Consider the following 461373-nt stretch of genomic DNA (forward strand, 5'->3'; position numbering starts at 1 on the left):
GGGCTCATCGTCGGGTTTGCGCCGTTCGTGCGCTACCAGGCGGAGAAAGCTGCCGCAGGATACGGGGCGTCGCTGGCGATCGAGCAGGTTCGACCTACGTGGCACGGCGTCTCGCTGAGAGGCGTGGACGTCCGGCTGCGAGGCGCGCCAAGCATCGCCATCCGACTGGATGAGGTCGCGGTCGCGCTCGGCTTCTCGGGACGCCGCGTGGCGATGCGCGGGGGCACGGTCTCCGCCGTCGGGCCGCGGGAAGCGATCCTCCACGAGCTGGAGACGTGGCGGGCGGGGCAGCCGCCAGGGCGCTCCGGCGTCGCCCCGAGCGAGGGGGGCGGGAGCACCGACCTGGAGGGGCTGAAGCTCGTCTGGACCGATCGAACCGATGCGCCCAGGGAGAGCCTGTCCGCGACCGGGGTACACCTGGCGCGCGCCGAGGGGCGGACCTCCATCTCGGCGCAGGAAGCGATGCTGTCCCTGGGACGCGCCGCCTTCTCGGTCCGGGAGGGCCGGCTGGTGCTCGCCCGAGAGCAGGCTCGTTACCAGGTGAGCGAGCTCTCGGCCGCGGCCATCGACGCGGAGGTGACGCTCCCGGAGGTCGAGCCCGAACTCCAGGTGGCGCCCGAGCGGGGTGGGAACACCCGGCCGGCACAGATCAAGAGATCGGCGGAGCCGGGCGAGGGGGACGAGACGGGCCGGAACCGCGGGGTTGCGATCCGAGAAGCGCTCCTGCGGACGGCCAGGATGATCGATCTGGCGCTCGGCGAGGGAGCAAAAGTCGACGTCGCAGGGGTCACCGCGCGCCTCAAGCGCAGGACCGATATGCTCAACCTGGGACCGGGCAGCCTCGCCGTACGGCGCGAGGTCGGCTCCCTCGTGGTGGAGCTCTCGCCCGGCGAGGCGGCGATCTCGACCGCCGGCTCCGACGCCCAGCAGGCGCTCACCTTCCGGCTTCGCGTGCCGATCAATGACGCGAAGGAGACCCCGCAGGAGATCGTCGCCGACGTGCAGGGGGGGCCCATCTGGCTCTCGACCCTCGGTGTGCATGAGGGCGACATGGGGCTGTTCGATGTGGCGCGGACCTCGATCGTGAGCCGCGCGCGGGTGGTCCTGTCAGCCGATGGTCAGACGCTGGGCGTCGACGGCGAAGGGAGGCTGAAGAACCTCTCCCTGCGGAGCGCGGCCCTGGCAGACGAGCCCATCGCCGGGCTCGATCTGGCATGGCGGGCAAAGGCCAACGGCAAGCTCGACGGGTCCAAGATCGTCGCAGAGGACGCCGAGATCGACCTCGGCGCCCTGCGGCTGATCGCGCGCGGCGAGTACGAGCAAGCCGGGGCTTCGCACCGGGTCCGCGGCAGCTTCGAGGTGCCCCTCTCGGCGTGCCAGTCGATGCTGGACTCGGCGCCCAAGGGGGTCGTGGCGAAGCTCCACGGCATGAGGCTCGCCGGCTCGTTCGGGATCGAGGGGAAGCTTCGCTTCGATACCGCCAACCTGGATCGGACCTTCTCGCTGGACTGGGGCATCTCCAACACCTGCCGCGTGACCGAGATGCCGCGGGAGCTGAGCGTCGATCGCTTCAAGCGCGCGTTCCGGCGCCTGGTCTACGGACCAGGCGGCCAGCGCCTCGAGATCGAATCCGGGCCGGGGACCGCCGAGTGGGTGCCCTACGAGGACATCTCCCGCTTCATGGAGGTCGCCGTGCTGACCACGGAGGACGGCGGCTTCCACCGGCACCACGGGTTCGACGAGGAGGCCATCAAGAACTCGATCCGCGAGAACCTCCGGAAGAGGCGGTTCGTGCGGGGGGCGAGCACCGTCAGCATGCAGCTCGCCAAGAACCTGTATCTCGAGCGGACCAAGAGCGTGGCGCGCAAGCTCCAGGAGACCCTGCTCACGATGTACCTCGAGCAGGAGCTCACCAAGGAGCAGATCATGGAGCTCTACCTGAACGTGGTGGAGTTCGGACCGCTGGTCTACGGCATCGGCGCCGCCGCGCGGCACTACTTCAACGCGTCGGCGGCGCAGCTCTCGCTCGGACAGGCGCTCTACATCGCATCGATCCTGCCCAACCCGAGCGTGCAGCACTTCGATGCGAGCGGGGAGGTGACGCCCGCATGGAGCGAGTACCTGCGCAAGCTCATGCAGATCGCGCACAGGCGCAACCGCATCTCCGACGAGGAGCTCGAGAAGGGGCTGCAGGAGACCGTCGTGCGAGGCTCCCCCGCGCCCCATCTCGCGCCCCGGCAACCCGCCGGAGACGGCGGCGAAGCCATCGACGATCGGCCCGAGGAGCAGGGGGGCGCCTGGACGGCGCCCTGACCCGCGCCCGCGCGGCCCCTGACCCGCGCCCTCGTGGTCTTCGTCGTCTACCCCGCACCACGATCTGCGCCGGCGCGCGGCGCTCTCGCGGGCCTCGCCGCCGAGCCGCTGCATGCCGACCCCCGCCTGCGCGACGCGACCCGCGGCCCCGTGGGCCTCGCCGTCAGCGTCGCTGCGCAGCCGTCCGGAGCTTGGCGAAGAACGCGCGAAGCAGGGCAGCGCACTCGTCCGCGAGCACGCCCGACGTGACCGCGAAGCGATGGTTGAGCCGGGTGTCGCGCCCGATCGCGAAGAGCGTGTCGACCGCCCCTGCCTTCGGATCCGGACAACCGTAGACGAGCCGCGCAATCCGGGCGTTGACGAGCGCGCCCGCGCACATAGGACACGGCTCCAGCGTCGCGTAGACGGTCGCCCCTTCGAGCCGCCACCGGCCCAGCTGCCTCGCCGCCGCCCGCAGCGCGTCGACCTCGGCGTGTCCGGTCGGATCTTGATCGATCTCGCGCCGGTTTCGACCGCGCGCCAGCATGACCCCCGCCGCATCGACGATGAGCGCTCCGACGGGCACATCGCCAGCGGCTGCTGCGGCCTCGGCCTCGCCGAGCGCCTCGCGCATCCGCATCACGTCGACGCCAGCTGCATCCTCGGCGCTGGCATCCTCCGGTCGCGGCGTGGCGGAGAGGAGCACCTCGGCTCCGTCATCCATGGGAATCTCTGGATCTGTCACACAACCGATCAGGCGCGCCCAGGAAGATTCGAACTTCCGACCCCCGGCTTCGTAGGCCGATGCTCTATCCAGCTGAGCTATGGGCGCTCTGTAAAGACAAGCAGCAAGACGTGGCTACGCCACCGCGTTCCTCGCGTCGCGCTCGTTTGCGCGAAGTGAGTGCCGGCGTTTATACGCCCCAGAGCGGCCTGTCAAAGGAAAAGTGATCGAGGCTTGGGGGTGCTCGCTCAAGCGCGTGACTTTCGCGGGCGAACGCCGCTCGATCCTCACTGCCCCCTCCGGTCGATTGGCGCCCGCCAGAGGCTGAGCCCGCCTCTTCGCCAGGCCGTCGCACCGCCGTACGAATGAGCCACCGAGCGAGCGAGCCACGCAGCGACATGGTCGGCCGTGCGCACGGAGCCGACCGCCGGGCAGCCGGCCGCAGCACAAAAACATGGCGCGCGGCGATTCCGTCACGGAATGGCCGCGCGCTCTCACACGCTCTCGAAGGCAAGCGAAGCTCTGAAGCGCACCGCGAGGCGAGCAGGCCAAGCAGACAGAACAGCAGAAGGCGTAAGCCAAGCAGCAGCTGAGCGACGGACGAGGCGAAGTCGCACCAGCTGGACGACCAAGCGCAAGCTAATGAGGCCCGTCAGGAGGGAGGAGGACCGCGACACGCTGCAGCCCACAGCGAAGAACACGGTCAATTCCGCCTGGAGCAGCCTCCGTGCCATTGCGCGGCGTCGACCCCGGAACACCCTCGGCGCGGAACGCCCCGGCGGAATATTCGGGTTTCACAGCGGTTTCCTCGGTGTTCACGGAGCCCCGCACCACGAAGGCTCGGGCACTGGTGTCGCGCCGGGGGGCGTGGCCCGCAATCTTTGCGGAGTTGAGCCACTCGTCGATGGAGCGGGATGATGCGTCGCGCTAACGCGGGCCTCCGAACAGGTGGTCGTGCGGGGCGTCCGCATGGCAACGTTTGCAGAGAGGCAAGGCGCCGCGGTGGGTGGACGTGCCCTGCGGCGTGAGGACGAGGTACTCCCAGTTGCCGCCGTCAGGGTCGTAGCCGGCCGCGCGCTTCACCATGGCGAGCAGCGTCGCCGGGTCCGACGAGCCGGCCGGGTAGTGGAGCTCGACCAGGGCCGCGCCCGGCGGGAGCGATCGAGCCGGGCCGAGCGCCGGGTAGGGAGCGGCGGCCGCGTTGATACGCACCTCCGCCTCCATCTCGCCGGTGAAGTGCTGGGAGCGAGCCCGGCCCGTGGCCGGCGTGAAGCTCGCGAGCTGCCCGGCGAGCTCCCAGGCCGACGGCTCCGCGGGCGCAGGCGCAGCGGGCGCAGCGGCCGTCGCGCGCGGCTCGGCGACGGGGCTGGAGCCGCGCTCGATCCACGCGGTTGCCTCCTCGGGGGGCGTCCGGGAGCGCGACGGCGCACAGCCGAGGGGCAAGGGTGCCCACCCGGGACGGGACGACGCCTCCATCGAGAGGATCGGCGAGGCCAGGGTCGCCACGGCGAGCGCGCACCACGCAGGGAGGCGGGTTCGGGACCGCACCGGTCGAGATGCTACACTGCCAGGATGCACCTGGCCTCTTCCAGGCGAGGCCGCGCGTGGCGCGCCCTCTTCGCTGCAACGCTGGTGGCGCTGTCAGGCGCCGCGCTGATGGGAGGGGCCTCACAGGCGGTCGCCCAGGAAGCGTCTCGCCGCGCCTGGCTGGGCGTGGAGCTGGCGCCCGGACCGGCCGGGGGGGTGGTCGCGAAGCACGTCGTCACCAGCTCGCCGGCGGCCAAGGCGGGCATCGTGGATGGGGATCACGTCGTCGCGGCGGACGGCGTGCCGCTCGAAGATCCGAAGCAGCTGGTCGCCCGCGTCGCGGTCGCTGGGCCGGGCAACGTGGTGAACCTCCGGATCCGACGCGGCGGGCAGGAGCGAGACGTCGCGCCGACGCTGGTGCCGTTCCCAGGGCACGATCAGATCCTCCGCCTCGACAAGATCGGCACCTTCGCGCCCAGCTGGAAGCCGCTCGCCACCGTGGCGGGGACCGTTCCGGCGAACATCGGGGCCCTGCGCGGAAACGTGGTGCTGCTCGATTTCTGGGCCACCTGGTGCGGGCCGTGCCGCTTGATGGCCCCGCAGCTCTCGAAGTGGCACGCGACATACGCCGCGCAGGGGCTGCGGGTCATCGGCCTGACGACCGACAGCGTGGGCGTCGCGACGAAAACAGCGCAGGCCCTGGCCATGCGCTACGCGGTCGCCTCGGACGACTCGGAGTCGACCTCCGCGGCCTACGGCGTCAAGGCGCTCCCCACGATGTTCGTGATCGACAAGAAGGGCGTCATCCGCGACGTGGTGGTCGGGTACGACCCGTCCCGGCACGCCCAGGTCGAGAAGCTCCTCCAGGCGCTGCTCGCGGAGCCTGCGCCGGCGCCGTAGCCGCCGCGGGTCGCGCGCGACCGGCGAGGCCCCCCGATGCTCCTCTCCATCGACGAATTTCTGTGGGCGCTGCGGCGCGACGGCTTCGCGGTGTCGACGGCGCAGGCCATCGACGCCGCGCGCGCGTGCGCCCTCGTCGGGTTCGGCGACCGCGCGAGGCTGCGGGACGCCATCGGCGCGGTGGTCGTCGAGCGCGCCGCCGATCTCCGCCGGTACCGCGCCTGCTTCGACCGCTTCTTCTCCCCGGAGGGCGCGCACGTCGGCGACCTGTGGGCGCGCCTCCGGGAGCGAGGGTTCTCGGAGGGGGAGCTCTCCGCCCTCCGCGATCTGCTGACCGCGGCGGCGGAGCGGAGCGGCGCGTCCGGCGACGCGCTCGGGTTCCAGGCGCTCGCAGGGACCGCAGGGGAGCTCGACCAGGCGCTCCGGTCGGCGGGGATCGCGCGTGTGCTCGCGCCGATGACGAGCTCGCTCCAGGTCGGGTTCTTCGCGCAGCGGGTGATGGATCAGCTCGGGGTGCCCGCCGTCGCCAGCGCGCTGCGGCGGATCCGGAGCGCGCTCGAGGAAGCGCTCGGCGAGGACCGGGGGAAGGCCCTCGCCGACGCGCTCGCCGCCGAGATGGAGCGGATGCGGCACCGCGTGCGCGAGCACGTGACGCTGGCGCTCCGGCGCCTCGAGGGCGAGGAGCCCGCGGCCCCCGGCCGCATGGACGTGCCGTTCGCCTCCCTCGACGAAGGCGAGATCGACGAGGTGCGCCGCGCCGTGCGGGCGCTGTCCGAGCGGCTCCGCGGCGCCGAGAGGCTCCGGAGGCGCCGCGCGCGGCGCGGCAGGATCGATCCGCACCGGACGCTGCGGCGCAGCCTCCAGACCGGCGGCGTGCCCTTCCAGCCCGCCCGGCGGGCGCGCCGGCGCGACAAGCCGCGCCTCATGGTCCTGTGCGACGTGTCGGATTCGGTCCGCGTCGCCGCGCGGTTCATGCTCGAGTTCGTCTGCGCGGCGCAGGAGCTCTTCGACCGGACGCGCTCGTTCGTCTTCGTGAGCGAGCTCGCCGAGACGACCGAGCTCTTCGGGGCGATGCCGGTGGGCGCGGCGCTCGAGCGCATCCAGCGCGGCGAGGTGGTGAGCCGGGCGCACAACTCGAACTACGGGCGCGTCCTCAGCGCCTTCGAGGAGCGGTACGGGCGGGACGTGGACCGGCGGGTGACCCTCGTGATCCTCGGCGACGGGCGCACGAACTACTTCGCGGACGAGGCGGAGGTCGTGAGGAGGCTCCGCGACCGGGCGCGGGCGCTGCTCTGGCTCTGCCCCGAGGGGCCCGGCGCCTGGGGGACGGGGGACAGCGCGATGCTGCGCTACGCCGCCGCGTCGACCAAGGTGCTGGTCGCCCGGACCGCGCGGGAGCTCGAAACGGCGGCGCGGGAGGTGGTCGCCCGGCGCGCTTAGGGCTATGGGTCGCGCCATGTCGCTCGATCAGAAGCTGAGGGAGCTCACGGCGCGCATCGAGAAGGGGGGCGCGCAGAAGTACCACGACAAGAACGCGGAGCAGGGCAAGCTGTTCGCGCGGCAGCGCGTCGCGCTGCTCCTCGATGAAGGGAGCTTCATCGAGGACGCGGCGCTCGCCAACGCGCTGGATCCCGAGCTGCCGGCCGACGGCGTCATCACGGGCAGCGGGACCGTGGGCGGGCGCCCGGTGTGCGTGATGGCGAACGACTCGACGGTGAAGGCCGGCTCGTGGGGGCGCCGCACCGTCGAGAAGATCCTGCGCGTGCAGGAGACCGCGCGGCGCCTCCGGTGCCCGCTGCTCTACCTCGTCGACTCCGCGGGGGCGCGGATCACCGACCAGATCGAGATGTTCCCCGGGCGGCGCGGCGCGGGCCGGATCTTCTACAACCAGGTCGAGCTGAGCGGCCTGGTACCGCAGATCTGCCTGCTGTTCGGCCCGTCGGCGGCGGGGGGCGCGTACATCCCGGCGTTCTGCGACGTCGTGTGCATGGTCGAGAGCAACGCGAGCATGTACCTCGGCTCGCCGCGGATGGCGGAGATGGTGATCGGCGAGAAGGTCACGCTCGAAGAGCTCGGCGGCGCGCGCATGCACTGTTCGGTCTCGGGGTGCGGGGACGTGCTCGTGAAGACCGAGGAGGAGGCGATCGCGTTCGCGAAGCGCTACCTCGCGCTGATGCCCCAGAGCTCCGCGGAGGCCCCGCCCCGCGTCGAGCCGAGGCCGGAGAAGCCAGGGCAGCGGCCGCTCGAGGACGTGATCCCCGCGGACGAGAACAAGCCGTTCGACATCATGGCCGTGATCGACGCGGTCATCGACGAGGGCAGCTTCGTCGAGATCAAGAAGCTCTACGCGAAGGAGATCATCACGGGGCTCGCGCGCATCGAGGGGCGAGCGGTCGGGATCGTCGCGAACCAGCCGAAGTACAAGGGCGGCGTGCTGTTCGTGGACTCGGCCGACAAGGCGGCGCGGTTCATCTGGCTGTGCGACGCCTTCAACATCCCGCTCCTGTACCTCGCCGACGTGCCCGGCTTCATGATCGGGACCGTCGTCGAGCGGCAGGGGATCATCCGGGCCGGCGCGAAGATGATCGCCGCGGTGAGCGAGGCGACCGTGCCGAAGCTGTCCGTCGTCGTGCGCAAGGCGTACGGCGCCGGGCTCTACGCGATGTGCGGGCCGGCGTTCGCGCCGGACGAGTGCATCGCGCTGCCCTCGGCGTCCATCGCGGTGATGGGGCCGAGCGCCGCGGTGAACGCGGTTTACTTCAACAAGATCCAGGCGATCCCGGCGGGGCCGGAGCGCGACGCGCTCGTCCAGAAGCTGCGCGACGAGTACCGCGCGGACGTCGATCTGGAGAAGCTCGCGAGCGAGCTCGTGATCGACGCGGTCGTGCCGGCGGCGAACCTCCGCCGCGAGGTGGCGCGCCGCTTCGAGCGGTACGCCGGCAAGGTCGAAGAGCGGCCGCGCAAGAAGCACCTCGTCCCGCCGGTGTGAGCGGCGCGCCGGCAGGTGCGCGGCTCGCCGCGGCGCCGTCGAGGGCGCGCCGCGAGGGCCGCGCGCCCCGCGGGGCCGGCCGCGCGCGAAGGTGGTGTAGACTCGCCGCGTGCTTGCCCGCAGGCTCCCGCTCTCCCTCGCGCTGCTCGGCCTCGCTCTCGCGCCAGGCGAAGCGCGCGCCGACGTCCCGGCCCCAGCGGTGGCGCGCCTGCTCAGCCCGCGCCTCGGGCGGCACCCGCTCGCCGATCCGGGCGGGCGTATCCCGGTGCTGGTGCCGCTGCCCGCCGGCGCCGACGCGCGGTCGCTCGGGCTGCTCCCGGTCGCGCCGGGCTTCGGGACCGTCCGGCTCGCGCCCAGAGATATCGGCGCCTTCGCCGACGCGCACCCGGAGCTCTCGCTGTTCACAGGACCGCCGCGGCAGCCCCAGCTCGATCGATCCAAGGTGTGGATCCGCGTCGACCCGTACCGGAAGGCGACCGGGGCGGACGGCACAGGGGTGATCGTCGGCATCGTCGATACCGGCATCGACGTGGCCCACCCGGATTTCCGGCGCAAGGACGGCAAGACGCGGATCCGATGGTTGCTTCAGGCGGGGAGGCCCAAAGGGCTGCACGCGCAGCTCGAGGACGACTACGGGTGCGATGACCCGAACCAGTCGAGGTGCGCGATCCTCTCCGGCGCCGACATCGACTCCATGCTCGAGGGCGGGGATCTGGACATCCCGCGCGACATCGCGGGGCACGGTACGCACGTGGCTTCCATCGCGGCGGGCAACGGCGGGCCGATGGTCAACGCGCGGCCGCGGTACGTCGGGGTGGCGCCGGCCGCGACCCTGATCGTCGCCGCGCCCTCGCTGCCCGGTGAGGGGTTCGAGGATCCGGACATCCTCAAGGCGGTGCGGTTCATCTTCGACCGCGCGGACGAGCTCGGCATGCCGGCGGTCGTCAACCTGAGCGTCGGGAGCGATTTCGGGCCGCACGACGGGACGAGCCCGCTCGAGGCAGGGCTCGCCGCGATGGTCGGCGACAATCACCCGGGACGCGCGATCGTCGTCGCCGCCGGCAACAGCGGCGCGCTGTACGAGATCGACGGCAAAGGACCGATGGGGATCCACACCGAGGCGCACGTCTCGCCGTACGCCGACACGCGCGTGCCCATCCGCACGCCGAGGGCGTCGAACGGGGATGGATACGTCTGGATCACCTTCCGACCCGGGGACGAGGTGTCGGTCGGCCTCGAGGGGCCGGGCGGCGAGACGTGGATCGGCCTGATCGAGCCCGGAGAGAGCGCCGGCTACACCGCCGACGACGGCGAGACGACGGGCGCCGTGATCAACCGGATCGCGAACGGGAAGCCCATCGACGCGAACACGAACAGCGCCGTCGTGGCCTTCAGCGGGGCGTGGGAGGCGGGCGAGTTCGCGATCCACCTGAAAGGCCGCGGGGACGCGCAGCTCTGGGTGACGGGGCTCGGCGACGTCTCGGCGTCGCACGACCTCGGGCTCCAGTTCACGCGCGGCATCAAGCAGGGCACGATCAACGTGCCCGCCAGCCACCCCGGCCTGCTCGCCGTGGGATGCACCATCAACCGCGTCCGCTGGCAGCCGCAGGGGAGCTCGACGAGCATTCGCCTCACGAGCCTCGACGGCGAGGCGATCCAGGAGGACAGCGCCTGCTACTTCAGCGCGGCCGGCCCCACGCCGTTCGGGGTGGCCAAGCCCGAGATCAGCGCGCCCGGCGGCCTGGTCGCGGCCGCGATGGGGAGCGGGGTCGACCCGCGCGATGGCCCCGGAGGGCTGTTCGACACGCCCGGGTGCCCCGACGACCAGCCCTGCTTCGTCGTCGACGACTACCACGCGATCGCGTCGGGCTCGTCGATGTCGGCCCCGCAGGTCGCAGGCGCGATCGCGCTGCTCTTCCAGGTCAACCCGAACCTGACCCAGGCTGAGGTCACCGAGGCGCTCCAGGCCGGCGCGCGGTACCCGAGGGGCGCCGTGCCGCTCGAGGCGCAGCTCGGGCCCGGCGTGCTCGATCTCGAGGGCACGCGGCTCGCGCTGGAGGCCGCCGAGAGCGGGGACGACACGCCGGCGCTCGACAGGAGCTGGTACGTGCTGTCGAGCACCTACGCGAGGCCCGACCCGTCCTGGCCCGTCTGGGGGACGATCGAGCTGCGACGCGCGGACGGGGCCCCGGTGAGGGTCCCCGCCGACAAGCTCACGGTCGCGCTCCAGGGCGGGGCGATGCACGCGCCGCTCACGGAGGTGCGCCGCGGGCTGTGGCGGTTCGCGGTCGCGGCGCCGCACGGCTCCGGCGGCGCCACGCTGGTCGTCGACGTGCTCTATGACGGCGTCTCGCTCGGCGCGCGCGAGCTCCCGGTCGGGAGCGACGTGTGGATGGCGAACGGCGAGCTCGAGGTGACGAGCGGCGCGTGCACCTGCGCGGCCGCCGGCGCGGACCGGGACGGGCCGTCGCGCCGCGTCGCCGTCGGGCTCGCGGGCGCCCTGGCCGCGGCGCTCGCTGCGCGCCGCCGGCGCCGCGGCTGAGCGCTCGCCGAGGGCGGCGCTCGGCGTCGCGCTCGGAGGCCCGCGCCCCGGCTGCCGTCCGGCGCGGTCCATGTCACCGTGGCCGGGCGGCACGGCAGGGCAGACCACGACGAGGATGGATCAGGGACCATGGAGAGACGGGTGAGCGCAGATCGACCTCCCACGGAAGAGGCAGACGCCCGGCGCGCGCCCGCGCCGAGGCCGCTCCGGTTCGCGGCGCGCACGGGGTGGGATCTCTCGGAGAACCGGCTCGCGTCCGCCCTCGTCGAGGCCCGCCGGGCAGGGCGCGCGCTCGTCGACTTCACCGAATCGAACCCGACGCGCTGCGGGATCGTCGAGACGGCGCCGCTCATCGCGCGCCTGGGCGAGCCGCGCGGCTCGACGTACGCGCCGCTGCCGCTCGGCGACCCCGCCGCGCGCGCCGCGGTGTCGCGGTACTACAGGGAGCGCGGGATCGACGTGGATCCGGCGGGCGTCGTGCTGACCGCGAGCACGAGCGAGGCGTACGGCTGGCTGCTCAAGCTGCTCGCCGAGCGCGGCGACGACGTGCTCGTCCCGGTGCCGTCGTACCCGCTCCTCGAGTACCTCGCCTGCCTCGAGGACGTGGCGCTCACGCCGTACCCGCTCCTCAAGGAGGAGGGGTGGCGCATCGACCTCGGCGCGCTGGAGCGCGCCGCCGGCGAGCGGACGCGCGCCGTGGTGCTCGTCCACCCGAACAACCCGACCGGCTCCTTCGTGCGCCGCGACGACGCCGCGGCGCTCGAGGCGTGCGCCCGGGAGCGCGGCCTCGCGCTGATCGTCGACGAGGTGTTCGGCGACTACGCGCACGGGGACCTCGCCTCGGACCGCCTGCCGAGCTTCGCCGGCCGGCGGCAGGCGCTGACCTTCGTGCTGAGCGGGCTGTCCAAGGTGATGGCGCTGCCGCAGCTCAAGCTCGGCTGGATCGCGGTCTCGGGGCCGCCGGAGCTCGCCGCCGCGGCGGTGGAGCGACTCGAGATCATCGCCGATACCTACCTCTCGGTCGGCACCCCGGTGCAGCTCGCGCTGCCGGAGATCCTCGCCGCGCGGGCGCCCGTCCAGGGCGCGATCCTGTCGCGCGTGCAGGCCAACCTGGCGGCGCTCGACGCGGCGATCGCGGCGCGCGCCGGGGGCGCGGTCCGGCGGCTGCCGATCGACGGCGGGTGGTACGCGACGCTGGAGGTCCCGCGCGTGCACGACGAGGACGGCTGGGTCGAGCTGCTCGTGCGCGACGAGGGGATCATCGTCCACCCCGGCTACTTCTTCGACATGCCGCGCGACGGCTTCCTCGTGGTCGGGCTGCTGCTCGAGCCGGAGGTGTTCGCGGAGGCCGCGCTGCGGCTCGTGGACCGGATGGCGCGCGCGATCAGCGGTGAATGAGGACGACCGTGGAGCGGCCGGCGTCGCGAGAGGCCCGCAGGCCGTGCCACCCCTCCGGGACCGGCGGGTCGGTCCAGGCGAACATCTGCTTCGCGTCGATGGGGGACAGATTGACGCATCCGCCGCTCTTCAGCTCGCCCCAGGCGTCGTGCCAGTAAGCGCCGTGCAGCGCGTGCGGGCCGTGGAAGTTCTGCACGAACTGCACCTCGGAGTGGACGATGTTGTCGTTCGAGCTCGACACCATCGTCGCCGTCACGAACTTCCCGTCGATGCGGAAGCGCCCCGTCGGCGTCGCCGCGGTCTCGATGGCGGGGATGCCCTTCTGCGGGACGCCGCCGCGCCCCGGCGAGATGAGCGTGGCGAAGACCGGGGTGAGCTCTTCATAGGCGACGAACCAGCCGCCGAGGACGCTGATCTCGATCCACTTGCGCGGCGGCGACGAGGCATCGTTCTCGCCCTCGAGCGGCGCGCGCTTCGCCGCCTCGATCACCACGGCGTCGTCGGCGAGCACGTAGACCCCCGGCTCCTGCGTCTCGAGGAACCGCTCGCCGTCCTCGACCTCGGCGCGGCCCGTGAGCCCGACCGAGGCGAGCCGCGCGAACGACGCGCCCGTGGGCTCGAAGCGACCGCCGGCGCCCCGCTGGTATTTCGGCCGATCGGTCTTGCGGAAGAACGCGAGCGGGAGCGAACGCCCGTCCTTCAGCCACACCCCCTCGAAGCTCGAGCGCGGGTAGGGCCTCAGCCGATCCTTCGGCATGTACGCCTGGTCCGAGGTCACCACCCAGGTCCGATCCTGCGCGTCGAACGCCCGGGTGAACGCCACCGTCGAGCCGTTCACGATCCGGTCTCGCGCCTCGCGCACGAGGTCGCCGAAGGGAAACAGCGCCGGGGCGGCGACGCCCGCGGGCTTCAGATCGACGCCCACGAGGGCCTCGTCGATCTCCCGGACGGCTTCGTCGCTCAGCCCCTCGGCGGCGCGCACCTTCGCGACGCTCGCGAGGTGCGCCTCGAGGTCCCACTCGGAGCGCCGCTGCTCCTTCGCGCTCGGGAGCCGCGGGTAGCGCGGCGCGCCGGTCGACTCCGCGTAGTCGTACGGCCACGGCGAGTCGATCTTGGGCGCGTGCGGCCGCAGCGCGGCCACGACCGGATCGTTCGTGTCGACCGAGGCGCTGGCGCCGGCGCAGATGTAACCCCGCGGCTCGATGGCGTACCACGCATCGCAGCCCTCCCCCGGCGTCCGCGCGGCCTCGACGCTGCCGCCGCGGAGCGCGACCGACCCGCCGAGGCCCAGGTAACCGCTCCAGCCCCGCGTCGGGTACGGGCCGGGGTTGATCCAGGCAAACCGCGCCTTCGAATAGATGCGCGCGCCTTCCTTCGCCGCGCTCGCCGGGGGCGTCGCTCCGTCCTCCGCCGGGACCGGGGCCGGCGCGTTCGCGACGTGCGCCGCCTCGACGACCGCGGCGCGTGGCGCGTCGGCCTCGACGGTCGCGGCGCGCGGCGCGTCGGATTCGGCAGGGGCGCGCGGCACATCGGCCTCGAGCGAGGCCGGCGCCGCCGCGGCGGGGCTCTCTTCCGAGCAAGCGGCGGCGCCCCCCGACGCGATCGCGCACGTCAGGGCCGCGAGGAGCAAGGAGGACGGTGAGCTAGCCATGCAAGCCGGAGAGAGTACTTGCCGGAAGCCGCCGCGGACAAGCCAGCGGCGCCCGCCCGCCCCGCGAGGACCGCCCTACAGCCTGCCGAGCACGGCCACCACGAGCAGGATCACCCCGACGAGCGCCGCGGTGACCATCATCAGCCTCATCAGCCGCGGCTTCAGCCACTTCCAGAGGACGAGGCGAGCCACCTTCCACAAGAGCGCCAGGATCTGCCAGAGGACCTTGCCCACGATCAGAGCCTAGCGCAGTCCCGCGGGGCGCGCCCCCAGCAAGGGCGGGAGATTTCGCGCCCGGTGGACGGCGCCAAAGGCCGTCCTCCACGCCCGACCCAGCCGGGACGCGGCGGCTTTCGGCGCGCCCGCCGGCGGTCGACGGGCGCGCCCGCACGGCGTGCGAGCAGCCGGCAGCGAGCGGCGTCAGTCGATGTCGACGCTCACCTTCGACGCGTAGCTGCCGGGGGAGGGGAAGGTGATCTCGCGGAGCGCGCCGGCGACACACTCGGCCGCCTCCTCGCCCCGTTCGTCGGCGCTGGAGACGCCCACGCTGAGCGGCCTGCCGTCGGTGTCGATGTAGAGCGTCGCCTTGAGCTGGGTGCCGCCGGCCTGGCTCCGGCACGACTCGAGCGCCGGCCGCGCCTTCTTGTACGGCGTCCCGAGCTGGTCGGGCGTCCACGGCACCGGCGGGCGCTCGTCGCTGCTCGGCTCGAAGCTGAAGCTGTTCTCCGCCAGGCCCTCTCCGCCGACGGGCTTCGGCCACCTCGTCGCCTTCAGGACCTTGAGCATGCACGTCTCGGTCTCGCGATCGCCGAGGGTCGAGTCCTTCACGAACGCCCAGCGCGCCGTGCCCTCCTCGGTCACCCGGACCTTGAAGCGGATCTCGCCGCCGAGATAGGGGATCCGCTCGACGCCCTTCTGGTAGCAGCGCGAGAGCCGCGGAGAGGCGCGCTCGAACGCCGCCTGCACCTTCTCCTCGTTCATGCCGCCGATCTCGGACCGCGAGCTCATCGTCGGGCGCGACGTCTCGACTGGCTCGGCGTCGCGCATCACCGGCGCCGCAGGCGTGGGCTCGGCGCCGCCACAGCCCAGGAGGGCCGCGAGCGACGAGACAGCAACGAGGGTGACCGTGCCCCTGAGCAAGACATTGAATTTCATGATCCGGCGAGGACTCTATACGAGCCACGTCTCCGGCGAAAAGAGGGCGGTGAGGGGCACCCGCGCCTCCAGTGCATGTGAGAGATTCTACGCCAACGCGAACGTCGACGCGCCGCTCCGGACCCGCGTGCGCTCCGAAAGAAGGCGCCCGTAACGCACACGGTAGAACCGCAGCGGAGAAGGTCCGTCCACGAGCGCCTGCGCGCAGAAGATGCGAGGAGGAGCGCCGGAGCGCACGGGCGCGTCGTGTTCCCGGTGCGTGTGGCCGTGGATCACGTGGAGGTGATCGTGCTCGTGGAGCAGCGCCATGAGCTCGGAGCTGTTGATGAGGCCGTCCAGCCACTGCATCGCGCCGATCGGGTGCGGGAGCGGCGGGTGGTGCTGGGCGACCACGAGCGCGTCGCCCGAGCGGCGCGTCTCGGCGGCGAGCGCGGCGACGCGCGCGAGCTCGCGGTCCGCGATCGAGCCCGCCGAGCGGGTCACCGGCTGCATCATGGCCGTCGATACCGCCGTGACGACGGCCCCAGGGAGGGCGACCACCGCCCCCCGCCCGCTGGTGGCCGCGAAGGGGCGGAGGCAGCTTTCCAGAGCGCGCTCCCACGCGTCGCCCCCGCCATACGCGTCGTGGTTGCCAGGCACCAGCGTGACGCGGGCCGGGTCCCAGCCGCTCTCCGCCAGCACCGCGGCGAGCACCTCGAACTGGGCAGGCGTCCCGTCTTCGGTGAGGTCGCCGGTGAGCACCAGGTGGTCCGCCCCGCTCCGCCACGCCTCGACGAGCGCGGCGAGCGCGCGGCGGCGGCGCTGCGCGGCGTCGATGGGGCGGCCGAAGCTCAGATAACGAAGCCGCCACCGCTCGGCGCCGCGGCGGCGGTCGTGATCCGCCTCGAGGAGATGAAAGTCCGTGAGGTGCGCGATCGTCGTCATCGACGCGATCGTGAGACCCGACCGACGTCGTTCCGGCGACATCGACGCAAGCTCTCGGCGACTCCATCCGCCGCTGCGCAAGGCTCCCCGACGCCCGCCCGGCGATCGCGGCGCGCTCGCGGCGGCCTCGGCTGGCGACGCGCGCCGCCGGCGCAGCCGATCACGCGCGCTGTGACGGTCCCGAAGCCCGATCGCGACGCGGTTGTGACAGGGGCAGGCGGAGCTCTACCATCGGCCGCCATGCGCGGCGCCGCAACCATCTCGGACGTGCTCGTGCGGATAGCGTCGTCGGGCGCGATCGGCATCGGGATCGCCGCCGCGCTGCTCCTCGCGCTTCGGCTGCTGATGCCGAAAGCCCAGCGCGGGAAGCTGCGGCTGCCGGTCGCGCTGCTCGGCCTCCACGTGGCGGCGCTGCTCGTGCGGCTCCCGCTCGATCCGGCGTCGTCGCTCCACGTGGCGCTCTCGGTCGTCGCGCTCTTCCTGCTGCTGACCGCGCTCGGCCGCGCCGCCTTCCTCCTCGTCGTCGACCTGATCCTCGGCGTGCGCCTCGGGCGGCCGCTCTCCAGGATCATCCACGACATCATCCAGGGCCTCGTCTACGCGGGCGTCGCGCTCATCACGCTCCGCGCGGCCGGGGTCGAGCCGGGATCGCTGCTCACCACCTCGGCGCTGCTCACCGCGGTGATCGGCCTCTCGCTCCAGGAGACGCTCGGGAACCTGTTCGCCGGGCTCGCGATCCAGGCGCAGCGGCCGTTCGAGGTGGGGGACTGGATCCAGATCGACCCGGATCCGAGGCTCATCGGGCAGGTCATCGAGATCAACTGGCGCGCGACCACGGTCCTCACGAACGATCAGATCGAGCTCACGGTGCCGAACGGCACGCTCGCGAAGAGCACGATCCGGAACTTCACGAAGCCCACCGCCATCGCGCGGCGGATGATCGAGGTGCGTGGCCCCTACGAGGTGTCGCCGCGGATCGTGGAGCAGGCGCTGCTCGGCGCCGTGGCCTCGGCGCCCGGGGTGCTGCTCGCGCCGCCGCCGTTCGTGCTCGCCGCGAGGTTCGACGAGAGCAGCATCGGCTATCAGGTCAACTTCTTCATCGAGGACTTCGCCCGCCGCGATCGCATCGACTCGGACGTTCGTCAGCGGATCTGGTACGCGTTCCACCGCGAGGGCATCGCGGTCCCGTTCCCCACCCGCATCGTCCGGATGGCCGAGGCGCCGTCCGAGTCGCAGGCGCGCAGCGAGGCCGACGAGCGGCAGCGCCGCCTGCAGTCGCTGCGCGTCGTCGACTTCCTCGCCGCGCTCCCCCCGCCGCTCCTCGACCGGCTCGCGACGCTGTCGAAGACGTGCAGCTACATGACCGGAGAGGTCGTGATCCGGCAGGGGGCCGCGGGGCACGAGCTCTTCATCGTGCAGTCGGGCGAGGTCTCGGTCATCGTGGGGCGCGAGGGCGGCAGCACGGCCGAGGTGGCGCGCCTCGGCCCGGGCAAGTTCTTCGGCGAGATGTCGCTGATGACCGGGGAGCCGCGCAGCGCGACCATCCAGGCGGTGAGCGATTGCGAGCTCGTGAAGGTCGACAAGGGGGCCTTCCACGAGATCCTCGCGGCGGCGCCCGGCATCGCCGAGAAGATCACGGAGGTGCTGGTCGCTCGCCAGTCGGCGCTCGACGAGAACGTGTCGGTGCGCCGCGCCCGCGCCGGCACCGAGGAGGCCAAGACGACCGCGCTCCTCGAGAAGATCCGTCAGTTCTTCTCGATGTAGCTACACGCCGGGGACACGGGCGCGCTGCGTCCAGCGGGCGCGTCACGGGGCGGGCGCGGCGCTGCTCGGGACGGGGAGGGCGCCCTCGGTGACGTGATCGCCCTCCTGGTTGTCCTCGAAGGTGTTGTCCTGCGACAGCTCCGGCGCCCGCGCGCCCTGCACGACCAGGCCAAACCGGTTGCCCGTGGAGCGGGCGTGCGCGAGCGCGCCGTCGCTGTCGCCGAAGAGCAGCCCCGCGCGCGCGCAGCCCTCCGCCTGCACCGAGCTCACCTGCGCCGTCGAGCGGACGACGAGGAGCCCATCACCCAGGTCCGAGACCGACTCCATCTGGCCGCCGGCGCTCAGCGTGGAGAACGTCCCGCTCTCGACCCCCTGGATGATCGTGTCTTCCACCGTGCTCGGCGAGGCGAGCAGCAGCACGCCCGCCACGCGGCTCTCCAGCACCGCCGACCTCTGGACGACGATCCGCGCCGACCCGGCGCTCAGCAGGCCGACGCCGCCGGTGCGATCGCGCTCCTCCGGTAGCGCCCCCTCGATGAGGCTCTCCGTGAGCTCGAGCTCCGCGCCCTGGGACGCGGCGACGCCCGCGACATGCGCCCCCAGGACGACCGTCGACGCCAGCGTGGCGCGCGCGCCGCGCACCAGCACGCCAGCAGCGCGATCCCGGTGGACCGGGCGCGCGCGGGTGCCCGCGACGACCACACCCCTGGCGGAGAACGTCCCGCCCGACACGACCAGGCCCGCGTCGCCGGCCTGGCGCACGGCGCTCGACGATAGCGAGAGCGCGCCGCCCCGCTGCTCGACGGCGTACCCGAGGCGGCCCGCCTCCGCGTCGGCCGCGCCCTGGAAGAGGGTCCCGGACACCTCGACCGCCGTGCCGGCGCCCGCGACGGCGAGCTGCGCGTCGCACGCGCCGGACAGCACGCTGCCCTCGAGCGTCGCGCGAGCGCCGTGCTCCACGACCACGTCGCCGGCGTCCTGCACCCCCTCGGGCGGAGCGGCGAAGAGGGAGCGCGTCGCGGCAAGCTCCGCGGAGGCGCCCGTCACCAGCGCGCCCAGGCGGTGGTGGACGAGGGCGCTCGCGTCGAGCTGCAGCGCGCCCGCTTCCAGGATCACGCCGACCGGGGCGGTCGTCTCCGCCTGCTGGGGCGTGATCTCCAGGAGGTTGCCCTCGGCGACCACCCTCTCCGCCTCGGAGGTGATGCGCAGGTGGACCGTGCCGTCGACCAGCGCGCTCTCGGTGAGCCGCGCCCGCGCCCCGGACAGGACCAGCACGCTCGTCCACTGATCGCCCGTGCCCTCGCCCGCCCACGACGCCTGGACCAGGCTGCGCGACAGGTCGAGGCTCGCGCCGGGGAGCGCGACCACGACGCCGCTGCCGCTCCCGCCCGTCACGCGGACGTCGCGCACCGAGACCTCGGCCGACTGGATGAACAGCCCGATGGACGGGCTGATCACGCTCACGCCGCGCACGCCGGCGCCCTCGACGTCATGAATCCAGACCGCGCTGACGTTGCCGCTCGGGTCGCTCTGCTCGCCCCGGAGCACGACCCGGGAGGCGCACCGCCCGACCAGCTCGATGGGCTTCGAGATCTCGACCGGCTCGTCGTACTCGCCCTCGGCCAGGACGACGCGGCCGTCCGCCTGCACCGCCGCGAGCGCCTCCGCCAGCGTCGCGAACGGCCTGTCCCGCGACCCGTCGCCGCCCGCTCCCGCGTAGCTCGGATCGACATGGATGTCGCCGGGCGCCTCGGCGACTTGGCCCCACGGCCCCGAGCCGCAGCCGTCTGGGCCGTCGATGGAGATACACCCCCTCTGCGGGACCGCGAACGTCCCTTCCGGGCACTTCGCCATCGTGGGATGACAGCCGCCGCCCTCCACGAACTCCGCTGCACACCCGGGGATCCCGACGTCGACGCAACCCCCGTCGAACGTCGGGATGCTCCCGGGCGAGCACCGCTCCAGCGCGGGACGGCAGAACCCGTCCTCACCGACGAAATCGCCGGTACAGCCCTGGACGCCCACGGAGACACACCCGCTCATGCCGCGGAGTTGCCCCGGCGCACACGGGGGTTCGCCCGCGTCGTTCCGCGGGACGTGCTTATACGGCGGGAGCTCGGAGCCCTCGCAACCGAGGAGCGATGCGGCGCATAGGCTGACAGTGAAAGAGAAGAGACACAGGAGCGCTGAGAGTCCAAGCTTCGCGCACAACACCCCATCAACGTAGCAGATTGAATCGACGCGCATGCCGGCGAAGCGCGCTTTTCCTCGTCGTCCGCGGCCGCTCGAGGCCGGACATTCACGGGCGCGACCCGGACAGCCGCACGTCGGCGCGCGCGAAGGCGCGCTCGAAGCGCTCGTGTGCGGCGGCCGACTCCTCTTCCCTGCCCTGTGCGCGCAGGCTCTGCTCGAGGCCCGAGAGGGACCAGCCGTTGTCGGGATTACGGGCCAGATCCTCCCGATAAGCCGCCTCGGCGTCGCGCGGTCGACCCGCTTCGAGGAGCGCCGCCCCGAGCGTGTGGCGGACCGGTTCGGGCCAGTCCGGCGGCTCGAAATAACGCAGTGTGTCCTCGACGCGTACGGCTGCCTGGAGCTTGAGGACGGCGTCGCCGGCCTGGCCGCGCGCCGAGGCGATCTGGCTCTCCAGCACGAGCGTGGCGATCTCGAGCAGGTCCTCCGCGCGGTTCCTGCCGATCGTGACCCCGGCGATCTCGGACGACACCGCCCGGAGCGCCGCCGCCTCGCGCGCGGCGTCGTCGGGGCGCCCCGTCGACGCGAGCGCGCGGCCGCGCGCGTAGCGCCATATCCCCGTCGCGTAACGCTGCTCGGACGGCGGCGCCGGCTCGGCGAGGACGTCCCGCCACCGGCCGAACCGGACCAGGGCGAACAGCAGCGCTGGCCGGAACATCTCGAGCATCGGCATGTGCCGGACGTGGCGGTCGGGCACCGCGGCGCCGAGCTCGCGGGCCGCGCGTACGGCGACGGCGCTGCGCCCCTCCATGCTCGCGGAGACCGAGAGGAAATAGAGGTTGTGAGGGAAGTACATCATCGGATAGATGCCCTCCGGGCGCTGCTCGCGGATGTACCGGCGGTCGACCAGGACCGCGCGCTCGTTGGCGTCGGACGCGTCCGCGTACCGGCCGACCCGCAGGAAGATGTGCGACGGCATGTGCACGAGGTGCCCAGCCCCTGGGGCCAGACCGCCGAGCCGCTCGGCGCTCGGCAACGCGCGCTCCGGCGCGCGCGACGCCTCCACGGCGTGGATGTAATAGTGATTCGCGCCGAGGTGCTCGGGATCGCGCCGGAGGACGCCCTCCAAGGTGGCGACGATCTCCTCGGTCCCGGGCTGCGGCCGGCCGTCCAGCGTCCAGAGATCCCACGGGCGCAGGTCCATGAGCGCCTCGGCGAAGAGGACGCTGGCGTCGAGATCGTCGGGGAAGCGGCGGGCGAGCTCGCGCATCGCGCTCGCGTAGGCGCGGCCCCGCTCCGTCCGGTCGCGGCCCGGCGCCGCGGCGTGGCGCTCGGCCAGCGCCTCGATGTACGCGCGCTCGCGCGCGGTCGCGGACGCGGCGAGCGCGCGCGCCTGCTCGACGGCCTCGAAGGCGGCCCGCTCCCGCGCCGGCTCGGCCGGCAGGTTGATGTTGGGGCCGAGCGTGAGCGCGACGCCCCAGCGGGCCATGGCGAGGCCGGGATCGAGGCGGGCGGCCTCCTCGAACGCCCGCCGCGCCTCGTCGTGGTTGAACGCATAGACGAGGCGCAGGCCCTGATCGAAATAGCGCTGCGCGAGCTCCGATGACGTCGTCACGGGGTGATGGAGAGCGCCGATGTCCTCGAACAGCGGGACGCGCTCGGCGAAGGGCGTCCCCGCGGCATCGTGGCCGGGCGGCGGCTCCGCTCCGGGCGAGGCGGGGCGTGGCGCCGCGCCGCACGCCGCGAGGGCGGCGCAGGCGCAGAGGAAGGGCAGGCGGAAGGGCGCGCGTCGTGCTGGCATGGGCACCTTGCTGGAGCCCGGGTGGCCGCGGGCTCCGACGGATCGACATCCCCTCGCGGGGTCGCGTGGCCTCGGCGCCGACCTCCGGCGCGAGCGCGGAGGTCGAGCCGAACGAGGGCCATGCATGCGCGATTCCCGCCGGCCGGGAAGGCAGCGCACACACGACATGGCATGCGCCCGGGCCGATCGTCGCGCCCGCGGCGTCAGCGCGGTGCGCGATGGACGGACGGCGCGACTTGCGGCAACCTCGAGGCATGACGACGTGCAGGGATGAAGCTCTTCGCTGGGTTCACCGCTACGCGATCGGCGGCGCCGCGTTCGCCGCGCTCCCGCTCCCGATCTCGACGTCCGCCGGGCTCGTCGCGATCGAGACGCACATGATGTCGATGGTCGGCGCGATCTACGGCGAGAGCGTCGGATCCGTGGCGACGACCGCCGCCGGCGGGAGCTTCGCCATCCTCGGGCAAGGCTTGAAATTCCTCGCCACCCGGGCGGTCGGCTTCGTCCCCCTGGTCGGACCCGCCATCAAGATGGGGATCGCCGGGCTCACGATCGAGGCGATCGGCCGTGGCATCGTGGGGCACTTCGAGCGGAAGTACCCGGGCAAGGTCTTCGAGAAGGCGTGAGCGGTCCGCGCGCGAGCGCCGCGCGAGGACGACGCGCGCGCTCGGCAGCGCGGCGCGCGAGGCGCCGACGCGCGAGGCGCCGACGCGCGGCGCTCCCGGATCGCCCGGGCGCACCGCGCGCCGCTGTCGATGTCCGTCAGCTCCCGCAGCCGGTGCAGGCGAGCGGGCAGGTCCCGTTCTCCGGCTGCTGGCAGTGCAGGTCGGGCGCCTCGGCGCTGGTCCCGTAGTCGCAGCAGATCGTGCCGCCAAGGCAGCACTCCACCCCGCAGCAAATGCCCTCTTCGCACCCGAAGTTCGGATCGCAGGGATCCTTGCACTCGCCCTGGATGCACGCCTGCTCGTCGGGGCAGCGCGTGCCGCACGTTCCGCAGTTCTGCGGATCGTTGGCCAGGTTGACACAGGCCGGTCCACAGCACGAGAGCCCGGCGTCGCACGTGCACGCAACGCCCCCCGCGCCGCCCTCGCCGCCAGCGCTCGTCGTGGAGACGGTGGTGGTGGTGGTCGTCGTCGTCGCCCCGCCCTCTCCACCCGCGCCGCCGCCAGAGGAGCTCGATACGGTGACGTAGATCGGCAGAACGTTCACGGTGCCCGGGTCAGCTTCACATCCAGCAACGGCGAACAATGCGGCCAACGACACCAATGCGGTCACCCGATGACTGGGCATGAGCACCTCCAAGCCGATCATGACACTACCACGGGGGGTCGCGGTCACACGAGAGCCATGGCGCAGCGCGCACCGCGCGCCGCGTTCGCCTGCGTCGCGCGGCGCGGGTCACGCGCGGCGCAGGCGAACGCGGCAGCGCCTGCGACATCAGGGGTTGATGAGCTTGCAATCCGACAAGAGCCCCGTGTTCCAGTCATCGGTCCTGTCGAGCCATGCGCCCTCGCTGGACCAGCGGATGCCCGGCTTCTTCATCTTGCCTTCGACGGTGAAGGTGCACTTCACCGCGAACCGTGCGGACGGCAGCTTGCCCGTGAGGGCGGGCTCGCTCCAGAGGCCGGCGGCGAGGAACTGCTCGCGGTCGGTCGTCGTGTAAGGACGGAGCAACTTCTTGTCGTCCGCGTCCCCCTTGGACCAGCCCTTGGTGGGCGACTCGAACGCGCAGTGCCGGCCGCTGATCTCCTCGGCCGACCAGCAGGCGAGATCCTTGATGTCGCTGGACACGAGGGTGACCTCGACCTGCGCCTTGTCCCCCGGCTTCCTCTTCGGACCGGCCGAGCCGGGCGCGGGCTCGCGCCCGAAATAGGCGAACGCCGCGGCCAGGCCGCCGATGATGATCAGGAACAAGATCATGCTCTTGCCGAGCGAGCCGCCCTGCGGCTGGGCGGCCGCGCGAGGCCGCGCCCCGGGCTTCTTGCCCGCCGGGCGCCGCGCGGCGCCCGCCGGCTTCGCAGGGCGCGAGGCCCTCGCGGGGGCCGCTGCGTCGGCGTGGGCAGCGGCGCGGCCCTCGCCGTCCTCCTTGCTGGTGTCCTGCGCGTCGGCCTCGCCGGAAGGTGCGTCGTCCGTGTCGGGGCGGTCTTTGTCTTCGGAGCTCGTAGCCATCGCGGCGCTTTATGTACCGGAGCGCGTCCGCGACTCAAGCATTCCGTGTACCGGGCTCGGCGCGCGATCGCCCGTCCCAACCCGCAGCCCATGATGTAGGCTGCGCTTCCAATGACGTCCGATGCCAGAAATCCCCGCGCGCGCATCCTCGGCACAGGCCGCTCCCTGCCGCTCGCCGCCCCGGAGGGCGGGGCGCACGCAGGCGCGCCGCCAGCGGACGGCGCCGCGGGCGACGCGAGCGCGGTCGACGAGCGGCGCCGCGGCGCGGCCGGCGAGACGACGAGCGACCTGGCGACGAGGGCGGCGAAGGCGGCCCTCGACGCGGCCGGCCTCGGGCCGCGCGACCTCGAGATGATCATCCTCGCGACGTCGAGCGGCGACGCGCCGATGCCGGCGACCGCGGTGTACGTGCAGCAGAAGCTCGGCGCCGAGCTCATCCCGTCGTTCGACCTCTCCGCCTCGCTGACGGGCTTCCTCTACGGGCTGTCCGTGGCGACCCAGTTCGTCGCGGCGGGGACCATGAAGCACGTGCTCGTGATCGGCGCGGACCTGCTCTCGCGCCGCGTGGATCCGCGCGACCGGGCCTCGGCCCAGCTCTTCGGCGACGGCGCCGGTGCGGTCGTCGTCGGGCCGGCGGCCGGCGACGGGCGCGGGATCCTGAGCGTCAGCCTCCGGGCCGACGGGAAGAGGGCCGACGTGCTCCAGGTCCCCGGCGGCGGATCCGCGGAGCCGCTCACGGTCGAGCGGCTCGCCGACCATCGGCAGTACCTGCGCGTGAAGCAGCCCGAGCTGCGGCAGGCCGTGGAGGAGCACCTCGGCGCGCAGGCGCTCGCGGCGCTCGCCTCGGCCGGGCTCGCGCCCGCGGACGTCGACTGGGTGATCCCGCACCACGCCGACGCCCAGCTCGCCGCGCACCTCGCCGACCGCCTCGGGTGCCCGCGGCAGCGCGTCCTCGGCGCGCTCGACGGCGAGAGCGCGGCCGGCGCGAGCGCCGGCTCGGTCGCGAGCGCGCTCGACGAGGCGCTCCGCGACGGGCGGATCTTGCCCGGGCATCACGTGCTGCTGTGCGCGCTCGGCGGCGGGCTCACGTGGGGCAGCGCGGTCGTCCGCATGTGATTTGACCGCGGCGCGGCCGACATGGGATTGGACCGCGGCGAGGCCGATCTGGGCCCGGAAGGCGCGCCCGTCGAAGGAGCGCGCGCTGCGCTTCGCTGGACGGCGGCTCGAGGAGTCGCTCAGGAGAACTCATGAACGACGCTCCCCTGTACAAAGACGCCAAGCAGCCCGTGGGCAAGCGGGTGGAAGATCTCCTGAGCCGGATGACCCTGGAGGAGAAGGTCGGCCAGCTCATGCAGCTGGACGCGCAGGGGGACCTGGAGGACGCGATCGGGCGGATGAAGGTCGGCAGCCTCCTGCACTGCAACGGGAAGGACGCCGACGCGGCGATCAAGCGCGCGCTGGGCACGCGGCTCGGCATTCCGGTGCTGATGGCCGACGACGGGATTCATGGTCATTCCTTCTGGGCGGGCGCCACGATCTTCCCGACGCAGCTCGGCATGGCGTGCAGCTGGGACAGGGGGCTCCTCGAGCAGGTCGCCCGGGTCACGGCCGCCGAGATGCGGGCCACGGGGCTCAAGTGGACGTTCTCTCCGGTCCTGTGCCTCACGCGCGATCTCCGCTGGGGCAGGGTGGGGGAGACGTTCGGCGAGGATCCCTACCTCATCGGGGAGCTCGCGTGCGCGATGGTCAAGGGCTACCAGGGCAAGGGCCTCGACGATCCGGACGCGGTGCTGGCCACGGCCAAGCACTACGCGGGCTACTCGGAGACGCTGGGCGGCCGTGACGCCTCGGAGGCGAACATCTCGCGGCGCTACCTGCGCTCGTATTTCTTGCCGCCCTTCGAGCGGGCCGCGCAGAGCGGATGCATGGCGTTCATGACCGGATATCAGTCCATGGACGGGATACCGGCGACCGCAAACCGCTGGCTGCTGACCGAGGTCCTCAAGGAGGAGTGGGGCTTCGAGGGCATCGTCGTGACCGACTGGAACAACGTGGCCAACCTCGTGCTCGATCAGAAGGTCTGCAAGGACATGGCCGAGGCGGCCACGGTGGCGATCCGCAGCGGGAACGACCTGATGATGGCGACCCCGCAGTTCTACGAGGGGGCGCAGGAGGCGGTGCGCCGCGGGCTCCTGGCCGAAGCCGAGATCGACGCGGTGGTGCGGCGCGTCCTCGCGCTCAAGTTCTCCCTCGGGCTCTTCGAGGACCCGGGGTACAGCAGCGAGCGGCGGATCAAGGAGGTCATCGGGTGCGAGGCCCACCGGGCGCTCAACCTGGAGGTGGCGCGGGCCTCGCTGGTCTTGCTGAAGAACGACGGCCTCTTGCCGCTCGCGGACGGGGCGGGCGCGGGGCCGAAGCCCCTGCGGCGCATCGCCGTGATCGGCCCCAACGCCGACGACCCGATCGCCCAGCTGGGCGACTGGTCGCTCGGGTCGGGCCAGATGAGCGGCGGCAACGGCCCCGAGCACCCCCGCTCGAGCATCGTCACGATCGTGGACGGGATCCGGGAGCTCGCGCCGCCGGGGTGCGAGGTGGTGCATGCGGCAGGCTGTTCGGTGGTCAGCGAGGACGAGTCGGGCATCCCTGCGGCGGTGGAGCTCGCCCGGGGCGCCGACGTGGTGGTCCTGGTCCTCGGGGACCGGATCGAGTTCATCGGCGAGACGAAGAGCACGGCGACCCTGGAGCTCATGGGCGGGCAAAAGGCCCTGGCGGACGCGATCGCGAGGACGGGCGTCCCCACCGTCGCGGTCCTCGTCAACAGCAAGCCGCTCGTCCTGCCGCGCTCGGTGCTCGGCGTGTCGGCCATCGTCGAGGCGTTCAACCCGGGGATGATGGGCGGGCGGGCCGTGGCCGAGGCGCTCTTCGGGCGGATCAACCCCTCGGGCAAGCTGACGATCTCGTTTCCCTACCACGTGGGCCAGCAGCCCGTGTTCTACAACCAGGCCCGCGGCCAGCACGGGAGCCGTTACGCCGACCTCACGCAGGAGCCAGCGTTCGCCTTCGGCTTCGGCCTGAGCTACACGCGCTTCGCCTATGCCGACCTGAAGGTCCTGACGCCCAGCGTGGGGCGAGACGGCGTGGCCTCGTTCGAGGTGACGATCACCAACGCTGGAGAGCGCGAGGGGGTCGAGATCGCCCAGCTGTACATCGAGGATCTGGTGACGTCGTCCACGTGGGCGGTCAAGGAGCTCAAGGCGTTCCGCCGCCTGAGCCTGGCCGCGGGCGAGGCGCGCGCGGTGCGGTTCGAGCTCCCCGCCTCGGCGCTGTCGATCATCGACGCGGAGGGGCGCCGCGTGGTGGAGCCGGGGGAGTTCCGCGTCCACATCGGATCCTCGTCCCGGCCGCAGGACCTGCTGAGCGCCGGCTTCGCCGTCGCATAGCCGCGCGCCGACCTCGATCCAAAAGGCCGCGTGGTAGCATCGATCGCGCGGCCAGCGCCGGGTAGGGCCCCGGCGCTCGAGGAGGCGAGGGACGATGACGAAGCGGGTGGCGCTGGTGACGGGCGCGAGCACGGGGATCGGCCGGAGCGTGGCGGAGGCGCTCGCGCGGAACGGCTATGTGGCCTTCGCGGGCATGCGCGATCCCGAGGGCAAGAACCGGGCGGCGCGCGACGAGGTGGCCGGCCTCTCGGCCGCCGGTGTGCCGATCGAGGCGATCGCGCTCGACGTGACGGACGACGCGTCCGTCGCCGCGGCGGTCGCGACGGTGGTGGAGAAGGCCGGGCAGATCGATGTGGTCCTGAACAACGCGGGCAACAGCCTGATCGGGCTGACCGAGTGCAGCAGCGTCGATCAGCTGCGGCGGCTCTTCGACACGCACGTCTTCGGTGCGCAGCGCGTCTGTCGCGCCGTGTTGCCGCACATGCGCCGGCGCAAGACGGGGGTGCTCGCCTTCACGTCCAGCATGGGGGGGCGCATCCTCATGCCGAGGTCGACGCACTACTGCGCGGCCAAGGCCGCGATGGAGATGATGGCCGAGGGCTACAAGATCGACCTCGGGTCGTTCGGGATCGACGTCGTGATCCTGGAGCCGGGGCTGGTCCAGACGAAGATCTTCCACAACATGTGGCTGCACGACGACGAGGCGCGCGCCGCCGAGTACGGCGAGCTCGACGGCGTGATCCGCGCCACGCTCGAGGCGGTCAAGACGCTGACGGGGCCCGACCCGGCGGAGCTCGCGGGCGTGCTGCTGAAGCTCCTCGAGATGCCGCACGGCCAAAGGCCGCTGCGCACGACGTTCGGCATGGACGCGGCGCTGGTCGGCCCCGTGAACGTCGCCGCGGAGGAGGCCAGGCGGGCGCTGTTCGCCATGTACGGGGCGTAGGCGACCTCCGCGGGCCGGCGCCATCATGCTGAACCTCCTCCTCCAGCTCTCCCCGCTGCGCCCCGCCGTCCGCGTCGAGACCGTCGAGCGGCGCGACTTCGACGACCAGCGCCTGCGCGAGCTCCACGCCCTCTCGAACGCGCTCATGGCCGAGCGCTTCGAGCACTTCTGCGTCCACGCCAGGACCAACGACGTCGTCCATGTCTTCCGCCGCGTCGACACGGGCGCGATCGTCGGATTCCAGTTCTGGAAGACCGCGCCGCTCGGCTTGCCTCGCAGCCGGGCCATCGTCGGCGGGAAGCTGCGGATCGCGCCCGACTTCCGGACCCGCGGGCTGCACCTCGCCTCCGGCCTCCTGTTCTTGCTCGAGACGAAGCGCCGCGCGCCGCGGACGCGCCTTTACCGGCTCTCGATCGCCAGCCTCTTCGGCTTCGTCTCCATCACCGAGGCGCTCGCGCGCTACGAGATCTTCGATCCGAAGCGGCGGAGCACCGCGGAGGACGAGGCCGTGCGCGAGGCGTTCCTCCGGCTCGCCGGGGAGAGCAACTACCACGTCGACGACGAGACCGGGCTCTTCCTGGTCAACATCTTCATGACCGAAGAGACGCTGAGCCGCTATCCGCCGCGCTACTTCGACCGCCCGGCGGCGAGGCGCTACGCCGCGGTCAACCCGGGCTTCCGCACGAACGGCTGCTACGCCGGCTTCTGGTTCCGCTTCACCAGCGACAACCTCCTCTCCATGACCCGCGCCGTCGCGAGGAGGCTCTTCCGGAAGGCCGCCCCCCGCTGATCCAAGCCGCGCGGCGCGCGGGCTGCTCCGCCCGCAGCACGGCGGAAGCAGCCTGCTGCCTGCGAAGCAGGCGGGCGCCGGGCCCGCTTTCGTCGCGGGCGCCGCCAGGAGCGCGCGCCGGGACCAGGACCGGGCGAGGCGCGCGCTCGCTCCCCGGATCGAACGTGCCAGACGAGCATGGAACGAGACGTGCCCTTGCGCGGCTCCCGCCACGTACGAGGCCGCGGGCGTCGTACGTGCGAAGGAAAGGGGACTGATCGTGGATCTCGAACTCACCGGCAAGCGGGCCATCGTCACCGGCGGCAGCCGCGGCATCGGCAAGGCCATCGCGCGCGAGCTCGCGCGCGAGGGCGCCGACGTCGTGATCGCCGCGCGCGGCAAGGACAAGCTGGAGGCGACCGCCGCCGAGCTCTCGGCGGAGACGGGCCGCCGCGTCGTCCCGCTGGTGGTCGATACCGGCAACGAGACCTCGGTCAACGCGCTCGTCGAGCGCGCCGTCGCCGCGCTGGGCGGCGTGGACATCCTGGTCAACAACGCCGCCTTGCCGGGCGGGATCTCGCCCGCCACGCGCCTCGAGCAGATCGTCGATGCGCAGGTGATCGAGGACATCAACATCAAGGTCGTGGGCTACCTGCGGACCGCGCGCGCCGTCGCGCCGCACCTCATCGCGAACGGCTGGGGCCGCATCATCAACATCGGCGGGCTGGCCGTGCGCAAGACCGGCCGCCCGGTCGCCACCCTGCGCAACGTCGGCGTGGCGGCGATCACGAAGAACCTCGCGGACGAGCTGGGCCCGAAGGGGATCAACGTCACGGTCGTGCACCCCGGCGCGACGCGCACCGAGCGCGTCCGGCCCGAAGCCGAGAAGGATCTCGCCGCCTCGGTGAGCATCGGCCGCATCGTCGACGCGCGCGAGGTCGCGTGGGTCGTCACGTTCCTCGCCTCGCCGAGGAGCGTCGCGATCAACGGCGACGCCGTCGTCGCCGGCGGCGGCAGCGTCGGGCCGATCTATTACTGATTCGCCCGCTCGGCCGGCCACGGGCTCGCGCGCCGAGCGGCGCGGGTCCCTGGCCAGATCGACCACAGAGCCACGGAGAGCACGGGGATCGTTCTCTCCCCCTCCGTCTCTCCCTCTGTGCCTCTGCGGCCGATCTCTCTCATCATTCACACCGCTTCACCCCGCTCGGCGTGCCCGATTGACGCCCCGAGCCGCCCTGTCTGAAACTGTACGGGCCAGCCCCCGAAGAACCCACGGAAGACCATGAGCATCCCGACCACCCGCCTCGGCCGTACCGGCCTCACCGTTTCTCGCCTGTGCCTGGGCACGATGACGTTCGGTTTCCAGACGGACGAGGAGACCTCCCGCGCCATCCTCGATAAGGCCGCCTCCGCCGGCGTCAACTTCCTCGATACCGCCGATGTCTATCCGCTGGGCGGCGGCCTGCCGACCGCGGGGCGCACCGAGGAGATCGTCGGCCGCTGGCTCAAGGGCAAGCGCGACCGCTTCATCCTCGCCACCAAGTGCGTCGGCCGCGTCGGCCCGAACGAATGGGATCAGGGCGCCTCGCGCAAGCACATCCTGGACGCCATCGACGCCTCGCTGCGCCGCCTCGGCACCGACTACGTGGATCTCTATCAGCTCCACTCCGACGATCGCGACACACCGATCGACGAGACGCTGGAGGCGCTCGACGCGGTGGTGCGCTCCGGTAAGGCGCGGTACATCGGCGTCTCCAACTACCTGGCCTATCGCCTGGCGCGCGCGCTCGGCCGCGCCGACGTGCGCGGGCTCACGCGGTTCGTGTCCGTGCAGCCGCGTTATGCGCTCTTGTTCCGCGAGATCGAGCGCGAGCTGCTCCCGCTCGCGCAGGAGGAGGGCCTCGGCGTGATCCCGTACAACCCGCTCGCCGGTGGGCTCCTCACAGGCAAGCACCGCCGCGGCGAGCCCACGCCGGGCACGCGCTTCACGCTGGGCACGGCGGCGAGCAACTACCAGCAGCGCTACTGGAACGAGCGCGCGTTCGCGACCGTCGAGAAGCTGCAGGGCATCGTCGCCGAAGCCGGCCAGTCGCTCACGACCGTCGCCGTCGCGTGGGTGCTCGCCAACCCGGCGATCACCTCGGCCATCATCGGCGCCAGCCGGCCCGATCAGCTGGACGCCACGCTCGCCGCGGCCGAGCTCGCGCTCGATCCGCAGCTGAAGGCCCGGCTCGACGAGCTGACCGCGGAGTACCGCCGCGGCGACTCGCCGCGCTGAGCCGCGCCCTCGCGCGGCTTCCAGTCCGCGCCGGCGCGCGGCTTGCGCCGGGCGAGGGCCGCTCACGGCGCCGCATCTCCACATCAGCCGTGCTCGGCAGCAGCGTTAGCCGCCGTGCTGGAGGAGCTCGCTCTCCGTGGAGCATCGCGCCAGGCGCGGCCGGTAGCTCGCCGCAGGCGCACGGCACGACGCCAGATCAATTCTTCGCTGGGCCACCGTACCAGATGATGTCGCTGTCCCCATCGTTGTTGAAATCTCCGCTCACGCCGTGGTACTGGCCGCTCACCGTGTGCGCGCTCCAGGAGAACCAGCCGGTCCCGTTGGACGACCAGATGCCGTCGGCGACGCTCCCGGGCGCGTACCAGAAGATGTCGTCGCCGTGCTGGCCGTCGAAGTTGCCGACGAACGGCATGTAGTAGCCGCCCACGGACACGCTCACCTTGTTGAAGAACGTGCCGTTCGACCACCAGAGGCCGCTGCTGGCGCTCCCGGGCGCGTACCAGAAGATGTCGTCGTCGCCATCGTCGTCGAAGTCGCCGGCTATCGGGAAGTAGTCCCCGCTGACCGTGTCAGGGACCATGGTGAAGCTCCCGCCGTTGGACCACCAGATCCCATCCGCGCGACCTTTCCTTCCGTACCAGAAGATGTCGTCGTCGTCGTCACCATCGAAATCACCGGCGACGGGGATGTAGTCGCCGAAGACGGTCTTCGACTCCGATGTGAACGTCTGGTCGCCGTCGGACCACCAGATATAGTCGGCCTTCTCCTCGGGGCCGTACCAGAAGATGTCATCTCCGTGCTGGCCGTCGAAGTTGCCGACGAACGGGACATACAGGCCACCGACCGTGACGCTCTGCTCGGTAAAGGCTCCGCCGGTGGACCACCAGATAAAATCGGCGCCGCTGCCTCGCCCGTACCAGAAGACGTCGTCATCACCATCGCCGTCGAAGTCGCCGGTGAACGGAATGAAATGGCCCCTCACGGTGAGGCTATTCTTGGTAAACGTGTTGTTCCCGTTGGAGAACCAGATGCCATCGCTGCCGAGGTTCTGGAGCGTCGTCGAGTGATCGAGCAACGCGGTCATCTTCAATGCTGAATTGGCACCGAATGGAAAAACCGGATGGCATCCGCCGTCCGTGTTGACTCCGATGAGCCGCCCTGCGCTGTCGAGCACGCCGGCCCCGGGGCTTACGAACGTCGTGTCCGCCCGATGCTGGAACCAATTGTCACCCACGGTGGAAGCTCCGGCTTCAGATCCGGTGCTGACGCGCTTCGCGATCCCGTTCACATCATCCGGATGCGAGATGACCGTGAGCAGCTCACCGCCGCTCGGGTCGCGGTCGAAGATGCGCGCCGTGCCGTAGCGGTCCGCCGCAGGGAGATCGAGCCGCACCAACGAATAATTGTAGTTGGCGTCGTCTTGCTGCTCGACGACCTCGATCACCTTGAATTCATCCCCCGCCTTCATCACCCCCGTCTGGGCGTCGACCTGGTAGTTGAACGAGACCGTGTCGCCCACCTGGTAATAGCAACTGCCCGTTGAAAGGAAGAGGTTGCGGGCGATGAGCGTTCCGCTGCACCTCGAGGGCACGAGGCCCACGGGCATCTCGTGCTGGTCCACGAACGCCTGGGTCACGCCGAGCGTCCCGTCGTAGAGCTCGACGTCCTGCGGGTCCCAGAAGCCGCACTGGCTCTCCATCGTCGCGACGGCCGTGGGCTCCTCGGGCAGAGGGGAGGCGCACCCAGCCGCCGCTGCAAGGCAGGTCAAGGGAAGGAAGAGAGAGAGAGAGGTTCGAGGATGAGCAAGTATCTTCATGGTCGTTGTTCCTCAATGCGCGAGGATGCGCAATGGCTTGCGCTCCCGCGGTGTGCGCGGTCGCGGCGCGTGCACACGGATCCGACGCCTGGGCGCCTTGATCCGTCATGCTGTCGACGTCCAGCGCGCGCGCCTGGTAAGCATCCGCCATGCCGGTGACCCCTCGACCGACATGCAGCGGTTTCATGGGATCAGCCGGTCACGATCCGACGCTCGTGCGAGCCTGCCCGCGCAGGCAACTTGCGCTGGAGTTCGCTTGCCGAAGCGCTGTAGCCGCCGCGCCGTTCCGTGGCGACCGGCCTCACGGAGCCAGTCGTCGCGCTGGCACGCTGGCACGCTGGCACGCTGGCACGCGGGTACGCTAGGAACCGGACGTGAGGGACGTCACGTTCCCATGATGCCTGACCCCGCAGATCACCGGCGTGGATGCCCTGCGCGGAGGACGCCGCGCAGAGGAAGCGAACGGCGCCCAGAGGCGGCTTGGTCACCCCTTGACAAGATGCCGTCCGATCACGCCCACTGGCGCGAAGCCGCGCCGTCGTCGGGGTGGGGTGTGGGGGTACGCAAGGCGCATGGTCACCGGTCTCGATCTTCACGCAACCCTGCATCACATCGTGATCGACGCCGTGGGCACCGTGCCCTCCGCGCAGCGCGGGAGCCTCCTGGTCCGGGACGGGGAGCAGCTGGTCTACAAGGCCTCTGTCGGCCTCGCTGGCGTGCTGGCGAGCCCGCAGGAGGTCGTCGGCGGCGCGGGGCCGGCCACCGTGATCGCGACGCTTTCGAGGCACGACTCCGCGGACAGCGCGCGGGTCATGGCGGCCACCGACTGGTACCGCGAGCACCTGCCGGGGGCGTCGGCGCTGCACCTCGTGCCCGCGGGCGCGATCGTGGTCCTCACCCCGGTGCGCGTGCAGGGACAGACGATCGGCGTGCTCGCCGTCGAGCAGCCGGACGGGCAGGCGCCTTCCGGCGAGCGCTGGGCGCGGCTCCTCGCGCTGGCCGAGCGCGCCGGCGCGGCGCTGGAGCGGCGAGAGCTCTACAACGACAAGGCGCGGTCGGCCCAGGAGGTGCGCGTGCTCGAGGCGGTGCTGAACGCGGTGGCCGCGCAGACCAGCACGCATGAGCTCGTCGAGATGATCTCGAAGGGCATCAAGAGCGTGCAGCTCACGCCGCAGTGGCGCTCCGTGCACCTCGTCCTGCTGAGCGGCGCCCCCTCCGGGGGCGCGCGCGGCGACGCCGCGGCCCGCGAGCTCCGCATCTACCATGTCCCGCACCGGTCGCCGTTGTCGTTCTGGAACAACGTCCGTGATGGCGCCCTCACCGCGGGGCGCAGCGTCGGCCTCCACGTCGACGTCCGCAACGCCCCCGCCCACAGCGCCGTCGAGCAGCGCGGGATCCTCGAGGATGCCATCGACCGGGGCGTGCACGGTATCGCCGTGGCGCCGATCACCCCGGAGGTCCTCGAGCCGGCGATCCGTCGGGCGGCGGAGGCCGGGATCCCGGTGGTCACGATCGACACGCCGCCCGTCGAGGGCAGCTGCGCTCAGGCCTACATCGGCACCGACAACGTGGCGGCGGGGCGGCTCGCTGCGGAGATGATGGCCCGGCTGCTCCCGGGCGGAGGCAAGATCGGCGCGCTGACGTTCTGGCTCAGCGCCATCAACAGCCGCGAGCGCATCGAGGCGTTCCGTGCGGCGGTCTCCGGCACGCCCTTCGATCTGCAGCCGCCGGCCGAGGACCGGTTCGACATCGAGCTCGGGAAGCGGATCGCCCGGGAGGCCGTGCAGGCCGGAGGAATCGCCGGCGCCCTCGGCGTCTGCGCCGAGAACGGCCTGTCGTGGGGTGCGGCCGCGAGGGCGCTGGGGCGGGCGGGGGAGCTCAAGATCGTCGCCTTCGATCTCCTCACGGACACGCTCGAGATGCTCCGGGAAGGGACCGTCCACGCGGTCCTGGTCCAGCGCGAGCACGAGATGGGCTACCGCGCGGTGCGGGTGCTCCACGACACGTTATCGAAGGGCGCCGAGGCGGCCCTGGCCGGGCTGCCCACGCGCTCCGGCTCCGCGGGAGGGGCCGCGCTGCGCTTCATCGACACCGGCATCGACGTCGTGACCATCGAGCGCACGCCCTGGTCGCTCCCCCTCTCCGATTACCTGGCCCTGGACGCGAACCGCAAGGCGGCGAGGCGAAGGGAGCAGCTCCCCTACGAGAGCCGCGAGAAGGAACTGCTCCTCGTCACCGTGGACGCGGGGAGCGAGGGGTACCGCGAGGAGCGAGCCCCCCTCGACGCGAGGTCGATGGTCGGGCGGGTGCTGAGCACCGGCCGGCCGATCATCGTCGATACGCACTCGAGCGAGCTCCGCGACGCGCCCGATGTCGTCGAGGCGCGCGGGAAGGGGGCGCGCACCCTGGTCGGCGTCCCGCTGCTTGCCCACGGGTCTGCCTTCGGCGCCCTGGTCCTGGAGAGCGAGCGCCGGGCGGCGTGCTCGCTCGACGACCTCACGATGATCGAGCGCGTCGTCGACACGATGGCCGTGGCGATCGAAAACGCGCGGCTGGTTCACCGGATCACCGAGCGGACCCATGAGCTCGAGCACGCGAACCGGCACCAGGAGTCGCTGCTCGACACGATCCGCGAGCTCTCGAGCCCGGTCGTGCCCATCGCGCGGAACATCCTCGTGATGCCGATCGTCGGGACGATGGACGCGCAGCGATCCGGCCGCTTCATCGAGTCGATGCTGCAAGACATCACCGATCACCACGCGCGCGTGGTGCTGGTCGACGTCACGGGGATGGCGTTCCTCGACGCCGCGTCGGTGGAGCACCTCCTGCGTGCGGCGCGAGCGGCGCGGCTGCTCGGCGCCGAGGTCGTGCTCGTCGGCGTCTCGCCGGCTGCGGCGCGGCTGATGGTGGAGCAGGGCGTGGATCTCGGGAGCCTGATCACCCGCTCGACCCTGGAGCTCGGGTTCGCTTACGCTCTGTCGAAGACCGGCGGCCAGATCGTCTATCGCCGCGCGCGCACCTCCAGCCCTTCTGGGCCGAGCTGAACCGGGACGGCCAGGAGAGGCCCTCGCCCGAGCCGCGGGGGGAGCGGGCTACTTCTTCATCTCGGCGAGCGTGGCCTTGAACTGCGCGACGTTCTCCTTGTTGATCACGTCGACGCCGGTGTCGATCACCTTGTTCGGGGGGATGGCGGCGATGGCCGCGTCGCCCTTGGTCGCGAGGTCGTGGAGCCACTTGCTCCCCAGGTAACCGAACTGGAACGGCTTCTGCACGACGGTGCAGGCGACGGTGCCGTTCTCGATGCCGGCGAGGGTCGCGTCCTCCTCATCGAACACGGCCGGGAGGACCTTGCCCTTCTTCCCGAGCGCCTCGACGGCGGCGGCGATGGCCGGCCCATTGTACGACCAGAGGCCGATCGCGACGTTGAGGTCCGAGTGGGCGTTGATGATGTCCTCCACGTTCGAGCGCGCCTTGGCGAGATCGGTGTTGTCCTCGCGCTTGTCGACGAGCTGGATGTTGTGCTGGGCGACAACGTCCTGGATGCCCTTGAGGCGCTGGGCCGCGTTGTCGACCGCGAACATGCCGACGAAGGCGGCCATCTTCCCGCCGTTCGGCAAGAGCTTCACGATCTCGTTGCCGAGCACCTTGCCGGCCTCATAGTTGTTCGTGCCGATGTAGAGCAGCCGGTTCGACTTCGGGGCGTCGGAGTCGAACGTGATCAGCTTGACCTTCTCCGCCACCTTGTTGAGCACGGTCACCTGATCGTCCGGCGCCAGGACGCTCACGCCGATGGCGTCGTAGCCCTGGCTGGCGAGGCTCTCGAGGAGCTGGTTCTGCTCCGTGGGCGTGCTGACCTGCGGCACCTTGATGTCAACTTGGATCTTGGCCTCTCGCTCGTATTTGTGGACACCGGCGAACGCGATTTTCCAGAAGTCGCTGGACCCGTTCGTCACGAACGCGATCTTGACGACCTCGGTCGTAGCCTCTTTGCCGTTGCCTTTGCTGCCGACCTCGTCCCCACCTCCCTGATCGCAGCCTGCGATCAACGCCATGGACAGCATGGCGAACGCTGCACACGCGAGCTTCCAGAGATCCTTTTGATCCGTCACGGCAGTTCTCCTCGGTTCGTCCGCGCCAAGCGTGCGTCGAGACGACGTCGCTGATCCGCGACATCGGTGATGCCCCAGAGCGATGCTAGCGACTCACCTCGCCGATGTCGCGCCTCGCGTAAACGACCCAGTCCGATCCTCGAGGCGACGCGCCGCTCCACCTGTTCCGGATGGCTGGTGGGCGAGCCTACCAGCTCTAGAAGACAAGTGAGGTGAGGTACATGGGATGTGCGGTGCGAATCCCCTGATGGTGGGGTTGCTGCTGAGGATGTGTCCGCGAGGCGGCGACGTGGTGCGCGCGAGGCGCACCGAGGGCCAGAGCGGGAGCGCGCGGAGAGGCGCTGAATTGGACCGTGTTGCGCTGCCGGCCCTAACCCCCGAGCGGGGTGTCGAGCGCCTGCCGGCGCGACAGGGTCCGCAGCTTGCTCAGGGCGTTCTCCTCGATCTGCCGCACCCGCTCCCGGCTCACCGAGAACATGCCGCCGATCTCGGCGAGCGTGTGCGTCTGCTCGCCGTCGAGGCCGAACCGGAGCCGCAGCACCTCGCGCTCGCGCGGGGTCAGCGACTGGAGCAGCGAGCGCACCTGCGTGTGCAGCCGCCGGTGGACCAGGAGCTCGTCCGGCGCCGCGTCGCCGCTCGCGAAGAAGTCGCCCGCGCGCGCGCCGTCGTCGTCCCCGGCCGGAGCGTCCAGGTACACGAGCGGCAGCGCCAGCTCCCGCAGCGTCTGGATCTTCTCCATCGGCAGCCCGCTCCGCTCGGCCACCTCCTCCGGCGCCGCCTCGCGCGCGTGCTCCTGCTCGAGCTCCTTGCGCGCTTGCAGCGCCCGGCGCCGGGTCTCGGCGAAGTGGACCGGCACCTTGATGACCTGGCCCTGGTAGATCAGCGCGCGCGAGAGCGCCTGCTTGATCCACCAGGTGGCGTACGTGCTGAACCGGTACCCGCGCCGGTAGTCGAACTTCTCCGCCGCGCGCATCAGCCCGAGGTTGCCCTCCTGGATCAGATCGAGCAGCGGCACGCCGCGGTGCTTCAGCTGGCGGGCGGCCGACGCCACCAGGCGCAGGTTCGCGCGGACGATCTCGGCCCGCGCTTCCGCCGCCGCGCGGCGGGCGTCGCGCATCGCCGAGAGCGTCCCCTCGATCGCCGCCAGCTCGGGCCCGCCGGCCGCGGCCTCGGCCTCGCGCAGCGCGCGCTCGATCCGCTCCTCCACCGCGGGGCCCAGGCGCGCGTCGGTGAGCCCGGCCGAGAGCTCGGCCCGGGCACCGCGTGACGCGGCCTCGCCGGCCTCGGCCGCGGACCGCGCGAGCCCGAGCAGCCGCGCGAGCCGCGCCGACGCCGCGTCGCGCGCCTCCTCGTCCGCGTCCGCGTTCAGCAGCACCTCGCCCGCGGCGACCCGCCCCGCCCGGAGGTCGTCCGCGAGCGCCGCGAGCTCGCGCAGCGCGACGGGCGACGCCACCCAGGCCTCGATGCCCGCGCGCTCCGCCGACTCGATCCGCCGGCCGAGCTCCACCTCGAGATCCCGGCTGAGCGGCGCGTTGCGCGAGATCTCCTGGAGGTAGATCTCGGTCACGTCCTCGCCCGGCGGCGCGGCTCGCTCGCCCGAAGGCGCGTCCCATCGAGACGGCAGGGCTGCGCCGAGCCCGGCGTCGAGCTGCACCTCGTCGCGAGCGTCCCTCTCTTCCCTCATCGTCGTTCCGGTCTCGCCCGCCAGGAGCGAGCTCATGGGCTTCTCCTTCATCTCGATCGCTCCACCATGGGGCCGTGCCGCGGTGGTCCACCCGGCTGCGCGCCGGAGCGCGAAGCCCTGGAGGCAATCCCCAGGAGGAACCACGAGCCGACGCCGGCCGTGCCACGGCAGAGCAAAGGGGCTCCGCCGGTCCCTGCACCGTAATCACTCGTTGCGCTCAGGAAAGGGCCCAGCGTGAGGAGGCGGGAAATGGGCGCGTCAGCGCGCGGCGCGGCGCCTGAGGCCCCCGGGTCGCCGCCGGACGCCGCCCGCGCCGCGCGCCGCGCGCGGCGGCGACCGCGGCGCCTCACAGGAGCACGGCCAGGGGGAGCACGGCGGGGCGGCGCGAGGCTTCGCGCCGGAACACCCGCCGCACGCCGCGGCTGAGCGCGTCCTCCAGCGCCGGCGCCAGCGTGCGCGCCGCCGGCGACAGCGCCGCGAGGGCGTCGCGCGCGCTCTCGAGCGCGGCCGCGAACAGCGGGCCGCCCTCCTCGAAGTGCGCCACCCCGCGCCCCAGGAGCTCGGGGCCGCGCAGGACCTCGCCCGTCTTGCGGTCGGCCACGACCAGCACCATCACGAGCCCCTGATCCGAGATCTGCTCGCGCTCGCGCAGCACTATCTCGGAGACGTCGAGCCCGCCGCGCGCGTCGAGCCACACGCGCCCGCTCTTCACCGCGTCCCCGAGCCGCATCCGGCCGTTCTCGATGACCAGCGACTCGCCGTCCTCGACCACGAAGACCCCCGACGCCGGCACGCCCATCCGGAGCGCCGTGCGCGCGTGGGCGAGCAGCATCCGGTACTCGCCGTGGATCGGGACGAAGTGCTCCGGCCGGACCGCGTCGAGGAGCACCTTCTGCTCCTCCGCCTGGGCGTGGCCGCTCGCATGGATCGGGTCGAGGCCGCGATCGAGCACCACGGCGCCGCGCCTCGCCAGGCGGTTGGCGAGCTGGCTGACGGCGATCTCGTTGCCGGGGATGGCGCGGGACGAGAAGATCACCGTGTCGCCCGGGTCGACCCGCAGCCGGTGGTGATCGCCGACGGCCATGCGCGCGAGCGCGCTGTTCGGCTCGCCCTGCGCGCCCGAGGCGAGCACGATGAGGCGCTCGCGCGGGAGCGTGGCCGCGGTGGCGTCGTCGACGAGCACGCCGGGGGGGACGGTCAGGATGCCGATCTCCTCGGCGATCCGCGTGTTGGTCGCGAGGCTGCGCCCGGCGAGCACGACCTTGCGGCCGAGCTGGGCGGCGAGGTCGAGGACGCTCTGGACCCGGTGGACGTTGGAGGCGAACAGGGCGACCAGGATGCGGCCCTTCGCCTCGCGAAACGGCCGGAGGAACCCCTCGGCCACGGCGGTCTCGCTCACCGACCAGCCGTCGCGCTCGGAGTTGGTGGAGTCGGACAGGAGGGCCGCCACGCCGGCGCGGCCGTACTCGGCGAAGCGGCCGAGATCGAGCCGCTCGCCGCCCACGGGGGTGAGATCGATCTTGTAGTCGCCGGTGTGGATGAGGATGCCCTCGCCCGTCTCGATCGCGAAGCCGACCGCGTCGGGGATGGAGTGGGTCACGCGCAGGGGCTCGGCGCGGAACGGGCCCGCCGTGAAGTGCTGCTGGGGCTCGACCTCGCGGAGCGGCACGTCGATGCCGTGCTCGACGAGGCGCTCGCGCACGAGCCGGAGGGTGAAGCGCGTCCCGTACACGGGGACCGGGAACTCGCGAAGCAGCGACGGCAGCCCGCCGATGTGATCCTCGTGGCCGTGCGTCACGATCACCGCGTCGACCCCGCCCGCCTCGCGCACGTAGCTGAGGTCGGGGATCGCCACCTCGACGCCGAGCACCTGGTCGTTGGGGAACATGACGCCGCAGTCGACGAGCACGCGGCGGCCTTCCTCCTCGATCAGCATCGCATTCATCCCGACCTCACCGAGGCCGCCGAGAGGAATGATCCGGACTCCCATGGCCGCGCAGCCTAGCATCGCTCATCCCCGGAGAGCCGGCTCGCCTGCTGAACCGGCTCGATCGCTGAACAGCCTCGCCCGCTGAACCGGCTCGATCGCTGAATACGTGTGTGCGCTTGTGCTCCGGTCTGCGGATTGCCTCTCCCGTCACGGGAGGTATCCATGGCACAATCCAACGTTTCTCTGGGCGCGGACGACCTGCCGGCGACCCGCCTGCCGCCGGACGACCGGACCACCGCAGAGCTCGAACGACCGGGCCTGATCGCGCGGGAGACGCAGCTGAAGGCGACGATTCCCTCGAGGCCGCTCCTCGGCGTCCTGCCCCTCGCGCGCGTCGTCCCCCAGGACGTCCACTCCGTCATCGATTACTCGAATGGCATCATCGTCGCCCTCGCCGGCCTGTCCGCGCAGAAGCCGTCGGCGAAGATCGCCGGCGTGATCCTCGGCGCGTCGGTCGTGTCCGTCTCCCTGCTCACCGACTATCGCCTGAGCCTGGCGAAGCTGATCCCGATCGAGGTGCACGAGGCCATCGACCACGCGTGGGGCGCGTCCGCGATCGCGGCGCCGTTCGTGCTCGGCTACGCGAAGCGCTCGCCGCTCGCCGCGCTCATCCACGCCGCCACGGGCGCGGCCACCATCCTCGGATCGCTGCTCACCGACTACCGCGCGGCGCGGGGCGTCGGCCGCCGGGCGCGCATCGCGTAGCCGCGCGCGCGCGCCGTCCGGCCGGCCGGCCGGCGTCGAGCCTTCCGAGGTGCTCACTCGCCCCGCGCCGAGACCCACCGTTCTCCGGCTCACCCACGCTCCGTGAGCTGCGGTATCGCGCCGCTCGGACTCGCGCTCACCGCACCACGGCGCACATCACCCGCCCTGCCGCAGCGAGCTTAAGCGCTTGCCACGGGCGTTCTGCCCATGCAACCATCGACAAACCATGCGCAAGACCAGGATCGAAGATCTGCCCTTCACACTGGTTGAGCAGATGTACGACACCGCGGATACCGTAATCTACCGCGCGAAGCGCGACGCCGACGGTACCCCGGTGGCGATCAAGGTGCTGAAGGGTGAGCACCCCGGCCAGCGGCATGTCGCGCAGCTCCGGCATGAGCTCGAGATCTCGCGTCACCTCAACATCGATAGCGTCGTTCGCGCCCATCGGCTGGAGAGCATCCCGGGCGGGGCGGCGCTCGTGATGGAGTACTTCCCGGGGGTGACGCTCGACAAGCTCGCCCGGTCGGCGCCGCTCGACCTCAAGACCAAGCTGCGTATCGCCTCGTCGCTGGCCGGCACGCTGGCCGCGGTGCATGGAAAGCACGTCATCCACAAGGACGTCAAGCCGCAGAACATCCTGGTCAACCCGGAGACGTGGCAGGTCAAGCTGACGGACCTCGGCAGCTCGACGCGGCTCTCGGAGGAGACGCTGGCCGCGGAGCGCCCGGACCTGCTCGAGGGGACGCTGGCCTACATGTCGCCGGAGCAGACCGGCCGAATGAACCGCGTCATCGATTACCGGACTGACCTCTACTCGCTGGGAGTGACGCTGTACGAGCTCTTCGCCGGCGTGCTCCCCTTCCAGGCGGCCGATCCGGTCGACCTCATGCACAGCCACATCGCGCGGGTCGCGACGCCGCTGTGCGAGCGCTCGCCGGAGATCCCGAGGGCCGTGTCCGACATCGTGCAGAAGCTGATGTCCAAGGTCGCCGAGGAGCGGTACCAGAGCGGGACCGGGCTCAAGGCCGATCTGGACGCGTGCCTCTCGGCGCTCGAGGCGACCGGCCGTATCGAGCCGTTCGAGCTTGGATCGCGCGATGTCGCGAGCGAGCTCAGGCTGCCGCAGAGGCTCTACGGGCGCGACGCGCAGATGGCCGAGCTGCTCGCGGCCTTCGAGCGGGCGCGCGGGGGCCGGTGCGAGCTGCTGCTCATCGCGGGCGGCGCCGGGATCGGGAAATCGGCGCTCGTGAACGAGCTCCAGAAGGAGGTCGCGCAGCGGCGCGGGCACTTCATCGAGGGGAAGTTCGATCAGCTGAGCCGGAACATGCCGCACGCGCCCGTGGCGGGCGCGCTGCGCCAGCGCGTCCGGCAGCTTTTGACCGAGCCGGCCGAGTCGCTCGAGCAATGGAAGGACAAGCTCCTCGCGGCCGCGGGGAAGAACGCGCAGATCCTCGTGGAGCTCATCCCGGAGCTCGAGCTCGTCATCGGCCCGCAGCCCGCGGTGGCCGAGCTCGGGCCGAACGAGGCGCAGAACCGCTTCAACCTGGTGTTCCAGGACTTCTTGCGCGTCATCACGTCGGCGGAGCACCCGGTGGTGCTCTTCCTCGACGACCTCCAGTGGGCCGACCCGGCCTCGCTGAAGCTCTTGCACGTCGTCCTGACCGATCCGGGCGGGGCCTACCTGCTGATCATCGGCGCCTACCGCGACCAGGAGGCGATCGCGGGACAGCCGCTCATGACCTGGCTCGGCGAGCTCAAGGCGGCGGGCGTCCCGCGGCGCGAGCTCCTGCTCCCGCCGCTCTCGCGCGCGGACGTGCAACAGCTCGTCGCGGACGCGCTGGGCGCGCGCCCGGAGCAGGTGCAGGCGCTCGCGGAGGTGCTGTATGCGACGAGCAAGGGCAATCCGTTCTTCCTGAGCCAGCTGCTCAAGGAGCTGGTCGCGGCGGGGCTCGTGTCCTTCGACCCGGGCGCCGGGCGGTGGACGTGGGACCTCGAGCCGATCCGGCAGCGCTGGGGCGCCGTGAGCGTGCACGATCTGCTCATCGACAAGATGCAGCGCCTCTCGCCGGCGACGCAGCTCGTGCTCCAGCTCGCCGCGTGCATCGGTCACCAGTTCGATCTGAAGACGCTGGCGACCGTGCGCGAGATGCCGCCGGCGGACGTCGCGGCCGATCTCTGGGAGGCGCTGCGCGAGGGGCTCGTGCTGCCGCTCGACTCCGATTACCGGCTGCTGCACGCGCCGGGCGGCGCGCCGGCGGAGCTGCCGCTCTCGGTGCGGTACCGGTTCCTCCACGACCGGGGGCAGCAGGCGGCCTACAGCCTGATCGAGGACGCGCGCAAGCAGGAGGTGCACCTCCGGATCGGCCGCCTCATGCGGGCGCAGCTGAGCGGGGAGTCGCGCGACGAGGATCTGTTCAAGGTCGTGAGCCACTGCAACATCGGCGCGGCGCTGATCGAGGACCGCGCGGAGCAGCTCGATCTCGCGCGGCTCAACCTCGCCGTGGGGAAGCGCGCCAAGGCGTCCATGGCGCACGCGGCCGCGTCGGAGCACTTCAGGACGGGGCTGTCGCTGCTCGGGCCGCGGGGGTGGGAGGAGGACTACGCGCTCTGCTTCGCGCTGCACCGGGAGCGGGCGGAGTCCGAGTGGCTGAGCGGCAACGAGAAGCACGCGGAGGCGTCGATCCGCGAGCTCCTCGGGCACGCGCGCTCGCGCCTCGAGCGCGCGGAGGTCTATAACCTCCGGATCCTCGTGCACACGATGCGCGGGGAGTTCGAGGACGTGCTGCGGGTCGGCCGCGAGGGCGTGGCGCTCTTCGGGATCGAGCTGCCGGAGCCGCTCGAGGCGATCCAGGCGGCGTTCGGGGCCGCGCTCGCGGAGGTGCCGGTCCGCCTGGCCGGCCGCCGGGTCGAGGAGCTCGCGGACGCGCCGTGGGTCGGCGACGAGGAGCAGCTGGCCGCGCTGCGGCTCCTGGCGGCGATGATCCCGGGGGCGTACACGCTCAACCCCGCGCTGCTCGCGCTCATCGCGGCGACCCAGGTCAACCTCTCGCTGAGGTACGGCAACTCGCCCGCGGCGGCGTGCGCGTACGGCCTCTACTGCCTGCTGCTCGCCGGGGGGATGGGGCGGCCCGAGGAGGCGCGGCGGTTCCAGGGCGTCTCGCTTTCTCTCTGCGAGCGGCCCGCGGGGGTGGAGCTCCAGTGCAAGGCGTACGTCGTGTGCGGCGCGCCTTCCCACCTCTTCGAGCCGGTCCGCGCCTCGGTCGCGTGCCTCGCCAAGGCGTACGAGGCCGGGCTGAGCTCGGGCGACTTCAGCTTCGGGGCGTACGCCTGCCTGAACATCGCGACGATCCTGCTCTGCTCGGGCCACGAGCTCGGCGCGCTCCGCGAGGATCTGACCGGGTATTTGCGGTTCCTGCAGCGGACGCAGGATCCGCTCGGCACGCCGGTCCTCGTCGTCGCGCAGCAGATGATCGCCTGCCTGGAGGGCAGGACGAACGGGCGGAGGAGCCTGAGCGACGGCGCGTTCGACGAGGCCGCGTTCCTCGCGGGGCTCGCGCCCGCGCAGGAGCTGCCGAGGTGCTGGTACTTCGTGAACATGCTCGTGCTCGCGGTGCTGTACGGCGACCCCGAGGGCGCGCTCCTGATGGCGGCGCGCGCCGAGAAGCACAGCGGGAGCGCGATGGGCCTGTTCCTCGCGAACGACATCCCCTTCTACCTGAGCCTCGCGCTGCTCGCGCTGTGCGCGACGGCGACGGCGGAGGAGCGGGAGCGGCACCTCGCGGCCGTCGCCGAGCACCGGGCGAAGCTGGCGGGCTGGGCGCGGCACGCGCCGGAGAACTACGCGCACAAGGAGCGGCTGATCGGGGCGGAGGTGGCGCGCGTCCTCGGCGAGGACGCGGAGGCGGCGGAGCTCTACGATCAGGCGATCGAGGGCGCGCGGCAGGGCCAGTTCACGCACCAGGAGGCGCTCGCGCACGAGCTGTGCGCGCGGTTCTACCTGCGGCGGGGCCGGGAGCGGATCGCGCGGTGGCACATGGCCGACGCGTACCGGGCGTACCTCCGGTGGGGGGCGACCGCGAAGGCGGAGCACCTCGCGAAGGAGCACGAGCAGCTGCTCGACCTCTCGTCCCTCGGCGACGCGCAGCCGACCCGGGTCGTCGGCACGACGGTGACGCGCCGGGGGAGCACCGAGTCGTTCGACGTCGCGACGGTCGTGAAGGCCATGCAGGCGGTCGCGGGCGAGAACGTGCTCGATCGGCTGCTCGACCGGCTGATGCGGAGCGTGGTCGCGAACGCGGGGGCGCAGCGGGGCGCGCTGATCCTGGAGCGCGACGGGAAGCTCGTGATCGTGGCGTCGATGCGCGTCGATCCCGACGTGGTGGAGACGGGGCTGTCGATCCCGGCGCTCGACGGCAGGGAGGTCGCGGCGAGCGTCGTCCAGCTCGTCGCGAGGACGCGGGAGCCGGTCGTGGTGAACGACGCGCGGCACGACAGCCGCTTCGCGGCGGATCCGTACGTCGCGGAGCGGAGGCCTCGCTCGATCCTGTGCCTCTCGATGACGCACCAGGGGCGCTCGGCGGGGCTCCTGTACCTGGAGAACAACGTGGTGCAGCGGGCGTTCACGCCCGGCAGGGTCGAGGTCTGCGGGCTCCTCGCGTCGCAGGCGGCCATCGCGCTGGAGAACGCGCTGCTCATCGCGAGCATCCGCGCGGGCACCGAGGCGCTGCAGCGCTCGAACGAGCAGCTGCAGCGGGAGCTCGAGCTGCGCGCCGCGTCCGAGGCGGAGCGGGCGCTCCTGCAGCAGGAGATGATGCGCCGGCAGACGCCGATCATCCCCATCACGGACGACGTGCTGGTCATGCCGATCGTCGGGGCGATGGACGGGGAGCGCGCGCAGCAGGTGCTCGAGACGGCGCTGACCGGGTTCCACTCGCGGCAGGCCAAGGCGGTGATCCTGGACATCACCGGCGTGGCGCAGGTCGACGCCACGGTGGCGGACGCGCTGATCAAGACGGCCAAGGCGCTGCAGCTCCTCGGGGCGAAGACGGTGCTGTCCGGGGTGCGGCCCGAGGTGGCGCGCGCGCTCATCGAGCAGAACGTCTTCCTGGGATCGATCGTGACGATGGGGACGCTGCAGAGCAGCATCGCGTATGCGCTGGGCCCGAACGGGCTCTCGGGCTCGCCCGGGCGTCGGCCAGGGGCGCCGCGGCAGGCGTGATCGCGCGGCGCCGCCGCGCGCGGTCCGCCTAGGTGGCGCGGGCGGCGCCGCCGCGCGCGCACACGGGGCGCGCGCAGCGGCGTCGGGGGAGGGTCAGGGCGTGCTGTTCGGATCGGCGGGGTCGCTGCCGGCGTCGCGCTCGTCCCCGTCGAGGAAGCCGTCGCTGTCGCGATCGATGCCGGCGCGCGCGCCCGAGCCGGGCGGCGTGCACGTGTACGTCAGATCGTGGTGCGTCTGGGTGGACAGCAGGCGGAGCACCGCGTCGCTGATGGGCGGGAGGACCTGCCGGTCGGTGAGGAAGTGGCCGTTGCCCACGTAGAGGAACCCGACCTCGTGCAGGAACCCCTGGGTCTTCGCCACGAGATCGCACTCCCCGACGTCGGCGCGATCCATGAGCAGGTCGATGCGCGGCCCGGCCACCGCGCTGTTGTTGTGATTGAGCGTCACCTGCTGGCCGACGATCGGCGCCATGTTGCTCTCGATGGCGAGCACATAGGCCTCGAGCTGCCGGCGCAGCACGTCGCCCGCCGGGGTGAAGGGGATGGCGTCGGGGTTGTTCGGGAACTGGTTGGAGAACCCGATCGCGGAGAAGAACCGGTACATCGTGTCGACGGTGCCGTTGTTCAGGATGCCGAACCCGCGGATCTGGTCCCCCACGTGCTGGTTGTCGCGCGGCAGGAAGACGAAGGGGATATCCGCGAGGCCGAAGGCGCCGACCTTGGTGTACACGTTGCGGAGCTGCGGTATCTTGAAGAGCTGCGTCTGGAAGTCGAAGACGGAGGCGCCGCTCGTCCCGAAGAAGCCGGGGAAGTCGTCGCCCGGGTTGGCGTCCGGGTCGACGACGTGGCAGCCGCCGCAGCTCGCGATCGAGTTGACCACGGGGCCGTTGTAGAAGTCCTTCCCTGCCTGCTGATCGGGCGTGAGCGAGTTGTCCAGGTTCCTGATCGGGTTGGGCGGGTAGGTGACCTGGAGCATGAAGTCGGTGAACGCCTCCATGTCCGCGGCGGGGAGGGGCCCGCTGCGCCCGAGCAGGTCGGCGAACGCCACCTGGAACTGCCGGAAGGCCTCCCGCTCGTCGAACGCCCCGTCGTCCGGCTGCGCGGACGGCTCGAGATTGCCCCCGGTGCGGTCGCCGCGCCAGTGCATCGGCCCGTGGTTGGCGAGGCCGCGCAGGCTCTGCGTCATCATCGGCCCCTTCATCGGGTGGAAGATCGGGTCGGTGATCTCCTGGTTGAAGATGACGTCATAGAGGCCGAACGGGAACGGGCCCGGGTCCGGCACGACGGGGGCGTCGGGGTTGCCGAGGTTCCAGGCCAGGTCGTCGAGATCGCCGAAGACGTGGCAGCTCGCGCAGGCCGAGTCGCCGTGGCTCGACGTGAGCGAGGCGTCATAGAGGAAGCGGCGGCCGTTCACGATGCTGGCCGGCTCGGGGTTATGCATCGGGACGTGTCCCACCTCGGTCTTCGATGTGGTGTTGATGATCGAGATGGAGTTGTCGAAGCGGGTCAGCACGTAGAGGCGATTCCTGCTCTCGTCGAGCACGAGGCCGGTCGGCCCGCCGCCGCTCACCGGGATCTGGTTCGCGGTGCTCGGCACGAACGTGTCGTTCTCGAGCGCGGCGGTGCTGAAGACGCCGATCTTGCTCGACCCGAGCGCGGCGACGTACAGCGTCGCGCCGTTGCTGGTCACGGCCATCTCCTGCGGGAAGGCGAGGCTCTTCGCGTTCTCGGCGTTGGGGACCGGGGCGCAGCAGGTGCTGTAGTCGATGTGCTTGTTGAGGTGCCGCGGCGCGACGCTCCCCGGGCTGAGGACGGTGATCCGGCTCTCGTGCAGGTGGCCGCGCGTGGTCTCGCCGGCGAAGAGGCCGGGGCCCTCGAAGTTCTGCTGGCTGAAGGCCTCGGTGTTGGCGACGTAGACCTTCCCGTTCACCGGGTTGACGGCCATGTTGAAGAGGATCGTCCCGACCCCGGAGAAGAAGCCCTGCGCTCCGCTGATCCACGCCGGGGGGTTCGCCGTGGCGTCGATGACGAAGACGTCCTTGTCGGGCAGCGAGAACCTCATCTGGTCGTCCCAGAGATTGCCCCGCTCGTCGTACCAGTGGCCGCCGTCGTATTTCACGATGACGGCGACCTCCGGCGCCGGCGCGCCCTCGAAGTTGGTGCTGGGCCCGGGCGCGCCGTTCGGCCCGAAGCCGTCGGGGACCAGCGCCTCGTTGACGGTGGCGGTGCGGTTGCCGGAGTGGAACGCCGCGGCGTACACGCGGGTGCCGTCCGGGGTCACGGCGAGGGCGCGCGGCGTGTCGCTGAAGAGGGTGATGATGTTGAGCGGATTACCCCCGAGCGACTGGCCGAGCTGGTTTGCGTCGAAGACCCACACGTCGGCGCGGCCGACGCCAGGCGTCGTGAACTGGGGGTCGTAGGGGACGTTCTGGCCGCGGTGCGCCGTCGTGATGAAGGCGCGGTTTCGCCCGGGACCGGCGAACACGATGTCGCGCGGCTCGTCGCCGACGAGGAGCGTGCGCACGACGCGCCCGGTTTGCCCGCCGAGGCCCAGCTGGACGACGCTCACGCTGTCCGACAGGTGGTTGACGACCCAGACCTCGTTATTGCTGCGGGCGGCCACGGCCACCGGCTCCAGCCCGACCGATATCGACGTGCGGTGCTCCAGGCCACCGCTGCCGATGCGGAACACCTCGAGGCGGTTGTCCGGCGTGTTGACGGCGAAGAGCAGCTTCCCGTCGGGTGAGATGGCCAGCGGGCGGACCTGGCCGCTCTCGAAGGCGGTGAACGACGGCGCGGCGAGCGCCGGGGCCCCGGAGAGCGATACTGCAGTCAGGGATGCGACGAGAGCGCCTAGCGTCGCCCACCGTGAACCGGGCAATCGAGTCATGGATGCCTCCGTGGTGTCGAGTGGCTCCCCAGCCACACAACGACAATCCAAGACTGTAAGACAAGATCGAATGATTGTTCAAGCATGCAACGAAGCTCGGTGCGATTTTTTGCAAATGGGGGATCTCTCGTCCTCTCGTTCTCTGGTCCTGCCGCCTTATCGCTGATCTTGCGTCTCTGTCGCTGATGTAGGCGTCGATGGCTGCGGCGCGCCGGACGACGCGTCATCGCAGCTGGACGCGCGTGCGACGCGGGAGGCGAGGCGGCGTGATCGCTCGGCTACGTGAGTTACGTGAGTCACGTGAGTCGCGCTCAGCGCCGGTGGACCGCGTCGCGTCGCCGGTGCCGGCGGGGATCGCGGCCTCGGGGGAGCCGGGGGGACGGGCTCGGCTGTGATGAGGAGCACGAATGGCGCGCGCGGGTCGTGCGCGGGTCGTCGTGCTACGAACGGCTGCGCGCGCAGGAGGGGATTGGATCCAGCGCGAGGACGCTGTAGGATGGAGGGCTCGTGTCGACCACCGGACCAGCGCTGGCTGTAGCGCCGAGGAAGGCGATCTGGCGGGCACGGCGCGCCGGTCGAGGGATGGAGGAGCTATGAGGAGCTTGCGCGTGGGCCCTCTCGTTGCCGACGGCTTCGGGATCGAGCCGGCGCTGAGGGACGACACCCTCAGCGTCAAGCTCACCGGCAGGGGGGACATGGCGGCTGCCGCGCCGCTCAGCAGGTACGTCAAGGCCCTGGAGGGCGAGGTGGCGCGCCTCTCGGTGAGCACGCTCGAGCTCGACGTGCGCGGGCTGGGCTTCATGAGCTCGAGCTGCCTCAAGGCGTTCGTCAGCCTCATCTGCAGCCTCGTCGGCCACGGCATGAAATGCAGGATACGGTTCGTGACGGACGCGCAGCTCGCGTGGCAGCGCCGGAGCCTCAGGCCCCTGGATCGCATGTGCCCGGAGCTCGTCTCGATCGCCGACGCATGAGCCGAGGGCCCGAGGCCATGACGAGGAAGCGACGGACGATCGCGTTTCTGATCGACAATGTCGTCGGCGACTATCAGTCGGAGCTGCGCGCCGGGGTCGAGCGCGCGGCCGAGGCGCACGACGTCAACCTGCTGACGGCGTTCGGCGACCCGTCGAGCGCCCTCCGGCCGGACGAGACGGACCGGAGCACCTTCTATCACCTCATCGGTCCGGACACGGCCGACGGTGTCATCGTCGCCTCGTCGACGCTCTCCCGCTACGGCGGCGTCGACGTCATGCGGGCGTTCTGCCGGTCCTTCGCGCCGCTGCCGGTGTGCAGCATCGGGACGGCGATCGATGGAGTCCCGAGCCTCATGGTCGACAACGCCCTCGGGAGCGAGATCTCGGTCGCGCATTTGGCCGACGAGCACGGGCGCCGGCGCATCGCGTATATCGGCGGGCCGCTGAGCAGCGAGGAGGCGCAGCTGCGCGCCGGCGGGTACCGGAGGGCGCTCGCGGCGCGGGCGCTCCCTTGCGACGAGCGCCTCGTGGCGGTCGGCGCGTTCACGATACCGACCGGACGCGAGGCGATGCGCGAGATCCTGGCGCGCGGGGCCGAGTTCGACGCCGTGGTGGCCGCCAACGACAGGATGGCGCTCGCGGCGATCGAGGTGCTCAAGGCGGAGGGGCTCCGCATCCCCGAGGACGTCCTCGTGTGCGGCTTCGATGACGTCGGCATTGCCCGCTTCACGAAGCCGTCGCTCACCACCGTCCATCAGCCGATCAAACGCCTCGGGGGGATGGCCGTGAGCACGATCCTCCGCCTGATCGGCGGCGAGGCCGTCCCGGCGCTGGAGCTCGCGGAGGTCGAGCTCACGCAGCGCGAGTCCTGCGGCTGCGGCTACCGCCCGGGCGACACGGTCCTCCCGCCGTCGCCGTCGGTGCAGGGCTATCCGCGCCCGGTCTCCGACCAGCGGGCGCCTCTGGAGAGCGCGCTCAGGAGGAGCGTCGCGATCCCTATCGGCGCGCTCGACGGCTGGGCGGGCGACCTGCTGACCGCGCTGGAGGAGGAGCTCGCGGGCGACCGGGGCAGCTTCCTGCGTGCGCTCCAGGCGCTCCTCGACGAGGCGAGGCGCGAGGGCGTGCTCCTCGACCAGTTCCAGGCCGTGATCTCCCTCTTGCGCGAGCGGGTCCGGCCGGCGGCCGCGGCGGCCCTGGAGCCGCTCTGGCACGCCGCGCGGATCGTGATCGGGAGCGAGTCCGTGCACGTCGAGGGCGAGCAGCGGCTCCGCGTGGAGCTCGCCGCGTTCGACGTGATCTACGGCGCACGGGGGTTCGCCGCGTGCTTGAGCCTGCCGGTCCTCAAGGGCCTGCTGGCGTCGGAGCTGCCGCGGATGCAGCTCTCGCACGTGGCGGTGTCGCTCTACGACGACGCCCAGCGCGCCTCGCTGAGGCCGCTGTTCCTGATGCATCATGGCCGCGAGGTGGAGGCGCCGCCCGTGAGCTTCCCGGCGCGCCGCCTCGCGCCGCCGGGGTTCCTCGGCGGCGCGGAGCGCAGCAGCAGGGTCGTGCTCCCGGTCGCGTTCGGCGACGTGGAGACGTTCGGCGTCGCGGTGCTCGACAGCCGCGCCAGCGCCATGAGCTACGACGTCCTGCGGCTCCAGCTCGGCTCCGCGGTCAAGGCCGCGGCGCTGCACCGGGAGGTCGTGCGGGAGGTGGAGCTGCGCGAGCGCCTGGAGCAGGAGCGCGTGCGCCAGGAGAGCCAGGTCGCGGCGCGCATCCAGACCGCGCTGGTGCCGAAGCAGCTCTCGATCGAGGGGCTCGAGCTCTGCGCGGTGATGCAGCCGGCGGCCGAGGTCGGCGGCGACTACTACGACGTGTTCGCGACGCCCGGCGGCGGTTGGCTCGGGATCGGCGACGTGGCCGGGCACGGGCTCGCGGCGGGCCTCATCATGCTGATGATCCAGAGCATGGTGTCGGCGCTGACGAGCAACGACCCGAGCGCGAGCCCCGCGAGGGTCGTCGTCGCGCTCAACAAGGCGATCTACAAGAACGTCCGCGGACGCCTGGACCGCGACGAGCATGCGACGCTCCTCCTGCTCCGGTACGAGCGCAGCGGGCGCGTGACGTTCGCCGGCGCGCACGACGACATGATCGTGTGTTCGGCGCGCACCCGGCGCTGCACGTGTATCGCGAGCTCCGGGGTCTGGATCGGTGCGCTGCCCGAGATCGGGGCGATGACACGGGACGCCGAGCTCTTCCTGGAGGACGGGGACGTGCTCGTGCTCTACAGCGATGGTGTGACCGAGGCGCGCAACGCGCAGCACGAGCAGTTCGGGCTGGAGCGGCTGTGCGCCATCATCGAGGCTGTCCAGACGGCGCCCGTCGACGTGATCCGCGACCGGATCCTCGAGGCGGTCGAGGGCTGGTGCCCGAGCCCGGACGACGACATCACGATCGTCGTGGCGAGGCATCGCGCGCCCGAGTAGCGCGCCCGAGGCCAGCGAGCGCCCGGGGCCATCGAGGTCCACGTCCTGGGCTCAGCGCGACGTGGGCGAGGAAGCCGCCCAGGAGCGCGTTGATGGCCGGGATGCCGACAGGGACGAGGGTTCCCGCCGCCGCCCCGCCTGCCCAGGCGAGGAGCGGGCGAAGGCTCGGGGGTTCCACCTGCGGGGGAAACGTGCCCGTCACGAGGATCGCCGCTCCGGCGACCCCGACCTCCGTCGTCACGATGTGGACGACATTCGCGCTCTGGACGGCGTGCGCCAGGAGCACGCCGGTGAGCCCGATCGTGTACTCGCCGAGGGTCACACCGATGAGCGTCTGCTTGACCACGTCGGCCGCCGAACGGTTGTAGCGGGTCATGTCCGGGGTGATGACCGCACCCACGATGAACCCGCCGGCCACCAGGGTCGCGCCGGCCGCGACGCTCATGGGCTCTCCTTTCGGGGGCATCGCTACGAGATCGGCCAGCTCGTGCCGGGCGAGGGCGTTCCGGATGGCCCAGGCGCTCAGGGCCAGGAAGAGGGGAACCGTGATGTACGAGGTCCAGGCCATCGAGCGGAACCCGTAGATCACGATCAGCGTGACGGCGGCGCCGGTGAGGATGCAATAAGCCCACAGCGGCAGGCCCGCGCCGGCGAGCGCCGCGAGCCCCTCGGCGAAGATGGCGTTCTGGACACCGAACCACCCGACCAGGCTCACCACCGTGCACAATCCGAACAGGGAGGCGCCGTGACGCCCCAGGCCGGCCCACTGGGCGAGGACATACGTGGACAGGCCCTCTCGCTGGCCGGCGACTCCGGTGAGCACCGCGGTGATCTCCCCTCCCGATCGCGAGACAGACGCCCAGGGTGCCGGCGATGGCGGCTCTCCGCGCCGTCCGCCCGTCCATGGGGTACTCGGCGGTGTGCGCGCAGCCTCCCATGCGGATCGTGACGCCGCGGGCGATCCACTCCTTCCGGAAGTCGTCGCACGCCGTGAGGATCACCGTATCGCCGTGCTCGTCCGTGATGGCCATCGGTCCCGGGGACGCCGTGGACATGAAACGTATCGATGTAGGGATCACCGCCGCCGCCCGTGCCGAGGAAGGCGGCGCCGAGGGACAGGTCGCGCAGGTCCTTGCGCTCGAGCACGAGCCCCATGCCGGCCTCCTCACGCGCTCCGGAGATCGCCGATCGCCTTGACCCGGATCCGGGTCGCGCTCGACGGCAGGTAGGCGAGCGGCACCTCCTCGACGTCGACGAGCTGGACGCTGGCCGGGTCGGCGCCGGCGGCGGAGGCCCTCGCGATCGCCTCCGCCTGCGCCTCGGCCAGCGCGTCTTCCCGGGAGACGCGTTCCAGGCTGACGATGCGGTCCACCTCGCCGGATACCTGCGCGATGGCGGCGCCGACCGCGTTGGCGACCTCGGCGTGCCGAGGCCTGATGATCTCGGAGGTCCCCTGGAGCGGCCCGCGAATCAGCGAGGCGCCGCCGCCCACGAGGACCACCGGCATGTCTCCCGCCGCCGGCTTGGCCCGGTCGACGGCGGCCTCGACCATCTCGTGGATCCGCTCGGCCGCGCGCGCGACGAGCTCGCCTGGGAGATGCGCGACCCTCGCGCGGTCGCCGATCGCGGCGAACCCCGCGGCCACGGCGATGTCGGTGGCTGTCAACGTGTCGCCGCCGAACACCAGCGCTCGCCGAGCCAGCTCGTGGCCGACGCTCCGCGGCCCGATCCGGAGAGGGGCGTCGAGCACGCGAGTGCCGCCGCCGAGCCCGATGGAGCGCACATCGGGCATGCGGAAGTTGCAGCGCACGCCGGCCACCTTTCGCGTCATCGACGCCTCGCGCGGGAGCCCGCGGCGCAGCGCGCCCACGTCGGTGGTGGTGCCGCCGATATCGACCACGATCGCGTCCGTGAGGCCCGTGAGGAACGCGGCGCCGCGCATCGAGTTCGTGGGACCGGAGCACAGGGCGCTCACCGGAGAACGCTCCGCCCGGTCGGCGCTCATCAGGGTGCCGTCGTTCTGGGCGAGGTAGAGCGGCGCCGAGACGCCGGCCTGCGCCAGCGACTCACGGAGCGCGCGGATGGTCGTCTGCGCCAGCTCCTTGAGACATGCGTTCAGGATCGACGCGTTCTCGCGCTCGAGGAGGCCTATCCGGCCGATCTCGTGCGACAGGCTGAGCGACGCGTCCGGCAGCACCTCGCGCAGGATCGCCGCGGCTTCGAGCTCGGCCTCGGGGTTGACCGGTGAGAAGACGCTCGTGATCGCGACGGAGCGGACGCCCCTTCGGCCGATCTCCCGGGCGACGCGGCGCAGCTCGTCGGCGTCGACGGACGACAGCCTGCGACCATCGAACTCGTGGCCTCCATGGACGAGAAAGCCGTGGTCGCCGAGCTCGCTCCGCAGATCGAGAGGCCAGTCCACCATGGGCGGCAGGGCCGCGGTCGCCGGCAGCCCGAGCCGCACCGCCGCGACCTCCTGCAGCCGGCGGCGCTCGACGAGCGCGTTCGTGAAGTGGGTGGTGCCGACCATGACGCCGCGGATCTGGCCGACCGGTACCCGCGCTCGCGCCAGCAGGCGCGTCACGGCGTCGAGGACACCGCAGCTCACCTCGGTCGTGGTCGGCGCCTTGACCTTCGCCACGACCTCGCTGCCGTCCATCATGACAGCGTCGGTGTTGGTCCCGCCGACGTCGATGCCCATGCGCATGAGCGGTCACCTCCGCAGGCCGCCGTGAGGCTCATCCCTCCTCGGAGGGGAGGGCCCTTGTTGCTGGCTCATGCGCGGGGTCGAGGCCGTAATCGCGCCGGGCCTGCTCCTCGGTGATGTAGCCGCAGCGCAGATCCTCGAGCACGCGCTCGCGGCTCCGCCGCGCCGGATCGCCGTACCCGCCGCCGGTGCCCGTGTGCAGCCGGCAGAGCTCACCCCGCTTGAGGAGGTGGCGGGCGCACTTGCCCAGCGCGGTCCGACTGCCGTCCTCATGTACGAGCTCCAGGTAGTTGGGCGAGCCTTGCTGGCCGCCGTTCAAGCCCCATGGAGGGAATCGATGCCGACCGAAGGTCGCGGTCACCTTGGCCCACGCCGACGTGATGCGGTAGTCGCGCACGAGGCCTCGCCCGCCGCGTCGCTCGCCGGCCCCGCCGTCCACGATATCCAGCGCAACCTGCTCGACGCGGAGCCCGTAGCGGGCCTCGCAGATCTCGACGGGGATCATGTAGGTCTCTCCGTCGCCGGCGCAGACGAGGCCGTTCTCGCCGTCCTTATCCGCGCCCGCCCCCCAGCCGCCCGCCTGCGGCTCGACGAGGAGGTAGGGGGTGCCGTCGTCGGGGTGAATGCCATGGATGATCGTCCCGCAGACGGAGAGGAAGTGTCCGGCGGTCAGGCGGCGCGGGGCGAGGTGCGCCAGGGCTTTCCAGACGAGATCCGTCGCGTACTGCATGGTCTCCCAGTAGGTGGAGACCGGGGCCGGCCTGTCGGCCGTGAAGATCGTCCCCGGAGGGCACACGACCCGGACCGGCCGGAATACGCCTTCATTGGTCGGGAGCTGCGGATCGGTGAGCGCCTTCCAGGCCTGGCGTACCGCGGAATGCAGGCCGGTGCGGCCGCAGTTGATCGGCCCCGGCACCTGCGCGCTCGTCCCTGTGAAGTCGCAGAGGAAGCTATCGTCGATCGTCACCGTCACCCGCACCTCGAACGGGCCGTTCCCGACGCCGTCGTCGTCGATGAAGTCGGTCGCCTCGTACGACCCGCGGGGGAGCCTCTCCAGCTCCAAGCGAGCCCTGCGCTCCCCCTCGTCGAGGAGCTCCTGCATGGCGTGGAGGACGGTCGCCTTGCCGAACTTGCGGAGGATGCGGTGCAGCGCGCGCTCACCTACGCGCAGCGCGCCCACGCAGGCGTGCAGGTCGCCGAGCGTCGCGTCGGGCGTGCGTACGTTGGCCCGGATGAGCTCGAGGAGCCCCTCGTCGGGCCTGCCGGCATTGAAGAGCTTGATGCCCGGGAACTGGAGCCCTTCCTGGAACACATCGGTCGCGTCCGTGGTCCAGGAGCCCGGATCCTTGCCGCCCACCTCGGTCCAGTGCGCCTTGTCCACGGAGAACGCGACGAGCTCGCCCTCGTGGAAGATCGGCATGATCAGCGCGACGTCGGAGAGGTGCGTGCCGCCGCCCACGTAGGGATCGTTCAGGATGACGACATCGCCGCTGGCCAGGCGCTCTTTGCCGAACTTGTCGAGGACGTGGGCCACGCCGAAGCTCAGCGCGCCGATGAAGTCGGCGACCCCGTTGCCCTGGGTGAGGAGGTCTCCGCGCGCGTCCGTGAGCCCGGCGGCGTAATCGAGTACCTCGTAGATGATGGGGCTCATGGCGGCACGCTGCAGCGCGTGGAACATGTCGTCGCCCGCGGCGATGAGCTCGTTCTTGATGATCTCGAGCGTGAAGGGATCGATCCTCGTTCTCGTGCTCATGACAGATCCATCGGCTGAGGGGTCGAGGCGCGCGTCACCGGGCGGAGGCGTCGATGTCGATGAGGAGGCTGCCCTGCTCGTGCACGGCGAGGCGATCTCCTGGAGACAGGATCGTCGAGGCGGCCGGCTCCTCGACGACGGCCGGTCCGTCGACGCGCATGCCCGGCCTCAGGCGAGCGCGCTCGTACACGGGGCTCTCCAGCACGCCGAGCTCGTCGAAGTCGACGGCGCGAGCGCCCTTGCGCGCGGGCGTGGGATCCGGCGGAGAGCGATCGAGCCGCGCCGGACGCGGCCTGTCCACGGCGCCGACGGCTGCGACGTGGAGGCTCACGATCTCCACGGCAGCGTCCAGGCGAAAGGTGTAACGCTGCTCGTGGAGGGCGTGGAAGCGCCCCAGGGTCTCGCTCAGCGCAGCGCTGTCCAGCGTGCCGGCGGGGAGCGCGACCTTGACGGTATGCTCCTGACCGGCATAACGCAGCTCGGCGAAGCGGCGCGCAGAGACGCGCGCCGGGTCGAGCCCTCCCCGGCAGACGAGGGCGCTGCTCTCGTGCTCGAGCTCTCGGAGGAGCGCGGCGAGCGCGCCTGTCTGCGAGGGCTCGGCGCGCACGAGCGCGGTCCGCACGAGGTCGACCCGCGCGTCGGCCATGAGCATGCCCCAGGCCGAGAAATGCGCGGGTGCGACCGGGATGATGACCCGTCGGATCCGGAGGCTGCGCGCCAGGGCCGAGGCGTGCATCGAGCCGCCGCCGCCGAAGGCGACGAGCGCGAACTCCCGCGGATCGTGCCCGCGGCGGACGGTCACGCGCCTGAGCAGGCTCTCCGTGATCGCGTTTGCGAGGCGGACGACCCCGCGCGCGGCCTCGGCCTCGGTGACGCCGCAGGGCGCGGCGATGCGGCGGATCGCCCGGCGGGCGGCCTGCACGTCGAGCGGGATGCGGCCGCCGAGGAAGTATGCGGGGTTGATGCGGCCGCACAGGAGGTTCGCGTCGGTGGTGGTCGGCTCCTCTCCACCTCGACCGTAGCAGGCCGGCCCCGGCACAGCGCCTGCCGATCGCGGGCCGACCTCCAGCCGCCCGGCCTCGTCGATACGGGCGATCGAGCCGCCGCCTGCGCCGATCTCCGCGATATCGACCACCGGGATCATGAGGGGGTATCCGGGGGACGTCGGGGTCCATTCCACCTTGTATTCGGTGGTGACGCGCGCCTCTCCGCCCTGGAGGACGGCGCACTTGGCGGTCGTGCCCCCGATATCGAGGCAAATGATGTCGCGCTCCCCGAGGAGCTGCCCGAGGGCGAGGGCGCCGAGGACGCTGCCTGCAGGCCCGGACTCGACGAGGCGGATGGGCGCGGCGCCCGCCTCGGGGAACGTCGTGATGCCGCCGCTCGACTGCATGACATGGAGCGATGACCCCGCCGCGCCGCGCCCGATCAATCTGCTCTCCAGGCTGCTCAGGTACGCGGCGGCGAGCGGCTGGACATAGGCGTTCAGCACCGCGGTGCTCGTGCGCTCGTACTCGCGCCACTCCCGCGTGATCTCGGACGACGCGGTCACCGGTATGGCGGGGGCCTCTGCCCGGGCGATCTCGGCGGCGCGGCGCTCGTGGGCCGGGTTCCGGTAGGCGTGCAGGAAGCAGATGGCGATGGCGCGGGCGCCCCGGTCGAGGAGCGCGCGGACGCCGCGCCGCACGCTGTCCTCGTCGAGCGGCGTCAGCACTTCGCCCTTGTGGTCCAGCCGCTCGGTGACCTCGAGGCGGAGGTCTCGGGGGACGAAGGGCTCGGGTTTGCGGAAGGAGAAGTTGTAGATGTCCGGCCGGTTGGCCCGGCCGATCTCCAGGACGTCGCGAAAGCCCCGCGTCGTGAGCAGCCCGGTCCGAGCGCCTTTGCGCTCGGTGAGGGCGTTGATGATCAGGGTGGTGCCGTGGATGAAGGACCCCATGCGGGCGGCGTCGATCCGCGCCTGATTGAGGGCCTCGAGGACACCTCGCGTGAGATCGTCCGGTGTGGTGGGGACCTTGGCGAGCGAGAGCTCTCCTGTCTCCTCATCGAAGGCGACGAGGTCCGTGAACGTCCCGCCGATATCGCTGGCAACACGCATGAGCGCGTCCTCCTGCGCGGGCCGGGCGATCGAGGCTGCGGGGCGGGCGGTCAGGGGCCGCTCCGCCTCGCCGGATCGCCATCGCCGGGGCACCATGGCAGCGCATTCGTTCTGGCTCGGACCCTCCCTGTGCTCCGTGCGCAGCCGTGTCAATGAGGGAGCTCGCGCACGCGCGTGAGGCGCGATGGCGGAAGGCTCGGGCATGCGTGCCGAGCAGCAGGCGCTCCGCGCGGGGAGGGCGCGACGCTGCGTGCGCACGCAGGGCGAGCGACCTGCCGCGAACCCAACGTGGGTGCGCCGGGGGAGGGGCCCGCGCGCGCCTCGGTCCCGGCGCCCCTGGCGGCCGCCACCCCCTCCGCCGCATCCGCCACCCCTGACCGCCCGTAAGTCCCTGAAATTGCGTGTGTCCCTGCCTGGCACGCCGTTCGCGAAAGGGCTCGGACATGCAGGCCACGGCGCTCACGTTCTCGCTGCTCGGGCTCGACGCCCACCCCATCCGCGTGGAGGTCGACTCCGGCCGCGGCCCCTCGTTCTTTCAGATGGTGGGCCTCGCCGAGGCGAGCGTCCGAGAGAGCCGCGTGCGCGTCCGCGCTGCCCTCCAGCAACTCGGCGTCGAGCTCGACGAATATGTGATCACCGTGAACCTCGCCCCGGCAGACCTCAAGAAGAGCGGCGGCGCGTACGACCTCGCGATCGCCATCGCCGCGCTCGCCGCGCTCGGCAAGGTTCCGGCCGAAGGGCTCGACCAGATCGGCTTGCTCGGCGAGCTCTCGTTGAGCGGCGCGGTGCGCCCGGTGCGCGGCGTGCTGCCGGCGCTGCGCGGCGCGGCGGAGCAGGGGATCCTGCGCGCGATCGTGCCTCACGGCAATGCGCGCGAGGCGGCGAGCGTGGCCGGCGTCGACGTCTTCATCGCCGAGCACCTCGGCCAGGTCGTCGCGCACCTCCGCGGCAACAAGGCCCTCCCCGGCGCCGGCTCCGTGGCCACGGTCGTCGCCGAGCCCAGCGCCGCGGCGGTGGATCTCGCCGAGGTCCGCGGCCAGCACGGGGCGCGCCGCGCCCTCGAGATCGCGGCCGCCGGCGGGCACAACCTCATCATGCTTGGCCCGCCGGGCAGCGGAAAGACCATGTTGGCGCGCCGACTGCCGACGATCATGCCGCCCATGTCCTACGAGGAGGCGCTGGACATCACCGCGATCCACTCGGTCGCCGGGCTGCTCTCCCCGGACCGGGGCCTCGTCGCGGCGCGCCCCTTCCGCGCCCCGCACCACACCGTGAGCGCCGCGGGCCTCGTCGGCGGCGGCGATCCGATCCGCCCGGGCGAGGTCTCCCTGGCCCACCATGGTTGCCTGTTCCTCGACGAGCTCCTCGAGTTCCGCCGCGGCGTCCTCGAGGCCCTCCGCGAGCCCCTCGAGGAGGGCACGGTCGCCCTCTGTCGCGCTCGCGCCCGCGTCGTGTTCCCTGCGCGTCCGATCCTGGTCGCCGCCATCAACCCCTGTCCGTGCGGCTTCTACGGGGATCGCGGGAATCGCTGCGTCTGCTCCCTCGACCGCGTGCGCGCCTACCGCGCGCGGCTGAGCGGGCCGCTGCTCGATCGCATCGATCTGCACATCGCCTTGCCTCCGGTCGACGTCGCTCACCTGTGCGCGCCGCTCGGGGCGGCGAAGGACGACGGCCGGGCGCCCTTGCACGCGCCCGAGAGCTCGGCCGCCGTGCGGGCGCGCGTGGTCGAGGCCCGGGCCGCGCAGCGCGCGCGCTTCGAGGCGGGCGAGGTCGCGGCGACGCACAACGCCGAGCTCGGCCCGCGCGATCTCGCGCGCGTGGCCATGCCGGACGTCTCCGGCGCGCGCGTGCTCGCGTCGGCCGTGGAGCGGCTCGGCCTCTCGGCGCGGGCGTACACCAAGGTGCTGCGGGTCGCCCGGACGCTCGCCGACATGGACAGGAGCGCTGCCGTGCGCGCGGCGCACGTGGCCGAGGCGATCGGCGCGCGGCTGTTCGACCGCGAGGCCGCCTCCGGGCCCCCGCCCGTCACCGCCGCGGCGGGCGCCTGAGCCCGCCGCGCGACCCAAGATCATCGCGCCTGCAGCGACGCAGGCGCGATCGCGGCCGCCCCGACGGCCGCGTCGAATCGGCTGTCCGCGCGCTCGGGGGCGCGCACGCGAAGCACACGACACCCAACGAAGGCAGTTTGAAAGGAAGAGACCAAGATGATGACCGAGATCGCTGAGAAGCTCCGCACCGTGAAGACCGTCGTCGGCACCATCGAGAAGCAGTTCGGGAAGGGGGCGATCATGTCGTTGAACGATGAGAACGAGACCAGGGACATCGGCCTGATCCGGACCGGCTCGCTGTCGCTGGACGCGGCGCTCGGGATCGGCGGCTACCCGCGCGGGCGGATCGTGGAGATCTACGGCCCGGAGTCGTCGGGGAAGACCACCCTCACGCTCCACGCGATGCGGGAGGCGCAGCGGGTGGGCGGGGTCGCCGCGTTCATCGACGCCGAGCACGCGTTCGACGTCACGTATGCGCGCTCGATCGGCGTCGACATCGACAGGCTCCTCGTCTCGCAGCCGGACAACGGCGAGCAGGCGCTGGAGATCGTCGAGATGCTCGCGCGCTCGAGCGCGGTCGACGTGATCGTCGTCGACTCGGTGGCTGCGCTCACGCCCAAGGCCGAGATCGAGGGCGACATGGGCGAGTCGCACATGGGCCTCCAGGCGCGGCTGATGAGCCAGGCGCTGCGGAAGCTCACGGGGATATGCCACCGGACCGACACGACGCTCATCTTCATCAACCAGCTCCGGCAGAAGATCGGCGTCGTCTTCGGCAACCCCGAGGTGACGACCGGCGGCAACGCGCTCAAGTTCTACGCGAGCGTGCGGCTCGACGTGCGGCGGGTGGGGCCGGTGAAGGTGAGCGACGAGGCCATAGGATCGAGGACACGCGTCAAGGTGGTAAAGAACAAAATGGCTCCGCCCTTCCGAGAGGCCGAGTTCGACATCCGCTGGGGTGCTGGCATCGACGGCGCGGCGGACCTCATCGACTTTGCGTGCCAGCTCGGGGTGGTGGAGAAGAGCGGCGCGCACCTGTCGTTCGCGGGGGAGCACATCGGGCAGGGGAGGGAGCGCGCCCGCGAGGCGCTGATCGGGAAGCCGACGCTCGCCACGTCGCTCCGCGCGGCCGTCGACGCGGCCGCGCCGGCGCGGCCCGGCGCCAGCGCGGCGATGGATGCGTGAGCCCGAGCGGGCGGCGCGCCGGCGGCCCGGGGCTGCCGCGCGCCGCCCGCTCGGCTCGAACGACGGTTTGCTCGCGGGGAGATACCGCGCCTCGCCGAGAGAGGCGCTGGGCAGCAGGAGAGCTCGATGAACGGCGCTCGAGCGCTATCGAGCGACGGGTGACAGCGGAATACGACAGCAAACGACGTAATCGACGGCAAGCGACGTAATCGACGGCAAACGACAACAATATCACGATCTGGAGCGCATCATGAACGAGGGAATGAACAAGGTGATTCTCATGGGCAATCTCGGCTCGGATCCGGAGCTGCGCTACACCGGCAATGGCACGCCGGTGCTCCAGCTGCGCATGGCGACGAACGAGTCGTTCGTCGACAAGAACAAGGAGCCCAAGGAGCGCACCGAGTGGCACAACATCGTGTTCTGGGGGCCGCGCGCCGAGGCGCTCGCGAAGGTGCTGACCAAGGGCGACGGCGTGCTCATCGAGGGCGGGCTGCGGACGTCGAGCTACGAGAAGGACGGGATCCGGCGCTACCGCACCGAGGTGATCGCGCGGGAGCTCCGCTTCACCGGGCGCCGGTCCATGGCGCAGCCGCCGCCTGGGCTGGAGGACGATGGCGAGGCGACGCAGCCCGGGGCCTCGGTGCCGACCACCGCGCGGCCCGGGAAGAACGGGGCGCGGGGGCGGCCGCCGGAGATGCCAGCGCTGGATGAGCTGCCGTACTGAGGGCGGAGAGACGGGCGAGGCGGCTGGGTGGAGCCGCCTCGCGGCGCTCCCGGCGCGCCTCGCCGCCTGTCGAGCGTCGGATTCACGTCGCGGGCGGTCGCGCCGAGGGTCGTTGCGATGTCGGGTCGGTCGGCCACCGCCGCGCGCTCGGTTCGGGGAGGAGAGGAGCGTGCTCTCGTCGAGGGAGAGATCCCGTTGAGCAGCGGCAGGATCGCGCAAATGCTGCGGCGCTGCTGCGGCGCTTGGAGAGCGCCCGCTCCTGGTCGTGCAGGAGTGCCTCGCGCAGCCCCAGCGCTCGCTGAGTGGAGTGTTGCTGGATTCCAGCGGGACGAGCTTCCGATGCCGATGTCTCACGCCGTCGTCCCTCACGGATACTGGCGCGCAGCGTCAGCCGCGACGGCTGAGTCAATGACTCGGGGGCGCCATCAACCGGTGGACACTATCCGGCGGTGCCGGCCGAAGAGCTCTTGTGTCCTACATGAGCACATGAAAATGAATCAGCGCATCGGGAAACGTTAGAAGCATGTTGACGGATGCCGTGTATCGACAGTAAACATTGGATGCTAGGCTCGACCCGACCAGGTGCGATTCTCTTGCTGTACACGATCGACCTCCTCAACCGAATCTGCTCGGCCTGCGGAACGGCAACGTGGTAACCGTCAACCGAGGTAATTCATGCTCAGCAATGCTGCTCGTTTCCTGATGGTGTCTGCTGCTGCTTCTCTCGTCGCGCTCGGCTCCGCGCCCGCCGAGGCGTGCTCGGATATCGCCGATGAGGCGCTCGATATCGTCGCGGCCGGGACGGCGGTCTCCAGCGGCGCCTCGCTCTTCACGCTCGCTCAGAAGAACCTCTGGGGATATACGAGCTCGGACATCTCCGTGCTCTGGGGGTCGCCCAGCCCGAGCTCCGCTGTCTACTACGACAACGCCGTCGATACCATCGACGTCTCAGGCACTCCCTTGGGCGACGACTTCACGCCGGTCACGAGCATCTCGAGCGTCGCCGCGGGCGACATCCTGGTGCTCGACTCGACCGGCTCCTACAGCGGGCACACCGCCATCGTCAGGTTGGCGCCGACGCAGATCACCGCGATAAAGCCGATTATCGCCAACACGACGCAATGGGTGTTGCCGATCATCGACTCGACCACCTCGGTGCACGGCTGCAGCACCATCTATCCCGACAGCCGCTTCGTCCCCTCGGCGCCGGGCTCGTGCGTCGGCACGTTCACGGCGGGGCCGGGGACGGCCTACATGCGTATCTATGCCGATGTGACGACGGGAGCCGTGGTCGGACACACCTGGAGCGTCACCTCGGGCGGCACCTACTACCCGAGCAGCGGGACGAGCACCGCGCGCCCCCTCGTGATCGCCAGCCAGCAGTCCTGCCCCCCGCTCTGATCCGCCGCTGAGCGCCGCGCCGGCGCGCGCCTGCCGAGCGCCGGCGCGCGCCTGAGATCAACGAGCGCTCTCGACGCTCCGCGCCTCGCGAGATGGGACGTCCCGCATCTCGCGGGCGCGGAGGCCCCCGGGGATCACCGCATTCCCTGCTTCTGATCGGCCGCGGGCACGCGGCAGAGCTGCGCGATGCCGCGGCCGCTCAGCCTCTCGCTCGTCAGCTCGAACTGCGGCACATACATGCAGAAGCGCCCGCTCTTCTGGGTCGCGATGCTCGCCCGGCGCGAGATCATGCCCTCGAGCTCCGAGCGCGTGACGGCCGCGTCCGTCTTCAGCGTGTCCGTGACCCGGAGCTCGGGCGCGTTGGGGCAGCTCATCGAGGCGGAGACGGTGAGGTTGGGCTTCACCCTCTCCTGAGCGCCGGCCCCTGACCCTGCCTGACCCCCGCCCTGCGCGCCGTCCGCCTGACCGCCTTGCGCGCCGCCGGCCTGACCGCCTGCGTGGGCTTGGGCGCCGCCCTGAGCGCCGCCGGCCTGGCTGCCGCCGGGAGCACCACCCGCCGGGGCCTGGCTGCCGCCGGTGTCACGGCTGCGATCCTGAGCGCCGCCGGCCTGAGCCTGGCTGCCGCCGGCAGGGCCTTGCGCCGCGCCGCCGGTCTGGCCCTGCGCGCCCGCGCCGCCTCGCCCCTGAGGGCCGCCGCCCGGCTGAGCGCCCGAGGGCTGCTGCGACTTGCCCGCCGCGGCGGGCTCGATCCGACCGTTCACGGAAGCGGTGTAGGTGCACCCTTCCTCGATTTTGAAGGAGATCTGCTCCTTGAGCGTCATCGCCTTCTTCTGGCGTTGCCCCTGTTGCTGCTGCTGTTGCTGCGCGCGTTGCCCAGGCTGGTCGCCCTGCTGTTGCGCGCCGCCTTGCGCCGTCCCACGGGCGCCGCCCTGGTGCGCGCCGCCCTGCTGCTGCGCGCCGCCCTGCTGTTGCGCGCCGCTCTGCGCCGTCCCGCGGGCGCCACCCTGCTGGGCGCCGCCGCCCTGCTGGGCGCCGCCCTGGGCCGCCCCCGGCGTGCCCGATTCGCGCTGCTGCGGCGGGCTCGTGCTGCCCGTCTGGGCGGCCGCCAGCGCCGGCGCGACCGCGAGCGCGCCCATGGCGAGCGCGAGATGAATGGACCGACTCGACTTCATAGTACCCCCCCAGCGTAGAACCTGTTTCCGATCGTCCTCGTCACCACCTCGGGCCGATCGCCCGTCTAGGCGGCCCGCTCCCAGATCTTCCGCGACAGCGCGTCCTTGATCCAGGCGAGGTGCCGCTGCTCATCGGCGTAATTGCGCTCGACGATGGCCCGCGCCTCGGTCGTGAGCGACTCGTTCAGCGCCGCCTGGTATTGCCGGTTCGACATCTCCTCGTTGCCGCGCATCGCGAGCAGCGCGCTGTGGTCTCCCATGCTCGTGATCGCCGTGAACCCTTCGATGAGCTTGCCCTTGAGGTCGCGGCTCGCCGCCGGGGCGCCGCCGAGCGACGTCACGTGTGCGCTCAGATCCACCACGTGGCGCCCGTGATCGTCCCTGAACCTCGCGAGCATCTCCCTGGTCTGAGCGTGCTCGCACGCCTGGATGGCCTGCTCGTAAGCGGCGATCGCGTCGCGATCGAGCTGGATGAGATCGTTGAGCACCTCGACGACGTCTCTCGCCATGATCGACACTCCTTCCGGGGTCGCGCTCCGCACGGACCCCCCCGCCGACCACCTTGGGCATTTGCGCGGGGACGCAAGCCATGCGCGGGTCGTGCGCCGAGCCTGGCGCCGCCGTGGCCGCGCTCGGCTCGACGGCCCGCGACGAGCCGCGGCCGGCGGCGGCCGCGAGGGGCTGCCTGGCAGCCCGTTCAGCCCGGCGACCTCGACCTGGCACGGACCGTGAACCCCGTCGGGAAACCCTGACGACTTCCGCGGACCGGCGCGGTCAGCGCCGGCCACGCGGGGAGATGGGATGTGCCCATGAAACGCTCTTTTGGCTCATCGATCCGCGCCGCGCTCGCGCTGCTCCTCGTCGCCGCCTCCGCGGCGTGCGCCGAGGGGCTCGCGAACGCGCCGAGCATCAACCGCGAATGGACCCCGGACGACCGCGAGCAGGACGCCATCGCGAACGGCCCGCGCTCGTGCCCGAGGGAAGGCCAGGATCCGCTCGCGCCCCCCGGGGAGCAACGCGAGATCTGTCCCAAGGTCTCTCCGCTGACCCTGCCCAACCTCGCCGCCACGCCCTGACCGCCCGATCGAGGCCGCGCGCGCCACGAGGACGGCAGAATGTCCCGATTGAGGCGAACTGCCTCAACCCGCAGGAGCGATCCTACCGCTCTGGCGCGCCGTCCTCGGCGGTGCAACCGGCCGCGGAGGGGCGGCTCTGCGGCTCGCCGGCGGGGCACTCACGGAGCCCGGCGTCCGCCGAGGCAGGGGTGGACCGGTCGGTCCAGCGATGCTGCGGCGCGATCGGGATCGTGACGGGCTCCTCGATGAGCTCCGGCGCGAGCGCGCCGCCTTGAGGGACGAGGCGCGGCTCGCCGGGCCTGCGATCCTCGGCCACCTTCCACGCGCGCGGCACCTTCCGCAGGCCGACGGGGTAGATGGTGAGCCCGCCTCGGTGGACGTGAATCCGCAAGAAGTTCTTGTAGTCCTCGATCTGGAGCGCCGAGAACGCCTCGTTGCCGTGGCGACGCGCGACGTTGAGCGAGATCAGGAGGTAGATGCCCATCAACGTCGACCCGACCACGGCGCCGGTCACGCCGACGAAGAGCGTCACGCCGACGATGCTCCACATCGACTGGAGGCTCCGGACGTCGACGCCGAGCAGCGCGCCGCCGGCGTAAGCGAGCCCCAGCGCGGCCCCGAGGTGCGCGAGCGCGTGGAGCGAGCCGGCGAGGCGGCGATACCAGGTCTTGTGCGTGTCGGTGAAGACGATGAACACGAGCAGGACGACGAGGACCCACGCGACGGCGCCCGGACCGGGGCGGGGCAGCGTCAGCGAAGAGAGCATGTAGACGAACGCCGCGACGGGCCAGAAGCCGAGGTTGTACCGGGCGAACAAGAGGTTGCGCCAGGTGAGGCGGCGCGACTCGGGCTCTGACGGAAATGACGCCTTCAGGGTGTAGGGGCGCTGGTCCGCGCCCGCGCCCGAGCGGACCACGGCGACCGGCTCGCCGTGGGTCGGGTGGAGGAAGGCGCCGCCGCCGCCGGCGATGATGTTCTGCCGGCCGTCGGCGGACTCGTGGCGTCGATAGTGGTGCAGATCTCCGGCGATGCGCGCGACGACCTCGATCCCGGGCCGCGCGTCGGCGAGCTGCTTCTCGAAGAAGGCGAGGTTGCTCTGGAGATCGGGGTTGTAGATGGCGCCCTTCACCCAGTCGGGCTCGGCGGTGCAGAGGACCACGCGATCCCCGTCGCGCATGTCGTGCCTCGCCAGCTTGCAGAAATACTCGATCTGCGGCTGATCGATGTCGGACTCCAGCTGGATGTCCACGCCGAGCAGCCAGAAGCCGTGGGGGAGCCTCAGCGCGAAGTAGCTCCGCGACTGGAGCGTCTTCCACGCGCCGAGCGTGCGCTTCTGGCCGAAGAGGCGCATGAAGCTCATCAGCCCGTCGTACCAGTCGTGATTGCCCGGGATCGCGAACAGGTGCGGCGGCTCCTCCACGTCCGCCTTCGGGAGCGCGGCCGCGTAGGGCTCGACGAGGCGCGTCCAGTACGCTTGCCGCGTGGCCGAGGGATACACCTGGTCCCCGCCCATGATCAGCACCTCTCCGCGCCGCGTCTCCCGGCCGTCGAGCGAGAGCGTCGGCCGGGCGAGCAGGCTCGCGATCGCGTAGGTGGGGTTGAAGCCGTCTCCCGTGTCCGCCACGTAGTCGATCCAGATCTCGTCGCGCGTGAGGCCGTTTCGAACGGCATAGTCGAAGGGCAGCTGCGGCCCCGCGATCGCCTCGATGAGCCGGAAATCGCCGCGCGCGCCGATCAGGCGGGAGACGGTCAGGTCGAGCGCGGCGCGGGCCAGCTGGAACGGGCTGTACCAGCTCGTCATGGTGCTCCGCTGGAGCGCCTCGAGCCGCTCGCGATCCCGGCGATCGGTCATCCATCCCCTCCCGTCGCGCAACGGTATCACCGCCGGAGCGCGGCGTCGCCTCCGCGCCGCGCGGCCGGATCGTGGTCAATCCCGCGCGGCGAGCTCACCGGGGGATGCTGGACGATCCGGGAGCCCGCCGCGCGGCGGCGCGCGATCAGGCGCCGTCCTTGAGGCAGTTGGCGAGCTCGCTGAGGAGCTTGTCGGTCGCCTCCAGCCCGCTCGTGAAGACCTCGCCGTCCCTGGGGCGACGGGAGAGCCGCATGTCGGGCGAGATCCGGTAGGGCGAGCCCTTCGGCTGGACCAGCCGGAGCACCTTGGCGTGGTCGAGCGGGGTGTCCTCGCGCAGGTGCAGCGTGACCCCCTTGGCGCTCGCCTCGCACGCGAGCGCCTTCAGCCGGCGCAGCTCGGTCTTGAGCCGCATGAGGTGCACGAACCGGCGCGCCTCGATCGGCGGCGGGCCGAAGCGGTCCTCCATCTCGACCGCGAGGTCCTGCACGTCTTCGGCCGAGCCGGCGCTGGCGAAGCGCTTGTAGAGGGAGAGGCGTACGCCGACGTCGGAGACGTACTCCTCCGGCAGGAGCGCATCGGCGTCGAAGGAGAGCTCGGTGTCGACGTCGTGGACCACGGGCTCGCCGCGGAGCTCGTGGACGGCCTCGTCGAGCATCTGGCAGAAGAGCTCGAAGCCGACCTGGGCGACGGTGCCGCTCTGCTCGGCGCCGAGGAGGTCGCCGGCGCCGCGTAGCTCCAGGTCGAGCGAGGCGATCTGGAAGCCGGAGCCGAGCTCGGTGTGGCGCTCGAGGGCCTCGATGCGGGCGCGGGCCTCGTCGGTCATGGCGTTCGGGGGCGGGACGATGAGGTAGCAGTAGGCCCGCTCCTTGGAGCGGCCGACGCGGCCGCGCAGCTGGTAGAGCTGCGAGAGGCCGAACATGTCGGCGCGGTCGATGAGGATGGTGTTGGCGCGGGGGATGTCGAGGCCGCTCTCGATGATGGCGGTGGCGCAGAGGACGTCGTAGCGTCCCTCGACGAAGTCGAGCATGGCCTGCTCGAGGTTCTGCTCGCTCATCTGGCCGTGCGCGACGCAGATGCGGGCGCTCGGGACGAGCTCGGCGAGGCGGGCGGCGCGCTCGTAGAGGCCCTCGACGCGGTTGTAGACGTAGAAGACCTGGCCGCCGCGGCCGAGCTCGCGGAGGACGGCCTCGCGGATGACGGCCTCGTCGTGGCGGGTAACCACGGTGCGGATGGCGCGGCGGTCGACCGGGGGGGTGGTGATGATCGACATGTCGCGGAGGCCGGAGACCGCCATCTGGAGGGTGCGGGGGATGGGGGTGGCCGAGAGCGTGAGGACGTCGACGTTGGTCTTGAGGGCCTTGATGCGCTCCTTGTGGGTGACGCCGAAGCGCTGCTCCTCGTCGACGACGAGCAGGCCGAGCCGCTTGAAGTGGATGTCCTTGGAGAGGAGGCGGTGCGTGCCGATGACGACGTCGACGCTGCCGTCGCGGAGGCCGCGGGAGACCTCGTCCTGCTCCTGCTTGGTCTGGAAGCGGGACATGGCGCGGACCTCGATGGGGTAGGAGGCCATGCGGGACTTGAAGCTGAGGTAGTGCTGCTGCGCGAGCACCGTGGTTGGACAGAGGACGGCCACCTGCCTGCCGGCGTTGGCGGCGCGGAAGGCGGCGCGGATGGCAACCTCGGTCTTGCCGAAGCCGACGTCGCCGCAGACGAGGCGGTCCATGGGACGGCCGGACTCGAGGTCGGCCGCAACCTCGGTGATGGCCCGCGCCTGGTCGGGCGTCTCGTCGAAGGGGAAAGTCGCTTCGAAGGCACGGTAATCGTCGTCCGAGGGCGGAATGGGCTCGGCCGTGGCGGCGCGGCGCTCGGCGTACAGACGCAGGAGCTCGTCGGCCATCTTACGGACGCTCTTCTCGACCCGCGCCTTCGTCTTGGCAAAGGTTTGCCCGCCGAGCCGATCGAGCTTGGGGGCGCCTTCGCCGCCGCTGAATTTCTGGATCTGGTTGAGGCGGTAGACCGGCAGGTAGAGCTTGTCGCCGCCGGCGTACTCGACGGCGATGAGGTCGACCGTGGTTGCGCCGACCTGCTTGTGGACGAGGCCGAGGTACCGTCCGATGCCGTGCTCTACATGGACGACGTAATCGCCGACACCCAGGTTGCGGAGATCCTCGAGGAAGGCCTGCGCGGGCTTGGTGGCGGAGGCGGAGGCGCGAGCGGCGCGGCGGTGGGCCCGGGCTCCGAAGATCTCCTCTTCCGTGACCAGCGCTAGCCCCTCGGCCGGAGCGATGACGCCACGCGCAAGGGAGCCGGTGACGACGAGGGCGGTGTCGCGTGCAACGGTTGAGCTGTTGCCGTCGAGGAACGCCGGGTCGAACGGACCGAGGTTGGCCTTCACCCGCACGTCTCGGTGGCGGAGCAGCGCAACCAGGCGCTCAACCTGGGTCTGTGCCCGCGCGGCGATCAGCACCCTGAGGCCCGCTTCTTGCCAAGCGACGACGCGGCGAACGAGCGGGTCCAGAGCGCCATGCTTGCCCCGTGAAGCGCGGGCCGCCTTGATGGCACGCTCGAGGTCCGACTGGTCCCGCGTGGCGATCGAGGGGGCATCCTCGGGGACGACCTCGAAGCGCTCCAGCGAGTCCTGACTTTCCACGGCGCCCTCAACCCCGGTGCGATGTAGCGCAACCACGGTGCGGTTCCCGAGCCAGGACGCGACGTGCGCCTCGTCCTCGTAGAAGGCGCCGAGCGCGAAGTGCGGTTCGCGATCCTTGTGGCTCCGGTCGGCGGCGGCGCGACCGAGCTCGTCGCGCAGGGCGGCGGTGAGGGAGGCCGGATCCTCGAGAACGACGAGCGCGTCGCCGGGCAGGTACGAGCTAAAGGCGGCGAGGTCGATGTACGCCGGCAGATAGCCCTCGGCCCCGAAGAAGGCACGGCCGCTGGCAACGTCGTCGACCAGGGCGCGCGCCTTGGTCGAGGGGAAGTCGATGGCGTCGCACGCGGCACGGACGCGCTGGCGGGCGCGCTCGACATTGTCTGGCGTGAGGATCGCCTCGCGGGCCGGCGGCAGCCAGACCTCCTTCACGTCGGCGATCGTGCGCTGGTCGTCGGGGTTGAAGGTCTTGATCGAAGCGATGACGTCGCCGTAAAAATCGATGCGCACCGGCAGCTCGGCCGAGGGCGCCCAGACATCGAGGAGGGCACCGCGAACGGCGAAGGAGCCAGGGTCTTCCACGAGGGGGCTGCGCACGTAGCCAGCGGCGCCGAGGCGGGCGGAGAGCGCGTCGCGATCCATCTCCTGCTCGGCGATGACGAGCTCGGCGTGCTCGGTGACCTCGTCCTTGGGAACGACCTTACGGGCGAGCGCGGCGACGGGGCAGACGAGGACCGACCACGGCAGGTCCATGCCGAGGTGGAAGAGCGTGGCGAGGCGGGTCTGGGCGCCGCGGCGGTCCGGGTTGACGTCCGCGTAGGGGCTGGCCTCGTTCGGCACGTAGAGCAGGACGCGGCCAGAGGCCGTGGAGCCGGTGGCCTCGGCGTCGTCGGCGTTTCGGTCGGCGAGCAGGAACGAGGCGTCTGCTGCCAGGGCGCGGGCGCTGTCGACGTCAGGGGTGAGGGCGAGGATGCGGCGGCCGGCGGCCGCTGCCACGAGGCGACGGATGACGAGTGCGCCGGCCGAGCCGGCAGAGCCCGTCACGTGGAACGTGCCAGGCGGCGCTGCGGCGAGCTCCGCGGCGAGATCGCGGGGGGTGACGATCCGGCGGTCCGAGGGGAGGTCGAACGACGGGAGCGGCTCGTGGTCGGCCGGCGTGGAGGCGGGGGGGCTGCTGGCGGAGGTGTCGTTCGAGGCGGTGTCATCGAGGCCGCCTGAGAGCTCGCTGAGGGGAGCGGTGAGTGGGGAGCTTGCGGAGGAGAGGAGGGAGCGCTCGGAGGGCATCGGCGCTGCGCGGTCTAGCATGGGCGGCACCATCCGACCCGACCGGGCGCTATCTCCAGCCCCGGACCGCCCCGGATCGGCTCCGCGACCCTGAGCGCATCCGCGAGCCCCGACCGCACCCGCGTATCCCGCGCGGACCCGACCGCGAGCGGACCCGGGACCGCGCGAACCCGACCGCGGTTGCGGCGGCGCGGATCCGACCGCGCGGACCCGACCGTGGTTGCGGCGGCGGCGTGGTTGCGGGGGCGGCGGCGCACGCGGACCCGACCGTGGTTGCGCAACTGCGACCAGACCGACCGGACCGTGGTTGTGCAGTCCTCGGTCCTATCCGATTACGCTCCTCCTCGACCGTAGGTGCGCGTCCTCCGGCCCTCCGCGGTCCTGCGGTCCTCCGCGACCGTGGCGACGCCAGTCCTTACCCCGGCCGCCATTGAAGCGCGCCGCCACCGCAGGTCGCGGCGCACCCTCACATCCGCAACCTACGGCGCTCGCGACCGGCGCTGGAGGTCGATTGTGACTGGTGCGTGGAGGTCGCGCGGAGCGGCTGAGCGCGGCCTGGAGTCCGGCACCTCGTTATGTCGCAGACGGAGCCGAGCGCGACCGGGTTTCCACCTATCTGCAATCACGGCGGTCCGCCCGAGTCTGGCGAGCAGAGAGCTACCCCACGCTGCGGTAGCCAAGCCGCCGAAATGGACATGGCGACCCTATGAGCAAGCCGAGTGAGCGTGAACCTCGCGAGCCCCCTCACCATCCATAGACTGCGTCGATACGCTCCAGCTCATGGTCGTACGACGGGAGAGGGAACACCCGTGGCCGACGCTCATGCGCGCCCTGTCTATGCTTCGGCGAGCTCGCCGCGATCGACGCTAACCCCGTGGAACACACGCATCCACCATGTCCCGACGGGGAATATTGTATTGCGTACGCCAGCGCGCCATTGTTCGAGCGATCTTCGGTATGCGGTGCGGAAGGCGTGCATCGCGGCGATCGCGTTGTTTCGCGCATCTGTTCGTCCGCGCCCAACAGCGAATGTTGGGTTGAGGCCACGGATCGGTTCGACGGTTGTCGCGCGTTTGTAAGGGGAAATCTTGCCTGCGCGTGCACGGCCGAGGAAGCTGAGTCCCCGTTGCTTCAGGGTAGCACGAGCCTGCTTCTCGTGCAGATCGAGCTGTGCTGTGACCTCGCGCCTGAACCGCTCGGCGTCGCTGTTCGCTATCATGGGCGGAAGTGTGATTGGTATGGTGGCTTCCTCGGTCCACTCTGGGTTCTTCGGATTGAAGTAAATCTCAGGGCGTCGGGCGCGCAGCGTGCCGCAGCCGAGCTCGCGGACGAGCACTTTTGCGCCCGGCCATTCGTGAGCATGCTCGACGAGGCCCGCGATCGCCGGATTGGCGAGTGTGTAGGCGATCTTCTCCACCAATGCATCCCTTGTCGATAGTTGTACTACGCTCGTTGCCTCATGGTCCCATATCGGGCCTTCCCAGGCTCGCAGGATTTTCGCTCCGAGCGCGACAATGCGGTGGAACCGCTGGAGGAAGCGTGGGAGCTCGCCACGCGTGTCCGTGGCAACAAGATGAAGATGGGTGGACATCACGCAGAGCGCGTGCACGAGGATTCCATAGCGTCGTGCCGAGACCGCCAAGCTATAGATCACGAGTCGTGTGATGGCGGAGTCGGGTCGGAGGAGGAAGTGCCTTCGCAGGACCCGGCGCGTGAGAAGGTAGGTAGCGCCAGGGACGATCGCTCGGGGCTGACTCATGTTCGTGGGAGATACCAAGAGTCGTGCCACGCTGCGAAAGCGGCTGATTCGGGCGATGATGACGCTCGGGCGGGTGGCGGCCGCCACCCTCTCCGCCACGTCTCGCCAGTGGACCAACGATCTCGTCGATCGGTACCTGTGATTTGCCTAGCAAATCTGAAAGTGTGACGATGTGTGAAAAATGTCGCGTTGGTCGACGGCGCCTCGCGCGTCGCACCGTGACGAGCGCTGGGCCGCCGCGTGCTCTCCGCTACAGGCGGATCCCGCCGCCCAGCGACGCCCCCCACACGGTGGCCCCTCGCTGCCCGGCCAGGCCGAACGGCGCATCCACGTTGACCATGCCCTGCGCGCGCACAAAGGCTGCCTCGACCTCCGCGTGCGCGTACAGGGCCGCCGACCACTGCGAGAAATTGCGCCCTGCGAGGGGGGCCGACTGCGCGAGCATCTGCACCCGCAGCCCCGGCGTCACCGGCCCGAGCCGCAAGCCGGCGTGCGCCGCGGCCACGAGCGCGAGGCGCGATGGATTGGAGTTCACCGAGACGAGCACCGCAGGATCCAGCTCGGCGCCGAGCACCACGCGCGCCAAGAGCTCCGCCCGGCTGCGGAGCAGGAGCGCGACCGGGATCGCGTTCGGCGCCCACACCCAGGGATCCGCGAACCCGCGCGCCGCGGTCGCGACCGCGTAGTTGTACTCGACCTCCGTGTTCGCCGGGATCGTCCCCGGGAACGTCGTGAGCGGCGGCGCAGCCCCGATCCCGGCATGGATCGATCGCCCTCGCCCCTCGACCAGCGCCGCCTGCAGGGTCACGAACGGATTCCCGAACCGGAACGACGAGCGCCGCGCTTCGCCCTCCACCTGGAACGTGGTCCAGGCCGCGGTCACATCCACGGTCGCGCTCAGCCACCCGTTCAGGCGAGCGCCCGCCGCCACCTGCGGGGCGACGTGCGCCGTCGCCTGCTCGCCGTCCTGCGGCGAGGCCGAAAAGACGCCGTAAAGCGCGACATACCCGCGGTCCTCCGGCCGCATCGGCATGTCGCCCACGCCCTGCGCCCGAGCAGGCGCCGCGGCCAGCGCGCCGGCCGCGACCGCCGCAATCGCGAGCGCGCGCCCTCGCCCCCTCACTTCGTCCTCCGGAACTTCTGCACGCCGCGACCCCGCAGGCTGGTCACGTAGACGCTCCCGTCCTGACCCACCGCGATCCCGTGCCCCCAGTCGATCTCCCCAGCGCCGTCCCCCGAGGTTCCCCACCGGTCCACGATCTCCCCATCGAGGTTGATCCGCAGCACATGCCCCCGCGGCCGCTCCGGATCCTGGTCGCCGCCGTCGACCACGTAGACATGCCGGTCGGGCCCGAAGGCGATCGCCCATGGCCGCCCCAGCGCCGCGCTCTTCCACTGCGCGAGGTAACCGCCGTCCGCGCTGAAGACCTGCACGCGCGCGTTCTCCCGGTCCGCCACGTAGACCCGCCCCTCGTCGTCCGTGGCGATCCCGTGCGGCGTATCGAACTGCCCCCGCCCGAAGCCCTTCTCCCCCCACTCCGACAGGAGCTCGCCGCCCGCGGAGAAGCGCGCGATGCGAGCGTGGTTGTAGCCGTCAGCCACGTAGACGTCGCCGTCCAGGCCGAAGGCGACGTTCGTCGGCCGATCGAGCTGCTCCGGGCTCGCCGCGCACCCGAGTCCCGCGAGCGACGCCAAGAGCCACACGCCGCGCCTCTTCTTCTTCACGGCGCCTCGCCGAGGGTCATGACCACCTTCCCCTCCGCCGTCAGCTTGAACACCCGGTTCTGCTCGGAGTCCGTGACCCACACGAAGCCGTCCCGGTCGACCTCGATCCCGTGCGGATAGACGAACAACCCTTCACCCCACGCGTCGAGCAGCTCCCCCGTCTCCGGATCGAAGACCAGGATGGTCGCCTCCCCGATCGGCGCGTCGTTGCCCGACGTGCGCCCGGCCGCATGGCTCACCAGCACGCGCCCGCGCCCGTCCACCGCCACGTCGAGCGCCGGCCCGAACACCATCCCCTCAGGGACGCGCGGCCACCCGTCCACCACCTCGTACGGCCCCACCGGCGCGTCGTCCGCCGCCGGCGGCCGCGACGTGCACGCCCCCGAGAGCCCGCCCGCCGCCAGCGCGAGCCCCACCGCGAGCACGCGCCCCCCGCGCCGCGCCCCAGAAGCCGCCGCCTCGTCGCAAAGCAATCCCATACCCATCCAGCATAACAGTGTTATGCTGAGGGCGTCAACGGGCGAAGCACGGACGTGGCAGGATCGCGGGCATGGGTGTGACGGACGCCGATGAGCCGGTGGAGCGCGTGTTCCAGGCGCTCTGCGAGGGCCGGCTGGCGCGCGACGACCTCACCGCCCGCAAGATCGCCGCGTTCCTCGGCCAGACGACGATGGTGCTGTACCACCACTTCGGCTCGCTCGATGGATTCCTCATCCGCGTCGACGGCGCCGGCTGGCGGCGGCTCGCGGGGCTCCTCGAGGCGCGGGCGCGCGCCGGCGGCGACGCGCGGTCGCTCGCCGTCGCGTATGTCGAGTTCGCGCTGCGCCACCCGGACCTCTACTGGCTGATGGCCGAGCGCCGCTTCGACCGCGCCCGCCTGCGCGAGGAGGGGCGCCTGCGGCTCGCGCGCCCGCTGTGGAGCGGCTTCGTCGAGCTCCTGCGCCGCTACGGCAGCGCGCGGCCGGCGGAGGACACCCACGTGCTCTTCGCGGGCCTCCACGGCATCGCGATGCTCGCGCTGAGCGGGCGCGCCAACCTCGGTGAGGCTCCCGCTCCGGACGAGGAGGTGGCGTTCGTCGCGGCGCGACGGCTCGCGGACCTCGTGCTCCCCGGCCGCCCCCCCGAGCCGCCCGCTCCGCCGGCGATCGGCGACCGAGGCCCGCGGCGCAGCGCCTGATCCCGTCCACCCCCAGGCGCCCGCCGGCGGCCGCGGGCTCGCGCCATGCGCCGCGCGCGGCGCGCGACGCGCCCGGCTCGCCGCACGGGAAGAACAGGAAAGGGCGTCGAGGCAGGCCTTCGCGCCGGGCGCATCGGCCCCGCCGACGCGCGGCGTGCGTCGGCGTTGCCCGAAAACGACCGCAGCGCATCGGGCCGCTCCGCTGGACAGGCCGTGCCATGTGGGGGAAATCGGCACGTCCTGCGAGCTCGCGGCATCGATCTCCGATCGGAGGTGCTTATGCGCGCGCGACGCGGGATCGCTTTGTGGCTCGGCGGGGGATTGCTCGCCGCCGGCGCGGGTTGCGGCAGCGACGAACCGGAGGCGCCCGGCGCAGCTCGGCTCGCGATCGCCGCGGGCGAGGACCGCGACGTGCACGCGCCCGACGCGCTCGGCGCCCAGAGCCAGGCGGCGATCGCCGCGAACGCGGACGCGAGCATCCTCGTCGTGACCTACACCGATCCGCGCGGCGCGCTCGCGAGCCCGATCCGCCAGTCCGGCGTCGCGCGCTCCACCGACCGGGGGAGGTCCTTCGACGAGGTGCTCGGCCCGAGCGGCGAGCGCGGGCTGCCCTCGGCCCCAGGCGGACAGGTGCTCGGCGATCCCCGCGTCGTCCACGATCCGAGCCGCGACGTGTTCATCAGCGCCTCCACCTACGTTCGCCCCGCCGACGGCGTCCAGGGCCTCTGCATCCATGGCTCGAACCCCGGCAGCGAGGCCGGGACCTCGTGGTCCGCGCCGGTGGAGGTCGCCCCCGCGTTCGTCGCCGGGGAGAGCGCCGAGCAGGCCTCCATCGACGTCGACGCGGCGACCGGGCGCCTGTCCGTCACCTGGGTCCAGCGCGGCGGCGCGTCGCCCAGGATCCTCTACAGCCACTCCGACGATCTCGGCCAGACCTGGTCGCCCGCGGCCGTGCTCGCGCAGGCGCCCGCCGGCGGCGACCTCGATGGGCCGAGCGCGCGCATCCTCCCCGGGGTCGCCGATCGGGAGCCCATCGTCTACGCCGTCTTCCGCTCCATCGAGCCGGGGACCTCGCTGCGCAACATCGGATGCCGCCGCTCGACCGACGGAGGCGCCACCTGGGAACCGCTCGTCCTCCTCGACGCGGCCGGCTACCCCCCTGAAGACCAGGTCCTCGGCGTCGACCACGCGAGGAGCTCCCCGTCGATCGACGTCGACCAGGCCACGGGCCGCGTCTACGTCGTCTATCCGCGGAGCGGCGACCGGGGGACGGGCGACATCGCCCTGCGCTCCTTCACCGAGGCGTGCGCCGCCGGCGACCCCGTCCTCCTCAACAGCGATCCTGGGCGCGACCGGGCCCAGCTCTTCCCCCTCGTCGCCGTCGATCGAACGACGGGCACCGCGCACGTCGTCTACTACGACCAGGATGTCGCGGGCACGGGCGATCTGACCGAGGTCATGCACACCGCGTCGAGCGATCAAGGCGCCTCCTTCAGCCCCCCTGCGCCGATCTCGGACCACCCCTTTCACGCGGGCCACGGCAACGACGCCTCCCGGCCGAACCTCGGCGATCGCATCGGCGGCGTGGCGCTCGCCGGCGAGCTCTACAGCGTCTTCGGCATGACGGCCGAAACGCCGCGGTTCGATGAGGGACAGCCGACGTCGACCTCCATGATCGCGCCGAACGTCCACCTCGACGCCCTCGACGAGTTCGCGCGCGTCCCGCCGCTGCGCGCCGCGGGCACCCGGATCGCGGACACGGCGTGCGGCGCGCTCGCGAACGAGCGCGTCGATCCGGGGGAGCGCATCGAGGTCGGCGTCTACCTCGAGAACTACGTCGCGAACCCGGTCTCGGGCAGCACCACCGTCTCCGGGATCACGGCCACGCTCGAGACGGAGACGCCCGCCGTGACGGTCGCGAGGGCGAGCGCGACCTACCCCGACATCGAGCCGCTCCGCGTCGCCGCGAGCGACGCGCCCTTCCTCCTTACCACGGCGCGGGACTTCCCCCCGGGCGCGCCGATCGATCTGACGCTCACGGTGAGCTCCGCGCAGGGCACGCTCGAGCTGCCCATCCAGCTCGAAACGGGCGTGCCGGGCGACGCGGAGGTCCTCCTCGAGGAGGATTTCGACGACGCGAGCCCGCCCGCGCTCCCCTCGGGCTGGCAGTCGGTGCGCGAGGGCGGCGCGGCCTCCGCGTCGCCGTGGATCGTCGCGCAGACGCTGACGCCCGGCAACAACGCCGCGTTTCACGGCGAGGAGCCGGCGACGTCGCACGTCGCGCTGGTGTCTCCCGCCGTGACGATCCCGGAGCGCTCCGGGGAATCGCACGTCACGCTCGACTTCGATCTCACCTACGAGCTGGAGGACGATCCAGAGCGGCTCGTCGAGGCGTTCGACGGACTGACCTTGCGCGTGGAGGATCTCACGGCCGGCGCCGCGCCGCGCGCGGTCCTGGCCGAGGCGTTCGCCGAGCAGATCTCGACGGGCGCGAGCCACCATTTCCCCAAGCACCTTCCCGCCAGGGACGACCCGGGATACTTCGGCGATCAGTCGGTCTGGTCGGGGAGCTCCGACGGGAGCAAGCGCGTGTCGATCCGCTTCCCCGGCGCGGGGCTGCTCGGGCGGACCGTCCAGCTCCGGTTCGACTACACGCAGGACGACAGCCTGGTCTGCACCGACGTCGGGCGCCCCGGGCCGTGCGGCGTCGCGATCGACAACGTCGTGCTCGCGGCGGTGCCGGTCGTGACCGGGGCCTGCGGGGCGGACCTCTCGCTCACGCTGACGGACGCGCCGGATCCCGTGTCGCCCGGCGCGCAGTTCGTCGCGACGATCGACGTCTCGAACCAGGGGCCGGGCGACGCGAGCGACCTCGTCGTGACGTACGTCCTGCCGCCCGGGGCGAGCTTCGTCGGTGCCTCCGGGACCGACTGGACGTGCAGGCTGGCCACCGAGGGGCTCGTGTGCCGGCGCGCGTCGCTCGCCGCGCTGGAGAGCTCGTCGATCGCGGTCACCCTGACCGCGCCCACCCTCACGCCGCCCGCGGTCACCCTCGAGATCGACGGCACGGCGAAGGTCACCGCGCGAGAGCACGACCCGGCGCCGGAGAACAACGCGGGCGTGGCGCACACGACCGTCTCCGTGCCGACGCGCCTGATCGCCTACCTGACCGTGCTCAGCGAGCGCAGAGCCGGCGACGACGTCTCCTATGCGTTGCTCATCAACAACAAGGGCGGTCGCGCGCAGCCCGACAACGCGGGGTTCGAGTTCATGGATGTGCTCCCGCCGGAGCTCCTGCTCGAGGGCGCGGTCGCGGAGGAGGGCGCGATCACGTCCGATCCCGCCACCAACACGATCGGCTGGGACGGCGCCATCGCGCCCGGGGAGTGGATGTTCATCACGATAGAAGCGACGCTCCGGCCGCTCACCGAGGGGCTCGTCGTGAGGAACCAGGGGACCGTCTCCTTCGACGCCGACTCGGACGGGGTCAACGAGTCGAGCGCGCTGACCGACGAGCCCCTGTTCGCCGGCGCGGCCGATCCGACGGTCTTCACGGTGCGGCCCGCGATCTGCGGAGACGGCGTGCTCGGGCGGGGCGAGTCGTGCGACGACGGCAACCGGCTCGACGGGGACTGCTGCTCGGCGCAGTGCACCGCCGAGCCCACGACGGTGCTCTGCCGCGTCTCGAGCTCGCCCTGCGATCCCGGGGAGTACTGCGACGGCGCAGGGCGCTGCCCGGCGGACGCGACCCTGCCTGACGGGGACTTCTGCGACGACTTCGACGTCTGCAACGGCATCGAGCTGTGCTTCCAGGGGGCTTGCCTGAACGACATGCCCCTCGACTGCGACGATGGGGATCCGACGACCACGGACGAGTGCCACCCTCTCTTCGGCTGCCGCAATCTACCGGGCTCGGATCCGGGCGCCTCCGGCGAGGGCGGCTGGGGCGGCGGCGATGTCGGTGGTGGCCGCGACGCGGCGGGCGGCGGCGCAGGCGAGGGCGGTGACGCAGGGCAGGGGGGCGAGGCGAGCGGCGGCGGCGCAGGAGCGAGCGGCGGCGGCGCAGGCGAGGGCGGCGGCGCAGGCGAGGGCGGCGGCGCAGGCGAGGGCGGCGGCGCAGGCGAGGGCGGCGATGCGAGCGGCGGCGATGCGAGCGGCGGCGATGCGAGCGGCGGCGATGCGAGCGGCGGCGGCGCCATGGGCGGCGGCGGCGGTGCCATCGGCGGCGGCGGTGCCATCGGCGGCGGCAGCGGCAGCGCAGGAGAGGGGGGCGGCGGCACGGCCGCAACCGGGGGCGAGGGCGCTGCCGGGGAGGGCGGCGCCGAGGCGAGCGGCGCGGGCGGCGGCGCCGGCGGAGGCCGGGATGCGGCCGGCGGGGCAGGGGGAGGGGATCACGCCGGCGGAGGAGCGCCCCCAGACGAATGCAGCTGCTGCTTCAACGTCAACATCAACTGCGCGGTCGCCGCCGTGGGCGGCGAGGCAGGGCGCGCGCCGGGCCCGTCCCGCGCGCTCGCGCTCTTCGGTCTCCTCCTCGCGCTCGGGAGCGCGCGCCGCGCCCGCCGCCGCTGACGGCGGCGGCGGCGCGCGCCCGCGCCATCACGGATGTCCGATCACTTGTAGAGGAAGACGCCCTTCAGGTCCTCGGTCTGCGAGATGGGCGTCGAGGCCTTCTTCGAGGTGGCCCTGAATTGATAGATCATCCCCGGCACCAGCGCCGGACCGTCGTACTCGACAGAGACGTTCTCGCTCCCCGACACCTTGGGCACCTCGAGGTTCTCCCAGATCTTCGCCCCGAGCGCGTCGAACAGCATCACCTCGTAGAGATCTTCGCTGGAGTCGTCCTCGAAGACGAACGTCGGTGTCCCGCTCACCTCCTCGAGCGAGCTCGCGCCGGGCGAGGCGACGGCGAGCGCGCCCGTCACCTTGAACGACTCCTGCACCAGCAGATCCTCGCCGGAGACCGTGATGCGCACGATCTCGGTCCCGCCGATCGACGTGTCGGGATCCCGCACGAGCGCGTCGTTCTCGAAGGCGGCGAGGATGACGTACTCGCCGTCGGGCACCCCGTCGATCGAGAACTCGCCGGTCACGTCGCCCTGCCGGAGCCCGCGCGGCGTCTCGCCGCGGGCGGTCATCTCGTCGAACGTATCGGCCACGACCAGGATGACCGAGGTCGCGCTCCCGCCGGGCGCGTTCACGATCTCGACCTTGCCGCTCACGACCGCCGTGGCCTCTCCGGTCTCGTGCAGATCCACGCCGGCCGTCTCCTTGCCCGCGCTGACGGTCGCGCTCGCCGTGTCGAGCGCGAGGCCGGCGCCGTAGCCTTTCACCGTGACCTCGCCCGCGGGCACGTTGAAGATCGCGTAGCTGCCGTCGAGATCGGCCGCGCCGGTGGCGCCGCCCGCGACGAGCAGCGTCCCGCCGGGCTGGTCGGCGCGGACGACCCCGGAGATGGAGCCGAGCCCGTCGCTCTCGGGCAGCGGCAACAGCGCGATCTCGGTGGCCGCCGACGCGATCCCGAGCGGCTTGCCCGACGCGGTCGAGAGGTCGATGGGCAGCGCGACCCGCGGCGCCTTCGGGAAGGTCTCGTAAGCGAGCGCGTCGGCGCGCAGCGTGACGTCGGTCTTGACCGGCGCCCCGCTGGCGTCGCGCCGCGCGGGCACGGCGAGCTCGTAGCTGCCGTCGGCGCCGGTGACCGCGACCCGGGAGATCACGGCGTCGTTCGCGTCCCGGGCGAGCACGCGCGCGCCCGCGATGCCCTTGTCGTCGAGCGAGTTGTAGACGCGGCCCTTCAGGGTCACCGGATCGAAGCAGGCGGGCTCGGCGCCCTCCACCTCCTCGCACACCTGCGTCGCGGTGCACCCCGTCTGCTCGGCCACCGAGCAGCTCTTCGGCTGATCCTCGTCGTCGCCGCCACACCCCATCCCCAGCGAGGCGCAGAGCATCCCAACAGCCATCGAGCGCATCCTCATCGACTCGTCTCCTTTCAAACGATGTTTCGTCACCGCAGACACAATGTCTCAGCTCGCGGGCGGTCAGCGCTGCGTCCCCCCCAAGCTCGTCTCCGGCTCGCACGGAGGCAATACACCACGGAGGCGCCGCGGACACAGAGGAGAGTTGTAACAAACCTCCGTGTCTTCAGCGCTCTTCAGGGCCCACTCCCTGGCCTGGAATCCAGGGAGATCCCGTGCTTATCGGTGCTACTTCACGACCGGCTGGCAGCAGCCCGTGATGCAGTAGTAATCGGCGGCACAAGGGTCCTGGCCGGCGAGCCCGCACGGCTGGACTCCCGGCGCGCACTGGCCTTCCGGGTCGCCGCCGCCGCTCCCCGCGGCGCCGCCGCCGACCCCGTCACCGCCGCTGCCGGCCGCGCCGCCGCCGGCCCCTCCGCCGCCGGCGCCGGTGCCGGTCTCGAAGCAGTCGGCGGGCAGCGTGTCCTTGCCGAGGCACAGCTCGCAGTGGCCGCACTCGTTGAGGCAGGCGTCCACGGGCGTGCACGGCTCGCAGCGGCTCGGGTCGGAGATGCCGTCGCGCGAGCACGAGCCTTGGCCGGTGCCGTCGGCGTCGGAGCCGAGCCAGACGTAGAGGCCGCTGCCCGCGGGCAGCTCGCAGCAGCCGAAGCAGTCGCAGCCGTTCGGCGTGAGCGGACCGCAGACATCGTGGCAGGTATCCGACTGCTCCCGATTGAGCTGGCTGCAGCTCCTGCCCTGGGCGCCCGGCGTCGAGGCCGCGGGGTTGTACGCGCACATCGTCCCGTTGATCGACTCGGGGTGATAGTCGGGCGCGACCTCGTTCGGATCGCACTGATGGTTCCAGTGGCAATCGTCGTTGCCGGACCCGGAGTCCTGGTCGAAGTAGCAATCGACGGTGCACGCCGGCCCTGCCTGCCCGGGGATCCCGCCGTAGTAGCTGTCCTCGGTGTTGTCGCACGCGCCGAGGCAGTCCGGGTCCTGCGCGTCGAGGAGCCCGTCCTCGTCGTTGTCGATGAGATCCCCGCACTGGTACATCTTGCCCTGGCACGTGACGGGGGTCGTCGGGGTCGGGATGCCGCCGCCGCCCGCGGCGCCGGTGCCCGCCCCGGCCCCACCGCCGCCGCTGGCGCTGCCGCCGCCGCTCGCGCTGCCGCCGCCGCTGGCGCTGCCCCCGCCGCTCGCGGCGCCGCCGCCGCTGTCGCCCGCGCCTGCGCCGCCGGACGGGGCGGCGCCATCGACGACGCCATCGCTACAGCCGGCGCCGAACGTGAGCCCGAACAGGGTGGTCAGCAACGAAAGAGAGAGCGGGAGAGCTAGGCGCATGGTGTCTCCAAAGGTGGCTCCGGACGACCCACCCGCAGCGCGGGCTGCGGAGCGAGCGTCCGGCGCGTTCAGTCGGAGCAGTTACACCGCCGCGCAGCCACGGCTCAGAAAAATGCTCAGATCGGGAAAGCGGCCGAGCCCGCCCGGAACCGGCGTGGGGTCATGACCCACCCCGTGCTTGCAGCAATTCCCGGGTAGTCGCCGAGCGAGCGCTCGCGTCTTTCGTTCTTGCTGGTTGTGCGATGGGGAGGAATTGGGAACACCGAGGCACAGAGGACACAGCGTTTCTTGGTTCTCTCCTCTGTGCCTCGGTGGTTCCTTCGCTCATCCAACCGGGATAGGATCGAGCGCTATGGTCTTGGTGTAATTCGACCTCGACCGCACTCACGTCCGGCTGACCGTGCTGCCGCGCGCCGGCAGCCCTTCACGGCCGCTGCGCCGAAGCTCCGCGCGGCGGCGATCACGCCGCGCGGCCGCGACGCCGGCGGGAGCCCAGGCCGAGCGCGCCCGCGAGGAACGCCGCGAGGCCGACGAGCGCGCCGCCGCCCTCGCCTCGCTGCATCGCGCAGACCAGGCCCGACGAGACCTCCGGCTCCGGGGTCTGCCCGCCGCCGCCCGTCCCGCCGCCGGCGCCGCCTCCGTCTCCGTCGCAGACGTCGCCGATCCCGTCGGCGTCGGCGTCGGCTTGATCCGCGTTGGCCCCCAGCGGGCAGTTGTCGTCGCCGTCCTGGACGCCGTCATCGTCGTCGTCCTCGTCATCGACATCGCAGGCGTCGCCCTGATCGTCGCCGTCGCCGTCGGCCTGATCGGCGTTCGGGACCGCGTCGCAGTTGTCCGTCTCGTCGGGCACGCCGTCGCCGTCGTCGTCCCCGTCGCAGGCGTCGCCCTGCCCGTCGCCGTCGCTGTCGGTCTGTTCGGGATTCGGCTCCTCGTCGCAGTTGTCCGCCGCGTCGGTCAGGCCGTCGCCGTCGGTGTCCTCGCAGGCGTTGCCCGTGCCGTCATCGTCCGCGTCCGTCTGATCGGGGTTCGGGACCTCCGGGCAGTTGTCGGCCTCGTTCGGGATGCCGTCGCCGTCGCCGTCGGCGTCCGCGCCGAGGTCGCAGGCGTCGCCGCGGCCGTCGGCGTCGCCGTCCGTCTGATCTTGGTTCGACACGAAGGGGCAGTTGTCCCTCTCGTCCGCGATACCGTCGTTGTCGTCGTCGTCCTCGCAGGCGTCGCCGGCGCCGTCGGCGTCCGTATCTTCCTGGAAGATGTTCGACGCGAGTGGGCAGTTGTCCTCCCCGTCGAGCAGGCCGTCGTCGTCGCTGTCCGGATCGCAGGCGTCCCCGAGGCTGTCGCCGTCCGTGTTCGTCTGGTCCGGGTTCCGCTCCGCAGGGCAGTTGTCCTCGGCGTTGACGAGCCCGTCGCCGTCCGCGTCGACGTCGGGCTCGCAGAAGTCGCCCACGCCGTCGCCGTCGCTGTCCTCCTGGTTCGGATTCTGCGTCACGGGGCAGTTGTCGCAGACGTCGCCGAGCTTGTCGTCGTCCCGGTCCTCCTGGCGCGGGTTCGCCACGGAGGGACAGTTGTCGACCTCGTTGGCGACACCATCGCCATCGTCGTCCGGCGCAGAGGTGTTGTCGTCACAGGGGTCCCCGATGCCGTCTCCATCGGAGTCCGTCTGATCCGGGTTTTGCAGGCTCTCGCAGTTGTCGGCGTCGTTGGGGACGCCGTCGCCGTCGAAGTCGTCGTCGCAGGCGTCCCCGGGCGCGTCGTCGTCGAGGTTCTCCTGGGCCGGATTGGACACGGAGGGGCAGTTGTCACAGGCGTCGCCGAGCCCGTCTCCATCGGAGTCCTCCTGTTCCGGATTTGGCAGCAACGGGCAGTTGTCGATCGGATCTGCGATCCCGTCGGAATCTTGATCCACCTCCGCCCACCCCGCGACCGGCAGCATCACCCCGATCACCCCCGCCGCGAGCCCCATCGCCAACCGTCGCCCGCGCGACCGCACGCCCTTCTTCCCCGCACGCATCATCGCGCCTCCATCCTTCCTGGCGAACGCCGCTTCACGGCGACAGCTTGGTCACGAACACGTCCGTGCCCTCGCCGCCCTCGAGCTGCTTCTCCCCGAACTCCACCGTCCCGGTGAACGCCCCCGTGACGAACACCCTCCGCTCCCGGTCGATGGCCACCCCCGTCGCCCGGTCCGCGCCCGCCCCGCCGAAGCGGTGGCTCCACCGGAAGCCGCCCTCCGGATCGAGCTTGGCCACGAACACATCGTCGCCGCCCGCGCTCCTCACGGGCCCCGACGCGAGCGACGCCTCGCCGCGGAACCCCCCCGCCACGAGCACGTCCCCCGTCCCGTCGACGAGCAGCTGCCCCAGCGTCGCGCCCTGCTCGCCGAGGACCCGGCTGTAGAGGTGCCCGCCCTTCGCATCGAGCTTCGCCACGAACACCGCCGGCCGGTCCCCCGCCACCCGCGCCACCCGCGGCCCCCCGCCGAGGTCGATCGCCCCGCTGAGCTCCCCGCCCACGATCACGTTGCCCGCGCCGTCCACCGCCACGGCCCTGGCCCGCTGCAGCCCCGCGTCGCCGAAGCGCTTGCTCCAGCGGTGCTTGCCGAGCGCGTCGAAGCTCGCCACGAACACGTCGAGATCCCCCGCGCTCTCCAGCGGATCGCCGCCGAGATCGAGCGTCCCGGCGAAGTCGCCGACCACGATCGCGTTGCCGCGCTCGTCCATCGCCACGGCGCGGGCCTGCTGATCGAAGCCGTCGCCGAACCGCGCGCTCCAGAGCGGCGTCCCGTCGGCGTCGAAGCTCGCCACGAACACGTCGCTGCCGCCGGCGCTCTGGAGCCGGTCCTCGCCGACGCTCAGCGCGCCCGAGAAGCGGCCGGCCACGACCAGGCGCCCCGCCGCGATCGCCGCCACGCCCGTCGCCGCCTGGAAGCCGATGCCCCCGAGCGGCTGCAGCCACAGCTCCCGCCCCTCGGCGTCGAGCCGCGCGACGTAGCCGTCCCGCCCGCCGGCGCTCGTCCGCGGCGCGCCGCCGAACTCCAGCTTGCCCGAGAACTCCCCCGCCAGGAGCAGGCCCTCGTTCCCGTCCGGCGCGACCGCGTTCACGATCTGCGGGTCGAACGCCCCGAAGCGCTTCAGCCCGAGCCCCGCCCCGTCGCTCGCCGAGAGCCGCGCCCAGAAGACGTTCTCCACGCCGATCGGCGTCACGCGCTCGTCGTCGAGGGCCACGCCCTCCGCCGCCGTGAGCCGGCCGAGGAGCGCCGCGCTGCGGTCGTCCGCGACGGCCACGCTCGCCCCGGCCTGCTCCCCGTCGCCCCCGAGCGCGCGCGCCCACTGCACCTCGCCGCCCGCCGGCGGCGCGCCGCCCTCGCCTCCCGCGCCGCCCGCGCCCCCGGCGCCGCCCGAGCCCGTCGTCGCGGCCGAGAGGCTGAGCTCCGGCGCGCAGCCGAGCGCCGCGCCGCCCAGCGCCACGAAGCCGAGCGCCGCCGCGGCCGAAGCCGCCCTGACATCGTGCGCCATCATCAGAACGCCCCCTGCCACACCACGCCCCGCGCCGTGGGGGTCACGAGCGGCACGAGCGACCCCGCCGCCCGCTCGTCGCCCGTCCTGGGCCGCAGGAGGATGCCGCCGAGCGCCGCGCCGACGCCGGCGACGCCGATCGCGCCGAGCGTCACCGACAGCCCGAGGCTCCGGTTCCACCGCGCCCGGAGCGCCTCCATGCTCTCGAGGTCGTACACGCGCCGATCGCACACGGACCCGGGGCAGTCCTGCTCGACCCGGTCGCGCGCGGCCGCGTGGTCGACCGCGAACGCCACGCTCCCCGCGAGCGCCGCGAGCCCCACGCCGCCCGCCGCCCACGCCCACAGCGGCACCGGCGCGCGCGCCTCCGCGGGCGCGGTCTCGGGCGGCGGCTGGCCTGCGGCGCCGGCCTCGGCCGCGGGCCCGCGCCCGGGGACGAGGGCGATGCGGACCTCCACCGGCGCGCGCTCGGCCTCCTTCAGCGTGACCTCGCGCCGCTCGGTCTGGAAGCCGGGCGCCGTCACCACCACCTCGTGGCGACCGGGGTTGAGCTTGCGGGGGTACGGGAGCGCCGCGCGGGGGATCGGTTGGCCGTCCACCCGCGCATCGATCTGGTCCAGCGACGCGCCCTCGACGCGCAGCACGAGCGACGGGATGCGCGCGTCGAGCTGCTCGACCAGCGCCGCGGCCGCCGCCCGCGCCTGCGTGAACGCCGGGGGCTCGTCCTTCCCGAGGGGCAGGTGGACGACCTCGTACGCCGTCTCCCGGGCCTCGAGCAGGTGGCCCAGCGCCTCGTCCGCGCGCGCCAGATCGAGCCCCGTCGTGGGGGCGCGGACGAGCGCGTGGGCGGCCTGGAAATCCGCGCGGGCGGCCGCCACGTCCCCCGCGTCGCGCTTCTTGCGCCCCTCGATGAGGAGCGTCCGCGCGGTCTGTCGATCGGCCGCCGAGGGCTCGGCCCGCGCCGGGAGCGCCATCGCGACCGAGAGGACAGCCAAGGCGATGCCCGCGGCGCGGGGGGCACGAGGGCGCAGGAAATTCATCTCATCACCAAGCCGCCGGGAACCCTCCCGGACCACCCGGTCATGCTCGCACGCGGCTCGCGCGGGGGTCAACTGCGCCCTCACGCGGCGCGTCGCGCGCAAGCGCGCCTGGCGCTCACGCGCCGATGGCAGGCTCGATTCGTCGTGGCGCGCGCATGGCGCTCATCGCATCTCGCGCGCGGCGCTCGCCGATCAGGTGGCCGGGCGACTCTGGGGCAGGTTCACGGCCGACACCGGGACGGCGACGACCTCGGGCGTGGCTTTCGGCGTCACCGATTCTCCGGCGCCGGCGGGCGCCTCGCTCGGCGCGACCGGCGCGAGATCGGCCGTCGCCGGGCCGCGGAGGACGCGGCCCATGGCGTCGAACCGGGCGCCGTGACAGCGGCAGTCCCAGCTGCGCTCCGCGGGGTTCCACGACACGATGCCGCCGAGGTGGGAGCACATGGCCGACATCTCGTGGAGCTGCCCCTGCGGATCGCGGTAGACGGCGAGCTTCTTGAGACCCCTGCGCACGACGGCGCCGCTGCCCGGCGCGATCTGCGCCGCGTCGCCGACATCGCCCTTGCCGAGCCACGAGGCGTACTGGCAGGCGACATTGACGTTCTCCTTCACGTACTCCGAGACGGCGGCCGCGCTCAGGTTGACGCGCGTGGGATCGAAGAGCGACGCCATCCGGTTCTCCCGGCCCTGCACGAGATCCGAGATCACGAGCCCGGCGATGGTCCCGTGCGTCATGCCGTTGCCGCAGTCGCCCGTGGAGATCAGGATCCTCGAGTCCCGCCTGACGCGGCCGATGTAGGCGAGCCCGTCGACCGTCTCCATCACCTCGCCGGACCAGCGGTGCAGCACCTCGCCGGCCTGCGCGAAGCGCTCCCTCGCCCACGCCTCGAGCCGCGCGTACCGCTGGTCTGCGTCGCTGGCCTGGCCCGTCTTGTGGTCCTCTCCGCCCACGATCAGCACCTCGTACGGGCCGTCCGCGCCGTCGACGTTGGCCACGCGGACGTAATGGAACGGATCGGCCGTGTCCCAGTAGAGGCCCGGCGCGACGGCGTCCCGGGGCACGCGCAGGCCGATGGCGTAGGTCCGGTATCCGGCCTGCTTCATGTGCACGCTGATGCGCGGGATGAACGGCGAGTTCGTGGCGAGCACGGCCTCGCTCGCGACCACCTGGAGGCCCCGCGCGGTCTTGACGACCACCTTGTGCGGGGCCGCGTCCTCGTCGACGTCGACCACGTGCGCCAGCGTGTAGAGCTTGCCGCCGTCGCGCTCGATCGCCCGCGATAGCCCCGCGAGGTACCTGCGAATGTGAAATTGCGCCTGATCGGGGAAACAGACCGCGGGGCCCGTGTCGAAATCGACGAGCGGCGCCCGGTCGACGTAATGGACCGAGCCCAGCCCGGCGCGGTGCGCGGCCTCGATCTCGTCGCGGAGCGTCATCGGCGGCGACCCCGGGGCCGCGAAGAGATAGCCGTGGAGGCGCCGGAAGTCGCAGTCGATCTCCTCTTCCTTGACGATGCGCTCGATCGTGTCGATGGCCATCGTGTGGCTGCGCGCGGCGAGGCGCAGGTGGCTCACGTTGTGGAGCTTCGCGAGCGAGGCCCAGCGCCGGTCGAGCGCGTGGGTGATGTGCGCGGTGGTGAGGCCCGACTCGCCCCCGCCGACCGCGCCGTTGTCGAGGACGATGACGCGCTTGCCCGCCTTGGCGAGGAGATACGCCGTCGTCAGCCCGGCGATCCCGGCGCCCACCACGCACACGTCCGCCGTGTGATCGGTCGCGAGGGGGGCCATGGGAGGGAGGACGGCGTGGGTCCAGACGGTGTTCTTATCGTAGGCTCGCTCCGTCATAAACGCTCCGCGTGTGGACGCCGAGGGCTGCATCCCGGCGCTCGGTCTCGGTCATCGGTCGTCAATCGATCGTCTCGCCCGCCTCGCGCGAGGCGCGGCGCCGCTCTGCCCCCGGGAGGGGTGGTGAAGAAGGGCGCCCGGGCGCGTCATGTGTCGCGCCTCGACAGGGTGACGAGCAGCCCGTAATGGTCGGAGAAGCCGCTCTTCACCTTCTTCTTGCCCGCCTCGATCGTGAGGCTCGACCGCATGATCTGGGCCCCGTGCGCGTCGCCCTCGAAGCCGCGCAGCAGCACGTGATCGATGAGCAGCCCGCGGGTGCCCTTGCCCCCGTCGAGGGGGTTGTCGAAGCAATACGTGCACTTCGCGTCCTCCTGGGACGCGTAGGGGTTCACGAAGCCGCGCGCGAGCAGCCGGTCGTAATGGGCGGGCAGGCGCGCCGAGATCGAGGGCGCTTTGGCGGGGCCGGTGTTGAGATCGCCGAGCAGCGCGGTCGCGCCGCGGCCGCCCGTCTTGCGATCGATGTAGTCGAGGAGCGCGTCGATCTGCGCGGACTGGTCCTTTTGCCACGACGTGTTGCGGGGGTGCGGGACGCCCTCCAGGCTCGCCGTGAGGTGGGTGCAGAAGACGTGGAGCTCGCCGAGGGAAGGGGGCGAGATCCGGGCATAGAGCACGGCGCGCCGATCGATCGCGGACGGGAGCACCAGCGCGTCGCGCTCGAGGATCTCGGCGTTCGTCAGGATGGCGGTGCCGGAGGCCCCGGCGTAGGCCTCCACGGCCACCGCGCCGCCGGCGCGCGCGGGGGGACGCGCGCCGGCGGCGCTGTTCGTGCGTGTGCGAAGGCACGCTCGAGCAAGCTCGTCAGGCCCCTGCCGCGGGTTCGCGGAGAGGCAGTTGAAGCAGTCGGGCGACAGGCTGGTGAGCCTCGCCGAGCAGCTCTGGAGGAGGCACGGGAGCAAGGCGTGCTGGGTGAGGCCGGCGCAGCTCTTCGCCGCGCACGCGACGAGCGGATCGGTCTCCTGTTGCGTGCAGCCGCCGTCCTCGTGGCCCGGGGGCAGCCGGAAGGTGTGCGGCAGGGCGCTGGACGTGGCGGAGACGAGCTGCTGCCAGTGCTCCTCGAGCCAGAACTCCTGCACGCAGAGCAGGTCCACGGGCTGCTCGGCGAGCGCGCGGATGAGCGGCTCCGCCCGCTCGTCGACGTATTTGAGCACGCCCATCGCGAGCCCGCCGTTGTAGGTGGCCACGCGAAACGGCGATGCCTGCTTCGGCCCGGCGCTGCCGCGCGCCGCGTCCTCCGGCGCGCCCGGCTGCGGCGCGGCGGCCGGCGGCGCGACGCCGCCCTCGGGCGCGCCGGCGCTCTCCCGCGCGCGGCTCTTGTCGCCGCTGCACGCGGAGAGCGCGAGCGCACCGAGGATCGTCGCGCTCCGAAGCCAAGCCGTCTGCATCAGGCTGCTGGACGATGCAGATCGCGTACCGTGGTCCGCTCGCCGCCCCGCACGGCGCGCACGGCGCGTACGGCCGCCAACGCGGCGTCTTCGCGCGTGCGCGCGCTGAGGCATTCCGCCACAATGGGACAAAGCTGCACCGGGCGGGGCGACCGCGCGTCGAGGGCCGGCGCGCATCGCTGCGAGGGAGCGACGCGCGGGTGCGCGATCGAGGCGAACCGCGGCGCGCTGTCGGGGCGCGTCGCGCTCGCGAGGGGCGCGCTGTGGAATCGGGACGTGCCGTGGAGGCGGAACCGGAGGTAGCAGGTTGTCGCCCTGGATTTCGCCGAGACAGCTGTTGATTCGAACGGCGCGCACGCGTACTCCAGCTTCACGACACAGCGGATAGGACGTTCGACAACCCACAGAGATGGGTACCGGACCATCCTTGGCTCCACCGAACGCCCCGCGGCGAGGGTTCTTCGTCGAGACATGGAGGAATGATGAGAGAGCGCTTCATGACGAGAGTGGCCCAGATTGCTCTGCTGACGAGCATGGGGCTCCCCGTGGGCTGCGGCGGCTGCGACTCGGAGCCTGACGACGGCACCACCGCTTCGTCGAGCGGCGGCGGCGAGGGCGGCGACGGCGGTCTCGGCGGGCAGGGCGGCGTCGGCGGGGACGGGGGCGCGGGCGGCAGCGGCGGCGACGGTGGCGCGGGCGGGCAAGGTGGATCCGGCGGGCAAGGCGGCTCTGGCGGCGCTGGCGGCGCGGGCGGGCAAGGTGGAGAGGGCGGCGCCGGCGGCGCGGGAGGCGCCGGCGGCGCGGGCGGCGCCGGCGGGCAAGGCGGCGCTGGCGGCGCGGGCGGGCAAGGCGGCGCGGGCGGCACCGGCGGCACCGGGCCGGGCGGCGTCGGCGGCTTCGGCGGCGCGGGCGGCACCGGCGGCACCGGGCCGGGCGGCGTCGGCGGCGCGGGCGGCGTCGGCGGCGCGGGCGGCGCGGGCGGCAGCGGCGGCGCGGGCGGCGCGGGCGGCAGCGGCGGCGCGGGCGGCAGCGGCGGCGAAGGCGGCGGCGGCGAGCCGCCCGAGTTCCTCGGGGACGCGCTCTGGGGCGCCAGCGCCGGCGAGGAGAGGGGCGAGCGCGTCGAGGCGATCGCGGCGGATCAGGGCGAGAACGTCGTCCTGGTCGGCGGCTTCCAGACCGCGATCAACTTCGGCGGTGACGCCGACCGCCTCGAGAGCGCGGGCCAACACGATATCTTCGTGGTGAAGCTCGACCCGGCCGGGGGCCACGTCTGGAGCAAGCGCTTCGGCGACGCGTCCGATCAGTACGCGATCGCGGTGGCCACGGATTCGAGCGGCAACATCGTTATCGCCGGCGAGTTCGAGGGGACCCTCAACTTCGGCGCGGACCCGAGCACGGCGCTCGTGAGCGCCGGCGAGCGCGACATCTTCGTCGCCAAGCTCGACCCCGACGGCAACCACCTCTTCAGCAAGCGCTTCGGCGACGCGCTCGACCAGTACGCCTCGGCCGTGGCCGTCACCGCCGAGGACGAGATCGTGGTCCTCGGCGTCGCCGACGGCGCCATCAACTTCAGCGAGGATCCCGGGGCCGAGCTCACCGGCACCGGCAGCGACGGCGCCGTCGTCGCGAAGCTCGACGCCGCCGGCGGCCACCTCTGGAGCAAGCGGTTCGGGTCCATCGAGAGCTGGCAGCGCCTCGCCAGCCTCGCGGTCAGCGGCCCGGCCCTCTACGTGGCCGGCGCGTTCGGCGGCCGGCTCCAGCTCGACGACCAGCTCCTGGAGAGCGCCGTCAGCGGCGTGACGTCGGGCGCCGGAGGCGCCGGGGGCGGCGGCGAGCCGATCTACAGCATCGACGGGCTCGCCTTCCGGCTCGATCTGGCGTCGGGCAGCCTGGTCTGGGCGCGCCCGCTGGGCGCCGCCGGCGAGCAGTACGCGAAGTACGTCAGCGTCGGCATCGACGGCCACCCCGTGGTCCTCGGCAACCACCGGGCGCCGTTCCAGGTCGGCTCCATCGACGTCGAGCACACCGAGGCGGCGGGATACGACCTCTACGTCGCCCGGCTCGACGCCGCGGCGGGCGAGCCGCTCGCCGCGCGCTCGTTCCTGTCCGACGGCGACGAGTTCGTCTGGGGCTTCTCGCAGGATCCCTGGGGCAACCACGTGCTGAGCGGCTACTTCACGGCGTCGCTCTCGCTCGGCGGAGAGCCCGTCTCGGTCGGCGCGCCCTCGTCGGGCGACGCGTTCGTCGCGAAGCTCAGCCCGGACTTCTCCGAGGAGCTCTGGTCCGATGTCTACCGGGATCAGTTCTTCTCGTACGCCACCGCGCAGGCGGTCACCGCCGGCGGAAACACGGTGGTGGCGGGCCTCTTCTTCGGAGAGCGGCTCGAGCTCGGCGGAGGCCTCCCCGCGCTCGAGCACAGCGCGCCCGCGCGCGATCGCAACAACGGCGACGTCTTCCTCGTCACCCTCTCGCCCTGACGTCCTCGAACGGCCGCGCGGAGCTCCGTCGAGCTCCGCGGCGCGGTGCGCGCGAGCAGCTGGCGAGTCCAGCTGCCGCGCGTACCCGCGCGCCGGCGGCCGCCGGCAGCACCGCCGATCAGTGGGCCTCGTGGCTCTGCTGCCCGGCCTGGACGTGCTGCTCGTGGTTGCCGCCCTGCTCGCGCTCGCCTTCGGCCTGCGCGGCGCTCGCGTTGCTCGAGCCGTCGCCGCGCGCCTCGCCGCCCTTGCGGCCGATCTGGGCCATGTGCCCGCGGTTCTGGCTCACGGCAGCGCCGCCCTTGCGGCCGATCGCGGCCATGTGCTCGCGGTTCCGGCTCACGGCAGCGCCGCCCTTGCGGCCCGCGGCGCGGGCCTCCTCGGAGCTGAACTCGTGGGCTGTGCCCTTCTCGTGCGCGGCCTTGCCACCCATGCTCGCGATGGCACGCTGCTGCTTCTGGTCCATCGCCGCGAACCCACGACTGCTGCTCTGCCCTTGTTGCTGTGCCATGATAGGTCTCCTTGGTGTCTGGCGCATCGCTCGGCGCCGGCGCGGGACAACGCAGCTGCGGCACCCCGTCCGATCTTCGCTGAACGATGTCGGCAGGAGGGGTGACTGCAACGTGGATGCCATGGAGAAGAACCCATGGAAATCGGGCCTCTTTGGCGCGGATCCAGCGAGAGCTCCCCGGGATCGCCGCGCGAGCCCGCGGTCGCCCCGGGGGCGTCTCGCCCAGGGCGAACGACAACGGTGCGCGTCGGCGCAAAGGCGTCGCGACGCAGATCGCCGATCGCGGCGGCTTCTGCGCCGCTCAGCTCGCGAGGCGCGCTGCTCAGCCTGGCCGATCCAGGTTTTCAGCAGGAGATCTGCGTCGCGGCAGACTGCCCCACCGGCCGTGGGCGCGCGGGCCATCGCGCCTCGTCCGCGGCCTCGCGCCGCCGAGATCCGCGGCGAGCGGACGCGCCCGAGCCCGCGAGCTCAGCGCGTTTCGTCTGGCCTTCAGCGCTCGCCGTCGCGCTGACGAGGCGGCTGGCCGCGCTCCCGTCGGCGCCGCGCGGCCGGCGGTGCGCCGCCGTTCGACCGGAGAGATCGCAAAAGAAGACGAGAAGGTGGGAAGTCGGGAAAGTCATCCGCGTCGCCTCACCCCGCCTCAACCCACCATCGCGCTCCACTGCGCGACACCGCACGACATCGCACCGCGGCATCGTCAACGGCGCCATGCCGCCATCAGGATCGCCGGGGCGAGCGCGCGTGGGCCTCGACGATCGAGAGCAGCCGCGCGTCCTGACCGCGACGGCCACGCCGCTCAAGGCCGATCGTCAGGCACGAGGTGCACGCCGCTCGGGGGGCGCGCAGCGCGACACGCAGGCCGCGGAGCGACGCTGGCCCGGGCGCGCCGTCGGCAGGTTGACATTGCGCTGCTCGCGATCGTCATCTCCGCATCACCGGCGTCCGACAGGCGCGGTGGGTACGTCGAGCGCGCAGATCCTGCGGAGCTGCTGTCGCGCAGATTCTGCGCGGTCCGGAGCTCGCCAGTGCGCATCAGAAGGCGAAAGCGCACGGCGGGACGCGAAGGAGCCGCGCCGCTGCGTCGCCGCGTTCGCACGCGCGAAGCGGCGCGCTGCGCGTTCGCACGCGCGCGCGGCCGCGGCGCGCGTCGCTCCGGCGCGCGCCGCGGCGCCTGCGGCCGACGCGCGACGCGAAGCAGCCCGTCAAAAACTCGACGTCCGCGTGGCCTCCGAGTTGCTCTCCAGGTGCACGCGCGCTCGTCACGGATGTCACGGCGACGCCACACGTGATACAGAGCGACCTGACGCAACGGACGCAACGGACGTAGGCGACCCACGCGCGCATCACGCCATCCCTGGAACATTCCCGTATGCAAGAGAGGCTGACAACGGACTGTGATAAGGTCGCCGGCTCCCGGGGCCTGGTCGACGTCGAGCGCCCTGGCGCGCTCCTGAAGGACGCGCTGCGCGGCCTGGTCGCCGTGTTCGCCCTGCAGGACGCGATCCTCATCGGCTACCTCGTCGTGACGACGGTCTGCCTGCTCGGCGCGCCGCCCTCCGAGGTGCAAGCGCAGTGCGTGCACCACAATCTGGCCGCCATCGCCGCGCTCGTGTCCATCTGCGTGTTCGTGCGCCGCGCGACGTTCGTGCCTCGCCTGCTGCGGAGCGTGGTTTACCGGCTCTCGCTCGTCGGCACGTTCCTCCTCAACTACCTCTCGCTCCGGAACATCCTGCCGACGGTCCGGAGCGACAGCCTCGACGCGGAGCTCCTCCAGCTCGACCTCCTCCTGTTCCGGTTCGAGCCGGCGCTCTGGATGGAGCGCTTCAACACGCGCCCCGTCGTCGAGTGGTTCTCCTTCTTCTACTTCAGCTACTTCTTCATCTGCTTCACCTCGATGGTGCTGGCGGTCTGGGTGGCCCGCCCCGGCCGCGGCACCACCGAGTACGCGGTCGGCACGTCGATCGTCTACTGCGTTGGCCAGCTCGGCTACATGGCGGTCCCGGCGTACGGCCCGATCCAGGCGCTGAGCCACCTCTATCAGGGGCCGCTCGACGGCGGCTTCTTCTGGGGGTGCGTGAGCAGCATCGTGCAGGCCGGCGGCGCCATGAAGGACGTCTTTCCCTCCCTGCACACGGCCGCGCCGCTCTGGTTCGCCCTGTACACGTTCCACCGCGCGCGCACGGACCGGCGCCTCTTCTGGCTGGCCGTGGTGGCCGCGTTCTTCTCCTTCAACATCATCATCTCCACCATGCTCCTCCGCTGGCACTACGCGGTCGACGTGGTCGCCGGCGTCGCGCTGGCCACGGGGGCGGCGTGGCTCACGCCGCGGCTCGTCCGCTGGGAGGAGGGCCTCCGCGCCCGCATGGACCAGCCGCAGCCGTGGAGCTTCCGGTAGCAGCCGCGGCGTCTCCGGCGGCGGGGGCGCCGCCGCCCGCCTGAGCCGCCCGCGCGCCGCGCCTCAGGGGGCCGGGGCCGGGAGCGGCGCCGGGGCCGCCTGGGCCCGCGGCGCACCCCGGCGCTCCTCGGCGGCCCCGTCGAGCAGGAAGCCGTCCGACTGCTTGCTCCAGAGCCGCTTGTAGGCCCCGTTCCGCGCCAGCAGCTCGGCGTGGGTGCCATCCTCGATGATCCGGCCGTCCTCGAACACGAGGATGCGATCGAGGTGGACGATCGTCGAGAGGCGATGGGCCACGACGAGCACCGTCTTGCCCTTCATGACCCCGTCGAGCGTGTCCTGGATGGCCTTCTCGGTGATCGAGTCGAGGCTCGACGTCGCCTCGTCGAGGATGAGGATCGGCGCGTCCTTCAGGATGACCCGCGCGATGGCGATGCGCTGGCGCTGGCCGCCCGAGAGCTTGACGCCGCGCTCGCCGACCATGGAGCGATACTGGTCCTTCATCTGCGCGATGAACTCGTGCGCGCGCGCCTTGCGCGCCGCCTCGACGACCTCCTCGTCGGTCGCGGTGAGGCGACCGTAGCGGATGTTGTCGAGGAGCGTCCGGTGGAAGAGGCTCGGGTCCTGCGGGATCAGGCTGAGCTGCGCGTGCAGCGCGTCCTGCGTCATGTCGCGGATGTCCACCCCGTCGATGAGGATCTGACCGGAGTCGATGTCGTAGAGGCGCAGGATGAGGTTGACGAAGGTCGATTTGCCGGAGCCGGAGAAGCCGACGAGCCCGACCCGCTGGCCGCGCGGGATCGTCACGCTGAGCCCCTCGAAGATCGGGTCGTCCGGCGTGTAGCCGAAGGTGACGTTCCGGAGCTCGATCCGGCCGCGCTCGATCCGCGGCGCGACGGCCTCGGGCCGGTCGACGAGCTCGTGGGAGCGGATGATGGTGTTCACCCCGTTCGCGACGTTGCCGACGAACTCGAAGAACTCGAGGAAGCGGCGGCTCAGGTTGCGCGCCTCGTTGATGATGAGGAGCGACAGGCTGGTCGCCATCACGAACTCGGCGACGCCGATGGCGCCGCGCTGCCAGAGCGCGAGCGCGTAGTAGAGCGTCCCCACCTTGAGCAGCGCGGCCGACGCGAACTGGAACCAGCGCACGCGCTCGGAGTACCAGTTCGACCGGCGCACCGCCCGGAGCTCCCGGACGAGCTGCTCGTCGAGGTACTCGCGCTCGAAGCCGAGCCGGGCGAAGAGCCGCGCGCTCGTGAGGTTCGTGACCGAGTCGACGAGCTTGCCCGTGATCTCGCTCCGCGCGGACGCGGCGCCCACCGCGTGCGGCTGACAGCGGGTCGCCAGCCAGTAAGAGATGCTGACGAACAGCGCCGCCCAGGCCGAGACGAACGCCGCGAGCTCCGGGTGAGCGCGGTAGAGCAGGCCGATCGAGACGGAGAAGACGATGGCGATGGGCCAGAAGTCGAACAGGATGGCCCACAGCGTCTGCGAGACGCCCATCGACGTCTCGCTGATGCGGTGGGCGAGCGCCCCGGCGAAGTTGTTGCTGAAATACCGGTGGGAGTGGTGCTGGAGGTACGCGTAGAGATTGCGGGTCACGTTCTGGCGCTGCCACGGCCCGACGAGGATCTGGAAGAGGCCCGCGATGCGGCTGAAGAGGAACTCGCCGGCGATGAGCGCGACGAACAGCGTCAGCGGGCTGCGCAGCTGGCCGCTCAGCGCGGCCCGGTCGCCGTCCGGCGCCTGCGTCACGCCCTTGATCACCTGCCCGATGGCATAAGGGATCATGATCCCGAACGAGGCGTGCGCCGACTCGAACACGAACATCGCCAGATACCAGGCGCGGTATCGGCGGACGAAGTGAAGGATGAACCGAAAGGGCGTGTCCGGGAGCGCCGGAGCGCCGGGGGCGCGCTGCAGAGAGGTCTTGGATTCCACCACATTGTCCTGGGCGCCTCGCGCGCCCTCATGGGCCGACGGTCGTCTGCTCTCCCACCCCGCGCGGCGCCCGCCCCGCGCGGGCAGGGTGAGCGCCGGCGCAGGGAGCGTCACGCTGTTGGGTTCACTGCCCGGCCGTCACGGCGCGGAACCGGAACGTGGGGTCGCGATCCGTACCGCCGGGCCGCGCGGCGCGCCACCCGAGGTGCTGCGCGTAGCTCCCGAGGCGGCCGTCCTGCGCCAGCCGCTCCTCGGCGACGGGATCGCGGCGCTCGGCGAGCGGGCTCACGTAGAGCGCGTCGGTCGGGCAGTAGAGCTCGCACATGAAGCAGGTCTGGCAGTCTTCCTGGCGCGCGATGACGGGCGCATCGCCCGGTCGCGCCTCGAAGACGTTCGTGGGGCAGACCTTGACGCAGAGGTTGCAGTCGATGCAGCGGGCGTCGCTCAAGAGCTCGATCATGCGAGGTCTCCTCGATCAGGGGCGTCAGGGGCGGGCGGGCCGGACCCATGCGTAGGCCGGCGAGGCTCGACCCAGATGGACGAGAGCCCGCCGGTCGCGAGGCAATGGGCCTGGTCCGGGTCGGTGTGCGGCAGGTCGGTGCGCTGATGCAGCCCGCGGGACTCGGCGCGCGCGAGGGCGCTCCTGTAGCAGAACCGCGCGGTGGCCAGCAGCGCGGCGGCCTCGCGCGCGCGGACCCGGGCGGCGCCGGCCGCGTGGAGGTGCGCCTCGGCGTCGCGCCACGCGCCGTCGAGCCGCTCGACCGAGGCCGCCAGCCGATCGCCCCGGCGGAAGAGGTTCTTGTCGAGCGGCAGCACCTCCCGCTGGACGAGGTCGATGATCTCTTTGGCGAAGGGCCCGCCCGCCGCCCCGCTGGGGCGGAGGCCGACGGTCCCGGCGGGGCGCACGGCCCTCGCGGCGGCGCGGTCGCCCAGGCGCTGCGCGAAGCGCGCCGCGCCGCGGCCCGCCCAGGTGCCGCTCGAGATGGCCCAGGCCGCGTTGGGGCTCCCGCCGCCGCTCGAGGCGCCGACGATGAGCTCGCGCGAGGCCGCGTCGCCCGCGGCGTAGAGCCCCGGGACGTGGGTCGCGCACGCGTCGTCGACGATGCGGATCCCGCCGCTGCCGCGCACCGTGCCCTCCGAGCGGAGGGTGACGGGGAACCGCTGCTTGAACGGGTCGATCCCGAGCCGGTCGTGGGGCAGAAAGCAGTTCGGCTGTCCGTCGCGCAGCCAGCGCTGGATCTCGGGGCCGGCGCGGTCGAGCACCGCGTACACCGGCCCGTGGCAGAGCGCCCTGGCCACCGCGAGCATGCGATTGCCCCGGCTGTCGATGACCTCGCCCGATTCGGTGGTGAAGGTCGCCCAGAAATAGGGCAGCCCCTTGGTGACCGAGGCGTAGGCGGGGCTGATCCCGTACTGCGCCGAGAACTCCATCCCGGAGAGCTCGGCGCCCACCTCGGCGGCCATCAGGGTGCCGTCTCCCGTGTTGACGTCGCAGCCGAGCGCCTTGCTCAGGAACGCGCAGCCGCCGCTGGCGAGGACCACGGCCCCGGCGCGGATGCGCCAGGCGGCGTCCTGCTGGCGGGCGTGGCCGGCCGCGCCGGCGACCACGCCGTCGCTGACGAGGAGCTCGAGGGCAGGGGAGTGGTCGAGAATGCGGACGCCCGCGCGCCGGAGCTGGCGGCGCAGGAAATACATGTAATCGGGGCCCCGCAGGTTGGCGCGGTATTGAAGGCCGCTGTCGTCCAGCGGGAAGGGATAACCCCATTCGGCGAGGCGGTTGATCTGCTCCCAGGTCGCGTCGAGGACGCGCGCCATCCACGCGCGGTGCGCGAGCCCGCCGCTCCGCGCGAACCTCGCCTCGATGGCGCGCTCACGCGCGTCGCCCTCGGGCGTCACGTACCAGGCGCCGGTGTTCGCGGGGGCCGTGGCGCCGGAGGTGCCGCAATATCCCTTGTCGACGAGCGCCACGCTGCGCGCGCCGCTCGCGACGGCCCCGAGCGCGGCCCACGCGCCGGCGGGGCCGCCGCCGATCACCAGGACGTCGGCGACGTCGTCGATTTCGGGGGTGCGAGGTGGGGACGGCGTCGCAGGGGTGCTCATCGGGGATCCGCCGCGGCGGGCCCAAGCACCGATCGGGCCAGCGCCGCCGCCGGCGTGGACGTGCCGTGGGGGGCTCCGCTGCTGCCTCAGCAGCAGCCGGGTGGTGATCGGCTGCTGCGGCGCGCGCAGGACAGGCGTGGCGAGGGGGTGGGCGGCAGGGCCGTGGTCGAAGAGGGCAGGAGCGCCGGCTGCGAGCGCGGCGTGGCGCGAGAGACGCCTGGCCCGGACGGCGAGGAGTCCGGCGGCAGGGGCGCGGCGGCCGCCCCGGCGATGCTGGTGGCCTCGGCGGCGTCTCCAGCGTGCGGAGACCGTCCCCGCCCGAGGGCCCGAGCTTCAGGGGACGAGCTGGGCGAGGAAGATATCGCCATCTCCGAACCACCCCGTGGCCGTGTCGGTCAGGGTGCTGCCGCCGAAATTCACCGTGCGGTAGAAGTCGCCCGTGATCGTCACCTTCCCGGAGCTGTCCACCGCGATGCCTGTGCCTACTTGGCTGGAATCGCTGCCATAACTGGCGCTCCAGATGTGGGTGCCGCCGTCATCGAACTGGGCGACGGCGATATCGGCGGCTCCTGCGCTGGTCAGCGTCGCGCCGCCGAAGTTGATGCTGTTCCTGAAGTGCCCGATGATGCTCACGTTTCCTGCGCTGTCGACCGCCACGCCCGTGCCCCGCTCGAAGTTGTCGAAGCCCGTGTCGCCGAACTGCTTGCTCCACAGATCGGCGCCGGCGGCGCTGAACTGCACGAGGAACATATCGCCCGCATCGTCACCCGGGTGGGTGAGCGTCGCCGTGTTGCTCCCGAAGTCGACGTCGCCGTCAAACCAGCCGATCACGTCGACGTTTCCGGAGTCGTCGATCACGATATCGGTGCCCTCTGCGCTGTTATCGTCGCCGAAGCCCTTGCTCCAGAGGTGATCGCCGTCGGACTCGAACTTCGCCACGAACGCGTCATAGCCGGTCTCCCAGTAGGGTGAGGCCCATGCGCTGTTGCTGATCAGCGGGGTCCCGCCGAAATCCGCGTAGCCGCCGAACCGCCCGGTGATGGCGAAGCTGTCGTCGTCGGGATCCACCGCAATGCCGATGGGGACCACGATGCCATCAGAGAAGAAGAAATCGGCGAAGATCGGGCTTCCATCGCTGCCGTCGAGCTTCGTCACGAAGCCGTCGACAGCGCCTGCCCAATTGGTGTCGGTCCCGAACTCGATGGCGCCGATCGTGGCGCCGGCGACGAGCACGTCTCCCGCGGCGTCGACGGCGACGGCGTTGCTATTCGCGGAATCCCATGAGTCGACGCCGCCGAAGACCTTGCTCCAGACGTGGTTCCCGCTGCTGTCGAGCTTGACGACGGCCACGCCTTGGCCGTCGCCGACAGCGATGGATCCTCCGCCGAGGTCGACGGAGCTCGCCCGGGTGTAGCCGGCGAGGTAGACGTTGCCGCCGCTGTCTGCCGCGAGCCCGCCGAAGTAGACGTCCTCGAACTTCTTGCTCCAGACGTGATCGCCGTCCTCTTCGAACTTCGCGAGATAGATCGCCCCGTTCGTCGTGCTCAGGGCGGGCGCTCCGCCTGCGCCGTCGAAATCCACGGTGCTGCCGTACCCGAGGTACCCGATCGTGATGATGTTGTCGGATCCATCCACGACGACGTCGTGAGCGCTCTGCCACTCGGTGTCGCCGAAAGACTTGCTCCAGCCGTGGGTCAGCGGCTGCGCCGCGGCCGCGACGCTCTCCAAGGGGTCGGACTCACCCGACGGCATGCCGCCACAAGCGGCGGCGGCGGGCGCTGCGCACACGAGGCTGACCATGAACAATCGCTTCATTCGATTCATGCAGATCAAGCTCCTCCTTCACTGCGAACGTGGCTATCCGACGGCGACGCGACCGACCGTGATGCGCGCATCGCGAGGCAGGGCTCGACGGCGGACGCCGACGAGCGCGTGCGACGCGCTCATGAGATCCGCTATCTGCCGATCCGGTGCTCTCCTCGGCACCTGGCGAGCAAAAGGCGGATCTCGCGCACGATGGCGCAGCACGGTCTGCCAGGCAGGCCGGTCTCTGCGACGCTTAATTATGAAGAATCGCGAATGTTTGTATTAGAGAACACGGATCCGTCCCTGTCAACCGTTTCGGCGAGCGCGGCAGGAATCCGACAGCCAGGCCGCCGCCCGCCCCACCCGCTAGTCGGCCTGCTCCGGGCGCACCAGGACAGCGGCTGACAGCACGCTGCTCAGGCCGTCGCCGTTCGTGGCGTGAGCCCTGATCGAGCACGCGGCCTGAGCCGCCGGCGGCTGCCAGTGAACTACATTGAAGGTGGGGGACAGGCTAACGTCCGTGATGGCGCCGCCGCAGCTGTCGGTGACCTCGACGGCTCCAGGAGACGAATTGCCCCAGTCGACCTGCAAGATCAGCACGACGCTGCCGGATGCGGTGATGGGCTCTTGGCAGGTGCCGTCTGTGGAGTGCGCGTGGACGAAGCAGTACGCTCCAGGCCACTCCACGTTCATGGACATCACTGGCCTGGCGACGAATTGGCCGTCGATGATCACGGCGCCCTGAGCCAGGCTCTCCTCGAAGACGATGATCGAGAGCGTCTCGCTCGCGGAGAGCTCGCCGTCGGTCACGCTCACGCTCACGTTACAGATGCCGGCAGCGGGTTTGGTAAAGTCGGTCACGAACGCCGTGGGCGCGGAGAACATCCCATCAGCGCAGTCGCTGGTCCACTCGACGGCGAGCGCATCGTCGTCCACCAGACCCATCGCCGAAAGAACGCTCGTCCTCGTCTTGCCGATTGCCATAGCAACATGTCCTCCAGAAGAAGTCACGAGACGCGAGCACGCATGGAGCTCGCGGTCGGGCGGGTGGTCGAGTCCGATGCGCCTCCAGGCTCGAACATTCACACGCCTTCTCCTGCGATGGACGCCCGCGGGCTCGCGGGACTCAGCGCCCCTCTCGCTCCGGTTCGCCGAGCCTCCCGTATCGTCTCATCACCTCGCGCAGCCGGTCGAGCGGGATGGCGTAGGCGACGTGGTCGTCCTGCCCGAACGTCGTCGTCGCCATGGTCAGCGCGTTGAGGATGGCCTCTTCCACCGCCTCCTCGGCCGCCTGGAACAGCGGGTTGAGGCGCCCGTCGTCCACCTCGCGGAGCGTCCGGGTCAGCTCCCTCGGCGCGGCCGCGATCCGGTTCCCCGTCGCGAAGGCCAGGAACAGGTCGCCGCTCCCGTCGCGCGAGATCGTGCCCGTGCGCCCCACCGCGAGCGAGACGCGGCGCGCGACCCGCCCGAGCTGCCGCGCGGAGAGGGGCGCGTCGGTCGCGACCACGGCGAGCAGCGAGCCCTCGCTGTGGTAGTCCGGCACGGGCAAGAGGTCGCGGATCTCCTGGCCGACCGGCACGCCGTCGATCCGCAGCTCGCCCCGCGCCCCGAAATTGGCCTGCACGATGGCGCCGACGATGAACCCGCCCGCGGCCTCCGGCACGACGCGCGAGGCCGTGCCGATACCACACTTGAAATCGTAGCAGATCATGCCCGTGCCCCCGCCGACCGCCCCCTCCTGGACAGGCCCGTTCGCGGCCTGCTCCGCCGCCGTGAGCACGTCCTCGGCCGACACGTGCAGCCCCCGGATATCGTTCAATGCGCTGTCGTCGCACTCGCCGACGATGGGTGACACCGTGGGCTCGTCGATGCCGATGGCCGGATAACGCCGCAGCATGTACTGGACCGCCCCGTCGAACGCGCGGCCCACGGCGAGCGTGTTGGTGAAGACGATGGGCGACTCGAGGACACCGAAGTCGTTGACGTAGTGCAGCCCGGTCATCTCCCCATTGCCGTTCAGGATGAAGCTCGCGGCAGGGAGCTTGTGGTGCCAGAAGTCGTCGGACGTCGGCAGGATGACCGTCACGCCGGTCCGCACCGGCCCCTTGCCGGGGTCGAGCCGGCCAGCGCCCCGATGGTGGGTGACGTGCCCGACCCGCACGCCGGGGACATCGGTGATGGCGTTAAGCCTGCCCGTGGGCAGGCGGCCGATGACGATGCCGAGCTCGCGGGCGCGGCGGCGCGCGCCGTCGGCCGGCGGCTGCGCGGGAGGCGAGGGGAGCGCGGCGGGCGGGGAAGGGGAAGGCGCGGAGGGCTGGGGCCGGGCGCACGACAGCAGCCCGGGCGACGAGACGAGCGCGGCGGCGAGCGCCGCGCCGGCGGCGAGGCTGAGGCGACGGGGCATCGGCGCGAGGATAGTCGATGGCCGGGCGCGTCGCCGGCGCCCGCCCGCGCGGATTCGCCGTCGGCCGGCAGGAGGAGCCGCCCGGTCACGCTGCGCCGAGCGTCACGGGCAAGGCCGTGGGCTTCCGGAAGAACATGCTGGGCGCATAGCTCGGGCGCGCCTCGGCGGCGAGGCGCAGGCCGGGGAACGCAGCGCGCAGCGCCTGCACGGCGCACCGCACCTCGATGCGCGCGAGCGAGGCGCCGATGCAGGTGTGAACACCCCAGCCGAAGCCGAGGTGCCGCGCGCGCGGGCCGGCGGTAAAGCGATTCACGTCGAACCGCAGCGGATCCGGGAATATCGCCGGATCGTGGTTCGCGGCGCCGAAGAAGGCGAACGCCGTGGCCCCCGCGGGGATCTCGACGCCGCCGACCACCGCCGGCGCCGTCGCGCGCCGCGGCTCCATCTGCACCGGGGCGTCGATCCGGAGCGTCTCCTCCATCGCCGCCTGGAGCAGCGCCGGGTCGCTGTCGATGGCGTCCCACAGCGCGGGCGTTTCGAGCAGGCGGAGCACGAGCGAGCCGATCAGGCTCGCCACGGTCTCGTAGCCGGCGAAGAACAGGACGATGAGGTGGGAGATCATCTCTTCCACCGACAGGGGCGCCTCGCCGTCGACACGGGCGCCGATGAGGGCGGTGATCAGGTCGTCGGCAGGCGTGCCGCGGCGTCGCTCGATGAGGTCGGCCAGATATCGCTCGTAGGCCACGCACCTCCGCGCCGCCTCGACCTGGCGCGCCTTGTCGAGCGCCGGGTCGTAGAGCTTGAGTCGGTCGTCCTGGCAAGCCCTGAGCAGCGGCGCGTCCACGAGGGGTATCCCGATGAGGGCGGTGATGATCTGCAAGGGGAGCGGGAAGGCGAGCGCCTGCATCAGATCCACCGGGCCGTCGCCCGGCGCCATCGCGCGGACCAGCGCCTCCGCCGCCTCGGCGATCGTCGGCTCGAGGGAGGCGACCCGCGCGGGCGTGAACGCCTTGGAGAAGAGCGCCCGCGCGCGCGTGTGCCCGGGAGGGTCGTTGTTGAAGAGCGCCGGCGGCATCTGGTAGATGCCGCGCTGGAGCTCGGCGGTCACCTCCGGCGGCAGATCCGGCGGCAGGTCGAGGATGTGCGCCGAGGAGAACCCGACCGGCTCGCGGAGCACCTGCGTGAGCTCGGCGTGCCCCACGACGAGGTAAGCGGAGAACGCCTCGCTGTAGGCGACCGGCGCCTCCCGGTGCGCCGCCTGATAGAACGCCAGCGCGGGGTTGTCCGTATAGCTCGACGAGAAGGGCTCGAACAGCGCGCCGACGCGACGCAACCTGTCGGCGACCGGCGGCTCCTGGCGCGTGCTCTCTTCGACCATAGCGCCCGAGCGTATCGGGTTCGGTGATCGCGCGAAAGGGCGCTGCGCCCAGCGCGCACGGCCGGAAACGCCGTGGGCGGTGTGCACCCGAGTCAAGCGTTCCGCTCGTGCGCATTGGGCGCGGTCGCGAGCACGAGCGATGGAGGCCTGGACGGCGCCGCGAGCTCGCGCGCGATGTGCGGTCCCTCGATTCGGCCGCCGGAGCGCCGAATGTCCAGAAATACGACGTCGAACGCGAGACGCCCGTCGCCGAGCAGGCCCCTCGCGCCTACGCCCCGCCCCCCAGGAGGGCGCGCTCGTGGCGCACGAGGTCCTCGCGGCGCGCGAGCCGCCGCTTCGGCGCCCGCTGGGCGCAGGCGACGCGCGCCGCGATCTGCCCGCGCCGGAGGGCGTCCTCGAGCGGCAGCCCCTCGAGGACGTGGCTCACCAGGAACCCGACCGCCAGGCCGTCGCCCGCGCCGTTCGTGTCGACGACCGGCAGGTCCAGCGCGACCGGCGGGAACGTGCGCAGCCCGCCCCGCGTCGCGAGCGCGCACCCCCTCGCGCCCATGCCCACCACCACCACGAGGTCGGGCCGCTCGCGCAGGAACGCCGCGCAGACCGGCTCCGGCGACGCGTGGTTCGCCGCGGAGAAGAAGAGGAAGTCCGCGGCGGCGATGAAGTCGCGCCGGTAGGGGTCGAGCGGGTCGATCACGTCCTGCAGATCGCAGGCGATCGTGGCGCCGAGCTCCTTCGCGATGGGCAGGAGCCGCCGCGCCCAGTTGGGGAGGTTGAAATGGCAGAGCCGCGCGCCGGCCATCGCCGCGCGGCAAGCGTCGAGATCGGGCGCGAGCTCCATGTGGCCCTTGGCGTCGTAGAAGTTCCGTCGGCTCCCGTCGGGAAACATGATGTTGGCGCTGCGCGCGGTGCCCGCCGGGTCGATGAACAGCCCCCGCGCGTCGATGCCCTCGGCCGCGAGCACCTCGCGGATGTGGCGGCCGAGGACGTCGTCGCCCACCGTGCCGACGAAGGCCGTGCGCCGGCCGAGGCCCGCGTAGCCGCGGCTCGCGTACCCGCCCGCCTGCCCCACGGAGTCCGTGTTGTGGGTGAAATTCCCCTCGACGCTCCAGTCGATGGATTCGCCGTGAAGATAGATGTTCGTGTCGATGCCGATGTTGCCGACGACGACGACCTCGGGGGGCGCGCTCATGGTGGATGGCCGGCGAGCTTACCAGAGATCGCGGCGCCGCGTCCGTCTGCCCGCCAGCCGGGCCGGCGGCCAGAGGCGGCGCGGCGCGCCCCAACGCCCCGCCCGCCCGCGCATCTCGAGATCTCGACCGTCCACAAAAGCTCGCTCGCCCGGGCCCAGGCGATCGGGCCTTGCGCGAAGGTCGATCTCCACTAAGCGCTTCACGATGAGCTGTTCCCTGCGTGGAGCGGAGCCGCAGGCGGGATGAGCGACGGGATGAAACAGCGGTGCAGCGAGGAACGAGCGGAAGGGCGCGACTTCATCGAACGCCTGGAAGACCTCACGATCGTGAGACCCGTAGACGACTCCGAGGAACGCCTCTTCCAGGACACCGAGCTCCTGAGGCAGGAGCTCGCGCGCGCGAGCCCAGGGCGCGAGTCCGGGCTGATGCGGCTCCTCGCGGCGCGGGTCGCGATGAACAGCGCCTTCCAGTTCTGGGGCCTGCTCGACGCCCGCGGCACGAACTGGGAGTCGAACTACGCCTCGGTCCGCGGCGCCGGCGTGGAGCTCGGGCAGGTGCACGGCGTGCCGTTCTGGGACTGCCGCTGGTGGCAGGGCGCGCCCGAGGCCCAGGAGCGGCTGAAGGACGCGGTGCGGCACGCGGCGCGCGGCGAGTTCGTCCGGTACGACGTGGAGATCCTCGGGGGCAACCAGGGCGAGGAGCTCATCACGATCGACTTCAACCTCAAGCCCGTCAAGGACCGGCAAGGCAACGTCGTCTTCATGATCGCCGAGGGGCGCGACGTCACCGAGCAGCGGCGGCTCGAGCGGGAGGTCGCGCGGCACAGGGACGAGCTCGCGACGCTCGACCGCCTCAAGACGGAGTTCGTGGCCAACGTGAGCCACGAGTTCCGCACCCCGCTCACCCTCATCCTCGGGCGCGTCGAGGACGCGCTGGCCCACCCGGGGGCCTCGCTCTCGGGCGACGGCCTCGCCGCGGTGCGCCGCAACACCCTGCGGCTCCTCCGGCTCGTCAACACGCTGCTCGACTTCTCCCGCATCGAGGCGGGGCGCCTCCAGCGGACGTTCGAGCCGACCGACCTCGCGCGGCTCACCGCGGAGCTCGCGAGCTCCTTTCGCTCGCTGGTCGAGGGCGCGGGCCTGTCGCTCGTCGTGGACTGCCCGCCGCTGCCGGAGCCGATCTACGTCGACCGGGCGCAGTGGGAGAAGATCGTCTCGAACCTCATGTCGAACGCCTTCAAGTTCACGTTCGAAGGGGAGATCGCGGTCTCGCTCCAGCCTTATCCGGACCACGTCGAGCTGTGCGTGCGCGACACCGGCACCGGGATCCCGGCGGACGAGCTCCCGCGCGTCTTCGAGCGGTTCCACCGCGTCCACGGCGCGCGGTGCCGGAGCATCGAGGGCACCGGCATCGGGCTCGCCCTCGTGCAGGAGCTCGTCAAGGTCCACGGGGGGGCCGTGCGCGTCTCGAGCGAGCTGGGGCGGGGGAGCGCGTTCACCGTGTCGATCCCGAGGGGCCACGCGCACCTGCCCGCCGAGCGCGTCGCCGCGGCCGCCCCGGAGGCCGCGCCCTCGCCGGTGGGCACGAGCCTCCACGTGATCGAGGCGTCGCAGTGGTGTCCGGAGGCGCGCAAGGGCGCGGCGCCGGGAGGCCCGGGGGCTCGCGCCGGAGCGGCGCCGGAGCCTCGCGCCGAGGCCGCGCCGGGGGAGCGCGCCGGGGCCGCGCCGGGGGAGCGCGTCGAGGCCGCGCCGGGGGAGCGCGAGGGCAGCGTCCTCGTCGCCGACGACAACGCGGACATGCGCGACTACCTCGTCCACCTCCTGGCGCCGCGGTGGAACGTGGAGGCGGTCTCCGACGGGCGGGCGGCCCTGGAGGCCGCGCTCGCGCGCCCGCCGGACCTCGTGGTGAGCGACGTGATGATGCCCGGGCTCGACGGCGTCTCCCTCCTCCGCGAGCTCCGGGCGGACCCGAGGACGAGCATGGTCCCCGTGATGCTCGTGTCCGCGCGCGCGAGCGAGGATGCGGTCGTCGAGGGCCTCGACACGGGGGCGGACGATTACCTCGTGAAGCCGTTCTCGGCGCGCGAGCTGCTCGCGCGCGTCCGGACGCAGATCGAGATGGCGCGGATGCGGCGGAGGGCGGCCGAGGCCGCGGAGCGGGAGCGCGCGCTGGAGCTGCCCCGCTTCCTCGACGCGGCGAGCGTGGTGCTCGCCGATTCGCTGGACTACCCGACGACGCTCGCCCGGGTCGCGCAGCTCGCGGTGCCGGTCCTCGCCGACTTCTGCCTCGTCGACCTGCTCGACGAGGACGAGGGCACGTTCCGGCGGGTGAGCGTGGCCTGCGCCGACCCCTCGCAGGCCGCCCTGGCCGAGGAGGCGAGGCGCTTCACGCTCCTGCTCGACGGCAACCGCGCGCACCCATCGACGCGGGTGTTCCTCGCGCGGGAGTCGCTCCTCGTCGAGCGCTTCACGGAGGAGGACATGCGCGCCATCGCGCACGACGAGGAGCACCTCCGGGTGATGCGGGCCATGGGGGGGCGCTCGTACATGTGCGTCCCGCTGGCACGGCGGGGGCGGCTCTTCGGGACGCTCACCTTCATCGCCGCGCAGTCCGGGCGCCGGTACAGCCGGGAGGACCTCGCGGCCGCGGAGGAGCTCGCGCGCCGCTGCGCGCTCGCCGTGGACAACGCGCGCCTGTACAAGGACGCCCAGAGCGCGATCGCCCTGCGCGACGAGTTCCTCTCGATCGCCTCCCACGAGCTGAAGACGCCGCTCACCCCGCTGTCGCTGCAGATCCAGATCCTGACGCGCCGCGCGCCGGAGCTCTGCCCCGACAAGGAGCGCCTCGCGTGGCTCACGGACCGGCTCGGGCTCGTCCGCCGGCAGGGCGAGCGGCTGAGGCGGCTCGTCGACAACCTGCTCGACATCTCCCGGATCTCCGCGGGGCGCCTCGCCCTCGAGCTGGAGCCCGTCCGGCTGTCGGAGATCGCCCGGCAGGTGGTGGCCCGCTTCCACGAGGGCGGGGAGATCGCGGAGTCCGGGTCCCGGGTGACCGTGAGCGCGGGCGACGACGGCGCCGGCAACTGGGATCGGCTGCGGCTCGAGCAGGTCGTCGATAACCTCGTCTCGAACGCGCTCAAGTATGGTCAGGGAAAACCCATCGAGATCGCCGTCGACTCGGCGGGATCGAGCGCCACGCTCACGATCAGGGACCACGGTATCGGGATCGCGCCGGAGAACCTCGGTCGGATCTTCGGGCGGTTCGAGCGGGCCGTGTCGGCGCGGCACTATGGCGGTCTCGGCATGGGGCTCTACATCACGAGGCAGCTGGTCGAGGCGCTGGACGGCTCGATCGAGGTGAGCTCGGTCCTCGGCGAGGGCTCGACCTTCAAGGTCACCCTGCCGCTGGCCGGCCCTGCCGCCTCTCTGCCGGGGAGCAGGCCGGGCTCCGGGCGCGCCTGAGGCGATCGGCGCGAGCGGGCCGCGGGCCCGCGCCTGGCCGAAGCGCCACAGGACCCTGCTCCCTCGGGAAGAGAGCGAGTGCGCATGACGATGAGCCGTCCCAACAAGTGCATCCTGATCGTCGATGACGACGCCGCGATCCGCCAGACGTTGAGCGAGCTCCTGGAAGACGAGGGGTATCTGGTCGCGTCGGTCGCGAACGGGCGCGAGGCCCTGGACTACTTGCGGGACGACCCGTCGTCCATCTCGCTGGTCCTGCTCGATCTGATGATGCCGGTCATGGATGGGTTCCAGTTCCGGGCCGAGCAGAAGCGCGACCCGACGCTCGCCTCCACGCCGATCGTGGTGATGACCGCGCGCGGCGGGACGGACCGCGCCGGCATCGACGCGGACGCGGTGATCAGCAAGCCGTTCGACGTGCTCAAGCTGATGGACACCATCGAGCGGAGCTGCCGGAGGGAGTGACCCGCCTGCGCAGCCATCGAGTTGGCCGAGGTGCGGCGCGGGTAGGGCTCCTCACGGCGGGCTCCATGCGACCGCGAGCACGGCTGTCGTGAACAGCAGGGGCAAATCGGCAAGCGGCCCCATCGCCGCGGCGCCCGTCGCGAGCTCATCCGCCCGCATCACCCTCCGGGAGCGTTCCACCCATCAGGCCGCCATGAGAGCAAGTTCTCCACGCGGCGAATCGGAATGGCACAGGTTTTCGACGTGCTAAGATCAGCTCTTCTGTACAAGGACGTCGCCGGCGGATCTGCTGGACGGTTGTGTGAATGCTCACCGTGAGTGCGCAGATGGCAGATGGCCAATGGCAGCGACGAGAGGTGCTGGCGCGTACGCGGTAGAAATCATCGTGTAAAGCGCTGATGTGGGTAATCGCTCGGCGCCATGGCAGGGTGCCAGAGCGCGAAAAAGAAGACGCTCCGCGGGGGCGGCGGCGTTCGCCGCCTCGTTCGAGCCGAGCAGCGTAACCTTTGTTGTCAGGAGAAACCTCGATGAAGAGTCTCAGCTTCGCAGCGATTCTGGTCACGGTGTGCGCGGTGGCGGCCTGTTCGGATGACGGCGGTCCGGGCGGCGACGGCGGGGCGGGCGGCGGGGGCGGCGCGTCCGGCACCACCACCTCCTCCTCGTCGTCGACCTCGGCCGCCACGACGGGCACCGGGACGGGCGGCAGCGGCGAGGGCGGCAGCGGCGAGGGGGGCGGCGGCGAGGGCGGCGGCGCTGACTGCGCCACGCAGTGCATCGAGGACAATCAGCAGGGGGCCTTGGCGTTCCTCGAGCTGACGCTGGAGGCGTGCGGCTGTGCGGAGAGCGCTACGTGCGCCGGCGACTGCGACACGGACGAAGCGGAGACCGACGCCTGCGAGGACGATGGATCCGCCAACGTGCAGGGGCTCCTCGGAAACGAGGCGTGCCGGGCCTGCGTCGGCGGGCTCCAGGAAGACGCTTGCATCGATACATCCGCGGAGCAATGCGCCGCGAACGATGGGTGCGCCGCGTACATCACGTGCGTCTCCGAATGCCTGTGAGACCGTGAGACCGCGAGGGCGGCCTCGCGCCCCGAGGAAACAAGGCGAGGTCCGCCCGCGCGAAGCCCCCGCGAAGCGGCGCAGAGGTCCGGCCATCCCTGGCCGGACCTCTGGCCGGCGGCACTAGACCTCTCCCCGCGATCCAGCGATGTTCGCGAGCACCGCGAGCAGCTCCGCCGGCTCGATCGGCTTCGGGACATGGGTGTTGAACCCGGCCCGCAGGGCGCGCGTGCGGTCCTCGGTGCGCGCATAGGCGGTGAGCGCGACCGCCGGGGTCCGCCCGCCGCCCGCCGACGGGAGCGCGCGGATCTTGCGGATCAGCGCGTAGCCGTCCTCGCCGGGCATGGCGATGTCGGACACGAGCACGTCGGGCCGCAGCGCCTTGAGCGCGAGCAGCGCCTCGGCGGTGGAGGCCACCGCCGTCACGTGCGAGCCGCACTGCTCCAGCATCGTAACGAGGAGCTCGCGCGTGTCGTCCTCGTCGTCCACCACGAGCACGTTCAGCCCCTCGAGCTCCGGGGGGCGCTCGGTCCCGCCCGCGCCGGGCAGCGACACCCCCCGGCGATCCCGGGCGTGGCTCGGCGCCACCGCGAGCGGCAACCGCACGATGAACGTCGCGCCCCGCCCCTCGCCGTCGCTCTGCGCCTGGACCGTGCCACCGTGCATCTCCACCAGGCTCTTCACGATCGTGAGCCCGAGGCCCAGGCCCCCGTGCTTGCGGGTGGTGCCGCTCTCGGCCTGCCGGAACTGCTCGAACACGTAGGGCAAGAACGCGGGATCGATGCCCTGGCCGGTGTCGGACACGACGATCTCGGCCGACCCCTCGGAGCGCTCGAGCCGGACGCGCACGGCCCCTCCGCGCGACGTGAACTTGACCGCGTTGCTGAGGAGGTTCCAGACGACCTGCTGCAGCCGGCCCGCGTCCCCCGCGACGGGGCCCACCCCGGGCTCGAGGAGCGGCTCGAGCCGCACCCCCTTGGCGTCGGCGGCAGGGCGCACCACCTCGAGCGCGGCGTCGAGCACGGCCACGAGCTCGACCGGCTGCACCTCCAGCCGGAGCTTACCGGCCATGATGCGCGAGATGTCGAGTAGATCGTCGATCAGCTGCGCCTGCGCCTGCGCGTTGCGCTCCACCGTCTCCAGCGCCTTGTCGCGCCGATCCTCGGCGAGCTTGCCGGTGCGCAGCATCCGGACCCAGCCGAGGACGGCCGTGAGCGGCGTGCGCAGCTCGTGGCTCATCGTCGCCAGGAACTCGTCCTTCAGGTGGCTCGCGGCCTCGGCCTCCTCCCTCGCCGCCTGCGCCGCGGCGAGCAGGCCTTGCCGCTCCTCCTCCGCGCGCTTGCGCGAGGTGATGTCGAAGAACGAGGAGACGACGCCGGCCACCGCGCCGTCCGCGCGGCGGAGCGGCTGCGCGTTCACCGAGAGCCACAGGACCGAGCCGTCCTGCCGCTCCATGCCGAGCAGGACGGCCGACTGGGGCGCGCCGGTCCGGAGCGCGACCTGCGCGGGGAACATCTCGAACGGGAACGGCGAGCCGTCCTCGCGCACGAACCTGCACGCGGGATCCAGCATCGTCGACCCGACGATCTGCGCCACGGGCCGCCCGAGGATCCGCTCGGCGCTCGCGTTCGCGGTGCGGATCACCCCGCGCTCGTCCTGGAGCGTGATGCCCTCCTCGAGCGCGCTGATGATCACCCGGTAGCGCTCCTCGCTGTCCCGGAGCGCCCGCTCCGCCTCGAGCGCGTCGGTCTCGTCGCGCGTGATCAGCACCGCGCCGGCGGGCGATCCGTCGGCTTGCCGCAGCGGCGACGCGGTCCCGGCGAGCGCGCGGATCGAGCCGTCCGGGCGCGTCACGAGCCAGCGCGCGTTCTCGACCTTCTCGCCCCGGATCGCGCGGTAGAGCGGGTCCTCGTCGGGGCGCAGCGGGCGCCCGTCCAGCGCGAGCAGCCCATTGGCCCGGAGCGCCTCCATCGCGGCGCTCGCGTCCCGGGCGTACACCCCGTGCTGGCGCTGGGCCTCGCCGTTGCAGATGCGCAGCACCCCGCGCTCGTCCGCGGCCATGATGCCGTCGCCGCTCTGATCGATGAGGGCGCGCAGCAGATCGCGCTCCACCGCGGCGACGCGCTCGGCCCGCTCGGCCCGCTCGCGGAGCCGCTTCGAGCGAAGGAGCGCCCCGACGCGCGCCGACAGGGCGGCCGGGGGGCAGGGCTTGACCACGTAGTCGTCGGCGCCCGCGGTGAGCCCCTCGACGAGGTCCTGCTCGTGTCCCGCGACGGTCAGGATGAGGATTGGGAGCCCGACCGTGGCGGGGCGCGACCGGAGCAGGCCGCAGATCTCGGTGCCGGACATGCCCGGCATCACCTGGTCGAGCACGAGGACGTCGGGGAGCTCGCTGCTGGTCACGCGCTCCAGCATCACCGCGGCGTCCGTGAAGACCTGGACCTCGTGCCCGGCCGCGAGCGAGCGCGCCGCCATCTCGGCCTCCAGCGGCGAGTCATCGAGGATCCACACGACCGCGCGCCGCGCGCGCTCGCTCGGCGGCGGCTCCGCGCTCGCCTCCCGGTCGCCGCGCCCCGCCGGCGCCGCACCGCGCCGCGGCGAGGTGATCGGTTCGCGCGCCGCGTCCGCGAGCACGAAATCCATCGTTGTCCGCCGGTTCATGGTTCTCCAGGAGCAGCAGGGACCGCAACGCCCCTCTCCCGCGAGAGGCCGCTCTCCGGGTTGAAACCAGGGCGCGGAGAGGAATTGGCTCTGCGCGAGTCGTTACCGCCCAGTCTCATCTGATCGAGAGCCCACAGCGACGCAAGCCCCACGCGCGGAAAAGCGCGCTGCCGCGTTCCGCTGCTTCGCGCCGTCTCGACGCGCGCGCCTCCGCTCTGGCCTCGGTTCTGGCCTCGGTCCGGTTGCCGCGCGCGCCCTCGCCCGAGCTCCCGAGCGACGCGCCCCGCGGCGCCGGTGCCGGACGGACGCGGCGCAGCCGGCGCGGACCCGAACGCGCGCTCCTCGCCCGCGTGGCGTGAACCTCGGGGCCGGTCCGACGGGATTTCCCTGATTCGTCCGGGCTCGCTCGGGCGCGCAATTGACACCCAGCACGCGGGCCGGCTATGCCCTGGACCGAGTGTCGCTGTGGCAGAGATCCTCGTCGTCGACGACAGCAGGGTAATGCGTGAGATGGTCGTGGCCTGCCTGCGGGCCGAGCAGTATTCGTTCGCGCACGCGGCGAGCGGGCTCGAGGCGATTGAGACGCTCTCGCTCAGGCCGTTCGATCTCGTGGTGCTCGACCTGAACATGCCCGATATCGGAGGGCTCGAGGTCATCGAGTTCATCCGGGGCCAGGACAAGCTGCGGAGCCTGCCGATTCTGGTGGTGACCACCCGGGGTGATGAGGAGTCCCGGGCCCGCGCGCTCGGCGCGGGTGCCTCGGAGTTCATGACGAAGCCGTTCACGCCCGACGCCATCCTGGCCAGCGTGCGAGCGCTCCTCGGGGAGCGCGTCGCGGGCGCGGGATGAGCGACGCGCTCGATGTGAACGAGTTCGTCGCCGGCTACCTCGTCGAGGTGGAGGAGCACCTCTCCGCGTCGACCGCGAACCTCCTCGCCGCCGAGGCGGCCCTCCGCACCGGCGAGTCGAACCCGCGGGCGGTGCGCGAGCTCTTCCGCTCTCTCCACACCATCAAGGGCCTCTCCGCCATGGTCGGCGTGGAGCCGATCGTGGACATCGCCCACGCGATGGAGACCGTGCTCCGGGCGGTGGACCGGGCCGCCGGCAGCCTCTCCGCGCCGTCGATCGAGGTGCTGCTCCGCGGGCTCCGGGCCATCGAGGAGCGGACCCGCGCCCTCGCCGGGAAGCAGCCGGTGCCGCCCGCGGCGCCCGCGCTGCTCGACGCGCTCTCCGCGCTCGATCTCGCCGCCGCGCCGTCCCCGCCCGCGCCGACGATCAGCGCCGACCCCGAGATCCTCGCGAAGCTCGGGCCCGGCGAGCGGGTGCAGCTCGCGCAGGGCGTGGCCGCCGGTCGGCGCGCGCTGCGGGTCGATTTCGTCCCGTCGCCAGCGCGCACGGCCGAGGGGATGAACATCACGGCCGTCCGCGAGCGCGTCGGCAAGCTCGCCGAGATCGTCAAGGTCGTCCCGCTCTCGGTCCCGGCCAGCGACAGGGCGCCGGGCGGCATCGCCTTCGCGCTCCTCGTCCTCACGAGCGCGCCCGACGAGGAGATCGCGCGGGCCGCGGGCGCCGACGGCGTCCGCCCGCTCACGGTGGCGCCGCCCGTCCCGCTGGCCGTCGCGGCCCTGGCCGAGGCCGAGCCGGAGGAGCCGGCGGACCGGGAGCCGCAGCTCCGCGGCGTGGTGCGCGTCGAGGTGGCGCGCCTCGACGACGCGCTCGACAAGCTGTCGGCGCTCGTCGTCACGCGCTTCCGGCTCGCCCGGGCGGCCGCCGATCTGCGCGCCCGCGGGGTGGACGTCCGCGACCTGGCGGAGATCCTGCGCGAGCACGACCGCCAGCTGCGCGACCTCCGCGGCGCCATCATGCGCGCGCGCATGATCTCGGTGACGGAGCTCCTCGAGCGCGTGCCGCTCGTCGTCCGCGGCCTCGGCCGCGCGACGGGCAAGCAGGTGCGGATCGAGATCGACGCGGGCAAGGCGGAGCTCGACAAGGCGGTCGCGGAGCGCATCTTCCCGGCGATCGTGCACCTGCTCCGCAACGCGGTCGATCACGCGCTCGAGCCGCCCGCGGAGCGTCGGCGGCTGGGCAAGCCCGAGGAGGGCGTCGTCCGGGTCTCCTGCTTCGAGCGCTCCAACAACCAGCTCGAGCTCAGCGTCGCCGACGACGGGCGGGGCATCGACCGCGCGCTCGTCGCGGCGCGGGCCGGCCGCCCCGCGCCGGACAGCGACGCGGCGCTGCTCGACCTCATCACCCTGCCCGGGCTGTCGACGCTCGACCAGGCGACGAAGACCAGCGGCCGCGGGCTCGGGATGGACATCGTGCGGCGCATCGCCGTGGAGCAGCTCGGCGGCGAGCTCTCCGTGAGCACGGCGCGCGGCGCCGGCACCACCTTCACCCTCCGCATCCCGCTCACGTTGACCATCGTGGACGCCTTCTCCTTCCTGTGCGGAGACCAGCCGTTCGTGACGCCCGTCGCGGGCGTGGAGGAAGTCATGGAGATCGACGCGGCCCGCATCTTCCGCGGTCCGGCGCCGGGCCGCGCCCGGGGCGGCGCGGAGCTGCCGGCCCTGGGCCCCGCACGGGGTGCTGCAGAGTTGCCAGCGCCGGGCCGCGCCCGGGGCGGTACGGAGCTGCCGGCCCTGGGCCCCGCCCGAGGTGCTGCAGAGCTGCCAGCGCCGGGCCGCGCCCGGGGCGGTACGGCGTTGATCGAGCGGCGCGGCGAGGTCGTGCCGCTCGTCGACCTCGGCGCGCTCTTCGAGCTCGTGGCCTCGTCCGCGACCAGGGCGCTCGTCGTGCGGCGCAACGGCGCGCCCTTCGCCTTCGGCGTGACCCGCGTGCTCGGCCAGCAGGAGGTGGTCGTGCGGCCGCTCGAGGACCCGCTCGTCAAGGTGCCGGGCGTGTCCGGCTCGACCGATCTCGGCGACGGCCGCCCCACGCTCGTCCTCGACCTCGTGAGCCTCAGCGGGCGGCTCTCCGCCGGCCAGGGCGGCCGCGCGGGCCTGGTCCGGGTGGCCTCATGAGCGACCTGCACGTGGTCCTGAAGGTGGCGGACACCGAGTACGCGATCTCGGCGGCCGACGTGCTCCACATGGAGTCGTTCACCGGCGCGACCCGGGTGCCGGGCACGCGGCCGTACGTCGGCGGCCTCATCCAGATCCGCGGCCGCGTCGTGCCGGTCGTGGATCTGCGCGCCCGGTTCGGGCTCCCCACCGTGGAGCCCACGCTGGACTCGCGCGTCATCGTCGTCCAGCGCGGCGGCCGCACCGTGGGCCTCCTCGTGGACAGCGCGCGGGAGGTCGTCAACATCGCCGCCGACGAGCTGCGGGCGCCCCCCGAGGTCATGGCGGAGGAGAGCGCCGGGTTCGTGAGGGCGGTCGCGAAGCTCGGGAAGCGGCTCGTCATGCTCGTCGACGTCGGCAGGATCATCGGTGAGGAGCAGGATCATGGCAGTTGATGCAATCGCGGACATCGACGGCGCGCTCGCGCGGGCAGAGCAGACCGAGCGCTCGCTCCGTCAGGCCATCACGGCCGTGGCCGGCGTCGAGCAGGCGGCCGCGCGGCTCGCCGCCGCCGGCGCGGAGCACGCCGCCGCCGGCAGGCAGCAGGGCGCCGCGGCGGGCGCGCTCGCGGGCGAGATCGAGGAGGCGGCGGCCGCGGCGCAGGCGCTCGCGCGGTCGGGGCAGCGCATCAGCGACGCCGCCGCCGAGGTCGCGCAGGGCGCCGAGGGCACGACGAGCGGCCTCGGGACGCTCGCCCCCGCGCTCGCGGGCGTGAGGGGCGACGCCGAGGCGCTCGCCGGCTCCGCGGAGACGACCGCGGCGGCGCTCGAGGAGATCGCCCGCTCGGTGAAGTCGGTGAGCGCCAGCGCCGAGGAGCTCGCGTCCTCGAGCGAGGAGCTCCTCGGCTCCGTGTCGGTGACGAGCGGCGCCGCCGACGAGGCGGCGGCCCGCGGCGAGAGCAGCGCCGCGGCGCTCGAGCAGATCGGGGCCACCATCGAGGAGATGTCGAAGGGCATCGCGCGCATCTCGGCCGACGCGCGGGGGTTCGGGTCGCAGATCTCGACCATGGCCGGCGCCGTCGCGGGCGTGAGCGGCTCCCTCGATCGCGTCGCGCGCGACGCCACCGAGATGGCGAGCGCGGTCGAGGAGACCGCCGCGACCGCGGAGCAGATGGCGCGGTCGATCCGCGGGGTGGCGGAGAGCGCGAAGGCGCTCGACGCGAGCGCGTCGTCGACCGCGAGCACGATCACCGAGATCGCGAGCTCGGTCGAGGAGGTCGCGGCCACGGCCGAGAAGAACGCGGCGACCATCGAGGCCAACGCGGTCGCCGCCGAGGAGCTCGCGCGGACCGCGCAGCAGGTCGCGCAGAGCGCCGACCAGATCAGCGGGCTCGCGGCCGGCAACGCCGCCGCCTCGTCGCAGGTCGAGGGCACCACGCGGCGGATCGTCTCCATCGTCGAGACCGCGCGCGCGACCGCCGAGCAGGGCGTCGCGACCGCGCGCCAGGGCGCGGCGACGGTGGGCAGGTCCATCGCCGGCCTCGGCAGCATCCGGCAGGCGATGGTCGACTCCGCGTCGGTCATGAAGGAGATGGGCAAGCGGGCCGAGGAGATCGGCGACATCGTCCAGACGATCAACCTGATCGCCGACCGCACGAACCTCCTCTCGCTCAACGCCAGCATCGAGGCCGCGCGGGCAGGGGAGCACGGCCGGGGCTTCGCCGTCGTCGCCGAGGAGATCCGGAACCTCGCGGACCGTGCCGCCGTCTCGAGCGCCGAGATCGCCAAGATCGTCCGCGCGCTCCAGGCGAGCGCCCGCGAGGCGGTGGCCGCCTCGACCGAGGGCGTGAAGGTCGCGGACGAGGGGACCCGGCTCGCGGGCGACGCCGATCGGGCGCTCGCGTCCATCCTGCAGGGCGTCGAGGAGCTCGGCCGCTCGATCCGCGACATCGACCGGGCGAACGCCGATCAGGTGCAGGCGGTGGGCTCCCTGACGCAGACCGCGACGCGCATGAGCGAGGAGGGCAGGGCGGTCGCGCGCTCCGCGGCCGAGCAGACCAAGGCGGTCCAGGCGCTCGCGCAGGGGAGCGCCGAGATGCGGCGCATGGCCCGGCAGACGAAGGAGGCGACCGCCGAGCAGGCGCGCGCGCTGCGCGACGCGGTGAAGCTGAACGCGCAGCTCACGTCGAGCGCCGAGCGCGTGTCGCGGGCGATGGAGGAGCAGGCGACGGGGGCGTCGCAGCTCGCGAAGGTCGCCGCGCAGATGCGCGCGCTGACGCATCAGACCAGCACCGCCATGGTCGAGCAGACCCGCGCCCTGGCCGGGGTCATGGCGCTCACGCAGGAGGCCGCGGGCGCGTCGCAGCGGATGGTCGCCGGCCTCGCGGAGCAGGCCGGCGGCGCGGCCGAGGTCGCGCGCGCCATGGACGACATCCGGAAGATGTCCGCCCAGTCGGCGCGGGGGATCGGCGAGCAGGCGCGGGCCGCGAAGCAGCTGGAGGCGTCCGCCCGCCAGGTCGCGCGGCTCGCGGCGGCGGTGACCGCCGCCACGGCGGACCAGACCAAGGCGACGGCGTCCCTCGCGAAGGAGGGGGAGTCCGTGCGCCGGATCGCCAAGCAGACGGCGCGGGCGGTGGCCGATCAGGCCGAGTCCATCGCGGCGCTCGCGTCGGGCGCGAGCCGGCAGGCGGCGTCGCTCCAGGGCGTCGTCAGGGCGGCCGCCGAGCTGTCGACCCGGAGCGAGCAGCACGCCGCGTCGCTCGCCCGCCTGCGCGAGCCGGTCCGGGAGGTCGCCGCCGCGGCGGCGCGGCAGGCGAGGGACTCCGGCGCGGTCGCGGCCGACGCCGGCCACGTGCTCGATCAGGTCGGCCGGATCCGGCATGCGAGCGCCGAGCACGTGGACGCGGTCGCGGGGGTCGCCGCCGCGGTCGCGCAGCTCAGGGCGAACGGCGGCCAGCCCCACGCCCCGCCGGAGACCTCGTGATCTCCCGTCGCCCCGCGCTCTCCGTCTCGGACGCGGAGCGGCAGCGCGTCGAGCAGGTGGACCGGCTCGCCTCCTCCGGGCCCGAGGGGGTGCCGGCGCTCATCGACATGCTCGCGGATCCGAGCTGGACCGTGCGGCGGTCCGTCGTCGCGTCGCTCGCCGCGCTCGGCGACGCGGCCGTGGGGCCGCTCTGCGCGTGCCTCTCCGCGCGGCGGGACAGCGAGGCGCGCATCGCCGCCAACGTCGACGCGCTCGTCGCGTCGCTCGGCGACGTCGACGACCCCGTGCTCGCGCTGACGCGCGACCCTCGCCCCGCGGTCGTCGCCGACGCGGCGCAGATCCTCGGCCGCCGCAGCAGCGCGAAGGCGATCCCCCGGCTCGCGGAGCTCACGTCGCACGTCGACGACAACGTCGCGGTCGCCGCGATCGAGGCGCTCGGCCGGGTCGGCGGCCGAGCGGCGGTCGACGCGCTCGTGAGCGCCGTCACGAGCGGCAATTTCTTCCGCGTCTTCCCGGCGATCGACGTGCTCGGCCGCAGCGGCGACCCGCGCGCGATCGCCCCGCTCTCGGCCCTGCTCGACGATCCGCGCTACCTCCTCGAGGCGGCGCGGGCGCTGGGCCGCACCGGCAGCCGGAGCGCCGTGGCGCCGCTGATGCGCCTGCTTGGCCGCCCGAGCGACGCGGTCGCGCGCGTCGCCGCGGGGGCGCTCGCCGAGCTGCGCGAGCGGTACCGCGAGCGCTACGGGACGGCCGCGCCCATCGACGAGGCGCTCCGGGGCGAGGCGCCCGCGCCCGGCGCGGCGCGGCGGCTCTCGCAGAGCCTCGCCGGGGCGGATCCGGCCGAGCAGGTGCTCATCTGCAGCGTGCTCGGCGCGATCGGCGGCGAGGACGTCCTGCTCGACCTGACGCGCCTGCTCGACGCCGAGCCCCCGGTCGCGAGCGCCGCGGCGGAGGCGCTCTTCCAGCTCTCCCGGAGCGCCGACTCCCGGGTGCTCGCGGCGCTGCGCGACGGCGACAGCTCCCGCCGGCTCCTGCTCCTGCCGCTCGTCCGGGGCGCCGCGGCCGCGGGCGACGTGGAGCGCTGCCTCGCGGATCCGGACCCGGAGGTCCGCGCGGCGGCCTGCGACGCGCTCGCGCGGATCTCGGAGCCGAGCTCGGCGCGCGCGCTGTTCCGACTGCTCGACGACCCGAACCCCCGCGTCGTCCACGCCGCGACGACCGCGATCCAGTGCCTCGGCGGCCCCGACGTCGAGGCGCTCGCCATCGCCGCGGCCCGCGAGGGGACCCCGTCCGTGCGGCGGACGGCGCTGCGGATCCTCGCCTACTTCGCGCCCGCCTCGGCGCTGCCGATCTTCCTCGAGGGCGTCCGCGACCCCGACCTGCGGACGCGCGAGCGCGCGATCCACGGCCTCGCGTCCTTCGCGCAGCCGGAGGCGATCGAGGCGCTCGCCGCGCTCGCCGCCGACGCGTCGGAGCGGGTCCGGGCGGTGGCGATGCGTGCGCTCGGGCAGTCGCAGCGGGCGCCGCGCGTCGTCGACGCGCTCCTCGCGGGGCTCGGCGACGAGGACGCGTGGGTCCGCTACTACGCCTGCCAGGCGCTGGGGAAGCTCGGGTGCGAGGAGGCGGCCGGGCTCATCGCCGAGCGGCTCCGGGACGAGAGCGGCCAGGTGCGCGTGGCGGCGATCGAGGCGCTGTCGGCGATCAAGGGCGATCTCGCGCTCGCGGCGCTGGAGCAGGCGGCGCAGGCGAGCGACACGGACATGCGGCGCTCGGCGCTGATCGGGCTCGGCATCGCCGGGCGGGCGGAGTCGCTGCCGACGTTGCTCGGCGCGCTCTCGTCGCCGGACGTGGCGACCCGGCTGGTCGCGGTCTCGGCGATCTCCGGCTTCTCGTCGCCCGAGGTCCTGCCGGCGCTCGTGCGCGCGGCGGGCGACCCCGACGAGAGCGTGCGCGCCGCGGCGACCAGCTTCATCGCGGGGCGGGCCGGGGTCGACGCGACGCTGAGCCTCATCGCGCTGCTCGTCGCCTCGCCGGCGCAGGGCCCGCTCCTCGCCGCCCTGTCCACGCCGGTGCCGGGGCGCGTCGAGGGCATCCTCGAGGCGCTCGGGACGGCGGACGACGAGCTCTCGCCCGTCCTCACCGCGGCGCTCGCGCGGATGCGGCAGCCCGCGGGGCACGCCGCGCTCCTCGAGGCGCTCGGCCTGCCCTCCGCGCCGGCGCGGAAGGCGGCGGCCACGACGCTCGCCGCGGTGGCCACGCGGGAGGGGTTCGCCGCGGTCGAGCACGTCTCGCGGACCGATCCGGACCCGGAGGTGCGGCGCGTGGCCGCGTCCGTCCTCTCGCAGTGGGCATGACGCCGTGGGTATGACGAGCCGCCTCCCCATCTCGCCGCAGGTCTTCGCGATCTTCAGCGCGCTCATCGCCGAGAAGATCGGCATCCACTACGACGCGGGCGATCGCGAGCTGCTCGGCGACAAGGTCTCGGTGCGCGCGATCGACGCCGGCTTCGACTCGCTGCTCGATTACTACTACTTCCTCCGGTACGACCCCGCGGGCGCGGCCGAGCTGGACGCGCTGATCGACGCGCTCGTCGTGGGCGAGACGTACTTCTTCCGCGAGCTCGCGCAGCTCGAGGTCGCGGTCGCGGAGCTCGTCGCGCCGCGCGTCTCGGCGGGGAAGCGGCCGCGGATCTGGTCGGCGGCCTGCTCGACCGGCGAGGAGCCGTTCACGATCGCGATGCTCCTCGCCGAGCGGGGCCTGCTCGGCAAGGTCGATCTCGTCGCGAGCGACATCAGCGCGCGGGCGCTCTCGCGCGCCCGGGCCGGGGTGTACGGGCCGCGCTCGATCCGGAGCAACGCCCCGCCGCCCCCGTTCGCCACCCGGTGGCTGGAGGTGACGCCCGACCGGGTCGTCGTGAGCGCCGCGCTGAAGGAGGCGATCGACTGGCGGCGGATCAACCTGCTCGAGGCGTCCGACGCCGCGTCGCTCGGGCAGTTCGACGTCATCGTCTGCCGCAACGTGCTCATCTACTTCCACGACAACACGGCGCGGTGGGTGGTCGCGAACCTCTCGGGGGCGCTCGCCTCGGGCGGGGCCCTCCTGGTCGGGATCTCCGAGTCGCTGCTGCGGCTTGGCACCGCGCTCGCCTGCGAGGAGCGGGGCGGCGTGTTTCTCTACCGGAAGACCGCGCAATGAAGAACCCGGCTGTCCGCGTGCTCGTGGTCGACGACTCCGCCTTCGTGCGCAAGGTCCTGCGCCAGGTCCTCGGCGCGAACGCCGCGATCGAGGTCGTCGACACGGCCATGGACGGCCTGGACGCGCTGGAGAAGATCGAGCGTTACAAGCCCGATGTGGTCACGCTCGACCTCGTGATGCCGAACCTCGACGGCATCGGCGTGCTCGCGTCGCTGCCGCGCGAAGGCGCCCCGCGGGTCGTCGTGGTGAGCAACGCCGAGGCGGACAGCGAGCTCGGCGTCAAGGCGCTGCAGCAGGGCGCGGTCGATCTCGTCGAGAAGCCGACGTCGCTCGCGACCGATCGCCTCTTCGAGCTCTCGGACGAGCTGGTCCGCAAGGTGCTCGCCGCGGCCGAGGCGCGGGTCCACCGTCAAGGCCCGCGCCCGCAGCCGCCGCCCGTGCCCGGCGCGATCCCCGCGCTGCCGCGCGCGCGCCTCGTCGTGATCGGCACGTCCACCGGCGGCCCCCAGGCGCTGACGCGGCTCTTCGCGGCGATGCCCGGCGATTTCCCGGTCCCCATCGTCGTGGCGCTGCACATCCCCGCCGGGTACACGGAGTCCCTCTCGCGCCGCCTGAACGACGCGAGCGCCCTCTCGGTCGTCGAGGCCTCGGACGATCTCCAGCTCCGGCCCGGGCTCGCGGTCATCGCGCGCGGCGGGGCGCACCTCGAGGTCCGGCGCCACCGGGACCGCGCCAGCGTCCGCTTCGCGGAGGCGTCCAGGGCGTCGCTGTACTGCCCGTCGGTCGATCTGCTCTTCGCGAGCGCCGCCGCCGAGTTCGGGTCGGGCGTGCTCGGGGTCGTGCTGACGGGCATGGGCGACGACGGCCTGGAGGGGTCGAGGGCGATCCACAAGGTCGGCGGCAGGATCCTCGCCGAGGCCGAGTCGTCCTGCGTCGTCCACGGCATGCCCCGCCGCGTGGTGGAGGCCGGGCTCGCCGCGGCCGAGGCGCCGATCGACGAGATGCCCGCGGCCATCCTGCGGCACCTCTGACGCCGGGCGGCCGGCCCGTCAGAGCGGCCAGTAAACGACCTTTCCCTCGATCTCCTGGAACGTGGCCGCGTTGCCGTCCTGGGAGACGATGAAGGCGATCCGCTCCGGGTACCCCGCCACGAACGCCGCAGCCGCGCGGTGGCGGGTGCCGCGCGCGTCGAGGCTCAGGCTCACGTCCATCCGCTGGTCGGGGGTCGCGGCGTACACCTCGGAGATGATCGACCGCGGCGGGGGCAGCTTTGCGCCGAACGCGAGCACGTCGAGGCCGTGGCCCATCACCACCGCGCCGTCGACGGTCGTCAGCCGGACGATGAGGTCGAGCAGCCGATTGAGGCGCTCGGAGCTCTTGAACCGGTGGTCCGTGCCGCGCGCCGCCCCTTCCGCCGCGGGCTTCTTCCCGTCTACCTGCCGCTCGCTCGGCGGCTGGCTCTCGCGCGCGGCGGAGACGGAGAGCTCGAGGATGGCCGAGCCGACGCACAGGGCGGGATCCAGCCGCTTGACCTCGGTGTCGAACGGATTCCCCTCCTCGCCGAACAGCTGCGGCAGGCCCTCGCCCGGCCCGAGCACGACGAGCAGCCCGCCGCGCCCGAGCTCGACCATCCCTTCCACGATGCGCAGGAGATACTTGCTCACGCGGCGGCCCTGCGGCCTCGCGAGGTCCCGGAGGACGGCCCGCTCGATGGAGTCGAGCTGCGGCCGGTTCTTTGGCATCCACGTCCGCACGGCGCCGCGCTCGTAGCGGACGATCTCCCACTCGCCGCGGTACACGGCCACGACGCCGGGCTTCGGCACCACCACGCGCACGAGCTGATCGAGCTCGAAGGAGCGCCGGCTATGCGGCGTCGCGATGCCGGCGATCACGAGCGACCCGCCCTGCGGCACCACGGACAGGAAGGAGCGCGGCCACGCGCACGCCGAGGCGAGGTTGGCGACGTGCTCCACGTCGAAGGCCACGGCGGAGCCGAACCGCACGAGATCCCACGCGGGCTCGTCGACCTCGAGGTCGGCGAGGCTCCCGGCGAACACGACGCCGACCGGGTTGAGCCGCCCCTCTTCGGTCGCCATGGAGGCGAAGAACATCGTCTCGATCAGCTCGGTGAGGACGGCGGCGAAGGGGGGCGGCGGCGCCGCGCCCGGTTCGACCTTGCCCTTGCACGAGAGCGTCTGCGCCGCGAGCTGGGGCTGCTCCTGCAGATCGAGAAATGCGGCCGTGACATCCGCAGGATACTTGAGGCGCATGAGCTCGGTATACCATCCTGCGCCATCGGCGGTCAGGCCGACGGCTGCGTGCGGGCTCGGCCCGCCGCCCCGGCGGTGAGCGCCGCGGCGGCGTGCGGTCCGGCCACGTCGCGCGGCGTCACGCGGCCCGGCGAGAGCCGCTCGCCTTTCGCTTCGACGTCTCCGCCTTTCGCGGCTTCGCGCCGGCGCTCTCCCGTTTGTGGTCGCTCGCGTCGTTGGCGACCTTCGCGCCCTTCTGGCCGAGGCTCTTCTTGAGCAGCGCGATGAGGTCGACCGTGCCGGTGTCGCGCGGCTTCTCCTCCTCCTCCGGCTCCGCGGGCGTCGTGGTCTGACCGGATTTCACCTTCTTCTCGATCATCTTCATCACGTCGTCGCGGTACTCATCCTTGTATTTCTCCGGCTTCCAGTCGGTGGCCATCTCGGCCACGAGCCGCTCGGCCATCTCGAGCTCCCGCTTTCCGAGCCCCTTTGCGTCGACATCCATCTCGGGCAGGTCGAGCTCTTCATCGGAGCGGAGCTCGTGCGCGAACCGCAGCAGGTTCAGCACGAGCGCGCGGCCGTGCGGCCGCACCGCGGCGATGTGCTCGCGCGTCCGGATCACGACCTTCGCGATCCCGACCTTCCCCGTCTTCCGCAGCGCCTCGCGCAGGAGCACATACGCCGTCACCGACGACTTCTTCTTGCTGTTCGTCGACGCGGGGGCGAGGTAGTACGGCTTCTCGTAGTACATCGGGTCGATCTCCGAGGCGTCGACGAAGTCGAGGATGTCCACGGTCTGCGTCGCCTCCACGTTCGCGCGGCGCAGGTCCTCGTCGGACATGACCACATACTCGCCCTTCTCGTAGGGATAGCCGCGGACGATATCGTCCCAGCTCACCGGCTCGCCCGTCTCCCGGTTCACGCGCTCGTAGCGGATCGGCGTCATGTTGCGCCGGTCGAGCTGCGTGAAGTGGAGCTCGTTGGGCTCCTCCGCGGGGTAGAGGGCGACCGGGATCTGCACGAGCCCGAAGCTGATACTCCCTTTCCAGATGCTGCGAGGCATGCGCTCTCCTTCGACCCAAGAGGTCCGTTTCAGGTCCGTGCCGGGAGGCAATGCAAGCCAGCGGCCGACGGCGCGATCCCCGAGGTCCCGCGCGCCGCGCCCGTCCCGGCCGCTCCCGGCCCGCCGCTCCGCGGCGCCGCCGGGGCCGGCGTCGCGTTTCGCCACAGCGGGCTGAGCGCGCGGCGATTGCTGCCCCGCTGGCCTTGGCCCGCTGTATAACCCGCGGTCTCTATGCCGCGGCGGACCCACGACCTCCACGGAGCTGCGCCGGACAACAGCCGGACCGCGCTCCTCCTCATCGACGTCATCAACGACCTGGAGTTCCCGGAAGGCGACCAGCTGCTCGCCCACGCCCTCCCGATGGCGCACCGCGTCCGGGCGCTGAAGCAGCGGTGTCGCGACGCGGGCATCCCCGCGGTCTACGTGAACGACAACTTCGGCCGCTGGCAGTCCAACTTCCACCGGCAGATCGAGCACTGCCTGGAGGAGGGCGTCCGCGGCCGGGAGATCGCGGCGCTGCTGCGGCCCGGAGAGGAGGATTATTTCGTGCTCAAGCCCAAGCACTCGGGCTTTTACGGCACCACGCTCGAGATCCTGCTCGAGTCCCTCGGCGTGCAGACGCTGATCCTCACCGGCATGGCGGGGAACATCTGCGTCCTGTTCACGGCGAACGACGCTTACATGCGCGATTACCGGCTGCTCGTCCCGTCGGACTGCGTGGCCTCGGAGAGCGAGGAAGACAACCGCTACGCGCTCCGCCAGATGCAGCGCTTCCTCAAGGCCGACGTCGCGCCGTCCGACGAGGTCGACCTCGAGCGGCTGCCCGCCTGACGCCTTCGGGGGGGCCGGGCGTCGGACGGGCAGCTGCCGAGGTCAGGTGTTCCGCAGGGGCGCTACGCTCAGGCGACGGCCCGCTGCTTCGACGAGAGGCCCTCTTCGGTGAGGACCGCGATGTCGGTCGCGCCGCCGCGCTCCAGGACCTGCTTGGCGAGCGCGCGCTCGTTGCCGTTCTCGACGTGGACCGAGATCAGGATGTTGCCGCCCTTGATCTTGCCCTCGTACTGCTTGGCCTCGACCTCGGGGATGCCGAGCCCGATGAGGGCGCCGGTCACGCCGCCGACCGCCGCGCCCGCCGCGGCGCCGCTCAGCGCGGCCATGATCGGGCCGGCCGCGATGAAGGGCCCGAGGCCGGGGATGGCGAGCGCGCCGATGCCGGCGAGCAGGCCGATGGTCCCGCCGATCGCGCCGCCGGCGCTGGCGCCCGCGGTCGCGCCCTCGGGCGCCTTCGTGTTCTTCTCGTGCGCGAAGTCCCGCGTGCCGTGCTTGTCGGGGAACAGCGCCGAGATATCGCTGGACATGAAGCCGGCGCGCTGGAGCTCGCCGACGATGATGTCTGCCTGAGCGAGCGTGCTCACGAGGCCCAGGACCGCTTTCTTCGTTGCCATGGTGTCTTCCTTTCAGCCTTTCAGACTGGTTCAGTCAACGTCAACTTCGAGCTGGTTGTCGACCCGCTGGACGCCCGGGATCCCCTTGGCGACCGCCTCGATGTCGGCCTTTTCCTTGTCGCTCTTCACCGGGCCGCGCAGCGTGACGACCTGCCCGTTGGTGATGATCTTGACGTTCTTGGCGTTCATCGACAGCGTGTCGCTCGCCACCACCGCCTGGCGGATCTTCTGTGTGATCGTGCGATCGGTCTCGTTCTCGCCTTGATCCCCGGGGGTCAGCGCGGCGGGATCGCGATCGCGATCGTTCTTGTCCGTGTTGTCGGCGGCCGCGGGGGTGGGGTTGTTCGCCCGCTGGGCGACCTCGCCCGGCACCGTCGCGGTGTTGTTGTCCGAACGCGTCGTGCCTTCTGCTCTGTCGCAGCCGACCGCGGCAGCGACAGAGAGAGACATCAGCAGAAAGAGTTTCGCTGTGTTCATGCCCGGACGACGTCGCAAGGCTCGGGCCACCTCGGGCCGAGAGCGCCTGTCGGCCCACGGCTGTGGCCGGGGCGGAACATGAACGCCGCTACCCCTGAACAGGAGTTGTCTTTTTCTGCGCCGCATCGTGGGCGGCCCGCTCGCGCGCCGCGAGCGCGGCGCTGAGCGGCCGGCGAGCTCATGACTAGCGAAGGCCGGAGTGCCTCAGGTGGGGCGAACTGCCCCGTGCCGGCCGCGTCAAATTCAGGAGAACTTGCCATCTCGGACGAAACCGAGCCGCGCGAGGTTGCCTGTGGCGGATAAAGCGTGTGGGCGGAGGTGCTCAGTCGCCGCGGGCGCTCGTCGGGCCGCCGCTCGGGGGCTCGGCCGAGGAGCGCTCGGTCGAGCGTTCTGCCGGGCGTTCTGCCGGGCGTTCTGCCGGAGGCCCTTCCGGTCGCTGGATCCCGAGCCGCCGCAGCTTCCGGTAGAACGTCGCCCTCGACATGCCCGCGTCGCGCGCGGCCTGCAGCGCGTTCCAGCCGGTGCGCTCGAGGGCGGCGAGCAGCGCGGCGCGCTCGTCGGGGAGGGCGCGGGGCGCGCCGCGGCCGCCGCCTTCGCGCGAGCGCGGGAGGTCCACGTCGTCGGGGCCGATCCTGCGGCCGTCGCAGAGCACGACGGCCTTCGTGATCACGTTCTCCAGCTCGCGCACGTTGCCGGGCCAGCCGTGCTGGCTGAGCCGCCGCAGCGCCTCGCGGGAGAGCTGCGGCGCCGGGCGGCCGAGCTGCTCCGCGGCGCGGCGCACGAAGTGGAGCGCGAGCTCCGGCAGGTCCTCCAGCCGGTCGCGCAGCGGCGGCAGCCGGATCTGCACCACCGCGACGCGGTAGTAGAGGTCCTCGCGGAAGCGCCCGCGCGCGGTCTCGGCGAGCAGATCGCGGTTCGTCGCGCAGACGAGGCGGAAGTCCACGCGCACGGCCTCGGCGCTGCCGACGGGGCGGACCTCGCGCTCCTGGAGCACCCGGAGCAGCTTCGCCTGCACCTCGAGCGGCATCTCGCCGAGCTCGTCGAGGAACAGCGTCCCGCCGCGCGCCGCGACCACGAGGCCGGTCCGGTCCCGGTCGGCCCCCGTGAACGCGCCGCGGACGTGGCCGAAGAGCTCCGACTCGAGCAGCGCGGCGGGGAGCGCGGCGCAGTTGATCCCCATGAACGGGCCGCTCTTGCGCGGGCCGGCGAAGTGGATGGCGCGCGCGACGAGCTCCTTGCCGGTGCCGCTCTCGCCGGTCACGAGCACGCTGACCGGCGTGTCGACAACGCGGTCGAGCGTCGCGAACACCGCGCGCAGGGCGGGGCCGCGCCCCACGATGGCGCCGTAGTCGTAGCGGTGCTCCAGGGCCTGCTGGCGGACGAGCACCTCCTCTTGCAGCCGGTCGATCTCGGCGGCCTGCCCGCGCAGGAGCTCCTCGACGCGGCGCCGCTCGGCCTCGAGCTCCACGGTGCGGCGGCGCAGGTCGTCGACGAGCCGCGCGTTGCGCAGCGCGAGCGCGACCTGGTCGGCGAAGGCGAGGAGCAGGTCGACGTCGTCGGGGGCGAAGCGGGCGCGCCGGAAGCGGTTGTCGAGGTAGAGCGCGCCGAGCACGCCGTCCGGCGAGCGGATCGGCACGGCGATCACGGAGCGGAGCCGCATGGCGTGCACCGACGCGTGCTCGCGGAACCGCGGATCGTCCTGGGCGTCCACGGTGACGACGGGCTCCTGCGCCGCGATGGCGCGCTCGGCGATGCTGTAGCTGAACTTGAGGTGGCTCCTGCCGACCTTCTCGCGGTCGACGTTGCGCGCGACGGCCACGCGGAGCTCGCCGCCGGGCTGCTCGAGCAGCACGAAGCCGCGTTCGGCGGCGGTGAGGTCGATGGCGGCGTCCATGGCCATCGCGAGGATGTCGGCGATCTCGACGGAGGAGTTGAGCTTGCGGAACATCGCGAGGAGCCGCTCGAGCTTGGCGGCGCGCTCGGTCGCGGGCTGCGCCTCGGGGCCGGCGGCCGCCCCGGGCGGCGCGGCGGTGTTGGCCGGGGCGGGCCGGGCGGCGCGGCGGCGGGGGTGGTTCCAGAAGGCGTGCTGGAGGGCTTCCGGCAGCGAGCGCGCCATGGCGGTCCAGGCGGCGGTGGCGCGCTGCCGCTGGGCCGCCGCGGCCTCGGGCTCGCCGGCGAGCTCGGCGGCGTCGGCGAGCGCCAGGCGGACGTCCGCGATGAGGTCGGGCTGGGCTGCCCGCTCGGCGAGGCCGAGGGCGCGCTCGAGGAGCTCCCGGGCCGCGGCGAGGTCCTGACCGGGGTTGGGCCGACCGGGGTTGAGGGCGGGCTGACCGGGGTTGGGCTGACCCGGGTTGGGCCGACCGGGGTTGAGGGCAGGCTGACCCAGGTTGGGCCCGCCCTCACCCAGGTTGCCCCCCCCCAGCTCGGCCCCCCCCGCCTGACCCAGGTTGCCGCCCCCCTCACCGCCGTCCCCGTCGAGCAGCGCCAGCCGCCCGTCCAGCAGCGCCGCGCGCGCCCCGAGGTCGGGCGCCTCCCGCACCGCCCCGTGCTCGCGCGCCCGCGCCAGCGCCGCCCGCGCGTCGCCCAGCGCCCCGCGCGCAAGGTGCGCCCGGCACAGCTCCAGCTCCTCCTCCACCACCTCGCGCTGCGCGCCCTGCGCTTCGAACCCCCGCCGCGACCGCTCGAAGCAGCGCGCCGCCTCCTCGGCGTCGCCGGCCGCGAGCGCGCAGTCCCCGAGCACCGACGCCGCGGCCGCCGCGAAGAACGGCGCCCCCCGCCGCGCCGCCTCCGCCTCCACCCGCGACGCCACGCGCCCGGCTCGCTCGAACGCCCCCACGTCCGCCCAGAGCTTCGCCAGATCGAAATCGAGCACCAGCACCAGGTCCGCCTGGCCCAGCGCCGAGGCGAGCCGCGCCCCGCGCTCGTACGCCGCGAGCGCCTCCCCCAGCTCCCCCGACTGGTGGCACGCCGTACCCACGTTGAGGCTGCAGCGCGCCACCAGATCCCCGAGCCCGTGCTCCTCCGCCGTCGCGAGCGCCTGCCGGTAGCCGACGAGCGCCGCCTCGACCTCCCCCGCGCGAAACGCGTCGATCGCCTGGTACGACAGCGCGCGCACCAGCGCCCGCGGCGCGCGCCGGTCCCGGTGCAGCCCGGCCGCCAGCCCGAGGTGCAGCCCCGCGAGCCGCCGCTCCCCGAGGTAGCTCGCCGCGACCCCCACGTCCTCGTGCAGGCTCGCCAGCACCTCCGGCTCGTCGCACCACGGAAGCGCCGGCTCCGCGCGCGCCCGCGCCTCCGCGTGCGACCCGAGCCGCAAGAGCGCCCGGCTCGCGAGATCGGCGAGGCACGCGCGCTCGCGCGGCGCGAACGACGGCGCCTCCCCGGAGGCCTGCTCCGCCTCCTCGAGCCGCGCGAGCGCCGCCGTCGGATCGCCCAGCTCGAGCAGGCACGCGCCGAGCCGCACGAGCGCCTGCCCCCGCCGCGCCCCGAGCGCCGCGGCCTGCCCCTCCGCGAGCAGCTGCTCCAGCACCTCGCGCGCCCGCCCCGCGCGGCCGCCCCGCTGGAGCGTCGACGCGATCTCGAGCCGCGTCTCCGCCGCCGTGGCCGCCTCGAGCAGCGCCTCGGCCGCCGCGGCCCACGGCCCCGGGTCCGCCTCGCGCTCGGCGCGCCGCGCGAGGAACAGGCGCTCGGCCGCCGCCGTGTCGCCCGACAGCGAAAGGTGCAGCGCCTGCTGCTCGACCCGCGCCGGGAACGCCGCCGCCGCCCGCGCGTGCGCCGCGCGGACCGCCTCGCCGCCGAGCGCCGCCAGGAGGGCCGCGATCGGCCCCGCCCGCGTCAGCGTCCAGCCCCCCGCCGCGCGCGCCGCGACGCCGCGGGCCGCGAGCTCGGCGAGGTGCGCGACCGGCAGCCCGAGCGACGGCAGCGCCTCGTCGGCCGCCGCGCCGCCCAGCACGGCCAGCGTCGCCACCGCGTCGCGCAGCGGCCGCCCGAGCCCCCGCAGCCGCAGCGCGTAGCGCGCGCTCGCCCCGGGCGTCGTCGCGTCGAGCCCCGCGACGTCCCCGCTCTCGGCGAGCCGCCCCGCGGTCACCACCAGATCCGCGGGCCACCCGGCGCTCGCGCGCAGCACCGCCTCGGTCGCGTCGCCCAGCCCGATGGCATCCATCCAGCGCTGCACCGCCTCCCGCCCGAGCGGCGGCAGCGCGACCTCGCGGGCGCTCCGCCCCGCCTCGGCGGCCACGGCGGCGAGCGGCGCCCGGCCCCCGCCGTGCGGGATCCGCTCCGCCGCGAGGAGCAGCACCGGATCGTCGGGGCCCAGCAGCCGGACCAGCGCCTCGAGCATCTCCCGGTCCGCCCCGCTCACCTCGTCGGCGTCGTCGAGCACCAGCACCAGCGGCTCCGCCCCCGAGCCCGACCGCGCGCGGGTCAGGCGCTCGTGCGCGCGCAGCGCGCCGAGCGCGCCCGCGGGGAGCGCCTCCTCCCCGGTCGCGCGGCCGAGCATCGATCGGACCGAGCCCACCCGCGCGCCGGCCCGCGCGAACCCCTCCACGGCCTCCATCCTGAGCTCCGCGCTCCACTTCGCCTCGCGCAGGAGGCGGCTCTTTCCGCAGCCGGGCTCCCCGGCGATCACGCACAGGCGCGGCCCGCTCTCCCCGCGCTCCAGCGCGGCGAGCGCCTCGGCGATCGCGCCGAGCTCCGCGTCGCGGCCGACCAGGTGGGGCGGCTCCGGCGGCGGCGGGGCCAGGGCCCGCGGCGACGCGCCCACCCAGTCGAGCACCTCGCCCGCGTCGGCCGGGCGGTCGCGCGGCTCGGGCCGCACGAGGCGCTCGGCGAGCGCGGCGATCGCCTCCGGCGGCGGCTCCGCGAGCAGCGGCGCGATCGCGCCGAGGGTGCGGCCGAGCGCGAACAGGTCCGCGCGCCCGTCGGCCGCCTCGCCGCGGATCACCTCGGGCGCCACGTAGCCCTGCGTGCCCGAGATCGCGTCGTCGGGCCGCTCGCCGACCCGCGCCGCGCACGACAGGTCGATCAGCACCGCGCGCCCCGACGCGTCGACGAGGATGTTGGCCGGCTTCACGTCGCCGTGCCGGATGCGCGCCCGGTGGAGGAAGCGCAGGGCGTCGAGCACGTCGACGATCGCGGCCCGCACCTCCTCGAAGCGCCGGCCTGTCACATACGCGTCGAGCGGCGCACCGAGCACCGCCTCCGACGTGAAGTAGAAGCGCGGCTCGCCGGTCTCCCGGAGCATGCCGAAGTCGTGCACCCGGACGAGGTGAGGATGGAACAGGCCCGCCAGCATCCTGAACTCGCCGCGGAACGCCGCCCGCTCCGCGCTGCGCGCGCGGCCGAGCAGCTTGAGACAGATGTCGCGCCCGAGCGCCTCGTCGCGCGCGAGCCACGCCGTGGCCAGCCCCCCCCGACCCAGCGGGCGGATCAGGCGGTAGCGGCGGGCGACCAGGGTCCCTTCGGCTGGGATCATCCGCACAGTGTCTCATGGATGTGCCACCTGAGACAGTGAGACAATCGATGAGACACGCGCGACCGCGATTTCAAGACGATTTCCGATGTTTTTCCGTCGGCACCAGGTTTGCTCTAGGCTCGGGCATGGCGATGCGGATGACAGGCGGACACGAGGACCGGCGGGGCGCGGTCGTCTCGGCGCTCCTCGCGGTGCTCCTCGGCGGCTGTGTCGTGAGCCCGCAGCCGAGCCCGCCTGTCCTCGATGAGGCGCTCGTCGGCGTGGTGGACGCGGTCATGCCTCTGGTCGACCAGATCGCGCTCGAAGGGAAGCCGGGCGCGGTCAAGCCGGCGGAGGGCGTGATCGTGGTGACGAACCTCGACACGCCCGACGCGCCGGTGGTCGCGGACGTGAACCCCGACGGGAGCTTCATCGCCACCGTGACGGCCCGGACCGAGCACGTCCTGCGGATGCAGGTGAAGCAGGGCGAGCTCCGGTCGGACCCGGCGGATCTGCGGCTCGCGGGGCCCAGCTCGACCGAGAAGACGCTCGATCACCTGCCGTGCCTCGAGCTCACGCCGGGCGCGTGGGTCACGTTCGAGGCCGACGGCGGCTCCCGCGACGTCGTCGTCCGCAACGGGTGCGCCGAGGACGTGTCCATCGAGGCGCCGCGCCTGCGCCGCGGCGCCGCGCCGTTCAGCGTCACCCCGGAGGCGCCGTTCGTGGTGCCCCCGGGCGGGTCCACCGTCGTCACCGTGCGCGCGGACGGTGACGGGGAGGAGCGCGAGGACGTGCTCTTCCTCGACGTCACGGCGCCCGAGCCGGGGCGCCGCGCGCTGACGCTCACGCTCCCCGACTGATCGGTCGGGGAAGCGACCCACGGATCACGCGCCGCGGTCGCGCGCGGCGCAAGGGCGCCCTTCCTCGGGAGGGGAGGGGCTCGCGCATGTCTTTCGCCTCGCCGGCGACGGCGAGGCCTTGTGGTGGAGGAACATCATGAACGTTCAGAATCGCATCAAGAGCAGCCGTATCGGTTCCGTTCTCTGGCTCGCGCTGTCGATGATCCCGCTCACGGTGGGCTGTCAGGTCGAGGTGGGCGGCGACAACACCGGCACCAATTCGGAGGAGGTGTCGGGCGGCGGTCACGGCCGCGCCTGCGGCGGCCTCGCCGGCCTCAGCTGCAAGAAGGGATATTTCTGCGACTACGAGCTCGAGGCCATGTGCGGCGCGTTCGACATGACGGGCACCTGCGAGCGCATCCCGAAGGCGTGCACGGAGGAGTACAAGCCGGTCTGCGGCTGTGACGGCAAGACGTATGGCAACGAGTGCGCCGCGAACGCGGCGGGCGTGTCGGTGGCGTCGCTCGGCGAGTGCGAGCCGCCCCCGGCGCGGGACTGCGGCGGCCTCGCGGGCCTCGCGTGCGAGCCCGGCGAGTTCTGCGACTACGCGCCCGACGCCATGTGCGGCGCGGCCGATCAGACGGGCGTCTGCGCGCCGATCCCGCAGGGGTGCACGAAGGAGTACAACCCGGTCTGCGGCTGCGACGGCAACACCTACGGCAACGCGTGCATGGCGGCCGCGGCGGGCGTGTCGGTGGCGTCGCCCGGCGAGTGCGCGCCTGCTCCGGGCGGGGTGTGCGGCACCCGCGGCGCCGCGGCGTGCGAGCCCGGGTTCTTCTGCGACTTCGCGCCCGAGGCCGCGTGCGGGGCGACCGATCTGCCGGGCGCCTGCGCGCCGATCCCCGAGGCGTGCACGTTCGAGTACAACCCGGTCTGCGGCTGTGACGGCAACACCTACGGCAACGCGTGCGCCGCCAACGCGGCGGGCGTGTCGGTGGCGTCGCGCGGCGAGTGCGCGCCCGCCGAGGTGCAGCACTGCGGCGGCCTCGCCGGCCTCGCGTGCGACCCCGGCGAGTTCTGCAACTACAGCCTGGAGGCCATCTGCGGCGCGGCCGACCAGACGGGCGTCTGCGAGACGATCCCCGAGGCGTGCACGGAGCAGTACGACCCGGTCTGCGGCTGCGACGACAAGACGTACAGCAACGCGTGCTTCGCGCACGCGGCGGGCGTCTCGGTCGCGCTCCTCGGCGAGTGCCCGCGCCGGTGAGCGAGCGCCGCGGGGGCCGGCCGCGCCGCGCCCCCGCGACGCCGGTTCGGTAGGCGAAGCGCTCTTCGACCCCCCGGGGGCAGCCCGCGTCCGGCGGATCAGGAACGGCCGGACGGGGTTGTGCGATTGATGGGGGAGGGCACGCGGCGTATGCCTGCGCTGCCCTCCCTTTCCCATGCAGACCTCTTCCTCGCCCTCCCGGTCGCTCCGCCGCGGGCTCGTCTGGCTCATGGCGGCGGTCGCCGGCGCCACCGTGGCGAACCTCTATTACAACCAGCCGCTGCTCGGGGACATCGCCCGCGAGCTCGGCGGCGCGGGCGGCGCGCTCGGGCTCGTGCCGACGATGACGCAGGTCGGCTACGCGGCGGGCATGCTCCTCCTCGTGCCGCTCGGCGACAGCCACGAGCGGCGGCGGCTCATCGTCGTCATGGCGGCGCTGGCGAGCCTCGCGCTGTGCGGCGCCGCGCTCGCGCCGGACCTGCCGTGGCTCATCGCGGCGAGCTTCGCGGTGGGCATCACCAGCGTGGTGCCGCAGCTGATCTTGCCGTTCGCGGCGCAGCTCGCGCCGGACGAGCAGCGCGGGCGCGTGGTCGGGATGGTGATGAGCGGCTTGCTCATCGGCATCCTCCTGTCGCGCACGGTGGCCGGCGTCGTCGGCACGCACCTCGGGTGGCGCGCGATGTTCTGGGCGGCGGCGGGGCTCATGGTCGCGCTCGGCCCGGTGCTGCGCCTCTCCTTGCCGGCGCAGCCGCCGGCCGCGGCGATGTCGTATCCGGAGCTCTTGCGCTCGCTCGGGCGCCTCGGCCGGAGCGAGCCTTCGCTGCGGCTGCACTCCGCCCTCGGCGCGCTCTCGTTCGGCGCCTTCAGCGCCTTCTGGGCGACGCTCGCGCTCTATCTCCAGAGCATGCCCGAGCGCCACGGCCCGCAGGTCGCGGGCTTCTTCGGCCTCGTCGGCGTGGCCGGCGCCGCCGCGGCGCCGCTCGTGGGCCGGTACGCCGACGTGCGCGGCGATCGCCGGATCAACGCGCTCGCGCTCGGGGTGCTGCTCGCGTCGTTCGGGGTGCTCTGGCTGCTCGGAGGGTGGCTGTGGGGCATCGCGCTCGGCGTGGTGCTGCTCGATCTGGGCGCGCAGGCCAACCAGATCTCGAACCAGGCGCGCGTGTACGCGCTGCGCCCCGAGGCGCGCAGCCGGATGAACACGATCTACATGACCACCTATTTCGTCGGCGGGGCGGCCGGCGCGTGGCTCGGCACCGCCGCCTGGACGCGCTGGGGGTGGCTCGGGGTGTGCGCGGCGGGCGGGGCGATGTCGGCGGCGGCGCTCGGCCTTCTGTGGGCCGGATCGACGCGGGGGGCGCAGGGCGCGGCCGGCGGGGGCTGAAGGGACGCGCGGCGAGGGGACCGCGGCGAGGCGGATGTCGCGAGATCAGGGCGTCATCGGCAGCGCGACAAGGATGTTCGCATTGCACATCTCGTTCTGCGTGCCCCACCCGGGCAGCACCGGGTCCTTGGCGTCGCGCGTGTCGAAGGTGCATGTCACCTCGATCGAGGAGCTCGGGTCGAGCAGCGGCGGCGTGCGGTACCAGTACACGTCTTGCCAGTGGATGTCCCAGTCGTCCACGCGCGCGATGCAGCTCTCCTGCGCCCCCGAGGTCACGCGGATATCGAAGGTGCGCCCGCGCTCGTGCATGTGCGGCATCACGCCGAGCACCTCGATCGGTGGCAGCGCCGGGTCGAGCGTGAGCTCCGCCCGCGTCCTCTTCCACGTGTAGGCGGCGTTCTTCTGGCGGGGAGGCAGCGTGTCCGGGCCGTCCGGCTCGAAGAGGCTCGTCATGAAGCCGTCGTCCCCGATGAACACGGCGCGCCGCTCCACGGTGTCCTCGTAGCGGATCCGGAGGCGCGTCGAGTCCTCGGCGGATGCGCCCGCGCGATCATGGAGGTTGTAATGCACCTGGACGACGAAATGGTCCTTCGAGGAGACCGGCGCCCCGGTGCCGCCGGGGAACTCGACGACGTTCTGCCCGGGCGCCCAGGCGAACAGCGGCTGGAACGGCATGTCGTCGGACGGGCCGCCGAAGCACTCCCAGCCGGGCCGGTCCGGCGAGGCGTCGTCGAGCTCCGTCATCACATCCTGGTTCGTCTTGCCCTCCACGAGCGACGGCTCCGAGGGAGTCACCCGGTAGACCGTGAGGTGATGAACGATGGACCGGACCCCGGGCGTCACCTGATATCCGGTGATGAAGCGGTCGGTGTCGAGGCCCGGATCCACAGGGAAGCACCGCCACTCGTCGTAGGCCGCGAGGGGATCGGCGGGGTCGGCCACGGGGGTGATCGGCGGTGTCATGTAGTCGACGCCGCCCTCGAGCGTGGGCACGGGCGGGGTGGGCGGCGCGCCCGCGCGCTCCCCCTCGGCGCGCGCCCCGGTCGCCCAGCGATGGATGATGTCGAGCTCCTCGGCGGTGAGCGTCGCCTCGTCCTTGAAGTCGCCGCACGAGCCGTCGTGCGCCACGAGGAACGGGGGCATATGGCCGCCCTGCACGGCGTCGTCGATCGCGCCGGCGCGCGCCTTCGCCGAGATGTAGTCGTCGAGCCGGAAGGGCCCGATCCCGCCCTCCTGATGGCACCCGGTGCACTTGGATGCCGTGATCGGCGCGACGTCCTGCCAGAACGTCGGCTCCGGCGCCGGCTCCTCCGCCGCGCACCCGAGTGAAAACGCGAGCGGCACGGCGGCCGCGAGGCCGCGCGCTCGGAAAAGCTGGGTCGTCGATCGCATCGGTCGCCTCTCGTCGTGCTGCTTCACGCGGACCTCCAGAAAACTGTTTATGACGTACACGATATTGTGTGTGGTATACGCAGTTGACGGATGGCTGTCAAACCCAAGCGGCGACGAAAAACTGCGACCGAGTACAGCGGGGGTGGCGACGCCGTGCGCAGCCTCGAGCTCCTCTGGGGGATCCGGAGGCGGCCGAGCCGGGGGCCCAGGCCCGGCCTGAGCCTCGATCAGATCGTCCGGGCCGCGATCGAGCTCGCCGACGGCGAGGGGCTCTCGGCGCTGTCGATGCAGCGGGTCGCCGCGAAGCTCGGGTTCACCACGATGTCGCTGTACCGGTACGTGCCGAGCAAGGCCGAGCTCCTGGACCTCATGCTGGACACCGCGGCGGGGGATCTGCCCCCCGTCGACGGCGTCCCCGGGGGGTGGCGGGCCAAGCTCGAGGCGTCGGCGCTCGCGGACTGGGCGCTTTACCACCGGCACCCGTGGTTCTTGCACGTGACGCCGGTGCGCCCCGTGATGGGGCCGAACGGGATGGCGTCGTACGAGGCGGTGCTCCGGGCGGTCGCCGGGATCGGCCTCACCGACCGCGAGATGCTCGCCGCCGTCCACCTCGTCGACAGCTACACCCGAGGCGCGGGGAGGCTCTCGGTGGACCGGGCCGAGGCCGAGCAGGAGACCGGCGTCACCGACGAGCAGTGGTGGTCCGAGCGCGCCTACTTCTGGGACAAGCTCTTCGACCCGGCCCGCTATCCGACGATGGCGAGGATGATGGGGTCGGGCGCGTTCCACGAGCACCCGTTCACGGAGGGGACGTTCCTGTTCGGCCTGCAGCGCGTGCTCGACGGCATCGAGGCGCTCGTCCGGTCGCGCTCCGGTCCGCGTGACGAAAGTCGCGAAACGTCACAGCCCACGGCGCAGGTTCGTGACGAAACTCCGGACGAGGCGCCGCGGCGGGACGAGGCGCCGACGTGCGCGCAGTGCGGCGGCGCGATCGACCAGCCCGCCACGGGGCGGCCGCGGGCGTACTGCTCGCGGGCTTGCCAGCAGCGCGCTTACCGGGCGCGCAACGCGTCGGATCGGCGGTGACCGCCGCTCGTCCTGCCCGGCCGCCCGAGCAGCTCGGGGCCCGCGCTTGGCCAGCCGTCTCAGCGCGCCGAGAGCAGGAAGGCGGGGGCCCACCAGTACCGGTGGAGCAGCCGTCGGTCGACGCGCGCGAAGCCGGCATCGCGCAGCAGCGCGGCCCAGTCGTCGATGGGGTGCTCGAACGTGGTGCGGGTGGCGCCGCGGTCGACGTAGCCGAAGAGCACCGGCATCAAGAACCCCTGGGCGACCGTCTCGCGCTCGGCGCCGGCGTACTCCGAGAGCCCTTCGCGGTAGCGCTCGAGCACGTGCCGCGCGGTGTCCGGCGAGAGCGGCTCATCCATGTGCGGGGCGTCGAACTCGGCGACGAGCAGCCGGTCGCAGCGCGCGCGCGCCCAGCGGAGCAGCGCCGGCCGCTCGGCCGGGTCGATCGCGTGGAGGCAGAACGTCGCCTGCGCCACCGACCAGCGCCGCGGCGCCATGTCCGGGGCCGCGGCGAGATCCTGGAGCCGCCCGCCGAACGCCTCGACGTCGACCCCTCGGCCGGACAGCGCCGCGGCGCACCGCTCGAGCAGCGGCGCCGCCGGCTCGACGACGGTCACCCGCCGCACCGCCGGCGTCAGCGCGGGCAGCAGCGCCATCCCGTCGCCGGCGCCGATATCGAGCAGATCGAACGGCGCCTGCGGGTACTCGCTGGCCAGCGCCGCGCTGGTCTCCCGGTAGAGCGGCACGTTGCCGCCGCCGCGGATGAAGGCGGCGAACCCCTCGGCGGACACGTAGACGTTGCGTTTGCCCTCGCGGGCGACCCGCGCGAGGTGCTCCGCGGCCGCCTCGAACAGGATGTCCCCCGGCGAGGCCGCCGCGGCGCGGGCGGCGAAGGCCGCGGCGTCCGCGTAGCGCTCGTCGGAGAACGCCAGCATCGCGAGGTAGCAGAGGTCCTCCGGCGACGGCGCGGCGACGGCGGCGGCCGCGGCGTCGAGCCCGGCGGCGCGATGGCTATCCCAGATCGTGTCCAGCATGGTGCTCCTTCCTGCGCGCGGACGCTGCGATCAGCCGAGCTCGGCGAGGCCCACGGCGCGATACAAGATCATCGTCGTCTCTGCTCCTTCGCCACGCCCTTCGCGCGCGCCGCCGGCGCCTTGGCGGCGCCATCGCCCTTCGCGCGCGCCGCCGGCGCGTTCGCGCGCGCCGCTTTCGCCTTGGCAGCGCCATCGCCCTTCACGCGCGCCGCCGGCGCCTTGGCAGCGCCATCGCCCTTCGCGCGCGCCGCCGGCGCCTTGGCGGCGCCGTCGCCCTTTGCGCGCGCCGCCGGCGCCTTGGCGGCGCCACCCTTGTCGAAGCGCACCTCGAACGCGCCCGCGTCCTCCTCGACGAAGCGGAGGAGCGCCTCCCCCTCCTCGGCGAGCTCCTCGCGCGCCGCCCTGGAGAGGGCCTCGAACGGCTCGATCACGAGCGTGGCCGAGGCCTTCTTCCGCTCGATCCCCCATGTGCCAGCCACGAAGCCGTCCACGAGGAACGTCGGCAGGATGCGCAGGTTGGCGGACAGGACGATCCGCGCGCGATGCTCGCCCGCGATGATCCGCGTGCGGTCGTCGTGCGCGAGCAGGACGTTGTCGTAATCCGGGAGAAACCGGGCCGGCGCGGCGGTGTCCGCGGGCGGCCGCGGCGCGTCCGGCAGATCGAAGAGCTCCCGGCCCCGCTCGTCGCGGAACGTGCAGAGCTGGTCGCCGAGGGATCGGAGCACGTCCTTGATCCCGCTCACGCCGGACCACGTCTGCATATCGGCCGCGGTCGCCGGACCGAACGACGCCAGGTACCGGAGCACGAGCGCGCGCGGCCCGCCGCCCTCGCCGAACGGCGCGCCCAGCCAGGACGCCGCCGGGGCGAAATCCGCCGTTCCCGGGTATCCCCACGCCGTCTCGGCGGGCACCTGGACGACCGGCAGGTGCATGCGGACCGCGAGGGCCATGGCCCGCACGTCGCCCTCGGGGTGGAGCGCGGCCAGGTGGTCGCGCAGCTCGTCCATGGTCCGCGGCTCCTCGTCGAAATACGCGCGCGCCTCGGCGACCAGCCGGGCGACGTCGAGGGCGTCGGCGCGGTCGCGGAGGATCGACCGCACCGCGGCGTGGTGCACCGGCGCCATGACCGGGTGCAGCGCCAGGTAATCCTTCGCGCTCACGAGGTGCAGCGTGCCGCGCAGGAACGGCGCCCGGACGACCTCGCGGCGCCGGACCAGCCGGACCAGCTCCTCGCGCCGGAACCCCTCGAGCCGCGACCAGAGCCCGATGAACGGCGGCCGCGCCAGCTGCGCCTGGAGGGCGACCAGCCGCTCGATCCCGCGGACGACCGCGGTCCGCTCCCGCGACAGCAGCATCTGGCGTGCGAGCGTGGCGCGGTTGAGCTCTCGTCGTGTCAGCGTCGTGGTGGGCATGCCGTCCGGCGAGCTTACCCGAAACGAGGTTCACCCCCCACGAGCCGCGCGCGTCTCCGCGTCGAGCCGGGCGCGGCCCCGCGGCCTCACGGCTCGGCCACAGCCATCGGGTGGCAGCTGCTACACGAGAACCCGTCGGGGTGCTTCTCGGGATCGAACACGGGGACCCGGAGCACGTCGGCCATCTCGGGCAGGACCCGCTCGTACATGAAGGTGCCGAACTTCTCGCGCTCCGGGTGCGCCGGGTCCGCGACCCACTCGAAGAACGCCTCCTCGGTGCTGGGGAGCGCGGGGAGTTGCGGGTTCGGCATGGCATAAGTGCCGCCGTTCGCGTCGTCGCCGTGGCACGTCGTGCAGGTCATGGTCTCGTACTTCGCGTCGTACTCCGCGAAGAGGGTCGCCATTCGCGGCAGGACGACGTCGGTCATGTACTCGTTGCGCTCCTCGAAGCTCATGTCCTTCCACGCGATCGGCTCCGGTTCGCCCTCCTCCCCACCGCCGCACGCGGCGACGAACAGGCAAGCGACCATCGAGATGCGCTTCACGACCGTGTTGTCCCTGCTCCTCCGGCGACCCGGAGGTGGCGAGCGGTGACGCAGCTGTGCCTCCATCTGCGCGTCGCGCATCGCCGGTCCCAAGGTGTTCATGGCTCGCATCGTCGTGTCTCCTTCTGGGTCGACGCCGGGCGCCCGGACGGCCCCGGCCGAACGGGCGCTGGTTCTACCGTGACGACGAACGAGATGCCGCCCGATCGACACGCCGGGCGATCTCTTTTGTAGGGCATCTACGACGGCGTTCAGGCGTGCACGCGCCCGAGGAAATCTCGCGTCAGCGCCACGATCTCCGGGAGGTTCGTCTCGAGCGCCCAGTGCCCGCCGTCGAGGAGGTGGAGCTCGGCGTCGGGCAAGTCCCGGAGATATGCGCGCGCCGCGCCCTCGGGCATGTAGCCGTCTTGCGGCCCCCAGACGATCAGCGTCGGCGGGCGGCGCTCGCGCAAATACGCCTGGTACCGGGGGAACCAGGCGAGGTTGTCCTTCAGGCCCTCCATCAAGCCCACCATGATGTCACGGCGTTCCTCGGTCATGAGCGGCCAGGAGAGCTTCCACAGATCGGGAGGGATCCTCTCCACGAGCCGCTCGTCGACCTCGCCCACGAACTCGTGGCGGAACCCTTCCTCGCTGACGGCCTCGTACAGCTTCCTGCGGCCCTCGGGCGTCGGGTTCGCCCAGTACGCCTTCAACGCCTTGTACTTGGGCCCGAGCTGGTCTTCGTAGATATCGCCGTTCTGGAGGATCAAGGCGGCGACCCGCTCGGGCGCCTTGATCGCCAGGCGCAGGCCGATCTGAGAGCCGTAGTCGTGCAGGTAGAGGGCATATCGCCCGAGCCCCAGCGCCCCCGCGAACCGATCGAGCAGGTCGGCGTACCCGTCGAAGCCGTACGCGAAGCCCGCGGGCGTGTCGCTGTAGCCGAAGCCAGGATAATCGGGCGCGAGCAGCCGCCATCGGTCCGCGAGCGCGGGCATGAAGTTGCGGAACTGGAACGAGGACGACGGATACCCGTGCGGCAGCAGGACGACCGGCGCGTCCGCCGGACCGGCCTCACGGTAGAAGATCCGGATCCCGTCGATCGAGATGGTACGATGTCGAACCGCGAGATCGGGCGTGTGCGCGCTGTTCCGTGAATCTACGGTGGCCTTCATGGTCCTTCCCCTAGGGCCCGCTCGCCCGGTCGTCGACCCGGCCCCGCGCCGCGCCCGCGCGATCCCGCGCACGGCGGGTCTCGCGCTCCTCGGCGCGGCGCTGCTCGCGTGCGGCGGCGACGCGTGCCACCGGACCGCCCCCGAGCCGCCGCCCTTGCCCCTCGAGGTCGAGCTCGCCGGATGCGGCGCCCTGCGCGCCGGGGGCGTCTGCGAGCTGCCGGACGACGGCACGATCCGCGTCTGGGTGCGGGCGCCGGCGCAGGCGCGCGCCGCGCTCGAGCTCGACGGGACGCCCGTCGCGTCGGCGGGGGCTCCGGTCCAGGGCGGCGTGCTCACCCTCGTCCGCGCGCCGGACGGGGCGCGCGAGCTCGCGGTGACGGCCGAGGGCGCCGGGGCGCGGGCCTCGTTCCGCGCGCGGCTCCTCCCGCCGAGCGCGGCGCCCGCGCTCAAGCAGGCCGAAGCCCTGCGCCGGCAGGGCAAGCTCGACGAGGCCGCCGCGCTGCTCGGCGCCCTGTCGTCGAGCCCGGATCCCGCGACGCGGGCCCTGGCGACGGGCAAGCTCGCCCGCGTGGACCTCGCGCGCGGCAGGGTCGACGACGCGATCCCGCGCTTCGAGGAGGCGATCCGGTCGCACCGGGCCGAAGGGAGGATCTCCGACGAGTTCCTCGATCGGTTCGCCCTGTCGTACGCCCTCCTCTACAACGGGCGGCGGTTCACCGAGGCGCGGGAGGCGCTCGACGCGCTCGGCCCGCTCGAGGCGAGCCACCCGGAGGGGCGCGCGATGAAGCACTACTACGCGGCGCTGGTCTCGTTCGAGACCGGCGACCTGCGCTCGGCGCTCCGCCAGCTCGACGCCTCGGCCGAGGGCGCCGAGCGCCTGGGCATGCGCGCGCACCTCCGGCACGTGCTGCAGCAGCGCGCCGACGTGCTCCAGAGCCTCGGGCGCGCCGGCGAGGCGCGGGCGCTCCTGCGCGAGCTGGAGGCGTCCACGCCGCCCGACGCGCCCCCGTGCGAGCGGGCCTCGCTCCTGAACGACCTCGGGTGGAACGCGCTCCACGTGGCCGAGGCCGGCGGATCGATCGAGCACGGGCGCGGGGCGCTGGAGCAGGCGCTCGCGCTCTACGGCGGGCCGTGCCCGAAGCCCGCGAACAAGGCCAACGCGCTGACCAACCTCGCGCTGACCGCGCTCCGCGCGCGGGACGCGGCGGAGGCGCGCGCGCGCCTCGACGAGGCGCGGCGGGCGGTCCCGAGCCCCGACGCCCGGCTCGCGCTGCACTGGCTCGACATCGAGGGGCGCATCGCGCTCGGGCGCGGCGACGGCGCGGAGGCGCTGCGGATCTACGAGCGGCTCGCGCGCCTCGCCGAGCTGTCGGCGCTCGCGCACGGCCGCTACCGGGCGGCGCTCGGGCGCGGGGAGGCGCTGGAGGCGCTGGGGCGCCTCGACGAGGCGGACGGGGCCTACGCCGCCGCGGAGTCGATGCGCGGGGAGCTCGGCCTGCTCGCGCCGCTCGGCGAGGGGCGCGGGACGTTCCTCGGCCGCTTCGAGGAGAGCGCGCGCCTGCGCGTGGACCTCCTCTTGCGGCGCGATCCGGCGCGGGCGCTCGGGGCCGCGCGGCGGTCGCGGGCGCGCGCGCTCGCGGCGCTCCGCTGGGGCCATCGCCTCGCGTCGCTCGGCGCGGCGGAGCGGGCGCGCTGGGAGGGCGCGCTCGCGGCGTACCGGCGCGCGCGCGAGGCGTTCGACGCGGACGATCGGCAGGACTGGCAGCTCGCGGCGGACGAGCTCGAGCGCGCGACCGCCGCGCGGCAGCACCGCAGCCAGGCGATCCGCGCGATGCTCGACGAGGCGCTCGCGGTGCTGGGGCGCGCGGAGCCGGAGCCGGCCGACGACGGCGCGCTGCCGGCGCTGGGGGAGGGGGAGCTGATGCTCGTCTACCACCGCGTCCGCGACGGCTGGGCGGGCTTCGCGGTCACGCGGGGCGGCGTCGCGGCGCGGCGGCTCGCAGCGACCTCTGCGGCGGCGCCGGCCGGCGAGCGCCCCGCGGGGGCGCCGGCCGGCGAGCTCACCGCGGCGACGCCGGCGGGCGAGCTGTCCGCGGCGCTCCTGACGCCGTTCCGGGAGAGCATCGCCGCGGCGCGCCGCCTCCGCTTCGTGCCGAGCGGCGCGCTCGAGCAGGTCGACTTCCACGCCCTGCCCTGGGACGGCGCGCCGCTCGTCGCGCACGCGCCGGTGACCTACGGCATGGATCTGCCCGGCCGGAGCGAGCGCGCCGCGCCGGGCGGGGAGGGCGGCGCGCTCGTCGTGGCCGATCCGCGCGGCGATCTGCCGGCCGCGCGGCGCGAAGGCGAGATCGTCGCGGCGGCGCTCGCCGGCCAGGGGCTGCGGGTGGAGCGGCTGTCGGGCGGCGCGGCCACGCACCCGTCGCTGCGCGACGCGCTGGAGCGCCCCTCGCTCGAGGTGTTCCACTACGCGGGTCACGGCGCCTTCGCCGGGCACGACGGCTGGGACAGCAGCCTGCGCCTCGCCGCGGGGGGCGAGCTCGCCGTGGGGGACGTCCTGGCGCTCCAGCGGGCGCCCGCGCGGGTCGTCCTCTCGGGCTGCGACACGGCGCGCACGGCGCCGAGCGCCGGCGACGCGGGGCTCGGGCTGGGCCTGGCGCAAGCGTTCCTGCTCGCGGGCGCCGGCTCGATCATCGCGGCGGCGCGGCCGGTGGACGACGCCGTGGCGGAGCGGATGATGGCGGCGCTGTACGGCGGCGCCGGCTTCGCGACCGCCGACGCCGGCGCGCGGCTCCGGGAAGCGGCGCTGGCCGTGATGCGCGCGGCGCCGTCGTCGGACTGGGCGAGCTTCCGGGCGCTGGTCCCCTGAGCGCACGAAACCCTCGTCAGAGGCGCCGGGGCCCCGGCGTAGAAGACAGCGACCCCGGACAACAACGGAGAAACCGATGGTACGTCGCGTCGTGTCATGTCTTGGTGCATTCCTCTTTGCCGCGCTGGAACCATCGATCGGCGCAGGCCTCGCGGCGGCCGCGCCGGCGATCCCCGACGCGGAGCTGGCGCCGGACGTCGAGCTCGCCGCGGAGGAGGGAACGGACGGCGACCAGGGGATGGATCCATCCGACCCCCAGTGCGGCGCGTGCGCCGTGTACAGCCTGCAGGAGCAGAGGCTCTATGCGATCCTCTCGGGCGAAGGCGCGGCGCCCGACATGCGCCTCGATTTCTATTCTCAGAGCCGCGGGCTCGTCGGCACCTACGTGCTCAAGTCGGGCGCGTACTTCGGCCGCGGCATGATGGCTTATTCGGTCCCGGGGGGGCCCACGCCGGACGTGGCGGAGTGGGGGGTGGTGCGCTGGAGCGACAAGACCGGCGCGATCCACGAGATGCTGATCCCCCTCGTGAACACGTGGCCGGGCTGGGACTACCTGAGAGACGTTTAGCCCTCCTCGCCGCCGGCGCGATGGCCGCCGGCCTGCGCCGGCGCGGCGACCGCCTCAGGGCGCGGGGACGCAGGTCCCGCCGCCGCAGTCGGCGGTGCAGAGCCAATGGCCCCTGTCGGGATCGCAGGTGCACACCGACGGCGCGCACCCCTCGTCGGCGCAGATCTGGCCCTCGGGGCAGCCCTGGGTCTTGCAGCCGACCGGGCTGGGACCGCTGCACGCGGGCTCGTCGGGCACGCAGGTGCCGCCGCCGCAGTCCTCGGTGCAGGCCCACGCGCCGGTCGCGGGATCGCAGGCGCACTCCGAGGGCGCGCACCCCTCGTCGGCGCAGATCTGCCCCTCGGGACAGCCCTGGGTCTTGCAGCCGACCGGGTTGGCGCCGCTGCAGGTGGGCTCATCGGGCACGCAGGTGCCGCCTTCGCAGTCCTCGGTGCAGTACCACGTGCCGGACTCGGGATCGCACCCGCAGTGCGAGGGCGCGCAGCCCTCGTCGACGCAGGTCTGTCCCTCGGGACAGCCCTGGACGTGGCAGCCGACCGGGCTGGGACCGCTGCACCTCGGCTCGTCGGGCACGCAGGTCCCGCCTTCGCAGTCCTCGGTGCAGTACCACGTGCGGGTCTCTGGATCGCACCCGCAGCGCGAGGGCGCGCAGCCCTCGTCGACGCAGGTCTGGCCCTCCGGACAGCCCTGGGCGTGGCAGCCCACGGGGCTCGGGCCTCCGCACTCGGCGCCGGCGCCGCTCGACGCGCTGGCGCCATGGCCGGCGCTGCTCGCGCTGCTCGCGCTGCCGCCGTCACCGCCGGCGCCGCCGCCCAGCGGCGAGCTCCCGCACGCAGCGACGAGCAGCGAGAGCGCCGAGGAGCAGCAGAGTGAAGATGCGGTCTTCCAGAGCCTCATAACCAAGCCTCCTGCGCATCAATCTACGGCATCTTTCCCTCGGGGCACGGCCTCTTCGCGGCGCCGATCCGGCGATCGCCGTCTGCTCTGTGTCTCCGCGTCCGGGTCTCCTCATCCTGTCGCGATGTGAGGGCTCCGCCTCCGCATGAAGTGCCTCCGAGCGACCTCATCCAAATCTGGATTCAGAGTATGCCGTAGAAATGTCTATGCAGGGCGGAATGTCGACCAGCGCCCCGGCCTGCGGCGCGCCGTGGCGCTTCGAGATGTGACCTGCGCGGGGGCGCCGCTTCCGGAGGAGGAAGCGCTGCCGTTCGGCTCGCTCACGCGTGTCGCGGAAGTGGTCAGCGGGGCGTGGATCGAGCATCCTCTCTGCGTCATGTCGGGTTTGTTACAGCCGAGCGGGTTGGCCGATCCGGGCGTCAAGGAGTCGCTTCGTGCGAGCGAGGAGCGCTTTCGGCTGCTCGTCGAGGCCATCCAGGACTATGCCATCTTCATCCTGGACGACCGAGGTCATGTGGCCACGTGGAACCCGGGGGCGGAGCGGATCAACGGATACGCGCCCAGGGAGATCATCGGCCGTCATTTCTCGACGTTCTACCCGCCGGAGGACGTGGCCGCGGGGAAGTGCGACCGCGAGCTCGAGCAGGCGACCGCGCTCGGGCGGGTGGAGGACGAGGGGTGGCGCGTCCGCAAGGACGGCACGCTGTTCTGGGCCAGCGTCGTCATGACGGCGCTGCGGGACCGCGATGGCACGCTGATCGGCTTCGCGAAGATCACCCGGGATCTGACGGAGCGCCGGCACGCGGAGGAGGCGCTCCGCCGGAGCGAGGAGCGCTTCCGGCTGCTCGTCGAGAGCGTCAAGGACTACGCCATCTTCATGCTCGACCCGCAGGGCATCGTCACCACCTGGAACCGCGGGGCGCAGGAGCTCAAGGGGTATACGGCCGAGGAGATCCTCGGGAAGCATTTCTCTCGCTTCTATCGGGAGGAGGACGTCCGCGCCGGCAAATGCGCGTGGATGCTCGCGGTCGCCGCCCGCGAGGGGCGGGTGGAGGACGAGGGGTGGCGCGTCCGCAAGGATGGAGCGCTGTTCTGGGCCAGCGTCGTCATCACGGCGCTCCGCGGCCCCCACGGGGAGCTGGTCGGGTTCGCGAAGGTCACGAGGGACCTCACCGAGCGGCGCCGCGCCGAGGAGGAGCGCCTCCGCCTCGTCCAGGCGCAGGAGGCGAACCGCATGAAGGACGAGTTCCTCGCGACGATCTCGCACGAGCTGAGGACGCCGCTCAACGCGATCCTCGGGTGGTCGTCGCTCCTGTGCGACAGCGTGAGCGACCCCGAGATCGCGAAGGCCTTCGAGACGATCCGGCGAAACGCGCAGGCGCAGGCGAGGATCGTGGAGGACGTGCTCGACGTCTCGCGCATCATCACCGGCAAGATGCGCATCGAGACCAGGCCGTTGAGCTTCGCGGCCATCGTCGATCAGTCGATCGAGGTCGTCCGCCCGGCCGCGGACGCCAAGGGCATCGAGCTCGTCGTGCAGGGCGGAGGGCGCCCCCTCATGCTCCTCGGGGACCCGGCGCGGCTCCAGCAGGTGGTGTGGAATCTCCTGTCCAACGCGGTGAAGTTCACCGAGAGCGGGGGGCACGTCCGCGTGGAGCTCGAGCAGTCCGGGGCGAGCATCCACCTCGCCGTGCACGACGACGGGCGCGGCATCGATCCCGCGATGCTCTCCCACGTGTTCGAGCGGTTCTGGCAGGCCGACAGCTCGATCACCCGCAGGTTCGGCGGCCTCGGGCTCGGGCTGTCGATCGTCCGCCACATCGTCGAGCTCCACGGCGGCACCGTCTCGGCCCGCAGCGCCGGGCTGGGCCGAGGGTCCAGCTTCTTCGTCTCGCTGCCCGTGCGAGCGGTGGCGCCCGCGCCCGAGCACGAGGCGGACCGACCCCCCGAGGCGGCCGCTCGGGTGCCGACGCAGACGCGGCTGGACGGCCTCCGCGTCCTCGTCGTCGACGACGAGCCGGACGCGCGCGAGCTCGTGAGCGCGGTGCTCCGGCCGAGAGGGGCAGAGGTGCACCTCGCGAGCTCCGCGTCGGAGGGGCTCTCCGCGCTCGCCGCGGTGAGGCCGGACGTCATCGTGAGCGACCTGGGCATGGCCGACCAAGACGGCTACGCGTTCCTGCGGAGCGTGCGGGCGATGGCGCGGGACGAAGGCGGGGCGACGCCCGCGATCGCGCTCACGGCGCACACGAGCGGCGCGAGCCAGCGGCTCGCCTTCGAGGCGGGGTACGACGAGCACCTCGCGAAGCCGGTCCATCCGGAGGACCTGGTGAGGCTCGTCCGGAAGCTCGGGCGAGGGCAGGTCTAGCGCCGGGCGGCGCGCCTCAGCACGCCGGGAGCCGGACGCAGAAGCAGCTCCCCGGGCGATCATCGCCGTTGTCCCGCACCTCGATCGTGCCGCCGTGCGCCTCGACGGCCAGCTTGCAGAACGTCAGCCCCAGGCCGCGGCCGGTGCGCGAGGCGACGCTCGGGTCGTCGAGCCGGACGTACCTGTCGAAGATGCGGTCGCGCAGGTGGGCGGGGATCCCGGGGCCCTCGTCGCACACGAGCACCTCCACCCAGCGCGCGTCGACGGGCCGCGCCTCGACGTGCACGGCGCCGCGCGCGGGGGTGTGGCGGAGGGCGTTGTCGAGCAGGTTCTGCAGCACCCGGCGCAGGAGGTCCGCGTCGCCCCGGGCGCGGCAGCAGCGCGGCGCGCCGGGGCGGAGCGCGATGCGCTGGTCGCGCGAGGCCGCGAACGGCTCCAGGATCTCGGCCACCTCTTCCAGCAACGCCGTGAGGTCGAGCTCATCCAGCCGAGGCACGAGCGCCCCCAGCTGCCGGCTCGAGGTGTCGATCAGGTTCATCGCCGTGCGCTGGATGAGCTCGGCCGAGCAGACCACCCGGCTCCAGCGGCGACGTTCCCGCTCCTCCAGCGCCGGGTCCCGCAGCCGGGCCCTGGCGGTCAGCAGGATGCCCGCGGCGGGGCTCCTGAGGTCGTGCGCGAGGAGCTCGTTCAGCGCGTCCCCCTGCCGCTGGCGCTCCGCGAGCGCCTCGTGTCGCTCCGCGAGATCGTGGGTCAGCGCGTCGAGCTCGTCGATCCGCGCCTCGGCCTTCTCCATGCGCTCGCGGAGGGCGAGGTTGTCCATCGCCAGCGCGGCGCCGTCGGCGAGCCCCTGGAGCAGCGTCACCTCGCGCGCCGTGGCCACGCGCGTCGAGCTCCAGTAGCTCCCGATCGCCCCGAGGGGGGCGCGCGCATGGATCGGCACCATCGCCATGCTCCGCACGAACGTCGGCCTGTAGACGCCGAGGGGGATCCGGGGATCGAGCGCGATATCGTCGACGATCGCCGGCCTCCGATTCAGCATCACCCACCCGCTGACGCAGCTCGACATCGGGAATCGCCTGCCCTGCCAGAGGGAGGAGATCGCGTCTTCCCTGGCATAGTGGCAGAGCTCACCGTCGCGGAGGACGAACGACGCGCCGTCGGCGCCGGTGAGCTCCCGGGCGGCTCGGGCCGCGACGCTCAGGAGGGTCGGGAGATCGGGCGCGCGCCACAGCTCCCCGACGGCGCAGAGCAGGCGCTCCGCGCCGTGATTCTCCCGGCAGCTCGGATCCTGACCGTTCGAGCGGGCTGGATCTCCTGGGCCCTTGGGGTTCATCGCGGCATGCTCTAACGCCTGGTCCCCCGCCCGACAAGGCGAAGCCCGGCGCCGCGCGCGGCGAGGCCTGCGAGCTCATGCACCTCGGCCGACGCCGCTCGGCCTGCCCGCGCCGAACGCGCCGCACGCGCCGCACGCGCCGAACGAGACCAACGACAGCGGAGCGGGCCCATGCATCCATGGATATTCCTCAATCGCCGTGCTATCGTGTGAAGCGATCTGCTTGATTCGACAGTTCACCGGGTGTTCGCTCCGTCACGCTGGTTCCGCGCTCGACGACATGATCCTGGGGTCTCCGGTCCACGCGCGACGGTGAAAGGAGAACCATGCCTAGGTCCTTTGCATTCGTGCTTGCTGGGTTGATCGCTCTTGGGGTCTCGCCGCCGGCGCACGCGAAGCCGTCGGTCCTTGTCGAGGGGGCGCGGCTCCACGGCGCCAACGGGATGAACGTGGGGCCGGACGGCCGGCTGTACGTCGCGAGCCTGCTCGGCGACGAGATCGCCGTCGTGAACCGCAAAAGCGGGAGCATCGTGGACCGGCTCGACGGGTCGGACGGCGTCGATGGCCCGGACGACCTCGCGTTCGGCCCGGATGGCTCGCTCTACTGGACGTCGCTCCTCACCGGGAACGTCGTGCGGCGTTCGCCGTCGGGCGACATCACCGCGCAGAACGTCGCGCTCGGGGTCAACCCCATCACCTTCTCCGACACGGGGAGGCTCTTCGTGGCCCTCGACTTCCTCGGCGACGGCCTCTACGAGCTCGATCCCGATCTGTCGGCGCCGCCGCGCTTCATCGCGGGCAACCTCGGCTTCCTGAACGGCATGGACTGGGGCCCCGACGGCAGGTTGTACGGGCCGATCTGGACGCAGGGCAGGGTGGTCAGCATCGATGTGGACTCCTGCACCGGCGCGGTCGACCCGGAGGCGGAGTGCGACCTCCGGACGGTCGCCGACGGCTTCTTCATCCCCGCGGCGGTCAAGTTCGACGGGCTCGGCCGGCTCCACGCGGTCGATCAGAACGGCGAGGTGGTGCGGATCGACGTCGCGACCGGCGACACGGAGGTCCTCGCGGTGCTCCCGCCCGGCCTCGACAACCTCGCCATCGACGCGCAGAACAAGCTTTATGTCTCGAGCGCCACCGACGGCTTCGTCGTCCGGATCGAGCCGGACGGCGGGGTGCGCTCGCTGCTCCCGGGTGGCCTCATCCTGCCCGGCGGCGTGGCCGTGCTGAGCGAGGGAGGGGCCGAGACGGTCTATGTCGGCGACACGGCCTCGCTCCGGTCGTTCGACGGAGACACGGGCGAGCCGCTCGGCGTGGAGCGATCGTTCCTCGGCGTCTCGGAGATGCACGCGCCCACCACCGTGTCGGCGGACGGCCCGGATTTGATCTTCACCTCGTGGTTCGCCAACGTGGTTCAGGTCTACGACCCGGCGACCGCCTCGGTGCTCGAGACCTACAGCGACTTCGCCACGCCGCTCAACGCGGTCCGGTTCCAGGGCGATCTCGTGGTGGCCGAGCTCGGCGCGGGGCAGGGCGCGGGGCGCGTCGTCCGCGAGACCGGCGGCGGGCGCGTGACCCTCGCGCCGATGTCCGTGCCCTCGGGCCTCGCCGTGGACGGCGGCGCTCTCTGGGCCGCCGACTGGGCCACGGGCGAGGTCCTCCAGCTGGTGTCCGGCGGCGCGACGCTCTCTCCGCCGCTCGAGGTGGCCGCCGGCCTGTGGCAGCCCGAGGGGATGGCGGTGGATCTGGACGGCACCCTGCTCGTCGTGGAGAGCGGGAGGCGGAGGCTCCTGCGCATCGACCCGTCGACGGGAGAGATCACGATCCTGGCGAAGCACCTCGAGGTGGGGCTCCCTGCGATCACCGGGACGCCGCCGACCTTCGGGATGAGCGGCGTCGCCGTGGGCCCCTCGGGCGCGATCTACGTGTCCGGCGACAAGGCCAACGTCCTTTATCGGTTCTGAGCGATCGGCCCGGCCGGCGAATCGGCCTCTCGCGCCGCACCCCCCTGCCGGCCCGGATCGAGCGCGAGCCCCCGCTCCCGGACGAGCCGCTCCGAGAGCTCCCACGCGCGCCGCGCCAGCGCGGGGTCGTACGAGAGCGGGGTGGGGGAAAAGCGCTTCGGATCGAAGAGGACCGCGCCGCGTGCGAAAGCGGCGTCGGCCGCGGTGAGCAGCCGGACGACGTTCTCCGCGGACCGCTCCGGCCGCGCCCCGGCCAGGCCGTAAAGCGCCCGCACCCAAAAGGGGCCGTTCATCGCGTTCTCGGTCTTGGTCATCCCGACACAGGCGATGCTCGCCGTCACCGGGAGCCCCTGCCAGCGCTTCGCGGCCTCTTGCACGTGGAGATATCCAAGCACCTGAGACGACATGAGCGCCGGGAGCAGCGACCACCTCCTCCGCTCGAACTGCAGATCATCGAAGTCGGGCACGAGGCCCGAGGGGGTCTTGGCGCCGACGTGCACGATCCGCCCGTCGCCGGAGGCCGCGAGCTCCCCGACGAGCGCGCGGTTCAGCGCGTACCGGGCGAGGTACTGGAGGCCGAACGCGAGCTCGAAGCCGTCCGCCGTGGTGGCTCGCCGGAAGCTGACGGTCATCGCGCTGTGGACGAGCCCGTGGATCGCCCGGCGAGCGGCCCTGATCCCCCGGGCCGCCTCCGCCACGCCCGCGACCGAGGACACGTCGGCCGAGACCCAGGCGACCTCCCGCGCGCCCGCCTCCCGGACGGCGCGCGCGGCCTCCTCCCCCCGCGCCCTGTCGCGCCCCACGAGGACCACGGAGGCGCCGCGGCGCGCGATCGCCTTGGCCGCGGCGAGCCCGATACCGCCCGTTCCGCCCACGAACACGAAGCACGCGCCCTCCACGCTCCGCTCTCTCATCGCTCTTCTCCTCTCCTCGACGCCTCGACGACGGGTGTCTCCTCACGACTCGCGTTGACCGGTACCATGGCGATTGTGGACGTTCAGTGATAATGAGTCGGAGATGGTTGATGAATCGTCCACGGAGCGCGCCGTCGACCCGCTGAGCGGCGTCCTCGACGCGGTCCGCCTCCGCGGCAGCGTCTTCGGCGTGGGCGAGCTCGGGGCTCCGTGGGGCGTGAAGACGCCCGGCCTCCCGGAGCTCGTCTGCTACGTGGTCGTCCGGGGCGCGGCGCACCTCGCGCTGATCGACGCGCCGCGGGACGAGGTCGCGCTCTCGAGCGGCGATGTGGTCCTCGTGGCGGCGGGGCGCGCGCACGCCCTGCGGGACAGCCCGAGCAGCGCCGCCGTCGCGTTCCAGGAGCTCCGTCGCACGGCCGGCCCGCGCTGCGGCCCGGTCCGGCTGGGCGGCCCCGGGCCGCGCACGACGCTGGTCTGCGGGGCGCTCGCGTTCGACGAGGCCGGCTGCGCCCTCCTGGGGTCGGCGCTGTCCGGCCTCCTGCACCTCCCCGCCGAGGCCGCGGGCCCCGGCCTCGGCGGCGTCCTCGGCGCGCTGGCGAGCGAGGTCGCCGCGCCGCAGCCCGGCTCGGACGCCGCGCTCGCGCGGCTCGCCGAGCTCGTCTTCATCCACGCGCTGCGCGCCTCCATCGCGCGGGGCGCGGCCGAGGTCGGGTGGCTGAAGGGGCTCGGGCAGCCGTCGATCGCGCGCGCGCTCGCCGCGATCCACGTGGAGCCCGGCGCCCCGTGGACGGTCGCCGCGCTCGCCGGGCGCGCGGGGATGTCGCGCTCCGCGTTCGCCGCCGAGTTCCGCCGGCACGTGGGCGAGCCGCCGCTCGCCTACGTGACCGCGTGGCGGATGCGCCACGCCGCGCGGCTGCTCGAGGACGGACGCCTGAGCCTCAAGGACATCGCGGCGAAGGTGGGTTACGGGTCCGCCGAGGCGTTCAACCGGGTCTTCAAGGGCTGGGCCGGCGCCCCGCCCGGCGCGTACCGCCGCCGCCCGGCCGGATGACGCTCAGCCGCCCTTCGAGAGCCACCGCACGATCAGCGACTCGAGCGCCTTCGCGGCGGCGGCCTCGTCGGCGCGGCCGCGGAACATCTCGGCCGCGAGCGCCTCGGCGGCGCCGATGATCGCCACGCAGCGGAGGTGCAGCTCGCGCTTCGAGAGCTGGACGCACGGCGCGAGCGCGTCCCGGTAGATCGTCACGTACCTGTCGAGCAGCTCCCGCTCCACGGCGTCCATCTGCTCGTCGCCCTTCAGCGCCGCGAGGATCGCGAACCACTGGGGGCCCACGGTCGCGCAGCAGTGCATGTACGCGGCGCTGACGACGCGCGCGACGTCCTCGAGGCGCTTTTGCGTCCGCTTCAGCGCCTCGAGCAGCGCCGCGACCTGGCGATCGTCGATCTGCCGCGCGAGCGCGATGAGGAGCCCGGACCGCGTCTCGAAGTGCTCGTACGCGATCGGCTTGCTGACCCCGGCGCGCTCGGCGAGGCGGCCGAGCGTCAGCGCCTCGGTGCCCTCCTCGCGCACGATCTGCTCGGCCGTCTCGAGCAGCTGCTCGCGGCGCTCCGCCTTCGGCAGGCGCTTGCCGGGGGCCTCGCCCCTCGGCCGGCTTGCGGTTCGCGCTGCGTTCGTCTTCGCCATGCGCCTTGACACTACCACGGGTAGGTTCATATTACCAAAGGTAACTTACTGATGGTAGGTTGCTTTGAGCACGCCCGGCCGCTCGCGCGACCCGGCGGGAGGAGTCCTTCCCATGAGCACACGTTCGATGTCTCCAGTTCTCTTGATCGGCGGCTCAGGCCACGTCGGCGCGCGCGCGGCGAGGGCGCTCCGGCGCCTGCATCCGGATCTTCGGATCGCGATCGGCGGGCGCGACGGGCGCAAGGCGGCGGCGGTCGCGGCGGAGGTCGGCGGTCCGACGACGGCGGTGACGGTCGACGTCCAGAGGAGCGACCTCGGCCTCGAGCCGGGCGCGTCGTTCGGCGGCATCGTCACGCTCGTCAAGGACGAGTCGTCGAACGCGCTGAAGCGCGCGCAGGCCGACGGCGTGGCCTACATCGCCTTCTCGGACTTCGTCACGGAGATCGGCCCGCTGGTCGCCCATTACGTGGCGCGTCCGACGCGCGCTCCCATCCTCATGCTGGGCCACACCCTCGGCGGCACGGCGACGCTGGCGGCGCTGCACCTCGCCCAGGAGCTCCGGAGCGTCGACGCGATCGCGATCGCGGTCGTGATCGGCGCGGACGATCACGGCGGTCCGGCGTCGAGCGCCGATTTCGAGCGGCTCCGGCAGGTCGGGGAGGCCGCGCTCGTCCTCGACGATGGGAGATGGACCTGGCTGCGCGGGGAGGCGGCCACCCGGCGCGTCGTGGACGCCGAGGGCGCGGCGCACGTCGGCCAGGCCTTGCCGCTGAGCGACGTGGTCAGCCTCGCGGCGGCGACCGACGCGCGATCGATCCGGACCGACGTCGCCGCGCGCGACAGGGCGGCCGCCGGCGCGGGCCCCCGGACGGAGCTCATCGTCGAGGTGTCGGGGCGGCGTCGCGACGGGTCGGGGGCGCGGCTGCGTTACGACATCGTCGACGCGGACAACCTCGCTCGCCTCAGCGCGTACGGCGCCGCGATCGCGACGGAGCGCCTGCTCGGGCTCGCGGGCGGTCCCCCGGTCGGCCCCGGCCTCTACAACCCGGAGAGCGTGCTCGACCCGGCGAGCGTCATGGCGCGGCTCGAGGCGCTCGGCGCGCGCGTCCGCCGCACGCTGGCCTGAGCGCCGCGCGCTGGCCTGAGCGCCGGGCCGCCGGACGCGCGCCGGCGGGACCGGGCCCCGGCCGTCCGCGGGGGCGGGATCTGGCGTGGCGCGGCGATCGGACCGCGATCCAGCGCGTCATGGCAGCGCGACGGGCACGGCGTCGACCCGCGTGCTGACGACCCTCCGGCGCTGCGCGCCGAGGTTCGCGGAATCGACGCTAAACGAAAGCACGAATCTCTTCTCGTCAGGCGCAGGCGCGAGGTGAGGCGAGCGGAAGCGATCGTCCAGCGAGTCTTCGCGGATGATCGGCTTGCCGCCGTCGTGCTTCAACATCGGCATCGGTATCCCGTGCCCCGTCCCGTCGGGCACGACGACCCGGCTGTTCACGTGGACGATGACCCTGCTGCCGGCCGCGAAATCGCCGTTCATCGGCAGCGCGCGCCCGGAAAAGCGCCTCAGCACGGCCTGGGCGATGCGCCGCCAGTCCTCGCCGCTCCCCGCGTTCGCCCGGAGAAAGCGCGCCGAGATCAGGTGGCCTTTCGCGTTGAGGGTGAGCTCGAACGAGCTCTCGGAGACCTCGGGCGCCGGGGACGAGGAAACCTCGTCCGCGACGGCCGAGGCGAGCGTGCCCGCCGCGGGAAACACCAGCATGGGCCCCCGCCCGCTCTCCTCGGCGTCGTTCTTGGCGGAGCGCGGCGGGGCGGGGCGCACGGGAGCGGGAGCGCCGGCCGGAGGCGCCACCGGCAAGACACCCGGCAAGGCCCAGACCGGCGCCCCGCCGAGGCCGGGAGGGGCCGCGGCGGGGGGAGGCGCGCCGTATTCGTCCGGGGGCGCGGTCTCGTGGGTCTCCGGTCCGGAGCTCGGTGCCGGCGCGGAAGGCGCTTCGGGCGGCGCCGGCGCCCATCTTCTCGGTCCGGCGCGCGGGGAGCCGGGGGCGGCGCCGCTCATCCGGGCGAGGCCCGGCGGCGGTTCCAGCGGCGGGTCGTCCGGCGCCCTGGGCTCGTCAGGCGACACGTCGAGATCCAGCAGGACGAGCGGCTCGACCTCTTCCCCCGCGCCGGCGCGCGCGCGCTCGTCGACAACCCGCGGCACGAGCGCAACCGCGGCCACGACGCCTCCCGCGTGGAGGAGGAAGGCAACGAGCAGAAAGAGCGAGTCCCGACCGCGCGCCGGCCGAGAGTCGCAGCATGTGGGCTCGATTCCCATGCTTTCCGTCAAATCCTTACCCTGCCGGCCCCGCCCCAGCAAGCGCCGGCGCCGCGACGCTCGATGCCTTGTCGCGGCTCAGGCGGCTCAGGCCCATGGGCGGCGAGGTCGGCAACGCCGAATGCCGAATGCCGAACGCCGAATGCTCGCGCTTCCTGCCCCTTGACATTTTCGATTCGTCTTGCTTTTCCCGAACCCTCGCGCTAGAGGAGCCGGCCGACCTCGAGGCGTGGACTGCGTCCGGCGCGCGCGATGCCGCCTGGGGGGCCCACGCGGACATGTTCGACGCTCGATCGTCTCGGATCCGCGAGGTGGCCAATCGCGTCGGTTTCTGATCGTGGCCTTCGGGGAGACTGCGGCGGTCGGGCGTTTCGAGCTCGGAGAAGGAGGCAATCGTGATGGATCGCCAGTTCATCCAGGTGCGCGGAGCGCGCGAGAACAACCTCAAGGACGTCTCGCTGGACATCCCCAAGCAGAAGATCACGGTGTTCACCGGCGTCTCCGGCTCCGGGAAGTCCTCCCTGGTTTTCGACACCATCGCCGCCGAGGCGCAGCGCCAGCTCAACGAGACGTTCACCGCCTTCGTGCAAGGCTTTTTGCCGCATTACGGCCAGCCCGACGTCGATCGCATCGAGCACCTGAACGCGCCGATCATCATCGATCAGAAGCGGGTCGGCGGCGGCTCGCGCTCGACGGCGGGCACGTACACCGACATCGCCGCGCTGCTGCGGCTGCTCTTCTCGCGGGTCGGGCAGCCGGCCGCGGGGCCGGCCTTCGCCTTCTCGTTCAACAACCCGCAGGGGATGTGCCCGGAGTGCGAGGGTATCGGCAAGACCGTCCAGCTCGATCTGGACAGGTTCCTCGACCGCAACAAGTCCCTGAACGGCGGGGCCATCCTCCATCCGGACTTCAAGGTCGGCAAATGGATGTGGAAGATGTACCCGCTCTCCGGGCTCTTCGACAGCGACAAGCCGATCAAGGACTACTCGGAGGAGGAGCTCCGCGCGCTCCTGTACGGCGCTGACGTGAAGGTCTCGTTCGGCGAGTTCGGCTCGAAGTACGAGGGCCTCGTCGAGCGCTTCACCCGCATGTACCTCAAGAAGGACGCCGCGGCGATGTCCGACCGCAACCGGGCGGTCTTCGAGCAGTTCACCACCTCGCAGACGTGCCCGGCGTGCCGCGGGGCGAGGCTCAACCAGGCGGCCCTGAATTGCAGGATCCAGGGCCGGAACATCGCCGAGGCGTCCGACCTGGAGGCGACGGAGCTGATCGAGTTCCTGCAAGGCCTCACCGATCCGGTCGCCGTGCGGCTGGCCGCGCGGCTCATCGAGCGCCTGCAGCACCTCGTGGACATCGGCCTCGGCTACCTGAGCCTCGGCCGGGAGACCGCCACTCTTTCCGGCGGCGAGTCGCAGCGCGTGAAGATGATCCGGCACCTCGGAAACAGCCTGACCGAGATGCTGTACATCCTCGACGAGCCCAGCGTGGGGCTGCACGCGCGCGACGTCGCCCGGCTGAACCGGCTGCTCCAGAAGCTGCGCGACAAGGGCAACACCGTGCTCGTCGTCGAGCACGACCCGGACGTGGTGGCGATCGCGGATCACGTGGTGGACATGGGCCCGAAGGCGGGGGTGCACGGCGGCCAGGTGGTCTTCCAGGGGAGCTATGAGGCCCTCAAGGACGCCGACACGTTGACCGGAAGGTCCCTGAAGCAGCACCTCCCGGTCAAGCGGAAGGTCCGGCAGCCCACCGGGCAGATGCTCATCAAGAACGCCACGTTGCACAACCTGAAGAACGTCACGGTGGGCATCCCCACGGGCGTGCTGACGGTCGTGACGGGGGTCGCCGGCTCCGGGAAGAGCACGTTGATCAACGATGTCTTCCTGGAGCAGCACCCGGAGGCGATCGTGATCGACCAGTCCCGGGTGACGGCCAACAGCCGCTCGGCGCCGTGCACGTATACCGGCATCATGGACGACATCCGGCAGGCGTTCGCCAAGGCCAACAAGGTCAGCGCCTCGCTCTTCAGCTTCAACTCGGAGGGCAGCTGTCCCAACTGCAACGGTCTGGGCGTGGTCTACACCGATCTGGCGTTCATGGAGGGCATCGTCTCCACGTGCGAGATCTGCGAGGGCAAGCGGTTCAAGGCCGAGGTGCTCGCGTACAGCCTGCGCGGCAAGACGATCAGCGACGTGCTGGACATGACCGTGGAGGAGGCGCTGGCGTTCTTCGGCGAGAAGAAGATCAGGGCCGTGGTGCAGGCCATGAATGACGTGGGGCTCGGGTACCTGAAGCTGGGCCAGCCGCTCAGCACGATGTCGGGCGGGGAGGGGCAGCGGTTGAAGCTCGCCACCGAGATCCACAAGCAGGGCAGCGTCTACGTGATGGACGAGCCCACCACCGGGCTGCACCTCTCCGACATCGGGCTGCTCATGGGCATCATCGACCGGCTGGTGGACGCCAGGAACACGGTGGTCCTCATCGAGCACCACCTCGACGTGATCCGGCAGGCCGACTGGATCATCGACCTCGGCCCGGAGGGCGGCAACGCCGGCGGCGAGGTGCTGTTCGCGGGGCCGCCGTACGAGCTGAAGGGCTGCGAGCGGAGCATCACGGCGAAGTTCCTCTGAGCGCGACGCGGGCGTGACGGGCCGTCTCTCCGCACCCCTGGTCCGGACGCCCGGTGGGTGGAGCTACTGGCTCCGCCGCCCGTAGTAACCGGCGAGCATCGAGAACGCCTCCTTGGGCTTCCAGGTGCCGTCCTCGAGCACCTTCACGACACCGGTGCTGGCCAGGTCGAGATCCTTGCGCGGCTCGCCCGGGTCGTGCGGCAGGATGTAGCCGGCAAAGGCGTGCACGAACGCGGCGTCGACGCCCTCCGCGTCGAGCACCTCGAGCACCTCGCGCAGGTAATTCGCCTGCTCGGCCTCGTCGCGCGCGTACGCGCCGTTCAGCCCGAGCGGCGTCGCGGTCGCCTCGTCCCACACGATGATGTCGGCGCCGCGCGGGCCGGCGGCGGCCGCGCCCTCGTAGGTCGCGCAGCCGAACTCGGTGATCGCGACCGGCTTGCCCAGCGCCTTCCCCTGCGCGACGAAGGCGCGGATGAGCTCGGGAAAACGGTCGGCGTTCTGCGCGTACCGGTACGCGGCGTCGGTGCTGACGATGTCGAACGGCGTCCAGTCGACGCCCTCGAACGAGAGCGAAGCGTAGGTGACCTTGCCGCCGAACCGCGCGCGGACCACCGCGACGGCCCGGGCGAGGAGCTCGTTCAACCGGGCCGGGATCGCGGCGAGCAGCTCGCGGAGCTCCGGCCCCCGCCCGGTGAACACCTTGCTCCGGTCGAGGAACGTCTCGCCGGGCACGAAGCCCTTGTTCATCAGGCTGAGCTCCGAGCCGGTGACGATCACGACCTCGGCCCCCGCGCGGCGGAGCCGCTCGCCGTGGTCGGCGCATCCGGCGAGCAACGCGAGCAGCTCGTCGCCGGTCAGGTCGGTGGTGAACGGGCAGATCCAGGTCTCCAGGCCCGCCGCGGCGGCGTGGGTCGAGGCGATCTGCAGCCGGCCCGGATCGCCGCCGGTGATGCGGACCGCAGTGCAGCGCAGGTCGCCGCGGATGACCCGCATGTCCCGCCGCACGCGGTCCGGGTCGAACGGCTCGTGGGTGCTGTTGCCCTTGTTGAGAAAGCCGGTGTCGTAGCAAATGCCGTAGGCTCGCATGGTCGGTGGCCCTCACGCCGGTTAAGGTACTTCGCGTACCTTAAATCGCCCCGGCGTGCGCGCAACGTAGGTTAAATTACATGCCGGAGAGCGGGTGAGAGCGTGGCGGCGGAACGGCGGCGTGGAGCGGTGCTGGAGCTGGCGATCCTGCGCGCCGCGGCCGAGGAGCTCGCCGAGGTCGGCTTCCCGGGGCTGACCATGGATGGGGTCGCGAGGCGCGCGGGGACGAACAAGAACGCGATCTACCGCCGGTGGCCGAGCCGGGCGGCGCTCGCCGTGGCCGCGTACCGGCAGCTCGCGGCCGACAGCGCGGAGCTGCCGGACACCGGCGCGCTGCGCGCCGATGTGCTCGAGCTGCTGCGGGGGGCGAACCGGCACTGGTCGTCGCCGCTCGGCGACGTGCTCCGCGGCCTGCTGGCAGGGGTCGGCGGCGAGCCCGAGCTGCTGCGGGAGCTGCAGGAGGCGTCGAACGACGGCGGCAGCGCGCTGTGGCTGGCCGTCCTCGGCCGCGCGGTCGCGCGCGGCGAGGCGCCGCCCGAGGCGCTGCACCCCCGCGTCGCGACGGCGGCCGTCGTCCTCCTGCGCAACGAGTTCATCACCCGCGGCGCGCCGAGCGTGCCCGACAGCGTGCTCGTCGAGATCGTCGACGAGGTCTATCTCCCGCTGATCCGCGGCCGAGGCGCCCGGGGACCGACCTCGGCGCGCTAAACGAGCATCGAATAGCGCTGCTCCGCCGCGAGGCACGGCGCCGGCTCGAGGCCGAGCTCGCGACGGACGATGTTCGCGCCGCGCACCAGCGACACCATCTTGTGAAACGCGTGCATCCGGCTCATGCCCTGTCGGCCGAAGCCGCAATCGCTGCTGAGGATCAGCCGCTCCGGCTCGATGAACCGGAGCGCCTTGCGGACGAGCGCCGCGACCTGCTCGGGGGTCTCCACCTCCAGGCTGCGGTGGTGCACGACGCCGATGCAGACCTTCTTGTCCTTGCCGATGGCCTCGCCGATCGCCGGGAGCGCCGCGCCGCCGTCGCTCGCGGCCTCGAACGTGATGACGTCGACGTCGAGCCGGTCGAGCAGCGAAAGCGCGCCCTCGTAACCGCTCGTCGCGACCTCCACCCGCTGCGCCGCCGGGTTGCCCCAGCAGGTGTGCACCCAGACCTCGGTCTTGTCGCGCAGGCCGGCGACCTCGCGGTTGAAGGCGTCGACGTAGAGCGCCGCGGTCAGCTCCGCCCCCTTGTCCTGGCCGGCGACGTAATGGAGCATCGGCTCCTCGAGCTGGACGACGGGGCACCCCGCGTCGGCGACCTCGTGCAGCTCCTGATTGAGGCTGTCGGCGATGGCGAAGAGGAGCTCGCGGCGGTCCGCGTAATGCTGGTTGAGGACGACGGCCTCGAGGAGCTGGCCGCAGCAGGTGCCGAGCTTCATGGGCCTGCTCGTCATGCGCTGCGCCGCCTTCCAGACGCGCGCGTACTCCAGCCCTCCCCGGCCGACAGGGCCGCGCACGAAGAAGGGGAGGCGGGCCTCCATCACCTCGTGGAGGATATCGCCCGCTTCCCGCTCCCTCGGCGACGTCCAGGGCTGGGGCCGGAGGCCGGGATCGGCCATGCCCTCCATGCGCTCGGCCAGGTAGCTGAACCAGGAGCGGCCCCCGACATCCATGTCGAAGCGGGCGTCGCCGTCGGTCAGGATGTCGAGGCCGGCCCTGACCTGATCGGTGATGTGCACGGCGAGGGTGTCGGTGTACTGCTCCCTGAACACGAGATCGGCCATGGCGGTCGAGAACCTGCGGCCCGCGAGGCCGGAGACATACCAGGACGGCCGCGGCAGAGAGCCGGTGATGGTCGTTGCGAGAGGCTTGTGCTTCGTCGCCTTGATCAAGAAAACCTCCTGCGCATACCCGTGCAGCGCGCGGCCGATGCTAGCGGAGGAAACCAGTGCGAGCGAGCCCTCCGGTCGCGCCTGCGCGCGCCGCGCCCGCGTGAAACGGGGCTGTGGGGCGAGCGGGCACGCGCATCAGGCGCGCGAGCGCTCCGCCGGACGAGCCCGGGGGCCGCGCACTGTTCGGTAGGACTGGCTACGTTCTCGCCCAGCCGCCTCGCCGGCGAGCGGCTGTCCGTGCGCTGCGCAGCTGTACGATCGTTGCGCAAGATCTCGTGATCGGCCCGAGGCGGCGAAGGGCCTTTGCGGCCTTCGCCCCCGCGTGCTCCCGCGGCGGGCGGTATGGCCGCCCGCTTGCAATGTCCCCGCGTCGAAGCGCCCGGCGCACGCGCCAGGGTCGCGACTTCACGTGACAGGCAACCCTTCGAGGACAAAAGCTCATGAATCGATCGAAGAGAATCCGCGCGCCGCACGCGGCGCATCGCCTCGCTCCGTCCGGCATCCTGCTGCTCGCCGTCGGGCTGTCTCCGGCGTGCGCCGCGCCGTCCGGCCCCGAAGACGCCGGCGCAGGCGCGCTCGAGGCCGGGCTCGCCGCGGCGGCCGGGCCGTGCGGGGATCGCTCGAGCGGCAGGATCATCACCGTCGCTCCCTCGGGCGGCGATCACCGGACGATCCAGGCCGGGCTCGACGCGGCGGCCGCGGGCGACACCGTGCTCGTCAAGGCGGGCACCTACAGCGAGAACGTCTCCTTCGGGAAGGGCGGCACGGCCGCCGCCGGCTGCATCACCCTCCAGGGCGAGGCGGGCGCCATCCTCGACGGGACAGGCAGGGACGGCGCCGGGATCGAGATCGCCAGCAAGAGCTACATCCGGGTCGCCGGCATGACGGTGCAGAACTTCAAGGGCGGGGACACGCCGATCGGCATCAGCGCGAGCGGGAGCTCGAGCTTCCTCGAGATCCGCGACAACGTCGTGCACCACATCGAGAGCTCCGAGGACGCCCACGGCATCGCCGTCTACGGCACGTCGGCGACGCCGATGACGGACATCCTCATCGACGGCAACGAGATCCGGGACTGCAAGCTCGGCTCGAGCGAGTCGCTGGTCCTCAACGGCAACGTCACGAACTTCGTGGTGTCGCGCAACGAGGTCCACGACAACGACAACATCGGCATCGACTTCATCGGCTTCGAGGGCGTCGGCCCCTCGGGCTCGGATCAGGCGAGGAACGGCGTGTGCGTGGACAACGTCGTCTACAACATCACCTCGGCCCAGAACCCCGCCTACGACGGCGAGCGGTCCGCGGACGGCATCTACGTCGACGGCGGCAGGGACATCGTCATCGAGCGGAACAAGGTCGATAGCAGCGACATCGGGATCGAGGTCGCCAGCGAGCACCGGGGCAGGACCACGAGCAACATCACCGTGCGGAACAACTTCGTGTCGCGGAGCTACCAGGGCAACATCATGATCGGCGGCTACTCCACGAGCGTGGGCAGCGCGGCCAACATCTCGGTGCTCAACAACACGCTCTATCAGGCGACCGGCGGCGAGATCATCCTCCAGAACAACTCGGACGGCGTGCTCATCCAGAACAACATCCTCTCTGCCAAGGCGAGGAACGCCTACGTGAGCAGCGGCCGCAACAACAGGAACGTGCGCGTCGACAACAACATCTTCTTCGGCGCGAGCCAGACCTCGGCCGGCGCCTTCACCGACCCGCGCGCGCGGTTCGTCGACCCGCTCCTGGCCGGGCCGCCGTCGGACCTCCACCTGACGAGCGGCTCGCCGGCGGTCGACGCGGGGGTCGATCTGGGCGCGCAGGGCGGGGTGTCCGACGTCGACGGCGAGGCGCGGACGCGGGGGGCGCGCGTCGACATCGGCGCGGACGAGCGCTGAGGCGGGAGCCCGCGAAGGCGCCGGGCGCGGTCGAGGTCCTGCGGGGAAGCGTCAGGACCGCTCCCGTGCCCGCGGCGGGCGCGGGCGCTCGCTCCGCGCAGCAGCGCGAGAGCGAGCGCCGCAGTCAGCCTGGTTCACTCGTCCAGGAGATCCAGCCTCGAGCCTGGCACCATCCGGTAGTCACCGATCGCGAACCCCTGCAGCTCGCTCGTGAACTCGAACGGACCGAGCACGTGAATCACCTCGCCGCTCGCGCCGCCGGCGCCGCCGTCGCCGCTCGTGCCGCCGGCGCCGCCGTCGCCGCTCGTGCCGCCGGCGCCGCCGTCGCCGCTCGTGCCGCCGGCGCCGCCGTCGCCGCTCGTGCCGCCGTCGCCGCTCGTGCCGCCGGCGCCGCCGTCGCCGCTCGTGCCGCCGGCGCCGCCGTCGCCGCCGTCGCCGCTCGTGCCGCCGGCGCCGCCGTCGCCGCTCGTGCCGCCGGCGCCGCCGTCGCCGCCCGTGCCGCCGGGCCTCGTGACCGTGATGAAGTCGACATACACCACGGTCGGGTTGGCCCAGGGCCCCGAGATACCTGCGTCGACCCTCAGGCCGATGCGCCTCACCTTGGTCTTGTCGAACGTCTTGGTCTCATCCGCAGCGGCGGCGTCATCGACGTCGATGGTGAGCTCTGTCCACTCCTCCAGGCTGCTGAGGTCCGTCCACGCCCAGGGGAGACCTATCCAGGCCTGTGCGCCTCCATTCTGTACGAACGTCTGCACGCCACCGCCGGTGCCGGCGTACACCTTCACACGGAACGTGACGGTGGCGCCGGTCAGGTCGACCAGCTCCGGCATGTCGAACTGGAACAGCGTCCCTGTGTCGGCCTCGGTGAGCGGCACGGCCAGCCGGGCGCAGCCCGAGCAGCTCTCGTCCGGACCGGGACCGATGTCCACTTCATCGACGCCGCCCGCGCCGCCGTCGCCGCCGTCGCCGCCCGCGCCGCCGTCGCCGCCGGTGCCGCCGTCGCCGCCCGTGCCGCCGTCGCCGCCGTCACCTCCCGAGCCGCCGTCGCCGCCGTCGCCGCCGTCGCCGCCGTCGCCGCCCGTGCCGCTCGCGCTTCCGGTACCGCTCGTCGACGAGCTGCTCGTCGTGGTGCCTCCACCGTCGCCGCCGTCGCCACCGGCCCCGCCCCCGCCGTCGTCGCCGCAACCCATCGTGACGAACGAGCCAGCCAGCAAGCCGCACATTGCCAAAGCAACAACTGATCTCATCGCATCCTCTCTACGCTCTACGCTTTCGTCCCACGCGATCGCGCGCGATTCGGGCCGGCGTTCGCCGTGCCCGCTCCCCTTTGCCCAGCTCTCTGCAAGCCAGCCGCGCCGGACCCCGGCATTCCTACGCTCGCCGGGAGCGCGCCCGCCGGCTCATCGCTCCGGGACCGGCCCCGTCAGCTCGCAGCGGCCCCGCTCCGCCCGGCCTTTCGCGCACGACGCCGCGCGACGATCGCGCCCAACGCGGTCAAGGCGGCGAGCACGCCCGCCGGGGAGCTGGACGCCGATTTGACCCGGCACCCACACCCGCCCTCGTCCTCGCTCGCGCCGTCAGGTGGGGCGGCGCCAGCGCCGCCCGTGCCGCTGCCGGTCGTCGCTGCGCTGCTGACGCTCTCACCCCCGCCCGAGCCGCCGCTGCCCGTCGCTCCCCCTTCACCCATGTCCGGGCCGCCACCGCCGCCCGTCGGCTCCGGGGCGTCGAGCGGCGTGAATTTCCACCAGTTGAAATTGAACAGGGGACCGTTCCCACCGGTGAATTTCAGATACAGATCGTGCTTCCCTGTCGCGCCGTCGACCGCACAGGACTTGGTAACCCAGGTCTGGGGGCCGCCGGTGCCCTCGACCATGCAGGTCCCCACCAGCGTGCCGGTCGCGCTGTCGAGGCGCAGCTCGATGCTGCCGCCACGGGTCGCCGAGGCCACCCTCGCTTCGAAGGACCCCGCGCCGGGACCGAAATCGACGTCCTTCACCTTGATGTAGTCCCCGTCGTCGATCGACGTGACGTTCATCCCGCCCTCGCTGCACGCCTCGGTCTCGACACCGGATGCCCAGGCGATGGTTTCAGCCTCCGTCATGACGTACGGATCGAGGGCGCCGACGCCAGGCGGGCCCGCCTCGGTCATCGTGATCGTCGGGATGGTGCCATCGTCGTTGTAGGTGAACCGCTCGACGGCCACCGAGCGGTGATAGCCGCCTCCGCCCGGCAAGGCGCCGTTGTGATAGAAGAAGTACGAGTTGTCCTTGTAATCGATGATGGCCGGGTGATTGGTGAAGCTGTCGCCCTCCGTGGGCATGATGACCCCACGGTACGTCCATGGGCCGGTGGGGCTGCTGCTCGTGGAGTAGGCGATGTACTCGGGGATGCCGCCGGCCGGATACGCCAAGTAGTACATCCCATCGCGCTTGTAGAGCCATGGCCCTTCTTCGTACAGGGTCGGTCGCTCGGCGTTCCCGGTGCGCTGTCCAAAGCTCTCCGCCGTCATGGGCACGCGTACGACCTCCCCCTGGTAGGAGATCATGTCCTCGTTCAGCTTCACGTAGCAGAGGTTGGGGTTTCCCCAGTAGAGATAGGCCTGGCCGTCGTCGTCGATGAACACCGTCGGATCGATGTCGCCGCAATTGGCGTTGATCAGCGGCCCCCCGAGGGCGTCTTTGAACGGCCCGACAGGGCTGTCCGCCACGGCGACGCCGATGACCATCCTGTTGTGCGTCCTGCTCGTCGTAGGAACGTAGAAATAGAACTTCCCGTTCCTGTGGATGACCTGACCTGCCCAGGCATCCGCCTTCGACCAGCTGAAGTCCTTGTATTTCAGCGGCGATCCGTGATCCGTCCAGTTCACCATGTCCGTGGACGAATAGACTCTCCACTCGTTCATCCCGAAGAACGTCGAGGCGCTGTCTTCGTCATGCCCGGTATAGAGGTAGAGCGTCCCGTCGTGGACCATGGGGGCCGGATCGGCGGTGTAGATGGTCTGTACGATGGGGTTGTCCGCCATGGATTCAGACGGAAACGCGGTCGCGCCGCAAAGCAACAACGCCGAGATGAGGAGCCTATGCTGGAGGGATGTCGTAACCGTGGCCATTCCTGGACCTCGCTGCTCTCCTGAAGAATCAGAATCGTTAGGTGGCGCCAGATGTCGTGGATCGCTCAGGCGATGACTCTCCGGCGCTCCTCGTTGGGGCGCTTCGCCGCGATGACAGCCCAGCCCGTCAAGAGCTCATCAGCGATCGCGTCCGAGACGACCGGGCGAATGGAATCAGCGCCGAGGCCGAGATCGATCGGATGACGAAGGTCTCGGTGCGCATGACCCATCCAGGGCGAAGCAAAAGGGTACCGTTCACGAGCCGGAGCGCGTTCCTGAGCAGTTTCAGGCACTTACGAGCCCATCGATCCTTCCCATCGATCCTTGGCCGCATAAGCCCGCTCGGCCCTGTCTTGCAAGTGTTCGAAATTGTTGCGTTTGTTGGTCCGACGCGTGAACGTTTACAGCAAAAGGGTACCGTTGGGGCCTATTGTGAGCGCTCACATTGTCGGTGTCAATTCCAATCGACCACGGCGTGTCCGCGCCTCGCGCGTCATGGCGAGCGCTCGTGATGCTGAGGCCGCCGAGCCGCGCGGCGAAGCAGCCCAAGCGGTGTGCGGAGCTCGCGATTCTGTCCGCTGCGCCTGCCGATCAGCGAGAGGCCCTGACCGCGCTCATCGCCATGGAGCCGTGGAATGCCCGTTCCGGCAGGTCGTGTTCGGTACCAGGAACGCCGAGGAGCTCGTCCACCCTCATTGAGCCTCGTCGCGCTTCCGGAACCACGTGGAGAGGTAGCGCTCCTCGAGGTCGATGAAGGCTTCGCGCATCATCGCCTCGTAGACGATGGCCTCGAGGGCCCCAGGGGGCGGGGAGCCGGTCTGCTGCTGGATGAGCCCAGCGGGGACCCGCCGCGCGATCTTGTGGCTCGTGAGCAGCGGCTCCGCGTCTCCGGGCAAGAGGAGCTCCGTCTTGAAGAAGAACTTGAGCCCCATGACGATGATCTGCGGCTTCTTGCTGCCATAGGCCATACCGGACGACTCGACGCGATAGCTCACCAGGAGGGCGGGGGAGGTCACGGAGCGCTGCTCCTCGGCGGAGCCCTCGAAGGCCGGGCCCGGCTCGAAGGTGACGAGCTCCGGCTCGAACCCCCGCGCGAGCCCCTCCGCCAGCGCCGACGCGGTCCGCTTCTCCTGGGGATCGAGGCGCGTCCCGTCCACGTAGCGCGTCGGCAGGGACGTGACGCCGCGGAACATCGGGCTCTTCATCACGAGCTCGTCGGCGCGCTCCAGGTCCTGCGAGGGTAGCCGCCGGAAGCGGACCTGGACGGCCGGGCCGCGGAGGCCCTGCGGCGTGCTCCTGGGCCCCACGCGCTCCGCGTAGGCGAGGAGCCGTCGCACGAAATCCGCGTTCTGCTCGCTCCCCTCGGGCATGTCCCTCTTGTACCGATCGAGCGCGCGCACATAGAGCGCGTGCCGGGCGTCGTTGAACTCCTTGTCCAGGCCGTGCTTCGGGTAGCGCTCCGCGAACGCCAGCAGCGCCGCGAGCGTGCCCACCGCCCGCGCCCGCTCGAGCTCCGCGGCGAGCGCGGCGCGGCGGGCCGCGGCCACCTCGGCCTGGATGCCCGTCTTGGGGTAGGCGCGGATGAAGTCGTCGATGGCCTCCACCGAGCCCTTCGCGGCCGCGAGGCGCAGCTCGGCCCGCGGCAGCAGCACCTGCGAGGCGACCTCCCGGTGGCCGCGGCCGCGCGTGATGTAGCGCTGGTACGCGGCCACGTCGTCGCGCGCCCGCGCCGCGGCGTACATCCGAGCGTCGCTCATCCGGTTGCGCAGGAAGAAGAGCCCCAAGCCGAGCGCCAGGCCGACCGCGGCCGCGACGAGCCATGCATAGCTCCGCCACCCCGGGACCTCGCGCGAGAGCGGGATCGGCGACGCGAACGGGCTCTCGATGGCAGGCGGCTGGAACGGATCGAGCCGGCGCAGCTCCGCGGCGTCGGGCTGCGCTTTCATGCGGCTCCACGCCGCTTCGATCTCGCGGATCACGTCGTCCGAGCGCGACGGGTCCTCGAGGGGAAATGCGTGCCGCGTGCCGCCGAACGTGAGGACCACGGCGCCCCTGGGGCCCGCCGAGACGCGCGAGAGCTCCGCGAGCGAGAAGACCCGGAGCCGGTGGTCGCGCGCGTCGATCAGGTTCGCGGGGAAGACGAACAGGCCGGGCGCGAACGGCAACGAGATGAGGTCGGCGTTGTAGGCGAGCGCCCGGAGCACGCCGATGGCGGTGGTCGCGGCGAGCAGCACGTACGCGGCGGCCGCCGCGGTCGGGTGGAGCGCGAGGGCGCTGTCGACGTCGCCGAAGCCGGCCGCGCAGAGCGCCGCCAGCAGGAGGCCCGCCGCGACGCTGACCGCGAGCCAAGCCACGATGGTGCGCCGAATCCCGAGCCGGCTGACGATCGGCGCCGGCGCGAACCGCCCGCGGAACGCCTCGATCACGCCGTCCTGAATGGCACGCGGAAGCTTGTAGAAATCGATCTCGTGCATCGCGCTGCTCCCACCCGGCGCCGGAGCTCGGCGCCCTTCCGCTCCTCGACCTGCCGATCGACCCTAATGCATTTCGCCCCGCGCTCCGAGACCGGAGATGGCATATCCTTGCAGCAGGGGCGTGCAACGATGCGTCGACTTCTGCTCCTCTGGCACTTGTGCAGTCTACCCAGCGCCGGCGCTGCGGTGAGCCGCGGCGGCGGTGAGCCCCCGGGGGACGGATCGAGCGCGCCGGGGCCGGCGGCTCCGGCGGCGCGAGCGCGTGCAGCGCGCCATGTCTCGACTTTTCCGGGGAGTCGTGGCCAGCTGCGAGCGACGAGGTGTCACCATGGGAACGAGGGAATCCAAGATCGGAAGCTCGCCGCCGCCGGGGCTCGCGGCCTCGATGGCGCGCAATCTGGCCCGGATGGTCGGTCTGACGTTGCTCTCGACGCTGGGCTGCTCGAGCGGCATGGATGACGGCTCGTCGACCGGCGCTGGTGGGGGCGGGAGCGGGGGCGAGGACGGAAGCGGCGGCCAGGGGGGCAGCGCCGGGGAGAAGACCGTGCTCCGGGTTCCCCTGTACCCCTATATCCCCGACGCGGCGGGAGACAAGCTCGCGGCGATGGCGCTCCGCATCGAGGCCGAGTTCGAGGAAGCGCACGCCGGGATCGATCTCGTGGTGAATCCGCCCTGCTTCGCGGCGGATGTCTACGATCCCGCGGCGCTGGCCATGGGCCTCGCCGGGGAGGAGGCCGACTGTTCGGTCGACGTCATCGAGACGGACATGATCCTGCTCGGCGAGCTCGTGGCCACGGGCGCGATCCGGCCCTGGTCGGAGCTTCCTCCCGCGGACTGGCACCCGGCGGGCATCGAGGCGTCGACCTACGAGGGCGAGATCTACGGCGTCCCGCACTGGCTCTGTGGCCATTTCACCTTCTCCAGGGACCCGTCCGTGGAGAGCGCTGGCACCGCGGCCGAGCTGGCGTCGGCGCTCGTCGACCTCCAGACGGATGCGCCGGACATGGCCGGCAACTTGCTCGGAAGCTGGAACCTACCCTCGCTGTACCTGGACGCGTGGGCGGACACGAACGGGCCTGAGGGGGTCGCATCGGCGATCTCCACCACGATGTACGACGCGGCGACCCTCGATGCGCTCGGCATCTTCGCGAGGACGTGCGAGAGCGAGGGGAGCAACCCGTGCCTCGACGGCACCTACGATCGGGAAGAGAACGTCGATCTCCCGGCGCAGCGCTTCGCGGCAGGGGAGGTCGACGCGACCTTCGGTTATTCCGAGCGGCTCCACGCCATCTTGAAGAGCCTTCCTCCCGGCGGCGATCCGGCCGAGATCAAGCTCGCCTCGGCGCCCCTCGGGGACGGCAACCGCCCGCTGCTCTTCACGGACAGCTTCGTCGTGAGCGCGAGGTGCACGGACGCCTGCGCCGATGCCGCCGCCGCGTTCGTCGCCTACATGAGCTCGGCCAGCACCTTCGCGTGGATCCTCGCGAGCGAGGACGCGCCGCAGGAGACCCGTGTTCCACGCTATCTCATGGCAGCGACGTTCGATGCGTACTCGGCGCCCGCGATCGGCGCGGATCCGTTCTACCAGGCCATCAACGCGCTGACGGAGGAAGGAAAGAGCTTCCCGAACGGCGGGCTCCTCGACGTCAGGAGCGAGATGCGAGATGACATCCTCGCGACCTTGACCTCCGCTCCCTGATCCCGACCGACCCAGCGGATCGAGGGGCCAGTCGAGATGCGCGTCCGTGCCGATCAAGACACGTGTGGGCGCGACGCCGGACGGTCACTTGACGCCGGGGGCGCAAGGGGATGATCCTCCGTCGCCATGGCGGGCTCGAAGCGGGCGGACGCATTCCTGGCGATGGCGCTGAGCGGGCTGGCGGCTGCGGCGGCCGTCGGGTGTACCGCGCTGGCGGGGCTGGACGACGGCTACCATCTGGTGGGCGGGAGCGGAGGCAGCGGGGCCGGCGGCGGCGCGGGCGGCGCGGGGGGCAGCGGGACCGGAGGCGAGGCCGGCGGCAGCACGGGCGGCAGCGGGACCGGAGGCGAGGCCGGCGGCGCCGCGGGCGGCGACGTCGGCGGCTGGGGCGGCTGGGGCGGAGGCGGCGGCAGCGCCGGGTGCGCGACCTGCGCGCTGCCCCCGTACGACGCCGCGGATCCGGCGGAGCTGTGCGAGTGGTCGGCCGCGATCTACGGGGCGGTCATGGAGTGTCTCTGCGCCGAATGCGGCGCGGTGGAGGGCTCGCCCTGCTATGGCGGGTGCGGCGCCGGCGAGGGGCGGAGCGCGGAGTGCAACGACTGCCTCGCCTCTGCGGCCGCCGAGATCGAGGGCGCGTGCGCGCCGGAGGTCGCCGAGTGCGAGTTCGACACGGGCGAGTGATCTCGGCACGTCGCCAAGCCGATCTCGGCAGGGCTCGACGCGCTCGGCCTCGTCGGCCGCTCTGCAGGGAATGCATCTTGAACAGCCCTGATCCATGAGCGACGAGGCTGCGCATCCTGGTGACGCAGCGGGGGCCGCGGCGCTCCCGCTGATCGAGGCGACGAGCGGAGCGGGCGTGGGCGCGCGCTCGGTCCACACATGGCTCGAGGAGCTCCTGTCCCGCGCGGTGCGCCGCTACAACCGGCGGCCTCGCCCCGCGATCATCGCGGCGTCGACCGGCGTGACCGAGCGGACGCAGGCGCGCGCGGTCGTCCGGCGCGCCTGCGTCCGCTCGGCGCTCGCGGGCGGCGCGACCGGGGCGCTCTCGACCGGCGCGGCCGCCGCCACGGCCGAGACGCACGGGCTCGGCGGGCTCGTCGCGATCCCCGCCGCCGCGCTCGCGCTCGGCGGCGAGACGGTGCTCCGGCTGCTCCTGCACGTGCGGATGCTCTGCGAGCTCGCGGATCTCTTCGGGCTCCGGTTCGATCCGGACGAGCCGGCCGACGTGTGGGCGCTGCTCGCCCTCACGTTCGGCGTCGCGGAGCACCCCCAGGACACGGACGATCCCGCGGGCGTGCTCGTGCGCTCGGCGCGCGAGCGCGGCTCGGACGTGGCCAAGCAGCTCGCGGCGCGGCTCGCCGGCGAGAGCGTGGCGCGCAACCTGGTGCCCGTGCTCTCGGTCGCCTCGTCGTCGATCGCGAGCTGGCTCGTGACCCGGCGCCTGGGGGACACCGCGCGCCGATACCTGCGTTACCGGCGCGCGCTCGACGGGGCGCTCTGCGACGAGAGGCTGCGCCCGCACCTCGATCGGCTGTTCGACGGGCTCTGGTTCATCTTCACCGCCGACGGCCGCCTCAAGCCCGAGGAGACCGCGCTGCTCGCGGCCGTGCTGCGGCAGCTGCCGGCCTCGGCGCGCGCCGGCCTGAACGAGCGGCTCGCCGACGACATCGCCTGGATCGAGCGCCTCCGCGGCGTGCCGGAGGGCGCGCGCGCCCCGCTGCTGTGCGCGCTCGAGATCGCGGCGGCGGTGGACAAGGTAACGTCGCTGCGGGAGCGGAAGCTCCTCGCCCACGCCGCGGCGGCCCTCGGCCTCACGGTCGACGAGGGCGGGCTCGGTCGGATGGTCCACGAGTTCGAGGAGATCGGCACCCTCTGCGCGGCCGCGTAGCGCGGCCACGCGGCCCTTCACGCCGTCACCGCAGGCCGTTCTTCACCGCCGTGACGAGCTCGCCGTTCGCGGTGTCGCCGCTCAGCTCCCAGAACATCGCGCCGCCCAGCCCCTTGTCCTTGATGTAGCGCATCTTGACCCCGAGCGAGGCCGGGTTGTCGTAGCTCCAGAACTCGGTCCCGTTGAAGGTATAGAACGCCTTGGTGTCCGGGTGGGTGAAGCCGGGGTGCCCCTTCGCCTTCAGGACCTTGTAATCCTCGATGCCCGCCTCGTACGTGCCCGGGGCGGCGCCGGCGGCCGACTGCCACACCCCCTGGTTCGCGCTGGCGACGCCGGTCCAGCCGCGGCCGTAGAAGGGCACGCCGACGACCAGCTTGCTCGCCGGCGTCCCGCCGTTCAGCCAGGCCGTGACCGCCTCGTCGGTGCTGTACTTCAGCGCCTTCGCGGGGTTCGCGCCGGCGTTGTAGAGCGGAGAGTGGAAGTTCGTCGTGCGCTCCCACGCGCCGTGCATGTCGTACGTCATCAGGTTGATGAAATCGAGGTGCCGGTGGATCTGGCCGACCTGGATCTTCTCGATCTTGTCGAGCCCGGCGGGCGCCGCGATCGTGAGCAGCAGGCCGGGGCGCACCGCGTTGAGCTGGCCGCGGAACTCGGCGAGCAGCGCCGTGAAGTTCTGCGTGTCCTCGGGGCGCTGGTTGCAGGTGCTGCCGCAGGCGGCCGGGTACTCCCAGTCGATGTCGATGCCGTCGAACACGCCCGCCCAGCGGGGATCCTTGATGAAGAGATCGACGCACGACGAGACGAACGAGGCGCGGTTCGCGGGCAGCGCCGCGTCGGAGAAGCCGGCGGACCAGGTCCAGCCGCCGAGCGAGATCAGCACCTTGAGGTGCGGGTGCTTGCGCTTCAGCTTGCGGAGCTGGTTGAAGCTGCCGCGGAGCGCGCCGGCGTCCCAGGTGTCGGCGACGCCATCGACGCTGTCGGCGGCGCTGTAGGCCTTGTCGTAATCGGCATAGGTGTCGCCGAGGGCACACCGGTTGCCAACCACGTTGCCGAAGGCGTAGTTGATGTGCGTGAGCTTGGCGGCCGATCCGCTCGTGTCGATGTTCTTGACGTGGTAGTTGCGGCCGTAGACGCCCCACTCCGCGAAGTAGCCAATCACCTTCTTGCCGCCGCCGTCCGAGCCGCCGCCACCACCGGAGCCGCCGGAGCCGCCGCTGCCGCCCGAACCGCCGCTGCCGCCGGAGCCGCCGCTGCCGCCGGAGCCGCCGCTGCCGCCCGCGCCGCTGGTGCTGGAGCTCGTGGTGCTGCTGCTCGTGGTGGTGCTGCTGGTGCCGCCGACCGGCTGCCACAGCGCCGGGACGATCGGCGGCTCCCAGCCCGGAAGGGAGGTGTGCGCCTGGATGCAGCGGTACGTGACGCCGCCGTAGGTCACCTCGGAATTGACCGCATACGCGGTATACGGCGCCCAGGCAGCGGCGACGGCGGCTTGCTCCGTCGACTCGAGCTCTGCTCCATCGGGGCCGAAGCGCTCCGCGTCGTCGCCATCGACGCCGCCGCAGGCAGCGAGGGCGATCACAGCAAAGAGCGGCAGGGTCGTGAGGGCATAAAGCTTCATAAGGGATCTCCTTGGGTTTGCCGGTTGCCGGTCGTTGCTGGTCCAACGAGCAATCGGCGTACCGGTCGCGGCGACGACCTCGACGATCGGCGCCACAGCGCCCCCTCGGCCCGTTTTTGCGCGCCGCCAGGAGGGGAGCCGCCGCCGTCGCGCCCGGCGATCCCGGCGAGCAGGGGGGCGATCCGGGAGATCGCCGGGCGATCCCCCCGATCGCAGGAGCGCTCCCGGATCGCCCCCCCGGCCGTCCCCGCGATCGCCGGGAGATCGCCGGCGATCCCCGGGCGCAGCGCGCTTTTCTCGATCACCTCCCTCCCGCGGCAGGCAGCCCCGGTGCAGGGCACGACGCTTGCTCTCGCCTCGATCCGTGGACGGAACCATCGAGCCCCTCGGCCAGGAACCTGTCGAGCCACATCCGGGTAGGATCGCGGTCGATATGCACCCCGGCGAATCGCTGACGCTGCTCGCACCGCTCTCCGGTCCCATCGTGCCGATCGAGTCGGTCCCCGATGCGGTCTTCGCCGACAAGATCGTCGGCGACGGCATCTCGATCGACCCGATCTCCCAGACGTTGCTCGCCCCGTGCGACGCGACGGTGACCCAGCTCCACGCGGCGCGGCACGCGATCACCCTGAGCGCCGCGGCCGGGGTGGAGATCATGATCCACGTCGGCATCGACACGGTCGGCCTGAAGGGCGAGGGCTTCACGGCGCGGGTGAGCCAGGGAGACCGGGTCTCGGCGGGCCAGGCGCTCCTCGAGTTCGACGCCGATCTCCTCCTCCGCAAGGCGCCCAGCCTGCTCACGCAGATCGTCGTCCTGAGCGGTGAGACGAGCGCCATCGTCGAGCGCGCGAGCGGCGTGGCCAGGGCCGGCGTGAGCCGCCTCATGACCGTGAGCCCCCGGCGGCGGGCCGGCGAGGGAGCGCCGCGGGCATCGAGCGCGGGGGAGGGGGGCGCGTCCAGGCCGCCGCCGCGGGCCACGGTCGGGGTCACGTCGGCCCTCGTCGTGGTGGCCAACCCGCACGGGCTGCACGCGCGGCCGGCCGCGGTGCTCGCCAGCGAGGCGAAGTCGTTCGCCGCCGACATCAGCGTCGAGCTCGCCGGCCGCAACGCCAACGCGAAGAGCGTCGTCGCGCTGATGAACCTCGGCGCCGGCCCGGGCGCCGAGCTGCGCATCGTCGGGAGCGGCAGCGAGGCGGCGCGGGCGGTCGCCCGCCTGGTCGAGCTCGTCCGGAGCGGGCTGGGCGAGGACCTCTCCGCCGCGCACGCCGCGCGCACGGCCGAGCCGGAGCGCGCCGCCGCCGCCCCTGCTTCTTCCACGCCGCGCGCGGCCGACGACGCGCGGCACGTGCACGGCGTGAGCGCCTCGCCCGGCCTCGCCATCGGCCCGATCTGCAAGATCGACCCGCTCGCCGCCGACGTGGACGAGCACGCGGACGACACGGAGGCGGAGCTCGCGCGCCTGCAGAAGGCGCTGCGCCACACCCGGCTCGAGCTGAAGCAGCTCGTCGCCGCGTCGGGCAAGCGCGTCGAGCAGGCCCAGATCTTCAGCGCGCACCTCACGATGCTCGACGATCCGGAGATGATCACCCGCACCGAGGTCGCCATCGTGGAGGGCAAGTCGGCCGCGTTCGCGTGGCGCGAGGCGGTGATGGCGTCGTGCCGCGAGCTCGCGCGCCTCTCGAACCCGCTGCTCGCCGCGCGCGCCAACGATCTGCGCGACGTGGGCGGCCGCGCGCTGCGGCACCTCGTCGGCGGCGGCGAGGCGCAGGCCGCGCCCGCGGGCAGCATCGTCGTCGCCGAGAGCCTGACGCCCTCCGAGGTCGTGCGGCTCGCCGACCAGCGGGTCGCCGGCCTGGTCAGCGTGCTCGGCGGCACCACCTCGCACGCGGCGATCCTGGCGCGCTCGCTCGGCCTGCCGTACCTCGTCGGCGCCTCGGCGTCGCTGCTCGCCGTCGAGGCGGGCGCGACGGCCGTGCTCGACGCCGAGGGCGCCGTGGTGCTGCTCCGCCCGACCGCGGCCGAGCTCGACGCCTACCGCGGCCGGCTCGGGGCGCGCAAGGCGCTGCGCGAGCGGCAGGAGGCGGCCGCGGGGGAGCGCGCGGTGACCCGCGACGGGGTCCGCGTCGCGGTGCTGGCCAACATCGCGAGCGCCGACGACGCGCGCAAGGCCGTCCGGCTCGGGGCCGAGGGCGTGGGCCTCCTGCGCACCGAGCTGATGTTCTTCGATCGCGACGCCGCGCCCACCGAGGCCGAGCAGATCGCCGCGTACCAGGAGATCGCGGACGCGCTGGGCGAGCGCCCCCTCGTCGTCCGCACGCTCGACGTCGGCGGCGACAAGCCGCTCTCGTACATGCCGCTCCCCGCGGAGGACAACCCGCTCCTCGGCATCCGCGGCCTGCGCATCGGCGCGCTCCACCCGGCGCTCCTGCGCAGCCAGCTCCGCGCCATCCTGGCGGCGCGGGCCCCGGCCGGGCACCGGATCCTCCTGCCCATGGTCGCGAGCCTCGAGGAGCTCCGGGAGGCGAAGCAGGTGCTCGAGGAGGAGCGCCGGCGCGCCGGCTCGCCCCCGGTGGAGCTCGGCGTGATGGTCGAGGTGCCGTCGGTCGCGGTCCAGGCCGACAGGTTCGCGGCGGAGGTCGATTTCTTCTCGATCGGCACGAACGATCTCACCCAGTACACGCTGGCCATGGACCGCACGCACCCGCGGCTCGCCGGCCGGCAGGACGCGCTGCACCCGGCGGTGCTCCGGCTCATCGACACGGCCGTGCAGGCCGCGAAGAAGCGCGAGCGCCACGTGGGGATCTGCGGCGCGGTGGCGAGCGACCCCGAGGCCGTGGCCGTGCTGGTCGGCCTCGGGGTGACCGAGCTCAGCGTCAGCGTCCAGGCGATCCCCGAGGTGAAGGCGAGGATCCGCGAGCTCGACGCCGCGCGGTGCCGCGAGATCGCGCGGGCCGCGCTCGACCTGGGGACCGCGGCCGAGGTGCGGGCGCTGCTCGCGCCGGGCGCGCGGCCCGGCTGATCTCGAGAGCCCAGCAAGCAGACCGGGGGCGGCGCGGCGCGGAGGCCGACCCGCCCGACGGAGGAGGAGCGTCGTATGAGAGGATTCAACGAGCTGCAGCGCGTTGGCAAGGCGCTGATGTTGCCCATCGCGGTGCTGCCGGTCGCGGGCCTCCTGCTCCGGCTGGGGCAGCCCGACGTGCTGGACATCGCGTTCGTCGCCCAGGCGGGCGGCGCCATCTTCGACAACCTGGCGCTGATCTTCGCGGTCGGCATCGCGGTCGGCCTCGCGCGCGAGGCGAACGGCGTGGCCGGGCTCTCCGGGATGATCGCCTACCTCGTGATCACGAACGGGGTGAAGAGCATCGACGACAAGATCAAGATGGGCGTCCTCGCCGGCATCCTCGCCGGCGTCCTCGCGGGGGCGATGTACAACCGCTTCCGCGACACGAAGCTGCCCTCCTTCCTGGGCTTCTTCGGCGGCAGCCGCTTCGTGCCCATCGTCACCGGCGGCGCGAGCCTCGCCCTCGCGCTCGTCCTCGGCGTCGTCTGGCCGGCGATCCAGGCCGGCATCGACGCGGTGGGCGGCTGGATCGTCGCCTCGGGGCCGGTCGGCGCCTTCTTCTTCGGCCTCCTCAACCGCCTGCTCATCCCGACCGGGCTGCACCACATCCTCAACAACCTCGCCTGGTTCGTGGTCGGCTCGTTCCAGGGCGCGAAGGGGGCGGTGACCGGCGATCTGAACCGCTATTTCGCCGGCGATCCATCAGCGGGGGTGTTCATGGCCGGCTTCTACCCGGTGATGATGTTCGGCCTGCCGGCCGCGTGCCTGGCGATCTACCGCACCGCGCGCCCGGAGAACCGCAAGGCCACCTTCGGCGTGATGTTCTCGGCCGCGCTGACCGCCTTCCTGACCGGCATCACCGAGCCGATCGAGTTCGCGTTCATGTTCCTCGCGCCGGCCCTCTACGCGGTCCACGCCGTGCTGACCGGCCTGTCGCTGGCGCTGCTCGACGTGCTCGGCGTGAAGCACGGCTTCAGCTTCTCCGCCGGGTTCATCGATTACGCGCTGAACTACGGCCTCTCGACCAAGGGCTGGATGATCGTGCCGATCGGCCTCGCCTACGCGGTCGTCTATTACGGCCTCTTCGTCGTCTGCATCGAGCGGTTCAACCTGGCCACGCCGGGCCGCGAGGCCGCGGCGGCGCCCTCCGCGGTCGCGTCCGGGGGCGGCGGGGCCGACACGGCCGGCGGGGCCGAGGCGGGCGCCGGGGTCGAGGCGGGCGCCGGGGTCGAGGCGGGCGCTGGCGGGCTCGCGGGGCAGCTCCTGCGGGCGCTCGGCGGCCACGGCAACATCCGCGAGATCGACGCGTGCATCACCCGCCTGCGCCTGGTCATGGTCGACCGCGATCGCGTGAAGGACGCGGACCTCAGGGCGCTCGGCGCCAAGGGCGTCGTGCGCCCGGGGACCGACAGCCTGCAGGTGATCCTCGGCCCCATGGCCGAGTCGATCGCCAAGGAGATGCGGGAGCTCGCGGGCCGCGCGCCGGCGGCGGGCGAGCCGAAGGTGGCGGGCGCCGCGCGGGGGGGCGCGCCCGCGGCGCGGCCGGAAGCATGGATCGAGCGCTGGCTCGCGGCGCTCGGCGGCGCCGCCAACATCCGGTCCGTGGAGGGGTTCTCGAGCGGTCGCGTGCGCGTCGAGCTCGCCGACGCGGACCCGATCGACGAGGCGGCGCTGGAGGCCGCCGACGTGAAGGGCGTGATGCGCCTGTCCGATCGGGTGGTCCACCTCCTGGTCGGCCCGGAAGCGCCGCGGTACGCCGCCGCGCTCGCGCAGAAGCTCAAGGGGTGATGGGCGTGGAGCTCGTGGGCAACATCCTCACGCCGGACGGCTGGCTCCGCGGGCGCCTGTACGTCGACGCGCGGATCCAGGAGATCGCGGGCGCGCCGGCCGAAGGGCCCGGCCAGGGGCCGCGGATCGTGCCCGGCTTCATCGATCTGCACGTGCACGGCGGCGGCGGCCGGGACGTCATGGAGGGCGGCGACGCGCCGCGGGCGATGGCCCGCGCGCACGCCGCGACCGGGACCACCAGCCTGCTCGCCACCACGATGACGGCGCCCCTCCCGGAGATCGCCTCCGCGCTGCGCGCGATCCGGGCCGCCATGGAGGCGCGCCGCCGCGGCGAGGCGCGCGTCCTCGGCGTCCACCTGGAGGGCCCGTTCCTCAACCCGGGTCGGCTGGGCGCGCAGCCTCCGTGCGTGGTGGGCGGGGATCTCGACACCGCGCTCGCGCTGAACGCCATCGCGCCGATCCGCGTGCTCACGCTGGCGCCGGAGATCGCCGGCCACCTGGAGCTCGTCCGCCGCCTGTCCGGCCTCGGGGTGCGGGTCCAGATCGGGCACACGCTGTCGAGCTACGAGGAGGTCGTGGCGGCCCTCGCCGCCGGGGCGAGCGGCTTCACGCACCTCTTCAACGCGATGAACGGGCTGCACCACCGCGAGCCCGGCGCGGTGGGCGCGGCCCTGGCCCACGGCGACTTCGCCGAGCTGATCCCGGATCTCGTCCACGTGCACCCGGGCGCCATCCGCGCCGCCCTGCGCTGCATCCCCCGGCTCTACGCCGTGACCGACGGCACCGCGGCCTCGGGGATGCCGGACGGGCCGTACCAGCTCGGCGCGCACGCCGTCATGAAGTGCCAGAACAGCGTGCGGCTCCCCGACGGGACGCTCGCGGGGAGCTGCCTGACGATGCACCAGGCCTTCAAGAACCTTGTCGACCTCGGGCTCCCGCTGGCCGAGGCGTCGCGCCGGTGCAGCCAGTTCCCGGCCGAGCACCTCGGCCTGGAGGATCGAGGGCGGATCGCGCCGGGCTGCTTCGCGGATCTCTTGGTCCTGGAGGAGGATCTCGCCCTGCGGCAGGTCCTCGTGGAGGGGGAGCCCCTTGCGTGACCGAACGACCTCGATGATGGCCGAGGAGGCCCGCTCCGCGCCGGAGATCGTCGCGCAGCAGCTCGCGCAGGACGAGGACGCCTACCGCGAGCTGGGCGCCCGCCTGCGGGCGGCGCCGCCGCCGTCGGTGGTCACGATCGCTCGCGGCAGCTCGGATCACGCCGCGGGCTACCTCGCGTACCTCGTGATGACGCAGCTCGGCTGTCCGGTCGCGAGCCTGCCGCCGTCGGTGGTGACCCTCTACCGCGCGCCGCTGCGGCTCCCGGGCGGCCTGGCGGTGGCGGTGTCGCAGTCGGGGCAGAGCCCGGACGTGGTGGGCGCGCTGTCGGCGTGCGGCGCCGCGGGCGCGACGACGGCGGCGCTGGTGAACCAGCTCGGCTCGCCGCTCGCCCAGGCGGCCGCGACGACGATCCCCCTGCGCGCCGGCCCCGAGCGCAGCGTCGCCGCCACGAAGAGCTTCATCGCGAGCCTGAGCGCCATGGCGAGGGTGGTGGGGATGTGGGGCGAGGACGCCGCCCTGCTCGACGCGCTCGAGGCGCTGCCGGAGACCCTGGCCGCCGCGAGCGAGAGCGACGTGGGCCCGCTCGTGGACGCGCTCTCGGGCGAGGAGCGCCTGCTCGTGCTCGGGCGGGGCCCTGGCTTCTCCATCGCGCTGGAGGCGGCGCTCAAGTTCAAGGAGACGTGCGGCGTCCACGCCGAGGCGTTCACGGTCGCCGAGGTGCAGCACGGGCCGATGGCCCTCATCGACGAGCGGTTCCCGCTGCTCGTCTTCGCCCCGCGGGGCCCGGCGCAGGCCGGCCTCGTCCGCGTGGCGGAGGAGTTCCGGGGACAGGGCGCGAAGGTGATCCTCGTGGGCCCGGCCGGGCTGCCGGGGGTCGATCTCGCGGTGCCCGCGTCTCCTCACGAGCTGCTCGACCCGCTCTGTCAGATCCTGGCGTTTTACCTGGCGGCCGCTGCCCTGGCCGAGGCTCGAGGGCTGGATCCCGACGCGCCGAGGCGGCTCAAGAAGGTCACCAAAACACTGTAGGAGTGCGTCATGAGAAGGCCTGTTTTCCGATTTGGGCTGCTCGCCGGCGCCCTGTTTGTGGCAGGGTGCGGCGACGACGGGACGTCCTCGTCCACGGCGAGCACCACGATGAGCACCAGCACGGGCAATGACGGCGGCGGCGGCGGCGGCGGTGGCGGCGGCGGCGGCGGCACCGGAGGTGGCGGCGGCTCGGCGCAGGAGCGCCCGTCGGGCGCGGACTTCGCCGTCACCTGGGGCGTGGTGGACAACCACAAGAACCCTGCGGTGAGCTTCGGCTCGGAGCTGACGATCGAAAACCGCGGGAAGGTCGCGCTCGGGAACAGCGGATGGACGCTGTATTTCAACTTCGTGCGTTTGATCGTGCCCGAGAGCCTGCCGCCTGGGGTGAAGGTCACCCACATCAACGGCGACTTCTTCAAGCTGGAGCCGACCGAGGCGTTCCAGCCGCTGGAACCGGGGCAGAGCGTGGTGATCCCTTTCGATGGATCGTACTGGGCCATCAAGGAGACGGACGCGCCCGCGGGCTATTATTTCGTGTTCACGGACGGCGAGGGCATGGCCTCGGCGCCGGAGGCGGTGGGCTCCGAGGCGGTCGCGCCGTTCGAGGAGAAGAAGCAGACGGACCGTTTCCCCGGCGACATGACGCCGGTGCCGACGGCGGCGTCTCGTTATGACGAGAACCTCGCTGTCCGCGTGCTCCCGGCGGGCGACGTGGACAGGGTCGTGCCCACGCCGGTGCTCCTCGAGGCGGGCGCCGGAGAGCTCTCGCTTTCGTCGGCCGTGCCCATCTACCACGCTGCCGGGCTCGAGGGCGAAGCGGCCTTTCTGGCGGAGGCCCTGGGGGCGCTCCTCGGCGCCGCGCCGGAGGTCCGTGAGGGCGCGCCGCCCGCGGGGACGGCGGCGATCGCGCTGTCGACGGGCGCGATCGACGTCGGCGGCCAGCCGAAGCAGGCGGGCGACGAGGCCTATCGCCTCACGGTCACGGCCGAGGGCGTCGAGATCGTGGGCAGCGACGCGGCCGGCGTCTTCTATGGCATCCAGAGCCTGCGCGCCCTCGCGCCCGTCGAGGCGTACCGGACCGCGAAGCCCGAGATCGCGATCGGCGCGGTGACGGTGGAGGACGCCCCGCGCTTCGGGTACCGCGGCATGCACCTCGACGTGGCGCGCAACTTCCAGCGCAAGGAGGCCGTGCTGAAGCTGCTCGACGTGATGGCCTTCTACAAGCTCAACAAGTTCCATTTCCACCTGACCGACGACGAGGGGTTCCGTTTCGAGGTGCGCGGCCTGCCGGAGCTCACCGAGGTCGGCGCCCGGCGCGGCCATACGCTCGACGACCGCGACCAGATCGTCCCCTCGTTCGGCTCCGGCCCGGACCCGGCGTCGCCGGCGTCGAGCGGCAGCGGCCATTACACCCGCGCCGAGCTCGTGGAGATCCTGCGTTATGCCGAGGCGCGCCACATCGAGGTGATCCCCGAGATCGATATGCCGGGCCACGCCCGCGCGGCGGTCAAGGCCATGGAGGCGCGTTACGCGAGGCTCGCGGCCGAGGGCGATGTAGAGAAGGCCGAGGAGTTCCTGCTGAGCGATCTGGAGGACCCGTCGCAGTACATGTCCGTGCAGATGTGGACCGACAACGTGGTGAACCCCTGCCGCGAGTCCACCTACAGGTTCCTGCGGAAGGTCGTGGACGACGTCGTCGCGATCTACGCCGAGGCCGGCGCGACGCTCACCACCATCCATACGGGCGGCGACGAGGTGCCGGACGGCGTCTGGGAGCAATCCCCGTCGTGCCAGGCCCTCCTCGACGAGGCGCAGGAGGGAGGTGTCGAGTCCGTGGACGACATTGCGAGCCATTTCCTCCGCGAGCTCAACGCGATCGTCGCGTCCCACGGCCTGGTGACCGGAGGCTGGGAGGAGATCGGATTGAGGAAGGTGCAGGCCCAGGGCGGCGTCGACAAGGAAGCGAACCCCGAGTTCCTGAGCAGCAATTTCAGGCCGTATGTCTGGAACAACGTCTGGGGTTGGGGGGACGAGGACAACGGCTACAAGCTCGCCAACGCGGGTTATCCGGTGGTCCTCTCCAATGCGACCAATCTGTATTTCGACCTCGCCTACGACAAGGATCCTGCGGAACCGGGCTATTACTGGGCCGGGTTCGTGGACACGCGCAAGCCGTACGAGTTCGTGCCGCTCGACGTCTACAAGAGCGCCCACGCGGACCGCATGGGCAATCCGATCGATCCGACCGAGATGTTCCGGGACCACGTCAAGCTGACCGACGCCGGTCGGGCCAATATCCTCGGCATCCAGGGGCAGCTCTGGGGCGAGAACGCGAAGGGGCAGGGGGCGATGGAGTACCTCATTTTCCCGAAGCTGATCGCCCTCGCGGAGCGGGCCTGGGCGCCGGACCCGGCGTGGGCGTCGGAGGAGGACGGGGCGGCGCGCGCGGGCCTGCTCGCCGAGGCGTGGAGTCGCTTCGCCAACAGCCTCGGACAGCGCGAGCTGCCGCGGCTCGACCACCTGAGCGGCGGCGTGGACTACCGGCTTCCGCTGCCGGGCGCGCGCGTCGAGGACGGCAAGCTCGTGGCGAACGTGGCGTTCCCGGGGCTGCAGATCCGCTACACGACCGACGGCGCCGAGCCTGACGCCGACTCGGCCCTCTACGACGGGCCGGTGGCGGTGAGCGGCGTCGTGAAGCTGAGGACGTTCGACACGCGCGGGCGTGGCAGCCGCACGTCGGTCATCGGCGCGGGGGCGTCCCCGTAGGATCGCCGCGCTCGGCGATCAGGCCTCGCCCAGCCACGCGCGCGCGAGCTCGAGGGTGCGCGCGTGCTCGCGGATGTCTTCGAGGAAGCTCCGGCGGAGCTCCGGATGGCCGATCTTGGCGGCATTGGCGAGCAGGCGCACGCGGGCTTCGGCGATCGCCGCGAGCGCCCTTTGCTGGTCTCCCGCCGCCATCAACGCCTCGGCACGGATGAGCAGCGCGTGGGCGCCCTTGGCGAAGAATATCCGGTGCGCCTCGTACGCGGCCAGCGCCTTCTCCACGTCGGCGAGCGCCTCGGCCACGCGACCCTGCGCGAGCCGGATGGCCGCGAGCGTTCGCGTGAGCCCGGTGCTCCATGTGGGTATGGACGAGAGCGCCCCGAGGGCGGTGAGCACCTCGCGCTCGGCGACCTCCAGATCGCCCCGTCGAAACAGGGCGTCCGCGAGGAGCGTGCGCCCCATCCCTTCGTAGAATGCGACGCGCCGGACGCGGCCCGCGTCGATCATGGCCTCCGCGATGAGGCTCCCTGCGTCGAGCTCCCCCTTCTCGATCAGGATCCAGCCGAGGAGGAGGGACCGGTGGGCGATCCCGATCCACACTTCCTCGTCCGCGCAAGGAGGCGCCTCTCGCAGCGTCTTCTCCGCGCGCGCGTAGGCGCCGAGGAACCAGGATCCCGTGGCGACCACCGTGCGCGCGCGCGCGATATCCACCTGGGAGCCTGCCTGCTCGAGGCTCTCGAGGGCCGCCTCCGCCCATTTCAGGCCGCACCAGGGATCTTCGTCCGCATACATTGCCTGTAACGCGCGCGTCATGTCGCGCAGCCCACGCGCCCTCGGATCGCGCTCGGCGACGGGCTCCACGATGGCCTCCAGCCAGCTCAGAAATAACCCCGCGACCACGGGCTGGCCGCGCATCAGGAGGAGGTGCACAACGCCCATGTGGAGGGTGTCGGCGATGGCGGCCGCGGCGTCGGCCAGCGGCTCGACGGCGCGCACGGCGTTCAGCGTGGCCGTGAACACCTCCGGCTGCCCCATGGCCATGAGCCCGAAGAGCTTCAAGAGCGCGCCCCTCGCCCAGGGCCCGCTGCCCGGCGTGGCCAGGGCCATGATCTGCTCTGCGTCGCGGACAGCGTCGGGGTTCACGAGGTTGCTGCTCCACACGTGGGCCTCCCAGAGGGTGTCCAGCAGTGCGAGCCGGAGATCGTCCGAAGGCGCGCACGCGAGGCCTCGCCGGGCGCACGCGATCGCCGTCTCCGCGTCGCCGAGCCGCGCGGCCTGCTCCGCGGCGCGGCGGTAGAGGCCCGCGGCGCGCGCCGGCTCCTCGCCTCGCTGGAAGTGCTCCGCGAGCACGATGGGGGCGCTCTCGCCGCGCTCCTCCAGCCACTGCCCGGCGAGCCGATGGCCGCGGACCCGCTCGTCCTCCGTCAACATCGCGTACGCGCCCTCCGCGAGGAGGGCATGCCGGAACGAGAGCTCCGGCTCTCCTGCGAACCGGCTCCCCGGCCGGCGCACGAGCGCCTCCTGCTGCACGAGCTGGTCGATCCGCGCGGCGAGCTCGACGCCAGCACCGCCGGCATCGGGCCCGCCGCCGAGCAGCGACGCGACGGCGCCCGGCCAGAAGACCTCGCCGAAGATGCTGGCCGCGCGGAGCAGCCGCCGGGCCTCGGGCTCGAACCGCTCGATCCAGGCCTGCACCATCGCCGCGACCGTCTCGGGGAGCGTCTCGCGCCCCTCGGCGACGGCTCGGATCAGCTCCTCCAGATAGAACGCGTGCCCTCGCGACCGGGAGACCAGCCGCTTCACCGTCTCGGCGGCCACCGCGTCGCCGAGCACCTGCCGGACGAGCTGCTCGCTCGCCCTGGGCGTCAGCGCCCCGAGCCGGATCTCCTGGAGCTCGCGCTCGGCCCAGAGGCGCGGGAATCGCTCGTGGACCTCCGGCCGCGCCGACGCGAGCACCAGGAGCGGCAGGTCCTTCGCGACCCGCAGCGCGGCGTCGACCAGCCGCACCGTGGCGTGGTCGGCCCAGTGCAGATCGTCGAGCGCGAGCAGGACGGGGCCCGCCGCGCACTCGGCGAGGAGGAAGTCTTCCCAGGCCCGGCGCACCTGCTCGCTCATGAGCTCGGCCTTGGCGCGCGCGGCCCGGAGCGGCGCGCTGTCGTCGTCAGGGAAGGGGGCGCCGGCGAGCTCGCCCAGAAACCATGTCACCCGGGCGCGGTCGGCGAGGGCCACGCGCCGGGCGACGCGGGCGCGGAGCTTGTCCCGGCGCGCCTCGAGCGGGTCGTCCTCGCGGATCTCGCATGCGCCGCGGAGCGCCTGTCCGAGCGCGCCGAACGCCTGTCCGCCGCGGAGCGCGTCGCCGCGCCCGATCCAGATCTCGATCGGCGCGCCGCGCGTGCGGGCGGCGCGCAGGAACTCGTGGCAGAGGCGCGACTTGCCGACGCCGGCGGGCGCCGTCACCAGCACCGCGCGCGCGACCGGCTCGTCCACGCATTCGGACAGCAGCCCGGCCAGGAGTGCGAGCTCGCGCGCGCGGCCGACGCACGCGGTCTGCTTCCCGAGCAGCGTCCGCGATCCCGTGACGACCTCGTGCTCGCGCAGCAGCTCGTACCCGGCCTCGCCCGCGGCCACCTCGAACCTCGCGTCGAGGAGGCCGGCCGTCAGGTCGTCGAGGACGACGGGCTGCGCGCCGGGGCCGCGCCGCGCGACGAGCCTCGCGGCGCGATCGATGACGTCGCCGAGCGGCCGCATCCCCGCGCCCTCGCTCCGGCCTGTCGCGACCGCCATCGGCCGGCTCGGGCGGATGGCGTGCAGGGTGAGCGCGCAGCGCGCAGCGCGCGCCGCCAGGTCGGTGGCGACGAAGACGCCGGAGAGGGTGACCGCCGCCGAGCCGTCGGCGAGGACGTCGAGGCGGCCGCCGAACGACGCGGCCGTGTCGCGCAGCTCTTCCTCTTCCGGCTCCAGCGTGCTGTTGGGCCCCAGGGGCTCGGTGGCATCGAGCCAGAGCGGGCTCTCCCTTCCGAGCATGACGACCGAGACCACCCGCCGCTCGCCTGCCGCCAGCGCGAGGGTGGAATGGCCGGCCGGGTCGGCGTGCGCGCCCGATGGATCGCCGTCGAGCGCCGAGAGCTCGGCCGCCACGCTGGCGCCGTCGCGAGGGCGCCTGTCGGGCTGTTTGGCGAGCATGCGCGCGACGAGCGCGTCGAGGGCGCGCGGCACGCCGGCCCGGAGGGCGCCGACGCGCGGCGGCTCTTCGCAGCAGATCTTGGCGAGGACCGCCATCAGGCGCTCGCCGGCGAAGGCGGGCGTGCCGGTCAGGCACTCGTAGAGCACGCAGCCCAGCGCGAAGACGTCGGCGCGCGCGTCGAGCGCGCCTGCGCCGCCCGCCTGCTCGGGCGCCATGTAACCCGGGGTGCCGAGGATGGCGCCGGTGCGCGTCAGGCGCGTGACGTCGCCGAGGTGGGCGATGCCGAAGTCGAGCACCTTCACGAGCGCGACGTCGCCGCCCGGCAGAAAGAGGTTGCTCGGCTTGAGGTCGCGGTGGACGACGCCGCGCGCGTGCGCCGTCGCGAGCGCCGCGGCGACGCGCGCGGCGAGCGCGACGCTCTCGTCGACGCCGAGCATGCCGCGGGAGAGCCGCGCGCGCAGGTCCTCGCCCTCGAGCCACTCCATGGCGAGGTAGGGCTCGCCGTCGGGCGTCTCGCCGTGGGCGACGAACTGGACGATGGCGGGGTGGCTGAGCTCGGACAGGACCCGCACCTCGCGCTCGAAGCGCGCGCGCTCGCCCGCGTGCCTGGCGAGCATGACCTTGACGGCGACGGCCTGACCCGTGGCGTTGTCGCGCGCGCGAAAGACCTCGCCCATGCCGCCCGACCCGGCGCGCGCGTCCAGCGTGAAGCGGCCCTCCAGCACGTCCCCCACCCGCATCTTCGCGCGTGCATTGTCGGCTCCTGGATCCGACGCGTCCAGACCATCGTCGATCGACGCCGAGCGGCGGGCCGGATCGATGGGCAGCGCAAGCGAGGTATGCAGCGCTGACTGCACCTCAAGCAAGTGCCGGACCAGGCGGCGTTTGCGGCGGCTGCTGCCTCGCCGGCCACCTGACACGCTGGCGTGCCGTCGCCGCCACCAGGCTCACGCGGAGGCGTTCGTTGCGCCCGCGCAACACCGTGTCAACCGCGGGTTCACAGGCTGTCCCGCGCCGGGAACATCCCGCCGAGCCCGCCGCCCGCAGACATGCGCGCCCCTCACCGCTTCGCGAAATGAGCCCGCGCGGCGTGAGCTCGCGAGCGTCACGGCACAGGGTGGACGGGTGGCACAGAGGCGCACGTGGAACAGGCGGTCTCTCAGACCCGAGGCGACCTCTGCGCCTCCGGACGTGGTGGGGCGCGAGCTCGCTCTGGCACGTGAGTTGTAACGACGCGTGGATGCCACGAAAGGACCAGCGATATGACCCGAGGTGCAGAGATGACCCACGACGATCCGGTGGCGCGCGCAGCGAGGCTCGTGCCGCGCCTGCGCGAGCGCGCGCGAGAGACGGAGACGCTGCGCCGCCTGCCCGACGAGACGGTCGGCGAGCTCAGAGCCTCCGGCTTGCTCGACCTCTTCAAGCCGAGGAGCCACGGCGGGCTCCAGGCGAGCCTGCGCACGGCGTTCGAGGTCGCGACCCAGCTGGCGCGGGGGTGCGGGTCGACGTCGTGGATCGTCAGCCAGCTGAACCTGGCCATGTGGATGGCCTGCGCCCTGCCGGAGGGCGTCCGGGAGGAGATCCTCCGTCAGCCGGACAGCTCCATCCTCTTCGCGCTGCTCGGGCGGGGATCGGCGGAGCGGGTCGCGGGCGGCTACAAGATCAACGGGGTCTGGCCGTTCTGCTCCGGCTCGCACCACATCACGTGGATCGGCCTCGGGCTACCCGTGGAGGACGGCCGCGGGGGCGCCGCGCCGGCCTTCTTCATCGTCCCGGCGAGCGCGCTCGAGATCCTGGACGACTGGCACGTGAGCGGGTTCTGCGGGACGTGCAGCAACAGCACCGCTGCGCATGACCTGTTCGTGCCCGACCGGCGCGTCGCGCCGGTGTCCACCGTCTTCTCCGGCGAGCTGCTCTCTCCCGATCTGACCGGCTCACCGTACCGTTGCCCCATCGTCCAGGGCATCGTGGTCACGGCGGCGAGCTGCGCGCTCGGGATGGCGCAGGCGGCCATCGAGGTGTTCAAGGCGCAGACGGAGGGGCGCGGGATCTCCTTCACCCTGTACGAGAAGAAGGCAGAGGCGCCCGTGACGCACCTGCTCCTCGCCGAGGCGGCCATGAAGGTCCGCGCGGCGGACCTCCTGCTCCACGCCGCGGTGGAGGAGCTCGAGCGCCGCGCGGCGGGCGCCGGAGCGACGGATGTCGAGTTCCTGATCAGGATCCGGACAGAGGTCGCCTTCGCGGTCCACCTGTGCCGAGAGGCGGTGGAGACGCTGTTCGGCGCGAGCGGGGGCAGCGCGCTCGCGCTGTCGAACCCGATCCAGCGCATCGCGCGCGACGCGCGCGCCATCTGCCAGCACGCGGCGTATTGCTTGCCGACCAACCTCGAGGCCCACGGCCGCGTGATGCTGGGGCTCTCGCCGAACCTGTCCTTCATTTGACGCCTGGATTGGCCGTAGAGCCCCGGTCACGGTCGTGCGCCTGCGCTGGCCTACGAGCTGCAGTGTTCCGCGCTGTTCAATTTGCAGGGAGGTTCCAGTGGGATATTCGATTCACCTCATGAAGATCGGGATCTTCGCGCTCGTGGCCGGGATCGGCTGCGAGGGCGAGGACGGCGAGGCCGCGGGGGCGGGAGACCAGCCGTCGCTCCTCCAGGCGGCGCGCTTCAACATCTCCGGAGCCAACGGCTCCAGCATCAACGGGCCACGGGTCAACGGCGGCGCCAGGGCCGGAACCGAGGTGTATGGCGCCGGCGTCGCCGGCACCACGGCGGGCGGAAGCGCCCTCCTCGGCATCACCTTGGATGGCAGCGACCTCACGAGCGTTCGCGTCTCCGACGGCGCCGTCCTCTCGGGAGCCTCGCTCGCAGGCGCGACCTTCGCCACGCAGGCGCCTGGCGGCGCGCCGATCGGCCTGCGCATCGACACGGTCTCGGCGAGCCCCTCCCGCCACCACGCGGGGAGCACCGTGAACCGCTACGCGCTCTCCTACAGGGAGGGCATCTCCGGTCCGTGGAGACCTGTTTGCGGCGAGGTGCTGGGCGTAACCGTCGCCGCCGTCCCGCTCGCGGGCCGGTGGAACTATACAGAGGGGGTGGCCGGCGGCGGCGCCAAGCTCGACGAGCCGAGCTGGATCACGTTCGCGTGCGCCGGCCACGCCCTCTACAAGTGCGTGGACATCGGCTACGAGCCCTGGACCATCGCCGGCGGCGCGCCGCTCGGCGATCACCATCAGGCCTGCGTCCGAGCGCATCGCGCCGATTACTGCGGCGACGGGAGCCCGCACACGACGAGCGGCCACCTCATCAATATCTTCGACGACCTCGGAATCCAGCCGGACACCGAGGCCTGGCTGCTCGAATCCGAGTGGGACACGGACGGCGCCCGCTGCCTGTCCCGGCCCCGCATGACGGAAGGCATCGCGCCCGACTGCGCCGCCGGGATCCCCGTGTGCCATGACACCATCGGCTGGGGCGATACGCTCGTGGTGACGGAGGCCCCGTAGGATTGCCCCCCTCGCCGGTCAGGCCTCGCCCAGCCACGCGCGCGCCAGCTCGAGGGTGCGTGCGTTCTCGCGGACGTCTTCGAGGAAGCTCCGGCGGAGCTCCGGATCGCCGATCTTGGCGGCGTTCTCGAGCAGGCGCGCGCGGGCCACGGCGATCGCGGCGAGCGCCCTCCGCTGGTTTCCCGCCGCCATTAACGCCTCAGCGTGGGTGAGCCGAGCGAAGGACCCCTTGATGAAGGACATCCGGGGCGCCTCGTACCCTGCCAGCGCCTCCTCCGCGTCCGCGAGCGCCTCGGCCACGCGGCCCTGCGCGAGCCGGATGGCCGCGAGCGTCCGCATGAGCGCCAGGCGCCGGGGGGGCGCTGACGAGAGCGCCGCGAGCGCGGAGAGCGCCTCGCGCTCGGCGGTCTCCAGGTCGCCCCGTTCGAAGAGGGCGTCCGCCAGGAGCGCGCGCCCCATCCCTTCGTAGAACGGGACGCGCCGGAGGCGGCCCGCATCGATCATAGCCTCCGCGATGAGGCGCGCTTCCTCGATCTCCCCCTTGTCGATCAGGATCCAACCGAGGATGAGGGAGTGATTGCCGACCGCGATCCACACCTCCTCGTCCGTGCACAGAAGCGCTTTTCGCACGGTCTGCTCCGCACGCGCGTACGCGCCGAGGAGCCACAATCCCATGGCGATGTACGCGCGCGCGCGCGCAATATCGACCTGGGAGCCTGCTTGCTCGAGGCTCTCGAGGGCCGCCTCGGCCCACCGCAGGCCGGACCACAGATCTTCGTCCGCATACATCACGTGGAACGAGCGCGCCATGTCGCGCAGCCCTCGTGCCCTCGGGTCGAGCTCCGCGACGGGCTCCACGATGGCCTCCAGCCACCTCAGGAGATGCTGCGTGACCTCGGGCTGGCCGTTCGTCAGGAGGTGCACCATACCCTTGCGGAGGGTGCTGGCGACGGCGGCGGCGGCGTCGGGGAGCGGTCCGACTGCGCGGACGGCGCTCAGCGTGGCGGTGAACGCCTCGCGCTGCCCGGTGGTCATGAGTCCGAAGAGTTTCAAGAGCGCGCCCCTCGCCCAGGGCCCGCTGCCCGGCGTGGCCAGGGCCATCATCTGCTCCGCATCACGCGCGGCGTCGGGGTTGGCGAGGTCCATGCCCCATAGGTGGGCCTCCCAGAGCACGTTCAGGAGAGCGAGCCGGAGCTCGTCCGAGGGGGCGCACTCGAGGCCACGGCGGACATGCGCGACTGCCGCCTCCGTGTCGCCCAAGCGCACTGCCTGGTCCGCGGCGCGGCAGTAGAGGTCCGCGGCGCGCGCCGGCTCCGCGCCCCGCACGAAATGCTCGGCGAGCACGCCGAGGGCGCTCTCGCCGCGCTCCTCCAGCCACGCCCCAGCGAGCCGATGGCCCTGGGCCCGCTCGTCCTCCGTCAGCATCGCGTACGCGCCCTCCGCGAGGAGGGCGTGCCGGAACGCGAGCTCCGGCTCGCCCGCGAATCGGCTCTCCGGCCGGCGCACGAGCGCCTCCTGCTGCACGAGCTGGTCGAGCCGCGCGGCGAGCTCGACGCCGGCGTCGCCGGTCTCTGGCCCGCCGCCTAACAGAGACGCGATGGCGCCCGGCCAGAAGACCTCCCCGAAGATGCTGGCCGTGCGCAAGAGCTGCCGGGCTTCGGGCTCGAACCGCTCGATCCAGGCCTGCACCATCGCCGCGACCGTCTCGGGGAGCGTGTCGCGGCCCTCCGCGACGGCGCGGATTAGCTCTTCCAGATAGAACGCGTGACCTCGGGCGCGAGAGACCAGGCGCTCCACGATGTCGGTGGATACACCGTCGCCGAGCACCTGCCGGACGAGCTGCTCGCTCGCCCTGGGCGTCAGCGCCCCGAGCCGGATCTCCTGGAGCTCGCGCTCGGCCCAGAGCCGCGGGAACCGCTCGTGGACCTCCGGCCGCGCCGACGCGAGCACCAGGAGCGGCAGGTTCCGCGCACTCCAGAGCGCCGCGTCGACAAGCCGCACCGTGGCGTGGTCGGCCCAGTGCAGATCGTCGAGCGCGAGCAGGACGGGACCCGCCGCGCACTCGGCGAGGAGGAAGTCCTCCCAGGCCCGGCGGACCTGCTCGCTCATGAGCTCGGCCTTGGCGCGTGCGGCGCGGAGCGGCGCGCTGTCGTCGTCGGGGAAGGGGGCGCCGGCGAGCTCGCCGAGAAACCATGTCACCCTGGCGCGATCGGCCGGGGCCACGCGCCGGGCGACACGGGCGCGGAGCTTGTCCCGGCGCGCCTCGAGCGGGTCGTCCTCGCGGATCTCGCACGCGCCGCGGAGCGCCTGTCCGAGCGCGCCGAACGCCTGTCCGCCGCGGAGCGCATCGCCGCGCCCGATCCAGGTCTCGATCGGCGCGCCGCGCGTGCGGGCGGCGCGCAGGAACTCGTGGCAGAGGCGCGACTTGCCGACGCCGGCTGGCGCCGTCACCAGCACGGCGCGCGCGACCGGCTCGTCCACGCATTCGGACAGGAGCCCTTCGAGCATCGAAAGCTCTCGCGCGCGGCCGACGCACGCGGTCCGCTTCCCGAGCAGCGCCCGCGCCTCGGCGATGACCTCGCGCTCGCCTAGCAGCTCGGGGCCGGCCTTGCCCGCGGCCACGTCGAACCGCGCGTCGAGGAGGCCGGCCGTCAGGTCGTCGAGCAGGATGCGCTGCGCGACGGGGCCGCGCCGCGTGACGAGCCTCGCGGCCCGATCGATGGCGTCACCCAGCACCCTCGCCCCGGAGGCATCGCTCCGGCCCGTCGCGAGCGCCACGGGCCTGCGCGGGTGGATGGCGTGCAGGGCGAGCGCGCAGCGCGCAGCGCGCGCCGCCAGATCGGTGGCGACGAAGTCGCCGGAGATGGTGACCGCCGTCGAGCCGTCGGCGAGGACGTCGAGGTGGCCGCCGAACGACGCGGCCGTGTCACGCAGATCGTGCTCGGCCGGCGCGCCGGGCGGCGCTTCGACCGCCGTCGTGTCGAGCCAGAGCGGGCTCTTTCGCCCGACCATCACCACCGAGACCACCCGTCGCTCGCCTGCCGTCAGCGTGGGGGCCAGGGGGCCCGCCAGGGTCGGGTCGGCATGCGCGCCCGATGGATCGCCGTCGAGCGTCGAGAGCTCGGCCGCCACGCTGGCGCCATCGCGAGGGCGCCTGTCGGGCTGCTTGGCGAGCATGCGCGCGACGAGCGCGTCGAGGGCGCGCGGCACGCCGGCCCGGAGCGCGCCGACGCGCGGCGGCTCTTCGCAGCAGATCTTGGCGAGGACCGCCATCAGGCGCTCGCCGACGAAGGCGGGCGTCCCCGTCAGGCACTCGTAGAGCACGCAGCCCAGCGCGAAAACGTCGGCGCGGGCGTCGAGCGCGCCGGCGCCGCCGGCCTGCTCGGGCGCCATATAGCCCGGGGTGCCGAGGATGGCGCCGGTGCGCGTCAGGCGCGTGACGTCGCCGAGGTGGGCGATGCCGAAGTCGAGCACCTTCACCAAGGCGACGTCGCCGCCCGGCAGAAAGAGGTTGCTCGGCTTGAGGTCGCGGTGGACGACGCCGCGCGCGTGCGCCGTCGCGAGCGCCGCGGCGACGCGCGCGGCGAGCGCGACGCTCTCGTCGACGCCGAGCATGCCGCGGGCGAGCCGCGCGCGCAGGTCCTCGCCCTCGAGCCACTCCATGGCGAGGTAGGGCTCGCCGTCGGGCGTCTCGCCGTGGGCGACGAACTGGACGATGGCGGGGTGGCTGAGCTCGGACAGGACCCGCACCTCGCGCTCGAAGCGCGCGCGCTCGCCCGCGTGCCCGGCGAGCATGACCTTGACGGCGACGGCCTGACCCGTGGCGTTGTCGCGCGCGCGGAAGACCTCGCCCATGCCGCCCGACCCGGCGCGCGCGTCCAGCGTGAAGCGGCCCTCCAGCACATCCCCCACCCGCATCTTCGCGCGCATTGTCGGCTCCTGGGTTCCGCGCGTCCAGGGGCATAATCGGTACCGTCGAGCCATACCTCGCGCTGGAATGGCTCGACGGCCAGGATCTCGGCGAGCGGCTGCTTCGCGGGCGAGCGCCTGTTGGGCATCTTCGCCAAGAAGCTCGCCGCGACCACGCGCGGCGAGGGCGAGTGCGTCCGCGCTGAACCTCCGTGTCGCGCCCGGATCATGCGCGGCGTTGCGCAGGGATCACGCTCCGTGTTGCGCGCGGATCACGCGCGATGTTGCGCGCGGATCACAACCGATGTGGAGCGCCGATTGTCCCGGCTCGGCGCACAGAGAACGCCCGGAGCTCCCCCTGGCCCGGATTCTGCTTTGCGCGATGGCATGGCCCTCGACGGAGGGCTGGACGCCGGGCCGTCGCCGGCACCGGCCGTCGCTTCATCCCTGGGACTCACCAGCCATCAGCAAAGGCGGTTCATCGTGCCTGATTTCAAATACTCAATCGCAGACGTGCCCGACATCGATCAACGGTGGACCAGCTTGCCGGGCGGAGGCAGCGCTTTCTGTGTGCCCACCTCGACCATGAACTGGATGTACTACATCGCCAATCACGGTCATCCCTCGGCGGTCGTGTTCCCGCCGGCCGACCCCTTCGCGTCCTCGTCCACCGCCATGAACGTGCTGATGCTCAGCCTGTTCATGCTCACGCACCCGGAGCGCGGCACCTCCGGGAGAACCTGGCACCAAGGGCTCGACGCGTGGCTCAAGCACAGACAAGTTCCGGCGATAGCGCTGCTCTTCACCGTGGAAGACGATTCGTGGATCCTGTTCGACCGGCTGCAGCAATGCGCCGCCGGGGGCGGCCTGCTGACGATCGCGAGGGGGCGGTATTACAAAATCAACGGCGAATACTTTCGGGGGGGCGGCCACGCGCTGACGGTCGTCGGGCTGAGCTCCACCTCCGCGGGGAAGCAGATCGTCGTGCACGACCCTGATCAGGACGATGCCGACCCGGACACCCAGTCCTCCCCGAAGAAGTCGACGGGGAACCTCACGCCGATGTTCGGCAAGTTCGACGGGACCCTGGCGACGATGCTCCGCTGGGGGCGCTCGGAGTCACCGGTTGAGCTCATCGACCATGTCATGGTCATCTTTCCGCTGTTCGCGGTCACGAACCTGAGCGGCGGCGCCCTCACCGTCTACTCGGCGAGCCTCACCAGCGACGCCGTCGCGACGCGTGAGATCTCCACGCCGCTCTCCGCGGGCATCGCTGATCTCGCGATTCACCCGGCGATGCGCGTCGCCGCGCTCGGCGAGGGGAGCGGCGACGTCGTGGCCGTCGATCTGCTCAGCGGCGACTCGAGGCGGCTCGCGCGGCTGCCCGGCGCCCGCCGGCTGACGTACGGCGGGCGGTCGCGCCGCCTGTTCGTCGCCCAGGACCGGCACGTCGTAGCGCTCGACGACCATGGCAAGGAGGTGAGCCGCGCCGCCCTCGACCATCCCATCGACGCGCTCGCGTTCGACGTCGGGGAGAACCGGCTGATCGTCGCTTCGGCCTCCGCCGGGAAGCTCCTGCACCTCAGCCCGGAGCTCCGCCATCGCGGCTCACACGAGCTGCCCGACGTGCCCGGGCAGGGGCGGCTCTCCCTGACCGTCGACGAGGGCGACGGCGCGCTCCGCCTCACCCGCGCGGGGTCTCCGCATGTGGCGGAGCTCCAGGTTCACCCGACGGACGCGGGCGCGCCGGGCGTGAACCCGCTGCTCTCGGGCGGCGTCGTCCCCGCCGAGCGCGTGAAGGCGCGCGGCACCCTGTACGTCTCCGCGGCGGGGCGGATTGCGACGTTCGACCGCGACGGCAAGCGCCTGGAGGGCTCGCCGTTCAACGGCCTTCCGGCGGGCCCGCTCCTCGAGGTGGCGCGCAGCTACTCGAACGCTGACCCCGAAAAGATGCGCAGGCCGGAGTGGCACAACAGCTGATCCCGGCTGCTCGAAGCGCGCTCCGCGCCGCCGCTCACGTCCGCTCCGCCCCGCGGAGCCCGTAGCGCTCGATGAGCCGATAGACGAGCTGCCTCGACACCCCGATCGCGTCCGCGGTCCGCGAGACGTTGCCGCCGTGCTCGCGGAGCTTGGCCGCGATGTACCGGCGCTCGAAGTGCTCGACCACCGCATCTCGCGCCTCGTGGAGCTGCATCTGGAGCAGCGCGCTCAGGCCGTCCTCGGCCGTGCCGGCCGCGGGCGCCTCGGCGCGCTCCGCCGCGCTCGCCGGCGAGGGCGCCTCCGCGCGGCGCGCCGGCGGTGCGGCCTCGACCCTCGAGGGGGCGAGCGCGACCCCGAGCGCCTCCCGCGCGAGGTCGGGGAAGATCACGAGCCGGGAGACCATGTTTCGGAGCTCACGGACGTTGCCCGGCCAGTCGTGCGAGAGGAGCACATCCATCACGTTCGGGGGCAGATCCGACAGGGCGCGGGGGGGCGACTGGGCGGCCAGGAAGCGCTCGACGAGCGCCGGGATGTCGTCCTTGCGCTCGCGCAGGGCCGGCACCCGCACCTCCACGACGGCGAGGCGGTAATAGAGGTCCTGGCGGAACGTGCCCTCGGCGACGCGCGCCCGGAGGTCCCGGTGGGTGGCGGCGATGACGCGCGCGTCGAACGAGCGCCACTCGCTCGAGCCCACCCGGCGGATCTGGCGCGCCTCGAGCGCGCGGAGGAGCTTCGGCTGCAGATCGAGCGGCAGCTCCCCGAGCTCGTCGATGAACAGCGTCCCGCCGTCCGCCTGCTCGAGCAGGCCCGCGTGCGGGGCCACGGCGCCCGTGAAGGCCCCGCGCGTGTGGCCGAACAGCTCGGCCTCGACGAGGCTCGGGGCGACGGCGCTGCAATCGACGATCACGAGCGGCCCGTCCCTCCTCGGGCTCGCGGCGTGGATCGCCCTGGCGAGCACCTCCTTCCCCGTGCCGGACTCGCCGAGGAGGAGGATCGTCTCCGAGGTGGCCGCGGCGCGCTCGAGCTGGGCGAAGAGCGCGCGCATGACGACGCTCCTGCCGATGGCCTCGCCGAAGCGCTCGGAGGCCGACAGGCGCACGAGCGACGGGGCGCCCTCGAGCGCGAGGGACAGGCGCGTGCTCCCGATCGTCGCGATCGCGCCGACCGGCAGGATCGCCTCCATCACGGGGATCTCGCCGATGAACGTGCCGTTCTTGCTCCCGAGATCGCGCAGGACGACGCCCCGCCGGGTGAGCTTCAGCTCGCAGTGCCTGCGCGACACCCGCGCGTCGGGGACGATCAGATCGCACTCCGGGCCCGTGCCGACGACCATCAGGTCCATGGTGAGGCGCGCTTCGCGGGTGACGTTGTGCGGGAGCGTCGCGACCACCCGCGCCGACGGCAGGACGACCGAGCTCTCCTCGCCGTCGGTCAAGGTGCAGATTTTCGTGTCGTCCCCGCCCATGAACGCGGGGCCATGTTCGCGCGTCCCCCCCGCGCGTCAAGGATCGGAGCTCGATGCGCGCCGCCCGCGGCGCGAGCTCGGCGGGCCTGCTGCCGGACCATGGCGCTTCCTCTCGAGGTCTGCGGCGGTCCCAACGATCTCCAGCCCCCCGGACCGCGCAGCGCGCCCGTGGCTTTCGCGGCGGCCGGGGTTGACGCCCGCCAGGCGATTGCTTCTCTTCGAGAGCACGCCATGAGGGGTGCACCGGTGAGCGGCGGGTCGAGGATCACACGTCGGCGGCGGGCCGCCCTGGCGCTCCTCGCGCTGCTGCCCGGCTGTTACATCGACCTCGACGGCCTGACCGGTGGGGGTGCCGGCGGCGGGTCCGGCCAGGGGGCCGGCGGTGGCGGCCTGGCCGGCCCTGACGCCGGCGACCCGGGGCGCTGCGCGCCGGCGGACTGCGATGGCCCGTGCGTGGTCGCCGCGGCCGAGGAGGCCGGCGGCCCTGCCGCGATCGCCGCGGCCGGACCGTACGTGGTGTGGACGAGCCGCGCGGGCGATCGCCTCCGCCGCCTCGACCCGGCGACGGGCGCGGTGGAGGATCTCGTGTCGTCCATGCCGTCGCCGGGCCTGCTGACGGCCTCTGGCGAGCTCGTCGTCTGGGTCGCCGCCAACGGGCTCTGGCGGTGCGCGGTCGACGGTTGCGCGGCGGGGGCGACCTCGCTCCTCGCCTTCGGCGCGGGCGAGGCCGAGGCCGTGCGCGGCCTGGCGACCGACGGGCGGCACGTCTACTGGACGCGCGACGAGCCGAGCGGCACCGCCGGCGAGCTCCTGCGCTGCCCGGTCGCCGAGGGCTGCGGCGCGGCCCCGGAGCTGCTCGCGCCCAGCCAGTCGCACCCGCGCGGCGTGGCGGTCGCCCCGGGCGACGCGGGGAGCGTCGTCTGGGTCCAGCGCGGCACGGGCGCCGATTTCGGCCGGGTGCTCCGCCTCGACAAGGGCGCTCCGTCCGGCGCCGTCGCGGCGCAGATCGCGGTGCTGCTCGACTATCCGGACCAGATCGCGCTCGGCGACGCGGAGGTGCTCTGGACCTGGGCCCACCCGGACGGGACCTCGGGCGGCGTCTCCCGTTGCGACCTCGTGGCGTCGTGCGCCGCGGCGGAGCTCGCGCCGCAGGCCGAGCCGTCGCGGCCGCCGCGCGAGCCCGCGGCGCTGGTGATCGACGGCGCCGACGCGTACTGGGCGGACCGCGGCGCGGGCGCGGTCATGCGCTGTCCGACCGCAGGCTGCCCCGGCTATCCCGAGGTGCTCGCCGAGGGCCTGACGCGCCCCGCGGCCGTGGCGGTGCAGGGCGCCTGCGTCTATGCCATCGACGAGGCCGGCGGCGGCCGCGTGGTGCGCGTGCCGCGGTAATGCCGTGTTGACCGGGCGCATCGCTGGTTTCATGAGAGAAGGAACCATGGAGGCGCGGAGGACATGAGCCAGTTCGATCATCGATCGGGACAATCCATCGAGATAGATGGCGCGAGCATCTATTACGAGATCGTCGGCCAGGACGACGGTCCGGCGCTCCTGCTGCTCCACGGCGGCTTCGGCGACATGGAGGACTTCAACGGTCTGCTGCCCGAGCTGACCCGGAGGTACAGGGTCATCGGCGTCGACAGCCGCGGCCACGGCAGGTCGACGCTCGGAGAGGCTCCCTTGACGTACCAGCGCCTCCAGGAGGACGCGGAGCGGATTGTCGACCGGTTGAGGCTCGACAGGTACAGCGTCATCGGCTTCAGCGACGGAGGCGTCGTGGCGTACAGGATGGCCTCCCGGCGGTCGTCGGCCATCGAGCGGCTGGTGGCGATCGGCGCCCAGGGCGACCTGCCGGAGGACGATCCGGTGCGAGGGATCCTCGCGAAGGTCACGCCGGAGAGCTGGCGCGAGCGGTTCCCCGCCACCTACGACAGCTACCAGCGGCTGAACCCGGCGCCGAATTTCGACGCGTTTGCCCGGGCGGTCATCGCGATGTGGCTCGACGCGGGCCCATCCGGGCACCCGAACGACGCGGTCGAGAGGATCGCTTGCAAGGTGCTCATCGCGCGCGGGGAGAACGATCACCTCGCGCCGAGAGACGCTATCGACAGGCTGGCGAGGCGAATCCCGGATGCGAGGGTGCTGGAGATCCCGGGCGCCGGGCATGTCGCTTTCCAGGACCAGCCGGAGCTGTTCCTGCGCAGCGTGGGCGAGTTCCTCGAGATCACGTCGAAAACCCCTGTACCGTGATTTGGGCCCCCCTTCATGGCAACGCCGCGCCCGCCGCCGCACGGCGCGCGGGCGCGCGGCGTCGTCGCAGCGCCGTCACGGACAGCGCGGCGCCGTGTACTCTCCGCTCGGGTTGCCGCCCATGAGCGCCGCGGTGGTGGTCACGCGGAACCGCACCTCGGCGCTGTCGATCGCGAGGATCTCGAGCGTGCCCGAGCCGAAGAGCGTGCCGCCGCCCATCGGGCAGTCGTCCGGCGCCGGAGAGTAGGGCGCGCCCGTCTCGAAGACCGAGGCGTGGAGCGCGAAATCGTCGAGATCGTAGACGCCGACCTGCTGGTAGGCGATCGGCAGGACGAAGCGCAGCTGCCAGTGCTCACCGCAGGGGAGGGACCTGGGATACACATCGCAGGACTCGCCCAAGTCCGAGATGTGGAGCATGAGGTCGTTGGGATCCTGGTCGGGCTGCCCGCCGGCCGCCGCGGTCGAGGTCACGTTGCCGGTCTCGCTCGCGATCTGATCGTAATACGCCTGCAGGAGGGCTTCGCGCTGCGCGCGCGTCATCGCGACGGCCGCCGACAGCGGGTCCGAATCGCCACCCCCGGCGCCGCCCGCACCTCCCGCGCCGCCCGCGCCGCCGGTGCCAGGCGGCCCCGGCGGATCGTTCGAATCCGGCGGATCGTGCGCGCCGCCGTTGAAGACGTCGGAGATATCGACCGAGCCGCCGCCCCAGAAAGCAGCGTCGCACGCGGTCAGCACGAGCGGAATCAAAGCGACAAAGACCGATCTGTTATTCATGGCTGTACCGACCATGCAGCTCCGGTGCCAGGGCGGGAGAATGCGAAAAGCGCTGCTCGCGGCGATTCAGACGCTCGGCGCACGATAGCGCTGCGTGCCAGGTTGTGCCGTGGCACATGCGAGGGAGCTCGATGGCCCAAGGGCCGCGTGGCAGCCGGCCAGCGGGCCCTGGTCGCCGGCCCCGCTGCCATGCGTCGAGCTCGGCGGGCGGGACATCGTTCCGGACGTTCTGTATTCTCCTCCCAAGACACGCCGCAAGGAAGACCGCCATGTCGCAACGTTGGAAGATCGCGGCCGTGCCGCTCGCCTTTGCGCTGCTCGACGCCGGCTGCGCCGACCCCGGGCAGGAAGCCTCGCCCGGCGCCACGGGCGGCGGATCCAGCTCGGTGAGCTCCGCGTCCAGCTCGACCGGCGGGGCCTCGTCGAGCGAGGCCAGCAGCGCGTCGACAGGCCAGCCGCCCGGCGATCCGGTCGAGGTCGACTGCCGCACGTCCGGGGACGGGAAGTCCACGCTGGCCTTCGTCAACCGGTGCGACGAGCCGCTCCAGTTCCTGGGCAGCCTCATCGAGGGCGGGGAGCTCGGCCCGGGGCAGTTCGCGTGCCGTGACGTGGGCACCAGCGAGGAGCCGCTGTCGTCGCTGCGCTACTGGGCGTATGCCGGTTCGGACCCCGGCGGCGGCCGACACACGCTGGCCGAGATGACCCTCAACACCGATTTCAACGATTTCGACTGGTACAACATCAGCCACGTGGATGCGCACAACCTCCCCCTGGCGATCGTGCCCGTCGGCCTGCCCGACTGCCGGACGCTGGCGTGTCCGGAGAGCCTGCTCGCGGGGTGTCCGGAGGTGGGCCGCTACGAGGACGCGAGCGGCGCGACGATCTCCTGCGTGAGCCCCGACCGGGACGATCCCACGAACCCCGTGGCCGTGTACTTCGAAGAGCGATGCAAGGATGCCTATTCCTGGTCGGGGGACGACCAGGAGTCGATGGCCGCCTGCGCGGGGGAAGACTACGACATCGTGTTCTGCCCTTGACCAGCTCCTCGGCATTCTCGCGCCCGGCCCAATCCCGCGGCACGACCGAACCGGGGATCCCCAGGCGCGGCCCTCCGTGCTAGGTCAGCCGCGTGGCCACCAAGGACCGCCGCGCGCGCAAGCAAGCTCCGGAGGGCGGCCGCCCCCTCCCGGTGACCCCGGGGCCGCGCCGGGGGCGCCGAGAGCCCGCCGCGCTCCCCGACACCATCTCCTGGTGGGCCGCGTTCTACCGGGTCATTCGCCGGATCCCCGCGGGGCGGGTGTGCACGTACGGCGCCGTCGCCGCGATGGCCGGGCACCCCCGCGCGGCGCGCCACGTCGGCTATGCCCTCGCCGCGCTCAAGGAGACCGGTGACGGCGCGGGCGTGCCGTGGCAGCGCGTGCTCGGGAGCCGCCCGCGCCATCGCGCGGCCGTCACCATCAAGGATCCGGTGGGCGGCGCGCTCCAGCGCATGCTGCTCGAGGCCGAGGGCGTCGAGTTCGACGATCGCGGCAACGTGTCGCTCGACCGCTTCGGGTGGTTCCGGAGCACGCCTGTCGCCGCGCCCGCGAAGAAGGCCCGCGGCGCGGCGCCCCGGAAGCCTGTCGCCGCGCCCGCGAAGAAGGCCCGCGGCGCGGCGCCCCGGAAGCCTGTCACCGCGCCCGCGAAGAAGGCCCGCGGCGCGGCGCCCCGGAAGCGGCGATCGTGAGACCGCTGCTCCTTGCGATCCGTCTCCTGCCGCCGGCTCGGTCCGATGCTGTGAGGCGCTCTCACGAGCGCCGCAGCCGGGAAGCAGAACGGCCCGTCACAGCGTGCGACAAGCTAGATGGACGGCGCGCACGAGGGTGTCGGCTTCTCCGGTGAGCTTGACGACGGCGGTCCCCTTCGGGCACTTGACCCCGAAGCCCATGCTCTGGACGGGGCCGATGCCAGGGCCGACATTGAGGTTCATGTCGTCCATCTTCCACGCTTCGATCGTCTGGCACAGCAGCTCGACCCGGTAAACCCGGTTGTCGTCGACCCAGATGTTCATCCCGATCATGACCTGGCTCGCGGGGCAGATCACGCTGCCCGGCGATCCGCCGTTGCCGCCGGCGGTCAGGGTCTGGAAGGCGGTGCCCAGGGTGCCGTCGCTGGCGAGCGGAGCGCACATCAGGCCGATGCTGTCGAGCGAGCCGCCGCTCCGGCCGTGGACGCCGAGAGCAACATTGCCGCTCCCGCAGTCGATGTCGTAAGAAATGTCGGCCGCGCCGCCGGTGCCGCCACCGCCGCCGGCGCCGCCATCACCGCCCGTGCCGCCGGCGCCCCCCGTGCCGCTGGTGACCGTGCCGCCATCGCCGCCCGTGCCGCCGGCGCCGCCCGTGTCGCCATCGCCGCCCGTGCCACCAGCGCCGCCGCCGCCCGCGTCACCTCCGGCCGTACCGCTGCCGCTGCCGGCAGCGCCGCCGCCCGTCGCGTCGGCGCTGCCCGAGAAGTCGAGCTCGTCGACCCCCGAGATCGCGTTGCATGCCGCGATCCCGCACGCGAGGGCGAGCGCCGCGGCCATGACCATCGCGCGTGGCTCCGTCGTCCGGACTGCTGCGTGCTCTCTCATCAGAAGCTCCCGTGGAGGGTGACCTGGCCGGGCCCGGAGCTCGCTGGCCGCCGTGCCGGGCGGCCAGCGACCAGGGCGTCCAGGACAGCCGGCCCAACCATACCTGCGAGGATGGCCAGCGTCATCGAAAAATGCGCGTCTCCATGGACGTTACAAAAATCGTCAGGTGGCACGTCGACTCGATCACGGACGCCGCCCGCTCCGGCAACGAGACGTGTGAGACGAAACGGGACGCCGGGAGCGCGGTGATGCGCCTTCGCCATGCACAATTCTTCCTTTCGACGTCGAGACATCCGTGAGGGCGCGTTGCGTGTGTTCGCTCGCGCATGAGGGCGCCGAGACGGCTGCACCCGCAACTACCTACGCCGCGCGCGAGCGCGCGATGAAACCGCGTGAACCCTTCCGGCGATGATGGCCGAGGTACATCTATCATGCGCAAATACAACGTTCGTGTCCCCACGCCGTGGGCCGCAGCGCGTCTGCTCTCGTTGCGCAGCTGCGCTCATGGGTTCGGATCGGTGGCCAGGCACATCCTGCGGCCGTCGGCGCTCGTCGTCGGCCTCATCGCCCTGGGTTGTGCGTCGGAGAGCCCCGAGCAGCCCGACCGAGACGACACCGGCGAAGCCAGGCAGCCCATCGTCATCCCCTCGGGCTTCCAGCACCAGGTGATCGCGACGGGGCTCAGCCAGCCGACGGCGATGGCGATCGCGCCCGACGGCCGCATCTTCGTCACGCAGCAGACGGGGCAGGTGCGCGTCATCAAGAACAACGCGCTGCTCGCCGCGCCGTTCGTCACCGTCACGGTCGACAGCGTCAACGAGCGAGGCCTGGTCGGCATCACGCTCGACCCGAGCTTCTCGAGCAACGGTTACGTCTACCTCTTTTACACCTCGACAAGCGGCAGCACGCACAACCGCGTCAGCCGCTTCACGGCGAGCGGCGACGTGGCGGCGGCCGGCAGCGAGGTCGTGCTGGTGGACTTTCCCCCGCTCAGCGCGGCAGGCAACCACAACAGCGGCGCGCTCCACTTCGGCAACGACGGCAAGCTCTACGTCGCCCACGGCGACAACGCCGAGACCGCGAACGCCCAGGACCTGAACCACGCCTTCGGCAAGATCCATCGCTTCAACGCCGACGGCAGCATCCCCACCGACAACCCCTTCTACGGCACCTCCACCGGGCTCGCGCGCGCCATCTGGGCGTACGGCCTGCGCAACCCGTTCACCTTCTCCGTCGAGCGCGCGTCAGGGAAGATCTTCGCCAACGACGTGGGCGGAGGCGATCCGGAGGAGATCGACCACATCACGCGCGGCTCGAACTACGGCCATGGGGGCGGCCCCTCGCCGGTGCCGCCGGTCTACTCCTACCCGCGCGACGCCGGGCGCTGCGCGATCACGGGCGGCACCTTCTACAACCCCACGGTCGTCAACTTCCCGACGTCCTATGTCGGCAAGTACTTCTTCGCCGACTACTGCTCCAGCCAGATCTGGTCCATGAACCAGGACGGCACGGGCGTCACCGTCTTCGCGGACGACTCGAACGGCGAGCTGAACAACCCCGTCGACCTCGACGTCGGCCTGGACGGCTCGCTCTACTACCTGCAGCGCGGCAGCGGCGCCAAGATCGGGCGCATCTACGTGGCGCAGCCGGCCTGCACCACGAACGCCGATTGCAGCGACGGCGACGTCTGCACCGGCGCGGAGACCTGCGTCGCCGGGCAGTGCCAGGCCGGCACACCGCTGAGCTGCGACGACGACGACCCCTGCACGACCAACGGCTGCAACGCCACGAGCGGCTGCGCCTACACCGACAACGGCCAGTGCTGCACGAGCTCGGCGACCTGCAACGACGGCTCGACCTGCACCACGGACGCGTGCGTGAGCGGCATGTGCCAGTACGTGGACAACGGCACTTGCAACACCTGCGTCAAGATACGCTCACAGCGCACGAACAATTACCTGGTGCTCGACGCTGCCAGGAAGGTCGTGCCCGGCGGCACGCAGGCGGCCGCGCAGATCTTCGAAAAGGTGCCGTCGGGGGCCGCCTTCAAATTCAAGAGCAGCTCCGGCGATTACCTGCGCGTGGTGGCCAATGATCTCACGATGGACGCGACGTCGGCGACCGCCGCCGCGTTCGCCGAATACGACTGCTCGAGCGGCGGCCTCTACCCGAACGGCAAGGGCTACGCGACGCTCACCGGCGCGGCGCCGCACTGGAAGGCGACCAGCACCGCCGGCCCGATCAAGAGCGGCGACGGCGGCAACGGCACGAGCTGCGTGACGGGGGACGCCACGTCCTGGGAGCGCTTCTATCTCGAGGCGACCGCCTGCGGCAGCGCCGGCCCCGCGTGCGGCGACGGCGCCTGCGAGGCGGGCGAGACGTGCGGCAGCTGCGCAGCGGACTGCGGCGCGTGCAGCGGCACACCCGCCAAGCTGACGCTGGCCCACGTGAGCGACAGCGGCGGCTGGTCGAGCGCGGCCGGCCTCACCGACGGCAACCTGACCGCCAAGGTGAGCAGCGCGGCCTCGCCGAGCTGCGTCACCTACGATCTCGGCGGCACTTACACGATCAGCTCGGCGCGGCTGCTCGAGGACAACGACGGCGCCTGGCATACGGACACCTGGAAGGTGCAGTACCAGACCGGCAGCGGCTATGTGGACGCCTTCGCGTACACCGACACGCCGAGCGCGATGCCGGCCTGGAATACCGTGGACTTCGCCGACGTGCCCGGCGTCTCGCGCGTGTCGGTCTGCATGCAAAACGTCGGCGGACCGGTCGAGCTCGCCGAGATCGAGGTCTGGGGCTTCCCTGACGCCGGCCCGGTCTGCGGCGACCGCGCCTGCAACGGCAGCGAGACGTGCGCGAGCTGCCCATGGGATTGCGACACCTGCATGGGGAGCCAGCTCGGCCTCGACGCGCGGCCGTCGAACACGGCGTGCGTGGCCGGCGATGGGGCGCTCGATCCGCCGGTCCTCCTCAGCGACCACCCCTGCTTCACCAGCGTGGCGAACCCGCCGGCGCTCGCGCCCGGGGTGATCCCGTATGCGATCGCCGAGCCGTTCTGGTCGGACAGCGCGCTGAAGTCGCGCTACCTCGCTTTGCCGAACGGCACGACGCTCGACGTGAAGAACGACGGCGACTTCGAGCTGCCGCCTGGGGCCGTCACGATCAAGAACTTCCAGTGGCAGGGCCAGTACTTCGAGACGCGCTTCTTCGTGCGCTTCACGAACGGCGCCTACGGCGCCTACACGTACCGGTGGAGCGACGCGCAGGACGAGGCCTTCCTGGTCGATCCGATCGACGGCGCCTCCAAGGCGCTCGCCGGCGGCCACGTCTGGAGCTACCCGACCGAAGCGCAGTGCTTCGAGTGCCACAACAGCGCCGCCGGTTTCAGCCTGGGCCTCGAGACGCGGCAGCTCAACGTGACCCAGCTCTATCCGTCGACCGGCCGCACGGCGAACCAGTTCGACACGCTGAACGGCATCGGCATGCTGAGCGGCAACCTCACCAGCCTGCCGCCGTTCCCGCCGCACGCGCAGCCCGCCGCATCGCTAGAGATGCGCGCCGACGCTTACCTGCATGTCAACTGCTCGAACTGCCACCGCCCGGGCGGCCCCGGCTACGGCACCGCGGATTATCGCTACGACACGCCGCTCGCCAGCAAGAACATCTGCGACCAGGAGTCGATCCTGACGGACTACCCGGGGCTCGCGCTGATCGAGCCGGGCGCTCACGAGGCGTCGGTGGTCTGGCTGCGCATGAGCCAGCGCGCGGCGAGCTTCATGCCGCCCATCGGCAGCAAGCTCGCCGACGGCGAAGGCGCGGCGCTGCTAGCGCAGTGGATCGACGGCCTGACGGGCTGTCCTTAGGACGACGATCACGTTGAGATGCGGTGGACATCGATTCGTGGAAGAGGAGTGCAAGGGACGCAAGGGGAGGAGAGATCGGCGCGCCGAGCTCGCCTCTCCCGGAGGGGCCTGCACCCGCGTCGACGCGGCGTGTGACTCTTCCGCAGCTACAGGGGGCGATGCTGGGCGAGGGCGCGGCAGGCAGCGTCACGCGGCCGGCGGCCGCCTGGCCCGGATCTCGTCCCGCTGGGCGAGGAGCCACGCGCACGCCTCGGCTTCCGTGGCGAAGAACTCGATGGGATAGGAGCGCGACGTGAGGAGGTTCATGCTCCTTGCGGTGAGCATCGCGAGGACGCGCAGGGTGAAGCTCGCTCCGACGACCGCGACCGCGTCGTGGCGCGCCCCGAGCGCTCCGCTCGCCATGAGCTTGCGCACGTCATGCGGGACGGCCTTGATGCGGCTCACGTCGGCGAGCGCCAGGACCTCGCGGCCGCTCTCCGCGATACGCCGGGACGCTGCGGCGATCGAGCGCACCATCTCCTCCGAGAGCTCTCCGTCGGCCGTGATATGGAGGATTCCATTGGGCTGCTCGCGGAGCTCGAGGACTCCGCGCCTGGGATCCGGCTCGTGCATGGTGGGCAGCATAGCCGCTCTGCGTCGCACGGCGACAGGGGTCTCAAGGGGCTAAGGGGAGCGGCGCGCCCTCACGGGGAGGAGCCGCGACCGCCATCGTCTCCGCCGCGCCCACATCCGCCGCGCCCACACCGGACCGGCTCCGCGCGCGGACGCCGAGCCCGGCGGGACGGCGCCTGGCGAGCCGCGCTCGCCCGGGAGAAACCCGGGAGACACCGGCCTCGCCCGCCGCGGGACCGGCGCGCCGTGCGCCGGCTGAGCCAGATCGGTCGGCCCATCACCGCGTCCAGCGCAGGAAGATGTTTGTCGTTGCGCGCTTGCGGCAGGTTTGATAGCCATCCTCTGACGCCGCGAGACCGTCCCCGCGCTCGACGGTCGTCCTCCCGGCCGCGGCGCGCGATCCCCAAAAAGGAGCATGAGTAGATGCCTCAATTGAACGGCAACACCTGTGAAATCGATGAGCTCCCGGACGGTGTGACCGTGACCATCAAGGTGACGACGAACTCGAGGCACACGCAGAGGATCACGGTGACTCGCAACGATGAGGTGTTGTGCGTCTTCGCGGGGTCTGGTGAGCGCAACGCCATGACGGGCCAGTCGACCATCGTCGCCAACTCGAGGGCGAAGCTGCAGGCGAAGTTCGAGTATCAGACAGACATCAACGCAGAGTGGCTCAAGTCGCGTCAGCTGAAATCGGGCGGTCCTTACGCGATCGGCAGCTACAATCTCTTGGTGATCGTCGCCGAGAACGGGGACGACAGCGACTACAACGACAGCGTGCTCGAGTTCAGCTGGAACACGTCCACGTAGTCCTGGCGGGAGATCTGGAGGCGGGGGCCGGAGGGGCAGCTGCCCGCGTCGAACGGGCCCCCTGAGCTCCGGCGGCGGAGGCTGGGTTGCGGATGGGTCGGCCTGCGAGAGAACTGCAGCGGGAGCAGCGCCGGGGAGGATCGTGATGGATATCCAGGATGTGCTGGTTGATTTCTACAGCGGGGCGCACGCGGTCGATGTCGTAGCTGCGTGGGCCTATGTGGTCGCAAACCGACAGACCGTCCTTGAAAGTCTCGCTTCGTTCGAAAAAGCGTATGAGCGGCTCATCGAGCTGCACGCCGCGGGCAAGCTCGGTGCGGAAACGGCCGATTTTTCGGCCGGCAACCTCGAGATGGTCAAGCGGCTCAATCGGCTGATTGCGGCGGGCTTCGACAGCGACGAAGCGCGTCAAGCAGCTCGAGAGATCCATGCTCTGGCGGAGCTGTGCGCGAGCGCGTTGAAAAACAGCGACACGTCGTCGGCCGGGCAGGGGAGTCAGTGACGTCGGGGCGGCGGGAGGGCGGCGCAGGCCGGCCACCTGCCAGAGGCTAGCCTTCACGGCCGAGCGAGCCGGCCATCATCGAGCAGCACCCAGGGAGCCGATGCCGAGTACGCCTCGCGTGACCCCTGGCGCAGCCAGGCCTGGCGGAGGCTGGTGCGGGTGGCTCGGCCTCGCGGAGACAAATCTGCGGGCCGCATGCGCGAGGTGGAGGCCTCGTGCCCTGGCGTCGGCGCCCACGGAGGTCACACGGCGTCACGAACCCGGGTCGGTGCCCGTAAGCAGGACGGTGTCGTCCTTCGTCTTCCGTGCTCGTCCTTCGTCTTCCGCGCTCGTCCTTCGTGCGCGTGCGCGTGCGCGTGCGCGATTCCCCGGAGTCACCGCGCACGCGCACGAGAGAGGGAAGCGGGAAGAGGGCCGGTATACCAATGCAAAGCCCGCTGAGCGAACGCCGGTGATCCTCGGCCCCTATCCCCGCCTCCTCAGCGACCGTCCGCCCGCGCCTCCCACTTCACCGAGCCGGCGATCTGCCTCGTGGTGACGTTGAAGCGATTGAAGCAGTTGACCAGCGCGACGTGCAGGATCAGCCCCGCGAGCGCCCGCTCGTCGTAGTGCCTCGCCGCCTCCTCCCAGACGTCGTCCGGCACCGGATCCGCGCGATCGCTGAGCCTCGTCGCGGCCTCGGCGAGCGCCAGCGCGGCGCGCTCCGCGTCGGTGAAATAGGGCGTCTCGCGCCAGGCCGCCACGGCGAACATGCGCTCGTCGGTCTCGCCCACCTTCTTGAGGTCGCGCGCGCCCACGTCGACGCAGAAGCCGCACCCGTTGATCTGGCTCACCCGCAGGTGGACGAGCTCGAGCGTCCGCGCCGGCACGCCGCTCTTCTTCGCCGTGCCGAGCAGGGCGTGGATGGGCTGTATGATCTCGGGCATGAGCATCGCGGGGTTCTTCATCCGTGCCTTCAACATGATCGTGATCCTCTCGAGGATAGGGGTGGGCTCGCCGACCGTGACCGGACGCTGAACGTCCGTTCGCGTCGTCACATCGGCGAGGGTTCGTTCGTCACAGCCATGACGAAGCGCGGCGAGGGAGTGTGACCGCTGGATGAAAAATTGTTGGCTGCCGGAGCGGTTCGAGGCCCGCCAGGCCCGCGACCCGGAGCGCGAGGCGATGCTGGCTCGAGGTAAGGAGGCGTCGCGCAGCACGTCGCCGCCTGGTCAAGCGCAGCCGGAGAAGCTACCGTCGCCCTCGACACTGCCGCGTCGAGCGCGGGCCGCGCGGCGAGCACCTCCCTCGAGCTCGCACGATTCGCGCGCCGAGCTCGGCTGAGAGACGCTCCACCAGCGATTGCCATCCACGAGGTACCGCGATGCAAGACGAAATGCAGGTCGAGGATTGGGGAGAGCTGTTCGTCACGCGCAAGTGCTGCGGCGCCGGCACGTGCCGGAACTACGCGCCGGAGCTCCTGGGCGAGGTGGTGCCGGCCAGCGACCTCCCGGATGGCCGCCGCCTCTCGGTGCTGCCGGGCTCCTACGAGGCGGGCGCCTTCACGGGGGTGCTGCGGCAGCCGCGGAGCCAGGAAGATCTGATGGCGGCGCGGACGGCGGTCGCGGCGTGCCCGTTCGGCGCCATCAAGCTCAAGCCGGGCGCGTCGCGGGTCCGCCGGGGCGCCCTCGGCTCGCCCTGGCGCGGTTTTCCGCGCCTCATCGAGGATAACGTCTGGATCATCGGACAGCCATCCATCAAGAACATCAGCGCCCTGTCCTATTTCATCGAGCGGGACGGAGGCGGGGTGCTGGTCGATCCCCCGAAGCCGAGCGAGGAGGTCTTCCGCTGGCTCGCGGAGCACGGCGGCGTGCGATGGCTCTTTCTGACGCACCGGGATCACGCGCATCACCACGCCGAGTTCGCCAGCCGCTTCCCGGGCTGTCGCCGCATCATCGGCGCCGCGGACGTGAACCTCCGCGAGACCGAGTACATGGCCTCGACCGGCGACGTGGAGATCAAGCTCGGGGACGAGCTCGGCGCGCTCTCGCCCGAGGGGGAGCCGCTCTCGAGAGAGGCGGCGAAAGAGGCCGAGATCGTGATCGTGCCGCAGCCCGGACACACGCCGGGCTCGCTGTGCCTCCTTTATCGAGGCCGCTTCCTGTTCACCGGCGATCACCTGAGCTACTCGCGCGTCTTGGGTCGACTCGTGGCGCATCGATTGCAATGCTGGGAGGACTGGGAGCGCCAGACCCGATCGGTGCGTTATCTGCTCGCGGCGGCCGACGCCGGATGGCTGAGGTTCGCGTGGGTGTTGCCGGGTCACGGGGAATGGGCCCGCCTGCCGGGCGAGGGGAGCGCGGCCGAGACGGCCGACGAGCTCCGCCGCGTCATCGCGTCGATGGAGCAGAAGCCGAAGGGGCACACGCCGCTGGGCCGCTGGATCCTGTACGCTCAGGGCCGGATCGCGCCCGAGGGCAGGCTCGGCCGGGCGGTGCGCGCGATCGGCGGCGGGAGCGACGCCTGGGTATTGCCGCGCGGCGCGCGGAGCTCGCTCACCGATTTCGATCCCGACAAGACGGCGGTCGCCCTGCGCCGGCTCTATCTCCTCGGCGCCACCGCCCTCCTGGCCGCCGCCGGGGCCGTATGGCTCGCCGCGCGCCGGGACACGGTCCAAACACGCTGAGGATCCGATCGAGGCGAGGCGCTGCTCATTCTTGATGAGGAGGTGTGCGATATGGGATCTTTGCAGGACAAGGTCGTCATCGTCACGGGCGCGAGCTCGGGTATCGGCAGGGCGACGGCGGCGGTGCTCGCGGCCGAGGGCGCGAAGGTCGTCGCGAGCGCGCGGCGCGAGGCCGCCGGGCGGGCGCTCGTCGCGGAGGTCAGGGGCCGCGGCGGGGAGATCACCTGGGTCACGGCCGACATGCGGGTCGAGGGCGACGTCGAGGCGCTCGTGGGGGCCGCGCTCTCCACCTATGGCCGCCTCGACGGCGCCTTCAACAACGCCGGCACGGGCACCTTCGTGCAGGTCACCGAGATGACCAACGCCGAGTACGACCGCGTGATGGACACGAACCTTCGCGGCGCGTTCTGGTGCATGAAGTACCAGATCAAGGCCATGCTCGCGGGCGGCGGCGGCTCCATCGTCAACTGCGCCTCGGTGGCCGCCACGCGCGGCTCGCCCGGGATCTCCGCGTACAGCGCTACAAAGGGCGGCCTCGTCGCGTTCACGCGCTGCGCCGCGCTCGAATACGCGCAGCGGGGCATCCGGCTGAACACGGTGAGCCCCGGCATCGTCGAGACCGAGATGTCGACGGCGAACTTCCGCCTCGCCGACCCGGAGGCCCGCGCCTTCGCCGCGTCCCTCCAGGCCATGAACCGCGTCGGCGCGCCCGAGGAGGTGGCCGCGTTCGTCGCCTTCCTCCTCAGCGACAAGGCCTCGTTCATCACCGGGCAGGACCTCCCGGTCGACGGCGGCTACCTGGCGGGCTCGTGGCCCGCCAACACCAAGCACGCGCCCTGAACGGCGGAAACCACGTCCCCATCGCGGGGATCTTCCTCCGTGCCTTCCGCATGATCATGATCCTCTCGAGGGGTTCGGGTGTGCTCGCCAACGTGAACGGGCGCTGAACGTCCGTTCGCGTCGTCACATCGGCTAGGGTTCGTTCGTCACAGCCATGACGAAGCAGGACGAGGGAGTGTGACGGATGGATGAAGATCGTTGGCTGGCGGAGCGGTTCGAGGCTCACCGGGCCCATCTGCGGGCGGTGGCGTTCCGGATGCTCGGCTCCGTGGGCGAGGCGGACGACGCGGTGCAGGAGGCCTGGCTCCACCTGAGCCGCGCCGACACGACCGGCGTCGAGAACCTGGGCGGGTGGCTGACGACGGTCGTGGCGCGGGTGTGCCTCGACATGCTGCGCTCGCGCAAGGCGCGGCGCGAGGAGCCGATGGCGCCCGACCCCGCCGCGGACCGCGAGGCCGGGACCGACCCCGAGCGCGAGGCGGTGCTGGCCGACTCCGTCGGCCTCGCGCTGCTCGTGGTGCTCGACACGCTGACCCCGGCCGAGCGGCTCGCGTTCGTGCTGCACGACCTGTTCGCGGTGCCCTTCGAGGAGATCGCCACCATCGTGGGCCGCTCCCCGGCCGCGGCGAGGCAGCTCGCGAGCCGCGCCCGCCGCCGCGTGCAGGGCGCGCCCCCGTCCCCGGACGCCGACGTCGGCCGCCAGCGCGAGGTCGTCGATGCCTTCCTCGCGGCCATGCGCGGCGGCGACTTCGACGCGCTCGTGGCGATCCTCGACCCGGACGTCGTGCTCCGCGGCGACGCCACGGCCGCGCCCCCGGCCGGGGTCGAGCTCCGCGGCGCGCGCGCCTGCGCCAAGCGGGCGCTCTCCGGCGCGCGCGGCGCCAAGCTCGCCCGGCCTGCCCTCGTCGACGGCGCGGTGGGCGTCGTCCTGGCCCCGCGCGGGCGGCTCTTCCGGGTGCTCCGCTTCACGCTCGCGCGGGGGAAGATCGCCGGGATCGACGTCATCGGCGACCCCGAGCAGCTGCGCGATCTCGACCTGTCGGCCCTCGACGACGGACCGCACGCGGAAACCTAGTACCGCGGGCAGAACTCCCGCCAGGGATCTGCCTCGCGAGCGAAGAGAAATCAACGCAAAGGCTCAAAGGCGCAAAGGTGCAAAACGGCAAATTCTTTTTTTTGCGTCTTTGCGTCTTTGCGTCTTTGCGTTGAACTCTCTCTCCGGATCCCTGGCCGGACTTCTGGCGGGCGGAAGCTAGGGCCGGCAATGCGAGGCAGACGATCGGGCTTGGTCTCCGGGCTGGTGTCGCTCGAGCTTCGGCACGAAGCGTGCTTGGACTACGGAGGATGTCCTCCAGGGTCGGAGAGCATGCAATTTCCGACACCCAGGCGTTCTTCCAGCACATCGATGTCTGCGGCCCCGTGGATCCCCTCGGAAGGAGATGCCGCCGGAGAGAGCCTGGGCCCATCGCTGACGTGGAGCTCGTTCGATGGCTGGCATGAAGCAAGCGAACGGCGAGCGAGGCAGCGAAGGCGACGGTCCGGCGCAGGACGGCGCGCTCGACGACGGCGACCACCTGGGCGTCCTCGCGGACGAGGAACATCCTCACCGCGCGGCCCTCCGTCGCCTGCCGCTCCTGCTCCAGGTGCTCGTGGGTCCCTCCTGGGGGAGCCTCGCGGCGCTCGTCCTCTTTCAGGCGCTCGCCGGGGCTACCCCCAGCCTCACGGTCTGGCTGAACGCGATGATCGTCGACGAGATCGCCGGCGCCGGACCCAGGAGCGTGCACGAGCTCCTGGCCTACTCGGCGCTGCTCCTGGCTGTGCTGGTCGTCCTGCTGAACGCGCTCGGCGACGTCCTGGAGGCGATGGAGAGCTTCGTCGGCGACTCGTTCAAGGACCGTGTGCGCAGGAACGTGTCGCTGAGGATCAACGAGGAGATATCGAAGCAACCGCTGCTCACCTTCTTCGATGAGCCGAGGTTGAATCACCTGGTGATCCTCGCGCGCCGCAGCTTGAGCTCGATCAATGAGCTGGTCCATACGTCGTCCTATACGCTCATGGGCGTCCTGGGGATGGTCCCGGCGCTCGTCCTGGCTGCCAGCTTGAGGTGGTGGATCCCGCTGGTGATCGTGTCGAGCATGACCCCCGTGCTGTATGCGAAGGCGACCAACGAGCGCAAGAGCTGGGACATCGAGACCTTTCACGCGGCCACGTTCAATCGGCTGCAGCTCGGCGAGCGGATCCTCACGCAGCAAGAGTTCGCGAAGGATCTCAGGCTCTTCGCCATGCAGGAGTGGGTCCTCCGGCGATGGAGCAGCCTGTACGAGGCGTTCCTCGGGGATCTCATGGCGGTCCGCAAGCGAGGAGCGCATCTGATATCGATCTGGTCTCTGCTGAGCGGCCTCGGCATGTCGGTCCCGTTCGTGTACGTCGTCAAGGAAGCGCTGGAGGGACGCTTCACGGTCGGAGACGTGTCGCTGCTCATCGGCGTCATCGTGCAGATACGGAACGGGCTGGCCGTCATCATCTACAACGGTGGAGACATCATCGGCGCCTTGCTGGCGACCAAGCCGTTGATCGAGCTGCTGAACCTGCCCGAGCCGCCGCGAGGGGACGCGCGCCCGGAGGCCGCGCGGTATCCTGTCCCGGGGATCCGGCTCGAGGACGTATCCCTGCGGTATGCGGGCAGCGCGGAGCTCGCGCTCCGGGACGTGAACCTCCTGATCGCTCGGGGAGAGAAGATCGCCGTCGTCGGAGAGAACGGGTCGGGTAAATCGACCCTGGTGAAGCTGATTTGCGGGTTCTACCGCCCGACGTCGGGACAGATCCAGTGGGACGGGGCCGCCGCGAGCCTCGACGCCAGCGACGGGCGCGGAGACACGAGCAGGATATGCGCCGTCTTCCAGGATTTCGCGAGGTTCCCCCTGTCCGTCCGTGAAAACGTCGACGTGCGGCAGACCGGGGCCAGCGATGACGACATCAGGTCGGCGCTGAAGAGGGTCGGGCTCGACGATCTCGCGGGAGGGCTCGACACGGTCCTCTGGAAAGGCGTCGATGGGGGCACCGAGCTCTCGGGAGGGGAGTGGCAACGACTCGCCATCGCGAGGGCGCTCTTGAACGCGAAGACGGCCGATCTGCTCATCTTCGACGAGCCCACGTCCGCGATCGACCCGGACGCGGAGCACCACATCATCCAGCTCATCCGCGAGATGATGGGCGGGAAGACGTCGATCGTGGTGAGCCATCGGCTGGCGCTCACGCGCTTCGTGGACCGGATCGTCGTGCTGGAGAAGGGGCGCATCATCGAGGCGGGATCGCACCGAGAGCTCATGAGGCTGAAGGGCAAATACCACGAGATGTTCACCAAGCAGGCCAGCTACTACGTGGACTGAGCCGGCGGCCGCCTCGTCATCCGGACGTGGAGGTCCGGGCGGACGGGCTCGCGAAATTCGACCCGGAGGCCGCGGCTCGTGCCCATCTCGCGCGCGCCGGGCCCCCGCGTCACGTCTCCAGATCCCGCTTCAGCCGGTCGAGCACGTCGACCGCGGCGGACGCGTAGCGGCTGATCCACCGGTCGTGGATCCGCTTGACGGGGAGCACGTTCAGGTAGTTCCAGCGGTGGCGCCCCTCGCGCTTGACGATCACCAGCTCGGCCTTCTCCAGCACGCCGAGGTGCTGCATCACCGTGCAGCGATCCCAGTCGGCGAAATGAGCGCAGAGCTCGCCCGTGGTCTTCGGCCCGTCCTTGAGCAGGTCCAGGATCTCTCGCCGCCGACCGTCGGCCAGCGCCTTGAAGACGAGGTCGTCCGGATCCGCGCTTGACATGTTATAAGAATATAACATGATGAGGGGGCGGTCAATCGCCGCGCGAAGCTGCGTCCGTACGGGCGGCGCACCGGTGCGCCCGCGCGCCGAGGTGTTCGGGCGCGGGTGCATCGGTGCGCCCGCGCGGCTGCGTCGGCGCATCGGCGCGCCCGCGCGTCGTGCGCGGTCCGCGGCCGAGGCAGCGCCGCGACAAGGAGGCGTCATGGAGCTCAAGTTTCAGGTGCAGACGAAGGTTCAGAAGCCCGTCCACGAGGTCTTCGATGCGGTCTACAACCCGAAGAAGCTCAGCGGGTATTTCACGACGGGCGGCGCGAGCGGCCCGCTCGACGAAGGAAAGACCGTGATGTGGAGCTTCGCCGATTTCGACGGCGGCAAGCCGTTCCCGGTCTACGTCAAGCAGGTCATCGCCGACAAGCTCATCGCCTTCGAGTGGGCGGCCAGCGAGCCCGGCGACGACGGGAAGCCGGTGAACGAGCTCCCCTACAACACGCGGGTCGAGATGCACTTCGAGGCCCTGGGCCCGAGCTCGACGATGGTCCGGATCGCCGAGTCGGGCTGGAAGGAGACCGAGCAGGGATTGCAGGCCTCCTACGGCAACTGTCAGGGCTGGATGCACATGGCCTGCTGCCTGAAGGCGTACCTCGAGCACGGCATCAACCTGCGCGAGGGCTCGTTCTGAGCGGGCCCGGCCGCGGTCCCGGGCCCGCGGCGAGCCTGGCAGCTCAGAACCGGCCGCCGACCGCAGCGGCGGCGCCGCCGCGCACGGGGAGGACGTGCACCGCGGCGGTGGCCGCGGCGGCGGGCGCTTCGGGCTCGGCGCGGCGCAGGACGAGCGCGGCCACGGCGCCGGCGAGCGCGGCCACGCCGACGCCGAACGCGATGTTGGCGCCGAGGATCTTGGCGCGCACGGCATCGACGTCCGCCTCCGCGCAGCGCGGGGCGCAGGTCGCCCGCAGGCGGTCGGCGTCGGCGCGCGCGCTCAGGCCGAGCGCCGCATAGGCGACGCCGCTTCCGGCCGCGACGCCGCCGAGCGCGATCGGCAAAAAGAGCCCGATCGCGGGCGACGACGCGGCGCGGTCCTCGCGGGGCCGGATGGCGCCCGCTCCGGGCGCGCCCGCGCCCGCCCCCGGCGCGCCCGGCCGCGCGAGGCGGGCGGAGACGCGGCGCAGCTTCTCGCCCTCGCGCACGACGAGCCGCAGCTCCACGGGAGCGCTGCCCGCGCGCTCGAACCGGAGCACGCGCTCGCCGGGGTCGACCTCGACGGCCTTGCCGTCCAGCCGCGCGGCGAGCGGCGCGCCGTCGATCGTCACCCGCACGTCGGCCACGTCGTGGCCCTGCTCGTCCCGGGCGCTCAGGATCAGCGTCGGCACGCGCGCCGTGACGTCGGAGAGCCAGCCCGCGCAGTCCGACTGGACGAGATCCGGACAGCCGGCGCCGCCGCACGCGATGAAGCGCGCCCGCGCCTCGCGCAGCCGGCCCTCGTCGCGCAGGCGCTGGCCCTCCTCGGAGGCGGTGAAGCACGCCTCGGCGTCGCCGGCGCGAGCATGGACGGGCTGGAGGCACGCGAGCGCCGAGAGGGCGGCGGCGACGAGCAAGCGGGGAGAGGTGCGCTGGTTCATCGGGCCTCCGTCAGAAGCACTCGCGCTTGTAGCGCTTGTGGCCCTGTCCATCGATCACGAACGGTGGATTGCACCCGTCGCGCGCGGGCTCCCGGCGCGGCAGCCGCCGCGCGCCCGCGCCGGCCGCCTTCGCGGCGGGCGCGGCCGTCGCGGAAGGCGCGGCGGGCGCAGCCGTCGCGGCGGCCGCCGTGGGCGCGCCGGGCGTCGCCGTCGCGGCGGTCGCGGCGGTCGCGGCGGGCATCGCCGACGCATCTGGCACCCCCGCGCCGGCCGCGCCCGGCGCCCCGTGCGGGAGCGCCGCCGGACGCGCCGCAACCCGCGCGCGCGCCGCCGCCGCCGCCGTGACACCGGCCCTCGCGCGGGCGCGCACCGGCGCCTCGGCGCGCGCGAACCCGATCGCCGCCGCCGCGATCGCGAGCGCCGCGGCCGCCGCCGCCGCCGCGCCCCAGCGCTGCCGGCTCGGGCTGGCAGCGGCGGGCTGCGGCGCGCCCGTCCCGGCCGCCTCTGCCAGACGCGCCACGGCCGCCTCCGCCGGGCCCGCCCCGGCCGTCCCGACGGCCGCCCCGAGCTCCGGCGGCGCGCTCGGCGCGGCCGCCGCCGGCTCGATCGCGGCGATCAGCGCCGCGCGCTGCGCGAGCGCCTCGCCCGCGAGCGACGCCACCCACGCGCCCACCTCCGAGGTCGACGCCGCGAGGCCCGTCGCCTCCAGCGCGAGCGCCATCTCGCGCGCCGTCGGGAACCGGTCCTCGGGGCAGCGCGCGAGCGCGCGCAGCGTGATCGCCTCCAGCTCCGGCGGCACCCCGGGACGGCGGGCGCTCGGCGGATCCACGCCCGCCTGCAAGAGCCGCAGGATCGAGAGCGCCTCGCCGCGCCCCTCGAACAGGCGCTCGCCCGTCAGCGTCTCCCACAGCACCACCCCGGCCGCGTACACGTCCGCGCGCCGGTCGAGCGGCTCGCCCGCGATCTGCTCGGGCGACATATAGGCCAGCTTGCCCTTGAGCTGCCCGTCGCGCGTGATCTGCGCGCGCCCGGCCGACTTCGCCACGCCGAAGTCGAGCACGCGCGCCACCCCGTCCTCGCCGACGAGCAGGTTGTGCGGCGACACGTCGCGGTGCACGAGGCCGAGCGGGGCGCCGTCCTCCGCGGTCGCCTCGTGCGCCGCGTGCAGGCCGTGGAGCGCGCCTGCGAGCACGGCGCAGGCGATGCGCGGCGGGGGCGCGCCGCCGTCCTTCGTCGCCGCGCGCAGCAGCCGCGCCAGCGACTCGCCGTGCACGTACTCCATCACGAGCAGCACCTCGCCGCCGCTCGACACCACGTCGATCGTCGCGACCACGTTCGGGTGCCGGATCCGGGCCGCGACGCGCGCCTCGTCGAGGAGCATGGCCACGAGCTCGGGATCCCGGACGAACTGCGGGTAGAGCCGCTTGACCGCCACGGTCCGCCGGAACCCGGCCGAGCCGTGCTGGCGCCCGAGGTGCACCGTGGCCATGCCGCCGGCCCCGATCTCGTCGAAGAGCAGGTAGCGGACGACAGCCGATGCGCCGCCCTGGGCCCGCAACATCGGGGCGACGATAACACGCCCGCGGCGGATGCCGCGGCGGCATGTCAGCCGGAGCGCGGCGCGCGGCGCCTCGCCCCGGAGCGCGGCGCGCGGCGCCTCGCCCCGGAGCGCGGCTCGCGCGGCGCCTCGCCCCGGCGCCCCGCGCGCAGCCTCCTCAGGTGGACCGCCGCGCGCGCAGGAGCTGGAAGTACCTCCGCGCGAGGCCCGACGCGGCCGCCGCGCTCCGGACGTTGCCCCCGTGCTGCGCGAGCACGCGCTGCACGTACCGCCGCTCGAAGTGCTCGACGATCCGCTCCCGCGCGCGCGGCAGGGGCAGGTCGAGCGCGAGGATCTCCTCGATGATGTCGCCGGATGTCGCAGGCTCGGCTCCCTCGCCGGCCCCGGCGCCCCCGGAGGAGGGCGGCGCGGGCGTGGCCGGCGGCAGCGCCGAGGAGGCGGGCCCGGTCGCCGCGGCCGGCTGGGGCACCGACGCGGGCCCGGTCGCCGCGGCGGCCTGAGGCGCCGACGCGGGCCCGGAGGGCGGGGCCGGCGCGCCCGCAGAGGCCAGCCCGGCCCGGCTCGTCTCGATCGGCGCGGCCTCGCCGAGCGCCACCCGGCGCGCCACGGCGTTGTAGAGCTCGCGCACGTTGCCCGGCCAGTCGTAGTCCTCGAGCCGCTCGGCGAACCCCTGGGGGAACGGCGCGCCGCGATCCGCGAGCTGCCGCCAGAAGTGGTGCGCGAGCACCGTGACGTCGCCCCGCCGCTTGCGCAGCGGCGGCAGCTCGATCCGCGCCACCGCGAGCCGGAAGAACAGATCGTCCCGGAACCGCCCCGCCTGGATCTCGCGCTCCAGGTCGCGCCGCGTCGCCGCGAGCACCCGGATGTCGACGCGGATCCACTTGTTCGAGCCGACGCGCTGCACCTCCGAGCGCTGGATGGCGCGGAGCAGCTTCGCCTGCAGGCCGAGATCCAGATCGCCGATCTCGTCGAGCAGCAGCGTGCCGCCGTGCGCCTCCTCGAAGACGCCGCGGCGGGTCTCGTTCGCGCCGGTGAAGGCGCCGCGCTCGTGCCCGAAGAGCGCCGACTCGACGAGCGTCGGCGGCACCGCGGTGCAGTCGAACACCACGAACGGCCCGGCGGCGCGCGACCCCTGCTCGTGGATCGCCTCGGCGAGCACCTCCTTGCCGGTCCCGGTCTCGCCCTCGATGACGACGGGGACGCTCGAGGCCGCGAGGCGCTCGCAGAGCGGGTAGAGCCGCCGCATCTCCTCGCTGGCGCCGACGAGCTTGCCGAAGCGCACGGCGCGCGACAGCTCGGCCGCCTGCGTGACGCCGAGCGCCTCGACGCGGAGCACGGTCTCGCCGATGCGGACGAGCTCGCTGCCCTGGAGGTAAGCGTCGCCGACGCGGATCCCCTGGACGAAGGTGCCGTTGGTCGAGCCGAGGTCGGTGACGCGCAGCCGGGCGCCGGCGAGCTCGAAGGCGGCGTGGCGGCGCGAGACGAGCCGGTCGGTGAGGGCGATATCGCAGGCCGGGCTGGTGCCGGCGAGCACGCGGGCGGGCAGCCCCGGCGCCACGGTGAAGCGGAGGCCCTCGTCCGGGCCCGCCATGACGGAGAGGGCGAAGCTCTCGGCCGCGGCCGCGGCGGGGCGCACCGGCCCGGGCACGAGCTCGGTGGAGGCGGCGTCGTCGTCGTTCCACGGGGGCATGCCCCCATCTCAGCAGGCCTCCGCGCCGGCGTCACGCGGCGCCGAGGCGCGGCGTCGCGTGTCCAATCCACGAACACGGTGGGTTTCCGGCGTGATCGGATTGCTACCGAGCGTAACGCGCGCTCGCCAACGTGTTACCGATCGTAACGCAATGCCGCGGATCGAGGCGTCCAGCACGCTCGCACGCCATGAAACATGTAGTCGCTCAGGCCCCGCGTGTGGCACGTTGGGCGGCGCTTGTAGGGGTATAGCGCCGGACGAGGACCATGCGGAAAATTCTTTACGCACTGCTGTTTCTATCGATCACCAGCTGCGGCGATGATTCGCCCGGATCCGAGGCGACGAGCACCGGGTCGAGCGCGACGACCAGCTCGGGAACCTCCGGGGGCGCGACGAGCTCCAGCGGGTCGGAGGCTTCGGGCACCGGCGGCGGCGGCGGCAACGACGCTGGCGGAGGCGGAGCGGGCGCCACCGGCGGCGCCGGGGGTGAGGGCGGCGAAGGCGGTCAAGGCGGCGACGGTGGCAGCTCCGGGGAGAAGCGCTGGGTCGGGACCTGGACGACCGGGCCGCAGCTGACCGAGCCCAACAACAACCCGCCCGCGCCGGGCCTCGCCAACAACACCCTGCGCCAGGTGATCTACACCTCGATCGGCGGCAGCAACGTGCGGCTGCTGCTCTCGAACGAGTTCGGCGACGGGCCGGTGACGATGAGCTCCGTGCATATCGCGGACTCGACGACCGCCGACGGCATCGAGGCGAGCACCGACAAGGCCCTGAAATTCATGGGCGCCGATTCGGTGACCATCCCGGTGGGCAAGACGGTCTTCTCCGATCCGATCGATTACAACCTCAAGCCCAACAGCAAGCTCGCGGTGACCATCCGGTTCGGCGAGGTCCCGGCCGGGATCACCGGGCACCCGGGCTCACGGACGAACTCGTACATCCAGACCGGCGATGGGGTCTCGTCGCCGACGCTGACGTCGCCGGTGAGCACCGCTCACTGGTACTACATCACGGGCCTCGACGTCATGGCCGACCCCTCGGCCCAGGCGATCGCCATCCTCGGCGACTCGATCACGGACGGCCGCGGCTCGGTCACGGACGGGAACACGCGCTGGCCGGACTTCCTGTCTCGCCGGCTGCGGGCCAATCCCGGGACCGAGAACGTCGCCGTGCTGAACCTGGGGATCGGCGGGGGCACCGTGCTGGCCGGCGGGCTCGGGCCGACCGCCAAGCTGCGCTACCAGCGCGACATCCTGGACCAGCGCGGGGCTCGCTGGGCGGTCATCTTCATCGGCGTGAACGACATCGGCGGCGACAGCGCGCCGAACGTCGCCGACGCTCTGATCCAGGCCTATGGCGAGTTCATCGACAAGGCGCACGCCAAAGGGATGCTCGTTTACGGGATCCCCATCCTGCCGTTCAAGGGCAACGGGTATTACTCCGACGCGCACGAGGCAGCGCGTCAGAAGGTCAACACCTGGATCCGCACGAGCGGCGAGTACGACGCGGTCATCGACCTGGACCCGGCGGTCGTCGACCCCAACGATCCTGCCAAGCTGCAGGATGACCTCGACTTCGAGAATGACGGGCTGCACCTGAACCCGACTGGCCTCGAGGCGATGGCGGACGCCGTCGACCTCGACCTGTTCACCAAGTAAAGCGAAGCGATCCTGGGGGAGCACGGCCGGGCGCGCGACGCCCGCGCGCTCGGCCAAGACCCCCGCTTCCCCGGCGGAGCGCCGGGGAGCCGTGGCGATCGCCGAGCGTCGCGCTCGAGGACGCTGGGGAGAGACACCCCAGCGGTAACGCTGATTTTTCGGTGTTGACGCGCTGCGCTGTGCGTCCACACATGTTCATCCGTTGCGCTCCTGAGTAGCCTTGTCCCATGCGCGGAGGACACGACGCGGAGGCCGTCGTCACGGAATGTGCGCCCGTGCTCGCGGCGGCGGGCGGGCTCGTTCCACGCGGCGGCGGGCCCGAGGTGGCGCCGTGAGCCGGATCCTGCTGGTCGAGGACGAGGTCGTCATCCGGACGGAGCTCCGGCGGCTGCTCGCGCGCCACGGGCACGACGTCGTCGAGGCGGGGTCGATCGCCGACGCCGAGGCGGCGCACGATCTGCGCGCGTTCGATCTGGTGCTCGCCGACGTGCGCCTGCCCGGCGCGCCGGGCACGGAGCTCGTCGGCCGGTGCGGCGGCGCGCCGGTCGTGCTCATGACGAGCTACGGGACCGTGAAGGCGGCCGTCGACGCGGTGAAGCGCGGCGCCGCGGATTACCTGTCGAAGCCGTTCGATCACGCCGAGCTCGTCGCGCTGGTCGACCACCACCTCGCCGGCGCGCCCTCCGCGCAAGGCGCGCCCGCGGAGAGCGCGCCGCGCCCGCCGTCACCGGCGTCCAGGCCGCCCGCGCCGGCGTCCAGGCCGCCCGCGCCGGACGACGAGGAGCTCGAGGGCATGATCGGCGGCTCGGCGGCCATGCGCGAGGTGTTCGCGCGGGTGCGCAAGGTGGCGCCGAGCGAGGCGACGCTGCTCGTGCTCGGCGAGAGCGGCACCGGCAAGGAGACGCTCGCCCGCGCCGTGCACCGGCTCAGCCCGCGGCGGCAGTGCCCGTTCGTGCGCGTCCACTGCGCGGCGATCCCCGAGGGGCTGATCGAGGGCGAGCTCTTCGGTCACGAGCGCGGCGCCTTCCCGGGCGCGCTCTCGGCGCGCGCGGGGCTCTGCGAGGCCGCGGAGGGAGGGACGCTCCTGCTCGACGAGATCGCCGAGCTGCCGGCGCGCGTGCAGGCGCGGCTCCTCCGCTTCCTGCAGACCGGCGAGGTGCGGCGCGTGGGCGCGGCGCAGGCCCGGCGCGTCGACGTGCGCCTCGTCGCGGCGACCCAGCGGGATCTCGTGGCGATGGTGCGCGAGGGGTCTTTCCTGAGCGATCTCTACTTCCGCCTGCGGGTCCTCGAGATCCGCCTGCCGCCGCTGCGCGAGCGGCCGGGCGACTCGGTCCGCATCGCGGAGTCGCTGCTCACGCGGCGCGCGCGGACGACGGGCCAGCGGCCGCTCGCGCTGTCGCCGGAGGCGCGCGCCGCCATCGCGGCGGCCCCGTGGCCGGGCAACGTCCGCGAGCTGGAGAACGCCATCCACCGCGCCCTGGTCCTCGCCGAGGGCAGCGAGATCGGGGTGGGCCTGCTCGGGCTCGACGACGCGGCGCAGCCCGCGCCGGCGGCGCCCCCCGCGGCCGCGCACGAGAGCGAGCCCCGGTCCGACTCGCTCGAGGGGTATTTCCGCCGCTTCGTCCTGGAGCACCAGCACGAGCTGACCGAGACCGAGATCGCCCGCCGCCTCGGCATCAGCCGCAAGGCCCTCTGGGAGCGCCGCCAGCGGCTCGGCATCCCTCGGCCGCGCTAGCCCCCAGAGCCGCCCGACGAGCTTCCCTGTCAGAACACGCTTCCGGTTGTGCCCTTCGCACGACGACACCGTCAGTGTGCGGGCCAAGTCTTCGAAGAGAAAATAGGAACCATGGAGGCGCCCGCGCGGGGTGACGGGGCGAACAACCGGACCGCCGACGCCACCGTCGCGCGATGGCGCCGACGCTGGTGATATATCCTACGGTCTGTGCCGTGGAAGATCTCGAGCTTTGATCGCCCGCTCACCGGCCGAGCCTCGCGCCGGCGGACCGCCTTCCGCACCGGGCGGCGTGCATGACGCCCCTCCGCGCCTTCGAGTACAGCGAGCGCTTCGAGATCCGGCGCCAGCTCGGCGCCGGCGGGTTCGGCGCCGTCTACGAGGCCGTCGACCGGCGCTACGGCTGCGTGATCGCGCTCAAGGCCCTCTACCAGCAGGCCGAGCCGACCGCGCTGCTCCGCTTCAAGCAGGAGTTCCGCCACCTCGCCGACCTCGTGCACCCGAACCTGGTCACCCTGCACGAGCTGCTCTCCGACGGCGGGACGTGGTGCTTCACCATGGAGCTCGTCGACGGGATCGACTTCCTCAGCTTCGTGCGCGTCCAGCTGCCCCGCCACCGCGCGCACGCCGAGCAGGAGACGGTCGTCTCGGACGCGTTCGTGGACCGCGCGTCGCTCGAGCCGAGCACCGCGCGCCCGTTCGCGACGGACGACGGCACCTGGGTGGAGCGCGCGTCCGCCGGCGCCGGCGCCGGCGCCGGCGTCGCGGGCCCGGACGACGTGACCCACGCGCTGCTCGGGACCCCCGCGCCCCCGGCGAGGCGCCTGAACGGCGGCTGGCCCGAGCGCATATCCACCAGCCCGCCCCGACCGCTCCGGCAGGCCTTCTCGCTCGACACGCGGCGGCTCCGGGCCGCCTTCTCGCAGCTCGTCGAGGGGGTCTCCGCGCTCCACGCCGCCAACATCCTCCACCGCGACCTCAAGCCCTCGAACGTCCTCGTGACGCGCGACGGCCGCGTGGTGCTGCTCGACTTCGGGATCGCCAAGGAGCTCAAGCCGAGGGCGCCGGGCGAGGCGAGCGTCGAGGACCTCGTGGGCACGCCGGCGTACATGCCGCCGGAGCGGATCACCTCGGCGCCCGAGACGGAGGCCAGCGACTGGTACAGCGTCGGGGTGATGCTCTACGAGGCGCTCACCGGCGCGCTCCCGTTCGCGGGCTCGGTGGTCGACACGATCTCCGCCAAGCTCTGGTCGACGCCGATGCCGCCCTCGCTGCTCGTCGACGGCGTCCCGCGCGACCTCGACGAGCTCTGCGCGGCGCTCCTGCAGCGCGACTCGGCCGCGCGGCCGTCGGGCGCCGAGGTCGTGCAGCGCCTGCACGGCGAGCGGGCGGCGCACCCGGTCCGGTGGCTCCGCGCCCCGCCGGAGGGCGCCGAGCGGCTCGTGGGGCGCGAGCGGGAGCTCGGCGCGCTGGAGGACGGCTTCCGCGCGAGCGCCGGCGGGCGCACGCTGGTCGTGCTCGTCGCCGGCCGATCCGGGATGGGCAAGAGCGCCCTCGCGTCGAGCTTCCTGCGCGCGCTGCGCGAGCGCGGCGACGCCACCGTGCTCGCCGGGCGCTGCCACGAGCGCGAGTCGGTGCCCTACAAGGCACTCGACAGCCTCGTCGACGCGCTCTGCGAGCACCTCCGGCGCATGCCGGCCGCCGAGTCGGCGAGCGTCCTGCCGGACGACATCCACGCGCTCGCCCGGCTCTTCCCCGCGCTCCGCGCCGTCCCGGGCGCCGAGGCCGAGGGCGCGCCCGCGGCGGCGCCGGACGAGCGGCAGGCGCGCTGGCGCGCGTTCCAGGCGCTCAAGGAGCTCTTCCGCCGCCTCGCGGCGCGCTGGCCGCTCGCGATCTGCATCGACGACCTGCAATGGGGCGACGCGGACAGCGCGCGCCTGCTCGCCGAGCTGCTCTCGCCCCCGGACGCGCCGCGGCTCCTGCTCATCGCCTGCTACCGGAGCGACGAGGCGGAGCGCTGCGCCGCCGTCGGCGAGCTCCGGCGGCTCGCCACCCGGTGCGGCGCCGCGGTCGAGCTCCGCGAGCTGACCGTCGAGCCGCTCTCGTACGAGCAGGCGATGCGCCTGGCCATCGAGCGGCTCGGGCCCGCCGCGGGCGCGCGCCTCGAGCGCGCGCAGGCGATCGCCCGGGAGTCCGAGGGAAGCCCCTTGTCGCTGAGCGAGCTCATCCAGTATCTCTCGAGCCGGGACGGGGGCACGCTCGCACCGTCTAGGGGGGGAGGCGACATCAGCCTCCGGCGGGTGATCATGAGCAGGATCGACGAAATGCCCGAGCGCGCCCGGCGGCTCATCGAGATCGTCGCGGTCGCCGGATGCCCGATCGAACAGGAGGTCGCCTTCGCGGCCGCGGAGCTCGGCGAGGAGGCGCTCTCGTGCCTCACCCCGCTCCGCGCCGCCAACCTGGTCCGGATCACGGAGGCCCGCGGCGGCCCGCGCCTCGAGATCACCCACGACCGCATCCGCGAGACCGTCCTCGCCGCGCTCGATCCCGCGGCGCTCGCCGCCCGGCACGCCCGGCTGGCGCGCGCGTTCGAGGCGACGGGGCGCGCCGATCCGCAGGCGCTCCTTGTCCACTTCCACGGCGCGGGGGAGCTCCTCGAGGCGGCGCGGCACGCGGCCGCCGCGGCCGATCTGGCGAGCGCCGCGCTGGCCTTCGACCGCGCGGCCGAGCTCTACGCGCAGGCGCTCGCGTGGGGGCGCGGCGGTCCACGCGACACCGCCGAGGCGCGCCGCGACCTCCAGGTCCGGCGCGCGACCGCGCTGGCGAACGCCGGGCGCTGCCGCGAGGCGGCGCCGCTCTTCCTCGAGGCGGCCGAGGGCGCGCCGCCCGCCGTGGCGCTCGATCTGCGCCGGCGCGCCACCGAGCAGTACCTCGTCGGCGGCCACCTCGAGGAGGGCACGTCCGCGCTCGTCCCGCTCCTCGCCGAGGTGGGCCTCGGCTATCCGGCGACGACCGCGCGCGCGGTCCTGACCGTGGCGGCGCTCTACGCCCGCATCCGGCTGCGCGGCCAGGCGTTCGAGGAGCGCGCCGCGGCCGAGATCCCGCCCGAGGTGCTCACGCGGATCGATCTCTGCCTCTCGGTCAGCAAGGCGCTCACCGACGTCGATCCGCTGCGGTCGACGGTGTTCCTGTTCCGCAGCCTGCTGCTCTCGCTCGACGCGGGCGAGCCGTCCCGCGTCGCCCTGGGCCTCTCCGCCTTCGGGCTCATCTCGGCGTTCCAGGGGACGCCGTCGGCGATCGAGGAGGGGTCGAGGCTGCTCGCGCGCGGCGAGGCGATCGCGGAGCGGCTCGGCGACGGCCGGCTCGGCAGCGTCATCCGCATCTACGTCGGCGGCGCGCACCTCGTGCGCGGGGCGTGGCGCGAGGCGCTCGACTACTACGACGCCACCCGCCGGCAGCTCGAGGAGCGCTGCGTCGGCGTCGAGATGGAGCGCAACCTGGCGCAGGCCGGCGCCGTGGTCGCGCTGGAGGCGCTCGGCCGGTTCGTGGAGCTCGCGGAGCGCACGGCGAGCTGGCGCCGCAGCGCGACGGCGGTGGGCAACCTCTTCGCGTCGGTGTCCGCGACGATCGCGTCCGCGGTGCCGCTGCTCGCCGCGGACGACGCGGCCGAGGCGCGGAGGTGCGTGCGCGAGGTGGTCGCGCGTTGGGCGAGGGGGGCGCGGGGGGCGATGCACGTGCAGCACCTCTACGCGCTGCGCCTCGAGACCCTGGCGGACCTGTACGAGGGGGAGGCCGACGCGGCGCGCGCGCGGCTCCTCGCCGAGTGGCGCGGCATCGAGCGCTCGCAGCAGCTGCGGGTCCAGCCGGCCCGCATGGACATGCTGCTCTTGCGCGGCCGGACCGCGATCGCGGCGGCCGCGGCGCGGCGCTCCGGCCGGGAGCCGCTCCTCCGGGAGGCCGAGGCGGACGCGGCCCGGCTCGAGCAGGAGGTGCGGCGCGACGGCGCCCCGCTCGCGGCGCTGCTCCGGGCGGGCGTCGCGCGGCTCCGCGACCGGCCCAGCGAGGCGATCGTGCAGCTCGGCGCCGCGGCGCGCGGCTTCGACGCGGTGGACATGGCGCTCCACGGCGCCTGCGCCCGCCGCGGCCGGGGGGAGCTGCTCGGCGGCGACGCCGGGCGCGCGCTCGTCGCGCAGGCCGACGAGGCGATGGCCCGCCAGGGGGTCCGCCGCCCGGATCGATGGACCGCGCTCTACCTGCCGGGCTTCGGAGGCCCAGGAGCCTGACCTCGATGGCGACGTTTTCGGCGACCGCGACGGACCACCGCCTCTCCCGCGCCGCGCGCGCCCCCTCGATGCCTCCGGCGTGGGCCGCGGCCCTCTGGCCCGCGCTCGCCGCGGCCCTGGGCTGCACCTCGCAGGCCGGCCTCGCCTCGCCGCCGGAGCCGGTGCAATCGGACGCGCAGGCGCTCTCGCCGTTCGTCGCCCGGCCGCTGCCCTATGCGGCGGAGCCGGGCTGGCGGTCGCGCCATGAAGAGGACGTGTACTCGATGGGCCTCGGGCTGGCCGACATCGACGGCGACGGCTTCAAGGACATCGTCGTTGCGAACGGCAACGACATGGAGAAAAAGCCGATCGTCGTTTATTACAACGATGGGACGGGCCGTTTCCCGCCGGAGCCCGGCTGGTCGTCGGCGGACGCCGACTACAACACAGGGCTCGCCGTGGGCGACATCGATCGGGACGGCTGGGTCGATGTCGCGGTGAGCGTCGGCCCCCGGGAGCCGGGCACCGTGAAGCTCGGGCACGTCAAGGTGTACAGGAACCGCGGCGGCGCGCTGGAGCCGACGCCGGGCTACCGCAGCGCGGACGGCTACTCGAGCGTCGGCTGCGCGCTCGGCGACGCGGACGGCGACGGGGATCTGGATCTCGCGGCCTCCGTGGCGCTCGAGGAGGGGTATGCGCCGGGCCCCGCGCGGATCTACGAGAACGTCGGCGGCGCGCTGTCCCCGCTGCCGAGCTGGAAGAGCGCGCGTGTCGATCACAGCTTCGGCATGGAGTTCGCCGACATCGACGGGGACGGCCTCCTGGATCTCGCCGTCGCGATGCCGGGCGTACCGATCTTCCGCGGCGTGCTGCGGGACGGCGGCGTCGTCTCCCTCCCCCGGGAGCCGGCCTGGACGGCGAGCGAGTCCATTCAGTATCCGATGTTCCTGGACGCGGGGCGACTCGGCGCCTCCACCGGGCTCGTGGTCTCCTACAACGACTTCGGTGCTGGCACCGCCCCTGCAGGCGGAGCGCGGCTCTCGGGCGCGCCCGGGCGGGGGGCGGCGGGCGCTGGCGCGGGCGCGAGCTCGACCCGGTTCGAGGCCTATGCGCCGGAGCGCCAGCGCGGCCCGACCTGGAGGTCGGCGAGCGCCGGCTGGGGGGCCGGCGTCGCGCTGGCCGACGTGAGCGGCGACGGCGTGCTGGATCTGATCGCGGGCCGCTGGGGCCCGGCCCCGCCGCCGAACGCGCTTGGCGCGCCGCTCCAGATCTACCTCGGGCTGGGCGGCGGGTTCACCCGGGAGCCCGTCTGGTCCTCGGCCACGATGACGGTGCAGGAGACCATCGCGCTCGCCGACCTGGGCCGGGAGGCCTTGCGGTCGGCGACCGAGACGTTCCGCATCGAGCGCGAGCAGGCCGTGATCACGCTCTCTCGCCCGGTCATCGAGCAGATCGACGAGATCCGCCGCAACGGCGCGCCCGTCGCGCCGCGCGACGTCGCCTCGCTCCCGGGCGGGAGCTGGGTTTCGTTCGCGCAGCGCCTCCGGCCCGGCGATGAGGTGGAGGTCCGTTATTCGTACTCGACGGAGCTGGACATCGTCGAGACGAACTGGGATACATCGAATTACATCTACTATTATCGGACGTCGTCCCGGTGAGCGCCGGGCGGCGCGTGGGCGCAGGGCCCTTGCCCCGTCCATCACCCTAGCCGTGGAGCGGTTCTCATGTTGATGTTCTTCATCGCCGATCTCGCGCGCGATCCCAACCTGCAGGCCGCCTTCAGCGAGGATCCGGAGCGGGCCATGGCGCAAGCCGGCCTCTCGGATGAGCAGAAGGCGCTCTTGCGGACCCGCGATCCGAAGCGCATCGCCGGCGCGGTCGCGCAGGAGGTCGAGGCCCTGCCGATCCGGTCCGTGAGCCCGGTGGTCAACTGGATCGGCCCGGTGCTCCATGTCACGGCCGTCGAGCCGAACAGCGGCGTGCACGGGCAAGAGGTCACGACGGTCGTGTACGGCACGTATTTCGAGAGCACGATGGCGTGCTCGCTGGTGCAGGGCACTTCGGTCATCGCCGGGGTCGTCTCGAACGTGGTGACGGGGATGAACTCGCGGATGGATGTGCGGTTCAACCTGGCCAACGTGATCCCCGGCCATTACGGCGTGCAGGCGAGGTCGCGCAGGGCCGAGAGCACGCTGCCGAGGGCGTTCGAGGTGAAGCGCGCTCGCCCGACGCCGGCGTGAGCGGCCTGTCCGGCGGCCGGGGCGGCGCGGCCCCGCGGGGAGGCCCGGGGTGATCGTCCCGGTGCACGCGCTGATGGCCGAGGGCGCGGCGCTGCTCCCGCCGGCGCTGGTCTCCCCGGCGGCGCACGCGCGCCTCGCCGCGGCGGCGGCCGGCCTGCCCGCGGCGGCCTCCTGCGCAGCCGTCGAGTGCCGGCTCGGCGGCTCCGAGCGGGTCGACCTGCTGGTCTGTCTGACGGCGGCGGAGGGCGGGCACCGCGCGCTCGCGCGGCGGCGCGCCGATCTCAACCTGCTCGCCGAGCCGGCGTGGGCGCGGGTGGCCGCGTTTTGCGCGGAGTGGGCGGACCCTGGCTCGCCGCTCTACCGCGGTGTCCCGCTGCTCTGGCTCGAGCTCGACCTTCCCGACGACGGGGCGCGGCTGCCATCGTCCGTGCCGGCGCCGTATCCGTTTCCCTGCGTCGATCCCGCGGTGCCGGGCGGCGTCGCGCCGGCGCGGCCGGGGGAGGCCGGTTGGGCGCCTGCGGGCGGCGCGCCGGGCGCGGCGGGCGACGGCGCGGGGCTTCCGGAGCAGACGGGCGTGATCCGGCGGGCGCTCGCGCTCCTGCTGGGCGAGCCCGCGCCGCCCGCGGTCGACGGCGCCTTGCTCCGGTGCATCGCGCGGCTGCCGCCGGGCGGGCGCGCGATGCACGTGGCCCCGCTCGCCGTGCGGGGGCGCGCCGCGGTCCGCCTGGTGGTCGCGATGGCGAAGGCCGATGTCCCGGCGTACCTGGCGCGGATCGACTGGCCAGGATCGATCGCGGATATCGAGGCGCTCCTCGACAGCATGGTTCCTTTCACGAGCCATGTCAGCTTCCACCTCGACGTCGGCGCGGCGGTGGAGCCGTTGCTGGGCCTGGAGATCTCGTTTCCTGTCGTCGATGTCCGCTGGGGGACGGCGCTGGACCGGCTGGTCGCGCTCGGCGCGTGCTTGCCGGACAAGCGCGAAGCGATCCTGGCCTGGCCGGCGGACGCGCGGCCCTGGCCGGGCCGGGGGTGGCCGACGCTGCTGCGCCAGGGCGTCATGCTGAAGCTGGTCTACCGGCCGGACGCGCCGCTGGAGGCGAAGGCGTATCTCGGGATCACGCCGTACGTGGCGCTGTTCGGGTGAGCGAGGCGGCGGGCGGAGCGGGCGAGTCGGTGGAAGAAGCGCGCGAATCGGTAGGCGGCGGGCGAGGCGATCGCGATCGGGATTCGGCGGATCAAGCAGGGAAGACGGAGCCGCGGTTCAGGATGCCCCCCGGGTCCTGCTGCGCCTTGAGGCCGCGGAGCGCCGCATAGGTCTCCTCGCCGAAGCACGCGCGGTAGGCGTCGGCGCCAGAGGCCGACTCGGACTGGATGTAGCGGCGGCAGCCGAGCTCGATGGCGGCGCGCGTGAGCGCCTCGTCGTAGGCGCGCAGCGGGCCCGCCGCGTCGCCGGGGGGCAGGCGCAGCGCGCCCCAGGAGCCGAGCGCGAAGAACGGCTCGTCGCGCGGGTAGACGAGCGGCGGCACCGGGCGCCGCTGGCGGATCGGGTACGCGTAGCGCCGGCGGTACGAGAGCAGGCCCGCGTGCTCCGCCTCGAGGGCGGCGAGCCGCGCCTGCGCCTTCGCGAGGCTCCTCCCCGGGGTGAACAGCGTGAACCACAGGAGGCGCTCGTCGCGCTCGGCCTCGTCCGGACCGGGGCCCTGCAGGTCTGGCGAGGCGGCGATGGACTCGCGGCTGGCGCCGGCGCCGGCCGGGTAGGGCGGGGGAGCTGCGGTGTCCAGCGGGCAGACATCGAGCGTCGCCTCGACGACGACGCCGAGCTGGCCCATCGCGCCGAACAGCCACGGAAAGAGCGCATGATGCCTGTCGACGTGCTGGAGGCGGCCGGTGCCGTCGACGAGCGTCAGGGCCGCGACGTTCTCCCAGAAGCCCCCGTGCAGGTTGGAGCGCGGCCCGAAGCCGCCCGCGGCCACGAACCCGGCGACCGAGGGCCCGGCGTGGCCGTCGTTGACGACGGGCACGGTGTAGCCGTGGCGCTCCACGACGTTGCGCAGGCTCCAGAGGACGACGCCGGCGCCCGCGGTCACGGTGCCTTCGGTCTCGAATCGGACGTCGCCGAGGCGCTCCGTGCGGAGGAGGAGCTCGTGCGCGGCGGGCAGGGAGGCGCCGCTCAGCGCGTGGCCCTGCCCGCGGAGCCGCACGGGGACGCCGTGGCGGTGGGCCGTCCCGAGGGCGTCGGCGAGCTCGGCGGAGGAGGCGGGGGCGATCTCGCAGAAGGTGTCGGCGCTCTGCCGGAGGCGGCCGAAATGGGAGATCGGCGCGGAGACGACGCGCGGGGCGAACGCGGAGAAGAGATCGCGGAGCTGCTGCGGCGAGCGCACGGGGCGAGCGTACACGGGGGGAGAAAGCAGCGCCAAGGATGGCACCCACGATGAACCCGCCGGCGGCCTCCGGCACGACGCGGGAGGCCGTGTCGATACCGCGCTTACGAGGCCGGCGCCAGTTCGCGCGCCAGGATCATCGGCTCACGATGCTCCCCGGGGAGGTCTCCGGCGCTGCATCGAGGGGTCGAGAGGCCCGCGCTTCAGGGAGCGAGCTGGGCGAGGAAGATGGAGCCACCCCCGACCCAATACGAGGGCAAGTCGACCAGGGTGCTGCCGCCGAAGTCTGCGCTGTGGTGGAATTCGCCCGAGATCGTCACCTTCCCGGAGCTGTCCACCGCGATGCCATTGCCCAGCTGGGCGTTGTCGCCGCCGAGATTGGCGCTCCAGAGGTGGGCGCCGGTGTCATCGAACTGGGCGACGGCGACATCGGTAGCTCCTACGCAGGTCAGCGTCCCGCCGCCGAAGTCGATGCTGGTCCTGAAGTGCCCGACGATGCTCACGTTTCCTGCGCTGTCGACCGCCACGCCCGTGGCCTTGTCATCGTTGTCGAAGCTCGTGTCGCCGAACTGCTTGCTCCACAGATCGGTGCCGGCGGCGCTGAACTGCACCAGGAACATATCGTTTGTACCGTATGCTGTGTTGGTGAGCGTTGGCGTGTTGCTCCCGAAGTCGACGTCGCCGCTAAATTCGCCGATGACGTCGATGTTTCCGGAGTCGTCGATCACGATGTCGATGCCTTGGGCAGAATAGTCGTCGCCGAACCTCTTGCTCCAAAGGTGATCGCCGTCGGACTCGAACTTCGCCACGAACGCGTCATAGCCGCTCTCGTAGTAGGGTGAGGCCCATGCGCTGTTGCTTATCAGCACGCCTCCGCCGAAGTCTACGCCGCCGCCGAACAGCCCGGTGACGGCGAAGCTGTCGTCGTTGGGATCCACCGCGATGCTGTTGGGTGACGCGACGCCATCGCCGGGGAAGAAGTCGGCGAAGATCAGGCTTCCATCGCTGCCGTCGAGCTTCGCCACATAGGCGTCGACATTGTATGTCCACTCGGATGTCGAATTGGATTCGGTGCCGATCTCGATGTAGCCGATCGTGGGACCGGTGATGAGCACGTCTCCCGACGAGTCGACCGCGATACCCATGCCAGTCGCATAATCCGATGCGCCGTAGCCGCTGAACACCTTGCTCCAGACGTGATTCCCGCTGCTGTCGAGCTTCACGACGGCCACGCCGAAGCCGTCGCCGGCATAGATGGCTCCTCCGCCGAGGTCGACGTACTCCGCCATGGTGATGCCGGTGACGTACACGTTGTCGCTGCTGTCCACCGCGGCTTTGTTGAAAGAGACGCCATCGAAGCTCTTGCTCCAGACGTGGACGCCGTACTCGGTGAACTTCGCGACATAGTCGGCTGCGGTGGACGTGCTCAGGGCCGGCGCTCCGCCCGCGCCATCGAAATCCACGGTCCCGCCGTATCCGATGAATCCGATGTTGATGATGTTGTCGGACCCATCGACGACGACGTCGCCCCCGTACTGATAGTCAGGGTCGCCGAAGGACGCGCTCCAGCTGTGCGTCAGCGGCTGCTCCGCGGTCGCGATGCTCTCCGAGGGGCCGAGCTCGCCCTCGCCCGACGGCACGCCGTCGCAAGCGGCTGCCGAGGACGCCGCGCAGAGGCCGACCATGATGAGTCGCTTCATTCGAACCATGATCATCAGACTCCTTCCACTGCAATCGTGGAAATCGACCGCCACGCGACCCACCGTGATGAGCGCGTCGCGAGGCAGGGCTCGACGGCGGAGGCCAGCGAGCGGGTGCGGTGCGTTCACGAGATCCGCAGTCCGCCGAGCCGGTTCTCTCCCCGGCACCTCGCGAAACGAAAGGCGGATCTCGCGAACGGCGCCGCAGCACGGCCCAGGAGACAGGCGTGTTTCTAGGGCGCTTGAATAGGGATAGCCTTGAGCTTCTGTATTCGACAATACAGATCCGTCCGTGTCAACCCTTTCGTGGGGCGCAGCAGGAATCGGACCTCAGGCCGTCGCCTCGGGCGCCTCGAGGGCGAAGCGCCCGCGCGTGGCCAAGTGCATGGTCGGGTGGTTGGGGCTCGGCGGACTTCGGCGGCAGCACGCTCGGCACGAGCGACATGGCCGGCGACGTGGCGCCGTTCAGCGGCGCGGGCGTCCCCGCGACCGCTCGTCGAGCAAGGCCGATGGCCCCTCTAGCTCCTCAAGTGTCCGGCTCAGCGCGTCGAGCGCCCCGGCGGCCTCGTGGAAGCGACGCTCGCCGAGCAGGCGCAGGTAGCTCGCGAACGCGTCGTTGGCCCGCTGCGCCAGCGCGTCGGTCACGCCGCGCGCGCCGGGGGCCTCCGGCACGCCGGGCAGGCCGCCCGCGGCCGGCTCCGGGGGCGGCCCGCCCTCGACGAGCCCGCGCAGCGCCGCGTCGAGCGAGCTCGCGTAGCTCATCCGGTCGCCGTGCATCACCACCACGACGCGGAGCTCCGGATACGCCGCCGTGTCCGCCTGGAGGAAGATCGGCTCGACATAAAGGAGCGTGTCCTCGACGGGGATGACCAGCGCGTTGCCGCGGAGCACCTTCTGACCGCGCTGGCTCCACAGGGAGAGCCGCGCCGACAGCACCGGATCCTGATCGATCTTGGTGTCCATCTGCTGGGTGCCGAGCACGCGCGTGTCCTTCGGGAACTTGTACGCGAGCATGCGCCCGTAGTCGTCGCCGTCGGACATGCCGGCGATCCAGCCGATGAGCACCTGCCGGTCCTTCGGCGTGAACGGCAGGATCAGGGTGAACTCGGGCCGACCCTCGCCCGGCGGCTTCCACATCACATAATAGGGCTCCACCGGCTGGACCTTGTCGTAGTACTTCTCGGTCGCGCGCGCCCAGAGGTCCTCCTGGTTGTAGAACACCTCGGGATCCGTCATGTGGTACTTCGCGTAGACGAGGCCCTGCGCGAGGAGGAAATCCTCCGGATAACGCACGTGCGCGCGGAGCTCCGCCGGCATCTCCTCGCGCGGCAGGAGCAGGCCGGGGAAGATGCGGCTGTAGACCTGGAGGATCGGATCCTCCGGCTCGAAGACGTAGAGCCGCACCGAGCCGTCGTAGGCGTCGACCACCGCCTTGACCGAGTTGCGCACGTAGTTCGCGCGGCGGAGGTGATGCGTGAACTCTGCCCGCCCGCCCGCGTCGCCCGGCGCGCGCCCTCCGCTCATCCCGGCGCCTTCGGCGGAGAAGAAGCTCTCGCTGTAGGGGTAATAGCTCGACGTGGTGTACGCATCGAGGATCCAGTGGAGCCGCCCGCCGGCGACGACGATGTACGGATCGCGATCGAGGGCCAGGAAGGGGGCGATCGCCGCGACGCGCTCGCGGACCTCCCGGCGGAACATCACCCGGCTGTCGTCCGTGGGGATGCCGGACGCGAGGAGGCTCGTGCCGCCGAGCTTCCACCCGAAGAGGAGCTTGCGGAAGAAGCCGTCGAGCTCGATCCCGCCGGTGCCCGCGTAGCGCGTGTAGACGTTCTCCGAGCCGCTCGGATAATCGAACTCCGGCTCCCTGGAGTTGACCACCACGTAGCCGTGGGTGGTCTCTCCATAATAGATTTCCGGCCGCTCGACCGCGAGCTCGGGCGAGGCGGACACGGGCGGGATGTCCTTCACGAGCAGGTTCGGCTGCCCGTCGTGCGTGAAGTCGTGCGCCGAGGCCATTGCGACGCCGTAGCCGTGCGTGTACTTGAAGCGACGGTTGACGAAGGTCTGGTGCTCGGGCGGCAGGTTCTCGGCGTTGAGCTCGCGCGGGGCGAGCATGACCTGCCGGTAGCGGTCGCCCACGGCGTAGCGATCGATGTCGATGCCAGGCATCTCGTAATAGAGGCGGATCGCCTGGAACTGATGGATCACGGCGTCGAGCGCGCGCGGGTCCCAGAGGCGCACCTCGGACAGGAGATCCTGGTTGTCCGCCAGGGTCTCGCGGGTGAGCCGGTCGGAGACGGGGAACTCGGTGACCTCGATGTCGTGGAGGCGGAACCCCGCGCGGGTGAACGCGATGTTGTGGGCGAGGTAGGGGCGCTCGAGCGCGAGCTCGTTGGGCACCACCTTGAGCCACTGGACGAGCGCCGGGAGCACGTACATGCCGAGCGCCCACGGCACCGCCACGAGGAGCGCCGGCAGCGCGGCGAGCTTCGCCAGGGCGCGCCGGCCCGCGCTGCGCTCGACGGCGGCGGAGCGGCAGAGGGCGCGCTGCACGGGCGGGAGGAAGAGCGCGATCCCCACGAGCGCCGCGATGACGGCGATGATCCGGGTGGCGGGGAGGCGCACGTGGACGTCGGTCCAGCCCGGGCCCACGACCACGCCCCGCGACGAGTACATGAGGTGATAGGCCCCGAGCCACCGCCCCCAGGCGACGACGAGCGCGAGCGCGCCGAGAGAGAAGAAGACCGCGCGGTACCGCGCGGCGCCGGCGGGCGCGGCGTCCGCGGCGGGAGCCGCGATGTCCGGCGTTGCGGCGCGCTCCGCAGGAAGGTCCGCAGGCGGCGCCGCGACGTGCTCCGCAGGCGGCGCCGCGACGTGCTCCGCAGGAGGCGCCGCGACGTGCTCCGCGGTGGGGCGGGCCGTCCGCCGCGCCGACGTGAGGTCCGCGTCGACCGCCGCCCCGGCGAGCGCGAAGAGCGCGAGGGTCCCCAGCAGGAAGGAAACCGCATCGTAGAACGGCAGCGAGAACAGGTAAAACGAAGTGCTCCGGCCGAGGATGGGGTCGCGCACCTCCGTGGGCACCTGCGCGAGGAAGCGCAGGATCACCTCCCAGCCGAAGAAGCCCCAGAGGGCGCCGAACACCGCGCCGAGCAGCGTCGGGATGCGGCGCGCGCCGAGCGACCGCGCAGGGCGGGTCAGCAGGAAGACGAGGAGCCCGCCGAGCGAAGCGGCCACGAGCGCCGCGATCAACCGGGCCAGCGTCGCCTTCCAGAAGCGCGCCGTGTAACCGAGCTCGGCGAACCAGAGGTACTCGCCCCAGAAGCTCAGGAACCCGAAGAACGCGAGCGTGCCCGCCGCGAGCAGCGCACCCGCCGCGACGGGCAGGCGCCTGCGCATCCAGCTCCCCCACGCGATCAGGGCTGCTCCGGCGCCGAGCAGCACCAGGATGAAAAGAATGTACATTCGATGCCTCCCTTGCCGGGGCCCCACGCGGGGCGCGACGTGTGCGCCCTCAGGGCGCAAGGTCCGCGCCCGATCCAGCGCCGCGAATGCGTGTCAGCGACGCACGGGCAGGCGAGCTGGCGGCGCGCCGGTGGCATCCAGGAAGACAGCCCGCGGCGCGCGCCCTGCCTCCACGCCGGCGGCGTCCGCCTTGCGGCGGCCAGCCAGTCGAGTTCGCGTCATCCGGTCTCCTGCGCTCGTTCTCGTCCGCGCTGGCCGAGCGCGCGCGCGAGGCTCACCCCGCTGGCGATGAGCCCGACGTGGCTGAACGCCTGGGGAAAGTTCCCGACGAAGGCGCCGGTCGCCGGCTCGATCTGCTCCGGCAGCAGGCCGATCGGGCTCGCGCGGGCGCAGAGCTCCTTGTACAGCGAGAGCGCCTCGTCGACCCGCCCCTGCGCCGTCAGGTTGTCGACGAGCCAGAAGCTGCAGAGGAGGAAGGCGCCCTCGCCGGACTCCGCGACGCCGTCGTCGTACTCGCCGGGAAGGTAACGATACAGGAGCCCATCGCCCGCCCGGAGGCCGGTCGCGATGGCCTCCGTCGTGGCGATCATCCGCGGGTGATCGGCGGAGATCACCCGGCGCAGCGGGAGCGCCAGCGCGCTCGCGTCGAGCGGCCCTCCGCCGAGCGCCGAGGTGATCGCCCTGACGCGCGGATCCCACGCCTCTTCGAGGATCGCCCGGCGGATCTCCTCCGCCTTTCGCCGCAGGCCGTCGATGTCTCCAGGCAGCCCGTGGCGCTCTGCGAGCCGCCACCCCCGATCGAGCGCGACCTGACATAACGCCGCGGAGTAGGTGAACGGACGCCCTGCGCTGCGGACCTCCCAGATGCCGTGATCGGGCTGCCTCCACTCGCGGGCCGCGCCGTCGAGGAGCGGGACGAGCCGGGACCACAGGGCAGGGCGGATCTCTCCGCCGCGCGAGGACCACTGGTAGGCGCAATCGATGATCTCACCGAAGACGTCGTGCTGCTTCTGGTCCATGGCCGCGTTGCCCCACCGCACGGGCCGGGAGCCGCGATACCCCTCGAGCCGCTCGCAGAGCCGCTCGGGCGGCGGTGGCTCGCCGTCGAGGTCATACAGCACCCTCGGGCGGCCGTCCCTGTCGGCGGCGTCGAGCGCCCAGCCGAGGAAGCCCCACGCCTCGGCGGCGAGGCCGATCCGGCGGAGCGCATGCACGGAGAACGCGGCGTCGCGGATCCAGGCATATCGGTAATCCCAGTTCCGCGCGCCGCCGACGACCTCCGGCAGCGACGAGGTCGGCGCGGCGACCATCGCGCCGGACTCGAAGTGATCGAGCAGCTTGAGCGTGACCGCCGCGCGGCGCACGAGCGCCCTCGCCGGCCCGTCGTACTGGATGCCCGAGGCCCAGCGGCGCCATGCGTCGGCCGTCGCGTCGAGCAGCTGCTCCGGCGGGACGGCGCGGTGCCGGTGCGCGCTCCGGAGGCGGAGCGCCACGTGCAGGCGCTCGCCGGCGCGGAGCCTCACGGTCGTGGTCATGCCGGTCAGATCGAGCGATGACATGAGGTAGAGCTCCAGCTCGGGTCGGGCCCCGCACCGGAGCCGCAAGCCGCCTCGTTCCTGGCTCACCGTCGCGCCGCCGTACGGCGCGACGTCGATCCGCACGTCCACGCTCCCCTCCACGACCTCCGCCAGGCGCAGCAGCTCGGCGCGCCCCGCGGCCACGTCCTCGGCGAGATCCGCGCCGGAGCGCAGCGTGAGCGCGTCGGTGACCCGGAGCAGGCCTGTCGGGCTCTGCATCTCTGTCACCAGGATCCCCGTGTCCTCGATGTAACGCTGGCCGGACGCGACGAGGATGTCCGGGGACACGGTGAACGCGCCGCCGCGCGCCGCGTCGAGGATCCTGCAGAAGACAGGCGGCGAGTCGAAGCGCGGCGCGCACAGCCAGACCACCGCCCCGTCGCGCCCGACGAGCGCGGCGGTGGTGCCATCCCCGAGGAGGCCGTGGTCCTCGAGCGGCAGGTACCCGCGCTCGGAGCGGAGTGCTGAGAGCTTCATCGAGAGGCTCCCTGGGGAGCCCGCGTCGTGGTGTCAAACGGCCGGGCGCGCCGGAACGAGCCCTCCGAGGCGGAGAGCAGGTCTGGATTGTCCCGAGTTCGTGCACGATGATCACGGCTCCGAGCGGCGTCGCCGCCTTCCGCCGGATCGTCGGGCGACGGCGCGGCGCGCCCGTCCGCCGCACGCCGGGCGAGGCGAGCCGAGGTGGGCTCGATGCTGGCTCGTTCCCCGATGGGCGCTCGCTTGAGCGCGGCGAGCCCGGTCGGAATCCGGCCGACGCGCCCGCTTTCCAGCCAAGCGCAGGCAGCCGCCGAGGTGGAGCTTGCGCCCTGAGAGCTCCGGCTCCACCCAGTTCATCCGACAGGGCGGTTGGAGCCGCTCGTGCTCGCTCGGAATCGGAGCCACGCGCATGACGCTCGTCCTCGCGACCGACTTTTCCGCGGATGCGCAGCGCGCCGGGGCCCGCCTCGGGCCCTCGCCGGCATCGAAGGGGAACGTGCTGCGATGCTGTGGGCTGTCCTGAGCGTATTCGTCGGAGCGCTGCTGGCGCCGGCCCTCCATCGCGGGCTCGGGCGCCCGGCCGGCTGGCTCTTCGCGGCGCTCCCGCTCGTTCCGCTCGTGCTCGCGATGCAGCTCGCCCCGAGGCTCTTCGCCGCGGGAGAGGCGCATCACGCGTCGCTGCCGTGGATCCCGTCGCTCGGCGTGGAGCTCGCGGTGAGGCTGGATGGGCTCTCGCTCTTGTTCCTCGGGCTCATCTGCGGCATCGGGGCGCTGATCGTCGTGTACGCGAGCGAATACCTGCGCTCGCACCCGCGGCTCGGGCGGTTTTACGCCTACCTGCTCCTGTTCACCGGATCCATGGCGGGCCTCGTGCTCGCCGACGACGTCATTCTCCTCTTCGTGTGCTGGGAGCTCACGAGCGTGAGCTCGTATCTCCTCATCGGGTGGGACCACGAGCGGCCGGAGGCGCGCAAAGCCGCCTTGACGGCGCTCCTCGTGACGGGCGGCGGCGGGCTCGCCATGCTCGCGGGCCTCGTCCTCCTCGCCGTGGTCACCGGAGAGACGCAGATCTCGCGGTTCTCGGGCGACGTCGTCCGCGACAGCCCCCTCTACCTGCCGATCCTGCTCCTCGTCCTCGCGGGAGCGTTCACGAAATCGGCGCAGGTGCCCTTTCATTTCTGGCTCCCTCGGGCGATGGAGGCGCCCACGCCGGTCAGCGCGTACCTGCACTCGGCCACGATGGTGAAGGCCGGCGTCTATCTGCTCGCGCGCCTGCACCCCACGCTCGGCGCGACGCGCGCATGGTACCTCGTCGTGACGGGCTTCGGCGCCGCCACGATGGTGATGGGCGCGGCGCTCGCGGTCGCGCAGAAGGATCTCAAGCGGATCCTCGCCTATTCGACCGTGAGCGTGCTCGGCCTCCTCACGATGCTCCTCGGCGTCGGGACCCGCGCGGCCGTCTCCGCGGCGGTGGTCTATCTGGCCGCGCATTCGCTGTACAAGGGCGCGCTCTTCATGACCGCCGGGACCCTGGATCACGAGACCGGGACCCGCGACGTCACCCGTCTGCGGGGCCTCGCGCGGCGAATGCCGATCACCGCGACGGCGGCCGTGCTGGCGGCGCTCTCGAGCGCCGGGGCGCCGCCCCTCCTCGGTTTCCTGTCGAAAGAGCTCTTCTACGAGGCGGTCCTCGCGCCGCCCTCGATGACGGCGGTGCTCGCCGGGGCCGCGGTCCTGTCGAGCGCCCTCCTCGTCGTGGTGAGCCTGGTCGTCGCCCATCGCCCCTTCTTCGGGGGATCCCCGGCGGCGCCCACGCTCCCCCACGAAGCGCCGCCGTCCTTGTGGCTCGGGCCTGCCACGCTCGCGGCGGCGAGCCTCGTCCTCGGCGTGGCGCCGCGGCTCCTCGGCGACCTCCCGGGCCTGGCGGCGACCGCCATCCTCGGCCGATCCGCGCCGCTCGAGCTGCACCTGTGGCACGGCCTGACCCCCGTGCTCGGGCTCAGCGTCGCGACCCTCCTCGCCGGCCTCGGCCTCTTCCGCGTCCTCTCCGGCCGGGAAGCGCGCCTCCTCGACGCCGCCACGCGCGCCGCCACGCGCCTCGGAGCGTGGGGCCCCGCGCGCGTGTACGACGCCGCCTTCGCGGGGCTCCTCCGGTTCGCGGAGTGGCTGACCAGGCGGCTCCAGACGGGGCATCTGCGCCAATACCTGCTCGTCACCGTCCTGACGACGGTCGTGCTCGTCGGCACGCCGCTGCTCCGGAGCCTCCCTTTCACGGTCCCGTCGCTCACCGTGGAGCTCCCGGAGCTCGTGCTCGCGGGCGTCATCCTCGGGTCCGCGGCCATGGCGACGCGCACGCAATCGCGCCTCGCCGTCGTCGCCGCGCTCGGCGCGATCGGCATCTGCGTCATGCTCATCTTCGTGATCTTCAGCGCGCTCGATCTCGCGCTGACGCAGATCATGGTCGAGGTGCTGACGATCGTCATCTTCGTCCTCGTCCTGCACCACCTGCCGCGCTTCGTGCCCCGATCCTCCGCGCGCGTGTGGATCCCGGACGCGATCGTCTCCGTGATCTTCGGGGGCACGGTGACCCTGTTGATCCTCATGTCGTCGTCGCTCTCCCCGGAGCCGATCCTGAGCGAGTTCTTCGTGGAGAAGGGGTTCGCCGAGGCCCACGGGCGGAACATCGTCAACGTGATCCTCGTGGACTTCCGGGCGATGGACACGATGGGGGAGTCCACGGTCCTCTGCGTGGCCGGGATCGGGGTCTATGCGCTGCTCGCGGCCCGTACGCGGAAGGGAGCCTGAGCCGTGCCCTCCTTGATCCTGCGCGCCGCGGCGCCGGTCTTGATGGTGCTCCTGATCATCGTCTCGATTTACGCGCTCCTCCGCGGTCACCACGAGCCCGGGGGCGGGTTCGTCGGCGGGCTCATCATCGCGTCGGCGTTCTCGCTCCACGTCCTCGCGTACGACGTCCCCTCGACGCGGCGGCTGCTCCGCGTCGCGCCCCAGACGCTCATGGGGCTCGGGCTCTCGACGATCCTGCTCTCGGGGGTCATCGGGCTCGTGGCCGGCGGAGCCTTCCTGCAGGGCGTGTGGGCGACCGTCCCGGTGCCGGGGCTGGGCGACGTCGCGGTGGGGACTCCGGTGCTGTTCGACGCCGGCGTGTATGCCGCCGTGATGGGCATGGTGCTCCTGATCGTCCTCATGACCGCGGAGATGAGCTCATGACGGTCCTCCTCGCGATCGTCGTCGGCGGGCTCTATGCGTCGGGGCTGTTCCTCATGCTCCGGCGCAGCATCGTGAAGCTCGCCTTCGGCCTCGTGCTGCTCGGGCACGGGACGAACCTCCTCATCCTCACGGCGGGCGGCGTCGTCCGCGGCCGCCCCCCGCTGATCCCCAGGGGTGGAGCGGACTTCCACGCGCCGCCGGCCGATCCCGTGGCCCAGGCGCTGATCCTGACGGCGATCGTCATCAGCTTCGCGGTCGTCGCGTTCGCCGTCGTCCTCCTTCATCGCGTTCATCGGACCATGGGCAGCGACGACATCGACTCTCTCGAATCGACCGACCCATGAAGGTGCTCCTCGTCCTGCCCGTCCTCGTCCCCATGACCACGGCGGCCCTCTCGCTCCTCTCCTTCCAGCGCGCGGGGAGGCAGCCCGCGCTCGGCCTCGTCGGGAGCGTCCTTCAGCTCGCCGTCGGTATCGTCTTGCTCCGCGCCGTGCACCGCGGAGGCATTCAATCGACCCAGCTCGGAGGCTGGCCCGCGCCCTACGGCATCACCTTCGTGGTCGACCTCTTCTCGGCGCTGATGGTCCTGCTCGCGGGCATCATCGCGGTCGCCACGTCGATCTACTCCCTGTCGGACATCGACAGGGAACGGCGGGCGCACGGGTTCTACCCGCTCATGCACGTGCTCCTCATGGGGGCGAACGGCGTGTTCGTCACGGGCGACCTCTTCAATCTGTACGTCTGGTTCGAGGTGACGCTGATCGCGTCCTTCGTGCTCCTGGTGCTCGGCAACGAGCGGCCGCAGATGCAGGGCGCGATCAAGTACGTCGCGATGAACCTGATCGCGAGCGCCCTCTTCCTCACCGGCCTCGGCGTCCTTTACGGATCCGTGCACGCCCTCAACCTGGCCGAGCTCTCGCTCAAGCTGCCGAGCCTCGCGCCGTCGATCCGGCTCACCCTCGCGATGATCTTCCTCGTCGCGTTCGGCATCAAGGCCGCCGTCTTCCCCCTCTTCTTCTGGCTGCCGGACTCGTATCACACGCCTCCCGTGACGGTCACCGCGCTGTTCGCGGGGCTCTTGACGAAGGTGGGCGTCTACGCCCTCGTGCGGATCTTCACCCTCGTCTTCGTGGCCGACGGGGAATCGACACACGCGCTCCTCCTCGGGATCGCGGCCTTCACCATGGCCGTCGGCGTGCTCGGCGCCGTGTCCCACCGGGAGGTCCGGCGGATCCTCGCGTTTCACAGCGTGAGCCAGGTCGGCTACATGGTCATGGGCCTCGGCCTGTTCACGTTGTCGTCGCTCTCGGGGGCGATCTTCTTCGTCTTGCACCACGCCATCATCAAGTCGAACCTCTTCCTCATCAGCGGGATCATGCGATCCGGCAGGAGAGACGTCCCCCTCGACCTCCAGGGCGGGCTCCTCGCGCGGAGCCCTGGGCTCTCCGCCTGCTTCCTCGTCACGGCCCTCTCCCTCGCCGGCATGCCGCCCTTGTCGGGGTTCTGGGGCAAGCTCATGTTGGTGCGGTCGGGGCTCGAGGTCGGCTCGCGAGGGGCCGCGGCCGTCGTCGCCACCAGCCTCGCCGTCGGGCTCGTCACCCTCATTTCGATGACGAAGATATGGAACGAGGCCTTCTGGAAGCCCGCGCCCGCCGAGGCCGACCTCGCCCCGCGCGAGGGCGGGGCGCGGCGTCGCGCGCTCCTGTACGCGCCGGTCGTCCTCTTGACCGCGCTGGGCTTCACGCTCGGGATGGCGCCCGAGCCGCTCCTCGCCGTCGTCCGGCGGGCCGCCGCGCAGCTCGCCGAGCCGACAGAATACGTGCGCACCGTGCTGGGGGAGGGGCGCCCATGAGAGCCCTCGTCCTCAATCTGTTTTTGGCGATCGTCTGGGTGACCCTGCTCGGCCGCGTCACCGCAGGGGGCCTCGCCTTCGGCTTCCTCCTCGGGTACGTCCTGCTCTTCGGGCTCCGGCGCCTGATCGGCCCCACGACCTATTTCGAGAAGCTGCCGGGGGTGCTGTCATTCCTGCTCTTCTATGCGAGAGAGATGGTGCGGGCGAACATCAGGGTCGCTCGCGACGTCATGTCGATCCGGCGAAAGAGCCGCCCCGGCATCGTCGCGGTCCCCCTGGATCTGACGACCGATCTCGAGATCACGGTGCTGACGGCCCTCCTCGCCCTGACGCCCGGCACCTTTGGCCTCGACGTCTCGAGCGACCGCACGGTCCTCTTCGTTCATGCGATGTTCGTGGACAGCGCCGACGCGCTGCGCGCGACCATCAAGAACGACCTCGAGCGCCGCGTGAAGGAGCTCTTCCGATGACCCCGCTCTTGCTCGTCGCGATCGCCGTCGTCACGGTGGCGTTCGTCGTCGCGTTCCTCCGGCTCCTGCTCGGGCCGAGCCTCCCCGACCGCGTGGTCGCCATGGACCTCATGGCGACGGTCGGCAGCGGGGGCATCGCCCTCTACGCGATGGTGACCGACCAGGGCGTCCTCCTCGACGCGGTGATGGTGCTGTCGCTCATCTTTTTTCTCGGCACCATCGCGTTCGCGTATTACCTCGAGCGACAGGGGGAGACGTCGTGATCCTCGAGCTCGTCGAGGGCGCGCTCCTCGTCGTCGGGTGCATCTTCATGCTGCTCGCGGCCGTGGGCATCCTGCGCATGCCGGACCTGTTCACGCGCCTCCAGGTGACATCGAAGGCCTCGGTGTTCGGGATGACGTGCATCATCTCGGCTTCCGCCCTTCATTTCCGCGACCCCGCCGTCACCGCCCGGGCCATCGTCATCATCGCGTTCGTGGTGCTGACGATGCCCGTCGCGACGCACTTGCTCGCTCGCGCCGGTTACACCACGAATACGCCCCTCTCCCCCGAGACCGTGGTGAACGAGCTCGCGGGGCACTACGATCCGACGACCCACACCCTCGCCGGCGCAGAGCCGAGGACCCGCACGTTCGAGCTCGTGCCCGGGGACGCCGTCGTCGGCAAGCGCATCGCCGAGCTCGACCTGCCTGCCGGGGTGCTCATCCGCGCCATTCATCGAGAGGGCGGGACCGTCGTGCCCCGGGGGCAAACGATCCTCGAGGTCGGCGACAGGCTCGACGTGCTCGCGGAGCCGGCGGAGCTCGGCCGCGTGCGCGAGATCTTCCAGGCCCGGGCCGCGACGACGGCGACGGACGATCCGGACGGCGGTCCGTGATGGGCCCGTCGACGTGGCCGGTGGCGCGCTGAGGAGGTGACGTCCTGGCAGGCGGAGGGCGATTGCCCGTGGAAGGCCGCCGCCTCTACGCTATCGAGGCCGGTGAGCCGGCGACGCGACCAGGGAGGATCTCCATGCGACGATTCGCCATCTCTCATCTGCTGATCGCCTGTCTGTCGAGCTGCACGTCCGCGCCGCCGTCCGCGCCGGGGGAGGGGCAGGTCGAGGGGCCTCCGCCGCCCGCGGCCGCGTGTCCGACCGAGAAGCTCGCGTTCACCCGGGAGACGGGGTGCGCGAACGATGGCTCCGTCGAGTTCTGCCTGCCGACCGGCGACGAGGCGCTCGTCGCCCGGGTGCGGGACATCGCGCCCACGGTCCAGGAGGGCTCGTCGCGCGGGCGCGCCGGGTGCGATGTGCCCGCGGAGACGCTGTACTTCTTCCCCACCGGAGACGCCGAGTGCGTCGCGCGCCACGGCGCGCTCGAGGACGCGGCCTGGGACAAGATCTGCCGCATCGCCGCGCTGCCCGAGGTGCGGTCGATCGTGCCGACGTGGTACGAGTGATCGGGGCGCGCCCGGCGCCGCCGCGCTCGCTCGTTTGCGGGGCGGCGCGAGCGCGCGGATTGCAGTAGAACCTCGGCAGAACGACGCCTCCGATCACGCCGATGGCCCCCACCCGCCCCGAGGTTCCCCGATGAAGTTCGCCTTCGACAACACCTACGCCCGGCTCCCGGACCGGTTCTACGCGCGCGTCTCCCCCGCCAAGGTCCGCGAGCCGCGCGTCGTGAAGGTCAACCGCGCGCTCGCGGAGGTGCTCGGGCTCGACGCGGAGCAGCTCGCGTCCGCGGAGGGGGCAGCGGTGCTCTCGGGCAACGCGCTGCCCGAGGGCGCGGAGCCGATCGCCCTCGCGTACGCGGGGCACCAGTTCGGCAGCTTCGTGAACCAGCTCGGGGACGGCCGGGCCATCCTGCTCGGCGAGGTCGTCGGCAAGGACGGCAAGCGGCGCGACGTCCAGCTCAAGGGCGCGGGGCGGACGCCGTTCTCGCGCGGCGGCGACGGGCGCGCCGCCCTCGGGCCGGTGCTGCGCGAGTACGTCGTGAGCGAGGCCATGGCGGCGCTCGGCGTGCCGACGACGCGCGCGCTCGCCGCCGTGACCACGGGCGAGCCGGTCTTCCGCGAGGAGGTGCTCCCGGGCGCGGTGCTCACCCGCGTGGCCGCGAGCCACCTCCGCGTGGGCACGTTCCAGTTCTTCGCCGCGCGCGGCGACCGCGAGGCGCTCTCCACCCTGGCGTCGTACGCGCTCGCCCGGCACTACCCCGAGGCCGCGGGCAGCGGCAACGACGCGCTGGCGCTGCTCGAGCGCGTCATCGAGGCGCAGGCGAGCCTCGTCGCGCGCTGGCTCGGCGTCGGCTTCGTGCACGGCGTGATGAACACCGACAACACCTCGATCTCCGGCGAGACCATCGACTACGGGCCGTGCGCGTTCCTCGACGAGTACGACCCCGAGAAGAAGTTCAGCTCGATCGATCGCGGCGGCCGCTACGCCTTCGGGAACCAGCCGGGCATCGCCCAGTGGAACATGCTGCGGCTCGCCGAGGCGCTCCTGCCGCTCCTCGCCGACGACCAGGACGAGGCGGTCCGCCTGGCGACCGAGCGCGTGCAGCGCTTCACCGGCCTGTTCGTCGAGGCGCACGAGCGCGTCCTGCGGGCGAAGCTGGGGCTCGCGCGCGAGGAGGACGACGACCTCGCGCTCGCCGCCGACCTGCTGGATCGGCTCGCGTCGAACGGCGTCGATTACACGCTCTTCTTTCGCCGCCTGTGCGCGTCGGCGGAGGACACCGCCGCCGACGCGCAGGTGGCCTCGCTGTTCGCGGAGCCCGGCGCCTTCCGCGACTGGGCCGAGGCGTGGCGCCGGCGGCTCGCCAGGGAGGACGTCACCCCCGAGGCGCGCGCGGGGGCGATGCGGCTCGTCAACCCCGCGTTCATCCCGCGCAACCACCGGATCGAGGCGCTCATCCAGGCGGCCGTCCGCGGCGACTTCGAGCCCTTCGAGACGTTCGTGCGGGTGCTCCAGCGGCCGTACGAGGATCAGCCGGAGCTCGCCCACCTGAGCGAGCCCCCGCAGCTGGAAGAGCGCGTGAAGTACACGTTCTGCGGGACGTGAGCGGGGCGGCCCTCAGTCGGCCACGAAGCCCTTCCATCGCCGCAGGTACCCGGCGAACGTCTCGGAGACGCCGCGCTCGAACAGCTCGGCGCGCGTGAGCGGCGGCCGCCGCGGCTCCCAGGCGGGGTCGGCGATCCGCTGCGGCCAGTCGGGGTTGGCGATGGCGGCGCGCCCCAGCGCGACCGCGGTGGCGCCCTTGTCGACGAGCGCCTCGGCCTCGGCGCGCGTCCACACGCCGCCGGCGACCACGAGCGGCAGGCTCGCCCCCACCACCTCGCGGAACAGCGGCAGCGGGTGCGCGTCGGGGCGCTTCCGCGAGGGCTTGCTCGCGTCCCACAGCGAGAGGTGGAGGAAGTCGGCGCCGTCCTCGACGAGCCAGCGAGCGAGCTCGAGGTTCTCGTCGAGGTCGAGCCCCTTGGCCTGGCCCCAGTCCTCGGGCGACAGCCGCACGCCGACCACGAAGGACGCGGGCACCGCGCCGCGGACCGCCCGGAGGGTCTCGCGCAGCAGGCGCGCCCGGTTCTCCCACGCGCCGCCCCAGCGATCCGTGCGGCGGTTCTGGGTGGCGGACAGGAACTGGCCGAGGAGGTAGCCGTGCGCGCCGTGCAGCTCGACCCCCGCGAAGCCGGCGAGGAGCGCCCGGGTCGCGGCGTCGCGGAAGCGCTCGATGACGGCGAGGATGTCTTGCTCGGTGGCGGCGCGGGGGACGGGCAGGTCCGGCTCGGCCACGGCGCTGGCGCTCCACGTGGGCAGGCCGGACACCTGCGGGTTGGCGCGGAGGCCGCCGTGAAAGAGCTGGACGAGGCCCAGGGCGCCGGGGGCGGCGACCGCGGCCGCGAGCCGGCGCAGGCCGGGCAAGAGCCGGTCGGCGAAGACGCCGAGCTCGCCCTTCCAGGCATGGCCGTCCTCGGCGACGTGGGCGGCGCAGGTCTCGACCACGCCGAAGCCGCCTTGCGCGCGGTAGGAGAGCCAGCGGAGCTCGTCGTCGCCCAGGGAGCCGTCCTCGTGGCTTTGCCCGTTCGTGAGCGGGGCGAGCCAGACGCGGTTCCTGGCGGTGAGGCCGTTCGGGAAGGAGAAAGGAGAGAGCAGGGGTGAGGTCACGGGGCGATGTTTAGCACCCGCTGCATCGTCGCCGACAACGAGGACCACGCGTCCGGCCGATGATCCCGAGGTGCTCAAACGTGCGTCGCGGTCATCGGACCTGGGCCATGTCACGAGCGCTTCGGCCATCCTCTCTCTCCGATTGACACGCAGCCGGATTCCGAGTGACGTATGTTCGGGGCGTCGTGTTGCAGCAACGACGGAACGAACGTGCCGGGCCGCCGAGCGCCGCTCACCTCGATACCCCAGGAGGATCATCATGAAGCGCATCTTCTGGGCGCGGTCCGCGGTCGCGGCCGCCGCATGTCTCGCCGGGCTCTATGTCGCCCAAGGTCGCACCGCCATGGGCACGGGCGCCGGGCGCTGGACGATGTACGGCAGGGATCTCGCCAACACGCACAATGCGCCCGCCGAGAACGAGATCGGGCCGGCGAACGTCGGTTCGCTCTCCGTGAAGTGGGCCTTCACGACGACCGGCATCGTCCCCGCGACGCCGGCCGTCGACCACGGCGCGGTGTACTTTCCGGACGGGGGCGGCAACCTGTACAAGCTCGACGCCGAGACCGGGGTCCCGATCTGGACGCGCACGATCCCCAGCCTCACGGGCACGGCGGACGCCGTCTCGCGCACGAGCCCCGCGCTCCACGGCCACATGCTGTACGTCGGCACCCAGGCCGGCGCGCACATGCTCGCCGTGGACAGCCGCACCGGCGATCTCCTGTGGAAGACGCAGCTCGACCCGCACCCCGCGGCGATCATCACGCAGTCTCCCGTCGTGCACGGCGGGCGCGTGTACGTCGGTGTCTCCTCGCGCGAGGAGCTCTTCGCGGCGGACAACGCGTATCCGTGCTGCTCGTTCCGCGGCAGCGTGGTCGCGCTCGACGCGGTGACCGGGGAGGTGCTCTGGCAGCGCTACCTGGTCCCCACCGGCTTCACCGGCGGCGCCGTCTGGGGGGGCGCGCCCGCGATCGACCTCGGGCGTCGCACCTTGTACGTGACCACCGGCAACAACTACACCGTGCCTCCGGCCGTCTCCGCGTGCGTGGAGGCGGCCGGCGACGACGCCCTCGCCGTCGAGGCCTGCCTCCCGGCCGACAACTATATCGATGCGGTCCTCGCGCTCGACCTCGACACCGGCGCGCTGAAGTGGGCGCGGCGGCTCCAGGGCTTCGACGCCTGGACGGGGGCGTGCTATTTCGGCGGCGACTGGTGCCCTGATCCGGCGGGCCCGGATTACGACTTCGGCACGGGCGCCACGCTGTTCTCGGCCGGCGCGGGGGCGGAGCGCCGCGATCTGGTCGGCGCCGGCCAGAAGAGCGGCATCTTCTGGGCGCTCGACCGGGACGACGGCAGCGTGGTGTGGAGCACGCTTGTCGGCCCCGGCGGGGAGCTGGGCGGCATCATGTGGGGAGTCGCCGTGGACGAGAGCCGGATCTACGTGCCGATCGGCAACAACGGCGGGGTCGAGTACACGCTGGAGCCCTCCGGCCAGGTCGTCTCGTGGGGATCGTGGAGCGCGCTCGACACCGCGACGGGCGACATCCTGTGGCAGACGCCCGATCCCACGCCGGGCGCGCAGGATCGGGGGCCGCTGACGGTCGCGAACGGCGTGCTCTACGCCGGCTCGATGAGCGGCAACGTGCACGCGCTGAGCGCCGCGACGGGCGCGATCCTCTGGAGCCATCCGGCCGACGGCTCGGTCAGCGCCGGGCCGGCGGTGGCGAACGGCACGGTGTACTGGGGGAGCGGCTACGAGAGCTTCGGGATCGGCACGCCGGGCAACACGCTGTTCGCGTTCAGCTTGCCGTAGCGCGGCCTGGAGGCAGCCGCAGGTCGAGCGCGGCCGGCGCTCCGATCGCCCTCACCATCGCGCCAGCGCGTCGGCCTGACGTCCCTGGAGCGTCCCGACCGACACGCCCCCTGAGCAAAGCACGTGGCGAATTGCCGCAGTGGGGCGCGCGTGCAGGTCGTGCATGAACGGTAACGATATGTGATGACATGTCCTCACCGGGCTCCGGCGCATCATTGCAAACCACGCACGTGCGTTTCTCTCAAGAGACGCTCAGCTCGCACGCCTGGATCGTGAGTTGCAATCTCACGGAACATGCATCGACACACCGCTCTCGGACTGACAATCATGGGTCTCTCGCTGACGCTCGGCTGCGTCGGCGAAGTTGAAACCGCGGAGGCGCTCGACGAGAGCGCCGATGCATTCTCGACGGCGCCCGGTGAGCCGAACCACGAGGAGATCACCCACACGGCCCTGTCGTTCCTGAAGCCTTCCGTGCTCACCGCCCTGAAGGTCGGAAACGTGTCCACGGACGTCGCGTTCCATTTCAGCAACGCCGCCCACTTCGATGACTGCAACTTCAGCGGAGGCGCCGCCTTCGTCGCCGAGAAGCAAGCCGAGGCGGTGCGCGCGCTGGGCCCGGGCATTCCGCTCCTGGATGGGGATGCCCGGGCCATTCTGGCCTTCGGGAATTCGCTCCACGCGGTGCAGGACTTCTACGCACACACGAACTGGGTCGAGCTCGGCGGCGATGTCCTCGTGGACGAGTCGCTCACCGCTTTCCCCGCGCTCGAGCCGTATTCCGCGATCCCGTCGACGGGCTTCATCGTCGTGCAGGGCGACAAGCCGAAGCGAGCGGCGGTGACGCGCGACGCCCGCGCGCCGTACCCGAAGTACGCCGTCGTGACGGTCCGGGTCGAGCGGAAGAAGGCCTATGGGCTCGTGTCGGGTACGGTCGAGTACGAGCAGGGGAACTACTGTCCGCCTCCGGTCGCGATGACGCACGACGAGCTCAGCAAGGACAAGAGCTCATTGACCGATCGCACGGCGCAGCACCTGGCGGCGAAGTCGCTCGCCGTCCAGCAGACACGCCATGAGTGGTGCCGGCTCAATCAGCTGGCGCACGACGCGTGGGGCGACGCCGGGACCGCGCGCCTCGCGGCGTGGGTCGCCGACCCGAGCTCGGCGCCCGACTGCGCTATCGAGTGACCCACAAGGGCCGTCTTCCGCCGGCCCGAGAGGTCCCTGCTCCAGCGGCGCCGGCGCGCTCACGCGAAGGCGATGATGGGCTTCACGTCCGCCGGCTGTCGCACGAGCGCCTCGGCCCAGCGGTCGAGCGGGACGCGGCGGGTGAGGAGGCGGTCGAGCCAGCCTTGATCCGCCCGGGCGAGCGACGCGGCGGCCGCCTCGTAGTGCCGGCGGTTCGCGTTGACCGTGCCGAAGACGACCGTGTTCTCGAGCACCATCTCGCGGTTCAGGCCCTGCACGTCGACCGGGAGCGTCCGCCCGCCCGACGACACCCCGGCGAGGCACACGAGGCCGACCGGCGCCACGATCTGCATCGCGTCGTAGATGAGCCGCCCGACGCCCGTGCACTCGATGACCACGTCCACGCCCGCCCCGGCCTCCTGCACGCTGCTCGCGTGGTACGTCGCCCCGAGGTCGCGCACGAGGCCGGGCTTCGGCCCCTCGGTCACCCGGTCGAGCACGCGCACCTCGAGGCCGCGCTCCACGCCGAGCAGCGCCGCGAGCAGGCCGATGGGGCCCGCCCCGGTGACGAGCGCGCTCCGCGGCCTCCAGCTCGTCCGCGCGCCGATGCGCTCGATCTGGTCCCACGCCTTGGCCACCACGCTCGCCGGCTCGAGCAGCACGCCGCGCTCGCCGAGCTTCTTGTCCACGACCACCGCGAACTCGGGCTCGATGCGGTACCGCTCCGAGGCGTAGCCGTCGATCGCCTTGATGCCGCGCTCGGTGTAGCGGCCGTTGCGGCACATGTCCCACTCGCCCGCCGCGCAGCTCGCGCACGGGACCGGGTCCGGGCGGCGCACGATCCCCACCACCCAGTCGCCCCTGTCGAGCCCGCTCCCGGGCGGCGCCTCGAGCACCTCGCCGAGCGACTCGTGCCCGATCACGAGCCGCGCCTTGCCCGGCGGCGCCCACCCGTAACCGCCGCTCACGATCTCGACGTCCGTGCCGCACACGCCGACGGCGAGCGTCCTGACCAGCACCGGCCCGTGCGCGATGGGCGGCTCGGGGATGTCCTCCAGGCGTCCGGAGCTCGGCTTGCCGGGCTCGACCGTGATGGCGCGCATCGCGCCCTCCTTCCTTGGAGCCTCAACGAGATCGATGCGCCGCGGGCCCTGCGCGGTCCGGGGTCAGATTGAACGCGGTGCCCACCAGCGCAAGGTGGCTGAACGCCTGGGGGAAGTTCCCGAGCAGCCGCTCGCCCGCGGGGTCGTACTCCTCCGAGAGCAGGCCGACGTCGTTGCGCAGGGCGAGCAGCCGCTCGAACAGCGCCCGCGCCTCGCCGGCGCGGCCCATCAGGGCATAGCAGTCCGCCAGCCAGAAGCTGCACGCGAGGAACACCCCCTCGCCGCCGGGCAGGCCGTCGATCGCCCCCGCCGGGCCGGTCGGGTAGCGGAGCACGAAGCCCCCGCGCAGGAGCTCGCGCTCGATCGCGCGCACCGTGCCCGCGACGCGCGGGTCGTCCGGCGGGAGGAAGCCCACGAGCGGGATGAGCAGCGTGCTCGCGTCGAGCACCTGGCTGCCGTACGACTGCGTGAACGCGCCGCGGCCCCGGTCGAACGCCTTCTCGCACACCTCGGCGTGCACCGCGTCGCGCAGCGCGCGCCAGCGGTCGACCGGGCCTTCCAGCCCGAGCTGCTCCACGGTCTTCACGGCGCGATCGAACGCGACCCAGGCCATCACCCGCGAATAGGTGAAGGGGCGCGGCCCGCCCCGCACCTCCCAGATGCCCTCGTCGGGCCGGCGCCAGCTCGACTCGAGGAAGTCCATCAGCTTGCGCTGCAGGCGCCAGGCCTCCGGCTCCGGCGCGAGGCCGGAGCGGCGCGCCTGGTACATCGTGTCCATCACCTCGCCGTAGACATCGAGCTGGAGCTGCGAGACCGCGGCGTTGCCGGCGCGCACCGGCCGCGAGCCCTCGTATCCCGGCAGCCAGGGGAGCTCGACCTCGCGGAGCCGCCGCTCGCCCGCGATGCCGTAGAGGATCTGGAGCTTCGAGGGGTCGCCCGCGATGGCGCGCAGGAGCCAGTCGCGCCAGGCCTCGGCCTCGTCGCTGTGGCCGCCGAGCAGCAGCGCGTAGAGCGTGAGGGTCGCGTCGCGCAGCCAGCAGCAGCGGTAGTCCCAGTTGCGCACGCCGCCGATCCACTCGGGGAGCGAGGTCGTCGGCGCCGCGACGAGCCCGCCGGTGGGCGCGTGGGTGAGGGCCTTGAGCGCGACGAGCGACGAGACGACCGCCTCCCTCCACGGCCCGGCGTGGGCGCAGCGGATCGACCAGGCGCGCCACCACGCCTCGGCGTTCTTCACCTCGCGTTCGGCGTCGAGCGCCTCGGGCGGCGGCTCGTGCGACGGGTGCCACGTGAGCACGAAGGGGATGCGCTGCCCCTCGTGGACGTCGAAGTCGGCGACCGTGGTGAGCCCCGCGCCGCGGAGCGGCACCCCCGCGCGCAGGATCAGCGCGTCGGGCCCGGCCACCGCGCGCAGCGCGCCGCCGATCGAGCGCACCCAGGGCACGATCGAGCCGTAATCGAAGCGAACGATGAGCTCCAGGGAGACCGGGACCCGGCCGCGCACGCCCTCGACGACGCGCACGACGTCCGGCGCCCTCCCGCGCAGCGGCATGCAGTCCACGAGCCGTATCGCGCCTTCGGCGGTGGTGAACTCGGTCTCGAGCACGAGTGTGCCCTCGCGGTAGCGGCGCGCGACGCGGGGCGCCGGGTCCTTCGGCGCGATCCGGAAGCGGCCGTGCTCCGGCGCGCCGAGCAGGGCGGCGAAGCAGGCGGCCGAATCGAAGCGCGGCAGGCACAGCCAGTCGATCGAGCCGTCGCGCCCGACGAGCGCCGCGGTCTGCGTGTCCCCGAGCAGCGCGTAGTCCTCGATCCGCAGCGGCATGCGAGCTCCTGGCCGACGCGGCGGCGAGCGCCGCCGTCACGGCTGCAGCGCGAGCATGTCGTTGGCTTCGAGGCCGCGCAAGCGACCCGCCTCGGGCACGCGACTCCCCATCTCCGAAGAGCTGATCCACCTCGCGCCGGTAATCGGGCACGGCGTCGTAGAGCGCTTGATCCGCCGCCTTCGTGGCCTCGCGGCCCCGCTTGGCGAGCAACTGCGTGTGACGCGGCGCAGACGCGGCGCACCCGCGCGGCGCGGGCGGCCGAACGCGCGCTGCGGCTCGGCTCGGGAGGGGATCCACGGTACGATGGTGGAGCGCTCATGCCCGAGGTCCTGCGCAACGTCCATTTCATCGTGGCCGTCGATCCCATGGCGAAGCTCGTGCGGGTCACGCGGAGCGCCGCGCCGTTCGATTCCCTCGAGCAGATCGAGCAGAGGTGCCTGGAGGTCATCGCTGCGCTCGCCCCGGTCGACCGGAGCGCGATGTCGCTGCTGCTGGACATTCGGGCGGCCCCGGGGCGAAACGACCCGAGATTCGAAGAGGCGACGCTGCGGCTGCGGACCGCCGCGGTGCGCGGCTTCGGGTGCGTGGCCGTCCTCGTGGCGACCTCCGCCGGGGCGCTGCAGGTCCGGCGCCATAGCCGCGAGGACGGCGTCGACCGCATCATCAGCGACAACGAGGACGAGCTGCTCGCCTACATCGCCGACGCGCAGCCGCGCTATCGCTGATCGGCCTATACTCGCGCCGTGCCCACCGCAGAGGAGATCACGAAGCACCACGAGCCCGCCCCCGGTCAGAACCCGTGGGTGAACGGCCCGCCGGCGCCGGCGCCGATCGCCGTCGTCGACTACGACGAGCGCTGGCCGGCGCTCTTCGACGTTGTCGCGCAGAAGATCCGCGCCGCCCTCGGCGGCGCCGCGCTCGCGATCGAGCACGTCGGGTCGACCTCGGTGAAAGGGCTGGCCGCCAAGCCGACGATCGACGTCGACCTCACCGTCGCCGATCCCGCCGACGAGCGCGCGTACGTCCCCGCGCTGTCGAGCGCCGGGTTCACGCTGGTCATTCGCGAGCCGGAGTGGCACGAGCACCGGTGCCTCCAGCTCGCCGAGCCGAACAGCAACGTGCATGTCTTCGGCCCCGACTGTCCGGAGGTGATCCGCCACCGGATGTTCCGCCAGTGGCTCATCGAGCACCCGGAGGATCTCGAGCTCTACCGCCGGGCGAAGCTCGCGGCCGCGTCCGCGATCTCCGTGGGGAGCGGCATGGTGATGGACTACAACAAGCACAAGGAACCCGTGATTCGCGCGATCTACGAGCGGATGTTCCGCGCGAACGGCCTCATCCGCTGACGGGCGTTTCAGGGAGACGCCCCGAGCTGCTCGAGCAGCTCCCCGCGCCCCCACACGACGGCCTCGCGATGCAAGGGGTGCAGGGCAGGAACCTCCACCTCGGCCCAGGGGCCCGTCCCCTCGAGCCGCGCGCGCAGCCGCTGGGCCCCCGTGGCGAGCGCGGGGACCTCGCCGGCGCCCTGCCGCTGAGGGAAGAAGAGGCCGAGCGCCGTGTCCCGTACCCTCGATCCCGTCATGCGGTTCGACGCCTCCCCAAAGAATAGTTAGTCTAACTTACCATTGCGTCGCGCATCGAGGTGGCCGCCGCCAGCGATCCGGAACGTGTGTTGACAAGCGATCGCGGAGGAAGATTACATGCGCCTCCGCGCCCGGACAGTCGTTCGGCTCGGAGAGGCCGGGCACCGGCGGGGCGGCGAAAGGGGAGACTGAGGCAGTGCGCGCAACCTTTATCCACGGCATTCGCGACGTCCGGTTCGGCGAGGTCGAGCCTCCGCAGCCGCGCGACGGCATGGTGATGATCCAGGTCGCCGGCTGCGGGATCTGCGGCAGCGATCTGCATTATTACCTGGAAGGCGGGATCGGCTCGGCGCAGATCCACCGCGCCTTCGTGCCGGGACACGAGCTCGCCGGCTGGGTCGTCCAGGACCATCCGGAGCTGGGCCTGTCCAGGGGGCAGCTGGTCGCCGTCGACCCCGCGCATTCTTGCGGCCGCTGCGAGTGGTGCCAGCGCGGCCACGTGAACCTGTGCCCCTTCGTGGAGTTTCTGGGGGCGCCGCCGCTCCATGGCGGCATGACGGAGCGGGTCGTCGTGCATCCCGACCAGGTCGTGCCGGTCCCGGCCGGCTTCTCGGTGCGCCGGGCGGTGATGCTGGAGCCGCTCGGCGTCGCGATTCACGCCATCGATCTCGCCCGGCCCCACCTGCAGGAGACGGTGGTGGTGCTGGGCTGCGGGCCGATCGGCCTGTGCCTGGTCCAGCTCGCGCGCCGCTCGGGCGCCGCCCGCGTCTTCGCCGTCGACCCCGTCGCCTACCGGGCCGAGGCGGCGCGCCGCCTGGGCGCGCACGACGCGGCGCCGGCGCTCGGGGCCGTCCTGGAGTGGACGGGCGGCCGGGGCGCCGATCTCGTGCTCGAGGCGACGAACTCGCCCGACGGCTTCCACCACGCGGCCGAAGCCGCGCGCATCGGCGGGCGGATCCTGCTGGCGGGCATCCCCGAGGGCGACCGCTACGCCTTGCCGGCGGCGCTGTGCCGCCGCAAGGGGCTGAAGGTGAAGTTCTCCCGGCGCATGGGGCATGTGTACCCCCGGGCGATCCACATGGTCGCCGAGGGCGCGGTGGACGTCGATTCCATCGTCACCCACCGCTTCGACCTGTCGGACGCCGAGAAGGGCTTCCGCCTGCAGGCGGACTGCCAGGACGGGGCGCTGAAATCGATCATCGTCCCGGAGGACGGGCGCACCCCGTTCTGAGCCAGCCTCAGTTGCCGAGGATGACGCGGAAGATCCGCTCGTTGCTGTTGTTGGGGACGCTGTCCGTGCCGCCGGTGTTGGTCGTCGTCAGCCAGAGATTGCCGTCGAGGGTGGGCTCGACGGTGCGGAGGCGGCCGTAGGTGCCCACGAACAGCTGCTGCACGCCGGTGAGGCTGCTCCCGCTGATGACCGCGCGGTACATCCGTGTCCCCCGCTGGCATGCGGCGTAGAAGACGTCGTCCACGATCGCGATCCCGCTGCACGACCCCTCCGAGGTCCGGTACGTGAGCTTGGGCGCGATGTAGCCCGCCGTGCTGCACCCGCTGCCGCCCTGCGAGGTGGTGCCCTCGCAGTTCGGCCAGCCGTAGTTTCCGCCTTTCTGGATGAGGTTGGTCTCATCCATCACGGTGTTGCCGAACTCCTGCTCCCAGAGCCGACCCATGGAGTCGAACGCCAGCCCCTGCGGGTTCCGGTGGCCGTAGCTCCACACGTAGTTTCCGAACGGGTTGTCCGACGGGACCCTGCCGTCGGGCTCGAGCCGCAGGACCTTCCCGGCGAGGCTGCTCGTGTCCTGCGCCAGGTTCGCGTTCTGCGCGTCGCCCGTCGTCGCGTAGAGCTTGCCGTCCGGCCCCCACCGCAGCCGGCCGCCGTTGTGGTACTTGTTGCGGGGGATGCCCGAGATCAGCACCTGCTCGGTGGACGTATCGAGCCGGTTGCCGACGACCTTGATCCGCACGATCCGGTTGTCCGTGGGCGACGTGTGCATGATGTAGAGCCAGCGGTCGGTCTCGAACGTCGGCGCGATGGCCAGCCCCATCAAGCCCCCTTCGCCGTCCGTGCCCGCGACGTTCGGCACCGTGCCGATCGAGGTCTTCGCGCCGGTGCTCGGGTTGAGCTGGACGATGTCGTCCGCGTCCCTCCGGCTGTAAAGGACCGTGCCGTCCGGCAGCGAGACCAGGCCCCACGGAAGGTCGGTGTCCGTGGCGACCTGAACGACCTCGCAGACCGCCGAGCTGCAGGCCGACCCCGTGGTCACTGAGGTGGAGCCGCTCGCGGGCGAAGCGTTGCCCTGCGCGTCGAGCGCGATCACGTGGTACGTGTAGGCCGTCGCCGCCGAGAGCCCGCTGTCCACGAACGTCGTCGCCGGGGGGCTCGAGGCCGTGCCGGGGACCGTGCCGACCTTGGCGCCGTTGCGGTAGACGTCGTACGCCGTGACCGCGACGTTGTCGGTCGCCGCCGTCCACCCGAGCGTCACGCTGGTCCCCGACGCGGTGCCGGTCAGGTTGGTCGGAGCGGCCGGCGGTTGATCGTCGACCTCGCAGTGCGGCGTGGTGAGCCGCAGCGTCTCGCTCGCCTGGGAGACGTTCCCTGCGGCGTCGCGCGCGTTGACGTAGACGCCCCAGCTCACACCCGGCATCACGTTGATCGTCGTCGACAGCGTGGAGCCGCTCACCGACGTCATCTGCTGGCCGTCGTGGTAGATGTCGTAGCCCGCGACGCCGATGTTGTCCGTCGACGCCGACCAGGACAGCCTCGCCGAGCTGCACGTCACGTTGCTGGCGCTCACGCCGGAGGGGGGCGTCGGAGGCTGGGTGTCGACCTCGACGGGCGGCGACGACCATTGCTGGTTCGTCTGGTTGTTGCAGGTCCAGATCTGAACCGCGGTGCCGTTGGTCGTCCGCCGTCCCTCCACGTCCAGGCATAGCCCCGACTGCTGGTGGACGATGGCGCCGGCCGAGGTCCTCGTCCATTTCTGGCGAGCCTGGCCGCTGCAATTGGCGATCACGGCCTTGGTCCCCGCGGTGGTCGCGCCGTTCGCCGGCTCGACGCACCGGGTGCCGCCGTAGACCTGGAGCTCACCTGCGGATGTAAAATTGAAGCTCTGGTTGTCCTGTCCATTGCAGGTGTAGATTTGCAGGGCGGTCCCTGTCGTGGTGCTCCTCCCTTTCACGTCCAGGCATTTCCCCGACGCGACGCTGGTCAGCGGGGCGCCCGTCACGGCGGCCGCCTCGTCGCTGTCGAGCACCTCCGGGTCCGCGCCTGGATCGTCGATGCAGCCGGCAGGGAAGAGCGCCAGCGTGGCCAGCCCGGTCAACCAGTACCGTGAACATCCATGTCTCTTCATGATCGTTCCATCCATGTTGGCAGTCCGTTTGCTCGCCGAAAGGTCATCCCGGGCGAGGCCGAAGCGACGTCCTGGCATCGATTTCGTAGGGCCTCGTCCGACCTGGCTCGCGACGGAATTTGACGATCGGCGGTGATCGCGCGGCTACGACGATGAAGCCTGCTTTGCTTACCATGCTCGACTACGTGCGCAACGGGTTTCCATGACCTGGAATCGCGAAGGTTTCATGATGCAACGTCATCATCTTGTTTCGCTCCGACGGCCTCCGACCGTCGCGCTATGGCCCGCAGCGTTTGTTTTTCGCTCGGCACAGCTGGATCGACGAGCATGGCATGGAGCAAATGCGCCTCAGTGAGCGCCACGTGGAGCAAAATGCCTCACCCGGCGGCGCCCCACGCCTCATCCCTTTGCCGTGCTCCGCCGTGAATCACGGGTGGGAGGCCGCGGGCGCCGGCGAAGCTGCACAGTTGTCGTGTACATGTTTTCGCTCCACGGCCTGTGGACACCAGCCGGCGACAGCGAGGCAGAGTGCGCCTTTGTCCCACCGTGGTGCACGCCGTCCGCTCGGTTGGTGTCAGCGCCTGAGCGCCTGCGCTCATGTCACATTTTCGAGGGCTGCCCCGTCCTGGGGGCGCGGACGTCGCCGAGCGCGCGCCCCGCCGGCGGCGCATCGACGTGGTTGGCCCCGACGCAGCCGATGTCCGGGAGCTCGCGCGCACGTGGCGGTCGCTGACCGGCCGGCGAACGCTCCTCGTCCCGCTGCCCGGCAGGAGCGGGCGCGCGCTGCGGGCAGGCGAGATCGCCTCCAGCCAGCCCGAGGTGCGTGGTACGATTCCGTTTGCTGCCTGGCTGAGGGCAGGGGAGCGGTCGCCATGAACCATGCAATCGGTGAAAGCGAGGATCGCGCCCCCGGCGCCGACGAGCGCGCGGCGGCGGACGAGGGCTCGCTCGCGCGCGCGTCCGAGGCGCAGCGGTCGCGCCTGAGCGCCCGGATCGCCATCACGCGGGTGGTCAACGCGTGCGTCCTCCTCGAGCTCGAGGGGGGCGCGGTGCTGACCGATCCGTACTTCGACAGCCACTGGTTGATCGGTTTTCGCGAGCCGATCGGGCTCACGGTCGCGGAGCTCCCCCGACTGGCCGCGATCCTCGGCGGTCACGGCGTGTTCGACCACTGGCAGCCTCAGGCCATGGCGTCGTACCCGTTCAAGGCAGAGACGCCCGTCTTCGTCGCCACGAGATCGATGGCGACGAAGGCGCGCGCGGCCGGATTCGAGCAGGTCTCGATCCTCGACTGGGGCGACGTGCGCGCGCTCCCCGGAGGGCTGGTTGTGGAGGTGGCGCCCTCGCAGATCGTGACGGGAATGAAGACGAACAGCTATGTGATCTCCTCCGCCGGCCGTCGCGTCTTCATCGGCACCGAGGCGCGCGATCTGGAGCCGCTGCGTCGATACCGGGCGAGCCGGCCCGGCGTGGACGTGGTCCTCGTGCCGATCGACGGCGCGAGCTTGATGGGATACAAGCTGGTCATGGACCCGCGCGACGCGATCGAGGCGACCCGCATCCTCGGCGCGAAGACGCTGGTTCCGATCCACTACGCGCTCAAGCGGAGGTCGTTCCTCCTCCAGACGCCGTTCTCGGATCGAGACTTGAGGCTGCTCGCGCGCGAGGCGCCGGACATCGACGTCGTGTGCCTCTCCACCGGCACCCGCTGGGAGCACGGCCTCGGCGCCGCGGCCGGAGCTCACCCACGGCAGCATCCCGCTGCGTGACGCGCACAAGCTCGCCAGCGGATCGGGCCTGTCGCCGCCGCGATCCTCGGTGGGAGGGCAGGGCGCCCGGCGGCGGACCTGCGCGGCGGCCAGCGCGTCAGCGCAACGTCACGCGAAGCTCGTGCTCACCTTGCCCCGTGTGACCGCGCCAGTACTCGAGGTTGAAGTCGGCGATCTCGAGGAAGCCGTAGCCGCGCTTCCCCCCGTGCTCGACCCGCACGATGAGGACGCCCTCGGCAATGCCGAAGGTGTGCTGGACCGCGCCGCTCGCCGAGAACGGGCAGCGGCCGAGCAGCACGCGGCCCTCGCTGTTGGCCGTGATCGTCATGTCGGGCGTGTTGTCGTAATGCTTGCCGTACCAGACGCCCTCCCGCGGCCCGGCGCGGTAGACGTCCACACGCGCGCCGGGGAGGGCGTTGCCGGAGGCGTCCTTGACCGTGAGGCGGTTCTGCGCCGGCAGATCGTTCAGGTACTCGCCGATGTTGCCGGGAGCGTTGTAGTTGCCGAGGACCGCGCGGCGCCCCTTGATCCGGTTGAGCGCCGGGGCGCTGTGGCGATCGACGAGGGGACCATTGCTGTTCATGAGCCCCTCGAACTTCGTGTGGTACACCGCGTCGTTGAACGGCGGCAAGAGCGGCATATGCACGCTCCCGGCCACCGGCGCGCCGCCCTCGAGGATGCCGACCGTGGCGCCGCTGCCGTCCTCGTGCACGTTGAAGCCGTAGACGTCGACGAAGTACCGGGCGTGGACGCGGCGAACATGTCGTTCCACATCGCCACCTGCCGCTTCGTCCAGTCCTCCCACGAATTCGAGCCCACGCCGAGCTCGCGCTGGTGGGCATCGAAGTAGTTGTAGACGCTCCGCTCCACGTAGAGCCCCACGCTGATCGCGTCGGAGTCGAAGCCCACGCAGTTGTTGCGCTCCTCGGTCTCGACGACGCTGTTTCCGGGGTCGACGACGAGCTCGATGCGGCGCCGCGCGAAGGTCCAGGTCCACGGCAGGTCGACGGTGGCCGTGGCGCCAGGGCCGATCGAGACCGCCCCGCTGGCGATGACCGCGCCGTCCTGCAGCCATTGCGCCCCCGCGCGCCCTCGCGGCGGTGCGGCGGTGCGGCGATGCGGCGATGCGGCGATGGGCACGGGAGGCCGGGCACGGCAGGCGACCGGGCTCGACGTGCGCTCTGCCCAGGTCAGTACGTCAGCATACAGAACACCCCAGCGGACCCGAGCGGGTGAAGCGTGGGAGAGCGCTCGAGAGGCCCCCGAGGGGGCGCGCTCCTCGACATGGATGCTCGACACTGACGGCTTGACCGATCTAGTCTGCCAAGCTGGACATGCCACCGCCAGACAGCACGACCAGCACGCTCGACGACTTTTTCCTGCATTGTACGGAGCTGGTCTTCATCGCCAGCGAGGGCGGGGCGCTGCTCCGCACGAGCGGCGCGCTCACGCGGGCGATGAGCGCCGAGCTCCTCGAGGCGTCGTCTGCGGCGGGGCTCGCCCCCCTGGTTCACCCGGACGACAGGCGCTCGTTCGACGAGGCGTGGAGGCGTGTCCGCGCCGCGGCGGAGCCGGTGGCCGTCGACGTGCGGCTGAAGACGGCCGACGGATCCTTCAAGTACTTCCAGTGCACCGCGCGATGGGTGCCCGAGAAGGAAGAGGTCTATGGAACGCTCCGCGACGCCGAGGAGCGGATCAAGCACGAGATACAGCTCAAGCTCCTCCGGGCGATCAGCGACCACCTCCCCATCTGCCTGTGGGCGATCGACGCGCGAGGGGAGTTCGTCCTCCACGACGGGAAGGGGCTAGAGTCCTCGGGGCTCAAGCCGGGGCAGTTCCTCGGCCTCAACATGTTCGAGATCTACCCGGAATCGGGCACGGCGGTCCTGCGCAAGGCGCTCGAGGGCACGATGTCGACCTTCGTGAACGAGATCGAGGGCGTCCACTGGGAGGCCTGGTATCTGCCCATCCAGAACGAGCGCGGCGACGTCACCCACGTCGCGGGCGTCTCCCTCGACATCACGGCCTCGAAGCGCACCGAGCAGGAGCTCCGCGCGAAGCTCGAGCTCATCGAGCGGCAGCAGCAGGTCATCCGCTCGCTGTCGACGCCGATCATCCAGGTGTGGGACCGCGTGCTCACGCTGCCCCTCGTGGGCATGCTCGACAGCACGCGCGCCGCCGACGTGATGGAAGGCGTGCTCCGCGAGGTCGTCCGGACGCAGGCGCGCTATGCCATCCTCGATCTCACCGGGATCGACGCGATGGACACGGAGACGGCGAACCACCTCTTGAAGGTCTCCGCGGCCATCAAGCTCCTCGGCGCCGAGGGGATCATCACGGGGATCCACCCGGCGATCGCCCAGACCATCGTCGGCCTCGGCGTGGATCTCTCGTCGATCGAGACGCGCTCGACGCTGCGCCAGGGGCTCGAGCACTGCATTCGAAGCATGCGCCGCAGCGCCACGTAGCGCGCGTGTAGCGCGGCTCACCCGCGCCGGCCGCGTGTCGCGAGGTGGCGCGAGGTGGCGCGAGGTGGACAGTCTGACAGCGTGCGCCGACGTCGCCGGCGAGCCCCCGGCGGGCGACGGCGCCGCACGTGCGCCTGAACCTGTGGAGCGCGAGCGTCGAACCTGCCACACGATGCCCGATGGCCCGATGGCCCGATGGCCCGATGGCCCGATGACGCGACGCCCTCGCGCCAGATTCTGGAGCTCGCGGAAAACTGTCCTTGACGGAGTTTGTTAAGATATTTAGGTTATATCTTTGATCCTTGGCGACTTGCATACGCCCAGCGAAAGGGGTGAGTTCCATGAGCACGAACGGCGATCGTTTCAGCGGCATTCTGCGTCGTGCCTTGCCGGCGGCCTCCGCGCTCGCGCTGGCGGGCGCGGTCACCATGTCGATCGCGAAGCCCGCGGAGGGCACGCTCCCGAACGGCCTGTCGGAGCTCAAGGCGCTGCAGGAGATCGAGCAGCTCGAGTACTGCTACGCGGCCGGGACCGACGCGATCGGCCGCGGTGATCTGGAGACGGGCAAGGCGATCTACGCGAGGTGCTTCACGAAGGACGCGCCCGTCATCATCTGGGAAGCCGGCGCCGATCCGGGCGACCCGCCGGTGGTCACGGTACCCAGCGCCGAGGCCTGGGCCGATTTCATCGACGTCCTGTTCGCGGAGTCCGGTTATGTGGGCACGCAGCACCTGATCAGCAACGTTCGTATCGACATCCTCCCGGGCGGCCGCCGGGCGAAGATCACCTCCTACCTGATCGCGACGCACGTCTACGACCCGCTGAGCAGCGTCCAGGTGGCCCACGGCACCTACGAGAACGAGGCGGTCTTGACGCACTCGGGCTGGAAGCTCAGCAAGCGCACGTTCCGCACCCTCTCGTTCATGCGCATCGATTCGCCGGAGCCCTGAGCGAGCGCCGCGCCCGCTCGCCGCCGCCGCGCGGAGCTCAGGGGACGAACGCGATGTCGTCGACGAGCATGTCGAACACGGTCGACTTCGCCGTGTGGAACTCGATCGAATAGACGTGCGCGGCGTCGAACGCCGGGGGCGCCGGGACGCCCCAGCCGTCCGTGCTGAGGATGGAGAACATGACGGTGTACTGCGCCCACTCGGTCGTGAGGTCGAGCCCCTCGCCGAAATGGTCGCCGCAGCCCGAGCCCTCGCACACGCCGCCTTCGCGATCGGTGTTGCGGTCGGGGAAGTTCACGTAGATGTGCGTCGGCGCCGCCGCCTTGGCCCAGAAGGTCAGGCCCACGTAGGCGGAGGCGTCGTAGCTCAACTTCGCCCCTCCCGGGGCGAGGTTCAGGTCGAAGCCCATCCCGGCCCCCCTCGAGGTGAAGCCGCTTCCGGCGACGTGGGCGGCGTAGTTGCTCGGGTCGTGCCCGGGCGAGACCGGGACGAACGGGCGGCCGGGCAAAGGCGTCTGCGTGCCGCTCCGGGTGCCGTCGTTGTACGTGTACCAGCTGCCGACGCGGCCCTGGCACCGGAGGATCGCACTGTCGCCGTCCTCCAGGTCGTCCAGGAGCGCCGTGCAGGGAGGCGGCTCGGCCCCGGCGTCCGAGGCGCCGGCGCCCCCGGCTCCCGCCGCGCCTCCCGCGCCCGCGGCCCCACCAGAGCCCGCGGCGCCGCCAGCGCCCGCGGCCCCGCCGTCGAGGCCGAACGGGTCGGGGTCGTACTCGCCGGACGAGATGCCGAGGACGAGGCCGCACCCGGTCGCGAGCACCGACGCGCAGAGGCCGGCGGCGAGCACCCGGAAGCGCATCAGAAGCTGCCTCGCACGAGCGCGCCGCCCAGCGTGGGCGTCAGCCCGACCGACGCGCCCGTCGACGGGCTCTTCGCGGTCAGCCAGAGCACGCCGCCGCCGGCGATGGCCGCGAGGCCGACGCCGAAGACCACCGTCGCGACGTTCGCGCGCGCCACGGCGCCGTCGCGGATGTCCATGCCGCGCCGGTCGCAGCGGTCGCCGTTGCAGAACGGGCGCGACTCGTCGAACCGCGCTTTCGCGGCGAAGCCGAGCGCCGTCCCGACGCCCACGGCCACGATCCCCGCGCCGCCGGTCACGAGCGCGAGCGTGCGGCGCCCGCTGCCGTCGCCGCCCGCGTCCGCCGACGCGGGGTCGTCCTCCAGCGCGCGCACGACGAGGGTCGAGGTCGCGCCCCCCGGCTCGACCTCGACCTGCGCCGTCCACGCTCGCTTGCCCGGCGCGCTCGCCTCGACGACGTGGGTCCCCGCGTCGACGGGCATGGGTACGCCCCACTGGCCGGGGCCGACCGGCCTGCCGTCGCGCTTCACCTCGAGGCCCGGCGTGCTCGCGGCCTCGACGACCACCGTGAGGCGCGAGACCTTCGGCTGGACGGCCGCCGCGCGCTCGCGCGCCTTCGCCTCCTTCGCCCGGTCGCCGCTCGTGCGCACGCGGGCGGCGACCTCGAGGAACTGCGCCCACGCGGACGCCATCTTGCCGACGCGCTCGTAGCAATCGGCGAGGAAGTACCGGGTGTTGACGCTGTCGTAGAGGCGCAGGCTCTCCTCGTACTTGGGGCAGGCGCGCGCCGCTTGGCCGGCGTCGACGAGCGCCCCCGCCTCCGCGAACAGCGCCACGGCGCCCGCCTTGTCGTCGGCCCTCGCCGCGGGGCCTCCCGCGAGCGTCGCCGTCAGGCCGGCGCCGAGCGCGCAGAGGCATGCGACCCACCTGGGCCCGCGCTTCGCTCGGCTCGTCGTCTGCGGCGTCATCGTCCCGGCGAGGGTATCAGAAGACATCGCGCTGGAAGGGATCCGCGCCGGCGGGCCGCTTCGGGGGCGGCGCGCTGCGCTTCGGGGGAGCCGAGCCGCTCGGCTTCGCGGGCCTCGGCGCCGCGGTGGCCGTGGCGCGGGCCTTGTCGTGCTGCCCCTCGGCCGGCGCGCCGGGCGCGGCGCCGGGCGGCGGCGCGGCGCTGGGCGGCGGCGCGGCGCTCGCGGAAGGCTCGGCCGCCGCGGGAGGTGGCTCGGCCGCCGCGGAAGGTGGCTCGGTCGCCGTGGGCGGCGGCGCGGCGCTCGCGGAAGGCTCGATGGCCACGGAAGGCGCGGCGCTCGGCGGCGCGGCGCGGGGCTCCGCCTGGGCGCCCTGAGCGCCCTCGGTCGGCGCGGTCTCGGGCGACAGGCGCGAGAGGAACACGCCGCTCGCCACGACCGCGAGGCCGAGCCCGAGCGCGATGGGGAGGACGCGCCGGTCGAGCGACGCTGGCCTGCGGTTCGTCGTGCCGACCGGCACGATCGTGTGCGCTCCGTCGGCGGGCATGGCCGCCGCGGCGGTGGCGGCCCCGGGCGCCGAGGCCGCGAGCACAGCGCCGCCCTGCGGCGGGGCTCCCGCCGGGAGCGCGCCGCGCAGCGCGCCGAAGAGGCGCTCGGCGGCCGCGCGCCGGTGCGGCGGGGCGAAGGGCACGAGCGCGAGCGCGAAGTCGGCGGCGGTGGGGAAGCGGCGATCGCGATCGCGCGCGATCGCCGTGAGGATCACGTGCTCCAGGGGCTCCGGGATGTCCGGGCGCAGCGCGCGCGGGCGCTGCGGCTCGCCTTGCGTGACCAGATAGACGAGCTGCGCGAGCTCCAGCGCGACGAACGGCGTTCGCCCCGTGAGCAGCTGGAAGAGCACGACGCCCAGCGAATAGATGTCCGCGCGGCCGTCGACGTCGCTCGCCGAGCGGAGCTGCTCGGGGGACATGTAGAGGGGCGAGCCGAGCACGCCCCCGACCCGCGTCAGCGCGTGGTCCTCAGCGTGCGACATCTTCGAGATCCCGAAGTCGAGCACCTTGACGCACGGCGAGCCGTCCGCGTTCCGCGTGAGGAACAGGTTGCTCGGCTTCACGTCGCGGTGGACGATGCCTTGCGCGTGCGCCTCCGCGAGCGCCTCGCACGCCTGGAGCACGAGGTCGACGGCCAGGGGCACCGCGAGGGGCCCGCTCTCCGCGAGCACGGCGGCGAGGTCCTTCCCCTCGAGGTGGTCCATGACCATGTACGGCGCGCCGTTCTCCAGCGTGCCGACGTCGGCGACCCGCACGACGTGCGGGCTGCGGATGCGCACCGCGGCGCGCCCCTCCCTCAGGAAGCGCTGGAGGATCTCTGGATCCTGCACGTACCGCGGCAGGAGCACCTTGATCGCGACGCGATCGTCGAGCGCGAGGTGGCGCGCGGCGACGACGAGCCCCATGGCGCCCCGCCCGAGGACGCTCTCCACGCGATACTTGCCGAGGAGCACGTCTCCGGGGGCAATGCCAATCGAGAGCTCGTCGGGGGTGGAGGTGGACATGGGAAGGATGGGAAGGACTGGACGGGGTTGCGCAGGGACGTCCAATATGCCACGTTGAGCGGTTTTTGCAATTCCACCGCTTCAGCCGCTCGGTCGAGCGATTGTGGTCGTATCGTACGCTGGGCTCGCTGCGATGCCGAGGCGTCCCGACTCGGCCGTTGTCTTCGGGGGGCCGCCCGACGCGCGGGTCGTCATGGCGTTTCTGGCGTCAACGATGCAGCGCCGCGCTCCCTGTCGGACTCGCGATCACCCGGCGCGCGCGCTCTGGACGAGGGCGAGCGTGAGCAGGGCGGCGGCCGCGAGGGCCGCGAGCGCCCGCGCGGTGTTCCACGTCGTCCACGCGGGGACGTAGCGCGCCCACGTCTCCGCGGCCGCCGCGGCCTCCGGCGAGACCCGCTCGAGCGCGTCGTTGAGCGGCACGTTGCGCACCACCGTGACCAGGAACGTGCCGACGACGTACAGCGCGCCCCCGGCGACGCGGAGCGCCGAGCCCGCCTCCGACCAGCGGAGCATCGACACGATGGCGAGGATCAGGCACGCCCCCGCGGTCCCCACGAACACGCCCAGGAACGAGCGATTCAGCACGACCACGTTGATCGACTGCATGGCCGCCATGCCCTCGGCCGGCGGGAGCCTGACCAGCGCGGGCATCACGAAGCTCGAGAACGCGAAGAACACCCCCGCGATCAGCCCACACCCGAGCGTCGACGCGAGGGTCAGGAAGAACAGCGCTTGCGGGATCATCGGCTTCACACCCTCCGTCTGGCTCGGTCATGGCTGTCGGCGCGCGGCGCGCGGCGCCGCGGGCCGGCGTCCGGCGGCTCGCTTGCGCGGGGCGCCGCCTGCTTTCGACGGGCGGGGAGCATCGCTCTTGCCGGGGGCCTGCTTCGCGAGCCAGGCGTCGATGGCGGCGAGGATCTCGGCGAGCACGCTATCGGCGGTCCGTCCGGCGGATTTCAGGAGCTCGAGCGAGTGGTCGCCGCCCTCCACCACATGCAGGCTCGCGCGAGCGCCGAGGCGCTTCAGCACCGGCCGGAGGAGATCGAGGCTGCAGAGCGGATCGCGGGTGCCCTGGAGGAAGAGCATCGGCGCCTCGATGGCCGAGAGGTGCTTGTCGCGGAGCGGGGCGCGCTTGCCCGCGGGGTGCAGCGGGTAGCCGAGGAACACGAGCCCGTCGCAGGGGACGCCGCGCGCGGCGAGGAGCGAGGCGATCCGGCCGCCCATGGATTTGCCGCCGATCAGGAGCCGCTCGGGTTTGTCTTTTCGCAGCCGCGCGATGGCCGCCTCGTAGGCCATCTCGAGCTTTTCCGGCCTGTCGGGCGCCCTGCGGCCGAGCTCTTTGTAAAGAAAGTTGAAGCGCAGCGCCGTGTGGCCGCGGTCCTTGAGCCCCCTGGCCACGTCGACCAGGAGCTGCGCGTGCATGTCGCCGCCCGCCCCGTGGCCCAGCACCACGGCCACACCGGAGCGCTTCGCGCGCGCGGGCGCGTGGAGCACGCCCGAGACCGCGCTTCCGTCGGGGAGGGGGATCGAGAGGGCTCGCTCGGGCATGGCGCCGTCATGCCATGGCCGAGGGGCCGGCGTCGAGGCCGGCGCAAGGGCGGGCGCGTTGCGGGCCGCGCCGTGGGGCGGGGCTCGATGGGAAGGATTGGCGCTACTTCCCTCGGAAGGGGGCGCCGCGGGATACCGTGGCTCTCGGGCGGGCGGCTGGCGATCGAGGACGATCCAACGACGGATCAGGCGAAGGCGAGTTGGGGGTTCCCGGTCGTACTGTCTGATGACGGTGCGATCATCCCATCGGCTGCATGAGGATGTGTCGAATTCCAAATGCATCACGCTGGCAGCTCGTAAGGCCACATCTCCGTCCCACCGCGCAGGCTGAGCGTGCCTTTTTCTTGGTATCGTCCACGCGGCGTGCCAGCCTGCGCCCGCCATGCGAAACCGATTCGATCGGCTGGCAAAGGACGTCGCTCAAGAGGGGCTCACGCCGATAGGCAAGGTGGTGACCAACGCCGAGGTCGTCGGAGACGCGCAGCATGCGGACGTGTGGTACGAGCCCGACGCGGCGCGCGCCTCGGGTCGAGAGCGGCTCGGGCTCCTGGGCCGCCTCGCGGCGACGGCGTGCACCATCGAGGCCTACAGCGATACGCCGAGCGCCGAGGAGGCGCGAGCGTGCGTGGAGAAGCACCTGGCCCTGTGGCGAAGCTGCACGGCCCGCGATCGCGAGGCAGAGCCCCCGTTTCTCTGGGTATTGTCGACGGGCCGTCCCACGGCCGTGCTCGACGGCCTGCGGGCGGAGCCGATGGCCGGCTGGCCCGCGGGCGTGTACGAAGGACCGAGCCTGCTGCGGGCCGCCGTCGTCGTGCTCGGGGAGCTGCCCCGCGTGCGCTCGACCGTGCTGATCCGGCTGATGGGCGGTGGGCGCGTGTTACGAGAGGCGATCGAGGACTTCCGCCAGCTGCCGAAGGATGCGCCGGAGCGCGCCATCGCGCTCGGTCCTCTGCTACGCTTCCGCGCGGAGGTCGAACAGCGCGGGCCGGCGACGCCGGAGGAAGAGGAGTTCGTGATGACCACCGAGGAGCTCGTCGAGCAGTTCATCGAGCAGGGACGCACACAGGGAGTGGCGCTGGGGATCGCCCAGGGAGCCATCGCGCTGTACGAAGCTCGCTTCGGCCCCATGCCTCCATCGCTGCGCTCCGCCGTCGAAGCCATGCGCGACCTGCCGACGCTCCGGACATGGCTCGTCCTCGCCGGCACCGGGACGCGCGAGGAGGTGCACGACGCCCTCTCCGCCGCTCCCCCCGGGCGTTCGTCCTGACCGCCGCGCGACAACCCCATTCCATCGCAGCGCGCGCGTTCCTGCCTTCGCTGCTCCGCTCCCCCGGCGACGGCCCCCGGACAGCGCATCCTCCACGGCGTACGGACGGCCTACGGCCGGAGCCGCCGCAGCGCCTCCAGCGCCTCGCGCAGCTCGCGTTTCCCCCGTTCCACCAGGTCGCCGTGGCCGTGCCGCGCGGCCCAGGGGAGCGCGATCCCGACGTTCATCGCCTCGTACGCGGCCGCCCGGAACGCGCCGGCCCGCGTCTGCGGCGGCCGGCCATACGCCTCCCAGAAGCGATCGTAGAGCGGCCGATTCTCCGGCGACGCGGACTTCGACAGCACGAACATCGTCCAGTCGGCCATCGGATCGCCCCAGAACGCCCGATCGGCGTCGATCACCCCGACGATCCTGGGCCCCTCCGCCCCGCGCTCGATCAGCAGGTTGAACAGCCACAGATCGCCGTGCAGGAGCCGCGGCTCCCGGAGCTCGTCGAGCACGGCCGCGCCCCCGCGGATGATCTCGATCGCCGCCGCCATCTCGCTCACGTCGAGCGACGCCCCCGCCATGGTTCGCAGCGAGCAGCCCAGGCGGTACAGCACCGCCTCGCTCCACGCGCGAAACTCGGGCACCGGGAACGGCCCGCCGAACGCGGAGCCGGCCGTCCCGTGGATCGTCCTCGTGATTCGGCCGAACTGCTCCCACAGCGAAAGCGACTCCTCCGGCGACAGCGCGTCGGCCACGTCGTCCCAGCGCTCGCCGGGGAGCAAGGTCTGGAACACGTAGTCGCGATCGAGGAGCTGGCGCGTGAAGTCCGCCGCGAGCGTGCGCGGCGCCAGCGTCGAAAGGGCGGCGAAGTGCGGCTGGATGTGCAGCTCGCGGCGCATGAGCGCCGCCTCGTCCCACGACACCGCCGCCGAGTCCGGCGGCGCGACCCGCAGGACGACCCGCCGCTCTTCGACCAGCGCCATCGCCGGCGCCAGCGAGACCAGGTACGTCGTATTGAAGGTGCCGCCGCCCAGCTCCCGGGCGGACGCGACAACGGCGCTCTCCCCGAACGCGCGCCGGCACATCGCCGCGATCTGCTCGGCCGTCAGCGCGCGCTGCGCATCCGCGGGCGCACGTTCCATCGTCGTGGGCTCCATCCAATCTCCTCGCAGGTCGCGCTGCGCCGGGATGCCGGGAAGGGCAAGGGGTCGAAGGGCAGGCGGGCCGTCTCGCGCCCCTCGACGGCGCGCGCCGGAGCATCCCCGCCGCGCGGCCGCGCGTCAACGCCGCCCCCTCGCGGGCGCCTCGCGCGCCGCCACGCTGCGAGGTGACGGCGCGTCCCTCCGCGGCTAAGCTCCCGCCCGTGCCGAGCCCCCGGAAGAACCACCTCCTGCGCCGCCTGCCCGCGCTCGCCCTCGCAGCGCTGACGGCGATCGCCGGTCCCGCCTGCGTCAGCAAGCCGACGATGCAGCTCGACCACGCCGAGATCACCGGCATCCGCATCGGCTTCCCGCCGAGCCTCGGCGTCCTCATGACCGTGGTCGTCAACGTCCACAACCCGAACTCGTACGACGTCGCCGTGCGCGCCGTCCGCGGCCAGGTCGTGCTCGCCGGCCGCTACCCGCTGCCGGTCGACTTCCGCGCCGACGGCGACGGCGTCTGGCTCCCCTCCGACCGCACGACCCAGGTCCGGGTCCCCATCAGCATCCCCGTCGATCTCGGCCTCCAGCTCGTCCGCGAGTCGTTCGCCACGCCCGTCATCCCGTACCGCTTCAGCGGCCGCGCGGACGTCACGGCCACGCGCACCTTCCGGCTCGAGGCAGACGACTACTCGGTCGACGACCACGGCGTCTTCTCCCGCCAGCAGATCGAGCTCGCCCTCGGCATCCTGCGATAGGCGGCCGCCGGGCGCGCCCCCACGACGCAACGAAAGACGGTGGCTGCATGAGCGGCGTGATACGAGCGACGACCCTGGGACGCTACGGCAGGCTCGCGAACGGCAATGCCTATTGCGACGACCCGCAGGAGCCCGACCACGTGAGGGCCGATGGACGGTGGACGATGACCGGCGCCACGGCGGCCGATGGCATCGTGATGTGGTTCTGGGCGTGGGAGAGCGTGCCAGGCGGCGAGAAGCGCAAGACGACCTATCCTGGATGACCTGAGTCCGCATCGCATCGAGCCTCGCCATGCGCCGCTCGCGCCCCGGGGGGCGCCCCTCTCTGCAACGAACAAACGACGAACGATGGACAGGGGCCGACCCCAGGGCTCGTCCCGAGCCCTCTGCCTGCCTGGATGTCCATCCGTCCCTGGATCGCTTCGCCGCGCCCCCGCGGTTTCTGACACGGGCCTCGACAAAAATCGCCGGCTCGCAGGGGTCGAGTCGTCCGGCGAGAGCCTGCTTCGATTGACGGGCGTGTTGCGCGCGTCTATCCGTGTGCATTGATGCCATCGATGTCCCCCTCGCCCGTGCAGCCGTGGACGCCCGCCGACGGCCCCTGGCGGGAGCCCGGGGCGGCGGCGACCTCCGAGGCGGCGCTCGCGCTGATCGCGCGGGCCGTGAGCGGGGAGCCGGCGGCGGTCAGGGCGCTCGTCGATCTGCTCACGCCCACCATCCAGGAGCGCGTCATGCGGCCGCTGCTCCGCCGCCGCCGCGCAGCGGGGCACCGCGACGTGCGGCAGGAGGTCGAGGACATGACCCAGAGCGTGTTCCTCGCGCTCTTCGCGGACGGCGGGCGCACGCTCCGCCAGTGGGACCCGGCCCGGGGGCTCTCGCTCACGAGCTTCGTCGGGCTCGTGGCCGAGCGCGAGGCGTGCTCGATCCTGCGCAGCCGCCGCCGGAACCCCTGGACCGAGCAGCCCACCGAGGACGACGCGCTCGAGCGCGTCGACACCGCGTCCGTCTCGCCCGAGCCGGCGGCGATCTCGCGCGAGCTGCTCGCGACCCTCGCCGTCCGGCTCCGCGACCGGCTGAGCGAGCGCGGGCTCGAGCTGTTCTATCTGCTCCTCGTCGACGAGCGATCCACCGAGGACGCGTGCGCCCTCACCGGCATGACGGCGGACGCCGTGTATGCCTGGCGGAGCCGCATCGGCCGGCTGGTCCGGCAGATCGCCGCGGAGCTCGCCGCCGAGGCCGAGGCGCCAGGGCGGGCGCCCGCGGCAGACCCAACCACCCCGGAGCGCGCACGATGAACGACAGGGACGAGGAGCTGCTCAAGGCGCTGGCGAGCGCCGCGCGCGCGGAGGATCGGGCGAGCGATCCGCGCTGGTCGGCGAGGGTGCACGGCGCGCTCGCGCAGGGCGAGCTCGACGCGCTGGAGGCGCTCGCGCAGCGCTCCGCCGAGGACCGCGAGGCCTGGGAGGCGTCGCGCCCGCTGGACGGCGAGGCGCGGGCGCGGTTCGCCGACAAGATCCTGGCCGGGCTGCAGGCGAACGGCGCGGAGCGCGGCGCGCCGGCGGCGAGCGCGGGCGGGCCGGCGGCGAGCGCGCCGCGCGCGGAGACGACCGGCGCACCCCGCGCGGAGGCGACCGGCGGGCCACGCGCGGAGACGACCAGCGCGCCGCGGGCGGAGGCGACCGGCGCGCTCCGGTCGGCCGCGAGCACCCAGGCAGCCCCCGCGGGCAGGGTGATCCCGCTGGCGGCCGCGCCGGGTCGCGGGCGCTGGATCGCCGCCGCGGCGGTCCTGGCCGCGGCCGCGGCGTGGGTCCTCGTCGCGCGGCTAGGCCCCGGCCGCCACGGCGGCGCGACCGGAGAGCCGGGCGCGCTGGCCCTCCTCGAGGCGCCCGCCCCGGTGCCCGACTACGCCGTCGCGATCGCGGGCGGCGAGGCCGGGCAACGGTCCGCGAACGGTGACGCCGTCGCGCCCGACATCGCGCGCCTCGGCCCGGGGTCGCGGCTCGAGATCGCCCTCCGGCCCGCAACCCGGGTCGAGGGCCCCGTCGCCGTGCGCGCCTTCCTGATCGCGGGGGACAAGGCGCTCCCCTGGGACGTGCGCGCCGAGGTGTCGCCGCAGGGCGCGGCGCGCATCGCCGGCGACACGGCGGCGCTCTTCCGCGGGGTGCCCGAGGGCGACTGGGAGATCGCGATCGCGATCGGGCGGCCCGAGGCGCTGCCGGACAGGCCCGCCGAGCTCGCGGACGGGCCGCCGGGCGAAGGCGAAAACCCCAATGCATTCCGCGTGTTGCGCCTCAAGGTGCGCCTGCTGCCGGGCGCGGCGCCGCCGCCGCCCGCCCCGCCGCAGCCGCAGACTCCATGAGCCGCCGCCGGGCGATCCGGGCCGCCGGGCTCGGCGCGGCGCTGCTCGTCCCGGCGCTGCTCGGCGCGGCGGCGCTCGTCTCCCGGAGCCGCGCCCCCGGCGGCGCGACCCCCTCCGCCGGCGGCGCAGGCGACCAGCCAGCGCCCTCCGCCGGCGACGCGCCCGACCCGGCGGCCCCCGCGACGCCACCGCCGCCCCTGGAGGTCGAGTTCGCCGGCTGCGGCGCCGTGCTCGCCGGCCCCGCCTGCGCCTTGCCCGACGATCGGGCGATCCGCCTCTGGATCAAGGCGCCCGAGGGCGCGCGCGTCGCCGTCGAGGCCGGCGCCACCCCGATCCCGCTCGACGGCGCGCCGATTCAGGGCGGCCTTCTCGTCCGCGTCCCCGTGCCCGACGGCGCCGCGGCCGTCTCGGTGACCGCCGAGCGGAACGGCGGGCGCGCGGTCGTTCGCCTGCCGCTGCTCCCGCCCCTCGCCGCGCCCGCGCTGGCGCAGGCCGAGGCGCTGCGCCGGCAGGGCCGGCTCGACGAGGCGGCGTCGGCCCTGGGCGGCCTCGCGTCGGGCCAGGACCCCACCCTGAAGGCCCTGGCCATCGGCAAGCTCGCGCGCGTGGATCTCGCGCGCGGCCGGATCCCGGAGGCGATCGCGCGCTTCGAGGCCTCGATCCGGGCGCACCGCGCCGCCGGGCGGCTGTCCGACGAGTTCCTCGATCGCTTCGCCCTGGCCTACACCCTCCTCTACAACGGCCGCAGGTTCGCGGAGGCGCGCGCCGCGCTCGACCCGCTCGCGCCGCTCGAGGCGAGCCACCCGGAGGGGCGCGCGCTCAAGCCGTACTACGCCGCGCTGCTCTCGTTCGAGTCCGGCGACCTGCGCGCGGCGCTCCGGCAGCTCGACGCGTCGGCCGCGGCCGCCGAGCGCCTGGGCCTCCGCGACCACCGGCGCCACGTCCTGCAGAAGCGCGCCGAGGGCCTCCAGCTCCTGGGTCGGCCGCTCGAGGCGCAGGCGCTGCTGCGCGAGGTCGAGGCGTCCCTCCCCGCCGGCAGCCCGCCGTGCGAGCAGGCCGCCCTCCAGAACAACCTCGGCTGGGGCGCCCTGCAGGTCGCGTGGGCGAGCGCCTCGCCCGGGGGGCCCCTCGCGGACGCCGAGGCCGCGCTCGAGGCCGCGCTCGCGCTGTACGGCGGGCCGTGCCCGAGGCCGGCCGAGCGGGCGAACGCGCTCACGAACCTCGCGCTGGCGAAGCTCGCGGCGGGGCAGGCGGCGCGGGCGCGCGCGCTCCTCGACGAGGCGCGCCGGACCGACGCGAGCCCCGACCCCGGGGTCGCGATGTATTGGCTCGACATCGAGGGGCGCCTCGCGCTCGACGGCGGCGACGCCGCGGGGGCGCTGCGGCGGTACGAGCGGCTCGCCCGCCTCGCGGAGGCGAGCGCGCTCGCCGAGGGGCGCTACCGGGCGGCGCTGGGCCGCGGGCAGGCGCTCGAGGCCCTGGGCCAGCCCGATCGCGCCCTCGCGGCCTACGAGGCCGCGGAGGCGCTGCGGGGCGAGCTCAGCCTGCTCGCGCCCCTCGGCGAGGGCCGGGGCGCCTTCCTCGGCCGCCTGGAGGAGGGCGCCCGCCGCGCGGTCGACCTCCTGCTCCAGCGCGATCCGGCCCGCGCCCTCGCGGCCGCCCGGCGGTCGCGCGCCCTCGCGCTCGCGGCGCTCCGGTGGGTCGACCGCATCGCGTCGCTGGACGGCGAGGCGCGGGCGCGCTGGGAGGCCGCGCTCTCCGCGTACCGCCGCGAGCGCGCCGCCCTCGACGAGGAGGGCCGCGACGACTGGCGGCTGTCGTCGGACGAGCTCGAGGCGGCCCGGGCGGCCCGGGCGGCGCGCGGCCGGTCGATCCGCGCGCGGTTCGACGAGGCGCTGCTGCTCGTGCGGCGCGGGGAGCCGGCGGCGGCGGCGCTCGCGGAGGCCCCGCGCCTGGACGAGCGCGAGCTGATGCTGGCCTTCCACCCGATCCGCGACGGGTGGGCCGGCTTCGCCGTCACCCGGGACGGCGTCGCGGCGCGCCGGCTGCCGGCGCTCGATCCCGCGGCCCCCGCCGCGACGCTCGCCGCGCGGCTGCTCGGGCCGTTCGAGGCGCCGCTCCGCGCGGCCGGGCGCCTGCGCGTCGCGGCGTACGGCGAGCTCGAGCGGATCGACGTCCACGCGCTGCCCTGGGACGGCGCGCCGCTCGTCGCCCGGATGCCCGTCGTCTATGGCCTGGATTTGCCGGGCGGCGCCGCCCCGGGAGCCGGGGGCGCCGGCGCGGCGCGCGGCGCGCTCGTTGTCGCGGATCCGCAGCGCGATCTGCCGGCCGCGCGGCGCGAGGCCGACGCGGTGGCCGCGGCGCTCGAAGGGCAGGGGCGCGCGGTGGAGCGCCTCTCGGGCGGCGCGGCCACGCACGCCGCGGTCGCCTCCGCGCTGGAGCAGCCCGGGATCGCGCTGTTCCACTACGCGGGCCACGGCTTCTTCGGCGGGATCGACGGCTGGGACAGCGGCCTCCCGCTCGCCGGCGGGGGCCAGCTCGCGGTGAGCGACATCCTGGCGCTGCGGCGAGCGCCGGCGCAGGTCGTCCTGTCCGGCTGCGACACGGCGCGCACCGGGGCCGCGCCCGGGGCCCGGGGGCTCGGGCTCGGCCTGGCGCAGGCGTTCCTCGTCGCCGGCGCCGGATCGGTGATCGCGGCGACGCGCCCGGTCGACGACGCGCTGGCGGAGCGGATGATGGTGGCGCTGGTCGCCGCCGGGCAGGAGGACCCCGGCGCGCAGCTGCGCGAGGCGACGCTCGCGGCGCTGCGCGCGACCCCCTCGTCCGACTGGGCGAGCTTCCGGGCGCTGGTGCCGTGAGCGGGCCGCGGCGGGCGCATCGCGGCGGCTCCGGCGCCGGGGGGGAGCCGCGGAAGGATCCGCCGCGGGGGCGCGTATCGATCGCGGGTCTCAACCATCAACCCCGCGAGCCTCGGGGCCGCGCAGCGGGATCGACCCGCTGCGCGGATCGAGGAGCGCCGGCGACCGGCGGGGACACGACGGTCCCAGGCCGGGCGCCACGGAGGATCTCGCCATGATTCGGAACAGTCTCAGAGCAGCTGGTCTCCTTGTCGCCGCGGGCGTCGTGTCGGCGCTCGGCATCGCCTCCACCGACGCGATGGCGGCGGAGCGAGCGTCGACGGTGCGCCACGGACCGGCGACCACCGATCCCAACCCCGTGGTCACCCCGTGCGGCGCTTGTTACAGCATGCGGGACCGCCGGCTCTATGTGTCCCTCGATGCCATCGGGAGCGCGAAGGCGGTATCGCTCGAGCTCGATTTGCTGCGCGACGGCAAGTCGGCCTATGGAGAGCAGCTGGCGCCGTACCGCGTGGCGAACGGTTACGTGGAGTACCTGGTGCCGCAAGCGCCGACCGAGGACGTCGGAGGGGGCAGGATACACTGGGTGACCTCGCAGGGGAGGTTCCGGACGATGACGGTCATCGTGGCTGCCGGCGGCGAGGCGGAGTAGAACAAGCGATCGCGCGAGGCCGGGCGCGGGCTCTCGCGCCGGCGAGCTGGGGACGACGAGGACGACCGTCGAGCGAGCGCCAGGAGGAACCAGGGATGATTCTGCACCGCATCAAATCAGCTGGTCTGTTTCTCGCCGGGGCCGCCGTGGCGGCGCTCGCCTTCGCGGGCCCCGAGGCCGCGGCGTCGGAGACGGGGCCTTCGGACCTGGAGATCCCGCCGGACATCCAGCCTCCCACGACCCCGTGCGGCGCCTGTTACAACATGCAGAATCGGCTGCTCTACGTGTCCCTCGCCAAGTTCGACAAGATACCGGCGGTCGTCCTCGATCTCTACGAGCCGGACGGCGGCGGCGCGGGCACCTATGGAGCGCTGAAGCCGGTCCAGGTCAACACGCTCTATGCCGTGTACTACGTGCCGCAAGGGCCGACCAAGGACGTCGGCTCGGGCGTGGTGCGCTGGAAGCACCCCTACGGCTACGTCCGGACCGAGGACGTCACCGTCGATGACCCCGAGCCGCAATGCGATGAGTAGCGCGCTGGCTGGCCGGCCGGCCGGCCGGCCAGCCACATCGACGCTGCGCTCGACTCCGTAACAGCGGCGCGCCCGCGCCGCGCTCGTCTCCCTTCCTCTCACGTTCTCCAGCCATCCACGCTGGTGGTGGCGTCAGCCCTCAGGTGGAGGCTCCAGCCTCCAGGCGGGGGCGGCGAGCCTCGACGCGCGGGGCCGCTCGGGACATCGCGCCGGACACGCGCTCGCCGGAGCGGCGGTGGTTCCGCGCCACGGTCGGCCCCGGACCGCCGCTGCGATTCCCTCCAGTCCAGGGCTCGCGGCGCGGCGTTCCGCGCGGGCAGCACGGGATGTGCGGCCTTGCGCCAGATTGCGCCGTCCTTGCTCGACTCGTCGTCCACGCTCGACCGGAGGGGGCCGCCGGCTCCGCGGCGCGCCGCGCGTCCGCCGGCGGGCTGAGGCGTTGGCCACCGACTTGCTTCGAGTCGCCCCCGACCCGTCGCCGCCGCGACACCCCGAGCGCCAGCGCGGCCCTCGCGGAGGCGACGTCCGCACCGCCGCACGAGGCCTTCGCCGCCTCGGAGTCGGTGCCGGAGTCAGCGTCGGACCCCGACGGCCACGGCACGTGAGAGACATGAATCACGCCCTTTCGTCGTGATGAGGAGCGTTCATGGTGGATGACTGTCAACCCGGTTTTCTTGCGATCGATCCGGAGATGCGGCGCCTTCGGGAGGCCCTGGAGACCGTGGCCCCCACGCCGCTGCCGGTCCTGATCCTCGGCGAGACGGGGACGGGCAAAGAGGTCGTGGCGGAGTGGATCGCGGGCATGTCGCGGCACCCGCGCGAGCGGTTCGTGAAGGTGAACTGCGCGAGCCTGTCGGAGTCGCTCGTCGAGAGCGAGCTCTTCGGCCACGAGCGCGGCGCGTTCACCGGGGCGGTCGCCCCGCGCGAAGGCCTCTTCGAGGCCGCCCACGAGGGCACGCTCTTCCTCGACGAGGTCGGGGAGCTGTCCCCCCGCACGCAGGCGAAGCTCCTCCGCACGCTGGAGTACGGCGAGATCGTCCGCGTCGGCAGCACGCGGCCGCGGCGCGTGGACGTCCGGGTGATCGCGGCGACGCACCGCGATCTCGAGCAGATGGTGAGGGACGGGGACTTCCGCCAGGACCTCTATTTCCGCCTCAACGCGGTCACGCTGCGCATCCCGCCGCTCCGGGCCCGCACCACCGAGGTCCTCCCGCTCGCGGAGCTCTTCGCGGCGCGCCTCGCGCGGCGGCTCGGCCGCCCGGCGCCGCGGCTCGCGCCCGAGGCGACGGCGGCGCTCCTCGCGCACACCTGGCCGGGCAACATCCGGGAGCTGCGCCACGTGATCGAGCGCGCAGTGGTCATGTCCAAGGGGGGGCCGATCGTCGCGGACCACCTGATGCTCGAGGCGCCGCGCGCGCAGGCCGACGTCGGGATCCGGGGCGACCTGCGCTCGTTCGAGCGGGACCGCATCGTCGCCGCGCTCGACCGGACCCGCCAGAACCAGACGCGCGCCGCCGAGCTGCTCGGCGTGTCGCGGCGCACGCTCACCAACAAGCTCAACGCCTACGGCATCGCGCGGCCCCGGAAGAAGGTCGCGCTGGAGGGCTGTTGACGTGGCCTCGCCGTTCCACCGCACGATGCGATCGCTCGAGCTCGAGCGCGGCGCGCGCACCTGGGTCCGCCTCGCCGCGACCCTCGCCGTGCTCGGCGCCTGGGCCGCCTGGATGCACGCGGCGCGCGTGTCCGTCTACGCCACGACCGCGAAGGCGCGCCTGGAGGTGAGCCGGATGGCGCACCGCGTGGCCGCCGCCGAGGCCGGGCGCGTGGCGGTCGTCCGGGTGGAGCTCGGGCGCGACGTCGAGCCGGGCGAGGTGCTCGTCGAGCTCGACGCGTCGGTCGAGGAGAAGCGCCTGGAGGAGGAGCGCACGCGCGTGGCCGTGCTCGCGCCGAAGCTCGAGGCGCTGCGGCGCCAGATCGCCGTCGAGGAGGAGGTGCGCGCGTTGCAGGAGAAGCTCTCCGACGCGTCGATCGCGCGCGCCCGGATCGACCTGCGCCAGCGCGACCTCTCCGCCGCGCACGGCGAGGAGCTCCGCGCCATCTCCGAGCGGCTGCACGACGAGCGGCTCGCGTCGACCGCCGATCACCTGGACGCGAAGACCCGCGCCGCCGACGAGCTCCTCAAGGCCGAGGGGGCGCGCGCCGATCTCCACCGGCTGTCGGTCGCGCGGCGCCACGACGAGCGGCAGGCGGCGGCCCACCTCGCCGAGCTCGAGCGCGCGCTCGGCGACCTCGTGGCCGAGCAGCGGGCGGCCGAGGCCGCGGTCCACACCGCGATCGCGCAGATCGAGCGGCGCAAGATCCGCGCGCCCATCGCCGGCAAGCTCGGGAACATCGCCGCGCTCCAGGCGGGCGACGTGCTCAAGCCCGGCGACCTCGTGGCGACGGTCGTCCCGGGCGAGGACGTGCACGCGGTCGCGCTCTTCGCGCCGTCCGACGCGGTCGGGCGCATCGTCCCCGGCCAGAAGGCGCGGATGCGCCTCGACGGGTTCGCGTGGACGCAGTTCGGCATGCTCGAGGGCGAGGTCTCCCACGTCGCCAGCGAGCCGTTCGACGGCGCCATCCGCGTCGAGCTCCTCGTGCGGCCGGACAGCGCCGCGTCGATCCCGGTGCAGCACGGGATGCCGGGGACCACCGAGGTCGAGGTGGAGCGCGTCTCTCCGTGGACGCTCCTCCTCCGCGCCGTGGCCCCGGGAGGCCCCCGATGAAGCGCGCCTTCCTCGTCCCCGAGGTGCTGCAGACCTCGCTCATGGACTGCGGGCCCGCCGCGCTCAAGGCGGTGCTCCAGGGGTTCGGCGTGGAGGTGCACTACGAGTGGCTCCGCGACCGCTGCCAGACCGACGTCGACGGGACGTCGATCGACGCGCTCGCCGCGCTCGGCCAGGAGCTCGGGCTCGCGACGGCCGAAATGGTGGTCCCGCACGACAGCTTCCTCCTGCCCGAGGCCGACTGCCTGCCCGCGATCGTGGTCAAGCGCGGCGCGGGCGACGCGCTCCACTTCCTCGTCGTCTGGCGCCGGCTCGGGCCGTTCGTGCAGATCCTCGACCCGAGCAGCGGGCGCCGCTGGGTGCGCGCGGAGCGCTTCCTGGAGGACATGCCGCACTTCCCGATCCCGATCTCGATCGAGCGGTTCCGGCGGTGGGCGTCGTCCGAGGACGCGCTCGCCCCGCTCCGCGCGAAGCTCCGGGCGCTCGGCGCGCGCGGGGAGGCGCTCATCGCGCGGGCCGACGCCGACCCGGGGTGGCGCGCGTTCGCGGCGCTCGACGCCGCCGTGCGGATGGTCGCGCGCCTCGTCCGCGGCGGCGCGATCGCGCGCGGGGCCGAGGCGCAGCGCGTGCTCGAGGGCGTCTTCGACCGCGCGCTCGCCGGCGAGGCGGGCGCCATCCCGAAGGGGTTCTTCTGGGCCACGGAGGGCAAGGCCCCGGGCAAGCTCCTCGTGCACGGCGCCGTCATCGTCCACGTCGCCGCCCGCGCCCCCGCGCCCGCCCGCGCTCTCGCCGACGCCGCGCGTCCGGCCGCGCCGCCGCCCCCGCCGAGCTACCGCGGCAGCGCGACGCCGGCGGCCCCGCCGGTCGAGCAGGCGCCGCGCGCGGTCGCGGCCGCGGTGCTCCCGGCGCCCGTCCGCCGCGAGCTCGAGCGGCCCACGCCGTCGCCCTCGCGCCTCTTCCTGTCGATGCTCCGCGCCGACGCGGGCCGGGCCCTCGCCCTCGTCGGGGTGGCGCTCGCGGCGAGCGCGGCGATCGCGGCGATCGACGTCGTCGTCCTGCGCGGGCTGTTCGACGCCGTGAAGCACGTCACCGTCGAGTACCAGCGCGCGCTCGGGCTCCTCGCCCTCGTCGCGTTCGCCGCCGGGGCCCTCCTGCTCGAGCTGTTCGCGGCCCACGCCGTCTCGCGCCTCGGGCGCGCCCTCGAGGTGCGCTTCCGGGCCGCCTTCCTCGAGAAGCTGCCGCGGCTGGAGGATCGCTACCTGCGCAGCCGGCCCACCTCGGACATGACCGCGCGCGGCCACGCCATGCACCTCATGCGCGAGGCGCCGGCGCTCTTCTCGCGCATCGCCCGCGCGGCGCTGTCGTTCGCCGCGACGCTCGTCGGCGTCCTCTGGCTCTACCCGGGCGGCGCGTGGCTCTCGCTCGTCGCGGCGGCGGTCGCGCTCGCGGCCCCGTACCTCGCGCGCAGGCCGCTCGTCGAGAGCCTCATGCGCCTGCGCACGCACGCCGCGTCGCTCGAGCGGTTCTACCTCGACGCGCTGCTCGGCGCGGTGCCCATCCGCGTCCACGGCGCCGAGCGCGCGGTGCGGCGCGAGCACGAGGCGCTGCTCGTCGAGTGGGCGCGGACCGGCCGCCTCGCGCACGCCCAGGCCACCGCCATGCAGGCCGTCCAGGGGCTCGCGAGCACCGCCGTGGCGGTCGCGATCGTCGGCGGCTACGTCGCCTCCGGCGGCCCGGCCGCTGCGCTGCTCCTGCTCGTGTTCTGGTCGCTGCGGCTCCCCGTGGTGGCGCAGGAGCTCGTCGCCGCGCTCGTCGGCTGGAAGAACGTGCGCAACGCCTCCGTGCGCCTCTTCGCGCCGCTCGCGGCCCCGGAGATGGACCTCCCCCGCGCGCCCGCCGCCGACGACGACGGGAGCGCCGCCGCGCCCGGCGCCGCCTCGATCGATCTCCGCGGCGTCAGCGTCCAGGCCGGGGGGCACACGCTCCTCTCCGAGGTCTCGCTGAGCCTCGCGGCGGGGTCGCACGTCGCCATCGTGGGCACGTCCGGCGCGGGGAAGTCGTCGCTGCTCTCGCTCTTGCTCGGGTGGCTCCGGGCCTCCCGGGGGGAGGTGCTCGTCGACGGGCAGCCGTTCGACGACGCCGCCGTCGGGCGCCTGCGCCGCGCGACGGCGTGGGTCGACCCGGCCGTCCAGCTCTGGAACCGCACGCTCCTCGAGAACATCACCTTCGGCCACGCCGGCGACGCCCTCGCGCGCGTGCCCCTCGCGATGAGCCAGGCCGATCTCACCGGCGTGCTCGAGAGCCTGCCCGACGGGCTCCTGGCGGCCATCGGCGAGGGGGGCGCGCGGCTGTCGGGCGGGCAGGGGCAGCGCGTCCGCCTCGCGCGGGCGCTGATGAAGGCCGACGCGCGCCTCGTGCTCCTCGACGAGCCGTTCCGCGGGCTCGAGCGCGAGCGGCGCCGGGCGCTCCTCGCCCGCGCGCGCGAGCGCTGGGCGCGCGCGACGCTCGTGTTCGTCAGCCACGACGTGATGGACACGCTCGGCTTCGATCGCGTGCTCGTGGTCGAGGGGGGCAGGGTGGTGGAGGACGGCGCGCCGCGCGCCCTCCTGGACGACCCGCGGAGCCGCTACCGCGCGCTCGCCGACGCGGACGCGCGGGCGCGCGACGAGGTCTGGTCGAAGGGGCGCTTCCGGAGCGCGACGATGGAGAGCGGCCGGCTCACCGAGGGGGCAGCATGAAAGCGAGCGACACGAGGTCGAACGAGGCCGCGCCGGCGGCGGCGCTGGCCGAGGTGGCGTGGCAGCCCTCCGCGCTCGGGCACGCGATGAGCGCGCTCACGGCCGCGTGCGGGCTCGCGAGCGGCGCGGCGCCGTCGCCCGGCGCGCCGCCGGACGGCGACCCCACCGCGTGGATCGAGGCGTACGCGGGCTGCATGGGCGTCGAGGCGGAGGCGGTCCAGTCGAGCTTCGCCGATCTGCCGCGCGCGATCGCGTCGCTCGGCCCCTCGATCGTCCGCCTCGATCACGGCTACCTCGCGGTGGTCTCCGCGGGCCGCCGGGGCCTCTCGGTGCTGACGCCGGCGCTCACGCAGGCGCGGATCCCGCTGGAGGCCGTGCGCCGCGCGCTCTCCGCCCACCTCGAGGACCGCCCCGCGTCGCACGTCGACAAGTGGCTCGCCGCCGCGCAGATCCCGCCGCGGCGCGCCGCGCGGGCGCGCGCCGAGCTCCTCGCCCAGCTCGTCGCGGACCGCCCCATCGCGGGCATGTGGCTGCTCCGCCCCGATCCCGGATCGAGCTTCCGGCGCCTGCTCTCGATGCGCGGCGCGCTCCGCCGGGGCGCGCTCTTCCTCGCCGCCGCCGCCGCGCAGATCGCCCTCGGGGTGCTCGCCTGGTGGCTGATCGGCGCGGGCGCGCTCGACGGCGCCGTGCAGCCCGGCTGGCTGCTCGCGTGGGTGCTCCTGTCGCTCTCGGCCATCCTCGTGCAGCTGTTCGCCTCCTGGACCGGGGGCCTGCTCACGATCGACGTCGCCGCGCTCCTCAAGCAGCGCCTGCTCTGCGGCGCGCTCCGCCTCGATCCCGCCGCGATCCGCGCGCGCGGCTCGGGCGAGCTCCTCGCCATGGTCTCCGAGTCCGAGGCCGTCGAGACGGCGGGCCTCGGCGGCGCGCTCGGGGCGGTCGTCGCGCTCGTGCAGCTCGCGAGCGCCGCGCTGGTCCTCTCCGCCGGCGCCGGCGGCGGCCTGCACGTCGCGCTGCTCGCCGGGTGGACGGCCTCCGTGGCGCTGCTCGCCCGCCGGTTCGCCGGGCGGCGGGCGGCGTGGACGCGCGAGCGGTTCGCGATCACGAGCGGCTTCGTCGAGAACGTCGTCGGTCACCGCACGCGCGTCGCCCAGCAGGCCCCGCACCTCCATCACGTGGAGGAGGACGCGGTGCTCGAGCGCTACCACGCCGCCTCGCGCGCGATGGACCGCGTGGGCGATCTCCTCGCGTCGCTCCCGGCGCGCGGGTGGCTCGCGCTCGGGCTGCTCGGCCTCGTCCCTGCGGTCCTCGCGGGGGTGAGCGTCGGCCCGCTCGTCGTCGCCACGGGCGGCATCCTGCAGGCGCAGGCGGCGTTCGCGACGCTGGCGACGAGCCTCGGCGCGCTCCTCTCCGCCGCCGTCTCGTGGCGCTCGATCGCGCGGCTCTTCGCGGCGGCCGAGGCCCGCGAGCCGCCCGGGATCCCGGCGGCCGTGCTCGGGCGCCCCGCGGCGTCGGACGTCGTGCTCGAGGCGCGGGGCGTCTCGTTCCGCTATGGCGGGGAGCGCGCCGAGCCCGTCCTGCGCGACTGCGGCCTGGTCCTCTCGAAGGGCGACCGGCTGTTGCTCGAGGGGCGCTCCGGGGGCGGCAAGTCGACGCTCGCGGCCGTGCTCAGCGGCCTCCACGCCCCGTCGTCGGGCCTCGTGCTCCTCCGCGGCCTCGATCGGCGGACGCTGGGCGGGGCCGCGTGGCGCAGCCGCGTCGCGAGCGCGCCGCAGTTCCACGACAACCACGTGCTCTCGGGGACGCTCGCGTTCAACCTGCTGATGGGCCGCGCGTGGCCCGCGTCGCCGGAGGACCGGCGGGAGGCGGAGCTCGTGTGCCGCAAGCTCGGCCTGGGTCCGCTGCTCGATCGCATGCCGTCGGGGCTCGATCAGGTCGTCGGCGAGACGGGGTGGCAGCTGTCGCACGGCGAGCGCAGCCGGCTATTTCTGGCGCGCGCGCTGCTCCAGCGCGCGGACGCGGTCATCCTCGACGAGAGCTTCGGCGCCCTGGATCCGCTCACGGCGCGCGAGTGCGTGGGCGCCGTGCTCGAGCGGGCCCCGGCGCTGGTCGTCATCGCGCACCCCTGATCAGCTCCGGCAGCCGTCCGCGCCGAGGCTCTGGTCCAGAGCGGTTTTTAGCTGGGACTGACACATCGTCCTCCGTCTCTCGTCCCCGTTCCCCGTCTTTCGTCTCCCGTCTTTCGTCGTCGCTCTTCCGTGCGCGTGCGCGGGCGCGCTGATTCCAGGGAATCGCGCACGCGCATGCGCACGCGCACGCGGGACGCGCACGAAGACGGGAGAGGGGAGACGGGAGACGGGAGACGGGAGAGGGGAGACGGCCTCTCTCTCGTGCCAAACGCGAAAGGCCCGCCGCTGCTCATCGCAGCGCGGGCCTTCGCGGTCGTGTCGTCAGGATCGAGGGGCCGGTCGCCGCGAGGTGCGGCCCCCGGCTCCTCGCGGGCGGTTCAGCAGCCGCAGCAGCCGGGCGGACAGGTGCAGACGGCCGGCCCGACGCCAGCCTGGAGCTCCGTGGGGACCTCCACCGTCAGGCGCGCAGGGCGCTCCTCGATGGTCTCCTGCTTCGTCTCGACCTCGACCTCGACCTTAATCTGCTCGTTCATGGTGATTGCTCCGTAGCTGGTTGGTTATTTCGTTGCGGACTCGTCGTCCCGCGACATGGGCTATTGCAGCGGCCGTGCCACCGCGGTCTGTGCCCGGCGAATGCCGCTGTTTTCGCGCCGCGGAGGCCTGTCTTCGCAGGGCGGCGGCCCCCGTAGAGCAACCCGTTTCCCAATTGGGGAACCCCCCCGGGGAACCGACCTTCCCTATCCCCCGAGCGGCGGTCATCCGCACAGGAGACGGGTCCAGATCGGCGTTTTCGGCGCGCAGGCGTACTCCTGTACGCCGAGCACCGAAAACGTCGAGATGGGCCCGTATCCGACGCGGGTGACCGCCGCTCGCGAAGGCGGGCATGAAACTGGCATTAGCCGCAGGCGATGGACACATCGACGATCCCCGAGATGCTCTCGTTCCGTGCGCCGTGGCTCGAAGAGAAGCTGGTCAAGGACCGGATGGTATCTTCCCGCGAGGAGGCGGCGCGGCTCCTCGACGAGGTGAAGAAATACATCTTCATCTGCGAGGCGGACCGGACCCGCCAAGTCCCCATGTTCTCCCGGAGGATCGACGAGGTCTGGCACCAGTTCGTGCTCTTCACCGAGGAGTACGCGGCGTTCGGCCATCGCTTCTTCGGCGAGTTCGTGCACCACACCGCCAACACCGCCCCTCGCGGCGAGCTCGGCGCGCGCCCCGAGATGACCTTCGACCGGTACCGCGCCGAGTACGAGGCGCTCTTCGGGCCCATCTCCCCGGCGTGGAGGGACGAGCTCGCCGTGACGCCCGACACGCGCCTCATCCGCGTCAAGTTCGGCCGGCCCATCTTCGTGCGGGTCGACGAGGGGAGGGCGGATCTCGTGTGGTCGCTGGAGCCGCCGCGCGTCCTCCTGCGCATCGACGCGTGGGCGAAGGACGCCCTGCAGTTCATCGTCGACTGCGATCACTTCTACGTCCGCGAGCTCCCCGGCCTCGACGACCCGGAGCGCGTGGCGCTCTGCCGTCCGCTCGTGAAGGGCGACTTCCTCCGGATCGCGCCATGAGGCTCGCCGAGCTCACCGCCCTCTTCGGGCAGCTCGATTTCCCGCGGTCCGACGGCCACGCCCGCCCGCCGCGCGATCACGTGCGCGCGGTCGAGGCCGCGGTCCGGGCCGGGCTCTCGGACGACGAGCTCCCGCTGGAGCTCCTCGCGCTCGAGATCGAGCGCCGGGACGGCGCGCCGGACCTCGCGCCGTTCCACGTGGTCCCCGAGGTCGGCGTCCGCGTCGCGTTCGCGTACTGGCGGCCCGGGCGCGCGGCCGGCGCGCACGAGCACTCGGACTGGACGGTCACGGCGGTGCTCCACAACGCGCTCGACGTCGCGACCTTCGACTGGGACGCGACGGCCCGCGCGCGGCGGCTCGTGCCGAAGCGCCTGTTCTCGGCGGAGGCGGGCCGGGTCGGCCACATCTACGGGCCGTGCATCCACGACCCGCGGAACCCGACCGCGAGCTGGTCGATCTCGCTGCACCTGTTCGGCCCGAGCGACGGACCGGTGCTCGAGGCGCAGGTGGGCCCCGTCGAGGGGCTGACCCCCGCGGCGCCGCGGCCCGCCGCCGCGGACGACGCGCTCTCGGCGGCGCTCCTCGCGCACGAGCGGGAGTGCGTCCGCCGGGCGCAGGTCGACGCCCTCGCGCAGCGCGGCCCGCGGGCCGCCGCGCTCCTCGCGCGCCTCCACGCCCGCGGCGACGCCGGCACCCGCGCGCGCGCCGCCCGCGCGCTCGGCCGGCTCGAGGAGCTCGACGCGCGCGCCGTGCTCGCGCGCCGCTGGCCGGGCGTGGACCTCGACGTCCTCCGGAGCGCGGGTCGCGCCGAGCTCCGCGCGCGCTGCGGCGAGCGCGCGCAGCTCCTCGTGCGGGTCCCGGCGTGGGCCGAGCCCGCGCTCCGCGCCCTCGCGGCGGCGAGCGAGCTCAGGCCCGGCGACATCCCCGGCCTCGCCGAGGCGGAGCAGCTCGCGCTGGCCCGCGCGCTCGTCGACTGGGGGACATTTCAGCCCTTCGCAGCCCAGGAGAACTGACCATGCAACCCATGCAAACCGATGTGGTGACGGCGAGCGCGCGCAGGCGGCCCGATCTCTTTGCTTACCGGGCGCAGTTCGTCATCGACAAGCTGCTCATGAACAAGACCGTGGCCACCGAGCGCGAGGCGGAGGTGCTGTTCCGCGAGCTCGCGCGCTATCTCTGGCTCGTCGAGTCCGATCGCACCCGCGCTTACCCGATGTTCTCGCTGCGCGTCGACGAGGCCTGGCACCAGTTCGTCCTCTTCACGATCGAGTACGCCGATTTCTGCCAGCGCTTCTTCGGTCGCTTCCTGCACCACGCGCCGGCCAACGCGCCTGTCACGCACGCGGTCCCGGAGGCGACGTGGGACGAGTTCGCGGCCGCGTACAGCGCCCTTTACGGCGAGCCGCCGCCCGAGGTGTGGAACGACGCGGCGTCGGTGTGCGGCCCGCGGCGCGTGATCCGCGATCGCGAGGTGTCGGTCCGGCTGAGCGGCGGCAAGGCGGAGCTCGTCGACGGCGACGCGGTGCTCGTCCGGGTCGACGCCTGGGGCGAGCCCGCGCTGCGGTTCATCGCCCGGCACGGCATCTTCTACGTGCGCGAGCTCCCCGGGCTCGACCTGGACGACCGGATCGCCCTCTGCCGGGCGCTCGTGGCGACGCGGACGCTCCGCGTCGCCCCGTAGGCCCGCACCGTCGCGCCGCGAGGAACGGCTCTGGTTCGTGCGCCCTTGCCGGGCCTACCGACCGCGCCGCCGCGGTGCGGCTTTCGAGGGCGTTACCAGGTCACGCGCGAGGCGCGCGACGGCCGCCCAGTCGACCGGCGCCACCCTCCTCGGCGCGGGGGCGGGCGAAGCCGTGTTCTCCCACATGTCCTTCGTGCCGAAGAGCACCTCGACGACCGCCGGATCCTCGTCCCACGTGACGGGCACGAGGTCGTCGAGGCACGTCGTATCGACCGGGGCCTCGGGATCCGCGATGAACTTCGCCATCATCTGCGTGCCGCAGGGCGCCGCACCGGCGGTCTTCACGGGGGACTCGAACGTGACCACGTGCGGGCTCCAGGGCACCGCCACGAACGTCTGGTGGGGCGCGGTCAGCCTGTCGGACGAAAGCTCCGCCAGGCCGATGGGCGTCTGCGGATCGAGCTGGCCGTTCATCGCCAGGATGGGCACGGAGGAGCGCGGCCATTCGCTCCAGAACCGGTCGTGCGGATACCGCGGCCAGGCATCGTAGAGCTGGCCGATCTCCAGCGCCGCCCCCGGGCAGAAGCGCTGCGCATCGCAGCGCGCCTGGAGCTCGGCCGAGGTCGGGGCCGGTTCCTCCCACAGCTCGGAGAGGGCGACGTGCGTCCCCAGGACGACCGAGCCCCGCGGCTCGCCGCCGTCGGCCTGCGAGGAGACGCCGCTCAGCGCCTGCATGTAGTGGCCGACCACCTGCACGTCGCCCGCCTCGCAGCGGTCGATGCGGTAAGCGAGCGGGAAGAGGTGCGTCCGCACGCTGCGCAGCTGCGCGAATGCCGGGACGATCGACGCGAACAGCGCGGCGTCGATGCCGAGCTGCGAGCAGTGCCCCGTCGTGAGCTTGCCGAAGAGCGCGTCGAGCTTCGCCCAGGGATCGGGCCCGAGCTTCGCCCCGCAGACCGGATCGACGGCGCAGATCGCGGACAGCTCCTTCACCACGGGGTCGAACTGCGTATCGTACAAGGACAGGTACTGCGCGCCCGGCGATGCGATCGAGTCGAGGATCACGGCGTCGACCGCGTCGGGGTATTTCTGCAAGAAGCGCAGCGCGCGCGCCGTCCCGTACGAGGCGCCGTAAAGGATCACCTTCTTGCCGTGCTCGCGCGTCAGATCGAGGAGGCGCGCGAGATCGTCGGCGTCGGCTGACGTCGTGAAGTGCGCGAGATCGTCGCCCCACTGCGCCTTCAACGCCTGGATGCAGGCGGGCCACTCGCTCGCGCTGATGTCCGCCCCGTCCTCCGAGCTCGGGTCCTCCTGGACCGGGCATTCGAGGCGGCTCGAGAGCCCGACGCCGCGGTGCTCGAGCACGTACCAGTCCACATCGGGCATCACGCGCTCCCATAGCTGGTCGATGAAGCCCGTGAACATGTTGCCGGAGTCGCCGGGGCCGCCTTGCAGGAGCCAGACCTGCGCCTTCGCCGCGCCGCCCGGCGCGAGGTGGCGCGATACGAAGACGGGCAGCGTCCCGCCGTCAGGCTTCGATGGATCGAGCGGCAGGGCGACCGTGGCGCACTCGGAGATGAAGTCGCCCGGGCAGCTTCCCCATTCGACCGCCGAGCTGCCGCCCGAGGCTCCATCGCCGTTCGTGCCAGGGCTGGCCTGGTCATCGCCGCCGGGGCAGCCCGCTGCGAACGCCGTGAACCCGAGCAACACGGGGAGGAGCCCCACCCGAAGGACAGTCTGTGTGATCATCTTCGTTGACCTCGCAATCACCGGAACGGACAAAGGCTGATCGGCGCGAGGTCTGCGCTGGCAATGACCACGGTGCCGGCGGCGTCGACGAGCGTGCGGATGTCGAGCGCCGTGCTGTGTGTTCCCGCGCGGCATGGCTCTGTTCAACGCCGGCCTCACTTTCTGTGCACCTGCAGCGGTCCGCAGCGCGCCATACGGCTGTCTGATGGTGAGACGTCGACGAAATCGTAGGAACCGTTGAACGGAACCAGCCGAGAGGGAACACACGGACATGGCACTCAACAAGCTCTCGATCCCGCTCTTCTGCATGGCATCTCTCGTCGCGGGTTGCCCGCGCGACTCTCCCGAGGAGGGCGACGCGGCGTACGGCAAGTTGCTCCAGGAGGGGGTGGACAGGATTCAAGCGAGCGGCATCGTCGCCGTGCATGCGGAGATGCTCGATGGCGACCGACGGATCCGCGCCCGGAGCGGCGTGGCGCAGCTCGACGGCGAGACGCCGGTCGACTTCGACAGCTACTTCCGGATGGGCAGCAACACCAAGACGTTCGTCGCCGTCGTCGTGCTGCAGCTCGCCGGCGAGGGCGCGCTGTCGCTGGACGACACGGTCGAGCAGTGGCTGCCCGGCGTCGTGTCGGGCAACGGCAATGACGGCTCGCTGATCACGATCCGCCAGCTACTTCAGCACACGAGCGGCCTCTATGACTACATCGGTCCGGCCGATCCGGACGGCCCGGATCCGCAGCCGTCCCTGGCCGTGCTGCGCTCCGCCGACGAGTACATGCAGCATCGGCTCGACCACATGGACGCGGAAGAGCTCGTGGCGCTCGCCCTGCAACACAAGCCGAGCTTCGATCCGGGGACGCAGTGGGACTACTCCAACACGAACTACGTGCTCGCCGGCATGATCATCGAGCGTGCCACCGGAAACCGCTGGAGCGAGGAGGTCGAGGCGCGCATCCTCGATCCGCTCGGCCTCGACCACACGTTCGATCCCGCCGATGAGCCTGATCTGCCTGCCCCGCACGCCGTGGCGTACCAGCAGTACGAGGTCGGCGGGCCGCTCATCGACGTCACGATCGCGAACCATACCATGGCCGGCGCCGCCGGCTCCCTCGTCACGACCACCGCGGATCTCGCGAAGTTCTGGCGGGCGCTGACCGAAGGATCGCTGCTCGATCCGGAGCAGATGGCGGAGCTCCACGAGACGGTCCCGGCGCCTGCCTTCGACCCGATCGCGCCCGGCACCGATTATGGCCTCGGCATCATGTGGATCCCGACCAGCTGCGGTGGAGGGTACTGGAGCCACGCCGGAGGCACGCTCGGGTACTCGACCCGGAACGCCGCGAGCGACGACGGCTCTCGCGTCATCGTGATGTCGCTGTCGACGTCGACCGACGACCCCGAGGCTTCGTACGCCACGACCATCGACACCTTCAAGATCATCGATCAGCTCATGTGCGCCGATTGAGCGTGGGCCCGGCGGCCGGAGCACGCGCGCGCGGGCGGCCGGATCACTCGGTCGTCATGGTGACCGTCGGGCTGGCGAGCGCTCCGTTGAACGCCGTCACCTGGTAAAAGGCTCGGGTGCTGCCCGCCCCTCATCGGGCCTTGTGGCGAACCGCGGCCTCTCGGTTCCCTGGCGAGCGGAGCTGGACTAGCGCGCTGAGTGTATGCAGAAGCCTCCGGCCCACGGTCGATAGCCGCCACGCTTGCGTTTCGGAGCGGCGTCATCGTCTGCCTTCGTAGGCTCTTCTGGCTTCGCAGGGCGCGGTCCGATGCGCTTGCGCCATGGACTCGCCGACGCGAGCACGCCAGCGTACTTGACGGGCTCTCGGCGCGGCGGGCGCGGAGCGCCGGACGAGCTTCCGGGCGACGCGGCTCCGCCGGCGCGGGCGAGCCTCGGTGGGGCAGCTCAGCCGAAGCGCAATCGACTCACGTCGGCCCACCCCTGGATCACGCGGCCCGTGCCCGCCGCGGCGCCCGGGGCCGACCCGCTCAGCACGACGTCGCGGTTGCCCCGCCATACCCGGCGCTTGAGCTGCACGATCTGGTACCCGTGCTCTATCTGACCGCCATCGACACTCTCGATCTCGGGCCCCTGCGAGCCATTGTCCACGGAGACGACCGTGAAGACATGCTCCGGGCCGCCGGCGTGGTTGTCGCCCACCAGCACCATGTCGCCGCGATCGGGGTGCGCCCCCTGCTTGAACGGGACCCACGCGTTCGCCGCGAGCGCGAGCTCCCTCAGCCGGCGTATGGCCGTTCCAGTCACATAGGGGGGGGTGAGCTGCCTGGCCTTCACCCCGAGCTCCCTCCAGATCCCGGCCACGACGAGTCCGCACCCCGAATCCGTCGCCAGTTCAGTCGCCCTCGCCTTGGTCTCTCCCGGCGCAATGAGCGCGATGTAACGAAGCCGGCTCTCCGGCTTGTTCGCGTCGGCGGTGAGCCCGACCACCCCGCGGGAGATCTCGACGGCTTTATCTCGAATCACGTTGGGATCCATCAAATTACCTCGTGCTGTTTGTGTGGTTCAATCATCTTCTTCAATGCGGATGAACAGGGATTGTCCTTGCGCCGCCTCGCCATCGCGTCGGTGTGCGACACGGCGTCGCCACGCCTCGCCGGCGGAGGCGTCACGTCCGTCACGCGGCCTTCGCCGTCGCCGCTTCCTCCCGTGCGTTCGCGTCCGTCGAGGACCCTTTCGGCCTCTCGCCCGACGCGGGCGAGAGGCGTGCTTCGCCGTGGAGGACTGTCTGCGACAGCTCGTCCAGCTGCTTCGCGATCGCGGCCACGTCGCCGCTGCGCGACATCTCTCGCTGCAGCTCGGCGAGGCTGGCGGCCATCCTCATGCGCCCCTGCAACTCCTGCAGCGCGAGCCGCGCCTTGAAGGCTTGCTCGTGCGCGGCGGTCGCCTCCTCGATGCCTCCTCGCAGCAAGGTCTCCACGGCTTCCACCATGCGGTTGAGCAGGCGGTGCACCGCCGACGACGAGAATCCGCCGAGCAGGGCCAGGGCGGCTGCGCTCAAGTGCTGCTCGGATGCGATGGCGTCGGTCCCGCTCATCGGACTGAAGCCCACGTTGAGCAGCGTGGCCAAGGTCAGGCCCGCGATGATCCCGATCATGAACCGTGTCCAGTAAGCCCACTGATAGCGGGGATCGAAGGTCCCCGTGCGCAGATCTCGCTCTATCTTCGAGAGCCCCGCGAACGACGCGCCGAGGCCCGCCGCCGAGAGGTAGAACAGCTCGTTGACGAGCAGCGGTATGCCCGACGCCTGAAAGATGTTCCCGTATTTCGAGGAGTTCGTGTACTCGGACAAGCTGAGGCCGATGAAGGAGACGAGCGCGATGACCCCGGCGGCAGCCATCGAGCCCACGATGGGGAGGAACCGGCCCGCCGCGCCGCGGCGCCTGGTCAGCGCTCGGATCGCGGACGGGTGCGCGGGAGCGATGGCGTGCGTGAGCGCCTCATGGGCCTCCAGGAGCCTGGCGATCTCCACCCGGCTCCCGTGCTCGTCGAGCGCGTCGAGCACGGACAGGACGGAGCGGGGCAGCTTGACTCCCGCGGAGAGCGCATGCCTCGCCATGTCGTTCACGTCCTCGGCGAGCTGATCGCGGAGCAAATGCAGGGGTGGAACATACGGGTGTTTGTCGGCAGCTGTCATGGGACCATCCATGGTATTCCAGGCGATGTTGGCATCACTCGAGGCGTCCGATAGAGGGCTCGTGCGTCTCCTCGCGCCCGCCGCGCCGGCGGCGTCGAGCCGTCGAGGTCACTCGTAGACGCCGAGATCAAGGGCTTCGGTGAGCTTGTTCGAGAACATGCGGCGCGCGCTCTCGTCGGGGAGGAGCTTCTTCCGCGCGGCCTTCCATCGCGCGAGCCGGCCGGTGTGCTGGTACTGCGCGAGGACCTGATTCCGCGCGGCAGCGAGCTCCGCGTCCCCGAGCCGCGCGTCCTCCGCGGCGATGGGCCGGACGGGCAGGCATTGCCCCCAGTGGAACGTGTGCGGGATCTTCGACTCGCGCAGCCTGCGCCAGAGCTCGCGGAGCGCGTCCTTGGCTCCCTGCGTCGCGGTCATCGGCGTCTCGATGACAGCCGTGACGGGCTCGAAGAGCGTCCAGCCCAGCGTGGCCCGCGTCTGCTTGACGTATCGGAGCGCGTACGCCCCGTTGAAGCTCGTCTTCTTCGCCACGTCGAATGCGATATGGAAGAACCTCCCGAGGTCGCTCGGGTGCAGGCCGATCTCCGTGCTATAGCCGTCGACCACCGCCCGGTCCATGTCGATGCGCTTCTTGGTGGGGCCGAAGATGTTCTGGGGCAGGTCGACGAAGGAGCGCTGGTCGAGGGGGAGCATATCCCTGATGTTCTTGCCGATGACGCGCCCGAGCTCGCGCTGCGGGAGCCCATGTACGCCGTCGCTGAGGACGTTGAGGGCGCTCAGCAGCCCGGTCATGCTCCACTTGTCGGGGCCCGGCGAGCGCGGGTCCGTGTCGTGGGGGACCTTGTCCATGTAGCGCAGGTAGGCGTGCTGTGTGTATGGATTGACGATGACCTCGAAATGGAAGAGCTCCCCGAGGTCGGAAGCGAGCTTGAGCTTCTGCTTGAGGTTCGGGAAATCGGGTTTCATGATATTCGCCTCGAGATCCTCGTACTTCCAATCGGCGGCGAACACGCGGAGCTTGTACTGCGGCACGCAGCGCAGGACGAACGCGTGGATGATACCGAAGCTGCCGAACGAGACGAGGGCCGCGGCGAAGAGCTCATCATCCTGCAAGAACTGACTGACCCCGAGCTCGTCGCGGAGCTTCTGGGTCGATATGGGATCGTTCGCTCGCTCCAGCCACACGCTGCCCGAAGCGGTGAGCAGGTGGATGGCAACCACGTAATCCGACATGGCGCCCACGTTGAACGCGGACCCGTGCGTCCCCGTGCTGACGGCGCCCGCGATGGTCTGCCCCTCGCTGGCCCCGGTGGTGGGGAGCGCGAGGCCCTTGTTGCCGAGTCTGTCGTGGAGGTCGCGGATGCGCGCGCCGCACTGCGTGAGCACGAGCTGGTCGGGGTGTTTCGCCACCGAATCGTCAGCTGACAACCCCACGTTGATGTTATTGGTCTCGATCGTGTTCACCATGTAGTCGTTGCAGACGGCCGATTCCGAGAGTGACCATGACCCGCCGTATGCGCGGATCTTCCGGTCCTCTCTCGCGGCGTTCGCGATCAGTTCCTGGTATTGGCTCACCGTCTCTCTGAAGTAGATGCTACCACTTGTGCTCGATACATATGGTTTGCAGATCCCTCGCGGCTTGATCTGGATGTTGCCGAAAAAATTGATCCATTGCTTGCTCGGCGCGATCACGCCGTTATTGGTCTTCATGGTGTGCCTCCGCGGTCAGTCTATGTCAACGTGGTGGTGTGTGACGGCGCAGTCCCAGTTGATCATCATGGGCACGACGGTCCCCAGGGAGATGGTCGAGATCAGAATGAAGCCCATGTTAGTGCTCGCCGTGACCCGGCTGGGCGGCGCGTCGTTCGCGCACGAGGGCGGCCCGTCGTCCCCTGGTTCGTTGACGTTCACGGCGCTGGTCTCGATCAAACCCCAGAACAGCGACCATGAGGTCGCCGTCCGCCCGCCGTCCTGGGGCGTTATCCCCGGATCGGCGTTGCCGGCGTTCGAGATCACCGCGGCGTGATAACAACCAGTCATCGAGAGCCCGAGCAGCAGGGCGAGGCCTCGGCGCATGCGCCGGTGTCGCGAAGCGCCCGGTGGGCGAGATCGAATTGCGGTCATTTCTTCCTCCAACACAAGGACGCACAGGACATCGCTTCCGCGTGGACCTGCTCCAGAGACAAGCGCGCGAGGCGCGGCTCCCCGCCCACGGCACCCTCGCCCGGCAGGGACCGTCCGCCGCGCGTCCTTCGCCCCGCACATCCTTCACGCTCCGTGCCAACCCTGATAATGTCATGGCGCCCACGACGGGCTGAAAGGTCGAGAGCGATGACTGCGCGAGCGGCAAGTGAAGCGGCGCTGGAACAGTCCCTGCGCGGGCGCTACGAGCTGTGCCGGAAGCTGGGGTCCGGCAGCTTCGGCGACGTCTACGAGGCGCTTCAACGCACGACCGGCCAGAGGGTGGCCGTCAAGGTGCTGCGGTGCCCCGACGGCGAGCCCATGGCGCGCCTCAAGCGGCTCATCGCGCGGTTCGAGCGGGAGATGCAGCTCTGCGCGCAGCTGCACCACCCGAACATCGTCCGCCTCCTCGACTCCGGCCATGCGGGTGAGCTCATCGTTTATTCGGTCTTCGAACTCGTACCCGGCGAGAACCTCGCCGCGATCCTCGCCGCCGAGCGGCGGCTGCGCCCCGCCGAGGCGCGCCACCTGCTCGTGCAGGTGCTCGACGCCCTCGCGTGCGCACACGCGCAGGGCGTGGTCCACCGCGACCTCAAGCCCGAGAACATCATGGTCGTACCGACCGGCGCGCGGCGGAACGCGGTCGTGCTCGACTTCGGCATCGGCGCGTTCGCCGAGGGCACACGTAGCGGTGAAGGCCGCATCACCCGGACCAACGAGTGGCTCGGGACGCCGGTCTACGCCGCCCCCGAGCAGCTCCGCGGCGAACGGCCCGAGCCCCGCTCGGATCTGTATGCCTGGGGCCTCGTCTTCCTGGAGTGCCTGACGGGCGAGCGCTCCATCCGCGGCGGGAGCCTCGCCGACGTGATCCACAAGCAGCTCTCGTCGGACCCGATCCCCGTCCCGCCGTGGCTCGCCGCGCACCCGCTGGGGCGGGTTTTGCGGCGCGCCACGGAGAAGGACCGCGCGGCGCGCGACGTGACCGCCGAGGGCCTGCTCGCCGAGCTCGAGAGCTGCGATGTGCGCGGGCTCGAGGCCCCCGCCGGCGCGGCTGCCGAGGCGATGTTCCTGGCCGCCACGGTGACGCTCGACGTCGCGTCCGAGCAGAGCTCGTCTACCCCCGAGCGCCCGCCGTCCCTGACGAGCGCCCCGTCCGCGGGCGCTCGTCCCCAGGAAGGTGAGCGCCGCCAGGTCACGGCCGTCTGCTGCACCCTCTCGACAGCGGGCGGCAGCTCGGGGGCCGACGACATCGAGGTGCTCGACGCGATGCTCGCCGCGGAGCAGAGCGCGTGCGCGGCGGTCGCGCGGCGCTTCGGCGGTCACGTCGGAGGCGCGCTGAGCAACACCGTGCTCTTCTTCTTCGGCTACCCCGCCGCGCGCGAGGACGACGCCCGGCTCGCGGCGCGCGCGGCCCTCGCCATGGTCGCCGCGGTGGGCGAGCGCCGGGCGCAGACCGCGCCGCGGAGCGGGGCCCAGGTGAACATCCACGTCGGTATCCACACTGGCCTCATGGTGCGTCGCGACGGCGCGCCGCTGCCGGGCCTCGACCACCTCGGCGGCGCGACGTCCCAGGCGGCCGCCCAGCTCGCCGCCCTGGCGCAGCCCGGCGAGGTGCTCGTCAGCGGCGAGACCCGGCGCCTTCTGCGGGGTCAGTACACGTTCGAGCCGCGCGGCGCGCCCGTGGACGCGGGAGCGCGGTCCGACGTCTACCGCCTGCGCGAGGGCGCCGAGGGCACCGGGACGAGCGATCTGCCCCTCGCGGGCCGGCGGCGCGAGCTCGAGGCGCTGCTCGAGCGCTGGGGCAAGGTGCGTGGCGGCGCGGGGCAGGCCGTCCTGCTCACGGGAGAGCCGGGGATCGGCAAATCACGCCTCTCCCGCGCCTTGCGCGAGCGGCTCCGCGGCGAGCCGCACACCTATCTCGAAGGGCGCTGCGCCCCCGACACGACGAACAGCCCGCTCCATCCGTTCGTCGGCGTGCTCGAGCGCCTCATCGATCCCGAGCGCCAGCGCTCGCCCGAGGCCCGGTCGGCGCGGCTCTCGGCCCTGCTGTCGGAGCACGGCTTCGCGCTCGACGCGGCGCTCCCGCTCTTCGCGCCGCTGCTGTCGTTACCGCTGCCCGCGGGGTGCGCGCCGCTCGCGGTGCCGCCGCAGAAGCAGCGGGAGATGACCCACGACGCCGTGCTGTCCTTGCTCGTCGAGATGGGCGAGCGCGTGCCCGTCGTGCTCCTCGTGGAGGACCTGCACTGGGCCGACCCGAGCACGCGCGAGCTGGTCGCAGCGCTCGTCGGAGAGGCCGGGTTGGGCCGCGTCCTCGCCCTGTTCACCAGCCGGCCGGAGTTCTCGCCGCCCTGGTCGCCCTCGGCGGCGCTCACCATCCAGCTCGATCAGCTGGAGCCCTCCGACGTCGCGCAGATGACGGCGGCCCTCGCGGGAGGTCGCGCCACGCCGCGGGAGCTGAGCGAGCACATCGCCGCCCGCACCGATGGGGTGCCGCTCTTCGTGGAGGAGCTCGTGCGGACGATGCTCGAGTCCGGCGCGCTGGTGGAGCGGGACGGCGCCCTCCGCCTCGCGCGCGCGGCCGCGGATCTGGGCCCTCCGAGCACCCTCAGGGACCTGCTCACGGCGCGGCTCGATCGGCTGGACCGGGCCAAGCAGACGGCCCAGGTGGCCGCGGCGATCGGACGGGAGTTCAGCTTCCAGCTCCTGCGCGCGGTGCTCCCGATCGAGGAGGAGACGCTCCGCGAGCACCTCGACGCGCTCGTCGCGGCCGACCTCGTCCATCGCAGGCGGCGCCTGAAGAACCCGGCGTACACGTTCAAGCACGCGCTCGTGCAGGACACCGCCTACGACTCGATGCTGCGGGACCGGCGGCGCGAGATCCACGAGCGCATCGCCCGCGCCCTCCAGCGGGACTTCCCCGCGGTGGTGGACGAGCACCCCGAGACGCTGGCGTGGCACTTCGAGCGGGCCGGGCTCCACGACGAGGCCACCGCGCATTTGCTGCGGGCGGGCCAGCACGCCTTGCGCCGCTCGGCCTATGTCGAGTCCACGACGCTGCTCTCGCGCGGCCTCGAGCTCGTGGCGCGATCGGCGGGGGAGGCGTGGGCGCTGGGCCGCGAGCTCGAGCTGCGCGTGGCGCTCGCAGGGGCGCTCGTGTCCTCGAGGGGATACTGTACGACGGAGTACGAGGCGAACGGGCTGCGAGCGCGTGAGGTCTGCCGCGAGCTCGGCGATCCGCCCGAGGTCATCTTCGTGATCTATGGCCTGTGGGCCTTCCACCTGGTGCGCGGCGACGTGCAAGAAACCGAGCTCTACGTGCAGGAGATGCGCGAGCTCGCGGAGCGCTGGCGATCTCCGGAGGCCCTGCGCACCAACTACTACCTGACCGCCACGACCGCTCATTACAGCCAGCGGTACGACGAGGCGCGGGAGTCGTTCCGCCGCGTGCTGTCGCTCTACGACCCGAAGATGCACGCGGACATGGTCCGGACCTACGGCGACGACCACGGCTTCATGGCGCAGTGCTACCTGCATCTCAACCCGCTGATCCTCGGCGACGTATCGGAGTCGCTGCGCCTCGAGGAGCAGACGCGCGCGCTCGCCCAAGAGCTCGCCGACCCGCTCGTGCATATCATCGCGAGGACGTTCGAGATCAGCAGGTGTTACCTGCTCCGTGACGACGCGGGGCTGGCCGCCAAGGCCGAAGCGGCGCTCGCGTTCGACGCGGTGCACGGATGGTCGGCGTACGTAGACATCGCGCACGGCCTGGTCCTCGTTCGACGAGGGGAGACGGAGGCAGGGCTCGCGCAGCTGCGCGCGGGCTTTTCCAGCCTCGAGCGGGAGGACATATGGGCGAACCGCTCGCATTACACGCTGTATCTCGTCGAGGCGCTCCTCCTCTCGGGGCACGTCGACGAGGCGCTGCAGCGCATCGACGCCACGGTCGCTGCGGCTTCTGGCAAGATGGACAAGTCCGGTGTCCCGACGCTGCTCCGGGTGAAGGCGAACCTCCTGGCCGCCGCCGGCGACATCGACGCCGCCATCGCCGGCTACCGGCAGGCGCTCGCGCTTGCGGAGGCCCAGTGCAGCCGCTGGGTGGCGCTGGACATCGCGCTCCACCTGGCGCGCGCCCTCGCCGACGCGGGGCAGCACGACGAGGCGCGCGTGCGCCTCTCCGAGGCGCTCTCGTATATCCGGGGTGCGGAGGGCTGGCCGACCTACGAAGACGCCGTGGCGCTGCTGGCCGCCCTCGGCGAGGGGGATCACGCGAAATCGAAGGAGGCGCCGACCGCGTAGCGATAAGACAGATCCTTGCGGCCTTCCGAGCCGTCCCAGCCTGCGCGGCGGAAGATGATGCGCTCCCAGGCGCCCGTCACAGGCGCCTTTCCCTGCCGCACGAGGATGTAATCGAGCTCGGCGACGCGCCCGGTGCGGTCGATCGCCAGGTCGTTGCGCCGGATGTCGTCGTCGAGTGTGATGCGGTCCTCGGGGCCGTTCTCCGCGGCGAAGGTCGCGAGCATCTGCCGGTACACCTCCGTCTCGGCGGAGGCCTCCCCGGCGCGGCGCGGGGTGGAGAAGTCTCCGCAGAGGAACAGCGGCGCTTCCTGGCTCGTCGCCGGACCGATGAGCTCGCGTGCGATCTGCTGCATCTGCTTGTTGCGGACCTGCTGCTTCGCCGGTTGGTAGCCCGGGTCGTCGTCCCCTTGCAGGTGCGTCGCGATGATTTGGAAGGCGCGCCCGTCGACGGCTCCCTTCAAGAGCATGGCGCCCTTGCGGGACATGATCTCGGCGCCGAAGGCCACGTCGTCGAACTGAATCTCGTGGTGGTCGGAGAGCGGCAGCCGGCTGAGCACCCACACGCCGCCGTTGATCTTGACCGAGACGCCGGAGCTGTTCACCGGTCCATAACGGTACGGGTAACGCGCTTGGAGCTTGCTCTCCAGGACGCCGCGCGCAGCGCCGTCGAACGCCTTCTCGAGGCACAGGATGTCGAAGTCGCGGCCGAGCAGCTCGTCGGCGATCGCAGCCGCCCGGGCCTTGTTGCACGGGCTGATGTCGTGAAGCAACCAGGGCATCATCCAGATGTTCCAGGTGAGCAGGCGGAGCGTGGGCATGGTCAATCCACTCGCTGGAGGTGGGTTTCGGGGTCCGAGCGGCCTCGCTAGCCAGGATCGTGCCGAGAGCTGCGCTCCAGGCGTCCGGCTTCTTCATTGGCAGGGCCTGCATCCTGTACGTCGACATCCTCAGGGGGCGTATCCGGTGGCAAGAGCGCGCACCTCGTGCGTCCCGCCGGTGACGAGGGCGACATGGAGGGCTGCGGCATGTAGCCTCCACGAGGACCCTGCTCGCCATGGTCATCGAGGTCACTGCATCGTCCGGCGGTGGCCGACTCCGTGCGGCGGGGCGACCAGGCCGGCATCAGGTGTCCGGCTGAGCACTCCGGGGCGAAGCGCGGCCGCGTCCTCCGGGAGCGGGAGCGGGAGCGTGAGCCGGCCGGGCGAGCGCGCGGGCAACTTGTTGCCGGCGGCCGGCGACTATTTGTCCGGCAACTGCAGGCCCCGGCAAAGATTTGCCCGGCAGGGATCGACGAGCGCGGGGCCGCAGGAACCTCCCGCGCCGGGCTACGCTCCAGGCAGCGCCAGGCGTATCGAGGCCCGAGTCCGGCCCTTGCTACAAGGCCCGTATCCAATTGACCGCGCGCACGGCGTCCACGAAGCCGAAGCCCATGTCGAAGTCGAAGCCCGGGGCTCCGGGGACCGGCCTGGGACCGATGTCGCCTCCGAAGTTCCGCAGCCGCATGTCATCCGCGGTGACCCTCAGCGCCAGACATATGGTAGAAGACCAGGTCCATGTCGCTCCGCGAGCCACGCTCGCCATTGGCCGAGATCGACGGTTGATCCCAGTTGAACGGCACCACCACGATCGTGCCCGCGCTCGCCGAGACACGCTGCAGGTCGTCGACGCCCGCACCCGGATCGAAGTCGTGACGCCGCCCGTCGGACGGACCGAGGCGGCCGGCGTCGTGAAATCGCGCCTCATAGGAGTGGCGTTCGGCATTGCCAGCGGCCGAGGCGCGTAGGTAAAAGAAGCCGGATCGCAGCGCGAGGAAATAGCAAACCGAAATGGTGGGACCGCGAGCGTCGTGATGGCTCGGTCCTGGGTCGAAAGAGCGTGGTCCGGGCGGCGCCGAGCGCGCTACGAACAACGCGAGCGTGCTGCTGAAATAGGGCGACGGCACGTTCGCCGGCGCGCGTAGCTCTTCAGACCGGCTCGCCGGCGCCGTCGGCTGCCGCGCCGGTCGCCGGCGGGGCGGTCGGCGCGGGCGGGGCGCCGCTCGTGGCGTCGTCCTTGGCGTCGCCCTTGGCGCCGCCCTGGGCGCGCCGCGCGCCGGCCTCGCGGTGCACGTCGAGCGGGCGGAGGGCCTTCCGGACGGCCTCGACGGTCGCGGGCTCGTCCTCGTCGACCATGGCGGCGACCTTCGTCGCGTAATTGACGATGGCCGTCTGGATGGCGCGCACGTGCGTGGCGAGGTTCGATGTCGCGGCGGCCTCCTTCTGGAGCTTGTCCCGCACCATCGCGTCGTAGCGCGGCAAGACATTGCCGATCTGCTCGAGGAACTCGGGCCCGGCGAGCGCGTCGATCTCCGGCTTCAGGCCCGCCTCCTCGATGTGCGCGAGGATGGATGCCATGACCGTGTTCTGCACGGAGTACTCCGCCGTGAGGAACGAGAGGCCGTCATCGCCGAAGAGCTCGTTGACCAGCTCTCCGGCGCGCCGCGCCTGCGGGAAGCGCGCTTCGGGCAGCATCGAGGTCGCGATGAGGCGCATGCGCAGCGCCCCGAAGCTCCCGTCGGCCTCCCGGTCGAGCCCCCGCACGTCGTCCTCGGAGAGGGCGCCGTTCACCCGGCGGCGCGCGGTGAGCGCCTTCTGGCCTGCCTCCCCGGCGGCCTTCGCAGCGAAAGCTGCCGTAGATGCTCCACGCCGCCGGTAGCTCGCACGACGCGTCCGGCGGGTCGCACAGGCAGGCAGGGCATGGGCGCGGCGCCCCCGCCGTGAAGTCCGCGCGGCCTTCGAAGGCGACGATGGGCGCCGCGGCGGGGCAGTCCGGCGCTCGGTCCTCCGGGCCGATCCAGAGCAGCGCCGGCTCGGACCAGCCGAACGGCTCCCTCGGCACGCATTGCCCCGGACAGGCCGCCGGTGTGCCGGTGTCGAGCTCGGGGACCGTCGCGCTGTCGAAATCGGCGCCGGCATCCCCGTCCGCGCAGGCGTCGCCTGCGTCAGCACCGGCATCGCCGCACGCGTCGGCGCCGTCGCCGCCATCCACGGGCTCCTCCGTCACAAGGCATGGATGGTCGTAGAACCCAGGCACGGGATCCCAGGGGCAGTCCCATGCCTCTTGCGCTCCGCAGCCACCAGCCCAGATCCCCAGCACGACGGCCGTGGCGCCCGACCCCATCACCATCCCGCCCGTCACCCGTCGAGCCCATCGCCTCATCGTCTCACCTCGGTCACTCCGCGGCGCAGCCGTCGCGCGCGCAGCGCTATGGCGCGAGCGCCTCGGCAGGGAACCACATCAAGAAGGACGCGAGAAGCCCCCTCAGGCTCATGGAGGCTTGCGGGGTGATGGTGGCTCGCGGGGTTACGTTCCGAGAATCATCGTTTCTTTCTCAGGATCTCCTGCGCAAGAAAATCGTGTGCCGCCCGCTTCAGCGGGGTGAACCCCGGTCACAGGAAGCCCCCATCGCACCGAGAGCCCGCGGCAGGCGCATGGGCGGCCGGTCCCCGACGGGCCTGGTCGATTTCGCAACGGAACACGGAGACGCCACGTAATCGATAGGCGGGCGTCGGCGAGCGAGGCGGCTGCAAGCGCAGCCGGCGGACCGGACGGCCCCGGGCCTTCTTTTTTCTGCCCCACGTACGATTTCGCCACAATCCAGCCCGCCTCGCGGGAAGAAGCGGCGATGACGGAGCCTCAACCCCCTCGGCCTCCGCTGGCCCCCGTCCACGACGCCGACCCCGGACCGGCAGCCGACGCCGGCTCGAGCACTCCCCCCGAGATCGCGCTCAATCCGTCACCGCGTCTGGGTCACGCGCGTGAAAACGAGCGTGCCTGATCGATTTTGCAGCGAAGCGCGGGGGCTCCGGGGAACTCGCGCGCATGGACGCGTCCTTCGAGGAGCGGCGATGGCTCGCCGTAGAGTTCGACACCGGCGTGCTGCGGCGTGCCGCCGGAATACCCACTCTCCATCGCGAACGCTCACCCCGCGGTCTCGCCGCCCATCGAGGCCCTCGTCGCGGAGCGGCGCCTGATCGCGGCCGTGCTCGTCGCTTGCGGCGTCCACGCGCGCGATTGTGAGGATGTGCTCCAGAACGTGCTCATGGCCGCCTGGAGAGCCGTCCAGGAGGGCAGATACCGCCCTGATCCGCGGGCCGATCCGCGCCGCGCGCTCCAGGGCTGGCTGCGCGGCATCACGTGGCGGCAGGCGGGCCATCACCTGGGGCGCGCCCACGTCCGCCGAGAGGTCCCGGTCGACGAGCCGCGCGCGCTGGTCGACGAAGGCTGCGTCGACCTGGAGGAGAGGCTCCTGGCCCGCGCCGCGCTCCGCGCGCTCGTCGAGCTGCCTGCGCACCACGGCGAGCTCCTCCTCGCCGCGGCAGGTCCCCAGACCATCACCGCCTACGCCAGGGCGCACGCACTGAACCCGGCCACCACCGCCCGAAGGCTGCATGTCGCCCGAGAGGCGCTCGCCGCGCGGATCGCGCGGGGAAGGAGCGGCCGCCGAAGATAGCGACTTCCTGAGCTCCCGCCCGTTCGCCACCGAAGCGGGGTGCATACGCCCGAGCGGCTGGACCCTGCCCGCCGGCCGGGCGCGGACGGGCCCGCAACATCACCGCTCCCTGGAGGTGGCCGCCTTTCTGGCCGCGACGATCCGGTAGGACAGGCGGCCGAGCGCATACTCGAGCCCGCGCTCGAGGCTGCCGCGCGTGGTGATGCGGCCGAGGTCGACGTCGAGCCCGACCAGCGTCTGCGCCGCGGCGGGGCCCATGCCGACGAGCACGCTCTCGCAGCCGAGCAACGCCGCGGCTTGCACCGTGCGCAGCAGGGCCTCGGCGGCCATGGTGTCGACGAGCGGGACGCCCGTCACGTCGATGATCACGAAGCGCGCGGAAGCGTCGCTGATCGCGGCGAGGACGCTCTCGGTGACCTGCGCGGCCCGCTCCTGGCTCAGCGCGCCGACGAGCGGAAGGAGCAAGACGCCCTGCCAGATGCGCACGACCGGCACCGCGAGCTTCTCGAGCAGCGTGCGCTGCGCCTCGATGATCCCGAGCTGCGCGCGATTCTCAGCCTCGAGCCGCTCGGCCGCGACGAGCTTGCCCTTCATGTTCGTGATGTCCGTGATGATGCCGCAGAGCCCGACCACCTGCCCGGCGTCGTCGCGCATGGGGTACTTGCGTGTCCACATCGTCCGCTCGACGCGGTCGCCGCCGGTGACCACCTCCTGGTTCTCGTCGGGCTCGCCCGTGTTCACGACGAGATCGTCGTGCTCCCAGAAGACGTCGACCTGCTCGGCGGGCCAGAACCCCCTGTCGTCCTTGCCGATGAGCTCCTCCCGCGGATACCCGATGAGCTTACAATACGCCTCGTTGACGGCGACCCAGCGGTGCGCCCGGTTCTTGACGAACATGGGATCGGGAAAGGTGTCGATGATGCGCTGGAGCAGCTCGACGCGGCCCCAGGTGAAGGGATCGACGAGGAGGCCAGTCATCGCAACTCCGCTGAAAACATGCGCCCCGATCGTATACCAAGGAACGCCCTCCTGCTCAAGGGCTGCTCCGGCCGCCCGGCAACTTCGGCTTCGCGCTCACCGGATCGAGGGGACGCTCACGCCGAGCGGGTTTCGCGCGCGGACGCGCGCGGACGACAGAGTGATAGGTCTTACCTTTCTGCGGGGCGCCATCGGCGTAACCCGCCGTCACGAGGGCGGCCGCCACCGCGGTGTGAGGGCCGCCGCTCGCGCTCGCCCGCAGGACGTCGTATCCGCTCGCGACGGGTTCGCTGCGAGCGGGCGGGTGCGGGGGCATGCGCGTCGACCTTGGCGGGCTGCTGGCCCCACGTGAGACGCATGCAGAGGGAGGGACCAGCAGCTGGGCTCGGCCGGGAGTGCCCCCAACTTTCGAGGCAAGCATGCTCGCGCCGATCGCGGCCGGCATCGCGGGTGCACCCTCGGTCCCTTGCGTTGCACAAGCCTCCGACAGCGTCTGTGCACGTTAACATCCCTGCAAATGCGATCGCTGCCCCCTATGCCGGCGGGCCAATCACCACGGTGTGGGCAGACAAGGACATCTTTCATCGGCGGCTCGCCGGACGTCTGCGAGAGCTCGATCGTGCATCTCAACACCTTTGCGTAGAAGGCGAAGTCTTCTTTCGTCGTACCGTCGCTGCGCGCCCGGCGCGCTGCGCGAGAAAAGTCCACCTGAGCGGTGCGGCAGCGCGCGGACACTACGAAAGAGACAAAATCGACTTGAGAGGATCGACAAAGTGGGGAATAACCTCGACGGCGCTGGCGGGTCGGGCCCTCGTCCGCCATCCCACCGCCCGACCCCGGCGGGACCCTACGTCACGACCCCCTCACGAGGAGCGTTCAACATGCGTCTACGCACCGCACGTCACACGATCTCTTTGGCCTTGTTCGCAGCGCTGCCTTGGGCGCTCGCCGCCTGCGGCAGCGACGGCGGAGGATCGGATGCTACCGGTTCAGGAGGAAGCTCTTCAGTCGGCACGGGGAGCGGCAGCGGCACCGGAGGGGCGTCGACGGTCAACGGCAGCACGTCCTCTTCGGGCGGTGCCCCGACGGGGACGGGCGGCGGCGCGACGACGGGTGAAGCCAGCAGCGGTGGTGGGGGCCCGGTCGGGACGGGCGGAGCGCCGGGGACCGGTGGTGCCGGTGGCGACGGCGGCAACGCCGTGAGCGCCGAGTGGGGCGAGGTGGAAAACCCGGGTGCCGGGTGCACCGTCGGACCGATGCCGAGCGTCGGCTCGCTCACGGCGAACGCGAAGCTGCCGGACCCCTTCAAGAAGATGGACGGCACCCGCATCGCCGACAAGAGCGAGTGGGCCTGCCGGCGCGAAGAGATCCTCCAGCAAGCCTACAAGTTCATCTACGGCGACAAGCCCGTCCCGGCAGAGGGGGCCGTGTCCGGTACCGTGAGCGCCAGCAGGATCACGGTCCAGGTCAACGATGGCGGCGGCAGCGGCTCGTTCAACCTCACCGTGGACATGAACGGGGCGACGGCGCCCGCCCCGGCCATCATCGGCTACGGCGGCCTGAGCGGCATGCCGGTCCCGAGGGGCGTCGCGACGATCACCTTCACCGCGGTCGAGTCGCAGGGCGGCAGCGGCGCGAAGAACGGGCCGTTCTACAGCGTGTACGGCTCGGACCACCCCGCGGGCTACCTCACGGCGCAGGCCTGGCAGATCAGCCGCGTCCTCGACGTCTTGGAGCAGAACCCCGGCGTCATCGATCCGCGCCGGGTGGGTGTGACGGGTTGCTCGCGCTGGGGCAAGGGTGCCTTCGTCGCCGGCGCGCTCGACAACCGCATCGCCTTGACCATCCCGGTGGAGTCGGGTCTCGGGGGCACGGTCGGCCTGCGCCTCGTCGAGGTGCTCGATAGCTACAGCGGCTCCGAGTGGCCCTATCACAGCATCAGCTACGTCCGCTGGCTCTCGGAGGTCGCGCTCGGTCAGTTCACCACGGGCAACAACGCTGGGGCCGACAACACGAACAAGCTCCCCGTCGACATGCACGAGATGATGGGCCTCATCGCTCCGCGCGGCCTCTACATCGTGGACAACCCGAGCACCATGTACAACGGGCTCGATCGGAACTCGGCGTGGGTCACCGCCAACGTCGGCAAGATGATCTTCGAGGCGCTCGGCGTCGGAGACCACATGGCCTACACGGGCGCGGGGGGGGGGCACTGCACCTGGCGCTCGCAGTACACGGCGTCCCTCAACGCCATGATCGACAAGTTCCTGCTGGGCAAGGACGATGCGGCGACGGGCAATTTCGCCACGGACCTGCCCAACAAGCCGAACCACCTGGACCACATCGACTGGACACCGCCGACGCTCACCGGCGAGCTTTGAGCGGGCGCGGGAGGGAACGCATGAATCATCGCTTGTTCCAATCGCTCGGGGTCGCCCTGGCGCTGACGCTCGGCGCTTGCGGCTCTGATCAAGGTGGTGACGCCACGGGCGGCACCGGAGGTGGCGGCGCCTCGGGCGGCGCGGTGAGCTCGGGCGGCCAGAGCCCCGCGGGGGGCACCGGCGGCACGCAAGCGACCGGCAGCGCCTCATCGGGCGGCGGCGCGGCGTCGACCGGCGGGGCGGGGCCGGGCGGCGGTGGAGGCGGAGCGGCCACCGGCGGAGGGCAGGGGTCGGGCGGCGCGCCGGGCGGCGAGTGCACGCGCGAGCTCCTGGATGGCCTCCTGGACGACTACTTCGCCGCCCTCGCCGCCGGGGATCCTTCCAGCCTACCCCTGGCAGAGGGCGTGAAGTTCACCGAGAACGCCGTGCAGGCCGAGGTCGGCGCGACGGACTTCTGGAGGAACGCTGGGGAGGTGAAGCATTCGCAGCGCGCCCTGGATACCGAGGCGTGCAGCGTCGGCGCTCAGGCGGTGATCCCGGAAGCCGGGATGGATCTCCCCGTCGCCCTCCGCATCAAGGTGGAAGGCGGGGAGATGACGGAGATCGAGACGATCGTCGTCCGCCCGGGCGACTACACGGCGTCCTTCGCGGTCGACTCGGATCCCGCCGCGATCATCGCCATCGCGGACGACATCGGTTGGCACGACGAGGTCCCGGTGGCCGAGCGGGCCACCCGGGAGGAGCTGACGAGCTGGATCGACAAGTACTTCCGCGCGTTCCCCTCCGGCGTCTGCGACGTCACGGGCGCCTGCAGGCGCTTGGAGAACGGCGGCGGCAACTTCTCTTGCCGCACCGGAGCCTCCTGCAACGCGGGCGATCCCGGGGCGGGCGGCACCTTCATCCCGCGCGTCATCCTGGCCGACGAGGTGCGCGGCATCGCCGTCGGTCTCACGAACTTCGACTTCATGACGGACGGGCATCTGGACATGCATATGATCAAGATGTCCGGCGGTCAGGTGCACGCCGTCCACGCCATCCTGCGCGACACGAACGGCATGTCCGGCTGGGAGTGACGGCGACCTCCCTCGCCGCTCGCGTCGAGCGCGTGGCGGCCAGGCAGCCTGCCGATGCGCGAGAGCTTCAGCGGGTGTAGCCGAGCGCCACGTCGATCGCGGTCTGGTAGGCGTCGCGGTGAGCGGCCGTCCAGACCGCGGGGCCGCGGGCGGCGTCGTCGGTGGTGATGCGGTAGATCAGCGCGCGGACGAGCATCTGGCCCCATTCCGGCAGGTGTGCCCACCGCGCGGCCAGCTCGGGCCTGGCGTCGTACCAGCACAGGGCGTCGACCACCGCGACGGCCGCCGCCCACGCCGGTGGTCGCCAGTACACCGGCCAGTCGATGATCGCGGGCGAGAGCCCGTCCGCGAACATCACATTCCCGAGCAGGTCACCGTGCACCACCTGCGCCGTCGACGCGATCGGCCGGCGAGCCTCGAACAGCGCCCCGACCAACTCCTGGTACGCCGGACTGCCGCCCGCCGGCTGCTCAGCCCAGGCCACGCGATCGCCGTACGTCCAGGGATTGTCGCGTACATCCAGGAACGCCGGCCGGGGCAACGCCGCAAGCGTTTCGTGAAACGCAGCCCCGGCCCTCAGCACGTCGTCCGGCCGGCCGACATCCGTCGCGCCGGCCAGCAGCTCGCCCGCTTCCCACCCGTCCACGACCCACGCCCCGCTCCGGGCGCGCACCGGCCGAGCCACCCGAAACCCGAGCCCCTCTGGCAAGCCGGCCAGCACCTCAGCCCGCCACACCGCCTCCGCGACAAACCCGACGGGCTTCAACACCACGCCTCCCACCCGCCACGTCTCCCCCTGCCCACCGGGCAGCAGCACAGCCTCCCCCGAAAGCTCGAAGGCGGCCAACACGGTGTCGGGCGGAGGCTCCATCGCCCGATCGTAGGCCGAAACCCCGGGCGCCGGCCCGGCAGTTTCGACCCGACGTCAGGTGGTCCCTGCCGACGAGCGGCGCAGCGGGCCGTTTCGCGGAGGATCGCGCGGCGCAACGTGGGGCCGCTGCGCAAGTTGAGCGAACGTTGCCCGACCGGCGCGCGCGATGCTCGCTCCCCGGCCTCGATCAGGTCGCCGCCGCGGCGCCGGCGAGGCGGGGAAGCCCGGCGCACCAGTCGAGCACCTCGGCGAACCGGCGCGTGACGAGGACGCCGAAGAGCGGATCGCGCGCGAGCTTGGCGTGGGTGGTCGCCGGGCTCGAGAGGCCGCAGAGGAAGCGCGCCGCCTGGCGAGGATGGCCCAGGGCGCCCGCGTGCGCCGCGCGCAGCGCCGTGAACGCGGCGACGTCGAGCCCCGCCGGCATCGGCGGCGCGTGCGCCGGCTCCGGCAGCGCGACGGCGACGCCGGTGCGGCAGAAGGTGCAGCGCCCGCACGCGGCGTCGAGGCGCTCGCCGAAGTACGCGGCGAGCGCGGCGGCGTGACAGCGCTCCGAGGTGAGCAGCTCGATCACCTGCCGCACGCGCCCGATCTCCGCGTCCTCGCGCTTCGCGAAGCGCGCGAGGAGCTCGCCGACGAGGGCGCCCGCGTCGTCCGTCGAGGCGACGCGCGCGAAGCGGTGCCGGATGTCCGACGCCTTGAGCTCCGCGAGCCCCTGCCGCTCGAGGTACTCGAGCGCGCGCACCACCCGCTCGCGCGGCTGCTCCAGCGCGGCGGCGGCGGCGGCCGGGTCGATGGCGTACAGGACTCGCCCCTTCTTCGCATGGCCGAAGAGCGCCTCGAGGAACCGCGCCGGCTCGCCCTTCACCGACGCGATGACCTCCTCGAGCCGGCGGTGGAGCCGCACCTCGTAGCCGGCGTAGTGCGGCGTGAGCTGCCGGACCGCGCCCATCAGCTCCAGGTAGGTCAGCGCGGTGCGGAGCACGAGCGGCCGGACGTCGTGGCGCGTCCCCAGCGCGTGCAGGGCGAGCTCCACCTGGGGCGCGGCGAGCACGGCGCCGACCACCCCGTGGAGCGCGTCCTCGGTCGGCGTGTCGCCGTAGGCGAAGTTCTCGAGGACCGGCAGATCGTCGCTGCACACGAAGACCTCGACCACCGAATGCGCCTGATCCCTGCCGGCGCGGCCGATCTCCTGACTGTAACTCTCGAGGCTCTTCGGGAGATTGTAATGGTCGACATAACGCACGTCGGGCTTGTCGATCCCCATCCCGAACGCGATGGTGGCGACCACGATGCCGCGGTCGCTCGCCATCCAGTCGTCCTGCACGCGCGCGCGCTCCGCCGCCTCCATCCCGGCGTGGTACGCGCGCGCCGGCAGCCCCGCAGAGGCGAGCTTCTCGGCCACGTGCTCGGCGGTCTTCTGGAGCGTGACATAGACGATGGTGGAGCCGGGCGGCCGGGATCGCAGGCGCTCGATCAGGACCCGGTCGCGCGCGGTCGCGCTCACCGCGGTCGCGCGGAGCTCGAGGTTCGGCCGGTAGAAGCCGGTGATGACCGTGTGCTCCTCGCGGATGCCGAACGTGGCGCAGACGTCGCGCACGACCCCGGGCGTCGCGGTGGCCGTCAACGCGAGCACGCGCGGCACGCGGAGCGCCCGGGCGGTGTCCGCGAGCCTCAGGTAGTCGGGGCGGAAGTTGTGTCCCCACTCGGAGATGCAATGGGCCTCGTCCACCGCGAAGAGGGCTATCTTGAGCTCTTTCAGCAGCGCCATGAACCGCTCGCTCACGAACCGCTCGGGGGCGACATAGAGCAGCTTCGTCTTGCCCGAGCGCAGGTCCCTGTGCGCCTCCGCCGCGTCGTCGGCGGACAGCGACGAGTCGAGCCGGACCGCGGCGACGCCGCGCGCGCTGAGAAAATCGATCTGATCCTTCATCAGCGCGATCAGCGGAGAGATGACGATCGTGACCCCGTCGAGCAGGAGCGCGGGCAGCTGGTAGCAGAGCGATTTGCCGCCGCCCGTCGGGAAGACCGCGAGCGCGCTGTGGCCCGAGAGCAAGGCATCCATGACCGCGCGCTGGCCCGGGCGGAGCTCGCGGAAGCCGAACCGCGCCTGGAGGACGTCGAGCAGATCGGGGCCGGAGGGTGTGGGCTGGTTCAAGGGGGCACCCTACACCTCGCTCGCGCCGAGGAACACCCCGCGGTCGCGCGCGGCGCGCGACGATCGAGGGGGGCCGCTTGCCCCACCGCTGGGGCCGGCCGGCGAGGCGTCCGCTCAGGCCACCCGGGAACGGTCCGCAGGTCCGCCGGCCGGCCCCCGCGCGGGCAAGCGGTTCACCTCGTCGCGGCTCATGCACCGGAGGAGGGCCTGCCGCAGGTTCGCGTGCGTCGCCACCGAGGCGAGGTCCACCCCGATGGACACGATGGTCTGCGCCACCTCGGGCCGGATCCCGACGATGATCCCCTCCGAGCCGAGCAGCTTCGCCGCGCGCACCACGCGGATCAGGTGATCGGCCGTGGCGCTGTCCACCGACTCGAGCGCCGTCACGTCCAGGATCACGTGCCGGGATTGCTTGCGGACGATCGTGTCGAGCAACGCCTCCATCATATGAGCGGCGGCGCGAGCGTCGATGTCGCCCAGGACTGGCATCGTCAGCACGCCGTCCCACACCTCGATGATCGGGGTCGACAGGCTGCTGATGGCCTGTCGCTGCTGCTCGATGATCGCGAGCTTCTCGCTCAGGGTCGCCGCGGAGGCCTCGCGCTCCTCCAGCAACCGGCGCAGCCGCTCCTGGCTCTCGCGCAGCGTGCTCTCCGTCTGGCGGCGCTCGGCGTTCTCCAGCCGGAGCGCGCGGTAGAGCGCCGCGTTCTCCATCGAGATCGCCGCCTGCGCCGTGATGAGCTGGAGGAGCCCGAGCCGCCGCGCGCTGAACGCGCCCAGCGTGAGGTTGTTCTCCAGGTAGAGGACCCCCACGAGCGCCGACTGCCGGAGGACAGGCGCGCACAGCACGCTTCGTGGCCGCACCCGCTCGACGTACGGATCTCCGGAGAACAGCGACTGCGTGGCCGGATCGTCGAGGATGATCTGCTCGTGCGTCCGCTGGACGTACTGGAGCATCGACTCCGGCAGGAGCCCGGCGCCGAGCGCGACGTGCGGCGAGCGCACGGCGACGTCGACGCCGTCCCCGCCGACCTCGGCCGACGCCGCGATCACCAGCTCGTCGCCGCTCGCCGCCAGGAAATGGCAGCGTTCGGCGCCCGCGTGCTCGACGACGAGCCGGAGCAGCGTCGACAGCAGACTGTCTTGGTCGATCTCGGACGAGATGGCCTGACACGTCTTGACGGCCGTGAGCACGTCCATCTGGTCGAGCTGCGCGCCGGACGCCGCGCCGGCGCGGACGGGATCGGCCGCGAGCAGCCGCGAATAGCGCTGCTCCAGCTGGCGGACCTTCCCGTCGGCGCCCCAGCGCGCGTAGCAGGCCCGCGCGTCGCGGAGCAGCGCCCCGGCCATGGAGCCGAGGCCCCGGGCGAGGCAGAAGCGGCCCGCGAGCTCCTTCGAGAGCGCCTCGATCTGCACGAGCCCATGCTCGCGTGCGGACTCGGCCGCTTCATCGTACAGCCGGATGGCGTCGTCGGCCCTCCGCTCCACCCGCGCGATCTCGGCCCCGGCAAGGAGCTTCATGGCGCGGTAGTTCGCGGGACAGTTCTCCGCCCAGACCGCGAGCAGCCCCTCGTTCGCCGCGACCTCGGCCCTGTACTCGCGCTGCTTCTGCTCGTCCACGGCGTCGAAATGGCCGAGCAGGGCGAGCGTGATGTAGAGCGTGCACTCGGCGAGGAGGGCCTGGCAGCCCATGCTCCAGAGGAACGGCTTGAACCGCTCCGCCAGCCGCACAGCCTCCTCCACCTCCCCGGTGAGGAGCCGTACCTGGATCTTGCGGCCGTGATAGAAGTAGAAGGCCATGAGCGAGCTCGGGGGATTGGCCCGCTCGAACGCCTCCTCCTCGAACCCGCCGCCGTTCATCGTCGAGAGGCTCGCCGTGAGGCCGCGCAGGCACTGGATCGCCCGCTGCATGCCGACGATGATGGGGGCGGTCATGCTGCGCTCCACGCCGCCGACGATATCGAGCAGCCGCTCGCTCTCCCGGTACACCTCGTCGAGCCGGCGACCCGAGGAGATCATCAGCGACAGCTGTTGCACGCTGTTCACCGTGATGAAGGTGACGTTCCCCGAGCGGCGCCCCGCCGAGAGGCCCTCTTCCAGGACCTGCACGCAGCGGCCGAAGGGCTCGAACCACACGGCCGCGTAAGCGCCGAGCGCGGCGCTGATCATGCTCTGCCAGTAGGGCGTCCCCGTGCGGTGGGCGAGGTCGTGGCCCGTCTTCGCGAACTCGTAGCCACGGCGGTAGTCGCCGAACCTCGGCATGAGGACCATGGCGGCCGTCGCGTAGCTCATCGCCGAAGGACCGGCGTTGCCGTGGAGGACGCTGAGATAGATCGTCCTCGCCATCATCCAGTGCGCCAGCGTCTGGTCGTAGTACCAGGCCGGTACGTAGGTGATGCTGAGCACCGTCACGGCGCCCAGGATCTCGGGATCGGTCATCGGCGGCAGATCCGCGAGGGACGCGATGGGCCGGTCGCCGATCGCCGCCCAGATTTTCTCGAACTCTGCTTCCACGTCGGCGTCCGAGGCGCTCGTCGGCATGTCCATGCCGAGCATGCGCATGCAGTCCACGCACGCCTGGATCGCCTCGCCGATCGCGAGCTCGGCCGTGTGCCGCTCGATGAGGAGCCTGTAGGCGAGCTGCTTGTCGAGCTTCGTCCGGCCGTGCTCGAGGAGGAGCGCGCAGAGGCGGCGCGTCTCCGCGCCGTTGCCGGAGAGGTGCTCGCACTCCGCGAGCTCGCTGTAGAGCGCCAGCATGAGCTCGTGATCGCGGAGCCAGCTCGCTTCGTCCAGCAGCGCCGCGCCGGCCGCGAGGTACCCGGCGGCGACGCCGTGCGCCGAGGACGCCTTGGCCCTCCTGCCGGCCGCGAGGTTGAGCTCGGCCACGGCTTTGCGCTCCTCCGGGTCGGAGATGCGGGCGGCGCCGAGGTTGTACTGGTTGGTGATCGCGAAGAGCTCGTCGCCGAGCTCCGCGGATCGCGCCTTGAGCGCGCGTGCGATCCGCAGGTGCACGTCGGCCCGCTCGGCTTCCGGCGTGAGGAGATAGGCCGCCTGCTGGACGCGATCGTGGAGGAACGCGTACCCGCCGCCGGAGCGCAGGAGGAGCCCGCTCTGGACCGCAGGCGTGAGGCGTTCGTGGAGCTCGGCCTGCGGCGCCTCGCAGACGGCGGCGAGGGTGTCCATCTCGAACTCCCCGCCGATGCAGGCGGCCAGACGCAGCGGGACTATCGCTGTCTCCGGCAGCCGCCGGAGCTTGTGGAGCACCATCTCGACGACGTCGTCGGTCAGGCGCGCGGCCTCGATCTTCGCGAGATCCCAGCGCCAGACGAGCTGTTCCGGGTCGAAGACGATCAGCCCGTCCTGATCGAGCATCTTGAGGAACTGGGTCGCGAAGAACGGGTTGCCGTGCGTCTTGTCGTGGATCAACCCGGCGAGCGGCCGGGCCTCCTCGGCGCCGCACCGGAGCGCGTCGGCGACGAGCTCCGCGATGTCTTCCCGGGACAGCGGCTCGAGCGTGACGCGCTCGGTGCGGATGCCGGCCTTCTGGATCTCGTCGATGGCCGCGCTCAGGGGGTGACCGGCCCCGACCTCGTTGTCGCGGTAGGCGCCGATGAACAAGAGGTGGCGGATGTCGCCGCCCGACAGGAGGCTGACGAGGAACGAGAGGCTGGCGGCGTCCGCCCACTGGAGGTCGTCGAGGAAGAGCACGACCGGGTGCTCCGCGCTCGCGATCACCCCGAAGAGCGCCCGGAAGACCCGCTCGAACCGGCTCTTCGCCTCGCTGCCCGGCAGCGGCTCCACCGGCGGTTGCGGGCCGATGACCCGCTCCAGGCGAGGGACGATGTCGAGGATGACCTGCCCGTCCTCGCCCACCGCGTCGAGGAGCTGCCGCCGCCACTCCGCGAGTCGCGGCTTGCTCTCCATCAGCATCCGCTGCACGAACCGATCGAGGGCCTGGACGATGCCCGCGTAGGGGACCCCGCGCTCGTACTGATCGGCCTTGCCCGATACGAGGAGGCCGCGCCTGCGGACCACGGGCCGATGGAGCTCGTCCACCAGGGCGGACTTGCCGATGCCGGGGTGCCCCACGACGAGCACGAGCTCCGGCGCGCCCGCCGCGCAGCAGACGCGATCGAAGGCCGCGGAGAGCGAGGCGATCTCGGCGTCGCGGCCATAGAGCTCGTGGGGGATGCGGAGCTGCTCGGGGACGTCGCCCGCGCCGAGGGGGAACGATGAGAGCTCCTGTCCGGACTCGATCGCTCGCAGGCAGCGCGCGAGATCCCGCCCCAGCGCGGCCGCCGTCTGGTACCGGTCCTCGGGCATCTTGGCGAGCAGCTTCATCACGATGTCGCCGATGGGCGCGGGCAGGCGCGGCGCGTGCTCCGATATCGGGCGCGGGCGTCGGGCGATGTGGCAGTGCACCCACTCGATGACGCCCTCGGCCTGAAACGGCAGAGCTCCGGTGAGCAGCTCGTAGAACACGACGCCCAGCGAGTAGAGATCGGTCCGATGGTCCGCCGCCCGGCTGGTGCGGCCCGTCCGCTCGGGCGCCATGTACGGCAGCGCCTCCGGCGCGACCGCGTGCCGGCCGCCCTGCTGCCTCGCGACGCCCTCATCGGCAGCCGGGCTGACGAGCCGTGCTGTGCCGCCGCCCTCGTCCACGAGCAGGGTGCCGGGCCGGACATCCCCGTGGGGCTCAGCGCGATGAGCCGACGAGAGCGCGGCCGACGCGGCGATCGCGATCCTGAGGAACCGCGCAGGATCCATGGGCGAGCCGATGAGTTGCTTCAGCGGTAGCATGGTGGATTCCTTGAACAGGCGTTAGGGCTGGCCGTCCCCCGGCAGGCTCCCGGCACCGTCGCGGCGCAACCCTCATCGCGAGTTTGCAAAGGCAGATCGAGCTGGATGACCGCGCTGCGACAGGCGCCATGGGCCGCACCGCGGACACCGAACACCTCCCCGCCGCCCCCGTCCCGAAGCGCCGTCCCGCGGAAAGCGAGAAGAGCAGTCAGAGCCCTCTTCGCGAAGATGCCTTGGTCGGGGAACAATTTCAACCGGTTCCGCGCCCGATCGCGCGCGGCGCCTCGCGGTCGAGGGCGCGCTTGATGAGCCTGCCGGAGCGCGGCGCGCTCGTCGCCGTCGACGGACCACTGCCTCGCTCTCGCCGATCAGCCTGCTCGGCTGCGGGACGATGGATGCTGCCCGACATCGGGGCGCATCGGGCGTCGTCACGGTCCACCCGCTCGTGTGCCCAGCGGTGCGCGAAACGATCAGGATTCTCGATAAGGGGCCAGAGCGAAGGCGGACCACGACAGGAGCCCGCCGGCGGCGTCCTCGCCGCTCTCCGAAGGGCGCCCGGGCCGCGCGCCCTGGGCGGCGAACCAGGGTAGGGCTCGATCGCCGACCGGCTCGTCGCGCTGCGTCCTCAGGAGCGGTGCCGTCGCGCCCACCTTGACAACCTGATAGCCCTTCGCACGATTCGTCATCGTGGGGGCTCATGCGTACCGGGACCGACGATCACACAGAGCCAGGCGTGCTCGTTGTCGACCATGCCCGCCACCCGGGGCTGGGCGAGCCCGCGCCCTCGGAGCGCGCTGAGAGCGCGGGCCTCGGGCCGCATGGGGCCGCCTCCGGCTGCCCGCCGGAGCAGCGTACGGACGACCTCGGGACGAAGACCTCTTCGCCCGGGAGCGGCCGAAGAGGCCAATCAAGCGCGGTCGCGATCGACATTCCGACGGACATCGCTCGCAAGTGGCAGGAGATGACCGATCTCCTCGCGGAGATCCTGCGCGTCCCGGCCGCTCTGATCATGAGGGTCGAGCCGCCCGAGATCGTCGTCTGCGTCTCCAGCGAGTCGATGGGGAACCCTTATGAGCCCAACGAACGCGCGCGTCTCGACACCGGGCTCTACTGCGAGACCGTGATGAAGACCCGAATGCCGCTGCTGGTCCCTGACGCCTCGAAAGACGAGCGGTGGGAGTCGAGTCCGGATGTCAAGCTCGGGATGATATCCTATCTCGGTTTCCCGATCGCCTGGCCCACGGGGGATATCTTCGGAACCATCTGCGTGCTGGATGACCGCGCGAACAAATACAGCAAGACCTACCAGGCGCTCTTGGCGCAGTGTCGCGACGTGATCGAGGTGGACTTGAAATCCATCTTCGCCTTCGACGCTCGCCTGACAGAAGAAGCCCGGGCGAAAGAGCGGCTGGAGCAGCAGGTCGCCGAGCGCACCGCCGAGCTCAGGCGCGAGATCGCGGAGCACGAGCAGACGGAGGCGGCGCTGCGGAAGGTCGCGGAGGAGCGCAGGCGCGCGGAGGAGGCGTTGCGCACGAGCCAGGAGCTCCTGCGCGCCATCATCGACAGCTCGACGGCCATCGTCTCCGTCAAGGACATCGAGGGGCGCTACATCCTCGTCAACCGCCGCTTCGAGGAGCTGTTCGGCATCACCCGCGAGGCCATCGTGGGCAAGAGCGACGATGACGTGTTCTCCCGGGAGCACGCCGAGGCGCTTCGCGCCTTCGACCAGCGGGCGCTCCTCGCTGGGACGGCGCTGGAAGACGAGGAGGTGATGCCTCAGGACGATGGCGTGCACACCTATCTCGCCATCAAGTTCCCGCTGCGCGACGCTGCCGGCGTCCCGTACGCGGTGGGCGGCATCTCCACGGACATCACGGAGCGGAAGAAGATCGAGGCGGAGCGCGCCCTGCTCCTGGAGGACGAGCAGAGGGCCCGGGCCGCCGCCGAAGCAGCGGTGCGGATGCGCGACGACTTCGTGTCGATCGCCTCTCATGAGCTCTATACCCCCATCGCGGGCCTGAAGCTCGCCGTGCAAGGCTTGATGCGTGAGGCGACGACGCTCCCCGCCGGCGCGGAGAGGCTGGCCGCGATGGCCGAGCGGCAGTGCCGGCGGCTCGTCAGGCTCATTGAAGATCTGCTCAACGTGGCTCGGATCCAGGCAGGCAAGCTCGAGCTGAAGCTGGGAGAGGTCGATCTCCGGGCGCTTTCGCGCGAGGTCGTGGAGGACTTCGACGTGGAGCTGAAGCAATCCGGAAGTACGGTGACATGGCGGGCCGACGCTCCCGTCGTGGGCATGTGGGACAGGGCCCGTCTGGAGCAGGTGGTGACGAACCTGGTGCTGAACGCCATCAAGTATGGGAGGGGCAAGCCGATCGAGATCAGCGTCGCGGCCGTGGGCGACATGGCCAGGCTGGTCGTCGCCGATCACGGCATCGGGATCGACGCGAGCTGCGTGCCGTATATCTTCGAACGCTTCGAGCGAGGCGTCTCGGCGCAGCACTACGGCGGTCTCGGCCTGGGGCTGTACATCAGCCGCCGGATCGTGAACGCCCATGGCGGCTCGATCCGCGTCGAGAGCGAGCTCGGCGCGGGGGCGGCCTTCATCGTGGACCTCCCCCTGCGCCGGCGCCGCCACGCTCTGCCGACCGAGGTGTCCCCGCCGGCCGGAGGTCCCGATGAGCCCGCAGGATGATCGTCGCGACGGTGTCCTGATCGTCGATGACGACAGCGGGTTTCGCTCTGTCGTGGAGGAGCTCTTGCAGGCGTTCGGCTACGAGGTCGTCTGCGCGGAGAACGGCTCGGTGGCGCTGGATCTGCTCCGCCGCGGCCTCCGCCCGAGCATCATCCTGCTCGACCTCATGATGCCGGAGCTCAACGGCTGGGAGTTTCTCGCGCTCAAGCGACAGGAGCCCGCGCTGGCGAGCATCCCGGTGGCGATCCTGTCGGGCGTCGACGCTCTGGAGGCCAAAGCGGCCACCCTGGACGCGTGCGCGCTGCTCAAGAAGCCGCTCGATCTCGACACCCTTCTCGCCGTGGTCGCGCGGACACAATGAGCTCGCGTCGGGGAGCGCGCCTTTGCGCCTTTGCGTTGAGCTCTCTCGCTCTCCGGAGCCCTGGCCGGACTCCTGGTGGGTGGAGCTAGCGCGCTCCGACGCCCAGGTTGGCGACCATCCCGAGGCGCTGAGGGCCCTTACCGAACCGCGCCTGCAGCCGGCCGAGGATCGCCTCGCCGAGCTCGTCCCAGCGCGCCTCGCCGAGCTTGTCCCGCAGGAGCACCAGCGGCGCGTTGCTCCGGCGCATCGAGCCCCAGAGCTCTTCGGTCGACGTCGCCTCCCAGGCGTGCTCGACCTCGCGCACCGAGACGTCGCGAAACCCAGCGGCCTCCATCTCGGCGCGGAACTCCCCCGGATCTCCGAGCGGCGACTTGCCCTCGCCGAACGGCAGCCCGGGCAGCTCGGCGCGGATCGCCGAGAAGAGCTCGTCCATGATGGGCGACCGGTCCATCGGCGCCCAGCTCCCGACGACGGCCCGGCCGCCCGGGCGCAGCACCCGGAAGAGCTCGCGGAAGCCGCGATCGCGGTCGGGGAAGAACATCAGCCCGAACATCGAGAAGGCGGCGTCGAAGGAGCCGTCCTCGAAGGGCAGCGCCATGCCGTCGCCGACGCGGGCGTCCACCGCGAGCCCCGCGCGCGCGGCGCGGTCGCGCAGCCGCTCGACCATCGCCGGGGCGAAGTCGAGGGCGGTCACCTGCGCCTCCCGGGCGGCGAGGAGGGACAGGGTGCCTGGCCCGGCGGCCACGTCGAGCACGCGCGCGCCTGGGCCGATGGCGGCGAGCCGGAGGGCGTCGGCGGCGTATCTCTCGAAGTGGGGGACGATGTCGACGGCGTAGTCGTCGGCGACCAGGTCCCATGCGACCGGGGTGGCGAGAGGGCTGGGGGGCTGGGTCATCGGCGACGTTGCTATCACGCGCGCGCCGAGCCGATCCAGCCGGCGCTGCACGGCGGCGCCCCACGATGCCCGGAAGATGCGAAACGACCTACAACCGGAGAAGCTGTACGGATCGGGGCGCCGTCCTCCCGCGCGGCGCCCCTTCGAGCGCCCGCGCCGGCGTGGCCATCACTGTGCGACCGCGCCCTCGCGGCGATTCGCCACACGCGCCAGCGCCTTCGCCCCGGCCCTCGCGCCGGCGGGGCGCGCCGCCGCCTCCGGCGAGCCCGGCTCCGCGTCCGCGCCCTTGTCGCCCTTCTCCTCCTCCGTGTCCGTCGCGTCGGCGCCGGCCTCGGTCGCGTCGTGCGGCGGCAGCACGGCCTTCGCGGTCGACACGAGCAGCACGCTGGTCAGCGCCACGACGCTCGCCGATCCGGCGACGAACACCGCGATATGCATCATGGTGCGCTGGAGGAGGCTGCCTTCATTCAACTTCCGGAGGATCTTCGACATGGTGCTACCTGCCTCGTTCGCGAGCGCCCGCCCGCCGCCAGCGCCTTTGCTGCCTGTCAATGCGAGCCTCGTGCCACCAGCCCTCCGGCGGATCCACCGCATGGATCACAGGGCTTCTGGGGTTGCTCTGCCAAAGTGGACACGTCGGCGACCTGTACAATGGCGCATCCTGCCAAAATGACAATCCGTTTTACGGACGCGGCGCGACCGCGGTGTGCTCGGCCGTCGTAGCGCATCGTTGCGCGTCGTTACGCAAGGAATACGGCGCACGCCCGACGGAGTTGTCGGCCGTTTCTTGCTGTCGGCGCATCTCCTGATCTGCCGGCCTGGCCGTCCTCGACAGGATGTCCGCGCATCGTCGGGAGAAGCCTCTCCGCGCGGTTTCCGCGGCTCTTCCGCGCGACGAGCGCGTCGTTCGCGCGCCTACGGCGGATCGTCAGGCGCCGCGGCCGCAGCGGGTGCGGCGCCCGCGAACGCGCGCGCGGCCTCGGGGTGCTCCGCGATGAGGCGGAGCGCGCGGCCGAGGAGCGAGACCCCCGGCTCGGTCTTGTGCCAGGTCGACGCGCCGCTCGGGTGCGGCAGGCAGATGACGTCGGCCTCGACGCCGTGAAAGCGCGCCCGCCGCGCCTCGCCGATCACGCCCGCGAGCGGACCTCGGTGGCCGAGCACCTGCTCCGCCGCCAGGCCGCCCACCGGCAGGATCAGCCGCGGCTCCAGGATCGCCACCTCGCGCGCAAGGTGCGTCCGGCAGCGCAGGATCTCCTCGGGATCGGGCTTGCGGTCGCCGCCGCCCTTCGCCTTGCCGGGGAAGCAGCGCGCGACGGCCGACATGTAGACGCGCCGCCGGAGCTCGTCCTCGCGCACGCCGAGCGCCGCCTCGAACCAGCGGAACAGGGTGCGGCCCGCGGTCCACGCGAACGGGCGGCCGAGGCTGCCCTCGCGCGGGCCGGGCGCCTGGCCGATGAGCAGGATCCGGCTCGGGACGGGCGGACCGTGCACGACCGGGCCGATCATCTTCGGGCAGGCGCGGCACGCTTCGAGCTCGCGGTGGAGCGCGGCGAGCCGCTCCTCCGTGGCGAGCCGGTTCTCCGCGGCGAGCCGGTTCTCCGCGGCGAGCCGCTCCTCCGCGCTCAGGACGGGAAGGCGGAGCGCGGGGCGCCTCATCGCCTCGACATCGCCATCGAGCGCCTTCCGGCGCCGGCGCCGGCGGCCTGCGCGCGCAGGCGGCCGCCGAGGAGGCGCGCGGCGAGGACGCCGCCGAGGAAGCCGAAGAGATGGCCCTCCCAGGAGATGCCCACCTGCGTCGGGAGCACGCCCCAGATCATCCCGCCGTAGACGAAGCCGACCACCAGCGAGAGCGCGATCGAGAGCAGGCTCCGCTCGAACCAGCCGCGGAGGAGCAGGAAGCCGAAATACCCGAAGATGACGCCGCTCGCGCCGATGTGCACCGAGCTGCTCGACCCGATGAGCCAGACCCCGAGGCCGCCCACGAGCGCCGAGAGGAGCGTCACGAGGAAGAGGTCGCTCGTCCTGCGGAGCAGGATCAGCCAGCCGAGCGCGACGAACGGGACCGTGTTCGCCACGAGGTGCGCGAACCCGCCGTGCAGCCACGGCGCGAGCGCGATGCCGACGAGGCCCGGGATCGTCCGAGGACGGATTCCCAGGGCATCGAGCGATCCGCGGAACACCGCGACGTCGACGATCTCGATCGCCCAGAGGAGCGCGACGACGCCTCCGAGCAGCGCCGCATGCAGCTTGAGCTCACGGGTGATCGCCCTGGTTTCGCTGGTGCTCATCCTGTCCTCGCCGGCCCGCCGAGAGGGGCCCCACGCTTCGAGCCTAGCTCGTGCAACAGCCACGCGCGCGCGCTCTTCCCGCTTCCCGCCTCTTCTTCCCGCCTCTTCTTCCCGCCTCTTCCCACGAGGCGCGCCCCCGGTGCCGATAGCTGTCCCGTCCGCCGAACGGCGCGGTAGAGATCGGGCTCATGCTGCTCACCCGCGCTGAAGCCACCGGATTCCGCGAGACATCCCTCCACGCCGACGTAATGCGCTTCGTCCGCGCGCTGGAGGCCCGCAACGACCCGCGCCTCGCCGTGACGACCTTCGGGACCAGCCCGGGCGGACGGGAGCTGCCGCTGCTCGTGCTGTCGAAGGACGGCGTGCGCTCGCCGGCCGAGGCGCGCCGCGCAGGGCGCCCGGTGGTGCTGATGCTCGACGGGATCCACCCGGGCGAGGTGGAGGGCAAGGAGGCCAGCCTCGCGCTCGTCCGCGACCTGCTCGACGGCCGGCACCCCGACTGGCTCGACACGCTCGTGCTCCTCGTCGTGCCGCTGTTCAACGCGGACGGCAACGACGCGCTCGACCCGCAGAACCGCCGCCTCGACCTGAAGAAGCTCACCGGCCAGCCCGGCCCCGTCGTCGGCACCCGGACGCAGAGCCAGGGCATCAACCTGAACCGCGACTACCTCCGCCAGGCCGCGCCCGAGATGCGCCTGCTCCAGGAGCGCGTGTGCATCCCGTGGGCGCCCGATCTCACCATCGACAACCACGCGACCAACGGCTCGGTGCACCGGTTCCACATGACGGTCGACGTGCCGCACACCGCCGCGTCGGGGCGCGCCGAGCCGATCGCGATGGTGCGCGACCGCCTGGTCCCCGAGGTGACGGCCGCGGTGCGCAAGCGCGGCTTCGAGAGCGGCTGGTACGGCAACTTCGTCGAGGACGAGCGCGCGCTCGACGCGGGCGGCGACGCGGATCCGGCGGCGGCCGTCGGGCTCGGCTGGATGACCTACCCGCACCACCCGCGGTTCGGCTCGAACTACCGCGGGCTCACGGGCCGGCTCGACCTGCTGCTCGAGTGCTACAGCTACCTCTCGTTCGAGGAGCGGGTCCAGACCGCGTCGGCGTGGCAGATCGAGACCCTCTCCTGGGCCGCCGCGCACGCGGACGCCATCCGCGAGGTCGTGGCCTCGAGCGCCCGGCCGCCGGATCGCGTCGCGGTCCGCTACCGCCTCGAGCCGACCGCGACCCCGATCGACGTCCTCACGCGCAGCCCGCGGGCGTTCGACGGCGAGCCGGTCACCGTGCGGATCCCGCACCTCGCGCGGTTCGTCGGGACGACCGTTGTCGATCGGCCGCGGGCCTACCTCGTGCCGCCGGCGCTCGCCGAGGCGCTGCGCCGGCACGGGCTCCGCGTCGCGCCGGCCGAGGGCGTGCACGACGTCGAGGTCGCCCGGGTGGCGTCGCTCGGCGCCGAGCACGGCCGCGCGATCCTCGAGGCGGCCCAGGTCGGCGAGGTGGCCGTCGAATGGCGCGCGGAGGCCCGGCGCGCCCCGGAGGGGTGGTCCCGGGTCGACACCGAGCAGCCGCTCGGCGCGATCGCCGTGTACCTGTGCGAGCCCGAGAGCGACGACGGGGCGGCCGAGAACGGCCTGATCGCGGCGCCCGCCGTCGGGGACGAGCACCCGGCGTGGCGGGTCCGGTGAGCCCGGAGGCTTCACATTTCTCCCGCGTTCTGCTTTTCACAGGTGGCGATCGCTCCACATCCTCGCTGCTCGATGCCGCTCGCTGACCTGGAGGAGGGCGCATGAAGGACCAGATTCCCGGCTTTCTGTTCATCGACCACGTCGCCATGGCCGTGCCCGCCGGGCAGCTCGACGCGCAGGTGAAGGCCTACGAGCTGCTCGGCTTCCGCGAGGTGCACCGGGAGGAGGTCCGGGGCACGGATCAGGTCCGCGAGGTGATGCTCCGCGTCGGCGACAGCGACAATCACATCCAGCTCCTCGAGCCGCTCTCCGCCGAGTCGCCCGTCCAGAAGCTCATCGACAAGAACGGCGGCCGCGGCGGCTTCGCCCACGTCGCCTACCGGGTCAGCGACGTCCAGGCGGCCTTCGACGAGCTCAAGGCGCGGGGCTTCCGCATCATCGACGCGGCGCCCCGGCCCGGCTCCCGGGGCACCACGATCTTCTTCATGCACCCGAAGTCGCGCGACGACGCGCCGTTCGGCCACCTCATCGAGGTCGTGGCGTCCCATGGATGACAGGCTCTTCTCCGAGTTCGCGCCGGCCGCGCTGGAGACGTGGAGACAGGCGCTCGCGCGGGACCTCAAGGGCAAGACCGCGGACGACCTCTCCTGGGCGAGCGCCGAGGGGCTGCTCGTGCCGCCGATCTTCGCGCCGGACGGCCCCCCGCTCCCCGCCGCGGAGGGCGGGCCGCTCGTGGAGTCGCTCGTCGCCGAGCTCCGGGGCGGCGCGTCGGAGCTGCGCTTCACGCTCGGCTGCAGCTATTTCTTCGAGATCGCCCGCCTCCGCGCCGCGCGCCTCCTCGCCGAGCGCCTGCGGCCGGGCGCCACCCTCACCGCGGTCATCCCGTCGGCCGCCGTGCCCGGCGACGAGCCGCACAAGAACCTGCTCCGCGGCATCGTGGCGATGATGGCGGCCGTGGCCGGCGGCGCGGACGACGTCGTGATCACGCCGCCCGAGCGCCTGCTCGGCAACGCCCGGGTCATCCTCCGCGAGGAGGCCCGCTTCGAGGCCGGGGGCAGCCCGGCCGCGGGCTGCTGGTACGTCGAGCAGCTCACCCGGAGCCTCGCCCAAGCGGCGCTGCGCCAGATCGACGGCGCCGCGGAGCTCCCCGCGCCGGCCGCATCTCCGGAGGACACGGGGCCCCTCGAGCACCTCGGCTTCACCGCCGGGATTCCGCCGTTCCTGCGCGGGCCGTATACGAGCATGTACGTGGTCCGCCCGTGGACGATCCGCCAGTACGCCGGGTATTCCACGGCCGAGGAGTCGAACGCGTTTTACCGGCGCAACCTGGCGGCCGGGCAGACCGGGCTCTCGGTCGCCTTCGACCTCGCGACCCACCGCGGCTACGACTCGGACCACCCGCGCGTGGTCGGCGACGTGGGGAAGGCCGGCGTGGCCATCGACACCGTGGAGGACATGAAGATCCTCTTCGACCAGATACCGCTCGACAAGATGAGCGTGTCGATGACGATGAACGGCGCTGTGCTCCCCGTCATGGCGTTTTACATCGTCGCCGCCGAGGAGCAGGGCGTGCGGTCAGAGCTCCTCTCCGGGACCATCCAGAACGACATCCTCAAGGAGTTCATGGTCCGGAACACGTATATCTACCCGCCGGCGCCGTCGATGCGGATCGTCGCCGACATCTTCCGGTTCGCCGCCGAGAAGATGCCGAAGTTCAACTCGATCAGCATCAGCGGCTATCACATGCAGGAGGCGGGGGCGACCGCCGAGCTGGAGCTCGCGTACACGCTCGCCGACGGCCTCGAGTACCTGCGCACCGGCATCGCGTCGGGCATGGATATCGACGATTTCGCCGGTCGATTCTCGTTCTTCTTCGGGATCGGCATGGACCATTTCACCGAGATCGCCAAGCTGCGGGCGGCGCGGCTCCTCTGGGCGAAGATCGTGAAGGGCTTCCAGCCGAAGAGCCCGAAGTCGATGGCGCTCAGGACGCACTGCCAGACGTCGGGCTGGAGCCTCACCGAGCAGGACCCGTTCAACAACATCACGCGCACGGCCATCGAGGCGCTCGCGGCCGTGCTCGGCGGCACCCAGTCGCTGCACACGAACGCCCTGGACGAGGCGCTGGCGCTCCCCTCGGACTTCTCGGCCAAGGTCGCGCGCGACACCCAGCTCTTCTTGCAGAGGGAGACGGACGTCTGCCGCGTCATCGACCCGTGGGGCGGCTCGCACCACGTCGAGCGCCTCACGGACCGGCTGGCGCGGCGCGCGTGGCAGTTCATCCAGGAGGTGGAGTCGCTGGGCGGCATGGTCAAGGCGATCGAGAACGGCCTGCCCAAGATGCGGATCGAGGAGGCGGCGGCCCGCAAGCAGGCGCGCATCGACGCGGGGCGCGACATCATCGTCGGCGTCAACGCGTACCGGCTGGAGCGGGAGGCGCCGCTCGAGCTGCGCGAGGTCGACAACACCGCGGTGCGCGAGCGCCAGGTCGCGCGGCTCGGCGCCGTGAAGGCGGCCCGCGCCGAGGCCGCGGTGGGCGAGGCGCTGGCCGCGCTCGCGCGCGCCGCCGCGACGGGCGAGGGGAACCTGCTCGCGCTGGCCGTGGACGCCGCGCGCCGCCGCGCGACGCTCGGCGAGATCTCCGAGGCGCTGGAGCGCGTCTTCGGCCGCTACGAGGCCCCGGTGCGCGCGGTCAGCGGCGTGTACGGCGCGGAGATCCGCGACGCGGGCGCGGGCCGCGAGGTGGAGGCGCTCGTCCGCGAGTTCGCGGCCCTCGAGGGCCGCCGCCCGCGCATCCTGGTCGCCAAGATGGGTCAGGACGGGCACGACCGGGGCATGAAGGTGATCGCGACCGCCTTCGCGGATCTCGGGTTCGACGTCGACATCGGCCCGCTCTTCCAGACGCCGGACGAGGTGGCGCGGCACGCCGTCGAGAACGACGTCCACGTGGTCGGCGTCTCCTCGCTCGCGGGCGGCCACAAGACGCTGGTGCCCCAGCTGCTCGACGCGCTCGGGGCGGCCGGCCGCGGGGACATCCTCGTCGTGGCCGGCGGGGTGATCCCGCCGCAGGACTACCGCTATCTCGAGGAGCGCGGCGTCGCCGGCGTCTTCGGGCCGGGGACGGTCATCCCCGAGGCCGCGGCGCGGATCGTGCGCACGCTGATCGACAGGCTCTCCGCGCAGGAGGCTCGCTAGGTTGAAGCCGGATCCGAGGCAGCTCGTCGACGGCCTCGTCGCGGGCGACCGCGCGGCGCTCGCGCGCGCGATCACGCTGGCCGAGAGCGCGCTCCCCCGCCATCGGGAGCTCGCCGAGGAGGTCCTGGAGCTGTGTTTGCCACACGCATTGCCGCGCGCGGGCGGCGCCGTGCGCCTCGGCGTCAGCGGCGTGCCGGGCGTCGGCAAGAGCACGTTCGTCGACGCGCTCGGCGTGCACCTCGTGCGCGAGCGGGAGGAGACGGTCGCCGTGCTCGCGGTCGATCCGACGAGCCCCGTTCACGGCGGGAGCATCCTCGGCGACAAGACGCGGATGCCGCGGCTGGCGAGCGATCGGCGGGCGTTCATCCGCCCGTCGCCGTCGGGCGGCTCGCTCGGCGGCGTGGCGCGGGCGACGCGCCAGGCCATCGTGCTCTGCGAGGCGGCCGGCTACCGCAACATCCTGGTGGAGACCGTCGGCGTCGGGCAGTCCGAGGTCGCGGTCGCCGACATGACGGATTGCTTTTTGCTGCTCATGCTGCCCGGGGCCGGGGACGAGCTTCAGGGCATGAAGCGGGGGATCATGGAGCTCGTCGACCTCGTGATCATCAACAAGGCCGACGGCGGGAGCGAGGGCCGGGCCGCGCGCGCTCGGAGCGAGTACGAGGCCGCGCTGCACCTGTTCCCGCCGCCGCCCCACGGCTGGGCGCCGGTGGTGGGCGTCTGCTCGGCCCAGGAGAACCGCGGCGTCCGCGAGGCGTGGGAGCTGGTGCTGCGCCACCGCGCGCACATGCAGGAGAGCGGCTGGCTGCACCGCCGCCGGGCCGCGCAGGCGCGCCGCTGGCTCGTCGAGCTGATCGAGGGGCACCTGCGCGAGGCGTTCCTGCGGAGCGACGCCGTGCGCGAGCGGATGCCGGGGCTGGAGGGCCTGGTCGAGGCCGGCGCGCTGAGCCCGCTGCGGGCCGCGCGGCAGCTGCTGGAGGCCTGGGAGGCGGGCGGGAAGGGGTGACGGGGGGCCACCGGGCTGGGTAGGTCCGCGCGCGTCGCGTCCAGAGAAGGCGCGCGCCGCCCGGAGGGTGTCGCGAGCCTCCCGGTAGAATTGAATTTAACCCGGAGGGGGCCGAGAGCCTCCCGGGAGCGTCGAAATTTATCATGACCGTAATGAACGACGTCGACCCTCGACGGGCGTGCGCGTGACGAACGGGTCGAGCTGCGGGACGGTCACAAGGCAAGCGCAACGGTCCGCTCCAGCGCGGCGCCGTCGGGCAGCTTGTAGAGCACCGATCCCACGGCCACGAACCACGCGGTGAACAGCACATTACAGAGGAGCGCGGGGACGGGCCCGATGATGTACGGATACGCGCCCACGACATCGGCCACGCTCGTCGCGATGCCGAGAACCGCGACCCATCTCCCGTAGATCCCGCGTCTCATGATCAGGCTGAGCACGAGCGTCGCGGCTCCCAGCAGGAGACTGATCGCGTGCAGGCCGCCGTAGAAGACGGCGATGACGAGCGCCGCCACGTCCGGCGTGCCGATGCGTATACCGTATACGGGATACACGAGGCGACCGTGAACGATGCACAGGACGGCGATGACCGGAGCCGCCACCGCCATGAGCCCGCAAGCCGCGCCCGCCGCGCGTTTGTCGGTGCCAGCGAGGCTCGAGTACAGGGCGATGATGGCCGGCACCAGGAGCATCCCCGCGAAGAACAGCGCCTCGTTGGCGATGGCGAGGAGGGGCGCCCGCGAGGCGGTCCACGCGAGGATCTCCGGTCCGCCCGAGGGAGGCGGACCCGCGATGAGGTCGAGGACGGCCCTCAAGAGAAACAGGAGGCCGCTGGCGACGAGCGCCGCTCCCCCGAGCTTGTAGCTTCCTTTCGATGGACTCGACATGGTCGATCTCCTCTCGCGGCGTACCCTTCGGGCGAACGAGGTGGAACCTGCGTCGAGGGGGATGCCTCGGCCCGGCGCAGAGCAAGTGCCCTGATCCGGGTGACCCGAGCGTTCACGATGCCTCCGTGGCGCCGCGCGTCTGCCAGGTCGCGGATTATGCCTGCGCCCCCGCAGCCTGGCGTGGACCTCGCGGCTTCGACGGCGCGCTTTGGCGCGGCGCGGCGCCCACCGCGGCTTCCAGGCGGGGCTGCGCGACGCGCTGGTGCTCGCGGGGGACGCCTCCCGCGACCGGAGGGAGGCGCGCGGAGGGAGGCGCGCGCTCCCGCGAGAAAAATCCCTCCGCCGGCCGGCCTCGGCGGAGCGGGACGACCGGGGGCTCCTGCTGGTCCAGGGTCCCGCCGGAGGGCCCCGGTCCGGAGAACTCGCTAAGATATCCGTATGCGTCCGCTTGCCTTGTCCCTCGCCGCCCTCTGTCTCCTGCTCCCGGCCGCCGCGCCGGCGCTCGCCGAGGAGACCGTCAAGGACGAGGATTGGGCGAAGTCCCGTGGCTTCCGTCTCGGCGTGGAGGCGGACGTGCTCGTCAGCACCATCGAGGCGAACCTCCCGCGCCGGGAGGCGGCGAGCGGCGACGGGGCGAGCGCCGGCGAGGCGAGCGCCGGCGGGGAGGCGAGCTCTTTCGCGGCGTCCTTCGCGGCGGTCGCCCAGATCCCGCTGTTCGCGGGGCTCCACCTCGACGCCGAGCTGCCGTTCGCGTACGGGAGCAGCCAGGCGAGGCCGCCCGACGCGGCGGTGGGCGACGCGGCGACCGTCGCGCCGGAGCTCGAGGGGTTCTTCTTCGGCAACCCCTCGATAGGGCTCCACTACGTCGCGAGCGTCTTCCCCACGCTGATGGTCATCGGCGGGCTCTCGGCCTCCATCCCGATCACGCAGGACCCGTCCGACGACACGGCGGCGGCCGCGGCGGCGGCGCTGGCCGTGCGCGGGTACTTCGACGCGCAGCGGACGCTCCTGGAGCACGTCCCGCTGCGCGCCCGCGGCGGCGTCGAGCTGCGCCCGATCGAGGCGTTCTATGTGCGGAGCGATCTCGTGGCGATGTTCGCCATCCCCACCGCTGACGGGGAGACGGAGGTCTTCATCGAGCACGCCAGCGAGGCGGAGCTGCGCAGCCTGGGCGGGTTCGGGGTCGGCGCGCGGCTCCAGGCCGCGTTCCCGCTCACGCGGACCGACAAGGTGGCGCTCGCGGCCGAGCCGTTCGTAGGGATGGAGCCGCCCACGTCGGGCCTGTACTTCCGGGCCGGGCTGCTCGTGGCGCTGGACGCGCCGCTCGGGTTCGGCCTGGAGCAGGGCAAGCTCGCGACGGTCCGCGTCGCGCTGGGGGGCAAGTTCTGAGAGCGCCGTGCCTGTCCGTCATGCCCGCCCGTCACGGCCGGCAACAGATGCCACCCTCGCCGCAGGATGAGCCCTCGCACGCCGTGAGCCAGCCAATCAGGCTCGAACCCTCCTCGCAGCCTGCGACGTAGCTGGATCCGTCGCCTGGATCCAGCAACCTCCGTCCGCCAGCCTGGTCGCACGCCGCGAACGTCATCGGCGGCGGGGTTTCGCAGCAAAGGCCACCGTTTGTATCGCCGTCCGCCTCGAGCGTCCCTTTCAGCGCACGGCGCGCGGAGAGCGCCCTCTCGAATCGACGTATCCGAGCGCTCTGACCCGCTTTCATCAACCGTACGCCATGCGATGCCCCGTGTCACCTGGCCGGCAGCTCACCGAGCTGCCAGCTGCGTTCTTCCCACGGCACGGGCCCGGCAACGCTCTCTCCCAGCGCCTCTAGCTTCTTGATGGTCGCAGGCGTCGCGCGAAAGCTCGATCCGTCGAACGGAAAGATCAGGCTCGCGCGCCGCTCGCGCAGCGACGCGTCACGCCCCTCGCCGCACGCCTGCTGCAGGCGCTGCGCTTCGGCGGGGGTCGGCGTGACGAGCTCGTGGATCGCCAGCACGACATCGGTCCGCCCGTCGCCGTCTGCGTCGCGCAGCTGCACGTTGTCGAGCATCGAGGCCGGCGCGGACATGCACGGCATGAACGGGGTGAGCGCCGGGCCGAGCATCGCCACCTCCACCTTCTCACGCGAAAAGCGCAGCGCTCTCACCGCGCTCGGGCGCGGCGTGCCAGCGGTGATCCAGGTCGCGACGAAGAGCTCGCGGCCGCCGGCAGCGCGCAAGCGTTGCACGCGGGTCGGCTGCGAGTCCGCTTCGTGAACGTTCACCACCCACCACCGCGACGACCGCTGCTCCAGCAGAAACAGGCGCGTGGCCCAGCCCGCGCCCGGATCGGTGGCGACGACAATCGCCTCATCGGCGCCGGCGCGCGTGAAGTGCCCGCGCGCCGAGGATACCCAGATCGTGCCGATGCCATTGTCGTGACGTCCCGCGCCGGCTATCTCTGCACAGCCGAGCCGCCCTGTTCGCGGATCCTCGATCACGCGGCGGCAGATGGCGCGCAGCTGTTTCACCTCCTCGCTGGCGGCGCGCGGGCCGCTGACCGCGACGTCGCCCAGCGGCTTGAGGCGCAGGTCCTCGACGGGCTCGACGGACCTGGCAGAGGCCCGCGCCGGGGTCGGGGCGGGCGGCGCCGGCGCGGCGAGCACCGCGGCAGACGGCGCCGCTGGAGCTGCCGTCGACAGGGTGGTCGGGCCGGCGATCGAGCTCGCCGCGGACCGCGCCCCTGAACGCAGGACACGTGACGAGCTCGCCGGCTGCTCCGGCGCGACGTGCGTGGAGGCGCAGGCGACCGCGAGCAGCAGCGCAGAGACCGGGAAAACCACCTTTCGAACCATCTCGAGGCATGGAACACAGCCGCTTCGAGGGCGTCAACCCGGACCTGCTGCGACCGCGTGAGGCGACAAGACACCACGGAAGTGACAGCCCCCTTGCGGGGGCGCGCGCCTTGGCTGACGGGACTGTCGCGGTGGACATGCATTCGCTGGCACCGCGCTGGCATGTGCCGCGTCCCGTGCCAGCGCTGGCGCCGCCTGGAGCAGGTGATCGCGCCGTCCCGGAGGGCGTCATCGATGAGGTATCCTCCGGGCTCGGCCCGCTCCTCCCCAGGGCCGTCCAGGAGGCGACATCGTGAAGGCAGCTCCGGAGCAGATCCCGCCGCCGCCGAGGGGCTCCCTCGGCGAGCTCTTCAACCCTTTCCTCCCCGAGCAGATCGAGGACCCTTACCCGATCTACGCGCGCGCGCGGCGCGAGGAGCCGGTCTTCTATAGCCCCCAGCTCGACGTGTGGGTCGTCACCAGGTACGCCGACATCGCGGCCGTCCTGCGGGACACGGGCCGGTTCTCGTCCTTCAACTCGCTCTACGTCAGGGCCGAGCCGATCCCCGAGGTCCGCGCGGTCCTCCGCGAGGGGTACGAGGAGTTCACCTCGCTCGTGCAGAGCGACCCGCCCGATCACACGCGCGTGCGCGCCGTCTTCGGCAAGGCCTTCACCCCGCTGCGCGTGGCGGCGCTGGAGGGGCACATCCGCGAGCTCACGCGGGAGCTGATCGACGCCTTCATCCGCGATGGGCACGCCGAGCTGGTCTCGCAGATCGCCCTGCCGCTGCCGGGGTACGTCATCTGCGATCTGCTCGGGGTGCCGCGCTCCGAGATGAAGCAGCTCAGGGCGTGGCACGAGGACAAGCAGGCGCTGATGGCGGGGAGCGCGCCGCCAGAGGCGCAGGTGGCGAGCGCCCGCGGATACGTGGCGATGCAGCGCTATTTCCAGGCCCAGATCGAGGCGCGCCGCGCCGAGCCGCGGGAGGATCTGCTCTCGCTCCTCGTCCCGGAGGAGATCGGCGGGAGCGCGGCGCTGAGCATGCAGGAGGCGGTCTGCAACGCGATGGATCTGCTGGCCGCCGGGCACGAGACGACGACGGCCCTGCTCGCGAGCGGGATCGACCTCTTGCTCGCGCACCCGGAGGTGGCAGAGGCGCTGCGCGGGGACCCGTCGCTGATCCCGGGCGCGATCGACGAGATGCTGCGCTGCGAGTCCCCGGTCCGCGGCTTCTTCCGGGCGGTGACGGCGGATGCCGAGGTGGCCGGGGTCCGTATCCCGAAAGGCGCACGGGTGTACCTGCTGTATGCGTCGGGGAACCGGGACGAGGCGGAGTTCGCCGACGGCGAGCGCTTCGACATCCACCGCAGGGACACGGGCAAGCACCTCGCCTTCGGCAAGGGCATCCACTTCTGCGTCGGCTCGCTGCTGGCGCGCACGGAGGCGAAGATCGCGCTCGAAGAGCTCCTCGAGCGGCTGCCCGGCCTGCGGCGCGGGAAGGACCCCGCGCGCCGGAGCCCGTTTATCCTCATGCGCGCGTTCGACTCGCTCCCCATCGCGTGGGACGCGTAGCCCTCCCCCGCGCCGCGCCGGCGACGTGGCAATTGTACCCCTTGTGCCTTCAGCTGGCGCTGCAGGTCGCGGATATCGGTGAATGAGGCGAGCTTCTGGGCGTTCTGGTCCCAGCCGGGGTTGGAGGTGAGGATGTTCTTCTCGAACATCCCCTGAAACAGCCCGATCACGCGGTCGCAGTCCTTCAAGAGCAGCCAGTTCTGCGCGGCATCCCCGGCGAAGGCCTTGAAACCGAACTTCTCGTAGAACCTCCTCGAAGCCTCGAGATCCTTGACAGCCAGGCTGATCGAAAACGCGCCGAGCTCCATGCTTTGCTCCTTCCGGTACGGAGACGGATGCCGGACGACCTGCCGTTGTGCCGCGGGCGCGGCTGCGCGGCGCCGCCCGTCTGTCAACGGACCGCGCCGCCTTGACCGCGCCTCTGCCCGCCGCGAGGATCTCCTCGTGCTCCTCACCACGGCGCGTCTCCTCCCCTCCAGGCGCCCTCGACCCTCCGGGAAGGCTGCGACCGCCGCCGGAGTTCGACGGATTCACCCTGTAGCGCTGGACAGCATTTGGGCCTTGCGACTCAGCGCCGATCCGTGAGACTTTCCGTGGGGAGGTCACGAAAGGCGACGAGCTAGATAGACCTGGTCCGGCGGCTTTGGTTGACCCATCGACGGATAGTCAGGCTGCACCCGATGCCCATGGAGCGCTCCGGTCAATGTGTCTGCGGCTCTGTCCGGTACGTCTGCGTCGGTGAGCCCGAGCGCGTCACGGTCTGCCACTGCCTATGGTGTCAGCGTCGTACCGGCACAGCGTTTGGGGTCGAGGTGGTGTTTCAAGAGCAGAACGTCAGTTTCTCAGGCCTCGCTCCGGCCAGCTACCGTCATACATCGGACGAGTCAGGCCGATGGCTAGAGGTCTACTTCTGCCCTCGTTGCGGTTCGAACCTCGGGTTCACGCTGGAGGCCGTGCCTGGCGTCCGCACAGTGCCGGCAGGCACGTTTGATGATGCGGCATTCCTGGACACCAAGCACATCAAGTTCCGTCATGTTTTTGCGCGCACACGCCGCGCGTGGGGTGAGCTCACCTCGGAGGTGGAGGTCTATGAACGGCACTTCCGGCCCCAGTAGCGCAAGAGTGCCGCCTGACCCTCCGCTGCACCCGAAGTGCTACAGCGGGCTTCGCCCGCTCGCGCGCTCGGGTGAGCTCAAGCGTTCGGCCGCAGGAGGCGGCTTCGGAACATGGGATCAGACGCCGTAGCCTACATCTTCGACGACGCGGCCTATCGGGAGCGTGTCGTCCCTGCTCTCCGGCGCTTCGTCCAGACGGGTGGGGCCGACGGATGGCTCGACGATTTGCTCCGCCGGCTCGCTGGCGGTGTTTGGGAGTTCGACTTCCCCCGCATCCGGGGGCTCGGCTTCTCCTTCGACGCTGTATGCGACTACCTCGGCGCTGACTTCTCGTTCGCCGGGTCGGGGGCCGATCCATGGTCGTACAGCTGGGAGCCGCGGGCTTGCCCATCCGCCACCTGTCCCGCAAGGGAGCTCTGCCCGCTCCACCGATCGCGGCAGCCGGCGGCGGCGGAGAGCTTCAACTTCCTTCTGGAGGCGTGCGTCGTCGATCAGTGCCTCGGGCCGGGGCAGTTCCTGGGGCGGACGGTCAGCCCGCTGTGGTACGCCGATACCCTGGCCGCCGCGGGCTTCAGCCCCGAACACCCGGTGTTCGATGGCCTCCGGAAGCTGGAGTACCGAGGCTTCGTGGTCGGCTACCAGTTCGCCAACTCGGACGGCATCCACGGCTGGCTGACCGCGGGTGAGACGGAGGCGTTCCACGCGCACCTCCGGGGGCTGGACCTGCCCCGGTTCGAGTCGTCGTTCGCGGCGATGGAGGGCTTCCGGCGGGACGGGGGGTACGAGGTTCCCCCGCCGTACTCTTTCGAGCAGTTGAGCCTCGCGTTCCTCCGCACCGTCGCCGGGATGGCGGCCGCTGCCGGGCGCGGGCTGTTGTGGGGGAACGACGTTTCGACGTACTGGAAGGACGAGCAGACGGCCGAACCCTCGGCCGCATCCCCCGCGAGGACCACGCCATGCTGAGAAGAGCTGGGTGGTCGTGCCCGCGCGGTCGGCATAGGCCACCGATCTCGCCGCTGCTCCCGTTCGCCAGCGGCGTCACCGTGACGTTGGATACAAGGGAGTACTTCTGGAGGCCGGCCACGGCGGCGGGCTCATCACCGGCGGATCGGCGCCGCCTTCTGCAAGGGCCGTCCGCGCCTTTGCCCTGACTTCTCGCAGATCGCCCGGGACGCGCCGCGCATGGAAGAATCTTGCATGGTATGCCTTGCGCACCACGCCGTGCCGGAGTACCTTGCCTCCCTCACGACGTCACTGGCCCTCGACACGATGCTTTTTCTCCCTCTGCATGAGGGGGGCGTTGCTCGCGCGGATGACTGGACGACGCACCGTGTGCCTGCGCGGGATTCGCCGCGCGGCACGTCACCGTTCGATCCGCAACGGCTTCATCGAATGGCAGGCGAATGAGCGCTCACGAGCGCAGCTGCAGGCCGTGAAAGCAATGTGTCATGGGTAATCGTCTTTACGTCGGCAATCTCTCGTACAACACCACGCGCGAGTCTCTCGAGAGCGCGTTCTCCGGCAGCGGCGAGGTCCGCGAGATCTCGATGCCGACCGACCGCGAGACCGGCCAGCTGCGCGGGTTCGCGTTCGTCACGATGGGCTCGGCCCAGGATGCGAACAGCGCGATCTCGCAGCTCAACGGCTTGATGCTCGACGGGCGCGCGCTCAAGGTCAACGAGGCGCAGGAGCGCCCGAGCGGCGGCGGACGCGGCGGCTTCGGCGGTGGCGGCGGGCGCGGTCGTTACTGATCGCGCCGCTCGTCCCGTCGAAATAGGGCGGCGGACCCCTGGAGGTCCGCCGCTTTTTTTGTCACCCCGTGAGCCTGCGCAGGAGCCAGTCGAGCTCGAGCGGGCTACCGAGCGCGCGGGAGAGGGCCTCTCCGCGTGCTCGTCTCGTCGAACGTGCCAGAGAAACCAGGCTGCTCGTGTGACGTGTGGGCACACGCTCCGGGACGACCGCAACCACATGTCGGTCTGTCCGGGCGTGCGCCGACAGATCTCACCGAGAAGCCCATTTCAGGATGCCCAATCAAAGGCGTCCTGAGGCTGGAGTCATCATGCAACGACAGACCGCGTTGAAGCGCCAGAAAGAGCGCGCCCGTATCGAGAAGCAGCGCGAGAAGACGGCGAACCGCCTCGAGCGCCGCAATGACAAGGGATCGAGCGGCGGTCTGGCGCCGGGTGAAGATCCGGATATCGCCGGCATCGTCCCAGGGCCGCAGCCGCCCGCCGTCGATTGAGCCCGGTCACCGCGCCGCGCCGCTCCGCGCGGCGCGGGTCGCGAGCCGATGCCCTGCCGGGATAGACCTTCCTGACCGCTCACGCCCGGCTCCTCGAGGGGGCTCGGCCTCGCCAAGGCGCGCGGACGCCAGCATCTTGTTCTCGTCGTGGCGCCCTCGGCGGTTCATTTCTCGGTCGATCGCCCCGGCCGGTGCTCTAGGGTGCCCCCATGCGCGACGTCTGCTGGCGCTGCCGGCGCCCCCGTCCGGTCTGCTACTGCGCGCTCCTGCCCTCCTTGCCGACGAGGACCCGGGTCGTGCTCCTCCAGCACCCGCGCGAGCGGCGCGTGGGCATCGGCACGGCGCGCATGACCCACCTCTCCCTGCCCAACTCCGAGCTGCACGAAGGGGTGGTCTTCGAAGACGACCCCAGGATCGCCGCCCTCGCCGCCGATCCGACGACGGCCGTGCTCTATCCCGGGGGCGACGCGCGCCCGGCGGACGATGCGCCGGTGCGCTCGCTCATCGTCGTCGACGGCACGTGGTGGCAGGCGAGGAAGATGCTCGCGCTGAACCCCCGCCTGGCCGCGGTGCGCCGCATCGGCGTCACGCCCCGGGCGCCGGGCAACTACCGCATCCGCAGGGAGCCGCGGCCCGAGTGCCTCGCCACGGTCGAGGCGGTGGCCAGCGCGCTCGGCGCGCTCGAGGGCGAGCCCGCGCGCTTCGACGCGATGCTGCGGGCCTTCGCGTTCATGGTCGACCGGCAGATCGAGCACCAGGCGCGGAGCACGGCCCCGCGGAAGCGGCGCGCCCAGGCGCCCCCGCCGCTCTCGGCGCTGCGCCCCCACCTCGCGGACCCGGCGAGCGTGGTGCTCGTCGACGGCGGCGCCAACGCCGGGTGGCCGGCGGCCGACGGCGCGGTCGAGCCCAGGTCCGAGCTCGTGCACCTCGTGGCGTGCCGCGCCTCGGGCGAGCGCTTCGAGGCGTTCCTCCGGCCGCGGCGCCCGCTGGGCCCGAGCGTCGCGCACCAGCTCGAGGTGCCCGAGGCCCGCCTGCGCGACGGCGAGGACGCGGGCGCCGCCCTGGCCCGGTTCCGCGCCTTCGTCGGCGACGGCGTGCTGGGCACCTGGGGCGTCTTCACGGTCGACCTGCTCGCGCAGGAGGGCCTCCGGCGCCCGCCGTTCGTCGACCTGCGCGACCTCTGCATGCGACACCTGCGGCGGCGCCCCGGCGGCATCGCCAGCGGGGCGCGGGCGCTCGGGGCCGGGGAGCCGGCGCCGCGGGGCGCCGGCCGGTGCGGGCGCACGGTGGGGTGGCTCGAGGTCGTGCTCGCGCGCCTGCTCGCCCTCGCGGACGACAGCGAGGCCTTGGGCGGCCAGATGCGCCCTGCGGGAGGTGATTGACGGTATGCGCGGCCAGACGTCTGGACGAGAGCCGGTCATCAGAGATCAGCCCCGAGCTCCCGTACACGATCTCGCGGCCCCACCGGCCGACGCCTCCCTCGCGCACCTCCTCGAGCGCCTGATGCGCGGGACGGCCGGACGCGAACCCGATGATACCGTCGAGCTCGATCCAGAAGTGTGCAGGGAATGCCCTGTTGCTCCACGTGCACCCAGGCCGCCTCTGGGCGAGGGTGGACCATGTCCATTGCGGAGGACGAAGCTCTGCGAAGTAATCCCCGGGGACATCAACTCACTCCAACACGACGAGCCAAGCTTCGAGAGTGGGCACCGGTGGAGCTCACGCTCGCCCACATGCGTCACCGCGCCCTTACCGGGCAAAATCTCTTGAGCCCTGATCACCGCGGCGGCACGCTCGCCTTTCGATGCACAGGGGGCAGCTCTTCAGCGGCCGTTTCGAGCTCGTGGCACGCGCAGGCTCGGGGGGAATGGGGACGGTGTGGCGTGCGCTCGACGGGATGACGGGCCGGCCGGTGGCGCTCAAGCTCCTCACCCGCGTGAGCGACGGCGATACCGCCAGGTTCCGGCACGAGGCGCGCATCCTCGCGGGGCTCTCGCACCCGCACGTGGTGCATTACGTTGCGCACGGGGTCGGGCCTTCGGGCGAGCCTTACCTCGCGATGGAGTGGCTCGACGGCGAGACCCTCGCCGACCGGCTCGACGGCGCGGGCCTGACGCTCGAGGAGAGCCTCAGCCTCGCCCACCACGTCGCGAGCGCGCTTGCAGAGGCCCACGTCCGCGGCATCGTGCACCGCGATATCAAGCCGAACAACCTGCTCCTGGTCGGCGGCGAGATCGACCGGGTGAAGGTGCTCGATTTCGGCATAGCGTGGCAATCGGGGGCGACGAGGCGCCTGACGCAGACGGGATCGATCCTCGGGACCCCTGGGTACATGGCGCCGGAGCAGGCGCGCGCGGAGCGCGAGGTGGGCCCGCCGGTGGACGTCTTCGCGCTCGGGTGTGTGCTGTTCGAGTGCTTGACGGGCAAGCCCGCATTCCAGGGGGAGCACCTCATGGCGCTGCTCGCGAAGCTCCTCCTCGAAGAGCCGCCGCGCCTGCTCGAGCTCCGGCCGGACGTGCCCGCAGGCCTCGCGGACCTGGTCGAGCGGATGCTCGCGAAAGAACCCGCGGAGCGCCCCGCGGACGGGGCGGCCGTGCTCGCGGCCCTCCGGTCGATGGGCGCTGACGCGGAGCCGCGCAGTCGCGCCGAGGTGCGCGCCGGTCCCCCGTCGATCACCCGCGCGGAGCGGCGGCTCGTGTCCATCGTGGCGGTGGCGCCGGCGCTCGATCAGCGGGGCGACGAGGCCCGGACGATTGTCGGTGAGGAGACGATTCCCACCGCACGGACGAGGCGCGCCCGAGGCTCGCCGCGGGGCTTCGTCGACGCCGTGCGGCGCGCGGCGGTGCCGCTCGGCGCGCGGGTCGAGGAGCTCGCGAACGGCGTCGTCGTGGCGGTGCTGCTCGGCGAGGGCAGCGTGACGGATCAAGCGGCGGCGGGGGCGCGCTGCGCGCTCTGGGTGAGGTCAGCGACGGACGCGGCGATCGTGCTGGTGACGGGCCGCGGCGAGGCGACCAACCGGCTGCCCGTGGGGGAGGCTCTGGAGCGGGCAGCGGCGTTGCTCGACGAGGCGCGCGGTCTCGGGGGCAGGAGCTCGCTGGTGCGTATCGACGACGTCACCCGCGCGCTGCTCGATTCGCGCTTCCAGGTTGTCGAGGAGGCGGGCCGCATCCTGCTCCAGGACGTGCGGCCGATCGGAGATGAGTCGCGCACCCTCCTCGGCAAGCCGAGCCCTTTCGTCGGCCGCGACCGGGAGCTCCGGAGCGTCGTCGACCTGATCGAGGGCAGCTTCGAGGAGCGGCGCCCGGTCGCGCTCCTTGTGACGGCGCCCCCTGGCATGGGCAAGTCGCGCCTGCGGCAGGAGATCGTCCGCGTGGTCCGGGGACGCCACCCCGACGTGGCGCTCGCGATGGCCCGCCCCGACGCGCTCGGCGCGGGCTCGGCCTTCGCGATGCTGTCGGAGGCGCTGCGCGGCGCCCTCGCGATCACGGCCGGTGAGACGCTCTCCTCCCAGCAGGAGAAGATAAAGCACCTCGTCTCCCTCTTTCATTCGGGCGAAGAGGCGAGGCAGATTGCGGAGTTCCTGGGCGAGCTCGTGGGCACGCCATTTCCGGACGAGGACAGCCCTCGGCTGCGCGCCGCCCGGCAGAGCCCGCAGCTGATGGCCGAGCAGGTGGAAGCGGCGTACGTCCGCCTCATCGCCGCCGTGGCGGGCACGCGACCGGTCCTCCTGGTGCTCGAGGATCTCCACTGGGGAGACGCGCCCTCGATCAAGATCGTCGACGCGGCGCTGCGCGATCTCGACGATCGGCCGTTCGCGGTGATCGCCTTCGCGCGCCCGTCCGTGCACGACGCCTTCCCGAGGCTTTGGGCGACGCGGAACGCCCACCAGATCCGCCTCAACGAGCTCTCGCGGCGCGCGGCGGCCGAGCTCGTGCAGCGCATGCTCGGCGGGGCCGTGGAGCCCTCCCAGGTCGCGGCGATCGTCGAGCGGTCGGGAGGGAACGCGTTTTACATCGAGGAGCTGATCCGCGCGGTGGCCGAGGGGCGAGGGGAGACGCTGCCCGACACCGTGCTGGGCATGGTGGAGGCGCGCCTCGCGGCGCTCGCGCCCGAGGCGCGGCGGCTGCTCCGGGCAGCGAGCATCTTTGGCGAGGTGTTCTGGAAGGGAGGTGTACGCGCGCTCCTGGGGGAGGATGAGCCGGTGGACGCCTGCCTCGCGCAGCTCTGCGACGACGAGCTCATCACGTGGCGGATCCAGTCCCGCTTCGCGGGCGAGGAGGAGTACGCGCTCCGTCACGCGCTGCTCCGCGAGGGCGCCTATGCCATGCTCGCCGACCGCGATCGGCCGCTCGGGCACAAGCTCGCGGGCGCATGGCTGGAACGGGCCGGCGAGCGGGATCCCGTGGTGCTGGCCGAGCATTTCGAGCGCGGCGGCGAGGGCGCGCGCGCCGCCGAGTTCTACCTCGCGGCCGCGGAGCAGGCCCTGCGCGGCGCCGATCTCAGGGTGGCGATCGATCGCGCCGAGCGCGGCATCGCCTGCGGGGCCTCGGTGGAGACGGTGGGGGCGCTCCGCGCGGTCCAGGCCGAGGCGGGGATATATCTGTCGGACCACGTGAGCGCGTATGAGTGGGCCTCTCAGGCGCTCTCGGTGGCCGACCCGTCGAGCGCGAGCTACTGCCGCGCGCTGGGGTTTGCCCTTATTTCCGTCTGGAACAGCGGGCGGTCCGAGTTGCTGGGTGGCCTGATGCAGCGCCTATCGACCTTGGAGCCGCCTCGTTCGGGGCTCTTCTGGGTCATGATGGCGTACGAGCAAGTCACCTACACGCTCCTGCTCGCGGGCATGCGCGACGCGGCTCACGGCTGCCTGCAGCGCATGGAGCGCTTCGTCGCGGAGGCAGGGGGAGTCGACGCGTCGATCCGGGGCTGGCTGGAGCTCTCGCGTGGGGCCTGGAGCCGCCACGCGGAGCGCGATGCGTTTCGAGCGCTCAGCCACAACCGAGAAGCGCTCAGATGCTTCGAGCTCGGCGGAGACCGACGCTATCTCTTGAACGCTCAGATCTACGTCGAGATGAGCAACGAGGGGCTCGGCGCCCTCGAAGAGGCCGAGCAGAGCCTCACGCGCGCGCTCGCCTCGGAGAGCGCGAGGGGATACCACGGCGCCATCGTCGTGTATCACCTCGCGTTCGTGCTCCTGCAAAGGGGCAAGCACGAGCAAGCCATCGAGCTCCTCGAGAGCTATTTCCGCGACGTTGCCGGCGCCGTGGTCGATCAGATGATCGCGATGATGCGCGTCGTCCTTTGCGCCGCGCAGCTCCGCTCGGGCCGGCTCGATCTGGCCGAGGCCGCGGTCCGCGAGCTGGGTGAGCCCTCGGCGCATCCGCTCTATCTCGCCGCGGCCCTGAGCACCGTCCTCGCCGAGCTCCGGCTCGCGCAGGGCCGGGCTGAGGAGGCGGTCAAGCTCACCCGCGAGATCAGGGATCGCGTCCGGAGTATCGGGACATCCCCGTGCCTTCACGAGTTCGACCTGCCGCTGATCCACGTGCTTGCGCTGCAGGCGAGCGGCGACTCCGAAGGGGCCCGCGCGGCGCTGCGAGCCGAGCGGGACGATCTGCTCGCCCAAGCCGCCGCGATCCCCGACCCTGCCTACCGGCGGAGCTTCCTCGAGGGCCTGCCAGCCCGCGCGCGCCTGCTCGCCCTCGCGCGCGAGCAGCTGGACGGGCAGCCGGGGATCCAGTGCGTCGTGCGAGCCTGAGGACGAATACCGACGAGCAGCAGGCGGAAACGGTTCGACCGGTATCGTCAACAGGTTGTGGCACCCGCCGGATCCGCCGAGGAGCAAGCTGGAAGAGCACGGCACCCAGCAAGAGGAGATGCCGCAAGGGCGCAAGAGGCGCAACGGGACAGAGATGGATCTGTACTCGTCTCTTCCCCTTGCGTCCTTTGCGCCCTTGCGGTCCTCTTCCCATGAATGGACACCGCCGGAATGAGCGCTCGCGTCGCTGGCCTGCCAGAGGTAAGCCGATGTAGCCCGTACCGCAGTTCACGCCGGGTCATCACCGGCCCAGGGCGGATCGCGCCGGCTTGACCGTGGCCAAGGTGACCTTGTACCGTCTGGCCACCCTCGTTGCGAGATCCCTCGAGACGGCGACCACAGAGGAGCAAAACCATCATGAGCGGGCGGGCGTCGAACGACAGATCCAGGATGAAACAATACCTTCAATTCGGCGACGGGCCGTTCCTCAAAGGGGCCGGGACCAGGGCGCCGGAGGCGTGGTTTCTGGGCCCGAAGGCCGAGAACGCCGACGAGCTCGAGAGGCTCATCGTCGAGGCCATCCGGGACCACTCGTTCTGGCGGCGGAATTTCCACCCTCAGGATCCCACGCACATCACCGAGCAGTCCAAGCGACACCCGGCCTACCTCCACGCGATGGACTCGCTGAAGGACAACTTCCGGTCGCTCATGTCGTTCCTCAAGAAATCGGTGCCCTTCTTCAGCGATCGGTACCAGGGGCACATGAACTGGGACACCTCGATCCCCAGCGTGCTCGGCTACTTCGCCGCGATGCTCTACAACCCCAACAACGTCGCGTTCGAAGGGTCCACGGCGACCACGATCCTGGAGATGATCGTGGGCGACGATCTCTGCCGGATGCTCGGCTATCCGCTGCCGGACGACGGCGCCGGCGAGCAGGCCGTTCGACCCTGGGGGCACATCACCTGCGGCGGCACGGTCGCGAACATCGAGGCGATCTGGTCCGCCAGGAACCTGAAGTTCTACCCGCTGTCGCTCCGGGACGCGCTGAAGTCCGAGCCGAGCCTCGCGGCGGCGCGCGAGCTCGTCGTGACCACGTGCGACGGCAGGCGCGCGCTGCTCGGCGCGCTCGACGCCTGGTCGCTCCTGAACCTCAAGGTGGACGAGATCCTCGCCCTGCCCGCGCGCCTCACGCAGGAGTACGGCATCCCGAGCGACACGATCACGGCCGCGATGGCGGGCCACTCCCTCCAGCACCTCGGGATCCAGGAGCTCTACCGGCGGTGTGGGGCGGACCTGCCGTGCTCGCCCGTGTTCCTCGTCCCCGCCACGAAGCATTACTCATTCCCCAAGGCCGCGGCGGTGCTGGGCATCGGCTCGGCGAACGTGCTCGACATCCCCGTGGACTGCGACGCGCGGATGAGCCTCTCCGCGCTGGAGGCGACCTTGAAGCGCTGCCTCGACGAGCGGCGGCCGGTCTACACCGTGGTGAGCGTCGTCGGGAGCACGGAGGAGAGCGCGGTGGATCCGCTGAAGGGGATCCTCGAGCTGCGCCATCGATTCCAGAAGGAGGGGCTCTCGTTCACGGTCCACGCGGACGCCGCGTGGGGCGGCTATTTCGCCTCGATCCTCCGCCCCGACGAGGGGCCGCGCGCGAAGGACGCGCCCTCGGGGCCCGCGGCCGAGATCGGGATGAGCAGGTACGTGACGGCGCAGCTCTCGGCGCTCGGCCGGGCGGATTCGATCACGGTGGACCCGCACAAGTCGGGCTACGTCCCTTACCCCGCCGGGGCGCTCTGCTACCGCAACTCGGCGATGCGCGACATGGTGACGTTCAAGGCCCCGTACATCGTCCACGGGGACGCGGAGCCGACCGTGGGCATCTATGGGCTCGAAGGGTCGAAGCCAGGCGCCGCGGTGGCCGCGGTCTACCTGAGCCACAAGGTCATCCGGCCCACCCGGAGCGGGTACGGGCAGCTCCACCGGAAGGCCCTGTTCAACTGCAAGAGGTTCTACGCGCGGCTCCTCTGCCTGGCCCGCCCGGAAGATCGGTTCGTCATCGTCCCGGTCCCGCGGCTCCCAGCGGAGATCGGCGGCGGCGACGCGGAGAGCGAGCTGCAGTTCATCCGCGAGCGGATCAACAAGCCGAGCCTCGAGGAGCTCCTGGCCGACCCCGAGGCGATGGCGCTGCTGCCGGAGCTCGGTCCCGACCAGAACATCCTCACCTACGCCGTCAACTTCAAGCACCCGGACGGCTCGATCAACACCAGCCTCGACATGATGAACCGCTTGAACAAGGCGATCTATGATCTCTTGAGCATCGCCCCCGGGGACGACATCTATCACTACCGGATGATCGTGAGCACGACCGACTTCAGCGAGGAGCATTACGGCAAGATCTTCATCGAGGACTACAAGCGGCGCCTCGGGGTCTCGGCGTCGCCGGGCTCGACGGTGACGGTGCTGAGGTCCACGATGATGGCGCCCTGGCTCCTGGAGTCTCCCGAGGGGAGCATCCTGGACGTGCTGGAGATCGAGCTCCGCGATGCGATCTTCAAAGCGATGATGCGCGACTCGATGCTCCAGGTCTTCGAGGAGATCGACACGAATCGGGATGGCACCCTGGACGTCGCCGAGATCATGGCGAAGTTCCGCGAGAAGGGCTTCCAGGACGGCGATATCGACGAGTTTTTGCAGGTCTGCGACGTCGACAGGAACGGCAGCGTGTCGGTGAGCGAGTTCCTCGGGGCGTTCTCGCACTTCCTGGTGAAGGCAAAGCTCTCGGGGAGAGAGGCGAAGGTGTAGCCAGGTGAAGGGGACCCTCGCTGGCTGGATGGAGGCCGAGCCGTGAGCTCGCGGCGCCGCCGTGCCGCTCGGCCAGCGTCGAGCCGAGCGCCGTGAACGCCGTTGCGGCGCAGGGCGCGGCGTGAGATGCTCCGTCCGTGGCATTCATCCGGCTGCGCTGAGCTCGGCATCCTCGTCTCCCCCGTAGCCCCGGCACGGCCGGGTCGGCGTGGCGAGCGCGCGGGTGCCCGTCCGTGCTCCGTCTTCCTCGGATTCCCCCGCAACGCGGAAGACCGGGGCGCGGAGCCTCACGCCCGGCAGCCTGGAAGGAGCATGCCACGCACGCCTGGCCGGTCGTGAGCTCGCGCCGCGAGTCTTCCCCATCATCCATGCGCGCCGCCCGCAGCGGCGGCGCGCGACGAGGCTCGCGATCATGACCGAACGTACCCAACCCCCGTCTCCTTCCTCCTTCGCGCCCATCGACTCCGTCGCCGCGCTCCTCGATGCGGCGCGCCGCGAGGGGCTCCGGCTCGTCGCCTCGCAGGAGGGCTTCGACCAGACCGGGCTCGACTTCCTCGCCGTGCACGCCCGCGACGAGGAGGGCGTGCCGTGGATCGTGCGCACGCCGCGCCGGGCCGCCGTCGTCGAGGCCGCGCGCGTCGAGGCGCGCGTGCTCGCCCTCGTGCGCGGGCGCTTGCCGGTCGCCGTCCCCGACTGGCGTGTGCACACCGACCAGGTGATCGCCTACCCGAGGCTCGGCGACGTGCCCGCGATCACCATCGACCCCGAGGCGGGCGTGCGCTGGAACCGCGTCGACCCGGCGGCGCCCTCGGAGGCGTTCGTCGCGTCGATGGCCGACGCCCTGGCGGCGTTGCAGCGCGTGGACGTGGCGGCGATCGCGGCGGCGGGCGTCCCGGTGAAGTCCATCGACGACACGCGGCAGCTCCACGCCCGGGCCATGGACGAGACGCGCGCCGCGCTCTCGCCCCCCGACGCCCTCTGGGCGCGGTGGCAGCGCTGGCTCGCGAACGACGCGATCTGGCCGCGTCACCTCGCCCTCGTGCACGGCGACCTCCACCCCGGGCACATGCTCCTCGACGAGGGCGGCCGGCTCACCGGGATCCTCGACTGGACCGAGGCCCACCTCGGCGACCCCTCGGTCGACCTCGCCCTCTTCGCCGGCGCCTTCAGCAAGGCCGCGTTCGACGCGTGCATCGCGCGCTTCGAGGCGGCCGGCGGCGCGACCTGGCCCGGCCTCGCGGCCCACGCCCAGGAGCGCTGGGCGGCCTGGCCCGCCATGGCGGCGAAGTGGGGGATGGACACGGGCAACGAGGGCGTGATCGCGCACGCGCGCTCGATGCTCGGCCAGATCGCGGCCGAGGGCGGGGGAGGGGTCCAGGGGGCTGGGTGAGCCAGAACCCACGAGGATCGTCGATCTTTTCTGCGCTTCTCCCGGCCTCCATGTTCGCATGACAGCGCGACCCCACCCTGAGTAGCCTCTTGCCGTATGCGCGGAGGACACGACGCGGAGGCCGGCGCGGCGGATCGCGCGCTCGTGCTCGCCCTGCTGGGCGCCGTCCTCCTCGTGTCGCCGGCGCGCCTGCTCTGGGCGCGCGGCCCGCTCGCGGTGGCGGCCGTCTTCGCGGTGTGGGTCGCGCTGATCGCCCTCGCCTGGCTCGCGACGCGCGCCGACCGCGGCGACGGCGACCGCGGCGACGCCGGCCGCGGCGACGGCGACCGCGGCGACGGCGCCCGCGGCGACGGCGACCGCGGCGACGGCGCCCGCAGCGAGCGGGAGCCGCCGCCGTGATCGACGTCGGCGTCCTCCTGTTCGCCACGGTGGCGTGGCTCGCCGTGCTCGCCGCCATCGCGCTCGCCGCCCAGCGCGAGCGGATCCCCCGCGCGCTCGCGCGCCACCCGCTCGTGCTCGCCCTCTCGCTCGGCGTCTACGCCTCGTCGTGGACCTACTACGGCGGCGTCGGCTTCGCGCAGCGCCACGGGCTCGTCTTCCTCGCCGTCTACCTGGGCCCGACCCTCGCGTGCATGGCCACGCCGCTCCTCTGGTCGCGCGTGCTCCACATCACGCGCGAGCAGCGCCTCTCGTCGCTCGCCGACCTGCTCGCCTTCCGCTTCCAGAGCCCCGCCGCGGGGGCGCTCGTCGCCGCGTTCTCCCTCGTCGCCAGCCTGCCCTACGTCGCGCAGCAGTTCCGCGCGACCGAGCAGTCGGTCCGCGTGCTGTCCGGGCCGGGGCACGAGGAGGCCGTGGGCGCCGTCTTCTGCGCGCTGCTCGCCCTGTTCACGGCGTTCTTCGGCGCCCGCCCGTCCGCCGAGCGCCGGCGCGAGGACGGCCTCGCCGCGGCGGTCGCGTTCGAGTCGGCGGCGAAGCTCGCCGTGCTCGCGGCCGTGGGCCTCGTCGCCGTGCTCGGCGCGTTCGGCGGGCCCTCCGGGCTCGCGGGCTGGCTCCGCGATCACGCCGCCGAGGTCGAGGCGCTCGCCCGCCCCGTGCGCGAGGACAGCGGCTGGACCTCGATGCTCGTCATCAGCTTCGCCGCGGCCTTCCTGCTGCCGCGGCAGTGGCACATGGCCTTCGCCAGCGGCGCCGGGGACCGGGCGCTCGCCAGGGCGGCCTGGGCCTTCCCGCTGTTCCTGCTCGCCCTCAACCTGCCCGTCCTGCCCATCCTCTGGGCCGGGACCCGCCTCGCCCCCGCCGGGCCCGCCGACAGCTACGTGCTGCTCGTGCCCCAGCTGCTCGACCAGCGCTGGCTCGCCCTCGCCGCCTTCATCGGCGGCATCTCCGCGGCGAGCGCCATGGTCATGGTCACCGCCGTCGCCCTCGCGAACGACAGCGCGACCCACCTGCTCCTGCCGCTCGCCCGGAGGACGCTGCGCCGCAACGTCTACGCGCGCGTGCTGTGGATGCGCCGCGGGCTCCTCACCGCCATCCTCGTGGGCGGGTGGCTCTTCCACCGCGCGCAGGCGAACCGCGGGCTGCTCGTCGAGAGCGGCATCGTGTCGTTCGTCGCCTTCGCGCAGCTCCTGCCGGGGCTCTTCGCCGTGCTCTTCTGGGAGCGCGCCACGCGCGCGGGGTTCATCGCCGGGCTGCTCGCCGGCATCGCCTCCTGGACGGCCCTGTGCCTCGCGCCGCTCTTGCCCGGGATGCCCGGGCTCGATCCGGCGTGGCTCGGCCTCCTGCTCGAGGGCGCGGACCCCGCGGGCCGCGCCGCGCGCGCGGCGCGCGCCCTGCCCATCGACACCTGGTCGCTGCCGACGTTCGTGTCGCTCGCCGTCAACGGCGGCACGCTCGCGCTCGTCTCGCTGCTGCGCCCGCCGGCCAAGGCGGAGCGCGAGGCGGCGCGCCTGTGCAGGCGGCGCGAGATCGGCCCGTCGGTGGAGCGCGCGACCGTGCCCTCGAGCGTCGGCGCGCTGGAGGAGCGGCTCGCCCGGCTGCTCGGCCGCGAGGCGGCGGGCATCGAGGTCACGCGCGCCCGCATCGAGCTCGACATCCCGCGCGACGAGACGCGGCCCACCGAGCTCCACGCGCTGCAGGAGCGGCTGCACCGCAACCTGTCGCCGCTGGTCGGCCCGGTGCTCGCGAGGACGGTCGCGGAGGAGGCGGGCGCCCCCGCCGCGGCGCCGGGCGCGGGCGGCGCGCTCACCGAGGAGCTCCGGTGGCTCGAGCGCCGCCTCGCGCGCGGGGAGACGCGGCTCGTCGGCGCGGCGCGCGAGCTCGACCTCTTGCGGCGGTGGCTCCGCTCGGTGCTCGCGCAGCTGCCGCTCGGCGTGTGCGCCGTGGGCTCCGACGGCGCGGTAAGCCTCGTGAACCGGCGGCTCGAGGCGCTCGTCGGCGCCCCGGAGCGCGACCTCGTCGGCGCGCCGCTCGACCGGCTGCCGGCCCCGTTCGCGGAGCTGTTCGCCCGCGCGGTCCGCGCGGCGTCCGCCGGCGAGGCCGGCGCGGGCGCCGAGGAGATCGAGGCGCACGTGGCCGGGCGCGCGCGCTCGCTGCGCGTGCACCGCGCCGCGCTCGATCCGCTCGACGCGCGCGCCGCCTCGGGCGGCGTCGTCCTCCTCGTCGAGGATCGCACCGAGCAGCGCGCGCTCGAGGCGCAGCTCGCCCACAAGGACCGGCTCGCCCAGCTCGGCCGCCTCGCCGCGGGCGTGGCCCACGAGGTCGGCAACCCGCTCACCGGCATCGCCTGCCTCGCGCAGAACCTCCGGGCCGAGGCCGACAGCGACGAGATCCGCGCGCGGGCGGGGCTCATCCTCGGCGAGACCGCGCGCATCGAGGCCATCCTGCGGACGCTGCTCGAGCACAGCCGCACCGGCGCCGTGCCGTCGCCCGGCGAGGGCCCGCGCGCGCGGGTCGGGCGCGTGTCGCTCGCCCAGGTGGTCGCCGAGGCCGAGCGGCTGCTCCGGCTCGACCGCGCGGCGCCGCACGTCCGGGTGGAGCAGGCCTGCCCGGAGTCGCTCGTCGTCGTCGGGGATCGGCGCGAGCTCGTGCAGGTCTTCGTCAACCTGCTCGCGAACGCCCGCGACGCCTCCGGGGCCGGCGCGACCATCGCCGTCCGCGGGCGGATCGAGGCGGGCGAGATCGTGGTCGAGGTCGAGGACCACGGCTCGGGCATCCCCGAGGAGCTCCTCGCCGCCGTGTTCGAGCCGTTCGTGACGACGAAGCGCGATCCGAGCGGCACGGGGCTCGGGCTGCCGCTGTCGCGCTCGATCGTCCAGGATCACGGCGGCACGCTCACGCTGCGGAGCGCGGTGGGGCAGGGGACGACGGTCGTCGTGCGGCTCCCGCTCGCGGGCGCGCCCGGGGCGCGGCGCGGGCCCGAGGCGGCGCCGTGAGCCGGACCGCGCGGGGCCAGGGCGGAATGGCCCTCTGGAACACCGGCGGGTGTTACCGATCGTAACGGGATCTCACCGGACCGGCCTGGCTCGCCGAGAGAGCACTCCGGAACACCTGGGGTGTTACCGATCGTAACAAGATTTCACGGAACGGGCCTGACGCGACGAGTTGGACCTCGGGAACACCTGGGGTGTTACCGATCGTAACGAGATTTCACGAAACGGGCCTGACGCGACGAGTTGGACCTCGGCGAGACCGGGCGTGTTACCGATCGTAACGGGATCTCACCGGACAGACCTGACTCGACGGGATGGCACTCCGGAGCACCGGCGGGTGTTACCGATCGTAACGGGACGTCGCCGGACGGGCCTGTCTACGTGATTGGCCCGTAACAGAACGGGTATTCTCGCGGCGCCTCGCGTGGTATTTGGATCCTGGAGATCAGCAGACGCAACACTGGGGGGGACGCGGCGTCGAGCCGCGCGCCGCCCCGTTGCCCGGACTCTCGTCCCCCGAACGCGGCCGCGCCGTCGCGCGCGGGGGCGCGAGAGATCCTGCACGACACCGTGGCTCCCTCTCCGCGGCGCGACGCCGGCACGAGGCCGACTTCGGCCCTCTCGACAAGCGCTGGAACTCCTTCGAGGAACCGCTCCCATGGCACAGACGTCTTCCGAATTCCTCGCCGTGACCCCACCGAGCCACACCCGCGAGGCCGGGCGCGAGGTCGTCGACAGCGGCACGCTCTGGAAGGTCATCTTCGCGTCCGCCGGCGGCACAATGATCGAGTGGTACGACTTCTACATCTTCGGGAGTCTGGCCGCGATCATCTCCACGCATTTTTTCCCGAAGGACAACCCCACGGCGGGCTTCCTGCTGACGCTGGGCACGTTCGCCACCGGCTTCGTCGTCCGCCCGTTCGGCGCGCTCGTGTTCGGGCGCATCGGCGATATCGTCGGCCGGAAGTACGCGTTCCTCGTGACCTTGCTGCTCATGGGCGGCGCGACGTCGCTCATCGGCATCTTGCCGACCTACGAGAGCGCCGGGCTCGTCGCCCCGCTGGCGCTGGTCCTGATCCGCCTCGTGCAGGGCCTCGCGCTTGGGGGCGAGTACGGCGGCGCGGCGGTGTACGTGGCCGAGCACGCGCCGGACGAGAAGCGCGGCTTCTACACCTCGTTCATCCAGATCACGGCGACGCTCGGCCTGTTCGTCTCGCTGGCGGTGATCCTCGGCAGCCGCCTCATCGTCGGCGAGGACGCCTTCAAGGAGTGGGGCTGGCGCGTCCCGTTCCTCCTCTCGGTGCTCCTCGTCGGCGTGTCCTTCTACGTGCGCGTCCGCCTCAAGGAGTCGCCGATCTTCGCGAAGCTGAAGGCCGAGGGGAAGACGTCGGCCGCGCCCATCAAGGACAGCCTCGGCAACAAGCGCAACTGGAAGGTCATCCTGATCGCGCTCTTCGGCGCCACGGCCGGCCAGGGCGTCGTCTGGTACACGGGGCAGTTCTATGCCCTCTACTTCCTGCAGAACACGCTGAAGGTCCCGTTCATCACGTCCACGGTCGTGGTCGCCGCGGCGCTCGCCCTCGGCATGCCGTTCTTCGTGTTCTTCGGCGCGCTCTCGGACCGCATCGGCCGGAAGAAGATCATGATCGCGGGCAACCTGTGCGGCGCGATCGGGTTCTTCCCGGTGTTCTGGGCGATGAAGCAGAACGCGGACAGCCCGGTCGTGCTCACCCTGCTCGTGTTCGTGCTCGTGCTCTTCGTCACGATGGTCTACGGCCCGATCGCGGCCTACCTCGTCGAGGCCTTCCCCGCGAAGGTGCGTTACACGTCGCTCTCGATCCCGTACCACGTCGGCAACGGCGTGTTCGGCGGGCTGCTCCCGCTCATCGCCTCCTCGGTGACGGTCGCGACCGGCAACATCTACGCGGGCCTCCTCTACCCGATCGCGGTGGCGCTCATCACCGTGGTGGTCGGCGGGATCTTCCTGAAGGAGCGCAGCGACGTGCGCCTCTGGGACGAGCTCGAGCGCCCGCGCGAGTCCTGACGTCCGCAGAGCTCGGTCGAGCTCGTCTCCGATCTCGTAAGAGAATTTGAACCACAGAGGGCACAGAGGAGAGAATAATCTCTGTCCTCTGTGCCCTCTGTGCCCTCTGTGGTTCAATTCTCTCCCTCTCCTCACGCATCATTTCGTGATCCGATGTCAGGGTGAGAGAGCGGCCGCGCTCGACGATGCGTGCAGCGGGCGCGTGATCACGGTGCATTTCCACGTGCCGGTGCCGCCGCTCGCGTGGGACAGCTCGCTCCCTGCGCCGCACCAGAGCGCGCTCACCGAGTGGGCGCAGGGGCGCGGCTTCGAGGTCCGCACGGCGAGCACGCGGATCCCGATCACCTCCGTCGCCATTTCGGGCGACACGGTGCGCATCACCGTCGGCAACGATCTCCCCTCGTCGGGCGTCTGGGTCGGCTACGCGATGACCAGCGACGGCACGGCGTTCTCCGGCCGCACGTGGCGCTCGGGCCAGCTGCGCGACTCGGATCCCTTTGTCGGCTCGATGACCGGGACCGCGCAGCCGAATTACGCGGTGGCGTTCGAGATGCCCGTGCCCTGAGGCGCGCCGGCAGGGCGGCTCCCTCCGCGGGAGCCGCTACACGCCGGTGCCCGTCAGGGTCGCGACGATGCGCTCGATCGACCAGTAGCCTGCCATTCCCCCCATCGCATATACGAGGCCGCGCCGCACCGCCGCCGGTTGCACGGGGACCCGCGCGGCCAAAAGGCTCAGCGCAAGCACCAGCGCGATCACGCCGAGCTGACCGATCTCCACGCCCACGTTGAAGAACAGGAGCGCGGTCGGCACATGCTTTTCCGGCAGTCCGATGTCGAGCAGCGACGACGCGAACCCGAGCCCGTGAAGCAGCCCGAAGGCGAACGTGACGGCCCACGGGGCCCGGTGGGCGAGCGAGTCGGCCGGCCGCAGGCACTCGCCGCAGACCAGGACGATCGAGAGCGCGATGGTCGCTTCGACCGGCGGGGCCGGCAACGTCAGCCAGCCGAACACGGCGCAGGCCAGCGTCAGGCTGTGCGCGACCGTGAACGCCGTGACGGCGCCGACAAGCTTCCGACCGCCGCGCACGAGGAGCGTGAGCGCGATGACGAAGAGGAGGTGATCGAACCCGGTCAGGATGTGCTCGACGCCGAGCCACGTGTAATCGATGACGATCGGCTTCAGCGCGAGGAGCCCGGCGGAAGCGGGGATACCGTAAACCACGAAGCTCGGGTCGCTGCCGGTCAACACCCGGAGCAGCCGGCTTCCGCTGCGCCACTCGATCGCCACCATCACGTTGGTCTCGGTCCCCTCGAGCCAGGGGAGCTCGACGGTGCCGACCAGGCCGGCGGGACCGCAGTCGAGAAACTCCCCGTCGAGCTTGCAGGGCGGGGGGAACACGGCGGGCGCCGCGAGCTCGGACTTGAGCGTGGACGAGCTCGCCTCCCAGCGCATGAGGAACCGCCCCTCGCGGCCTTCGACTTCCGTCAGCGAGAGCGACGCCGAGTTAAGCTCGTGGCCTTTTGCTGAGGCAGGCGCCAGAAATACGGCCAGGAGGAGCGGCAGGGCCCGCGCCAGCCGGAGCAGCCACAGAGGATTCAAGGCTCCTCCTCGAACCTGTACCGCGCGACGACGCTCTCGACGAAGGCGTCGGCGGCTTGCCTCTTCCTCGCGGCGGTCCAGTCGACGACGAGGGTCGGACGTATCGACTCGCGGCTGGGCAGCCCTCCTTCGATCCGGTTGACCCGCGCGAGCAGCAGGCTGTCCTCGGTCTCCAGGGGCTGCCACGTCGCGAGCGGCAGGTTGCACATGCTCTCGGAGACCGCAGGTCCGAACTTGGCTGCGAGCTTGTCGCGGGTGAAGTTGCCGCCCGCGATCGGACGACCGAGCGTGCTTGGGTCCGCACCGTCGGCCAGCGCACGTCGATACGCCGACCGCTGCGTCTCTGCCGCTGGATCGCTCTTGGGAAAAGCGACGACCTCGAAGCTGTACCGCAGCGGCGCTTCGTAGTGGCTCCGGTGAGCGGCCAACCACGCGTCCAGCTCTGCGTCCGTCGGCTCCCGCGGCGGCGTCTGCTGCGCCGCCCGTGCCCGCAGCTTGTCCGCCAGCACGGTCCGCACCGTCGCGTCCTGCCGATCGAGCCCCTCCCGCAGCGCCTCACGATAGAGCACCTCGTCCCGCTTCCACCGGTCGAGCGCCGCCTTCAGCTCCGCCTCCGTCGGCGCCCGCCCCGTCTCATCGCGGAACCGCCGCTCCACGTCCGCCTTCAGCCCTCCGCTGACGACGACCACCCTCGGATCGCCGACGATGAGCCGGTGGGCGAGAAATAGCAGCGCGCCGATGATGAGGAAATGAACGATCGGCTCGCGGAGCAACCGAGCGAAGCTCCCCATGGGTCTCACGGTGGTGTCAGACATGGTATTTAGGGGTCGAAGATGCCGCCTTCATGCCAGGGCGTCCGAGGGCCGCGCTCTGCGCCATCGGCGCGGTCGCCGCTCGCTGGCCACGGCTGCGCGTGGCCGTCATCCTGGCATGAACGGGTGGGGGTCGGCTACGCCCGAAGCCGCGCCGGTGACGGCGCGGGGCTCCGGGCGGCTCGCTTCACGGCGACAGCGTGAGGGACTTCGCGTCGAGCGCCACCTCATAGAACCCGTGCGGATTCCAGGGAAGCGCGGCGCCGTTCTGCTTGGGCGTGCCGCCGGTGACCGTCACGCGCACGTACTTGCCCGGCGGGAAGTTCGCGGGGAGCTGCCACGTGTACGTCGTCTCGCCGCCGGTCTGATTGCTGTCGGCGTCGGTGACCGCCTTCTGGCCGAGCCAGTAGGCGCCGATCGTCTCCATGGTGCCGATCCACACGTCGCCGAAATCCTTGACGTGCTTGACGTGCTCGAGGAAGGCGTTGAGCGGGATGGGCATATAGGCGCCGTCGCTGCCGCCGGTGAAGCCGTGGATGCAGAAGGTGCGCCACTTCTTGCCCGTCCGCGCGCTCGTGACCTCCGCGTCCATCTGCGCCGTGCTGGCGTTCTGCGGGGGAATGTAGGTGGGCAGCTTGAACGGATTGCTCGAGTCGTTCGGGCTGATCAGGGCGTTGGACACGCCGCGGTTGATGAGGAAGCGCGACTGGGCGATGCTCACATACGCATCCGAGCCGTTCGGAGCCGCCATCGTATACGGCGTGATGCTCCACTTGTCCTTGATGAACTGCGTCGCGGCGTCCGTGTCAGAGCCGTTGTCGTTGCTGCTGTGGCTCTTCGTGTGGTTGCCGAGCTCATGGCCGTCCATGAGCGCCTTCGTCCACACCGGGTTGTTCGCTTCGTTCTTGCCGGTCCAGACGTAGAAGGTGAACGGCACGCCGAGCGCGTTCAGCGCATCGTAGTTCTGGATCTGGGTCTGGTTCACGTCGTCGAAGGAGTACGTCACGGCGCCCGCGAAGCCGGCCCAATCGATGACCTTGAGGCCGCCGGCAGCGCCGGACGGCTTCGCCACGTTGTCGGGGCCGGGGGGCGTCGGAAGACCGGAATCGACCGGCGGCGTCGGCTCACCGCCCGCGCCTCCGTCACCCGAGCCGCCCTCGCCGCCGCCGCCGGTGCCGGCGCTGGTGCTGGTGCTGGTGCTCGCGTCGCCGCCGGTGCCTCCGGTCGACGCCGAGGTCGTGCCGCCCGGATCGCCGGAGGTCACGCTCCCCGTCGTGCCGCTGGTCGTCGTCGTCGCCGCCTGGCCACCGCCGCCGCCGGAGCCACCGTCGCCGTCATCGCCGCAGCCGCCGATGTGCAGCGCTCCCAACAGGAGCAACGCACCGAGCACGGGTGACGATGAAAAATTCCCGAAGTGGCGCAATCGAGATTGTCTCAACATAGGTTAACCACAAAGATTCCCGCAAGGCGCTCGGATGATCACGACGCACGCGGATCGACGCTGCGCATGAACCGCTTGCAGTTGACAGGTAGGAACGGGGCCGCGTCGACGGAGCGCGCCGTCGACCTTCCTCCTCGCGGCACGGCGATGGCCCGAGCATCCCGAGCTTCGCCTCGACCTCGCGTGCAGCGCCGTGCTCGATCTCGCGACCTAGCGACCTCGTTCGTCGTACTGCTCTTGTCGCATTGTCGTCGGGCGAGGTCAAGAGGCGGGCGGCGCACGCGATGTCGCCGTGACGTGGGCAGGAGCGGCCGCGCCGGGCCGGCGGCGAGCACCCTCAGCCGTCAGATCCCGGCCCGGCGCGCGGACAACGCAGCTCACGGCGGCGCGAGCGTCGTGGCGCCGCGGCGAGGGCCGCCGCCCTTCAGGGATAGAAGTTCACGGGGACCTTGTTGCTCGCCCCGCTGCCGTTGCGCACGCGGATGTACCCAGGGCCGAGGCCGCTCGGGACCTGCACGGTGAGGCTCGTCCCGGTGATGGTGGTCGGGCTTACGACGGTCGTGTGCGTGGCGTCCACGAACTCGACCTGTGCGCCGGACCCGAAGCCGGAGCCGGTGAGGGTCACGGTCGTGTTCGAGTACATATAGTCGGCGTTCCCGAAGTCGAGCCAGAGCCCGCCGCGCACGAGCACGCCGGACGAGAGCATCGGGCTCTCCTGGAGGATCATCTGCTCGTGATCGAAGAAGATGGTCGTCGGGTAGCCGCCGTGCCATCCCATGATCGACTCGCCGGGATAGCTGTCCGGGTGGTGCAGGCCGAACGAGTGCCCGAGCTCGTGCGCGACAGTCCCCTTCGGCGTGCCGTCGAGGCATTGCCACGTGGCGTACCCGCAGTGGATCGCCAGCGGCTCGCGCACGCCGGAGATGGGCTCGAGCACCCAGTCGCCCACGACGGCGAAGCCGGTGTAGTCGCCATAGAGGGTGGCGCCGGCATAGCCGCCGCCGCCCTGGGAGAAGACGAGCGTGGACTGCCGCGCCGGGAAGCCGCCGACGGCCTGAGACACCGCGTTCAGCCAGTTCGGGATCTCGATCGGGTTGTTCTGGCAGGCGCTCGACGGCGACGAGCCGCAGCGCATGTTCACGTAGTTCTGGGACGAGCGCACCGCCTGGACCGAGCCCACGAGGTGGAACGAGACGTTCGACTGCTGGCGATACCAGGCTTGCAGCTCGGCGAGGTACGTGTTGATGGCGTCGACGTACTCCTGGTGGTACGGCTGGTCGTTCGGATAGACGTAATACGCCCTCACCGGGTAGACCTCGCCCGCGGAAAGCTGCGCCACCTGCGTGGAGCTCAGGGCCTGCTGGTAGAGGCGGACCTCGTCGATCAGGCCGTCGTAGGCGTTCCAGGCGGGGTGTCCGCCGATGACGATGGGCCGCGTCGATTGCTGAAGCGTGCCGGACGCGGGCGTCGAGGCGCGGAGCTCGCCGTTCACGTAGAGCTTGAGCGCCGCGCCGTCGTACACGCCGGCGACGTGGGCCCAGGCGTTCGCGACGGCGGGGGTCTCGACGATCACGTGCTGGCCCGCGCCTGCGCCCGGGAAGGCCACGGAGAAGAAGTACTTGCCGTGGTCGATGCCGAGCAGGAACGAGTCCGCGGCGTACCACTGGTTCACGATGGTGCGGTACCCCGTCACGCTCCGCGGGTTGACCCAGGCGGCCGCCGTGATCTGGTCCTGGAAGTGGAGGTAGCTCCGCCCCGCGCTGCTGATCTCCACCTGATCGCCGGCGCCGTTGAAGTCGCCGGCGGACAGGAACTTCCCGGGGCTGCAGAGGCCGCGGCCGGACATCACCCCGAACGCCCCCTGGCCCGAGTCCTCCCGGACCCGCGCGTTCGTCCCGTCCGTGCAGGTGTCGAAGCTCCAGTAAGCCGCCGGCGTCGGCAGGCTGGCCCGGTCCGCCACGAGCGCGCCGGACGCGGTGTCCACCGCCTCGCCTTCGGCCTCGTCCAGAGCGCCGGACGCGACGCAGCCCGCGAGGCTCGAAAGCAGGGCGACGGCGACCGATAGAGATACCGTGTGCATGGGAATTCGCATGGAAATGAGTGCCTTTCTTGCCGGGCGCGCGCCCACGCGAGCGTGCTCTGCCGGTGGGCCGGCGGCGCGGCCAGCGCCGTGGAATGAGGCAGGGCCCCGGGGAGATTCGCCCCGAGCGATCCGCCTGCCCGTTCCTTCGCCGCGCCCTCGGGGCGTCTGACATGACGGCAAGAAAACGACGCCCGCGCCGGGCTGGCTGCGCGCCGCAGCCGCCGGCGAGCACCTTGTCGCGTGGCGCCGCGTGGCGCGGGCGTCGAGCCCGGCTTTCGCCAGAGGCTAGAGGTTCGAGATCACCCGCAACGCGCGCACCGCGTCCACGAAGCCGAAGCCCGTCTCGAAGTCGAAGCCGGGGGCTCCTTCGACGCGTACCGGACCGATCTCGCCTCCGAGGTCCCGCAGCCGCATGTCCTCCGCGGTGAGCCTCAGCACCAGGTACACGAGCGCCGGTGGGAGCCTGTCCGAGCCGAGGACGCTCGTGCCGGCCGCGACGTCGCGCGCGTGTGCGTCGAGCATCAGGGCGGCCACGGCAGCGACGTGCGGCGCGGACGCCGACGTGCCGAAGAAGTTCGGAAACCGGTCGGGCTCGGTGCTGCCGGGGATCTCCACCGTGATGGGGGCGAAGAAGAACGTCGTGTTTCCGCCGTCCGGTCCGGTCACGCCGGGCTTCAGCCGCACCTCCGGGATCGGGAGGCGCCTGCCGCGATCGTCGAACAAGATCGGCGTGCCGCCGACGGAGGAGAAGGATTCCAAGCATGCGGGTACGCACGCCCGGTTGAGCGGGCCCCACTCCTCGGTCTGGAACCACGCCGCGGCGCCGACCGCCTCGGCGCCAGCGGCGTTCATGTGACCGTACATCGTGGAGCTCCGCGTGTCGAACTCCTCGACGCTGAACGTACCCTCGCGCTCGATCCACACGTATTTCATGAGATCCGGCTTCGGGCCCGCGATCAGCTCGATACCGATCTGGAACTCCATCGCCACGCCAGAGCCGTTGACGAGCGCGGCGACCTCGACCGCATCCCGGCCGAGGTTGTCGGCGATGCCTGCGATCTGGCAGACGACCTGCGCGGGGTCCAACGTGCACTCCTCGACGCGTTCGCCGTTCATGTGATAAAAGACCAGGTCCAAATCGCTCTGCGAACCGCGCCTGCCGTTGGCCGAGAGCGAGGGTTGGTCCCAGTTGAACGCCACGATGGTGGTCGATTCCGCGCTCGCCGAGACGCGCTGCAGGTCGTCGACGCGCGGCCCCGGATCGAAGTCGTGGCGCTGCCCGCCGCACTCACCGACCCGGCCAGAGTCGCGGAACCTCGACTGGTAGGACTGGCGTTCCACGTTGCCGGCGGCCGAGAAGTACGCCACGCCGCGCTTGACCACCCGATCCACCGCGTCGGCGACCCGCCCGTCCTCGAACATCGGCTCATCGAAATAGATGATATCGTCGACGATGACCCTCGCGCCATTGTCGGCGAGCTCCACGATCCCGGCGGCAAAGTCGTCCTCGCTGATGGACGCCGTGTGGAAGGACAGGCTCGCTCCCGGCGCGACGTCGTGGATGATCTGCATCATGGCGCGGCCTTCGTCGAGGCATCCGGGAAGCGTCGTCCGGTCCACGTCCTCCAGGACGACGGTGTCCCGAGGCAGGTCGTCGTTGCGGATGTCGTCAGCGGCGTCGGTGAACATCTGACCGGGGAAGAGCGGCTCATGCCGACAGTCGAAGCTGTCCGACAGCACACCGACGCGGACCCCGCGGCCGTCGACGCCGAACCGCGCGCGCGCGACGTCGCTCCGCAGCGAGCGATCGCCTTGCGTCGTGACCAGACCTGCCTGCGTCGCCGCCATCGTGGGCTTCATGTACCTCAGGTCCCTCATGGCCGCGATGGCGCCGAGGCGCGCGATCGGGACACGGCCCGACACGGACTCGCCATGGACCTTCGCGTCGAGCATGCCCTCGCGGGCGAGCCGCGCCGCGAGCGCCGCGCCGTCGTCGCCGTACGCGCTGACGGCGACGTAGCCGTCGTGCACGCGGAGCGCCGGGAACTTCCGGGCGAACGCGGCGTCATCGGCCGAGGGATGCGCCGCGGCGGCTCGCTGCAGCGCGAGCAGATGAGGCCCGAGCTTCGCGCCCGGCCCAGACGTGAGGTCGCCCTTGCACTCATGCAGCGCCTCCGCGGTCTGCTGCGGATCCGTCTCCTCTTCCCAGCTGGGCTCGCCCACGCACCCTAACAGCACCATCGAGAGAGCACACGCAGAGATCCCCCAGAGCTTCATCTCGATCCCCCCTCGAGCGGGTCGACGCGCGGCTGCGCTCGACGAGGCTCGCTTCACGTCAAGGAATGATGTTCATCCAGGGCGTCCTGGATATGTCATCACGGCGATGACAGCCTTTTGCCCTTATGGATTCGGTTCATGATCCCACCGCCTCCTCCCTGCGCAACGGGTTTTACCGCTGTCCAGGGGCAGCGCGACCGGCACGGAATCGGCTGTTCGTCAGCGCTCCCTCTGCCACCGTCTCGCGTCGCCGGAGCTCCTCCCGGATGACGCATTCACGGTAGGCTCCCGGGGAGGGGGGCGGCTCGGCAATACCTGCGTACCCAAGGAGGAGCGCAGGCGACGCCGTATCGATCAAAGCCGAGGATCGATGGGCTCGCTCTCCAGCGCGAGCACCCCGAACACGCACTCGTGCACGCGGTAGAGCGGCTCGCCCTCGACGAAGCGGTGGAGCGCCTCCAGCCCGAGCGCGTACTCCCGCAGCGCCAGCGCGCGCTTCGCGGAGACGCTGCGGTGGCGCAGCCGCGCGAGGTGCTGCGGCATCAGGTACTCCGGGCCGTAGATGATGCGCAGGTACTCCGGCCCGCGGCACTTGATCGCCGGCTGGACGAGCCCCCTCGGCCCGCGCACCACCCACTCCCACGACTTGACCACCATCCCCTCGCCGCCGCGCTCGACCATCTCCGTCCAGAAGGCCACCGCCTGCGCCTCGCTCGCCGGATCCGAGAGGTCGACGACGCGGTGCGGGGTCGGCACGAAGAACGCCGGATCGACCTCGCAGAGCCGCCCGAGCTGCCGCAGGTGGAAGCCGTGATCCCGCGAGGCGTGCACCGCGCCCTCGCTCGCCAGCAGGTGGAACGGGGCCAGCCGGAGATCGGCGATCGACCGCACCGGCCAGCAGTAGCGCCGGTAGGCCGCCACGTACCCGTCCATCGCGGCCTTCCGGGCCGCGTGGCGCTCGAGCAAGGGCCGCGCGCTCTCGTCGCGGCCGGCCGCCATCTCGAGCGCCCGGACCGCGGCGTCGAGCGACGCGCGGCCGGACGCGCCCACGGCGGCGTACTGCCCGCGCAAGAGGTCCTGCGCCTTCGCGGACCAGGGCAGGAGCTCCGCGTCGAGGCAGACCCAGTCGGTGCGGAGCTCGGCCCAGAGATCCGCGCGGTCCAGCGCGGCGCGCACCCGGTCGATGAGCTCCCGGCTCCGCGCCTCGTCCGCGAAGAACGGCCTGCCCGTGCGCGTGACGCACACGCCGAGCGGCCCGTCGTCGACGCGGAACCGCCGCTTCCGCGCCGCCTCGTCGCGGCACACGACCAAGACCGCGCGCGACCCCATGTGCTTCTCCTCGCACACGACGCGGCCCACGCCGTTCTGCCGGAAATACGCGAACGCCTCGCACGGGTGCTCGAGCAGGCCGCCGTCCTTCGAGGTCTCGCTCGGCGACATGGTCGGCGGCAGGTAGATGAGCCAGCGCGGATCCACGGCGAAGCGGCTCATCGCCTCGAGCGCCGCCGCGGCGTTCTCCTCGCGGATCGTCACCATGCCGTGCACCCGCGTCCGGATCGCGCGGCGGCCACGGATATCGTCGATGTCGAGCGCGTCGTCCGCCGGCCCCCGCGGGTCGGCCTTCGGCTCGCCCCCGCGCGGCGCGAGCGGCTTCTGCGGCTCGTAGTACACGCGGCGCGCCTTGACCTCGACGAGCTCGCGCTCCGGGTAGCGGAGCGCCGTGAGCGCGCCGCCGAACACGCACCCCGTGTCGATGCAGATGGTGCGGTTCTCCCACTCGGCCACGGTCGTCGGCGTGTGGCCGTAGACCACCATCGCCTTGCCGCGGTACTCCGAGGCCCAGTTGTACCGCACGGGCAGGCCGTACTCGTCGGTCTCGCCGGTGGTCTCGCCGTACAGGCAGAACTCGCGCACCGCCCCCGAGCCGCGGCCCTGGAACGCCTCCTTCACGCCCGCGTGCGCGACCGCGAGGTTGCCGTCGTCGAGCACGTAATGGCTGACGAGGCCGTCGATGAAGTCCGCCGCCTTCGCCTTGAACTCGTCCGTCTCGACCTCGAGCTGCGCGAGCGTCAGCTCGAGGCCGTGGGTCGGCCGCACGTCGCGGCCGCGCAGCTTCTTGAGCAGCTTCACGTCGTGGTTGCCGGGCACGCAGAGCGCCGCGCCCGACGCGACCATCGCCATCGCGAGGCGCAGCACGTCGGGCGAGCGCGGCCCGCGGTCCACGAGGTCACCGAGGAAGATCGCGCGCCGGCCCTCGGGGTGCGACGCCCGGGGCGCGTCCGGCAGCCCCTCCAGGCGGTAGCCGAGCGCCTCGAGCAGCTCGACGAGCTCGTCGAAGCAGCCGTGGACGTCGCCGATGATGTCGAACGGCCCGCGCTCGTCGCGGCGATCGGTCCACAGGCGCTGCCGCTCGATCGTGGCGGCCGCGACCTCCTCGGGCGAGGAGAGCACGTGCACGTAGCGGAAGCCCTCGCGCCGGAGATCCCTGAGCGAGCGGCGGAGCTCGCGGCTCTGGCCGCGCACGACGTGCGGGCCGAACTGCCGGTCCGCGCGGCCGGCGTTGCGCGCGTGGCAGAGCTTCTCGGGCATGTCGAGCACGATGGCGACCGGCAGCACGTGGTGCTCGCGCGCGAGCGCGACGAGCGGCCTGCGCGCGTCGGCCTGCACGTTGGTCGCGTCGACGACGGTGAGCCTCCCCGCCGCGAGCCGCTTGCCCGCGATGAAGCGCAGGACCTCGAACGCGTCGCCGCTGGCGGCCTGGTCGTTCTCGTCGTCGGATACGACGCCGCGGTAGTGGTCGGACGAGAGGATCTCGGTCGGCTTGAAGTGCGCCCGCGCGAACGTGCTCTTGCCGGAGCCGGAGGCGCCGACGAGCACGACCAGCGAGAGCGCGGGGACGACCAGCGGCTTCGGCTCGCTCACGACGCCTCCTCCTCCGCCTGCGCCCCGGCGCCGCCGCCGTCCGCGCCGGCCTGGCCGCCGCGGCCGTCCGCCTTGCCCTGGCCGTCCGCGCCGGTCTGGTCGCTCGCGCCGGCCTGGCCGCTCGCGCCGTCCTCTCCGGCCGCGCGCGTGAAGATCGCCATCTGCGTCGGGGCGCCGAGCGACGGATCCATCGGGCCGATGGGCAGGTGCTCGACGGCGTAGCCGTGCGCGCCCGCGACCTCGGCGCAGAACGCGTGGAACTCGGCGCGCGTCCACTCGAAGCGGTGGTCGCCGTGGCGGAGCGCGCCGCGCGGGAGCCCCTCGAACCGCACGTTGTACTCGGCGTTCGGCGTGGTCACGACGGCGACGCGCGGCCGCGCGTGCTCGAAGATGGCGCGGGTGAGCGCGCCGAGCCGCGGGGGGTCGACGTGCTCGATGACCTCGATCAGGGTGATGGCGTCGTAGCCCGAGAAGCGGGCGTCGCGGTACGTGACCGACGCCTGGAAGAGCTGGATCCGCCGCCGTTGCTTGTCGGGGAGGTCGTCGAGGCGGAGCCGGTTCTTGGCGATCTCGAGGCTGCGCATCGAGACGTCGGCGCCGGCGACGCGCTCGAAGACGCGCTCGTCGACGAGGCGCTTCAGCAGCTTGCCCTCGCCGCAGCCGAGGTCGAGCACGCTCCTCGCCTCGGCGCGGCGGAGCGCCGCGACGACCGCCGCGCGCCGCTCCTCGTCGAGGCTCATCCGCGCCTCGGCCTTGTCCTCGGGCGCGGCCTTGTCGTCCTCGGCCTCCTCGGGGCTCGCCTCCTCGTCGGCCACGAGCCGGGCGAGCGCCGCGCGGAAGAGCGGCCGGCTGTGCTTGAGGTAGCGGAGCGCGATCGCCTCGCGCTCGGGGTGCTCCGCGAGCCAGCCCTCGCCCTTGGCGAGGAGGTTCTCGACCTCGGCGTCGCCCACGTAGTAGTGCTTCTTGTCGTCGAGCACGGGCACGAGCACGTAGAGGTGCGCGAGCAGCTCGCGGAGGCGGCACGTCCTCGCCAGCGAGACGCGCAGGTAGACGCTCTGGCCCCAGTCCGGGAACGCCTCGTCGAGCGGGAGGCGCTCGGCCGCGACCTCGTAGCCGAGCGGCTCGAAGAGCCGCCGGAGCAGCGCCTCGCCGCCGCGGCACGGCAGCGCCTCGATCGTGGCGGAGAGGGGGAGCGGCACGTCGGCGAGCTCCGGGCGGTCGCGGCACTTGCCGCCGAGCGCCGAGCCGAAGACCTGCGCGATCGCCACCGAGAGGAACGACGAGGCGACGTAGGGCCGGTCGTTGACGTACTGGGCGAGCGTGCCCGGCTCGCCGGCGCCGCGCCCGCGCACGAGGTCCACGGGGTCGACGTCGAGCAGGAGCGCCGCGGTGCACCGCTCCTCGGTCGCCTCCGGATAGAACACGTGGGCCTTGCCGAACGAGAGCGCGAACGACTGCGTGTGCGCCGGGTTCTTGACGAGCAGGTAGCCGAGATCGGTCGCCGGCCGGTGCGTGGTGGTGAGCGTGAGGAGCATCGGGCGCCGCAGTCTACGGGAGCCGAGCGACGCGCCACAACTGCGCGCCCGGAGCCCCGGGGCGCAGAGCACGATCACCGCCGCGAAAGCGCGCAGCTCGACAGGGCGCGCCGGCGCGAGATCGACAGGCCAGCTCGGGTTCGCTGGCGTCGAACGCTCGAGGGGGGGCCGGTGGTGATAGGGGCGCTCGTGGGGAGTGATGTGGGCAATCGGCGCCTGTGTAGATGCTTGTGACTGAGTTGAAATCTTCGATGGGACAGCGGATTTCTCCGATCGTGGGAGATCATTTCAGGGTGCTTGTCTGTTAAAATGATGTTTCTGTGCGTTCGAGCGATGGCGAGCTCATGAATCTGCATTAATGGAGGTGTTGCCGGTCGCGCCCTCTCGGCGCGCCCACGACGTGGAGACTTAGGATGCGATCTTTGGCTTATCGAACCGCTGCTGCCTTCTCTCTCTCTGGCCTCTTCGCCGTCGCGTGCACCGCCGAGGTGCCCGGCGAGGAGACCGCGGGCGACCTCACCAGCGCCGTGGTGACGACCGACGGGCTCGGCGTCGCGGCGCTGACGAGATCGTCCGACTGGGGCAGCGGCTATTGCGCGAACGTGAACGTGGTGAACGAGGGGACCACGCCGGTGACGTCGTGGACCGTCGTCATCGATCTCAGGCAGTCGACCCTGAGCAACATGTGGGAGGCCCAGCCCAGCCCGAGCGGCTCGCTCCTGACGGTGACGCCGGCTTCCGGTCGCGGGCAGATCCCGGTGGGAGGCGCGGCCAGCTTCGGGTTCTGCGCGACCGCGACCGGGAGCGACTACCAGCCGGTGATGGTGTCCATGACCCAGACCGGCGCGACCGGCTCCGGCGCGACGACGAGCTCCGGCGGCACGACCGGCTCGGGGGTCACGACCGGCGCGGGCGGCTCGGGCGGGGCAGGTGGCAGCGGCGGGGGCGCGACGACCGGCGCCGGCGGCTCGGGCGGCGGGAGCGCCGTGACCGGCGGCGGCTCCGACGGCGACGGGAGCGGCGGCACCTGCTCGATGCCGCTCCAGAGCTACGAGGACGGCCGCGGATCGGTGACGTGGTACACGCTCGGCCAGGGCTCGGGCGGCGCGGTGAACTGCAGCTTTCCGGTGCTCGGGAGCAACCCGGACAAGGTTGCGCACGTGGCGACCGGCGGAGGGCGGTATTTCGCGGCGCTGAACACGGCCGATTACGACACCGCGGCCGCGTGCGGGGCCTGCGTGGAGGTGAGCCGCGACGACGGGCGCAAGGTCGTGGCGACGGTCGTCGATCAGTGTCCGACCGGCAGCAACCCGAAGTGCACGGCCGGTCACATCGATCTGAGCAAGGACGCCTTCCTGCAGATCGGGTCGGCCGAGGAGGGGTATCTCGGGACCGGCAACGGCGGCGCGAAGGGCAAGATCTCGTGGAAGTTCGTCCCGTGCCCCGTCGAGGGGAACCTCTCCATCTCGCTGAAGGAGCAGAACGCCTGGTGGAACGAGTTCCGGGTGCAGGGCCACCGCAACCCGATCGCCAGGGTCCAGGTCCAGCTCGACGGGGCGTGGAAGGAGGCCACGCGGCGGGACTACAACTACTGGCGTGTCGGCGACGGCAACATGAAGCCGGGGCCGTGGCGCGTGCGCGTCATCGACGTCTTCGACGAGGTGATCGAGACCACGGTCCAGGTCACCACGGCCGAGCAGACCGCGTCGGCCCAGTTCTCGACGTGCGAGTGAGCCCCATCCCATCACCGCGGACGATCTTCACATCCACGCTCCGGCGCGGGTAGTGGTCAAATTTGCCCAGAGAGAGTCCACATGAAGGCGGGGAGGCGGGAAGAGTATTGAGATTTTTCTTCCCGCCTTCCTGCCTTCATGTTCAAATTTGACCACGGCTCCGGCGCCCGCTGCCCCGCCGGAGCCGCCGTGATTCGCGCCCACCCCGGCGAGGGGATCCTTTCACCGCTGCTCCGGCTCACAGCGCGAAGAATGCCGTCGCGGACGTGCGCTCCTGCGTGAGCCCCGTACTGCCGTCTTGGCCGGATCGGGGCCTGTCGCGGCTCGCCCGTCGAGGGCGACGCGCGCCGGGCTGAGCCGGTACACTGCGTCAGGCGGGCGGGTGAGCTCGTGGATTCGGAGAATGTATGAGCACAAGCTCTCAGCTTCTGGACGAGAAGATCCGCGTGGACGTCGGGGGCATGCCGATCGAGTGGGACGTCGCGCGCGGGCAGTGCACCTGGGCCGGCGTCCCGTCGGTGTCCATGTTCGTGCCGAGCAGCGTGCTCGGGCTGATGTCCGGCTTCCAGCGGATGGCGGGGACCGAGCGCTTCAACCTCGCCGTGGAGAGCGGGGGTCGGCTCAGCGTCGATGACGACTGGAGGTTCCTCTCCGGCTATCCGACGTTCGAGGAGGGCTTCAGGGCGCTCGGCATCGGCGCGGCCACCGCGGGCTGGGGCCTCTGGCAGGTGGTCTCCATCGACCGAGAGCGGAGGGAGGCGCGCTTCCGCGTGGTGAACGGGTGGGAAGCGCTCTATCAGCAGGAGCTCGACGTCTGCTGGGGGAGCAGCATGATGGCGGGCAAGCTGGCCGGATATTGCACGAGGCTGTTCGGTCAGGAGTGCGAGGTCGAGCAAACGTCGTTCGCGGCGCGGGGCGATCCCCACGACGAGTTCACGGTGCGCCCCGCGACGACGACCCTGGAGGAGCGGCTGAACCGCCTGCTCGACGAGGAGCGGGCGACGAAGGCGGATCTGGCGATCGCGCTGCACAAGCTCAAACGCGAGGTCGAGGAGCGGGCCCGCATCGCCGAGGAGCTCCAGAACACCGAGCAGGAGCTCCGCGAGAAGCTGTCGCTCATCGAGCGGCAGCAGCGCGAGCTGCGCGCGCTCGCCACGCCGATCATCCAGGTGTGGGACGGCGTGCTGACGCTCCCCTTGATCGGCACGCTCGACGGCGTGCGGGCCGGGGTGATCACGGAGGAGCTGCTCGACGCGATCGTCCGGACCGGCGCGCGCTATGCGATCCTCGACATGACCGGGGTCGACGGCATCGATGAGGCGACGGCGGACCACGTGATCCGGATCGTGCGCGCGGTCGAGCTGCTCGGCGCCAAGGGGGTGATCACCGGGGTGCGCCCCGCGGTGGCGGCGCTGATCACGTCGCTCGGCCTCGACATGGCCGCCGTCGCCACGCTGCGGAACGTCCGCGAGGGGCTGCGGATGTGCCTTCGATCGCTGGCGGGCGCGCCCGCCGGCGGCGGCGGGAGGTAGTCAGCCGCCGCCGGCGCCGCCCGTACCGCCGGCGCCGCCCGTGCCGCCCGTGCCGCCAGCGCCGCCTGTACCGCCGGCGCCGCCCGTGCCGCCAGCGCCAGCAGCGCCGCCCGCGCCGCCAGCGCCGGCGCCGCCCGTGCCGCCAGCGCCGCCCGTGCCGCCAGCGCCGCCCGTGCCGCCAGCGCCGCCCGTGCCGCCAGCGCCAGCAGCGCCGCCCGCGCCGGCGCCGCCCATCCCGCCGGCGCCGCCGGTGCCGCCAGCGCCGCCCATCCCGCCGGTGCCGCCGGTGCCGCCAGCGCCACCCGTGCCCGAATCGCCCCGCGGGTATCGCTCATCGAGGCACAGCGGGCCATCCGGCGTCTCGGTGCAGACCTCGCGTTCTTTCGTGCAATCCCTCTGGCCACGCGGGCATTTCGTCGGTCCGAAGACGCAGAACCCGTTGCGGTTCAGCCCCACGAACGTGCAGGAGGCGTGCGGCATCAGGCAGTCGTCATGGCTCGTGCACGCCTTCGTGCAGGCGCCGACGTCGCCGATGCCGGGATCCTCCTCCAGCGCGTAGAGGCAGATCCCGCTCTGCAGCCCTCCACAGTCCTCGTTCGCGATGTCCCCGCCGAGCGCGCACAGCCCGGTGCACACGCCGAGCCTCGGGCCGAACCGGACGCACCACCCCGCGCAGGGGTCGGTACCCTCGTCCCCGACCTCGCACGGTGAGCCCGCAGGCAGCCCCGTCGTCGGCTCGTCGACGCAGAGGTTGATCCGGGGGTCGCACACACGGCCGGGGCACTGGCGGTCCGAGCCGCAGCTCGGCATGCACACCGACACATCACCGATGGTGTCGCAGCGGAGATCCTCGCGGCCGTGGCACTTCGCCGGATCGAGCTCGTCGACGATCGTGGCGAGCGGGGGAGCTCCCAGGGCGCATCCCAGAAGGCAGATGCCCTCGAGGCACGCGCTGCCCTCGCCCTCGCAATCGCTGTCTGCAGCGCACGACGTCGTGCAGTACCCGCCCGCAGGGCCTCCGCCGAAGAACCCATCCTCCGCTGCGGAGAGGCAGATGCCGCTCAGGCCGCAGTCCGCGTCCACCTCGCACCGGGCGCCGAGCCTCCCGTCGCCGCTGCCGCCGCTGCCGCCGCTGCCGCCGCCGCCGCCGCCGCTGCCGCCGCTGCCGCCGCTGCCGCCGCCGCCGCCGCCGCCGTCGCCGCTGCTGCCACCGCCGCTGCCGCCGTCGCCGCCGCCATTGCCGCCCTCGGCGCCGGTGCCGCTGCCGCCGTCGCCGCTGCCGCTGCCGCCCTCGGCGCCGGTGCCGCCCACGCCCGAGCTGGCGCTCCCCGAGGCGGCGCTCGCGCTCGTCCAGCCTCCTCCCGCGCCGCCGTCGGTGCCGTCAGAGCAACCGAGCAGCCCTGTCGAAACAGCGAGCGTGGTGAACAGAGTCGCCGAGATCGTTCGCATTTTCATCGATGTCTCCCGCGCCTGGAGGCCCTGCCCGCAGCGGGCGCGCCCTCGACCGACGCCGAGACAGTAACGGAATCGGCGCTGCGCCAACATCGACAAATGCCGCGCGCCGCCGCCTGGCGCGCGATCGCGATCTCGCGTCAAAGCCGCACGAGCAGCCCGAGGAACCCCGCGAACGTCGGCCTGCCCGCCGTGCCGAGCCGCTCGCCCCCGAGCGTCACGACGGCGCGAGGCTCGGCGAAGATCGCGTGCGCGTCGAGCAGGAGCGCCGCGCGGTCGGTGAGGCGCAGCCCGGCGCCCCCGCCGAGGCTCGCGGCGATCGACCAGACCTCGCCCGTCGCGCTCCGGAGCGGCGGCAGGGGATCGCCAGCGATGAACAGGTGGACCCCGCCCACGCCGGCCGAGAGCACGGGCGAGATCGCGGCGCCCGTCTCCGGCGCCCACACGGCCTCCAGCAGCGCCATCTCCTGGCGGACCGACACCGCGCCGAGCGCGCCCTCGAGCGCCGGCCCGATCGCCGGCCCCGCGAACGTCAGCCGCGCCGCGAGCCCCGCCGGCAGCGCGCCCCCGCCGACGCCCGCGCCGTACGACAGCCGCAGCGCCGGACCGAGCGCCGGCCCGATGCCGCCCGCGCTGAGCAGCGCCACGAGCCCGGCCTCCACGCCGAAGCCCTCGAGCATCCCGGGCCGCTCGGCCGCCGGCCCCGGATCGGCGCCGGCCTGCCGCCGCACCGGCGCCATCCACCGCTGCACGTCCTCGGGGACGGCGGCGCGCTCGCCGCCCGCCGCGCCCTCGGGCGGCGCGCGCGACGAGAGCAGGCTCGCCTCCAGCAGGCTCGCCTGCAGGAGCTCCACGGCGCGCACCGCCATCACCGAGGGCGCCGCCGCGCCGGCCACCTCCACGGTGCGCACGACCGTCTTCTGCGTCACCCGGTCGACGATCCAGAGGTCCGCCGTCGCGCCCGCCCGGGAGCGGAAGATCGCCGCGGCCGCGAACGCGCCCTCGTCCTGCGCGGCGCGCTCCAGCGCGGCGCGCGCGTCGCCCTCGCGCCCCTGCGGGACGCGCACCACCTCGAACCCCGCCGCGCCGAGCTCGGCCCGGAGCCGCGTGGCGGCCTCGCGGACCAGCGGGTCGTCCGCGTCGGCCTCGACGATCACGACCCGCGAGGCGGCCGCCGCGGCCTGCTGCGACGGCGCAGGCGGCGCCGCCGCGGCCCGCGCGGGGGCGAGCGCCGGGGCCAGCAGGAGCGAGGCCAGGAGGGTGAAGGAGCGCACACGCCAGGGCTTATCAGATCGCAGCCGGCACGCGGAGACGCATCACGGCTCCAAGCGACCGCGGACGAGGGGCGCACGCGCGCCGCGAGCCGCGGTTTCCGACAATTTCCAAGGAGAATCGCGCGCTCGGAGCGGCCCGACCTGCGTCCGCCTCTTCCGTCTCAGGACGGATCGACGACGGCACGCCGCGGGCAGGGCAGGAGGCCAGGTACGCAGCGCTCCGCTGCTCCCTCGGCTCCGTGATCACCGCACCGCCGTGCGCGCCCAGCGCGCCGCCGATGCCGCGGCTGGCGCCGGCGGGGTGGCCCTCCCGGACGCCTCGGACCGCGAGCATCCGAGCCGTGGAAGCCGGGATCCGAGGAGGTCTCGATGCCAGCGATGGGCGACATACGCGCGGACTTGCACGCCCGATGAAAGCGTCGCAGGCTCGCCGATGAGATGGCGCCCTTGAAGGAGCTCAACGCGGCGTCGCGTGACGGTCGGACGATCCTCGCGAGAGAGTTCTTCGATCTCCAGCTCACGTTCGCAGAGACAGCCGCGGCGCTTTCCGGGCTCTCTCTGGAACTGGCCCTGCTCAACTATACGAACCTTTATGTCCGGTTCGGTCTCGGACGCGACTTCGACAGCGAGCATGAGCTGTGGCGCGCTTACGTGGCTGGACTGAAGACTGCGGCGGACGCTCGTGCGTGGACCTATCGATACTACCTGATGGCCGCGGAGGCGAACACGTCGCCGGCTGTCCTCGCTGCCGTTGGCTGCTTTTCATATGCCGTGCTCGACAGCAACGTGGTTCGATTGCACTTCCGCAACGTCGACCCCGAAGGGTGCTCGCCGCTCTCAGCCGCGCGGTATGGACAGCGACGAGCCGAGCTGACGAAGCTATTTGCTCGAATAAAGTCTGAGTTTGCGCAGGAGCTCGTCGTCGCGGGAGTCTCGTGGTTGTACAACCTCAACGCCTACCGAAGGCTTTTCCCGCGCGACTATGTCGCATCGGCCCGCGCGGTCCACGGCCTCTATCGATCCATGCCGTTGTGGGGCCAGTTCCTGCATCACGGCGGCGGCGTGAAGACGACGATGGCGCGGACATTCCTAGAAGCCATCGCCGAGCGTCGATCGATCGCTGAGCTGGGCGACTGCTTTCCGCTCCCCGTCCTGACCGTCGAGGCGCCGATTCAAAGTTTTTATGCGTTCTATGGCGTTTAGGGCGCCGATCCGCTTGAAGCGCGCGTGACCCGCCGCGCGTCACGGCTCCACGAGATCGCGCGCCACGGGCGCGTGCGCGCCGCGCGGGTGACGCTTCAGGTAGAGCTCCGCGACGGGCCGCGCCGCGGCCCGGCCGGCCGTGCGCTCGACGGCGACCATCTTGCGGCCGAGCGCCTCGGCGGCGAACGGGCCGCCCGGCGACTCGGCGAGGTACGCGTCGTACCAGGCCACCGCCGCCCCCGGCGAGCCGCCGTCGTCGACCATGCGCCCGAGCAGGAAGGCCGCCGCCTTGCCGTGGCTCGTCCCGGGGAACCGCTTGCGCGTCGCCGTGAGCGCGCGCTGCGCGACGTCGCCGCGGCGCGCGTACCGCGCCGCGTCCGCCAGCGCGACGAGGTCGTCGAGCGAGCCGTGCTCGAGCACGCCGCCGAGGCCGCGCTGCTCCGCCTCGGCCAGGACCGACCGGAAATCCCCCGCCGCCACGCGCTTCGCCCAGCTCGGCGCCGCCACGGCGCCGTCCGGCGCCGCCGTCAAACCGCCCGGCGGAGGGCCCGCGGGCGCCCCCTCAGCCCGCGAGCCCTCCGGCCGTGCGGCCCCGGCGTCGCCGTCGACGTCGCCGGGCCCGGGATTCCTCTCTCCTCCGGGCGGCGCCGCGCCCGCGGGCGACGGCGCCAGCTCCGCCGCGCTGCCCACCGCGCCGGCCGCGTCGAGGCTCGAGATCTGCACGTCGCCCTCGCGCATCCGCGCCACGAGCCGCTGCCCGGCGCGGAGCGGCAGCCCCTCGGGCGCGAGCGGCCCGCGCACCGTCACGCTCCCCTCGCGCAGATCGACGCGCAGCGTGCCGTCGCCGCGCGTCCACGACACGTCGAACGCCGTGCCGGTGACCAGCACCGCGAACGGCCCCGCCTCGACCGACCAGCGCGCCTTCGGCCGCGCCGTCACGCGCAGCGACGCCCGGCCGTCCTCGAGCAGCATGCGCGCCCCGGCCGCGTCGACCTCCGCCACGCGCAGCGCGCTGCCCGGCGCGAGCGCGACGGTGGTGCCGTCCGTGAAGCGGAGCCGGGCCTCCTCGGCCGCCGCGGCGATGTAGCCGCCCGCGGCGCCGGGCGCGCCCTCGACCGCGTAGTCGAGCCGCCGCGCCGGCCAGAGCGCGACGAGCGCGACCGCGAGCGCCGCCGCGCCGGCGAGCGCGAGGCCCCACCGCGCGCGCCCCGCGTGCGCGGGGGAGACCCCGAGGAAGCGGAGCCACGCGTCAACGCGGCTCAGGGCTGTCACGCGGCTCGCGACCCAGCCCAGGGCGCCGCCGCGCGGCTGGGCGGCGCCGCGGCTCACCGCCTCCACGAAGCGGGCGCGCTCGGCGGCGTCGTGCGCCGCGTCGATGTCGGCGGGGATGCCCTCCCGCGCGAGGTCGGCGAGCCGGCTCAACTTCTCCGCTTCATTCATCATGCTCTCCTCCGCAGGCAAGGAGGCTCCCGGGCTGATCGAGCGCTTGCGGGGCCTTCGTGAGGTAGGCCGAGAGCGCGGGATCGCGCTGCGCGGCGGTGAGGATCCGGTGGGACGCGCGCGCGAGGTGGCGCTTCGTCGTGGCCAGGGAGCACCCGAGCGCGGCGGCGATCTCGGTGAGCTCGAGCCCCTCGATGAACCGCAGGACGAAGAGCGTCCGCGAGCGGTCGTCCACCTGGTCGAGGATGCCGTAGAGCCGCGCGAGCGCCGCGCGCCCCTGCGGGTCCTGCTGCGCGCTGCCGACGTCCGGGAGCTCGCCCGAGGGCGACAGCTGGAGCCAGCGGCGCAGGCGCCGGCGCCGCAGCTCGGCGCGCGCGACGCGCACCGCGATGCCGACGATGAAGCTCGAGAGCAGCGACGGATCGCGCAGGTCCTTCGCCACGCGGAAGAAGCGCAGGAACGTGTCCTGCACGTGGTCGTCCACCTCGTCGCCCGGGCCGAGGGTGCGCTTCAGGATCCGGCGCACGAGCGGCGCGAACCGCTGCCACACGATCGGCGCGGCGCCGGGGTGTCCCTGCGCGGCGGCGCGCGCCAGCGCCACGTCGTCGGTCGCGGACAGCGGTAGCGCCTGCACGCTCCCCCTTTGCGTGGAGGGCGCGACCGCTGTCAAGGGCGGGACGGTCGACCGACGGCCTGAGATCACGCCCAGCAGTGTTCTCCAGAGGTCCGCCGCGGCTCAAGATTCGGCACGCCCGCGCGCCGGAGGACCTCGAGACAAGGAACGAGAAGGAACATCGTTGGATGTGCGCGGAATCATTGATCTCGGCCACAGCGGCCCCGACGCGACGTCGAACGCCGTCACTGTAGGTTCCGTATCAGCTGTAACCTGTACGCATGACGACACTTGGCGCAGCTTATGCCACTGGATCCGCGAGCCCGCCGCAGGGCTACGCCGCGGAGGACATCCTCCACCAGGGGACCATGATCACCGTGCGCCGCGCGCGCCGCGTGTCGGACGGGCAGCCGGTCGTGCTGAAAGGACCGAGCGCCGGGCGGGCGTCACCGCGCGCGATCGCGAGGCTCCGCCACGAGCAGGTGATCACGCGCGAGATCGCGCACCCGGGCGTCCTCCGCGTCCTCGACGTCGACGAGAGCGACGGGGGGCCCGTGCTCGTCCTGGAGGACTTCGGCGGCGCGTCGCTCGATATCGTCCTGCGGGGCGAGAGGCTCAGCCTGGCGACGACCCTGCGGATCGGCATCCACGTCGCGGACGCCCTCGCGTCGCTGCACCACGCGGGCATCATTCACAAGGACGTCAAGCCGCACAACATCCTCGTCCGCCTCGATCCGCTGACGGTCAAGCTCTCCGACTTCGGGATCGCAACGCGCCTGTCGCAGGAGGCACCGAGGGCCGAGAACCCGGGCGCCGCGGAGGGGACCTTGGCGTACATGTCACCCGAGCAGACGGGCTGGATGAACCGCAGCCTCGATTGCCGGACGGACCTCTACTCCCTGGGCGTCACCCTCTACGAGATGCTCACGGGCGCGCCCCCGTTCACGGCGCCGAGCGCCATGGAGCTCGTGCATTGCCACCTGGCCAGGACGCCGACGCCGCCGCACGCCGCGTCGGCCGAGATCCCGCGCGTCGTCTCCGATCTCGTCATGAAGCTCCTCTTCAAGGCCGCCGAGGATCGGTATCCGTGCGCCGAGGCGCTGCGCGCCGATCTCGAGGAGTGCCTCCGGAGGTACGAGGCCGACGGCCGCGTCGATCCTTTCCCGCTCGGCGAGCGCGACGCGGGCGGCCGGCTCTGGCTGCCGGAGAAGCTCTACGGGCGCGAGGCCGCGACGCAGGCGGTCGTGGCCGCGTGCGAGCGCGCGGCGGCCGGGGCCGTCGAGCTGTTCCTCATCTCCGGCCACGCCGGCGTCGGCAAGTCCGCCCTCGTCCGCGAGGTCTACAAGGTGCTCGCGCGGCGGCCCGGGTACTTCGTCTCGGGGAAGTTCGGCCAGCTCAAGCAGCGCACCCCCTACGCGGCCATCGCGCAGGCGTTCGGCGAGCTGTGCGAGCGCATCCTGTCGGAGGGCGAGGAGTCCGTGGCGCGCTGGAAGGCCCGGCTGAGCGCGGCGCTCGGCGCGATCGGGCAGGTCGTCGTCGACGTGATCCCCGAGCTCGAGGGCGTCGTCGGGCCCCAGCCCGCCGTGCAGCCGCTCGGGCCGAACGAGTCGAAGAACCGCTTCAGCCTCGCGTTCCAGACCTTCGTCCGCGCCGTCACGGAGGAGCACCTCCTCGTGCTCTTCATCGACGACCTCCAGTGGGCCGACCCGGCCTCGCTGAAGCTCCTCGAGCTCCTGCTGACCGATCCCGACGGCCGCGGGATGCTCGTGATCGGCGCCTACCGCGACCAGGAGGTCGACGACGCCCACCCGCTGGCGCGGCTCGTCGGCGACCTGCGGGCGGCGGGCGCGCCCGCCTCCGAAGTGTGGCTCGGGCCGCTCGAGCTCGAGGACATCCGCCGGCTCCTCGCCGACGCCCTGCGCTGCCGCCTCGAGGACACGGACGCCTTCGCGGCGCTCATCCTGGAGAGGACCGCGGGCAACCCGTTCTTCATCCACCAGCTCCTGCACGCGCTCGCCGGCGAGGGGATCGTGCGCTTCGATCCGGCCGCGGGGGCGTGGGCGTTCTGCCTCGAGCGCGCCCGGAGCGCGGAGGGCGCGGAGGGCGTCGTCGAGCTGATGTCCGCGAAGATCCGGCGGCTCGCGCCCGGCGCGCAGCGCGCCCTCCAGCTCGCCGCCTGCGTGGGCCACCGCTTCGACCTCAGGACGCTCGCGCTCGTCGCCGAGCAGCCCCCGGGCGAGGTGGCCGCGGCGCTCTGGGACGCCCTGCGGGAGGGCCTCGTCGTGCCCCTCGATCCCGAGTACCGCTTCGTCCACGCCGGCGACGCGGCGGTCGCGGGCAGGCTGCTCGAGGACCCCTCGTTCCGCGTCTCGTACCGGTTCCTGCACGATCGCGTCCAGCAGGCGGCGTACGCGCTCGTCGACGAGCCGGAGCGGAAGCGGCTGCACCACCGCATCGGCCGGCTGCTCGCGGCGAGCCTCGGCGAGGACCCGAGCGACGAGGAGCTGTTCGTCGTCGTCGGCCACCTGAACCTCGCCGCGGCCCTGATCGAGGATCCGGCGGAGCGCGGCGAGTTCGTGCGGCTCAACCTGGCCGCGGGGCGGCGCGCGCAGGCGGCGACCGCGTACGACGCCGCGTTCGGCTACCTGAGCGCCGCGGTGTCCGCGCTCGGCCCGGATCCATGGGCCGGCGAGCCGGGCCTCGCCTTCGACGTCTTCGGCATCCACGCCGCGAAGGCCGAGTGCGCGCACCTGAGCGGCCGCTGTGACGAGGCGGAGGCGCTCTTCGACGCCCTCCTCGAGCGCGCCGCCTCGGACGTGGAGCGCGCGCGCGTTTCCTGCATGCGGATGGTCCTCTACAACGCGCAGCACCGCTGGGCGGACTCGCTCGCGGTGGCGCTCGAGGGCCTGCGCCTCCTCGGCATGGAGGTGCCCACCGAGGGCGAGGCGCTCGCCGCCGCGCTCCGCGCGGAGCTCGCCGAGGCCGAGCGCGGCTTCGCCGCCCGGCGGGGCGAGGACGTCGGCGCGGGCCCGGAGCTCGCCGATCCGCGCGTCAGGGTCGCGGTGGAGATGCTCGGCTACGGCTCGCCATCGGCGTATTTCCTCAACCCGCCGCTGGCCCAGCTCCTCGCCGTCAAGATGGCGAACCTGTCGCTCCGGCACGGGAGCTCGCCGATGGCCAGCGTGGCGTACGCGTACCACGGCTTCTACCTGGCCGCGTTCTGGGGCCAGCCGCACGAGGGCTACAGGATCGTGCGGATGGGCGTCGCCCTGAACGACAGGTACCGGGTCGATGCCATCCGGGCGAAGCTCGACTTCAACTACGGGGTCGTCATGAACCACTCGAGGCCGCAGCGCGAGGCGCTCGAGGTCCTCCAGCGGGCGCGGGTCGCCGGGATGGAGACCGGCGACTTCATGTTCGCGTCGGCGTCCTCCAACATCGTCGCCCAGATGAAGCTCAGCCTGGAGGGCGAGCTCCGGCGCGTGCGCGAGGACGTCGGCGGGTTCCTGCGCTTCACCTCGCGCACGAAGGACGCGCTGTCGACGGCGGTCCAGACCGTCGCGCGGCAGGTGATCCAGAACCTCGAGGGGCGCACGCTGGACCGCGGCACGCTGAGCGACGCCGGCTTCGACGAGGACGCCCTCGTGCCGAAGCTCGACGCGGTGGGCTTCGCGATCGTCGCCGGCTTCTACTACACGAACAAGCTCGCGCTCGCGTACCTCTACGGCGATCACGAGGGCGCGCTCCGGATGGCGCGCCGCGCGCACGAGCGGGCCCGCGCCCTGACGGGCCAGTACATCGGCATCGTCGATCTGCCGCTCTACACCTGCCTCACCCTCCTGGCGCTCGGCCCTCGGGCGAGCGGGGAGGAGGGCGGCGCGCTGGCCGAGATGCTCGCGTCGAGCCACGACAAGCTCGCCGTCCTCGCGCGGGACTGCCCCGAGCTCCGGCACCTGGAGCTGCTCGTCCGGGCGGAGCGCGCGCGCGTCGCCGGGGAGGCGCTGGAGCCGATCCTCGAGCTCTACCAGCAGGCGAGCGACGCGGCCGAGCAGGCGGGGTACGTGCGCTACCGCGCGCTCGTCAGCGAGCTCTGCGGCAGGTTCCTCGCCGCGAGGCGCGTGCCGTGGCTCGCGCGGTCGTGCCTCGTCGACGCCTACCAGGCCTACGCGCGCTGGGGCGCCACGGCCAAGCTGCGGCAGATGGAGGAGGCCTACGTCGAACTGCTCCCCCGCGCGGCCGCGGGCCAGCCCGCGTCGGCGAGCCTCCTGTCGAACCTGACCTCGGTCGCCTCGTCGACGACCGACATGGTGGCGCGGCGCGTGGCGCTGCTCGACGCGGCGGCGCTCATCCGCGCCGCGCAGGCGGTGGCGCGCGAGATCGACCTCGGCCGCGTGATGACGCGGCTGCTCCGGCTCGCCATCGAGAGCGTCGGCGCCCAGCGGGGCGCGCTGATCCTGGACCACGAGGGCGGGCCGCGCGTGGAGGCCGCCGCCGAGGACGACGGCGAGGTGCGCGTCGGTCCGTCCACGCCCGTGCGCGAGAGCGGCGCCGCGGCAGCCCGGGTGATCGAGCTCGCGATGAGCGCCGGGAGCGCCGTCGTCGTGGCCGACGCCGCGCAGGACGCGCGGTTCGACGGCGACCCCTACGTCGCGGCGCGCAAGCCGCGATCGGTGCTCGCGCTGCCCATGGTGAGCCAGGGGGAGGTCTCGGGCATCCTCTATCTGGAGAACAACGCCGCGCCCGACGTGTTCTCGCCCGCCCGCCTCGACGTCCTCGAGCTCGTCGCCGCGCAGGCCGCCATCGCCGTGAGGAACGCGCTGCTCTACGCGCGCGTCCAGGCGGCGAGCGACGAGCTCCGCCGCGCCAACGACGCGCTCGAGGCGGCCGTCGCCGCCCGCACCGCGGAGCTCTCGTCGGCGATGGCGCGGCTCGAGGAGGAGCTCGCCGAGCGGGCGCGCGCCGAGCAGGAGCGCGCCGGCCTGCAGGAGGACCTCATCCGGGTGCAGCGCGAGCGGCTCGCCGAGCTGTCGACGCCGCTCATCCCGATCACCGACCGGATCATGGTCATGCCGCTCATCGGGACCATGGACGCGGAGCGGGCGGACGGGGCGCTCGAGACGGCGCTGCGCGGCGTGGCGGACACGTCGGCGCAGGTTGTCATCCTGGACATCACGGGCGTGAAGGGCGTGGACAGCAGCGTCGCCGCGACGCTCGTCCGGACCGCGACGGCGCTGCGGCTGCTCGGCGCCGAGGCGGTGATCACCGGGATCGGAGGCCATGTGTCGCAGACGCTGGTCGGGCTCGGGATCGATCTCAGCGAGACCGTCGTCCAGGGGACGCTCCAGCGCGGGATCGCCTACGCGCTCCGGAGGACCGGCGAGGCGCCGCGGCTCGCCCGCGGCCGACGCTGAGCGACGGCCGGGCTCAGTTGGAGAGCTTGTTCTCCTCGTGGTGGCCGAAGATCGCCTCCCAGTTCGAGCGGTAGGCGTCGGTCGCGACCTGGGCGGGGCCCGACCGGGGCGCGTCGGCCCCGCGGGGCGCCGGGAGGAGCACCTCCACGTCGAAGAGGCGGGCGTGATCGGGCCGCGGCGTCAGCTTCACGAGCTCCCCGGCCAGCGGGCGCCCGTGCTCGGTGGGCCGCAGCTCGCCGATCTCGAGCCGGTCCTCCCGGCTCCGGATGACCCGGAAGCCCTCGCCCTGCTCGACGGGGCTGTGGATGAAGACGACATCCTGGTTCCCGGGCGGCGCGGGCTTGTCGTCTTTCTGCGGCGGCTCGTCCTTGCCCATTGCCGAGAGCTTCCCACGTTTGCCCCCTAGGGCGCCAGGCGAAGCGAGCGGCCGGATCCACGCGGCGCCCGCGTCCTGCGGCGCCGCGCGGCCTCCAAGAATCCGCGCGGCGCCCGCGTCCCGCGGCGCCGCGCGGCCTCCAAAATTTGGCCAGCGCGGGGCTTACGCCGTACTGCCGGCCAGTGGGCCCTCTGCACCGCGGAGGTCCCGCGATCGCGGACGCGGCTTCGCGGCCAGGCGGAGGAATGGGCGTATGAACGTTCGAGGCGCAGACGGAGATGGCGTTCGCAGGGCGCCGGAATCCTTGGAGAAGGATCGCGAGGGCGGCGAGCGGCGCGCCGGCGCCGGGCAGCGGGTCCGCATCGAGGCGCTCGTCGCGGTCGGCGAGACGTCGGGCGGCGGCTTCGAGGCCGAGTCGATCGACATGTCGCCCGAGGGGATGCGCCTGCGCACGGCGTACCTGCCGCGGGTCGGCGACGCGCTGATCTGCCGCTTCGACGGGCTCGGCAAGGAGCTCGTCGTCGAGGGCGAGGTCTGCTGGCGCGCCGAGCAGGCGCGCGGCGGCGAGTTCGGCCTGCGCTTCACCGGCCTCGATCCGGAGGCGGAGGAGGCGGTGCGCGCGATGTGCTCGTCGATGGACGCCGGGGCCGCGGGCTCCGCGCCGGCGCTCACGATCCCGTCCGGGGCGGGGCAGGGGACGGCGCAGCGCGGCGCGCGCGTGCGGCTCCACATCGACGGGCTGGGCTCGCCCATGAAGGCGCGCGTGCGCGCGGGTGGGCTCGACGACCTCGAGGTGGGCTCGAACCTGGAGTTCCTCAAGGTGGGCCGCTCCCTCGAGCTGGAGGAGGTCGAGCAGGGCACGCGCCGCGAGGCGTACATCGACCACGTGAAGGTCGAGGTCGACCCGGCGACGAGCGTGCCGCAGCTCGTGGTCACGCTTTGCTACGAGGCGCCCCGCGCGGCCAGGGCGTCGCGGCCGCGGGCGTCGTCCGAGACGCTGCCCCCGGCGAGGCCCGCGGCGGCGCTCGACGCGGGGGCGCCCGCGCGGGCGCCGTCGGTGCCGCCGCCGGGCGAGGGCGCGCGGGCGTCGTCGGCGCCGCAGGGCGAGCGGGCGACGGCGCGAGCGTCGTCGGCGGCGCCGCCGCGCGATCCGCAGGGCGAGCGGGCGACGGCGCGGGCGTCGTCGGCGCCGCCGCGCGATCCGCAGGGCGAGCGGGCGACGGCGCGGGCGTCGTCGGCGCCGCCGCGCGATCCGCAGGGCGAGCGCGCGACGGCGGGCGCGGGCGCGAGCGGCGGCGCGGCGGCCCCGGCGGACGACGATCACGACGGCGACCTGTCGCCGGCGCTCTCGGCGCGGGAGGCGCCCGCGGCGGACGCGGCGCCGGCCTCGGCGCAGGACGCGGCGTCGCCGCCTTCGCAGGAGGGGTCGGACGAGGCGGGCTCCGCGCAGGCGGCCGGCGCGCAGCCGAGCCGGCTGCGCGACGTCGGCGAGAAGGCCGCGATGGCGAGCAAGGCCGTGGCGGGCAAGCTCGGGCCGGCGCTCGCCGGCGCCGGGGCGCGCGCGGCCACGGCGATGGCCGGCATGGTGGCGCGGATCAAGGCGCGGCGCGCGGCGCGCGCGGCCGGCGAGGACGGGTCGGGCAAGGACGGCGGCCCGCGCCGCAAGACGGCGCCGCCGCCGGCCGGCGCGCTGAAGTCCGGCGGGCGCCGGCTGGTGCGCGAGGAGGCCGAGGAGGCGGCGGGCGAGGGGGCGGAGCCGCCGCGCTTCAACAAGAAGGCGGCCGCGGCCGGGAGCTTCCTCGGGCTGGCGGCGGTGCTGGTGGTGTTCGGGGCCGCGCGCCTGCTCGGCCTGCGCGGCGGCGACGCGCCGGCCGCCGGGGCCGAGGCGGCCGCGGGCGCGTCGGCGCTGCCGGCGGCGTCCGGCGCGCCTGCCCTGCCGGCGGCCGCGGCGACGGCGGCCGCGCCGGGCGGCGTGCTGACGGCGAACGTCCCGCTGTTCGGCGCGACGCCGCTGTCGACGACGGAGGCCGTGCCGCCGACGCCGCCCGCCGATCCGAGCGCCCAGGCCGGCGATCCGCTCGAGCGGTCCGCCGCGGTCCCGGGCGGCCCTGGCGACGAGGACGACGCGGAGGCGGACGAGGACGCGCAGGAGGCCCCGAAGGAGTGGGGCCAGGGGTCCGTGCGGAACCCCATCGTGCTGAAGCTGAAGATGGACGGTCCCATCGAGGAGCTGAACGGCGCGGCCGGCGCGATGGGCTTCACGGTGTCGCTGCCCGACCGCCGCGCGCTGTCCTCGGGCAGCGGCCTCGCCCGGAAGGACAAGCGCATCGCGTCGGTGCGCGTGGTCAACACGGCGCACGGCGCCGAGATCACCCTGCAGTTCAAGGACGGCGTGCCCGCCTACAAGGCCAAGGCGCGCGGCGATCGCCTGGAGATCGCGCTCGGCCGCGACGAGCCGAAGAAGGTGGCGTCGAAGTCGAAGAAGGAAAAAGAGAAGTCCGACCGCAAGGACAAGAAGAAGGAAGAGAAGAAGGACAGGGAGCGCTGAGGCGCGCCCGGCCGGAGCTCCCGCCCCTCAGGCGCGCTTCCACCGCGGCGGGAGCTCCAGCGCGCCGTTGGTCTCAGGCGCGCTTCCACCGCAACGGGAGCTCCAGCACGCCGTTCGTCTGATTCGACGCCTGGGGCACCACCTCGCCCGCGATCTCGATGCTCTCCCAGCGCTCGACGAGCGCTGAAAGCGCCTCCTGCAGCTCGATCTGCGCGAGGTAGGCGCCGATGCAGTTGTGCCGCCCGGTGCCGAAGTTCAGGTTGGGGCGCACCGGCTCGCGCGTGATGTCGAAGCGATCGGGGTCGTTGAACACGCGCTCGTCCCGGCTCGCCTCGGCGACGACGCTCATCACCCAGCTCCCCGCCGGGATCGGGACCCCGCCGAGCTCGGTGTCCCGCGCGGCGTAGTGCGTCAGCCGGAGGACGCGCGGCCGGTAGCGCATGCACTCCTCGACGGCGCGGGGGATGAGCTCCGGGCGGGCGCGCAGCTGCCGCCACGCTTCGGGGCGCTCGGCGAGCAGCAGCACCATGAGGCTCAGGGTGTGGTTCACGTTGTCGACGGCGGCCGTGAGCGTGAGCCTCACCAGGTCGATCAGCTCCTGCGTGCTCAGCCGGTCGCCCTGCTCCTCGGCCAGGATCAGCCCGGAGACGAAGTCCTCTCCCGGCTCGCGCCGCCGGCGCTCGATGAGCGCGAGGCTGTACTCGCCGAGCTCGTGGATGGCCGCCTCGACCTCGCCCCGGTACTCCGGCTTCATCCAGAACATCTTCATGATCGAGCCGTTCATCCGCGCGAGGGGCGCCGCGTCGTCCTCGGAGACGTTCAGGAGGCGGCAGAACAGGCGGCCCGGGAACAGCCCGCTGACGTGAGCGACGAAGTCGCACGCGCCGCGCTCGTCCACGGCGTCGAGCAGCGCGTCGACGACCTGGCGCGCCGGAGCCCGCAGCCGCTCCATCGCCTCGATGCTGAACGAGGGCTGGATCAGCCGGCGGATGCGCCGGTGCGCGTCGCCCTCCTGGGAGCCGACCTGCTGGGACATGTGCTCGTGCGCCGGGCCGGAGGTGATGCCGAGGATCTCCAGCAGCTTGTCGAAGCCGGGCCTGATCCGCTCGTCCCGCAGCATCATCACGGACTCGGGGAACCCCAGCACCTCGAAGCCGATCGGGCTGCGCGCCATCCAGTGCTCGCGCCGGCACGCGCGCAGCATGGGCCCCGGGTCGCGGACGAACTCCGGGCTCAGCACGTCCAGGAAGGGAAGATTGCCTGACTCGGTCACCATCGCATCGACCACAGTCCGTCTCCTCGTCACGTGGGTGGGAGTCACTCCATCGCCCGAGGAGAGCTCCGCGGGGACATCGTGACCCTGAAGGAGGAGGACGTCGCCGCCCGCGCCTCGACCGGCGCGGCGGCGCGCCTCCCGACGCTGCTCAGCCGGGCGTCTGCTCGGCGCGACCGGGTTTCCGGGCGATGAACACGGCGGTTCGCCCGACAGGCTCGATCGCGTAGTCCGACACGTGTCGCTTCAGCGCCGCCTCCAGCCCAGGCAGGTCGTCCTCCTGGTTCTTGAAGATGCCGAGGCGCTGCATCGCCGCGGCGAACGGGCCGCCCGCCGCGTTGTGGCGGACGCCTTTGCCGAGGACCGTGGTCCCGAACAGCACGCCGCCGTCCTTCATGCAGGGCAAGAGGTGTCCCAGGATGGCGTCCATCTTGTCGCGCAGGGCCCCGGGGATGCAGTGCACGACATAGTTCATGCCCACGGACCCGAAGGCGGACCCGGGGAGCGGGAGCGGCTCGAGGAGGCTCGCGACGACCCCGGTGACACGGTACCTGCGCAGCCGCTCGAGGGACACGTCGATGGCGCTGCGGTTCACGTCGAGCAGGGTGAGCGAGGGATCGGCGACGGGAAACGCGCATCGATCGAGGAAATAACCGCTGCCGACCCCCGCCTCGAGGTGGTCCGCGGAGGTGTATCGCCGGTAAAGCTCCAAGATCCTGTCCGAGGGACAGCCCCAGAGATGCTCGGAGGCGATCGTCGGCACCCAGAGGTCGTACAACCTCCACAGGGCCCTCTCGGTGGATGAGCCGAAGGCGGTCGAGGCCGGTCCTCCTCCCCGCGCCGGGAACGTGTCGCGTGCTGCCGTCTTCATGATCGGGCCGTCCCTTCGAGCATGGCGGCTCGATCGCGGCGCGTCGGGCCCTCGCGGGCGCTCTCATAACATGCGGTCACGATCGTCGACAATGCAAATTCGATTCCCGTCGCCGCGCGATTGAATCCGCCGCGGTTACATACCCGTGACGAGTCACGGCGCCAGCGCAACAGGCACGGTGCCATGGCACCGAGGCGTTGTGCCATGGCACCGCGGGCGCCGTGCCACCGCAGGAAAACGACGCGAGAGCGCCATTGCAACGCAGGGCGTCGCGCAATGGCTGACTTCGTCGTCGGGGCATTGCGGTGCTGGCGTAGCCGCGGGCCAATCCAGGACAGGGAGTGACGGCACGCGCATTGCGTAACTGCGTGTGCTGGCGCGTACGGACACGCGCTGGTGCGTACCGGGCCGAGGCGGCGTTTCCCGCTCGCGGTGTGTCGCTCGGTGAGGTGAGGACTCGAAGGATGAGCACGCTGGGAAGCTCGGGGACGTCTCTCAAGAAGAGGGAGGACATCCAGGAATGGCTCATCCTCCGGCTGTCGGAGCGCTCGGGTGTGGCGCCCGGGTCGATCGACGTCCGCGAGCGATTCAGCCGTTATGGGCTCAGCTCCCGCGGCGCGGCGGAGCTCCTCGCGGGCCTCGGCGCCGCGCTCGGGAGGCAGCTCTCGCCGATCCTCGTCTGGAGATATCCGACCATCGAGGCGCTCGCGCTTCACCTGGACGGGGGCGAGAGCTCGCCGCCCGCTCGGCCGCGCGCGTCGCCCGCCGCAGCGCTCGCGGACGAGCCCATCGCGATCGTCGGGATGGCGTGCCGCTTCCCGGGGGCGCCGAGCCTCTCGGCCTTCTGGCAGCTCCTGTGCGACGGCGTCGACGCGATCACGGAGGTCCCCGCGGACCGGTGGGACGTCGAGGCGCTCCACGGCGATGACGCCGGCGCCGCGGGCGCGCGCTGGGGGGGATTCCTGGAGCAGGTGGATCGGTTCGATCCGCAGTTCTTCGATATCTCGCCGCGAGAGGCCGTCCAGATCGACCCGCAGCAGCGGCTGATGCTGGAGCTCTCGTGGGAGGCGCTCGAGGACGCCGGGATACCGCCGCGCGGGATGAGGGGCAGCCGGTCCGGGGTGTTCTTCGGCGCGATGTGGAGCGATTACGGGAAGGTGGCGGGGGGCGCGGCCGACCGGATCGCGCAGCACACGGCCACGGGCCAGGACCTGAGCATCGTCGCCGCGCGGGTCTCCTACGTGCTCGGCCTGGAGGGGCCGAGCATGACGGTGAACACGGCGTGCTCGTCCTCCCTCGTCGCCGTCCACCTCGCCTGCCAGAGCCTGCTCCGCGGAGAGTCCGAGCTCGCGCTCGCCGGAGGGGTCAACCTGATGCTCACCCCCGAGAGCACCGTGGCGATGTCGAGGCTGGGGGTCCTCTCGCCCGACGGTCGATCCAAGGCGTTCGACGCCCGCGCGAACGGCTACGTGCGCGGCGAGGGGGCGGGCGTGGTGGTGCTCAAGCCGCTGGCGCAGGCGCTGCTCGACGGCGATCCCATTTACGGCGTCATCCGCGGCAGCGCGGTGAACAACGACGGGTTCAGCAACGGCCTGACAGCGCCGAACCCGGCGGCGCAGGAGGCGTTGCTCCGCGACGCGTACGCGCAGGCCGGGATCAGGCCGGACCAGGTGCGATACGTCGAGGCCCACGGCACCGGTACGCACCTCGGCGATCCGATCGAAGCGAGGGCGCTCGCCGCGGTCCTCTGCGCGGATCGCCCCGCCGAGCGGCCGCTGCTCATCGGCTCCGTCAAGACCAACATCGGCCACCTCGAGGCCGCCGCGGGCGTGGCCGGGTTGATCAAGGCGGCCCTCGTGGTCCGGCACCTCGAGATCCCGCCGAGCCTCCATTTCGAGCAGCCGAACCCGCATATCGCCTTCGAGGACCTGCGCCTCGCGGTGGCGCAGCGCAGGGCGCCCTGGCCGGACGACGGGGCGCCGATCGTGGCCGGGGTGAGCGCCTTCGGCTTCGGCGGGACCAACTGCCACGTCGTCGTCGAGGGCGTCCGCCAGGGCCCGGCGGCGCACCTCCTCCCGCTGTCGGCGCACAGCGCCGATGCGCTCCAGGCGCTCGCGGCGGCGTTCGGCGAGCTGTCGGGTCAGGGCGCCGGTCGTCCGCCGCTCGTGGAGCTCTGCGCGTCGGCCGCGGCCCGGCTGAGCGGCGAGGATCATCGGTTGGCCATCACGGCCCGCTCCCACGAGGAGCTGTCCGCGCGCCTCGCGGGCTTCCTCGAGGGGCGCGCCCTGCCCGGGCTGGCCATCGGGCGCGCGGGCGAGCGGCGGCCGAGGCTCGTCTTCATGTTCGGGGGCCACGGATCGCAGTGGCTCGGCATGGGCCGGGATCTCCTCCGTCAGGAGATCGTCTTCCGGACGGCGATCGAGCGATGCGCGCGGGCGATGAGGCCTGATGCGGGCTGGTCCGTGCTGGAGGTCCTCACCCGCGGCGAGGCCCGATCGCTCGAGGACAGCGACGTCGTCCAGCCCGCCATCTTCGCCGTGCAGGTCGCGCTCGCCGCGCTCTGGCGCTCCTGGGGCGTGCGGCCCGACGCCGTGATCGGGCAGAGCATCGGCGAGGTCGCGGCCGCCCACGTGGCGGGCGCGTTGACGCTCGAGGACGCGGCCAGGGTCATCTGCCGCATGGGTCAGCTCGCCCTGCGCGTGAGCGGCCGCGGGGGCGCGGCGCTCGTCGAGCTCCCGCTGGACGAGGCGCGGCGCGCGATCGCGGGCCGCCTGGCGGTGGCGGGCACGACGAGCCCGAGCTCGACGATCGTGTCCGGCGAGGCCGCGGCGCTGGACGAGCTCCTCGCGGCGCTGCGCGAGCAAGGGACCTTCGCGCGGCGCATCGCGATGAATTACGCGCCGCACGGGCCCGCGATGGACGCGCTGCGCGGCGAGCTCGTGCGCGCGGTCGACGGGCTGCGGCCCGCGCGCTGCTCGATCCCGTTCTACTCCTCGGTCACCGCGGCCGCCTTCGACGGGGAAGCGCTCGACGCCGCTTACTGGGGGCGCAACCTGAGCGAGCCTGTCCACTTCGCTCCCGCGATCGATCGCCTCCTCGACGACGGGTACGACGCGTTCCTCGAGCTCAGCCCCCACCCGTTGCTGACGCACGCGGTCGAGCGGAGCCTCGCCCACCGGGGTCGAGGAGGCACCGTGTTGCCGTCGCTGCGGCGCGAGGAGGCCGGACGCGCGGTCCTCCTGGACGCGCTGGGGGCGCTCTACACGCGCGGGACACCCGTGTGCTGGGGCGCGGTGTACCGGGGCCCGGCGTCGCCCGCGCGCGCCCTGCCGGGCCTCGATCGCGGCGCGCCGGCGGCCGAGCCGCGCGCCGCGGAGGCGGCCGGGCCGCGGCCGTTCGAGCTGCTCGTGCTCTCCGCGCGATCGCGGGCGGCGCTCGCGGACGCGGCGCGATCCGTCCTGTCCTCGACCCTCGCGCAGCCGGAGCTCTCCACGCGCGATCTCTGCTACACGGCGAGCGTCCGGCGCAGCCATCACGAGCATCGGCTGGCCGTCGTGGGGCGGTCGACCGGCGAGCTCGGCGAGGCGCTCTCGTCCTTTTTGCGCGGCGAGGCGCGCCCCGGCGTCGCGTCCGGCGAGGCGCAGCGAGGCGGGCGGCCGAAGGTCGTCTTCGTGTTCCCCGGGCAGGGATCGCAGTGGGCCGGCATGGGCCGAGCGCTGCTCGACGAGGAGCCGGTCTTCCGCGAGGTCATCGAGGCCTGCGACCGGCTCTTGCAGCCGCTCTCGGGCTGGTCGCTCCTCGAGCAGCTCTCCACCCCCGGACCGGTCTCGCGCGTGCACGAGACCGAGGTGGCGCAGCCGGCGCTCTTCGCGCTCGAGGTCGCGCTCGCGGAGCTCGCGCGATCCTGGGGCGTCGTCCCCGACGCCGTGATCGGGCACAGCGTCGGGGAGGTGGCGGCGGCGCACGTCGCCGGGGCGCTGAGCCTCCCGGACGCCGTGCGCGTCGTCCACCACCGGAGCCGCCTGATGCAGAAGTCCACCGGCCTTGGGAAGATGGCCTCGGCGGAGATCTCCCCGGAGCGGGCGGCGCGCCTCTTGCGCGGCCTCGAGGGCGAGCTCTCGCTGGCGGCGGTGAACGACCCGGGATCCGTCGTGCTCTCCGGCGAGGCCGTGGCGCTCGCGGAGGCCCTGGAGCGCCTGCGGCGGGAGGGCGTGCAGTGCCGCGAGCTCAGGGTCAACTATGCGTTCCATAGCCCGCAGATGGCGCCCTTCCAGGGCGAGCTCGCGGCGGCGCTCGAGCGGCTCGCCCCGGCCTGCCCGGCGATCCCGATGTACAGCACGGTCACCGGGGCGAACGTCGGCGGAGCGCCGCTCGACGGCGCGTACTGGTCGAGGAACATCCGCGAGCCGGTGCTGTTCGCGGGCGCCGTGGACGCCGCCATCCTCGACGGACACCGCACGTTCCTGGAGCTCGGTCCGCACCCGGTGCTCTCGGCCAACGTCGAGCAGTGCCTGGCCGCGCGGGCGCAGGAGGGCCACGCCGTCCCCACGCTGCGGCGGGCGCAGGAGGAGCGGTGGTGTCTGCTCCAGTCGCTCGGCGCCCTGCACGTCCAGGGCTATCCGGTGGAATGGCGGCAGCTCTACCCGGGCGGCGCGCGCTGCGTGGCGCTCCCTGCCTATCCTTGGCAGCGCGAGCGCTGCTGGGTGGACGACCCAGGAGGAGCGCCGGCGGCGGCCCCGCGCGGGGCGGAGGCGCCCTCGGCCGCGCTGGCGTCGCTGCTCGACGCGAACGGCGCCGCGGCCCTCGCCGCGTCGGTCGCGGCGGAGGCGAGGCTCTCGGCGGAGGAGCTGCCGGTGGTCGCGCGGGTCCTGGAAGCGCTGCGGAAGACCGCCGAGCAGGCCCGCCTCGACGCCGGCGCGGAGCGCGGCGACGCGGTGTACGCGCTGGCGTGGCAGCGCCGGCCCGCCCTCGCGCCGCGGCCGCCGGCCGCGGGGCACTGGGTCGTGCTGGTCGACGAGGGCGGGGTCGGGGACCGGGTCGCGGACGCGCTGGCGTCGGCGGGCGGCGTCTGCTCGCGGATCCGGGCCGGCGGCGTCCGCGCGCGCGGCTCCGCGGGAGAGGGCGCGCTCGATCCGGGCCCGACGGAGGGCCTCGCGGGCCTCTGGGCGGAGCTCCTCCGCGAGCGGGGGCCGGCGCGCGCCGTGATCCACCTCGCCAGCCTGGACCGCGCGGAGGGCACCGACGCGGCCCTCCGGCGGGGCGTCCAGAGCGCGCTGGCCTGGATCCAGGCCGCGGGCGAGGCGGCGGCGAGCGCGGATCGCGGGCCCGGGGCGAGGCCGGAGCGGCGCGACGCGCCGAAGCTCTGGTTCGTGACCCGCGGCGCCGTGTCCGTCGGGCCCGGGGATCGGCTGACCGCGCCCGAGCACGCGACGCTCTGGGGGCTCGGCCGGGCGATGTCGCTCGAGCGCCCGGCGCTCTGGGGCGGGCTCATCGATCTTCCGGCCGAGATCGGCGAGGACGCCGTGGCCGCGCTGGTGAGCCAGATCCTCGCGCCCGACGGCGAGGACCAGGTGGCGCTGCGGCCATCCGGCCGCTTCGTTCAGCGGCTCGTGCGCCACCGCGGGCTTCGATCGCGCGCGGCGCGGTGGTCCACCCCGGGCACGGCGCTGATCACCGGAGGCCTGGGCGCGCTCGGGCTCCGCGTGGCCGCGTGGCTCGCGCGGCGCGGGGTCCAGCACCTGGTCCTGACGGGCCGGCGGGGCGCGTCGACGGAGGAGGCGCGGTCGTCGATCGCGGCGCTCGAGGCGCTCGGCGCCGCGGTGACGGTGGCCCAGGCCGACGTCGCCGACGCGGGCGCCATGGCCGCGGTGCTCGCGGACATCGACGCGCGGCTCCCGCCGCTCTCGGCGGTCTTCCATGCGGCCGGCGTCGAGGATCACACGCCGCTCGCGGCCCTCGACGACGCGCGGCTCGCCGAGGTGCTCGCCCCGAAGGTCCACGGCACCCTGGTGCTGGACGCGCTGATGCGCGACCGCCCGCTGACCGCCTTCGTCTGCTTCTCCTCGATCGCCTCGGTGTGGGGCTCGGGCGGGCAGGCCGGCTATGCGGCGGCCAACGCGTTCCTGGACGCGTGGGTGACGGCGCGGCGCGCCGCCGGGGCGCCGGCGTTCGCCGTCAACTGGGGGCCCTGGCAGGGCGGCGGCATGATGACCGAGCGGGGGCTCGCCGCCCTCGAGCGGCGAGGGGTGAAGGCCCTCGGCCCCGGCGTCGCGCTCGCGATCCTGGGCCGGATCCTCGACGCGGACGCGGCGCAGGTCGTGGTGGCCGACGTGGACTGGCCCCGGTTCCGCGCGGTGGTGGAGACCGGCGGTCCTCGCCCGCTCCTCGCGGAGCTGCCGCGCGCGGCGGAGGCGGCGTCCGGGCCGGCCGAGGCGGCGTTGCTCGACGAGCTCAGGGCGGCTCCCCCGCGCGACCGCCGGCGGCGGATGCAGCGGTGGCTGCAGGGGGCGGTCGCGCAGACGCTCGGGTTCGGCGACGCCGAGCGGGTCGACCCGACGCGCGGGTTCTTCGACCTCGGCATGGACTCGCTGATGGCGGTGGAGCTCCGCAGGCGCCTGCATCAGGCGCTCGGCCTCCCGCTGCCGTCGAGCGTGACGTTCAACCACCCGAACGTGGTCGCGCTGGCCGAGCACCTGCTCGAGCGGCTCTCCCTGGGCGAGCCGGCCGCGGCCTCCGGAGGCGGCGAGGCGCCGCGCCGCGCCGACGGCGAGGGGGGCGAGCCCGCGCTCGACCGCGAGCGCGAGCCGATCGCGATCGTCGGGCTGGGCTGCCGGCTCCCGGGCGGCGTCGCGGACGCGGAGGGGTTCTGGCGGCTGCTCGCGGACGGCATCGACGCCGTGCGGCCGATCCCGAAGGAGCGGTGGGACGCGGACGCGGTTTACGACCCCGACCCGGAGGCCCCCGGCAAGACGTATGCGCGGGAGGGGGCGTTCCTCTCGACCTCGCCGGATCTGTTCGACGCGCGGTTCTTCGGGATCTCGCCGCGGGAGGCGGCGAACATCGACCCGCAGCACCGGTTGCTGATGGAGGTGATCTGGGAGGCGTTCGAGCACGCCGGCCTCGTGCCTGGCGGCGATCCGCTGACGGGGGTCTTTGTCGGGATCGGCCTGAGCGACTACGGCGTCCTGCAGCGCGAGTCCGAGCGCCTGGAGGCGATGGACGCGTACACGATGTCGGGCACCTTCACGAGCTTCTCGGCCGGCCGGCTGTCGTATGTGCTCGGGCTGGAGGGCCCCAGCGCGGCGGTGGATACGGCGTGCTCCTCGTCGCTCGTGGCGGTCCACCTGGCGTGCCAGAGCCTGCGGGCGTCCGAGTGCAACGTGGCCGTGGCGGGCGGCGTGCAGCTGATGCTCGCGCCGCTCATGTACGTGTACCTGGCGCGCGCCCGCGCCCTCGCGCCGGACGGCCGCTGCAAGACGTTCTCCGCCGAGGCGAACGGCTACGGCCGCGGCGAGGGCTGCGGCATGGTGGTGCTGAAGCGGCTCTCGGACGCGCGGCGGGACGGCGATCGCATCCTCGCCGTGATCCGCGGCTCGGCGGTGAACAACGACGGTCATAGCAGCGGCCTGACCGTGCCCAACGGCCAGGCGCAGCAGGCGGTGATCCGGAGGGCGCTCTCGGACGCCCGGCTGTCGCCCGGCGACGTCGATTACGTCGAGGCCCACGGGACGGGGACGCCGCTGGGCGACCCGATCGAGGTCGAGGCGCTCGCGGCGGTGTACGGCGCCGGCCGGCCCGCGGAGCGGCCGCTCCGGCTCGGCGCGGTGAAGACCAACATCGGCCATCTGGAGGCGGCGGCCGGCATCGCGGGCCTCATGAAGGTCGTGCTCTCGCTCCAGCACGGCGAGCTGCCGGCGCACCTGCACGCGAGCGCGCTGAACCCGCGCATCCCCTGGACCGAGCTGCCGGTCGAGGTGACCACGAAGGCCGCGGCGTGGCGCGGCGAGGGCCGGCGGCGGCGCGCGGGCGTGAGCTCGTTCGGGATGAGCGGCACGAACGCCCACGTGCTGCTCGAGGAGGCGCCCGAGGGCGTCGCGGAGGCGCCCGAGGGGGCCGCAGAGGCGCCTACGACAGGCGATCTCGTGACGCTCCTGCCCCTGTCGGCGAGGACGCCCGAGGCGCTCTCCGCGTTGGCCGACGCGTACGGGCGCTTCCTGCGCCGGGGCCCGGCCGAGGCGGGCGCGTCGCTGCGGGACATCGCCTACACCGCGAGCGTGCGGCGCAGCCATCACGAGCATCGCCTGGTGGTGCTGGGCAGCTCGCGGGAGGAGCTCGCCGCGTCGCTCGACGCGTTCGCGGCCGGCGAGGCGCGGCCGGGCGTGGCGCGGGGGCGAGCGGCGCCCGGGGTCCAGCCGAAGATCGTCTTCGTGTTCTCGGGGTGGGGCTCGCAGTGGGCGGGGATGGGCCTCTCGCTCCTCGGCGAGGAGCCGGTCTTCCGCGAGGCGATGGAGGCGTGCGACGCGGCCGTGCACGAGGAGGCCGGGTTCTCGCTCCTCGAAGCGCTGCGCGCCGAGGGCGGGCCGATCGCGCACGGGCGCGTGGACGTGGTGCAGCCCGCGCTCTTCGCCATCGGCGTCGCGCTCACGGCCCTGTGGCGCTCGTGGGGCGTGGAGCCCGACGCGATCGTCGGACACAGCATGGGCGAGGTCGCGGCCGCGTGCGCGGCCGGAGCGCTGACGCTGGAGGACGGCGCGCGGATCATCGCCCACCGCAGCCGGCTGCTCTCGCGGCTGAGCGGCAAGGGCGCCATGGCGGTGGTCGAGCTGCCGCTCGCGCGGGCGGAGGAGGCGATCCGCGGCCACGAGCGCCGGCTCGCGGTGGCCGTCAGCAACAGCCGGAGGTCGACGGTGCTGTCCGGAGAGCCGGCCGCCATGGACGAGCTCCTCGCGCGGCTCGAGCGGGAGCAGGTCTTCGTCCGCCGGGTGAGGACCGACGGCGCCGGGCACAGCCCGCAGGTGGATCCGCTCATGGACGAGCTCCGGGAGGCGCTCGCGGGGCTCTCGCCGGCGAAATGCCGCGTGCCGATGCGCTCGACGGTGAGCGGGGAGGTCTGCGAGGGGCCGGAGCTCGGGGCCGAGTACTGGGCGCAGAACATGCGGCGTCCGGTGCTGTTCTCGCAGGCGGTCGAGCGGCTCCTCGAGAGCGACCACGCGATGTTCCTGGAGATCAGCCCGCACCCCGTCCTTGCGCACTCCGTCGAGGAGGCGCTGCGGGACGGGCAGCGCGAGGGCGTCTCGCTCGCGTCGCTGCGGCGGGCGCAGGACGCGCGGCGATCTCTCCTGGAGTCGCTCGGCGCCCTGCACGCTCACGGCCATCCGGTCGACTGGAAGCGGCGCTATCCCTCGGGGGGCCGGTGCGTGTCGCTGCCCGGCTATCCGTGGCAGCGAGAGCCGTACTGGCTTCCGGGCGGCGGCGGCGCCCGGCGCGCGGCGAGGAGCGATGGGGCGGAAGAGCTGCTGTATCGGCTGGAGTGGCGGAGGAAGGAGCTCGGAGGCGAGGGCGCCGGAGGGTGCAAGTCGCGGGGAGCGTGGCTCGTGCTGTCGGACCGAGCGGGGACAGGAGCAGCGCTGAGCGCGCAGCTGGAGCGGCGGGGGGAAGCGACGGTGCGCGTGCTGGCTGCCGAGCGCTACGAGCGGGTGGAGCCGAGGCGATACCGGCTCGACCCGTCGGACCCATCGGGGTACGCGGCGCTGCTGGCCGACGCGTTCAGCGAGGAGCAGCCGTGTCGTGGCGTGGTGCACCTGTTCGGGCTGGACGCGACGGCGCCGGAGGCGACGAGCGCCGAGACGCTGCTCTTGGACCAGCGGCTCGGCAGCCTGAGCGCACTGCTCCTGGCGAAGGCGCTTGTGGGCCGGTGCTTCCGGGACACGCCGCGGCTGTACCTGGTGACGCGAGCAGCGCAGTCGGCGGGGCCAGAGGTGCAGTCGGTGCGGGTGTCGCAGGCGCCGCTGTGGGGCGCGGGTCGCGCGGTCGGCGCGGAGCACCCGGAGCTCGGGTGCACGCGGGTGGACCTGGGAGAGGGGGCGCCGGAGCACGGTGTGGAGGCGCTGGTGGACGAGCTCGTGGCGCGGGATCGGGAGCCGGAGGTGGCTTTGCGGGCGTCGGGCCGGTACGTGGCGCGGCTGGTGCGGGTGTCGGCGCGGGCCGGCGTCGAGGGCGGCGGGGTGCGGCTGCGGCCGGACGGCAGCTACCTGATCACCGGCGGGCTCGGCGGGCTCGGGCTGTCGGTGGGTCGGTGGATGGTGGAGCGAGGGGCGCGGCACCTCGTGCTGGTGGGCCGGAGCGGGCCGACGGAGCAGGCGCGCGCGGCGATGAGGGAGATGGAGGGCCAGGGGGCGCAGGTGCTCGCGGTGCAAGCGGACGTGTCGCAGGGGGCGAGCGTGGCCGGGGTGCTGTCGGCGTTCGGCGAGGGGCTGCCGGCGCTGCGCGGTGTGGTGCACGCGGCGGGGGTGGCGGTGGACAGCACGGTGGAGGAGGAGACGGAAGAGCGGCTGTTGCGCGCGCTGGGGCCGAAGGTGCAGGGAGCGTGGAACCTGCATTCGTTGTTATCGGCGAGGACAGGAGAGGAGCGGCCGCCGCTGGACTTCTTCGTGCTGTATTCGTCGGCGATGTCGGTGCTGGGCCCTCCCGGCATCGTGAACTACGCGGCGGCGGACGCGTTCCTGGACGCGCTGGCGCACCACCGTCGTGCGCAGGGGCTTCCTGCGACGAGCATCGGCTGGGGGCTGTTCTCGGACGTGGGCGCGGCGGCGAGCTCGGGGGTCGCCGAGCGGCTGGCGAGCCGCGGCATGCCCGGCCTGACCGAGGCGCAAGGCAGAGAGGTGCTCGCGCGCATGCTCGCTGGAGGCGAGGCCCACGCGCTCGCGATGAAGTTCAGCCTGCGGCACTGGACCGAGTTCTACCCGAGCGCCGCCGCGTCCCCGCTCTGGGAGGAGCTCCGCAACGAGCGCGTCGAGGCGGCGCCCGGCGCCGGCCGCGCGGCCGAGCTCCGGAAGGCGCTCGAGGCGATGAGGCCCGAGGACCGCCCGGCGGCGCTGCAGCAGCTCGTCAGGGAGCAGGCGGCGCTCATCCTCCGGCTGGATCCGGGCCGGATCGAGCGAGATACGCCCTTCATGAGCCTCGGGTTCGACTCCCTGATGGGGCTCGAGCTGCGAAACCGCCTCGAGGCGGGGCTCTCCGTCGCCCTGCCGGCGACCTTGGTCTGGACCTATCCGCACATCGCGGCGCTCTCGACGTACCTGCTCGGCAAGCTGGATCTCGGGGGCGGGCCCGGTCATGCGCCGCGGCAGGCGGAGAGCGAGGGGGCCCCCGCGGGGGCGGAGGAGGTCGCGCAGCTGTCGGCGGACGAGCTGCTCGACGAGCTGGCGAGGGAGCTCGGTCGTGAGTGAGCGTGACGAGCGGGAAGTCGTGACGAGCGGCGGCGACGCTCGCGGCGAGAAGCACCTCGAGGGGCTCTTGCGGGACTCTCTGCTGAAGATTCGCGAGCTGAAATCGAGGCTGAGGCACGTCGAGCTCTCGAGGAGCGAGCCGATCGCGGTCGTCGGCCTCGGCTGCCGCTTCCCCGGCGGCGGGACGAGCCCGGGCGCCTTCTGGCAGGCCCTCCGGGGCGGCGTCGACGCGATCCGGGCGATCCCCCCGACCCGGTGGCCGGCGGAGGCGATCCCGGCGGAGAAGCACGGCGCGCGCTGGGCCGGGCTGCTCGACGCGGTCGACGGGTTCGACGCCAGGTTCTTCGGCATCGCGCCCCGCGAGGCCGCGAGCCTCGACCCGCAGCAGCGCCTCCTGCTCGAGGTCGCCTGGGAGGCCCTGGAGGACGCCGGCCTGCCGCCCGATCGGCTGGCGGGCAGCCGATCGGGCGTGTTCATGGGGCTGGCGACCCTCGACTACCAGCAGCGGGTCACCTCGCTCAGCCCGGAGGACATCGACGCTTATTGCGGGACTGGCAATCTCGCCAGCACGGCGGCCGGCCGCCTCTCCTACGTCCTCGGGCTCCAGGGGCCCTGCATCTCCGTCGACACGGCCTGTTCGTCGTCGCTGGTCGCCGTCCACCTCGCCTGTCAGAGCCTGCGCGGCGGCGAGAGCGAGCTCGCGCTGGCGGGCGGGGTCAGCCTGATCCTGTCCCCGGCGACGATGTGCATGGTCAGCGAGACGCAGGCGCTCTCGCCGGACGGCCGGTGCAAGACGTTCGACGCGGCGGCCAACGGCTATGTACGGGCCGAAGGCTGCGGCGTCGTGGTGCTCAAGCGCCTCTCGGACGCGCAGCGGGACGGCGATCGCGTCTGGGCCGTCATCCGCGGCTCGGCGATCAACCAGGACGGCCGCTCCACGGGGCTGACGGCGCCCAACGTGCTCGCGCAGCAGGCGCTGCTCCGGCAGGCGCTGGAGAGCGCCGGCGTCTCGCCTGCGGAGGTCGGCTACGTCGAGGCGCACGGCACTGGCACGTCGCTCGGCGATCCGATCGAGCTCGAGGCCTTGAAGGAGGTGCTGGGCCAGCCCCGCGCGAGCGGCGCGATCTGCGCCATCGGCTCGGTGAAGACCAACCTGGGTCACCTCGAGGCGGCGGCGGGCGTCGCTGGGCTCATCAAGGTCGTGCTCTCGCTGCATCACCGGGTGATCCCGCGCCACCTGCATTTCCGGACGCTGAACCCGAGGGTTTCCCTGCAAGGCACGCCGTTCGTGATCCCCGCCGAGGAGCTGGCCTGGGCCGGCAGCTCGCCGCGGTTCGCCGGGGTGAGCTCCTTCGGCGCCAGCGGCACGAACGCGCACGTGGTGCTGGAGGAGGCGCCGCCGTGCGCGCCGGCGGCCTCCTCCGGCGAGGGGGCCGCGGCGATCGTGCCCCTGTCGGCGAAGACGCCGGAGGCGCTCTCCGCGCTGGCGCAGGCGTACCTCGGCTTCCTGCGCGACGCCGCGGCCGGCGGGGCGGCGAGCCTCGGGGACGTCGCCTACACCGCGGGCGTCCGGCGCAGCCACCATGAGCGCCGCATGGCCCTCGTGGCCTCGTCGCCGCAGCAGCTGATCGAGCAGCTGGAGGCCGTCGCGCGCGGCGAGGTGCCCTCCGGGGTGGCGCGCGGCGACGCGGGCGGCGAGCGCCCGACGCGCGTGGTCTTCGTGTTCCCGGGCCAGGGCTCGCAGTGGCTCGGCATGGGGCGCCGGCTCCTGGGCGAGGCGCCGGTCTTCCGCGCGGCGCTCGAGGCCTGCGACCGCGCCATCGGCGAGGAGGCGGGCTTCTCGGTGCTCGAGGAGCTCGCCGCGGCCGAGGACCGCTCGAGGCTCGGTCGCATCGACGTCGTCCAGCCGGTGCTGTTCGCGATCCAGGTGGCGCTCGCGGCCCTGTGGCGCGGGTGGGGGGTGGAGCCGAGCGCCGTGGTGGGCCACAGCATGGGCGAGGTCGCCGCGGCGCACGTCGCCGGCGCGCTCACGCTGGAGGACGCCGCGCGGGTCGTCTGCCGCCGCAGCAGGCTGCTGCGCAGGGTGAGCGGGCTCGGGGCGATGGCGCTCGTGGAGCTGCCCTTGGAGGAGGCGGCGCGGGCGCTCCGCGGCAGGGAGCGCCAGGTGTCGATCGCGGTGAGCAACAGCCCGCGATCGACGGTGCTGTCCGGGGAGCCGGGGCCGCTGGAGGAGATCCTCGTCGAGCTCGAGCGAGCGCGCGTGTTTTGCCGTCGCGTCAAGGTGGACGTGGCGTCGCACAGCCCGCAGATGGACCCGCTCCTCGCGGAGCTCCGGGACATGCTGGGCGGGCTCTCCCCGAGGGACGCGCGGGTCCCGCTGCACTCGACCGTGACGGGGAGCCCCTGCGCCGGCGCGGAGCTCGGCGCCGGCTACTGGGCGCGGAACCTGCGCGAGCCGGTGCTGTTCTCGCCGGTGATCGAGCGGCTGAGCGAGGGCGCGGGCGCGCTGTTCCTCGAGCTCAGCCCGCACCCCATCCTGGTGCCCGCGATCGAGGAAGCCCTGCGCGAGCGGGGTCGCCGCGGGGCGGCGCTGGCCTCGCTGCGGCGAGAGCAGGACGAGCGGCGCTGCCTCCTGGAGACGTTCGGCGCGCTGTACGTCCACGGAGCTCCGGTGGACTGGGGCCGGCTGAATCCGCACGGGGGCCGCTGCGTGTCGCTGCCGGCGTATCCGTGGCAGCGAGAGCGCCACTGGCTCCCGGAGGACCTTGGACGAGGCGCCTCGGGCCGGCGGGCGCGGTCCTCTCCGGGCGGCGCGGCGGGCCATCCGCTCCTCGGCGCGCCGCTGTCGTCGTCGGCGCACCCGGGCACGTGGTTCTGGCAGCGCGCGCTGAGCCTCGAGGCGCTGCCTTACCTCTCGGAGCACCGCATCCTCGGCGACGCGGTGCTGTCGGGGACCGCGTACGTGGAGATGGCGCTCGCGGCGGCGGCCGAGGTCCACGGCGGGGCGGCGCTGTCGCTGGAGCACGTGGCGTTCGAGCGGGTGCTCGTCCTTCCGGAGGAGGGCGAGCGGACGGTGCAGGTGGTGCTCGCCGAGGAGGAGCCTGGCCGATCGTCGATCCAGATCTCGAGCCTCGAGGGCGCGGCGTGGGTACGGCACGCGACCGGGACCGTGCGGGTCGCGCCGGAGGGCGCCGGGCAGCCGCGGTCGGGCGGGTCTCCTCGGGAGATCATGGCCCGATGTGCAGGGCTGGAGGGCGCGGCGATCGAGGCGCCTCGGTCGCGGGGGATGACCGGCGGCGAGCACTACGAGCGCCTTGAGGCGCGCGGGTTGTCGCTCGGCGCGAGCTTCCGCGGCGTCGAGCAGCTGTGGATGGGCGCGACGGAGGTGCTGGGCCGAGTGCGCGCTCCGGACGAGGTGAGCGCGCAGATGGGGCTGTACGGGCTGCACCCTGCGCTGCTGGACGCGTGTCTCCAGGTCCTCGGCGGGCTTCTCCCTGCGCCGGGGGCGGCGCTCGACGCGGGGGCGACGTACGTGCTCGCGTCGGTCGAGCGCGTCCTCGTCCATCGCCGGCCGGGGCGGGACGTGTGGGTGCACGGCCGGATGCGGCCCGCGCAGGGCGCTGGCCCGGAGCGGATCGTGGGGGATCTGCACCTGATCGACGACGAGGGGCAGGTGCTCGTCGAAGTGCTCGGGTTGCGCGCAGAGCGGCTCGCGCCCGGCGCGCGCGCGGCGAGGAGCGACGGAGCGGAAGAGCTGCTGTATCGGCTGGAGTGGCGGAGGAAGGAGCTCGGAGCAGAGGGCGGCGGAGGGTGCAAGTCGCGGGGAGCGTGGCTCGTGCTGTCGGACCGAGCGGGGACAGGAGCAGCGCTGAGCGCGCAGCTGGAGCGGCGGGGGGAAGCGACGGTGCGCGTGCTGGCTGCCGAGCGCTACGAGCGGGTGGAGCCGAGGCGATACCGGCTCGACCCGTCGGACCCATCGGGGTACGCGGCGCTGCTGGCCGACGCGTTCAGCGAGGAGCAGCCGTGTCGTGGCGTGGTGCACCTGTTCGGGCTGGACGCGACGGCGCCGGAGGCGACGAGCGCCGAGACGCTGCTCTTGGACCAGCGGCTCGGCAGCCTGAGCGCACTGCTCCTGGCGAAGGCGCTTGTGGGCCGGTGCTTCCGGGACACGCCGCGGCTGTACCTGGTGACGCGAGCAGCGCAGTCGGCGGGGCCAGAGGTGCAGTCGGTGCGGGTGTCGCAGGCGCCGCTGTGGGGCGCGGGTCGCGCGGTCGGCGCGGAGCACCCGGAGCTCGGGTGCACGCGGGTGGACCTGGGAGAGGGGGCGCCGGAGCACGGTGTGGAGGCGCTGGTGGACGAGCTCGTGGCGCGGGATCGGGAGCCGGAGGTGGCTTTGCGGGCGTCGGGCCGGTACGTGGCGCGGCTGGTGCGGGTGTCGGCGCGGGCCGGCGTCGAGGGCGGCGGGGTGCGGCTGCGGCCGGACGGCAGCTACCTGATCACCGGCGGGCTCGGCGGGCTCGGGCTGTCGGTGGGTCGGTGGATGGTGGAGCGAGGGGCGCGGCACCTCGTGCTGGTGGGCCGGAGCGGGCCGACGGAGCAGGCGCGCGCGGCGATGAGGGAGATGGAGGGCCAGGGGGCGCAGGTGCTCGCGGTGCAAGCGGACGTGTCGCAGGGGGCGAGCGTGGCCGGGGTGCTGTCGGCGTTCGGCGAGGGGCTGCCGGCGCTGCGCGGTGTGGTGCACGCGGCGGGGGTGGCGGTGGACAGCACGGTGGAGGAGGAGACGGAAGAGCGGCTGTTGCGCGCGCTGGGGCCGAAGGTGCAGGGAGCGTGGAACCTGCATTCGTTGTTATCGGCGAGGACAGGAGAGGAGCGGCCGCCGCTGGACTTCTTCGTGCTGTATTCGTCGGCGATGTCGGTGCTGGGCCCTCCCGGCATCGTGAACTACGCGGCGGCGGACGCGTTCCTGGACGCGCTGGCGCACCACCGTCGTGCGCAGGGGCTTCCTGCGACGAGCATCGGCTGGGGGCTGTTCTCGGACGTGGGCGCGGCGGCGAGCTCGGGGGTCGCCGAGCGGCTGGCGAGCCGCGGCATGCCCGGCCTGACCGAGGCGCAGGCGCTGGGCGCGCTGGATCGCCTCCTCGCCCAGGACGGCGCCCAGGTCCTGGCGATGCGATGGAGTCTGCGGCAGTGGCTGGAGACCTACCCGTCGGCGGCTCGCTCGCCCCTGTGGGCCGAGCTCCAGGAGGAGGAGCGCGAGCGCGGAAAGCCGGGCGCCGCGGACGCCGCCGGCTTCCGTCAGGCGCTCGAGAGGGAGAGCCCCCCCGCGCGGCTGTCGCTCCTCGAGAAGCACCTCGGGCAGCAGCTCGGCCGGGTGCTGCGCCTCGACGCGGCGCGGATCGAGCGGAGAGCCCCTTTCAGCGGCCTGGGCATGGACTCCCTGATGAGCCTCGAGCTGCGGAATCGGCTCGAGTCCAGCCTGGGGATCAAGCTCTCGGCGACATTGCTCTTCACCTACCCCGACATCGCATCGCTGGCCGAGCACCTGCTCGGGAGGATGGCGCTCCGCGGCGGGCCTACGGAGCCCGGGAGGATGGCGCTCCGCGGCGGACCTCCGGAGCCGTCGGGAGGCACCGCGGCCGGCGCTCCTCCCGGCGACGAGCCGCCGCTCGCCATCGATGAGCTGCTCGCCGCCGTCGACGCAGAGCTGTCGCTCGCCAGAAGGGGAACATCGAGATGAGCATGCCTGAGCCCGACGTGACGACCCGCCTGCGCGAGCTGCTCGCAGCCCTCAAGACGCTGCGGGCCGAGCGCGACGCCCTGGAGCGGCAGAGGACCGAGCCGATCGCCGTCATCGGCATGGCGTGCCGGATCCCGGGCGGCGTCGACAGCCCGGAGGCGTTCTGGCGGCTGCTCGACGAGGGGCTCGACGCGGTGACCGAGGTCCCTGCCGAGCGCCCCGGCCTCGCCGTCCCCGCGGGCGGCGCCGCGGATCCTGCGGCGCGCGGGCTCCGCTGGGGCGGCTTCCTGAAGGACGTGGATCGGTTCGACCCGCACTTCTTCGGGATCTCGCCCCGGGAGGCGAGGGCCATGGATCCTCAGCAGCGCCTCCTGCTGGAGGTCGCCTGGGAGGCGCTGGAGAACGCCGGTCAGGTCCCCGAGGAGCTCGTGGGGACGTCCACGGGGGTGTTCATCGGCTTGACCGGCAACGACTACGCCCTGCTGTGCGGGGCCCTCGATGCCTCCGAGCAGGACGTCTACACGGCGACGGGCAACGGCCACTGCTTTCCAGCCGGGAGGCTGTCCTACGCGCTCGGGCTCAACGGTCCGAGCCTCGCCGTGGACACGGCGTGCTCGTCGGCGCTGGTCGCCGTTCACCTCGCCTGCCAGAGCCTGCGGAGCGGCGAGAGCTCGCTCGCCCTGGCGGGCGGGGTCAACGTGATCCTCTCCTCCGCGACGACGCGCCTGCTCGCCAAGATGGGCGCCCTGTCGCCCGACGGGCGGTGCAAGGCGTTCGACGCCGAGGCGAACGGCTTCGTGCGCGCCGACGGGTGCGGGATGGTCGCGCTGAAGCGCCTCTCCGACGCGCTCTCGTGCGGCGATCCCATCCTGGCGACCATCCGTGGCTCGGCCGTGAACCAGGATGGCCGCTCGACCGGGCTGACGGCGCCGAACGTCCTCTCGCAGCAGGCGATGTTGCGGCAGGCGCTGGAGAGCGCCCGCGTCTCGCCCTCGGAGATCGGGTATGTCGAGACGCACGGGACCGGGACGCCCCTCGGCGATCCGATCGAGCTCGAGGCGCTCGCGGCCGTCCTCGGCGCGCCGCGCGACGACGGGTATCCGTGCGTGCTGGGGGCGGCGAAGACGAACCTCGGGCACGCCGAGGCTGCCTCCGGCGTGATCGGCCTGATCAAGGCGGTGCTCTCGCTCAGGCACCGGGCGATCCCCGCGAACCTGCATTTCAGCACGCTGAACCCGCGCAGCTCGCTCGAAGGGACGCCCCTCGTCATCCCGGCGCACAAGCGCGCCTGGAGCGCGGGCGGCCGCGCGCGGCTGGCGGGGGTCAGCGCCTTCGGCATGAGCGGCACCAACGCCCACGTCATCCTGGAAGAGGCGCCGGAGAGCGCGTCGCCGGCGCCCGCGGGCGACGTGTCGAGCGTGCTCCTGCCCCTGTCCGCGAAGACGGCAGAGGCGCTCTCGGCCATGGCGCGATCGTACCGGAGCTCGTTCTCGGACGCCGGGCCCGAGGCGCCGGCGAGCCTCGGGGACGTCGCCTACACGGCGAGCGCGCGGCGCAGCCATCACGAGCACCGGCTCGCCGTCGTCGCCTCGTCGCGCGAGGAGCTCTCGGAGCTCTTGGGCGCGTTCGCGCGAGGGGAGGCGCGCCCCGGCCTCGCGCGCGGGGTGGCCAAGGGGGGAGCGCGCGCTCCGGCGGTCTTCGTGTTCTCGGGACAGGGCTCGCAATGGGCGGGCATGGGGCAAAGGCTCTTCGCGGAGGAGCGTGTCTTCCGCGCCGCGCTCCAGGAGTGCGATGAGCTCGTGCGGGGCCTCGCGGGCTTCTCGCTCCTCGGCGAGCTCACGGCGCCCGAGGAGAGGTCGCGCCTCGCGGAGACCGAGGTGGCCCAGCCGGCGATCTTCGCGGTGCAGGTGGCGCTCGCCCGGCTCTGGGGCTCGTGGGGAGTCTCGCCGGGCGCGGTGGTCGGCCACAGCGTCGGCGAGGTGGCGGCCGCGCACGTCGCGGGCGCCCTCAGCCTCGACGAGGCGGCTCGGCTCGTCGTGCTCCGCGGGCGCGTCATGCAGCAGGCGACGGGCCGGGGCAGGATGGCCTCGGTGGCGATGCCCGCCGACGAGGCGGCGCGCGTCCTCGAGGGGCACGCGGGCCGGCTCTCCCTCGCGGCGATCAACGACCCTGGCTCGGTGGTGCTGGCGGGCGACGGCGACGCCCTCGCCGAGGTCGTCCAGCGCCTCACGCTGCGGCAGGTGCCTTGCCGCATGCTCCGGGTCAACTACGCATTTCACAGCGAGCACATGGCCGCCTTCGAGGGCGAGCTCGCCCGCGCTCTCTCCTGGCTCGCGCCCCGCCGCCCCGCGCTCGCGATGTACAGCACGGTCACGCAGGCGCGCGTCGCCGGCGGCGACCTCGACGCCGCGTACTGGGCGAGGAGCATCCGAGCGCCGGTGCGCTTCGCGGGCGCGATCGCGCGGGCCATCGCCGATGGTCACCGCGATTTCCTGGAGATCGGGCCGCATCCGGTGCTCACGGGCAACCTCGAGCAATGCCTCCTCGACCGGGGAGAGGAGGGGATCGCGCTGCCCACGTTGCGGCGAGGCCAGGACGAGCGGCGCTGCCTGCTGCAGTCCCTCGGGGCGCTGTACGCTCACGGCCACGCGATCGACTGGAAGCGCCTCTATCCTTCGGGAGGACGGTGTGTGCCGCTGCCGGCCTATCCCTGGCAGCGCCAGCGGTACTGGATCGAGCCCTCGGAGGCCGCGCCGCGCCCGGCGCCCGCTCGGATCGAGCCTCGGCCCGAGGTGACGGCTCCCGCGATCCGCGAGCAGCTGAACGGCGCCGCTGCGTTCGAGCGCCGGCGCGTGCTCGAGCGATGGTTGCAGGAGGTCGTCGCGCGGACGCTGGGGTTCGAGGACCCCGCGCGCGTGGACCGCGCGGCGAGCCTCGCGGACCTGGGGATGGACTCGATGATGAGCCTCGAGCTCCGCGGGCGGCTCGGCGCCGCGCTCGATCTCAAGCTCTCGATCCACTGGAGCTTCAGCTGCCCGACGCTGGCGTCGCTCGCCGAGCACGTCGCGGACAGGCTGGGGCTGCCGGCGGAGGCGGAGGGCGCTCGCGCGGCCGCGCGGCCGCGGCTCCACCCTCTCCTGGTCCCGCTCCAGCTCTCCGGCCAGGGGACGCCCTTCTTCTGCGTGCATCCGGCGGGCGGGCCGGTCCTGTGTTACGCCGACCTCGCGCGCCACCTCGGGGACGATCGCCCTTTCTATGCGATCCAGGCCAGGGGTCTCGACGACGACGGCGAGCCGGACGATCGCATCGAGATCATGGCCGCGCGTTATCTCGAGGCGCTCCGCGCCGTCCAGCCGACGGGCCCTTACCTGCTGGGCGGCTGGTCGCTCGGAGGCCTCGTCGCGTTCGAGATGGCCCGCCGGCTCGTGGACGAGGGCAGCCGCGTCGCTTCGTTGACGCTGATCGACAGCTTGCTCAGCGTCGACGACGACCCCGAGTCGAGGCTGAGGGAATATGTCGAGCTCGCGAGCATGCTGTACCCGGAGAGCTCGCACGCAGAGCTCCGCCGGCTCGGCGAGGGGGAGCTGACGAGGGTCCTCGTCGACGGCGTCCTGCGGTCGAACATCGCTGGCTTCACGAGCTCGGTCAGGCGGCTCTTCACGGCTCACGAGAGGGCGCTTCGCGCGTACGTCGCGCCCACGTACCCGGGCGCCTTCACCTATTTCCGGTCCGCCGAACAGCCGTCGCGCGGAGGCTCCGCGGAGGTGGCGGAGCCCTACGGGACGCTCTATTACCCGCTCTCACGGTTCTCGTCGCAGCCTGTCGAGCTCTACGAGGTCCCTGGCTCTCACTGGACGATGGTCCGGGAGCCCCATGTCCAGGTCCTGGCCGAGAGGCTGAGGCGATGCTTGCTCGCGACCGATCCAGGGCCGAGCGGTTCATCGTGACAGGGCACGTCGCGCTCGGTGGGTCGGTCGATGCGGCGGGCGGGGCGCTCGCGGTCGGCGGAGCGACTCTGGCGTTCAGCGCGACCGGCCCAGGGGAGCTCGGGTTGCACAGGGCTCGGCATAAAGGTGCTTGGATGCTTGACACAAGCATTCGATTTTAGAATAACCGACACGCTTGTCAGCGTGACGCGCTCGCCCTGTGGGCCGGCCCTTCCTCTCCGGGAGCGCCGGCGGGGAGCGCGACCTCAGACGACGAGCATCAGGAGAGCGCGATGGCGGATGCATCGTATTGCGAGAGCACCTCGTACGCAGAGAAGGATCTGTATGAGCTGGGTGAAATGCCTCCGCTCGGACACGTGCCGCGGAGCATGGTCGCGTGGGTCATCCGGCGCGATCGCCACGGCGAGCCGAGCACCGCCATGCAGCTCGAGGTCGTCCCGACGCCGCGCATCGGCCCGGATGAGGTCCTCGTCGCGGTGATGGCCGCCGGGATCAACTACAATGGCATCTGGGCCTCGCTGGGGAAGCCCGTCTCGGTGTTCGACGTGCATCGGCACGACTATCATGTGTGCGGCTCCGACGCGGCGGGCGTCGTGTGGGCCGTCGGCAGCATGGTCAAGCGATGGCGCGTCGGCGACGAGGTCATCGTGCTCGGCAGCCAGGACGACGGCGAGGACGAGGAGTGCAACGGCGGCGATCCGCTGCTCTCTCCGACGCAGCGGATCTGGGGATACGAGACGCCGCATGGCTCGTTCGCCCAGTTCACGGTCGTGAAGGGGCGCCAGCTGCTCGCGCGGCCCCGGGGCTCGACCTGGGAGGAGAGCGCCTGCTACCTCGCCTCGCTGGCGACCTCGTACCGCATGCTGTTCGGGCACGCCCCGCACATCCTGCGGCCGGGGCAGAACGTGCTCGTCTGGGGCGCGGCCGGCGGCCTGGGCTCGATGGCGGTTCAGCTCGTCGCCGCGACGGGAGCGAACGCGATCGGCGTGATCTCGGACGAGAAGAAGCGCGATTTCGTTATGTCGCTGGGCGCCAAGGGCGTCATCAACCGCTCCCAGTTCAGGTGCTGGGGGCCGCTGCGCTCGCTCGACGACGCGGCCTATGCAGAGTACATGAGCGAGGTGCGCCGCTTCGGGAAGGCCATCTGGTCGATCACGGGCCAGAGGACCGACGTCGATGTGGTGCTCGAGCACCCTGGCGAGTCGACGTTCCCGGTGAGCTGCTTCGTGGTGAAGCGCGGGGGCATGGTGGTGTTCTGCGCCGGCACGACCGGTTACAACTTCACGATGGATGCGCGGTTCGTGTGGATGCGTCAGAAGCGCATCCAGGGGAGCCACATCGCGACGTTGATGCAGGCGAGCCAGGCGCACCGCCTGGTCCTGGAGGGGCGCGTCCGTCCGATCCTGTCCGAGACCTTCGCGTGGCACGAGATCCCGAAGGCGCACATGAAGATGAGGCAGAACCTCCACGAGCCTGGGAACATGGCCGCGCTCGTCCAGGCCAGGGCGCCGGGCATGCGTTCGCTCGAGGGGTGAGCGCGCGCCGCCACGGCCTTCGCCCGTCGCGTCGGCCGACGCCCGTCGCGAGGTGCCCCTGTCGGGAGCGAAGCCGTCCCGTCACGGCGCGGCCGCGGGCGTCTGGCCTCGATCGTGAGGCGGGTTGCCGGACGCGTAGGGATTGAGGTCGTTCGTGTACAGGTCGCGGGCGTTCACCTGTCCCGGGCGCAGCTCTCCGTCTCGGATCAGCCAGTCGATCCAGATCTGAAAGTCCCTGTCGTCCAGCACGCCGCCCTTTCCTGCGACGCCGTAGCTGCGCCAGTACTTGAGGATGCTGTCGTCTTCATTGCGGTTCCGCTTGCGAAGGATCGAGGCGAAGCGGGTGAGGACCTCCTCTCGCGGCGTGGTCTGCGTCCATGCGATCGCCTTGGCCGTGGCCTCGACGAATTGGCGCGTGGCGTTCGGGTGCTCCTCGATGAACTTCGTGCTCATGACGTAGCTCCCGGCCGTGAACGCGCCGAACAGCTCGTAATCGGTGGCGATCGCCCGGACGCCGCCGCGCTCGAGGGCTCGGTCGCGGTAGACGTTCCCGAGGATGGCGACCTCGACCTGCTTTTGCCGGAGCGCCTGTTCGCCGTTGACCGGGGGGATGACGACCAGGGTGACCTGCCGCGCTTCCGCGCCGAGCCCGCTGCGGAAGAGGTACTCCTTCGTCATGAACTCGCTGTGGGCGCCGAGCGTGTTCATGGAGATCTTCTTGCCGATGAGGTCCCGCGCTCCGCGGATCGGGCTGTCGTCGAGCACGTAGAACCCGCTCCAGAACTGCTCGCTCACGCCGTACGAGCCGAGGACCGATCGGAGGGGCGCCTTGGCGGCGATCAGCTTGATGATGGCGCCGTTGAACGCGCTCCCGAAGTCCGTGTCCCCGGTGACGACGGCCTGGATGCTCTGCGGTCCGCCGAGCACGTCGCCCACGTGCACCAGGCGGATGGGCGCGAGGTACCCGAGGTCCTCCGCCAGCTCGGGCGGCGACACCGATCCCGGGGAGCCCTGATACCGGAGCTCCAGCGTCTCGATCTCTCGACCGTCGTGCCACGCCCGTGTGGGTTCGGCTTTGCTACAAGCGCCTGCGATGAGGGCGAGGAGCGCCGAGAGGAGCGTCAGCGCGCCGCGCCCGCGCGTCGACGCGTCAGGGGAGCCCCGGAGGGCGGCTGTCTCACCGCGAGTCGCTCGTGTCGGCATGATGGTTCTCGTCTCGTTCGAGGGATGGAGGTAGCCGGCACATCGCCGCCCGAACGGGCGCAATGGCAACATATATGCCGTCGCCCTGCGCTCCCGCATCCCTCCCAAATCGCGCTTTCGCGATCGGCCCGCGCGCTCCTCGGGCCGCGTCGCTGCACCGATTCGAGCAGCTCCTCGCCCCCGCTGCTGCTGCCGCAGCAGCTCTGTCACAGGCTAGCTACGGCCCCTCGCGCGGTGTGCTTCACGTCGGCAAATCCCCCTGGAGAGACCGAGTTGCACGAGGAACCCTTGATTTCCCCATCCATCAAGTCCGTAGGCCCTCGGAGGGGGTGTTCGTGGCGCGGTGTGGGGACGGGCCGATGTTTGAGCCTGGGACATGGCTGCTCCGGCTTGCCGGAGCGGCCATGTCCCAGGCGAGTTCGGCGGGGCCCCGCACCGCGCCACGAACACCCCCTCCGAGGGCCGGGCAGCCCTCGACGAGCTAGATGGACCCGCCGGGCCCCACCGGAGGCGGAATCGACCACTCCGCGCTGTCCGAGAGCCTCGGCTCCGCCTCCTCCGCTGCGCTCCCGAAGAAATCCGCCACGTCGTGCCGCCTCGCCTCCGCGTCCGCCCGCCCGAGCTCGATCAGCTTCCGCGTGAACGACCCGTCGAACAGGAGGTAGCTCGCCAGATCCGCGTCGTTCTCCGCCCCCACGTCCACCAGCGAGAGCAGCCGCCGCATCATCGCCGGCCCCCCCTGCACCTTGCCCGCCTTCACGTGCTCCGCCGCCAGCCGCCCGAGATCCACGCTCGGCCGCACCACCAGCGTCTCCACCCGCCGGTACGGCAGCGCCCCGCGCTGCGCCGCCGCGCCGTTGATCGCGGGCAGGAAATCCGGCCCGAACGCCCGCTCCCCGTCCTCGATCATGTGGTTGACCCGCGTCAGGACCTCGAAGTCCGTCTGGATGTGGTCGAGCAGGAACGCGTTCAGCACCTTGCCGAGCACCAGCGCCATCCCCGGCGGTTTGCCGCTGTCCCCCGCGTCGATGCTCCGCACCTCCCGCGACAGCCCGATCGCCAGCACGTGCGTCGCCCCCAGCCGGAGCGCCGGCGCGATCGGCGTGTTCTGCCGCACCCCGCCGTCCATGTACAGATCCCGGCCGATGCGCACCGGCGGGAACAGGATCGGGATCGCCGCCGAAGCGAGCGCGTGCGGCGGGCCGATCAGCGCCCCGCGGATGATCGTCCGCGGCGGCGCCGTCGTCGGCAGCGCGCCGTCCGGCCCGGTCTGCATGAAGATCACCGTGCGGCCCGTCGCGATCTCCGTCGCCGACACGCTGACCGCCGACAGGTACCCGTGGCGCAGCGTTCGCGCGATCGCGCGCCACGGGATCTCCCGCTCGACGAGCCGCTGCATCGGCGAGACGTCGAACAGGCCCACGCCCTCCGAGCCGCCGCCGAACATGAGCTTCGGCAACGAGATCGCCTGCCGCACCCCGAAGCCGAGCACCGTCTCGAGCTTCAGCTGCGTCCACAGGTTGACGAGCCGCCGCACGCCCAGCGTCGGATCGTCGAGGTGCGCCGCGAGGTAGCACGCGTTCACCGCCCCCACCGACGTCCCGCACAGGATGTCGATCCGCGGCGGCGCGCCCCGCAGCCGGGCGAACGCGTCGAGCACGTACGACATCACCCCCACCTCGTACGCCCCCCGCGCCCCGCCGCCCGAGAGGATCACCGCGACCTTGCGCCGCGGCTTCGCACCTGTCCTTCCGCCGGTACCCGTCATGCCATCTCCCCGCGGCGGAGCGGGTCGTGCCCCGCCGCCGGACCCTCGGCCTCCGCGGCCAGGATGCGCCGCACCACGGCGCGCTCCAGGAACAGCGCCCTGAGCCGCGCGTCGCGGATGTAGCTCGCCACCTTCTGCACGTGGAGCGCGGCGCGGTGGTACGCGTCCGCGGCGCTCGCCGGCGCGCCCTTCTGCAGCGCCTCGCAGCAGAGGTCGCGCACCTCGATGCCGTACTCCGAGCTGCCCGCCTCGACCGCGCCGAGCGCCGTCCGCGCGAGCAGCACCCCGGAGTGCACCTCGCCCGCGTCCACCCGCGCCGCCGCCTCGATCGCCGTCGCGTACGCGTGGTAGCTCATCAGCCCCTGCGACTCGGCGAGCTGCCGCGCCTCGGAGGCGTTCGCGATCGCGGCCTGGACGTCGCCCTGCGCCTTCGCGAGGAGGCCGCGCACGTTGCGCTCGTGGATCATGTCGTACACGCTGCCGGTCACCGCGATGAGCGCGCCCGCGTCGGCGCACAGGGTGTACGCGGCGTCGGCGTCGCCCGCTTCGAGGAAGATCCCCGCCGTGCAGAGGAGCGTGTCGGCCCGCGCATCCTGATCGTCATAGCGCTCGTGCGCCTCCCGCGCCCGCTTCATGTACGCGAGGCTGCGCGGCATGTCCCCGAGCTTGGCGTACGCGTGGCCGATGTTGCTCAGCGTCTTCGCGATCTGGAACCTCCCGCCGATCGCGAGATCGATGGAAATCGACGAGAGCCCGACCGCGATCGCGTCCTCGAAGCGCTCGAGCACGAACATCGCCACCGCGAGCGAGTTCTTCGCGCGCGCCTCGCTGCGGCGCGCGCCCACCGCGCGGAACACCGCGATCGCCTCGGCGTAGGCCTCGACCGCCTCCTGCACGCGGCCCACCCGGCGCAGCAGCACCCCCTTCGTGCGCAGCACCTCCGCGCGCGCCCGCGGCGTCAGCCCGCCCATGTGCGTCACCCGGAGCGCCCGGTCGGCCGCGCTGATCGCGCCCTGGACGTCGCCGAGCTCGCGCAGCACCTCCGAGAGGATCGTGAGCGCCTCGACCTCGAGCGCCGGACGCCGGGCGATGCGGGCGATCTCGGCCGCCCGCTGCGCCACCGGCAGGCCGCGGGCGAGGTGGCCGTCGTCGAGGTCGAGCCGCGCGGTGCGCACGAGCGCGAGCGCGGCCCACCGCGCCTGCCCGCTCTCCTTCGCGAGCTGGCGCAGCGCCGCGAGGTGCTTCTTCCGCTCGCGGCGGCGGCCGAGGTGGCGGAAGATCGCCTCCAGCGCCTCGTGCGCGATCATCCGGCGGGTGTCGCCGGTCGGCAGGAGCGACAGCGCGCGCTCGTAGTACCGGCGCGACAGCTGCGCCTGGTGCCCGGCGCGCGCGGCCCGCGCCGCGTCGAGGTAGAGCTCCGCCGCCGGCCCGGGCGCCTCGCCGCGCGCGAGGTGCTGCGCCACGATCGCGGCCGAGAGCCCCTGCGCGAGCGGCGTCGTCGACAGGTGCTCGCCGAGCCGCCGGTGCATGCGCACGCGGCTCGCGCTGTCGAGCGCGAGGTAGGCGACGTCGCGCACGAGCGGGTGCCGGAAGTCCACCGCCCCGGCCCGGCGATCGCACAGGCCGCGCGCGCAGAGGCGCGTCACCGCCTCGTCGTCCGCGAGCCGCGTCAGGTTCAGGATGTCGTCCTTGAGCAGCGGGCCCCCGGCGACCGCGAGCCAGTTCACGACGTCGTGCTCCGCGGGCGGCAGCTCGCGCAGCCGGTCGCCGATGAGCTGCTCCAGGGTCGACGGGAGCGGCTCGCCGCGGTCCCCGGTCCGGTCGTGGCGGACGAGCTCGTGCCGCCCGTCCGGGTGCTCGACGATCTCCAGCGTGCCCCGCTCGAGCAGCGCGTCGACCATCTCGAGCAGGAAGAACGGGTTGCCGGCGACGCGCGGCACGAGCTCGCCGCAGACGGCCGAGACGCCCTCGCGCACGCCGAGGCGCGCCTCGACGAGGCGCATCTGCTCCTCGGCGCTGAGGCCGCGAAGCTCGATCCGCACGAGCCCCTCGATGAACGGCGTCACGCGCTCCTCGGGGCGCGTGAGCAGCAGCACGAGGATCGGGAGCCGCTCCGAGCGCTGCTTGAGGAGCTCCGAGATGAGCTCCAGGCTCGGGCGATCGGCCCACTGGAGGCCGTCGATGACGACGACGAGCGGCTGGTGGCGCGCCAGCGAGCCGAGCAGGTACTTCACGCCGCGCACCACCACGTCGCGGCCGTAGGCCGACGCGTCCTCCTCGGGGTGGTCGAGCTGCTTGCCCGTGACGAGCTCGGCGAGGCGCGTGACGATGCGCGCCCCGAGCGGCGAGCGCGCGATCGACCCGAGCAGCGCGCGGATCACGTGGGCGGCGTCGTCGATCGAGTGGTCGAGCCCCATCCCGGTGACGTCGCGGAGCACGTCGCAGACCGTGGCGAGCGGCAGCTCGCTCTTCACCGGCGAGCACTCGACGTGGAGCACGCGCGCCTCGCCGGGGAGCTCCGAGAGGAACGTCGAGATGAGCGCGCTCTTGCCGATGCCCATCTCGCCGACGATGACGCGCGCCACCGACTGGCCCCGGAGCGCGCCGCCCGGCGGGCTCGGCGGCTTGCTCTGCCGGCTCGGCGGCGGCGGCGGCTCGCTCTCGCCGTAGCGCGACGGCGGCTCGGCGAGGCCCTTCACGGGCGGCGACACCGCGCGGTGGTAGGCGGCGTGCAGGTCCGCGCGCTCCGCGTCGCGCCCCACGAGGTCGTTCGGCGACAGCGCGATCTCCGCCATCCGCTCCTCGCGGGTGAGCGGGCGCTGCAGCGCGTAGAGCCGCATCTGGTGCGGGACCTGGTAGCCGCCGGCGTCGTTGAGATCGAGCGACGGCGCGTCGCCCCAGCGGAAGTCGCGCCGGACGAGGCGGTAGACGCCGCCCGCGACCCAGGTCTTGCCGAACGGGGTGCGGCTGCCGAGGCGCTCGGCCAGGAAATTCGCGGGCTCCTTGAGCACGTGGTTGATGAGGTGCCCCTGCTCGTCGCGCTCGCCGTACGCGATGCCGCGGACGATGCCGATCGCGGCGCGGAGCTCGACGGGCAGGTCCTCCGACGCGCCCGCGAGCGCCTCGTGCACGTCGACGGCCAGCGAGGCCGCGTCGGCCGCGGCGCGCGACGGGTTCGCGAGCAGCCCCACGACGGCGCGCGCGCTCGCGTGCGACTCCCACGACCAGATCGCCCCGTGCTTGAAGGCGATCGCGTCGAGGGTCGTGCGGATCGAGCGCCCGCTGCGCTTGCCGGCGAGCCGCCCCTGCGCCCCGAGCAGCTCGTCCACCCCCTCGATGCGCAGCGTCACCACCGCGACGTGGCGCACCTCGCGCACGACCCGCGGCGCCCCGGTGTTCTCGGCCTCGCCGCCCGTGCGCGCGGCCGGCACCGCCGCGAGCGTCTGCGGCTGCGCCATGGACCCGCTGTCCGGGGCCTGCTCCGCCGCGCCGCCCGCGGCGTTGTCGCGCGCGTCCTCGTGGCTCCTCGGGCCGAGCAGGTGGGCCACGGTCTGCTCGACCGACGCGTTGTCGACGAGCTCCTGCTTCGCGAGCAGCACGCGCGCGATCGCGCCGGCGAGGTCGCGCGCGGTCTGGAAGCGGTCCTCGGGCCCGTGCGCCATGGCGCGCATCACGATCGCCTCGAGCTCCGCCGGGATGTCGCGCGCGTGGGCCGACGGCGGGTCGAACAGGCCCTCCTTGACGGCCTGGAGGAGCGCCTCGTCGTCGAGCTTGCCGTAGGGCGAGCGCATGGCGAGCAGCTCGTAGAGCACGACGCCGAGGGCGTAGATGTCGCTCCGCCGGTCGACGCGCTCGCCGCGCGCCTGCTCGGGCGACATGTACCCGAACTTGCCCTTGAGCACGCCGGGCTCCTCGCGGAAGAGGTTCGCGCTGGCGATGCCGAAGTCGGCGATCTTCACGACGCCCTCGAACGACAGGAGGATGTTCTGCGGCGAGACGTCGCGGTGGACGATGGCGAGCGGCATGCCGCCCTCGTCCTTGCGCTCGTGGGCGTAGTGCAGCCCCTTCGCCGCCTCGGAGACGATGAACGCGGACACGAGGGGCGGGATCCGCGACTCCTTCTGCTGCGCGGCGCGCATCAGCTTGCCGAGGTCGAAGCCCTCGACGTACTCCATCGAGAGGAGCAGCCCGTCCTCGCCGTGGTCCGAGAACTCGTAGACCTGGACGATGTTCGGGTGGTTCAGGCGGGTCGCGAGGTGGGCCTCCTCGACGAACATCGCGCGGAAGCGCCGCGAGGCCCCGTGCGCGGGGAGGATCCGCTTGACGACGAGGAGCTTGTAGGTCCCCTCGGCGCCGCGCTTCTTGGCGAGGAAGACCTCCGCCATGCCGCCAGCGCCCAGGCGGCGCTGGATCTCTAGGTCGGCGAGCTGGGACGGGTGCTTGGCCATGCAGCGAAGCGGCGCGCGGGCGCCGCGGCTGGGAGGCGCCGGGCGCGGTGGATCAGGGAGACCGATGAAAGAAGGACCGCGCGCGGTTCCCCCCGATCCATGGGAGGACTACGGGTTGACCCGCATGGTAGCGTCCCGCCCGCGTCTTCGGGGAGACAACCATGGTGGAAAGGCGAATCTTTCTGGGCGGGTCGGGGGTCGGCGCGCCCGGTGAGCCCGCCCGCGCGCCGCGGATCCGCGGCCGCGCGGCCGTCCGCCATCGACGCTGAATTTTCGCTTGCAAGGCGCCCTCACGCGGGGCTCGCCCCCGGGCCGCCGCGGCCGGCCGAGGGCAACAAAGCGATTGCCCAGGGTGCCACCGTCTGTTAAAGCGGATCCGGTACAGCGGATGCGGCGTCCGTAATGGAAGACGCCGTGCATCCGACCCTGGCAGCCGGGCTGATCGGCGGCGGGGTCGTCGTGTGCGCGCTGGAGACCTCGAGGGGTTCGACATGGACATTCGCGTGACAGAGGCGGAAGTCGTCGTCGTGGGCGGCGGAAGCGCAGGGTCGACTGCAGCGGTGGAGGCGCAGCAGCGGCTGCCGCGGGGGCGGGTGGTGCTCCTCGAGAAGGCGCATATCAAGCGGAGCGGCGCCATCGCGATCGGCATGGACGGGCTGAACAACGCGATCATCCCCGGACACGCGACGCCGGAGCAGTACGTGAAAGAGATCACGGTGGCCAACGATGGCATCGTGAACCAGCGCGCCATCTACGAATACGCGCGGAACAGCTTCGCGATGCTCCAGGAGCTCGACGCCTGGGGGGTCAAGTTCCAGAAGACGCGCTCGGGCGATTTCGACGTCAAGAAGGTCCACCACAACGGGAGCTACGTCCTCCCGATGCCGGAGGGCTACGATCTCAAGAAGATCCTCACGCGCATGGTGAAGCGCGCCGGGGTGCGGGTGATCAACCGCGTCATGGCCACACGGATCCTCGTGACCGAGGGGCAGGTCGCCGGCGTGATCGGCTTCGACACCCGCGAGGGTCACATCGAGATCATCAAGGCCAGGGCGGTCATCCTCTGCTGCGGCGCCTCGGGGCGGCTCGGGCTGCCGGCGTCCGGCTATCTCCACGGGACGTACGAGAACCCCTCGAACGCCGGAGACGGCTACTCGATGGCCTACCACGCGGGCGCCGAGCTCACGGGCATCGAGTGCTTCCAGATCAACCCGCTCATCAAGGACTACAACGGTCCGGCGTGCGCCTACGTCACCGGCCCGCTCGGCGGGCACACGGTGAACGCGCGGGGGCACCGCTTCATCGAGAGCGACTACTGGAGCGGGCAGATGATGCTCGAGTTCTACCGGGAGCTCCACTCGGCGAACGGCCCTGTCTACCTCAAGCTCACGCACCTCGCCCCGGAGACGATCACCGAGGTCGAGCGGGTCCTCCACCAGACGGAGCGCCCGAGCCGCGGCCGCTTCCACGAGGGGAGGGGGCACAGCTACGCGAGCGATCTCGTCGAGATGCACATCTCCGAGATCGGCCTGTGCAGCGGCCACAGCGCCTCGGGCGTCTGGGTCAACGAGAAGGGCGAGACCACGGTGCCCGGGCTCTACGCCGCCGGCGACATGGCGTGCGTGCCGCACAACTACCTCCTCGGCGCGCTCACCTACGGGAAGATCTGCGCCCAGAACGCGCTCGACTACCTCGATCGCACGCCCGCCGTCGAGCCGCTCGCGGCCGACGTGGACGCCGAGCGCGAGCGCATCCTCGCCCCGCTCTCCCGGAAGAGCGGAGTCGCGCCCCACCAGTACGAATACAAGGTTCGGCGCCTCGTGAACGACTACCTTCAGCCGCCGAAGACGGGCAACCGGATGACCCTCGGGCTCGAGTACTTCCTGCGCGCGAAGGACGAGCTCGACGAGGTCACGGCGGCGAGCCCCCACGAGCTCATGCGCGTGATGGAGTGCCACTTCATCCGCGACTGCGCCGAGATGGCCGCGCGCGCCTCGCTGTACCGGACCGAGAGCCGCTGGGGCCTCTACCATTACCGGCTCGATTACCCCGAGATGGACGACCGCCGCTGGTTCACCCACGTGAACCTGAAGAAGGGCGACGACGGCGAGATGGTCGCCTTCAAGCGCCCCGTGGAGCCTTATCTCTTCCCGATCGACGACGGCGAGCTCAAAACCTACCACCGGCTGCGCATCCCGGCCGAAGAGCAGCGCGCGCCGCTCTGACGAGCAACGAGGTCAATCCATGGGTCACCTTCTCAACCGTGAATCCGTCAAGGCGCAGCGCGCCAGGACCGTGGGCAACGCCGAGGCCTCCGTCCGGCTCGATCTGCCGGTCGTCATCGACGAGGCGTCCTGCATCAAGGGGTGCCGCATCTGCATCGACTCGTGCCCGGTGGACTGCCTCGCCATCCATCCAGAGACGAAGAAGGCGCACATGGCCTACGACGAGTGCTGGTATTGCCTCGCGTGCGAGATCGACTGCCCGAAAGAGGCCATCACCGTGAAGATCCCTTTCCTCATCCGGTAGCGGCCTCGAGGCGGAGAGACGACATGACACAGCCTTCGCTCGCACAGGAGCTCGTGAGCGTGCTCAGGGATCCCGATCCCGGCGCGCGCCAGCTCGCGCTCACCCAGATCGAGGACCTCTCGGACCCGGAGATCCTCCACCCGCTCCTCGAGGCCGCCCGCGACGAGGACCCCACGGTGCGGGCGCTCGCCCTCGGGCACCTCGAGGACCTCGGCGACCCGCGCGCGGTGCCCGCCATCCTCCGCGCGCTCGACGACGACGAGACCCACGTGCGCGAGGCCGCCGCCACGGCCCTCCGCGAGCTCCGCGGGGCCGAGGCGGCCACCCACCTGATCGACGCGATGCGTCACGACAGCCCGTTCGTGCGCATGTCGGTGATCGTGGCGCTCCGGGAGATCCGCGATCCGCGGGCGCTCGAGCACCTCGAGGGCGCGCTCCTCGACCCGTCGCCCGAGGTGCGGCGCGAGGCGGTGCTCTCCCTGGCCTACCTGCGGCGGCCCGAGACCGCGCGCGCCCTGCGTGGCAGCCTGCGCGATCCCGACGCGCGGGTGCGGCAGGTCGCGATCGGCGCGCTCGAGCCGCTCGGCGCGCCGGCGCTCGTCGAGGAGCTCGTCGCGCTCTTGTCCGACCCTGACTGGCGGGTGCGCGTCGAGGCCGCGATCGTGCTCGGGCGCTCGGCGCACGGCCTCGCCGCGCCGCACCTCCGGACCGCGCTCAAGGACGCGGCCTGGCAGGTGCGGAAGGAGGCGGCGCTCGCGCTCGGGCGGCTCCGGGCGGCCTCGGCCGCGGAGGATCTCGTCGGGCTGCTCGGGAGCGAGCTGCCCGACCTGCGCAAGGCCGCCGCCCAGGCGCTCGGCGAGCTCGCGGCGGCGTCGGCCGAGGCGCCGCTCCAGCGGCTGCTCGGCGACGCCGACGTCGAGGTGCGGAAGGCGGCGTCCCGCGCCCTCGACGCCATCCGGGCGGGGGCCGGGCGCCATGGAACCTTCGCGAGGGATTGAGCCGATGATCAAGGCAGCGCGCGTGCTGTTGCTCCTCGTGGCGGTCCTCGTCGGCCTGTCGTGCACGAAGGGAGAGAAGCGGACGATCCGCATCGCCATCGGGACGCAGGACACGACGATCAACTGCGCCACCGGCGGGCTCCTGATCCGGGAGCTCAAGCTGCTCGAGAAGCACCTCCCGAGGGACGGCAAGTACAGGGACGTCTCCTACGAGATCGAGTGGAAGGACTTCACCTCGGGGCCGCCGCTGACGACCGAGATGGTGGCCGGGAAGCTCGACATCGGCGCGATGGCCGACTTCCCCGGCGTGCTGAACGGCGTCGCCCACCAGAAGCAGGGGAGCCGCAGCCTCTTCATCGCCACGCTCTCCGGCAGCGCGCTCGGGAGCGGCAACGGCATCGTGGTGCCGAGCGACTCGCCGGCGCAGGGCCTGAAGGACCTCAAGGGCAAGCAGATCTCCGTCCCGTTCGGCTCGTCCGCCCACGGCATGCTGCTCCGGGCGATCCGCGATCTCGGCTGGGATCCGGACAAGGACGTGACGCTGGTGTCGCAGTCGCCCGAGGTCGGCGGCTCCTCGCTGAAGGCGAAGAAGATCGACGCGCACGCCGATTTCGTCCCGTTCGCCGAGCTGTTCCCGTTCCGCGGCTTCGCCCGCAAGATCTACGACGGCGCCAGCGTCAAGGTGCCGACGGCGCACGGCGTCCTGGCGCGCGCGGCGTACGCGGAGGAGCACCCGGAGATCGTCGTCGCCTTCCTCAAGGCGGCGCTCGAGGCCGATCGGCTGTTCGCGGAGGAGCCCGAGAAGTACAGCGAGCTCATCGAGAAGGTGACCGGCGTGGACGCCGAGGTCGCCTACATGTTCCACGGGCCGCTCGGCATCCAGACGCGGGACTTCACCATCAAGCCCGAGGTCCGCCGCGCGCTCCAGGTGGCCGTCGACACGCTCACGCTGCTCAAGCGCACCGACACGACGCTCGACGTCGGCGCGTTCGTGGACGACCGGTACATCCGGCGCGCCGCCCAGGAGCTCGGGCTCGACTACGAGGCGCGGCTCGCGAGCTACGCGAAGCTCCCGCTCTCCGGCAGCGACGTCGTGTCCGGCGCGCCGATCGCCGAGCCGACGCTGGCCGCGCAGATCTGGGTCGGGGGCGAGCCGAAGGTGCGCGCGTACGCGAGCCCGGGCTCCGCGCTCGCGGCGCTGAAGCAGCTCACGGCCGAGGGCAAGGAGATCCGCGCCGCCTTCGTGCACGACCGGCTCAGCGGGGTGAAGCTCCTCGCCGATCGCGCGTGGTACGCGCGGCGCCCCGACGGGAGCCTCGCGGCGTTCCTGGCGAAGGAGGACGCCGAGCGGTGGGCCGCGGAGAACGCCGCGGCGGTCGTCGACTTCGCGACCCTGCGGGGCGACGTCACCAAGCTCACGGCGGCGGCGCCATGACGATGATCTCGGAGCGCAGCGCGCCCGCCGCGGCGGAGCTCGGCGGCCGCGCGACCTTCGCGCCCGCGCCGGCGAGCGCGAGCGCGTCCCGGCGGCGCGCGCCCCCGGCGCCGGGCGGCGAGCGGCGCCCGCGGCGCGATCTCGGCCGCGCCGCGCTGCGCGTCCTGTCCGTGGCCGCGTGCGTCGCCCTCTGGCAGTGGGCGTCGGTGTCGCGCGTCGACCTCGGCCTCGTCACGTTCGTCAACGTGCCCGCGCCGACCGAGGTCCTCGTCGCGGCGCGGGAGCTCTTCGGCTCGCCGAAGCTCTGGCTGCACCTCCGGAGCAGCGTGCTCCGCGTCCTCGCGGGCTTCGCCGTCGCGGGCGTCACGGGCGTCGTGCTCGGGCTCGTCATCGGCCGCTCGCGGCTCGCCGAGGACACGCTCCTGCCGCCGCTCGAGGTCCTGCGCCCCATCCCCGGCGTCGCCTGGCTCCCGCTCGCGATCCTGATGTTCCCGTCGGCCGAGCTGAGCATGATCTTCATTACGTATATGGGCGCGCTCTTCCCGATCCTGCTCGCGACGATCCACGGCGTCGGCGCCCTCGATCCGCGGCTCATCGCGAGCTCGCGCAGCCTCGGCGCGCGCCCCTTCCGCCTCTTCCTCGAGGTGGTCCTCCCGGGCGCGCTGCCCAGCATTCTCACCGGGATGAGCATCGGCATGGGCACGTCCTGGTTTTGCCTCGTCACCGCCGAGATGATCGGCGGCCAGTACGGCATCGGCTACTTCACCTGGGAGTCGTACAACTTGCAGCGCTACCCGGACATCGTCCTCGGCATGCTGCTCATCGGCCTGATGGGCATGCTCAGCAGCGCGCTCGTCCAGCGGATCGGCGCGTGGCTCACGCCCTGGCACCGGCCCGAGGAGAAGGGCCGATGACGCCCGCAGCGCGCGCGGCGCGCCGGGAGAGCCCGGGGGGCGCCGTCGAGATCCGCGGCCTGTCCGTGGCCCTCGGGGCGGGCCCCCGCCGCGTCGAGGTGGTGCGGGATCTCGATCTCACCGTCGAGGGCGGCGAGCTCGTGAGCCTGCTCGGCCCGTCCGGGTGCGGCAAATCGACGATCCTGAACGCCGTCGCCGGGTACGTGACGCCGGAGCGCGGCAGCATCGTCGTCGGCGGCGAGCCGGTCGACGCGCCCGGGCCGGAGCGCGGCATGGTCTTCCAGCAGTCCTCGCTGCTCCCCTGGAAGACGGTGCTGAACAACGTCGGCTTCGGCCTCAAGATGCGCGGCGTCCCGGAGCGCGAGCGCCGGGAGGCGTCCCGCCGCCTGCTCGATCTCGTCGGGCTGTCGGGGTTCGAGGACGCCTATCCGGCGCAGCTCTCCGGCGGCATGCAGCAGCGGGTCGAGATCGCGCGCGTGCTGATCACCGAGCCGCGCGTGGTCCTGATGGACGAGCCGTTCAGCGCGCTCGACGCCCAGACCCGGCTCTCGATGCAGGCGCTGCTCCTCGACGTCATCCGCCACGTGCGCACGACGGTGCTGTTCGTCACGCACGACATCGACGAGGCGATCTTCCTGTCCGACCGCATCGCCCTCATGACCCGCCGCCCGTGCCGCGTCGGCGCGCAGATCGCCGTGCCGTTCGAGCGGCCGAGGAGCGCCGCGATCGTGGGCTCGGGCGAGTTCGCCGCGATCAAGCGGCGGTGCCTCGACGCCCTGAACGACGGGCGCGCGACCGCCGCGACCGCCGCGACCGCCGCGACCCCCGCGCGCAGCCTCGACCTGCGCCCGAGCGCGTGAAGCGCGGACCGGCGCGGCGGCGGGGCGAGGTCAGGCGCACGCCCTTGATGTTCCCTGCATTTTTCCTTACTACCGAGCCGAGAGGAGTGATCCCCGATGCTCACCAGATTCCTGCGGGTGACCGACGTGCCGTTTCCCGGCTCGGTCGCGCTGCTCGCGCTTCGCGTCGTCACCGGCATTGCCTTCATCTTTCACGGCTGGGGGAAGATCCAGGCCCCCTTCAGCTGGATGGGGCCCACCGCGCCCGTTCCCGGGTTCCTGCAGGCGCTGGCCGCCATCGCCGAGGTCGGCGGCGGCATCGCCTGGATCCTCGGCCTCCTGACGCCGCTCGCGTCGCTCGGGATCGCCATCACCATGGCCGTCGCCGTCTCGGTGCACTTGATGAACGGCGACCCGTTCTTCGCGATGGGCGGCCCCTCCTACGAGGTGGCGGCGGTCTACTTCAGCATCTCCCTCGTGCTGCTCCTGCTCGGGCCGGGGAGGCTCTCCGCCGACGCGGCCATCTTCGGGCCGAAGCGCTGAGCGGCTCCGCGCGCGCTCGCCCGACGCGCGCCATCGCGTCGCCGCCGGCGCTCCGGCGCCGCGCCTGAGCCTCGCCGGCCGATCCTTCCGGCCTGGCGCATGGGATGGGCACCCCGGGAGCCCGCGGTTCCATCGAGGTCGGACGGCGAGCGCACCGCCGCCGTCTGCGCCAATGAAACGAGGCCGTCCCGGTAGCCCCGGCATTATGCTGCCGTTGGGAGGGCTCGATGAACGACGGCGGGGCGAGGGCGCTCTCGAACGGCGCGCCGCGTGGTGTTGCCATCGCGGCCGCCTGTTCGTTCGCCCTCGGGTCCGTGGGGCTGCTCGGCTGGTCGATCGAGTCGACCCGCCTCGTCTCCATCGCGGACGGCCTGCCGAGCATGGTGCCCAACACCGCGGTCGCCCTCGTCCTCGCGGCGGCGTCGCTCTGGGCGCTGGGCGGGCGGGAGCGTCCGGCGCCGCTCCGCCGGCTGCTCGGGCGGACGTGCGCCGCCGGCGTCGTCGCGTTCGGCCTCGCGGCGCTCGTTCAGTACGTCTTCGGGTGGGACCTCGGCCTCGATCGCCTGCTCTTCCCGGCGCGCGTGGCGTTCACGAGCAAGTTCCCCGGCAGGCCGCCGCCGAACACCGCGCTCTGCTGCGTCCTGATCGGCGCGGCGCTCCTCTCGCTGCCCGTGAAGACGCGGCGAGCCTCCCGGCTCTCGGACGGCGGCGCGCTCTCGGCCGCCGCGCTCGCGCTGACCGCGCTGACCGGGTACGTCTTCGGCGTCGGCTACTTCTACGGCCTGCCGCCGCTGTTCCCGTTCACGGGCATGGCGCTCCACGCCGCGATCGCCTTCCTCGCGCTCTGCGCCGGGCTCCTCGCGGCGCGGCGCGATGGCGGGGCGTTCGCCGTGCTGACGGCCAGCGGGCCCGGGGGCGTCCTGTTGCGGCGCTCCCTGCCGTTCGTCGTCCTGGCCCCGCTCGCGATCGGCCGCCTCTTCCTGATCGGCGCGGATCTCGGGGCGTACCCCCTCGCGGCGTCGTTCTCGCTCGCCTCGGCCATCTCGACGCTCCTGCTCGGGGCCGCGCTCTGGGTCAGCGCGGCGCGCCTGAACCTGCTCGACGAGGCCCGGCGCCAGGCCGAGGAGGCGCGCGCCTATCTGGCGGCGGTCGCGCAGTCCTCCGACGACGCCGTCATCGGAAGCGCCCTCGACGGGACGATCCTGAGCTGGAACCCGGCCGCGGAGCGCCTCTACGGCTACGGCGCCGGCGAGGTGATCGGGACGAGGCTGCCCATCGTGTGCCCGCCCGAGCGCGCCGGCGAGGCGGCGGCGATCTTCGCGCGCCTGCGCCGCGGCGAGCGCGTCGAGCGCTTCGAGGCCGTGAGCCGGACCAAGGACGGCAGGGACATCGACATCGAGGTCACGGCCTCGTCGATCGCGGACGCCTCGGGCCGCATCACCGGCGTCTCGACGATCTGCCGCGACATCGGGCGCCGCAAGGCCATGGAGGCGGCGGTCGCGAGCGCCCACGAGGCGGAGCGGCGCATCCGGTCGCAGCTCGAGGCCGTCGGCGCCGCGTGCGCGGCGGTCTCGGAGACGCTGGCGAACCTGCCGCGCTCCGAGTCGGGGATGCGCGCCGTGCTGGAGGTCATCGCGCGGCACGCGAAGGAGATCTCGGGCGCCGACTACGCGTCGCTCGGCGTCGGAGAGGACGGCCGGCGGCCGTTCGACGCCTGGGTCCCGAGCGGCGTCCCCGCGGAGCAGATCGCGCGGATCGGCGCGATCCCGCGCCCCATCGGCGTCCTCGGCGCGGTGGGCCGCGACGGCCGGCCGATCCGGCTCGACGACGTCCGCGCCCACCCCGATTTCATCGGGCTGCCGCCGCACCACCCCCCGATCGAGGCGTTCCTGGGCGTGCCGATCCGCTTCCACGGCCGGAGCGTGGGCAGCCTGTACCTCGGCAAGCGCCCCGGTCGCCCGCCGTTCACCGAGGACGACGAGCGCGCCGCGATGCTGCTCGCCGACCGCACGTGCAGCTCGATCGAGACCGCGCGCCTCTGCCGGGCCGAGGCGAACGAGCGAAGGCGGCTCGAGGCGGTCGTCGAGCAGATGCCCGAGGCGGCGATCCTGGTCGACGCCGAGGGGCGGCTCATCACGTGCAACAGGCTGGCGCTCCAGTACGCCTCGCAGGCCTCGCATGCCTCGCATACCTCGCGCGCGGCGGGCGAGCTGGATCCGTGGGGCAACGCGGTGCTCTTCGACCCCAGGACGCCGCGAGGCGAGCCCGTCGGCTGGGCCGATCGCCCGCTGACCCGGGCCCTGCATCGCGGGGAGGTCGTGACGGGGGCCGAGGGGTTGCTCTGTCGCGAAGGCGGCGACCTCGTCCCGGTGCTGTTCAACGCCGCGCCGGTGCGATCCGACGACGGCGAGATCGAGGGCGCCGTCGCCGTCTTCCAGGACATCTCGGCGCTCAAGGAGATGGAGCGGCAGCGCCAGGCGTGGATCGGCATCATCGCGCACGACCTCCGCCAGCCCATCCAGGTCATCGCGACCGCGAGCCATCTCCTGTACGCTCGGTCCGGCGAGCGGCTCGTCGCGGACGGCGAGAAGCAGCTCGGGAGGATCGCCTCCTCCGTCGAGCGCCTGCGCCGCATGATCGACGACCTCCTCGACGCCTCGCGCATCGAGGCGCACGAGCTCACGCTGGATCGCTCGCCGGTCGATCTCCGCGCGCAGCTCGGGGAGATCGTCGAGAAATCGACCGCGACGACCGCGGGCCACGCCGTGCGGCTGGAGGTGCGCGGCGACGTGCCCGCCGTCCTGGCGGACCCCGGCCGGCTCGAGCAGATCGTCACCAACCTGCTCTCCAACGCGGCCAAGTACGGCCAGCCCGACGGTGACATCGCGGTGGCCGTCAGCGCCGACCGCTCCTTCGCGCAGATCGCCGTGACCAACTGGGGCCCCGGCATCGCGGAGGCGTCTCTGCCGCGCCTGTTCAAGCGCTTCTCGCGCGTGGCCGAGGGCGATCCTCGCCGCGTCCGCGGCGTGGGCCTCGGCCTCTACATCACGAAGGGGCTCGTGGAGGCGCACGGCGGCACCATCGCTGTCGAGAGCACCCCCGGCGGCGCGACGACATTCCGCTTCTCGCTGCCGCTCGCGGATCCCGCGCCCGCCGCCGGCGCGTAGCGCGCAGCGGCGCGTCTCCTGCCCTGCCGCCGATCTCCTCCTCGCGAGAGGATCCGCGGCGAGCTCCACGATTCGAGGCCAGCGAGCTCGGCAGTTGGAATTGACGAGCTGGGCAGTCGAGTTGGCGAGTTTTATTACACCGAACACCGTTCTCCGCATTCCGTTTTACGGCGCCACCATCCTTTCGCAGTATTCTGTGCTCAGGCCGCTCAGAATGATCGCAGAAGGAACTTCCTGAGGTTCGTATCCTTGCTACACCTGAGATCCGCTCCGGCCCGACGTCGGGGTAGTGAGGTGGCGCAGCAGTGAATTCCTGGTTCTTGCAGGTGGGTAAGCGGCTGGGGCCCGCGGGGCGTCGGCTTTGGGTGCTCGGGATCCTGGGGGTGGTGCTGGCGGTGACGCTCGGGCTCGCCCTCCGCGCGGCCCGCGACTCGTCCACGCAACGCGCGGCGACGTACACCGAGCTGCTCCAGATCGCGCAGGCGGGGCAGGCGACCGCGGTCGAGGTGAGCGGCGATCGCTTCTTCGTGCGGCAGGCGGGCGGCGTGACGGTGACCGCCGTCGTCGACGAGCCGACGCTCCGGCAGGAGCTGGTCTCCCGGTTCGCGGGCGCCGGCGCCTCGGTCGACTTCGCCTCCCGGGAGGAGCCGTCGCGCGCCGCGTCCACCGCGCTGCCGGTGGTCGTCCTCGCCGCGGTCGGGTTCGCGCTCTTCACGGTGAGCCGGCGCCGCAGCCCGAAGGTCTTCTCCGACGCCAAGGCCGGGGTCGCGCGCGCGCCCGTGCGCTTCGCCGACGTGGCCGGGATGCACGAGGTCAAGCAGGAGCTCGCCGAGACGGTCGAGTTCCTGAAGAGCCCCGAGCGCTTCGCGCGCCTCGGCGGCCGCCCGCCGCGCGGCGTGCTGCTCACGGGCGAGCCGGGGACCGGCAAGACGCTGCTGGCGCGCGCGGTCGCGTGCGAGGCGGGCGTGCGGTTCCTCTCGGCGTCGGGGTCGAGCTTCCAGGAGATGTTCGTCGGCGTCGGCGCCTCCCGCGTCCGCGCCCTCTTCGCCGAGGCGCGCAAGGCCGCCCCGTGCATCGTGTTCATCGACGAGATCGACGCCGTCGGGCGGGCCCGCGCGAAGGGGCAGGGCGACTCCGCGTCCGCGGAGCACGATCAGACGCTGAACCAGCTGCTCGTCGAGATGGACGGGTTCGACCACGCCACCGGCATCGTGGTGATCGCGTCGACCAACCGCGTCGACATGCTCGATCCCGCGCTGCTCCGGCCGGGGCGCTTCGATCGCAAGGTCACCGTGCCGCTGCCCGACGTGCGCGGCCGCGAGGAGATCCTCAACGTCCACGCCGGGCCGATCCCGCTCCAGGGCGAGGTCGATCTCGGGTACATCGCCCGCAGCACGCCGGGCTTCTCGGGCGCCGACCTGGCCAACCTCCTGAACGAGGCGGCCATCCTCGCGGCCCGCGAGGGCGCCGACGCGGTGGATCCGACGCACATCGACCGCGCGCGCGACCGGGTGCTGATGGGGCTCGAGCGCAAGGGGGTGCTGGTCGACGAGGACGAGCGCTACGCGACCGCCGTGCACGAGGCCGGGCACGTCGCGGTCGGGCTGCTCGCGCCGAGCTGCGACCCGGTGCACAAGGTGTCGATCCTGCCGCGGGGCCGCGCGCTCGGCGTCACCCAGGCGATGCCCGAGAAGGATCGGCTGATGTACCGGAAAGAGTACCTCGAGGATCAGATCTGCATGCTGATGGGCGGCCGCGCCGCCGAGATGGTCATCCTCGGGACGATGACGGCCGGCGCCTCGGACGACATCCAGCGCGCCTCGACGATCGCGTGGAAGATGGTCGCGGAGCTCGGCATGAGCCACCTCGGCCCCATCTGCGTCGGCGAGGGGCACCCCGCGCGGAGCCCGGCCCTGCTCGACCGCGTCGACGAGACGGCGCGGGCGCTCACCGACGCCCAGCTCGCGCGCGCCGTCGAGATCGTGAAGTCACGGCGGAGCGAGATCGACGCGCTCGTCAAGGCGCTCCTCGCGAAGGAGACGCTCGGCATGGACGAGATCCAGGCCTGCTTCCCGGCCGATCGACGGCCGCGCGCCGCCCACGCGGCCGCCTGAGCCGCGCAGGCTCGAGGGCGCCGGGAAGGAAAGCTCTTTCCGGCGCCCCCGGTCCTCTTCGCGATCCTCGGTCGATCGCCCGCGCTCCCCCCTCTCTCCTGCAATCATCCCTCTCTCGCCACGGGCGCTCCCGGAGGCGTCGCGCAGGCTCCCGGAGTGGCGGCCGGCTCACCGGACCTGAGGTATCCGGGCCTCCTCGCCTGGAAGAGCTCGCCCGCGGGCGTGTCGCGCAGGACGGGATTCGGCGCCGCGTCTCGGAGCCATGGCGCGCTGCATCGCCCATTCCGTCCGGAGGGCGCAAATCTCCCCTTGCGATTGCCGGGCAAGCTGGTGAAGTGGCGCCACTTGCATGCACGGATTCCGTCGCCTTCGCATCTCCTTCGACGGGGCGTTCACTCCACGTTCCGGCTCGAACGGCCGGGCCCCGCGTCGCTCTCCGAGCGCGGCGCCAACGTCGCGCGCTCATGTGCCCTGCGCGGGCGCGCGGCGCCGTGGCCCGGAGGCGCGCGGTGCCTGAGCCCCGGATACTGCTCCTGTCCAACAGAGACCCGGAGGAGACGGTCGACGAGCCGCCACTGGCGCAGCGGGTGGGGAGCGGCCGGCTCCGGCTCGGCCGCGAGGACGGCAGCGCGGCCGTCGCCGAGAGCGTCCTCGCGACGCTCGCCGCCGCCCCGGGCGCGCGCGTGGCGCACCGGCCCGTGCTCCGGCCGAGCGAGGTGCTCGCGGCGATCGGCGATCATCGCCCCGACGTGATCTTCAACCTGTGCGAGGCGCTCGACGGCGACAGCCGCCACGAGGTCATGTGCGCGTGGCTGCTCGCGGGGCTCGACCTCCCCTTCACGGGCAGCGATCACGTCGCGCTCCGGAGCTGCCTGCACAAGGCCGAGGCGAACCGCATCCTCGCGCGCGCCGGCGTGCGCGTGCCCGAGACGGTGCGGGTCGAGGGCCCGGATCGCATCCCGGACGTCGCCTTCCCGGCCATCGTCAAGCCGGAGCGCGAGGACGGCTCGACCGGGATCGACCGGGGCTCGGTCGTCCGCGATCGCGCCGCGCTCCGCGACCAGGTGGCCGCGGTCGTCGCGCAGTGCCGCCAGCCGGTGGTGGTGCAGCGCTACGTGCACGGGCGCGAGCTCTCGGTCTCGCTGCTCGGCTGGCCCACGCCGCGCGTGCTGCCGCCCGGCGAGATCACCTTCCAGGGCCTGCCCGAGGGGCACCCGCACGTCGTCACGTACGAATCGAAGTGGCGCCCGGAGACGGCCGCGTCGATCGGCACGCCCTCCACGGCGGCGGTGCTGCGGCCGCTCGAGCTGCGCCGGGTCGTCGCGGTCGGTCGCCGCGCCTTCGAGGTGCTCGGGTTGCGCGACTACGGCCGCGTCGACGTGCGGCTCGACGAGCGCGGGACGCCGTACGTCATCGACGTCAACCCGAACTGCGACCTCTCGCCGGACGCCGGCTTCGCCCGCGCGGCGGCGCGCGCCGGCCTCTCCTACGCCGACGTGGTCGGCGAGATCCTCCGCGCCGCGCTCGCCCGCGGCCCGCGCCACGGCGATCTGCTCCGCGCGCGCGGCCGCGCCCCGGCCCGGGGCCGCGCGCGCGTGGGGGCGGGCTCCGCTGCGCGCGGCGCCCTCGCCGCCGCGCCCGAGGCGCCGTGATCGCGCAGCGCGGCCTCCGCCCCGAAGACCGGCCGCTCATCGCGGAGCTGCTCGAGTCGCTCCCGGCGTTCACGGCCGACGAGCGCGCGGTGGCGCTGGAGCTCGTCGACGCGACGCTGGCCCAGCCCTCGTCGGACGGCTACCGGTTCGTGCTGAGCTTCCACGGCGCGCCGGGCGGCGGCGGAGCGCCCCGGCTGGCGGGGTACCTCTGCTACGGCCGCACGCCGATGACCGAGTCCACGTACGACCTGTACTGGATCGCGACCTCGCCGGACTTCGCGCGCTCCGGGGTGGCGCGCGGGCTCGTCGCCACCATGGAGAGCGAGATCGCGCGCGAGGGCGGCGGCCTCGTGCGCGTGGAGACGGGCAGCCGGGAGGGGCACGGCGCGGCGGTGCGCTTCTACGACGCGGTGCAGTTCGCGCGGGCGGCGGTCATCGACGACTTCTACGCGCCGGGCGACGATCTCATCATCTACACGAAGCGGGTCGCTCCGGCGCGCGCCTCGGCCGCGCCGCCGGCCGGCAAGGGGGCGCGCGCCGCCTCGCCGGACGCGCCGCCCGCGCCGCCCGCGCCGGGCGAGCCCGCGCTCTACGACGCGGCCTTCGGCTACCGCGACTACGCCGCGGAGCGCGACTTCCTGCTCGCGTGCGCGCGCCGCTTCGGCGCCCGCCCGGTGCAGCGCGTGCTCTCGTGGGCGTGCGGGCCTGCGCGGCACCTGGAGGCGTTCGCCGAGCTCGGCGTCGGCTGCGCCGGCGCGGACGGCTCCGCGGCGATGATCGCCTACGCCGAGCGCGCCGCGTGCGCCCGCGGCGCCGGCGCGTGCGTCCGCTTCTGCTGCGCGGAGCTCGACGAGCGCCCCGACGTCGCGCCGGTCGATCTCTCGTTCGTGCCGCTCTCGGCGATCCACCAGCTGGCCACGCCGGCGGCGCTCGAGCGCCACCTCCGGCTCGCGGCCTCGCTCCTCTTGCCGGGCGGCGTCCACGTGATCGAGGCGACGCACCCGGCCGATCTCACGCCGTCCGGCGTGAACCGGACCGAGTGGACCGAGGTGCGCGGCGAGCAGTCGATCGACGCGCGGTTCCGCATCCACACCGAGCGGGCCACGCCCGATCGCGTGGTGCCGGTGAGCCTCGAGGTGGTGTGCTCGGCCCGGCGCAACGGCGGCGCGCCGCGGGAGCTCTCGTCGTTCCGACAGGAGGCGACCTGGTACATCCCGGACCTGGCCGGCTGGCGGCGCGTCGCGGAGCGGGTGCCGGAGCTCTCGCTGGTCGCGACGCTCGGCGACTTCAACGTCGACGTGCCGTTCGAGCACGCCGCCGCGTGGCGGCTGATCCTCGTGCTGAAGCGCGCCTGAGCGCCCCCGAGCGCCGCGCGGCGCTCCCGGTCGGCGCGCCGCTCAGTTCAGGTCCCAGAAGTACTTGCCCCCGCTCGGCGGCGGCTCGTCCTCGCACCCGTCGGGCCCGCCGTCGTCGCCAGAGCTGGCGATCTGCATCACTTCCTCGAGCGAGCTCGCCTCGTCGCGCCAGTACGCTTCTGTGCCGAAGTGCGGGAAAGTCCTCGGGAAAATGGGATCGTGCCACCGCCGCGCGATCCAGGCGGCGTAGTGGATCAGGCGGAGCCCTCGCAGCGGCTCGATCAGGGCGAGGGTCGAGCGGTCGAAGCGGCGGAGCTCCTCGTAGCCCTCGATGAAGAGCTCGCGTTGCCGGCGGGCGGTCGCGTCGCGGCCGGGGAGGAGGAGCCAGAGGTCTTGCACGGCGGGGCCGACGACCATGTCGTCGAAGTCGAGCACGCGGAGGGCGCCGTCGCGGAGGAGCAGGTTGCCCGGGTGCAGGTCGCCGTGGATGCGGTGCACGTCGACGCCGCGCAGGCGCTCCTCGGCCGCGTCGGCGACGGCGCGCGCGGCCGCGAGGTACCGCGGCGCGACGGCGGCGGGGATGACCTTGCGCTCGGCGAGCCAGCCGAGGTCCTCGCGCGCGTACGAGTCGGCGGAGAGCCGGACGCGGTGCTCGGCGGTCCGCTGCGCGCCCACGTTGTGGATGCGGGCGGCGAGCCTGCCGAGGCGCACGAACAGCTCGTCTCCGAGCTCGTCGGGGGCGCGGCCGCCCATGCGCTCGAAGAGGCAGTACTGGATGTGGTCGATCTGCTTGAGCGTCTCGCCGTCGGGGAACGGGCGCGTCGGGCAGACGGGGATCTCGGCGTCCGCGAGCTCGGCGAGGAACCGGTGCTCTTCGAGGATCTGCTCGCGAGTCCAGCGCCCTGGCCGGTAGAACTTCGCGACGATGCGGGTGCGGTCCTCGAGCTCGACCTCGTAGACGCGGTTCTCGAACGAGTTCAGCGGATAGCAGACGCGGTTGCAGAAGACGCCCGCGGCCTCGACGGCCTCGATCACCTTGTGCGGGGTCAGCGAGAGGAAGAGGTCGGTCGGGGTGGTGGAGGTCATGGTGGGGGCGTCGAGGTGGGGGAGGGTTCGCGTGGGGGGTGAGGACCGCGGTGGCGGGGCTGATCTATCCGGACGTGGCGTTGAGCACCAGCCGGGGCCGCGCTCGATGGGAAGTTTCGCCGCGCGCTCCCGGAATCCCTCAATCCCCCGGCGAGGCGGACAAACCAGGCAGCGCGCCGCCGGACCGGCCGGGCCGAGCGCCCCGCGGCGAGCGGGCGGGCGCGGTGGCGCTGTGTCCCAGGGGGTCGTGATACGCTAGCCTCGGATCGCATGATGGACGAAACGCAGCTTTCCTTTCCTCATCTCGAGCTCAGCAAGCTCGAGGCGATGGTCGAGATCATGTTCCTCGCCGCGTACGCTGACGGATCCATCAACGAGGCCGAGCGCGCCGAGCTCACGGCGCACGCGGCGGCGATGAGCGCGGGCCGCCTCGGGGCGGAGGTCGTCGAGTCGCTCATCTCGATCATCGAGCGCTCGGTGCGCGAGGAGGGAAGGAATGGCCGCTTCGCGGCGCTCCGCGCGCGCCTGCCCGACGTGCGGATGCGCGAGGCCGCGATCGAGCTGGCGGTCCGGCTGGTCGCCGCCGACGGCGTGATCCACGAGAGCGAGCACGCGCTGCTCGTCGAGGCGGCGAAGGCGCTGGAGGTGCCGATCGCGTACCGGGGGCGCGTCGTCTCCGGCGCCGCGCGCTGACCCGCGCGAGGCGCGCGAGGAGGGCGAGGCGCGAGCGACGGCCGCGCCGCGGCGGGCTGCGACGGCGGCCGCGCCGCGGTGGGCTGCGACGGCGGCCGCGCCGCGCGCCGGGGATGGGGTTCGATCCGGATGGCGAGCTGGTGAGCGCCTCGTCCGCGATCGAGCGTCGCGCGCTCCGCGCGCTGGTCGGCCACGGCCACGCCGCCGCGGGGCCCGGGGGCTGACACCCGACGCCGATGTGCTCGTCACCCCCACGCGCCATGCGCAGGGAATGCGCTCTGCTACAACCCTTGCGCCGCTGGCCGTCGCGCGCTGTCCGGGGCCGCTCCAGGCGGCGGCGCCCCGAGGGCGTGAGGCGCGCTGATGGCGAGGGGCGCCGGATCTGAGGCCTCGACCCCGCACCTCGGCGCCGCGGCGGGCGCGAAAGAGGCGCATTTGCGGCGGTTTTTGTCGGCCTGATCCTTGCAGTACCGCGCACCAGAGGGCCAGAGCAAGGTCATGGACACCCGACGAACCGACAGCTCCACGACGCCACATGGCGCATCGATGGATCCCGCCTCGAATCGCTCTCGTCCCCCGAGCGGGGGCCGAGCTTCTTCACCGCGCGCGTACCGCTCGCCGCGATCTCCGCGCTGGTCTTCGGCGCACCGCCCCCCGTTCGATCCCGTCGATCTCCGGACCTCGGGCCGGCTGTCGCGGCCGTCCGCCTCGACGAGGCGTCCTGGCGGCGAGGTCGTGCCGCTGGAGCCGGCGAGCGACACCCCGGCCGCCCCGGCGAGCGTGCCGCCTGCCACCCTGCGGGCGGGGCTCGCGGGCGTGTCGCCTGCTGTCGCCCTGCCGGCTCCGGCGACCGACGCGCCGGCCGCCGCGTTGCGGCGCTACGCCCCAGGCGACGTCCTGGCGGGGCGCTATCGCCTCACGGAGCTGATCGGGGAGGGCAGCATGGGCGCCGTCTGGAAGGCGCGGAATCTCGCGCTGAACCTCGACGTCGCGCTGAAGCTCATCCGTCGTGACTGCGCGGTTCCGGAGGCTGCTTCGCGGCTGCTCAAGGAGGCGCAGGCGACGGCGCGGGTGTCCCACCGCGCGGCGGTGCGGGTGTTCGATCTCAGCTTCACCGAGGAAGGGGAGCCGTTCGTGGTGATGGAGCTCCTCCAGGGCCGGTCGCTGGCCCAGGTGCTGGCCGAGTCGGGCGCGATGTCGCCCATCTCCGCGGTCCAGCTGCTCCTGCCCGTGATCGGGGCGCTCAGCGCCGCGCACGGCGCGGGGGTCGTGCACCGGGACGTGAAGCCCGCGAACATCGTGCTCGTGCGCGACGGCCGCCGGACGGTCCCCAAGCTGATCGATTTCGGGATCGCCTTCACGGACACGCGCGCGGTGGACGGCGGGCAAAAGGACGCGCTGGTCGGGAGCCCGGCCTACATGGCGCCCGAGCAGGTCCGCGGCGGGCAGGAGTCGGACGCGCGCTCCGACGTGTGGAGCGTGTGCGTGGTGCTCTACGAGCTCGTGACCGGCCGGCGGCCGTTCGGCGGGCCGGGGAGCATCTCCATCGTGCACGACGTGCTGCGGGTCGAGCCGCCGCGTCCGGAGGTGTTCGAGGCGCACCCGCGGCTCTGGGAGATCATCGAGCGGGGGCTGGCCAAGTCCCCCGACGGGCGGTTCCCCGCGATGGCGTCGCTGGGGCGGGCGCTGGCCCAGTGGGCGATCGCGGCCGGGGTCGCCCACGACGTGACGGGGGCTTCGCTCGTCGATTACTGGCTGCCCTCTTCCTGATCCCGGCGCCGAGACATCGGCGCTCCCCGCGCCGCGCGAAGAGCTGCCTCTCCTCGGGCCGGCTCAGTACTGCACGTCGCAGCCCTTCGAATCGGCGAAGGCCTTCATGGTCTCGAGCTCGGCCGGGGTCGCGTCGCCGTAGGCCCAGCTGATCGCGCCGGCATAGCCCTGGCTGTACCAGCTCTCCAGGAGCGTCGACAGGGTGGCCGTGGCCAGGCCGGCCACGGGGAAATCGGCCATGACGACCGGCTTGTCCGTGATGCCGTAGTCCGCGGGCGACTGGTTGTAAGGCCAGTAGCGGTTGACCCGGTCGTTCATGTGAAATGTGTAGAAATCGACGTCGGTGGTCGCCCACGCGCGCGCCCACTTCATCGAGGCCGACCCGATCGTGATGAGCGCCCTGCTCTCGGCGCGCAATACCCCGATGGCGTCGCGCAGGAAGGCCTCCATCTGCTCGTGCGCGATCGGCTCCACCTGGGGATCCGGGTCGTAGTCGGGGTCGCCGTACGGGCTCGGGCCGGTCATGGCCAGCTCGGGCTCGTTGATGACGTCCCAGGCGACCATCCGGTGCCGGTACGGGCTCTGCTCGACCGCCTGGGCGAGCGGCCTGACGACGTTCTCCAGGAGGGCCGCGCGCCGCCCGGCGTCCGTCACGAGGGGGGCAATGCCGACCGTCCTCACGTTGGCGTCGACCCGGGTCGCATGGAAGTTGTCGAAGGAGAAGAGACAGAACATGAGGTGGACGTCCGCCTGTTCGGCGAGCTCGAGCGCCTTCTCGACGTCGCCCCGCGTCGCCCCGCCGAGGCCGGTCGGATTGTCGTTCGCGTCGAAGACGACGCCCTCCCCCCGGAGCTCCGGCAGCATCCACCACCGCACGACGCTCGCCCCGTGCGCGCGGATGCCAGCGAGGTTCTTCGCGTGCGTCTCCGCCTCGGCCGCGACGCCGCGCTTGTCCCACGCGGCAATGCCGCCGAAATCGCCGGCGAAGTTGTGCCACGCATAGTTCATTCCGAACATGAAGCGCGTCTTGCAGCCGATCGTGATTCCACCCTTCTCCGCAGGGCACTCGTCGACACACTCCATGACGCCGCCCAGCCCGCCTTGCCCGCCGCCGAGGCCCCCCTGGCCGCCCTCGGAGGGCGCGCTCCCCCCGCCGCCGTCCTCGCCCGCGGCCGCGCCTCCAGGCGATCTGCCCCCCGAACAGGCGGCGAGGAACAGCGCGGCTGCTGCGGTGAGGGCGCGGTGACCGGGTATACAACGAGCGGTGCGCATAAGGATATCGGAGCGATGGTACGCTCGACGGTCCACGAGCGCCATCCGAATCCCTGCCTCGCCGGCCGAGAGCAGCCTTTCGCGAGGTCGCGTGAACGGCGCGCAATGCCTCTGCACGACAGAGGTCGTCTGCCCCACGAGCGGCGCGCGTCGCCTGTGGGGCGGAGTGGGAGCGCGCCGGGCCGGGCGCGCGGGCGGGGCCGCCGAAAGGGGGGCGAGCGGGCCGCGCCGGCGCGCGCCGCGACGCGAGCAGGCGGGGCGGTGGCGCGGCGCGGCGCCGGCCGGGTCCCCCTTGAAACCTGCTTCCCCGGCCGGCTATTGGAGGGGCTCGGGCGCCGCTCGGGCCCCGAACGCCCCGCTTGCGGGAGGAGAACCACCGATCATGAAAGCGCGCGCAGCCGTGGCCCACAAGGCCGGCGAGAAGCTCACGGTCGAGGACGTCCAGGTGGAGGGCCCTCGCGAAGGCGAGGTCCTCATCGAGATCAAGGCCACCGGCGTCTGCCACACCGACGCTTACACCCTCTCGGGCAAGGATCCGGAAGGCCTCTTCCCCGCGATCCTCGGCCACGAGGGCGCGGGCGTCGTCGTCGACGTCGGCCCGTCGGTGAAGAGCGTGAAAAAAGGCGATCACGTCATCCCCCTCTACACGCCCGAATGCCGGCAGTGCTCTTACTGCACCAGCGGAAAAACCAACCTCTGCCAGGCGATCCGCGCCACGCAGGGCCGTGGGCTCATGCCGGACGGAACGAGCCGCTTCTCGATCGGCAACGAGCGGATTCACCATTACATGGGCACGTCGACGTTCTCGAGCTTCACCGTCCTGCCCGAGATCGCCGTCGCCAAGATCCGCGAGGACGCGCCGTTCGACAAGGTCTGCTACATCGGCTGCGGCGTGACGACGGGTATCGGCGCCGTCATCAACACCGCGCAGGTGCGGCCCGGCGACAACGTGGTGGTCTTCGGCCTCGGCGGCATCGGGCTCAACGTGATCCAGGGCGCCCGGATGGCCGGCGCGGACCTCATCGTCGGCGTCGACATCAACCCGAAGCGCCGTGAGCTGGCCGAGAAATTCGGCATGACCCACTTCGTCAACCCGAACGAGGTGCAGGGAGATCTCGTGCCCTACCTCGTCGACCTGACCCGGGGCGGCGCCGATTTCAGCTTCGAGTGCATCGGCAACGTCAAGGTGATGCGCCAGGCGCTCGAGTGCTGCCACAAGGGCTGGGGGACGAGCATCATCATCGGCGTCGCCGGGGCCGGCGAGGAGATCTCCACGCGCCCGTTCCAGCTCGTCACCGGGCGCGTCTGGAAGGGCACCGCGTTCGGCGGCGCCAGGGGGCGCACCGACGTCCCGAAGATCGTCGACTGGTACATGGAGGGCAAGATCAGGATCGACGAGCTCATCACCCACACGATGCCGCTCGACGACATCAACCGCTCGCTCGACCTCATGCACAGCGGCGAGTCGATCCGCAGCGTCGTGCTCTTCTCCTGAAGCGCGCCTCTCCGTCGCTCGTCTCCGTCCGATTCCCTTCCATTTCCGACCACGAGCGCTCTCCCGCGCCGCGCAAGGAGCGAGCGCGGCCGGCGGCGGCGCTCGGCCGCGAGCGTGACCGTCGGGGCGGACGCGCGCGCCACCGCGCCTGCGGGCGAGCTCGCCCTGGCCGCGGCGCGGGCACGCGGCGGCCGGCCGCGTCCGGCCAGCGGCCATCGGGGCAGGTGTCGGTACCCTGCCGGCGGCGACGGGTGCTGCACCCTGCCGGCGGCGACGGGTGCTGCAAAAATGCTGACCCCTGTGACATCATCCGCCGCCATGGTGCATGTCACTTCGCTGGCGGGGTTGCCCGCCAACGCCCTCGCCGAGTCGACCTCGGCGACCGCGGCCTGCGATGCTGTCGTCCTCGTCGCGCCGTCGCCGATCGCGAAGCACGCAGGGGGGCTCGGGCCCACGCTCGGCGCGGTGGTCGAGGCGGCCGCGCGCGTCGACTGCGCGCTGGAGGGCAAGTGTGCGCCGCTCGTCCTGCCGGCGCCCGGCGTGCCCGGCGGGCGTCTGGTGCTCGCGCCGGCGGGGGCGCTCTCGGAGGACATCGACGACGTCCGCTCCATCGCGGAGGCGGCGGCGGCCGGCTTCGCGCGGGCGGTGGAGGCGGGGGCGAGCCGGCCGCTGCTCGTCGTGCGCGCGCCGTCCGCGCCGCGGTTCGCGCGGGCGATCGAGGTGGGCGCCCTGGCGGCGCTCGGGAGCCAGTGGACCCCGCTGGAGGCGCGGGAGGCGGAGATGGCCCCGCGCTCGGCCGAGTCGCTCGCGGTGCTCGGGCTGCCCGAGGCGCGCGCCCGCGAGATCGCGGCCATCGAGGTCGGCCGCGCGCTCTGCCGCGACATCACCGGCACCGAGCCGGAGCGGATGGCGCCCCGCCGCGTCGCCGAGATGTGCGAGGCGGCGTTCGCCAGGACGGGCGTGCTCGTCAAGATCGAGCGCAACGTCGACGACTACCCGCTCATCAGCGCGGTCTCGCGGGCGTCGCGGGTGGTCGAGCGGCACCGGCCGTGCGTCGTGCGGCTCGACTACCGGCCTCGCGGGGAGATCCGGCGCACCGTGCTGCTCGCGGGCAAGGGCGTCACCTACGACACCGGCGGCGTCGACCTGAAGACCGACGGGCACATGGCCGGGATGTCGCGCGACAAGGGCGGCGCCGGCGCGGTCGCCGGGCTCGTGCGCGCGGCCGCGGCGCTCGGCCTGGAGGGCGTGCGCATCGTCGGGCTGCTCGGGCTCGTGCGCAACAGCATCGGCGAGGAGTCGTACGTCAGCGACGAGATCATCCGCAGCCGCGCCGGCGTGCGCGTGCGGATCGGCAACACCGACGCCGAGGGGCGCCTCATCCTGGCCGACCTGCTCGCGCTCGCGCGTGAGCTCGCCATGAGCGGCGCCGCCGACCCGATCCTGTTCTCGGTCGCGACGCTGACGGGGCACGTCTACCGCGCCCACGGGCCGTACACCGGCGCGATCGGCAACGCCGCCGCCCGGCCCGAGCTCGACCGGCTCGACGTCCTCGCGGAGCGCTGGGGCGAGCCGATGGAGCGCGTGCGGCCGCGGCGCGAGGACTACGCGTTCGTCGCGCCGCGGTCGAGCGCCGAGGACGTGGTGTCGTCGAACCGCCTCGCCTCGGTGAACACGCCGCGGGGCCACCAGTTCCCCTTCGCGTTCCTCGACATCGCCTCGGGGCTCAAGGGGGGGACGCTCCCGTTCATCCACCTCGACATCGGCGGCGTCAGCGTCGAGTCTGCAGACTGGCAGTTCGGCCGCCCCACCGGCGTCCCAATCCCCAGCCTAACCGCCTACCTCTCTGGCGAATTCTAGGGGCACACCCGCTTCGGATACGGGCCCATCTCGACGTTTTCGGTGCTCGGCGTACAGGAAGTACGCCTGCGCGCCGAAGACGCCGATCTGGGCCCGTCTCCTGTGCGGGTGTGCCCCGGCAACGGTCGGGAGAGAGGGAGAAGAGAGGGAGAAGAGAGAGAGGGGGGACGGAATTGACGGGGAGGGAGTCGGCTGATCCGGAGGGCTTTTCGGAAAGGACGGGGGTGTGCGCGTGGGGCGCTCGTGGGGGGCGGGGAGGTTCGCTGTTCTCCGGGGTCGAGCGGCGTGCGGGTGGGCGAGGATCCGTTCCTGGCGGCGGGGTGGGGTGGGGCCTGAGCGTTGATGTGCGGAGCGGTATCAGCGCCGGGCGGCGGCGGCGGGCACGTCGCTGGCAAGCTCGGCGGTCATGGGGAGAACTCGCTCGACCACAATCGCCCATCGCGCCCTGATCCAGCCCGCGCTCTCCGGAGGACTCGCGCTCGCGATCGCCGCGTGCGGCGCCGGTGAACGAGGGAGCACCCTGGATGCACCGAGTCTGCCGCCCTCGCAGCGCGACAGCGGCGATGTCCTGCCGGCCGCCGCCAGCGACGACGGGAGCGAGCGCGCGCAGCCGGCGCCCGACGCGGCAGGGATCTCGAGCGTGGCGGTCCCGATCGGCAGCACCGGGTTCTCGCGCGGAAGGTCGACGGCGGTCGTCAAGGCCCCGCTGGAGCGCGTGCGCGCCACCGTGCTCTCGTTCGAGCGCTATCCGGAGTTCATGCCGCACTACAAGAAGTGCCGCGTGCTCGGGCGCACGCCCGCAGGGGGATGGGATATCTACATGGAGGTCTCGGCGCTGCAGGGCGCCGTCACGATGTGGGCGCGCATCGAGTTCCAGAAGCCCGTCCTCGTGGACGGGGTCGAGACCTACTCGTCCCGCTTCGTCGCCGGCAACGTGAAAGACCTCCAGGCCACCTGGCAGCTGGAGAAGATCGACGCCCGGACGACGCGCGTGTCCCTCGAGGTCTTCCTCCGGCCGAAGCTGCCGCTGCCGAAGAGCCTCCTCAACGCAGAGAACCTGGACGGCTCGGCGCGCGCCGTCGCGGCCGTCCGGACGCGCGCCGAGCAGGCGCAGGACGGGAACCGCTGACGCGCGCCCGAGCGAGGCCGGCGAGGCGAACGCCGCGCGGCGAGGGGAACGCCGAGCGGCGCGGCGCTCTCCGGAGGCGCGACGTCCGCGTCTCGCCTCAGGGCATCCGGACGCTGAGGTTGTCCACCGGCCCCCACGGGCCGTCCGGGGGAGGAGCGCCGAGCGTCCACTTGCGGATCGGCGTGCCGGGGGGCAGGCCGACGTAGCTGTGGCGGTGGCGGGACCCGTTCAGGTGCGCACGGTTGCCCAGGAAGGCGCTCAGCCCGGCGGGATCCTCGTTCTGGATGCCGTAAAGCGTGTTCCCCGACACCGTGTTTCCCTCGATCAGCGCGCGCGCGCAGCCCCGCAGCCAGATCCCTTGTCCGTCGTTGTTGGCGGCCGTACACCCGACGATCCGCGCGTCCTTCTGCCGATCGAGCAGGAACCCCGCCCCCTTCCGCGGGTCGCCGCGCGACGGACCGGCGTCGACCGGTGGGGCCGGCGGCTGCACGAACAGGGGAGCGCGGTGCACCGTGTTGCCGTCGGCGATGCAGTCGATGAACGCGTTGCCCTCGCCGCCCACGAGGCCGCCCCCCGGGTCCGCGAGCGGCGCCGACGCGATGAACCCGGCCGCGAGCCCGTCGTTCTCGGCCGTCCCGCTCGCGTTCCTGTTGCCCACGGCCACGCAGCGCCGCAGCACCACCTGGCCGGCCGCGTGGAGCGCGAAGCCGGCGGCGGGCGCGTTGGCGCCCACGCTGTGGTTGCCCAGCGCGCGGCAGCCCTCGATCGACGCGCGGAACACCGCCCGGCCGATGCGGAAGCCGAGCGCGGAGAAATCGCGGACCGCGTCGGCGGACGCGCCCGGGTTCGCGTTGTAGTTCCCGTCCGCCTCGCACTCGACCATCTCGAGGTTGCTCGTGGTCGAGATGTTGAATCCGCACGCCCGGTTGCCGGTGAGCGTGAAGTTCCGGTTCGCCCGGCAGCGCAGGAACTTGTAGTTCTCGCCCCAGGCGAAGAAGCCGGCCGGCTCGCCGCCCGACGTGTTGTCGTGCGCCTCGCAGTCCTCCACGAGCACGTTCCGGCAGATGACGAAGTCGGCGCCGACGACGTTGAACTGCACCCCGCTCGGCTCAGCGCTGGTGTTCGCCGTGCGGTTGAACACGCACCGCTTGACCTCCACGTCGTCGCAGAACAGGACGAGCGCGCCCAGCGTCACCACGAAATCGAGCCGGCTCGTGTTCTCCGAGCACACGCAGTCGAGCATCCGGATGTCGGACGCAAAGGCGATGTTGCCCTCGGCGTCCTGCGCGCCCATCACGAAGATCCCGCCGTTGCGGCACAGGAAGGTCGTGTCGATCACCCCGTCGCCGCCGCACCGCCTGACCGACAGGCCGATCAGATCCACCTGGCAGCACGCCCTGGCGACGATCCCCACCCCCTGGATCCCGAGCACGCTGCCGTTCTTGATGACGAGCCGCCGATGCCCCTCGGCGTAGACGCCCACGTTCCCGGAGACGACCTCGCCCCGGCACGGCCGCGCGCTCGGATCCGGGGCGCGGGCGGGCGCCGGAGGGTCGATCTGCCGCAGCGTCCTCCCGCACAGGTCCAGCGTGACGTCGTCGCTGGCGATCGTGATCGCCCGCGCGTTCTCGTCCGCCGCCACCCAGTCGACGTCCTCGACCAGCGCGTACTGGCCGGGCGCCGTGATGACGAAGGGGACACGGCGGGTCGGATCCGGCCCGCCGTTGATGTCCTGCGCCGTGATCGGCGTCCTGCGGCAGCACGCGTCGCCGTGGGGGGGCTCGCTCATGATCCTCGGCCGGGAGTCTACCCGAGGGCGCGGCGCGCCGGGGCCGGCGCGCTCACTGGATCGGCACGGCGCGCAGCGACTCGGCGAGCTTCGCGTAGAGCGAGCTCCGCGGATCGTCGCGCCGGTAGACGAGCCGGAAATGATCGCGCGCGAGCGACGCCGACGGGAGGAGCCGCTTCAGCTTGCCGCCGCGGAGCTCGGCGGCGACCATGTGGAGCGGCAGCACGGCCACGCCCTCGCCGGCGAGCACCAGCGTCTTCATCGCGGCGCCGAGCCCCACCCAGCGGTGGCGCGCGAACGCGAAGCGGCCCACGCCGCCCGCCTGGTCCGCGAGGTACCGGAACAGCGGCATGGTCGCGTCGATGTCGAGCAGGCAGTGCCGCGACGCGTGCTCGGCGCGGGAGAACGGCGCGCGCCGCAGGAGCCTGGGCGAGGCCACGAACGCGTAGCGCTCCTCGTGCAGCGTCTCCGCCGCGAGGCTCGCGGCGCTCCAGCGGGCGCTCGTGACCACGCAGTCGACGCTGCGGTCGGAGAGGCGCCGCAGCAGATCGTCGGAGGCGCCGAAGTAGAGGTGGAGGATCAGCTCGGGGCGCCGGCGCGTCAGCGCGCCGAGCTGGGGGACGATCCACGACATCCCGAGCTCGAAGCGCGTGCCGAGCGTCAGCTCGACCGGGGCGGGCGCGGGGCTCATCGCGCTGCGGAGGCAGTCCTCGGCGAGGGCCAGGCACTGGCGGGCGCGCGGCAGCAAGGCGAGCCCCTGCGGCGTGAGGTGCACCCGCCGGGTGGTCCGCTCGAACAGCGGCGCGCCCACCTGCTCCTCGATCTGCCGGATGCGCTGGCCGAACGCCGCGGGGCTGAGCGCGACGGCGCGCGCCGCGGTGCGGAAGTTCAGCGTCCTCGCCGCGGCCTCGAAGCAGGCGAGGTTCTCCAGGGACGGGAGCCGCATGGACGCATTGTATCGTCCAGCGCAACAATCCCGCCTGTGAAATATCGATCCGCGAGCCGCCGGCGCGCTCCTGGGGCGCGGGCGCGGTCGCTCGGTCGCTCGGTCGCGCCGGGGCGCTGCGGGGGCGCTGCGGGGGCGCTCCGGAGGCGGCCGCGGGCGCGCGGGGCGCTGCGGGGGTGCGGCCGGGAGGCGGCCGTCAGCGCTACTGGGGATCCTCGACGGGCGCGGTCCCGACCGCGACCGTGCCGCCGTTCGCGACCCACTTGAAGCCGTCGACGAGCGCGGTCGAGTCGAGCCTCTCGTCGCCGGTGTCGAAGATCATGAACCGCAGCTTGAGCTCCTCGCCGCCTTTCACCGGGGCCTGCGTGCGGAGCCAGCCGGTCGCGCCGGCGTCGTCCCACAGGCCGAACCCGGTGCCCTCGAGCTCGTCGGCCCCGAGGTCGCACCCTTCGCAGACATCGAAGAAGCCGATGTTGACGCTGACCGGGTTGCCCAGGCTATCGAACGAGAGGTTGCCGTTGAGCGACCCGGGCGGGGCCGGCGTGGCCAGCGCGAGGAACTGATCGTTGAAGTGGTCGCAGATGAACTCCGGGTATTCGAAGGTGTAGAACTTGAAAGCGAACTCGTAGCCGGTCGCGTTCGTCGGCGTGCGGATGACGAGCTCGAGGCCGATGTCGTCGTTGATGTTCGACGAAGGAGGGCAATCCGGGTTGTCCTGCGGGAAGCCGGGCGGCGCCTCCCCCGGGCCGTAGTTCGTGCAGTCCGGCATGTTGCACGCGCCCGGCCAGTGGGCGATCCGGGCGCGGCCCGTGGACAGGACGAGCATGCGGTCCCCGCCCTGCACGTGCACGTTGGGGCCGAACGAGTCGAGCACGCCGACCGCCGGCGTGGGCTCCGCGCGCGAGCCGTCGCCGCGCACGTACGCCGCGCTCAGCACGCCCCACCTCCTGTCGCCGGGCGACGCCTTGGCGCAGAGGTCGACGGCGTGCGCCCCGTGCATGGCGTCGAAGTCGGCGGGCGCGATGTTCCGGTCGCACGTCGGCAGCAGGTTGTCGATCTCGCCGTCGCAGTCCTCGTCGGCCGGCTCGGGCACGACGCCGGTGTCGTCAGGCTCCGTGATCGCGACCTCGAGGGCGCCCGGGTTGACGTTCGCGTCGTCGTCGTTGCAGTCGCCGTCCTCCACGGTGAACCCGTCACCGTCGTTGTCGCGCTGCTCGGGCTCGCTGCTCGGCGCGCCGCCGTGGCCGAAATCGACCCCTGAGCTCGCCCCCGCGGGGCCCCCGCCGGCGCCGGCCTCCGCCGTCGTGGCGCTCGTCGAGTCCCCGCCCACGCCCCCGCCGACCGCGCCGGGCGCCTGCTGGTCCCGCGACGCCGCGGAGCACCCGCTCGACGACCAGAGCGCCGCCCCGACGCTCGCACAGAGACCCAAGTAGATGAAGCGCTGGCGTCTCATGGTGCATCCCCTCGATGGTCGCTCGGACCGCCGGAGGGCCCTCGTGTTTCCGGCTGCCCGTCGCACCTCCAATCCCATCATGGCCGCGGCTCCCTGTCTGCTGCTCCCTGCCGCGAGGGCACGGACCCGTCGTCGGGCGGCTCGGCCCCTCGCCGCAGGAGCCGCGCGGCCCACGCGGAGAGCGCCAGCAGCCCGAGGGCCAGCGCGGCCCCGATCGGCGCGCGGTGTCGCTCGGTGAACGGGAGGTCGCGCGCGACCGGGGCGGCGCCGAAGCCGGGGTTGGCCTGCGCGGCTCCGAGCCTCGCGGTGACGGGCGGACGCTCGCGCTCGACGCGGTCGAGCACGTCGCCGAGGTCGTAGCGGGGGCGCTTGCCGAGGGCGTCGCCGACGTAGAGCCGATGCGTGCCGGGCTGGGCGGCGCGGAACACGATCTCGCGGGCCCGCACCTCGCCCTGCGCGCCCGAGAGGGAGAGCGGCGCCGAGTCGCCGTCGTGGATCGTGAGGCGGAGGAAGCGCTTCCGCGTCGGGCTCAGCGGGATCCGCGTCGACGCGAGCGCCGGCCCGGACTCGCCGCGCGGGCGGATCCGATGGATCTGGCCGCTCCCCACGGCAGGCCAGACCGCGCGGTAGGTGGTCGAGGCGACGTCGACCCGGCGGCTGAACTCCGGCGTGGCGACGTCGAGGAGGACGGCGTGCAGCGGCGCGCCGTCGGCGCCGGCGTCGAGCGTGACCAGGGTCGCCTGCGCGTCGACGTCCCGCCGCGTCTCGACGATCGCGAGCGGCAGCAGCGCGGCCTTCTCGGCGGCGGCCGGCGGCTCGCACGCGACGGTGCCGCCCGTGATCCGGACGTCCGCGGCCGCGCCGGGCGCCGGGGCGCGCTCGGGGACGAGGCGGATCCGGACGAGGGCGGCGCGCGAGAGGGGATAGGCGACCGAGAGGTGCTCGACGGCCTCGGCGCCCTGCGGGATCCGGTACACGTAGGCGCCGCGCGCCACCTCGCTGAGCGATCTCGGGTCCGCGCCGGTGTCGACGCGCGCCTCGCGGAGGAAGCTGCTGCCGAGGACGCTGAGCTCGACCCGGCAGTGGCGCGTACCGGGCGCGTCGAGGGCCCAGGTCGCGTGCGCCACGCCGGCGGCGTCGACGCCCGGATCGAGCATCGTGGCGGCGATCCGCCCGGAGGAGGGGGCGGCGCCCGCCTCGCGCAGCACGTACGGCACCTCGGCGCCGTCGGGCCCGGCGATGCGGACGTCGGCGAGCAGGTCCTCGGCGCGGCTCTCGCGGTAGAGGTCGAGATCGACGTCGACGCGGTGGTCGCCGGCCGCGTCCACGCCGTCGATGGGCCGGACCAGCGCGTGCTTCTCGGTGGGCAGCGGCGCGACGGTCTGCGCCTCGGAGGGCCGCGCGAGGCCGGTCGCCGCGAGCAGCGCGAAGAGCCCGGCCGCGCCCCTCGGCCCGGCGCGCAGGAGCGTCACGAGGCGCCGGCCGAACCGCGCGTAGAGGAACCCGCCGCCGACGAGCAGCGCGCCGACGCCGGTGAAGAGCGCGATCTGGTAGATGCGTTCCACGTGCCAGACGTCCCACGCCACGAGCTTCGCGATCGTGACGGCGAACAGCGAGAGCCCGGCGTACCGGTGGAAGGCGTCGCGCGCCGCGAACCCCGCCGTGAGCAGCGCGATGGCGGCGACCGCGAGCACGAGCGTGGTCGCCATGGCGAGGCTGCCCTGCTGGCCCTCGAGGGCGGCGCGGTGCTGCACGGCGAGCTCGGCGAACTCGGCCGCGTCGAGCGGGGCGGGGGGCGCGGGGGGCAGCGCGGTGATCGCGCTCCGCACCTCGATGACGACGGTCGCGAGGAGCAAGGCGTACCCTGCGCCGAGGGCCGTGAGCCCCGCGGCGCGCAGGTCGGCGCGCGCGGGGCGGGCGGCGCTCGCGGCGCGCTCGGAGGCCTCGGCGCGCGCGACCGCCGCGCGGGACAGCAGGCGCCCTGCGGCCAGCAGGGCCGCGCTCACGCCCGCGAACGCGTACGCCCTCGCGTTGAGCAGGACGGGGACGGCCATGACCCCGTCGCGGCCGCGCGTGTCGAACCAGGTCGTCACGAGCGCCTCGGTCTCGACCCGATCGACGCCGAGCGCCCGCGCGAGGGCGGCGAGGAAGAGCAGCGAGGTGACGACGAGCCAGGCGCGCTCGCCGGTGCGCGCGGCGATGGCCGCCGCGACCGCCGCGAGGATGCCCCAGACCACGGTGACCGTGGCCCCGCCGAGCCCGAAGGCGACGGCCGCGGCGAACAGCGCGAGCGCCTGCCCGAGGAGCAGGGCGACGCGATCGGCGGCGCGCGCCGCGCCGGCGCGCAGGAGCGCCGCGCCGAGCGCGAGGTCCAGGGCGCCGGCGCCGGCGGTGAGCAGCGCGCGGAGCGTCGGCGTCTCCTCCGGCGTCGCGCCCAGCGCGGCCGCGACGAACCCGAGCGTCGCCACGCTGGCGGCGAGCGCGCCGGACCAGGGGAGCGCCGTCGCGCCGGGCCCGCGCGGGCGCCGCGCGGAGGCGCCCACGGCGCCGAGGAACACGAGCATGACGAGCGACGACGCGCCCAGGAAGCCCGCGGGGACGGCCGCCGGCGCGGCCGCGTCGCCCGGCGCGAGCGCGCGCGGCGCCGCCGCGGCGATCGCGCCTGCGGAGGCGACCGCCGCGACGAGGAGCAGGGCAGGGAGCGCGGCGCGCGCGGCCATCCACGCCGCGACGGCGGCGGCGCCCGCGATCGCGACCGCGAAGAGCGCGGGCTCGGCCTCGAGCAACAGCATGCCCGCGGTGCAGGCGAAGAGCGCCGCGCCGGCCGAGCACGCGACGGCGGTCCTCCGATCGAGGCGGCCGAACGCCCCGGCGCCCCGGAGCCAGCCGGCGAGGTAGACGAGCGTCCAGAGCGCGACCAGCGCGGCGATCGCCGTCCGGCGCGGCGCCGGCGCGTCCGCGAACGTCGCGGCGAAGGCGAGGAAGGCGGAGCCCATCGGCGCCAGCAGCCAGCCGCTCTCGCCGAGCGCGCGCAGCGCGACGGTCGCCGCGATCGCGAGCGCGATGGCGGCGGCGGCGAGCGCGCGCGGGGCGTCGAAGAGCAGCGCGCCCGCGCCTGCGTGCGCGAGCGCGAGCGAGGCGGCCGCGAGCGCGGTGGCGTCCGCGGGCGCCGTTCGGGGGACGCCGCCGGCCGGCGCGGGGACGGTCGCGGCCGCGCCGCTGGCGGCGGTCGGGGCAGGCGCGGCGCCGGGCGTGGCGCCCGGGGCGAACGCCGCGCCGCTGGCGGCGGTCGGGGCAGGCGCGGCGCCGGGCGTGGCGCCCGGGGCGAACGCCGCGCCGCTGGCGGCGGTCGGGGCAGGCGCGGCGCTGGGCGCGGCGTTCGCGCGGCGCGCCCACAGCGCGCGCAGGAGACCCTGCAAGGCCGCGAGCCCGACGAACGCGAGCGGCACGGCGCGGGCGGCGAGCGGGAGGTACGGCCCTGGGAGCGCCTGGGCCGGCGTGTCGAGCCAGGGCATCGCGCTCGGGTCTCCGGCGTCCGGGGGAGCGCTCGCGTCGAAGTGCCGATCGTACCAGCCCCAGAACAGCGCCGCGTGGCCGGCGAGCGCGAGCCAGGGCGCGACGCGGAAGCCGAGCTTCGCGGCCACGGCGTGGACGACGCTCGTCATGAGCAGGAGGTAGCTGAACAGGACCAGCGGCCGGTCCTGCCCGGTCGACAGCACGACCGGGTTGAGGAACCCGGCGACGAGCGAGAGGATCAGGATCGCCTCGCCCCGGTGGCGGAGCGCGAGCGCGGCGCCGAGCAGGAGGAGCACCGTGTCCGCCGCGAAGGCGGCGGGGATCGGGATGAGCTCGTACAGCGCCGCGCTCGCCCACACCGACACGATCAGGACCGCGAGCCCGAGACCGATGAGCGCGTGGACGAAGCGGCGCTGCGCCCGCCCGCGGAGCACCTCGGCCGCCGCGAGGAGCGCGGCGCCCGTCGCGGCGCCGATCGCGACGCGCCCGAGAGGCCCGATCCAGGCGTTGTCCGAGGCGTATTTGAAGAAGAAGAGCGCGCCGAGCAGGAAGGTCGCTGCGCCTGCGCGGGTGAGCCAGGTGAGGCCGAGCCTCTCCTCGATGGTGGGTGTCTCCGGGCCTCCGTGGCGCGCGGCCGAGGCGGCGCTGGCGCCGCTCTCGTCGAGCGGCGCCGCGAGGCGGGGCGGGAGAGGTGCGGCGGTCTCGGGGAGCGCGATCGCCGGCGGCGCGCCGGCGGCGTCGATGGCGACGTCCGGGAGCGCGATCCCCGGCGGCGCGCCGGGGGCGTCGAGCCCAGGATGTGCGCCGACGCCGAACGCCGGCGCCGCACCTGCGCCGAACGCCGGCGCCGCACCTGCGCCGAACGACGGCGCTGCACCTGCGCCGAACGACGGCGCCGCTCCGGCCGACCCCTCGTCGATCGCGGGCAGCGCGCCAGCGGCCCCGGGGGCCGCTTGGTGCGCGAGCGACGGCGGCGTGAGGGCGTCCTGGGCAGCTCGCTCCGGCTCCAGGGGCTGCGCGCTGCGCGGGCTCTCCACCGCGGCGGTCGGCTCGGGGCGGCCGCGCTGCCCGGAGAGCTCGGCCAGCCGGTGCTCGAGCGCGTGGATCCGCAGCAGCAGATCCTCGTTGCGCCGGTTGGCCCGGACGGCGAACACGAAGGCCACCAGCGGGGCAACCAGGAGATAGCCGGCGAGCGCGAGCCCGAAAAAGACGACGATTCCTGCCCCCATGAGGGCTTCGTAGCATGGGGCGCCTGTCGCCGGCGCCGCCCGTCCGCGCGATGACGCCTGCGCTGTTCACGCTGCGCCTGCCGACGGCCCACCCGCGCCTGCGACACCTTTCGGCGCGCGCTGGGACTGGAGTAAGGTGCACCCCCATGAGGAACACACGCCTGCCTGATCGCCCGGTCCGAGGCGCCTGCTATCTTCCCCGTGTTCCCGGACGGCGGCGTTGCTCGGGGGGGGAGCGCGGCCATTCGGGAACAGTTCTTTCGTCCTCTCGCCTCGCTGCTCCGGAGACCTCGCGATGCTGAAGCACCCGACCGTCTCGGCATGGCAGCGCGATCACGAGGAAGGTGGGTATACCGCCGAGATCAACGGCTGGACCTTGCGGGTCCGCTGGAGGCCGGAGCGCCCGGGCGAGCTCCGTGGCTTCGTGTGGGAGGCCGTCGATCCGTCGGGGAACAAGGTCACCTCGAGCGAGATCCACGAGGAGATCGAGGTGGCGATGGCGTACGCCGAGGAGCGCGCGGCCCCCGATCCGAAGAAGCACGGGTCGAAGACCGTCGACTGAGGCGCGCGCCCCGCGGCGGCGCGGGGCTCAGCCCGCCTTGTCCGCCGCCGCCTTGCGGCTCCGCCGGGTCGCGTAATTCCGGATCACGATCTCTCCCACGCGGCCCCGGGCGTCGCTCTTCGCGTTGATGCTCCGGAGCGCCGCGACGCGGTCGATCTTGAACCGCTTGTAGAGCGGCGGGATCTCGGGAACATCGGAGTTCGAGAGCATCACCTGGACCCCCCGCTCGTCGAGCGCCGCGAACAGCGCCGCGAGGCGCTCCTGGTCGCGGAAGCTGAAGCCGCCCGCGCTGTACGACGTGAAGTTCGCGGTCGGCGAGACGGGCGAGTACGGCGGGTCCAGGTAGACGAAGTCGCCTTCCCTGGCGTGGTCGAGCACGCGCTCGAAGTCGCGGACCTCGAGCTCGACGCCCTGCAGCGCCGCCGAGCAGGCCCGCAGCTGGGGCGCGTTGCAGATCGACGGGTTGACGTAGCGGCCGAAAGGCACGTTGAAGCGGCCGGCGCTGTTGACCCGGTAGAGCCCGTTGAACCCCGTCTTGTTCAGGAAGATGGTCCGCGCGGCGCGCTCGGGCAGCGTGAGCGAGGCGGGGTCGAGATCGCGAACCCGGTAGTAATGCGCCTCCTCGTAGGCGTGGCTGCCCAGCGCGGCGATGACCTCGTCGACCCGGTCGCGCACCGCCCGGTAGCAGTCGATGAGCTCGGCGTTGACGTCCGTCAGCGTCGCGCGTTTCGGCTGGAGGCAGAAGAAGAGCGCGGCCCCCCCGACGAACGGCTCGAAGTAGCGCCCGTAGGACGCGGGCAGGAGCGGCTGGAACTGTCGGAGCAGCTGGCCCTTGCCGCCCGCCCATTTGAGGAACGGACGTGGCAGCAGGGGCGCGGCGCTGTCGGGTTCGGTGACAAGGGCGGTGGTCATCACGCAATACTGGACGCCAACCTACCAGGGCGCGCGATCGTCCTCAACCGCCGAGGTCATGCCGGCGACCTCCCTGGTCCAGGGCCCCCCGCCGGTCCGCCCGTGGCGCGTGCGTTCCCCCACGCGACGGCCCGTGCCACGCGTCGCTCCAGGCTAGGTCGTTCTATGTCCACATCCCGGCGCCCCCGGACGGCGAGATGCCTTGTGGACGAACGTGGATGTTGGTCTGTTTTGTGAGCAAATTTAATGACTTATAAGCGGGCGTGAGCGCGCGTGTCCCGGATCGGGCGCTGCCCGGATCATGGCATGTCGCGGCTTGCGTGATCGCCGAGCAGGGATAAGTTGAAGTCTCGACACGCGAGCTGGACCGCCGCCGGGAAAGCGGGGTTCTCCCGAATTCACGCACCGCCGCTTCAGGCCATCTCGCCGGTGGACCTCGGCGGCGCGGCAGGGGCTCGCCCGGGCGCAGGGCGCGGGCGCCCCGCGCCGGCTTTCGGCTCTCGTGGGAGCCGCCGTTCGCTCTCGACAGGAGGAATGCCGCCATGATGCTTGCCTTCGACCTCGATCGCGACGACGCCCCGCAGCAGCGCGGCCCCGCTCCGGCGGACGGGCCGGGCTGCTTCGGTGAGGCCGCCGATTACCGGGCTCAGCGGATCCTCTACGCCGCGCGCGGCTGGATCGCGGAGCAGGACGGCATCACCACGGACGGGCGCTCGCTGATCCTGCTGCACGCCCAGCGGACGCCGCCGGAGCGGCGCGAGGTGCTCGTACGCTGCTTCGAGCGGGTGCTCCTGCACGCCCCCCGGCCGGAGCTCCCCGCGCTCGCCGCGTCGC

General features: G+C 72.5%; 305 protein-coding genes, 1 tRNA gene and 3 pseudogenes (2 of these 309 cut by a window edge). 168 read left to right on the forward strand and 141 right to left on the reverse strand.

Annotation, left to right across the window (positions count from 1 at the left end; all coding sequences use genetic code 11):
* Positions 1-2313, forward strand: the 3' portion of a protein-coding gene (locus tag WME83_RS15370) for a biosynthetic peptidoglycan transglycosylase (protein WP_437320028.1). Its footprint begins 27 nt before the window's first position; the window shows 2313 of its 2340 coding nt (coding positions 28-2340); its start codon lies beyond the left edge, outside the window; it ends in the stop codon at positions 2311-2313.
* A 163-nt stretch (positions 2314-2476) separates the two neighbouring features.
* On the opposite strand, the gene WME83_RS15375 is transcribed toward WME83_RS15370, so the two are convergent.
* The 3 genes from WME83_RS15375 to WME83_RS15385 form a co-directional block, all read right to left on the reverse strand.
* Complete coding sequence (locus tag WME83_RS15375; protein WP_437320029.1) at positions 2477-3016, reverse strand: nucleoside deaminase; 540 nt, start codon at positions 3014-3016, stop codon at positions 2477-2479.
* A 34-nt stretch (positions 3017-3050) separates the two neighbouring features.
* Positions 3051-3124, reverse strand: a tRNA-Arg gene (locus WME83_RS15380).
* An 819-nt stretch (positions 3125-3943) separates the two neighbouring features.
* Complete coding sequence (locus WME83_RS15385) at positions 3944-4564, reverse strand: hypothetical protein (protein ID WP_437320030.1); 621 nt, start codon at positions 4562-4564, stop codon at positions 3944-3946.
* Between the two features lie 108 nt (positions 4565-4672).
* Here WME83_RS15385 and WME83_RS15390 point away from each other — a divergent pair, with 108 nt between their 5' ends.
* The 5 genes from WME83_RS15390 to WME83_RS15410 all read left to right on the forward strand — a co-directional run bounded on the left by WME83_RS15390 (position 4673) and on the right by WME83_RS15410 (position 12372).
* Positions 4673-5443, forward strand: a complete 771-nt coding sequence (locus tag WME83_RS15390; protein WP_437320031.1) for a redoxin domain-containing protein — start codon at positions 4673-4675, stop codon at positions 5441-5443.
* A gap of 36 nt (positions 5444-5479) precedes the next feature.
* Positions 5480-6883 carry a VWA domain-containing protein gene (locus tag WME83_RS15395; RefSeq protein ID WP_437320032.1) on the forward strand — a complete coding sequence of 468 codons (1404 nt, stop codon included), beginning with the start codon at positions 5480-5482 and terminating at the stop codon, positions 6881-6883.
* Positions 6884-6899: 16 nt separating this feature from the next.
* Entirely contained in the window at positions 6900-8432 is a 1533-nt protein-coding gene (locus WME83_RS15400) for an acyl-CoA carboxylase subunit beta (protein WP_437320033.1), read from the forward strand.
* Between the two features lie 109 nt (positions 8433-8541).
* Positions 8542-10974, forward strand: coding sequence for a S8 family serine peptidase (locus tag WME83_RS15405; RefSeq protein WP_437320034.1), 2433 nt, complete (start codon positions 8542-8544; stop codon positions 10972-10974).
* A gap of 141 nt (positions 10975-11115) precedes the next feature.
* Complete coding sequence (locus WME83_RS15410) at positions 11116-12372, forward strand: pyridoxal phosphate-dependent aminotransferase (protein WP_437320035.1); 1257 nt, start codon at positions 11116-11118, stop codon at positions 12370-12372.
* On the opposite strand, the gene WME83_RS15415 is transcribed toward WME83_RS15410, so the two are convergent.
* The 4 genes from WME83_RS15415 to WME83_RS15430 form a co-directional block, all read right to left on the reverse strand.
* Entirely contained in the window at positions 12359-14023 is a 1665-nt protein-coding gene (locus WME83_RS15415; protein ID WP_437320036.1) for a L,D-transpeptidase, read from the reverse strand. The two genes, WME83_RS15410 and WME83_RS15415, sit on opposite strands and share 14 nt — an antisense overlap.
* A 75-nt stretch (positions 14024-14098) precedes the next feature.
* A complete protein-coding gene (locus WME83_RS15420; protein ID WP_437320037.1) occupies positions 14099-14257 on the reverse strand; it encodes a hypothetical protein in 159 nt (52 codons plus the stop codon).
* A gap of 186 nt (positions 14258-14443) precedes the next feature.
* A complete protein-coding gene (locus WME83_RS15425) occupies positions 14444-15178 on the reverse strand; it encodes an AgmX/PglI C-terminal domain-containing protein (protein ID WP_437320038.1) in 735 nt (244 codons plus the stop codon).
* A gap of 87 nt (positions 15179-15265) precedes the next feature.
* Complete coding sequence (locus WME83_RS15430) at positions 15266-16102, reverse strand: metallophosphoesterase family protein (protein ID WP_437320039.1); 837 nt, start codon at positions 16100-16102, stop codon at positions 15266-15268.
* Positions 16103-16342: 240 nt separating this feature from the next.
* Between WME83_RS15430 and WME83_RS15435 the strand changes: the two genes are divergently transcribed.
* Positions 16343-17866, forward strand: a complete 1524-nt coding sequence (locus WME83_RS15435) for a cyclic nucleotide-binding domain-containing protein (protein ID WP_437320040.1) — start codon at positions 16343-16345, stop codon at positions 17864-17866.
* Between the two features lie 42 nt (positions 17867-17908).
* Here the strand turns inward: WME83_RS15435 and WME83_RS15440 are convergent, their stop codons facing one another.
* Both WME83_RS15440 and WME83_RS15445 read right to left on the reverse strand, forming a co-directional pair.
* On the reverse strand, positions 17909-19909 hold the full coding sequence (locus tag WME83_RS15440) for a DUF1565 domain-containing protein (protein ID WP_437320041.1): 2001 nt from the start codon (positions 19907-19909) through the stop codon (positions 17909-17911).
* A gap of 256 nt (positions 19910-20165) precedes the next feature.
* The gene (locus WME83_RS15445; RefSeq protein ID WP_437320042.1) at positions 20166-21857 is read right to left on the reverse strand and encodes a hypothetical protein; all 1692 of its coding nucleotides are present in this window, start codon (positions 21855-21857) and stop codon (positions 20166-20168) included.
* Positions 21858-22111: 254 nt separating this feature from the next.
* Here WME83_RS15445 and WME83_RS15450 point away from each other — a divergent pair, with 254 nt between their 5' ends.
* Positions 22112-22483, forward strand: a complete 372-nt coding sequence (locus tag WME83_RS15450; RefSeq protein WP_437320043.1) for a hypothetical protein — start codon at positions 22112-22114, stop codon at positions 22481-22483.
* Positions 22484-22619: 136 nt separating this feature from the next.
* Here WME83_RS15450 and WME83_RS15455 read toward each other — a convergent pair whose 3' ends face one another.
* Together WME83_RS15455 and WME83_RS15460 are read right to left on the reverse strand one after the other, a co-directional pair.
* Complete coding sequence (locus tag WME83_RS15455; protein ID WP_437320044.1) at positions 22620-23066, reverse strand: hypothetical protein; 447 nt, start codon at positions 23064-23066, stop codon at positions 22620-22622.
* Between the two features lie 228 nt (positions 23067-23294).
* The gene (locus WME83_RS15460) at positions 23295-24026 is read right to left on the reverse strand and encodes a hypothetical protein (protein ID WP_437320045.1); all 732 of its coding nucleotides are present in this window, start codon (positions 24024-24026) and stop codon (positions 23295-23297) included.
* A gap of 111 nt (positions 24027-24137) precedes the next feature.
* Here WME83_RS15460 and WME83_RS15465 point away from each other — a divergent pair, with 111 nt between their 5' ends.
* The 6 genes from WME83_RS15465 (at position 24138) to WME83_RS15490 (ending at position 31456) form a co-directional block, all read left to right on the forward strand.
* A complete protein-coding gene (locus WME83_RS15465) occupies positions 24138-25142 on the forward strand; it encodes a beta-ketoacyl-ACP synthase 3 (RefSeq protein WP_437320046.1) in 1005 nt (334 codons plus the stop codon).
* 131 nt (positions 25143-25273) lie between these two features.
* On the forward strand, positions 25274-27466 hold the full coding sequence (locus WME83_RS15470) for a glycoside hydrolase family 3 N-terminal domain-containing protein (protein ID WP_437320047.1): 2193 nt from the start codon (positions 25274-25276) through the stop codon (positions 27464-27466).
* 94 nt (positions 27467-27560) lie between these two features.
* On the forward strand, positions 27561-28409 hold the full coding sequence (locus tag WME83_RS15475) for an SDR family NAD(P)-dependent oxidoreductase (protein WP_437320048.1): 849 nt from the start codon (positions 27561-27563) through the stop codon (positions 28407-28409).
* Between the two features lie 25 nt (positions 28410-28434).
* Positions 28435-29199, forward strand: coding sequence for a hypothetical protein (locus WME83_RS15480; protein ID WP_437320049.1), 765 nt, complete (start codon positions 28435-28437; stop codon positions 29197-29199).
* A gap of 259 nt (positions 29200-29458) precedes the next feature.
* Entirely contained in the window at positions 29459-30217 is a 759-nt protein-coding gene (locus tag WME83_RS15485) for an SDR family NAD(P)-dependent oxidoreductase (protein WP_437320050.1), read from the forward strand.
* Between the two features lie 243 nt (positions 30218-30460).
* On the forward strand, positions 30461-31456 hold the full coding sequence (locus WME83_RS15490; protein ID WP_437320051.1) for an aldo/keto reductase: 996 nt from the start codon (positions 30461-30463) through the stop codon (positions 31454-31456).
* A gap of 196 nt (positions 31457-31652) precedes the next feature.
* Here the strand turns inward: WME83_RS15490 and WME83_RS15495 are convergent, their stop codons facing one another.
* The gene (locus WME83_RS15495) at positions 31653-33272 is read right to left on the reverse strand and encodes a trypsin-like peptidase domain-containing protein (RefSeq protein ID WP_437320052.1); all 1620 of its coding nucleotides are present in this window, start codon (positions 33270-33272) and stop codon (positions 31653-31655) included.
* Positions 33273-33844: 572 nt separating this feature from the next.
* Here WME83_RS15495 and WME83_RS15500 point away from each other — a divergent pair.
* Positions 33845-36316 (forward strand): substrate-binding domain-containing protein, encoded by a 2472-nt coding sequence (locus WME83_RS15500; protein ID WP_437320053.1) that lies wholly within the window; start codon positions 33845-33847, stop codon positions 36314-36316.
* Positions 36317-36364: 48 nt separating this feature from the next.
* Here WME83_RS15500 and WME83_RS15505 read toward each other — a convergent pair whose 3' ends face one another.
* The 3 genes from WME83_RS15505 to WME83_RS15515 form a co-directional block, all read right to left on the reverse strand.
* Entirely contained in the window at positions 36365-37381 is a 1017-nt protein-coding gene (locus WME83_RS15505) for a sugar-binding protein (RefSeq protein WP_437320054.1), read from the reverse strand.
* A 370-nt stretch (positions 37382-37751) separates the two neighbouring features.
* Positions 37752-39101, reverse strand: coding sequence for an RNA polymerase sigma factor RpoD/SigA (locus WME83_RS15510; RefSeq protein WP_437320055.1), 1350 nt, complete (start codon positions 39099-39101; stop codon positions 37752-37754).
* 310 nt (positions 39102-39411) lie between these two features.
* Positions 39412-41073 carry a ribonuclease J gene (locus WME83_RS15515; RefSeq protein WP_437320056.1) on the reverse strand — a complete coding sequence of 554 codons (1662 nt, stop codon included), beginning with the start codon at positions 41071-41073 and terminating at the stop codon, positions 39412-39414.
* Positions 41074-41217: 144 nt separating this feature from the next.
* On the opposite strand from WME83_RS15515, the gene WME83_RS15520 reads away from it, so the two are divergent.
* Both WME83_RS15520 and WME83_RS15525 read left to right on the forward strand, forming a co-directional pair.
* Positions 41218-41760, forward strand: a complete 543-nt coding sequence (locus WME83_RS15520) for an SPW repeat domain-containing protein (RefSeq protein ID WP_437320057.1) — start codon at positions 41218-41220, stop codon at positions 41758-41760.
* Positions 41761-41986: 226 nt separating this feature from the next.
* Positions 41987-46981, forward strand: a complete 4995-nt coding sequence (locus tag WME83_RS15525) for an AAA family ATPase (protein ID WP_437320058.1) — start codon at positions 41987-41989, stop codon at positions 46979-46981.
* A gap of 93 nt (positions 46982-47074) precedes the next feature.
* Here WME83_RS15525 and WME83_RS15530 read toward each other — a convergent pair whose 3' ends face one another.
* Positions 47075-49870 (reverse strand): beta-propeller fold lactonase family protein, encoded by a 2796-nt coding sequence (locus WME83_RS15530; protein WP_437320059.1) that lies wholly within the window; start codon positions 49868-49870, stop codon positions 47075-47077.
* Positions 49871-50463: 593 nt separating this feature from the next.
* On the opposite strand from WME83_RS15530, the gene WME83_RS15535 reads away from it, so the two are divergent.
* Entirely contained in the window at positions 50464-50841 is a 378-nt protein-coding gene (locus WME83_RS15535) for a hypothetical protein (protein WP_437320060.1), read from the forward strand.
* 17 nt (positions 50842-50858) lie between these two features.
* On the forward strand, positions 50859-53309 hold the full coding sequence (locus tag WME83_RS15540; RefSeq protein ID WP_437320061.1) for a SpoIIE family protein phosphatase: 2451 nt from the start codon (positions 50859-50861) through the stop codon (positions 53307-53309).
* Here the strand turns inward: WME83_RS15540 and WME83_RS15545 are convergent.
* The 5 genes and pseudogenes from WME83_RS15545 to WME83_RS15565 all read right to left on the reverse strand — a co-directional run bounded on the left by WME83_RS15545 (position 53272) and on the right by WME83_RS15565 (position 59864).
* Entirely contained in the window at positions 53272-54132 is an 861-nt protein-coding gene (locus WME83_RS15545; RefSeq protein WP_437320062.1) for a cytosine permease, read from the reverse strand. The genes WME83_RS15540 and WME83_RS15545 overlap by 38 nt on opposite strands.
* 34 nt (positions 54133-54166) lie before the next feature.
* Positions 54167-54364 (reverse strand): annotated as a pseudogene (locus WME83_RS15550) (S-methyl thiohydantoin desulfurase domain-containing protein); the annotation flags it as partial.
* Positions 54365-54474: 110 nt separating this feature from the next.
* On the reverse strand, positions 54475-56016 hold the full coding sequence (locus WME83_RS15555; protein WP_437320063.1) for a hydantoinase/oxoprolinase N-terminal domain-containing protein: 1542 nt from the start codon (positions 56014-56016) through the stop codon (positions 54475-54477).
* Between the two features lie 31 nt (positions 56017-56047).
* A complete protein-coding gene (locus WME83_RS15560; protein WP_437320064.1) occupies positions 56048-57769 on the reverse strand; it encodes a hydantoinase B/oxoprolinase family protein in 1722 nt (573 codons plus the stop codon).
* A gap of 34 nt (positions 57770-57803) precedes the next feature.
* Positions 57804-59864, reverse strand: a complete 2061-nt coding sequence (locus tag WME83_RS15565) for a hydantoinase/oxoprolinase family protein (RefSeq protein WP_437320065.1) — start codon at positions 59862-59864, stop codon at positions 57804-57806.
* Positions 59865-60307: 443 nt separating this feature from the next.
* On the opposite strand from WME83_RS15565, the gene WME83_RS15570 reads away from it, so the two are divergent.
* The 4 genes from WME83_RS15570 (at position 60308) to WME83_RS15585 (ending at position 65225) form a co-directional block, all read left to right on the forward strand.
* On the forward strand, positions 60308-61912 hold the full coding sequence (locus tag WME83_RS15570; protein WP_437320066.1) for a YifB family Mg chelatase-like AAA ATPase: 1605 nt from the start codon (positions 60308-60310) through the stop codon (positions 61910-61912).
* A 156-nt stretch (positions 61913-62068) separates the two neighbouring features.
* A complete protein-coding gene (gene recA, locus WME83_RS15575) occupies positions 62069-63097 on the forward strand; it encodes a recombinase RecA (protein ID WP_437320067.1) in 1029 nt (342 codons plus the stop codon).
* 250 nt (positions 63098-63347) lie between these two features.
* Positions 63348-63824: a single-stranded DNA-binding protein gene (locus tag WME83_RS15580; protein ID WP_437320068.1), complete on the forward strand. Its 477-nt coding sequence runs from the start codon at positions 63348-63350 to the stop codon at positions 63822-63824.
* Positions 63825-64499: 675 nt separating this feature from the next.
* Positions 64500-65225, forward strand: a complete 726-nt coding sequence (locus WME83_RS15585; protein WP_437320069.1) for a hypothetical protein — start codon at positions 64500-64502, stop codon at positions 65223-65225.
* Positions 65226-65359: 134 nt separating this feature from the next.
* On the opposite strand, the gene WME83_RS15590 is transcribed toward WME83_RS15585, so the two are convergent.
* The gene (locus WME83_RS15590) at positions 65360-66397 is read right to left on the reverse strand and encodes a hypothetical protein (protein WP_437320070.1); all 1038 of its coding nucleotides are present in this window, start codon (positions 66395-66397) and stop codon (positions 65360-65362) included.
* Between the two features lie 65 nt (positions 66398-66462).
* The gene (locus tag WME83_RS15595; protein ID WP_437320071.1) at positions 66463-66906 is read right to left on the reverse strand and encodes a PA2169 family four-helix-bundle protein; all 444 of its coding nucleotides are present in this window, start codon (positions 66904-66906) and stop codon (positions 66463-66465) included.
* A gap of 300 nt (positions 66907-67206) precedes the next feature.
* Here WME83_RS15595 and WME83_RS15600 point away from each other — a divergent pair, with 300 nt between their 5' ends.
* Positions 67207-67473, forward strand: a complete 267-nt coding sequence (locus WME83_RS15600; RefSeq protein ID WP_437320072.1) for a hypothetical protein — start codon at positions 67207-67209, stop codon at positions 67471-67473.
* 82 nt (positions 67474-67555) lie between these two features.
* Here the strand turns inward: WME83_RS15600 and WME83_RS15605 are convergent, their stop codons facing one another.
* From WME83_RS15605 to WME83_RS15615, 3 genes are all read right to left on the reverse strand, one after another.
* Positions 67556-69325: a metallophosphoesterase gene (locus WME83_RS15605; RefSeq protein WP_437320073.1), complete on the reverse strand. Its 1770-nt coding sequence runs from the start codon at positions 69323-69325 to the stop codon at positions 67556-67558.
* A gap of 145 nt (positions 69326-69470) precedes the next feature.
* Positions 69471-73277, reverse strand: coding sequence for a transcription-repair coupling factor (mfd, locus tag WME83_RS15610; protein WP_437320074.1), 3807 nt, complete (start codon positions 73275-73277; stop codon positions 69471-69473).
* An 814-nt stretch (positions 73278-74091) separates the two neighbouring features.
* Complete coding sequence (locus tag WME83_RS15615) at positions 74092-75015, reverse strand: transposase (RefSeq protein ID WP_437322002.1); 924 nt, start codon at positions 75013-75015, stop codon at positions 74092-74094.
* Here WME83_RS15615 and WME83_RS15620 point away from each other — a divergent pair.
* Positions 75014-75157 (forward strand): hypothetical protein, encoded by a 144-nt coding sequence (locus WME83_RS15620; protein WP_437322155.1) that lies wholly within the window; start codon positions 75014-75016, stop codon positions 75155-75157. The two genes, WME83_RS15615 and WME83_RS15620, sit on opposite strands and share 2 nt — an antisense overlap.
* Before the next feature lie 108 nt (positions 75158-75265).
* Here WME83_RS15620 and WME83_RS15625 read toward each other — a convergent pair whose 3' ends face one another.
* The 3 genes from WME83_RS15625 to WME83_RS15635 are packed head-to-tail and all read right to left on the reverse strand — an operon-like array spanning position 75266 to position 77219.
* Complete coding sequence (locus WME83_RS15625; protein ID WP_437320075.1) at positions 75266-76138, reverse strand: hypothetical protein; 873 nt, start codon at positions 76136-76138, stop codon at positions 75266-75268.
* On the reverse strand, positions 76135-76740 hold the full coding sequence (locus WME83_RS15630; RefSeq protein ID WP_437320076.1) for a hypothetical protein: 606 nt from the start codon (positions 76738-76740) through the stop codon (positions 76135-76137). Before WME83_RS15630 ends, WME83_RS15625 begins: the two co-directional genes overlap by 4 nt.
* Positions 76737-77219 (reverse strand): hypothetical protein, encoded by a 483-nt coding sequence (locus tag WME83_RS15635; protein WP_437320077.1) that lies wholly within the window; start codon positions 77217-77219, stop codon positions 76737-76739. Before WME83_RS15635 ends, WME83_RS15630 begins: the two co-directional genes overlap by 4 nt.
* A gap of 71 nt (positions 77220-77290) precedes the next feature.
* On the opposite strand from WME83_RS15635, the gene WME83_RS15640 reads away from it, so the two are divergent.
* A complete protein-coding gene (locus WME83_RS15640) occupies positions 77291-77917 on the forward strand; it encodes a TetR-like C-terminal domain-containing protein (protein ID WP_437320078.1) in 627 nt (208 codons plus the stop codon).
* Between the two features lie 279 nt (positions 77918-78196).
* Positions 78197-82486 (forward strand): hypothetical protein, encoded by a 4290-nt coding sequence (locus tag WME83_RS15645; RefSeq protein WP_437320079.1) that lies wholly within the window; start codon positions 78197-78199, stop codon positions 82484-82486.
* Positions 82487-82527: 41 nt separating this feature from the next.
* Here WME83_RS15645 and WME83_RS15650 read toward each other — a convergent pair whose 3' ends face one another.
* The 7 genes from WME83_RS15650 to WME83_RS15680 all read right to left on the reverse strand — a co-directional run bounded on the left by WME83_RS15650 (position 82528) and on the right by WME83_RS15680 (position 93051).
* Entirely contained in the window at positions 82528-83874 is a 1347-nt protein-coding gene (locus WME83_RS15650) for a hypothetical protein (protein ID WP_437320080.1), read from the reverse strand.
* Positions 83875-84117: 243 nt separating this feature from the next.
* The gene (locus WME83_RS15655; RefSeq protein ID WP_437320081.1) at positions 84118-85212 is read right to left on the reverse strand and encodes a hypothetical protein; all 1095 of its coding nucleotides are present in this window, start codon (positions 85210-85212) and stop codon (positions 84118-84120) included.
* A 460-nt stretch (positions 85213-85672) separates the two neighbouring features.
* On the reverse strand, positions 85673-87223 hold the full coding sequence (locus WME83_RS15660; RefSeq protein ID WP_437320082.1) for a thrombospondin type 3 repeat-containing protein: 1551 nt from the start codon (positions 87221-87223) through the stop codon (positions 85673-85675).
* Between the two features lie 31 nt (positions 87224-87254).
* Positions 87255-88727, reverse strand: coding sequence for an SBBP repeat-containing protein (locus WME83_RS15665; RefSeq protein ID WP_437320083.1), 1473 nt, complete (start codon positions 88725-88727; stop codon positions 87255-87257).
* On the reverse strand, positions 88727-89719 hold the full coding sequence (locus WME83_RS15670; RefSeq protein ID WP_437320084.1) for a hypothetical protein: 993 nt from the start codon (positions 89717-89719) through the stop codon (positions 88727-88729). Before WME83_RS15670 ends, WME83_RS15665 begins: the two co-directional genes overlap by 1 nt.
* A gap of 237 nt (positions 89720-89956) precedes the next feature.
* The gene (locus WME83_RS15675) at positions 89957-91609 is read right to left on the reverse strand and encodes an FAD-dependent oxidoreductase (protein WP_437320085.1); all 1653 of its coding nucleotides are present in this window, start codon (positions 91607-91609) and stop codon (positions 89957-89959) included.
* A 146-nt stretch (positions 91610-91755) separates the two neighbouring features.
* Complete coding sequence (locus WME83_RS15680) at positions 91756-93051, reverse strand: endonuclease/exonuclease/phosphatase family protein (RefSeq protein ID WP_437320086.1); 1296 nt, start codon at positions 93049-93051, stop codon at positions 91756-91758.
* A gap of 497 nt (positions 93052-93548) precedes the next feature.
* On the opposite strand from WME83_RS15680, the gene WME83_RS15685 reads away from it, so the two are divergent.
* Positions 93549-95528, forward strand: coding sequence for a PE-PGRS family protein (locus WME83_RS15685; RefSeq protein WP_437320087.1), 1980 nt, complete (start codon positions 93549-93551; stop codon positions 95526-95528).
* A gap of 118 nt (positions 95529-95646) precedes the next feature.
* Here the strand turns inward: WME83_RS15685 and WME83_RS15690 are convergent, their stop codons facing one another.
* Positions 95647-96036 (reverse strand): KGG domain-containing protein, encoded by a 390-nt coding sequence (locus WME83_RS15690; protein ID WP_437320088.1) that lies wholly within the window; start codon positions 96034-96036, stop codon positions 95647-95649.
* A 1369-nt stretch (positions 96037-97405) separates the two neighbouring features.
* On the opposite strand from WME83_RS15690, the gene WME83_RS15695 reads away from it, so the two are divergent.
* A complete protein-coding gene (locus WME83_RS15695; protein WP_437320089.1) occupies positions 97406-98431 on the forward strand; it encodes a phosphatase PAP2 family protein in 1026 nt (341 codons plus the stop codon).
* 63 nt (positions 98432-98494) lie between these two features.
* On the opposite strand, the gene WME83_RS15700 is transcribed toward WME83_RS15695, so the two are convergent.
* From WME83_RS15700 to WME83_RS15735, 8 genes are all read right to left on the reverse strand, one after another.
* Complete coding sequence (locus WME83_RS15700; protein WP_437322003.1) at positions 98495-100258, reverse strand: ABC transporter ATP-binding protein; 1764 nt, start codon at positions 100256-100258, stop codon at positions 98495-98497.
* A gap of 235 nt (positions 100259-100493) precedes the next feature.
* Complete coding sequence (locus WME83_RS15705) at positions 100494-100829, reverse strand: 4Fe-4S dicluster domain-containing protein (RefSeq protein ID WP_437320090.1); 336 nt, start codon at positions 100827-100829, stop codon at positions 100494-100496.
* A complete protein-coding gene (locus tag WME83_RS15710; protein ID WP_437320091.1) occupies positions 100826-102469 on the reverse strand; it encodes an FAD-dependent oxidoreductase in 1644 nt (547 codons plus the stop codon). Before WME83_RS15710 ends, WME83_RS15705 begins: the two co-directional genes overlap by 4 nt.
* A 333-nt stretch (positions 102470-102802) precedes the next feature.
* Positions 102803-104293: a hypothetical protein gene (locus WME83_RS15715; RefSeq protein WP_437320092.1), complete on the reverse strand. Its 1491-nt coding sequence runs from the start codon at positions 104291-104293 to the stop codon at positions 102803-102805.
* A gap of 348 nt (positions 104294-104641) precedes the next feature.
* Positions 104642-105259 carry a hypothetical protein gene (locus WME83_RS15720; RefSeq protein ID WP_437320093.1) on the reverse strand — a complete coding sequence of 206 codons (618 nt, stop codon included), beginning with the start codon at positions 105257-105259 and terminating at the stop codon, positions 104642-104644.
* Positions 105260-105401: 142 nt separating this feature from the next.
* Positions 105402-106679: a P1 family peptidase gene (locus WME83_RS15725; protein ID WP_437320094.1), complete on the reverse strand. Its 1278-nt coding sequence runs from the start codon at positions 106677-106679 to the stop codon at positions 105402-105404.
* 85 nt (positions 106680-106764) lie between these two features.
* The gene (locus WME83_RS15730) at positions 106765-108057 is read right to left on the reverse strand and encodes a cytochrome P450 (protein ID WP_437320095.1); all 1293 of its coding nucleotides are present in this window, start codon (positions 108055-108057) and stop codon (positions 106765-106767) included.
* A gap of 268 nt (positions 108058-108325) precedes the next feature.
* Positions 108326-109246, reverse strand: a complete 921-nt coding sequence (locus WME83_RS15735) for a carbohydrate kinase family protein (protein WP_437320096.1) — start codon at positions 109244-109246, stop codon at positions 108326-108328.
* Between the two features lie 327 nt (positions 109247-109573).
* Between WME83_RS15735 and WME83_RS15740 the strand changes: the two genes are divergently transcribed.
* The 3 genes from WME83_RS15740 to WME83_RS15750 all read left to right on the forward strand — a co-directional run bounded on the left by WME83_RS15740 (position 109574) and on the right by WME83_RS15750 (position 114234).
* On the forward strand, positions 109574-112708 hold the full coding sequence (locus WME83_RS15740) for an ATP-binding protein (protein ID WP_437320097.1): 3135 nt from the start codon (positions 109574-109576) through the stop codon (positions 112706-112708).
* Between the two features lie 84 nt (positions 112709-112792).
* Positions 112793-113173 carry a response regulator gene (locus WME83_RS15745; RefSeq protein ID WP_437320098.1) on the forward strand — a complete coding sequence of 127 codons (381 nt, stop codon included), beginning with the start codon at positions 112793-112795 and terminating at the stop codon, positions 113171-113173.
* A 527-nt stretch (positions 113174-113700) separates the two neighbouring features.
* Entirely contained in the window at positions 113701-114234 is a 534-nt protein-coding gene (locus WME83_RS15750; protein ID WP_437320099.1) for a hypothetical protein, read from the forward strand.
* 123 nt (positions 114235-114357) lie between these two features.
* Here WME83_RS15750 and WME83_RS15755 read toward each other — a convergent pair whose 3' ends face one another.
* The gene (locus WME83_RS15755) at positions 114358-116895 is read right to left on the reverse strand and encodes a hybrid sensor histidine kinase/response regulator (RefSeq protein ID WP_437320100.1); all 2538 of its coding nucleotides are present in this window, start codon (positions 116893-116895) and stop codon (positions 114358-114360) included.
* A 465-nt stretch (positions 116896-117360) separates the two neighbouring features.
* Between WME83_RS15755 and WME83_RS15760 the strand changes: the two genes are divergently transcribed.
* The 7 genes from WME83_RS15760 to cheB are packed head-to-tail and all read left to right on the forward strand — an operon-like array spanning position 117361 to position 127102.
* Positions 117361-117744, forward strand: coding sequence for a response regulator (locus WME83_RS15760; protein WP_437320101.1), 384 nt, complete (start codon positions 117361-117363; stop codon positions 117742-117744).
* Positions 117741-119915, forward strand: coding sequence for a chemotaxis protein CheA (locus WME83_RS15765; RefSeq protein WP_437320102.1), 2175 nt, complete (start codon positions 117741-117743; stop codon positions 119913-119915). The genes WME83_RS15760 and WME83_RS15765 overlap by 4 nt, the downstream gene beginning before the upstream one ends.
* Positions 119912-120349, forward strand: coding sequence for a chemotaxis protein CheW (locus WME83_RS15770; RefSeq protein WP_129575053.1), 438 nt, complete (start codon positions 119912-119914; stop codon positions 120347-120349). The genes WME83_RS15765 and WME83_RS15770 overlap by 4 nt, the downstream gene beginning before the upstream one ends.
* Positions 120339-122876, forward strand: a complete 2538-nt coding sequence (locus WME83_RS15775; RefSeq protein ID WP_437320103.1) for a methyl-accepting chemotaxis protein — start codon at positions 120339-120341, stop codon at positions 122874-122876. Before WME83_RS15770 ends, WME83_RS15775 begins: the two co-directional genes overlap by 11 nt.
* Positions 122873-125230, forward strand: a complete 2358-nt coding sequence (locus tag WME83_RS15780) for a HEAT repeat domain-containing protein (protein WP_437320104.1) — start codon at positions 122873-122875, stop codon at positions 125228-125230. Before WME83_RS15775 ends, WME83_RS15780 begins: the two co-directional genes overlap by 4 nt.
* Before the next feature lie 10 nt (positions 125231-125240).
* The gene (locus WME83_RS15785) at positions 125241-126071 is read left to right on the forward strand and encodes a CheR family methyltransferase (protein WP_437320105.1); all 831 of its coding nucleotides are present in this window, start codon (positions 125241-125243) and stop codon (positions 126069-126071) included.
* Positions 126068-127102: a chemotaxis-specific protein-glutamate methyltransferase CheB gene (gene cheB / locus WME83_RS15790; protein WP_437320106.1), complete on the forward strand. Its 1035-nt coding sequence runs from the start codon at positions 126068-126070 to the stop codon at positions 127100-127102. Before WME83_RS15785 ends, cheB begins: the two co-directional genes overlap by 4 nt.
* Positions 127103-127120: 18 nt before the next feature.
* Here the strand turns inward: cheB and WME83_RS15795 are convergent, their stop codons facing one another.
* Positions 127121-128341 (reverse strand): putative sensor domain DACNV-containing protein, encoded by a 1221-nt coding sequence (locus WME83_RS15795; protein ID WP_437320107.1) that lies wholly within the window; start codon positions 128339-128341, stop codon positions 127121-127123.
* 118 nt (positions 128342-128459) lie between these two features.
* Positions 128460-129383, reverse strand: coding sequence for a Ku protein (locus WME83_RS15800; protein WP_437320108.1), 924 nt, complete (start codon positions 129381-129383; stop codon positions 128460-128462).
* A gap of 231 nt (positions 129384-129614) precedes the next feature.
* Between WME83_RS15800 and WME83_RS15805 the strand changes: the two genes are divergently transcribed.
* Positions 129615-130214, forward strand: a complete 600-nt coding sequence (locus tag WME83_RS15805; RefSeq protein ID WP_437320109.1) for a cysteine hydrolase family protein — start codon at positions 129615-129617, stop codon at positions 130212-130214.
* Between the two features lie 68 nt (positions 130215-130282).
* Here the strand turns inward: WME83_RS15805 and WME83_RS15810 are convergent, their stop codons facing one another.
* From WME83_RS15810 to WME83_RS15820, 3 genes are all read right to left on the reverse strand, one after another.
* Positions 130283-130828, reverse strand: a complete 546-nt coding sequence (locus WME83_RS15810) for a DUF3341 domain-containing protein (protein ID WP_437320110.1) — start codon at positions 130826-130828, stop codon at positions 130283-130285.
* Positions 130829-130858: 30 nt separating this feature from the next.
* Positions 130859-131323, reverse strand: coding sequence for a BON domain-containing protein (locus WME83_RS15815; protein WP_437320111.1), 465 nt, complete (start codon positions 131321-131323; stop codon positions 130859-130861).
* Positions 131324-131627: 304 nt separating this feature from the next.
* Positions 131628-136775 (reverse strand): sigma 54-interacting transcriptional regulator, encoded by a 5148-nt coding sequence (locus tag WME83_RS15820; RefSeq protein ID WP_437320112.1) that lies wholly within the window; start codon positions 136773-136775, stop codon positions 131628-131630.
* Between the two features lie 137 nt (positions 136776-136912).
* Here WME83_RS15820 and WME83_RS15825 point away from each other — a divergent pair, with 137 nt between their 5' ends.
* The 3 genes from WME83_RS15825 to WME83_RS15835 all read left to right on the forward strand — a co-directional run bounded on the left by WME83_RS15825 (position 136913) and on the right by WME83_RS15835 (position 140241).
* Complete coding sequence (locus WME83_RS15825; protein ID WP_437320113.1) at positions 136913-137614, forward strand: hypothetical protein; 702 nt, start codon at positions 136913-136915, stop codon at positions 137612-137614.
* Between the two features lie 136 nt (positions 137615-137750).
* Positions 137751-138860 carry a Kazal-type serine protease inhibitor family protein gene (locus WME83_RS15830; RefSeq protein ID WP_437320114.1) on the forward strand — a complete coding sequence of 370 codons (1110 nt, stop codon included), beginning with the start codon at positions 137751-137753 and terminating at the stop codon, positions 138858-138860.
* Between the two features lie 175 nt (positions 138861-139035).
* Positions 139036-140241 (forward strand): MFS transporter, encoded by a 1206-nt coding sequence (locus WME83_RS15835; RefSeq protein ID WP_437320115.1) that lies wholly within the window; start codon positions 139036-139038, stop codon positions 140239-140241.
* A gap of 45 nt (positions 140242-140286) precedes the next feature.
* Here the strand turns inward: WME83_RS15835 and WME83_RS15840 are convergent, their stop codons facing one another.
* Positions 140287-141633: a hypothetical protein gene (locus WME83_RS15840; protein WP_437320116.1), complete on the reverse strand. Its 1347-nt coding sequence runs from the start codon at positions 141631-141633 to the stop codon at positions 140287-140289.
* Positions 141634-141723: 90 nt separating this feature from the next.
* Here WME83_RS15840 and WME83_RS15845 point away from each other — a divergent pair, with 90 nt between their 5' ends.
* Entirely contained in the window at positions 141724-142719 is a 996-nt protein-coding gene (locus WME83_RS15845) for a TetR/AcrR family transcriptional regulator (RefSeq protein WP_437320117.1), read from the forward strand.
* Positions 142720-142778: 59 nt separating this feature from the next.
* Here WME83_RS15845 and WME83_RS15850 read toward each other — a convergent pair whose 3' ends face one another.
* From WME83_RS15850 to WME83_RS15865, 4 genes are all read right to left on the reverse strand, one after another.
* Positions 142779-143732 carry a class I SAM-dependent methyltransferase gene (locus WME83_RS15850; RefSeq protein WP_437320118.1) on the reverse strand — a complete coding sequence of 318 codons (954 nt, stop codon included), beginning with the start codon at positions 143730-143732 and terminating at the stop codon, positions 142779-142781.
* Between the two features lie 68 nt (positions 143733-143800).
* Positions 143801-145144 carry a winged helix DNA-binding domain-containing protein gene (locus WME83_RS15855; protein ID WP_437320119.1) on the reverse strand — a complete coding sequence of 448 codons (1344 nt, stop codon included), beginning with the start codon at positions 145142-145144 and terminating at the stop codon, positions 143801-143803.
* Between the two features lie 86 nt (positions 145145-145230).
* Positions 145231-145791 (reverse strand): hypothetical protein, encoded by a 561-nt coding sequence (locus tag WME83_RS15860; protein WP_437320120.1) that lies wholly within the window; start codon positions 145789-145791, stop codon positions 145231-145233.
* A 149-nt stretch (positions 145792-145940) separates the two neighbouring features.
* Positions 145941-146843 carry an alpha/beta fold hydrolase gene (locus WME83_RS15865; protein WP_437320121.1) on the reverse strand — a complete coding sequence of 301 codons (903 nt, stop codon included), beginning with the start codon at positions 146841-146843 and terminating at the stop codon, positions 145941-145943.
* Between WME83_RS15865 and WME83_RS15870 the strand changes: the two genes are divergently transcribed.
* The gene (locus tag WME83_RS15870) at positions 146842-149709 is read left to right on the forward strand and encodes a CHAT domain-containing protein (RefSeq protein WP_437320122.1); all 2868 of its coding nucleotides are present in this window, start codon (positions 146842-146844) and stop codon (positions 149707-149709) included. The two genes, WME83_RS15865 and WME83_RS15870, sit on opposite strands and share 2 nt — an antisense overlap.
* A 76-nt stretch (positions 149710-149785) precedes the next feature.
* A complete protein-coding gene (locus WME83_RS15875) occupies positions 149786-150277 on the forward strand; it encodes a hypothetical protein (protein WP_437320123.1) in 492 nt (163 codons plus the stop codon).
* A gap of 54 nt (positions 150278-150331) precedes the next feature.
* Here the strand turns inward: WME83_RS15875 and WME83_RS15880 are convergent, their stop codons facing one another.
* Positions 150332-151174 (reverse strand): hypothetical protein, encoded by an 843-nt coding sequence (locus tag WME83_RS15880; RefSeq protein ID WP_437320124.1) that lies wholly within the window; start codon positions 151172-151174, stop codon positions 150332-150334.
* A gap of 376 nt (positions 151175-151550) precedes the next feature.
* Between WME83_RS15880 and WME83_RS15885 the strand changes: the two genes are divergently transcribed.
* Positions 151551-153539 (forward strand): hybrid sensor histidine kinase/response regulator, encoded by a 1989-nt coding sequence (locus WME83_RS15885; RefSeq protein WP_437320125.1) that lies wholly within the window; start codon positions 151551-151553, stop codon positions 153537-153539.
* A 16-nt stretch (positions 153540-153555) separates the two neighbouring features.
* Here WME83_RS15885 and WME83_RS15890 read toward each other — a convergent pair whose 3' ends face one another.
* Positions 153556-154872, reverse strand: a complete 1317-nt coding sequence (locus WME83_RS15890) for a sensor histidine kinase (protein WP_437320126.1) — start codon at positions 154870-154872, stop codon at positions 153556-153558.
* Between the two features lie 326 nt (positions 154873-155198).
* Between WME83_RS15890 and WME83_RS15895 the strand changes: the two genes are divergently transcribed.
* Entirely contained in the window at positions 155199-156836 is a 1638-nt protein-coding gene (locus WME83_RS15895) for a hypothetical protein (protein WP_437320127.1), read from the forward strand.
* Here the strand turns inward: WME83_RS15895 and WME83_RS15900 are convergent.
* A complete protein-coding gene (locus WME83_RS15900; protein WP_437320128.1) occupies positions 156824-157750 on the reverse strand; it encodes an SDR family NAD(P)-dependent oxidoreductase in 927 nt (308 codons plus the stop codon). The genes WME83_RS15895 and WME83_RS15900 overlap by 13 nt on opposite strands.
* A gap of 103 nt (positions 157751-157853) precedes the next feature.
* Here WME83_RS15900 and WME83_RS15905 point away from each other — a divergent pair, with 103 nt between their 5' ends.
* The gene (locus WME83_RS15905; RefSeq protein ID WP_437320129.1) at positions 157854-158801 is read left to right on the forward strand and encodes an AraC family transcriptional regulator; all 948 of its coding nucleotides are present in this window, start codon (positions 157854-157856) and stop codon (positions 158799-158801) included.
* A 3-nt stretch (positions 158802-158804) separates the two neighbouring features.
* On the opposite strand, the gene WME83_RS15910 is transcribed toward WME83_RS15905, so the two are convergent.
* Positions 158805-159434: a TetR/AcrR family transcriptional regulator gene (locus tag WME83_RS15910; RefSeq protein WP_437320130.1), complete on the reverse strand. Its 630-nt coding sequence runs from the start codon at positions 159432-159434 to the stop codon at positions 158805-158807.
* Between the two features lie 112 nt (positions 159435-159546).
* Between WME83_RS15910 and WME83_RS15915 the strand changes: the two genes are divergently transcribed.
* Positions 159547-160560, forward strand: a complete 1014-nt coding sequence (locus tag WME83_RS15915; protein WP_437320131.1) for a hypothetical protein — start codon at positions 159547-159549, stop codon at positions 160558-160560.
* Positions 160561-160677: 117 nt separating this feature from the next.
* On the opposite strand, the gene WME83_RS15920 is transcribed toward WME83_RS15915, so the two are convergent.
* Entirely contained in the window at positions 160678-161652 is a 975-nt protein-coding gene (locus tag WME83_RS15920; RefSeq protein WP_437320132.1) for a hypothetical protein, read from the reverse strand.
* A gap of 191 nt (positions 161653-161843) precedes the next feature.
* On the opposite strand from WME83_RS15920, the gene WME83_RS15925 reads away from it, so the two are divergent.
* Together WME83_RS15925 and WME83_RS15930 are read left to right on the forward strand one after the other, a co-directional pair.
* Positions 161844-162083, forward strand: a complete 240-nt coding sequence (locus WME83_RS15925) for a hypothetical protein (protein WP_437320133.1) — start codon at positions 161844-161846, stop codon at positions 162081-162083.
* Between the two features lie 63 nt (positions 162084-162146).
* The gene (locus WME83_RS15930) at positions 162147-164378 is read left to right on the forward strand and encodes an ATP-binding cassette domain-containing protein (RefSeq protein ID WP_437322004.1); all 2232 of its coding nucleotides are present in this window, start codon (positions 162147-162149) and stop codon (positions 164376-164378) included.
* Positions 164379-164441: 63 nt separating this feature from the next.
* Here WME83_RS15930 and WME83_RS15935 read toward each other — a convergent pair whose 3' ends face one another.
* Positions 164442-165464: a hypothetical protein gene (locus WME83_RS15935; RefSeq protein ID WP_437320134.1), complete on the reverse strand. Its 1023-nt coding sequence runs from the start codon at positions 165462-165464 to the stop codon at positions 164442-164444.
* A gap of 129 nt (positions 165465-165593) precedes the next feature.
* Between WME83_RS15935 and WME83_RS15940 the strand changes: the two genes are divergently transcribed.
* Complete coding sequence (locus tag WME83_RS15940) at positions 165594-166172, forward strand: TetR/AcrR family transcriptional regulator (protein WP_437320135.1); 579 nt, start codon at positions 165594-165596, stop codon at positions 166170-166172.
* Here the strand turns inward: WME83_RS15940 and WME83_RS15945 are convergent.
* Positions 166169-167341, reverse strand: a complete 1173-nt coding sequence (locus tag WME83_RS15945; protein WP_437320136.1) for a hypothetical protein — start codon at positions 167339-167341, stop codon at positions 166169-166171. The two genes, WME83_RS15940 and WME83_RS15945, sit on opposite strands and share 4 nt — an antisense overlap.
* A 440-nt stretch (positions 167342-167781) precedes the next feature.
* Between WME83_RS15945 and WME83_RS15950 the strand changes: the two genes are divergently transcribed.
* Entirely contained in the window at positions 167782-169239 is a 1458-nt protein-coding gene (locus WME83_RS15950) for a right-handed parallel beta-helix repeat-containing protein (RefSeq protein WP_437320137.1), read from the forward strand.
* Between the two features lie 134 nt (positions 169240-169373).
* On the opposite strand, the gene WME83_RS15955 is transcribed toward WME83_RS15950, so the two are convergent.
* The 3 genes from WME83_RS15955 to WME83_RS15965 all read right to left on the reverse strand — a co-directional run bounded on the left by WME83_RS15955 (position 169374) and on the right by WME83_RS15965 (position 174822).
* Entirely contained in the window at positions 169374-170462 is a 1089-nt protein-coding gene (locus tag WME83_RS15955) for a hypothetical protein (protein WP_437320138.1), read from the reverse strand.
* Between the two features lie 200 nt (positions 170463-170662).
* Positions 170663-172348: a glycoside hydrolase family 43 protein gene (locus WME83_RS15960; RefSeq protein WP_437320139.1), complete on the reverse strand. Its 1686-nt coding sequence runs from the start codon at positions 172346-172348 to the stop codon at positions 170663-170665.
* A 692-nt stretch (positions 172349-173040) separates the two neighbouring features.
* Positions 173041-174822: a hypothetical protein gene (locus tag WME83_RS15965; protein WP_437320140.1), complete on the reverse strand. Its 1782-nt coding sequence runs from the start codon at positions 174820-174822 to the stop codon at positions 173041-173043.
* A 328-nt stretch (positions 174823-175150) separates the two neighbouring features.
* Here WME83_RS15965 and WME83_RS15970 point away from each other — a divergent pair, with 328 nt between their 5' ends.
* The 3 genes from WME83_RS15970 to WME83_RS15980 all read left to right on the forward strand — a co-directional run bounded on the left by WME83_RS15970 (position 175151) and on the right by WME83_RS15980 (position 178409).
* Positions 175151-176521 carry an extracellular solute-binding protein gene (locus WME83_RS15970; protein ID WP_437320141.1) on the forward strand — a complete coding sequence of 457 codons (1371 nt, stop codon included), beginning with the start codon at positions 175151-175153 and terminating at the stop codon, positions 176519-176521.
* 126 nt (positions 176522-176647) lie between these two features.
* A complete protein-coding gene (locus WME83_RS15975) occupies positions 176648-177202 on the forward strand; it encodes a hypothetical protein (RefSeq protein ID WP_437320142.1) in 555 nt (184 codons plus the stop codon).
* Positions 177203-177296: 94 nt separating this feature from the next.
* On the forward strand, positions 177297-178409 hold the full coding sequence (locus WME83_RS15980; RefSeq protein WP_437320143.1) for a hypothetical protein: 1113 nt from the start codon (positions 177297-177299) through the stop codon (positions 178407-178409).
* 25 nt (positions 178410-178434) lie between these two features.
* Here WME83_RS15980 and WME83_RS15985 read toward each other — a convergent pair whose 3' ends face one another.
* Complete coding sequence (locus WME83_RS15985; protein WP_437320144.1) at positions 178435-180024, reverse strand: glycosyl hydrolase family 18 protein; 1590 nt, start codon at positions 180022-180024, stop codon at positions 178435-178437.
* Positions 180025-180457: 433 nt separating this feature from the next.
* On the opposite strand from WME83_RS15985, the gene ptsP reads away from it, so the two are divergent.
* From ptsP to WME83_RS16010, 5 genes are all read left to right on the forward strand, one after another.
* Complete coding sequence (gene ptsP / locus WME83_RS15990; protein ID WP_437320145.1) at positions 180458-183043, forward strand: phosphoenolpyruvate--protein phosphotransferase; 2586 nt, start codon at positions 180458-180460, stop codon at positions 183041-183043.
* Positions 183044-183118: 75 nt separating this feature from the next.
* Entirely contained in the window at positions 183119-184873 is a 1755-nt protein-coding gene (gene nagE, locus WME83_RS15995) for an N-acetylglucosamine-specific PTS transporter subunit IIBC (protein WP_437320146.1), read from the forward strand.
* A complete protein-coding gene (nagA, locus tag WME83_RS16000; protein WP_437320147.1) occupies positions 184873-185970 on the forward strand; it encodes an N-acetylglucosamine-6-phosphate deacetylase in 1098 nt (365 codons plus the stop codon). Before nagE ends, nagA begins: the two co-directional genes overlap by 1 nt.
* Positions 185971-185986: 16 nt before the next feature.
* Positions 185987-186997 (forward strand): SIS domain-containing protein, encoded by a 1011-nt coding sequence (locus tag WME83_RS16005; RefSeq protein ID WP_437322005.1) that lies wholly within the window; start codon positions 185987-185989, stop codon positions 186995-186997.
* A 9-nt stretch (positions 186998-187006) separates the two neighbouring features.
* On the forward strand, positions 187007-189763 hold the full coding sequence (locus WME83_RS16010) for a family 20 glycosylhydrolase (RefSeq protein WP_437320148.1): 2757 nt from the start codon (positions 187007-187009) through the stop codon (positions 189761-189763).
* Between the two features lie 18 nt (positions 189764-189781).
* On the opposite strand, the gene WME83_RS16015 is transcribed toward WME83_RS16010, so the two are convergent.
* The gene (locus tag WME83_RS16015; RefSeq protein ID WP_437320149.1) at positions 189782-193684 is read right to left on the reverse strand and encodes a protein kinase domain-containing protein; all 3903 of its coding nucleotides are present in this window, start codon (positions 193682-193684) and stop codon (positions 189782-189784) included.
* Positions 193685-194206: 522 nt separating this feature from the next.
* On the opposite strand from WME83_RS16015, the gene WME83_RS16020 reads away from it, so the two are divergent.
* Together WME83_RS16020 and WME83_RS16025 are read left to right on the forward strand one after the other, a co-directional pair.
* A complete protein-coding gene (locus WME83_RS16020; protein ID WP_437320150.1) occupies positions 194207-195385 on the forward strand; it encodes an acyl-CoA dehydrogenase family protein in 1179 nt (392 codons plus the stop codon).
* A gap of 118 nt (positions 195386-195503) precedes the next feature.
* Complete coding sequence (locus WME83_RS16025) at positions 195504-196448, forward strand: ADYC domain-containing protein (protein WP_437320151.1); 945 nt, start codon at positions 195504-195506, stop codon at positions 196446-196448.
* 18 nt (positions 196449-196466) lie between these two features.
* On the opposite strand, the gene WME83_RS16030 is transcribed toward WME83_RS16025, so the two are convergent.
* Positions 196467-200378, reverse strand: coding sequence for a protein kinase domain-containing protein (locus WME83_RS16030; RefSeq protein WP_437320152.1), 3912 nt, complete (start codon positions 200376-200378; stop codon positions 196467-196469).
* Between the two features lie 120 nt (positions 200379-200498).
* On the opposite strand from WME83_RS16030, the gene WME83_RS16035 reads away from it, so the two are divergent.
* Positions 200499-202337, forward strand: coding sequence for a hypothetical protein (locus WME83_RS16035; protein WP_437320153.1), 1839 nt, complete (start codon positions 200499-200501; stop codon positions 202335-202337).
* Between the two features lie 34 nt (positions 202338-202371).
* Here the strand turns inward: WME83_RS16035 and WME83_RS16040 are convergent, their stop codons facing one another.
* A complete protein-coding gene (locus tag WME83_RS16040) occupies positions 202372-203772 on the reverse strand; it encodes a sigma 54-interacting transcriptional regulator (protein WP_437320154.1) in 1401 nt (466 codons plus the stop codon).
* 261 nt (positions 203773-204033) lie between these two features.
* On the opposite strand from WME83_RS16040, the gene WME83_RS16045 reads away from it, so the two are divergent.
* Together WME83_RS16045 and WME83_RS16050 are read left to right on the forward strand one after the other, a co-directional pair.
* On the forward strand, positions 204034-205191 hold the full coding sequence (locus WME83_RS16045) for a hypothetical protein (protein WP_437320155.1): 1158 nt from the start codon (positions 204034-204036) through the stop codon (positions 205189-205191).
* Between the two features lie 63 nt (positions 205192-205254).
* Positions 205255-206049: an alpha/beta fold hydrolase gene (locus WME83_RS16050; RefSeq protein ID WP_437320156.1), complete on the forward strand. Its 795-nt coding sequence runs from the start codon at positions 205255-205257 to the stop codon at positions 206047-206049.
* A gap of 75 nt (positions 206050-206124) precedes the next feature.
* Here WME83_RS16050 and WME83_RS16055 read toward each other — a convergent pair whose 3' ends face one another.
* Positions 206125-206784 (reverse strand): hypothetical protein, encoded by a 660-nt coding sequence (locus WME83_RS16055; RefSeq protein ID WP_437320157.1) that lies wholly within the window; start codon positions 206782-206784, stop codon positions 206125-206127.
* 308 nt (positions 206785-207092) lie between these two features.
* Between WME83_RS16055 and WME83_RS16060 the strand changes: the two genes are divergently transcribed.
* A complete protein-coding gene (locus WME83_RS16060; protein WP_437320158.1) occupies positions 207093-207860 on the forward strand; it encodes a thaumatin family protein in 768 nt (255 codons plus the stop codon).
* Between the two features lie 92 nt (positions 207861-207952).
* Entirely contained in the window at positions 207953-208549 is a 597-nt protein-coding gene (locus tag WME83_RS16065) for an MGMT family protein (protein ID WP_437320159.1), read from the forward strand.
* A gap of 96 nt (positions 208550-208645) precedes the next feature.
* Here WME83_RS16065 and WME83_RS16070 read toward each other — a convergent pair whose 3' ends face one another.
* Positions 208646-209392 (reverse strand): hypothetical protein, encoded by a 747-nt coding sequence (locus tag WME83_RS16070; protein ID WP_437320160.1) that lies wholly within the window; start codon positions 209390-209392, stop codon positions 208646-208648.
* A 560-nt stretch (positions 209393-209952) separates the two neighbouring features.
* Here WME83_RS16070 and WME83_RS16075 point away from each other — a divergent pair.
* Positions 209953-213303 carry a PQQ-dependent sugar dehydrogenase gene (locus WME83_RS16075; RefSeq protein WP_437320161.1) on the forward strand — a complete coding sequence of 1117 codons (3351 nt, stop codon included), beginning with the start codon at positions 209953-209955 and terminating at the stop codon, positions 213301-213303.
* 186 nt (positions 213304-213489) lie between these two features.
* Here WME83_RS16075 and WME83_RS16080 read toward each other — a convergent pair whose 3' ends face one another.
* Positions 213490-213915 carry an STAS/SEC14 domain-containing protein gene (locus tag WME83_RS16080; protein WP_437320162.1) on the reverse strand — a complete coding sequence of 142 codons (426 nt, stop codon included), beginning with the start codon at positions 213913-213915 and terminating at the stop codon, positions 213490-213492.
* Between the two features lie 423 nt (positions 213916-214338).
* On the opposite strand from WME83_RS16080, the gene WME83_RS16085 reads away from it, so the two are divergent.
* Positions 214339-214725 carry a fucose-binding lectin II gene (locus WME83_RS16085; RefSeq protein WP_437320163.1) on the forward strand — a complete coding sequence of 129 codons (387 nt, stop codon included), beginning with the start codon at positions 214339-214341 and terminating at the stop codon, positions 214723-214725.
* A gap of 145 nt (positions 214726-214870) precedes the next feature.
* A complete protein-coding gene (locus tag WME83_RS16090) occupies positions 214871-215227 on the forward strand; it encodes a hypothetical protein (protein WP_437320164.1) in 357 nt (118 codons plus the stop codon).
* Positions 215228-215706: 479 nt separating this feature from the next.
* Here WME83_RS16090 and WME83_RS16095 read toward each other — a convergent pair whose 3' ends face one another.
* Entirely contained in the window at positions 215707-216186 is a 480-nt protein-coding gene (locus tag WME83_RS16095) for a carboxymuconolactone decarboxylase family protein (RefSeq protein ID WP_437322006.1), read from the reverse strand.
* 404 nt (positions 216187-216590) lie between these two features.
* Here WME83_RS16095 and WME83_RS16100 point away from each other — a divergent pair, with 404 nt between their 5' ends.
* The 4 genes from WME83_RS16100 (at position 216591) to WME83_RS16115 (ending at position 222121) form a co-directional block, all read left to right on the forward strand.
* Positions 216591-217892 carry an MBL fold metallo-hydrolase gene (locus WME83_RS16100; RefSeq protein ID WP_437320165.1) on the forward strand — a complete coding sequence of 434 codons (1302 nt, stop codon included), beginning with the start codon at positions 216591-216593 and terminating at the stop codon, positions 217890-217892.
* Positions 217893-217943: 51 nt separating this feature from the next.
* Positions 217944-218732, forward strand: coding sequence for an SDR family NAD(P)-dependent oxidoreductase (locus WME83_RS16105; protein WP_437320166.1), 789 nt, complete (start codon positions 217944-217946; stop codon positions 218730-218732).
* A 184-nt stretch (positions 218733-218916) separates the two neighbouring features.
* Positions 218917-219807, forward strand: a complete 891-nt coding sequence (locus tag WME83_RS16110) for a sigma-70 family RNA polymerase sigma factor (RefSeq protein ID WP_437320167.1) — start codon at positions 218917-218919, stop codon at positions 219805-219807.
* Positions 219808-220228: 421 nt separating this feature from the next.
* Positions 220229-222121: an ABC transporter ATP-binding protein gene (locus WME83_RS16115; protein ID WP_437320168.1), complete on the forward strand. Its 1893-nt coding sequence runs from the start codon at positions 220229-220231 to the stop codon at positions 222119-222121.
* Positions 222122-222230: 109 nt separating this feature from the next.
* Here WME83_RS16115 and WME83_RS16120 read toward each other — a convergent pair whose 3' ends face one another.
* On the reverse strand, positions 222231-222554 hold the full coding sequence (locus WME83_RS16120; protein WP_437320169.1) for a helix-turn-helix domain-containing protein: 324 nt from the start codon (positions 222552-222554) through the stop codon (positions 222231-222233).
* A gap of 202 nt (positions 222555-222756) precedes the next feature.
* Between WME83_RS16120 and WME83_RS16125 the strand changes: the two genes are divergently transcribed.
* Positions 222757-223233 carry an SRPBCC domain-containing protein gene (locus tag WME83_RS16125; RefSeq protein WP_437320170.1) on the forward strand — a complete coding sequence of 159 codons (477 nt, stop codon included), beginning with the start codon at positions 222757-222759 and terminating at the stop codon, positions 223231-223233.
* Between the two features lie 43 nt (positions 223234-223276).
* Here the strand turns inward: WME83_RS16125 and WME83_RS16130 are convergent, their stop codons facing one another.
* From WME83_RS16130 to WME83_RS16140, 3 genes are all read right to left on the reverse strand, one after another.
* Positions 223277-224173, reverse strand: coding sequence for a hypothetical protein (locus WME83_RS16130; protein WP_437320171.1), 897 nt, complete (start codon positions 224171-224173; stop codon positions 223277-223279).
* 10 nt (positions 224174-224183) lie between these two features.
* Positions 224184-225734 (reverse strand): serine/threonine-protein kinase, encoded by a 1551-nt coding sequence (locus WME83_RS16135; protein ID WP_437320172.1) that lies wholly within the window; start codon positions 225732-225734, stop codon positions 224184-224186.
* A 154-nt stretch (positions 225735-225888) separates the two neighbouring features.
* Positions 225889-227421 carry a sigma 54-interacting transcriptional regulator gene (locus WME83_RS16140; protein WP_437320173.1) on the reverse strand — a complete coding sequence of 511 codons (1533 nt, stop codon included), beginning with the start codon at positions 227419-227421 and terminating at the stop codon, positions 225889-225891.
* A 266-nt stretch (positions 227422-227687) separates the two neighbouring features.
* Here WME83_RS16140 and WME83_RS16145 point away from each other — a divergent pair, with 266 nt between their 5' ends.
* From WME83_RS16145 to WME83_RS16170, 6 genes are all read left to right on the forward strand, one after another.
* The gene (locus WME83_RS16145; RefSeq protein ID WP_437320174.1) at positions 227688-229082 is read left to right on the forward strand and encodes an SGNH/GDSL hydrolase family protein; all 1395 of its coding nucleotides are present in this window, start codon (positions 227688-227690) and stop codon (positions 229080-229082) included.
* A 331-nt stretch (positions 229083-229413) separates the two neighbouring features.
* The gene (locus tag WME83_RS16150; protein ID WP_437320175.1) at positions 229414-230817 is read left to right on the forward strand and encodes a sigma-54-dependent transcriptional regulator; all 1404 of its coding nucleotides are present in this window, start codon (positions 229414-229416) and stop codon (positions 230815-230817) included.
* 293 nt (positions 230818-231110) lie between these two features.
* A complete protein-coding gene (locus tag WME83_RS16155) occupies positions 231111-235097 on the forward strand; it encodes a serine/threonine-protein kinase (protein ID WP_437320176.1) in 3987 nt (1328 codons plus the stop codon).
* Between the two features lie 5 nt (positions 235098-235102).
* Positions 235103-236734: an FG-GAP repeat domain-containing protein gene (locus WME83_RS16160; RefSeq protein ID WP_437320177.1), complete on the forward strand. Its 1632-nt coding sequence runs from the start codon at positions 235103-235105 to the stop codon at positions 236732-236734.
* Positions 236735-236800: 66 nt separating this feature from the next.
* Positions 236801-237316, forward strand: a complete 516-nt coding sequence (locus tag WME83_RS16165) for a hypothetical protein (RefSeq protein ID WP_437320178.1) — start codon at positions 236801-236803, stop codon at positions 237314-237316.
* 49 nt (positions 237317-237365) lie between these two features.
* Positions 237366-238460, forward strand: coding sequence for a hypothetical protein (locus tag WME83_RS16170; protein WP_437320179.1), 1095 nt, complete (start codon positions 237366-237368; stop codon positions 238458-238460).
* A 91-nt stretch (positions 238461-238551) separates the two neighbouring features.
* Here the strand turns inward: WME83_RS16170 and WME83_RS16175 are convergent, their stop codons facing one another.
* From WME83_RS16175 to WME83_RS16190, 4 genes are all read right to left on the reverse strand, one after another.
* Entirely contained in the window at positions 238552-239697 is a 1146-nt protein-coding gene (locus WME83_RS16175) for an FAD-binding oxidoreductase (RefSeq protein WP_437320180.1), read from the reverse strand.
* A 203-nt stretch (positions 239698-239900) separates the two neighbouring features.
* Complete coding sequence (locus tag WME83_RS16180; protein WP_437320181.1) at positions 239901-241397, reverse strand: hypothetical protein; 1497 nt, start codon at positions 241395-241397, stop codon at positions 239901-239903.
* A gap of 465 nt (positions 241398-241862) precedes the next feature.
* Complete coding sequence (locus WME83_RS16185; protein WP_437320182.1) at positions 241863-244859, reverse strand: UPF0182 family protein; 2997 nt, start codon at positions 244857-244859, stop codon at positions 241863-241865.
* 218 nt (positions 244860-245077) lie between these two features.
* Positions 245078-246913 carry a glycoside hydrolase family 15 protein gene (locus tag WME83_RS16190; RefSeq protein ID WP_437320183.1) on the reverse strand — a complete coding sequence of 612 codons (1836 nt, stop codon included), beginning with the start codon at positions 246911-246913 and terminating at the stop codon, positions 245078-245080.
* Positions 246914-247417: 504 nt separating this feature from the next.
* Between WME83_RS16190 and WME83_RS16195 the strand changes: the two genes are divergently transcribed.
* From WME83_RS16195 to WME83_RS16235, 9 genes are all read left to right on the forward strand, one after another.
* Positions 247418-249718, forward strand: coding sequence for a putative monovalent cation/H+ antiporter subunit A (locus WME83_RS16195; RefSeq protein WP_437320184.1), 2301 nt, complete (start codon positions 247418-247420; stop codon positions 249716-249718).
* A gap of 3 nt (positions 249719-249721) precedes the next feature.
* The gene (locus tag WME83_RS16200) at positions 249722-250141 is read left to right on the forward strand and encodes a Na+/H+ antiporter subunit B (protein ID WP_437320185.1); all 420 of its coding nucleotides are present in this window, start codon (positions 249722-249724) and stop codon (positions 250139-250141) included.
* Entirely contained in the window at positions 250138-250485 is a 348-nt protein-coding gene (locus WME83_RS16205) for a Na+/H+ antiporter subunit C (RefSeq protein WP_437320186.1), read from the forward strand. The genes WME83_RS16200 and WME83_RS16205 overlap by 4 nt, the downstream gene beginning before the upstream one ends.
* Positions 250482-251993, forward strand: a complete 1512-nt coding sequence (locus WME83_RS16210) for a proton-conducting transporter transmembrane domain-containing protein (RefSeq protein WP_437320187.1) — start codon at positions 250482-250484, stop codon at positions 251991-251993. The genes WME83_RS16205 and WME83_RS16210 overlap by 4 nt, the downstream gene beginning before the upstream one ends.
* A complete protein-coding gene (locus WME83_RS16215; RefSeq protein ID WP_437320188.1) occupies positions 251990-252463 on the forward strand; it encodes a Na+/H+ antiporter subunit E in 474 nt (157 codons plus the stop codon). Before WME83_RS16210 ends, WME83_RS16215 begins: the two co-directional genes overlap by 4 nt.
* The gene (locus WME83_RS16220; RefSeq protein WP_437320189.1) at positions 252460-252726 is read left to right on the forward strand and encodes a monovalent cation/H+ antiporter complex subunit F; all 267 of its coding nucleotides are present in this window, start codon (positions 252460-252462) and stop codon (positions 252724-252726) included. Before WME83_RS16215 ends, WME83_RS16220 begins: the two co-directional genes overlap by 4 nt.
* Positions 252723-253340: a monovalent cation/H(+) antiporter subunit G gene (gene mnhG, locus WME83_RS16225; RefSeq protein ID WP_437320190.1), complete on the forward strand. Its 618-nt coding sequence runs from the start codon at positions 252723-252725 to the stop codon at positions 253338-253340. Before WME83_RS16220 ends, mnhG begins: the two co-directional genes overlap by 4 nt.
* 134 nt (positions 253341-253474) lie before the next feature.
* A complete protein-coding gene (locus tag WME83_RS16230; RefSeq protein ID WP_437320191.1) occupies positions 253475-253903 on the forward strand; it encodes a hypothetical protein in 429 nt (142 codons plus the stop codon).
* Positions 253904-254033: 130 nt separating this feature from the next.
* Entirely contained in the window at positions 254034-255503 is a 1470-nt protein-coding gene (locus tag WME83_RS16235; protein WP_437320192.1) for a protein adenylyltransferase SelO, read from the forward strand.
* A gap of 12 nt (positions 255504-255515) precedes the next feature.
* On the opposite strand, the gene WME83_RS16240 is transcribed toward WME83_RS16235, so the two are convergent.
* Positions 255516-256604 (reverse strand): HisA/HisF-related TIM barrel protein, encoded by a 1089-nt coding sequence (locus tag WME83_RS16240; RefSeq protein WP_437320193.1) that lies wholly within the window; start codon positions 256602-256604, stop codon positions 255516-255518.
* A 259-nt stretch (positions 256605-256863) separates the two neighbouring features.
* On the opposite strand from WME83_RS16240, the gene WME83_RS16245 reads away from it, so the two are divergent.
* Both WME83_RS16245 and WME83_RS16250 read left to right on the forward strand, forming a co-directional pair.
* Positions 256864-258414, forward strand: a complete 1551-nt coding sequence (locus WME83_RS16245; RefSeq protein ID WP_437320194.1) for an outer membrane protein assembly factor BamB family protein — start codon at positions 256864-256866, stop codon at positions 258412-258414.
* A 327-nt stretch (positions 258415-258741) separates the two neighbouring features.
* Entirely contained in the window at positions 258742-259602 is an 861-nt protein-coding gene (locus tag WME83_RS16250) for a hypothetical protein (protein WP_437320195.1), read from the forward strand.
* 59 nt (positions 259603-259661) lie between these two features.
* Here the strand turns inward: WME83_RS16250 and WME83_RS16255 are convergent, their stop codons facing one another.
* Positions 259662-260705: a glucose 1-dehydrogenase gene (locus WME83_RS16255; protein WP_437320196.1), complete on the reverse strand. Its 1044-nt coding sequence runs from the start codon at positions 260703-260705 to the stop codon at positions 259662-259664.
* A 22-nt stretch (positions 260706-260727) separates the two neighbouring features.
* Positions 260728-262524, reverse strand: coding sequence for a glycoside hydrolase family 15 protein (locus tag WME83_RS16260; protein ID WP_437320197.1), 1797 nt, complete (start codon positions 262522-262524; stop codon positions 260728-260730).
* Between the two features lie 318 nt (positions 262525-262842).
* On the opposite strand from WME83_RS16260, the gene WME83_RS16265 reads away from it, so the two are divergent.
* Positions 262843-263250 carry a hypothetical protein gene (locus WME83_RS16265; RefSeq protein WP_437320198.1) on the forward strand — a complete coding sequence of 136 codons (408 nt, stop codon included), beginning with the start codon at positions 262843-262845 and terminating at the stop codon, positions 263248-263250.
* A gap of 18 nt (positions 263251-263268) precedes the next feature.
* Positions 263269-263871 carry a GrpB family protein gene (locus tag WME83_RS16270; protein ID WP_437320199.1) on the forward strand — a complete coding sequence of 201 codons (603 nt, stop codon included), beginning with the start codon at positions 263269-263271 and terminating at the stop codon, positions 263869-263871.
* Between the two features lie 8 nt (positions 263872-263879).
* On the opposite strand, the gene WME83_RS16275 is transcribed toward WME83_RS16270, so the two are convergent.
* Positions 263880-264107 (reverse strand): hypothetical protein, encoded by a 228-nt coding sequence (locus WME83_RS16275; protein WP_437320200.1) that lies wholly within the window; start codon positions 264105-264107, stop codon positions 263880-263882.
* 197 nt (positions 264108-264304) lie between these two features.
* On the opposite strand from WME83_RS16275, the gene WME83_RS16280 reads away from it, so the two are divergent.
* Positions 264305-265339, forward strand: a complete 1035-nt coding sequence (locus WME83_RS16280) for a zinc-dependent alcohol dehydrogenase (protein WP_437320201.1) — start codon at positions 264305-264307, stop codon at positions 265337-265339.
* A 7-nt stretch (positions 265340-265346) separates the two neighbouring features.
* Here WME83_RS16280 and WME83_RS16285 read toward each other — a convergent pair whose 3' ends face one another.
* The gene (locus WME83_RS16285; RefSeq protein ID WP_437320202.1) at positions 265347-267464 is read right to left on the reverse strand and encodes a PQQ-dependent sugar dehydrogenase; all 2118 of its coding nucleotides are present in this window, start codon (positions 267462-267464) and stop codon (positions 265347-265349) included.
* Positions 267465-268336: 872 nt separating this feature from the next.
* Here WME83_RS16285 and WME83_RS16290 point away from each other — a divergent pair.
* Positions 268337-269233: an MBL fold metallo-hydrolase gene (locus tag WME83_RS16290; RefSeq protein ID WP_437320203.1), complete on the forward strand. Its 897-nt coding sequence runs from the start codon at positions 268337-268339 to the stop codon at positions 269231-269233.
* 97 nt (positions 269234-269330) lie between these two features.
* On the opposite strand, the gene WME83_RS16295 is transcribed toward WME83_RS16290, so the two are convergent.
* Both WME83_RS16295 and WME83_RS16300 read right to left on the reverse strand, forming a co-directional pair.
* Positions 269331-270005, reverse strand: a complete 675-nt coding sequence (locus WME83_RS16295) for a hypothetical protein (RefSeq protein ID WP_437322156.1) — start codon at positions 270003-270005, stop codon at positions 269331-269333.
* A gap of 146 nt (positions 270006-270151) precedes the next feature.
* Positions 270152-270574 (reverse strand): annotated as a pseudogene (locus WME83_RS16300) (hypothetical protein); the annotation flags it as partial.
* Between WME83_RS16300 and WME83_RS16305 the strand changes: the two are divergent.
* Positions 270568-271701: an STAS domain-containing protein gene (locus WME83_RS16305; protein ID WP_437320204.1), complete on the forward strand. Its 1134-nt coding sequence runs from the start codon at positions 270568-270570 to the stop codon at positions 271699-271701. The pseudogene WME83_RS16300 and the gene WME83_RS16305 sit on opposite strands and share 7 nt — an antisense overlap.
* A gap of 341 nt (positions 271702-272042) precedes the next feature.
* Positions 272043-272651, forward strand: coding sequence for a nuclear transport factor 2 family protein (locus WME83_RS16310; protein ID WP_437320205.1), 609 nt, complete (start codon positions 272043-272045; stop codon positions 272649-272651).
* Between the two features lie 37 nt (positions 272652-272688).
* On the opposite strand, the gene WME83_RS16315 is transcribed toward WME83_RS16310, so the two are convergent.
* The 5 genes from WME83_RS16315 to WME83_RS16335 form a co-directional block, all read right to left on the reverse strand.
* Positions 272689-273504: a hypothetical protein gene (locus WME83_RS16315; RefSeq protein ID WP_437320206.1), complete on the reverse strand. Its 816-nt coding sequence runs from the start codon at positions 273502-273504 to the stop codon at positions 272689-272691.
* Positions 273504-274499 carry a hypothetical protein gene (locus WME83_RS16320; RefSeq protein ID WP_437320207.1) on the reverse strand — a complete coding sequence of 332 codons (996 nt, stop codon included), beginning with the start codon at positions 274497-274499 and terminating at the stop codon, positions 273504-273506. The genes WME83_RS16315 and WME83_RS16320 overlap by 1 nt, the downstream gene beginning before the upstream one ends.
* Positions 274489-276021 (reverse strand): serine/threonine-protein kinase, encoded by a 1533-nt coding sequence (locus tag WME83_RS16325; protein ID WP_437320208.1) that lies wholly within the window; start codon positions 276019-276021, stop codon positions 274489-274491. The genes WME83_RS16320 and WME83_RS16325 overlap by 11 nt, the downstream gene beginning before the upstream one ends.
* A 246-nt stretch (positions 276022-276267) precedes the next feature.
* Positions 276268-276765, reverse strand: a complete 498-nt coding sequence (locus WME83_RS16330) for an anthrone oxygenase family protein (RefSeq protein ID WP_437320209.1) — start codon at positions 276763-276765, stop codon at positions 276268-276270.
* Between the two features lie 27 nt (positions 276766-276792).
* On the reverse strand, positions 276793-277569 hold the full coding sequence (locus WME83_RS16335; protein ID WP_437320210.1) for an alpha/beta hydrolase family protein: 777 nt from the start codon (positions 277567-277569) through the stop codon (positions 276793-276795).
* Between the two features lie 382 nt (positions 277570-277951).
* Here WME83_RS16335 and WME83_RS16340 point away from each other — a divergent pair, with 382 nt between their 5' ends.
* A complete protein-coding gene (locus tag WME83_RS16340; RefSeq protein ID WP_437320211.1) occupies positions 277952-278836 on the forward strand; it encodes a hypothetical protein in 885 nt (294 codons plus the stop codon).
* Between the two features lie 110 nt (positions 278837-278946).
* On the opposite strand, the gene WME83_RS16345 is transcribed toward WME83_RS16340, so the two are convergent.
* On the reverse strand, positions 278947-279966 hold the full coding sequence (locus tag WME83_RS16345) for a phosphotransferase family protein (RefSeq protein WP_437320212.1): 1020 nt from the start codon (positions 279964-279966) through the stop codon (positions 278947-278949).
* A 221-nt stretch (positions 279967-280187) separates the two neighbouring features.
* Between WME83_RS16345 and WME83_RS16350 the strand changes: the two genes are divergently transcribed.
* The 11 genes from WME83_RS16350 to WME83_RS16400 all read left to right on the forward strand — a co-directional run bounded on the left by WME83_RS16350 (position 280188) and on the right by WME83_RS16400 (position 294752).
* Positions 280188-280721 carry an LEA type 2 family protein gene (locus WME83_RS16350; protein ID WP_020735260.1) on the forward strand — a complete coding sequence of 178 codons (534 nt, stop codon included), beginning with the start codon at positions 280188-280190 and terminating at the stop codon, positions 280719-280721.
* Positions 280722-280768: 47 nt separating this feature from the next.
* A complete protein-coding gene (locus tag WME83_RS16355; RefSeq protein WP_061623509.1) occupies positions 280769-280984 on the forward strand; it encodes a hypothetical protein in 216 nt (71 codons plus the stop codon).
* A gap of 294 nt (positions 280985-281278) precedes the next feature.
* On the forward strand, positions 281279-282016 hold the full coding sequence (locus WME83_RS16360) for an RNA polymerase sigma factor (protein WP_437320213.1): 738 nt from the start codon (positions 281279-281281) through the stop codon (positions 282014-282016).
* Positions 282013-283080 carry a hypothetical protein gene (locus WME83_RS16365; RefSeq protein ID WP_437320214.1) on the forward strand — a complete coding sequence of 356 codons (1068 nt, stop codon included), beginning with the start codon at positions 282013-282015 and terminating at the stop codon, positions 283078-283080. The genes WME83_RS16360 and WME83_RS16365 overlap by 4 nt, the downstream gene beginning before the upstream one ends.
* Positions 283077-285938, forward strand: coding sequence for a CHAT domain-containing protein (locus tag WME83_RS16370; RefSeq protein ID WP_437320215.1), 2862 nt, complete (start codon positions 283077-283079; stop codon positions 285936-285938). Before WME83_RS16365 ends, WME83_RS16370 begins: the two co-directional genes overlap by 4 nt.
* Positions 285939-286152: 214 nt before the next feature.
* The gene (locus WME83_RS16375) at positions 286153-286590 is read left to right on the forward strand and encodes a hypothetical protein (RefSeq protein WP_437320216.1); all 438 of its coding nucleotides are present in this window, start codon (positions 286153-286155) and stop codon (positions 286588-286590) included.
* 95 nt (positions 286591-286685) lie between these two features.
* Entirely contained in the window at positions 286686-287123 is a 438-nt protein-coding gene (locus WME83_RS16380; RefSeq protein WP_437320217.1) for a hypothetical protein, read from the forward strand.
* 691 nt (positions 287124-287814) lie between these two features.
* The gene (locus WME83_RS16385; RefSeq protein ID WP_437320218.1) at positions 287815-288735 is read left to right on the forward strand and encodes a sigma-54 interaction domain-containing protein; all 921 of its coding nucleotides are present in this window, start codon (positions 287815-287817) and stop codon (positions 288733-288735) included.
* Between the two features lies 1 nt (position 288736).
* Positions 288737-289888, forward strand: a complete 1152-nt coding sequence (locus tag WME83_RS16390; RefSeq protein ID WP_437320219.1) for an HlyD family secretion protein — start codon at positions 288737-288739, stop codon at positions 289886-289888.
* On the forward strand, positions 289885-292626 hold the full coding sequence (locus tag WME83_RS16395) for an ATP-binding cassette domain-containing protein (RefSeq protein ID WP_437320220.1): 2742 nt from the start codon (positions 289885-289887) through the stop codon (positions 292624-292626). The genes WME83_RS16390 and WME83_RS16395 overlap by 4 nt, the downstream gene beginning before the upstream one ends.
* On the forward strand, positions 292623-294752 hold the full coding sequence (locus tag WME83_RS16400; protein WP_437320221.1) for an ATP-binding cassette domain-containing protein: 2130 nt from the start codon (positions 292623-292625) through the stop codon (positions 294750-294752). Before WME83_RS16395 ends, WME83_RS16400 begins: the two co-directional genes overlap by 4 nt.
* A 377-nt stretch (positions 294753-295129) precedes the next feature.
* On the opposite strand, the gene WME83_RS16405 is transcribed toward WME83_RS16400, so the two are convergent.
* Positions 295130-295285, reverse strand: coding sequence for a hypothetical protein (locus WME83_RS16405; RefSeq protein WP_437320222.1), 156 nt, complete (start codon positions 295283-295285; stop codon positions 295130-295132).
* A 375-nt stretch (positions 295286-295660) separates the two neighbouring features.
* Between WME83_RS16405 and WME83_RS16410 the strand changes: the two genes are divergently transcribed.
* The 3 genes from WME83_RS16410 to WME83_RS16420 are packed head-to-tail and all read left to right on the forward strand — an operon-like array spanning position 295661 to position 297998.
* On the forward strand, positions 295661-296317 hold the full coding sequence (locus WME83_RS16410; protein WP_437320223.1) for a hypothetical protein: 657 nt from the start codon (positions 295661-295663) through the stop codon (positions 296315-296317).
* Entirely contained in the window at positions 296314-297330 is a 1017-nt protein-coding gene (locus WME83_RS16415; protein ID WP_437320224.1) for a hypothetical protein, read from the forward strand. The genes WME83_RS16410 and WME83_RS16415 overlap by 4 nt, the downstream gene beginning before the upstream one ends.
* 2 nt (positions 297331-297332) lie before the next feature.
* Positions 297333-297998 (forward strand): glycine-rich domain-containing protein, encoded by a 666-nt coding sequence (locus WME83_RS16420; protein WP_437320225.1) that lies wholly within the window; start codon positions 297333-297335, stop codon positions 297996-297998.
* 54 nt (positions 297999-298052) lie between these two features.
* Here WME83_RS16420 and WME83_RS16425 read toward each other — a convergent pair whose 3' ends face one another.
* Positions 298053-299747 (reverse strand): alpha/beta hydrolase, encoded by a 1695-nt coding sequence (locus tag WME83_RS16425; RefSeq protein WP_437320226.1) that lies wholly within the window; start codon positions 299745-299747, stop codon positions 298053-298055.
* Positions 299748-300018: 271 nt separating this feature from the next.
* On the opposite strand from WME83_RS16425, the gene WME83_RS16430 reads away from it, so the two are divergent.
* The gene (locus WME83_RS16430; RefSeq protein WP_437320227.1) at positions 300019-301215 is read left to right on the forward strand and encodes a serine hydrolase domain-containing protein; all 1197 of its coding nucleotides are present in this window, start codon (positions 300019-300021) and stop codon (positions 301213-301215) included.
* A gap of 444 nt (positions 301216-301659) precedes the next feature.
* On the opposite strand, the gene WME83_RS16435 is transcribed toward WME83_RS16430, so the two are convergent.
* The 3 genes from WME83_RS16435 to WME83_RS16445 all read right to left on the reverse strand — a co-directional run bounded on the left by WME83_RS16435 (position 301660) and on the right by WME83_RS16445 (position 305116).
* The gene (locus tag WME83_RS16435) at positions 301660-302238 is read right to left on the reverse strand and encodes a hypothetical protein (RefSeq protein WP_437320228.1); all 579 of its coding nucleotides are present in this window, start codon (positions 302236-302238) and stop codon (positions 301660-301662) included.
* Positions 302239-302389: 151 nt separating this feature from the next.
* Positions 302390-303409, reverse strand: a complete 1020-nt coding sequence (locus WME83_RS16440; RefSeq protein ID WP_437320229.1) for a hypothetical protein — start codon at positions 303407-303409, stop codon at positions 302390-302392.
* A 108-nt stretch (positions 303410-303517) separates the two neighbouring features.
* Positions 303518-305116: an FAD-binding protein gene (locus WME83_RS16445; RefSeq protein WP_437320230.1), complete on the reverse strand. Its 1599-nt coding sequence runs from the start codon at positions 305114-305116 to the stop codon at positions 303518-303520.
* A gap of 40 nt (positions 305117-305156) precedes the next feature.
* Here WME83_RS16445 and WME83_RS16450 point away from each other — a divergent pair, with 40 nt between their 5' ends.
* Both WME83_RS16450 and WME83_RS16455 read left to right on the forward strand, forming a co-directional pair.
* The gene (locus WME83_RS16450) at positions 305157-305432 is read left to right on the forward strand and encodes a hypothetical protein (protein ID WP_437320231.1); all 276 of its coding nucleotides are present in this window, start codon (positions 305157-305159) and stop codon (positions 305430-305432) included.
* Between the two features lie 305 nt (positions 305433-305737).
* Complete coding sequence (locus WME83_RS16455; protein WP_437320232.1) at positions 305738-309883, forward strand: TOMM system kinase/cyclase fusion protein; 4146 nt, start codon at positions 305738-305740, stop codon at positions 309881-309883.
* Here the strand turns inward: WME83_RS16455 and WME83_RS16460 are convergent.
* From WME83_RS16460 to WME83_RS16475, 4 genes are all read right to left on the reverse strand, one after another.
* Positions 309850-310701 carry a sphingomyelin phosphodiesterase gene (locus WME83_RS16460; RefSeq protein WP_437320233.1) on the reverse strand — a complete coding sequence of 284 codons (852 nt, stop codon included), beginning with the start codon at positions 310699-310701 and terminating at the stop codon, positions 309850-309852. The two genes, WME83_RS16455 and WME83_RS16460, sit on opposite strands and share 34 nt — an antisense overlap.
* A 556-nt stretch (positions 310702-311257) precedes the next feature.
* Entirely contained in the window at positions 311258-311386 is a 129-nt protein-coding gene (locus WME83_RS16465) for a hypothetical protein (RefSeq protein WP_437320234.1), read from the reverse strand.
* 1 nt (position 311387) lies between these two features.
* Positions 311388-311825: a hypothetical protein gene (locus WME83_RS16470; protein ID WP_437320235.1), complete on the reverse strand. Its 438-nt coding sequence runs from the start codon at positions 311823-311825 to the stop codon at positions 311388-311390.
* Between the two features lie 22 nt (positions 311826-311847).
* Positions 311848-312489, reverse strand: a complete 642-nt coding sequence (locus WME83_RS16475; RefSeq protein WP_437320236.1) for a hypothetical protein — start codon at positions 312487-312489, stop codon at positions 311848-311850.
* 1319 nt (positions 312490-313808) lie between these two features.
* Here WME83_RS16475 and WME83_RS16480 point away from each other — a divergent pair.
* A complete protein-coding gene (locus WME83_RS16480) occupies positions 313809-314375 on the forward strand; it encodes an RNA polymerase sigma factor (protein ID WP_437320237.1) in 567 nt (188 codons plus the stop codon).
* A 99-nt stretch (positions 314376-314474) separates the two neighbouring features.
* Here the strand turns inward: WME83_RS16480 and WME83_RS16485 are convergent, their stop codons facing one another.
* Together WME83_RS16485 and WME83_RS16490 are read right to left on the reverse strand one after the other, a co-directional pair.
* Positions 314475-315353, reverse strand: coding sequence for a PAS domain-containing protein (locus WME83_RS16485; RefSeq protein ID WP_437320238.1), 879 nt, complete (start codon positions 315351-315353; stop codon positions 314475-314477).
* A gap of 901 nt (positions 315354-316254) precedes the next feature.
* Entirely contained in the window at positions 316255-316416 is a 162-nt protein-coding gene (locus WME83_RS16490; protein ID WP_437320239.1) for a hypothetical protein, read from the reverse strand.
* Positions 316417-316552: 136 nt separating this feature from the next.
* Between WME83_RS16490 and WME83_RS16495 the strand changes: the two genes are divergently transcribed.
* Both WME83_RS16495 and WME83_RS16500 read left to right on the forward strand, forming a co-directional pair.
* On the forward strand, positions 316553-317734 hold the full coding sequence (locus WME83_RS16495; protein WP_437320240.1) for a glucuronyl esterase domain-containing protein: 1182 nt from the start codon (positions 316553-316555) through the stop codon (positions 317732-317734).
* Positions 317735-317754: 20 nt separating this feature from the next.
* Positions 317755-318807 (forward strand): hypothetical protein, encoded by a 1053-nt coding sequence (locus WME83_RS16500; RefSeq protein ID WP_437320241.1) that lies wholly within the window; start codon positions 317755-317757, stop codon positions 318805-318807.
* A gap of 67 nt (positions 318808-318874) precedes the next feature.
* Here WME83_RS16500 and WME83_RS16505 read toward each other — a convergent pair whose 3' ends face one another.
* From WME83_RS16505 to WME83_RS16520, 4 genes are all read right to left on the reverse strand, one after another.
* The gene (locus WME83_RS16505; protein WP_437320242.1) at positions 318875-319678 is read right to left on the reverse strand and encodes a TIGR02569 family protein; all 804 of its coding nucleotides are present in this window, start codon (positions 319676-319678) and stop codon (positions 318875-318877) included.
* 187 nt (positions 319679-319865) lie between these two features.
* Complete coding sequence (locus tag WME83_RS16510; protein WP_437320243.1) at positions 319866-321833, reverse strand: RecQ family ATP-dependent DNA helicase; 1968 nt, start codon at positions 321831-321833, stop codon at positions 319866-319868.
* 114 nt (positions 321834-321947) lie between these two features.
* Positions 321948-326633: an AAA family ATPase gene (locus WME83_RS16515; RefSeq protein ID WP_437320244.1), complete on the reverse strand. Its 4686-nt coding sequence runs from the start codon at positions 326631-326633 to the stop codon at positions 321948-321950.
* 470 nt (positions 326634-327103) lie between these two features.
* Complete coding sequence (locus tag WME83_RS16520) at positions 327104-327319, reverse strand: hypothetical protein (protein ID WP_437320245.1); 216 nt, start codon at positions 327317-327319, stop codon at positions 327104-327106.
* Positions 327320-327366: 47 nt separating this feature from the next.
* Here WME83_RS16520 and WME83_RS16525 point away from each other — a divergent pair, with 47 nt between their 5' ends.
* Complete coding sequence (locus WME83_RS16525) at positions 327367-329325, forward strand: sensor histidine kinase (protein ID WP_437320246.1); 1959 nt, start codon at positions 327367-327369, stop codon at positions 329323-329325.
* The gene (locus WME83_RS16530) at positions 329309-329686 is read left to right on the forward strand and encodes a response regulator (protein ID WP_437320247.1); all 378 of its coding nucleotides are present in this window, start codon (positions 329309-329311) and stop codon (positions 329684-329686) included. The genes WME83_RS16525 and WME83_RS16530 overlap by 17 nt, the downstream gene beginning before the upstream one ends.
* 85 nt (positions 329687-329771) lie before the next feature.
* Here the strand turns inward: WME83_RS16530 and WME83_RS16535 are convergent, their stop codons facing one another.
* The 4 genes from WME83_RS16535 to WME83_RS16550 form a co-directional block, all read right to left on the reverse strand.
* Complete coding sequence (locus tag WME83_RS16535) at positions 329772-330581, reverse strand: class I SAM-dependent methyltransferase (protein ID WP_437320248.1); 810 nt, start codon at positions 330579-330581, stop codon at positions 329772-329774.
* 168 nt (positions 330582-330749) lie between these two features.
* Positions 330750-331073 carry a hypothetical protein gene (locus tag WME83_RS16540; protein WP_437320249.1) on the reverse strand — a complete coding sequence of 108 codons (324 nt, stop codon included), beginning with the start codon at positions 331071-331073 and terminating at the stop codon, positions 330750-330752.
* A gap of 423 nt (positions 331074-331496) precedes the next feature.
* A complete protein-coding gene (locus WME83_RS16545; protein WP_437320250.1) occupies positions 331497-332237 on the reverse strand; it encodes a uracil-DNA glycosylase family protein in 741 nt (246 codons plus the stop codon).
* On the reverse strand, positions 332234-332869 hold the full coding sequence (locus tag WME83_RS16550) for a rhomboid family intramembrane serine protease (RefSeq protein WP_437320251.1): 636 nt from the start codon (positions 332867-332869) through the stop codon (positions 332234-332236). Before WME83_RS16550 ends, WME83_RS16545 begins: the two co-directional genes overlap by 4 nt.
* Before the next feature lie 188 nt (positions 332870-333057).
* Between WME83_RS16550 and WME83_RS16555 the strand changes: the two genes are divergently transcribed.
* From WME83_RS16555 to meaB, 4 genes are all read left to right on the forward strand, one after another.
* Positions 333058-334557, forward strand: coding sequence for a M14 family metallopeptidase (locus WME83_RS16555; RefSeq protein WP_437320252.1), 1500 nt, complete (start codon positions 333058-333060; stop codon positions 334555-334557).
* Positions 334558-334658: 101 nt separating this feature from the next.
* Positions 334659-335111, forward strand: coding sequence for a VOC family protein (locus tag WME83_RS16560; protein WP_437320253.1), 453 nt, complete (start codon positions 334659-334661; stop codon positions 335109-335111).
* Positions 335104-337752 carry a methylmalonyl-CoA mutase gene (gene scpA / locus WME83_RS16565; protein ID WP_437320254.1) on the forward strand — a complete coding sequence of 883 codons (2649 nt, stop codon included), beginning with the start codon at positions 335104-335106 and terminating at the stop codon, positions 337750-337752. The genes WME83_RS16560 and scpA overlap by 8 nt, the downstream gene beginning before the upstream one ends.
* Position 337753: 1 nt before the next feature.
* A complete protein-coding gene (gene meaB / locus WME83_RS16570; protein WP_437320255.1) occupies positions 337754-338758 on the forward strand; it encodes a methylmalonyl Co-A mutase-associated GTPase MeaB in 1005 nt (334 codons plus the stop codon).
* A 212-nt stretch (positions 338759-338970) separates the two neighbouring features.
* Here the strand turns inward: meaB and WME83_RS16575 are convergent, their stop codons facing one another.
* Positions 338971-339645: a hypothetical protein gene (locus WME83_RS16575; RefSeq protein WP_437320256.1), complete on the reverse strand. Its 675-nt coding sequence runs from the start codon at positions 339643-339645 to the stop codon at positions 338971-338973.
* Positions 339646-340083: 438 nt separating this feature from the next.
* Between WME83_RS16575 and WME83_RS16580 the strand changes: the two genes are divergently transcribed.
* Complete coding sequence (locus WME83_RS16580) at positions 340084-341034, forward strand: hypothetical protein (RefSeq protein ID WP_437320257.1); 951 nt, start codon at positions 340084-340086, stop codon at positions 341032-341034.
* A gap of 352 nt (positions 341035-341386) precedes the next feature.
* Here the strand turns inward: WME83_RS16580 and WME83_RS16585 are convergent, their stop codons facing one another.
* Entirely contained in the window at positions 341387-342283 is an 897-nt protein-coding gene (locus WME83_RS16585) for a hypothetical protein (protein WP_437320258.1), read from the reverse strand.
* A 1102-nt stretch (positions 342284-343385) separates the two neighbouring features.
* On the opposite strand from WME83_RS16585, the gene WME83_RS16590 reads away from it, so the two are divergent.
* Positions 343386-344024: a cytochrome P450 gene (locus WME83_RS16590; protein WP_437322007.1), complete on the forward strand. Its 639-nt coding sequence runs from the start codon at positions 343386-343388 to the stop codon at positions 344022-344024.
* Here WME83_RS16590 and WME83_RS16595 read toward each other — a convergent pair.
* Positions 344015-344332: pseudogene (locus WME83_RS16595) on the reverse strand (VOC family protein); the annotation flags it as partial. The gene WME83_RS16590 and the pseudogene WME83_RS16595 sit on opposite strands and share 10 nt — an antisense overlap.
* 378 nt (positions 344333-344710) lie before the next feature.
* On the opposite strand from WME83_RS16595, the gene WME83_RS16600 reads away from it, so the two are divergent.
* From WME83_RS16600 to WME83_RS16655, 12 genes are all read left to right on the forward strand, one after another.
* Positions 344711-345139 carry a GFA family protein gene (locus WME83_RS16600; RefSeq protein ID WP_437322008.1) on the forward strand — a complete coding sequence of 143 codons (429 nt, stop codon included), beginning with the start codon at positions 344711-344713 and terminating at the stop codon, positions 345137-345139.
* 111 nt (positions 345140-345250) lie between these two features.
* A complete protein-coding gene (locus WME83_RS16605) occupies positions 345251-346102 on the forward strand; it encodes a hypothetical protein (protein WP_437320259.1) in 852 nt (283 codons plus the stop codon).
* A 485-nt stretch (positions 346103-346587) separates the two neighbouring features.
* Positions 346588-346890 (forward strand): RNA recognition motif domain-containing protein, encoded by a 303-nt coding sequence (locus tag WME83_RS16610; protein WP_437320260.1) that lies wholly within the window; start codon positions 346588-346590, stop codon positions 346888-346890.
* Between the two features lie 308 nt (positions 346891-347198).
* Complete coding sequence (locus tag WME83_RS16615) at positions 347199-347381, forward strand: hypothetical protein (protein ID WP_061628774.1); 183 nt, start codon at positions 347199-347201, stop codon at positions 347379-347381.
* Between the two features lie 209 nt (positions 347382-347590).
* The gene (locus WME83_RS16620) at positions 347591-348763 is read left to right on the forward strand and encodes a DTW domain-containing protein (protein WP_437320261.1); all 1173 of its coding nucleotides are present in this window, start codon (positions 347591-347593) and stop codon (positions 348761-348763) included.
* 422 nt (positions 348764-349185) lie between these two features.
* Positions 349186-353133 carry a protein kinase domain-containing protein gene (locus tag WME83_RS16625; RefSeq protein ID WP_437320262.1) on the forward strand — a complete coding sequence of 1316 codons (3948 nt, stop codon included), beginning with the start codon at positions 349186-349188 and terminating at the stop codon, positions 353131-353133.
* 450 nt (positions 353134-353583) lie between these two features.
* Positions 353584-355938 (forward strand): pyridoxal-dependent decarboxylase, encoded by a 2355-nt coding sequence (locus WME83_RS16630; RefSeq protein WP_437320263.1) that lies wholly within the window; start codon positions 353584-353586, stop codon positions 355936-355938.
* Between the two features lie 412 nt (positions 355939-356350).
* Positions 356351-357328 (forward strand): macrolide 2'-phosphotransferase, encoded by a 978-nt coding sequence (locus tag WME83_RS16635; protein ID WP_437320264.1) that lies wholly within the window; start codon positions 356351-356353, stop codon positions 357326-357328.
* 96 nt (positions 357329-357424) lie between these two features.
* Positions 357425-357727 (forward strand): hypothetical protein, encoded by a 303-nt coding sequence (locus WME83_RS16640; RefSeq protein WP_437320265.1) that lies wholly within the window; start codon positions 357425-357427, stop codon positions 357725-357727.
* The gene (locus tag WME83_RS16645) at positions 357724-360759 is read left to right on the forward strand and encodes an ATP-binding protein (protein WP_437320266.1); all 3036 of its coding nucleotides are present in this window, start codon (positions 357724-357726) and stop codon (positions 360757-360759) included. The genes WME83_RS16640 and WME83_RS16645 overlap by 4 nt, the downstream gene beginning before the upstream one ends.
* A 655-nt stretch (positions 360760-361414) precedes the next feature.
* A complete protein-coding gene (locus WME83_RS16650; RefSeq protein WP_437320267.1) occupies positions 361415-362800 on the forward strand; it encodes an MFS transporter in 1386 nt (461 codons plus the stop codon).
* 202 nt (positions 362801-363002) lie between these two features.
* A complete protein-coding gene (locus tag WME83_RS16655; protein WP_437320268.1) occupies positions 363003-363365 on the forward strand; it encodes a hypothetical protein in 363 nt (120 codons plus the stop codon).
* Between the two features lie 36 nt (positions 363366-363401).
* Here WME83_RS16655 and WME83_RS16660 read toward each other — a convergent pair whose 3' ends face one another.
* The 7 genes from WME83_RS16660 to WME83_RS16690 all read right to left on the reverse strand — a co-directional run bounded on the left by WME83_RS16660 (position 363402) and on the right by WME83_RS16690 (position 375470).
* Complete coding sequence (locus WME83_RS16660) at positions 363402-364400, reverse strand: HupE/UreJ family protein (protein WP_437320269.1); 999 nt, start codon at positions 364398-364400, stop codon at positions 363402-363404.
* Complete coding sequence (locus tag WME83_RS16665) at positions 364397-365191, reverse strand: hypothetical protein (RefSeq protein ID WP_437320270.1); 795 nt, start codon at positions 365189-365191, stop codon at positions 364397-364399. The genes WME83_RS16660 and WME83_RS16665 overlap by 4 nt, the downstream gene beginning before the upstream one ends.
* 208 nt (positions 365192-365399) lie before the next feature.
* A complete protein-coding gene (locus WME83_RS16670) occupies positions 365400-366602 on the reverse strand; it encodes a polysaccharide deacetylase family protein (RefSeq protein ID WP_437320271.1) in 1203 nt (400 codons plus the stop codon).
* A gap of 475 nt (positions 366603-367077) precedes the next feature.
* A complete protein-coding gene (locus WME83_RS16675) occupies positions 367078-368733 on the reverse strand; it encodes a LamG-like jellyroll fold domain-containing protein (protein WP_437320272.1) in 1656 nt (551 codons plus the stop codon).
* A gap of 288 nt (positions 368734-369021) precedes the next feature.
* Positions 369022-371013 carry a S8 family peptidase gene (locus WME83_RS16680; protein WP_437320273.1) on the reverse strand — a complete coding sequence of 664 codons (1992 nt, stop codon included), beginning with the start codon at positions 371011-371013 and terminating at the stop codon, positions 369022-369024.
* A gap of 354 nt (positions 371014-371367) precedes the next feature.
* Complete coding sequence (locus WME83_RS16685; RefSeq protein WP_437320274.1) at positions 371368-373935, reverse strand: polynucleotide kinase-phosphatase; 2568 nt, start codon at positions 373933-373935, stop codon at positions 371368-371370.
* Complete coding sequence (locus WME83_RS16690) at positions 373932-375470, reverse strand: 3' terminal RNA ribose 2'-O-methyltransferase Hen1 (RefSeq protein ID WP_437320275.1); 1539 nt, start codon at positions 375468-375470, stop codon at positions 373932-373934. The genes WME83_RS16685 and WME83_RS16690 overlap by 4 nt, the downstream gene beginning before the upstream one ends.
* Before the next feature lie 422 nt (positions 375471-375892).
* Here WME83_RS16690 and WME83_RS16695 point away from each other — a divergent pair, with 422 nt between their 5' ends.
* On the forward strand, positions 375893-377203 hold the full coding sequence (locus WME83_RS16695) for an expansin EXLX1 family cellulose-binding protein (protein WP_437320276.1): 1311 nt from the start codon (positions 375893-375895) through the stop codon (positions 377201-377203).
* Positions 377204-377610: 407 nt separating this feature from the next.
* A complete protein-coding gene (locus WME83_RS16700; RefSeq protein ID WP_437320277.1) occupies positions 377611-378735 on the forward strand; it encodes an STAS domain-containing protein in 1125 nt (374 codons plus the stop codon).
* Here the strand turns inward: WME83_RS16700 and WME83_RS16705 are convergent, their stop codons facing one another.
* Entirely contained in the window at positions 378736-380190 is a 1455-nt protein-coding gene (locus WME83_RS16705; RefSeq protein ID WP_437320278.1) for a hypothetical protein, read from the reverse strand.
* A gap of 137 nt (positions 380191-380327) precedes the next feature.
* Positions 380328-381461 carry a hypothetical protein gene (locus WME83_RS16710; RefSeq protein ID WP_437320279.1) on the reverse strand — a complete coding sequence of 378 codons (1134 nt, stop codon included), beginning with the start codon at positions 381459-381461 and terminating at the stop codon, positions 380328-380330.
* A gap of 447 nt (positions 381462-381908) precedes the next feature.
* Here WME83_RS16710 and WME83_RS16715 point away from each other — a divergent pair, with 447 nt between their 5' ends.
* On the forward strand, positions 381909-382664 hold the full coding sequence (locus tag WME83_RS16715) for a hypothetical protein (protein WP_437320280.1): 756 nt from the start codon (positions 381909-381911) through the stop codon (positions 382662-382664).
* 39 nt (positions 382665-382703) lie between these two features.
* Here WME83_RS16715 and WME83_RS16720 read toward each other — a convergent pair whose 3' ends face one another.
* Positions 382704-384107: a FecR domain-containing protein gene (locus WME83_RS16720; protein WP_437320281.1), complete on the reverse strand. Its 1404-nt coding sequence runs from the start codon at positions 384105-384107 to the stop codon at positions 382704-382706.
* A complete protein-coding gene (locus tag WME83_RS16725; protein WP_061623461.1) occupies positions 384097-384738 on the reverse strand; it encodes an RNA polymerase sigma factor in 642 nt (213 codons plus the stop codon). The genes WME83_RS16720 and WME83_RS16725 overlap by 11 nt, the downstream gene beginning before the upstream one ends.
* Positions 384739-384998: 260 nt before the next feature.
* Here WME83_RS16725 and WME83_RS16730 point away from each other — a divergent pair, with 260 nt between their 5' ends.
* Positions 384999-390128, forward strand: a complete 5130-nt coding sequence (locus tag WME83_RS16730; protein ID WP_437320282.1) for an AAA family ATPase — start codon at positions 384999-385001, stop codon at positions 390126-390128.
* Between the two features lie 13 nt (positions 390129-390141).
* Here WME83_RS16730 and WME83_RS16735 read toward each other — a convergent pair whose 3' ends face one another.
* Complete coding sequence (locus WME83_RS16735) at positions 390142-390504, reverse strand: hypothetical protein (protein ID WP_437320283.1); 363 nt, start codon at positions 390502-390504, stop codon at positions 390142-390144.
* A 304-nt stretch (positions 390505-390808) separates the two neighbouring features.
* On the opposite strand from WME83_RS16735, the gene WME83_RS16740 reads away from it, so the two are divergent.
* Positions 390809-393052 (forward strand): PilZ domain-containing protein, encoded by a 2244-nt coding sequence (locus WME83_RS16740; RefSeq protein ID WP_437320284.1) that lies wholly within the window; start codon positions 390809-390811, stop codon positions 393050-393052.
* Positions 393053-393125: 73 nt separating this feature from the next.
* Here the strand turns inward: WME83_RS16740 and WME83_RS16745 are convergent, their stop codons facing one another.
* Together WME83_RS16745 and WME83_RS16750 are read right to left on the reverse strand one after the other, a co-directional pair.
* Positions 393126-394340, reverse strand: coding sequence for a cytochrome P450 (locus WME83_RS16745; protein ID WP_437320285.1), 1215 nt, complete (start codon positions 394338-394340; stop codon positions 393126-393128).
* A gap of 136 nt (positions 394341-394476) precedes the next feature.
* On the reverse strand, positions 394477-395196 hold the full coding sequence (locus WME83_RS16750; RefSeq protein WP_437320286.1) for a class I SAM-dependent methyltransferase: 720 nt from the start codon (positions 395194-395196) through the stop codon (positions 394477-394479).
* A gap of 464 nt (positions 395197-395660) precedes the next feature.
* Between WME83_RS16750 and WME83_RS16755 the strand changes: the two genes are divergently transcribed.
* From WME83_RS16755 to ccrA, 4 genes are all read left to right on the forward strand, one after another.
* Positions 395661-406643, forward strand: coding sequence for an SDR family NAD(P)-dependent oxidoreductase (locus WME83_RS16755; RefSeq protein ID WP_437320287.1), 10983 nt, complete (start codon positions 395661-395663; stop codon positions 406641-406643).
* The gene (locus tag WME83_RS16760) at positions 406636-412380 is read left to right on the forward strand and encodes a type I polyketide synthase (protein ID WP_437320288.1); all 5745 of its coding nucleotides are present in this window, start codon (positions 406636-406638) and stop codon (positions 412378-412380) included. Before WME83_RS16755 ends, WME83_RS16760 begins: the two co-directional genes overlap by 8 nt.
* Before the next feature lie 2 nt (positions 412381-412382).
* Positions 412383-416327 carry a type I polyketide synthase gene (locus WME83_RS16765; protein WP_437320289.1) on the forward strand — a complete coding sequence of 1315 codons (3945 nt, stop codon included), beginning with the start codon at positions 412383-412385 and terminating at the stop codon, positions 416325-416327.
* Positions 416328-416599: 272 nt separating this feature from the next.
* Complete coding sequence (gene ccrA / locus WME83_RS16770) at positions 416600-417862, forward strand: crotonyl-CoA carboxylase/reductase (protein WP_437320290.1); 1263 nt, start codon at positions 416600-416602, stop codon at positions 417860-417862.
* Positions 417863-417943: 81 nt separating this feature from the next.
* On the opposite strand, the gene WME83_RS16775 is transcribed toward ccrA, so the two are convergent.
* The 3 genes from WME83_RS16775 to WME83_RS16785 all read right to left on the reverse strand — a co-directional run bounded on the left by WME83_RS16775 (position 417944) and on the right by WME83_RS16785 (position 425281).
* The gene (locus WME83_RS16775) at positions 417944-419065 is read right to left on the reverse strand and encodes an ABC transporter substrate-binding protein (protein ID WP_437320291.1); all 1122 of its coding nucleotides are present in this window, start codon (positions 419063-419065) and stop codon (positions 417944-417946) included.
* A 481-nt stretch (positions 419066-419546) separates the two neighbouring features.
* Positions 419547-420833, reverse strand: coding sequence for a patatin-like phospholipase family protein (locus tag WME83_RS16780; RefSeq protein ID WP_437320292.1), 1287 nt, complete (start codon positions 420831-420833; stop codon positions 419547-419549).
* The gene (locus tag WME83_RS16785; RefSeq protein ID WP_437320293.1) at positions 420830-425281 is read right to left on the reverse strand and encodes a serine/threonine-protein kinase; all 4452 of its coding nucleotides are present in this window, start codon (positions 425279-425281) and stop codon (positions 420830-420832) included. Before WME83_RS16785 ends, WME83_RS16780 begins: the two co-directional genes overlap by 4 nt.
* A 491-nt stretch (positions 425282-425772) precedes the next feature.
* Between WME83_RS16785 and WME83_RS16790 the strand changes: the two genes are divergently transcribed.
* The 11 genes from WME83_RS16790 (at position 425773) to WME83_RS16840 (ending at position 440827) form a co-directional block, all read left to right on the forward strand.
* Complete coding sequence (locus WME83_RS16790; protein ID WP_437320294.1) at positions 425773-427506, forward strand: fumarate reductase/succinate dehydrogenase flavoprotein subunit; 1734 nt, start codon at positions 425773-425775, stop codon at positions 427504-427506.
* Positions 427507-427525: 19 nt separating this feature from the next.
* Complete coding sequence (locus WME83_RS16795; RefSeq protein WP_437320295.1) at positions 427526-427810, forward strand: 4Fe-4S dicluster domain-containing protein; 285 nt, start codon at positions 427526-427528, stop codon at positions 427808-427810.
* Positions 427811-427833: 23 nt separating this feature from the next.
* On the forward strand, positions 427834-428808 hold the full coding sequence (locus WME83_RS16800; protein ID WP_437320296.1) for a HEAT repeat domain-containing protein: 975 nt from the start codon (positions 427834-427836) through the stop codon (positions 428806-428808).
* Positions 428809-428812: 4 nt separating this feature from the next.
* Positions 428813-430243, forward strand: a complete 1431-nt coding sequence (locus WME83_RS16805) for an ABC transporter substrate-binding protein (RefSeq protein WP_437320297.1) — start codon at positions 428813-428815, stop codon at positions 430241-430243.
* Positions 430240-431157 carry an ABC transporter permease gene (locus WME83_RS16810; protein WP_437320298.1) on the forward strand — a complete coding sequence of 306 codons (918 nt, stop codon included), beginning with the start codon at positions 430240-430242 and terminating at the stop codon, positions 431155-431157. The genes WME83_RS16805 and WME83_RS16810 overlap by 4 nt, the downstream gene beginning before the upstream one ends.
* On the forward strand, positions 431154-432017 hold the full coding sequence (locus tag WME83_RS16815; RefSeq protein ID WP_437320299.1) for an ABC transporter ATP-binding protein: 864 nt from the start codon (positions 431154-431156) through the stop codon (positions 432015-432017). Before WME83_RS16810 ends, WME83_RS16815 begins: the two co-directional genes overlap by 4 nt.
* A 96-nt stretch (positions 432018-432113) precedes the next feature.
* Positions 432114-432539: a DoxX family protein gene (locus tag WME83_RS16820; RefSeq protein WP_437320300.1), complete on the forward strand. Its 426-nt coding sequence runs from the start codon at positions 432114-432116 to the stop codon at positions 432537-432539.
* Positions 432540-432766: 227 nt separating this feature from the next.
* The gene (locus tag WME83_RS16825; protein WP_437320301.1) at positions 432767-435706 is read left to right on the forward strand and encodes a PAS domain S-box protein; all 2940 of its coding nucleotides are present in this window, start codon (positions 432767-432769) and stop codon (positions 435704-435706) included.
* Positions 435707-436011: 305 nt separating this feature from the next.
* The gene (ftsH, locus tag WME83_RS16830) at positions 436012-437820 is read left to right on the forward strand and encodes an ATP-dependent zinc metalloprotease FtsH (protein ID WP_437320302.1); all 1809 of its coding nucleotides are present in this window, start codon (positions 436012-436014) and stop codon (positions 437818-437820) included.
* A gap of 509 nt (positions 437821-438329) precedes the next feature.
* Positions 438330-439472, forward strand: a complete 1143-nt coding sequence (locus WME83_RS16835) for a D-alanine--D-alanine ligase family protein (RefSeq protein ID WP_437320303.1) — start codon at positions 438330-438332, stop codon at positions 439470-439472.
* Entirely contained in the window at positions 439469-440827 is a 1359-nt protein-coding gene (locus WME83_RS16840; RefSeq protein WP_437320304.1) for a GNAT family N-acetyltransferase, read from the forward strand. Before WME83_RS16835 ends, WME83_RS16840 begins: the two co-directional genes overlap by 4 nt.
* Positions 440828-440869: 42 nt before the next feature.
* On the opposite strand, the gene WME83_RS16845 is transcribed toward WME83_RS16840, so the two are convergent.
* Entirely contained in the window at positions 440870-441913 is a 1044-nt protein-coding gene (locus tag WME83_RS16845; protein ID WP_437320305.1) for a serine/threonine protein kinase, read from the reverse strand.
* A gap of 270 nt (positions 441914-442183) precedes the next feature.
* Here WME83_RS16845 and WME83_RS16850 point away from each other — a divergent pair, with 270 nt between their 5' ends.
* Both WME83_RS16850 and WME83_RS16855 read left to right on the forward strand, forming a co-directional pair.
* Positions 442184-442606 carry a TerB family tellurite resistance protein gene (locus tag WME83_RS16850; protein WP_437320306.1) on the forward strand — a complete coding sequence of 141 codons (423 nt, stop codon included), beginning with the start codon at positions 442184-442186 and terminating at the stop codon, positions 442604-442606.
* Between the two features lie 735 nt (positions 442607-443341).
* Positions 443342-444376 carry a serine/threonine-protein kinase gene (locus WME83_RS16855; RefSeq protein ID WP_437320307.1) on the forward strand — a complete coding sequence of 345 codons (1035 nt, stop codon included), beginning with the start codon at positions 443342-443344 and terminating at the stop codon, positions 444374-444376.
* Positions 444377-444439: 63 nt separating this feature from the next.
* Here the strand turns inward: WME83_RS16855 and WME83_RS16860 are convergent, their stop codons facing one another.
* The gene (locus WME83_RS16860) at positions 444440-445459 is read right to left on the reverse strand and encodes a hypothetical protein (protein ID WP_437320308.1); all 1020 of its coding nucleotides are present in this window, start codon (positions 445457-445459) and stop codon (positions 444440-444442) included.
* A gap of 571 nt (positions 445460-446030) precedes the next feature.
* Between WME83_RS16860 and WME83_RS16865 the strand changes: the two genes are divergently transcribed.
* From WME83_RS16865 to WME83_RS16875, 3 genes are all read left to right on the forward strand, one after another.
* Positions 446031-447143, forward strand: a complete 1113-nt coding sequence (locus tag WME83_RS16865) for an S-(hydroxymethyl)glutathione dehydrogenase/class III alcohol dehydrogenase (protein WP_437320309.1) — start codon at positions 446031-446033, stop codon at positions 447141-447143.
* A gap of 318 nt (positions 447144-447461) precedes the next feature.
* The gene (locus WME83_RS16870) at positions 447462-449003 is read left to right on the forward strand and encodes an aminopeptidase (RefSeq protein WP_437320310.1); all 1542 of its coding nucleotides are present in this window, start codon (positions 447462-447464) and stop codon (positions 449001-449003) included.
* A 406-nt stretch (positions 449004-449409) separates the two neighbouring features.
* On the forward strand, positions 449410-450132 hold the full coding sequence (locus WME83_RS16875; RefSeq protein ID WP_437320311.1) for a type II toxin-antitoxin system RatA family toxin: 723 nt from the start codon (positions 449410-449412) through the stop codon (positions 450130-450132).
* 97 nt (positions 450133-450229) lie between these two features.
* On the opposite strand, the gene WME83_RS16880 is transcribed toward WME83_RS16875, so the two are convergent.
* The 4 genes from WME83_RS16880 to WME83_RS16895 all read right to left on the reverse strand — a co-directional run bounded on the left by WME83_RS16880 (position 450230) and on the right by WME83_RS16895 (position 459065).
* On the reverse strand, positions 450230-451921 hold the full coding sequence (locus WME83_RS16880) for a right-handed parallel beta-helix repeat-containing protein (RefSeq protein WP_437320312.1): 1692 nt from the start codon (positions 451919-451921) through the stop codon (positions 450230-450232).
* Between the two features lie 52 nt (positions 451922-451973).
* A complete protein-coding gene (locus WME83_RS16885; RefSeq protein ID WP_437320313.1) occupies positions 451974-452867 on the reverse strand; it encodes a LysR family transcriptional regulator in 894 nt (297 codons plus the stop codon).
* Positions 452868-453069: 202 nt separating this feature from the next.
* Positions 453070-454320 (reverse strand): choice-of-anchor L domain-containing protein, encoded by a 1251-nt coding sequence (locus tag WME83_RS16890; RefSeq protein ID WP_437320314.1) that lies wholly within the window; start codon positions 454318-454320, stop codon positions 453070-453072.
* A 77-nt stretch (positions 454321-454397) separates the two neighbouring features.
* On the reverse strand, positions 454398-459065 hold the full coding sequence (locus WME83_RS16895) for a DUF2339 domain-containing protein (protein ID WP_437320315.1): 4668 nt from the start codon (positions 459063-459065) through the stop codon (positions 454398-454400).
* 295 nt (positions 459066-459360) lie between these two features.
* Here WME83_RS16895 and WME83_RS16900 point away from each other — a divergent pair, with 295 nt between their 5' ends.
* Positions 459361-459627 (forward strand): hypothetical protein, encoded by a 267-nt coding sequence (locus WME83_RS16900; RefSeq protein WP_061629436.1) that lies wholly within the window; start codon positions 459361-459363, stop codon positions 459625-459627.
* 27 nt (positions 459628-459654) lie between these two features.
* Here WME83_RS16900 and WME83_RS16905 read toward each other — a convergent pair whose 3' ends face one another.
* Positions 459655-460539 carry a DNA adenine methylase gene (locus WME83_RS16905; RefSeq protein WP_437320316.1) on the reverse strand — a complete coding sequence of 295 codons (885 nt, stop codon included), beginning with the start codon at positions 460537-460539 and terminating at the stop codon, positions 459655-459657.
* 542 nt (positions 460540-461081) lie between these two features.
* On the opposite strand from WME83_RS16905, the gene WME83_RS16910 reads away from it, so the two are divergent.
* Positions 461082-461373, forward strand: the 5' end (the start) of a protein-coding gene (locus tag WME83_RS16910; RefSeq protein ID WP_437320317.1) for a hypothetical protein. Its footprint extends 680 nt past the window's final position; only the first 292 of its 972 coding nucleotides appear in the window; it begins with the start codon at positions 461082-461084; the stop codon falls past the right edge of the window.

It is taken from the genome of Sorangium sp. So ce385 (assembly GCF_051474135.1).
GTDB classification, from domain to species: Bacteria; Myxococcota_A; Polyangia; order Polyangiales; family Polyangiaceae; genus Sorangium; species Sorangium cellulosum_D.

What these genes read in the sequence shown, in the direction of transcription:
- WME83_RS16395 (WP_437320220.1), top strand. Translation starts at nt 289,885, where the DNA reads ATGAAGCGCGCCTTCCTCGTCCCCGAGGTGCTGCAGACCTCGCTCATG.
- WME83_RS15560 (WP_437320064.1), bottom strand. Translation starts at nt 57,769, where the DNA reads ATGAGCACGAGAACGAGGATCGATCCCTTCACGCTCGAGATCATCAAG.
- WME83_RS16005 (WP_437322005.1), top strand. Translation starts at nt 185,987, where the DNA reads ATGGCCGAGGAGGCCCGCTCCGCGCCGGAGATCGTCGCGCAGCAGCTC.
- WME83_RS15475 (WP_437320048.1), top strand. Translation starts at nt 27,561, where the DNA reads ATGACGAAGCGGGTGGCGCTGGTGACGGGCGCGAGCACGGGGATCGGC.
- WME83_RS16305 (WP_437320204.1), top strand. Translation starts at nt 270,568, where the DNA reads ATGCCACCGCCAGACAGCACGACCAGCACGCTCGACGACTTTTTCCTG.
- WME83_RS15640 (WP_437320078.1), top strand. Translation starts at nt 77,291, where the DNA reads ATGGGTGTGACGGACGCCGATGAGCCGGTGGAGCGCGTGTTCCAGGCG.
- WME83_RS16140 (WP_437320173.1), bottom strand. Translation starts at nt 227,421, where the DNA reads ATGCCCCCGTGGAACGACGACGACGCCGCCTCCACCGAGCTCGTGCCC.
- WME83_RS15700 (WP_437322003.1), bottom strand. Translation starts at nt 100,258, where the DNA reads ATGTTCGTGTTCGAGTCGGCGCACGCCTCGTTCGGGATCATGATCCCT.
- WME83_RS15585 (WP_437320069.1), top strand. Translation starts at nt 64,500, where the DNA reads ATGCTCAGCAATGCTGCTCGTTTCCTGATGGTGTCTGCTGCTGCTTCT.
- WME83_RS15465 (WP_437320046.1), top strand. Translation starts at nt 24,138, where the DNA reads ATGACGTCCGATGCCAGAAATCCCCGCGCGCGCATCCTCGGCACAGGC.
- WME83_RS16205 (WP_437320186.1), top strand. Translation starts at nt 250,138, where the DNA reads ATGACGGTCCTCCTCGCGATCGTCGTCGGCGGGCTCTATGCGTCGGGG.
- WME83_RS16765 (WP_437320289.1), top strand. Translation starts at nt 412,383, where the DNA reads ATGCCTGAGCCCGACGTGACGACCCGCCTGCGCGAGCTGCTCGCAGCC.
- WME83_RS15435 (WP_437320040.1), top strand. Translation starts at nt 16,343, where the DNA reads ATGCGCGGCGCCGCAACCATCTCGGACGTGCTCGTGCGGATAGCGTCG.
- WME83_RS16320 (WP_437320207.1), bottom strand. Translation starts at nt 274,499, where the DNA reads ATGTCTTCTGATACCCTCGCCGGGACGATGACGCCGCAGACGACGAGC.
- WME83_RS15495 (WP_437320052.1), bottom strand. Translation starts at nt 33,272, where the DNA reads ATGAAGATACTTGCTCATCCTCGAACCTCTCTCTCTCTCTTCCTTCCC.
- WME83_RS16415 (WP_437320224.1), top strand. Translation starts at nt 296,314, where the DNA reads ATGAGGCTCGCCGAGCTCACCGCCCTCTTCGGGCAGCTCGATTTCCCG.
- WME83_RS16370 (WP_437320215.1), top strand. Translation starts at nt 283,077, where the DNA reads ATGAGCCGCCGCCGGGCGATCCGGGCCGCCGGGCTCGGCGCGGCGCTG.
- WME83_RS16615 (WP_061628774.1), top strand. Translation starts at nt 347,199, where the DNA reads ATGCAACGACAGACCGCGTTGAAGCGCCAGAAAGAGCGCGCCCGTATC.
- WME83_RS16345 (WP_437320212.1), bottom strand. Translation starts at nt 279,966, where the DNA reads ATGGAACGTGCGCCCGCGGATGCGCAGCGCGCGCTGACGGCCGAGCAG.
- WME83_RS16060 (WP_437320158.1), top strand. Translation starts at nt 207,093, where the DNA reads ATGTCGCAACGTTGGAAGATCGCGGCCGTGCCGCTCGCCTTTGCGCTG.
- WME83_RS15600 (WP_437320072.1), top strand. Translation starts at nt 67,207, where the DNA reads ATGAAACGCTCTTTTGGCTCATCGATCCGCGCCGCGCTCGCGCTGCTC.
- WME83_RS15935 (WP_437320134.1), bottom strand. Translation starts at nt 165,464, where the DNA reads ATGCGAGCCTACGGCATTTGCTACGACACCGGCTTTCTCAACAAGGGC.
- WME83_RS16315 (WP_437320206.1), bottom strand. Translation starts at nt 273,504, where the DNA reads ATGCGCTTCCGGGTGCTCGCCGCCGGCCTCTGCGCGTCGGTGCTCGCG.
- WME83_RS16515 (WP_437320244.1), bottom strand. Translation starts at nt 326,633, where the DNA reads ATGCTACCGCTGAAGCAACTCATCGGCTCGCCCATGGATCCTGCGCGG.
- WME83_RS16500 (WP_437320241.1), top strand. Translation starts at nt 317,755, where the DNA reads ATGAATCATCGCTTGTTCCAATCGCTCGGGGTCGCCCTGGCGCTGACG.
- WME83_RS16380 (WP_437320217.1), top strand. Translation starts at nt 286,686, where the DNA reads ATGATTCTGCACCGCATCAAATCAGCTGGTCTGTTTCTCGCCGGGGCC.
- WME83_RS15655 (WP_437320081.1), bottom strand. Translation starts at nt 85,212, where the DNA reads ATGCGCCTAGCTCTCCCGCTCTCTCTTTCGTTGCTGACCACCCTGTTC.
- WME83_RS15960 (WP_437320139.1), bottom strand. Translation starts at nt 172,348, where the DNA reads ATGGCCACGGTTACGACATCCCTCCAGCATAGGCTCCTCATCTCGGCG.
- WME83_RS16905 (WP_437320316.1), bottom strand. Translation starts at nt 460,539, where the DNA reads ATGACCACCGCCCTTGTCACCGAACCCGACAGCGCCGCGCCCCTGCTG.
- WME83_RS15900 (WP_437320128.1), bottom strand. Translation starts at nt 157,750, where the DNA reads ATGAGAGAGCGGAGCGTGGAGGGCGCGTGCTTCGTGTTCGTGGGCGGA.
- WME83_RS16110 (WP_437320167.1), top strand. Translation starts at nt 218,917, where the DNA reads ATGGATGAAGATCGTTGGCTGGCGGAGCGGTTCGAGGCTCACCGGGCC.
- WME83_RS16735 (WP_437320283.1), bottom strand. Translation starts at nt 390,504, where the DNA reads ATGGGCAAGGACGAGCCGCCGCAGAAAGACGACAAGCCCGCGCCGCCC.
- WME83_RS16235 (WP_437320192.1), top strand. Translation starts at nt 254,034, where the DNA reads ATGAAGTTCGCCTTCGACAACACCTACGCCCGGCTCCCGGACCGGTTC.
- WME83_RS16195 (WP_437320184.1), top strand. Translation starts at nt 247,418, where the DNA reads ATGCTGTGGGCTGTCCTGAGCGTATTCGTCGGAGCGCTGCTGGCGCCG.
- cheB (WP_437320106.1), top strand. Translation starts at nt 126,068, where the DNA reads ATGAAGAACCCGGCTGTCCGCGTGCTCGTGGTCGACGACTCCGCCTTC.
- WME83_RS16220 (WP_437320189.1), top strand. Translation starts at nt 252,460, where the DNA reads ATGACCCCGCTCTTGCTCGTCGCGATCGCCGTCGTCACGGTGGCGTTC.
- WME83_RS15480 (WP_437320049.1), top strand. Translation starts at nt 28,435, where the DNA reads ATGCTGAACCTCCTCCTCCAGCTCTCCCCGCTGCGCCCCGCCGTCCGC.
- WME83_RS15645 (WP_437320079.1), top strand. Translation starts at nt 78,197, where the DNA reads ATGCGCGCGCGACGCGGGATCGCTTTGTGGCTCGGCGGGGGATTGCTC.
- mfd (WP_437320074.1), bottom strand. Translation starts at nt 73,277, where the DNA reads ATGCTAGACCGCGCAGCGCCGATGCCCTCCGAGCGCTCCCTCCTCTCC.
- WME83_RS15735 (WP_437320096.1), bottom strand. Translation starts at nt 109,246, where the DNA reads ATGAGCGCGCCCCCCGAGGTCGTCGTCGTCGGCAACATCGGCATCGAC.
- WME83_RS15425 (WP_437320038.1), bottom strand. Translation starts at nt 15,178, where the DNA reads ATGAAATTCAATGTCTTGCTCAGGGGCACGGTCACCCTCGTTGCTGTC.
- WME83_RS15805 (WP_437320109.1), top strand. Translation starts at nt 129,615, where the DNA reads ATGCCGCGGCGGACCCACGACCTCCACGGAGCTGCGCCGGACAACAGC.
- WME83_RS15470 (WP_437320047.1), top strand. Translation starts at nt 25,274, where the DNA reads ATGAACGACGCTCCCCTGTACAAAGACGCCAAGCAGCCCGTGGGCAAG.
- WME83_RS15890 (WP_437320126.1), bottom strand. Translation starts at nt 154,872, where the DNA reads ATGAACCCCAAGGGCCCAGGAGATCCAGCCCGCTCGAACGGTCAGGAT.
- WME83_RS15620 (WP_437322155.1), top strand. Translation starts at nt 75,014, where the DNA reads ATGTTCGTGGGAGATACCAAGAGTCGTGCCACGCTGCGAAAGCGGCTG.
- nagA (WP_437320147.1), top strand. Translation starts at nt 184,873, where the DNA reads ATGGGCGTGGAGCTCGTGGGCAACATCCTCACGCCGGACGGCTGGCTC.
- WME83_RS16890 (WP_437320314.1), bottom strand. Translation starts at nt 454,320, where the DNA reads ATGAGACGCCAGCGCTTCATCTACTTGGGTCTCTGTGCGAGCGTCGGG.
- WME83_RS15970 (WP_437320141.1), top strand. Translation starts at nt 175,151, where the DNA reads ATGGGAACGAGGGAATCCAAGATCGGAAGCTCGCCGCCGCCGGGGCTC.
- WME83_RS16505 (WP_437320242.1), bottom strand. Translation starts at nt 319,678, where the DNA reads ATGGAGCCTCCGCCCGACACCGTGTTGGCCGCCTTCGAGCTTTCGGGG.
- WME83_RS16125 (WP_437320170.1), top strand. Translation starts at nt 222,757, where the DNA reads ATGGAGCTCAAGTTTCAGGTGCAGACGAAGGTTCAGAAGCCCGTCCAC.
- WME83_RS15865 (WP_437320121.1), bottom strand. Translation starts at nt 146,843, where the DNA reads ATGAAGGCCACCGTAGATTCACGGAACAGCGCGCACACGCCCGATCTC.
- ccrA (WP_437320290.1), top strand. Translation starts at nt 416,600, where the DNA reads ATGGCGGATGCATCGTATTGCGAGAGCACCTCGTACGCAGAGAAGGAT.
- WME83_RS15535 (WP_437320060.1), top strand. Translation starts at nt 50,464, where the DNA reads ATGAGGAGCTTGCGCGTGGGCCCTCTCGTTGCCGACGGCTTCGGGATC.
- WME83_RS16020 (WP_437320150.1), top strand. Translation starts at nt 194,207, where the DNA reads ATGACCCGAGGTGCAGAGATGACCCACGACGATCCGGTGGCGCGCGCA.
- WME83_RS16405 (WP_437320222.1), bottom strand. Translation starts at nt 295,285, where the DNA reads ATGAACGAGCAGATTAAGGTCGAGGTCGAGGTCGAGACGAAGCAGGAG.
- WME83_RS15390 (WP_437320031.1), top strand. Translation starts at nt 4,673, where the DNA reads ATGGGAGGGGCCTCACAGGCGGTCGCCCAGGAAGCGTCTCGCCGCGCC.
- WME83_RS16790 (WP_437320294.1), top strand. Translation starts at nt 425,773, where the DNA reads ATGGACATTCGCGTGACAGAGGCGGAAGTCGTCGTCGTGGGCGGCGGA.
- WME83_RS16455 (WP_437320232.1), top strand. Translation starts at nt 305,738, where the DNA reads ATGACTGCGCGAGCGGCAAGTGAAGCGGCGCTGGAACAGTCCCTGCGC.
- WME83_RS16025 (WP_437320151.1), top strand. Translation starts at nt 195,504, where the DNA reads ATGAAGATCGGGATCTTCGCGCTCGTGGCCGGGATCGGCTGCGAGGGC.
- WME83_RS16755 (WP_437320287.1), top strand. Translation starts at nt 395,661, where the DNA reads ATGAGCACGCTGGGAAGCTCGGGGACGTCTCTCAAGAAGAGGGAGGAC.
- ptsP (WP_437320145.1), top strand. Translation starts at nt 180,458, where the DNA reads ATGCACCCCGGCGAATCGCTGACGCTGCTCGCACCGCTCTCCGGTCCC.
- WME83_RS16120 (WP_437320169.1), bottom strand. Translation starts at nt 222,554, where the DNA reads ATGTCAAGCGCGGATCCGGACGACCTCGTCTTCAAGGCGCTGGCCGAC.
- WME83_RS15765 (WP_437320102.1), top strand. Translation starts at nt 117,741, where the DNA reads ATGAGCGACGCGCTCGATGTGAACGAGTTCGTCGCCGGCTACCTCGTC.
- WME83_RS16610 (WP_437320260.1), top strand. Translation starts at nt 346,588, where the DNA reads ATGGGTAATCGTCTTTACGTCGGCAATCTCTCGTACAACACCACGCGC.
- WME83_RS15450 (WP_437320043.1), top strand. Translation starts at nt 22,112, where the DNA reads ATGACGACGTGCAGGGATGAAGCTCTTCGCTGGGTTCACCGCTACGCG.
- WME83_RS15870 (WP_437320122.1), top strand. Translation starts at nt 146,842, where the DNA reads ATGGTCCTTCCCCTAGGGCCCGCTCGCCCGGTCGTCGACCCGGCCCCG.
- WME83_RS16250 (WP_437320195.1), top strand. Translation starts at nt 258,742, where the DNA reads ATGGGTCTCTCGCTGACGCTCGGCTGCGTCGGCGAAGTTGAAACCGCG.
- WME83_RS15895 (WP_437320127.1), top strand. Translation starts at nt 155,199, where the DNA reads ATGCCTAGGTCCTTTGCATTCGTGCTTGCTGGGTTGATCGCTCTTGGG.
- WME83_RS16650 (WP_437320267.1), top strand. Translation starts at nt 361,415, where the DNA reads ATGGCACAGACGTCTTCCGAATTCCTCGCCGTGACCCCACCGAGCCAC.
- WME83_RS16070 (WP_437320160.1), bottom strand. Translation starts at nt 209,392, where the DNA reads ATGGTCATGGCCGCGGCGCTCGCCCTCGCGTGCGGGATCGCGGCATGC.
- WME83_RS16375 (WP_437320216.1), top strand. Translation starts at nt 286,153, where the DNA reads ATGATTCGGAACAGTCTCAGAGCAGCTGGTCTCCTTGTCGCCGCGGGC.
- WME83_RS16010 (WP_437320148.1), top strand. Translation starts at nt 187,007, where the DNA reads ATGAGAAGGCCTGTTTTCCGATTTGGGCTGCTCGCCGGCGCCCTGTTT.
- WME83_RS16845 (WP_437320305.1), bottom strand. Translation starts at nt 441,913, where the DNA reads ATGACCTCCACCACCCCGACCGACCTCTTCCTCTCGCTGACCCCGCAC.
- WME83_RS15565 (WP_437320065.1), bottom strand. Translation starts at nt 59,864, where the DNA reads ATGCGTGTTGCCAGCGATATCGGCGGGACGTTCACGGACCTCGTCGCC.
- WME83_RS16105 (WP_437320166.1), top strand. Translation starts at nt 217,944, where the DNA reads ATGGGATCTTTGCAGGACAAGGTCGTCATCGTCACGGGCGCGAGCTCG.
- WME83_RS16665 (WP_437320270.1), bottom strand. Translation starts at nt 365,191, where the DNA reads ATGGGGAGCTTCGCTCGGTTGCTCCGCGAGCCGATCGTTCATTTCCTC.
- WME83_RS16115 (WP_437320168.1), top strand. Translation starts at nt 220,229, where the DNA reads ATGAAGCAAGCGAACGGCGAGCGAGGCAGCGAAGGCGACGGTCCGGCG.
- WME83_RS15395 (WP_437320032.1), top strand. Translation starts at nt 5,480, where the DNA reads ATGCTCCTCTCCATCGACGAATTTCTGTGGGCGCTGCGGCGCGACGGC.
- WME83_RS16810 (WP_437320298.1), top strand. Translation starts at nt 430,240, where the DNA reads ATGACGATGATCTCGGAGCGCAGCGCGCCCGCCGCGGCGGAGCTCGGC.
- WME83_RS16255 (WP_437320196.1), bottom strand. Translation starts at nt 260,705, where the DNA reads ATGCGCGCCATCACGGTCGAGCCCGGCAAGCCGAGCTCCGGACGCCTG.
- WME83_RS15510 (WP_437320055.1), bottom strand. Translation starts at nt 39,101, where the DNA reads ATGAGCTCGCTCCTGGCGGGCGAGACCGGAACGACGATGAGGGAAGAG.
- WME83_RS16340 (WP_437320211.1), top strand. Translation starts at nt 277,952, where the DNA reads ATGCGAAACCGATTCGATCGGCTGGCAAAGGACGTCGCTCAAGAGGGG.
- WME83_RS15980 (WP_437320143.1), top strand. Translation starts at nt 177,297, where the DNA reads ATGAGCGACGAGGCTGCGCATCCTGGTGACGCAGCGGGGGCCGCGGCG.
- WME83_RS15415 (WP_437320036.1), bottom strand. Translation starts at nt 14,023, where the DNA reads ATGGCTAGCTCACCGTCCTCCTTGCTCCTCGCGGCCCTGACGTGCGCG.
- WME83_RS15910 (WP_437320130.1), bottom strand. Translation starts at nt 159,434, where the DNA reads ATGGCGAAGACGAACGCAGCGCGAACCGCAAGCCGGCCGAGGGGCGAG.
- nagE (WP_437320146.1), top strand. Translation starts at nt 183,119, where the DNA reads ATGAGAGGATTCAACGAGCTGCAGCGCGTTGGCAAGGCGCTGATGTTG.
- WME83_RS16805 (WP_437320297.1), top strand. Translation starts at nt 428,813, where the DNA reads ATGATCAAGGCAGCGCGCGTGCTGTTGCTCCTCGTGGCGGTCCTCGTC.
- WME83_RS15445 (WP_437320042.1), bottom strand. Translation starts at nt 21,857, where the DNA reads ATGCCAGCACGACGCGCGCCCTTCCGCCTGCCCTTCCTCTGCGCCTGC.
- WME83_RS15500 (WP_437320053.1), top strand. Translation starts at nt 33,845, where the DNA reads ATGGTCACCGGTCTCGATCTTCACGCAACCCTGCATCACATCGTGATC.
- WME83_RS16045 (WP_437320155.1), top strand. Translation starts at nt 204,034, where the DNA reads ATGAGGGGTGCACCGGTGAGCGGCGGGTCGAGGATCACACGTCGGCGG.
- WME83_RS16540 (WP_437320249.1), bottom strand. Translation starts at nt 331,073, where the DNA reads ATGTCGAAGATCCTCCGGAAGTTGAATGAAGGCAGCCTCCTCCAGCGC.
- WME83_RS16625 (WP_437320262.1), top strand. Translation starts at nt 349,186, where the DNA reads ATGCACAGGGGGCAGCTCTTCAGCGGCCGTTTCGAGCTCGTGGCACGC.
- WME83_RS16365 (WP_437320214.1), top strand. Translation starts at nt 282,013, where the DNA reads ATGAACGACAGGGACGAGGAGCTGCTCAAGGCGCTGGCGAGCGCCGCG.
- WME83_RS15720 (WP_437320093.1), bottom strand. Translation starts at nt 105,259, where the DNA reads ATGGCAATCGGCAAGACGAGGACGAGCGTTCTTTCGGCGATGGGTCTG.
- WME83_RS15375 (WP_437320029.1), bottom strand. Translation starts at nt 3,016, where the DNA reads ATGGATGACGGAGCCGAGGTGCTCCTCTCCGCCACGCCGCGACCGGAG.
- WME83_RS15835 (WP_437320115.1), top strand. Translation starts at nt 139,036, where the DNA reads ATGCAGACCTCTTCCTCGCCCTCCCGGTCGCTCCGCCGCGGGCTCGTC.
- WME83_RS15685 (WP_437320087.1), top strand. Translation starts at nt 93,549, where the DNA reads ATGACGAGAGTGGCCCAGATTGCTCTGCTGACGAGCATGGGGCTCCCC.
- WME83_RS15525 (WP_437320058.1), top strand. Translation starts at nt 41,987, where the DNA reads ATGCGCAAGACCAGGATCGAAGATCTGCCCTTCACACTGGTTGAGCAG.
- WME83_RS15705 (WP_437320090.1), bottom strand. Translation starts at nt 100,829, where the DNA reads ATGATCGAGCTCTTGAGCGACGCCCGCTGCATCGACTGCAACCTCTGC.
- WME83_RS16750 (WP_437320286.1), bottom strand. Translation starts at nt 395,196, where the DNA reads ATGAAGACGGCAGCACGCGACACGTTCCCGGCGCGGGGAGGAGGACCG.
- WME83_RS16795 (WP_437320295.1), top strand. Translation starts at nt 427,526, where the DNA reads ATGGGTCACCTTCTCAACCGTGAATCCGTCAAGGCGCAGCGCGCCAGG.
- WME83_RS16775 (WP_437320291.1), bottom strand. Translation starts at nt 419,065, where the DNA reads ATGCCGACACGAGCGACTCGCGGTGAGACAGCCGCCCTCCGGGGCTCC.
- WME83_RS15745 (WP_437320098.1), top strand. Translation starts at nt 112,793, where the DNA reads ATGACGATGAGCCGTCCCAACAAGTGCATCCTGATCGTCGATGACGAC.
- WME83_RS16730 (WP_437320282.1), top strand. Translation starts at nt 384,999, where the DNA reads ATGACGACACTTGGCGCAGCTTATGCCACTGGATCCGCGAGCCCGCCG.
- WME83_RS16410 (WP_437320223.1), top strand. Translation starts at nt 295,661, where the DNA reads ATGGACACATCGACGATCCCCGAGATGCTCTCGTTCCGTGCGCCGTGG.
- WME83_RS16210 (WP_437320187.1), top strand. Translation starts at nt 250,482, where the DNA reads ATGAAGGTGCTCCTCGTCCTGCCCGTCCTCGTCCCCATGACCACGGCG.
- WME83_RS16850 (WP_437320306.1), top strand. Translation starts at nt 442,184, where the DNA reads ATGATGGACGAAACGCAGCTTTCCTTTCCTCATCTCGAGCTCAGCAAG.
- WME83_RS15675 (WP_437320085.1), bottom strand. Translation starts at nt 91,609, where the DNA reads ATGACGGAGCGAGCCTACGATAAGAACACCGTCTGGACCCACGCCGTC.
- WME83_RS16090 (WP_437320164.1), top strand. Translation starts at nt 214,871, where the DNA reads ATGGATATCCAGGATGTGCTGGTTGATTTCTACAGCGGGGCGCACGCG.
- scpA (WP_437320254.1), top strand. Translation starts at nt 335,104, where the DNA reads ATGGATGACAGGCTCTTCTCCGAGTTCGCGCCGGCCGCGCTGGAGACG.
- WME83_RS15730 (WP_437320095.1), bottom strand. Translation starts at nt 108,057, where the DNA reads ATGGTCGAAGAGAGCACGCGCCAGGAGCCGCCGGTCGCCGACAGGTTG.
- WME83_RS15590 (WP_437320070.1), bottom strand. Translation starts at nt 66,397, where the DNA reads ATGAAGTCGAGTCGGTCCATTCATCTCGCGCTCGCCATGGGCGCGCTC.
- WME83_RS16530 (WP_437320247.1), top strand. Translation starts at nt 329,309, where the DNA reads ATGAGCCCGCAGGATGATCGTCGCGACGGTGTCCTGATCGTCGATGAC.
- WME83_RS15965 (WP_437320140.1), bottom strand. Translation starts at nt 174,822, where the DNA reads ATGCACGAGATCGATTTCTACAAGCTTCCGCGTGCCATTCAGGACGGC.
- WME83_RS16260 (WP_437320197.1), bottom strand. Translation starts at nt 262,524, where the DNA reads ATGCCGCTGCGGATCGAGGACTACGCGCTGCTCGGGGACACGCAGACC.
- WME83_RS15710 (WP_437320091.1), bottom strand. Translation starts at nt 102,469, where the DNA reads ATGAGCACCCCTGCGACGCCGTCCCCACCTCGCACCCCCGAAATCGAC.
- WME83_RS16520 (WP_437320245.1), bottom strand. Translation starts at nt 327,319, where the DNA reads ATGACGAATCGTGCGAAGGGCTATCAGGTTGTCAAGGTGGGCGCGACG.
- WME83_RS16555 (WP_437320252.1), top strand. Translation starts at nt 333,058, where the DNA reads ATGCTGCTCACCCGCGCTGAAGCCACCGGATTCCGCGAGACATCCCTC.
- WME83_RS16675 (WP_437320272.1), bottom strand. Translation starts at nt 368,733, where the DNA reads ATGCACACGGTATCTCTATCGGTCGCCGTCGCCCTGCTTTCGAGCCTC.
- WME83_RS16335 (WP_437320210.1), bottom strand. Translation starts at nt 277,569, where the DNA reads ATGCCCGAGCGAGCCCTCTCGATCCCCCTCCCCGACGGAAGCGCGGTC.
- WME83_RS15845 (WP_437320117.1), top strand. Translation starts at nt 141,724, where the DNA reads ATGGCTGTCAAACCCAAGCGGCGACGAAAAACTGCGACCGAGTACAGC.
- WME83_RS16100 (WP_437320165.1), top strand. Translation starts at nt 216,591, where the DNA reads ATGCAAGACGAAATGCAGGTCGAGGATTGGGGAGAGCTGTTCGTCACG.
- WME83_RS16600 (WP_437322008.1), top strand. Translation starts at nt 344,711, where the DNA reads ATGGAGCGCTCCGGTCAATGTGTCTGCGGCTCTGTCCGGTACGTCTGC.
- WME83_RS16885 (WP_437320313.1), bottom strand. Translation starts at nt 452,867, where the DNA reads ATGCGGCTCCCGTCCCTGGAGAACCTCGCCTGCTTCGAGGCCGCGGCG.
- WME83_RS16485 (WP_437320238.1), bottom strand. Translation starts at nt 315,353, where the DNA reads ATGACTGGCCTCCTCGTCGATCCCTTCACCTGGGGCCGCGTCGAGCTG.
- WME83_RS15800 (WP_437320108.1), bottom strand. Translation starts at nt 129,383, where the DNA reads ATGCCTCGCAGCATCTGGAAAGGGAGTATCAGCTTCGGGCTCGTGCAG.
- WME83_RS16895 (WP_437320315.1), bottom strand. Translation starts at nt 459,065, where the DNA reads ATGGGGGCAGGAATCGTCGTCTTTTTCGGGCTCGCGCTCGCCGGCTAT.
- WME83_RS15400 (WP_437320033.1), top strand. Translation starts at nt 6,900, where the DNA reads ATGTCGCTCGATCAGAAGCTGAGGGAGCTCACGGCGCGCATCGAGAAG.
- WME83_RS16030 (WP_437320152.1), bottom strand. Translation starts at nt 200,378, where the DNA reads ATGCGCGCGAAGATGCGGGTGGGGGATGTGCTGGAGGGCCGCTTCACG.
- WME83_RS15755 (WP_437320100.1), bottom strand. Translation starts at nt 116,895, where the DNA reads ATGAACCGGCGGACAACGATGGATTTCGTGCTCGCGGACGCGGCGCGC.
- WME83_RS16215 (WP_437320188.1), top strand. Translation starts at nt 251,990, where the DNA reads ATGAGAGCCCTCGTCCTCAATCTGTTTTTGGCGATCGTCTGGGTGACC.
- WME83_RS16275 (WP_437320200.1), bottom strand. Translation starts at nt 264,107, where the DNA reads ATGACGGGATCGAGGGTACGGGACACGGCGCTCGGCCTCTTCTTCCCT.
- WME83_RS16575 (WP_437320256.1), bottom strand. Translation starts at nt 339,645, where the DNA reads ATGTCGAGTCCATCGAAAGGAAGCTACAAGCTCGGGGGAGCGGCGCTC.
- WME83_RS16550 (WP_437320251.1), bottom strand. Translation starts at nt 332,869, where the DNA reads ATGAGCACCAGCGAAACCAGGGCGATCACCCGTGAGCTCAAGCTGCAT.
- WME83_RS16580 (WP_437320257.1), top strand. Translation starts at nt 340,084, where the DNA reads ATGCGTCCGCTTGCCTTGTCCCTCGCCGCCCTCTGTCTCCTGCTCCCG.
- WME83_RS15440 (WP_437320041.1), bottom strand. Translation starts at nt 19,909, where the DNA reads ATGAGCGGGTGTGTCTCCGTGGGCGTCCAGGGCTGTACCGGCGATTTC.
- WME83_RS15820 (WP_437320112.1), bottom strand. Translation starts at nt 136,775, where the DNA reads ATGATCCCAGCCGAAGGGACCCTGGTCGCCCGCCGCTACCGCCTGATC.
- WME83_RS15880 (WP_437320124.1), bottom strand. Translation starts at nt 151,174, where the DNA reads ATGAGGCTCTGGAAGACCGCATCTTCACTCTGCTGCTCCTCGGCGCTC.
- WME83_RS15810 (WP_437320110.1), bottom strand. Translation starts at nt 130,828, where the DNA reads ATGGCAACGAAGAAAGCGGTCCTGGGCCTCGTGAGCACGCTCGCTCAG.
- WME83_RS15915 (WP_437320131.1), top strand. Translation starts at nt 159,547, where the DNA reads ATGAGCACACGTTCGATGTCTCCAGTTCTCTTGATCGGCGGCTCAGGC.
- WME83_RS15860 (WP_437320120.1), bottom strand. Translation starts at nt 145,791, where the DNA reads ATGAACACCTTGGGACCGGCGATGCGCGACGCGCAGATGGAGGCACAG.
- WME83_RS16080 (WP_437320162.1), bottom strand. Translation starts at nt 213,915, where the DNA reads ATGCACGAGCCGGATCCCAGGCGCGGAGTCCTCGAGCTCCGCGAGCAG.
- WME83_RS16420 (WP_437320225.1), top strand. Translation starts at nt 297,333, where the DNA reads ATGCAACCCATGCAAACCGATGTGGTGACGGCGAGCGCGCGCAGGCGG.
- WME83_RS16400 (WP_437320221.1), top strand. Translation starts at nt 292,623, where the DNA reads ATGAAAGCGAGCGACACGAGGTCGAACGAGGCCGCGCCGGCGGCGGCG.
- WME83_RS15775 (WP_437320103.1), top strand. Translation starts at nt 120,339, where the DNA reads ATGGCAGTTGATGCAATCGCGGACATCGACGGCGCGCTCGCGCGGGCA.
- WME83_RS15530 (WP_437320059.1), bottom strand. Translation starts at nt 49,870, where the DNA reads ATGACTCGATTGCCCGGTTCACGGTGGGCGACGCTAGGCGCTCTCGTC.
- WME83_RS15460 (WP_437320045.1), bottom strand. Translation starts at nt 24,026, where the DNA reads ATGGCTACGAGCTCCGAAGACAAAGACCGCCCCGACACGGACGACGCA.
- WME83_RS16185 (WP_437320182.1), bottom strand. Translation starts at nt 244,859, where the DNA reads ATGTACATTCTTTTCATCCTGGTGCTGCTCGGCGCCGGAGCAGCCCTG.
- WME83_RS15665 (WP_437320083.1), bottom strand. Translation starts at nt 88,727, where the DNA reads ATGATGGCGCACGATGTCAGGGCGGCTTCGGCCGCGGCGGCGCTCGGC.
- WME83_RS16900 (WP_061629436.1), top strand. Translation starts at nt 459,361, where the DNA reads ATGCTGAAGCACCCGACCGTCTCGGCATGGCAGCGCGATCACGAGGAA.
- WME83_RS16705 (WP_437320278.1), bottom strand. Translation starts at nt 380,190, where the DNA reads ATGAAAATGCGAACGATCTCGGCGACTCTGTTCACCACGCTCGCTGTT.
- WME83_RS15850 (WP_437320118.1), bottom strand. Translation starts at nt 143,732, where the DNA reads ATGCTGGACACGATCTGGGATAGCCATCGCGCCGCCGGGCTCGACGCC.
- WME83_RS16820 (WP_437320300.1), top strand. Translation starts at nt 432,114, where the DNA reads ATGCTCACCAGATTCCTGCGGGTGACCGACGTGCCGTTTCCCGGCTCG.
- WME83_RS16720 (WP_437320281.1), bottom strand. Translation starts at nt 384,107, where the DNA reads ATGATGAATGAAGCGGAGAAGTTGAGCCGGCTCGCCGACCTCGCGCGG.
- WME83_RS15785 (WP_437320105.1), top strand. Translation starts at nt 125,241, where the DNA reads ATGACGAGCCGCCTCCCCATCTCGCCGCAGGTCTTCGCGATCTTCAGC.
- WME83_RS15830 (WP_437320114.1), top strand. Translation starts at nt 137,751, where the DNA reads ATGAACGTTCAGAATCGCATCAAGAGCAGCCGTATCGGTTCCGTTCTC.
- WME83_RS15950 (WP_437320137.1), top strand. Translation starts at nt 167,782, where the DNA reads ATGAATCGATCGAAGAGAATCCGCGCGCCGCACGCGGCGCATCGCCTC.
- WME83_RS15840 (WP_437320116.1), bottom strand. Translation starts at nt 141,633, where the DNA reads ATGCGATCGACGACCCAGCTTTTCCGAGCGCGCGGCCTCGCGGCCGCC.
- WME83_RS16545 (WP_437320250.1), bottom strand. Translation starts at nt 332,237, where the DNA reads ATGAGGCGCCCCGCGCTCCGCCTTCCCGTCCTGAGCGCGGAGGAGCGG.
- WME83_RS16875 (WP_437320311.1), top strand. Translation starts at nt 449,410, where the DNA reads ATGGGGAGAACTCGCTCGACCACAATCGCCCATCGCGCCCTGATCCAG.
- WME83_RS16870 (WP_437320310.1), top strand. Translation starts at nt 447,462, where the DNA reads ATGGTGCATGTCACTTCGCTGGCGGGGTTGCCCGCCAACGCCCTCGCC.
- WME83_RS16050 (WP_437320156.1), top strand. Translation starts at nt 205,255, where the DNA reads ATGAGCCAGTTCGATCATCGATCGGGACAATCCATCGAGATAGATGGC.
- WME83_RS16230 (WP_437320191.1), top strand. Translation starts at nt 253,475, where the DNA reads ATGCGACGATTCGCCATCTCTCATCTGCTGATCGCCTGTCTGTCGAGC.
- WME83_RS16700 (WP_437320277.1), top strand. Translation starts at nt 377,611, where the DNA reads ATGAGCACAAGCTCTCAGCTTCTGGACGAGAAGATCCGCGTGGACGTC.
- WME83_RS16285 (WP_437320202.1), bottom strand. Translation starts at nt 267,464, where the DNA reads ATGAAGAGACATGGATGTTCACGGTACTGGTTGACCGGGCTGGCCACG.
- WME83_RS16015 (WP_437320149.1), bottom strand. Translation starts at nt 193,684, where the DNA reads ATGCGGGTGGGGGACGTGCTGGAGGGCCGCTTCACGCTGGACGCGCGC.
- WME83_RS15715 (WP_437320092.1), bottom strand. Translation starts at nt 104,293, where the DNA reads ATGAATCGAATGAAGCGATTGTTCATGGTCAGCCTCGTGTGCGCAGCG.
- WME83_RS15680 (WP_437320086.1), bottom strand. Translation starts at nt 93,051, where the DNA reads ATGCAGACGGCTTGGCTTCGGAGCGCGACGATCCTCGGTGCGCTCGCG.
- WME83_RS15580 (WP_437320068.1), top strand. Translation starts at nt 63,348, where the DNA reads ATGAACGAGGGAATGAACAAGGTGATTCTCATGGGCAATCTCGGCTCG.
- WME83_RS16360 (WP_437320213.1), top strand. Translation starts at nt 281,279, where the DNA reads ATGTCCCCCTCGCCCGTGCAGCCGTGGACGCCCGCCGACGGCCCCTGG.
- WME83_RS15885 (WP_437320125.1), top strand. Translation starts at nt 151,551, where the DNA reads ATGTCGGGTTTGTTACAGCCGAGCGGGTTGGCCGATCCGGGCGTCAAG.
- WME83_RS15750 (WP_437320099.1), top strand. Translation starts at nt 113,701, where the DNA reads ATGAAGAGTCTCAGCTTCGCAGCGATTCTGGTCACGGTGTGCGCGGTG.
- WME83_RS16445 (WP_437320230.1), bottom strand. Translation starts at nt 305,116, where the DNA reads ATGAAGACCAATAACGGCGTGATCGCGCCGAGCAAGCAATGGATCAAT.
- WME83_RS16310 (WP_437320205.1), top strand. Translation starts at nt 272,043, where the DNA reads ATGAGCACGAACGGCGATCGTTTCAGCGGCATTCTGCGTCGTGCCTTG.
- WME83_RS16865 (WP_437320309.1), top strand. Translation starts at nt 446,031, where the DNA reads ATGAAAGCGCGCGCAGCCGTGGCCCACAAGGCCGGCGAGAAGCTCACG.
- WME83_RS15540 (WP_437320061.1), top strand. Translation starts at nt 50,859, where the DNA reads ATGACGAGGAAGCGACGGACGATCGCGTTTCTGATCGACAATGTCGTC.
- WME83_RS16135 (WP_437320172.1), bottom strand. Translation starts at nt 225,734, where the DNA reads ATGTTGCGGGCCCAGGGCGGCGCATCGGCTGTCGTCCGCTACCTGCTC.
- WME83_RS15650 (WP_437320080.1), bottom strand. Translation starts at nt 83,874, where the DNA reads ATGGCTGTTGGGATGCTCTGCGCCTCGCTGGGGATGGGGTGTGGCGGC.
- WME83_RS16635 (WP_437320264.1), top strand. Translation starts at nt 356,351, where the DNA reads ATGACCGAACGTACCCAACCCCCGTCTCCTTCCTCCTTCGCGCCCATC.
- WME83_RS16800 (WP_437320296.1), top strand. Translation starts at nt 427,834, where the DNA reads ATGACACAGCCTTCGCTCGCACAGGAGCTCGTGAGCGTGCTCAGGGAT.
- WME83_RS16155 (WP_437320176.1), top strand. Translation starts at nt 231,111, where the DNA reads ATGACGCCCCTCCGCGCCTTCGAGTACAGCGAGCGCTTCGAGATCCGG.
- WME83_RS16160 (WP_437320177.1), top strand. Translation starts at nt 235,103, where the DNA reads ATGGCGACGTTTTCGGCGACCGCGACGGACCACCGCCTCTCCCGCGCC.
- WME83_RS16680 (WP_437320273.1), bottom strand. Translation starts at nt 371,013, where the DNA reads ATGAAGCTCTGGGGGATCTCTGCGTGTGCTCTCTCGATGGTGCTGTTA.
- WME83_RS16620 (WP_437320261.1), top strand. Translation starts at nt 347,591, where the DNA reads ATGCGCGACGTCTGCTGGCGCTGCCGGCGCCCCCGTCCGGTCTGCTAC.
- WME83_RS16165 (WP_437320178.1), top strand. Translation starts at nt 236,801, where the DNA reads ATGTTGATGTTCTTCATCGCCGATCTCGCGCGCGATCCCAACCTGCAG.
- WME83_RS15855 (WP_437320119.1), bottom strand. Translation starts at nt 145,144, where the DNA reads ATGCCCACCACGACGCTGACACGACGAGAGCTCAACCGCGCCACGCTC.
- WME83_RS15615 (WP_437322002.1), bottom strand. Translation starts at nt 75,015, where the DNA reads ATGAGTCAGCCCCGAGCGATCGTCCCTGGCGCTACCTACCTTCTCACG.
- WME83_RS16290 (WP_437320203.1), top strand. Translation starts at nt 268,337, where the DNA reads ATGAACCATGCAATCGGTGAAAGCGAGGATCGCGCCCCCGGCGCCGAC.
- WME83_RS16355 (WP_061623509.1), top strand. Translation starts at nt 280,769, where the DNA reads ATGAGCGGCGTGATACGAGCGACGACCCTGGGACGCTACGGCAGGCTC.
- WME83_RS15825 (WP_437320113.1), top strand. Translation starts at nt 136,913, where the DNA reads ATGACAGGCGGACACGAGGACCGGCGGGGCGCGGTCGTCTCGGCGCTC.
- WME83_RS16460 (WP_437320233.1), bottom strand. Translation starts at nt 310,701, where the DNA reads ATGCCCACGCTCCGCCTGCTCACCTGGAACATCTGGATGATGCCCTGG.
- WME83_RS16560 (WP_437320253.1), top strand. Translation starts at nt 334,659, where the DNA reads ATGAAGGACCAGATTCCCGGCTTTCTGTTCATCGACCACGTCGCCATG.
- WME83_RS15690 (WP_437320088.1), bottom strand. Translation starts at nt 96,036, where the DNA reads ATGGCACAGCAACAAGGGCAGAGCAGCAGTCGTGGGTTCGCGGCGATG.
- WME83_RS15570 (WP_437320066.1), top strand. Translation starts at nt 60,308, where the DNA reads ATGCAGGCCACGGCGCTCACGTTCTCGCTGCTCGGGCTCGACGCCCAC.
- WME83_RS16630 (WP_437320263.1), top strand. Translation starts at nt 353,584, where the DNA reads ATGAAACAATACCTTCAATTCGGCGACGGGCCGTTCCTCAAAGGGGCC.
- WME83_RS15875 (WP_437320123.1), top strand. Translation starts at nt 149,786, where the DNA reads ATGGTACGTCGCGTCGTGTCATGTCTTGGTGCATTCCTCTTTGCCGCG.
- WME83_RS16190 (WP_437320183.1), bottom strand. Translation starts at nt 246,913, where the DNA reads ATGAAGCTCTCAGCACTCCGCTCCGAGCGCGGGTACCTGCCGCTCGAG.
- WME83_RS16590 (WP_437322007.1), top strand. Translation starts at nt 343,386, where the DNA reads ATGCAGCGCTATTTCCAGGCCCAGATCGAGGCGCGCCGCGCCGAGCCG.
- WME83_RS15520 (WP_437320057.1), top strand. Translation starts at nt 41,218, where the DNA reads ATGGCACAATCCAACGTTTCTCTGGGCGCGGACGACCTGCCGGCGACC.
- WME83_RS16440 (WP_437320229.1), bottom strand. Translation starts at nt 303,409, where the DNA reads ATGACAGCTGCCGACAAACACCCGTATGTTCCACCCCTGCATTTGCTC.
- WME83_RS16690 (WP_437320275.1), bottom strand. Translation starts at nt 375,470, where the DNA reads ATGCTCCTCACGCTCACCACCACGCACCGGCCGGCGACCGATCTCGGC.
- WME83_RS16330 (WP_437320209.1), bottom strand. Translation starts at nt 276,765, where the DNA reads ATGATCCCGCAAGCGCTGTTCTTCCTGACCCTCGCGTCGACGCTCGGG.
- WME83_RS15605 (WP_437320073.1), bottom strand. Translation starts at nt 69,325, where the DNA reads ATGACCGATCGCCGGGATCGCGAGCGGCTCGAGGCGCTCCAGCGGAGC.
- WME83_RS16385 (WP_437320218.1), top strand. Translation starts at nt 287,815, where the DNA reads ATGCGGCGCCTTCGGGAGGCCCTGGAGACCGTGGCCCCCACGCCGCTG.
- WME83_RS16085 (WP_437320163.1), top strand. Translation starts at nt 214,339, where the DNA reads ATGCCTCAATTGAACGGCAACACCTGTGAAATCGATGAGCTCCCGGAC.
- WME83_RS15595 (WP_437320071.1), bottom strand. Translation starts at nt 66,906, where the DNA reads ATGGCGAGAGACGTCGTCGAGGTGCTCAACGATCTCATCCAGCTCGAT.
- WME83_RS15985 (WP_437320144.1), bottom strand. Translation starts at nt 180,024, where the DNA reads ATGAAGCTTTATGCCCTCACGACCCTGCCGCTCTTTGCTGTGATCGCC.
- WME83_RS15955 (WP_437320138.1), bottom strand. Translation starts at nt 170,462, where the DNA reads ATGTGCGGCTTGCTGGCTGGCTCGTTCGTCACGATGGGTTGCGGCGAC.
- WME83_RS16130 (WP_437320171.1), bottom strand. Translation starts at nt 224,173, where the DNA reads ATGAACCAGCGCACCTCTCCCCGCTTGCTCGTCGCCGCCGCCCTCTCG.
- WME83_RS15795 (WP_437320107.1), bottom strand. Translation starts at nt 128,341, where the DNA reads ATGCGCCTCAAGTATCCTGCGGATGTCACGGCCGCATTTCTCGATCTG.
- WME83_RS16605 (WP_437320259.1), top strand. Translation starts at nt 345,251, where the DNA reads ATGGGATCAGACGCCGTAGCCTACATCTTCGACGACGCGGCCTATCGG.
- WME83_RS15905 (WP_437320129.1), top strand. Translation starts at nt 157,854, where the DNA reads ATGGTTGATGAATCGTCCACGGAGCGCGCCGTCGACCCGCTGAGCGGC.
- WME83_RS15725 (WP_437320094.1), bottom strand. Translation starts at nt 106,679, where the DNA reads ATGCCCCGTCGCCTCAGCCTCGCCGCCGGCGCGGCGCTCGCCGCCGCG.
- WME83_RS16425 (WP_437320226.1), bottom strand. Translation starts at nt 299,747, where the DNA reads ATGATCACACAGACTGTCCTTCGGGTGGGGCTCCTCCCCGTGTTGCTC.
- WME83_RS16780 (WP_437320292.1), bottom strand. Translation starts at nt 420,833, where the DNA reads ATGACGGGTACCGGCGGAAGGACAGGTGCGAAGCCGCGGCGCAAGGTC.
- WME83_RS15930 (WP_437322004.1), top strand. Translation starts at nt 162,147, where the DNA reads ATGGATCGCCAGTTCATCCAGGTGCGCGGAGCGCGCGAGAACAACCTC.
- WME83_RS16785 (WP_437320293.1), bottom strand. Translation starts at nt 425,281, where the DNA reads ATGGCCAAGCACCCGTCCCAGCTCGCCGACCTAGAGATCCAGCGCCGC.
- WME83_RS16465 (WP_437320234.1), bottom strand. Translation starts at nt 311,386, where the DNA reads ATGCGGCTGCGGAACTTCGGAGGCGACATCGGTCCCAGGCCGGTCCCC.
- WME83_RS15515 (WP_437320056.1), bottom strand. Translation starts at nt 41,073, where the DNA reads ATGCTAGGCTGCGCGGCCATGGGAGTCCGGATCATTCCTCTCGGCGGC.
- WME83_RS16825 (WP_437320301.1), top strand. Translation starts at nt 432,767, where the DNA reads ATGAACGACGGCGGGGCGAGGGCGCTCTCGAACGGCGCGCCGCGTGGT.
- WME83_RS15925 (WP_437320133.1), top strand. Translation starts at nt 161,844, where the DNA reads ATGGGCGGCGAGGTCGGCAACGCCGAATGCCGAATGCCGAACGCCGAA.
- WME83_RS15555 (WP_437320063.1), bottom strand. Translation starts at nt 56,016, where the DNA reads ATGCGCATGGGCATCGACGTCGGCGGGACCAACACCGACGCTGTCATG.
- WME83_RS15975 (WP_437320142.1), top strand. Translation starts at nt 176,648, where the DNA reads ATGGCGGGCTCGAAGCGGGCGGACGCATTCCTGGCGATGGCGCTGAGC.
- WME83_RS15430 (WP_437320039.1), bottom strand. Translation starts at nt 16,102, where the DNA reads ATGACGACGATCGCGCACCTCACGGACTTTCATCTCCTCGAGGCGGAT.
- WME83_RS16640 (WP_437320265.1), top strand. Translation starts at nt 357,425, where the DNA reads ATGCGCGGAGGACACGACGCGGAGGCCGGCGCGGCGGATCGCGCGCTC.
- WME83_RS16430 (WP_437320227.1), top strand. Translation starts at nt 300,019, where the DNA reads ATGGCACTCAACAAGCTCTCGATCCCGCTCTTCTGCATGGCATCTCTC.
- WME83_RS16880 (WP_437320312.1), bottom strand. Translation starts at nt 451,921, where the DNA reads ATGAGCGAGCCCCCCCACGGCGACGCGTGCTGCCGCAGGACGCCGATC.
- WME83_RS16860 (WP_437320308.1), bottom strand. Translation starts at nt 445,459, where the DNA reads ATGGAGTGTGTCGACGAGTGCCCTGCGGAGAAGGGTGGAATCACGATC.
- WME83_RS15695 (WP_437320089.1), top strand. Translation starts at nt 97,406, where the DNA reads ATGCAAGAGAGGCTGACAACGGACTGTGATAAGGTCGCCGGCTCCCGG.
- WME83_RS16180 (WP_437320181.1), bottom strand. Translation starts at nt 241,397, where the DNA reads ATGAAGCGACTCATCATGGTCGGCCTCTGCGCGGCGTCCTCGGCAGCC.
- WME83_RS16535 (WP_437320248.1), bottom strand. Translation starts at nt 330,581, where the DNA reads ATGACCCAGCCCCCCAGCCCTCTCGCCACCCCGGTCGCATGGGACCTG.
- WME83_RS16145 (WP_437320174.1), top strand. Translation starts at nt 227,688, where the DNA reads ATGCGGAAAATTCTTTACGCACTGCTGTTTCTATCGATCACCAGCTGC.
- WME83_RS15490 (WP_437320051.1), top strand. Translation starts at nt 30,461, where the DNA reads ATGAGCATCCCGACCACCCGCCTCGGCCGTACCGGCCTCACCGTTTCT.
- WME83_RS16325 (WP_437320208.1), bottom strand. Translation starts at nt 276,021, where the DNA reads ATGTCCACCTCCACCCCCGACGAGCTCTCGATTGGCATTGCCCCCGGA.
- WME83_RS16245 (WP_437320194.1), top strand. Translation starts at nt 256,864, where the DNA reads ATGAAGCGCATCTTCTGGGCGCGGTCCGCGGTCGCGGCCGCCGCATGT.
- WME83_RS15635 (WP_437320077.1), bottom strand. Translation starts at nt 77,219, where the DNA reads ATGGGATTGCTTTGCGACGAGGCGGCGGCTTCTGGGGCGCGGCGCGGG.
- WME83_RS15660 (WP_437320082.1), bottom strand. Translation starts at nt 87,223, where the DNA reads ATGATGCGTGCGGGGAAGAAGGGCGTGCGGTCGCGCGGGCGACGGTTG.
- WME83_RS16815 (WP_437320299.1), top strand. Translation starts at nt 431,154, where the DNA reads ATGACGCCCGCAGCGCGCGCGGCGCGCCGGGAGAGCCCGGGGGGCGCC.
- recA (WP_437320067.1), top strand. Translation starts at nt 62,069, where the DNA reads ATGATGACCGAGATCGCTGAGAAGCTCCGCACCGTGAAGACCGTCGTC.
- WME83_RS15770 (WP_129575053.1), top strand. Translation starts at nt 119,912, where the DNA reads ATGAGCGACCTGCACGTGGTCCTGAAGGTGGCGGACACCGAGTACGCG.
- WME83_RS16265 (WP_437320198.1), top strand. Translation starts at nt 262,843, where the DNA reads ATGCCCGAGGTCCTGCGCAACGTCCATTTCATCGTGGCCGTCGATCCC.